Below are 461,373 nucleotides of genomic sequence, written 5' to 3'. Positions count from 1 at the left end.
AAATAGTGGTGGTACAGGTAGAGCCGGGAGGTAAAAGCACTTTACAGGTGCTGAATACCGCAGACGGCACGGTGATTAACGCCGTACCTAATCCGTCTAACTTATTTTATACCTATCCAAAGTTTTACCATGATCAGTTATTGGCTGCCGTGCGAAATGCGTCCGGTGCAATGACCATCGCTTTGATCAACCCTGCCAGCGGAGATTTTGAAGCCTTAACGCCCTATAGCAAAGCGCCGGTTTCGTTTTTAAACGTTGCTGATGATAAGGTTTATTTTTCGGGTACTACGGGCATGAATGATCGCTTGTATGTACTGAATATGGCTGATAAAAAGCTGTACCGCTTACAAAATGACACCCTGCAACATGCCATTGGCAATTACGAACCTTTTGTAAAAGGTAACCGGCTGGCCTGGGCAAGTTTTACTGCTTATGGCTACCAGTTACACCAGGCAGATCTGAACCAGATACAGCAGGAACCTGTTGAGCAAACCGGGCAACTGCAGGATTATGGTATTTCTTCGCTGAAAAAGGATTCGGCGGCTGACCTATTGGCAAGGGTAAAAACGGAGAACTATCCGGTGAAGAAATACAGCAAACTGCACAACTTCTTTAACTTCCATAGCTTACTGCCAGATTTTGAAGATCCTGATTATACGCTGTCTATCTCGGGCGAGAATGTGATCAATACCTTCCAGTCTGAATTATACGGAACCTACAACCGCGATGAGAGCTATAAAAAGTTCGGCTATAACGCTGCCTTCGGCGCCTGGTTCCCTTATTTAGTAGGTGGTGTAAATTACACGGTTGACCGCCGGGCGACTTACCGCGGGCAGTACGTTTATTGGAACGAATCAGAAATACATGGCGGCTTGCGTGTGCCTTTAAATTTTAGCGGTGGCACGCATTCTACTTTCCTTACCGTAGGTAGCGAAACGTATTACAGCAACCAGCATTTCCAGAAGCCGTTTCAAACGCTTTTCAGAGATGGTTCATTTACTTATCAGAACACGTATCTCAGCTTCAGCAACCAGATACAGCAGCCGGTGCAAAATATTTATCCACGTTGGGCACAGACATTTGGGTTGAGCTATCGGAAGGGGATCATCAGCCAGTACAACTACCAGGTATTGGCAACTTCAAACTTGTATTTTCCCGGTTTAGGTAAAAACCATAGCCTGGTGTTTGGTTTGGCGCATCAGCAAAGAAGCAAGGACGCCGTGATTGATTTTTCTAACAACTTTCCGTTTTCGAGAGGGTACACGGTTTACAACCTCTACAAAATGGATAAGGTAAGCGCAAACTATCACTTCCCGATTGCCTACCCCGATAAGGGCTTTGGTGAACTGATCTATTTGCTTCGGTTACGTGGGAACTTATATTTTGATTACTCGCATGCACAGGATTTCTATACCAACAACACCCAGTTCAAAGGTGATTTCCGTTCGACAGGTGCGGAGTTGTTTTTTGATACCCAGTGGTTTAACCAGTTGCCGTTAACCTTTGGCTTAAGGTACACCCGACTGCTGGATACAGACCTGGGCGGCAGGGGACAGAATAGGATAGAGCTGGTAGTGCCGCTAACCCTCTTCTGATGCCGAGGCGTTAAGCAGGTCTACCAGGCGGCGAACTTCTTTGGCGCTTGTTTGTTCATAAGCATACAGGTAGTGTGAGCGGTTGCCCATCAATATTTGTGTATTCTGGAAATCCATGCGGCCGTAAATGGTAGATCTTGCCGATGTTTGTATGGCTTGTACACCCGTAAACTTCAGTAAGTAGTTAACGTTGTTTTCGGTGATGCCGCTCCCTGCAATAATATTGATGCGGTTACCGGCTTGCGAAACCAGCTTGTTGATAGTAGCCGCGCCTTCCATGGCAGTTGTCTTACCGCCGGATGTAACCAAATGTGTAAAACCCAGGCTGATGAGGTCTTCCAGGGCATCCTGGTAATTGATACACGTATCAAATGCCCGGTGAAAAACAATACGTAAACCTTTATTGCGCGCCCGGGCAATTAGTTGTTCGCAGCGTTCCTTATCCACGGTGCCATCGGCATTTAATACACCTACGGCAATGCCATCGCATCCGGCATCAATACAAATTTCAGTATCAGCCAGCATGATGTTAAATTCCGTATCGTTATAAAGAAAATCACCCTCGCGTGGGCGGATCAATACGCTCAGCGGTATGGTAAGCGATTTCCTGGCGGTAATGATCTGCCCGTATGAAGGGGTGGTGCCCGCCTGGTTCAGATTTTCGCAAAGCAATACACTATGGGCGCCACCAAGTTGTGCAGCCGCAGCAGATGATGCTGAATTGGCAAATACTTCAAGCGAGACAGGGTTTCTCATTCGTATTAGGGTTACACATTATACGAATAAATTTCAATAAAAGTAACTTATGCTGTAAAATCTAAAACAAGCAGCCTCATCATCGGGCGAAAGTCATACGCATACCCATACTTTTTTCAATCAGACTGCTGTTGCTGTAGGCCAGGTTGCCGGATACAAAAGTATGTTTAATTGTAGCCGAAAACGTGGTATCCTCGAAAGGGCTCCACTTGCATTTATATAACAGGTTTTCTTTGGTGACCGTCCACGGACTGTTTAAATCAGCCAAAACAAGGTCGGCAAAATAACCTTCGCGAATAAAGCCCCGTTTCTCTATCTGGAAGCAGATAGCCACATTATGCGCTGTTTTTTCTGCGATCTGTTCCAGGGTGATTTTTCCCTTCTTGTGCATTTCAAGCAAAGCGGGTAAGGCATGCTGCACTAATGGCCCGCCCGAAGGTGCTTCCAGGTAAGGTTTGGCTTTCTCTTCGATGGTGTGCGGTGCATGGTCGGTAGCGATCACGTCTATACGTCCGTCCAATACGGCCTTCAAAATACCTTCGCGGTCCTCTGCTGTTTTAATAGCCGGGTTCCATTTAATGTTATTGCCTTTGGTTTCGTAATCTTCGTCAGAAAACCACAGGTGATGCACGCAGGCCTCTGCTGTAATGCGTTTCTGCGCCAGCGGCAACACATTGTTAAACAGGTGCGTTTCTTTCTCGGTTGAAATATGCAGTATGTGAAGCCTTGTGCCGTTCTTCTTAGCAAGCTCTACCGCAAATGATGAAGAGAGATAGCAGGCTTCGGTATTACGGATCTTTGGGTGAAATTTAACGGTAATGTTTTCGCCAAGCAGTTGCTTATAATGCTCTAGGTTAGATTTAATGGTCGCCTCATCTTCGCAATGCGTAGCAATCAGCGTAGGCGATTGGCTAAAAAGGTTTTCAAGCGTATTCGGATTATCAACCAGCATATTGCCTGTCGATGACCCCATAAATACCTTTACACCACAAACATTCCGGATGTCTGTTTTTAAAACCTCGTCCAGGTTATCATTAGAAGCGCCCATGTAGAACGAGTAGTTGGCTAATGACTTTTGCGCCGCCAACTGATACTTTTCTTCTAACAATTCCTGCGTCAGCGTATTAGGCACGGTATTCGGCATCTCCATAAAAGAAGTGATACCGCCCGCAACTGCCGCCCTTGATTCGGTGTACAGATCTCCCTTATGCGTCAGTCCCGGTTCGCGGAAATGCACCTGGTCGTCTATCATACCTGGTAAAAGGTATAAACCTTCGGCATTGATCTCCTGGTCGGCATGGCTATCGATCTGACTGTCTATCCGGTCTATAATTCCGTCTTTGATCAAAATATCGGCAACAAACTGTTGGCCTTCGTTAACCACGGTGGCTGATTTGATGAGGGTACTCGGCATGGGTACAAAGATAGTTTGTTTAGAAGCAAGAGCCAATAGATGGGAAACAAGAGGCAAGAAACAAGAGCCAAGATTTAATTACTTTGTTATACTTGAAAAAAGAGTCTTGTTTCCTGTCTCTGGTTTCTTGCCTCCAAGTTCGGTCGCATGGCTCTTGTCTCTTGCTTCTCTAAAAGGTATCTTTGCGGCTATGGCTGTAGTTTTTGAAGATTTTAAGTTTAACCGGCAGATATTGAATGCCATTGCCGATGCCGGTTATACCGAGGCTACGCCTATTCAGCAGAAAGCCATCCCGCCGATATTGAACGGGCAGGATGTAATGGGCATTGCGCAAACCGGTACGGGTAAAACCGCAGCCTATGTGCTGCCGCTGATGATGAAGCTGAAATATGCGCAAGGCAAAGACCCCCGGGCGTTGATCCTGGCGCCGACCCGCGAGTTGGCGATGCAGATTGAGCAGAATATTAAAACCTTTGCGGCGTATACAGACCTGCGTACGCTTACCGTTTATGGTGGCTTAGGCCCAAAACAGCAGATAGAGGCATTAGGCCAGGGTGTCGACTTGCTGGTTGCTACCCCAGGGCGTTTTATGGATCTTTACCTTGCCGGGCATATTAATACCAAGCCCTTGCAGGTGCTGGTGCTGGACGAAGCCGATAAGATGATGGATATGGGCTTTATGCCGCAGATCAACCGCATACTGGAAGTGGTGCCGCGTAAACGGCAGAACTTATTGTTCTCGGCCACGATGTCGCCTAAAGTGCATCAGCTATCTGGAAATTTTCTGGAGTTTCCGACTGTTATTGAGGTAACACCGCAGGCTACACCTGCAGAAACTATAGCGCAAAGCATTTACATGGTGCCTGGTGTCAAGACAAAGATCAACCTGCTGCGCAACATCCTTGACAATACCGAGCATATCAATAAGCTGATTGTGTTTTGTAAAACGCGTACCTCGGCCGAAAGCGTGTATAAGTTTTTGGTGCGAAAATATAACGAGGACGAGGTAAAGGTGCTGCATGCTAACAAAGGGCAGAACACCCGTATCAACTCCATGAACGCCTTTAAAAATGACGAGGTGAAGATTCTTGTAGCGACTGACGTAGCAGCAAGGGGCATCGACGTGAGCAATGTAAGCCATGTGATCAACTTTGATGTACCAGTGGTGATTGAAGATTATGTGCACCGGATCGGCCGTACAGGTCGGGCGTTTCAGTCTGGCGAGGCCATTACCTTCTGCAACCCTGCCGAGGAATATTATCTCAAGAAGATAGAGAAACTGATCAGGCAGACAATTCCTGTCAAAGAACTGCCAGCCGAAGTTTTTGTAGAGAAACCTGAGTTTGAAGAACGGCAGGCGCAGGCCCGCGAGATTGATATGCAGAAACGCCGAGAGAACCCCGAGTTTAAAGGGGCCTTCCACGAAAAGAAAGCGGCTAATACAAAAACTAATAAGACGACAAAAAAGCCCGGCGCAACGGGGCCACGAGGCAATGCGTCGAAAAAAACGAAACCCAAAAGGAAATTTTAATACATGAAGCTGAAACTTACTCCGCTTAATTTTTGCACTGCTTTTTTTATCATCCTGGCAATTTATGTCTGGGTCTACGGCGGTAAAGCGGTAGCGACAGGCATTTACCAGCATTGGACCGGTACCATCGGTGCCGTATTTATGCTGTTTGCGGTAGTAGTGTCATTTCTTGATCTTATTTTTCGCAATTTCTTCCCGCAAATGAAAAACGTGTGGATAGTGGAGCTAAGCTTTATAACTTTGACCCTCGTAATATTCTTTTTGGTAAAATAACTTTTAATGAAAACAGCTGAAATAAAACTGACCATCCAGTTAGACGATAATAACGTTCCGGAAAACATCATGTGGGAATCTACCGATGCCCAGAACAAAGAAAAGCTTCCGGTAAAATCAATGATGCTTGCCTTGTGGGATGCCAGTTATAAAAATACTTTACGTATCGACCTGTGGACCAAAGACATGCCGGTTGACGAGATGAAACGTTTCTTCTACGAAACCCTGCAGACCATGGGCGACAGCTTCTTACGCGCTACAGGCGAAACAAACATTGTAGAAGACCTGCGCGACTATTGCGCCCACTTCGCAGAAAAAATGGAATTAGTTAAATAACACGATATGAGACCTAAAGCTATCCTTGCCGCCATTGGTTTTATCGCCATTATAGCCGGTACTTACTGCCCGATATTACGCCCTTTCGGTTTATTTAACTGGAACGTGTTTGATGCCAATAAACCTTATGGCATTGTGGTGCTGGTGGTAGCAATCGTCGGGCTGGCAGGTACGGTGATCAATCAAAAGCTGATCTCGAAAGGGGCGGCATGGGTATCGTTAGTGTTGGTGGTGCTGCTGCTGATTGCCGCCTTTATGAAGGTGCAAACCAGCTTTAGTTTTATCCCATTCAAAGGCATTGCGCAAGGCCTGGCCCGGTTGATTAAATACAAATGGGGCTGGTATGTGCTGTTTGCAGGCGCCATACTGGCTGTGCTCGGAAACCTAGGTAAAGACAAACCCGGCATTGCCGATTTCAGCAGGAACAACCAGCAGTTGCAGTAGGAGGGGCACGAAGTCAAGCAGTCTTGAAGATCGGCTAACTAAGCATTTAGAAGGGTTGTTTCTTGACTAAAACTGTGTCATCTCGAACATCGTGAGAGATCTTCTTGGTTGAAATTCATTTGGAAGAAGATTCTTCACTTCGTTCAGAATGACAAATCATACAAATATGATCCAAATTGTCATGCTGAGGCCCTCGAAGCATCTTCTTCCGTTGAAAAGCGAAGAAGATTCCTCGTTTCACTCGGAATGACAGGATGGAGAGAAGGGTGGAAACAACATTAAAACCGTGTCATGCTGAGGCCCTCGAAGCATTCTCCCTTGTTTTACCCTTCGACAAGCTCAGGTGACAAATCATACAAATATAATCCCCCTTGTTGTGCTGGGCTCAAAGACCTGTCCCGAACCAGTTTCGGGAAGCATTCTCCCTTGTTTTGCCCTTCGACAAGCTCAGGGTGACAAATCATACAAATATGATCCCCCTTGTCATGCTGAGGCCCTCGAAGCATCTTCTTCCGTTTAAAAGCGAAGAAGATTCCTCGTTTCACCCGGAATGACAGGATAAAGAAGGGTAGAAGCAGCAATCAAAAACCTCGTCATGGTGAACTCAAAGACCTGTCCCGAACCAGTTTCGGGAAGCGTTCTCCCTTATTTTACCCTTCGACAAGCTCAGGGTGACCTATCTACAAATATGATCCCCCTTGTCATGCTGAGGCCGTCGACGCGTTAGCTATTGTTTTACCCTTCGACTGGTTGACATTCTTCCTCATTAGGCTAAAGTTAAACCACGTCATCCTGAACTTGTTTCAGGATCTTTGTCTGCACTTAACGAACCATTTGCATTTCTGAGACGACCGTTTTATCTTTCACTATCATGAGCGACGGTCTATTTTCATCTTATTATTCCTCTAAATGGCTTGGTGCGTTTTTCTTTTGGACGGTAAAGGGCTTTCGCGGCGGTTGTAAAGACTACAACATCGAGAAATACGCTTTACGGAATGCCTGGACCGGTTATGTCCTCATGCTGATAGTGGCGGTTCTATTGTATGTTGTTTTTTAATAGTCATCCAGCATTTGAGGTAAGTTGTTGACATAACTCAAATGTGAGTAATAGAAAATTATGGGCTTAAAAATTCATTCATTGGCGGAAATTCCGGAAAACGTTACGAAAAGTTATTACTTGTATATTTTAGATTATTATAATTGGGATGAACCGATTGGAAATGTCTTAAGAGGTAGTTTTGATAAAATAGCAGAATTTGCTGCAAGAAACGATTCAATAGTAATTCAAGGATTTCCCGAAAGTCATTTTTATTCTGAATTATTATCATGGGAATCGATTAATGGTATCGATCCTAAAAATCTACTCCCAGCCTTAATGATTACCACTATACACCCTAAGTATTTTGTAGAGAGAAATAATAGGGAGACTAAAGGAGAGAAGATACCTGAAGATAGATTAATTTTCATCGAGATTGGCAAAGTTTGTAAAACGCCCCAAGATGTAATTAGATTGATAGAAAAGATTTTTAATGATATACAAGAAAAAAAGGAAATCAAAGATTTTAAAGTTAAAAAGGAGTTAAGATCGGGAATAGGGAAAATTTTAAACGATACTATAATTTTAGAACCTAACCTTGGAGGAGTTGGTATAAATATCAATAGCTTGTTTAGATTTTTTTCTGAAAGGAAATAAATAATTTCTACTGCTGGCGAACGCGTGCCGGGGTATAATTGTATGGTCAACACTGTCACGAAAATGGCAGTAATCCTAACTTAAAAGTCATAAAACCTGTGGCTGCCCCGGTAAATGTGGCGGATATGGCGAATCCGGCGAATGCGGCAGACGTGGCGAACTGGTTTTTGCCAGCCACCGGTTAAGGATGTCATTAGTCATTGGTCATCAGTCATTGTTCTCGGCTCCCCGCTCTTGTCATTGGTCATCAGTCATTGTTCTCGGCTCCCCGCTCTTGTCATTAGTCATTAGTCATTGTTCTCGGCTCCCCGCTCTTGTCACTGGTCATCAGTCATTGTCCTCGGCGCCCCGCACTCTGCTCCTCACTCTGTTCTCTTGCTTCTTATCTCTTGCTTCTAAATGTTACCTTTGCAGGCAATGTCGGTTATCAGTCAGACCAAGCACCTGTTAAAAAAAGAGATCCTGCTCGAGTGGCGTTCAAAATATGCCTTTAACGGGGTGCTGCTTTATATCGCTTCTACGGTGTTTGTCTGCTATATTGCCTTCAACCTGTCAGCCGGTTTCACGCAAAGTAAAGGCTACCCGATCGTTTGGAACGTGCTGTTTTGGATCATTATGCTGTTTGCAGCGGTAAATGCTATGGCGAAAAGCTTTATGCAGGAAAGCCGCAGCCGCATGCTGTATTATTATTCTATTGCCAGTCCGCAGGCCATTATCCTTTCAAAAATTATTTACAATGCCCTGCTGATGGCTTTACTAAGCATACTGGCTATCGGTATGTACATGATCTTCTTCACCAATACCATTGGCGATCCGCTTTATTACTTCCTCATCGTGCTGCTGGGCAGCGTTAGTTTTGCTACGGTGTTTACCATGATCGCTGCTATTGCGGCTAAAGCAGGCAACGGTGGTACGCTGATGGCAGTGTTGAGCTTCCCGGTGATTATCCCCGTGATCCTGCTGCTGATTAAAAGCAGCAAGTTCGCAATGGATGGGCTGGAGCGCAGCGCAAGTTATAGCAACCTGGGTGTCCTGGCAGCCATCAACGTGATCGTGGTAGGGGCATCGCTTATTTTGTTTCCTTACCTCTGGCAGGATTAATTCAAAATCCTATTTTTACGTTCACCAAGGCTTCATGTTTTTAATTTAAACTTGCGGGGAAATTTCTCTTATGCGTTATATCGCACTGTTTACCTTTTTTATCCTTACAGCGCTAACTGCCTCCGCGCAATACGGTACGGTTACCGGTCGCGTTTTTAATAAAGACAGCAAGAACGGCCTGGCTAAGGCCAGTATATTTTTAAGTAATGCCACGGTAGGCACCGTCTCTGGCGACGATGGCACCTTTACCCTTAGTGGTATCCGCCCCGGTCAATACGAACTGGTGGTGACGATGGTGGGCTACGAAGATTATACACAAACTATCCTGGTGGGTAAAGAGCCCATAAAGATCCAGGCTTCCATGACGCCCAAGGTGATGGAACTGAGGGAAGTGGTAATTACTAATGGTGGCAACTGGAAGCTGAACTACGCTAATTTTATTAAAGATTTTATCGGGACGGGTGATGATGCCAAGAAATGTAAGATCCTGAACCCGACAGATCTGGTGCTGATCAACCACAAAACCAAGAAATACCTGGAAGGGCACTCTTATGATTTCCTGGATATTGAAAACCGCGCCTTGGGTTATAAATTGCGTATCCTGCTGAAAGAGTTTAAAAGCGATCATCTCGAGAATGTGATCTCGTGGCAGGGAAAAGTGCTGTTCCAGGAGTTGAACGGTAGTGCGGACGAGAAGAAGAAATGGCAGGCACGTCGCGAAGAAATCTATTACGGTTCCGCCATGCACTTCTACCGCTCATTATTAGCCAGCAATTTAAGCGAGCCCGGTTTTGAAGTGCGCATTCTGCAGCGGGCGCCAAACCCTCAACGGGCACCCGAAGAATTAATTCAAAAAAAATTAGAGAAGTTTACCTATGCCGGTCCGCGCGATTCACTGAACTTCTGGCGCGAGCAATCGCAGATGCACCGGTACATTGAGCAACTGATGCCACAGCCGGTAACACCGCAGGATCTGATCAGGCAAACAGAACAACCGGGTGTGTACGCGCTGGTATTCCCTGGTTACCTATATGTGATTTACAAGAAGCGGATGGAGAAGATAGATTTTGCAGATTTTTACCGCCCGCTGGATATGCCCAATTACGAGGCCAGTATCATCACCCCCTATACGCAATACGCCCTGATTGATAACAATGGGGTGGTTATTTCGCCGCATAGTGTGTTGTATGAAGGCAGCTGGATCATGAGTAAGATTGCAGAGCTGCTCCCCGTAGATTATGCGCCCGGTGATAGCAAACCCTGATATTTGTTAAAACTTCTGTAGCTAAAAATCATTACGGGTAGCACAATTACAAAAATTCTATGCAAGCATAGTATGCAGTGCTTATTTGATTAACTTTGCTCCGTTTTTCTCGAATCATGAAGTTCATATACCAAACCTGGTGGAAGGTGCTGGCTGTTGTTATTGTTCTTTACACATTAATAGCCGGCCTGTTGTTAAATGTGCCTCACATGCCTATTCTGCATGAAACTATCCGTAACGTGTACTTTCACGTGCCCATGTGGATGGCCATGTTCACTGTATTTACCATTTCAGTGATCTACAGTATCAAGTACCTGATGAACGCCAAGCCGGAGTATGATCTGATTGCCGTTGAGTGTGCCAATACCGGTGTCTTCTTTTTCTCTGTAGGGTTGGTTACCGGTATGATGTGGGCCAAATTTACCTGGGGCGAATTCTGGAGTAACGACCCGAAGCAAAACAGTGCGGCTATTGCCTTTTTACTTTATTGCGCTTACCTGGTGCTACGCAATTCTATCGATGAAGAACAAAAGCGGGCGCGGATATCTGCAGTGTACAATATTTTCGCTTTCCCGGTAATGATCGTGCTGATCATGATCCTGCCGCGGCAAACAGATTCTCTTCACCCTGGCAATGGCGGTAACCCTGCTTTTGGTAAGCTGGATATGGATAATCACATGCGGATTGTACTTTACCCGGCGTTTATTGCCTGGAGCCTCATCGGGGTGTGGATTGCCACTTTGCGCTACCGCATTAGTTTACTTGAATATAAAAAGAACGCTATAGATTAACTGAAGAAGCTCAAGAGCTGTGCCTGACGTTAAGCAGCAGGCTGTTGCTCATGATAGCTTCATCACCATTTAAAAAATTATAAGAATGAAAAAGCTGATTCTGATTGCAGTGTTGTTGTTTTGTTGTGCTGCCACCTTCGCCCAGCCCGCCGGAGTTGAAATGGCCGACACGCTGCGCAGCTCAGGAAAAATTTATGTTGTGGTATCAACTATTGTGATTGTTTTTATCGGTTTGGCCATCTACCTGTTTATGATAGACCGCCGCCTGAAAAAACTTGAAAACGACAAGTAGTTTTTTACGTTTAACCAATTTATATACCTAATATTTTATTTATGGCTACTAACAATAATGCTGTCTACGGAGACACCCATTTCTTCGGGGATGTGTGCAAAAACTTTGATTATGCAGCACAATTTACCAAACACGATGCCGGTTTATTAGATCAGATCAAATCATGCAATAGCGTTTACCGTTTCCGTTTCCCTATCCGTAAAGGCAATGGTTTCGAAGTAATTGATGCATGGCGCGTAGAGCACTCGCATCACCAGTCACCTACCAAAGGCGGTATCCGTTACAGCGACATGGTGAACGAAGATGAAGTGATGGCGCTTGCTGCTTTGATGACCTATAAATGTGCCATCGTGAACGTACCGTTCGGTGGTGCCAAGGGCGGTATCCGCATCAACCCTAAAAATTATACTGTTCAGGAGCTGGAAAACATTACCCGCCGTTATACAGTAGAATTAGCCAAGAAAAACTTCATCGGCCCAAGCATAGACGTACCGGCACCAGATTATGGTTCTGGCGAACGTGAAATGAGCTGGATTGCTGATACTTATGCCACCATGAACCCCGGGCAGTTAGACGCGTTAGGATGTGTTACCGGTAAGCCAATTGCTTTACATGGTATTGCAGGCCGCCGCGAGGCTACCGGCCGTGGTGTGGCTATTTCTATCCGCGAGTGTGTAAGCGTAGGAGAGGACATGCAGAAATTAGGCCTTACCCCGGGTATTTCGGGTAAAAAAGTAATTGTGCAAGGTTTGGGTAACGTAGGTTACCACTCGGCAAAATTCCTGGCCGAGTTTGGTGCGTTAATCGTAGGGCTTTGTGAATATGAAGGTGCAATCTATAATCCGGATGGGCTGGACATTGATGCTGTGTTCAATCATCGTAAAGCTACAGGTTCTATCCTGGGTTATGCAGGCGCAACGCAAGAGTTTAAAAACTCCGGAGAAGGGCTTGAGCAACCTTGCGATATCCTTGTTCCGGCTGCGCTGGAAAACCAGATCACATCAGAAAATGTTGGCCGCATCAAAGCTAAAATTATTGCAGAAGGGGCAAACGGACCAACTACACCAGAAGCTGAAGCTGCTTTTTATGAAGCGGGCGGTATCATCATTCCGGATATGTATGCCAATGCCGGCGGTGTAACTGTATCTTACTTCGAATGGTTGAAAAATCTTTCTCACGTAGCATTCGGTCGTATGAACCGTCGTTTCGAAGAAAACTCTAACCTTAACCTGGTAAACATGGTAGAGGGTATTACCGGGGTTTCTTTAACACCTGTTCAGCGTGCCACCATCATCAAAGGCGCTTCAGAGTTAGAGCTGGTGAATTCAGGTTTGGAAGACACCATGATCCGTTCTTACCACGAGATCCGCGAGACTTACAAGAACAACAGCAAGATAGACACCTTGCGTACGGCGGCATTTGTCGGCGCGATTAATAAAATTGCCGTTTCTTACCAAAACCTTGGTGTTTGGCCATAATCCAGAGACAAGAAACAAGAATCAAGAGCTGCCTCAACGGGCGGCTCTTTTTGTTTGCTGACTATTGTCATTTCGACGAGGAACGAGGAGAAATCTTCTTAAGGCTTACATCTAAGAACAACTTTCACTTTGTTTCAAGATGATATACTTTTTGACATCTTCGATTTGTCATCCTATTATCACCTTAGGCAATTAAAGAACAATTCTAAATAACATATAGAACTTGTAATAAACATTATTAACCGCGCGTTTTGTATTTTTGCAAATCCTTTCAACGCAAAGTACAAATTCATGAAAAAGAGTTCTATCATAGGTATCATTGTTATTGCTGTTGCTATTGCAGTAATCATCAGCACCTACTCCAGTTCCAGTACTTACGGTACTTTTACCGATGCCAGTAAAACCAGCTCACCTTTACAGGTGGTAGGCCATCTGGTAAAAAACAAAGAGTTGTATTACGATGCCACGAAGGATGCTAATTACTTCTCTTTCTACATGACGGATAACAGGGGCGAGGAGTGCAAAGTGGTATTCACTGGTACAAAGCCGCAGGATTTTGAACGTTCCGAGCAGATTGTTTTAACCGGCCAAATGCAGGGTAAGGAGTTTCATGCTTCTAAAATTCTGATGAAATGCCCGTCTAAATACACCCAGGATAAAGTAGAGATTACAGAAACCAAGGCCAATAAATCGGCAAACCTATAGTTATTTAATGAGTACAGCTTTTCAAGGCGAACACCTTTTACCCGGTCAACTGGGCCAGTTCTTTATCATTCTGTCGTTCGGTTCGGCATTGTTATCTGCTATCAGCTATTATTTTGCTACTACCGATAAAACCCTTCAGGATAATTCATGGCTTAAGTTAGGCCGTATCGGTTATTTCGTTAATACCCTGTCTGTAATTGGTATCGGCGTTTGCCTTTTCTATATTATTTATAATCATCTATTTGAATACCATTATGCCTGGGCGCACTCTTCACGTACGTTACCGGTATATTATATCATTTCCAGCTACTGGGAAGGGCAGGAAGGCAGCTTCTGGCTATGGTGTTTCTGGCAAGGGCTTTTAGGCAATTTGCTGATCTGGAGAGCCAAGAGCTGGGAGAAACCGGTGATGACCATCGTCGCCTTATCTCAAGCCCTGCTGGCATCTATGCTGATCGGGGTGGAGATATTCGGGACGCGCGTAGGCAGTTCACCATTTATCTTATTGCGTGAGGCAATTCCGGGGCCAATCTTCAGTCGTTCGGATTACATGAGTTTCATTAAAGACGGTAACGGCTTAAACCCGTTACTGCAAAATTATTGGATGGTGATTCACCCGCCAACCCTGTTCCTGGGTTTTGCATCTATGGTGGTGCCATTTGCCTATGCAATTGCAGGCTTATGGCAAAAACGTTACCAGGAGTGGATCCAGCCTGCTATCACTTACTCGCTTTTTGCGGTTATGATTTTGGGTACAGGGATTATCATGGGTTCTTTCTGGGCGTATGAGTCGCTTAACTTCGGTGGCTTCTGGGCATGGGATCCGGTAGAGAATGCTTCTATGATTCCCTGGTTGACCCTAATTGGTGCCGTACACGTTTTAATTGTCTACAAAAATACTGGTCATTCTTATTTCACCGCTACCTTCCTGGTACTAATCAGTTTTGTGCTGGTACTATATGCTTCATTCCTTACCCGTAGCGGTATTTTGGGCGAAACTTCTGTTCACGCCTTTACAGACCTGGGTATGAAGTGGCACCTGGTGATAGATGTACTCATCTTCCTGGCCATCACCGTAGGCTTGCTGATTGCGCGCCGTAAGGATATGCCGATTACTAAAAAGGACGAGGAAACCTACTCTCGCGAGTTCTGGTTATTTGTTGGAGCAATATTTTTAGGTCTTTCCTGCTTCCACCTTATCCTTGTTACCTCTATCCCGGTTTGGAACTGGATTTTTGGCACTAAGCTGGCCCCACCGACAGAACCGGTAAAACATTATAACGTTATCCAGGCCTCATTTGCGGTAGTGGTGACGATATTGACAGGCTTCTCGCAATTCCTGAAATACAAAAAAACTGATACTGCCAAATTCTTTATCAGTACAGGTATCTATCTGTTCTTTTCTGCGCTTATCGGCTTTTTAATCGCCTATGCAACCGGTTTGTACAAATTACATTTTGTATTTACCCTGGTGATGATCGGGGCGGTGTATTCGCTGCTGACGAACGCAAAAATATTATCAGATGCGTTTAAAGGTAAGTTGAAACTGGCAGGCTCTGCAGTTGCGCATATCGGTTTTGGTTTAATATTGGTAGGTGCCCTTATTGCAGCAGGTACCAGTAAAGTGGTTTCTGAAAATAACAGCGGCATTGGTTTCGGGGATGAGTTTGCTAAAACCTCTAACCCGAAAGAGAACATTATGCTGTATAAGAACCAGCCGATAAAAATGGGCGACTATATGGTTACTTATATCGGTGATTCTATTGCGAAGCCGAACCATTACTTTAAGGTGGATTACAAAAAGGTAGATGCGAATGGCAAGGTGACAGAGGAATTCGTGCTGAAGCCAAATTCGCAGGCTAACCGTAAGATGGGACTGGTTTCTTCACCTGATACCAAACACTACCTGTTCCACGATTTGTATACCCACATCACGATGGCGCCGATTAAAAGTGATTTGGACGCTGCCGGAGATGACGAACACACCGAGGAGGATGACAATAAGAACTATGATGCGCCGGTAGCACACACGGTAACCGTAGGGGATACTATCCGTTTCCGTGAGGGCTTCATGATATTGAAAGGGCTGCAGAAAGAAGCTCACGTACAAAACATTCCGTTGAAAGATAAAGACGTGGCGGTGAGTGCCATGCTAGAAATACAATCGCACGGGCAAACCTATAAGGCACAGCCGATCTACATGATCAAGGATGGTAACGTATTTGATTTTTCGCGCAAGGTAGATGAAGCAGGGCTGAAGTTACGCTTTACTAAAATTGTACCCGAGCAGAATAAGTTTGAAATTACGGTATACCAGCAGCCAGAGAGTAAGAAGCCTTACATTGTGATGCGGGCGATCAATTTCCCGTATATCAATTTCTTCTGGAGCGGCACTATCATCATGGTAATTGGCTTCCTGCTATCTATTTTCCGCAGGAACCAGGAGCTTTCAAGAACAGGTTCGGGCAAAAAGGTAGCTTACCAGAAACAGCACGTCGAGGCGTAGGGGAAGGGTTTTTCAACCTTGATATGATTCTATTAGGCTGCTGATTTTACTAATACAGTTGCTTGGAGTATTGCTTTTACCGCTTTAAAAATTCTGCGATCTGCTTGTTTACCAATTCCGGTTTTTCGATAATAGGAAGGTGCGCGGCGTCGTCAACTGCAAGAAACTGCGGATGAAGGATAGCCCTTATAGAATCGCTGAATTTGAATGGAACGGTCTTGTCATCTTTACCCCAGATCAGTAATACTGGTTTCTTGGTTTGCTTTAGCTTCGCATAACTCTCTTTACCCACAAAATGATAGTTGTATTCTGTTGATGCGATGGCCCATCTGAAACCACGATAAGTCATTTGGTCTTTGTATTTAGTAGGCCAGTTAGGGTATTGCTTCGGATATTTAAAATCATTCACCTGGTTTAACGCGCGCTTGTCCGGCGTCATGGCTTCATCAAAAAGTGTGACGAACTGAGGCACTTCAGGGCGTGTGAGCTGATAGACCGGGTCTACCAGAACTACTTTATTCACCAGGCCTGGATAAGCGCCTGCAAAATCGGTAGCTACCCCTCCGCCGAAGGATACACCCGCCAATGATACCGGTTGTTTTAACTTCAGGGCCGTTATAAGCTCGTGAAGCTGATCCAGGTATAATTGGTTATGATAAGTAACGGATGGACGTTCAGAATACCCGCGGCCATACATGTCGTACCGTACCACACGAAAACCTTGTTTCGCCAGGTATTCAAATGTGCCATCCCAGATATAATAGGGCACGCTGAAACCGTGTAGCAAAATAACAACTTTGCCGGTATCGGGGCCTGCTACCTGGTAATGGGTGCTGCCGTTTTTGAGGGTGATATAATTGCCGCCTGCGCGTTTTCTATCTTCATCCGTCAGGTTTTTTTTCTCAACGTTCTTAAAAAAGAACAGGGCAGAAGTAAGTATGGCGATACAGATCACCAGAAATACCACAACAATACCCGTTAATCTGACTATTCTCATCTCGTGACAGTAAGGTTAATGGTTGTAATATAACTAATTTTTAAATTTATCTTATACTTGGAGCTGGTACAAAAAGCTAACGTATGCGAATAACTATTCTTGGTTCTGGTAATGTAGCCACTCATCTGGCGGCAGCCCTAAAAAATGCCGGTCACGCCATATGGCAGGTTTATAGCCCTCATTTAGACCATGCAGCGTTATTGGCCTATCATGTTAAGGCCGAGGCTGTTAATGATATAAACGCGATCAAAGCCGACGCGGATTTGTATATCATTTCTGTAAAAGATGACGCTATTATCACAATTGCCAGTCAGTTAGCGGTAGAGGAGAAGCCTGTTGTCCACACCTCCGGAGCTACCCCATTGGCTGCGCTGAAAAGATTTGGCGAGCATTCGGGCGTGTTTTATCCGCTGCAAACTTTCAGCAAGCAAAAAGAAGTAAACTTTAGGGAAGTGCCGCTTTGCATAGAAGCAGCAAGCGAATCTGTAAGAAATATTTTGACGCATTTAGGCCGCGATATCAGTAACCGGGTTTATGAAGTTAGTACAGAACAGCGGAAAATACTGCATCTCTCTGCCGTATTTGCCTGTAACTTTCCCAACTACCTTTATGAAATAGCAAGAGGGTTGCTGGCGGCTAACGGCCTGGACTTTGATTTGCTGCGGCCTTTGGTACTTGAAACTGCCGATAAAGTACAGCATAGCTTACCGAATGCGGTGCAAACTGGCCCTGCGGTAAGAAATGATGAGAAAACAATGCAGGCGCATCTGGGCATGCTGCAAGACGATGTTTTTTTACAAAATATTTACCGATTATTAAGCGAAGGCATCACTAAAATGAAGTCAAGCTAAACACAAGGCTCGTTAATTTTGTTACTTTTGCCCGATGAATGTTTACAACGTCAAGATAAATTTCGAGGAGAAGGATCACGAACCGGTGGTGCTGCCGATTGCAGAAGGAGAATCGGTTTTAGACGTCTGTCTTGAAAACGGTATAGAGCTTCAGCACAACTGCGGCGGTGTTTGCGGCTGTAGTACCTGCCACATTTATGTGAACAAAGGAATGGATAATATCCAGGAGATATCTGATAAAGAAGAAGACTTTATCGATCGTGCTGTAAACCCGCGTATCACCTCGCGTCTGGGTTGCCAGTGTGTAATTATCGACGGAGATATTGAAGTAACCATACCAGACCAATCGCAGTTTTTAGGACATTAACTGACGCTATTATTTAACGTAATAAGATGCAAGATAAATTTGAACTACCTATCCATTGGAACGATTACGAGGATATTGCAATGGGTTTGTATGAGAAATTCGGTGACGACTTTGATGAGTCAAAGATCTATCGTATCCGTTTCACCGATTTGCTGGAGTGGGTGTTAAGCTTACCCAATTTTGTGGGTACCCGCGAAGAAAGTAACGAGGGCCACCTGGAGCAAATCCAGAGCGCCTGGGTTTATGAATGGCGTGATAATCAATAATTTCAAGGGATCTATTTGTAACCATGCTTGATATTCTGAAAGAGATAACCACTTTTGTTTTTGATGTGGACGGCGTGATGACTGACGGCTCGGTTTATGTAACCGAAACCGGCGAACAGTTCAGGCAGTTTAATATTAAAGACGGTTATGCGGTGCAATTAGCGGTAAAGCTGGGCTACAATGTGGCCGCTATATCCGGCAGCCGCTCTAAAATATCTCTTCACCGGCTTAACAGCCTCGGCGTTAAGGATGTTTACATCGGCGCGCATACCAAAACAGAAAACTTTAAGATCTACCTGGAAGAGAAGCACATCAAACCCTTGAACGTGATGTACATGGGTGATGATATTCCGGACCTTGAAGTAATGAAACTCGCCGGTATTGCCGTATGCCCTGCAGATGCTGCCGAGGAGATCAAAGCAGTATGTTCGTACGTTTCCCCTTTTGTTGGTGGCCGCGGCTGCGTTCGCGATGTTATTGAAAAAGTACTTAAGGTTCAGCAAAAATGGCTTGGTGCCCAGGCTTATACCTGGTAATAGCCAACTTTGATACTATCATTAATCATCAACTGTTTCTTATGAAAGGTATTCACCAACTTCCGCAGATCATACTGGCCTCTAAATCTCCGCGCAGGCAGGAGCTGATCCGTTTGCTCGATTTTGATTTTAAGGTAGTATTGAAAGAAGTTGACGAGTCTTACCCCGAGGAACTGAAGCCCGAAGAAGTGGCTGTTTATATTGCGGAGCAGAAGGCAAAGGCTTATGATGGCGAACTGAACGGCGAAATAGTGGTTACCGCAGACACTATTGTTTGTATTGACGACCAGATATTGGGCAAACCCGAAGATGCGGCGCACGCCGTTGAAATGCTTCAACTGCTTTCGGGCCGTGTACACCGGGTGATTACCGGCGTGTGCATTTTGTACAAAGGCGAATACAATAAGTTTTTTGATGTATCAGAAGTGTTCTTCCGGAAGCTTACCGATGAAGAGATCACGGCTTACGTATCGCAATACAAACCGTTTGACAAAGCAGGTGCCTATGGTATCCAGGAGTGGATCGGGCTTACCGCTATTGAACGCATCAACGGCTCATACACCAATGTGGTAGGGCTGCCTACCGAGAAACTTTACCAGCAGTTGATCAGGCTGGTAAAGCAATAATTTCCTTTATTTTTAGCTTTTTTATTTGATTTTGGCGATGTTGTTAGTCCTGTTGTAATCGGGTAACGCGTTGTCTGGGTCAAGTTTTACGAAATCAACAGCGCGTGTAGTCGGGATGGTAAACGTGATCCGTTGATTCTGTAGCCAGGTTTCTACAGGCAGGTGCATCCGTAATTCGCCGCCGTCTTTATATTTCACTTCCAGGTTCATTGGAAAGGCCATCAGATCTTTGTTCACAACGGTTACACTAATGCCCTTTTTTACATCTTTATCGTTGTAATGCACATTGGTAACAGCAGCGTCGTATGCGTAATTGTTAAAATACCATCCCCGCCAGAACCAGGATAGATCTTCCCCTGCGGCGTTTTCCATGGAGCGGAAAAAGTCTTCAGGTTGTGGATGTTTAAATGCCCATTCTTTAGTATAATTCCGGAAAGCATAGTCGAACCGTTCTTTGCCAAGGATTTGCTCGCGGAGCAGCACCAGCCCAAATGCAGGTTTAAAATAGGTGATCGGGTGACGGTATTTTTCAGGCGTTGCGTCCGGGGTGGTCATAATCACCGGAGCCTTCGGATCGCTGATAATCTTCGCGATCTCATCTGCCGGATTAGTGCCGCCGGGTGCGTATTCATCATCGCGCTTAGGGGCATATTCGCCCTTATTAAACGCGTCCGAAGCATAAATGTCTATGAAGGTGTTAAAGCCCTCGTCCATCCAACCATAGCGCCGCTCGTTAGACCCTACGATCATCGGGAACCAGTTATGCCCGATCTCGTGCGCGGTTACCCAGAACAGCTCTTTGCCTTTGTCATTGATACCATCGAAAACAATGCCCGGATATTCCATTCCACCCGCAACGCCGGCCTCGTTTATAGCAGTTGGATAGGGGTAGGGGAACCATTTTTTAGAGAAATGTTCAATTGATCCTTTCAGGTATTCTGTTGCCCTGTTCCAGGCATTGTCGCCCGCGCTTTCAACAGGGTAAACAGACATGGCCAATGATTTTTTTCCGTTAGGAAGATTTACCCTTGCGGCATCCCAGATGTAGGCAGCAGACGCGCCGAAAGCTACATCGCGGGTGTTAGCCATTTTGAAATGCCAGGTAAGCGTGCCTTTAGCAGTAGGTCTGGAAGCGGGATTGTTAATTTCAGAAGCTGAGCGGATCATTACCGTTTTATCGCTGTTTCGCGCTTCTTCCAGCCGGGCCATTTGCACGGCGGTTAGTACCTCTTTCGGATTCACCAATTCGCCTGAACCAGCAACCAGCATGTTAGCGGGAACGGTAACTTCGTAATCAAAGTCGCCATATTCCAGGTAAAATTCTCCGCTGCCTAAGAACGGTAGTGTATCCCAGCCCTGCGCGTCGTCATAAACACACATCCGCGGGTACCATTGCGCCACCTCATATATTTTGCCGTTTTTAGTTTTGAAGTAATCTGTACGGCCACCAAATTCGCCGGGGATGGTGTATTTATAGGTAACCAAGATATTTATTTTTCCGCCGTTAGCGGCTAAAGGTTTTGCCAGCCTGATCTGCATCCGGGTATCGGTGACGATATAATTGGCTTTTGTCGGTTTGTCTTTATCTGCAACGGTTTCCACACTCACGAACTGATAGCCGGTCGTATGCTGTTTAGGGACATCGCCTTTAAAATAATTACTGCGCGCATCACTCTTATACGTGTTCTGATCCAGTTGTAACCAGAGGTAAGAAAGCTCGTCCGGACTGTTATTGGTATAAGTGATTACAGCAGTCCCCGTCAGTTCATTACTGGCGGTATCAATGGCAACCTTTAACTGGTAATCGGCCCGGTTTTGCCAGTGTTTGGCGCCAGGGTTTCCATTAGCGGCATGAACTTCATTTCCGCGGGTTTGATGAAACAAAGGAGCGAAAAGCAATTGCGGATTGTAGATGCTTGATACGGTATCCGCATTGTTCCTGCTATCCTGAGCTTGAGTCTTGCTGAAAAAACAAAAAAAACAAAAAATGCAAGATGTAAAGATTTTCATGGGGTAGAGGCAAGAGTATTAGACGATAGCAATATACAAATCATTTATTATTCGCCGAAGTTGTGCGGGCGAATTCATTAAAAATGGAAAAAGTTCAGCGTCATTTATGGAATTACGGCTAAGCCTGCATCTCTATTTAAAATAACCGACGATGAATACTTCTTTCACCCAAATTACCATCAAAAACCCATGCCGCGAGGATTGGAACTTAATGAGCCCGGCCGAAAAGGGACGCTATTGCTCAAGTTGTAAAAAAGTGGTTCACAACTTTGCCGACCTATCTCATCAACAGATCATTGATATACTGAAAGCAAGCAGTAGTATCTGCGCTAAGTTTAATGATGGGCAGTTGGATGCCTTGAATAGCTACATCAGCAAGCCGGCAGCTAACTCAAACTGGTGGACGAGAAGTGCAGTAGCCATTGTATTGCTGGCTGGGCTCGCAGTTAACAAAGGTAGTTATGCTAAACCTAAAGTAAATCAAACCGTTATTGTAGATCAGCACCGTGATCGGGCAGCACATGATACTATAGCACAGCGTATAGAGCTAAGCGGGGTAGTGAAAGATGAGAGTGGCAATACTTTGCCGGGCGCGACTGTTAAATATGGGTTGCAAACGGTAGTGGCGGACGTGAACGGGCATTTTGCTATTTCAGGCCAATTTAATGATGATAAAATCACGGTTGCGATGGTTGGTTTCTACACCAAAACGTTAAACGTCCGCCCGGGTAAGCAATACTCAGAAATTACCTTGCAATTGAGCACTACGGTATTGGGTGAGCTTGGCTTTGTCTCGTATAAAAAAGTACCGTTTATGAAAAGGCAGCTTATCAAAATAAAAAACCTCTTCCGTTCACACCATTAATTCGGCCAAAGCACCTTCCTTTAGCGCATAGGTGGAGAGAAGCAGATGATCTGGATTTACTTTAGCAATACAATACCGGGTTAACACTGCCGCTACCACCACCATATCTACCCTGACAGGTGTAATACGCGGATTGGCTGCGCGTTGCTGATGTGTGGATTCTATAATGTTTTGCAGTATCGTTTGGAGTATATCGCAATTAAATTCATATTTCTTAATCGCATCAACCTCTATTTCCCGGCCATGATGGTATTCGGTTAGTTCTGCAAAGGTTTCAAAAGACCCGGACGAACCAACAAGACTATTTATCTGATGTTTTTTTAATTGCTGAAACAACAGGTCCAGCGCTTCGTCTAAGTAGTGATGCAGCTGTTCGATTGATTCCTGATTGATGGGATCGGTTTTATGGAACTTGTCCATTAAACGTGCCGCTCCTATCTCAAAGCTGTGTTTCCAGAACACCTGGTTCACATTGCAGATGATAAATTCTACACTGCCGCCTCCGATATCAATGATCAGGCTTTTTTCTTCGCTTAGACAGCCGGAAGCCTTAACGCCTAAGTAGATATAATTAGCTTCGGTTTCGCCGTCAATCACCGTGATTTCTATTCCCGCTTGCGCTTTTACAGCTTCGATAAAATCTTTTCCGTTTGCGGCATTGCGAAGGGCAGATGTGGCAAGTGTTTTTATGCCCTGTACGTCAAAGGAGTGAATAGACGCGCCGAAAGCTTTCATGGTAGTTACCCCGCGTTCGAAAGGTGCTTCCAGAATATAGCCTTTATTAATTCCGCCTTCGCCCAACTTTACCGGCACAGTTTCATGTTTCAATACCTCAAAATTATCGGCATCTCCCTCTGCAATCAGCAGGTGAAAGGTGTTTGTCCCCAGGTCCATTACAGCTACGCGTTTTTTCATAAGCAAAAAAGCGGGAGCTATAAGGGCTCCCGCTTCAAAAATATCAAAGTAAATGAAATTACTATTCTTTGTAAAAGAACCATTTGCTTAGTTCTTTAAAGCTTGCTTTTTTACCGTACATCAGCACACCTACGCGGTATATACGGGAAGCCACATAAGTGGTGAATAAAAACCCGACAACCATTAAGGCCATAGAAACCGCGATCTGCCAAACAGGCGGATCAAATGGCAGACGTACCATCATGGCAACAGGGGCGGTAAACGGAATGATAGAAAGCCAAACCGCCAGCGGACTGTTAGGCGCCTGGAATAATACCGAAACAGACAGGATGTAAGTAAACAGCAGCGGCAACGTGATCGGAAACATAAACTGTTGGGTTTCTGTTTCGCTATCTACTGCAGAGCCTACCGCTGCAAACAGGGCGCTATATAACAAGTAACCGCTGGTGAAGTAAAAGACAAAGCAACCAAGGATAAAACCAAAAGGTATGGTTTGGATAGCGCTCAGAAAGTTCATGATACCCACCTGTGAGGATTGCCCCGCTACTTTAGCGGCAACTACCGAAAGGACTGTCCACGCGCCAAATTGTGTTAGGCCAACCAAACCTACGCCGATAATTTTGCCCAGCATCAATTGGAAAGGCTTTACTGAAGAGATCACCACTTCAATAATCCGGTTTGTTTTTTCTTCAATTACGCCACGCATCACCTGTGCACCATAAATAAAGATGGACATATAGATGAGAATGGCGCAAGAAATGCCCACCCCGATGTTTGCACCCATACTGGTTTTCTTATCACCGGTTTCTGTTAGTTCGACAGGGCTTACAGAAATATCCGTTTTGCGGATGTGGTTAACAATGGCTGTATCAATATGCTGCTCTTTAAAGCTGTTGGCAATCGCAATATCGTTCATCTGCTTTTCTATCTGCGTAGTAAGCGGCAGCGGAGGTTTCTTTTTTGAATAGATCTGAATGGGTGCTTTAGGGTTGAATTTGGCCGGAATGTATAGTGTGAAAACGTCTTCATTTTCTTTAGAGCTTAACTTAGCCTGCGCCAGTGTTACATTAAGGGTTTGAAATTTAATGTTCGGCACGTTGTGAAACTGCCCTGCAAAGGCCCCGGTAGAGTCGACCACGTTTACGGTTTGCAGACTGGTAATTTCGCCGCTTTTCTTGGCGATAAACTTAATCACCGCACCCATCGCCAGTATAAGCAGCGGCACCACAAAGATCATGATCACAAATGATCTTTTCTTTACACGTGTAAGATATTCCCGTTGTATAATGAGTAGAACTTTGTTCATGAGCTTATCCGATTTGGTTTACTTTTTCAATGAAAATTTCGTGCATGGTAGGGATTACCTCTTGCAGCATATTTACGCGCACGCGAGGGATAAAGTACTGTAACACACTGTTTGAATCTGCGCCAGGTTTAAGTTTCAGTTTAACCATATAAGCGCCGTCGTCTTCGCCTAATTCGGCTAATTGCTCAAAAGGCTCGTTGCCGTTAAAGCTGATCTGCTCGCCCGCATATTCTACCAGATAAGTATCATTCCGGTAAGATTTGCGGATGGCTTTCACTTTTCCATCAAGGATCTTTTGCGATTTGTTAATCAGGGCAATAGAATCGCAAAGTTCTTCAACAGATTCCATGCGGTGGGTGGAGAATAGGATGGTAGCACCTTTACGGTTTAGTTCCAGAATCTCGTCCTTGATCACCTCGGCATTTACAGGATCGAAACCGCTGAAAGGTTCGTCGAGGATGAGCAATTCGGGTTCATGCAACACCGTTGCCACAAACTGTGCCTTTTGCTGCATACCCTTTGAAAGTTCTTCTACTTTTTTGTGCCACCAGTTTTCAATCTGCAGTTTCTCGAACCAGTATTTGATGCGCTTGGTCGCCTCGTGGCGGCTCAGGCCCTTCAATCGCGCCAGGTAAACGATCTGCTCGCCGATCTCCATTTTCTTGTACAGGCCGCGTTCTTCGGGCAGATAACCGATGCGCTCGATGTGCGACTGGTTCAGCCGCTCGCCATTGAAGTAAACTTCGCCTGAATCTGGCGCGGTAATTTGGTTGATGATGCGGATAAGCGAAGTTTTACCGGCACCATTCGGTCCCAGCAGGCCGAATATTTTACCGCTTTCTACTTCTAAGCTTACATCGTTTAACGCCGTGTGGCCGGCATATTGTTTCACAATGTGACGTATGCTAAGCATTGGATTTAATAAGATAGTTTAGTGATTTTAATTTTAGAGAACAGGTTACAATAGTTGTTACAAGATATAAGTAATTATTTAATTAAAAATTGATAAACAAAAAAACGCCACCGGTTTTCCGGCAGCGTTTTTCTTTTTGTCGAATGTCTATGCTTCGAGAGCCTCAGCATGACATTCGTTCCAGAAAGTCTTGCTTCTTGAATCTACGCCGCCGGTTCTCCGTCAGCGTTTTTCTTTTTGTCGAATGTCTGTGCTTCGAGAGCCTCAGCATGACATTCGTTTCAGAAAGTCTTGCTTCTTGAATCTACGCCGCCGGTTTTCCGGCAGCGTTTTTCTTTATCGAATGTCTATGCTTCGAGAGCCTCAGCATGACGTTCGTTTTAGAAAATCTTGATTATTGTCTCTCGGCTCTTGCTTCTAAAACGGCTTTTACTCAAAATATTCCTTCATCCGTTCAAAGAAACCTTTTTCGTTCTTACCCGGGTTAGGTTTAAAGTTGGGCGAGTTTTGCAGTTTTTCCAGCAGTTCGCGCTCTTCGCGGTTTAAGGCTTTTGGTGTCCAGATGTTTATATGGATCAGTTGATCTCCGCGATGATAAGAGTTTACTTCCGGCACACCCTTACCTTTCAGGCGAAGGATCTTGCCACCCTGTGTTCCTGGTTCTATTTTGATCTTAGCTTTGCCATCAATAGTAGGCACTTCAACACTGGTACCTAAAGCGGCATCAATAAAGCTGATATGCAGGTCAAAGATCACGTTGTTGCCATCGCGTTTGAGCGTTTCGTGCGGCAGCTCTTCGATCAGGATGATCAAGTCGCCCGGTACGCCGCCACGAGGGGCTGCATTACCTTTGCCGCTCATGCTCAATTGCATGCCTTCGCTTACACCGGCAGGAATGTTGATGCTGATGGTTTCCTCGCCACGAACAACGCCATCTCCATGGCAAACGTTACATTTTGAAGTGATCACGCTGCCTTCGCCGTTACAGGTAGGGCAGGTGCTGGTAGTTTGCATCTGGCCCAGTATGGTATTGGTCACCCTGCGCACTGCGCCGCTACCGCCGCAAGTCTGACAGGTTTGGAAAGCCGACTTATCTTTAGCACCGGTGCCATCACAGGTTTTACAAACTACCTGCTTGTTAACTTTTATTTTCTTCTCGGTGCCGTTGGCAATTTCTTCCAGCGTCAGTTTTACCTTAATACGCAGGTTGCTGCCCCGCGCCACACGACGGCCGCCACCACCGCCGCCGCTCTGGCGACCACCGCCAAAGAAGCTTTCGAACGGACTGCCGCCGCCAAAAATATCGCCAAACTGGCTGAATATGTCATCCATATTCATACCCTGGCCGCCATAGCCGCCTGCTGCCGAGCCGGCATTGGCCGCATGGCCAAACTGGTCGTACCGCTGGCGCTTTTCAGGGTTGCTTAATACCTCATAAGCTTCGGCAGCTTCTTTAAAGTTTTCTTCTGCCTGCTTATCGCCCGGGTTTTTATCCGGGTGGTATTTAATGGCCATTTTGCGGTATGCCTTTTTAATGTCATCCGCGCTTGCGCCCTTAGCAACACCAAGTACGTCGTAATAATCTCTTTTTGCCATAATATTTAATGTTATTATGTTACTGAGTTATTAAGTTACCTATGAACCGGCAACCAAACTCAATAACCAATAACTTATTAACTTAATAACTACTTACGCTCCTACAACAACCTTCGCAAAGCGGATCACCTTGTCATTCAACAAGTAACCTTTTTCTAATTCATCAACTACTTTGCCTTTTAAATCGTCTGTAGGGGCAGGTATATTGGTAATCGCCTCATGAAGGTCAGCATCAAAGGCTGCGCCTTTTGCTTCCATTTCCTTCAGTCCCTTACTGGTTAAAATATGCTTCAGTTTGTTTTGAACAAGCGCAACACCTTCTTTAACCGCTACAACGTCGTTCGCGTTTTCCATAGCTTTCAAAGCGCGCTCAAAATCATCCAGTACAGGTAGTAGCGATACAATTACTTCACGACCAGCAGTTTGCAACAGTTCTACACGCTCTTTAGAGGTACGGCGTTTATAGTTGTCAAATTCTGCATATAAGCGCAGGTATTTATCATTTGCCTGTGCAAGTTCTGCTTTAAACTTCTCTTCAGCTGCAGGTTGCGCAGCTTCGGTATTTTCAGTAGTGGTTTCGTCTGTAGCAGTTGTGGTATCGTTATTTAATTCTTCTGCCTGCACGTTTTGTTCTTGTTCTTTCTGGTTCTGTTCTGTACTCACGTTATTTATATTTTCTGATGCTTCCTGAGATTTCTTCTTTTTCAGCATGTTTCGTAAAATCATGTGATTGTTTTTATTGGCAAATCAAGTATCCTGCCATAGCCCTAAAACGGGACACCCTGTCAGCATTTGTTAGAATGTCACTTTCAAATTGGCAGGGTTTTTAGATGGTAGGTCATCGATCATAGTTAATAGCATTAATAGAGGCTATCAACCATGAACTATCGACTGAAGTTAAACAGCTTTCCCATCTTCAATCACCTGGCCGTTCTCGCATTTCACAATGCGTGAAGGGAAGGCGCGGATGATGTGGTAATCGTGCGTGGCAATCAGCACGGCCGTATTCGAATTCATACTGATCTGTTTCAACAGCATCACAATTTCTTCAGAAGTATCGGGGTCAAGGTTCCCGGTAGGTTCGTCGGCGAGGATAATCTCCGGATCGTTGATCAAGGCACGGGCAATAACCACGCGCTGCTGCTCGCCGCCAGAAAGCTCGTGCGGCATTTTCTTTATTTTAGAACGCAGACCCACTTTTTCAAGCACATCGAGCGTGCGTTCAGAGATCAATTTTTTATCCTTCCAGCCGGTAGCTTTCATCACAAACTCCAGGTTTTGTTCTACAGTGCGGTCTGTAAGCAATTGGAAATCCTGGAAAACAATACCCAGCTTTCGGCGAAGGAAGGGGATATCTTTGTCTGCAATGGCTTTCAGGTCATACCCTCCGGCATGGCCTTCGCCGGTAGTAATCTTTAGATCGCCGTAAATTACTTTCAGCAAACTGCTTTTTCCGGAACCGGTCTGGCCAATCAGCCATACAAAGTCGCCCTTGTCTACGTGCAGGTTTACATTAGAAAGTACCAGGTGCTTTTGCTGAAAGATATCAACGCCGCTCAGTTTTATAATAGAATTTCCAATCATATTGAAATCAGAGTTCGAGTTTAAGGATCTGGCCGAAAGGTAGTTCTTTCACCAGGTTCATAATGTAATCGGCTTTATCGCCCAGGCCGACCTTATCCAGTGATTTGTCCGGACGGTCTACCCTAAAATAAGCCAGTAGCGTAAACTTATCATCGCGCAACTGCACATAGTCGGGTATTTTGGCAACGCCTTTTACTTTAATGATATACATTTTACTGGATTTTCAGACTATAGATGAAAGACCAAAGATTAAAATTGATATTGTCCTTTGTCCATCGTCTATGTGTCCTTCCCTCAAAGGTATTGTTATTTTAAAGATTTGACAAGAATTGCATCGTATCCACCCCATCGGCATAATCCCATAATTTAGGTGCCTGGCTTTGTCCGAAGCCTACCAACTGGCTCTTAACATCCAGTTGCATCTGTGTGACCACGCACTGAATTTCTTCGGCATGCGCATTCAGTTTATTTACGGCCTCATCAAGTGTTGCGTAGGTTTGGTAAAACAGCACGGCCAGCTGCGAAGCAAGCTTCTCGTCCTGCTTCAACAGCAGGAACCCGTTATCCAGGTGGTGCTGTTTGTTAACCAGGTAAATTGCCTTGTTGTAATCGTAGTTATTGTGGTATTTGTGGTGATTGATAATTGGGTGGAAGCTTTCGATCGCTTCGAAAAATTTGGTAAAATCGTATCCTTCGGGTACTAATAAGCTAGATACATTGCGGCAACCCAAACCGTAGTAATCAAAAATATCGTGGCCTAAAAGGTTCAGTTCAGCATCTGTTTCGTATCCGCTTAATACGCCGATGCTGTTTCTGTTCTTGCGAATGATGTTAGGTACCTTACCAAAATAGTAGTCGAAATAGCGTGAGGTGTTGTTGCTGCCGGTGGCGATGATGGCATCAAAATCCTGCAGGCGATCTGTAAAAATGATCTGATTCTTCAACTCCGGCTCAATTTCTATCAGCATTTGCATGACATGTCGGATCAGCCGCGAATCCTGAGAAGATAGTTTAATCAGGGCGATGTTACCCGTAGCCAGCACACAAAGAATATCATGAAAGCCCACCATCGGGATATTACCGGCCAGGATCAGGCCGACGCGTTTAGGATAGCTTGCGCCCGTTTTGTAATTGCTAAGCCATTTTTGCAGATCTTCCGTGTTAAGCATGTGGCCAATTGCCCGTACGGAATGCTTTACATTTTCTGGTGTAAACCATGCATTATGAAAGCTTTCGTTACGAATAACGGCAGAAAGCGTTTCGTCCGGTTCTGCTAATTGCCTGCCAAGGCTGGTGAATATTTCTATGAGATGATTTTTGTCTGTTAGCGTCATATAGATAAGGTTTTTTTAAACCCTGTTATGCGTTTTTTGTTATATTTGCAAGCACTAAATAAAGTGCAAAGGTAACTCAGATTATAAGATTTTAATAATATGGCGATCAAAATCACCGATGAATGTATAAACTGCGGCGCTTGCGAGCCGGAGTGCCCAAATAACGCTATTTATGACGCAGGTGCTGCATGGCGTTTTTCTGATGGCACGGGCTTACGCGGTGTGATTGACTTTGGCGACGGTAATACCGTAAGCGCTGAAGAGTCACAGGCTGCCCTGTCTGATGATATTTACTACATTGTTCCGGATAAGTGTACCGAGTGCGTGGGTTTCCATGACGAGCCACAGTGTGCTGCTGTTTGCCCGGTAGACTGTTGCGTTGATGACGAAGATATCCGCGAAAGCAAAGAAGAGCTGCTTGCTAAAAAAGAGTGGCTTCACATGGGCGAATAAAGCTATTTTTCAGACTGAAGAAATGGAAGGGAACGGATAACGTTCCCTTTTTTTGTTTTATGCTCTTTTATAGTTCTATTTCCATCCGGACATCAGCCCGCGCATAGGGCGAAGGTTTCAGTGCCACATGCCTGAAGCCATATTTTACATATAAGTCTAGCGCTGCCGGTAATTTAGTGCTCGATCCCAGCCACAATCTATTCGCCCCCATTTCTTTTGCTCTCTTTAGAACGGCCTCCATTAGTTTAGTGCCGATCTTTTTTCCGCGGAATGGCGTAAGGATGCCCATTTTAGCCAGTTCATATTCGTGCTCACCGGTTTTAATGAGTGCGCAGGTGCCGACAATTTCATCATTGTATTTTGCAAACAGAATGTCGCCGCCGTTTGCTATAATTTCTTCAGGGTGCTCCAACTGCTCAATATCGTGCGGCTCAACTTTGAAATATTCGCTGATCCACTCCAGGTTGATGCTTTTAAAATACGGAGCTAAAGTGGCATTATATGGTATTATTTCAATGGTGTTCATCGTGTAAAAAGTTATGTTGCAAGTATAACGTTCGTTGGAATAATCTGATACATTTGAGTAAGAATTATGGAATACGGAATTTGTCATCTGGCTATCATCCCTATGCGGGCCGAACCAAGGGAACAGAGTGAAATGGTATCGCAACTGTTATTCGGCGAAACGTACGAGATACTGGAACGCACCGAGAAGTGGACGCGCATCATTACTACCTTAGATGGCTACGAGGGCTGGATCAGCTGGAACCAGGTAAAGAACTTACCCTCTGCCATAAATATCGAAGCAGATACGGAGTTGACCAACAGCGCCGTGACCGTAATTCAAAAGCAAAAAGATAACAGTACACTTTACCTGCCTTTTGGTTGTTCATTACCTAAGCATGCCGGAGATACCTTTGAAATAGCAGGGGAGCAGTACAGGCTTCATGGAATTATAGAACATAAACAAAGCCTGGTAAGCATGGCACGCTCGTTTTTGAACACGCCTTACCTTTGGGGCGGCCGGACGCATTTCGGTATCGACTGTTCGGGTTTTGTGCAGGCTATTTTCAGGCAGAAAGGGATATTGCTGAAGCGCGACGCGTACCTGCAGGCGGAGCAGGGCGAGCTGGTAGACTTCCTGCCCGAGGTGAAGGAAGGCGATCTTGCTTTTTTTGATAACGACGAAGGCCGGATTGTACACGTGGGTATGATGCTGAACAAGGAGCAGATTATCCATGCATCCGGAAAAGTGAAGATTGAAAAGTTAGACGACCATGGTATTTACTCGGAAGAGTTTAAGCGGTATACGCATAAGTTGAGGATTATAAAGCGGTACAGCCTCTCCCCAAACCCCTCTCCGAAAAGAGAGGGGCTTTAAAATGCTCCCTCCCACTGGGAGGGGTAGGGAGGGGTTCGTTATTTACCCCTTCCTTCTCCTTCCCGAGGGATGGAATCGCACGTGCTCTACTCTTGTTGTCAGCTCAACACTCTGTTAAAACTTAATGCCTAAGCCGTCTTGATTCGGTCGGCTTTTGAAGTTAAGATCTCGCCTACTGCTTCTTTGCCCTAAAACTCTCTATCCCAGCCTAACACCCTTTTATCATCGCTGACGGAAATTAGTTGGTTGTCGTTCCAGGTCAGTTTATTAACAGACAGCAGATGGCTGGGGTAGCCCTTTTCGCGGCTGATAATCTTATAAAGTCTAAAATCATCTACACCCCAGATCTTAATGCTTTTATCCATGCTTGCCGTAGCAAAGTATGGGCGGGTAGGGTGGAAGCAGATGTGGTTTACAGCAAATAAATGCGCAGGGATGTTTTTGATTAGCTGATGGCTGATGCTATCCCAAACTTTTACCTGGGCATCGCGCGCGCCGGAAATCAATAAACTGCCATCCGGAGAAAATGCTGTTGTAAATACCGCCATGGTATGGCCTGTCAATGTACCGGTATGACTAAAATCTTCCGCCTTGTAAACTCTTACGCTATGGTCGCGGCAGCCAAAAGCAATTTGTTGCTCGTCCGGAGAGATTGCAATAGAGCGGATCGTATCTACCGATACCACAAAGTGGTGCAGGAGCGAGAGTGTTTTTAAATCCCATACGGAAACGCTTCCATCTTCCGACGCCACTAACAATTCGCTTTTACTTTTGATGGTTTTTATATCAAATATGGGCTTGATATGATGCTGCAGCCTATGCGTAACCTTTTGTTCAATAAAGTCAAATACGATGACTTCGCCACTACGGGTACCCGCAATAAGATATGGAAAGCCTTCGGGGCAATGTAATGCGTATACCGAAGCATTTACGGGGAACATTACCTTGATAAAGGCTTTTTCAGGAATGCTCCATTCTACAACACCCCTGTCATTACCGGCAGTAAATAATATTCCCGGCTTCTGCGACAGTTCTGCACAAAAGATAGGGTTTTGGTGTCCGGTAAGTTCAAAAGATAGTGTAGCGTTCATGCCCCCTAACCCCCTGAAGGGGGAATGTTAAGTTAGTTTTTATTGGAATTAATAGCTTGGCTAGCTCCCCCTTCAGGGGGCTGGGGGGTATGCCTTCCCTCTAAATTCTTAGCTATCGTTTCCAACGATAAGCCTTTCTCTCGCAAAAGTACCAGCAGGTGGAACACCAGGTCGGAGGATTCGTTAATCAAGTCTGTCTCGGTTTCCGCCAGTGCTGCAATCACGGTTTCTACACCTTCTTCGCCAACTTTCTGTGCTATTTTGTTCAAACCTTTGTTGCGAAGTTTATTTACATAAGAGCCTTCAACCGGGTTCTCGTAACGGTCTCGGATAATATTCTCCAGTTCGAGGATGAAATTCTGATTGTAAGTGGTGTTAAAGCAGCTGCGCGAGCCGGTATGGCAGGTAGCACCTTTTGGATGAACCTTAATCAGGATGGTATCCTGATCGCAATCAATATGAATGCTTTTTACGTGCAGGAAGTTGCCGCTGGTTTCGCCTTTGGTCCAAAGGCGGTTTTTAGAGCGGGAGAAGAAGGTAACAACGTTTTCTTTTACCGTCTTTTCGTAGGCCTCGTGGTTCATATAGCCCAGCATCAGTACTTCCAAGGTCTGGTTATCCTGAATAACAACGGGTACCAATCCGCCGGTTTTATCAAAATCTATTTCCATTGATCTTTTGTAATCACATAAACTACCCCCGGTTTATCATCGCAATCTTGCTGATGGCTGAACTGCATTCCCAGCTTCTTCATCACGTTGATAGAAGCTGTATTTGGAACCATGGCGGTAGCTATAATTTTTTCCAAATGTAAGGTGTTGAAACCGTAGTTGAGGCATACAATTGAAGCTTCCGTAGCATAACCTTTACCCCAGTAGCGTTTATGCAGCCGATAACCTAAATCTACAAGTCCGTCTTCTGCATGATATTTTAGCCCGCACCAACCGATATATTCACCGGTAGTTTTCAGGAACATATTCAGACGACCCATTTGATATTTGCGATACTGGTCGTACCCGCGAATAAGTGCTAATGCTTCATCAATATCCTCGAACGGACCGTCGCCGGTATATTGTACTACTTCAGGATCGCTGTTTAGTTCCAGCATTCCAGCTGCGTCTTCCTCGCGCATTTCGCGCAGGATCAGTCGTTCGGTTTCCAGTTGAGGGTGCATTATCTTACATTGATAAGGTGCTTTCTTAGTTCTGATTTCAAATCCGGGATCAAGATTTCACCGTAATGAAATACAGACGCCGCTAGGGCCGCATCTACATTGGTTTGCTCAAATACATCAACAAAGTGCTGCATATTACCTGCACCGCCAGAAGCGATCACCGGAATGTTGACGGCATCATTCACCACCTTCAGCAAGGAATTATCGAAACCGGCCTTAGTACCATCATGATCCATCGAAGTAAGCAGTATTTCGCCCGCCCCGCGACTTTCAGCTTCTAAGATCCAGCTTAAAGTTTCCTTGTCCGTGGCGATACGGCCGCCATTCAGGTGTACGATGTTCTGATTAGCTATATGCCGGGTATCAACCGCCACGATTACAAACTGCACGCCGAATGCCTTTGCCAGGTCGTCTATCAACTGTGGATTTCTTACGGCTGCGGAATTGATAGAGATTTTATCTGCTCCGGCATTCAGCAAGGCATCAGCATCGCTGATTTCATTGATCCCACCACCAATGGTGAAGGGGATATTAATCTGCCGGGCAACAGCTTTCACCAGCTCTACCATGGTTTTGCGCCGCTCGTGCGTTGCTGTAATATCCAGGAAAACCAGCTCATCTGCACCCTGCTGCGAATAGTTCCAGGCCAGTTCCACGGGGTCGCCCGCATCGCGCAGGTCTACAAAGTTTACACCTTTTACCGTGCGGCCATCTTTCACGTCGAGGCAGGGAACAATGCGTTTGGCGAGGTTCCCTTGCCCCCTGAAGGGGGAATTTATGGTTTGTTGTAAATTTTCAAAAGGCATATGAATTATACCAGCTTGTCATTCCGAGCATCGCGAGGAATCTTCTTCATTTTATTCAGAAGAATGTCTCACTTCGTGGGGCGAACTATTAAATAATTTGATTTTTAGATTGCTTCGTTCCTCGCAATGACGCATTTAATGTCTTGGTTCTTGCTTCTTGAGTCTTGCTTCTAAAGTTAAATAGATACCAGTGCCTGCAGGTTCCAGTTCTTTACTTCTTCAATTGTAATTCTGCCTTCATAGATTGCTTTACCAACCACGCATGATTCTACCTTGATCTTGCTCAATTGCTCAATATCCTTCATAGAGCTTACGCCGCCCGATGCAATCAGCTTAATAAATGGCGAGTGTTCCAGCAATTTCTTATAAAGCTCGATACCTGCGCCGCCCAGCTTACCGTCTTTACCGATATCTGTACAAAGAAAGCGGAAGAAGCCCAGTTGCAAACACTTATCCACGTAGTCCATCAGTTTGATGGGTGAGCTTTCCATCCAGCCTGAATATTTGATTACCTCGTCCAGCACGTCAATAGCTACTACGATAGAATCAGAGCATTTTTCCTTACCGCAAAGTTCCTTGCTCAGGTCCTCCAGAAACGAAGGATTGGTGATGGCCTGGGTGCCTACAATAACACGGTGAACGCCTGCATCAATCAGTTCCTTAACTTTATCAATGCTGCGTACGCCACCGCCGTACTGTACCTTCATATCTGTTTTTTTAATCACGCTGAACAGGTACTCCTGGTTGCTGAAGTCGTTCTTTGCACCGTTAAGGTCTATCACGTGAATAAAGTTTGTACCGTTAGATTGGTAGCGCTCGATCATTTCTTCCAGTGTAACGTCATACTGCGTTACCTGCTCATAGTCGCCTTCGCGAAGACGTACCACCTTGCGGTTTAAAATGTCGATTGCAGGAATAATATACATGCCTTTAGATTTTTGTAAAGTTTTTAAGTAGGACTTCCCCGTATTCGCCTGATTTTTCAGGATGGAACTGTACTCCAAAGAAGTTGTCATGCCAAATTGATGCCGAAAAAGTGTTAATATAATCTGTTGAGGCTAAAGTATATGCCTCGTTAAACTCAATGAAATACGAATGTACAAAGTAAAAATGCGAACCGTGAGGGATATTTTCAAATAAAGGATTGTCTTTTTGCGAGAAAACCTTGTTCCACCCCGTGTGCGGTACTTTAAAACCTTCCGTTTCCGGGAATCTCAGCGTCTTTACCGGGATGATGTCCAGCAGATCGGCATTACCTTCTTCAGAGTAGGAGGTAAGCAACTGCATGCCGACGCAAACCCCGAGCGTTGGTTTCTTCAACGCTTTGATCTTAGGCACCAGTCCGGTTTCCTGTAGCTTTGCCATAGCAGCACCCGCATGACCTACGCCGGGTATGATATAACGGTCGAACTGTTCAAAGTCTGCTTCTTTATGGATCATGCCGTAAGCAAGCCCCAGACGGTCCAATGCCGAAGTAAGCGAGAAAATATTACCTGCGCCGTAGCGCACAATTCCAATGCCCCCCCCAGCCCCCTGAAGGGGGAGCTTTTCGCTTGAAACAGTTGGTAACGAAACTATTTCTTGTTTAATTTTATCTATCACGATTTCTGTTTCCACCAAAACCTCTTTGTTTGTAAAACGAACTGTTTTTATTCCCTCGCTTTGAAAGTAAGCTTCTTTTTCAATGTCGTTCTGCCTAACTTCTTGTAGGTTGTGTATGCTGCCGTCTACCTCTATAACTAACTTGTGTTGATAAGAATAAAAATCGGCAATATATGCACCAAGCGGGTGCTGCCTGCGAAATTTACAGCCTAATTGATTATTGCTTAGATATCCCCAAAGTAGCCTCTCAGCAGCAGTTGGATTATAACGCAGGTGTTTTGCGTTGTCGAAAACCATGCCGTTAGCCGCCAGGGATAATTTTTTGCTCATATTTAATTTAAACTCCCCCTTCAGGGGGGTAGGGGGGCTTATAGCACTCCCTTAGTGCTTGGTAAAACCATATTGTTAGCGTCTCTTCTTACAGCCATTTTAATGGCTTTGGCAAAAGCTTTAAAGATAGCTTCTATTTTGTGATGTTCGTTCTGGCCTTCCGCTTTAATGTTCAGGTTGCATTTTGCCGCGTCTGAAAAAGATTTAAAGAAATGGTAGAACATCTCTGTCGGCATTTCGCCTATCTTTTCGCGTTTAAATTCGGCATCCCACATCAGCCAGTTGCGGCCACCAAAATCTATGGATACCTGCGCCAGGCAATCGTCCATCGGCAGGCAGAAACCGTAACGCTCAATGCCCCGTTTATCGCCTAAAGCTGTTGCAAAAACTTCGCCCAGGGCAATGCCGGTATCCTCAATGGTATGGTGCTCGTCGATGTGGAGGTCTCCTTTAGCATCAACGGTCAGGTCGATACTGCCGTGACGGGCAATCTGATCCAGCATATGGTCGAAGAAATGCACACCGGTACTGATCTTAGCGTCGCCTTTGCCGTCCAGGTTAATTTTGATGTAGATATCGGTCTCTTTAGTGGTACGGCGGTGCTCCACTTCGCGCTCACCCAGTTTCAAGAACTCGTAAATGCGCTGCCAGTCAGTGGTTTCCAAGGCGATGGATCCTTTTACCGATTCGTTTTCTTCTGATGTAAATTCGCTTCCACCTAAGTTAGACTGATTATTTAACCAGATTGACTTACAACCCAGATTTTTAGCCAGTAACACATCATTTTTACGGTCACCGATTACATAAGAATTGGCCAAATCATACTTAGACCGGTCGAAATAGGCGGTTAGCATGCCTATGCCAGGCTTACGCGTAGGGGCATTATCTGCCGGAAACGTTTTATCGATATGCTGGGCAGAGAAGATAACCCCTTCATTGGCAAAGGTTTTAATGATCAGCTCGTGCACTGGCCAAAAGTTCTCTTCGGGGTGACTAACTGTACCCAAACCGTCCTGGTTGCTGACCATCACCAGTTCAAAGTCTAACTCTGCTGCAATTTTGGGCAGATACTGTAAAGCCTTCGGGTAAAACTCCAGTTTGTGGAACGAATCAATCTGCTGGTCGGCCGGTTCAGTAATCAGCGTTCCGTCGCGATCGATAAATAGTATTCTTTTTAACACGCTCATTTATAAAGCTGTAAAGTTTCTAATAATTTCTGATTTTCTTCTGGTGTGCCGATGGTAATGCGCAGAGAACCTTCGCAAAGATCTACTTTTGAACGGTCGCGCACGATGATTCCATGCTCAACCAGGAAGTTATAAATACCTTTTGCATCAGTGGTTTTTACCAAAATAAAGTTGGCATCGGAAGGGTAAATATCTAAAACGAATGGTAAATGCTTTAGCTGAAGTACCAGTTTATCCCGTTCGGCTAAAAGCTCTTTTATCCAAACGTTTACCAGGTCTATATTTTGTAAAGCTTGAAGCGCTAATTGTTGTGAAGCCTCGTTGATGTTGTACGGTGGTTTCACCTTGTTCATCACCTCGATGATCTCTTCGCTGGCGAACGCCATACCTACGCGCAGGCCCGCAAGGCCCCACGCTTTAGATAACGTTTGCAACACTACCAGGTTTGCATATTCTGTTAATTCCTGGATAAAGCTTTTCTGACGGCTGAAGTTAATGTAAGCCTCATCTACTACCACAAGTCCGTTAAAGTTAGCCAGTAAGGTTTCGATATCCTCGCGGTTGATAGAATTACCGGTAGGATTATTGGGCGAACAGATGAAGATCAGTTTGGTGTTTTTATCTATCGCTTCGGCAATACCTTCCAGGTTCAGCTGATACTCGGGGGTAAGAGTAACCTTACGGGTTTGTATATCATTAATATTTGCCGAAACTTCGTACATGCCGTAGGTTGGCGGCACCAGGATCACGTTATCAACCCCGGGGTTACAAAAACTGCGGAATAAAATATCAATTGCTTCATCGCTGCCGTTACCCAAAAAGATGTTACGTGGCGGCACACCTTTAATCTCGCTTAGGCGTTTCTTTACCTGGTATTGCAACGGATCGGGGTAGCGGTTATATTGCTGCTCTAATGGAGATCCAAATGCATTTTCGTTGGCATCCAGGTATACACTGGCTTCACCTTTAAACTCGTCACGGGCGGATGAGTAAGGCACCAGGTTTTTTATGTTTGGTCGAAGTATGTTTTGTAAATCGAACATGGTTTTTTGTTGTACGTCATTGCGAGGAGGAACGACGAAGCAATCTTTTTAGTGGGGATTGCTTCTCCGCCTGCGGCGTATCGCAATGACGTTAGTTAATAAGTTAAACGTCTTGTCTCTTGATTCTTGCCTCTCTCTTTATGCCAGCCTCACCGTTACGGCATTCTTATGCGCATGTAGGCCTTCCAGTTCGGCGAGTATTTCTACTGCCGGGCCGATATTTTGAATACCCTGCTGCGTCAAATGCTGGAAGGTGATCTTCTTCACGAAAGAATCAACCGAAACACCCGAATAAGCCCTTGCAAAGGCGCTAGTAGGCAAGGTATGATTTGTGCCCGAGGCATAGTCTCCTGCGCTTTCAGGTGTCAGGTTTCCCAGGAACACCGATCCTGCATTGATAATATCGTCGGTAATTAACGACCAGTCTTGTGTAGCTAAAATCAGGTGCTCTGGTGCATAGGCATTACTGAACGTCATTGCTTCTTTCAAATCTGCAACAATAACAGCATAGGAATTTTCAATAGCTTTTCCGGCGATCTCTGCTCGTGGCAATACGGCCAATTGCTTGTCCAGCTCTTGCTGTACACCCTTAAGTAGGTCGGCAGAGGTTGTCACTAACACTGCCTGGCTGTCAATGCCGTGTTCGGCTTGGGCCAGCAGATCGGCAGCAACATAAACCGGGTTGGCTGTATGATCTGCAATTACCAGCACTTCAGACGGACCGGCAGGCATATCGATAGCGGTACCGGTAGTGGATTGAATGATGGTTTTAGCTTTAGTGACGAACTGATTACCCGGACCAAAGATCTTATCGACTTTGGTGATGGTTTCAGTACCATAAGCCATAGCTGCTACAGCTTGTGCACCACCGGCAAGGTATATTTTATCAATATCGAGCAGTTGCGCCACATAAGCTATAAAGGCGTTTACCTTCCCGCTTTTCTGCGGAGGCGAGCATACTACGATTTCTTTGCAACCAGCCAGCCTTGCGGGTACGCCCAGCATCAAAAAAGTGCTCGGTAACACCGCGGTACCACCCGGGATATAAAGCCCAACTTTTTCAATGGGGCGTAGTTCGCGCCAGCAGGTAACACCCGGCATGGTTTCTACTTTCCCTTCGGTTTTTAACTGCGATTGGTGGAACTTATAGATATTTTGATAAGCAAGTTGTAGGGCTTCCTTTTGTTCGGGTAGTAAATGATCTGCCAGTTCGGCAATCTCGGCTTGGTCCAGGTAGAGTTTTTCTAACTGCACCTTGTCGAACTTTTCAGCATAATCCAGCAATGCTTTATCCCCATAGGTGATCACATTGCTGATCACTTCTTCCACCACAGCCCTGATCTCGTTAGCCGGATCTACATTGCGCTTCACCAGTTGCTGTAGGTCTTCGGCGCTTAAATCTGAGTAATTATAGGTCTTTAACATATCACCTCTCCCTAAATCCCTCTTCAGAAAAGAGGGTGTTTTATTTATTATGATCCTTCCCCCTTCAAGGGGGATAAGGGGGTGTTACAATATGATCTTTTCTATCGGCATTACCACAATGCCCTGGGCGCCTGCTTGTTTTAACAAGGTGATACGTGCCCAAAAATCACGCTCCGGAATAACAGTATGTACAGCTACCCAGCCCTCATCGGCTAATGGCACTACAGTCGGGCTTTTAACGCCAGGCAATAGCTTCAATATTTCATCCAGGTTTTTGCGCTCTATGTTCAGTACCACGTACTTGGTTTCTTTTGCGCGAAGTACAGATTGCACACGCTGGATCAATTCCTGGATCAGGTCTTCATTTTCCGAACCTTTACGGCCGATCAGTACCGCCTCTGACGACATTACATCAGCAAATGGCTTCAGTCCGTTGCTTTTTAAGGTACCGCCGGTAGAAACCAAATCGCAGATAGCATCGCTAAGGCCTAAGCCTGGTGATATTTCCACCGACCCTGAAATGGTACGGATATCAGCAGTGATGCCATTATCCTTTAAAAATTTGCCTAAGATAACCGGGTAGGTAGTGGCGATAGATTTACCGTTAAGCTCTTTCACATCCTCAATGTTGCTGGTGTTTTGCACCGCAATCTTAAGGGAACATTTGCCAAAACCCAGACGCTGCAAATAAGCTACGTCTACTTCCGTCTCCTGGATCACGTTTTCGCCTACAATACCCAGATCGGCAATGCCATCCTGTACGTATTCAGGAATATCGTCATCACGAAGGAAAAGTATTTCAAGAGGGAAATTAGAGACAGGAGAGATAAGGGAACTTTTATAATTCTCGAAGTTGAGTCCGCAATTCTTCAGCAGATCAACAGATTTTTCGTTGAGCCGACCCGATTTCTGGATCGCTATTTTCAGTGTTTTCAAAATGGAATGTTATTAAACTATAATTAAACGGAGGGTTCATATTTCACGTAGAAACATACATCATATTATCGCCACAGGGGGCGATGGTGCAGATGGAGATGATGTAGTGTGAAAACCTTCATTTTTTATTATAGCTTACCGTTGGTGAGCGATGCAAATATAGACAGTTATTTAAAAAATCAAAGTAAAATTTAGAATCAAGAAACAAGAATCAAGAACAGGATATAGAACCAAGAGACAAGAGTCAAAAATCAAGACCATCTTCAGTTTTTGTCATCCAGAGCGTAGCGATGGATCTGTACATTAATATATTAAATAACCTCGCATGATAGGTGATCGCCAACAGAAAAGAGTTGCGAAGAAGTATTAGTTTTGCAAACTAAAGCGCAAAGCATTCGTGGGCGACAGTATTAAAACTAAAATTTCTTATTTCTCAGAAGATGTTATCAGAGGCATTACCCTGCCCGAACGTTTTACATTCCCCTTTTTTTACGAACCCCACGCCTTAACTAAAATAGCTGCCGCCGAATTACAACATTACCTTGAAGCGCAAGCCAGGCTAGACCATAATTTTGGTTTGGATGAAGAACAGGAAGGGATCGCTATTGGGAAAATGTTCGGGGTTTTAGTGGTGAAGGACCGGGAGGGGAGAGTCGGCTATCTTTCGGCTTTTTCGGGCAAGCTGGCTAATTCTAACGATCATCCGCAGTTTGTGCCCCCGGTTTTTGATATGCTGGTGGAGAATAGCTTCTTTCTGAAAGAGCAGGAGGTGATCAATGCTGTTAATGCGGCAGTAAACCAGATAGCCGCAGACGAAAACTACATTCGGTTGAAATCGGATCTCGAACGGCTGACCACCCAATCGCAACAGGAAATAACCGACTTCAAGAAGCTTTTAAAAAGCAATAAAGAAGACCGGAAAAAGTTACGGGAAGAAAAAAGAAAGGTACTGAATGAACTGGAGTATGCCGAGTATGAAGCTTACCTGATTAAACATAGCCTGCATGATAAACATCAGTTGAATATTCTTACCAATAAATGGAAGCGGGTGTTAGATGGTATTCAATCTGAATTGGCTGGTTTTGAATCTGAAATAGAAGCATTAAAACAGCAACGCAGAGAGCGTTCTGCTGCTTTGCAACAGCAATTGTTTGAGCAATATGTATTCCTGAACAAATACGGAAACACCAAAAGCCTGCACGAGATATTCAGCGCTACTATTTACGAAAAACCTCCATCAGCAGCAGGCGAATGTGCAACTCCCAAGCTTTTGCAATATGCTTTTGCTAATGGGTACCAGCCTTTAGCCATGGCCGAATTTTGGTGGGGCGCCTCGCCGAAATCTGAAATAAGAAAACATAAACAGTTCTACCCGGCCTGTACGGGCAAGTGTAAACCCATACTGGCCCACATGCTGGAGGGGATGCCGGTGGATGAAGACCCGTTTTTGCATAATCCAGGGGAACGCGCCAATCTGGATATTATTTATGAGGATGATTGCTTTGCCGTGGTTAATAAACCCGCCGGACTGCTCTCTGTCCCTGGCGTGAACATCCATGATTCTGTTTATAGCAGGCTGAAAGTTAGATGGGAAACTATCGAACCGTTAATTATTCATCGCCTGGATATGGGCACCTCGGGTTTGTTGGTGGTGGCTAAAACACCCGAAGCGCATAAGAATATTCAACGTCAATTCTTAAAACGAACCGTTAGCAAACGTTATACGGCATTGCTTTCTAAGGCAATACCGGGAACAGAGGGCGAGATCAGCCTGCCGTTGCGGGGCGACTTTTATAATCGCCCGCGGCAATTGGTTTGCTTTGAACACGGGAAGAAAAGTATTACCCGATGGAAGGTAATACAACAGCAGGACGGCTTGACCCGTATAAACTTCTGGCCGCTTACCGGCAGGACACATCAGCTTCGTGTACATTCGGCACATGAAATGGGGCTGAATGCACCTATTGTGGGTGACGACCTTTACGGAACTTCAGCTGATCGCCTGCACCTTCATGCGGCTTACCTGGAGTTTCTTCACCCGAAAACCAATGAGAAAATCAGTTTTGAGGTGGTTGAAGATTTTTAAAATCTGATATTGCGTTTTGTATTGAGACTACCGGGCAACGGTTAGCTTGCTTTTTATGCCGTTAGCAATAAACCAACCGCCTATTATTTTGCCGCTTTTATCCCTTACAAATTCCATCTGGCGGTCTGTTCCATCCGTATAAAAAAGCTTATTGTTTGATTCTGCTTTTAACAGCAGATCGGGACTGCCCGCAGTAGTTCTGTACAATTTGCCATCTTTATAAATAATGGTAATCATTGCGTTTTTAACAGGTAAATGCCTTTCAAACGTGCCGGCAAAGCTGTTTAACGTTTCAGATTTAAGCGTTACCTCATGGTGAATATAGGGCGGGATTACCTCCTTATTGAACATTATCGCAGTGACGGCAGAAGCTAGGGCTGTTACATTCGATTCGTTATTAGACAGGATAATAACGGTAATATCCTGATCTACGTATCGCGTTAAAATAGTTCTGTAGCCGATCCAGCTTCCGCTATGGCTAATAAGTTTTCCATACTGGTCTGTCGCGGTAAATACCCCATAACCATAGTAAGCTTTATTAACGGTGTCCATCAGTGATTGGTCTGCAAACATTTCTGCCTGTAAAGGCGCGCTGATTAACCGGTGGTTTTTTAACGCGCGGTCCCATATTAACAGGTCGCCAGTGGTAGAATTAACTACGCCATCGCCAGCGATACCATCCAGGTAGTAAACCACGTCGTACTTTTTCAGGCTATCAGGCAATACGTATCTTTTCAGGCTGTCTTCATATACATAACCATAAGCATAATTGCTGATGGTGTCTTTTTTTGAACGCCGGGTATTATAAATACGGCTGCGGTCCATTTGTAAAGGCTTAAAAATATGTTGCCGCATAAACGTACTTAATGTTTGCCCCGATACCTTTTCTATAATGCTGGCAAGTAAAGCGTATCCAGTGTTAGAGTATTCGAACCGTGTGCCCGGTTTAAACTTTGCCGGTATTTTCTCAGCAGCCAGAAAGGCGATCATATCCTTGTTGAAGGCGATTTTTTGATGATCCCACTTGGGCTCCATTGCATCCATATAATCAGGAAGGCCGGCAGTATGGGTAAGCAAATGTTTGATGGTAACGCCTTCGTAAGGTAGTTCCGGGAAGAAATGCCGAAGACTGTCTTCTAGTTTTAGTTTTCCCTGCTCTTTCAGGATCAGGATGCCCATCCCAGTAAATTGCTTGGAGAGCGATGCCAGTTCAAACACCGTGTTGTTATTTAACAGTTGTTTTGTAGAATAATTACGGTATCCGAAAGCTTTCTGATAAATTACTTTACCCGCTTTTGCTACCAAAATATTCCCATTGAAATGGTTCACGTTTACATTGGCTTCCATTAATTGGTTAAGCTTAGCCTGGTAATTGTTTTGGGCAAATGTTGTAAGTGGTAGAAGTAGTAAGAGTAGCAGTTTTTTCATGGCAAGGTGTACTGAGGTTACGCCATAAAAATAGGGTTTTTATCTGTTCGCCAACTAACAACTATCTGCTATATTCATAAACCCCGCCGTCCTCAAACTCCTGGATTTTTTTTAATTGGTGACGCTGCCGGATATCCTGCAGGGGGATGAGTTCTTTATCATACAGGTCATTAAACCAAATGAGGTAATAATGCGGCTGGTTGTAGAAACGTTCTACGTCTTTCTTAAAGTATTGGTGAGGTACCAGTTTGGTGCCTGTTTGTCCGCTGAAGAAATAAACGGCATCATAGGCATCGGAGTAGATAGGGGTGGTAGTGCTGAAAAATTGAGGGTGTTTGCGCAGCCAGTCTACCAGGGCCGATTCTTTCCAGGTATCGTCCGTATAGCCAGGGTTACCGTAATCAAACTGGTCGTCGTAACGCTGGTAATCTATTTTATATAGTTTAATGCCGATGGTAATTGCAAGCAGTAAGCCTAGAGGGTATACACCATATTTAAAGTATACTTTTTTCTGAGGAACCCAAATCACCACCCAGCATGTGAGTCCCCATAATAAAGGTATATATATAGGTGCCAGCAAGCGGTCGTTAATTTGCTCGTAACGCGAAAAGGTAGACGAAAGGACGATGAATAGCCCATATACCAAACCAAAAGTGAGTGCAGTGATGAGATAATGATGTAACCTGCGGACAAAAAAATGGTACGCTATTCCGATAACCAGTACCATGGTTAAGAGCCAGGCAATAACAATTGCCGTAGTGGAATTACTAAGTTCGATACCTGCCCATTTGGTAACCACCGTACCAAACAGGGCCATGTTCTGATTAAAACCTGTGATAGAGGCTTCGCGCGGACCGGTAAGTTGCCCGGTAACCAGGTGATTGCGGACAAGGTTAGCAACAAGCAGGGAAATAGCGATCAAACCGAACGTAAGGATAGGCTTCCACTTATCCTTAAATTTTACTCCGGGTTCCAGCAGCAAGATTAAGCCACCCGCGCCAATCAATGTTACCGCCGCATAGCGGGTAATACAGCCGATTGCCGCTACTAAAGCAGCAATTATTAGCCATTGGGTATTTCTTTGTTTTAGATATTGCCCAAATGCCAGGATAAAAACCATGGCCTGGAAGATGAACAACGTTTCGGACCATAAATAACTATATACCTGTAAAAAAGCTGGGTTCAGAATAATGGCCGCAAGTATCACCCATTTATATAGCCATTTACCGGGTGCAAATCTTTGGGTGATCCAACCGGCCATAAAAGTAACTCCCGCGAATAATAACATGTCAATCGCAGCGCCTGCTATAATAGGGTCTTTACCGCTTAGCCAATAACAGATAGCCAGAAAAGTAGGGTAGAAGATGGGGAAGTCGACAATAGGCCTGCCCGTGAAAGTGTAGAACCTCCCGCTATTATGAATGTTTCGTGCCGTACTGGTATACATTACCGAATCTGGCGAAACACCAATGCCGTTATACTTGGTAAACAACCATACGGCAACCATTGCTGCAATTGCAAACAATAAAGTGTCAATATGTTGCAGATAACGGCTTGCTTTCATAGTTAGTCTATCAGGTTCAGCACATCGGCAATCGGTTGGTCGCTATCAATTAGGATACCTTTAACGCCGGCAGCAGTCCCCGCTTCCACGTCGCGTTCGCGGTCGCCAATAAAATAAGACTTTGACGGGTCAATGTCGTATTGCGCAATCGCCTTTAATAATAGTCCTGGTTTTGGTTTACGGCAATCGCAATCGCCTGTAAAGTTAGGGTGATGCGGGCAGTAGAAGATGTCTGTAAACTCCACACCGTTTTCCTTGTATAAGGCTTTCAGATGTGCGTGCATCCCGGCAAGTTGCTCTTCAGAGTACCAACCTTTGGCAATACCTCCCTGGTTTGTTGCTACTATTAATAGGTAACCCCTTTCCTGCAGCTCTTTTAAAACTTCAAAATTATGGGGCAAAACATGAAAATCTTCAATTTTGCAAACATAATCACCCATCTCTTTGTTAAGCACGCCGTCTCTATCTAAAAAAACTGCCTTATTTTTTCCTGTCATGTGTTATTGATAAAAGATTACAAAGGTAATTTAATGCAATAATTATGGGTCTTGATTATTATAATTTTATTAATACATATCATATTTTAAAAATTTCTAATAATCTCTACCTCTTGTGTAGCCTATTTTAAGGGTATTGCAAAAATATTTAAGACATTCAGATTTTTTCACAAATTCAGTAACTTCGTTATTATACCCATTTAAAAAAAGGTTCTTTTTCAATGGAATTAACTGATAGCCCCCAGGGCCTTTACCGGCCTGAATTTGAACACGACTCCTGCGGAACAGGATTCATTGCTAACATCAACGGACAAAAAACTAACCAGATTGTTCGTGATGCACTTACTATTTTAGAGAACATGGAGCACCGCGGTGCTTGCGGATGCGACCCGGAAAGCGGTGATGGCGCAGGTATCCTGATCCAGTTGCCACACGAATTCCTGATGGAAGAGTGTTCTAACCTGGAAATGAGTTTACCTCAGCCCGGCGAATATGGTGTCGGGATGATGTTCTTCCCAAAAGATTCGGTACAGAAGAAAGCCTGCCGTAACATTATCAGCTATGCAGTTGAAAAGCTTGGCTTGCAATTATTAGGTTACCGCAAGGTACCGGTTGATAATACGGTGATTGGTGAAACTGCCCGCCAGGCAGAGCCGGATGTAGAGCAGGTATTTGTACTGCGTCCGCATAATCTCACTAATACCGATGTATTCGAACGTAAGTTGTATGTACTGCGCCGTTACATTAACAAAACGGTTAATGAAACCATACCGCAGGCAGGAGAGTATTTTTATTTTACTTCGTTCTCTTGCAAAACCATTATCTATAAAGGCCAGCTGACTACTTACCAGCTGCGCAAGTACTTTACAGATCTGACAGATGAACGCGTGGTATCTGGCCTGGCCATGATCCACTCACGTTTTTCTACCAATACTTTCCCTTCGTGGAAATTGGCACAGCCTTTCCGCCTGATCGCTCACAATGGCGAGATCAACACGCTGACAGGTAACCTCAACTGGTTCTATTCCGGCGTAAACTCGTTGGCATCCCAGTATTTCACTAAAGAAGAAATGGAAATGCTGTTGCCGGTGATTGATAATAACCAGTCAGACTCGGCTTGTCTGGATAATATCATCGAGATCCTGCTTCACTCCGGCCGCTCATTACCACACGTAATGATGATGCTGATTCCCGAAGCTTGGGACGGCAACGAACAAATGGACCCGATCAAGAAAGCTTTCTACGAATACCATGCTACCTTAATGGAGCCCTGGGATGGCCCCGCAGCCATCAGCTTTACTGATGGTAAACGCGTAGGAGCCGTATTGGATAGAAACGGCCTGCGCCCATTACGTTATGTGATCACCAATGACGGTCGGGTAATTGCCGCTTCTGAAGCAGGTGTATTAACGATTGACGAAAGCAGTGTGATCAGTAAAGGTCGTCTGCAACCCGGTAAGATGTTGTTGATCGATACCGAAAAAGGGCAGATCATTAAAGACGAGGAAATTAAACAACAGATAGCTTCGCAACAGCCATACGGCCGCTGGCTGGAAAACTACCAAATTCACCTGGAAGAGCTGGCAGAACCGCGTTTGGCGTTCGCTTCTTTATCTTCTGATTCTGTATTCCGTTACCAGCAGGTATTCGGTTACAGCCGCGAAGATATTGATGTGATCATCAAACCGATGGCTATCGACGGTAAAGAGCCGGTAGGCTCTATGGGTACTGATGTGCCTTTAGCCGTTCTTTCTGATAAGCCGCAGCATTTATCCAGCTATTTCAAACAGTTTTTTGCGCAGGTAACCAACCCGCCGATCGACCCGATCCGTGAGCGTTTGGTGATGAGCCTGGCTACCTTTATTGGTAACAACGGCAACCTGCTCGACGAAGATAAAATGCATTGCCATTGCGTGAAGCTGAAACACCCAATCCTGACAAACCAGGAATTAGAAAAGCTGCGCAGTATAGATACCGGTTTGTTCCACGCTAAAACGCTGCAAACCTATTTTAAGGCAGACGGGCAACCGGGTTCGTTACAAAAAGGTATTGAGCGCCTTTGCCGTTATGCCGAAGATGCGGTGGAAGATGGTTTCGAGGTATTGATCCTTTCAGACCGTGCCATCGACTCAGAGCATGCACCAATTCCTTCATTGTTAGCGGTATCTGCTGTTCACCACCACCTGATTAAAAAAGGTTGCCGTGGTGCGGTAGGTTTGGTAGCAGAGATTGGCGATGCCTGGGAAGTACATCACTTTGCTACTTTATTAGCATTTGGTGCAAGCGCCATCAACCCTTACTTAGCACTATCAACCATTGAAAGCCTGAAACAGAGCGGCCAGATGGAAACAGATTTACCTGTTGAAAAACTGACCTATAACTTTGTAAAAGCAGTTTGCGATGGCTTGTTGAAGATATTCTCAAAAATGGGTATCTCTACCCTGCAGTCTTATCATGGGTCGCAGGTATTTGAAATCCTTGGTATCAATAAAGCAGTTGTAGATAAGTATTTCACCGGCGCAGTTACTCGTATCGAAGGCCTTGGCCTTGACGAAATTGCGCGTGAAGCTTTGGGTAAGCACCGCATGGGCTTCAACCATTCTAAAGGCGAAACCCGTTTACTGCCAGAAGGTGGTATCTACCAGTGGAAACGCCGTGGTGAAGCACACTTGTTTAATCCGCAAACGGTTCACCTGTTGCAGCATGCCACCCGCATGAATGATTTCCAGGTGTACAAGAACTATGCAAAGCTAATTAACGAGCAAACCGAAAAGCATTTTACCATCCGTGGCTTGTTAGATTTTACCCATCACCGCGAAGCTATTTCGCTGGACGAGGTAGAGTCGGCAGAAAGCATCATGAAGCGTTTTGCTACTGGTGCCATGTCATTCGGTTCTATTTCACACGAGGCGCATAGCACATTGGCTATCGCCATGAACCGTATCGGCGCGAAAAGTAATACCGGCGAAGGTGGTGAAGACGAAATGCGCTACCAGTTGCTGCCAAATGGCGATTCGATGCGTTCGGCTATTAAACAGATCGCATCTGCACGTTTCGGGGTTACTTCTAACTACCTGACCAACGCAGACGAATTACAGATTAAAATGGCGCAAGGCGCTAAACCTGGTGAAGGTGGTCAGTTGCCAGGCCATAAGGTGGACGATTGGATTGCAAAAACCCGTCACTCTACTCCAGGCGTAGGTTTAATCTCGCCGCCGCCGCACCACGATATTTATTCCATCGAGGATTTGGCCCAGCTGATCTTCGACCTGAAGAATGCTAACCGTGCTGCCCGTATCAACGTGAAGCTGGTTTCTAAAGCCGGTGTTGGTACCATTGCTGCTGGTGTGGCTAAAGCACACGCGGATGTGATCCTGATTGCCGGTTATGACGGTGGTACAGGTGCATCGCCGATCAGCTCTATCAAACACGCAGGTTTACCGTGGGAGTTAGGCCTGGCCGAAGCTCATCAAACATTGGTTCGCAATAAACTGCGCAGCCGTGTAGTATTGCAGGCAGACGGCCAGATGAAAACCGGGCGCGACCTGGTGATTGCCGCCCTGATGGGTGCCGAAGAATGGGGTGTAGCTACTGCGGCTTTGGTTGCAGGCGGTTGTATCATGATGCGTAAATGTCACCTGAATACCTGCCCTGTAGGGGTAGCTACACAGGATCCTGAATTGCGTAAGCTGTTCAGCGGTAAGCCGGAGCATATTGTGAACCTGTTCCGCTTCCTGGCCGAAGATATGCGCGAAATTATGGCCGAATTAGGCTTCCGTACCGTAAACGAAATGGTAGGCCGGGTTCAGTTCTTAAGAGTAAGAGACAATATCCAAAGCTGGAAGGCTAAGAAAGTAGATCTTTCCGGTATTCTTCACCCGGTAACTAATGCTAAAGGTTCTACACTTTATAACAGCGAAAAGCAAGATCACGGCATAGATGCTATTCTTGACTGGCAACTGATCGAAGCTGCGCAACCTGCGCTGGAAGACCGTACGCCGGTGTTTGCTAACTTCGAGGTTAAAAATACAGACCGTACTATCGGTACCATGCTTTCGAACGAAATTTCTAAGAAATATGGTTCAGCGGGTCTGCCGGATAATACCATTAACGTGAAGTTTAAAGGTTCGGCAGGTCAAAGCTTTGGTGCTTTCACTACCAAGGGCGTATTCTTTGAACTGGAAGGCGAAGCGAACGATTATGTAGGTAAAGGTTTGTCCGGTGCTCAACTGGCCATTTATCCTTCAGCCAACGCGAAGTTCACTCCGGAGAATAACATCATCATCGGTAACGTAGCCATGTATGGCGCAACATCCGGCGAACTGTTTGTACGGGGTATGGCTGGCGAGCGTTTTGCCGTGCGTAACTCTGGTGCGACTGCTGTAGTAGAAGGTACCGGCGACCATGGTTGCGAGTACATGACCGGTGGCCGTGCGCTGATTCTGGGTAAAACAGGCCGCAACTTTGCCGCAGGTATGAGCGGTGGTATCGCCTGGGTTTACGACGTAGACGGAACATTTGCTGATAACTGCAACGCGGAGATGGTTGACCTGGATCCGTTGTCTAAAGCAGACGAGGAGCAGATCATCAACCTGCTTAAAAAGCACGTTAACTTGACGAATAGCGAGGTAGCTCGTCAACTGTTAGGTAACTGGAGCGCTGCGGTATCAAAATTTGTGAAAGTGTTCCCGAAAGAGTATAAAAGAGTGTTACAAGAAAAAGAATTTCAAGCTGTAAGCTAAAAGATATGGGAAAGCCTACCGGATTTCAGGAGTTTAACAGAGAGCTTCCTGCTAAAGTATCGCCCGAAGAAAGGGTTAAAAATTATAACGAGTTTGTTGGCCTGTATACTGCTGAAAAGCTGAACCAGCAATCTGCCCGCTGCATGAACTGCGGCATTCCGTTCTGTCATTCAGGTTGCCCGCTGGGTAACATCATCCCCGAGTTTAATGATGCGGTTTACCGTAAAAACTGGGAAGAGGCGTACGAGATCTTATCTTCTACCAACAACTTCCCCGAATTTACCGGCCGTATTTGCCCCGCACCTTGCGAATCTGCGTGTGTGCTGGGTATCAATAAGCCTGCGGTAGCGATCGAAGAGATTGAAAAACACATCATCGAGATTGCATACGAGCGTAAGCTGGTACAGCCGATGGCTCCGCTGGTGAAAACCGGCAAAACGGTAGCTGTTGTAGGCTCTGGCCCTGCGGGTTTGGCTGCGGCTGCACAATTAAGCAAGGCGGGACATTCTGTTACCGTTTACGAACGTGACGATCGCCCGGGAGGGTTGCTGCGCTATGGTATCCCTGATTTCAAACTGGAAAAATGGGTGATTGACCGTCGCATCCAGGTGATGGAAGCTGAAGGGGTACAGTTCATCTGCAATACCGAAGTTGGTAAGGATATTTCATCTGAAGAGCTGGTGCGTAAATACGACGCTGTTGTATTGGCTGGTGGCTCTACTATTCCGCGTAATTTGCCTATCCCCGGCCGTGAATTGAAAGGGGTTTATTTTGCGATGGAATTCCTGAAGCAGCAAAACAAGCGCGTAAGCAATACGCCGTTTGATGCCGAAGATATCCTGGTGACCGGTAAAGATGTGGTAGTGATTGGCGGTGGCGATACCGGGTCTGACTGTGTAGGTACATCCAACCGTCAGGGTGCGAAATCTATCCGTCAGTTTGAAGTGATGATGCGCCCGCCGGAGTCGCGTACTACGGCAATGCCATGGCCTACTTATCCGATGGTTTTAAAAACAAGTTCTTCGCATGAAGAGGGTTGCGAGCGCCATTGGGGTATCAATACGAAAGAGTTTTTAGGCGACGAAAATGGTAATTTGCGTGCGCTTAAAGTGACAGATGTAGTTTGGGAAACAGACTTCTTAGGTCGCCCGATTAAGTTTTCAGAAGTTGAAGGTTCAGAACGCGAATTGCCTTGTCAGCGCGTATTCCTGGCTATGGGCTTTGTGCATCCGCAGCACATTGGTATGTTAGAGCAACTGGGTGTAGAGCTTGACGAACGCAAGAACGTAAAAGCTAAAGAAGGTGCATTCCGTACCAATGTGAGCAAAGTATTTGCTTGCGGCGATATGCGTCGTGGACAGTCGCTGGTAGTTTGGGCCATATCAGAAGGCCGCGAAGCTGCCCGCAAAGTAGATGAATTTTTAATGGGCCATACTTTGCTGGAAAGCAAGGAAGCCGTTAACTTCTACGAACAAGCTTTTTAACCAATTATAACTCCATATGAGTAGCCCCGGCAAGTCTTTGTCCGGGGCTTTTTTGCGCGTTGTGACATTGCGTTTACAGTAAAAGTAAGCCAAAGTAAAATCGTGCAAGTGTTGCCTACTTTTGTATAAGTCTACCGGTTTGGGGTACGATAACTTTGTCTCAACATTTAATCATTAAAACAATGTCAAAGACAATTTTCATCTCAGGTGCTTCTCGCGGATTTGGTAAAATTTGGGCAGAAGCCTTTTTAAAACGTGGCGACCAGGTTATTGCAACTGCAAGAAATACAGAAACACTAAACGATTTGGTAGAAAAATACGGGAACAATGTTCTGCCTATTCAATTAGATGTGAACGACAGAGCTGCCGATTTTGCGGCCGTTAAAAAAGCAAAAGACCATTTTGGCAAAATAGATGTACTGATCAATAATGCGGGTTACGGGCTCTTCGGTGCGATAGAAGAAACCAGTGAACAGGAAGCGCGTAACCAGATCGAAACGAATGTATTCGGTCTGCTGTGGCTTACCCAGGCGGTACTGCCGGTAATGAGAGCACAAGGCCACGGTCATATTATTCAGGTATCAAGCGTATTAGGTGTAGTCACTCTACCGGTATTAGGTATCTACAACGCTACTAAATTCGCCGTTGAGGGTTTAAGCGAAACCCTGGCTTCAGAGGTAAAAGATTTCGGTATCAACGTTACCTTGGTTGAACCTAACGGTTTTTCAACTGATTGGGCAGGCGCTTCTTCAGCCCAGGTACAAAACCCGCTGCCTGCTTATGATGGTGTCAAAGCAGCATTTCAGGCTGGCTTAACAGATGACTCATTCGGTAAGCCTGAAGCAACAACTGCCGCAATTATTAAATTGGTGGATAGTGAAAATCCTCCGTTACGTTTACCTTTGGGTAAAGTTGCACTGCCATTTATAAAACAGGTTTATGCGCAACGCATGAAAGAGTGGGACGAATGGAACGAGGTTTCCACAGCAGCCCATGGTTTTTAATTTGCTGTTTAAATAGTGTTTGATGGCAATACCTGCACTTTAACCAGTGCAGGTATTGTATTATATTTAATCTGTTATGAAGCATTATAAAAGTATCATTTCACTTCACCGCGAGAACGGCTTTAACCTGCCTGAAAACCCGCTATTGAGCTTACACCGTTGCAACCAGCAGTGCAGTATAGGCGACCGCGAGTTTACGACTGATTTTTATATGATCGGCTTTAAGAAGCTGAAGTCGGGCGTGATTAAGTACGGACGGACCAAATATGATCATGAAAACGGTTCGATGTCTTTTGTAAAGCCGCGTCAGGTGATCGAGTTCAAAGACCTGCATTTTGATGAAGATGGTTTCTTGATCTTTTTGCACGAAGACTTACTGAACGGACATTTCTTACATGACGAGGTTAAGAAATATAGCTTTTTCGACTACGAGGTGAACGAAGCCTTACACCTTTCGCCAAGTGAAGAGTCGACGATGTGGGAATTGTATCACCAGATTGAGCAGGAATACCATAACAACCCCGACGAATACAGCAAGGATATTATGCTTGGGCATGTAGCTACCATTCTGAAGTATGCGCAGCGCTTCTACAAACGCCAGTTTATGAACCGTGCTACGGTTACCGGTAATACCGTTTCTAAATTTAACCAGGTGTTGAATGACTATTTCAGCAGGGGATACCTGCAAACAAAAGGCTTGCCTTCTGTTCACGCCATTGCGGATGAATTAAATCTTTCGGGTAGGTACCTGTCCGATCTGTTGAAGCAGGAGACAGGCAAAACGGCGATAGACTTGATCCATATTGCTTTGATCTCTGAAGCGAAGAATATGCTTACAGGTTCAGATTATCGCGTATCTGAAATTGCTTATAATCTGGGTTTTGAAAATCTGCCGTATTTCTCCCGCTTGTTTAAGCGAGAAGTAGGGGTAAGCCCCAATGAGTTTAAGAAGCAGTTGGTGAATTGATTGTAATGCAAGTCATCCTGAAAAATGTCACCCTGAGCTTGTCGAAGGGTGTTCAGAATCTTTCTGCACTAAAAAAGGCAGATGTTTCGCAAATCAGCACTACATATTAATAATTTTCGAAGTTGTAAATGTGCGTCATTGCGAGGAACGAAGCAATCCCCAATAAACGAATCCCCTTGATTAGTGATTGCTTCTCCGCCGCTGGCGTATCGCAATGACGAATAGTTGATACTTATTCCTACTTCTCTGTCGGGTTTTTCTTCTTAGCCTGCAGCATCTCTACCATCTTCTCAATGCGTGTAGCGCGGGTCTTTTCCTGCTTGGCGCTTAATACCCATATTGCATATTCTTTCTTGTGCGACCATGCCAGGCTGTTGTAATAATCCAATGTACCCGGTGCTTGCGCTAAAGCATCCAGGATATCAGGCGGAAGCGTAATTGTTTTATTGTCAACGTCTACGTATTCAGCATACTCATTCTGCTTAATCTCTGCTTTGCCCACACCCGATGGTTTCACCTGGTCAATCGGTTTAAAACGAAGGGCCGTCCATGCGTCATTAATGGCAGATGATGCAACCGGCCGAAGGTGGTATTTTACCGTGGCTTCCCAGTCGTTCGTCATGCCTAAATCGGTAGGTATACCCGCGCTCCTTTTAGGGTAACAGATCCATAGAATCGTATCTGGTTTTAATACCTTATACAATTGCTCAAGGGCTATCGCTAAGTCTTTACTGTCTTTTACAAAAAGCTGCACGCCATCAGGTTTTCCTGTTATATCAGTAGACCTTACTACACCATCGGGTAAAGGTTCCAAGGTTTCCAGGTAATTACCCGGAGTATTCAGGAAAAGCCAGGTGCTGTTCGGTTTTATCTGCAGCTTTTTTGCAAGAGGGTTCATGACAGGTTATTTTGGTGGATTTAATTTCGCAAAAAAATCCCACAAAACAATACCCGCCGATACCACAATATTAAAGGAATGCTTGGTGCCGAACTGGGGTATTTCTATGCACTGGTCAATTAGTTGCATTACATCGTCGCTTACACCATCTACTTCGTTGCCAAAAATTAACGCATATTTTTTGTCAACATCGGGTTGAAAGGTGTTCAACATTAGGCTGTTCTCGGCCTGTTCAATGGCAATGATGGTGTAACCGGCAGCGCGCAGTTTTTCTACAGCTTCGGTCGTTTCTTTAACATACTCCCATTCTACAGACTGCGTAGCCCCCAGCGCGGTTTTTTCTATTTCACGATGAGGGGGCTGTCCGGTTATGCCACAAAGGATCACACCCTCAACGGCAAAACCGTCACCGGTACGGAATACCGAACCCACGTTATGCATGCTGCGCACATTGTCGAGCACTACAATTACAGGTAGTTTGTCCTGTTGTTTAAATTCATCTACCGATACCCGGTTCAGTTCGTCTAATTTCAGTTTACGCATCTGCCATACTTAATTCACCCACACCATCGCCGATCAGTGAACTGTAAACAGAAGGGGCGTAGCCGATTTTTTCGGTATAGTAATCAGTAAATTCTTTCACAAAACGGTCGAATCCATCTTTTTTAACCAGGGCGATACCGCAGCCACCAAAGCCTGCACCGGTCATACGTGCACCGGCAACATCGGGGTTGGTGCGGCCGTAATCAGCAATAGTATCCAGTTCTTTGCCGCTTACCTCGTACAAGTCGCGCAGTGATTGATGCGAGGCAAACATCAGTTCGCCGAAACCTTTCAGGTTGTTCGCAGCAAGTTCTTTTGCAGCCAGCTTCACCCGGTCGTTTTCTTCAATCACGTGGCGTGCGCGTTTCTTAACGGTCTCGTCAGTAATTAAGTGCTCGTGCTGGTTATAAGTAGCTGTATCAATATCGCAAAGGTTATCAATGCTTAGCTCTTGTTGTAATGCTTTCAAAGCAGTCTGGCATTCCTGCACGCGTTCGTTGTATTTAGATTCCGCTAGTTTGCGCAATTTGTTGGTATTAATGATAGCTAACAGGTAATCGCCCAATTTGCAATCGACAGGCTCATAATCCAACGTATCGCAGTTTAATTTCAGCGCCTTATCTTTCTCGCCGAAAGCAACCGCAAACTGATCCATAATCCCACTATTCAACCCGATGAACACATTCTCTACCCACTTAGAAAGTTTCACCAGTTCCAGCTTACTAAAGCCCGAATTGAATAACTGATTCAATGCAAAAGCTGTGGCAACCTCGATAGAGGCGGAAGAAGATAAACCAGATCCGATAGGAATATCACCGTAATATAGCATATCCAGTCCCTGCAATTGTTTACCTTCTTTCAAAAAATAGGTAATTACACCCATTGGATAGTTATACCAAACGCTTCCCTGTTTCTGATAATCACTGCCTACAGGTATTTCAGCTTTATCGTCAAAGTTCAGGCTTCTGAAACGGAATACGTTGTCCTGATTTGGGGCAATAACAAGATAGGTACCCGGGGTAATGGCACAAGGCATCACTAAACCGCCGTTGTAATCGATATGTTCGCCAATCAGGTTAACGCGGCCGGGAGAGAAAAACAAGTTCTGCGCTGGTTGATTAAATATTTGTTGGAATTGCTGCAACAGGTGCTGGTTCATATGCTTTGATGTATTGTTCTGGCAAATATGTAAAAAATACACTTATTCGCTATAGGTGCAAGTGTGATTAATGCAAACAATTCCTATACTTGTTGAATTTCACTATTAGCATATAAACTTAACAACCATGAACCAGTATTTAATTACCGCATATGATTACACCGATACAGAGGCTTTACAAAGAAGGCTTGATGTAAGGCCGCACCATTTAGACGGTGTACGTGCGCTTAAAGAAACAGGCAATTTTATAAAAGCCGGTGCGATATTAAATGCAGAAGGAAAAATGATTGGCTCTGTAATGATGGTGCAGTTTGAATCTGATGACGAACTGGAAGCCTGGAAACAGGGAGAGCCGTATGTGACGCAAAAAGTGTGGGAAACGGTAGACATTAAGCCAATTAAGGTTGCCGATGTGTAAACGATAATGGAAAAATATGCTTGAGGCCCTGAAGCCGTATATTCCTTATGGATTGGTGAAACGCTACAGGCGCTGGCTGCAAAATCAGCAGTTGCGCCTGTACAGAGGTGATAAGGTTGAATGCCCGCTTTGCCGGGCTATTTATAAAGAATTTGCGCCGAAGGGGCTTTCTGGCGGTAAGCATAACAGGTGCATCAACTGCCAGTCGTTACCAGGGCACCGGCTGCAGTATCTTTTTTTAAAAAACAAAACACCGCTGTTTAGATCTTCGGCCACTATCAGGCTGCTTCATATAGCGCCAGAAAAGCCGTTGTTTGATCAGTTGGTTAAACGCTCAAATCTTAAATACACCCGCTGTGATAAATCTCCGGATGCTTACCATCTAAGAGACGTGACCGAAGTAGAGGAGGTGGATGTGTCCAAAATGCCTTATGGTGACGGCAGCTTTGATGTGATCCTTTGTAATCACGTACTGGAGTATGTGGATGACGACCAGCAGGCCTTACGCGAGCTATATCGTGTGATGACACCCGGCGGCTGGGGGATCTTCCAGGTACCGATGGCTATCGGCCGCGACCGTACTTACGAGGCTGCTTTTATCACCGATGCAAAAGAGCGAAAAGAAGTGTTACGAGGGCATAGCGGCGTAAGGCTTTACGGACGTGATTACCTGGAACGGTTAAAAAAAGCTGGTTTCACCGTTGCAGTAGACTTGTACGGCAAGCAAATGAACCCGGAGGATGCCCGTAAATACGGCATTAACCCAAATGAGATGATCTTTCTTTGCAAAAAATAAAAAAGCATGGTTTTTAAGGCCATGCTTTCACATTCATAGGTAGTTGCAGGAGCGTTACTTCCTCATGGTATCTTTTACGGCGGTATCTTTCTTCGCAGTGTTGTTAGCGGCAGAATCCATTTTTTGAGCGGAGGTGTTCCGTGCAGCCGTAGAATCGCGCGCATTGGTATCCAGCATGGTAGAATCCTGGCCTTTGCCGGATACTCCGCCCTTACAGCTTGCTAAGGCAGCTACCACCGCTGCAGATAAGATTACTTTGTAGAATTGACGTTTCATATTTACAATCGCATTACTTTAACTCATAAACATTCTTTTTACTTAGGATGTTTTTAGTTTAAATCATAAAACAATGAGCAAAGCTAATTTTAAAGAAGAGTTTATTTTGGGGGGCGACTTGCCGGTTAAGCGGTTGGGTTACGGAGCGATGCGTATTACCGGTGAAGGGATCTGGGGACCTCCGGCTGATAAGGAAGAGTCTTTACGGGTATTGAAACGCGCGATAGAATTAGGCGTAAACTTTATAGATACTGCCGATAGTTACGGACCTAATGTTTCTGAAGAACTGATCGCCGAAGCCTTATATCCGTATCCACCCGAACTGGTGATCGGTACCAAAGGTGGCTTGCTGCGTACCGGCCCTAACCAATGGCCTGTTGATTCCAGCCCGGAGCATTTGAAAGAAGCTTTGGAAGGAAGCCTGAAAAGGCTGAAACTGCAATGGATCGATCTATACCAGTTACATCGCATCGATCCGAAGGTACCTGCAGAACGTACATTCGAGTTTTTGCAAAAGGCGCAAAAGGAAGAAAAGATCCGTCATATTGGCCTGTCTGAAGTGAGTGTTGACGATATTAAACTGGCGCAGCAGTTTTTTGAAGTGGTGTCCGTGCAGAATATGTATAGCGTGGATAACCGTAAGTGGGAAGATGTACTGGAATATTGTGAAGAGCATAACATCGCCTTTATTCCATGGTATCCTTTAAGCGGCGGAAACGTACATGCTGTGGAGACACTAAAACGCGTGGCAGAGCGTAACCAGGCAACGGTACACCAGGTTGCTTTAAGCTGGTTGTTGCATCATAAAGATAACATCCTGCTGATACCGGGTACGTCAAGCGTTAAACATCTGGAGGAAAACATGAAAGCTGCTGATCTGGAGTTGAGCGAGCTGGACATGGAGGAATTGAATAATATCGCGAACGCGGTATAACCAAATAAAAATGGCCGTTTTATCGCGGCCATTTTTATTTTTATCATGCTTCTTCTTCCTCGTTTTCGATGTTATCTTTGACGCTGTCAATTACCGGTTCATACCGCTACTTCCACGCACCAATGATCAATCCCATCAAGATCAGGGAGATTAAGGTGTAACCGCCATTGATGAAAATATATTTCCATGATTTTAGTTCGAAAAGGCTGTTAATGGCTATGGCGCTAAAGCTGATCATTCCTGCATGGACGCCAATCATGGTGGACATATGCAGATCGGCGTGCATTCCGCTGATAAACGTATTGAGCATTACCGCCATAATGAATGAGAAGACGGCCGTCATCCCAAATATCTTGCCCTTGTTGCCGGTAGCTACAATTTCACGCGTCAGTCCGCTTTCTTTTAGCCAGATATTACCGAAAAGAATAGGGGAAAACCATAGTCCGCCTACAAAAAATGCGCTTAAAGCTGCTATTAATACAGCCAGCCAGTTAAAGGTTACAGGTTGCATATCACTTTAAATTTTATATGAATATTAAAAATTATTTCTATAATAGGAAATATTCGTAAAAGAGCCGCTTTGTAACGCTTATTGTATGAAATACACGCGCTGTGTTGTTTATATGGGATTAGCTGGATATACTTGTAAAGCCAATTTTTGTTTAACCATTAAATCTTATTTCAATTTGAGATGAAATCTACTTTTAAATTTTTTGCTTTATGTTTAATGTGTGCGCCATTGCTTACGCAGCGCACCATGGCGCAGGGTTGCGTGGCCATTCGCAGTACGGGTGGTTTGTGCTCTATGGATGAGCACCCGGATAGCGCCCACCTGAATATGTCTGGCTGGTTGCTGAACAACAATATTCGTTATTACCGCTCTTTCCGTCACTTCGTAGGTACAGAAGAACAAAAACAACGGATAGCGCAGGGTACGAACGTGATCAACCATTCCTACACGCAGGATATCACCATTACCCGTTTGTTCAATTCAAGATGGTCGCTATCGGCGGATATTCCTATCCTGATCAACAGCCGGTCGTCGTTGTATGAGCACGGTGGTGTTAACCGTAACACCACCCATTCAGCAGGCCTGGGCGATATTCGGGTATCTGGTTATGCCTGGTTGTTAAACCCGGCTAAGGCGACTAAAGGAAATATCCAGTTAGGGTTGGGCATCAAGTTCGCTACAGGTGCGTACAATTACCAGGACTATTTCTACAATGTTGGCCCTAATGGTACACGGCGTTTAGGTCCGGTTGATCAATCTATTCAATTAGGTGATGGTGGCACCGGCTTTTCATTCGAAGCGAATACCTACTACAACTTCAGCCACAAACTAGGGGTGTATGGTAACTTTTACTATTTGCTTAGCCCCCGCGAACAAAACGGGGTGTCTTCTGCGCGCGGTGGTACGCCAAGCGCTACGGCAGTGGCTAATACGAGTGACGTAATGAGTGTTCCCGATCAGTTTATGATCCGTGGTGGCTTAAGTTACGAAGCAGGTAAATTTGTGTTTATGGCCGGTGTGCGCGACGAATGTTTACCATCCCGCGATCTTGTTGGTGGTAGTGCCGGTTTCCGCAGACCAGGCTATATTATTTCCGCAGAGCCAAGCATTTTCTACAGGGTGAAAAATGTATCAATTTATGCGAATGTGCCTATCGCTATTGTGCGTAACCGTACCGTTAGCTTTGCAGATCATATCACTACCGAACTAACCGGTAACCCGGCACATGGCGATGCTGCCTTTGCAGACTATGTGATTAATATGGGTGTAACCTTCAGGTTGTAATTACCCATCTTTATCAACAATAAGGGCTTGGTTAATTAACCAAGCCCTTATTGTTATAATGTAAGTTCTTCGTAAGCTGCGGTCAGGCTTCGTTGGATACCTTCGCCTTTCCAATCGGTAACGCCAGGCAGAGAAGTGGCCGAAAGTATCTCCGTACGCGTTTTGCCTGCGTTGATCTCGCCCTGTACAAAGGCGGTCAGTTTCTCCATGTAATTCTGCATCGCTTTCAGGTCTTCTACCGTACCGGTTACCTTATCAGGGTCGGCAGCATGGCCGAAAACAAACAGGGTGTCTTTATCAAATTGTTTAATCGCTTTCTCGAGCACCTGCGGCCAGTGTACTACCGAGGCCCCCGCGGTACGGTCTACAAATGGATAGCGGCGGTTAAACACCAGGTCGCCGGTGTGAACGATATTTGCATTCTCGAAATGGATCATGCTGTCGCCATTGGTATGTCCTGGTCCCCAGTAATAGGTCCGGATTTTTTCATCACCTACCTTAATCTTCCACTTCTCGTTGTAAGTAATGTCGGGGTATAACTGTTTATCTTCAGTTTTTTGCGCTTGTGCTACCGTTTTCTGGTTAGCCAGTGAATTCTGATGAGCAGCGACATGTTTCACCAGCCCTTTAAAGGCAATGTTGCCAGAAGTATGGTCGCCATGGTGATGGGTATTGATCAGGTATTGAAATGGCGCTTCCGGCATCTTTCTTAATTCGGCAATTAAATGCCCTGCCGGCACCGGAAATTCAGCGTCTACCACAACAATGCCCTCGTTATTAGCCATCCAGGCAATGGTACCGCCCAGTTCTGCAAAGAATCCGATGTTTCGCCTTAACGGTTTAAACTGATAAGAAGGGATATCTGCAAGCGCAGCAAAAGCTTTGTTACGACTAATTGCTGCACCGGCCAGCGCGGCTGAAGCAGCAGACAAAAAGTGACGACGTTTCATAGTTGATAGCTAATATACACGCAAAGGAAACAATATGTTTATGTATGAGATGTAAAAATATTGTAATGAATATTTTGAAGAAAGTTGAGGATTAAAGCAGATGTGATTAGTTCAATAACTTTCCACTCCTACTAAGCTTTCCACATCCGTCAAACTTTTCCACACCGGCTTTTAATCCGCGGTTAAGGCCTTAACTTTACGGATTAAATTATTGACAAGCTTGGCAAAAAACGCTACCAAAGAAACGCCGCTGATGCAGCAGTATAACCAGATCAAGGCAAAATATCCGGGCGCCTTGCTGCTGTTCCGCGTAGGCGACTTTTACGAAACTTTTGGGGAAGATGCTGTAAAGGCAGCTGGGATTTTGGGTATCGTGCTTACCAAAAGGGCTAATGGCTCTGCTTCGCATATCGAACTGGCAGGCTTTCCGCACCATTCACTGGAAACCTATCTGCCTAAGTTGGTAAGGGCTGGTCAGCGGGTAGCGATTTGCGATCAGTTAGAAGATCCAAAAACGACAAAAACCATCGTAAAGCGTGGCGTTACCGAACTGGTAACACCGGGTGTGGCGGTTAGCGATAACATCCTGCAACAGAAGCGCAACAACTACCTGGCTTCGTTATATTTCGAAAAGAACAGTGCGGGCATCGCACTTATCGATATTTCTACCGGCGAATTTCTGACGGCGCAGGGAAACCTCAATTATATCGATAAACTGCTGCAAAGCTTCAACCCAAGCGAGGTAATTTATCCCAAAAGCAGGAATAGCGATTTTAAAGATGCGTTCGGCGACCGTTTCTATACCTACACGCTCGACGAGTGGCCTTATAGCGGCGATTACGCAGAAGAAACCTTGCTAAAACACTTCGGCGTAAAATCATTAAAAGGTTTTGGTGTAGATAAGCTGAACCTGGGCATTGTTGCCGCCGGGGTGGCCTTGCATTACCTGAACGAGACCGAACACCGTAACCTGCAGCATATATCAGGCATCAGCAGAATAGAGGAGGAGCATTACCTCTGGCTCGACCGTTTTAGCATCCGAAACCTGGAGTTAGTGGGTTCTGCTAACGAGAACGCAGTCACTCTTGCTGATGTACTGGATAATACCTGTACACCTATGGGCGCGCGCCTGCTTCGCCGCTGGATTGTGATGCCCTTGAAGGATATCAAGCCAATCACAGACCGTTTGAACGTAGTAGAGCATCTGATTGCCCATGAGGAATTACGTGATAACCTGCAGCAATGTATCCGGCAGATCGGCGACCTGGAACGGTTGATCTCGAAGATCGGCTTGCAAAAAGCTAACCCGCGCGAAGTTTGCCAGTTAAAGAAGGCATTGTCAGCAATTGACAGTATCAAAGGATATTGTGCGAAAACAGAAAGCCTAGCACTGATCGCTATCGGCGAACAGCTGAACCCCTGCACCTTCATTTGTGAAAAGATAGGCCAGGAGTTGAACAGCGAGCCACCAGTGATGATCGCCAAAGGTGGTGTGATCGCCGAAGGTATCAACGAAGAACTTGACCGTTTACGAAAGATTGCCTACGGTGGTAAAGGCTATCTGCTGGAAATTCAAAAACGAGAGGCCGAGATTACAGGCATTCCTTCATTAAAAGTAGCCTTCAACAATGTGTTTGGCTATTATCTTGAAGTAACGCATGCGCATCGCGATAAAGTGCCGACAGACTGGATCCGGAAGCAAACGCTGGTGAATGCAGAACGCTACATTACGCCAGAACTGAAGGAATACGAAGAGCAGATCCTCGGTGCAGAAGAGAAGATCTTAGCTTTAGAAACCAAGCTCTACAACGAACTATTATACGCTTTGGCTGAATATATCAAGCCTATTCAGTTGAACGCGCAACTGATTGCCAGGTTGGATGTACTGCTGAACTTCGCCAATATTTCTGAAAAGAACTATTACGTGAAGCCTTATGTGAACGATAGCAACCTGATTGACATTAAAGGCGGCCGCCACCCGGTGATAGAGAAAAATCTGCCGCCGGGCGAGGCTTATATTACCAACGATGTCTACCTCGATTCTGAATCGCAGCAGATCATTATCATTACCGGTCCGAATATGGCAGGTAAATCGGCACTACTTAGACAAACAGGCTTGATTGTACTGATGGCGCAGATGGGCTGTTTTGTGCCAGCGAAGGAGGCGGCAATAGGTGTAGTCGATAAAATATTTACCCGGGTAGGTGCTTCAGATAATCTATCCTCTGGCGAGTCAACCTTTATGGTGGAGATGAACGAGACAGCCAGCATCCTGAATAACCTTTCTGACAGGAGTTTAATCCTGCTGGACGAGATCGGCCGGGGAACTTCTACTTATGATGGTATTTCCATTGCCTGGGCCATTGCCGAATTCTTGCACAATCATCCATCGGCCAAGGCGAAAACCCTATTTGCTACCCACTACCATGAGTTGAACGAACTGAACAATTCGTTCCCAAGGATCAAAAACTTTAACGTGAGTGTGAAAGAGGTTGGTCAGCAGATCATCTTCCTGCGTAAACTGGTCCCGGGCGGAAGCGAGCATAGTTTTGGTATCCACGTGGCGAAGCTGGCAGGTATGCCGCCTAAAGTGCTGGCACGTGCCAATGAAATTCTAAAGAAGCTGGAAGCAGAACGTACCGGCGGCGAACATATCAAGGAAAGCATTAAGAAGGTACAGAAGCAAGCCGTACAGCTACAAATGTTTTCAATTGATGACCCTGTACTGGTGAAAATCCGGGATACGCTGAATAACCTCGACGTAAATACGCTTACGCCCGTTGAAGCGTTAATGAAGCTGGACGAGATACAGCGATTGATTAAAAGTTAGCAGGAGCTAGGAGCGTGGTGCGAGTGGTGAGTTATTAGCAAAGTCTAAGGCATTTTCAGAAACTCCCGCACCTCGACACTGAAGACGCGAACCCCCAATGTTGATATGTTAATAACATCTGTTTCCTGTCGCCGTATACGCAGTGTAAATTTATAGTATGCATTCGAAGTTGATTTGTCGCCTGGTTGCAGTTGTGCTGTTTTCTGCCTTTCTTTTTACTTCCTGTAAGTCGCGTAAGGTGGCGATGAAAGGTCATCCCGGCGAGCTGGTAAAGCCGCAGGATTTTATCGCTGAGAAGTACGCTGCGATGATGGGTGTGGATAGAAATGATATCCAGAACGGCAGGTTATATAATTTTATAGAAGAATGGTGGGGTACACCTTACCGTTTCGGTGGGCTTGATAAGAACGGAGTAGATTGCTCTGGTTTAACTTTTCTGCTCGAGCAACAGGTTTATGGTATCAACATTCCCCGGATGACCAGCCAGCAGATTAACGTGATCAAAAGAAAGTACGAAGACGAACTGCAAGAGGGCGACCTGGTATTCTTTGATTTTGACGGTAAGAAATTTAGCCACGTAGGCGTTTACCTGCAAAATGGCTACGTAGTACATGCCAGCAGCCGCCGCGGCGTTATGGTAGTTAAACTACGTGATCCCTCTATATATAAGTATTTTTCGCGTGCCGGATCTATTATCCTGCAAACAGGTGCAGCAAATTATTAATCTGCAAAAGTTAGCTGGTTTATTTATTCTTAGCCAACACCACATCAAAATAATCTGCGTTCCGTACAGCTTCAAAAAAGGCTACCAATTTATCATAGTCTTCTTTAGAATAGCTTCCATCTTTAAGCTGTAATTTTCGATGATAAATCAGTTTATTACCCACTACTGAAAAATCTGCATGATAGCTGCCGAAATTATCGGTTAATGTGGTGTTTAAAGGCTCGCTATCCGCGTGATATCCGGCAGGTAGGGTAAAGCTAATGGTTGCCTCATCGGTATATCCCCTGTTAATATATATTGGCGTATAACGGTTCCTGATCTCTTTTGGCGTTTCAGATAATCGGTTCACCGAGTTAAGTGCGAAGGAAATTCTTCCGTTTTCCGGTGTACCATATTCGTATGATTTCAGCTGAAGTGTTTCGTTGATTGATGGTTTGATTTCTTTTGTGGCCTTAAGGCTAAGCCCGGCAATTTCAAGGTTATTGATAGGGTAGGCTTTCCGGATATATTTCTGCTGGTCTTCGTACGACTCCAATAAAAGGTAATCTCGGTTCTCGTATTGTGTACCCTTAAAAGTTGTTTCAAGGGTGCCGGTTAACTCACCGTTCTCAGCCAGGGTAAACTCTCCTTTTTGTATCTCGCGGTTATCATCTGCGGTGTATTTCGGGGTTTTTAACAACTTACCGCCCTCTGCGGTACAGGCTAATACGGTCCGGTCATCCGTAAAATCGCCAAGGAACCCAAATGGAATGTGTTGACTGGTGCATTCCAGCCAGGTAGTGTCGCTCTTAAACGGCAGGCAAAGGATCACATGATTGGCCTGGTCTGGGCTTGCAAAGTCGGCCTGTAACGGGCGCTTATGGGTGTTGCCGTTCACGATACAATACCACGATTGAATGCCTGCAGCTTTAAGTAAAGCGTGCATGTAATTTACCAGTCCTTTACAATCGCCATAGCTCAGTTCGTCTACTTCTGTCGCTTTAAAGGGCCTGTAGCCGCCAATGCCTACCTGTATGCTGATGTACCGGGTTTTGTTCTGAAGATACTCGTAAAGCTTCCGGGCTTTTTCTTTCGGGTCGTTGATCCCATCTGTCAATTCTTTAACTTTTGCTACTGTTGCTGCACTCAGCTCATCCCTTCCGGTCAAAAGTTTATCATTTATCCATTTACCCAGTTCGTTCCAGTTGCTGTAGCTGCCATCGACGCCTTCATAAGTAAAGTTGTTGACGGCCAGCCTGACATTCGGCAGGTAATTGATCTTGTCGGGGCTGTAAGGCTCATGTCTGATAGCTTTAAAATTGCTGATGCTCCATTTATAAAGATCATTACCGGCATCATCTTTTCCGGTGATCAGCGTGCCCTTGTAATTCATTTCCTTGTAGCGTAGCTGCAAAGAAGGTTTGCACGATACGATAAAAGAGCTGTTTTCAACCGCCGTAGCTTCCGAACCTACGCCATACCAATGCTCCAGATTAAAAGTTTGGTTACTGAATAGCTCATATTCATATTCTACAGTATAGGGGTACGAAACCGATACCGGGGTGAAGTGTTTGTATTTCACATCTTCAAAAAGCGAGTTTGGTGTATAATTATCGTCCCTGAAATCTCTTTCCGAAATTTTAGAAACAGGCTTGCCAAACTCGTCATAGATCATGCCTTTGATGTTCTTAATCGTACGGCTTTTGTTGTGCCACAGCACTAACTCGCCTTCATCCGCTCCGTTCTTGTTCAGGACAGTGACGGCAAATTTGTACCGGTAAATCACATTGTTCTTCTCCCTGATGAATACCACAGTTTCATCTTTGCGGACAATTGCCGATGCATATGGCATCAATTCTTTGGGGATTGCGCTGACGCTATAGTTTTCCTGCGCGCGGGAGATATAGCTGCTGAACAGTAAAACAAAGCAGATAAAAAGTTTACGGATCATTTCTTCTTAATTACAATTTCTGCTTTTTCAGACTGGAGAAGTTTATTGTAGAACTCTTTCAGGTAAGGGTATTCTTCTGGCGAGTAAACCGGTTTTTCAAAAGAGTATAGTTGGGAATACGTACACCGGCCGCTATCAAAGGTGAAAGCAGAAACCAGCCTGCCGCAAGATAAAGGTAATGCGACAGCAACCGGCTCCGGAGAGGTTTCCAAAACATAATCGTTAGGGATAGTAAGGGTATAAACTAACTTATTATCGGCGGGCATACCCATATCTACCGGGTAGCTTCTTTCGTTAAGTGTAAAAGGGTTTACCGTCAGCTGGCCGAAAGTGAAAGGGCTGAAGCTGAGCCGCTGCATGCCTGTCCCGCGCGTTGGTTCAATCTCTATCTCGTAAATCTCTGCTAATGGAGCATCAAGCGTATCTAAATTACTCACGGATGATTTTAGGATTTTAATCTTGGTTGATTTCTCATCCAGGTTTTCGATGTATTCATCCAGTGTGTTGAACTTTTTAATCTCTTTGCGTTTTTCATAACCTTCATATCCAAGTGAATAACAGGTATAGGTGCCTTTCAATTTTCCGTTCGGCATCAGCGATAGCTCCAATGTAGTAGTTTTGTTTCTGCGTTGCGGCGATTTGATATCCATCCAGTAAGAAGGCTTTTCAAAGCTGATCACACGGCCCTGGTCGTTAATACAACGCATGGGCAGCATCCCAAATCCAAGCAGCGGGTCTGTCGCATCCAGCAGGTAATCTTTGTTATCAATGGTTGTTTTTGCAATAACGTAATCGAAGTCGCTTTCGGTGGGGTATAACTTATTTACGAGCCCATGTTCCCGGGTGGATAATAATACAGCATCAGTAGGAATATCGGCTGCTTTCAGCGCGGCAATCAGTGCCAGGTTAATGTCGCCTACTAAACCCGAGTGGGTATCCAGCGCTTTCTTAATGCCATCTTCGCTATATTTAGAATAAAAGCCGTTCCATTTGATATTCTTCTGAATGAAGGCATAAACAGCTTTTGCTTTATCAAGGTTATTGGTTTTTCCGGCAATCACGTCTTTGATCCGTTCGCGCATCAGTTCTTTTCTTTTGATCTGGCTGCCAAAAAACTCGCTGCCTTTTAAGCTACGGTCAATATCTTGCCAGTCTTTGGTTACCTTTACCCTTACGCCATTGCTCAGGTTGGTGTATTCAGACAGTTCAAAGTAAATACCTGACAGGAAATTCTTCGAGGCGGTCATGTAATCTTCTCTTTTAAATGCAGGAATGTTGTCTATGCCGTAGGTCATGTTAGAGCAATCGCATTTGATCCCGTTAACGCTAAGACATTCCCTGTCTAATTCTGCTTTATTTGTTGATAGCTTAAGCGGACCTCTTAAAATAGCGTTGTAGTTGTAAATAGCCGGGATACGGGCATTATATTCCGAATGAACCTTGGGGATATCAGATTGGAAAATCCAGTCGTGAAAGTTGAAAATAAATGGCGAAACAACCGTGTATTTATATTCGATGACACACCCTTTCCGCAGGCCGGGCATGGCAAACTTAGCGACATCATGGTACTTGTTTACACTGGTTTGAAATACTTTTCTTGGGTCAAGTTCAAGTGTCTGTAAGCCGCCATTCTCATCCAGGAACATGGTAACAGCTTTAATATCGCGTACGGTTTCAAAGCGTTCACCATCTTCTTTATAAAGCGGGATTTCTATATTGCCTTCGGCATCAAATGCCTGGCTATCAAAAAGCTTTATTTTAACATGGTATTCGTAATACATCACCATGTGGTTGCCGTCGTCGCTGATAAAAGTTTTGCCAAACTCATCTAAAACAACCGCGTGCGCGCCGGTATCTGGCAAGTATTTTTTTTGCTGAAGCGCATCATTTGCTACTGCTGCGAAGGGGAAATCAGAAGCGTAGGTTGCTGATAATAAAAGAGAAAAGAGGATGGTCAAATAAGAAATACGTTTCATTAGTTCAGGTTGAATCAACGGTTCAAATTAAGGTTTTTTACAAAAAACCGCTACATTATTGAAAAATTTAAATGTGGTTATTAGCCATACTTTTGCGACCTTTGTGCGGTACAGTCTTTTGTAATGAAATTAAATTTAAAACGTCCGCTTGCTTTTTTCGACATTGAAGCTACCGGTACCAATATCGGTTCAGACCGTATTGTAGAAATTGCAGTTATCAAATTAAATCCGGACGGCAGCGAGGAAACGCGAAGCTGGCGCGTTAACCCTGAAATTCCTATTCCTTTCGAGGTATCGGTGATTCACGGGATTTACGACGAGCATATTAAAGACGAAAAGACGTTTAAAGAACTTGCCGCAGAAATTGCTGAATTTATAGGTGATAGTGACCTGGCCGGTTTCAATTCCAATAAATTCGACATCCCGATGCTGATGGAAGAATTCCTGCGTGCAGATGTATCTTTCGATCTGGAGAACCGCCATTTAGTAGACGTTCAGAATATTTTTCACCAGATGGAGCAGCGCACCCTGAAGGCTGCGTACCGGTTCTATTGCGAGAAAGATATTATCAATGCACACTCTGCAGAAGCTGATACCCGTGCCACGATGGAGGTGTTTCTGGCGCAGTTGCAGCGTTATGAAGATAAAGAGGTTGAGGATAAGGAAGGTAAATTGCACAAACCTATCGTAAATGATATAGAGGCGCTGCATCATTTTACCAACCTGAACAAAACGGTTGATTTTGCCGGCCGCATGGTTTATAATAACGAGGGCCACGAACTGTTTAACTTTGGTAAGCACAAGGGTAAAAAAGTGGTCGATGTGTTTGAGGTGGAACCGAGTTATTACTCGTGGATCATGCAAGGCGATTTCCCGTTGTATACCAAACGTAAAGTAGAGCAGATCTACAAACGCTGGGCACAAGAGCGTGCGCCGAGGCCAAAACCTGCTCCTCAGGCAAAACCGGCAGATCAGCAGCAAAGGCCGTCTGCTCCTCAGCAACAGCAATCACGCGAACAGGGCGGTTATCAGAAAAAGCCTTTTGAGCAACGTCAGAACAGGCCTTATCAGCAAAATAACCAGCAGCAGTATAGGAAGAAAGACGAACCCGCCAAACCTGTTGATGATGATATGCTGAAAGCGTTATCAGATAAGTTTAAAAAAGGATAATCGGATTCCGAAATCTAATTTCGATTTAAGATAAAAAGGACGGCGAACGCTGTCCTTTTTTGTTTTTACTTGTAGAGTTTTTATAGTTTGTAATCGCCGTTAGTTGTGTTTTTTGTAGAAGATTTCTCTTCGCAATGCTCATCGAAATGACATCACTTTTGATTTGCGAGGGAATACGTTTTCTCACACACCCACTTTCTTCAGGAAGTCAATATTCCTTTTCAAGCCGCTGAATTTAGTTCTTTTAACGGCAGAATTCTTGAATATCTTTCTGAAAACATCTTCCGTAATTTCTTCCCAATCATTGGCACTCATGCCCAGCAGTTCTTCATGTGGTTTAAAAGCAGGCTCCTGGTGAAGCAAAGAAAACTTGTTCCACGGGCAAACGTCTTGGCAAACATCGCAACCAAACATCCATCCGTCCATCTTATCCTGAAATTCGGCAGGGATTTCGTTCTTCAGTTCAATCGTAAGGTATGAAATGCATTTACTGCCGTTAACAATTTGCGGCGCTACAATAGCCTCAGTAGGGCAGGCGTCAATACATCGGGTGCAGGTACCGCAGTGGTCTGCCGTCGGGGCTACATCGTATTCCATGTCCAGGTCAACGATCAGTTCAGCAAGAAAAAAGAAAGAACCGCGTTTTTTGTTGATCAGGTTGGCATTCTTGCCAATCCACCCCAGGCCAGCTTTTTTTGCCCAGGCCTTGTCTAAAACAGGAGCTGAGTCTACAAAGGCACGCCCGTTTACTTCGCCAATTTCCTGCCTGATGTAATCGAGTAACGCTTTAAGCTTGTCTTTAATCACTTGGTGATAGTCCGCACCATACGCATATTTAGAGATTTTAGGCGCATCGGGGTCGGTCTGTATTTCAGGTGTGTAATAGTTCAATCCTAATGAAATAACAGATCTGGCACCATCTACAAGCAGCCTGGGATTGAGTCGCTTGTCGAAATAGTTTTCCATGTACTGCATTTCGCCATGCATTCCCGCTTTTAACCAGGCTTCCAGGCGCGGGGCTTCTTCTTCAAGAAAACCAGCTTCAGATACACCGCAAAATACAAAGCCAAGCCGCGCTGCTTCGGCTTTTATCAGGTCAGTATATTTCTTGCGTGTGCCCGTCATCAATCACAAAGTTAACAAACGCCTGGTGTTTTAGTGTCCTGTAAATCTAAGCTTTATCAATGGCGGAATCTTGGATAAACGATAGTTTGAAACACTATAGCAGTAGCCGTGTTGTAAAAAGGAGGACCAATTTTAAACTGATATGCTTCAATTCATAAAAGATTTGCCCGAACATGTGGTAGGGATACACGCCATTGGCGAGGTGACGAAAGAAGATGTAGAACAGGTGCTTATCCCGCGGGTAGAGGAACTGGTTCAGAAACAAGGGGAGATTAACTACCTGCTGGTGCTGGAAACAGACGTGCAAAACTGGACTAGTGGCGCCTGGTATAACGATGTAAAAGTAGGGTTGAAAAACTTTACCCAATGGAATAAGATTGCTGTGGTAAGCGATCAGAAAATTGTAGAGTGGTTCAGCGACGTATTCAGGTTCTTAATTCCCGGTAAATCAAAAGGGTTTAAATTGAACGAACTGGACGAGGCGGTGAAATGGATTGCTGAACAAGATTAATTGAAAACTTGAAAACTAAAATGATATGATAACTAACGAAAATCAAAACAACGATCATACTAAACCAGGCGATGGTACCATCGGAGAAAATACCGATAACAGCGCCATTAAAAAAGATAACGAGCCAAATGTACAAGACAAACCGGACGAGGTACGCGTACCCACGGTGACACCGGGTAATGATAGCGGCGACCCCGGACCATCAACAGACCATCCCTCATCAGAAGGGGATGCTGGTAGCCAGGATGGCGACTCGTCCAACAAAGGTAAAGGGCCATCAGGCGAGAATCTATAAAATCAAAAAAGCAGCTTTTAAGGCTGCTTTTTTATTAAAAATCTATGCTGGCGTTTTATTACTTGATCGTGAATGAAGCCTGCAACTTGGCATCCGCAGAATTATCGCCTACTTGTAACTCATATGCGCCTTTGTAAAGCTGCCAGCCGTGTTTGTTGCTATCCCATTTTTGCAACTCGGTAACCGGGATGCTGATGGTAACGGTTTGCTCACCGCCTTGCGAAACACTTACACGTTTAAAGCCTTTCAATTCTTTCAACGGCATTTGGCCGATACCCGGGTATTTGATGTAAACCTGAACTACCTCGTCACCTGCCATGCTGCCGGTGTTTTTTATGGTTACAGTAAAGGTGATACTATCCTTAGCTGCATACGTAGTTTTAGGTTGGTTTTGCCAGGTGTAAGCAAAATTGGTATAACTTAAACCAAAGCCGAAAGGATACTGAACTTTACCGTTAAAGTAACGGTAAGTACGGCCCTGCATGCTGTAGTTGTCAAAGGCTGGCAAATCATTCACCGAGTTGTAGAAGGTAAGCGGCAATTTGCCGGAAGGGGAGACTTTCCCCAATAAAATATCTGCTAACGCATTACCGCCCTGTTCGCCGGGGTACCACGCTAAAATAACGGCATCGGCATATTTAGCTACTTCTGCAACATCCACGGCACTTCCGGAAGTAATCACCGCGATGATGGGCTTTTTAACGCCCTTACGTAACTCTTTCATAAACTTGATATGGCTGGCTGGCAGCGAAAGCGTTTTCTTATCGCCCCCTGCGGCAGACAGGAATGCGTCGCCCGCTTCGCCTTCGGTAACCGGTAATAAGCCTACTACAGCAACGGTAACGTCGGCATTTCCTGCCCCCCAGATACCGCCAAAATGGGTAGTGTCGGCTTCGCCTGCACCAAGGTCGTACTCTACACGGGTGCCTTTACTAACCGCACCTGATATGCCTTCTACAAAAGTCACCATTTGCGAGTTGATACCGTGGTAGCTACCCACTAAGGCATCTAAAGAAGCGGCATTCGGCCCAACCACCATAATGCTGTTAAAGCTGCCATCTTTTAATGGGAGAATGTTATTTTCATTTTTTAAGAGCACCATACTTTGCTGTGCAGCTTTTCTTGCCAGGGCAATATGTTGCTGGTTATGAATGCTGTCTGCGCCGTAGTTATAATAGGGTGATTGTTTAGGATCGTCAAAAAAGCCAAGCTTTAATTGGGTGAGTAACAGCGGGCGGAGTGCGGCATTCACATCTTTCTCGGTAATCAGCTTCTGGTTAACGGCATTTACCACATCATCTTGTAATACAGAAGAGCAATCCAGGTTGATGCCCGCTTTTATCGCTGCGGCGGCGGCTTCTGTTCCGTTCTTTAAATATTTATGTGTGGCGAAAACGTCGTCCAAAGCGCCGCAGTCGGTCACGATGTATCCTTTAAATCCCCATTCCTTCATTACAATGCTGCGCAAAAGAGAGGCATTTACAGAGTTGGGCACACCGTTTACGCTGTTATAAGCAGTCATTACGCTGGACACGCCGCCTTTTACTAATTTATTAAAAGCATAAAGGTAAGTTTCGCGCAGGTCTTTCTCCGTTACTTTAGCATTAAAGTAATCCCGCGTTGCTTCAGGGCCACTGTGTGCTACAAAGTGTTTCGCGGTAGCCGCTATTTTAAATTTACCTTCAATATCTCCTTGCATCCCTTTAACGTAGGCCAGGCCGATGCGGCTGGTCAGGTAAGGATCTTCGCCATAAGTTTCCTGGCCGCGTCCCCAGCGCGGGTCGCGAAAGATGTTGATATTAGGCGACCAGTAGGTTAAGCCAACGTACATTCCCCTGTCGCCCCGGGCTACGGCCGCATTGTGTTTCGCGCGTGCTTCGGTAGAAATGGCTGTTCCTATTTCAGTTACCAGGGAGGGGTTAAACGTGGCTGCCATAGCAATAGCCTGCGGGAAAACTGTTGCTTCTCCAGCGCGTGCCACACCGTGCAAGCCTTCATTCCACCAATTGTAGGCAGGGATATGTAACCTGTCTATCGCTTTGCTTCTGTAACCCAGCAAAAGCGCTTTTTCCTGGAGCGTCAGTTTTTTTAAAAGATCATCCGCACGCACTTCAGGGGAAAGATTAGCATTAAGGTAAGTTTCCTGCGCAACAGCACTTTTGGTAATTGAAACAACGATTGTAAGTAGGAGTGTTTTAAATAAGACCCGCATAGTTTGTTAAAAATTTAAAAACTTTTACATAATTAGTAAAAATTTGAGTAAATATGTACAAATAATTCCGACGACTGACTGTGTCGCGATAAAACGCTTCAACCGCAGACTCTATGAATATAAGAAAACTTCGTTTTATAACCCTCGCGATAGCCATTACAGGGTGCGTTAACGCCAATGCGCAAAGCCGTGCGGATAAGTTTGCACTTATTCCATACCCTAAAAGTTTAACGCCAGGCACCGGAAGTTTTCAGATCACCGATAAGACAACCATCGTTGCTTCAGGCGCTTTCGCAAACGAGGCTAAAATGGTAAACGTTTTACTTTCCCCAAGTTTGGGCAGCCAGTTAGCGGTTACTACTAAAGCTGCTAAAGGAGCGATCGTGATCAAGCGCGATGAGCGACTTACTAATCCCGAGGCTTACACGTTAACAATTTCGCCCCAGCAGGTAGTTATCACGGCTAAAGAAGGGGCGGGAGTATTCCATGCGGTAGAAACCATCAGGCAATTGCTACCTGTTGACGTAGAGCGTGCCATGCACTATAATTCGTTAAGCCTTCCTGCTGTGACTATTTCAGATGCCCCTGCTTACCAATGGCGCGGTATGCACCTGGATGTTGCCCGGCATTTCTTTTCGGTAAGTTATCTAAAGAAATTCATCGATATACTGGCACTGTATAAAATGAACAAGCTGCACCTGCATTTAACAGATGACCAGGGCTGGCGTATCGAGATTAAAAAGTATCCGAAACTGACTGAAGAAGGCGCATGGAGAACGTTTAATAACCAGGATTCGGTATGTATGCAGCGGGCGGTTGAAAACCCCGATATGGAGATTGATCCATCGCATATCGTAAAGCATAACGGCAAAACCCTTTACGGCGGTTTTTATACCCAACAACAGATGAAGGATGTGGTGGCTTATGCTGCCGCTCGCCACATTGATATTATACCTGAAATTGATATGCCGGGCCACATGATGGCAGCGATCAATTCCTATCCTTTTTTAACCTGTAACGGCGAGAATACCTGGGGTAAATTATTTACCAAGCCGATCTGCCCTTGTAACGAAACTACGTTCGAATTTGCCCAGAACGTATTTAAAGAGATCATGGCTATTTTCCCGTCGAAATATATTCATATCGGCGGTGACGAGGTTGACCGTACCGATTGGGGGAAATCAGAAGCCTGTAAGCAGTTAATGGAACGGGAGGGTATTAAGGACCTGCCAGGCCTGCAAAGCTACTTCATCAACCGGATGGAGAAATTCTTTAATGCCAACGGTCGTCAGCTGATCGGCTGGGACGAGGTGCTGGAAGGTGGCGTAACACCTACGGCCATGATCATGTATTGGCGCGTTTGGGTACCCGATGCACCCGTAAAGGCAGCAAAAAATGGTAACCATGTGGTAATGGCGCCAGGTAACCCTTTATATTTTGACAGTAAATACGATAAGAACTCCGCGAAAAATATTTACTTCTTTAACCCTATTCCTAAAGGGTTAACCGCCGAGGAAGCGAAACTGATTGAAGGTGCGCAGGCAGAAATCTGGACGGAGTATGTGCCTTCAGAGAAACGTGCCGATTACCAGTATATGCCAAGGATGACGGCGCTATCTGAGTTGTTATGGACAAACGACCAGTCTAAATACGATAGCTATAAACACCGGATCATTAATCAGTTTGCCCGGTTGGATGCCCTGGATGTAAACTATCGCCTTCCAGACTTGGACGATATGATCGATACCAAGGTATTTGTAAATGCTGATACGCTGAAAGTTAAATCGCCTCTACCTGGTATGGTGGTGCGTTATACCAATAACGGTACCATGCCTACTGCTAGTTCGCCTGTTTTAAATAATTATATCATTTACCGCAGCCAGGTAGTAAAACTGGCGGCATTCACTGCAAGCGGCAGAAGGGGAGATATTTATACCATTAATTATAAACAGCAACCTTATGCTGCACCTGTTAAGGCAGAAGATGCAAAGCCGGGAATTGTTGTGAATTATTACCCCGGCGATTTTAAAGGAACCACTTATTTGCCTGCAGCTGCTTCTGAACAAAAGTTTGTAGCGCCAGGCATTGTAGTTCTAGAAGAAGTAAAAGCGCCTTCGTTCGGCTTAAGGTTTAAGGGATATATTGATGTTCCGCAGCAAGGAATTTATACGTTTTATTTAACCTGTGATGATGCAGGCGTACTGAAAATAAACGGACAGACCACGGTTGATAATGATGGCATGCATTCGCCCGTAGAAAAGAGCGGACAAGCTGCCTTAGATAAAGGATTACATCCGTTCGAATTGAATTTTGTTGAAGGCGGTGGCGGTTATACGCTGAAACTTCAATATAGCCTTAATGGTTCGGCACCTAAAGATATACCAGCAAGCTGGTTTAAGAACTAACTCTGTTTAGGATTGATTGATTGTACAATGGGCCTGCGAATGCAGGCCCTTGTGCTTTTATAGCGGTTATCTTAAAGGTTTTATACCCGCTTTTCTGAGTTTATCAATGATGTTGTTCGCTACGGCGATACCTTGCTTGTTGCCTTCGTCTACACTGTCGCGGTAATGGATGCCGCCGTACAGTCGCGAGATAGACGCTTCGGAAGCTGCCTGTTTGAAGGAGCTGAACGAACGTGGTCCTACACCAAACGGTACTTCTGTATTATCGGTATAGCTGATCTTTTCGCCGAGTAAATAGGAAAGTAAATAGGCAGAGGCGTGTGAAACTACGGCATGTCCGCTGGTATATTCCGGGAACGGCGGGGTTTGCAGTAAAGGCTTCCAGTTGATGTCCATGTACTTGTTGATATAAGTTTCCGGGCGGATGCGGTTGCTGCGGTATTTCTCGTCCCAGCAACTAATGAACGAATCCATCAGCCCTATGCCCACAACAGAAAGCGTCAGGATAGACTGGTCAAAACCCATATTCATTTTCTTTAATACCAGTACGCTGATGTTCATCCAGTGGCCACCCGGGCTGATCTTTTTATAACCAATAGACATGTGGCCCGAGGTAGTCACAGCAAAAGGGTTACAATCCCAGAAAGACGCGATGTTTAATTGCTCCTGGCTGGGGTGGATAGATACATCACGAACTTCCTTCGCCAGTTTGTAGAATTTGCTGGTGCTATCTTTACTAAACGGAATGGGTGGAATGGGTTTAAACTGGCTGCACGAATCTATTACCAATGGTGTAATGGTATTCCAGTTAGGTTCCACCGCATCCATATACGCGGGTGGTGTAGGGTACCAGTAACCTTCACCCTGTTTAGGGGTATACCTTAACCGCGCGCTTAGCTTGCCGTAATTGTCGGCTTTTGAAAAATTTACCACAGTGGCCGAAGCCTTTTCTGCCAGCTTTACCGCTTTCTCTATACGATCTTCTTTAACCCCGTTCTTGCGTAGCAATTGCAGATAGTCTTTTTCATTGTCTTCAAGTGTGTATCCTGATGGCAGCAAGTTCTTAGCTGTTTCAAAAATGCTGTAGACCGCTGCAATCTGGTAATCGGCGTCTTTTGATTCGTCTGTCAGCTTTACCGCCGGATATTTTTTCACGAAGCTGTTCAAAGCAGGTATAGCACGGTTATGATCTGAAATGATCTGGTAAGCGCTCATCATGGCGTAGGCGTAGTAACGCGCCGCCACTGGCGGTGCCACCACATCGTGTATCATTACCATGTTAATGGCATTTACGGGGATGGCCAGATCTAAATAACCTGGTGCGGCAGGTTTGTTTTTTGCAAAGGTAGCGGCATTTACAAGCAGCGCGAACGCTGCTATCTTTAATATCTTCATTTATTTTCCTGATAAAACTGAATAGGTTCATTCGCGGTACCCAGAATAAGGTAGGTAACGCCTTTAATTTTTATTTCTACAGCAGATTTAACATCGCCTGTTACAGAAAGCCCGCTGGTGGATTGATCCGTGTAGTTGAAAGTACCTTTACCGTCGCCGGTTAATAAGGTTCCGTAGCTGGCATCAATACTTCCCAGCTTTAAACGGTTATCTGAATGATTGCCTAACAATAACAAGTCGGTTTTTCCATCTTTGTTAAAGTCATCTGCCAGGACAGTGGTTGTCATGGAGAACTGCGCCTGAAGCGGCAGTTTTACTTCTTCAAAACGGTTGTTCCGCCATAAAAAGCAGGTAGTGGTCAGCGTGTTTGCAGTCAGCTTTCCGGCTTTTTGCAGTTGCTCTGGGGTAAGGATATCTTTCATCGTTGCGTCCGCGTAAGCTTTGTATGAACTGAATTTCCTTCTCATGGGGTAGATCTGGTCGTTCAATTCGTCGCGGCTCACAAACGGATAGCTTTTGCCATCCATATAAAAGTTAAAGAAGGGATCGATAGATCCGTTTCCGTCAACGTCGAGGTAGTACAGTTCGGCAGGCTGCTCTGCGGTAGCTTTTAGCTGCGTATTTAACCCAAGGTTCCCGGCAATCAGGTCCTGGTTACCATCGCCGTCTACATCCGCTAAAGTTAATGCCGACCAGAATCCGCTGAAATCTTTGCCAAAATAATCTGTCGTTTTATCCACGAAGCCCGCCGTAGTATTCAGGTAAGCTTTCAATGGCATCGTTTCACCACAAAGGATCAGGTCTTTGCGGCCGTCCTTATTCAGGTCTATCCACTGCGCACCAGTTACCATGCCTACATTCGCAAATGGCGTGGCTACCGCTGTAAAACCGCCTTTGCCATTATTCACCAATAAATAGCTGGTAGGCGCAGAAGGGTATTGGCCGGGTATTACCCGCCCACCGACAAAAAGGTCGATGTCGCCATCGTTGTCAAAGTCGCATGGGCGAACACATGATTTGCTACTGGCATTAACCGACGGCAGGTTGTTAGACAGGTTGAAATAACCTTTGCCATTGTTGATGTAAAGTTCATCCTGTAATTCGGGCGAGGAAGGATCATACAAGCCATAACCGCCATGGGCAAGATACAAGTCAGGGTAACCGTCACCGTTGGCATCAAAAAATGCTGCGGCAGAAACAGTAGCCTTTTGGGCAGCGCCTTGCAGATCGCTGAACTGGAAGGTACCGTCGCGTTGTTGAAGGAAGATCTTCCCTGGCGATTGCTGGTCGCCGGTAATAAACAGATCATCCAGGCCGTCTTTGTTCAGATCTGCCGTTAAAATTACTGGTGATGTTTTTGAGTACATGAACAGCATCAGCAATTGTCTTTTAAAATCATTGATGTTGTTCGGCTGCGGTTGATATGGAATAATCGGTTTTACTTTTGTAAATAGCGCTTTTATAGCAGGTGCTGCGGCAACAAAAGGCTTGCTATCGGGTTCGTAGTTCAGCACCAGTTTTTGGTTGGCTTTTACGTTTTTAAGCAATTGGGTTTGGTTGCCCGGCCAGATGATCCGGATGGAATCCACTTTTTCTTCGTTGCCCAAACCAAAGGTTAAATCTGTAGGCATGCAGGAGAGGTAGCCCCTTGCCGGGTTAACTTCCTGGTATTGCTTTTTACCTTTACTGTACAGGGTTACTTTAGCGCCTACAGCAAACTTATTGGCGCCGGTGCCATTTAGTTTTAATGCAAGGTAGTTACCTGCGTTGTTTTCCCTGCTGGTATTTTGATAGATGGTGGCGCTTTCGTTAATGTTGTTTACCACCAGGTCCAGGTCGCCGTCATTATCCAGGTCTGCATATACCGCACCGCTTGAAACGGCTGCATTGTTAATCCCCCATTCTTTCTGATGATTGCTGAAGGTAAGGTCGCCGTTGTTCTTGAAAATGTAATTGGGCAGCAAGGTGGAAGGCATTGCAGTAACCAGGTCCATCAACTGAAAAGGTTCGCCAGCCATGGCCTTCTTTATTTTATAATCGCCCCAATAACGTAAAAAGTCTTTGTTGGTATAATCCCGCAGGTAACCGTTAGAGATAAAGATGTCTTTGTAGCCATCGTTGTCAAAGTCGGCAATCAGCGGGCACCAGCTCCAATCAGTAGCGGCAATACCAGCAAGCTGGCCGATTTCGCTAAAGGTGCCGTTGCCGTTATTTAATTGCAGCATATTGCGCATGTACTGCTTGTACAGGCCCTGGTTCAGCATCAGGTCGAACGATTCGTAGTTCTCTTCCAGTTGCAGTGATTTTTGCCGGTGGTTGTCGGCAGGCAGCATATCAAGGGTCAGTACGTCCGGTAATGCATCATTATTAAAATCGGCAATATCAACCCCCATTGAGAAGTGGGAGAGGTGCCTGAAGTAGTCTTTACTATGCTCGGTGAAGGTACCGTCGTGATTGTTTATATAGAGGTAGTCGGGTTCGTTGTAATCGTTGGTAACGTAAATGTCTGGCCAGCCATCTTTGTTTACATCAGCGATAGCCAGTCCAAGCCCAAACGTCAGCGGGTTTTGGATAATGCCTGCGCTCTTGGAAACATCTGTAAAGTGGTTGCCATCATTACGAAAAAGCTTATTGCTGGCATATACGTCGGTCTCGGCTTTATAACGCGCCAGTTCCATATTATCAATCTTTTTGATGTTATGGTTCAGCAGCATCATATCAAGGTCGCCGTCATTATCAAAGTCGAAGAAGGCAGCCTGTGTGCTGTATCCCGGATCATCCAGTCCGTATTCTTTGGCTTTTTCTGTAAAAGTCAAATCACCGTTGTTAATAAAAAGCTGGTTGCGTCGCTTGTCGGCATCTGTTTTGCCTGAATAACAGATATAGATATCCAGTAAGCCGTCGCCATTAACGTCGGCCATGGTAACGCCGGTTTTCCAGCTGCCGGGGCGACCCTCTAAAAGCTTAGAAGCATCGCGGGTAATATCTTTAAACTGTAAGTGCCCCTGGTTAAGGTAAAGTTTATTCTGGCCCATATTGGAAGTGAAGAACAGGTCTTCAAGGCCATCATTATTTATATCACAAACGGCTACGCCGCCGCCATTGTAAAAGTACTCGTAAGAAAGTACGTTTAGAGTTTCGTTTTCTTTAATGGTGTTCTTAAAGTCGACATGGGTCTGTTCCGGAGGAAGTATCCTGAACAGCGGCTGCTGGGCAAAGCTATTTTGCTTTGATGCAGCCAGGATCAGCAGGGTAAAAGTATAGCTTAAATAGCGCTTGATAGGGGAATATCGCATGGAGCAAAAATTGGAAAAACTCTACAAAATAGCGATTCAAATGAATTTAATAAACTAAAAAAGAGACTCGAAAGTCTCTTTTTTAGTTCTGGATCGCTCCGGATTATTTATCCCACCATACCCTGGTAGTGAAAGTGTCGCCGCCCATGCTGCTAACAGCTGCATTGTAGTTGGCGCCATTTGTCTGTGGCAGGGTGATTGGATAAGGCATTCTGCGAGGAATAGTACCTGATGGCACGTATTGGTTTGGATAAACCACTGGGGTTAATACAGGGTAACCTGATCTTCTCCAGTTAGCAAAAGCCTCGTTAAAGTCAAACAAAGTGCTGGTTAATACCCAGTATTCTGTGTTGATCTGCTGTAAAGCAGTAGTTGGTACTAACGGGTGTGTTGCTACGTAAGTTGCAATGTCGCTGCTGGCAACAACTGCAGCCGGAGTAGTGTTGTACTGTGCAAGTGCTTGCATATCTGCAGCCAGAGCGTTAGCCCAGTGTGTTGCTGCAACGCCTGTGTTCCAGCCACGTGATGATGCTTCTGCAAGCAATAATTCAGATTGGCCGTAAGTTAACAATACGTTAGCCTGGTTACGGTCGCCGTATACTGCAAAGCGTGGGCGAGAGTATTTACCATCTGGTGCAGCTGCGTCTGTAGCAGAAGCCGCTGGAGATGTACCAGGATAGTTCGGAGCTTTAGAGATATCTGTAGCACCACCGTTCTGGTCATAACCGTTAGGCATACCAATTTGTAAGCTTGCGGTATTGTTACCTGCCGCTTGTGTTTCATTGGCTGCTTTACCGGTACCGTTAGAAATTTCGGCAATAGCAGGGATACGAGGGTCATTGTTCGCTTTCATATAATCGATCAGCGTTTTAGACCATCTTACTTCGCGGAAATCATCTGGTACAAGGTAAGCTGCTGCGTTAGAGTTACCGTTACCGTTCGCATAGTCTGTTCTTACTAAAGCGTTGTCTGCAATGCTGGCCATAGTACCACTTGCATAAGCTTTTTCAGCGTATTTCTGGGCAGTTGCAGCGTCTACTTTTGTTAAACGCATTGCTACGCGTAACATTAAAGTATAAGCCATTCTTTTCCATTTAGAAATATCGCCACCGTAGAATAAATCGGCAGCAGGTTTGTCTTTAGATGCATCCAGTGCAGCTGCAGCAGCATCAAGCTGGCTAAGCATAGCGGTATAAATAGCCTGTTGCTTATCGAATACAGGCTGGGTGATACCTGCTTTAGCCTGACCTTCCTGCGAGTAAGGCGCGTCACCGTACAAGTCGGTAATACGTTGCATATATAATACACGAAGAATGGTAGCGCAGTTATCCAGGTTAGTGTAAGAAGCGTTGCCTTTAATCAGGTTCTTCATTTCATCAACCAGGGTTAACGCGCCGTAAGCAGTATTCCAGGTACGGCTGTAATAACCGGTACCGCTACCTCTTAAAATGTATTTGTCGCCGTTACCATAGTAATCATAAGTTGATGCAAGGCCCTGGATCCACATGCTTTGGAAAAGCAATTGGTCATACCCGGTTTGCGAAAACTGAATCTGCGACTGAGACATCAGGTAAGCCGGATTAAAAATATCTGCTGTAGTTTTATTCGGGTCGGTGTTAACCGCATCGAAGTTCTTTGTACAACTTGCTGCCAGGGTTGCACCGGCCAGCAGGAAGCCATATATATATCGTTTTTTCATTTCTCTTAATTTTTAAGTTTGAAGTTAAGATTGAAACCATAAGTTCTGGTCATTGGCAAGCTTGTACCTTCAATACCAGTATATTTCACGTCATTAGAGAAGCCTGATTCCGGATCGATGTTGTCAGATTTCTTCATGATGGTCCAAAGGTTACGTGCAACAAATGAAAGGTTAACACCGCTGAATGGAGTGCCGCGTAATACGGTTTGTGGCAGATTGTAACCAAATGTTACCTGACGCAGTTTAATGAAATCGCCGTTCAGAACGTTGTTAGCAGAGATTCTGCGTGCAAGTTCCTGGTAGTAAGTTTCTGCAGGAACAGCAACGGTATTTGGCGTGCCGGCAGCAGTTACACCTGTAACTACACCAGTTTCACGACCTGGCAAAGTTGATTGGTTCAAACCACGGAAAACGCTGTAATAGCTTGTTGCAGAAAGAATTTTTGCACCGTAACGATAGTCGATCAGGAATGAAAGGTTGAAGCTCTTATAAGTAAAGTTGTTGTTTAAACCACCATATACTTTAGGAGTGGTAGAACCCATTGGTTTAAGAGCACCTTTAACAGGGATACCGTTTGCATCAACAACGATCTGACCAGCTGAGTTACGAACGTAATCATTAGCCATGATCTGAGGGCCAGGTAAGCCAACAACCAGCGCTAAGCTTGCATTCAACGGACGGTAAGTACCTAAACCGATGTTAGAGTTAGTAGCTGGGTCTGTCTGAAGGATCTTGTTCTTTACATAAGTAAAGTTGAAAGATGGGGTCCAGCTGAAACCGTTTCCTTTAACCGGCGTACCATGCAATTCTAACTCTACGCCTCTGTTCTGGGTAGAACCAGTTGCGATGTAAGCATTTGTGTAACCGCTTGATTGGTCGATGGTACTGTTGATGATCTCGTTTTTAGTTTTACGGCTGAATACAGAAAGGTCGAACCCTAATCTGTCGCCAAACATTTTCATTTCTAAACCGGCTTCAACTTCACTTAATCTAAATGGTTTTAAGAACAGGTTTGGTAACTGAGAGCTGAAACCACCTGCCGGTACACCGTTGATAGAGTTGTTTACCTGGTAGCTTACATAGTTAGCATACGCAGGAGCGTCACCACTGGTTTGTGCGTATGATAAGCGGAATTTACCAAAATCAACATTCTTCAATTTCCAAAGATCAGAGAAGATGAATGCACCTGAAACAGATGGTGTAAAGATACCACGGCCAACACTGCTTGATATACTGCTATACGTGTCATAACGGCCTGTAGTACTGATGATCAGGAAATCTTTAATCGCAAAATCTGCAGAGTAATAAGCAGAGTTCACTTGTTTCTTAGAGGTGTTATCTACGATACCGCTGTTACGGCTTGCAAAGTTGGTGATACTATAGAAGTAAGGTAACACAAAACCGCCGTTACCGTTGATGTAGGTACCATAGTAGCTGTTTTTACGGATGTTACCACCTACAGATAAATCTAAGTTTATCAGGTCTTTCACCAGATCATGTTTAGCATTGATCAATCCGTCTACGTTGAACTCTTGTATTTGAACATTCTGGGTGTTCATGCTACCGTTATCGCTGCGGTAAGCGGTACCTGTAGGTTCAATATCAACACGGCTGTCATTGATGTTATCATAACCTAAACGTGCTTGTGCATAAATCCAGTTGGTAATGTTATACTTTCCTGATAATGAAGAAATTAAACGGTTACGAGTTGGATTGTGTACAAAGTTGTAAGCCGCGAAGTATGGGTTGGTAACATAAACGTCATTGGTAAAGGTTTGCTCTTTGCCATTTGCTAATGTACCAGGGGCTAAAATGTGCTGATCTTCGTTAGGAGCCAGGAACTGTACGTTGTTCGGGTTACCCGGACCGTCGCTCAATGAAGCTCTGTTTTTAGATTTCTCGATCAGGTAGTTGGCTACTACGCTTACTTCAAAGTTTTTGGTCACTTTAGAAGTACCGTTGAAGTTAAACGTTTTTCTGTCCAGGTAGCTGTTCGGGATAATAGAGTTTGCGCGTAGATCAGATAATGATAAGCGGAATGCACCATTCTCCGTACCGTTGGTTAAAGAAACGGTGTTGGTAAAGCTCGGAGCTGTTCTGTAGAAAGAGATCCAGTTGTTTTTTACCGGAGAATACGCGTAAGTTTTTCCGTCGAACTGAGGAACCTGAGAACCATCCATTTTTGCACCCCAGGCCAGGTTACCTGATTGTAAAGCGGCAGCTGCGTTTGCTGGTTTAACACCATTTTCGCCTTGTCCGTAAACTTGTTGATAATTTGTATTGTCAACCGGTTTATCAAACTGTACGTTGCTGTTTACTTCAACACCAAAACCCTGGCCTTTTTTACCAGATTTTGTTGTGATCAGGATTACACCGTTAGTTGCGCGGGTACCGTAAAGCGCAGATGCAGTCTGGCCTTTTAATACCGTCATTGTTTCGATATCATCAGGGTTGATGTTAGAGATACCGTCGCCGTAGTCGGCACCGCCCCATTCGCCAGATGAACCGCGTTGGGTATTATCCATCGGTACACCGTTAATAACGTAAAGCGGAGAGCTTGCATTAAAGCTTGATAAACCTCTTAATAACAATCTTGAAGAAGAGCCGGGACCACCGCTGGCACCAGAAACGCTCAAACCCGCTACGCGGCCTTCTAACGAAAGCGCAACGTTAGATTCTTTTGCCTTGTTGATATCATTCGCGTTAACTGTTGTTACGGCATAACCCAGTTTTTTCTGTTCTTTTTTGATACCTAACGCTGTTACAACAACCTCGTTAAGGGCGCTGGTAGCAGGTACCAGGCTAACGCGGATAGAAGTACGACCGCCTATGGCTACTTCCTGGGTTTGGTATCCAACGTATGAGAACTGTAAAGTTCCGTTTTCCGGAGCGGTTACGGTATATGAACCATTTACATCTGTAAGGACACCATTGCTGGCGCCTTTAACTTTTACAGATACGCCGATCAAGGCTTCGCCTTTTTCATCAACTACCTTACCGGTAATTCTGATGTCAGCATGTTGCTGGGTTTTAGTAGATACTGCTTTATAGGCAAGTGATTTAAGGGTTACGGATTCAGGTCTGTTTGCGGCAGAGGCATTTATACTTAGAAACAATAACGATGCAAACGCTGCCTTGACTGCTAAGCCGCGACCAGCTCCTGCTTGTCTGCTAACTGCGTCTTGCAGATTGTCGTGTATTTTCATGTTTACTTGATTTGGTTGTTAATTAGTTGAATAAGTGATACTTGGAGGGTATCTTGCATAACTATCTGTAGTTTTTGGAAGCGCTTGGCCTACCGTGCTGGGGCTATGAACTGTTCATAAGGGGCGACTATTTAATTGTTTACTGATAATTGGTTTTGTCTAATTGGGATTTGAACTCTCTGTTATAGAATTAAAAACTATATATTAAAAGTTGCATCCTAAAGTAAATCAAATTTTACAAAATCAAAATTCTTTTTTAAAATTTTAAAAAGTTTTTGTTCGTTTTTAAAAATAAAAGTTTTAATTATGCAGTATCGTAAATCTTATGGGGAATCCGAAATATCATGTGCTAATTGCAAATAGCGATACTATCAAGAGCCTGTATTATAACAAGGTGCTTACTAGTGGCGAAGTAAGCAGTTACACGGGTAAAAGTATACCCCATGTAATTAAGGTGCTTACCGAGCTTAAGAACAAAGGTTATATAGAGGAGCGCGGGCTGGCTACTTCTACCGGCGGGCGCAAACCTATTACCTATTCTTTGGTAGCCAAATCGCATTATATTGTTTCGGTAGCTATTGACCGCCATTCTGCCAGCCTGGTGATGGTGGACATGAACAATAACTTTATCGGCGAGGTTGAGCAGCATGAATTTGACCTCCACCATTTAAGCGCCGATAACCTGGTAGATATCATTTCGGCGTTTATCGGTAATAGCAGTGTTGCTAAATCAAAGATCATCGGTTTAGGTTTAACCATGCCGGGCTTTGTTGATACCGTAAAGGGGATCAACTATACTTATATGAATCTGCGCGATGATTCCCTTGTAGATTTTATTCAACGCCACCTTCATCTGCCGGTATTTATAGATAACGATTCTACCGCTATTGCCCTTGCTGAGCAAAAGTTCGGCGTGGCGGCAAACAGCAAAAATGCAATGGTGCTGAACCTGGGTTGGGGCATCGGCTTGGGCATGATCCTGAATGATCAGATCTTCAGGGGCGACAACGGGCTTGCGGGCGAGTTTAGCCATATCCCCCTTTTTAAGAACGGGAAGCTTTGCGATTGCGGCAAGCATGGTTGCCTTGAAACTGAAGCTTCTTTTGTGGCGATAGTAGCCAATGCCAAAGAGGCGATTGGAAACGGCGAAACAACCAGCCTGGCGAACTACCCCGAGTTAAATGCCGACCGGATTATTGAAGAGGCGATTAAAGGCGACCGCTTTGCGGTAAAGCTGATCTCAGAAGCAGCCTATCATGTGGGTGAAGGTCTGGCAATTCTGATCCATTTGATGAACCCTCGTATTATATTATTAAGCGGTAAGGGTAGTGTAGTAGGTAAGATATGGTTAGCGCCAATCCAGCAGGCGCTTAATGAGCATTGTATCCCAATGCTGACCAGCTTTACCGAGATAGCCATCTCTGATTTAAACAACCGCGCACAGCTTATTGGCGGTGCTGCGCTCGTGATAGAAAGTTTAGGCAAAACCTTCCAGGATAAGCTGGATACGTTGAAAGCCGAACCAGTTAATCAAATTCATTAAGAAAATGAAAGTCCGTTTTACAAGCCTTGCAGTTGTTATAGGGTTAATAATTGCAGGTGCACCGCTTAAAGCGCAGCAGCACAACATGCCTAAAGATTATGTTGTTCCGACAGATCCAGCCGTAAGACAAAAGTTGGCCCAATGGCAAGACCTTAAATTTGGCCTGTTTATGCACTGGGGTACTTATAGCGAGTGGGGCGTTGTGGAAAGCTGGAGCATTTGCCCCGAAGATGAAGGATGGACACAACGTAAAGGCCCTTATAGCGCTACCTATGAAGGTTATAAAAAAGCTTACGAAAACCTGCAGACCACCTTCAACCCGGTAAAATTTAATCCGGAAAAATGGGTGAAAGCAGCTAAAGATGCCGGAATGAAGTATGTGGTGTTTACTACTAAGCATCACGACGGTTTTTCGATGTTCGATACAAAACAAACCGACTACAAGATCACCAGTCCTAAGACGCCATTTTCAACTAATCCAAGGGCGAACGTTACTAAAGAAATTTTTAATGCCTTCAGAAAAGATAACTTCCTGATCGGTGCATACTTCTCTAAACCAGACTGGCATTCGCCTGATTACTGGTGGCCTTACTTCCCGCCGAAAGACAGGAACGTAAACTACGACCCTGCAAAATACCCCGAGAAATGGAATCAGTTTAAGCAATTTACCTACAACCAAATAGAGGAGTTGATGACGGGCTATGGCTCTGTAGATATTCTTTGGCTTGATGGCGGTTGGGTGCGCCCGCTGACGACTGTTGATCGTACTGTTGATTGGCAAAAGGGGATCAAGTTCAATCAGGATATCGATATGCCGAAGATCGCTGCAATGGCACGTCAGCATCAGCCAGGGCTGATTGTTGTGGACCGTACCGTTCCGGGCGAATATGAGAACTATACCACGCCAGAGCAGGAGGTACCGGCAACACCGCTGAGCAACCCGTGGGAAAGCTGTATTACCATGGGCAATTCATGGAGTTATGTACCTGGCGATCATTATAAGTCTGTTCCCGAAATCGTGCAATTATTGGTAAAGATCGTTTCGAGAGGGGGGAACCTGTTGATGAACATCGGCCCAGGCCCGGATGGAGATTGGGACACTGAAGCATATAAACGTTTACAGGGAATAGGTGAATGGATTAAAATAAACGGCGAAAGTATTTATGGTTCTAAAGCCATTGCACCATATTCTGATGGTAATACTTATTTTACCCAATCTAAGAACGGCAAAGCGGTTTATGCTTTTGTTCTTGGCGATGGCGAAAAAGTAAGTCTTCCATCTTCGTTGACTGTTAAGCTGAATAATACTAAAGGCCTGAAAGCAGCGCGACTGCTTGGTTCAAACCAAAAATTGAAATGGAAGACCAGCGAAAACGGGGTATTAATTACCATCCCTGCTGCTTTACAAAATAGCAACCTTAAAAATGCTGCGGTATTCAAATTCGAATACAGGTAGTAATTATCGGTCGCTTAATGTTTATATTTAATCAATAGCTTTGAAAAATAAATCTCTGCCATCGTTACTTAAAAAGTTATCTAAACAGATAGCATGTCTGCTCTTTGCCGTTAGTACGTTTCAAGCCCATTCTCAAAATGCATTCGAATTAAACTCTGGCTGGAAATGCGCGCCTATCCGCGACGTAAAAAACACCGGTGAAACTATTTCGGCACCTGCCTTTAACCTCAATAACTGGAAAAATGCGGTAGTACCCGGAACCGTGTTAACCACGCTCTTAAATAACCACCAGGTGCCCGATCCTTTTTACGGAATGAATAATGAACGTATTAAGGATATCTACGTAACCGGCCGCGATTACTACACTTATTGGTTTGTAAAAGATTTTAAAGTAACGGTACCAGCGGCGGATGGCCAGGTTTACCTGAACTTTCGCGGAATAAATTATAGCTGCAATGTATTTCTGAACGGCCATAGGCTGAATAGCAAAGTTCATGCGGGCATGTTCCTTCGCCAGTCCTATAATATCACTAAGTACCTTAATAAAAGCGGTGATAACAGATTAGCCGTGATTGTATATCCGCCGGATAATGTGGGTAACCCTAACGGTGGCCAGGGCGGCGACGGGCGTATCGCCAAAGGCGTAGGCATTCAATATACAGCGGGCTGGGACTGGATCCAACCAATGCGCGATCGTAACACCGGTATTTGGGATAAGGTAACTATAGAAACAACCGGCAGCGTAAATATAGTTAATCCGCATGTGGTGACGCTGGTACCAGGTGTGCGCAAACCCGAAGGGCCGCAACAACCGGCAATTATCCAGGCGGCGGCAGAATTACAAAACCCGTTAAACAAAGCAGTAAGCGGTACGCTGGTATTTACCATTAATAACGTTAAAGTTTCTAAAAAGGTAACACTCCAACCGGCTTCAACAACAGAGGTTAAGTTGAGCGACTTCATGCTGAACAACCCTAAGCTTTGGTGGCCTAATGGTTACGGCGAACATTATTTATACCCTTCGCAATTCCAGTTTATTACTGCGGATAATAAAGTATCCGATCAGGAAAAACTGAACGTCGGGGTAAGGGAAATTCAGCATACGTTCAATACGCACACCAACAGCCAGCAAATTGCGGTAAACGGGCAGAAGATATTTATTAAAGGCGGCAACTGGATTATCTCTGATGCCATGCTGCGCTTTACCGACGCACGTTATGATGCCGAAGTCCGCTTCCATCGCGACATGAACCTGAACCTGATCCGGGTGTGGGGTGGTGCGTTGATCGAACGTCCTGAATTTTACAATGCCTGCGATAAATACGGTATGCTGGTGTTTCAGGATTTCTGGATCTCTGGCGATGCGAATGGCAAATGGCTTGACCCATACAAAGCGGAAGACCAGTGGACACGCAGGAAATACCCTGACGATCATCAACTGTTCTTAAAGTCAGCGGCAGACGGTATTAAACTGGTTCGTAACCATGCCTCTTTAGCCATTTGGTGCGGTGGTAACGAAATTACCCCTCCGGAAGATATCCTGGTGCCGCTACGTGATTCTATCATGCCGAAATTAGATGGTACCCGTTGGTTTGTGGACTATTCTAATTCAGATAAAATGTCTGTAAATACCCTCGGCGGTAACGGCGATGGCCCTTACGGTATTCAGCCTTTATCTACCTTCTGGGAAACACACACCTATCCTTTTAACTCTGAAATTGGATCTGTAGGCGTGGGCGATTACGAATCTTTAAAACGATTTATCCCGGAACAAAACCTGGTAGTGCCGCAATATGCCAATGGCCGCGGTAAAGTAGATAGCGTTTGGGATTACCATAAATACATTGGTTACGACGCATCGATAGAACCTTACGGTAAGGTAAAAGATGCCGAAGACTTTGCCAACAAAGCGCAGTTGGTGAACTATGATCAATATCGTGGATTGATAGAAGGCTTTAGCTCGCACATGTGGGACTGGTATACGGGTGTGATTATCTGGAAAACCCAGAACCCATGGACGGCTCTTCGGGGACAGATGTATGACTACTATCTTGATCCAAACGCTTGTTTGTACGGGCTGCGTAATGCCAGCGAACCTTTACACGCGCAATACAACCCGGTAACAGGGATGGTATCCGTAGTAAACAACACCTTCGATACCAAACGTGATCTGATGCTGATTGTAAGGGCAACCGACATGAACGGACGCGACAGCCTGCTTACGCAGATTTTTGTGGAAGCGGCGCCATCATCTATGAAGAACTTCTTACCGATGAAAGCAGCTGTCGACAAGTTTGCTAAGGAAGAAGGTGTGTTCCTTACTTTGCAAATAAAAGATGTAAACCAAAAGCTGATCAGCGAGAACATCTATTGGCTGCCCGATGAGCAAGGCAATTATTCCGGCTTGAAAAAGATGCCGGCTTCAGCTGTAAAAATAACCTCAAAAAGAATCGCGCCGGGTAAGGTAGAAGTTACGTTGACTAATCCTAAAAATGCACCTGTGGCATTTTTTAACCGGTTGTCTATCGTGAATGCTGATAATCACCAACGCTTATTGCCGACGTTCTATAGCGATAACTATATCTCGGTTTTACCGGGTTCGCAAAAGTCGGTCGTGATCGAATACCCTTCCAGCCAAAGCAGCTCGCAAGTTTTATTAAGCGTGAGCGGCTGGAACCTGAAAGAACAATTACTGAAAATAGGAGAATAATAAGAAAGCAATCTAAAAACTGAAATACAACATGGCCAGGTTAAATTTATTGGAAGAAACGCGTTATGAGAAACTGCCGGTTACCATTTATGATAATCCATCAGTAGCATCTGTTGCCGTAGCGCGTCGTATAGCAGATCTGATACGTAGCAAGCAAGACCGTCAGGAAACTGCGGTATTAGGTTTGGCTACGGGCGTAACCCCCATCAGGGTTTATGCAGAGCTGGTTCGTATGCACAAAGAAGAAGGGCTTAGCTTTAAAAATGTGGTAACGTTCAACCTGGATGAATACTATCCGATGAACGCAGACGCGCCGCAGAGCTATGTAACCTTTATGCAGGACAATCTTTTTAAGCATATCGACATCGATCCTGCTAACGTTCACATTCCCGATGGTACCCTGCCGTTAGAGGCTATAGCCGATTTTTGTTTAGAATACGAAAGAAAGATCACTTCATACGGCGGCCTGGATCTTCAGATCCTGGGTATCGGTCGTACCGGTCACATCGGTTTCAACGAGCCGGGTTCTGCACCAAACTCAGGTACACGCCTGGTAACTTTGGATGACCTGACAAGAAGTGACGCTGCCCGCGATTTTGGTGGTAAAGAAAATGTGCCTACCAAAGCCATCACCATGGGTATTGGTACCATTTTCAAAGCCCGCGAGATTATCCTGATGGCCTGGAGCCAGAAGAAAGCGCCGATCCTGAAGAAAGCAGTAGAAGGCGAAATTTCTGGTGAAGTACCGGCTACTTATCTGCAACTTTCTGATAACGTAGAATTTGTAGTAGATCAGGATGCGGCATCTGAACTAACCCGTTTTGATACGCCTTGGTTAGTAAAAGATTGCCGTTGGGATAGCCAGACCATTAAAAAAGCGGTTACGTGGTTAGCCAAAACCTTAAATAAGCCGATTTTGAAGCTTACCGAAGAAGATTACAACAATCACGGTATGGCGCAGCTGGCGACAGAAAAAGGCCCTGTATATAATATCAATATTGATATATTCAACAAGCTGCAGCATACCATTACCGGCTGGCCGGGTGGTAAGCCAAATGCAGATGACTCACAACGTCCGGAGCGTGCCCAACCAGCGGTTAAGCGTTCCATCATCTTCTCGCCACACCCTGACGACGATGTGATCTCTATGGGCGGAACATTTATTCGCCTGGCAGACCAGGGGCACGAAGTACACGTAGCTTATCAAACTTCGGGTAACACTGCGGTTTGGGATGATGATGCCCTTCGTTTTGTAGAATTTGCTATCGACTTCAACAAATCGCAGAACATCAGCACCCAGGAGTTAGAAACTTTGTATGCGGATATGCGGGTGTTCATCGATAAAAAACGTCCTAACCAAACCGATACTTCTGAGCTGCTAACCGTAAAAGGTTTGATCCGTAAAGGTGAAGCTATTGCTGGTGCGCGTTTCGCGGGCTTGCCGGATGATTGTATCCACTTCATGAACCTGCCTTTTTACGACAAGATGAAGGTGAGCAAAAAAGTAAGTTACGAGGAAGATATCCTGGAAACGATGGAGTTGCTTCGTAAAGTTCAGCCTCATCAGATCTTTGCTGCGGGCGACTTTGCCGATCCGCACGGAACCCACAAGGTCTGCTTCGATATTATGTTGCAGGCTTTGAAACGCTTAAAGGAAACCGACGAGTGGACTAAAGACTGCTGGTTATGGCTATACCGCGGTGCATGGCACGAGTTTGAAATCCACGAGATTGAAATGGCTGTTCCGCTTTCTCCGCAGGAAGTATTACGTAAGCGTCACGCCATATTCAAACACCAGTCGCAGAAAGATACCCCAGTATTCCCGGGTGAAGATGCACGCGAGTTCTGGGTAAGGGCAGAAGACCGTACCAAAGAAACTGCCCGCGCTTATGACCAATTGGGTTTGGCAGAATATGAAGCTATCGAAGCTTTTGTACGTTATCCTTTTTAACGTACAAAGGTTTTACCAATTATATCTATCCTAAGTTATGAAGAGAAGTACGTTTATACAACAGGCCGGCTTATTAACAGCCGGGCTGTTTGTTAATAAATCTGTTTTTGCTGCTTTTGATGATCGCCCCACCAATAGGCCGCCGGTAGCAAAACGTAATTTCACCAGCACTGCTGTAGAGGACGCTATTAAACAGTTTAAGGCAAAGGTTCCGAATAAAGAATTGGCCTGGATGTTTGAGAATTGTTTCCCTAACACTTTAGATACCACGGTTTTTCATTCCACGTTGGACGGGAAGCCTGATACCTATGTGATCACCGGTGACATAGATGCCATGTGGCTACGCGACAGCTCGGCGCAGGTGTGGCCGTATCTAACCTTTATTAAAAAGGATAAGCATCTGCAGCAAATGGTTGCCGGTGTGATTAACCGCCAGATGCGTTGTGTACAGCTGGATCCCTACGCGAATGCTTTCTATAAAGACGAAACTAAAGAAAGCGAGTGGAAGAGCGACCACACCGACATGAAAAAAGGCGTGCATGAACGCAAATGGGAGATAGACTCACTTTGTTACCCTTTACGTTTATCTTACCACTACTGGAAAAACTCGGGCGATACCCAACCGTTTGACGATCACTGGAAAAAAGGGGTGAAGATTATCCTGGATACCTTTAAAGTTCAGCAACGCAAAACCGGTAAAGGGCCGTATCATTTCCAGCGTGATACCAACAAGCCGACAGATACATTACCGATGGACGGTTACGGTTTCCCGGTGAAGCCTACTGGGCTGATTTGCTCTATGTTCCGCCCGAGTGATGACGCAACCATTTATCCTTACCTCATCCCGTCGAATTTCTTTGCAGTAATCAGTTTAAAGCAAACTGCCGAGTTATTGCAGACATTGAAAGAAGGTCAGCTGGCGTCAGAACTGTTGGCGCTTGCGACAGAAGTAGAGCAGGCTATTCATAAACACGGTATAGTTAATCACCCGTATGCCGGTAAGATTTACGCTTTTGAGGTAGATGGTATGGGTAACGTTAATTGTATGGACGATGCCAACGTACCAAGCCTGCTGGCGCTGCCATACCTGGGTGCGGTAAGTACTTCGGACCCCATCTACCAGAACACCCGTAAATTTGTACTTTCAGGTAATAACCCTTATTTCTATAAGAGCAAGATCGCCGAAGGTATCGGCGGTCCGCACGTAGGTAAAGATGGAATGATCTGGCCGTTGAGCTTCATCAGCCGCGGTTTGACCAGTACAGATCCAAAAGAGATTAAGCATTGTATTCAAATGTTGCAGGCAACCCATGCGGGTACAGGTTTCATCCACGAGTCGTTTAATAAAGATAATCCTGCTGATTTTACCCGGAGCTGGTTTGCTTGGGCGAATACCATTTTTGGCGAGTTTTTGTGGAAGACGTTCCAGCATAACCCGCAATTGTTAAGCTAATAAAAAGTTAATTATCTGCCTTTTATGCAACGCTTCAAAATATTTGGTTTAATAACCGCCTTAACGGTTGTTTCGAATTGTGTTAATGTCTTCGGGCAGAAGGCCCCTGCACCTTACGGAGCCTTGCCAACCAAGGCGCAGCTTAACTGGCACGAAATGGAGATGTATTGCATTATCCATTTTGGCGTGGATACTTATACAGATAAGGAATGGGGGTACGGCGATGAAGACCCCAAGCTGGTTAATCCGGCTAAATTTAATGCATCGCAAATAATTGGGGCCGCAAAAGCCGGAGGCTTTAAGGGGGCTGTTGTGGTGGCAAAGCACCACGATGGCCTCTGCCTTTGGCCAACTGCTACCACAGAGCACAACATCAGTAAAAGCAATTGGCGCGGCGGCAAAGGCGATATGGTAAAAGAGTACCAGTTAGCCTGCCAAAAATTAGGTATGCAGTTAGGCCTGTACTGTTCACCCTGGGACCGTAACAGCGCTTTCTATGGCACGCCTGAATATGTAGAGATCTACCGCAAACAACTAAAAGAACTATACAGCAGGTACGGCAAGTTATTCATCTCGTGGCACGACGGCGCAAACGGAGGAGATGGCTATTACGGCGGCACGCGCGAAGTGAGAAAGATTGACCGCACTACTTATTATGGCTGGGATACTACCTGGGCCATCACCCGTAAAATGCAGCCATCGGCAGTAATTTTTGGCGATATAGGCGCAGATGTACGCTGGGTTGGGAACGAAGAAGGCTATGCCGGTGAAACCTGCTGGGCCACCTATGATCCGGTAGCGCCGGACCCTGGCAAAAAACCATCTAATGGTTATACCAAATATGAGTTGGGCATAGAAGGAACCCGCAATGGCAAACACTGGATGCCTGCCGAATGCGATGTATCACTAAGACCAGGCTGGTTTTATCATGCCAGCCAGAACAGCCAGGTAAAAACGCCTTACGAATTGCTCGACCTCTATTACAAAAGTGTAGGCAGAGGGGCGAACCTCGACTTAGGCCTGTCACCTAACCGCGATGGTTTGCTTGACCCGGAAGATGTAACCTCGCTAAAACAGTTCGGCGATATTCTAAGAAAAACATTTGCGGTTAACCTGGCTAAAGGGGCTACTTTAAAAGCCAGCAATATCAGGGGAAATAATGCCGCCAAATTCGGTCCGCAGTTTTTAACAGATGCCAGCAGGTACAGTTACTGGGCGACTGATGATGCGGTAAAGACACCCGAGCTGGTGCTCAACTTAAAAAGCAATACCACCTTTAACATTATCCGTTTAAGGGAAAACATTAAGTTAGGCCAGCGGATAGAAGCCATTGCGGTAGATGCGTGGCAGAACGGCAAATGGAACCAAATTGCTACGGCAACCAGTATTGGTTCAAACCGTTTGATCCGCTTGCCGCAAAATATTACGACAACAAAAGTCAGATTAAGAATTACTAAATCTCCGGTTTGTATCGCCCTGAGCGACTTTGGCTTATACAAAGAACCTGTTCACCTGGAGAAACCGAAAGTAACCCGCGACCTGAAAGGTAACGTGACCTTAACTACCAACGCGCCTGTTTCTGCTATCTATTATACGACAGACGGTCGCACACCAACCAAAGCTTCTGCAATTTATAAGGCAGGCTTTCCGTTAAAGAATGGAGGCGTAGTAAAAGCCCTTGCTGCGGATGGCAGCCAGGTGAGCGAAGTAGGTGTAGGCGAATTTGGTTTGAACAAAGAAGGTTGGAAAATAACAACAGATGTCCCCGCGGATCAGAATAACCTGAACCAGGTAGCGGATGAAAACCCGAATTCATTCTATTACGGTGGCAGCAATACAAATACAGATTTTACACCGTCTGCTATAACTATCGATTTAGGAAACAGCCACCCAGTTTCTGCAATTACTTACCTGCCGCGTCAGGATAAAAAAGCAGATGGCGTGGTAGACCAGTACAGTGTATCGGTAAGTAATGATGGTACCAACTGGACGCAAGTTGCATCCGGGGAGTTTTCGAACATCAGGGCAAATCCGGTTCAGCAACTGGTACGGTTTGCACAACCGGCTAATGTTCGTTTTGTGAAGTTTGAGACCAAACACGTATTGGCCGGTAATAAAATAGCCGTGGCGGAGTTAGGCGTACTAACGAAGTAACAATCAGAAAAATTACAACAGATAAAGTTTTAAGCGTTTTGAATATGAAGTTTTTAAAATTTGCAAAGGGAAGCTTAAGCAGCATGCTGATGCTTTCCGTTGCGGGGGCGATGATGACTAACCAGGCCTTCAGCCAGGCTAAGCCTAAAGAAAGCCTTACTAAATATGTCGACCCTTTTATCGGTACAGGTTTTCACGGTCACGTGTTCCTTGGAGCTAACGTTCCCTTTGGCGCCGTACAACTTGGTCCGAGTAATATTTCACAAGGGTGGGATTGGTGCTCTGGCTACCACATTTCAGATTCTACCATCGTTGGCTTTCAGCATACCCATTTGAGCGGAACGGGTATTGGCGACCTTGGGGATATTTCCATCATGCCGACTACAGGCGCCTTGAAAATGAGCAAAGGCACCATTAAAGATATGGAGAGCGGCTATGTTTCTAAGTTCAGCCATAAAGAAGAAACAGCCCGTCCGGGTTATTACGCGGTAAGATTGAAACGCTACAACATCGGTGTTCGCCTAACTACCACCAAGCGTGTAGGTTTTCATGAATACACTTTCCCGAAATCAGATCAATCGCATATTATTATTGATTTGCAGGAAGGTTTGTGTTGGGATACCCCTGTTAAAACTTACATTCATAAGGTGAACGACAGCACTATCGCCGGTTACCGTTTCTCTACCGGTTGGGCACCAGATCAACGCATCTATTTCTCTGCGGTATTCTCTAAACCGATCAAAAACTTCTCAGTTTATGATAGTACAGTAGTAAAACCGGGTACTTCATTCCAATCTGCGAAAGCGAAAGGCGTAGTTACTTTCGCCACTAAAGCAGGTGAGAAAGTATTGATCAAGGTTGGTATTTCGCCGGTAAGTGAAGTTAATGCGTTCGAAAATATCAAAGCAGAACTTCCAGGATGGAATTTCAATGCCACCGTTGCCGCGGCAGATGCAGCCTGGAACAAAGAGTTACAGAAGGTGGACCTGAAAACCAACGATCTGTCTAAAAAGAAGACTTTCTATACGGCATTTTATCATACCATGATCGCGCCATCTGTATTTAATGATTACAACGGCGATTATTGGGGTACAGATAAGAAAGTTCACCGTGGTGCAAAATTTACCAACTTAACCACCTTCTCGCTTTGGGATACCTACCGCGCAGCGCATCCGTTATTCACCGTTTTGCAGCCGGAGCGTGTAAATGACATGATCAACACCATGCTGGCGATTTATCAGCAGCAGGGCAGCTTGCCGATGTGGCACCTGATGGCGAATGATAACTACTGTATGGTGGGTTACAGCGCTGTTCCGGTGATTTCTGATGCCATCCTGAAAGGTTTCCATGGGTTCGATATTGACCTGGCTTACAAGGCAATGAAAAGTACTGCCATGCGTGATACTTTAGGTATCAAGTTTGTGAAAAAATTAGGCTATATCCCTGCTGACAGCACTGCAAATTCTGTTTCCATGGGTATGGAATACGCCATTGACGATTGGGCTTTGGCGCGGGTGGCGAAGAAACTGGGCAAGCAGGAAGACTACCAGTATTTCAGCAAACGCGGCGAAAACTACAAGAACTATTACGATCCTAAAGCAGGGTTTATGCGTGGCCGCCTTTCGGCAGATAAATGGCGCGAACCGTACAGTCCATTCACCTCTATCCACGAGCACGGCGACTTTACCGAAGGTAATGGTTGGCAATACACCTGGCTGGTGCCGCAGGATGTTGAGGGCCTGATGAAACTTTTGGGCGGCGAACAGCGCTTCACCCAAAAACTGGATTCGTTGTTTATCGCGCAAGGCGATATGGGTAAAGAAAAATCACCAGACATTTCTGGTCTTATCGGCCAGTATGCGCATGGTAACGAGCCAAGCCACCATGTAACTTACCTGTATGCTTATGCAGGTCAGCCATGGAAAACTGCTGAAAAGGTAAGGTTCATCGTTAATAACTTTTATACAGATAAACCTGATGGGATTATTGGTAACGAGGATGTCGGTCAGATGTCTTCGTGGTACGTGTTCTCGTCTTTAGGTTTTTACCCGGCTAACCCGGCAAATGGCTTATATGTGTTTGGTAGCCCGCTGTTTGATGAGGCTACCCTGCATTTCCCTGGTGGAAAAGCCATGCATTTAGTAGCAAAGAACAACAGCAGCAAGAATATTTATATCCAGAAGGTAACGCTGAACGGTAAGCCCTATACCAAATCATACATCTCGCACGCAGATTTAACTAAAGGCGGAGAGCTGGCATTCGAGATGGGGGACAAGCCTAACAAGAACTTCGGGAAATTAATGCAAGACAGACCCTACTCTACAAAACCCTAAGCCAAGAATTAGATTAACCTGGTATGAAAAAGATAATTGTTCTGATGTGCGCGCTGCTGGCTGTTTTTATGGAGACTAAAGCACAAAAGGGTTTTAACCCCGGCCAGTTACAGGTAAAGTGGGAAGTACTTCAGAATAATTATCAGGGTAAACAACAGTTCAGGGACGAACTGATCTTATCAAACCCGGGTGTGGGTGAACTGCCATCTTCAGGGTGGAAGATCTACTTCAACTTCCCGCGTATGATTTTGCCTGCAACTGTAGAAGGGCCGGTAAAGATGGCGCATGCCAACGGCGACCTTTTTTACTTTGAACCTGCCGCTGATTTTAAAGGATTGAAACCGGGTGATTCTGTCCGGATAGAATTTACAGCAGATGCCTGGGCGGTAAATATTACAGATGGCCCGGATGGTTTATATTTCGTAGAAAACGATAAGGAAAATGTGCAGGTAGCGCTGAAAAAGGTGATCGCTGTACCGTCGGAAAAGGCAGAGCAACTGATGCGGATCCCGGCAGATAAGATAGCGCCGGTAACGCCTAAAGAGGTTTATACACAGAACAAGGTAATCACAGACCTTCCTGAAAGTAGCCTGCCTATAATTTTTCCGACGCCATCGAGCCTGAGCAGGCAGCCGGGCTATTTTACCATAAGCGGCACGACTGCTGTTTCGTCCGATCCTGCTTTCAAAAAAGAGAGCGACTATCTGAAAAGTGAACTACAGCAAATCTTCAAGCGTAAGCCTTCTGCAGCCTTTAAGGGAAGCATTGTAATAAAGAAAGATCCCTCACTGAAAGCAGAAGCTTATGATTTAACCGTTGCTCCAAGTCGTATCACTATTTCCGCAGGAGATAGTGCCGGAGCTTTCTACGGTATTCAATCCATAAAAAGTATGCTACCTGCTGATGCATGGGCCGGAAAAGTTGCTACTGTAAACCTGCCTTGTGTTACCGTTAAAGATAAACCCCGTTTTGGATATCGCGGCATGTTGCTGGATGTAGCACGTAACTTCCAGAGTAAGCAACAGTTATTGAAGGTGATTGACCTGTTAGGGTTTTACAAATTGAACACGCTGCATCTTCATTTAAGTGATGATGAAGGTTGGCGACTGGAAATTCCTTCACTGCCCGAATTGACAAGTGTCGGCGGTCACCGGGGGCATACTTTAACCAATACAGATCATTTACAACCTGCTTATGGTTCAGGTCCGCATACCGATAACCCGGCTGGGAACGGCTTTTATACCCGGCAAGATTATATCGAGATTTTGAGATACGCCAATGCAAGGCATATCACGGTCATACCTGAAATTGAAAGCCCGGGCCATGCGAGGGCGGCAATCAAATCGATGGACGTCAGGTACAACCGGCTAATGAAAGCCGGGGATAAAACCGAAGCACACCGGTATTTGCTGCACGATCTGAAAGATAAATCTGTTTATAGTTCTGTTCAGAACTGGAACGATAACGTGATGGATGTTTCCATGCCATCTACTTATAATTTTATTGGCACCGTTGTAGACGAAGTGGTGAAAATGTACCGTGAAGCAGGTGCGCCTCTCAAGACCATTCACATGGGTGGCGACGAAGTACCGGCTGGTGTATGGCAAAAGTCACCTTCTGTAGAAAAGTTAAGATCAGAGCTTCCGGAGATTGAAGGCACCGAGCAGCTTTGGCTTTACTATTATACCCGCGTTGACGAAATTTTAAAGAAACACAACCTGTATACTTCTGCCTGGGAAGAAGCAGGCTTAAAAAAGGAGTTGGTGAATAATATCAGCAAGAATGTTCCGAATACCGATTTCGCCCAACGTCGGATGCATCTGTATGTATGGAATAATGTGTTGGGCGGCGGCGCCGAAGATCTTGCCTATCGGTTAGCAAACGGTGGTTTCCCGGTGATCCTCTCGTGTGTAACCAATCTTTATTTTGATATGGCTTATCATAAGGAATTCGCTGAACCGGGTTATTACTGGGGCGGATACTTAGATGTAGATAAGCCATTTAAGTTTATCCCGCTCAACTATTTAAAGAATAGCCATGAGGATAATTTGGGTAATATGATACCCGCCGAGGTTTTAAGCCACAAAGAGGCTTTAACAGCAACCGGAAAAGCAAATATCGTAGGTATACAAGGTCAGTTGTGGAGTGAAACTGTTCGTAGCAAAGAACGCATGGAATACATGTTGTTGCCAAAACTACTTGGACTTGCCGAACGTGCATGGGCGCCGGATCCGGATTGGGCAACAGACCCAGACCCGATTGCCAGCGAAGGTAAATATCAAAAAAGCTGGGTGGCATTTTGCAATCAGTTGGGGAAAAAAGAATTACCCAAACTGGACTATATCAACAAAGGCTACCAATACCGGATACCTACTGCCGGTGTAGAAATTGATGGTGGTATGGTTAAAGCGAATAGCCAATTCCCTGGTTTTATCATCCGTTACACCACAGATGGCAGTATCCCAACCGTTAAGAGCAGCGAGTATAAGCAACCTTTAACTATCAGGGGTAAAATTAACTTCCGGGTATTTAATAAAGCGGGCCGGGGTGGGCGCACTGTTTCTGTAACTAATTAGTGGCTGGCTTTGATAATGGCCACAAAAACCGTAAAATCGCGCTGACATCTAATCCAAGTCAACAAGGCATCTAAAATCAGCCAATGAAACTCAATCAAATTTTTTCTTTCTCATTACTTTTTCTAACCGGGATGACAGGCGGCATCACCGCGCAGGCGCAAGAAGTTAAAAAAGTAGCTGAACCTGCGGAATGGGTGAATCCGTTAATGGGCACCGCTTCCAATCCAGATCTTTCTAACGGTAATACCTATCCGGCTATAGGTTTGCCCTGGGGTATGAACTTATGGTCGCCACAAACCGGTCCGATGGGCGATGGCTGGATGTACAGCTATGACGCTACAAAGATCCGCGGGTTCAAGCAAACCCACCAACCTTCGCCGTGGATGAATGATTATGGCCAGTTTGCCATTATGCCCGTAACAGGTGGTATGAAGTTCGACCAGGATGCGCGCGCAAGTTGGTTCAGCCACAAGGCAGAGATCAGCAAGCCTTACTACTACAGCGTATACCTGGCCGATCATGATGTTACCGCAGAGATTGCCCCGACTGAAAGGGCAGCGCAGTTCCGTTTTACTTTTCCAAAAAGTGATAGTTCTTTCATCGTGATTGATGCTTTTGATAAAGGTTCTTATGTGAAGATCATCCCTTCAGAACGTAAGATCATCGGTTATTCTACCCGCCATGCCGGTAAGAAGATGGAAAATTTCAAAGATTACTTTGTGATTTATTCAGATAAAGCTTTCAACCTCTCGCGTACGTGGCATAAGAAAACCTTAGCAGGTGACACGCTGGAGCTAAAGGCAGACCATGCCGGGGCAATTATCGGTTTTAAGACCAAACGTGGCGAACAGGTGAATCTAAAAGTGGCTTCTTCATTCATCAGCTTCGATCAGGCAGAACTAAACCTGAAACGCGAGATCGGTGGTGATAATTTTGATCAAACTAAACAGAAAGCAAGAAATATCTGGAATAAAACCTTAAGCAGAATTTCTGTTGAAGGCGGCAGTGTAGACCAGACGCGCACCTTCTATTCGTGCTTATACCGCATGCTGTTCTTCCCGAACAAATTATATGAGCTGGATGCGCAAAACAAAACCGTTCACTTCAGTCCTTACAACGGCAAGGTATTGCCTGGATATTTATATGGCGGCACCGGTTTCTGGGATACCTTCCGTGCGCTTTATCCATTCCTTAACCTGATGTTCCCTTCTGTAAATAAGGAAATGCAGGAAGGCCTCGTGAACGATTATAAAGAAGGTGGATGGTTGCCGGAATGGTCAAGCCCCGGTTATGCAAACGTAATGGTGGGTAACAACTCGGCTTCAATTGTATCTGAAGCTTACCTGAAAGGTTTACGCGGTTACGATATTGATAAATTGTACGAAGCGCTATTGCACGATGCCAACAACGAAGGCCCGATGTCGGCAGTTGGTCGTTACGGTGTGAAGTATTACAATGAATTAGGTTATGTACCTTACGATGTAAAGATTAACGAAAACGCAGCCCGTACGCTGGAGTATGCTTACGACGATTTTGCCATCTATCAATTAGGTAAGGCATTGCACAGACCACAGGCCGAACTGGATATCTATAAAAAACGCGCAATGAACTACAAAAACCTTTTTGATCCTTCAACCGGGTTAATGCGCGGAAAAAATAAAGATGGAAAATTCCAGTCGCCGTTCAACCCATTCAAATGGGGGGATGCTTTCACTGAGGGTAATAGCTGGCACTATTCATGGTCAGTATTCCATGACATACAAGGCCTGGTGAACCTGATGGGCGGCCGCCAGAAATTCGTAAATAAACTGGATTCGGTGTTTATTCTTCCCCCGATTTTTGACGATAGCTATTATGGTGGTGTGATCCACGAGATCCGCGAAATGCAGATCATGAACATGGGGCAATACGCACACGGTAACCAGCCTATTCAACACATGATCTACCTATACAATTATGCAGGTGAACCATGGAAAACACAACGCTGGGTACGCGAAGCCATGAACAAACTTTACAAACCTACTCCTGACGGTTACTGCGGCGACGAGGATAATGGCCAGACTTCGGCCTGGTATGTATTCTCATCTATCGGTTTTTACCCGGTATGCCCTGCAAGCGACCAGTACGTGTTAGGCGCACCATTATTTAAAAAGGCAACGCTAAAGTTAGAGAACGGCAAAACTGTAACCATTAATGCGCCCGCCAATAGCGCAGCTAATAAGTACGTAACCAACATGACGTTGAATGCCAAGCCATACAGCAATAACTGGGTAAGCCATTCGGGTTTATTGCGAGGAGCGGTTATTAACTTTGATATGTCGGCACAACCCAATAAAAACAGGGGTACTAACCCGGCAAGTTTCCCTTATTCATTCTCGAACGAGAAATAAGTTACGGCTGTCTTAAAATAAAACAGAAGGCCCTTTGATAGATCTATCAAAGGGCCTTCTTGCTTGAAGAGCAGGGTAAAATAAGCTACGCACCTGGCTGGCTGGCAAAAACCAGTCTGCCACGTCTGCCGCGTTCGCCGCATTTACCACATTCGCCGCATTTACCGGGTCTGCCATAGGTTTTCTAACTTTTAAGTTAGTTTTTCCGTCAATAATCGGTGAAATAATGAAGGGACATAAAAGGCATTCGAGATATCTGTTTGTGAACGGTAGCAATGGGAATATAAATACATCCAGTCTTAATCTCGATTAATCCGCGATCTCTCGTTCACGCCATACTCCTCCGAAGGAGTCCTTTGGACTGGCCCGCATGTTTTGACATTTGGCCTGCGCGCTTTTATTGTAGCACTACAACTATAGCGACGAACGGGACATAACTATACTTATTTGTCACATCCAGCGCAGGCGGCAAACCCAGGCTTTGAAGTGGCAGAACAGACGCATAGACTGCGGTGCCAGCGACGAGCTCTTTTTGGTTACTTTTTCTTGACGGCCAAGAAAAAGTAACGTCCAGAAACGCGCTCTATATAACGTAACTTCTTATCGCTCACTTGATCATTTGGCATGGCTCGAACTCATGTAAAACACCAGTTCGCCACCATTCATAATATCACTATGCTTAATAGATAACCCTTCTAAAGGCTTGCCGTTAAGCTCAATCTTTTTTATGTAAACGTTTTTATCACCCTGGTTTTTTACGGTGATCTTGAATGTTTTACCACCAGCCAGGTTGATCACGGCATTATCTATAGCAGGGCTGCCAATGGCATAAGTATCAGCTCCCGGAGCAAAAGGATAGAAGCCTAATGTGCTGAAAATATACCATGCGCTCATCTGCCCGGTATCGTCGTTACCTCCGAGGCCATCGGGGGTAGGGCCGTACATTTTCTTCAGGATCATGCGGATACGTTCCTGCGTTTTCCATGGCTTGTCTGTCCAGTTGTACAAATAAGCTACGTGGTGGCTTGGTTCATTGCCGTGAACATAATTGCCAATAATGCCATCGCGGGTAATATCTTCGGTTTCGGCAAAAAACTTATCCGGCAATTGCATCGTGAAAAGCGAATCCAGGTAACGTACCACGCGCTGGTTTCCGCCCATTATATTGATCAATCCTTTCGGGTCTTGCGGAACAAATAGTGTATAGTTCCACGCGTTTCCTTCAATAAATCCCTGGTTTATGGTAGTCAACGGGTCGAAGTTTTTGCGAAAAGTACCATCAGCCAGTTTAGGGCGCATAAATCCAACTTTCGGGTCGTACACGTTCTTGTAATTCTGCGAGCGCTTTATAAATTCCTGGTAAATATCTTCACGACCTAATTTTTTTGCCATTTGTGCAATAGCCCAATCGTCGTAAGCATATTCAAGTGTTGAGGAAACTGACACGCCGCTCCGTTCGTCAGGGATATAGCCCTTATCCATATACTCGCCTATACCCTCATAATCCCGGTGGCGTGCAGTCGCAACGCATGCTTCCAAAGCTTTATTGGTGTCGAAATCGGCATTTCCCTTCACCACGGCATCTGCAATTACAGCCACCGCATGGTATCCACTCATGCACCAGTTTTCGTTGCCAGAGTTAGACCATACCGGTAGCATATGTTCCGGACTTTGATCGTAATGCGCCAGCATCGACTTGATCATATCTTTATTCCGGTCTGGATCCACAATATTAAAAAGCGGATGAAGTGCGCGATAAGTGTCCCAAAGTGAGAAAGTGGTGTAGTTGTTAAATCCTTCTGCTTTATGTACGTTTTGGTCAAGCCCCTTGTATTCACCGTTTAAATCTGCGTAAAGGGTAGGGTTGATCAACGCATGATACATTCCCGTATAGAAATTTTCTTTTTCGGTTTTGCTCTTAGTATCGATCACAATTTTATGCAGCTCGTCTTCCCATTGTTGTTGACCAGCTTGTTTAAACTTGTCAAAGTCCCAGCCCTGGGCCTCTGCTTTCATGTTAGCCAGCGCATTATCCATGCTGACAGGAGATAAGGCAACTTTGAGTTTGATCTTTTCGCCTTCTGTAGTTTTGAAATCGAACCAGGCCTTAATTTGACGACCCGCAATTTCGGGGAAGTTTTTAGTCTGATTGAATTTACCCCAGAATCCCCGGTAAACGCTCCCGCTGACATAGTTTTTGAAGCCGTGGCCGCTAAAAGGTTTAGAGAAAGAAATGGCAAAATACAATTGACGGGTACGTGCCCAGCCATTGGTTTGCCGCCAGCCGATGACTGTAGAATCATTCACTACCCGCAGATAGGTCCAAACGTTTTTTTCGGGGTAATTGTAAATACCCGCCATCATATCCAGAATGATGTGTGATTGGTCTGAAGCTGGAAAAGTATATTGATGAATACCCACGCGGGTAGTGGTGGTCAATTCCGCAGTAATGTTATGGTCGTCCAGCTTTACCTTGTAATAGTTGGCCTCGCTTAATTCATTTTTGTGTGAGAAAGCAGAACGGTAGCCGCTTAAAGGTTTGTCGGCAGTGCCCGGGTTAAGCTGCAGTTTGCCGGTAGTCGGCATAATCAGGATGTCACCAAGGTCGGAGTGACCCGTGCCACTGAAATGGGTATGGCTAAAGCCGACTATAGTTTTATCGTCGTATTGATAACCAGCACAATATTTGTAAACGTCGGGATTGTACTTGCCATTCTGGTCGTAGCTGATGGTATCCGTTTCGGGGCTCAACTGTACCATACCAAAGGGAACCGTTGAGCCGGGATAAGTATGGCCCATGCGTTGCGTACCTATGATGGGTTTTACATATTGAATCAGTTTTTCAGGTTTACCCGTCTGGGCGAAAGCATTGGCAGAAGCCAATGCCAGTAGTAGAAAAGGTAGTTTTTTCATCTATTTCAAATATAAGGAAAGGAGAAGGGGAAAAGCAGCGTCATGTTGTTTTAAGAGCCTCACCCTAATTTAAGAGCCCCACCCCAAACCCCTCTCCTGATGGATAGGAAATAAAGATCCTCCCTTCTGGAGAGTACCCGATACGCGCGCTTATATGTAACCAGTGACTTAAGAACAGCCTCACCCCCAACCCCTCTCCGGATGGATAGGGGCTTTATGCGCCAATTACTTTTATCTTGATTCTTGGCTCTTGCTTCTAATATCAGTCCTCTATTACAAAATCCTTTTTCAATTTAATATCTTCAGACGAGCTGCCGATCATGACCTGGAAAGCACCCAGTTCAACCGTCCAATTCATGTTTTTATCTAACAGGGCAAGATCGTCTGGGTGAAGGGTAAACGTTATGGTTTTGGTTTCGCCCGGCGCAAGCGTAACGCGTTCAAACCCGCGGAGATCATATTCATAAGTTGTCACACTGCTTACCTTGTCTTTAAGGTATAACTGTACCACCTCGTCGCCTTTTACTTTGCCGGTGTTAGTTACATCTACCTTTACGGTAATATCTGCCTGGTTTTTTGCTTTATCCGGGCTTACTTGAAGGTTTGCGTAAGAGAAGGTGGTGTAGCTTAAGCCATACCCGAATGGGTATAAAGCACCGTTTACACTGGTTTTACCATAACCATTCGGCCCGGAAGTGGGCTGATTGGCTTGTGAGGCGGGCTTAAACGGAAAGTTAAATTCAATTTGCCCCGTTGTTTTCGGGAAGGTAATGGGCAGCTTTCCACCAGGGTTGTTATCGCCGAACAACGTTTCCGCAATTACTTTACCGCTTTCGGGTCCGGGGAACCAGGCTTCCAAAATGGCAGGTACATAACGGTTTTCCCAATTAATGGTCAGCGGTTGCCCGTTAATCATCACCATTACCACAGGCTTACCCGTGGCCTGCAACGCCTGGATTAGTTTCAGCTGGCGGCCGGGCAAGTTTAAGCCGGTACGAGAAAGGCTTTCACCTACACGTTTGGCATCTTCGCCCACAACAGCAATTACTACGTCGGCAGATTTAGCTTTTTCGACAGCTTCGGCAATATCCGCCTGCTCTTTATTGGTTAACGGGGTTTCTATAATCTCGCTTTCTGGCCATGTCGCATCAATAATGTCGCAACCCTTCGCGTAGTTAACGGTAGCGCCGATACCCAGGTAGTTTTTAATCCCATCTAAAACAGTAGTTACCGGGTGGTGAGAAGGCCCGTACCTGCTGATACCGTAATTAGTCTCCATTGCCAGTGGGCCGGTAACTAAAACGTTCTTTAAGTTCTGTTTATTTAAGGGCAGCAGGTTATTCTGATTTTTCAATAGAACCATGCTCTCGCGGTTCATTTGTAAACCAACCGCTTCATTCTCTTTGGTATTTACAATGGCGTCCGCCGCTTTGGGATTTTTAACATAAGGCTGGTCGAACAGGCCGAGTTTAAATTTCACACGCAACACATCTGCCACGCGGGCATCAATAGTTTTCATGGATAGCTTCCCTTCGCGAACCAGTTCACGCAAAGGCAAAATATAAGTTTGCGGCATGGTAAAATTGGTGCGCACATTCAGCCCGGCTTCTACCACCTGCCGAACGGCTTCTTTGTAATCTGCCGCCACATGGTGCTTGCTATACAGATACTCCGCAGCCTCACTATCTGATACCACATATCCATCGAACCCAAATTGTTCGCGCAGCAGCTCCGTAAGGAAATAATGGCTACCGGTTACCGGTACGCCGTCCCAATCGTTATAACTGCTCATGACACCCATGGGATGTGCTTCCTGGATTACTCTGCGGAAAGGGTAGAGGTAGAGCTGATGCATCTCGCGCGGGGCTACGTGCGGGTCGGTACGGGTATTGCCATCGCGGCCACCTTTGGGTACGCTGTAAACGGCGAAGTGTTTCAGGGTAGAAGCAACGCCTTCTTCCTGGATGCCCAGTGTCATTTGCTTACCTAATTCTGCGATATGAAAGGGATCTTCGCCATAACATTCTACCACGCGTCCCCAACGCTGGTCGCGGGCCGGATCTAAAATAGGGGCATAAACATTAGTGTATCCTAACGCTTTAGCTTCGCGACCGACGATCTGGCCGGCAGCACGGACCAATTGTTTATCCCAGGTACTGCCGATGCCAATAGGTGCAGGCAAAGAAGTAGCCCTGTCGTGGTTCAAGCCATGAATACCTTCGTTGGTAAAATCAACCGGGATACCAATCCGTGTTTCTTCTATAAACCAACGTTGAATAGTATTGATGGCCTCGGCATGTTTGCTGTAGGGGAATGAGTATTGCGAGGTTGCGTTATCAGTGTAGGATGTCAGGCTGTTCAGCTCTTCGTCAATATTCGCAATGCCGTCCTTCCATATCTCGTTCTTCCATGAAGCCGCAGGCATTTCTTCTTTCAATACGCGCTTATATCCGTACAGGGTAGCCATCTGACATGTTTTCTCCTCCAGCGTCATTTGCGAAAGCAGGTCGTCTATCCGTTTTTGAATCGTCTGGGTAGGATCTTCAAAAACATCTTTTTTGCCGTTCTTGTTAAAATCTATCCAGCCTTTATGATAGATGTTTTTCTGCTGGGCAAAACTATATTGTGTGGCGCATAAGGCTAATGTAAGCAGGTAGGTTTTCCTCATAATTAGTTTTAGTGGTGAAGCCGCAAATTAAACTAATTTGCGATTGGAAGGTATTAGTAGTGTTATTTTTACACAATGAATAATGGGCGAGGCGCTGGATAGGTACAAGACTTTACTGAACGAGATATTACCGGGTACTTTTGTAAAGCCAGTGCGTTATAATCACTGCTTTAACAGGATTGTGCTCGATTGGTTGTTTCAGGATGTCTGGTATAAGCACTTAGAAAGGGCTAAACCGGCCGTGACGCAGGTAAGTGAAGCTCAATTATCGAAGATGGTTTACCGGATGGAACAGTGGCTGGCACAACCCCATTTATTGTGGGAAGATAACCGGAAGTCTTTAGCCTGGCGCCGGGATTATCGTCAGAAGGGATAAAACAAAAGCCACCGTTTTATTAGTGGCTTTCAGATAGAGCAAATAAGGTAAGTTAATTAAACAGCCGCTTCTTCAAAACCGGTAGAAACTGTTACCGCTTTCCAGTTGTCAAGATCTTTTTGCACATAAGCTATTTTATCCTGCGCAACCTGGTAAGCATCTGCACCTAAGAACAGGTTCAGCGGCGGGTTTTCTGCTGAGGCAACCTTAATGATGGCGGCTACACCCTTTACCGGGTCGCCGGGTTGCTGCTGGTCAATTTGATTTTGATGCATATCCACCGACTGGCGAACGTTGTCATATTCAGCAATTGGATTTCCTGGTGTTGCCATTGAACCTTTAGAAAGGAAGTTGGTGCGGAAATAGCCAGGCTGTACGATAGTCACATGAATACCAAAAGGTTTCAGCTCTTCGTAAAGTGCTTCGGAAAAGCCGTTCACTGCAAACTTGGTAGAGCAATAAATACCAGCACCGGGATAAGAACCAACAAAGCCACCAATAGACGATATGTTAAAAACGTGCCCGCTGCGTTTTGTACGCATGTGGGGCAGTGCTTGGCGGATGACGTTTAAAGAACCAAAAACATTTATATCAAAGTTTTTGCGAACTTCTTCATCTGTTAATTCTTCAACACCGCCCAATAAACCATAACCGGCGTTATTTACTATTACATCAATCTGCCCAAACTCGGCAATTGTTTTTTCTATAGCCTCTTTCACGCTGTTTTCGTTGATGAGGTCCATTGCAAGCGGCAGAAAGCCAGGTTGTTCTCCGCCTGCTGCTTTCACAAGTTCTTCAACGGTGCGCGAGGTAGCGGCCACTTTATTTCCTGCGTTTAACAGTTGTTTTACAAGTTCTAAACCGAATCCTTTTGAGGCCCCTGTAATGAACCATACTTTTTGATTTTCCATTTTATATATTTTTGATAGGTGAAATATTAATTATCCCTGGTAAGCCATAGCCTTGCTCAGCTCTTCATTCAGCAAGAATTCTTTTTCCAGAAAATCCAGTTTTTGCATCGCACGATCATATGCGTCGCTGCCCAGCAGCAGGTAAAGCGGCGGATTTTCTTCTTTGGCGATTTCTATCATCGCTGCGGCTGCTTTCTCCGGGTCGCCGGCTTGCATACCATCCATTTGCAAATAGCGCGTGTGTGTATCCCTTACGCGGGTATAGTCGGGGATAGGGTTTTTAGTCATTGCTAACGAACCCGAGTTTAGGAAGCTGGTGCGGAAAGCCCCTGGTGCGACAACCGTTACTTTTATGCCGAACTCCTGTACATCCTGCGCTAATACTTCGGAAAGGCCTATCACCGAGAACTTGGCGGCTGAATAAACTGCCCAACCTGTGCCAGGTGCAATCCCTGCGATAGATGATATATTAATAATATGCCCGGATTGTTGTGCCCTAAGGTAGGGCATCACGTTACGGATAACGTTAAGCGTACCGAATACATTCACGTCGAAGTTGCGGCGGCTTTCTTCGTCGGTCAGTTCCTCTATTGCGCCGCCGATACCGTAACCGGCATTATTAACTACTACATCAATACCTTCAAAAGTCTGGTAGGTGGTGTGAAGGGCTTTGCAAATGCTGTCTTCAGTGGTCAGGTCAACTTCCAGTGGTAGGAAGTTGGTCGTTTGAACATCAACCGCGCTGATCAGCTCGTTAAGGTTTCGCGAAGTTGCTGCTACCCGTGCACCTGCTTGCAAGAGTTGCTTCACCAGGCTAAGCCCAAGCCCTTTTGAGGCTCCTGTAATAAACCATGTTCTTTGCTCTGTCATAAATCTGCGTTGTTTTTGATAACACAAAATTAGGCCGGCAGAGCAGGCGACCGTTTACGCTAAACAAACAGATAATTACAAAATTCAAACATTTCGGAATGAACCGGGTGTAAGGGTGGTTTTCTTTTTAAAAAAATTATTGAAATGGGTAGGCTCTTCAAATCCCAGAGAGTAAGCAATTTCCGAAATATTCCAATCTGTATGCCGTAGTAATAGCTTAGCTTCGGTTAACAGGCGTTCAGAAATACGTTCGGTCGTAGTTTTTCCGGTGGTTAATCTTACCGCCCGGTTTAAGTGATTAACATGGACGGACAGCTGTTGTGCAAAGTCATTCGCGGAGCGCAGGGTGAACCTTTGTGAAGGTGCCTCGATAGGGAACTGCCGCTCCAGCAGTTCGGTGAAGACAGCGGTAATTCTTGAATTTGCATCCGGATGCTGGTAAAGCGTTTCAGACGGCTGGGTTTTTAAAGCAAAATGCGTTAGCTCTGTCAGGTAACTGCGGATCAGGTCGTATTTGTAGATATAATCAGACCGTATTTCTGCGATCATCTTCTCATATAAGCTGATTACTACATTTTCCTGATCCGTGTTAAGCGGATAAGATGGTACGCCGCCCGGCCTGAACATCGGCAGATCCTGTAATCCGTTTCTTAGCCTTTCGGTAAAGAATTCTTCAGTGAAAATGCAAAAGAAGCCGCGTTGCTCGCCGCCTATCCAATCATAGGTATATGGAACGTTCGGGTTAAAAAAGGTTAGTGTCGGCCCGGATACCTCAACACTTTTATTCGCATAGTGGTAGCGGTAGTGGCCATAACCTAAACCAACCTTATAAAATGTACGGCGGCTGTATTTAGGTGGCGTAGAATTTGGGCCTACACAATCTTCTGTTCTGAATACGTTAAAATGACCCAGATCTTTCTGTAGGTTATCGGGTAGCCAGTTTAACTTGTGCTTATAAAATTCTTCGAGTGTTTCTGCTTCAGCCATAAGCAAAGTTACGTAATTCAAACAGGTAAATGCAAGTACTGAACTGCAATCCTATCGGAGATAGAACGTTTTGACAATTTCCGAAATCGCTATTTGCTTATCAACGCTTCGCTTTTAATTCAAACTATTCGTTATTAATTTAATCCGTTTTTAAACGCTTTGTTATTTTCATCATCTCCGCGACTACTATCATTAGACCGAAGATCTTTCTGTAACTAATTGATCATGAGAAATTATTCGAATAGCTGAACTGATTTTTCGAAATATTGATCACTATTAAAACTTAAATTAGGAAAATATCAAAAAAATTGAATAAAAAGCTCGGATATCAAAAAGACGTTCGAGCTTTAATGATCATATTAGTTAATTTTGGTAAACGTTAATTTAGCTTTCATGTCATAAAATACAGTACGGTCCATTGTAAGAGTAAATTTGGAGAGATAATTAGTATAAAAAGAATAGGCACCACCAACAGATACTACCTCCTGATAAAAACCATTAACGGTAGCATTTAAAGTTCTAGCTGTCCCCTTAGCGCCAATTATACTACTTGTATTATAGGAATAGCTTCCGGCCATTGATCCGTCGACGGTAAGCGTAAAAAAATCTAGATTATAAAAATCAGTAAACGATATATCACATAGTACTAAACTTGCATAGCCTCGTTCTTTAAATTGTTCAAATTTATACGTATATGTGTGTTGAGGGTCGTTCCAATGCGTTGCAAATTCATCTGAGGTTGAATTATCTTCAATAACTTCGTTTGCTTTTTTTGTAGAATTGGAGTGAATAGATTTTGGGCTTCTAAAAACGATAGAATCTTCTAGATTTTCTTTTGTTCTGCTTTGTAGAAATTTTTCAAAATCTGCAAGTGTTGAAAAAGTACGACTTGCTGATTGTGCATCGTGATTAATGATCATCTTAAGCCCATATTTTGCAGCTATCTGTTTTGCTTGATCATCTAACGTCGATGATTTATTTTCTTTTTTACAGGAATAAAATCCAATTGTTACACCAAGAATGAGGAGCAGTTTTAATTTTACAGCCTTATTACGGCTTGGTTGAAAATAGTTTGATTATAGAGTCAACCGCCTTAAGAAATAGTAAAATCAGAGTTAGTGCAAGAAATACCTGAAATGTAACTAACAGCCCTTGGTATAGGTATAAAATATGAAGTGGAGCTGTTATCTTGAGCAAGATTCCTGAAATGATTGTAAGGAATAAAATCGGTCGCCAATAAGCAAGTAAACGCGATATTTTCATCATCTTTAAAGTTTAAGTTTTTGGTAATTTAGCATTTTAATCTGAAGTATCTGTGATTTTCACTCTATTAATTTTAAGTATAAAGTAGAAAAAACTATTTATACAGAGCTTTTAATCTGCGTACTAGTTAGGTAATTACGAGTGACTTCTGTAATTTATTGAATATGTGTGGCTACATTTTAAGTTGATCGCGGAACTTCAAGTATTTTACAATAAAATACAAATCTCTAAAACATTTGTTGGAATCCCTGACAGGCTTACCTTTGACAAAAATATCAACCAATGAAAGCATTTTTAGGTATGGGCCTGCTGGGGTCTAATTTTGTAAAAGCACTGTTAAGTAAAGGCGAACAGGTACAGATATGGAACCGTACGGCTGCAAAGGCAGAAGCACTGGCTGCCTTGGGTGCCATTGTAGCTGCAACCCCCGCCGACGCTGTACGTAATGCCGATATCATTCACTTGACTCTTAAGGACGATGAGACGGTAAACGAAGTGCTACAGCAAGCAGAAGCCGGACTAAAGTCAGGCGCTGTTATTATAGATCATACTACTACTTCGGCAGAAGGTGCGGTAGAAAGAACCGCTACATGGAAGCAAAAAGGTTTCACTTACCTGCATGCGCCCGTATTTATGGGGCCGCAGAATGCTTTGGAGAGTACCGGTTTTATGTTGGTATCAGGTGATCAGCAAGCAATCGCAACAGTTGAAGCCGAGCTTTCAAAAATGACCGGAAAACTAATGAATGTTGGTGATGCAGAGGGTAAGGCCGCAGGATTAAAGTTGGTAGGTAACCTGTTCCTGATTTCGCTGACAGGCGGGTTGATCGACGCGCTCTCATTAGCTAAAGCACAAAATATCTCGCCAGATGAGGTACTCAATCTTTTCGCCAACTGGAATCCTGCAAACATGATTCCTGCGCGTGTGAAACGTATCACCAGCGGTGACTATTCGCAACCGTCATGGGAGTTGAATATGGCACGGAAAGATGCCGGCTTGATGTTAAAAGCGGCAACCGACCTGATGGTGATTCCTGCGGTAGTGGCGGTTATGGATAAATGGATAAGTGAGGGGTACGGCAGCAGCGACTGGACAGTAATCTCACGCGAAAGCCTTTAGCGATAGCTGCAGATTTTATACACCTTCAATACAACGGTTTTGTTGGTGATAAAAGTCGGCTCTTATTTAAAATTCCTATATTCGCGATGGTAAAAAAATGCTCCTGATTCTTCAGGAAAACCTCAATTGAATGCAGTGCGATAATTGCATGATATAGGGTTATCTGAGATCGGGCGTATTATCGAAAGAACTTGAGAGATAATTTGTACCTATAATTAATGGCATTTAAAAAAATTCTACGCGCTGCGATATTATTCATCATCGTATTTGCTTCTTATACAGCTTATTCACAAACCAATTTAAGCGATGTACGTGTGGACGAGTTGTCTGATGACCAGATCCGTCAGTTAATCCAGCGTGCAAAAGGCGTAGGTTATACCACAGATCAGCAAATTGAGCAAATGGCCTCTGCCCAGGGGCTGAAACCCGAAGAGGTTCAAAAACTTGACCAGAGATTGCAGAAGATCAGAAAATCTGATCAAAGTGGAAGTAACGATAATACAACAGGTTCTGGCAGTGGATTGAATGGCTTAAGAGATAATCAGAACAGTAATTTAGATGGTCGTAGATACACCAATCCGGATTCTCTGCAAAGCGACACTTCAGGTAATTTTCGTAACAGGAACAATCAACGCCAGAATCGTGACGTTTTTGGAAATCTTGTGCCTAAAATATTCGGATCTGAACTATTTAAGAATAGCAGGATGACGTTTGAGCCTAATCTGAGGTTGGCCACGCCGATGAATTATGTGATCGGACCTGACGACCAGTTGTTGGTTGATATTACAGGCGATAATGAAGCAAGTTACCAATTGAAGGTATCTCCGGAAGGAACCATAAAAGTGCAGTATGCTGGATTAATTTCTGTTGGCGGACTAACGATAGAACAGGCTACTTCAAAAATCAAAGCTACTTTAGCTAAAACCTATCCGGGGTTACGTAGTGGCCGTACGCAGGTAGCTGTAAATTTGGGTAACATCCGCAGTATCAGGGTAAGTTTGGTGGGTGAGGTGGTTAAACCCGGTACTTATACCTTATCATCTGTTTCAACGGTATTTAATGCTTTAAGTGCATCAGGAGGTCCGAATGATAACGGCTCTTTTCGCAATATACAGGTGGTTCGCAACAATAAAATCATTGCCACTATAGATGTTTATGATTTCCTGTTGAAGGGTATTCAGCGGAATAATGTTCGCTTGCAAGATCAGGATGTGATTAACATCCCGGTTTACAAAACCCGGGTAGAGTTATCAGGTGAAGTGAAAAGGCCCGCTTTATATGAAGTTCAAAGTAATGAGAATTTGCAGGAAGTATTGAATTTCGGCGGTGGGTTTACCAACAAAGCTTACACAGCCGCTGTAAAGATTTTGCAAAATACGGCTAAAGAACGCAGGATCATTGATGTTAGCAGTTCAGATTACAATACTTACCATCCTGCAAACGGCGATAAGGTGGTCATTGAGGCTATCCTGGATCGTTTTGAAAACCGGGTTACTATAGAGGGTGCTGTTTTTCGTCCTGGCAAATACGAACTGGATAAAGGACTTACGCTGAAAGCATTAATTCAAAAAGCAGAAGGCTTAAAAGAGGACGCTTTTCTTAACCGTGGCTATATATCCAGACTCAATTTAGATAACACGCTATCGCTGATCACTTTTGATGTGCAAAACATCATGAACGGAACATCTGCAGATATTCCTTTGCAGCGTGAGGACAAGGTGACCATATCTTCGATATTCGACCTGCGAGACGAGTATAAGGTTCAGGTGCAGGGTGAGGTGCGTTTTCCTGGTACTTTTAAGTATGCTGATAATATGACGCTGGAATCTGTTATCCAGATGGCGGGTGGTTTTAAAGAAGGAGCTACACCCAACCGGATCGAAGTATCTAGAAGGGTGAAGAACAGTGACGCTAAATCTGCTACATCTACCGTAGCCCAGATATTTACTGTCAACGTCGATCAAAATCTGAAATTGGTGGGTGAACCGTTTATTTTGCAGCCATATGATATTGTTTCTGTCCGTAGCGCAGAAGGTTACGAAGTTCAGAAAACGGTAAGTATACAAGGTGAGGTATTATATCCTGGTATTTATACCATACAACGTAAGAATGAACGGATTTCCGACCTGGTTAAAAGGGCAGGAGGATTAACAGCGCTTGCTTTCCCGGAAGGAGCATCGCTTAAAAGGCCTGGGCCACCTAAAGATAAATTAAAAAAGAGCCGTACTGATAGCTTAAAAGCCGAAGACGAAAAATTGAGGCTGATTAATTTAAGAAGGCTGCAGATGGCGCAAGGGGTGAAAGATACATTAAGCCTGAAGGAGGATTCTGCCTCTGTACGTAGTGATATGGTTGGTATAGAATTGAAGAAGATTTTGCAAAATCCTTCAAGCCGCTACGATTTGTTATTAGAAGATGGCGACATTATCAATGTGCCGAAAGAGTTGCAAACAATAAGGGTTTCAGGTGAGGTTTTAAAGCCAACCAACATTATCTATAAGCCGGGGAAGACAATGGAGCAGTACATTAACGAGTCTGGTGGGTTTACCTATAATGCCAATAAACGCGGGGCTTATATCGAATATGCAAATGGGGCAATAAAATCTACCAGGAAGTTTCTTTTCTTTTATGATTATCCTGATGTAAAACCTGGCGGAGAGATATTTGTACCAAAGCACGCACCGAGAGAGAAACTTGGTATAACCGGAATTGTTGGGCTTTCGACAGCACTGGCTTCTTTGGCTGCCGTATTAGTAACTGTTTTACGTAAATAGCTTGATGCAGCGGCTCGTTTTTGGGAGTTATGCTATTAAGCAATAAAATAATCAGTAGAAACCCGGTTAGTCTATTTTAGGCGAAGCGGGTTTTAAAATTTACTATGTCTGTCACTATCGCGTTTATCATTACCGTTATCTTGTTCATTTTTGAGCTGTTTTATTTCCGGATAGCGGACTTTTACAATATTATAGACAAGCCTAATCATAGAAGCTCGCATACACAGGTAACTATAAGGGGTGGCGGCATTATTTTCCCTATTGCTGTTCTTTTATTTTATATTGTTTATCCAACAAGTTATTTGTGGTTCGTCGCTGGGTTGTTACTGATCAGCTCGATAAGCTTTGTCGATGACGTTAAATCAGTAAGTAATAAATTACGCTTTGCTGTACACCTGATTGCTGTTTTACTAATTTTTGTTCAGCTGTCTTTTTTTAGTATTCCAGCCTACTGGATTGTCTTGGCTTTGGTATTCTTCATTGGTGCTATAAACGCCATTAATTTTATGGACGGCATTAACGGCATTACAGGTATTTACGCGCTGGTAACCGTGCTTTCGCTTTACTGGGTGAATCAGGAAACATCTTATATTGAAGATCAGCTTTTTATTGTGGTTATCCTGTCAGTAATCGTTTTTCTGTTTTTTAATCTTCGAAAGAAGGCTAAGTGTTTCGCGGGCGATGTAGGTAGTGTAAGTATTGCCTTCATTATTGTATTTATGCTGCTACAATTAATCAAAACCACACAGAATTTTAACTATCTGCTGTTCCTGCTGGTTTATGGGTTAGATACGGCAACAACGATGTTTTTTCGTTACCTGCGCGGCGAGAATATTTTTGAAGCGCATAAAAGTCATTTCTATCAATTTCTGGCGAATGAAAAAAAAGTTCCCCATGTTACGGTATCTTTTATTTATGGCTTTATACAATTGGTTATTAATTTATTGATAATACTGTTACATCTGGCAAGTGTTAGTAGTTTTATTCTTATCGTTGCATCGTCATTGGCTATCTTTTTGGCTATACGGTTTGTTTTCGAAGGTAAGGACAAGCTATTGACAAAGCAGGTAACAAAAGGAGTTTAGTGATTTAGCTAAAGGATACAATTACCTTTTAACTTATGAATCAAATAATGAACCGCATGAGGTTAAAGATCTCGGCGTTAGTTTTAATTGCTCTTCTGATGGGCAATTCGTGTGCTAAACAAGTTAAGACAGACACCGTCGTTTATAGTAATGACTTTGAAAGCGGCAATCTGAAAGATATTACATCAGGCACTATTGAAGTTTACAACGGAACGCATGTATTGGGGCGCTACAATAAAGGAAGCTTTACGCTAAATCTGAACGGATTACCTAAACACGACATCATCAAAATATCTTTTGATCTTTATATTCATGACAGTTGGGACGGTAATAGAAGTTTTGCCGATAATGCCTATGGGCCGGACATGTGGAAGATGCAGGTAGATAACCAAACTTATATTAATACCACTTTTTCTAACGATACATGTCAACCCGGTTATATCTGTCCTGCGCAGTCCTATCCGTTAGATTATCCGGCTAACAATAACCCTAAAACGGGTGCTTTCCGGACAGATCTGCCCGGGGTATGTACGCAGCAGCCCGGAGTGAGGGTAACTACTCAGTACAAAATAGAGAAAACCATTGTTCATAATGCAGGTTCGGTTAAACTTCAATGTCTTGATGAATTAATAGACAAGTATGAAGCCGATCAAAAATGCAGCGAGAGTTGGTCCATAGATAACTTAGTAGTAAAGGCAATAGCGTTATGAGGAGATTTAAATACATTCTTGCGGCTTTTGTAGCACAGTTTGCTATAGTAAACATCCAGGCGCAGACGTTGCCCGTCGGAACCAATAGTTTAGAAGATTATTACCGGCGAGCACAATTGTTAGGAGAGGTGGATTCGTCTGCATCTTTCACTATCCGCCCTTTATTATCCGCTAAGCAATTGGGCGTAAAAAACTTTTTTACGCCAGACTCGGCCTATTTAAGTTCCGCAGGATATAAATCATCAGAGTGGTTGCAGTTCGGCAAGAAACTGCAAGTTAGGATTTTACCTGCCAGTATCCTGCTTCAGGAAAATACAAATCATCCCTACGGATGGAATGACGGGGCAATGATACCTGCAAGGGGACTCCAAACGCTAATATCTGGTGGATTATACATGCAATACGGCATCTTGAGTGTGCAATTACGGCCTGAGTTTATAAGCGCTGCTAACAGCACATTTGATACCTTCAATAAGAATCATTACGAAGTGATTGCCGCATGGTATCACGACTTTTATAACAATATTGATCTGCCTGCCCGTTTTGGTGTCAATAGTTTTAGCAGGGCTTATTGGGGGCAAAGTAGTATCAGGCTTAATTATAAGGCTTTCTCACTGGGGTTATCTACAGAAAACTTATGGTGGGGGCCGGGCATTCGTAATTCGCTATTGATGAGTAACGATGCACCAGGGTTTGCACATCTTACGTTGAATACCATTAAACCGATAAATACTTTTTTAGGGTCTTTTGAAGGTCAACTCATTGCAGGGCGGCTTAAAAACTCTAATCAGCCGCCTTTAATCCCCGAGTGGGAGTTTTTCAACTCATCTGTTTATATTCCAAAACCTGACGACCAGCGATATATTTCCGGACTGGTGTTAACATGGCATCCGAAGTGGGTACCCGGCTTGTTTCTGGGCGTGACGCGTACTGCACAGTTATATAATAAAGACCTTAACGGTATAAAAGATTACCTGCCGGTATTTAACGAGCTGAAATCTGTAACAGGCGACCAGGCGATTGATTATAAAAAAGATACCAGAAGTTCTGTTTTTGCAAGATGGTTATGGCCGGAAGAACATGCCGAAGTTTATTTTGAATACGGGCATAATAACTACACCAGTGATCTTAGAAATGTCGTGTTGGAGCCGCAGGATACGCGTGCTTACATAGCCGGTGTACGTAAAATAGTGCCTTTTGCCAATAAAGCCAATGGCGGTATTTTGGTTGGGGTTGAAGTTACCGAACTGGCCCAGACATCTACCGACAGAATTGCCGATGCCCAAAGCTGGTATATCAATAAATATGTTCGCCAGGGATATACCAATTACGGACAATCGTTGGGTGCTGGAATAGGGCCTGGCGGAAACCTGCAGTCTGTAGAGGTAAGCTGGGTAAAAGGATTGAAAAAATTAGGCTTACAAATAGAGCGTTACCTGCATAACGACGATTTTTATTATTACGCTTATACCCGCAGCAACGATTGGCGACGCCACTGGGTAGATATGAGTTTAGCCGCTAATGCAGAATGGAATATCGGACGTTTCATCGTTAGCGGGAAAATAATGGGTATAAAATCCTTGAATTACCAATGGTACCTCGACCCAAGTAAAGAAATAGTAGGGCAACCTTATTATGTGGGCGGCAGAAACGTTTATAATGTGCAATTACAGGCAGGTTTAACTTACAGATTTTGAGAGCTATGAAAAAACTAATTTTAATTACTTCTCTTTTCCTGCTGCAGATTGCCTTTTTTGAAAATTCTCAGGCGCAGACGCTGCCGGTGGGTACACCTGTTTTAGAAGAATACTACCGCCTGCAACAACTCCAGGGCAAGTTGGATTCTAATATATCTTTTGCTATCCGGCCGATTAATCCTAAAGTGTTGTCGCCGGATAAGAACGTGTTCTATCCGGAGGACGCTGACAAAGGATCCAGCGGTACTCTCTATAATAAAGGCGCTTTACTGTTTCAATTATTGCCCTTACAAACCATACAACAGTTTAATTCGCATCACCCATATGGGTGGAATGATGGATTAATGATTCCGGCTAAAGGCTATCAAACATTCTTCAGTGGTGGTGTATATTTTAAGTACGGACCGTTAAGTATACAGTTCAGGCCCGAATATGTGTATGCCGCTAATCCAAGCTTTCCAGGGTATGCTTCCGGGCACGGCGACCAAGATTTGAGTGCCTACTATGGTTACCATAACCTCATTGACGCACCAGAAAGATTAAGCGACGGCAGCTACAGCAAATTTAACTTGGGGCAAAGCAGCATTCGTTTGACATTTGGCCCTGTTTCATTTGGCCTGTCGAACGAAAATTTGTGGTGGGGGCCAGGTGTTAGAAATTCTATTGTGTTAACTAATAATGCTCCTGGCTTTAAACACGTCACCATTAATACCGTGCGGCCAATTAGAACTCCCGTTGGTTCTTTTGAGTTCCAGGTAATTGGTGCACGGCTTGACAATACTAATCGTGCACCGCTGGATGTTACTACCACATCTATCGGTACAAACCTTTACAATCCAAAACGTTCAGATTGGCGCTATTATTCCGGGTTTAATATTAACTATCAACCTAAATGGTTGCCTGGTTTATTTTTAGGTCTAACACGCGCTTTTGATGCTTATCATAGCGATATCAAAGGTTTCAATGCTTATGTGCCTTTTTTTACTCCGTACCAAAAGGTTAATGATAATGGCGGTACCGGAGACGCATTTGACCGCGATCAGGTCACATCATTATACGGGCGCTGGCTGTTTACTAAGGCCAAGGCAGAAGTTTATTTCGAATATGGCCTGAACGATAACTCTTATAATTTGTCGGACTTTCTGGGTTCGCCAGAGCATTCCAGAGCCTACGTTGCCGGAATCAGTAAATACATACCATTGGCAGGGCGGAAAGATCAGGGAATATTATTCAATACTGAAATAACACAGTTGTCTCAAACAGTGGATCGTTTAGTTCGTGACGCAGGGGGATGGTATATTCATTCAGGTGTAAGACAAGGTATGACGAATATGGGACAGGTGATCGGAGCGGGTACAGGTTCTGGTGGAAACTTGCAATCGTTTGATGTTTCATGGGTGTCGGGCCTGAAGAAATTAGGTTTTATGTTTGAGCGGTATGAACATAATGTGGATTTTCAGAATTATTATTTCGGCCCGATTAATGGAAATAGCAGGAAATGGGTTGATCTGGGTTTGGCTTTGAAGGGGAATTGGGATTATCAGCATTTCTTATTTACGGCTAAGTTGGAAGGGGTAAAATCGCTGAACTACCAGTGGATTTTGAAGAACTATACCAACAGCGATTATTACGTGCCTAACAACGATGTATTTAACCTGCACCTACAACTCGGTGCTATATACCGCTTCTGATTTCTTGAAGATGGCAGATGGTATGGCAGCAAGGTAACTTCGGGAAGTAAAAAGTAGATGATGGCTAAGAACTACCTTTATAACCTTTTGCTTACGTTGGCTAACCTGCTGTTCCCTATTATCAGCTTTCCGTATGTTTCGCATATCATTGGCCCGGAAGGAATAGGTAAGGTTCAGTTTGCTTTTTCATTTGCGCTATACTTTGCGTTGATAGCGGGGTTGGGCATACCGGTATATGGTGTTAAAGAAATTGCTGCCGCTGGTGATGATTCAGCTAAGCGATCGAAGGTTTTTTCTGAACTGCTTACTATTTACGTAATCACCAGCGTTTTACTAACCACTATTTATCTGGGCGTTATTTTTAGTGTTCCTTACTTCAAGGCCGATTTGAAAATGTACCTCAATGCAGGCCTGCTGATTATACTAAGTTTTTGCTCTGTTGACTGGGTATATACCGGGTTGCAACAATTTAAAGCAATAGCCCTACGGGCTGTATTGTTCAAAACGATTAATCTGCTGCTGCTTTTTGTGTTTATTAAACATCCGGATGATTTCAGGAATTACCTTTACCTGATGATGTTTTCCTTTTTGGGAAATAACGTGCTGAGTATATTTCTATTAAGAGGCAAGGTACAATTTACGCTGAAGGGATTAAAGATAACGCGTCACCTGCCTGCACTGATACTGGTATTGGCTACGATTATCGCTGCAAGTATGTATACGGAAATGGATACTGTAATGCTCGGGTTTTTGTCCGGGCATCAGGATCGCGCAGTGGGTTTATACACGGCTGCCGTAAAGCTGACTAAAATTGCGATCCCATTTGTTACCTCCCTGGGGATGGTGCTGCTGCCAAAATCGGGCAGGGACTTCGCGGAACAGAATCTGACCGAGGTGCAGCGCTCGCTGGATCAAACCTTCAGGTTCCTGGCGTTTTTCGGTGTTCCGGTAGCCTTTGGATTATTCTTATTAGCACCACAATTTATTTCGCTTTTTTCGGGCCGGGAATTTGCGGATGCGAAAACAAGCATGCAAATACTCGCGCCATTACCGCTGATTATAGGGTTTGGTCATTGCCAACTGAACATGATCCTGGTACCATCAGGGCATAACAGGGAAAGTTTTTTTTGTGTGGCGGGTGGAATGTTTGTTAGTGTTGTCGTGAATTTTTTATTGGTACCTCATTTTGGCGCATTTGGCGCTTCAGTTGCTAACCTTGCTGCTGAGATTGTGGTTACCTTCCTGTATTACAAAGCCATTGCACGGCATTTCGATTTCCGATATCAGTGGAAACTTATCTTTGAATCCGCTCTTTGTGCCGCGCTTTTTATTCCGGTGATTTTGATGCTTCAATACTTTACCTTGCCTTTAATTATTACGGTGTTATCAGGAGTGATGCTTTCTGCTGGGGTTTATATCACCGCTCAGGTAGTATTGTTTAAGAGCAATTTCATTTTTGATATTCTTACCTTTGTAAAGGCTAAATTTACAACTACTGCGGAGTGATTAATATTTCTGTGGCCATGACCACGTATAACGGGGAGAAGTATCTGGAAGAACAGCTTTTATCGTTGTTTAACCAAACACTTAAACCGGCAGAGATAATTGTGTGTGATGATTGCTCTACAGACGGTACGCAAGCAATCCTGAAAAAGTATAGTGATCAACACCTGTTGACTTATTATGTAAATGAATACCGTCTTGGCGTAATCGCTAACTTTAAAAAAGCAGTATCATTAGCACAAAAGGACCATTACATCGCACTGTGCGATCAGGATGATATATGGTTGCCCCACAAATTACAACAGTGTGTTGATGTGCTTACAGAGGTTGAAAGAGGCGAAAGGCCTGCCATTGCCTATTCAGACCTGGTTTTTATCGACAGTGACGGTAATGTACTTAATAAGTCTTTTCACGACCATATGGGCCTGAACAGATATGCGCATAATCTGGAAACCGAATTGTTTAATAATTTTATTAACGGTTGCACCATATTGATGAACCCTGCTATGCGCAATTTAATAGCCGATATGCCGGATGATGTGCCTTTTCATGATGCATGGATTGGTTTGTTGGGCTATACCTTTGGGGATGTCGGAACCATTCGGGATCAATTGATCTGCTATAGAAGGCATAGCAGAAATGTAAGTATTGAGGATGACGCCAACGCCGGGCGAAAGAAAAGATTCAAGCGTGCATTTGAAGAGTTTGCGAAGGCTTTAAACGGAAAGGATGATTTCCTGGGTGTACAGTTTACTATCGCGCAGCAATTTTACAAGCAGTACCGGCAGATAATCCCCGCAGATAAGCGGCCTGCATTCGAACACTTTCTGAAATTGAAAGACAGTCCATACCTGATAAAAAGGCTGGCATTCAGAAAAATGATTAAAAAGAATTTGCTCTAACTTCGGGCTGATTCAGCTCAACCGATGGCTGAGTAGCAGTGATGGTTGGTTCTTTTTTGCGTAACAGAAGCACCGTAATAGCGAACAACAAACCCGTTATAAATATACCTGCCGGAATTGCAACCGTATATTTCAGCTTATTTTTCTTTAGCGGAAGTTCTGGCTCATCTACAATGGTAACCGTAGGTGTTTCCTGCGCAAGCATGGTTTTGCTGGCTTCGAGGTTCTTAACCGTCTCTGAAAAAATGGTGCTTAGTACAATTTTATCACGCTCTTTTACCTCTACGTTAGCGTTTGCATTGGTATAGGCTGGGTTAAGATCCAGCAGGGTTCGATTGGCAGACGAAACAGCATAGGTTTTACGATTTAAGATAGCACCAATGCTGTCTGCACGGTTTTGTAAACGGGCAACATTATTACGTAAGCGGGTGGTTTTAGTAGTGATGTAAAAAGAAGTAGCCTGTTTAATCATCCGTTCGCAGAACAATTGGGCGAGCTTTTCATCTTTCATCGTCGTTGTAACCTCAAAAAAACCAAGCTTTTTATCTGTTTTTGAAATGCTGAAGTTATTTTCTAATACAAGTTGAGTAATCTCGTGCAGCAAACTATCCTGTAGTCGGCTATAATTTTTACCTCCAATAGGAAATGATACCGGCTTGTTATTGTTAAGGCTTGTCCACTGTTTTTGGAGTTTGTGTACCTGCGCGTATTCATCTGCCAGGGAGAAATTAGGCTTCGGATCATATGGCGATTCGAGGGTCTCTTCGATCAGTTTACGGCTCTTCAACAGTTCCTGCACATTATCACCAGCCAGTACGCCACTTCCGCCGCCGATGCCGTCGAGGCTGAACCCGAACTGACCCGCCAGTGAGGCCAGGCCGCTCATGCCGCCGCTTTTAGAATCATCAATTACAAAGGTCAATCTTGCGGTGTAAGTAGGCCGCTTGAAGTACGCCGCTAAAGCGCCTAAAAGCCCGCCAATGACCGCAAGCAGGAGCAATGTTTTCCAGAAGCGTAACACATAACGGATATCGTCAACGCGATCGTTCCAAAGTTTCTTAAAGGAAAATTCGGGTTCGTACGGATAGGGCGTATTGGCGTTGCTCATGGTTATTTCTTTAATATGGCGATTAAACCGATCAAAGCAGTAAGGGCTGAAGCGATACTGGCAAAGTCGCCTACGCCGAGCCTGAATTTCACTTCAGGGTCTTTTTCCGGCACAATAATTTTACTACCCGGTTTTACCTTCGGATAAACGCGGAATACCAGGAATCGCCTTACGGGCCTGTTTAACCCATCCGGATATTTAATGTAAGCACCTTTTAACCGTGCGTGCGAGGTAACACCACCTGCCGCATTAATATAATATTTAAAACGACCACCATCGTAATTAACCAACTGAGGGTTATTTACGGCACCCGTTACTTCAACAAAAACGTTTTGCCGCGGAATAAAAATGCTGTCGCCAGCAAGCAAGATCATTGTTTCGCGAATTTTAGGATCAGTACTTTCGTTCGTCAGATCAAGATTAACACGTACGCCATTACGGAAAACCTGCGCATTAGGTAATGAACCGTAAGGGGTAAGGCCTCCGGCACGTTTTAAAAATTCCTGTGCAGTTTCGTCACGGCGCTGAACAGGGTAGTCTCCAGGGAATAAAACTTCGCCCCGCACACTTACATTACCCAATGTATGATAATTTACCAGGCGCTGCACATAAACGTAATCCATGGGTTCCAGCAGTACATTATCGGCGGAGCCTTCAGTCATGTCGACTGTAAAAGTCTTCACCAGTTGATTGGCAACGCTATCCTGCTCATTTTTAATAATTCTTGAAACCTCCACATGGTGTACAGCGGCACGTTCGTCAAAACCTCCGGCCATCGCAATAACATCGGCAAGGGTCATTCCCTTACGGTAAACAAATTTAGACGGCGTTCGCACGTGCCCGTTCACGGTAACGGTCTGCTCTGCTATAAAGGTGCTTTTTTCCTGAATTACGACGGTATCTTCACGCATTAAAGGTACGTCATTCCTTCCCGCGGCAATTTCAAGCGGATTAAAGGAAATGAACTGTTTTTGAAGATCTGGCAAGGTTCGTTTTATATAACCGCGGTTGGTATAGGCTTCAGGCTTTAATCCTTTGGCCAGGTTTAACAAACCTGATAACGTTAAACCGGCAGTAAGTTCGTAAGGGCCAGGTCGGTAAACTGCGCCCTCCAGAACAATACGGTTAGCGTAGCGATTAGTGATGGCGCCAATGGTAACCACATCGCCATTGCGCGGAACAAAGTTGCCAAAAAGATTTACAGGCACGTCTTTAACGTCACGCTCCAGGTCGTTAATCTGTTCTACTTTGGCAATTCCTTTATAAGCCAGATCAGTAAAACCGCCTGCGTATTTGATCAGGTCGTCAAGCTGTTCGCCATCCTTTAATTCATAAATAGCTGGCTTTTTAACTTCACCCAGTATGCTAACCCGTTTGCGGTAGACCGGGATACGCAATACGTCCTGATCCTCCAGCCGGATATTACCCTCCATTAGTCCGTATTGAAGAAAACTGTAGAAGTCGATTGTTTTGTAAACACGGTTATTCCGGATTAACTCGATGTATCTTAACGAGCCGTTAGCCGTAGGGCCACCAGAATTGTAAAGCGCATTAAATACGGTGGATAGAGATGAAAGGGTATAAGTTCCTGGTGTTTGCGCTTCGCCCACAATGGTAATGCGGATACTGCGTGTATTGCCCAGTGTTACATTTAATTGAGTTTGCCCGTTGCGCAAGCCGGGGTAGATCTTCGTCATCTTACTGCGGATAGCCGCCGTTGCCTGCTCTATGGTATAGCCGTTAACGTAAACAATACCTGCGTAGGGGATCTGCAGGTTGCCTTCAGGCGTTACCTTGCTACGTACGCTACTCTCATTTAACCCGGTTACCAGCAAAATCAATTCATCACCGGGGCCGATCACATAACTTTTAGGGGTGGCCGCATTAAAGTTAGGCTCGAATTTAACGGTCCGCTGGCTGAAAAAATCCATTCCAAAAACGGGTAGTTTTGTTGCGTTTTGGGCGGTAGGACTAGTTTTAAGGGTAGGCGCAGGACGGCTTACGCTGGTGTCCGCGTCGCGAGAAAAGTCTATCTTTTCTTTTTCAGATTTCGAGGTAGTTTTAAGGCTGCCTTTTTTATTTAATCCCAACAATGTGAAGCGATCTTTCAAAGCCTGCACCTCACCTGCGGGAAGGCCTTTTTGTTCCATTAGCTTATAAGCCTGGTCTTCGGGTATGCCAGAATCCTGTAGCTTTTTCCATACCTGGGTTACCTGTTCATCACTTAATTCGCTAACCTTTATATTTTGAATATTATTTAGCGAAATTGAAGATTGCCCATTACTACTTTGCGCGGCAACCAAAAAGATGAAAAGAAAATATAATAGTAGTTTTGAAAATCGCATGAAAAGCTTTTAAAGTGCTATTGTTGCAAATATATAGTATTAAATCTGTCAAAAGCCATAGTTCACACCAATGCTTAACTGGTTAGGTACCGCCCCTGTTTGTAAAGCAGGCCTGATCACCCCGGCCTGGTGCTGATAAGCGGCACGCAGGTACAAGCGGTGCAGCCATTCGTATCTTGCTTCTACCAATAACTGCTTTTGCGCTTCTACCGGCCCCTGTTCTAAAAACTTAGGCTGAGGTTCAGCAAAATACTGATCGAGTACGGAGCCGTCACGGCCTTTACGGATATAGGTGAACTGCGCCATTGTAGTTAGCCGTGGAAGCGGATTATAAGAAAGCCATAGAATTGCTTTATCAGCGTTTTGGCCAATCCATTCGCCTAAGGAGTACCCTTGGTTTTCATAGGTTTGGGCGGGTATCAGGTTGTTATATACAAACGGATTTATACGGGTATACTCTGCCCCCAGGGTAAGGTAAGGGATAAATACATCTGTAACCGAAGCGCCTACGTTATAGCCTAACTGGTTACGGCTCTTTGCCGGGTCGAACACACTACCCAGTCTGATTTCGTCAATAAACAACGAGGCATAAAGGTGCGTATTCGGGATATTATTGCGCGAACTCGCCTGGAAGAAGAACTGCCCATTGGAGCCTGTGGTAATTTTGTAGCGGCTCTGGTATTGGTCGTACGCCTTATAGAAGATCAAGGGCACCAGGTAACCCGGATCAAAACTATCGCTGGAGATCATGGACTCACCAAGGCTGAGTACCAATCCTTTAGTTAGAAGAAAACTTAAACTATGAGTGGCAAAATATTTCGCAACGTATACTTCTCTTACGCCGCCGTAGAGATTAGTTCCAGTTCTGTAAGTGCGTGAAGAATCGATGACGGTAGACTGTAAAGAGGCGAACACATAGTTAAAATGCAGCCATTTCAGGGGTTGATAATCTAAACGAAGGTATGGGTAAGAAGGCGCCTTGTCTGACATGATTAACCTGCCGTTCTGCCCGTAACCATACAGGATCTGATCTTTCCCGATGCTGATCAATCCGTTGTTCCAGCTATACGTAATATTCGCACGTACATCGCTGTAATTAACCAGGTTGTGGTTGATGGAAGCTGTACGCTGAATGCCTGTTTCCGGCGTGAACTTCTTTGTGCTGTCTACACCGTCGCCCTTTTCATTGATGTCCTGGAAGTAAGCCTGGAAACTGAAGTGTTTTCCGGCTTGCCCCCACAACGCTACACCCGATGCCTGTTTAAAAACACTTTTATTTTTGCCTTTGGTGTATTCGTAGGTGAGAGCCGGGTCGGCACGTAGCAAAAAGTCGCCTTTGTTAACGTTTAATAAACGCCGGTTGCCGTATTGGTCGCGCTTAAAAAGAAGCTCGGTCTGATCTTTCAGATCCGGGTTAAACTCGCTGTATTCGTTCAGGTAAAAGTCAAGCTCTTTTTTTTCGGTATCGGTTAAATTGTCAGCCTTCCGCAGTTCAAAAAGCATTTCTGCAATGTGCTGACGTGTAACTGGCTGTACCAGGTCGTAGTAGTTAACTTTACCCTTCTGGGCCTGCCTGGCTAAAAATTTATATACCGGGTGATTGGGGTTTTCGAACACAGCCTGGGCCTGGAGCGAATTAACGGCTGCCAGCACAAGGCATGCTACGATGATCAGTGATTTTTTTAAGGTCATTAGCAGCAGATGAGGTTGATAAGTATGATGTTAAATTGGGTAGATGAATAAAATATAATTGTTTTATCTCAGTATCAAATTACTACAGCGCGATGGGGTACCAGTGCTTGGTAGGCTGCCAATGTTTGCTCGGCCGCTTTTCTCCACGTGTACTCTGCTTTTATTTTCTCTGCCAGCTCTGGGTTAAATGTCGCAGCGATTGCTTTATCAACCGCTTGCCTGATGCTGTCGGGGTTTTCGGGCGTACAATAGAAGGCATCTTCACCAAAATACTCGCGGGTGTCGCCTTCTTCAGTAATTACAATATTGCAATGCATTAAGGCCGCTTCCAGCGAGCTTAAGCCCGTAGTTTCAAACCAGCTTGCCAGTACATGTACCTTTGCCACCTGGTAGTAATGTACCATGTCTTCATGCGAAAGCCTTCCGGCGAATACCACGTTCGGCCCCGCTATGCTTTTACATTCGTTATAATAATCTAACTGGTTTGCAGATGGTTCGCCTATCAGCACCAGTTTATAAGCCGTGTTATTTAAAGCTTTAATTAAATTAAGTTGATTTTTGCGGTTCTCTATCCGTCCTACGCAAATCACCAGGTTATCGTCTTTCTGTATCGTCGGATCGTACGGGAACTTTTCGGGATTGATCCCATTCGTAACCACCCAGCCTTTAACTTTCTGTGTATAGAGTTCTTTTAACCTGTTTAGCTCAGAGTAGGAGTTGGGTAAGATAAAATCAGCCGTTTCCAATACGTGGACGATACTTTTACGTTGCCCGTTCAGAAAATAGTGCCTGCTCGGACAATGGTCTTTCCCGACGATCCACCTGGCAATAGTTTTGAAATACTCCATGCTGTCTGAATTGAGAAAAGAAAAGAACGCACCGATGCCTTTCTTGTTATATTTATAATAATTGCCGTAAGTGCAATGGATAGTAGATACTACAAAAGGCATTTTTGCTTTACTGCTGTGATAAACCATATCTCCCGGCCGCGGTATTCCAAAGAAATGGAGTATATCGTATTGTTCATATGGGATAGGATCAACAGAACGAAGAATATCCACTTCGACGCCGAGGTTACGTAATTGCCGTGCAGTTTGTTCAATTTGGACGGTATCGCCTCCTGCTATTTTATACAAGTTTAATCTTGTAACAAATGCTACTTTCATTCTTAAATAAGTTCCAACTTACCACACACTGGTATTGCAGATGCAGGCCAAAGGTAATGTTTAAAACCCGTTTCTGCTATTTTGCTTTTTGGCGCTGAAATAACGCACTGATTATTTTTTCAAAAGTTAAAACAAAATTGTGCTGCTTAAAGTTTCCCTTCCAAAACCATCGAAGTTATTTAATGTTTTTGCAATAAATTTTTGCGTGCTTTGTAATAAAAGTTCTTAGTACTACGTAAACCTAATAGGAGTATACATTGTTTATGAACTTTAAAAGCTTATTTTTGGGCTTTCTGGTGAACATACTACCGCTGTTGCATTTGTGTGACGGCTCTGAATAACTAATGAAGAAAAGAATCTACATCGCCGGTGCCGGTGGAATGCTTGGAGAAGCGCTACACCGCATATTTAAAGATGATTATGAATTAAGGTGTACAGATAAGGATGTGAATGCTGGTTGGCTGGAGTTTTTAGACTTCAGAAACTTTGAAAGTTACCGGGAAGATCTGTACAATTTTAAGCCTGATTATCTGTTCCATATCGGTGCACTTACCGATCTTGAAGAATGTGAACAGGAACCGGATAATGCTTATTTGACAAATACTACCTCGGTTGAAAACGCCGTATTACTGGCTAACCAACTGAATATACCAATGCTGTATATTAGTACCGCCGGAATATTTGATGGTAAAAAAGACTTCTACGACGATTGGGATGAACCCAATCCGCTTGGACACTATGCCCGTTCCAAATATATGGGCGAGCGTTATGTAAGAGAAAACGCTAAGCGTTACATTATCTGCCGTGCCGGCTGGATGATGGGTGGTGGCCCTGAAAAAGACAAAAAATTCATTAATAAGATCATTAAACAACTGGTTAGCGGAAAGCGTGACCTTTACGTGGTTAATGATAAGGACGGCACGCCTACTTACACTGTCGACTTTGCCAAGAATGTGAAGCTTTTGATGGAGAACGAATATTGGGGGCTTTACAATTTAGTTTGCCGGGGAGAAACCAGCCGAAGCGAAGTTGCTGAAGAGATTGTTAATATATTAGGGCTACATAGTGAAGTAACCATTCATGAGGTAACTTCAGATTATTTTAAGGACACTTATTTCGCACCGCGTCCGCCGTCTGAAAGGTTGATTAACAAGAAATTGGAGCTGCGCAACCTTAACATCATGCGCGACTGGAAAGTAGCCTTACGTGAGTATATTGCAGAATACTTTACAGAATATTTAGAAGATAAGATACAAATGGCTAAAGAAGCAGATATTGCGCTGAAGCCTGCTGTTTAATTATGCGTATTGCTGCTTTTGGGTTCCGTACCCTGCCGCCGGCTAAAGGGGCAGCCGGTGCGGACAAATTTGCTTTAGAACTTTTTCCCCGCCTTGTTAAACGCGGCCACCAGGTAATTGCCTATAACCGTCGTTATCCGGATGTTTTTGTAGATATCAAAGAATATAAGGGCGTTAAGATCAAGACTTTTAAAACCGTCCCCAAATCTGGTTTTGATACGCTGCTCCACTCGTTCAAATGCACCTGCCATATTATTTTTACCAATTCTGCTGATATTGTTCATATCCAAAACGGAGGGAACAGTATTTGGGCACTACCATTAAGACTTTTTGGAAAGAAGGTGTTCATTAGCCAGGATGGTGTCGACTGGAAGCGCGACAAATGGCCGTGGTACGGAAAACTATACCTGAAGATATCAGCCTATATTACGGCGTACTTTCCTAACCAGGTTATTTTTGATAATGTAATTGCCCGGAGGCTTTTTGAAGAGCGCTTTAAAAAGCAATTCGAGTTTATCCCGTTTGGCAGCGAGGTAGAGCCGGTTGCCAATCCGGAAAGTGTATTACAGAAGTTCAACTTGCAAAAAGGCGGATATTACCTGTTTGTGGGTCGCTTTATCCCCGATAAAGGTTTGCACTACCTGATCCCTGCGTTTAAAAAAACAAATACAGATAAAAAGCTTGTACTGATAGGCGGTTCGCCCAATCCGTCTGCTTATGAAAAAGAGATACTGGCCATGGGCAATGAGCAGATCGTGTTTCCCGGATTCGTCTATGGCGAAGACGTAAACGCTTTAATGTTAAATGCTTATTGTTATATCCAGCCGTCTGATGTGGAAGGGCTGTCGCCGGTGGTGCTGACGGTAATGGGGCTTAATGTGCCGTTGATCGTGAGCGATATTGAAGAAAACCAATATGTGGTAAGGGACACTGCCCGGACATTTAGAAAAGGTGATATTGATTCGCTTGCCCAGGAAATCAACTATTGTGAACAACACTACCCCGAGATGCTGCAGTTGGCAGAAAAAGCACAACAACGAGCCTTAAGCGAATTCAACTGGGACAAAGTGACGGACGACCATGTCCGGGTATTTGCAGAGAATTAACGTCCCGCAGCTTTTCTGCAAACATCAATGATCTGGTCGGCAGTTTTTGACCATGAAAAGTCCTCCAGATGTAATTGCCCCTTTTCGATCATTTCCTGCCTTAGCGCATTATCTTCCACAACCAGTTTTATTTTTTCGGCAAGGGCCAACTCGTCATCCGGACTGAAACAAAGTACGGCATCGCCACCAATTTCCGGTAGAGACGAATTATCAGCGACAATTACCGGCAGGCTGTTTTTAAAGGCTTCTAAAACAGGCAGCCCGAACCCTTCATTTAATGAGGGGAATACGTACAACAAAGCGTTTTGATAGAGTTGTTGTATCTCATCATCAGGAAGGTAACCGGTCAAGATCACATCGTTTTCAAGACCGGAGCTTTTGATAGCTTCTTGTATGTGGGTGTAATTCCCCCCTTTATCCGCAGCGGGAGTACCTCCCGCTAAAACCAGTTTCATTCCTTCTGGAAGTGCGCTTTTAGTGGAAGCAAAGGCATTAACCAAAGTGACCAGGTTTTTCCTGGTGTAATAAGCGCCTACATGCAAAATGTATAACGCCGGCTGCAGGTTAAACCTTTCTAGAACTGATTCTGGTAATGAAAGCTTTCCGGTAAAAGATTTTGGCGCTTCATGTACGACCACCAATTTGTCCAGCGGGATGCCCGTATAATAATTGATCTTTTTACGCGCGTGCTCGCTCGGCGTAATTACAAAAGGAGAGCTTTTTGCGGCGGGTATAGCGGTTTGCTTGTACAACCATAACCATATTTTGCCGTAATCCTGAGGTGTCTCAAAAAAGAAGGCGTCGTGGAACACGGGTAAGGTTTTGTAACCCAACTTTAGCAAGGGTGCAAAATTATCTACGCAAAGAACAACATCGCAATGGTTAAAGAAAGCTTTTAAGGGGAGTGTAACCTGTTTCCAGAAGTGGTAGTTGAAATGTTCTATCAGCTTGCCCGCTTTGTGACGATGCTGCCCAGCAGGCAACCAGGAATCCAGGAAGATGAACTTAACCTGTTGATCTGACTTTAGCTTAAACTCGCGGCAAATTTCCTCCAGGTAGGTTTTAACCCCGGTTTTAGCAACCCGTAGTTCGCGGATATCAACACCTATGGTCAGGGGGTTTGCCATGCCTTTATTCCAACTCCTTTTCAGGATGATCGCCTATTCTGCTTTTAATCACTTTTGCCGGTACGCCTGCTGCAATGGAGTTAGCCGGAACAGATTTGGTTATAACGCTCCCTGCCGCGATAACACAACCTTCGCCAATCTCCACCCCGTCTAAAATAGTTACTCCGCCGCCGATCCAGCAGTTGTTACCAATTTTTACACCTTGCCGGGTTAAACCCTGTTCCTTAATCTTTATTTCGGGGTGGGAGAAGTTATGGTTTTCAGAAAAAATCTGGATGTTAGGCCCGGTGATCACATCATCTCCGATCTCTATTCCGCCTTGTCCGCCCAGGTATGCACCGGCATTAATACCTGTCCGGTTGCCGATTTTAATTCCCTTGCCTTTATGCGATACAATGCCCGTAGCAATCAATACAGAATTGCGACCAATGGAAACGTCGTTGCCAAATTCAATGCCTTCGAATGAAAGCGCGTTGATAAAAACGTTGTCTTCCAGGATCAGGTTCTTACCCGCTGTCACAAAGTACTTATGCCTTACCTTAACATGCTGGCCTACAAAAACCAGTCCGGCAGATTTTTTAAAAAAAGGCTTATAGAATAACCCGCGAAAAATCTGCCCAAGTCGCGCATCTGCAATCACCAAAAGATCGCGGAGCGAATGCGTGCTTTCCCACTTATAGTCGGGATCATTCTTCAACTTCCGGATAATTTTCTCAAGCATATAGCGGTTGTTGGGTTAGTTGTGGTTCTTCAGCCGCCGCATATTGCATAATGGTAGATACGAACAGCCCTGATAAAAACCAGTTGAAGTAAGAAATATAAACAGAGGTTTCAAATTCTGAAGTGACAGATGGAATCAGGAAACCAATTTTAATCATGAACACGGCAATACACAATTTACGTTCTTTTCCTTTCAATATCTTCATCCATTTAAGGCCCTGCCGTATAAAGGTAATATAGATAGAAAGATATAACACCAACGCAATAACACCTGCCTGCACACCAATAATCAGGTATTGGTTCTCGCCCCCTGTAACTTCGCCATTTAAAGAGCTGCCTACCCGGCCTGATGCACCTAAGCCCAGCCCCAGGGGGTGAGAGATCAGCGCCATGATACCTTCGGCCCAGGCCACCAGGTGACCTACACTGGAAGGGTTGCTGAAATTTAAGGTGTTTATGGCTACGGCAAGGATACCCTCTGCCTTGTTCTGATAAAACAATAACTGGTAAATCAGGTAGCCCATTACTGCAATTACACTGTAGTTAATCAGCCGGGTGATAGTTCTCCTGTTGGTGAGATACAGGTACAGGTAGATCATGATCAGGTAACTGATGAGCGGCGCGCGCGAAAAAGCAAACGTAATAGAAGCTATCGTTGCGGCAAAGGCGGCAAAACCTAAAGGTTTATAATCTATCTTGTTATCGTCGCGGGTATAAAGCGCCATGATGACGGCGAGTGCGATCAGGGTAGCCCCGGCGTGTTCCAGTGGACTGGTATAGAAGCTGGCGAACCGTTTGTAGCCACCTTCAGACTCAAAGGTGGTGCTAAGGCCGTATTGACCTTCGGGTTCTATATTCAAAAAATAATAGAAATAATCGGCGTAACCGGTGCTTACCTGCAGGTGCTGATAGGTCGCAACTTCATATAACACAATGGCCCCGGCGGCAATCGTCATCAGCATAACGTAGTTAAAATACTTGTTGATGTATACCGAACTGATATTAAACAGCCTGCCCGTAAAATAAACCAGCAGGTAAAAAGACATGCTTTTAAATGCCAGCAGCCGTGCAGTAAACGGTTGTTCGCCGATAGGTAAAATGGCGTAAAGTAGGGTGTAACCCAATAAGGCGATAATCAGCCAGTCTACCAGGTGCAGTTTAGGCCATTTCTTAAGCGTTAAAACGTTAATGGTTAATACAATAAGTACCAGCAGTTCTTTAAAACTTTGAAATATTGGAATTAGTTGTTTGAAGCCCAGAAGAAAGGTAACCGTCATGGCGGTAGTGTATAACGACAGCCCTACGATGATAAAAAACAGGAAGGCCGACTTGTTACCAGACAGAACTTCCCTTAGCGCTACAATAAAGGAAACCAGGTAGATTAATGGAAAAATAAACATTAGCGCTTAACGGTTCTTGTTTCGAGGGTGCAATTTAAGTTTTATTGCGCTAAATCGTCAGCTTTATCATTAGCCCCTGCCATGATTATTGCCTTTGATGTAAAAAGGCCTTCTTTGATACCTTTAATCACCTGTCGCACTTTAGCGAATCTACCCCGCATGGTAAGGTATCCCAACAACCCGAGGATATAACCGCCATGATAAAGCAGATAAATGGGGGTGAAAACTGCCGAACCGTACAATCTTAAAATCCAGATGCGGTTACGGGTAGTATAGTAATGGATCACCGGCCAAAGGTATCCTTCTTTTTGTTTGGTTTTAGTTTTGCCCGAAACACCTGCCTCATGGTAAATTTTATACTGCGGCAGGTAGTAGATGCCGAAACCATTTTCACCCAGCCGGAGCGAAAGTTCGGTATCCTCGTAATACAAAAAGAAACGTTTGTTAAATAACCCGCTTTTAGCCAAAGCGCTGTTCCGGTACATCACACAACACCCGGTTGCCCAGTCGACCGTTTTAATCGCTGTTTCAACTTGCGTTTTCGAATAAACCTTTCCCGTAAATTTATTAAAGTAACATGGCCCGTTCCAAATGTTCGCCCTATCGTGCATCCAGTAAATGGCCGGCTGCACAGCTGCAACGGTTATGTTTTCCTGCAAATAACTGTAAAGTCCACTCACAACATCCTCATTTGTAAGGGTATCGGTATTAATCACTAAAGAATAAGTATAGCCTTCATCGATGCTGATCCGCAGGCCTACGTTGTTACCTTCAGCAAAACCAAGGTTTTGCCCGTTAGCAATAATTCTGTCGCTCGGCAGGGCAGTACGCAAAATATTCAGGGAATCATCCGCCGAACCATTGTCTAAAACAATCACATCAAACAATGAGGTATTGCAGTACTGTTTCAGGGAATTAACGCAGTTGATGGTATAGTCAGGCGTGTTATAATTAACCAGTATTACGGCAACTGCTTTGGGCATTAATTGTAAATGTTACGAGGCCATAAAAGTACAAAAATTAACGGGCTATGTTTGCCACAACCACAGCTGGTACCTGGACTGGCTATAAAACATTTCTTTCGGATAATTGGTATTTCATTCCTCGGCAGCCATCAAAAGTTGCTGATGCTATAAGAGTTTGGATTGGGATGAATACCCTTGGATAGGGCAGGATGTGCTGGTATTCGCCGGGCTTCTTCAATCTTTCTTCAAACTCTTTATTTAAATTTATTGCTCATATTTTCAATATTCATATGGCTATCATCGAACCGGTAAAACAAGATCCCTTAAAACCATCCGTAACCCGTACCTATCCTCTGGGCATCAGGCTTTGGCACTGGCTGAACGCCTTAGTGCTTTCAGGTTCACTGATCACCGTTCTGATCAACAGTACGTTACTTGATCGGCAATCGGCTTCTTCGCTGATTATGTCCGTCGAAACAAAAGGCGGTGCTGCGGTTACTGCAGATATGGCAAAAAATATTGCCCATGAACTGGAAGACAGCGTTTGGGATGTGCATGCTTATATTGGCTTAGCACTGGTTGCACTGTTGATCTTCCGGATCATTTACGAACTGGTTCAGCCTGTTTCGCAATCCTTATTTAAACGCATCAGCCTGGCAAAACTGGCTATGAAAGGTTCGGGAGAAGAACGCCAGCTGGCAAAGCACGACTATTTTGTGAAACTGATCTACGTACTCTTCTATATTGTTTTACTGGTAATGTCGGTAACCGGTACCGCGCTTTTCTTTAAAAGGAATATTGGGCTCAGTAAAGCTTTTTCGCACCAGATTAAAGAAATTCACGGCGCGTGTATGTATGCGGTTATTGCCTTCATTATTGTGCATATAGTGGGTGTGGTACTGGCCGAAAGAAAGGAAAGCAAAGGAATTGTTTCTGATATGATTAACGGGGGCGGAAATTAATCTTCCCCTTCTGTCAGTTCTACAGAATAGCTTCAATATCTGTTTGTAAATTGCGCCTGTTATCACATTATTATATTTAGAATGATCGACAGGATTATTGCTTTCTCTGTTAAAAATAAACTTATCGTTGGCCTGATGGTGCTGCTACTGATTGTGGCAGGTGTATTTTCGGCAACCCGTTTGCCAGTTGACGCTGTCCCCGATATTACTAGCAACCAGGTACTGATTATTACCGTTTCTCCGTCGCTTGCTGCGCCTGAAGTGGAACGCCTGATTACTGCCCCGGCAGAAAGGGTAATGGCCTCCCTGCCCAAGTTGAAAGAAATGCGGTCTATCTCGCGGTTCGGACTATCTAATGTTACCGTAGTTTTTAATGATGATGTAGATATTTACCTGGCCCGCCAGCAGGTAAGCGAGCGGTTGAGCCAGTTAAAAGGAATGATCCCACCCGGCGTGGGCGAGCCAGAAATGGGGCCTGTAAGTACAGGACTGGGCGAAATTTACCAGTATTACGTGGTACCCAAACCCGGATACGAAACACGCTATACCCTTACCGAATTACGCACCATGCAGGAATGGATTGTGCGCCGGCAGTTGCTGGGCGTGCCGGGCGTGGCAGATGTAAGCAGCCTGGGCGGTAAGTTAAAACAGTACCAGGTAGTGGTAGACCCCGAACGGTTAAAAGGCGCAGGCGTAACGCTGGACGAACTGTACAACGCCGTGCAGCAGAATAATGAGAATACCGGTGGCGCATATATCGAGAAAGGCCCGAATGCCTATTATATCCGAACCGAAGGTCTGGCAGAAAATATTGAAGATCTGCGGAATATCCCGGTTAAGAACCTTCACGGCTTTCCGCTGAAGGTGGGCGATGTGGCCCAGGTAAAAGAAGGCGACGCGCTCCGGTTTGGCGCGATGGTAAACAGCAAGTATGGCGAGGTGGCCGGGGCGGTGGTACTGATGCTGAAGGGCGCCAATGCTATGGACGTAGTGGAGCGCGTAAAACAACGTATTGAACAAATTAAAGGCAGGCTGCCAGAGGGTGTTACCATTGTGCCGTACTATCAGCGCAGCAAAATGGTGGGGAATGCCATATCTACCGTCGAACGCAATTTGCTGGAAGGTGCGCTCATCGTCATTTTTGTACTGGTGATCTTCCTCGGGAATTTAAGATCAGGTTTGGTGGTGGCATCGGTGATCCCTTTAGCCATGTTGTTTGCCCTGATTGCCATGAATATCTTTCATGTTTCGGCTAACCTGATGAGTTTGGGTGCGCTAGATTTTGGTTTGATTGTGGACGGTGCGGTAATTATTGTTGAAGGGGTGGTACACCGCTTTAAAGATAAGCTGGGTAACGCTACAGGTGCAGAAATATCAAAAGAAGAGGCGGATGAAGAAGTAAAGCAATCTACTTCACGGTTGATGAATGCCGCCATCTTCGGGCAGGTGATCATCCTGATTGTGTACCTGCCTATTTTAAGTTTGCAGGGTATAGAGGGTAAAATGTTCAGGCCGATGGCAGAAACGGTCGCTTTTGCATTGGTGGGTGCATTTATTCTTTCGCTGACCTACGTGCCCATGATGACGGCGCTAACCGTAAGCAGGAAAACTTCGGATAAGAAAAGCTTTGCTGATAAATTGATGGCCTGGATCCATCGTAAATATGAACCCCTGCTGCTTAAGGCAATCGGCTATCCTAAAATGGTGATCGTGATCGGGGTGGCGCTTTTTGCACTGGCCTTTTTGGTGTTCAGCCGCCTGGGGGGCGAGTTTATACCGCAGTTGGAAGAAGGCGACCTTGCACTGGATGCCCGTTTTCTTCCCGGTACATCCTTAAGCCAAACCATCCGCGGAATGAAGCAGGCTTGTGCCGAACTGAAGAAATTCCCGGAGGTGCAGCAGGTAACCTGCCGTATTGGTTCTGCTGAAATTCCTACAGACCCGATGTCGCTGGAACAGTGCGACATCTTTGTAACGCTGAATGAAAAGTCTGACTGGAAAACCGCGCATGATTACCCGACTTTGCAAGATACCATGAGTAAAAGATTGGCACAGATCCCCGGTTTAAATGTCGGGGTGGAATATCCTGTACAGATGAGGTTTAACGAGCTGATCTCTGGTTCTAAACAGGACGTGGTGGTGAAGATATTTGGCGATGATCTGCAGCAGTTGGCGAAGTTGTCTGGTAAACTCACCAGCATCATCAGCCACGTAAGAGGAGCCGCCGATGTGACGCCCGAGAAGATTGTTGGTTTGCCGCAGATGGTGATCCATTACAACCGGCCCCAGATGGCACAGTACCATGTAAGCATTAGCCAGGTGAACCATATTGTTAACGCGGTATTTGCCGGCGAAAAGGCAGGAAATATTTATGAGAACGAGCGCCAGTTTGATGTGGTGCTTCGCCTGGCCGACTCGGCACGGGCCAACCTGGATAATATCGGGCAGTTGCAGGTAGCAACTTCAAACGGGCAGGTGCCGTTGCAGCAATTGGCTACAATTGGTATTAAGGAGGGTCCGAACCAGATCCAGCACGACGATGGGGAACGCCGGATATCGGTTTCGTTTAACGTGCGTGGCCGCGACGTGCAAAGCGTGGTAAAAGATTTACAGCAGCAAGTGGGGCAGAAGTTGAAGCTTCCTGCGGCTTATCACATCGAGTACGGTGGCCAGTTTGAAAATCTGAATTCCGCTAAGAGCAGGCTGGCTATCGCTGTTCCGGCCGCTTTATTCATCATATTTATCTTGTTGTTTTTTGCCTTTGGCCAGCTCCGCGAAGCCCTGATCGTATTCTCTGCTATCCCATTAGCGGCTACCGGCGGGGTCTTTGCACTTTGGCTGCGGGGGATGGATTTCAGTATTTCTGCCGGTGTGGGCTTTATTGCTTTGTTCGGTGTGGCGGTATTGAACGGCATTGTGTTGATCAGTGAATTTAACCGATTAAAAACGGAAGGCGAAACCGATGTAACAGAACGCATAAAGAAAGGGACCAACAACAGGCTGCGGCCGGTACTGATGACGGCTACCGTGGCATCGCTCGGTTTCCTGCCGATGGCGGTATCCACCCATGCAGGCGCAGAAGTTCAACGTCCGCTGGCTACGGTGGTTATCGGCGGGCTGATTACTGCTACCCTGCTTACGTTGGTGGTGTTGCCTGCGCTTTACCGGCAATTTGCGGCAAGCAGATCTTCTAAAGGAAAAGGGGGCGCTGCCGCCGCAGTTATCGCGATATTGCTTTTAATGATAAGCACATCTACGCGGGCACAAGCGCCGATAGGTAAGCCGGTAAGTGTAGCAGATGTGGTTGGCCAGGCCCTGGCTAATAATAATTATTTGCGTGCGGCGCAGAACCAAACCTTTGCCTCTAAAGCCAATGTGGGTACCGCCTTTGAACTACCGAAAACACAGGTGAGTTATGATATTGGCCGCATTAATAGCCCTTATACAGATAGCCGTATTGGAGCCGTGCAGACTTTGTCTTTACCTTTTTATTATACTTCGCTCCAAAACCTTTTACAAGCAGAAAGCAGCCTGACCGCTATCCAGGAAGAGATCATTAAAAACCAGGTGGCTTACCAGGTACGCGACATTTATTTGCAGGTTGCTGCTAACCTGGCAAAACTTAAATTACTGGATAGCCAGGATTCGGTTTATCGAGAGGTGATCCGGTTGGAACAACTGCGGTTTAAGTTAGGCGAATCATCGCGGATTAATCTTACCAGTGCGGAAGCAAATGCCGCGCGGCTAAAAAATCAACGCAGGTTTATAGAGGGCGAGATCAGTCAGCTTCAAAACAGATGGCAGACATTGCTTAATACATCCGAAAAGTATCTTCCGGAAGATGCCGCGCCGCCGAAATGGTATAAGTCGATGCTTCCGGATTCTAATGCCGCGCTGCGCCACCCTGAAGTAAACCAGGCAAAACAACAAGTAGTAGTGAGCGATTTCCGGATCAGGAATGCCAAGGCCCGTGCATTACCAGAAGTGGTGCTGGGTTATAATAATCAAAGTTTTGCCGGTGCAGATCCGCGTAATAGCAATTATAACCTTACCCGCAGCGATCGATTTTCGTCTTACTTATTTGGTGTGAACATCCCTCTGTTCTTTAAGCCTTATAAAGCAGCTATGAAGGCAGCTTCGTACCAGCAAAAAGCTTCCGTCTATACCTGTTCTGCTAAACAGGCAGAATGGCTTAGCCAATGGAAGCAGGCTGCTGAGCGCTACAAGCAACAACTACAAGCCTTAACTTATTACGAAAGCGCCGCCGCTACCCAGGCAGATGAACTGGTACGTACAGCGACCTTGTCTTTCAAAAACGGTGGCATCAGTTACTTGGAGTGGGCTAACTTTTACAGCCAATCGGTTCAGCTACGTACAGAACGGATCGACGCTTTATTACAATTAAATCAGTCAGTAAATACCTTATGGTATTATCAGAACGAAACAGGAAAGCCATGATAAAAAGCTACAATTATATATTAATACCGTTAACATGTTGTTTGCTTGCCTGTAGCAGCAAAAAGGATAATCAGCAAGAAGCCGGTCAGTCGCAACAGGCAAAATCTCCGGGAAATAGCATTACGTTTAATACCGAGCAGTATAAAAACGGGGGAATAGATACCGGCAAGTTACCGAGCAAAGAACTGGTGACCGAAATACACGTAACCGGCAAGGTTGACGTGCCACCGCAAAATATTGTCTCTGTAAATGTGCCCATGGGCGGCTTTTTAAAGGGAACAGGTATGTTACCGGGCCGTCCAGTACGCAAAGGGCAGGTGATTGCCCAGATAGAAAACCAGGACTACATCACCATACAACAAGACTACCTTACTGCCGTAAGCCGGATGGCCTTCCTGAAGCAGGAGTTGGATAGGCAAAGGGAACTGAGCCGCCAGCAGGCCAGTCCGCTGAAGCTGTACCAGCAAACCCAGGCAGATTATAACAGCGAGCAGGCACAAGCAGCCGGTATGGCGCAAAAGCTGCGTTTACTGGGCATCAATCCGCAAAAGCTTAACGCCGGTAATATCAGGTCTGTAATTAACATCATTGCGCCGATATCTGGTTTTGTATCCCAGGTTTTCGCCAATGTGGGTAAGTATGTCAACCCATCGGATGTGTTGATGGAGCTGGTAAGTACCGACGATATCCACGCGGCGCTAACCGTCTATGAACAAGATATTCCTAAAATAAAGATCGGCAGTAAGGTGAATATTACTTTGCCGAGCATACCCGATAAAACCTACCCCGGTGAAGTGATTCTGATTGGCCGGATGTTGGATACCAGCCACAGCGTACTGGTGCACTGCCACTTCTTAAAGGCCGACCAAAATTTGCTGCCCAATATGTTTTTGCAGGCTTCGATACGAACAAAACCACACGTTACCCAAGTATTGCCAGATGAAGCCCTTGTTAATTACGAAGGGAAAGACTATGCCTTTCTGGCAAGTAAACAAAACCAACAGGTGCGTTTTAACATGGTGCCGGTAACTATTGGTGCCAAACAGGGCGGCTGGAACGAAGTGAACTTCAACAAGCCCGAGTTTGCACAGCAAACCCTGGTTTTAAAAGGCGCATTTGCTATCCTTTCGGCTATGAAGAATGCGGGCGGAGATGAATAAAGAATATTAATTAAATATCTGTCTGACAGTTATTCATGTTTTGATTTTTTAATCCTTACTTTAACCTTTTGATGGACGGTTTTGGCCGACTGGTCTTCCATGGCTGCAAGCAGGTAAACCAGGCTTGCCGTTCCATCCATAGTGGGTTCATTGGTGCTGTAGTCGCCAAAGTCATCATGGTAAACCGCTAGGTCCGATTGAAAATCGGCATAGGTATCATCAGTATACAGTTTCAATCCTTTAAGGCCTCTGAAAATAGAGGTATACACCGGGCCATCTACCAAAGCGCCATCCAGCGGGTAGTTACACAGATGCGATAATGACGAATGAGGGTGTTGAGGGGTATCGCCATTGGCAGGTAAGCCGTAGATCATGCTTTTACCCCATGGGTTACAACCTAAAAGCCAATCCACGCAAGCCTGTTCCAATTCCTGGTACGTATTATCGCCACTCATCTTTCGGTACAGGTAGCATTGAATAGCAAAGGAAACCGTAAGGTTGTTAGAGCACCAGATGAACGGGACGCCCCGGTAGAAAGCATTGTGCTTGGCCTTTTGCCAAACGCGTTCGATGCCTCGTTTATAGTAACTGATCATCAGTTGCTTCTTATTGCCTTTAGATGCGTTGCCGATTTCGTAGTGGCCAAAGTTGTGGAACGGGTACCATTGGTAATGCCGCGCGGTATCTGCACCCATCCATGGCGTTACTTTTTCTGTATTTCCGTAACCGAGCGCGCTGGTCAGATACTGCGTTTGCCCGGTTAGCTGGTAAAGCATAGCGGCGCCGAGTTCCATATCGTCCACCCAGTTGTCTTCCTCATAAAAATAGGGGGCAAGGTTAGGGGCTGTTTGCGCTACCCCTGGTTTGGCAAGCCCATACTGATAAGCCGACAAAGCCTTTTGCTTTAGTAATTGCGAAAATTGTTGGTCTTTATGGTGATAAAGCATTGAACCCAGGGCAAATGCGCTGGTAAACTTCCCTGCGGTAGATGCCGTTCCCGTTGCGCGGTTTTTATATTTACCTAATCCCTGCGGCGAGCCGGTGAGGAAATAAACGGGTCTGCCGTTGCCTTTGCCATACCCATAATCTACAGAATCTTTAGTCGGCAGGCGAAACCCGGAGTGATCGCGGTCGTCGGCCAACTGGTTGAACATCCAGTCGGCCCGTGGATGCATTTTCATTAACCAGTCAAGCCCCCATTTTCCTTCATCCAGTACATCTGGTACGCCGTTTTTACCTTCAAGGCCATTACCCTGATACTGATCTGTAAATACCCCAGGGAAATCATGATAGGCCGCTAAGAGGTGAAAGGTGGCATTCGCCGATGTTGTTGCATATTGCAGGTAATCAGTAGCGTCATGCCAACCGCCGGATACATCGATATGCGTGCCGTCCGGCACCGGGCCATAGATAACGTAACCATCTTTAGTGTGGCAGGAGTCTTTTAAGAACGGGTTGAACCCGCTTCTTTGCTGTCTCATGTAACGAAGGGTGAAATCTGCGGCGCCTTTATAATTTTTATTGGAGATTACAAAGACAGGGGAAGTAGTTGTCCCAACCTTAAGATAATACCTGCCCGCTTTTTTAAAACTTGTAAAAGACAACCGGTAGCAGGAAGCGAAAGGCCCGTAATGGCCAAAGTCTTTCCCAAGCTTTGCCCTGAATACCGGTTTAGAAGTGGTGGCATCTATCAGTTCGAAATAGGGTTCGTCTGCTTTTACCTGCTTGGAGGCAAGTACCGCTACTTTTGTTCCGCCGGTAGGGTATCCCAACTGGTTGATGCGTATCCAACTTTGCCGTCCTGTTTGTGCCGATGCCTGCAATGATGCAAATATCAGGAATGCCATTACAGCCAACAGGCAGCAACGGGTTTCACGATCAACTTTTAGATAATTCGATCTGTACTTGAAGAACATATTATACAGGTAAGCTTCGGTGTCTGGCGAAATTGGTAAACGCCGACAATCCAAAACTACCCATATTTTATGTTGTTTCAAGTAACATCCTTATCGACATTCGGCTTAGCCTACCGGTAACGCGAAACTAAATGAACTACCTTCGCCAATGGCGCTTTCTACCCAAATCTGACCGTTTTGTGCCTCTATAAACTCTTTCGAAATGGCCAGACCTAACCCTGTTCCAGATTTGCTGCTACCATCGGCGGGGATACGGAAATAGCGTTCGAATAGCCGTTTCTGGTACTGCTCGTCTATGCCTTTGCCAAAATCACGAACTGAGAAGATCAATTTGCTGGCCTCTGCTTTTACGCTGATGATGATCCGCGACTTTTCATGGCTATATCTTAGCGCGTTGGATAACAAGTTGACCAGTACCCAGGCTGTTTTATCGGTGTCGGCATGTACCTGGGGTAAGCCTGTTGCGGCTTGCACTTCCAGCTTTACCTCTTTTTGCTCGGCCTGGAATTTTACGGTGTCTATCGCGTAATCTAATATCTTCAGCGGGTCGATAGCCGAGATATTCAGTTTAAGATTGCCTGTTTCTACCTGCGAAAGATCCAGCAGCTCGCTGCTGATCCGCAACAGACGGTCGCAGTCGCTTTTGATATTAGACACCAGCCCTTGCTGCTCTGGATTTAAGGCGCCTATACGCTCGTCATTCAGCAATTGCAGGCTCATTTTGATAGATGACATCGGCGTTTTTAACTCGTGCGAGATGGTAGCGATGAAATTACTTTTTGCTTCGTCACGTTCTTTAAATTCGGTAATGTTCCTTAGAATAATTACTTTCCCTGCCGATACAGAAGCTTGCCGTAAGGCATTGTCTTTATTAGCCTGAAGATTCGGGATATTGATTTCGCGGCTTTCTACCTTAAAGAAAGACTCCTTTTCGTTTGCGTAGATCTTCAACGGTTTTAAAATATTTTCCGTGCCGATGATGCTCTTCAGCAAGTCGTTCCGTTTAGTGAGTAAGTGGATGGGTTGGCCGGTAACTTCTGCCTTTTGCAGGTTGAAGATGGTTTCTGCCGCCTGGTTGATAAACAGGATCTGGTCTTGTTCATTCAGCCCGATAATGGCATCCTGCATTTGCTCAATGATGGTTTCTATACGAAGCTTTTCAGATTTCAGTCCCGCAAGGTTGCTGTTTTCCCATTCGTTCAGCCGCTCTGCCATCTGGTTAAAGGCAGCAGCAACGTCGCCGAACTCATCGTCTTTATCGAAATTCAAGCGCTGGCTGTAGTTTTTCTCACCGATTTCACGGATACCATCCTGCAGTAATTTTAGCGGCCCTGCTATAAACCCTGGGAAATTTACACTGAAGCTGAGCAATACCAGGAAGGCAAAGGTGCCTGCCATGCTAAGGTAGAGTGTAGCTTTTTTTACGGAGGACATCGCCGCTGCATTTTTCCGGACAATTGCGTTCATGTTCAGCGTTTCTATCGTACGCAGGTTTGCTCTTATGGCTTTCAGTAATTGCGGAGATGAGGGGCTTTCTGATGACAATTGATCAAAGGCTTCCCTAACTTGAAGTGTCGCTTCTTTTTCGCCTGCTTCTGTAATGTTTTTCTCTTGCTTTGCAAGCTCGCGGTTAAATTGCTGAAGCACATTTTTCTCAAACGGCGCGGCGTTTTCATCCAGTAGTGCGCGCATGTTTTTGGTATAGTTCAGCGTCTCGTAATTATCTTTCAGGATCACTTTTGCGCTGGCTGAAATCACCTGGATATAGTACAGCGCAGTTGCGCCGAAGAATATCACTACGATAAACAGGAAAGCAAATCCTAAGCGAAGTTTGGTTTTGATTTTCATTTTAATCATCTTTTAAGTTAACGGATCACGACAGGATCACAAGATCAGTACTGGTATGCGCCAGTTGTTTCAGCATCTGGTTAAATGCCGCCGTTTTAAGGATCACCTGTAACAGGCTGATGTGCGGTTTCCCCATACAGATTGTTGTAATTTCTTTTTCTTCGGCTACAACTAAAATGGTTTGGATGATGTCGTTGCTTTTCAGCCGCAACACCTCTGCACCCAGTTCTGTAGCCAATTTTAAATTGTTGATCAGGTGCCGTTGTTTATCTAATTTAATACGGTCGCCGCTTTCGTTTGGCGTCTGAACGTAAAGTACAATCCACGAAGACTGATAATAGGAAGCCAGGCGCGCAGTTTTACGGATCACTATTTTGGCCGTCTCTGCATTTGACGAGATACACGCCAGGAACCGCTCTTTTCGAAGTTTGATCTGCCTCGGAACCACCACATCTATCTTGCGTTCTACATAGTGTGCTACTTCTTTCAATGCAAGTTCGCGCAATTGCAGGATTTTATCTGCCTGGAAAAAGTTGCTCAGCGCCTGTTCTACCTTAGCTTTATCGTAGATCTTTCCATCTTTCAAGCGCTCGATCAGCTCATCCGAGGTCAGGTCGATATTCACGATCTCATCAGCTAATTCCAGTATTTTATCCGGAATACGCTCGGTAATAGCGACACCTGTAATTTTCTCAACCTCTTCATTCAGGCTTTCCAGGTGCTGGATGTTTACCGCCGAGATGACGTTGATGCCGGCCTCCAGCAGGTCGACCACGTCCTGCCAGCGTTTTGTGTTTTTACTGCCTGCTACGTTGGTATGGGCAAGCTCATCCACAATTACTACTTCTGGGTGGGTGTTCAGGATGGTTTGCAGGTCCATCTCTTCTAATTCTTTACCCTTGTAGAATATTTTACGACGGGGAATTACGGGCAGCCCATCCAGGGCCGCGAGTGTTTCTGCCCGGTTATGGGTTTCTACATAGCCAACCTGCACATTTATTCCATTACGCTGAAGCCCTTTTGCATCATGCAGCATCCGGTAAGTTTTACCCACACCTGCACTCATGCCGATGTAGATCTTAAACTTTCCCTTCCTGGAGGTTTTCACCAGGTCGAGGAAAGATTTTACAGATGGGTCTGTCTCTTTACTTTCCATGTCGTCAAAAATCTAAAACCTTTGAAAGGGGGCACCTGGTGCCCCCTTAGCATGAGTCCTCTCAATCAACCAAAAACACATGCTGTACCTTAGCTACTACCGGCTTTCGGCGTATAGCTCTTTTATTTTGTAGCTGTGCGACAGATTATCGTAAGTTGGTAGTTCATCGTCTGATTTAAACTCTGCACTAAGCTCATTCCTGAAGTGCTGGTTCTTACTGAACGTACGGCAGAGATTATTTACGCTTAGGGGTTGAATTTCAGAACCAACCAGACTGCTGAAATAGTAAAGTTTGGTTACAGCCGGTCCTTTTACCTGTTGCACGGCTTTGTTGCAGGAATAGAGGTAGAAGCCGGTGGTATCTATAACCCGGTAGGCTTCATTGTTGAAAAACCGGTAATCGCTGTTATCAGCATCGCGGTAGCCGTAAACTTCATTTTTAGCTAAGGTGAGCTTTTTGCCGCCGACTATAACGGTAATGTTTTTGCCGCCTAAAAATTCATGAAAGTAAATATGGTCCTGGCTATCTGCATAACTTAATTTGTGATTAAGATAGTCGGCTTGTGTAAGGTATAACCCAACATGACCTTTTGTTTGCGCTTCTGTTTTCAGGGTGAAAAACAGAAGCATTATCAATAATACATTTAGCGTTTTCATAATGAAACTTGTTTTAAATGATTAGAAACGGGTAATTAAGGCAACAATAACTCTGTTTTCAGAATTTACCAGATCTGGAGTAAATGAGCCTGTATTTGGAATATATGAATTAGGGTTGAAAGAAGTAGCAGGGTTAGCCTGGTAACCGGTTGGACCTGTTACACCACCTTTGCCTGCAAAGTAAGGCACGTTCATAAAGCGGTGTACGAGTTCAAAACGAACGGTCATCCAGTTGCTTGGATTGTAATCAAAACTGGTAGAGGCGTCCCAGCCAGACATTTTAGAGCCAGGTGTTGATGCCGCCAGGAACCCGTCTGTAGCTTGTCCCGGAGGCACTAAAGCCAGGTAACGGCTTGGGTTGCTCATGAAGCCGCCGCCGATAGTCCAGCCCCATTTCATTTCGTTGCCGAACCAAAGGCGGTTATACGCCATCGCGCTGATGAAGTTCGATGCGTTTTTGCCGAACGGGCTGTAGGTGACGTTACCCGGTGCAGTACCATTCTGGAAGCCAAAGTCTGCTGTTAACGTAAAGGCGGCACGCTTAATACCAGGACCTTTTTTGTTTGAAGCATCGAAATACAGGTGCTGGAACGAGTTGTCTGTATGGTAGCGTTTTACACCCGGTGCGCCTGCCACATCTGTACCAAAGTAGTTGTTGGTGATAAATGACGTACGCGGACTTGGCCTGGTGTTAACAGAAAAGCCGATGCCTGGCATTTTGTTAAACATCCCGTATGATTGCCATCCGTTGATGATCCAAAGCTCTACCTTGGTTTTTAATGAAGGGAACAACTGGGCACGGATACCATTAAAGAACCATGGGGTATTGTCTGAAGTGTAGGAAGGCTGATAGCTCCAGTTCTCAAAGTTGTTATAAGAGAACATACCGATGTAAGACATGAAAATACCCATATCTATGTTCAAGCCTTTCATCACGTTGAAATGGTAACCGCCGTAAGCCTCGCTTAAATACCGGTAAGCATCCGGCAGGTCGTATTGCCCACGGTAGCCGCTATAGTCGTTCCGTGGAACAACAGTAGAGCGGGTGCCAAACTGTGTCATGATACGGCCGCGTACGTTTTCATAGTGAAAATCACCGCCGATACCCACAAATGAGATGTCGACTTCGCGGTTACGTGCCAGCGCAGTTGAACCGGTAACGGTATTATCGTTAGGGTTGTGGTTAGACTGGGTGTAGTTCATGTCGAAAGTGAAATCCCCTGTAAAGAATTCATTGTCGATCAGTTTCTTGTTTTGGCGGTTTTGTCCGTTAATCCACGAAAAGTCAGCATAACTTAACGGCTGAACATCGTCGACTTTTTTGGTGGTGTCCTTTTTAGCGGCATCTGGTGTTTGCGCATAAACAGCTGTGGTAATGCCGGACAGTAAAAGCACCGGTAGCAATAGTTTTTTCATTTTAAAAATATTTCAAGAAGTATGAGTTTTTAGTTGTTTTAAGCGGGGTATCTTAAATTATTAGTCTTTATTTCATTTGGTCTAAAGCCACATTTAGCTTCAGTACGTTTACCCTTGCACCCGGGCCGAACAATCCCCAAAGTGGTTTCTCGGTTTGTGCGGCAATAAGGTCATTCAGTTTTTGCTCGTCCAGATTGCGGACCTGTGCCACACGTTTTACCTGTATTAAAGCGGCGTTAAGCGAAATATCCGGATCAAGGCCGCTGCCGGAAGCCGTAACCAGGTCGGCAGGGATATCATTCCGTTTTAGGTAAGGGTGATATTTCAGTAAGGTATCCACGCGGTTGTTCACCTCTTTCAGATAGTCGGGATTGGTTGGGCCTTTATTTGAACCTGCAGAACCGGCTGCGTTATATTGAACGGCAGAAGGGCGCCCCCAGAAGTATTTAGGTTTGTCGAACTTCTGTGCTAAATTGGCATAACCCACCACTTTGCCGTTGAGGCTGATTGTTTCGCCGTTGCCATTTCCATTAGAGAATTTACCGGCAAAGGCAATAAAAGCAGGGTATAAGATACAAAGCAGTATGGTGAGTACTACGGTAAGCCTGATGGCTTGAACGATGTATGATTTCATGATTGACCTCCTCTAAATCTCCTCCTGAAGGAGGAGACTTTAACTTTTTTATATAATGGAATAATTTTATTTAGCCCTTTTTAATAATGGTTAAGGGCAGATCGGTTTTTAGATAAACAGTGCGACTACCAGGTCTATTAATTTAATGCCGATGAATGGCGCGATAACGCCGCCTAAACCATAAATCAGCAGGTTTCTGCGCAGCAACGAACTGGCACCGATAGGTTTGTATTCCACGCCCTTTAACGCCAGCGGGATCAGTAACGGGATAATGATGGCGTTGAAGATGACGGCAGAAAGAATAGCGCTTTCCGGGCTGTGCAGTTTCATGATATTGATGCTTTGCAAAGCAGGAATAGAAGCAATGAACAGTGCCGGAACAATGGCGAAGTATTTGGCAACGTCATTAGCGATAGAGAACGTGGTGAGCGTACCGCGGGTAATCAGCAATTGCTTGCCGATCTCCACAATCTCGATCAACTTGGTGGGGTCGTTGTCCAGATCTACCATGTTACCTGCTTCTTTTGCAGCCTGTGTGCCGCTGTTCATGGCCACGCCAACGTCTGCCTGGGCAAGGGCAGGGGCATCATTGGTACCGTCGCCCATCATGGCTACCAGTTTACCACTGTTTTGCTCCTGCTTAATGTAGTTCATCTTATCTTCTGGTTTGGCTTCGGCAATGAAATCGTCTACACCGGCCTTTTCGGCAATAAATTTGGCTGTTAACGGGTTGTCGCCGGTCACCATCACTGTTTTTACGCCCATTTTGCGCAGGCGGTCAAAACGTTCGGCAATGCCGGGTTTAATAATATCCTGTAGTTCTATTACACCAAGCACTTGCTCATTCTCTGAAACGACTAATGGGGTGCCGCCGTTAGATGAGATGATCTTCACCCTTTCGGCTGTTTCATCAGGGAACTTGTTCCCTGCTTTTTGTACAAGGTTGCGAATAGAATCAAAAGCGCCTTTGCGGATGCGTTTACCATCCGGGGTGTCAATACCGCTTGAACGGGTTTCGGCAGTGAATTTTATAAAGGTGACTGAAGCCCCTCCCAAACCTTCCCCAGTAGGGAGGGCTTTGTATTGATTGATCAGTTTTTCGATTTCGCGCGGAGATTCCCCCTTGTCATTAAGGCTCAATTCAATAATCGATTTGCCCTCCGGTGTTTCATCAGAAAGGGACGATAGCACGCAGGCTTTGATCATCTCCGCCTGGTTAATGCCGGGCGCCGGCCAGAACTGAGTGGCTTTACGGTTACCAATGGTGATGGTTCCGGTTTTGTCCAGCAACAGGGTGTCAATATCACCAGCTGTTTCTACTGCTTTACCAGATTTTGTTATCACATTGGCACGCAGAGCCCTGTCCATCCCTGCGATACCAATGGCTGATAACAGACCACCAATGGTGGTTGGAATTAAGCAGACGAATAAAGAAATAAGCGCTGCTATGGTAATAGGTGTTTTAGCATAATCTGCAAAGGGTTGCAGTGTCACGCAAACAATAATAAAGATCAGTGTGAAGCTTGCCAGCAGGATGGTTAAGGCAATCTCGTTAGGTGTTTTCTGCCTTGACGCACCTTCTACCAGTGCAATCATTTTATCCAGGAAGCTTTCGCCTGGCTGGGTGGTTACCAATACCTTGATACGGTCTGAAAGCACTTTAGTGCCACCGGTTACGGATGATTTATCGCCCCCTGCCTCGCGTATCACGGGCGCAGACTCGCCGGTAATGGCCGATTCGTCGATGGTAGCCAGGCCCTCAATAATTTCCCCGTCGGTAGGGATGGTGTCACCTGCCTCGCAGTAAAATACATCTCCTTTTTTAAGGCGGCTGGATGATACAACAGCCGTGGTGCCGTCTTCGAATATCACATTTGCAGGTGTGTCTTCGCGGGTTTTACGCAGGCTGTCTGCTTGTGCCTTTCCACGTGCTTCGGCAATGGCTTCGGCAAAGTTGGCGAATAATACAGTGATCAGCAGTATGAGGAATATGACGAAGTTATAGGTGAACGAACCCTGACCGTGGTTGGTTAAGCTGTAAATGCTTACTGCCAGCATAATTACCGTACCCACTTCTACAGTAAACATCACCGGGTTACGGAGCATTACTTTAGGGTTCAGCTTGATGAAACTTTCTTTGAGTGCTGTTTGCACTAAGGCAGGTTCAAATAATTTATTTGATTGAGCTTTCATGGTTATTTCATTGAAAAATGTTCTGCAATTGGGCCTAAGGCTAATGCAGGGAAATAGGATAGGGCGTTAAGTACAAGGATGACAGCAAACGTCATGATGCCGAAGGTGACGGTATCGATCCGTAAAGTTCCGGCAGATTCAGGAACATATTTCTTTTTGCCTAACAGTCCGGCAATCGCCACAGGGCCGATGATCGGCAGAAAGCGCCCGAACAGCAGGACAATACCCGTGCTGACGTTCCAGAAGATGTTATTATCGCCCAGGCCTTCGAAACCAGATCCGTTGTTGGCATTTGCCGATGTATATTCGTAAAGCATTTCAGAAAAACCATGATAGCCCGGATTATTTAACCAGCTTGATGGCTTCACCGCCCAGTCTGCATTGCCATGATGAACGAACATGTAGCTTGACAGTGCGGTACCTGCCATGATCAGGAACGGACTAAGCAGGGTGATGAGCGCAGCTATTTTTACTTCCCGCGCTTCTACTTTATGCCCCAGGAATTCTGGTGTACGGCCTACCATCAACCCAGAGATAAACACGGCAATGATGAGGTAAACCAGGTAGTTGAGTATGCCTACGCCACAACCGCCAAAGAAGCCATTGATCATCATGGCCAGCAGCTGCCATAAACCGCTCAGCGGAACCATGCTATCGTGCATGCCGTTTACTGAACCGGTTGAGGTAACGGTAGTCAGGGTGCTCCAGTAGCCGGTAGCCATTGGGCCAAAGCGAACTTCCTTACCTTCCATAGAACCGGTTGGCTGGCTGATGCCCATTTTAGCGATCATGGGGTTTCCGCTAACTTCGCCAATGATAGTCGGTACCATAAACATCAGCGTACCAACCATCATCACCCCAAAAATGATCCAACCTAATTTTTTACGGTTGATGAAATATCCAAAGGCCAGGATCATGGCTACAGGGATAATGAATTGCGCAATGATCTCCACCATGTTGGTGAGGTAGTTTGGATTCTCCAGCGGGTGGGCAGAGTTTGCACCAAACCATCCGCCGCCGTTAGTGCCCAAGTGTTTAATGGCAATCATGGGTGCTGCTGGGCCGCGCGAAACGTTAACGGTATCGCCCTGAACAGTGATGATCTTATCTTTGCCCGCATAGCTGCTCGGTGTGCCATTGAAGGCCAGTATCAGGGCGATAATTGCAGAAATTGGCAGCAGTAAACGGGTAATAGAACGTACAAAGTACATCCAGAAGTTACCAACATCTGCAGTGGTTTTATCTCTGAAGGCTTTAAATACAGCAATTGCTGCGGCAATACCGGTAGCACAACTGGTGAAGTGCAGAAACATAAAAATAAAGTGCTGTGTAAGGTATGTAGCACCGCTTTCGCCACTGTAGTGCTGAAGGTTACAGTTAACTACAAAGCTGATGATGGTATTGAAAGCCAGATCAGCAGTCATGCCCGGGTTACCATCCGGGTTAAGCGGTAGTTTATCCTGATACAACAGCACAAAAAAGCCATATACCAACCAAAGGATGTTGATGGTCATCATGGCTTTCAAGAACTGTTTCCAGTCCATCGGCTTAGCCGGATTGATGCCCGATAACTTGAAGATTGCGTTTTCTATAGGTTTCAAAAAGTCTGTCCATACTTTTTCGCCGGCAAACGTTTTCGCTAAATATTTGCCAAGCGGAATAGCGATAAGCAAGGTGATAATAAATGAGGCGACAATGCCTAAGAGTTCGGTATTCATTGTGGCAGGGATTAAAATTTTTCGGGTTTTAGCAGTACATAGATCATGTAAATGAATACTGCGATGGAAATGATGAATAGAGCCAACATAGTTTTAAATTTTTTCGAACCAGTCTATTGATTTAAAGATGAGCCAGCAGCCAAGCAGCAAGGCGATAAATAAAATGATAGTGAGCATGATGTTGTATTTTGTAACACCAATGCCAAAACTGGCACCAGTTTTTATATTTTATTTATAAGTAATTGATTTATAGTGATTTGTAATTTTTTTGTTGTGCTTTTGGAAAAGGGGCAATAAAAAAAGCCTTCCAAAATGGAAGGCTTTTTACCGGGATGAAAAGCTTTGTCAGGCGATCTGATATTCTTCGATCTTTCGATACAGTGTAGTTAAACCAATGTTGAGTAACCTGGCTGTTTCTGTTTTATTGCCGTGCGTATAACGCATTACTTTTGCTATGTGTTCTTTTTCCATAGCGGCCATATCAAAGATGGTATTACTTGTAGCAGCATGTGTAAAAAAATCGAACGGCAGCACATGTGTGGTCAGTTTATCCCTGCCTACAATTACTGCCCGCTCTATCAGATTTCGTAGCTCGCGGATGTTGCCCTTCCATTCATGATCTTCCAATGCCTTTAAAAAAGCAGGATCTGTTTCTTTGATGGGATTGTTAAGTTTAGTGGAGAACTCTTTCAGGTAGTGGTTAACTAATATCGGGATGTCGTCTTTTCGCTGGCTTAAAGAGGGCAGGGTGATAGAGAATACCGAAAGCCGGTAAAACAGGTCGGCCCGGAAACGTTCTTTCTCTATCTCTTTATTCAGATCGCGGTTTGTAGCTGCGATGATCCGTACGTTCACAGTCTGCACGCGTGTATCACCCACTTTAATAAATTCGCCGCTTTCCAATACACGCAACAGTTTGGCCTGCAGCTCCAGGTTCATTTCGCCGATCTCGTCCAGGAAGATGGTACCGCCATTGGCTTCTTCAAACAAGCCTTTCTTTTCTTTGACGGCACTGGTAAAGGCGCCTGCCTTATGGCCGAACAATTCGCTTTCTAATAATTCTTTACTGAATGCGCTGCAATTGACGGCTACAAAGTTCTTATGATTCCGCGGACTGTTATAGTGGATAGCCTGGGCGAAAAGTTCTTTCCCCGTACCTGTTTCGCCGAGCAGTAAAACGGTGGTGTTCGTCAACGAAACCTTTTCTGCCAGTTCAATGGCCTGCCTGATAGGTTTTGATTTTCCGAGGATCGACTTAAAGCTGTACCGCTTGATGGCTTTATTCTCTAATTGGTAGAGTTTTAATTGTAATACAGCCTTGTCGTAGGCCTTGTAAAGCAGCGGGAGTAGTTTTTCGTTATCATCACCTTTTGTCAGATAATCAAACGCACCGTTTTTCATGGCCTGAACGCCGTCTGGTATAGTGCCGTATGCCGTAACGCAGATCACTTCTACATAGGGCTTGATTTCCTTAATCCTGGTGACCAGTTCAATGCCTTTGATATCAGGCAGCTTAATATCGGTGATCACCACCAGGATGTCTTCCTGCGATAACACTTTAAGACCGTCTTTAGCCTTGTTTGCCTCAAAAACCTGGAATCCCTCTAAACCAATGATGCGGCCCAGAAGGCCGGCAAGCTTAGTTTCATCGTCTATAATTAACACGCCGTTTTGCATTATTTAGAATTTATGCAATTGGGCTAATAAAGGTAATGCCAATAAATAGACTGTAAGCAGAATACGCCCTGCCCGGCAGCAACGACCTTCGGGGGAGAGACCGAATGAACCGCTGCGGTTATGAAGGCCTACCGAAATGGCAAGGATCTTTTCAAAACGGAAAAAACAGAATGCCTTTCCGCGTTAAAATCATGGCGAAGAGCAAGGTAGTTTTACTCAACCCTGAAGGGGTCCGAAAAGCTTTTGCCGGCCAGGAAAGCCTTCGCTTCGTCCTCCGTCAACAAGCAGTCTTCTAATTCGCTGATTAATTGCGCTTTGTTCAGATCCTGTCCAATAAAAACTAATTCAATTGTACGGTCTGCCCAGTCTTTAACCCATTTGCCTTCGATATAAGCTTTGTTTTCGATATAGTCCGGGTAACGGATCCTTTCTGCATAAGACATACTTGCCCACCAAACACCAGCCCTTTCGAGCCTGCTTGAGCCTCCGGCCTGGGAAAGGTTTAAGGCGTCATCCGGGCGGGAGGCTATCCAGAACATCCCTTTAGAACGGATGATGTTATCCGGAAATTCTTCTTTTAACCAATGCCAGAAACGAATCGGGTGGAAGGGTTTTCTGGCCCTGAATACGATCGACCCGATACCGTACTCTTCCGTTTCGGGTACATGTTCATTTTCCAGTTCTTTTATCCAGCCAGCCGACATGGAAGCCTTTTCAAAGTCGAACAACCCGGTGTTCAATATTTCTTCAGGCGCAACACGGCCAAAGGCCGACCGTATAATTTTAGCATCTGGGTTAAGCCGTTTCATCAGTGCCTCTAACAGGCAGATATCTTTTTCAGGGAGCAGGTCTGTCTTGTTCAGGATAATCACATTGGCAAACTCTATCTGGTCTGTCAATAAGTTGACAATGGTGCGCTGGTCGGCCGTGTCGTCTACAAGGTGACGGTCAAGCAACTTTTCGGCGCTGCCAAAATCTTTGTAAAAATTGTAGCAGTCAACAACAGTCACCATGGTATCTAACTGCGAAAAGCGACTAAGATCTATACCGGCATTATCATCAACAAACGTAAAGGTTTGTGCAACGGGAATGGGTTCTGATACCCCTGTACTTTCTATCAGCAGGTAATCGAAACGGTTTTCCCGGGCCAGTTTTTCTACTTCGATCATTAAATCTTCGCGAAGCGTGCAGCAAATACAGCCATTGCTCATCTCTACGAGTTTTTCTTCCGTTCGCGACAGCGTTTTTTCGTTCGCTACCAATTGCGCGTCGATGTTTACTTCGCTCATATCATTGACGATAACGGCGACACGCATATTTGCTTTGTTATGTAAAACATGGTTGAGCAGGGTGGTTTTACCTGCACCCAAAAAGCCGCTTAATACGGTAACCGGTAGTTTTTTCATTTTGCCAAGATTGTTAAAGCGGCAAACTTAGCTAAAAATTTCATAAATGCAATAATGTTGCATTTATGAAAATGAGCGAAAAATACTTATTGATTATCACTCGTTGTAACACAACGGTTCTAGCTAATCAGGATCGAATCTGGAAAATAGCGTATGACTATAATGGTTAGAAAGCAAACAATAGGATCAATATTTTATCGAAGTATTTATCGAACACTGGTCAACCTAATTATTTATTGTGATGCGTTAAGTCCGGCATTAATATAAGCCTAGGCTTATGTCTTTCGTTAATGTTTACCAAGCTTCCACTGGAGCCCATTATAAAACGTAACTGTTTTAGGAAGAATACGCTGCACCTTCTCGCCATCAGTACTTTGATACTCCCATTCTTCTGTTTCACTTGCACCAGGTGCCAATGTCTGGTTAAAATATCCCGGTAGCCAAATTCCTGTTGCACCATCTACTTTTGCTGGTTTCCCATTTTTTGTGGTCACCATCCATTGTACAGTTGACCCAAAGATTGGCTTTTTTGAGACATTTTTAACAGTAATATAAAAATGCAGGAAACGATCGCCACTTTCTTTGATGACTTTCGTTTTTGCTGTCAATGAAATGGGCGACTTATACAATCCAGTAGTGTCCGGACTAACCCGTACAGGCGGTATTTTATCGCCTTTTTTATATAGCTCTGTGGGCGTAAAATCTAATGAAGGGGAATTAAAAAAGCTACCAGCATTGCTTAAAAGGTCGGGAGTTTGTTTACTTAATGGTGTAAAATATCCGCTAAATACAACTGAATCTCCGTCAGAAAGCTGTTTTTTTGTCTTAGCCATTGCGTCATCATCCATATCGACAGACATGGTAATGGTAGCGGAACGGGTAAAATCAAATCTGGAGGTAGTGGTGTCGGTAGTTTTTGGAACAGGGATATATAACTGCAGCACGCTATGCTCAGAACTTAAACTTTGACCAACGGTATCATTCATAACAACGCCAATCCAGCGATTTGCTTTAAGATCCGTTTGTTTTGATAGCCATTGGTCTATGGCTGTTTTCAGGCTATCTTCTAAAAACTGTTTACGAACGTCACTTAGACTATCTGGTATAAGTGATTTGGCATGTATCAACCGATCCAAAAATCCCTGTTCATCGGGTGGGAGTTTAACTTTAGGCAACGACTGTTTTGTTTTAACTTCGCCGCCGCCGCATGAAAATAAAATTGACAAAAAGAATAACGCAAAGAATAGTTTAACTACTTTCATGAAAGGTTTTGATTAATGGTGTGAAGATAAAACTTAATTCATATTCTTTTTTGAACGCTAAAAATATTCCTTAAGCCAACTATTTTCAACAGACTTTAAATTGGAAATGCATATCAAATAAAAAACCCGCTCTAAATATTTAGAGCGGGTTAGTGCGGAAGAAGGGACTCGAACCCCCACGCCTCGCGGCGCCAGATCCTAAGTCTGGTGCGGCTACCAATTACGCCACTTCCGCAGTTAGGATTTTGAGTTGGCAAAGATAGCCTTATGAACGGTAATTTAAAATCATTTTTTATTTTTTTACCCCTAAACGCTTGTCTATGTTGGTTATCAGGGCATTAAAATAATCAGGTGAATATATTAACCGGCTTCCATACCACGAAAATAGCTCGCCATCTACTATTTCTATCAACGCATCTGGCAATAGTTCTCGAAATTCAGCAATATGTTTCTCTTTAAACGGATAGGGTTCGCTGGAAAGGAAAATAACAGCGGGATTCAGGTTTACAATTTCTTCTGCACTAAGAGCCGGGTAACGGTCTGCAAGAAGCGCGTTTCTAAGACCGCAACGCGCCAACAAATGGTCTATAAAAGTGCCTGTACCAGCAGTCATATAGGGTTTACGCCAGATAAAGTAGAGCACGTCAAGCGGTTTTGAGATGGTCGTCAAATTACTAAACCCAGCTTCTATTCGGCGTATAAGATTTGAAGCAGTTTGTGTAGTACAGGTAAGCTCGCTTATCGCTTGGATCATCTGTAAGCTACCGGACAGATCGTTGATATCGCTCACCCAAACAGGAAATTCCTGCATTAGCTCCTCAATCTGTTCGCGATCGTTCTCTTCTTTATTGGCGATAATTAAATCCGGCTTTAAACTTCTGATCAGGTTTAAATCCAATTGTTTGGTAGCGCCAATAACAGCAGAATTTTGAAGGGCACTTGCAGGATGGCAACAATACTTCGTAACACCAGCTACACGCTCGCCAAGACCAAGATCGAACAATAGTTCTGTTTGAGACGGAACCACTGAAATAATCCGGGAAGGGTACTTATCCAGCACAATTTTGCGCCCTAACTGATCAATAAATGTCAGCTTAGTAGGCATTTTTATCACCGCGCGCGGTGGTCCAAACGGTCAGGAAGATAATTTTCAGATCTAACAGGAAGGACCAGTTTTCGAGATACCAAACGTCAAACTCTACGCGCTGCTCCATCGCCTCTAAAGTTCTGGTTTCGCCCCGCAACCCATTTACCTGCGCCCAACCAGTAACCCCGGGTTTTAGAAAGTGCCGTACCATGTATTTTTCAATCAGCTTAGAGTATTGTTCGGTATGATGCACCATGTGTGGTCTGGGGCCAACAATAGACATATCACCGGCCAGTACGTTAAAGAATTGCGGCAATTCATCCAAATTGGTTTTCCGCATAAAAGCGCCGATCTTGGTAATACGACTATCGTTTTTGGTAGCTTGCTTTTTGTCCGACTCTGCATTTACCCGCATGCTCCGGAATTTGAAGCATTTAAAAGTTTCATTTTCTTTCCCGGAACGCTCCTGAACAAATAAAACAGGTCCTCTTGATTGTATTTTGATAATTATAGCCAGTATAGGAAAAAGCCAGCTTAAAACGAATACGATAATGAACAAAGAAAAAGCAATATCAAAAACACGCTTAATAAAACGGTTAAGCATGCTTTCCAAAGGCTCTGGACGTAAGGATATGATCGGGATATGCCCCAGATTCTGGATTAAAGTAGGCCTGTTGGTATAGCTGTAATATTCCGGAACTATCTTAAAGCGGATCAGGTTCTTATCCGCATCAAGCATCAGCTTCTCTATTGAAGCTGCTTCAGAACTTGGCAAAGCACAAAAGATTTCGTGTACTTCGTTAGCGATTACATAGGCTAAACATTCGTCAGCTTTTCCTAAAAACAACGCTGAGTTATTCACCCTGGAAGGATCATCGTCGAAGAAGCCCAGCATATTATAACCTCTCTCTGAGTTCTGCTCAAAGTAATGGTAAAGATCCATCCCCTGGCGGCCCGCACCCACAATCACTACATTTCTCTTATCCATTAGCAAACGACGGTCGCCTTTCCTGATGCTCAGGAAAATAAGCTTCCATAAACCCAGTAAAAACCCGAATAGGGCAATTGCGCAAAACAGATAAGTGCGGGTGATGAAATAAGCCTTTGTACCAGTTATAATAATAATGGTGAAACAGATCAGCGCTACAAAAATCATGTATGTTTTAAACACACTTTGATACGTGCTGATAGAATCCTTATTCAGAACCTGCTCATAAAGGTTTGAAATATTAGCAGATAAAAGCCATATCAGGTTAAATACCAGTACAACCGGTAAGTAATTTTTATTATCTATCCAAAAAATGTAAGACTTATCTACGATAAGATAGGCAATAACCATACTGATATTGAGTATGATATAATCGATGGTAAGATTAATGGCTTTTATAAACGTAGCGTATCTGTGGATCATGCCCTCAGCAATATTATTAGGGTAGTTTGTTCTTGCTAAATTAATACAAAATTTTGATTAAAAATAGCTGAATTTTAACATAGTTGCATCCAAACTATTTAATCAATAGGCAAAATTAAAAATGCTTTATAAATTAAAAAAAGAGCCACTATGTGGCTCTTTAACAGGTTATTATCATATATAATTTTTTCAATATCATGCTATTGTGCTGCTTTTTTTTAGCGCAGATGCAATCACCTGATGCATGTCATAATATTTATATTCGGCGAGGCGACCGCCAAATATTACCTTGGTTTCTGTATCTGCCAACTGCTGATAGTTTTTCAGCATAGCTGTATTTTTCTCGTCATTAATGGGATAATAAGGCTCTTTACTTTCGTCCCACTCCTGGGGATATTCATAAGTAATCACTGTTTTATCCTGCGTACCAAATTCAAAATGCTTATGCTCTATAATGCGCGTGTAGGGTATTTCGCGCTCGGTATAATTCACAACTGCATTTCCCTGGTAGTTGTCGGTATCAAGGGTTTCATGCTTAAACTCCAGGCTGCGATATTCGAGTTTGCCGAAACGGTAATCATAAAACTGGTCTATTTTTCCGGTGAAAACGATCTGGTCCGCCATAGCATCCCATTCCTCTCGCGATTCAAAATAGTCCACATTTAACCGCACCTCAATGCCTTTCAGCAAGCCTTCTGTTAGTTTATTGTAACCACCGATAGGTATTCCCTGATACTTGTCGTTAAAATAGTTATTATCAAACGTAAACCGCATCGGCAAGCGCTTGATAATAAAAGCAGGCAGATCGCGGCAGTTACGCCCCCACTGCTTTTCAGTATATCCTTTTATTAATTTATAGTAGATATCCGTGCCAACGAGGCTGATAGCCTGCTCTTCCAGATTTTGAGGGTCTTCGATACCTGATTCTTTGATCTGACTTTGAATAATCGCCCTTACTTCTTCCGGCTTACGCACCTTCCATAACTGGTAGAATGTATTCATATTGAATGGAAGGTTATAAAGTTCGTCTTTATAAATTGCCAGCGGGCTGTTGGTATAGCGGTTGAATTCAACAAAGCTATTTACGTAGTCCCATAAACGCTTATCGTTCGTATGAAAAATATGCGCGCCGTAGCGGTGAACATTAATCCCTTCTACCTCATCGCAATAAATGTTGCCGCCAGCGTGGTTACGCTTGTCAATTACCAGACATGTTTTTCCCTTCTTTGTTGCTTCATGCGCGAATACCGCTCCGAACAGACCAGCTCCTACAACCAGATAGTCGTACTTTTTCTCAGCTATCACTTAATTTAAATTAGTTGATCCAACTTGTGTTAGTTCGATTGAAGATTTTCAATCCCGTTGATGTAACGGCAACTATCTAACTGGAATAGCAACTAATTGTTTAGCTCTTTGGGAAATTTATTTACTTAGAAATTAACAATTGAAAATATGGCAATAAAAGAATGGATTTTAGATTAACGATTATAAATTTGATAAACACCTTGGATCGTCCGGGTTTCTGGTGAACCCACTAAAACGGTCGCGATTTTTCTACCGACCATGATCCGTTCAGCTTCATCCAGTAATAATTCCTCTCCTACAATTACCGGATTAACGGTCATCATATCGGGTACTTTCAAAGAAGAAACATCGTTGTTTTTCACCAGCGCACGCCTTAAGTCGCCATCGGTAACAATACCGTGGATATATTCGCCGCTTCCTACGATCACCATTCCTAACCTTCCTTCAGACATTTTCAACAGCAAATCTGTAAATGAAGCTGAAGGATCAATAAACGGCAACTTGTCCCGTCGCATCACGTCTTTTACTTTTAATAATAGTTTCCGGCCCAGGTTTCCGCCCGGGTGAAAGCGTGCGAAATCAGAAGGTGTAAAATCCCGTGCTTCCATCAGCGCCACCGCCAGTGCATCGCCCATCACTAAAGTGGCTGTAGTAGATGAAGTTGGCGCTAATTCCAACGGGCAAGCTTCTTTTAAAACAGGAACGTGTAAATGATATAAACTATTTTTAGCAAGCGTTGAATTTGAATTACCTGTAATACTGATAATCAGATTTTTATTCCAGTTTAAGAAAGGAATGATTTTCAAAACTTCGTCTGTTTCTCCAGAATAAGAAACCAGGATCACGGCATCATGAGGCTCCACCATTCCCAAGTCGCCATGGAACGCCTCTCCGGGGTGGAGAAAGAAACTTGGTGTACCGGTACTGGCCAGCGTAGCGGCAATTTTACGGCCTATCAAACCCGACTTACCTACACCCGATACAATTACCTTGCCCTTGATGGCTAAAATAGCGTTTACGGCCCGGGTAAACTGATCGTCTAAGGACGCGGCAACGTGTTTTAAGGTATCAATTTCTATATCGAATACTTTTTTTGCCGTCTCGGTCATCATCAATAATCTATTAAAGGTCTGATAACGTTCTCCAGTTCGTGCAGCTTCACCATGTTTGGGCCATCGCTCATGGCATGGTCCGGATCGGGATGCGTTTCCATAAAATAGCCGCTTGCGCCGAAAGCCTTAGCCGCCAAAGCCATCATGGGCACAAACGTTCGGTCGCCGCCAGTCTTTCCGCCGGCACCACCCGGTCTTTGTACGGAGTGGGTGCAGTCCATACACACCGGGTAACCGAAAGCCTTCATATCATAAATATTGCGGAAGTCGACAGCAAGGTTATTGTAACCATACATATTCCCCCGTTCTGTTAAGATGATCTGACTGTTTCCGCTTTCTGCTACCTTTTGCGGTGGATACTGCATATCCTGGCCTGATAAAAATTGTGCCTTCTTGATGTTTACAATCTTTCCTGTTTTTGCCGCAGCAACAAGCAGATCTGTCTGACGACATAAAAATGCCGGAATTTGCAGGATGTCTGCTACCTCTGCAACCGGGGCAGCCTGATAGCTTTCATGAATATCGGTAGTTACAGGTAGGCCAAATTGCTCTTTAACTTTTAGCAGCATCTGCATTCCCTTTTCTAAACCCGGGCCACGATAGGCGCTTACAGACGTACGGTTGGCCTTATCAAAAGAAGATTTGAAAACAACAGGTACCTTGTATTTTTGCCCTATTTCGGCCACCTTTTCCGCTACGGTAAATAGCAGATCCTGGTTTTCCATCACGCACGGACCGAGTATAAAGAATGGCTTATCCAGCAATTGATTGAATAACATAACTAAAATTTAACGTAACAAAGATGAAAAATTTAAAGCACGTTTACGTAAATTAATAAGCTGGCTTAAAGGAAGGCTTTGCCATGGGGTATATAATATGGATAAACTGTTGGCGAGAGCCTTTTAGACTTCTTTACAGTTCTTTTTTCACGCCTGGCAGAACAATGCCGGACTTTTTACTTTAAGTAGATAGGGCGAATCTGCATAATGCCAAACTTACTTGTAGATTTGCCTTTATTGAAGAATAATCATGATCAATTACTTCGAATTTTATAACATACCCGAATCTTTTACCATAGATGAAGTTGCACTGAAAAAGCAGTTTTATGCGCTGAGTAAGGAATATCACCCCGACTTCTACGCGAATGAAGGAGAAGAACGCCAGCAAGAAATATTGGAACTTTCGACGATTAATAATAAGGCTTACCAAACCCTCGCTGACCCTAATAAACGTTTGGCTTACATTCTGAAGCAACATAATTTACTGGAAGAAGGTGCCAAACCGCAGTTACCTGCAGACTTCCTGATGGAGATGATGGACCTGAATGAGCGCCTGATGGAGGTGGATGATGCCGAACAACTGGCAGGTATACGCGGTGAAGTTTTAATTTTTGAAAATGATTTGAACAGCGCACTGGAAAAGCTTACGGCTGATTATCAGGAGTTAAACGACACGGCAAAAGAAAGCCGCTTAAACCAGATTGCAGATATTTACTACAGACAAAAATATTTGTTGCGGATTAAGGAGAGTTTAGATACATTTGCGTCCCGGTTCTAAGAACAACAATGCCCAGATGGCGGAATCGGTAGACGCGTTGGTCTCAAACACCAATGGCTGCAAGGCCGTGCCGGTTCGACCCCGGCTCTGGGTACTACAAGGGGTTGCTCACACGTAATAGTAAGAGTAACCCCTTTAATTTGCCTCCTAAAGGCCTTTTTAAATCGCGCTACCTACATCCTGAGTTTTTTCACTCCGACATTGCTCCGACATCAAAACAGTATGACCGTAAATGACGATACATCCGAAAGTTTGATTGCGGAACGAATGAACAGAACTTTAAAAGCGGAGTTTGATGGGCTAACTTCTTAAAACAATAATCATATAAGTACTACGAAACGTCCGCCTATTGTTAAATTATTTCGTGGTATCAGATCCGGATAATAAAAAAGTATTTCAACCTATAAGCCGGTTTTGCTATGATCTGAATTTTACATTATCTATATTAAGGAGCATTTTGTCAAACCGCTGTTATATGAATAAACTTACTACTCGAAAGCTCTTACAAAGGATATTGGGGGCGTTTTTAGTACTGTTTCTATATGTACAAGTAAACGCACAATCCTATACATTTAAGCCTAAAGATCCACAGTTATACCAGACGATTGCCCGCATGGACAGCCTGATGTTCGATGCCTTCAACCGACGCGATTTACGAGCGTTGCAAGACTTTTTTGCCAATAACGTCGAGTTCTACAATGACGGGGGCGGCCTGACCACCTACGAGCAAACCATGCGCAATTTTAAAACGCTTTTCGAATCTAATACAACATCCGGTTTGCACCGCGAACTGGTACCCGGCAGCTTAGAAGTTTACCCCATGCCCGGCTTTGGGGCTATCGAGGTGGGGATACACCGCTTTATTCATACAGAAAATGGTAAGGAAGAGGTAGGGGTACAAAAGTTTATACACGTGTGGCAATTGAGTAATGGAAAATGGCAGGCTACACGCGTGATCAGCCTCGGCCATTAATGCTCATTATGCCCAGGACTGAAGAATCTTCTGCCTATTGTAATTAATGGACGGTAAAGCCATAGACAATCGCAGATGTGTATAAACGCTATTTCTTATCTCTATGCCTGCAATAAAAACAAAAAGATGAAATATGTAACTTAGAAAGTTTATAATCTTAAATTTCGTGCTACAGAATTTGCCCCTAATGCTGAAAAAATACTTGCCGCTCTTTTTAATTATTGCCATAGCGGGCACCCCTGAGTTATCGTCCGCCCAAAACCATCTTGTTAAATCAGATCTGAAACAAAAGCTTGAAAAAGCGAAACAGAACTACATTCACGGAAATTATCCGGAAGCTATACAAGGTGCTTTATTCGTACTTCAATCAGCGTCTAAGAATAATGAAATAGAAATATCGGCAGATGCAGAAAACTTAATCGGGTTAGTAGACCTTACCCAGGGGCAAACCGCTGAAGCGCTTTTCTACTTCAATAAAGCAAAAGCAACCAATCAAGAATTAGGTAATCAAAATCACATATCGGCCAACCTGATTAATATCAGCATGGCACATACGGATCTGAAGCAACTTGATAGTGCAATCTATTACCTCAAGCAATCACTACAAATAAGCCGGTTACAGCATTTCGACGATCTTTTTGCGATGGGAAACAATCATTTAGCCGATTTATACCTGCGCAAAGGATATGATACCACTGCAGAAACTATTTTCAAAAGTGTGATCAATAACAAAAAGTATCAAAACAATTGGGAGAATAGTTTTGCCTATACCGGCCTGGCAAAGATTCGGTTTAAGCAACATCAGTATAAGATTGCGGCAACCTATGCAGACTTAGCCTATCAATTAGCGGTTTTGGCACACGCCAAATGGGATGCTGCGCAGTCACTTCAGCTTTCACACCAGGCGTATAGCATTCTTGGTAATTACAAAACCGCTTACCAACGTTTGCTGACTTACAAAGAAATAAGTGATAGCCTGTTCAATGCAGGTAAAGACAAGCAGATCAATAAACTGGAACTATTGTCAAAGACAGCAGAAAACAGGAATTTGCGTAATTCGGTGCTGTTGCTAAGCCAGCAAAAAAAGATAGACCGCCTGATTGCCATAAGTGCGGCCCTGATATTGCTCACGGTTGTTTTGCTTACTTTTCTGATCTATAAACGGGTAAAACATAAAAATCAGCTTTTGGTAAAAGATATTGATGCCAGGGCAGCACAAAACGCTATTATCGAAGCGACTAATTTAAAACTTCAACACCTTAACGGCGAAAAAGACCGTTTGCTTTCTATCATCAGCCATGATCTCAGAAGCCCTTTTGCGGCCTTACAAGGTACGCTGATGTTGTTTAAGGGAAACGATCTATCCCCCCAGGAACTGTCGGGACTTATTGAAGAACTATCGGCTCAGGTTGGTAAAACTTCTTTTATGCTGGATAGCTTGCTTACCTGGGCTGCTAATCAACTTGGTGGCGTTTCCACTAATCCAATAGCAATCAATCTTCCGGATAAAGTTGATAAAGTGATTAGTTTCTTTCATGCAACCGCTAAGGCGAAAGGCATCAGAATGATACACCAACTTAAAGAGTTGCCGCTTGTTCGGGCGGATGCTGATCAGTTGAGGATCATGGTGCAGAATTTACTATCAAACGCTTTAAAGTTTACCCCGGCCGGCGGGGAAATAACCGTTCACTACACCCTTCAATGCGAAAGTGTGGTATTGAATATTACAGACACCGGTGTTGGCATTTCTGCAGATGTCCTTGAAAATATTTTGAAAGGTAACGAGGATCATGTGTCTACTTACGGTACTGCTAATGAAAAAGGGATTGGCCTGGGCCTGCAACTGGTCAGGGATTTTGCCGTTAAAAACAACCTCATATTATCCGGATCGTCTGACCCTGGAAAAGGAACCACGTTTTCCTTAACATTTAATAAAGCCGAACTATGTGCCGCTAATTCCTGAAATGGTAGTGTTTGAAGAAATCTCAGCAATTAGTCTGGAATTCTGAAGTTTCCGTTCCTTTTTCGACACGCCGTCAAGATCAAAGTAACTGCTGCTGTACGGCAACCATCACCAATTCTGCAATATTTTTTACCCCAAACTTTTGTATCAGATTTTTGCGATGCGTATCTACTGTCAGCGGACTAAGAAAAAGCTCCTGGGCGATGACCTGACTGGTTTTACCGGACGCAATGAGCGCAAGTATCTCTTTTTCGCGACGCGTAAGGCGCGGAGTTTCCTGTACGCCATTTTTAGTAGGTCTGCTGATAATTTCCATCACCTCTCTGCTGTAACAGATGCGGCCTTCAATCGCTTCAGCAATACAATGCCGTAACTCGTTTATCGAACTGTTCTTAAGCAGGTATCCGCTCGCACCGTTTTGTATAGCCTGCATGATGATGCTTCTTTCGGTGTGGTTGCTCAGTATCAGAATCTTTGTAGAAAGCGATATTTCCTTCACTTTATGGCATAACTCAATACCATTTATATCCGGCAGAGTGATGTCTAAAAGAATAAGGTCTAACTGATGACCGGCCAGATAGCTCAAAAGTGGTTCTCCGCTGCAAAATCCTGCCACAATCTTTAGGTTTGTTTCGTTCGAAAGTAAGGCCTTCAATCCTTCAATCACAATTGGGTGATCATCGACAATGGCTGTCATCAGTTCAGACATCGGCGTTAGTATTAAGTTCGATATTAATGGTGGTACCCTCATTGATTACGGAACGCAGCTCAAATTTTCCGTTGAGGTAACTAACGCGGTTCTTCAGGTTATCCAGTCCCATCCCTTTTCGGTTTTCCAAAACACTGGTATCAAAGCCGGTGCCGTCGTCCTCTACGGTGATGAAGAATACCGAGTCATTTTGGCTGCATTGCACGAGTATATTTTTCGCCCTGGCATGTTTAATGGCGTTGGACAGCAGCTCTTGTACAATCCGGTAGATGTTGAGCTGTATGCTGATCGCAATATTCTTTTCGATTTGAAAGGACTGAAAATCAATATGCAGGCCGTCGCGCATGTAAAATTCGCTTAGGTCCTTAAGCGCTACTTCCAACCCAAACTTTAGCAATGTTTCTGGCAAAAGGTTACGGGCAATACGCCTTAATTCTGTTACAGAGGTGTCCAGTTGTCCAATGATGCGAAACAGGTCCTTGTCTTGCACAAATTTGTCTTTTGCACTTGTCAATCCGGAAAGGCCGATCTTCACGCCTGCCAGCATACCGCCCAAGCCATCGTGCAGGTCGCGCGCTACCCGTTCCCTTTCATTCTCCTCGCCATCCAGCATGGCTTTCGCAATCCTCAACTGTTGCTTCTGTTCCAGTTCGAGCAATTGCTGCCGGTAGTTGATCTCTTTTTGAATGGATAGTTTATGACTGTTCCGGGCATTCAGGATCACCATGGCCAGGATAACCAGTAGCGCTAAGCACCCCAATCCCAACAGCCAGTTAAATAGTTTTTCGTTTTTTGCGCTCAGTTCGGCCTGCTTATTTTTGTCCTGTAGCTGGATGATTTTTTTCTGGTTCTCTGCAGAGCGGTATTTGGTTTCCAGTTCGTTTATTTTAAACTCCATCTGCTTGTTATGCATGCTGTCTGTTAACTGCAGGTGTTTGTTTTGCCATTCATAGGCATCACGGTAGTTACCGGTCAGTTTATTGGTTTTAGCCAATTCGCCATAAAGCATGGCGCGGTCGTTTTCGCTGGTTAACAGCGTGCCATCTTTCATGATACCATGCAATATATTCAGCGCTTGCGGATACTTTTTTAACCGGACCAAAGCATCATACTTACGAAACAAAAAGCCCTGAAGCATTTGCTTTTGGTTATACCGCTTTGCAAGCGCAATCCCTTTATCTGCGCTCGCAATTGCCTGGGTATATGATTCTATAGTAGTGAAATATAAAGCCTCGTTATAATAGTAAAGTGTGTAGTTGAGCGAACCCGGAAATGGCTTGATTAATTCTGCCGCTTTTGCAAGTAAAATTTTTGCCTCAGCAGGTTTATTGGAATAACAGCTGATACTGACGCCATTCAGATACGCGAATAGCAGGTTGGTTGATCCGTTAACGTTTTTCTCAAGCAATGCTATTGCTTTGTTATTGTAGTCGGCAGCTTTGGCAAACTGGTAGTTATTCATCAGGATGGTAGAAAGCTGCGTGTAGAAATGGGCAATCATAATCTTGTCGCCTGATTTTTCAGCATAGGGTAGCACCTTCTCCATGGTAATGCGGGTAATAAACTCGTAACCTTTGTCGCGGTTCATTAACGCATAATTGTACCATGCCGCAGCCTGCTTGCTATAAGCTTCAGGTGTATGAAATGCGGCTAACGCTTTTTGTGCTTTGGTAAAAGCCGCAGACGCTTTACCGGTATCCCAGTTGAAATAATATTGCCCTTCGTAAAAATAGGATAAGGCGCGAAGGTAAGGCGATGTCCCCGCCAGTTGTTTGCCTTTTAACCAGAATGCCTTGCTTTTAGTGGTGTCTTTAAACTTCCAGTACTCTACCAGCATAAAACTGGCCAATGCCCTGGCGCTATCTGTATTTCCACGCTTTAGCACATTCTCTAAACTATCAACATGTCTTTTTTCATTTAGCGGAATTTGTTGTTGTGCTTGCGCGCCTAAGGCTAAAAGGGAGAATAAAAAGATCAATATTTTTTTCATGAAGGCACATCAGGTTGGCTTCAAATATCGCCTAATAAGTTAAAAAACGTAATCAATAGCTAAAAAATACCTAAATGTTGGTAGCTAAAAAGCCTCTGTTTCGGGGATGTTATCAAAGCTGTTGGCAAAGTAGTTTTGCAGTCTATCTATTATTAATTCAAATTAACTATGAAAAAGATCATGATTATTTGCGCAGGCCTGCTGTTTTCTGGTACTACGCTTACCAAAGCCCAGGCAATCCTTGACAAGATGGACAGAGCGGCTGACAAAGCTGACCACGCCGGCCGAACAGCCGACCGCACCAAAAGTACCGGTGATAAAATACTGAGTTTCTTTGGAAAGAAGAAAGACGGCACATCAACCGAGAAGACCACAGTTAAACTTTCTGGTGTTAGCTTCTCTACGCTTAAAGCTATTAATGATAAGCTGCAATCTGCAAAAGGTATTGAAAGCACTAAAATGAAGTATGGTGCTTCCGGCTCATCTATCGTTTTACAACACGCAGGGTCTACTTCTGATATTCTGAAGGTGTTGCAGAAAGCCGCTCCTGATGTTTTTGCTGAAAAAAATATCGACGGTATGGATGACGGTGAAATATCTGTCAAATTAAATTGATTGTAACCTAAACTATTATTTATCCGATAGCTGTCCGGGTGATGTACAGTCGCCCGGACAGCTGTTATTTCCAAATACCTATATGAAAAATATAATAGTTAAACAGCGCGTGCTCTTCATTATCCTGTCACTGTTCGTTTTCGGTAATTTTTCCGCCTGTAAGAAAAGCAGTGGTGATGCTACCGGTGGGCGGGATACCTATCTCTCCTGCAAGATCAACGGAACGCTGCACGAATTCAATTATCACGTTAACGCTAATGATAAACCTGCTACCGATACCGTACATTTTGTAGTGATCGGCGGTTGGGAAAAGCAGGACATGGTCACCGGTTTTGGCATTGATATGCAAATAGACAAAGGTGCCAGGGAGGCCACCTATGTTTCCAACAGCGCAAGCGGGTTGTTGCTTTCAGGCAAGTATTACATCCAGAACATGAAAGACGGAAAGATCATCAGTACGACAGTGTTTAACGGCGGCGACCTGGACGGCAGCAACTTTACCATGACTATTACCAGTTTGACGAAATGGGGCGTGAAAGGCACGTTTTCTGGAAAACTGAGGTTATTGGGCGGAGACGAGTCTGTTACCGTAACCGACGGTAAATTCTCTGCACCATACAATTGAATTTAGTTTACTTATCAGAATCAAGAAAAATGAAAAAATACGTTAAGATCATAACGCTACTGGTTGTTTTCAGTAGTTTCCTATTGGTTAATAGAGCGGGAGCGCAGGATAAAGCTTTTAAAGAGGATTTTTCCAGTTACCAGTTGGGCGCTTCACCAGCCAGTATAAAGACAAATGGGGCTGCCATTGTTGCACATCCGGCAGGGCAGGAGGGTAAATGGCTGATGGTGAAAAATCAAGCTACCTATAAGATTAACCGTATAACGCCATTTCCCGCAAATTTTACCTTAGAATTTGATGTGCTTGCAGTAGCAGAGCAGATAAAGGATATTTCAACGGTTTGCTTTGGCTTTGTAAAAGATAATGCGGTGAGGGGGCACCTGAGTAATGCGGGCGCTTTTGTACAGCTACACTATAGTGACGGTGATGCAGTTAATATCGGTAATTACGAACTAAAAAAAGAAACGGGCACTACATTCGACCTCGCATCAACCACAAATACGCCGCTGCATATAAAGCTGGTTGTATCGGGAACAAATATGGCGGTGTATGTGGGTGATACCAAACTGGCCGATACCGTACTTTTCACGCCAAGAGCTGCCAAATACTTTTACTTCAGCGGACCGTGGGAATACGCTAATGGTGCTAAACTGTACATCAGCAATTTTAAAACTACGCTATAGTTATCCCACGAAGTACTTCATACGACCCCGCGCTATCTACAGATAGGGCGGGTTTTTTATTATTGTCAATAGCATACTTTTAGATGGATGTCGCGGATTAGTTACCCGAAAAGGGTAAATGGGGTGCTATCCTATCGGCCTAAGAAATTAATTACCAGTTGCTCCCATTCTTCATCAAGCGTAGCAGTTGCGTGAGGTTTTCCGGCTTTGCGGTACCAGTAACCGGCATTCCATGAATCACCTTCTTTACGGTGCAGGTAAGCGTGTACCCAGGCCGCATCCGCATCCTGCAATTGATCAACTAAGGCGTGAGCACGGTGCCAGTCCCCTTTAGCATCGTACCAGAGACTCCGTAGCGGTGCTGCCCAGGATGCGTCAGGTGTAGGACCGGTAAGGGTTGCTTTAAAATCGGTTAATGCTTTCATCAGTTAGTAAAAATTTTAAAAAGAGCTAGGCGTAATGTTCAGCAAATTTAATGTTTGGAAAGCTAGCTATACGACTTAATATTTTATACACTCGATTTAGCGAAACGCTCGGGATATTAAAACAATAAGGTGAGATGATTAATCAGAATTAAAGCTAGTGGTACTTTGTGGTAGAAAGGTAATTTTTGTTAAGCCCTTCTATCATAGTGGATTATTTAAGAAATGATTATATTAGAATACTTAAACCACATTCACATGAAAAGACTTATCACCTGTAGCGATGGCACCTGGGATAAACCTGGGGACAAAGGCCAAAATGGCCAACCATTGGATTCTAATGTTTGTCTGTTATTCAATGCGATAAAGTCGATAGCAGATGACGGAACACCGCAGTTAAAGGTTTACGATACCGGCGTTGGCACCGGTTATAGCTGGCGGGATAAATTACTGGGTGGCATTACCGGCCTTGGGATCGATAAGAAGATTAAAGATATCTATACTTTTCTGGTGATGACCTATGAGCCGGGTGATGAGATTTATTTATTTGGCTTTAGCCGCGGTGCCTATACTGCAAGAAGTCTGGCGGGCCTGATCCGTAACACAGGAATTCTGAAGCCTGATTTTATACATCTTGTCGATAAAGCGTATGATCTGTATCGGGACCGGAATGAATACACCGCACCTGATAGCGATCTGATGCGTGCTTTCCGCCAGAACTACAGTTACGAAGATATCACGCGTATTAAATTTATCGGCGTTTGGGATACAGTCGGCGCGCTGGGTATTCCGCTGCCTGCCTGGAAGCTTTACAATAGGGAACGTTACAAGTTTCACGATGTTACGCTTAGCAGTACGGTTGATTATGCTTATCAAGCTTTGGCGGTTGACGAACGGCGCAAACCCTTCAATGCCTCTATATGGCAAGCGAGTTCCAACGCTGTTGATGGTAAACAGACATTGGAAATGGAACAACGCTGGTTTGCGGGTGTACACTGTAACGTAGGTGGCGGTTACGAGGACAGGGGGCTGAGTAACGAAACGTTAAAATGGTTAACAGATAATGCGAAGCTTCGTGGTTTAGAACTGGAAGACGTTAAACTGGAGCCTTATACCCCAAATCATTTGGGCGTTAAACGGAATTCTTTTACTTTGCCGTTCTGGTTCACCGGCCGGATCTGGCGCAATATTGAACATCCCGAAGATGGACCTCAGATCATAGATGATTCTGTTTTCAAACGGTTGGCTGCCGATCCGTCCTATCGTCCAAAAAACTTAAAGAAATATTTCCCAAAGCCGTAATATTTAACAAGGAACTATAACAGATCCTGAAATAGACGTGATAACCCGTCTGCATAAGGTGTACGTTTAATTAGAATACTGCGTAGAAATGTACTGTGTACAGATAAGAACACCTGTTTCAGCTGCTACACGTTAAAAGCTACCTTGTGATTTAGTATTCTTGTTTTTGCTAAAAAACGGTTATAACACTTGGTTTTATCCAGAAATTATTTCATAAATTCCGGTACAAAATCACGCTGCACATGTCTACCCTTAAAGCCCTTTTTACCAGTAAAAAAGGCATCCTTATCACCGCAGGCGCTATCGTTTTAGTAGCCGCTTCATTCTTCGCGATCCGTTATTATTTAAAGCCGAAGGCGGTTGATAAAACGTTTGCAAAATATATAGAATCCTATACTTCAGGGGTTATTTCCAAAGAAAGTACCATTCGTATCAAGCTGGTTTCGCAGGTGCAGGGTACGCACGCACAAAATGAACCCTTGCCCGATGGCGTGTTCAGTTTTAGTCCTTCGGTAAAGGGTAAGGCCTACTGGGTAGATGCGCTTACCATAGAGTTCAAACCGGATAAGCAGTTGGAAGCAGACCGGTCATATACCGCCACGTTTAAGCTCGGTAAAGTGATGGACCTACCAGACCGTTACCAGAAGTTCGAGTTTGGGTTTCAAACTATGGCGCCTGATTTTACATTGAGTTTCAATGGGTTGCAAACTTCGCCGCGCAATTCTATGGATAAAATGAAGTTGGAAGGGGTGGTGCAAACCGCCGATGCCGAGCAGAATGAGCAGGTGGAGAAGATCATCGCGGTAGATTACCCTTCTGCCACCCACGTTAGCTGGCAACATAACCCATACAACCATACCCATACTTTTACTTTAGACAAGATAACCCGGGCTTCCAATGCAGCTACGCCGCTAACTATTAACTGGAATGGTGATGCACTCAACGTAAAGAAGAAAGGCAGCAAGGCCTATGAAGTACCCGCAGTCGGCGATTTTCGTGTATTGGATATCCGCGCAGTGCAAAACCAGGAGCAATACGTGCTGGTGCAATTTTCTGATGCGATTGCAGTGGGGCAAGACTTAAACGGTTTGATCGGGGTAGAGAATACCAGTGAACCCTCTTATACGATTGATGGCAGTACGGTTAAAGTATATACTACCGAACGCCTGGATGGCAACTACAATGTGTTTGTAAATCCCGGAGTTGAAAACATCGCGCATCAAAAGATCAGGAAAACCTATAAGGCAAATGTGTTTTTTGAAAACAAGCTTCCCGCGGTAACTATCCCCGGCAAGGGCGTAGTGCTTCCAAGCTCGGGTAAGTTGATGATGCCTTTCGAGGCCGTTAACCTTAATGCGGTAGATGTAAGTATCATAAAGATATATGAAGATAACGTTGCGCAGTATTTTCAGAACAATGACCTGGATGGTGGTGCAGAGCTGCGTCGGGTAGGAAAGCCTGTGGTGCAGAAGACTATCCGGCTGGATGCCGATAAGTCGGTCAATTTGAATAAAAAGACCCGCTTTATGCTCGATCTGGACAAGCTGATTCGTACAGAACCGGGCGCAATCTATCGGGTGATCATTGGTTTCCGCAAAGAGTATTCCTTATATAATTGTACCACGGGCGGGCCTGTAAAAAGCGCCAACAACGAAGAGGAAGATTATTATGACGGGGAGAATACCAGCAGCGGCGGCAGTGTAAGCGACGAGGATGACGATTTCTGGTCGCGATATGATAGCTATTATCCCGATGGTTACAATTGGTCCGAGCGCGACAATCCGTGTACAGATTCTTATTTTACTAAAGATAAATGGGCCACGCGTAATATCATCGCGTCTAACATCGGGCTGGTGGCTAAGCGTGGTACAGATAACAGTATGGTTGTGGTAGCTACCGATATTTTAAGTGCACAGCCGATAGAAGGTGTAGAACTTGATCTTCAGGATTATCAGCGGCAGCTCATCACCAAGCAAACCACCGATGCTTATGGCCTGGCAAAATTTGATATTAAACGTAAGCCGTATTTGCTGGTTGCGAAACGTGGCGATGAGCGCGGTTACCTGAAACTTGATGATGGAAATGCCCTGCCGCTTACCAGGTTTGACGTTGGGGGGGATCAGGTGCAAAGTGGGGTGAAAGGCTTTATTTATGGCGAACGTGGCGTATGGCGGCCTGGCGATAGCATCTATGTGTCTTTCATATTAGAAGACAAGGCCAAAAAACTACCTCCAGACTTGCCGGTAGAGTTTAATTTCTATAATCCCGAGGGGCAGTTATATTCCCGGTTGGTACAGACCAAATCCGTCGACGGTTTTTACAGTTTTCATACCGCCACGCAAACCACAGATATGACCGGTAACTGGACGGCCAAGGTTAAGGTGGGCGGAGCCATTTTTACCAAGAATATCAAGGTAGAAACGGTGATGCCTAACCGCCTTAAGATCAAACTGGATTTTAACGGGCAGACCGAATTAACCAAAGGCGAAAATACAGGCGGTAGCCTAAACGCCAGGTGGTTATTTGGTGGTACGGCGCAAAATTTAAAAGCAAAGGTAGATGCTTATCTTTCGTCGCAAACCACCACATTTAAGGGCTTTGAAGATTATTCTTTTGATGATCCTACTAAGACCTTCAATACCCAGGTGTCGCCTGTGTTTGATGGTAATTTAGATGCAGAAGGTAATACACACATCAATGCCGATATAGAAGCCGAAGAGCAAGCGCCTGGTCAGTTAAGGGCCAATTTTTTGGTGAAAGTGTTTGAGCCCGGCGGCAATTTTAGCATTAACCAAACAAGCTTGCCTTATAATGTTTACCAGGGGTACGTTGGTGTTAAGGTGCCAAAAGGGAATGAACTTACCGGGATGCTGGTAACCGGTAAAGACCATGTTTTTGATATCGCCGATGTAGATACCAAGGGTAACCTGGTTAAAGGCCGTCGCACCGTTCAGGTAGAGCTGTACAAAGTAAAATGGCATTGGTGGTGGGATAATTCTGGCAACCAGAACAGCAACTTTACGCAGGATAAATATAATAAGCTATTGAAGACCGAAACCGTTACGCTTGTCAACGGCCGGGGACGGTGGAAAATGCGTATCGATCAGCCTGATTGGGGCCAGTATGTGGTTAAAGTAAAAGACGAGGAAACCGGCCATACCACCGGTAAACAGGTATACATCGACTGGCCAAACTGGGCACAACGCCTTCAGCAGGATAACCCTACAGAGGCGGCCATGCTTTCATTCACGGCAGATAAGAAAAAATATACCGTTGGCGAAGAAGCGGTGCTTACTATTCCGACCCCGGCTAATGGCCGCGCGCTCATTAGTTTTGAAAATGGTACGAAGGTGCTGAAAACGGATTGGGTTAAAACAGAAAAGGGGCAGACGCAATATCGCTTTAAGGTTGATGAAACTATGGCGCCTAATGTGTTTATAAACGTTACGCTGTTGCAACCACATTCACAAACCGTTAACGATCTGCCGATACGTATGTATGGCGCGATACCTTTGCTGGTTGATAACCCGGCAACCATTCTGAAGCCGGTGATCTCCATGCCGGACAAGATCCGGCCAGAGACGCGCTCGCAGATCACGGTAGCTGAATCTTCGGGTAAGGAAATGACCTATACCGTAGCTATTGTTGATGAAGGGTTGCTGGATATTACCAATTTTAAAACGCCCGACCCGCATGAAGCATTTTATGCACGCGAAGCCCTGGGAGTGAAGACCTGGGACTTGTTCGATTATGTGATCGGTGCTTATGGCGGCGATCTTCAGCATATCCTGAGCATCGGTGGTGATGCCGGTGGCCGTAACATGAATCGTAATATCACTGTTAACCGCTTTAAGCCTGTAGTGAAATTTATGGGGCCATTCCATTTGAATGCAGGTGAAAAGCAGACACATGCTTTTATACTTCCCCAATATATCGGTGCGGTTAAAGTGATGGTTATTGCCGGACATGATGGTAGTTACGGGTTCGCCGATAAAGCGGTGTCAGTGAAGAAACCCCTGATGATACTGGCTACGCTGCCGCGTGTATTAGGGCCGACGGAAAAGATCCAGTTGCCGGTAACCGTGTTCGCTACGGAAAATAACATTAAGATTGTAAGTGTAGATGTGCAGTCTAACGCCTTTAGTAATCTGGCGGGAAACAGCCATAAGACCGTTACTTTCACTAAGCCGGGCGATCAGATGGTGAACTTCGAACTTACTGTTAAAGATTTCATTGGCATAGGTAAGGTTAAAGTGGTCGCACGCAGCGGCAGCGAAACGGCGGCTTATGATGTAGACCTTTCGGTGAGAAATCCTAATCCGGGCGTCACTCGTGTGCTGGATAAAGAATTGCTGCCTGGTGAAAGCTGGAGTACTTCCTATGCAGCCGTTGGGATGAATGGCACGAATAGAACCACGCTCGAAGAATCAACCATTCCATCGCTTAACCTTGCCAAGCGGTTAAACTACCTGATAGAATACCCGCATGGTTGTGTAGAGCAAACTACCTCTGCCGTATTCCCGCAGTTGTACCTGGGGCAGCTTACCAATCTTTCTGACGGGCAAAAAGCTATGATTAACCGGAATATCCAGACCGGTATTAAAAAACTAGCCGGGTTCCAGTTACCGGACGGCGGACTGAGCTACTGGCCCGATGCTGGCAGCGCAGACGATTGGGGTACCAGTTACGCCGGGCATTTTATGCTGGCAGCGCAAACTGCCGGTTATGCCTTACCTATAGGTTTTATTGAACATTGGAAAACATATCAACGGCAAAAGGCACTGGCCTGGGCACCTAATACCCGCGATTTTTATGGTGCAGATCTGGTGCAGGCTTATCGCTTATACCTGCTGGCTTTAGCGCATGCACCAGAGCTTGGCGCAATGAACCGCCTGAAAGAATTCCCGTATCTGAGCGTTCAGGCCAAGTGGCGTTTGGCTGCGGCATACAAACTTGCCGGTCAGCCGGAAGTCGGCTTACGTATGGTGGCAGGGCTGCCGTTGACGGTAAAACCATATAATTCGATGTGGGGAACCTATGGTAGCGACCTGCGCGATGAAGCCATGACGCTGGAAACACTGATCTTGTTGGGTAAAAAACAGGATGCGGTAGTTTTGGTACGTACAATTGCTGCGCGTCTATCGCAAAATAGTTGGTACAGTACGCAAACTACCGCTTATAGCCTGGTGGCTATATCAGCGTATTGCGGTAAAAACACCGCTAAAAACAAGCTGATGTTCAATTACCATGTTGGCGGTACAAACGGTAATATAAATTCAGATGCTTATGTTTCTCAAGTGGGCGTGAAAAACCAGTCGGGTAAATTGTCAATTACCAACCGTGGTGGTGCGCGGTTATTCGTCCGGCTGATCCAGTACGGGCAACCTGTAACCGGCGAGGATGTAAAACCAATTAATAACCCTGACATATTGGGGATGCGCGTAAGTTACTTTACGCTGAAAGGTACGTCGGTAGATCCTTCGCAATTAAAACAAGGGACAGATTTTGTAGCACAGGTAACGGTAAAAAATCCGGGTAAATTAGGCCGGTATGATAATATGGCGTTAACGCAGATCTTCCCCTCAGGTTGGGAGATACTGAATACCCGAATGATGGAGGGTGGCGGCGATGCCTTTAAATCCTCAGAGTCAGATTACCGTGATATCCGCGATGACCGGGTGAATACCTATTTCAGCTTGCCGGAGGGTAAAGAGGTAACCTATTTTGTGATGCTTAACGCGGCTTATGCGGGCAAATATTATCTCCCTGCTGTTTACTGCGATGCCATGTATAATGCTTCGATAAATGCGTTGGCGAAGGGGCAGTGGGTAGAGGTGGTGAAGTAAGCGTTGTTGTAAAGGGCAGATGTGGTATAAACGTAAGAAGGTTGTAATCAGTGCCGGCTTGTTACTGGTGTTGCTTTTGCTGTTCTGGTTCAGTATACCGCGCAAACTGTTTCACGCACCAACGTCCTTTGTGATCGATGATAATAAAGGGCAGTTATTGGGTGCGTCAATCGCTTCAGACGGTCAGTGGCGTTTTCCATATAACCCGCAGGTGCCAGCGAAGTTTAAGGCCTGTATTATAGCCTTTGAAGATAAAAGGTTTGAACACCACTTAGGGATAGATTTTATTGCTTTTGGCAGGGCCATGAAGCAAAACATCAGGGCCAGGCGGGTGGTAAGCGGGGGCAGTACACTCACCATGCAGGTTATCCGGCTTTCTACCCGCCAGAACCGCACATTTTGGCAAAAACTGGTAGAAATTATAAAAGCATTTCGGCTGGAACTTACCTATTCCAAAGCTGAGATACTGGCATTATATGCAAGTAATGCCCCTTTCGGTAGTAATGTGGTGGGTCTCGATGCTGCTTCTTGGCGGTATTTTGGCCGTAGTCCGGACAAGCTTTCATGGGGAGAAATGGCAGCATTGGCGGTTTTGCCCAACGCCCCGTCTTTAGTCCATCCCGGTAAAAACAGGCTCATCCTGTTACGTAAAAGAAACCTGCTGATCGACCGTTTGCGCCGCCAAAACGTGATTGACGCTACAACGGCAAAACTGGCCAAGCTGGAGCCCGTTCCGGATAAACCCTTTCCGTTACCTTCTCTGGCGCCGCACCTGCTTCAGCGTTTTAAGACTGATAACGCCAGTCACCCGCAAGATGGCGGACGTATCAGAACTTCTATCGATATGCTGCTGCAACAGAACGTCGCTGCTATTTTAGAGAAACATCACCAGTTGTTGAAAGCTAACGATATCCGCAACGCTGCCGCTATAGTGCTGGATGTAGAGACCGGAAAAACACTTGCTTATGTCGGAAACGTAAATCATCCGGAAAACAGGGATTTTGAGAGCGATGTAGATGTTATCGCCGCTCCGCGCAGCCCGGGAAGTACGCTTAAACCCCTACTTTATGCGGCAATGATGCATGACGGCCTGATACTCCCTAACAGCCTGATCCCGGACATCCCGACACAGATTGGCGGTTATCATCCGCAGAATTTCGATCTGGGATATGATGGCGCAGTGCCCGCATCAAAAGCATTGGCGCGTTCGCTAAACATCCCCGCCGTTAAAATGCTGGTGCAGTATAAATACGACCGCTTCCATGCGCTGTTACGACGGATAGGGATGACAACCTTGACCCAACCTGCAGATCATTATGGATTATCCCTTATCCTTGGTGGTGGCGAAAATACCTTGTGGGAGCTTAGCGGGGCCTATGCCGATATGGCCCGCGTTTTAAACCACTATCACCGTGATAAAGGTTTGTATGATGCCGCAGATTATCACAACCCGGTTTATACCAATGTGTATAAATCCAAACCTGAATTAGAAAAAGGCGGTTTACTGGATGCCGGTTCTATTTATTACACCTTTCAGGCGATGGAAGAAGTAATGCGGCCCGGCGATGAACTGCTATGGCAGCAATTTAGTTCAACCCAGCGCATTGCCTGGAAAACGGGTACCAGTTTTGGTTTCAGGGATGGCTGGGCTTTAGGCATTACCCCCCGTTTTGTAGTAGGTGTTTGGGTAGGCAATACCAATGGCGAGGGCCGGCCGGGGCTGATCGGCGTAAATACCGCGGCCCCCATTATGTTTGAAATTTTCAGGCAATTGCCTGTAACCCGCGATTGGTTTGCCGTACCATCAGCAGAGATGGCAAGTATTGCAGTATGTCGCGAAAGTGGTTATCGTGCCGGTGAGAATTGCGAGCATATCGATACACTTTTCATACCGAAGGCTGGTCTTAACGCACCGGTTTGTCCGTTTCATCAACTGGTACATTTAGATCGTACACGCAAATGGCAGGTCAATTCTGCATGCGAGGCCCCGGCGAACATGTTACATGTCCCCTGGTTTGTGTTGCCACCGTCGATGGAAGCCTATTATCGTACCCGTAATTATAGTTACAAACCTCTGCCGCCTTTCCGCCCCGATTGCGGCGCGATCGTATCCCGGCCAATGGAGATGATCTATCCCAAAGACGGTTCAAAGGTTTATGTGCCATTGGAAGCTGATGGTACGCGCGGACGAATGATCTGTAATGCTGCACACCGGCAACCTGGCATTAAGATATTCTGGCATCTTGACAATAATTACGTCGGCGAGACGAAAGAATATCATCAACTTGCGCTGAACCCCTCTGCCGGTAAACACGTGCTTACGCTGGTTGATGCCAATGGCAATCGCTTGCAAACCTTTTTCGAGGTATTACAGCGATGAACGATTTTCGCGTAGAAATACATCATTTCTTTAAAGGAACCTTTGATGATTTTTAAGCAATCATAGATACATTTGATATCTTTAAGCAAATCATATTTATGAAAAAGTCATTTTCACTGTTCATGTTGCTGGGGCTATTATCCGCATGGAATTATTCATCTGCTCAAGGCAGGAAGTTTGTAGACGTGAGCGGCCTTGATCCGGCTGTTAAACCGGGTGATAATTTTTTTAGGTATGTAAACGGTCGCTGGTATGATACCGTGAAAATCGACAATGACCAGGCGGGTGTAGGTTCTTATTCTTTCCTTAACATCCCGCAAAAACGCTTATTACAAAATATTTTAGATAGTGTTTCCAAAGCTAAAAATGTACCGGGTAGTATTGAGCAAAAAGTGGGCGATTTCTATGCCTCTGGTATGGATATGGCAACCATCAACCGCAGGGGTTACGAACCAGTAAAACCTATTTTGGCGCGTATCGACGCGATCAACAGTATTCCGTCGATGCTTAAATTTGTTGCCGTTGAAATGATGTCCGGCAATCGCTCGATTATTTTGTTCGGCGTATCGCCTGATAATAAGAACAGCTCGATTAATGTGGCGCACGTTTACCAGGCCGGAATTGGCCTTCCGGAAAAAGGGTATTATTTTAAAACAGATTCGCCTACGCTTCATGTTCAGGAAGCTTATAAAACCTATTTGCAGCAATTATTTCAATTAACAGGAAACGACCGTGCAGCAGCGATCAAAAAGGCAGCTATCGTATACAGTATAGAGAAGGAACTGGCTGATGGAAGTAAAACCAATATTGAGCTAAGGGATATCAATGCCAATTACCACATGATGGCTGTTGCCGCTATCAATGAAACGCAACCGCATATTGGTTGGAAAAACTTTTTGGCCACCATTGGCGCCGCTACAGATTCAATAGATGTGGCGCAGCCTGCTTATTACGGTAAACTGGATAAGATGCTGAAAACAGTAAGTATTGAAGACTGGAAAACTTATCTGAAAGCATCCACGCTTCAAAATTACGCCGACAGATTAAGCCAGCCATTTGTAGATGCCACTTTTACATTTAATAAGGCATTATCTGGCGAAGACAAGCAAAAGCCGCGCAGGCAGATCATGACAGCCAATGTGGATAATTTGTTGGGGCAGGCCCTGGGGCAGCTTTATGTAAAACGATATTTCAACGAAGCGGCTAAAAAGCGCGTACTTGAATTGGTGAACAATTTGCAGAAGGCTTTCGAGATCAGGATAAATAACCTGGAGTGGATGAGCGACAGCACCAAGCAAAAAGCCAAAGAGAAGCTATACGCCATCACCAAGAAAATTGGTTACCCGGACAAATGGCGCGATTATAACCAGGTGCAGATCAGCAGGACTAAGTTTTTTGAAAATGTGCTGTCGCTCAATAAGAACGACTATAAATATGAACTGGCTAAGCTGAACAAACCTGTAGACAAAACCGAATGGCAAACCACGCCTTCAACGGTGACAGCCTACTATAATCCGCCGGTAAACGAAATTGTATTTCCCGCTGGTATATTACAATATCCATATTTCGATTTTGCAGCAGATGACGCCATTAATTATGGTGGCATCGGCATGGTGATCGGCCATGAGATGACACACGCTTTTGACGACCAGGGCGCCCAGTTTGATAAGGACGGCAACGTAAAAAACTGGTGGACAAAAGAAGACTACCGGAAATTTAAGGAACGAACCACGCAGCTTTCCAAGCTTTACAGCTCTTTTACCGTTTTAGACACCGTTCATATCAAAGGCCCGTTAACGCTGGGTGAAAACACGGCTGACAACGGTGGCGTAGCTATTGCTTATGATGCCTTTAAAATGACGGAGCAAGGTAAAAGCGGCGAGAAGATTGATGGCTTTACGCCCGACCAGCGTTTTTTCCTTTCTATAGCCAGAATTTGGCGGGTGAAAACCCGGGATGCCTTTTTACGCACTTATGTAAATACTAATCCGCATTCACCGGCAATGTGGCGGGTAAACGGTCCGCTGATGAATTTTGCTCCTTTTTATCGTGCGTTTAATATTCAACCCGGTGATAAAAACTATAAAGCCGAAAATGAACGGGCAAGAATATGGTGATGCAAATCTACCGGTACCATCGGTGATAATTTTTATAGAATTGGGTTGATTAAATAGCCTGTATGGTATCTTTTTTAAGTTAATGAAAAGCTTCTTTATCCTTTTAAAGAAGCTTTTTTTATGGCGTTTTAGTTTTTTTTGAAAAAAAAATAACCCCAAGGCAGTACGATGCTCCTTTTTTTTCGTCTTTATTATTAGTTTGAGCAATAAAGCCGACGATCGCGGCATAAAAACAAACTTCAAGTATTCATCATGACGGAAAAATCGGAAAGGCTTAACTATTTATTCAAACAGTATGCAAACAATAGCTGTACCCCTGCAGAACTGTTGGAGTTGATGCGTTTGACCGAAAACAGTGATGATGAGCTTTTACAAACCATGTTTGAGCAGGTAGATTTCGGGGAACGCGAAGAAGCGCAGTTACCAGATGAAACCGAACGCGAACAACTTTTTAGAGAAGTGGTGGAAGTTGACAGACGGCAGCGTTACCTGCGTGTGTACAAGTGGACGGCTGCTGCAGCTGCTGCCATAGTGATTGCCGGGGCGTCTATCATTTGGTGGAATAACAGATCAGCTCAAAAAGAGGTTGCCACACAAATGGTATCCCAGATCAGGAATGAGGTTCAGCCTGGCTCTAATAAAGCTGTACTGACGTTGGCCAATGGTAGAAACATCGTCTTATCGCCAAGTGATACCGGGCTTTTAGCCAGCCAGGGTAACGCAAATATTAGGCGGGTAGATAGTGGAACGATCGTTTATCAGCCAAAATCGGCCCCGACAGACCAGGTATTTTACAACACCGTTACTACGCCGCTTGGCGGCCAGTTCCAGGTGGTATTGTCTGATGGTAGCCGGGTATGGCTAAACGCAGAATCTTCCATACGGTATCCCAACCTGTTTGCCGGGGATGAAAGAGCAGTTGAAATTACCGGTGAAGCCTACTTTGAGGTTTCGCATAATGCCTCGAAGCCTTTCAGAGTTCACATTATTAAAGCTAACCATACGCCGGGCGGCACGGTTGAAGTGTTGGGTACTCATTTCAACATCAATGCCTATGACGATGAAGCTAATGTCCGGACAACCTTGCTGCAAGGGCGTGTAAGGGTACAGCAAAACAACCTTTCAGCAATATTAGCACCCGGGCAGCAATCTGTGTTAGATGCAGCGCTATCAAAGCTCACTGTATCAAAAGCAGATACAGACCAGGTCATCGCCTGGAAAAAAGGGTATTTTCAGTTTGAACATGCCGATATTAAACAGGTGATGCGACAGCTTTCGAGATGGTACAATGTAGAGGTGGAGTTTCAAGGATCAGGAGAAAATCACGACAAGTTCGGAGGGGTAATTATGCGCGATGCCCCGCTGAGCCAGGTGCTCCGTACACTCGAGATCAGTATGGTACATTTTAAATTGGATGGCCACAAGGTGACTGTTTTTTATTGATCAGTCAACTCCCGCCTAGCCTCCTAAAAAAAGTTTTAAAACCTTATCGTTTTAATTGATTGTGCATGAAAATGCGCGAATAGGATCCCTTTTGCCTAATAATTTATAACTATTGATACATGGAAATAATTTTTACGAGAAAGATACTACTGTATTTATGCCGGAATTTTAAAATAGGGCTTGCCTTGTTCCTGTGTGTTTGCATCAGCAGGGAAGGTCACGCCCAACAGGCATCGCCCGGAATTACTTTATCCGTTAAGAACGCTTCTATTGAAAGTGTTTTTAAGTCAATCACCAAACAGTCTGGCTTTGTGTTCTTTTATAATTACCGTTTACTGTCAGACAGCAAACCCGTAACCATCGAGGTAAAAAACGCAAATATTAAACAAGCGCTCGATGCCTGTTTTGCCGATCAGCCCTTTTCATACACCATCCAGGGAAAGCAGGTAACCGTAACCGAAAAGGTGCCTCCCAGTAAAGCGGCGGCCCCTGCAGACTGGCAGTTAAAAGGATCCGTAGTAGATTCGACCGGTAAGGGTTTAGATGCTTACGTTTATGTAAGAGGTGGAACCTACGTAAAGACCGATAATTTCGGGCACTTTACCATTAAGCTGCAACCTGGAGTGTCTATCGTGGTCAGCGCTATGGGGTTCGATACCCAAACCATACCTACTAACTCCAAGATGAGTGATCTGAGGATTACAATGACCCGTAAAGTGGTTAAATTGAACGAAGTGCAGGTGGTATCCACCGGTTACCAGGTACTGGGCCGCAGCAATATTGCGGGGTCCATCAGTTCCCTGAAAGGGAGCGACCTCTACCTGGATGGTACCACTACCATCGAGCAAGCCTTACAAGGCAAGCTGCCGGGCGTCGTGGTAACCAACCAGAGCGGACAGGTAGGTACCAGGCAAACCGTAAGGGTGAGAGGTACTTCAACACTGTTTGGCTCGCAAGATCCGATCTGGGTGGTTGACGGTGTGATACAGCAAGATCCCCTGCCTTTTAAAGCTACCGTATTAAGCACCGCTGCGGGGAGTGCAGGAACAGCTTCCAAAGATAATTTTGATTTTGTCCGCGATTATGTGGCTTCAGCTATCGGGTGGCTCAACTCCTACGATATAGAAGATATCAGTGTTTTAAAAGACGCTTCTGCCACGGCCATTTATGGTGTACGTGCCGCTAATGGCGTTATCGTAATCACTACCAAGAAAGGCGTCGCCGGTCCGCCGTCTATCAGCTATTCCCTAACCGCTAATTTATCTGATAAGGTAAGTTATGACCGCCTTAACCTGATGAACTCGCAGGAACGGATCGGCGTTTCAGAAGAAATTTTTAACCGTGGTTTGGTAGGCGGGAACACGTACGGAAGCAATATCGGTTTTTCGGGCGCCCTTAATGATTATCTATTCGGCCGGGCCACCTATGCCCAATTTAATGACCGTGTACAGTACCTGGAAACATTGAACAATAACTGGTTCGATATTCTTTTCAGAACGCCGCTTAGCCTTACACACAATCTTAGTTTATCTGGCGGAAATGCTAATGCGCGTTATTACAGCTCATTTTCATACAATAATACCAACGGAACGGCGAAGGGTAACGATTCGAAAGGCCTTACAGGCTCGGTGGGGTTAACTTCGCAGGTAACAAAAAAACTGAATCTATCCGCAAAACTATCTGTCTCCAGCCGTACTACAGATGGATTTTATATCGTCGACCCATATACTTATGCTTCTAAAACGAGCCGACTCATTCCAGCCTATAATCCCGATGGCAGCTTGTTTATGTATGCCAATTCATTAGGTTATTCATATAATATTTTAAACGAGTTGAATAACACCGGCTCTTCCAACAAGGGGCAAACTTTTAACGCCAACGTGTCAGCTAATTACGAGATTATCCGTGGCCTGAACTTTCAGTCGCTGTATAGTATCAGCAATTCTAACGTTACCGGCAATACTTATGCAACGGAGCGTACGGCCTATATCGCGCAGAAACGTAGGTATGATTACGGTGCTGCAAAACCTTCGGACCCTGATTATTTAAAGAGCCCGCTTCCGCAAGGTGGTGAATACAATGCGGATGATAACCAGAATACTTCATGGAATTTTCGAAACAGCCTGAGCTTTACCCGCACGTTCAATAATAAACATTTGTTAACTGTATTAACCGGGTTTGAATTAAACAGCACGCATTATACCGGCCTTTCTTCAACTACTTACGGTTATCTGCGCGACAGGGGGATGACGTTTGCCGTTGTTCCCGAAACTTACACTACTATAATCGGGTCAACCACAAATGTATCACCTAATGTTCTTACAGAAAGCCAGGTACACGTTAAAACGGATAAGCTTACCAATAATATGGGCGTTTACGGAACAGCAAGTTATACGTATGACAACCGTTATGTGGCGAATTTCAGTATTAGAAATGACCGTTCTAACCGCTTCGGACAGTTCACAGAAGAAAAGTTCAATCCGGTATTGGCAGGAGGTTTAAGATGGAACTTGGGCCGCGAGAAGTGGTTCGATAAAACCAGTTGGCTAACAGATATGAGCGTTAGGGGTACTTTAGGTTACCAGCGAAATGTTGTGAGTAACGCCAGCCCTAACCTGATATTGAAAATTCCTACAACACCATCTTCATCAGTGGTAGATAGTTTCACCGGCGATTACCTGCTTACCATCAGCTCACTACCTTATGCGGATCTTCGTTTCGAAAGAACCCTGAGTATGAACCTGGGCTTTGATTTCTCCCTGTTCCAGAACAAGGTACAGGCCACTGCAGAATATTATCAGAAAACAGCGAAGGATTTGGTTACCTATTTAACCGTACCGGCAGAATACGGGGTATTGAGCATGCCTATTAACGGAGGTTCGTTAACCAACCGTGGTTACGAGTTAAGCGCTGCCTTTACGCCTGTACGTACCAGCAAGTTTACCTGGTCTGTATCGTTGAACACGGCAAAGAACTACAATAATCTGGTAAAAACCGGCATACAGAACAATGCCACCTGGCGCACCGCGGCTTCAGGGCTGTTCTATAAGCAAGGCTATCCGGTTTCAGGCCTTTGGGCATTCGATTACACCGGTATCAACCCGGCAAATGGCTACCCGATCATCAATTTAGCAGTAGCGCCGGGCAGTACGCCAGCTTCAGACCCTACGTCATATATGAAATATGTGGGTAAGGCAGATCCTGATTTTACAGGTGGTATCGGCACCAGCTTCCGCTACAAAATGCTTTCACTCAACTCCAGCTTCTTTTTGCAGGTAGGCGGTAAAAAATTCAAAGCGCCGGCTTACTCGCTCATCAATGGCGTGCCTGCAGAAATTGAAAACCTTTCAAGGGAACTTTTAGGCCGATGGACACCGACCAATACGTCAGCTGCATTTCCTGGCTTACCAGATGCGAGAGTGGGTAACACTGTCGTCCTGCCTGATGGTAAAACCAATACAAACGTTTATGAAATGTATAATTACAGTACAGCACGTGTGGTTAGCGCCTCTATGCTGCGTTGCAATAACATCAGCATGAGCTATTCGCTTCCGGCAAGTATTGTAACCCGTTTAAGAACTAATGCGATCCGCTGCGGACTGGGTGTTACTAATCCGTTTCAGATCGTCAGTCGCGATTTTAACGGAATAGATCCGGAAGTTGCGACAGGCGCCCAGCCAAGGGTTCGCTCTTATTCACTTAATCTTAGTGTTGTATTTTAATAAAGCTGACAAGATGAAAAAAATCACTATAATTTTGAGCTTTTTAACATTGGTTTTAACCCTGGCCTCATGCAAGAAATTTCTGAAAGAAACCAGCCAGGACGAACTGATCCCGCAAAACGCAGATGATTTGGCTTCGCTGTTGTACAGCGATGGTTATCCATACCTTCAGGCTATGGATACCTATACCGATCTTCTGACCGACGATATTCAATCCAACGGTGTACCGCAATTAAATGGTGCCCCTAATACCACCTATGTTCCTTATCAAACCTATGGAACGCCTGTATATACCTGGGATCCAACTATGTTTGACAATATCACCGGCGCAGCAGGCTCAAACCTGGTTGACCAGAACGGGGTAAATTCCTGGACGATCTATTACAACAAGATTAAGGGTTGTAACGTGGTAATGGATTACATCGGCTCGGTTACCGGCACCGACAAAGTGAAGAACGGTATTCTAGGGCAGGCACTGTTTCTTCGCGCATTCTATTACCTAAAACTGGTTACACTATATGGAAAGCCATATAATGGCCCCGGGGTTGACCCAACTACCAGCCTTGGCGTTCCATTGATTCTTACCTCAAAGGTGAGCGATGTTTATCCTAAACGTAATACGCTGGCAGAAGTATACGCCCAAATCGAAACAGACTTGCTGACTGCTGCCAGTCTGCTGCGCGATAATTATACGCCCTCTTCGTTATTCAGGGTGAGCCATATCGCCGCTTATACCTTGTTATCACGGCTTTATCTTTATATGGGCCGCGATGCCGATATGGATAATGTAATAAAGTATTCAGAGATGGCGCTTGCGTTAAAACGCACGCTTACCCCGCTTACAAATTACTTTACCTCTGGTTCTACGTTAAGCAGTGCTGGTATTTATGACCAGACATTGAGCACAGAAGTTATCTGGTCTTACGGTTTCAACGTAAACAGAGGTTCAAACCCCACTACCTTTTTCCCTGGTTATAATACGTTTACAGGAATTGCCCCGCCGTTTTCTGTTTCAAATTCCCTGGCTGCCCTGTATGACAAAGGTAATGGAAGCAATACCAATTACGGCGACCTGCGCTATAAACTTTATTTCGAGACTTACAGTAACGGAGGTAGTTACCCTTTCAAAAGCGGTAAAATAGGGTTTACGCAAACTTATGGCGACAAGGGTATCCGCGTAGCAGAGCTTTACTTAAACCATGCCGAAGCCAATGCCCGCAAATATTTAAGTACCGGGCAGGCCAGCTACCAGGCTGCAGCCATGGCAGACTTAAATTACCTCCGTCAGAACCGTTATGATACCCGCAATACGCCTTATACATCGGTAAATATAGCAGATGCAACACAGTTGTTGAAGTTTTTGCAGGATGAACGGCGTCGTGAGCTTTGCCTGGAAGAAAATTTCAGATGGGTAGATATTAAACGGTGGAACCTGAGTGTCACCCATACCTTAATTGATCCGTCGGGTACATCATCTACCTATACGCTTGCCAGCGGAAGTAACAGCTATGCCTTGCAAATACCGTATGATGTGATGGCTCGCAACTACAATTTACAGCAGAACCCACGGTAAGGATAATTTTATAACGCGAAAAAAATTAAAGAAATGAGGATACTTAATTATATCATCATCGCATGCCTGGTGTTGGCAGCGGCTTCATGTAAAAAAGAAGCAGTACTGGTTGCCAGCAAACAAACTTTTGGCTACACCCTGCCCCAAGGCAATCATCCTTATGATAAAACCATAACGGATTTTTATAACAAGTACGGTGTTTACATGCTGTACAAATTCACCGATAAAGACACGTACTGGACACCAACCGGCTGGAAAAATGCCACTTTGGATGCTAACGGTGTCGGAACTACTGGCTATCTGGCAACCCCGGCCGATACTTCTAATGGTGATTATATCAGCCGTCAGATTACGGTTTTAAACAAATTGTGGTTTGGCTTCTATACCGATAAATTTCTAAAACAATTTTTGCCGACTAAGATTATGCTTTGCAGTAGCGTGGATTCTATTTACGCCACGTACATCTATAGCCCGGTTTATCGTATATTAAGAAACGATGCGGTTGTTGGCGCCTGGGCAAACTTCGATAACATAAACGTGAACTATGGTAATGCTGCTGTGATGAACATGACGCAAACAGATTCTATCAAGTTTGCCAAAAAAGTAAACCTCATATTCGCGCAAAGTATTATCACCCGCAACCTGGCGGCACCAACAGCTGATTTTACAGCAGTAACCAATTACGCCACTTACACCAGCCAGGCTACAGCTTATGCAAATGGGATATTAACAACCTATTACTCGAGCCCGACGGCTTTAACAGATTGGTCGCTATATATCCAGGCCATGGTAAGTTGTACAGAAGCAACGCTAAATAAAAGCCGTGTCAATACAGATGCCTCGCTCGTAGGGATTTTAAACCCGGTAAAGGACACCAATGGTAAAATACGGCAACGCTATAACATCGTCCGAAATTACTTTATAAACAATTATGGTGTAGACCTGCAGGCTATAGGTAATTACACGGGCAGGTAGCCAATGATACAACCAAGTGAATAAGCATTTTAATTATGAGAAAAATTTTCGTTAATAGTTTGTTTTTAATTGCCTTGATCGTGCCGGCCTTTGTGTTGGCACAAAACAGGCATATCAACTTTGAGCAGCAGAGCTTTCAGCAGGTATTAAAGAAAGCCAAGGATGAGCATAAACTCGTCTTTGTAGACTGCTATACCAGCTGGTGCATCCCGTGTAAAAACATGGCAATTCATGTGTTTACTGTGGATAGTGTTGCTGATTTCTTCAATACGCATTTCGTTAATCTTCAATCGGATATGGAGAAAGGGGAAGGGCCCGATTTGCGTAAAACCTATAAGGTGGAAGCCTACCCGTCATTCCTGCTTTTGAACGGGGCCGGCCAACTGGTGTATAAGTTCGTTGGCGGGATGAGTGCCGGTGAATTTATGGCGAAGATACGCGAAGGTATAAAACCTCATAACCGTGTTGAAGAAATGAACAAGCGGTACGCAAGCGGCGACCGTTCCCCAGCGTTTATCAGGGAATATATCCAGTTGAAGATCAACTTAATGGAAATAACAGAAGGTAAACAGATCGCTGCTGATTATTTTAATAGTTTGACAGATGATCAACGCGTTAGGCCAGAAAATTGGTTCCTGTTCGGCGAGAACCGGTACGCACTTTACCTTTCAAATGTACATAGTTTAAATTTTGATTACCTGGCCGACCACTGGGCTGCTTTTGTGCGGTATAATAACAAGGCTGAAGTAGAACACCGGCTTAAAACACTGTTTCGGCGTGTAGCAGAATATAGCCTTACCGGTGGCTATTTTAAAAATGAGCAGAGAAAAGAACTGGTGTTAAGGACCGATGAATTTGATCACTTGAAAAATCAGCTTAAAACCATGGATTGGACTGATAAGCAGGAGTATATCGATCTGATGGATGTATCGGCAGCCTGTGCAGAGAAAGATACCGCGAAGGTGACCAAATTACTTGCGGCAAACTTCGGTTTGTTATCAGCAGAAAATCAAAAGCTTATTTACAGCTATATGTTAGCGTATGACCGTGTTGTACGTAATGGTGATTTCGGTTTTAAAGAATTGGTACAACAGGTATGTGCCACTGGAAAAGACCCAAAGATAGTCGCTGCTATGGAGAAGTACAGGAAATAGATAATTTATGAAGATACTTAGCCAACTGGCCATCAAACGGTGGCCTATAGCTATACTATTGTATTTGCAGCTGTTTTCTGCCAGGGGGCAGCAGCCGGATTATACCGCCGAAGCAAAGTTTGACAGAGCAAAAATAAGTGCTTTAACAGGCACCATCAATCCGGTTCCGATGTTCTTAAAAGACGGCGAGATATTTTGGTATGCCTTTAAGGATGATGCCATTAAAGGGCATTATTGGGTTGATGCCCATACCGGTAAGCAACGGCTGATGTTCGATCAGGCTAAGGCAGCAAAAGGCTTGAGCCGGTTGCTACATGAACCTGTCGATAGCGCAAAGCTACGCGCTGAAGTTCCTATAGCATTGAAAGCCACCGACCACGAGGTGAACTTTAAATATAGAGATAAATCTTTCCTGTATAATTTTTTCAGTGGGAAAGTAAGATTGGCTCCGTCTGCATTGCCAAAACATTACAAAAGCCTGGAAATAGGGCAATATTCTGCCGATAGCTGCTGGATACTTTTCAGCGTTCAGCATAATTTGTATTTGAAGAATCTTCGCAATGGTAAAACAGACGCGCTATCTTCAGATGCTGTCCCATATTATTCGTTTGACATTAACAGTGGTGATAATACGAAGAGCAGGCAGGCGCGACCATGTGATGCGGTTTGGCTGGGTGCTACACCTTACTTTTACGTTATCCGCAAAGATACCAGGCGCGTAAAAAGCATGAGCGTGCTTAATAGTCTTTCCAATCCGAGACCAACCGCAGAAACTTATAAATATGAACTGCCGGGCGATAAGGAAGTAGCCCAGTACGAACTTTTTATTGGCGATACCTTAAGAAAAGCGATCAATAAAGTAAATCTGGGGCATTGGAAAGATCAGGAAGTAGAGGTGGTGGGGCAGAACATTGCTGAAAAGGAAATTTATGTATTGCTGAAAAAGAGGACCCGCGATGAAATGGCCCTGTGTGCGGTTAATTTGGTAACATTTAACGTTCGCCAGGTGATAGACGAAGTTTCCAAACCTTATTTTGACCCGGACATGTTTAATGTAAAGATCATCAATGGGGGGAAAAAGATACTTTGGTGGTCTGACAGGACAGGGTGGGGGCACTACTATTTGTACAACAGCAACGGTGTTTTGCTTCGCGAGCTTGGCCCGGGGAATTATACTGCCGGAAGGATCGCCTACATGGATGACCGTACACAGGCATTGTATTTTAAGGGATACGGCAAAGAACCTTCCAGAAATCCATATTATGCCCACTTGTACAAGGCAGATCTGCGTACCGGTAAATTAACCTTACTTACGCCGGAAAACGCCACTCACGCCATTTATTTTTCGCCAGGCGGCCGTTATTTTGTCGATACTTATTCGCAGATCAACCAAACACCGGTAACGCAGGTTCGCCGCGCAGACGGAAAACTAATCGCTGTTTTACAAAAGCCATCCTTCAAAAAACTGTTTGATTATGGTTGGCGGGCACCTGAGCCTTTTACAGTAAAAGCTGCTGATGGTGTTACAGATCTGTACGGGATTATGTGGAAGCCGTTTAACTTCGACCCGAAAAAGAAATACCCTGTTATCTCGCAGGTGTATCCGGGGCCACAAACGGAAACCGTATGGACAGACTTTACCGTTTTTGATAAATACAACAATGCGCCGCTGGCCCAGTTAGGTGTCATCGTGGTGTGTATGGGCCATAGAGGAGGCTCACCGCTACGTAATAAACCCTACGCCAGCTTCGATCATGGCAACCTGCGCGACGCTCCTTTAGCAGATGATAAAGCCGGATTAGAGCAACTGGCCAAACAATTCTCTTTTATCGATCTCAGCAGGGTAGGTATTTTCGGGCATTCCGGTGGTGGCATGATGGCGCTTGCTGCTATCTGCACTTATCCGGATTTTTATAAAGTGGCCGTTTCATCATCCGGTAATCACGATCAGGTCATCTATAATCGATTTTGGGGCGAAACCTACCAGGGTATTGAGGAAGTAAAGAATCCCAAACAGCCAGATTCAGTATCGTTTAAATTTATTAACCAGGCAAACCAGGCATTAGTTAAAAATCTGAAAGGTCACCTCTTATTGGTTACCGGCGATGTAGATCAGAATGTGCATCCGGCTAACACGCTTAGGGTAGTAGATGCACTGGTAAAACAAAACAAGGACTTTGATATGCTGGTGCTTCCCGGTCAGTCGCATCATTATGACGAGCTCTATGAACCCTATTTTGAAAAACGCCGTAACGGATACTTTGCAAAGTATCTTTTGGGCGATTCGTTGACTCACTAATCTTTACAATAAAAACCACAATCTTAATTCATTTTATGAAAAAAATCTTTGCGTTAGGTGTATGCCTGACGGCCCTTTCGCTTACCGTTAACCAGGTGGGCGCTCAAAACCGTACGGGTAAACCTGCGGAGCAACATGCCAATCCGCCGGCGATGCTGCCTCCGTTAACCTCAAAGGCAGAGCCGAAGCCTTACAAGGATATTATTACGGCAAAAGCCAAGACAGAAAAAGGTCTTTTCATTGTTCACCAGGTGGAGGATAAAACCTATTTCGAAATCCCTGACAGTATCCTTGATCGTGATATTCTTTTGGTAAGCCGTGTTGCTAAAGCCGGTGCCGACTGGCGTAATACAAATACCATGACCGGGTATGCCGGCGACCAGTTAAGCCAGAGCGTGATCCGGTTTGAAAGAACCCCTAATAACAAGATTTTCGTAAGGGAGATGTCTTATAACGAGCGTTCTCAGGACTCCACACGCGCAATGTATCGTGCAGTTACCAATTCCAACGTTCAGCCGGTGGTTTACGCTTTTGATATTAAGGCCTTTCATCCGGATACTGTTTCGGGCAGAAAGAACAGCGTAATAGATATGTCTGATGTAATTAACGGCGACGTTGACCTTTTTTATTTCGGTGGTAACAAGCAAAAGTTCAATATTTCATCTTACCAGAGTGACAAATCTTACCTGATCAAGGTAAACACGTTCCCAATTAACACCGAGATCAGGACGTTCAAAACCTATATGCGCACCGCTCCAACTACTACGCAAAGCGCTAATGGGATAAACACCACCAGTACCCCAGCGGGAAGGCCGGTATCTGTAGAGTTAAATACCTCACTGGTTTTATTGCCAAAAGTGCCGATGATGCCCAGGTATGGCGACGGTCGTGTGGGCTACTTCACCACCAGCTATACCGATTTTGATGTAGACCCGCAAGGCGTGAGACGCCAAAATATCATTGAGCGCTGGAGGCTGGAACCGCGTAAAGAAGATCGGGAGAAATATAATCGTGGTGAACTGGTTGAACCCAAGACCCCAATCGTAATCTATATAGACCCTGCTACGCCTGCAAAATGGGTGCCTTTTCTAATGCAGGGTGTGAATGACTGGCAAGCGGCCTTTGAGCGTGCTGGTTTCAAAAACGCCATCGTTGCCAAAAAAGCACCTACTTACCAGGAAGACCCGACATGGGATATCGACGATGCACGCCATTCTGCTATTATTTACAAGCCATCAACAGTACCTAACGCCAGCGGCCCGCACATTGTAGATCCGCGGAGCGGGGAAGTAATAGAAACGCACATTAACTGGTATCACAACGTAATGAAACTGGTGCACGACTGGTATTTTGTTCAGGCGGCAGCGATTGATCCAAAAGCCCGTAAAATGGAGTTTGACGATGAACTGATGGGTCAGCTGATCCGCTTTGTTTCATCGCACGAAGTAGGCCATACGTTGGGTCTATTACATAACTACGGCTCCAGTTCGGCCACTCCGGTTGAAAAGCTGCGCGATAAAGCCTGGGTAGAAGCCAACGGACACACAGCGTCTATTATGGACTATGCCCGTTTTAACTATGTAGCGCAGCCAGAGGATGGTGTCGGTGAAAAAGGAATTTTCCCGCGTATTGGCGAATATGATAAATGGGCAATTGAATGGGGGTATAAATTAATACCGAATGCCAAGGTTGCTGATGATGAAACAACAACGCTTAACAAGTGGATTATTGCCAAAGCCGGCGACAAACGTTATTGGTTTGGGGGTGAGGCAAGCGAAGATGACCCGCGTGCGCAAAGCGAAGACCTGGGTGATAATGCGATGATTGCAAATACCTATGGTATAAAAAACCTGAAGCGTGTAATGAACCATTTAACAGAATGGACCCGCGTGCCGAATGAAGATTATGAGAACCTGCTCAGCATGCACAAAGAGGTGTATAACCAATACTTGCGCTATATCGGCCACGTATGTAAATATATTGGCGGCAGATATGAAAATGATAAATCTGTAGAACAACCTGGTGCAGTATACACCGCAGTTCCTGCCGGTTTGCAGCGTCAGGCGATGCAGTTTTTAAATACGCAGGTATTTGAAACCCCAACATGGCTTATCGACAAAAAGATTTTAAGCTTGACAGGCACTGCGCCTACTGAGATAATGGATGGTTTGCAAACTTATTCTTTAGCCCAGTTGATCAGCCAGCGCCGTATTAACCGACTATTAGCGCAGCAAGTCAATGATCCCAAGGCTTATACAGCTAATCAATTCCTGCGCGATCTGGAAAATAATATCTGGAAGGAATTGGGCACCCATAGTGCTATCAGCTTATTCAGAAGAAACCTGCAAAAGAACTATATTGATAGATTAGCCCTGGTGGTAAGGCCACCGTCAAACCTGCCGGCGGGAGGAACAACAGATTACGTTTCCCTTGCCCGCGCAAGTCTTCAGCGCATCCGCAGCAAGATAATTGCGGCAAAACCTCAGATACATGACGAGGAAACACGCATGCATCTTGAAGATGTGCTTAGTCGCATTAATTTGGCACTGAGCAGCAAGGTATAATATCTTATATATTCCTGAAACAGCTGTTTTATCTAACGATAAAGCGGCTGTTTTGCTTTTATACCCGCTGATAACGGCTTTTATAGATAAATAGCTATTATTTTTCATCTATTTCTTATTAAAATAACATTAAAAAATCATTTTATTTTCTTTTTTTACTAAATTGCACTATACTAATTAATAAAAGATAGCTCCTGTACGTCATATGCGGCCCTTGCCTGTACATAATGAAAAGCGGTTGTTTGAAGAAATAGCATCTGGCAGCGAAAGGGCGCTACGGTTGCTTTATGACCGTTATTTCAATACGCTTTACAACTACGTCTTAAAAACACTGAAAGATGAAGGAATTGCTAAAGAAGTAGTTCAGGATGTGTTTTTAAAAATATGGGAGAACCGCGATTCGCTGGCAAATGTAGATGCACCTCAAGCTTATATCTACGCCATTACCCGCAATAAAGCTTTAGATTATTTCCGCAGATTGGTAAAAGATGCGCAGTTAGCGGATATTGTTGAAGAAAGCAATTTAAAAAGTCCGCATGCGGCTGATGACCGCATGAACGTTTCTGATTTGAAAGGACTGATTTTGGAAGCTTTAAATAAACTATCAGACCAAAAGCAAAAGGTTTTTAAAATGAGCCGGTATGAAGATTTCAGCCACGATGAAATTGCCGATCAGCTTAATCTGTCTAAAAGCACTATTAAAAATCATCTTTCAGAAACGCTCCGGTATTTGAAAGAGCAATTGAAGCTTACTTCTAATTAACTCCCAAGAAGCTGCTGAATTTTTACAGGAATCACAAAGGTTCTTTGTTGCAATTCCTATAAAGCACTATTTATCTAATAATCAAATATCATTAGGTTAAGGCTGCTGATCTCCCTTTACCGGTTTGGCTTCTGTTTGCAGCAGATCGAAGACCAGTACTTCGTTATTACCTTTCTTTAACCAGCTTGCAGGGCAATACAACTTATCCTGCGGACCAATATGCCAGTATCTGCCCAGGTTATGGCGGTTGATCCAAACAATACCTTTGGTGTAATTCGACAGATCGATATAGGTGTCCGCCGTATTTTTAAGGTTAAAGCCGCCTTTGAAGAACATCATCGGTTTTTGGCTGGTGTTTGCAGTTGATTTAACCGACCGGATGTAAAATTCATCGAACGGTAAATTGTAAATCTCCCAGTTCATCAGTGTCATACCATTCAGGCTTACGCGGTCGGTAATACCTTTACGGTCTATCATATACTCCGCGAAATTGATATGGCCCATCGCTTCCACCATTATTTCAAGTTCGGGGTCAGCAACATCCGTTTTAGGTAATTCTACAAACCATTTTCCGCCGTTACGTTCTATCTTGTCGATATATTTTCCGTTAAGAAAAACGTAAGCAAAATCGTGCGGTTCGGTAATCAGCAGTTTGCCGCTTTTGTGCCCCACCAGCTTTGTTTTATACAGTATCAGGCCCTGGTATTGGTTCATGGCTTCCATGGTTAAAGGCTGCGGGGATTTTACCGATGCAGGCAAATTATTCCAAACATCAGAAAACGCCGTCATTTGCACCTCTGGTATGGCCATGGTTGCTATGGGCTTGGGTACCGCAGGCAGTTTTTTATTTAGCGACTGGGAGATCAGCTTGCGGATAGCGTAATATTTAGGCGTCGCGAAGCCCTGTTCGCTTATTGGGGCGTCGTAATCATAACTGGTTACATCGGGTTGGTACTGCGTCGGGTTAAAAGCGTTTGCACCTGCGGTAAAACCAAAGTTAGTGCCGCCATGGACTACGTACAGGTTAAAAGAGCGGCCTGTTTTCATCAAAAACCGAAGCTCTTTCAACAGCCCTGCGGTATCTGGCTTTGCCCACTTTTCGCCCCAATGTGTTAACCATCCCGGGTAAGTTTCACTGCTGAACACCGGGACGTTCGGATTCATTTTTGCCCCTTGCTGAAAGTCTGCTTCGCTTGAACCACTATCCAGACCGATAGCCGCGCCGTCTACGGTTCCTGCTTCAAGTAGGGCAGGGGCAGGGCCGTCGGCAGTATAGAATGGAACGGTAATGCCGTTTTCAACCCAAAGCTGCTTCAGGTTGTTCATGTAAGTTTTATCATTCCCATAACTACCATATTCATTTTCAACCTGAACCATCAGGATCGGCCCGCCGTGATCACACTGTAGGGGTGCAATTACAGGTGCAATGTGCTGTACGTATTTTTTTACAGCAGCCATATAACGTTCGTCAGAGCAACGTACCTTAATATCCGGGATACTGAGCAGATAGGGTGGAAGCCCGCCGAAATCCCACTCGCCACACACGTAAGGCCCCGGTCTTAAAATAACCCACATACCTTCTTGCTGGCACAATTTTATAAAAGCAGCAACATCGCGGTTATCGGTCGTCAGGTCAAACTGTCCCGGTTTTTCTTCCAGGTAATTCCAGAAAATGTAAACCGCTATGGTGTTACAGCCCATGGCTTTTGCCATTTGTATGCGGTGCCGCCAATACTCGCGGGGTATGCGGGCCGGGTGCATTTCCCCGCTGATGATCTGAAACGTATTGCCATTCAGCATAAAATCAGTTCCCCGGAAACTAAAAGAAGTTGATTTTGATTGTGCGAAGCATTCTGGCGATACAAGGTTCAGAACAGAAAGCAATGCTAAGGAAAGACAGGTTTTATATAGCTTTTTCATGAATCAGTTGAAGATTAACTACAGGCAGTAGGTGGTAAAAATAATCAGCCGGCAGGTTGTTGTGCAAATATCTGCGACATTAAGTCGTAAAGTTCCGGGTGCTTTTCTTTGAATTTATCCGGCTTCTCGAAGAAGTATTCAGAGGCTACGGCGAAAAATTCGGCCTCATTTGTGAGGCCATAAGGGTTAATATCCGATTTGCCTTGCTGAATTTTCTGCATTTCCTGGTGCATCAACTGTAACCAGGGCTTCGCATATTCATGCGGAAGAAAATTTTCGGGTACGCCATCGGTAGATCCGTCGGATTTGTCCAACAGGTGGACGAATTCGTGGATGGCTGTATTCTCCTTTCCGCCGTTTGCAGCAAATGCTTTAACAAGGGCCTGTCGCGATAGCAGCATCTGTCCGTTCATGTAGCCAGAGCCCACCATGCCCATAATGTTCCGTCCATCGCCTTCAAATTGAAAATCATTGTCGAACGTATCCGGATAGAGAATAATATTGGTGAGGTTACGGTATTGCCAGTCGGGGAAGCCAAAAATAGGAATGATCGCACTGGAAGCAATCAGGGCTTTATCCAGGGCAGTTACTTCAATACCTACACCTTCGATATGTGTTTCGGCCAGAAAATGGTTGGCCATACTTATAAACCGCTGCTGCTGATCAGGAACTAATTTTTTGTAAAACTCAACATGGTTGTTTAAAATATTTTCTAAGTCGTGCTCTACAATGGACTGGTTGTCAATGTCTTTTTGTTTCGGCCTGAATAACCAAATGGCAGATAAAACAAGAACAATTAGGATGATGATGGCGAAGTACATGCTGATTTTTAAGGCGATGATTAGTTATCGCGATACAAGTATACATGATCGCTTTTAAAACTTTTTGATGTTATTCCTACTTATAGCAGTAAACCTATCAAAAGAATTATGAACAGAACGCTTGGAATTATTTTGCTGATCATTGGTATTGCTATGCTGATCTGGACCGGCTTTACCTACACCAAAAAGGAAAAAGTAATTGATGCCGGACCGCTACAGGTATCTGCAGATAAAGAAAAAACGGTGAGCTGGCCGCCGTACGCCGGTGGAATATTGGTAATCGGTGGTATTGTACTGCTGGTGACGGGAAAGAAGGGAAATTAAGGACACTTCTAAATCCTCTCCGCCAACTGGCGGAAGGATTTTATATTCCCTCTCCGTTGGAAATGGTTAGGGTGATGTCCCGTGAAGAATGTAGGTGGGGTTTATATTAATGGAAATTCCGCCCTTTATAAAATACTTCTTTTTTGATGCTGCTACGTTGATCTTCTACGGGAGGCATGGTGGTTTCATCGCTCCTGGAAAGGCTGAGTAGGGGTACGTCTTCCTGTTCGATGAAGGTTAGCTTTTTTAACAGGGGGTTCATATTATAGCAGCGCGATACCACTACATGGACAACGATGCCTTCTATCTGCAGCTTGCCTTCCACCATCAGTAAGCGCGATTGGATGATCTCTTTACGGTATTTATCGAAATTATCGCCCCATACCACCAGGTTAGTTACCCCGGTTTCGTCTTTAATGGTAATGAATACTACGCCTTTAGCGGTGCCAGGCCGCTGTCGAACGGTAATCATACCGGCAACTTTAACACGGTCGCCGTTTTTTAAAGATGTGAGTTGATGGAGTGGCGTTACGCCCAACTGGTTCAATTCATACCGGACGAAACTTACCGGGTGTGCTTTAATGGATAAACCGGTAGTAGCATAATCCTGCACCACATGTTCACCTCTTGTCATCAGCGGTAACGAAATTTGCTCCCCTACGCTTTCTGACGGAAGGTTTTCCATCAGTGCGACAGGACGATCACCCAGTGCGGCTATTTCCCAGAGTGCCTCTCGGCGATCAAGGCCGATGGAACGGAAAGCATCTGCATCGGCTAATTTTTCAAGCGTCGATTGGGTAATGCCTACGTTCATGAGCTGGATGATATCCTGATAAGGCGCATTTGCCACAAGTAGCTGCATTTCTGCTTCTGATAGCCCTTTTGCCAGCCTGAACCCTAAACGCAAAGCATGAAAGGGACCGTCCTGTTCTTCAAGGGTGTGATCCCATTGCGAAAAGTTAACATCAATCGGGCGGATAGTCACGCCATGTTCGCGGGCATCATCCACAATTTCGGCAGGCTGATAAAAACCCATAGGTTGGCTGTTTAGTAACGCCGCGGCAAAAACATCGGGGTAATGGCATTTTAGATAGCTGGATATATACACCAGATGCGCAAATGATGCGGCATGGCTTTCCGGAAAACCATAAGAACCAAAGCCTTCCAGTTGTTTAAAAATACGGGCTGCATAAGCTTCATCGTAACCATTCTCCTTCATGCCATCAACTAGCTTTTGACGAAAACGGCTAACCATTCCTTTAGCTTTAAAGGTGGCCATGCTTCTTCGTAATTCATCTGCTTCTGTAGCTGTAAAGTTTGCGGCAACCATTGCAATTTCCATGGCCTGTTCCTGAAATAAAGGGACACCTTTGGTGCGATCCAATATTCGCTCAAGTTCAGGTTTCGGATACTCAATTGGATCTATTCCGTCTCGCCTCCTTAAATAAGGGTGCACCATATCCCCCTGGATTGGCCCGGGGCGAACGATAGCTACTTCAATCACCAGGTCATAAAATTCACGCGGCTTTAAACGCGGCAGCATAGACATTTGAGCGCGGCTTTCAATTTGAAAAACACCGATGGTGTCTGCCTGGCAGATCATGTCGTACACCTTTTCATCTGCTTGGGGTACGTTTTCCAGCGTGTAATCTTTTCCGTAGTGTTGCTTCGCTAAAGCAAAAGCCTTACGGATACAGGTGAGCATCCCTAGGCCTAAAACATCCACCTTTAAAATACCCAGTGCTTCCAGATCATCTTTGTTCCATTCCAGCTGTGTGCGGTTTTCCATCCGGGCATTCATTACCGGGCAAAGATCCGACAGTTTACAGCGTGTAATGACAAAGCCCCCGGTGTGCTGCCCTAATTGCCTTGGGAAACCAATCAGTTCTTCTGTCAGCAATAATACCTTATATAAATGCGGATCATCCGGATTTAACCCTTGACCGATAATCCGTTCGCGGTCAAAACCTTCTTCAGAGAAACTCCAGATCGCACCACCTAACCGCTTTATGGTATCTTCTGATAAACCCATAGCTTTCCCTACATCGCGTAACGCCCCCTTGTGTCGCTCCTGGGTAACGGTAGCCACAATACCGGCATGCTCGCGGCCATAGGTTTCATAGATCCATTGGATGATCTCTTCCCGGCGTTCATGTTCGAAATCTACGTCCACATCGGGCCATTCGTCGCGTGCATCAGACATAAACCTCGAAAATAACAGGTTCTGCTGCATGGGGTTAACGGGGGTAATACCTAGACAGAAACAAACCGTACAATTGGCCGCCGATCCCCGGCCCTGATGAAGGATCTTTAAATCCTCGGCTTTTTGAGTGTACTCATAAATGCGTAAGAAATATGGCGCAAGCTTTTTCTTTTTAAAGAATGCAAGCTCAAAATCTATTTGATTTAAAATTTTATCTGGAACATCTTCACCAAAAAACTTACGCGCACCCTGAAGGGTATAATCGCGTAAATGCTCATCTGCTGTGCGGCCGTCCGGGCTTTTCCATTCGGGTTCTAGGTATTTCAATTCATCTAAAGAAAACTTGCAGGCTTCTGCTATCTCCTGGGTGCGGTCTAAAGCGTCGGAGTATAGAATATATAACCGTTTCAGTTCGTTCAGTGGTTTCAGGTAACGCTCGGCATTCAAATGCAATTTATACCCGGCATTATAAATGGTACACTTTTCCCGTATACAGGTTTGGATATCCTGTAGTTCGCGCCTTTGCAGGTTGTGGTAATGCACATCATTGGTGGCTACTATTGGTATGCCGGTTTGCTTGATACGGTAAAAACGCTTGGCGTCGTCGCCGGTGTAGTAGCGTGTAGCGGAGATATATAACTCTTTACCAAAATGTTGGCGATATTCTTCTAAAGCTATTTTGAAATCATCATCAAAATCAAACTCGCTGTTTAAAGTATCAGGTGGGATTACAATGAACTTGATATCCTGCTTATGCTTATAAACGTCGCGCTTGTACAACTCACATTTACCTTTTTCTGTACGCAGGTTGCCTTTACTTAGTAAGGCACATAGCCGTCCCCAGGCAGTGATATTGGTTGGGTAAGCCAGCAGGCTTGGGCCGTCTGCCAAGTCTAACCGGCAGGCAGGAATAAATTTGATACTATTTGACTTTGCCGAAATATGTGCCCTTACCACACCGGCCATGCTGTTACTATCTGTGATAGCAATATGCGTATAGCCCAGCTTTGCCGCATGCTCTGCCAACTCCTCCGGGTGTGAGCCACCGCGCATAAAGGTGAAATTACTGGTTACCTGTAGTTCTGCATACTTGATCATATCATCAGGCAAAAAATCCATGAATGTACCATTGCGAGTCCGCATCGTCATAATGCCCTGATCGGAACACCCAATAGCGGCGGCCCTGTTCATCTTCAACCAGGTAATAATCGCGGTGCGGCGATTGCGTTAGCCACCATTCGGGCTCTATCCGTTCGGCATCTTCGGCTTTTCGGATGATGTGCTTTTCGCCCTTGTAAATAAACAGCATCGGCGGGTTATCCGGCAGGAGTGAAGTCACTTCTATGCGTTCGGGCTTTTTCAAAAGCAGTGATGGTCGCGGTCTGCCTGCGCGCCATTTACCGGTAGTGGTTTCGGATAGCGACAAAGAGGGTTTGTAAGCTCTTTCAGGCCAATAACTTTCTACCGGCAGGTATCGTTGGATATTTTTCGCGCCGATCTTGTTCGCCAGCTTATCTAATAACTCTGCAAGCTGTGGGCTTTCCAATCCGCAGCCCTCCGGTGTCCAAAGTATCTCTTGGTCTATCATTAAGTCTTCCACCTTCGGCGCTTCGAGGGTGAATAACTCGATACCCAAAGCAGGTTCAATGGAAGCGATTTTTAGTGCGAAGAGTTTAAATAAATGGTCGACCGAGCAGGAAGGTCGGCCGGTTGCAATGTCAGCGCCTACCAGTTTGCCGTCAACACGGTAGCATCTTAATATCGCTACACGTAAACCCTTGCCTTCGCTTTTTAGCCTGTTGCAAAGTGTTTCTAATAAATTCCTGATGGCTATTTCTATCCCCGTTGCCGTTTGTATGGGCTCCAGGCAAGGCAGGCGTTCCTGGTAGGGGTGCAGCGGATGGATCCATTGCAAATGTTCTGCTGCCGTACCCAGCGCTTCATCTATCCGTAGCAGCAACTGTTCGCCAAACCGCCTGCGCAGAGCAGATCGCTTAATGCCGATAAATTGCTGAACGGTATAAAACCCCAGTTTATGTAAGCGGTCAACGGCTGCTGTATCCAATCGTAAAGCCGCAGGAGGTAGTTTCAACAAAGCTTCTGTTTGCCCACCGGGCTCAATAATAGCTTTTTCTTTGCCGAATCTGGCTATGGCCCAGGCGGCACCGATGGTATCGGCAATAGCGCCGCGTACGTAATAGCCCTTACCTTTTAAGCGCTTGAGTATTTCCTGCAGATAACCTTTTTCGCCGCCCCATAAATGGGTACAGCCAGATATATCCAGCAGTAAACCGTCAGGTGCATCAACGGCAATTAAAGGGGTGTATCTAATGCACCATTCGCCAATTGCAGCAAGCAGTTTTTCGGCTTTGCCGGGAATAAAATCAAAAACCTTCAGATCGGGTATTACTGCTTTGGCATCTGCGGCTGTACTTCCCGGGATAATCCCTTGCTTTTCTGCCAACTGGTTTGCGGCCTTAATAATAATGCGGTTTTTCTCTGAAGCTGCAAGTACAAAAGGCACATCTTTCAGTTCGGGCTTGCGGATAGCGAGCCAGTCGGTAAGTAAATACCTGAACCAAATTGCACAATACCTTTTTTGCATGCCTTATCCAACTTGCCGTGTTAAATGTTGTTCCGTTTCTGCAAGAGGTTCTTCCACCGGTACAAAACCCTTGTTATTCCATTCAAATATCCAACTACCAGGGTTACCATTGCGGACCCTTAAAAGCTCAACTTGCCAGCGCGGGAAACCTACGCCGGGTAAACCATCGGGTAAGGCACCGGGCAGGTGCGTGATCTGCCATCGCGCTACACAGGTTGTGGTTGTTAGCTTTTTCAGGTCTGTTCTCAGCAAAAAGCCAGTTACTTTACTGTCTTCAACGGCCAGTTGCAGCCGTCGCGATTGGGCAAAGCTTACCTCGCGTACTTCGGCCACAACAGCAGCCAGTCCTTCGCATTTCAAGGCTTCTTCCATAGCCCATAGCACGTCTTTTTCGCGGGCCACATCTATAAAAATGACTTGTTCAGGAAGGATGTTAAAACTGAGCAAAGCCGGCGGATATAAACGTCTGTCGGCCGAGATCCACAGGCATACACCGCCGTTTTTCATTAATGCAGTTACTATGCCCGATAATAAACCTGCGGTAGCAGCGCCTTGCTCGCGGGTAGGGCAAAGCATCTCGTGGATAGCACCTGTAGGGAAAACGCCGTTTGGAAAAGCATCTTCCAACGGACCTAAGCCCATGCGCTTAGTTTCAGCCGCAGCAGGTGAAGCAAAGCCCTGCCACGACAGGATTTTCTGCTGCAATTGCTGGATGATACTGGCTTTTGACGCTTGCATTCGGAGCTAATTATTGAAACAAAAATGCTAATATTTTTAGTATTTATACAAAATATTTTTCAACTTTGTTTCAACTATGGATCATGAAACTCCTTTAATGCATGAAGCTAAAGCCTGGATAAAAAGAAAGAATGGAACAGGCGAGATTATCCGGATAGTGCAGGAATACCAACCCGGAGATAAGATCAAATGCTTTAAATTATATACAGCCTTTGAAGATGACGCCGATTATTTGGGCAGGATTTTATTTGATACCGAAAATTACTGGATTTACGATGGTGAAATATTAACTGTTGATGAACAGGAGCAATTAGCGCAGTTTATTATCAACCATGCTGAAAGGGTATAGCAAAAATAAAGGATAAGAACTTTAGTTGTAACAAAAAGCCTTTCCTGTAGTCTATAGGCGGGGATAAATAATTTGCAGAAGGTATCGCATTTGCTTTATACTGCTGCCGGTTACACTACTATAAAAACTACATGCCTGAAACTAATACTTTACAAAAGCTACTTTTATTTTTTACCGTTTGTTTCGCATTCTTAAATACTGCTTATGCACAAAGCAGGTTTACGGTAAGTGGTGTGGTGCGTAATGCAGCCACCGGCGAAACGCTGATTGGAGCGACGGTGAAGATACAAAGTGCAGACAAACGTTCTGCCACAACTACCAACGCTTATGGTTTTTATTCTTTAACCAATACCGCCGGTACTTACGATATGACTGTAAGTTATATCGGTTATAAAACTGTAGTTCAAAAGGTTAATCTTACTTCATCTATAAAACTGGATATCAACCTCACTGAAGGTACCGAACTGCAGGAGGTAGTAGTAAGGGGAAACCAGCGTAAGGACGAGAACGTGCGCAGCCCGCAGATGGGGCTGGACAAGATAGATATGAAGGTGCTGAACAACGTGCCGGTTTTATTAGGCGAAAAGGATGTTTTAAAAACCATCCAATTACTGCCGGGTGTTAAATCTGGGGGCGAAGGCAATACGGGTTTCTTTGTCCGCGGCGGCGCTGCCGATCAGAACCTGATCCTGCTGGATGAAGCAACGGTTTATAATTCAGCCCACTTGTTAGGCTTTTTTTCTACCTTCAATGCAGATGCCATTAAAGATGTAAGCTTGTACAAGGGTGGTATGCCTGCCCAATACGGCGGCCGCTTGTCATCCGTTTTGGATGTTAAAATGCAGGACGGCAACAATAAAAACTTTGGGGTAGAAGGTGGTATCGGACTCATTGCATCGCGCGTAAAAGTAGAAGGCCCGCTGGTGAAGGACCGCGCTTCGTTTATGTTCAGCTTTCGCAGAACGTATATCGATTACCTGCTGAAGCTTTCTAAAGATTCGACCATAAACAGCAATACCTTAAACTTTTATGATCTGAATGCTAAAGTGAATTATAAGCTGGATGATAAAAATACGATCTATCTTTCTGGCTACTTCGGGAAAGACAACATCGGTATTAAAGATCTTTTCGCCAATAACTGGGGCAATACCACCACCACTTTACGTTTGAATCATATTTTCAATAATCGATTGTTCTCTAATACTTCGTTCATTTTTAACAAGTACAATTACACCATCGAGCTGTTGGATGAGAAGAACAATGCCAAGGTTCAATCTTACATCCGCGATTTTAACCTGAAAGAAGACCTGCAATATTTTGGTGATAACCATACCCTACGTTTCGGTGTGCAGGCTACCCATCACCGAATTGCACCGTCTGATATTAGCAGCACGGCAGAGTCAAGCTTTAATTCACAAACCATTCCTAACCGTTACGGCCTGGAAGCAGCCGCCTATATTTCTGACGATTGGAAACTGACCGATCAACTAAACCTGCTTTACGGATTACGCGTTAGCGGCTTTTCTTTATTAGGCCCGGGTACCATCAATACTTATGACGATAATGGTAATAAAACATCCAGTAAAACGTATGGCTCGGGTGATTTTGTGAAATCATACTTCTACCCGGAACCACGCTTATCATTAAGCTATACCCTAAACCCCGAGAATTCTATCAAAGCGTCTTATAACCGCAATACCCAGAACATCCATATCCTGACCAATGCGAATACCAGTTCGCCGACAGATCAGTATGTGTTGAGCAGCAATAATATCAAACCTGAAATTGCCGACCAGGTAGCCTTGGGTTATTTTAAGAACCTGAGCGATAATAAGTACGAATTTTCTGGCGAGGTGTATTATAAGCGCTTGCAGAACCAGATTGATTACAAGGACGGTGCAGAGCTGATTGCCAATGCAGATGTAGAATCGCAATTGAAATACGGCGGGTTGGGCAGGGCTTACGGGCTGGAGCTGTATGCAAAAAAAGTAAGAGGCAAACTGACAGGTTGGATAAGCTATACGCTATCTAAAACAGAACGGAAGTTTAATGGCATCAACAACGGTAATTATTATCCGGCCCGGCAAGACCGCACGCACGATTTAGCTATTGTAGGCATCTATGAGCTTAGCAAACGCTGGACGGTTTCCGGTAACTATATTTTCAGTACAGGCAATGCGGTTACTTATCCGGCGGGAAAATACAACGTTGGTGGTTTAACCACGTATTACTACAACAGCAGAAATGCCAACCGGATGCCTTATACTTCTCGGTTGGATTTAAGTGCGACTTTGAAACCTAAAGAGAACAAAAGATTTGGCAGCAGCTGGACGTTCGGGGTTTATAATGCCTTAAACAGGCATAATCCTTATGCCATAACGTTCAGAGATAAAAAGGACGATCCAACACAAACGGAAGCCGTTAAGGTTGCCTTATTTGGTATTATACCTTCTGTTACCTGGAACTTTAATTTTTAATACTACCATGAAACGAATTTTATATAACCTGTTATTTTTCAGCATTGTTGCGTTAGTTACTTCGTGTCAGGATGTAATAGATTTGAAGGTCAATTCTTCGGACAGCCAAATTGTGATAGAAGGTAACATCACCGACCAGCCTGGTACGCAAACAATAAAGATCAGCAAGTCTGTATCCTATACCAGCTCAAACACTTATCCGGCGGTTACGGGGGCAAAAGTTGTGGTGACAGATAGTAAGGGCAACACGCTCTCCTTTGTAGAGTCAGTTCCGGGTACTTATACATTCGGTCCTTTCAAAGGCGAACCGGGCAATACCTATACGCTTAACGTAAATATTAACGGTAATACGTACACGGCTGTTTCTACCATGCCGCAACCGGTTAAAATAGATTCACTCGGTTTAAAAGAGATTAACTTCGGTGGCAAGGGTAATTTTTATCCCGAAGTGCATTACCAGGACCCGGCCAATATTGCCAACTACTACCGCTATGTCATGTACATTAATGGGGTGCTTACCAAGCGGATATACAGCGAAAGCGATAGGCTGACCAATGGAAAGGCAGTTACCGAAACGCTGTTTTATGATACCGATGAAGACAATAAAAAGCTTGAAAAGGGCGACAAGGTAGATGTAGAGATGCAGTGTATAGATCAGAGCGTTTATACCTACTGGCATACGTTAGACGCGCAGAACCAAAATGGTCCCGGCGGCGGAACTGCACCCGGAAACCCTCCGTCTAATATCAGTAACAAGGCGTTGGGGTATTTCAGTGCGCATGCTGTATCAAAAGCATCGCTGTCTGTTAAATAAATAAGGGCTCGTTCTTTTTATAGCAGGTTTGGAAACAGTTTAAGTACGCTCACAAACATTACCATAGAACCAATAAGTATAAAGAATACCGGGATAAAATATATCCAAATGTTCGTTGTCCGGCGTAGGGTTTTCAGCAGGTAAGTTAATAGCCAGAAGCCAAAAACAATAATAAAAGCTTCAAGTAAAAGGTCGGGGTGTTGAAATAGTATTAAGGTGTTCATGTTAGGGGAAAATCAATAGTTCCCTTGTTATTACGAAACAACTTTTCAATGGTTACATTATTTTATCAATAGTGCCGCTAATCACTAATCCGCCGTACTATTTCCAGGCTTTCAGTAACCTTCTGATCAGGATGATTTCAGCAGTATGATAACTGTTATGGTCGGCTATCTGTAAAGCTTCGTGTAAAATGCTTTGCCCGTCGCCATGTTCTAAGGCCTTGTAAATATCGCCGGATCTTAACAATTCAATAAATTCCTCCCGGTCTGATTTAATTTGCGCTAAGGCCTTGTTCCAGGCTTCCTCATCAGCGGGTGCTGCTTCTTTAGGCCAGTAATCATCCGGCCACTTCGGCGATTGATGATTTGCATCGCGGCTAAATTCAAGCATATCCCATTGCGCTATCCGGATATGTTCAACCAATTGCCAAATGCTGTAGGGCAGGTCATCTGGTTTTACGCTGAGCAATTCATGCGATAGTCCAGCTACGGCATCTTCAAATGTGGCATGGGCACTTCCGCCTTCGAGTAATTTGATCAGTTCGTCTATTAGAATGTTGTGCTCATTCATGTCAGCAAGTCCATTGTTTCTCATACAGCAATCATAGCGGTCAATTGTTCGGTTTAAAAAAGAAAGAAAAAAAATCTCTTTTAAATATTAGTCATAAATTCGTAGACCGGGGTCAACGCAAGTATATTGCCCTGTCATACACCAATCTATGAATCTTATAAAAAAACTCGCATTAGCCGGATGCTTAACCTGCGCTGCCTTTACTTCAATCGCGCAGAAAAAGTATGATGTACAATCGCCGGATAAGAAACTAAAGGTACAGGTTACCATTGCAGACAGTATTTATTATGAAGTCTGGAAGGATGGAAAGGCGATTATAAGCCGATCGGCAATCTATTTCAAAACAGACCAAAACACCGAGGGTTGGAAGGTAAATAAAGTTAACCAGGCCAGTAATAGCGGCATGCTGAGACCGGTGATCTGGCAAAAAAGTTCCACGGTAGAAGACAACTACAACAACCTGAACCTTGTATTTGCTAATCAGCTCTCAATGGAGTGGCGCGTATTCAATAACGGTTTAGCCTGGAGGTGGGTAAGCAAGATCAACAAGCCCTATCACGTTACAGACGAGCAGGCCACATTGAACTTAGGGGCAGATGCAAAGGCCTGGTATCCGCAGGAGGAACAGTTCTTCTCTCATAACGAACGCAAGTATATCCCGTACAAAGTAGGCGAGATAGATCAGCAGAAGCTGGCAAGTTTACCCGCGCTGTTTGAATCGAAGGGAATTAAAGTCCTTCTAACCGAAGCATCTTTGTTCAATTATGCAGGGATGTGGCTTCGTGGTGATGGTAACGGCACAATCAGGTCTACCTTCCCGCATTACCCCAAGGAAAAGCGTTATGAAGGTGACCGTGACGAGAAAGTAGTTAGTCGCGAGAATTACATTGCTAAAGTAAATGGTGCACAGGATTTCCCCTGGCGGATACTGATGGTAGAGAAGGAAGATAAAAAACTGCTAAATAATCAGTTACCTTATCTGTTAGGAAAACCGCAAGCTACAGGTAGCGATTTTAGTTGGGTAAAGCCAGGCAAGGTTCAGTGGGATTGGTGGCACTATAACAATGTTTACGATGTTCCTTTCCGTGCCGGGATTAACAATGATACTTACAAATACTACATCGACTTTGCTGCAAATAATGGTATAGAATACGTATTGTTGGACGAGGGTTGGTGCGATACGCAGGACCTGAACAAGCAGGCAAAAGATATTGATGTAGAAGAATTGGCGAAATATGCGCAAAGGAAAAACGTGGACATTTTGCTTTGGACAAGCTGGCTGGTATTGGATAAACAGTTAGACGAAGCACTGCCGCGTTTTGAAAAGTGGGGCATTAAAGGAATTAAGGTAGACTTTATGCAGCGCGATGATCAGGATATGGTAAACTACTATGAAAAAGTAGCGAAGGCTGCGGCTAAGCATCACCTGATGGTTGATTTTCATGGCGCTTACAAGCCGACGGGATGGAGCCGCACTTACCCAAATATCATGACATCTGAAGGAGTGTTAGGTAATGAGATCAGTAAGTTTGCCAATACCGTAACTCCCGAACATACGCTTACGATACCGTTCATCCGGATGGCGGCCGGCCCCATGGATTTTACCCCTGGCGGTATGCTAAACGTACAGAAGGGTTCCTTCTCGGCCCAACCCGCCGAACCGATGACTTTAGGCACCCGTTGCAACCAGATGGCCATGTACGTGATGTATGAAAGCCCGCTGCAAATGCTTTGCGATATCCCGACGCATTACATTAAAGAGCCGGAATGTATGCAATTTCTGAAGGCTGTACCCACCGTATGGCAACGAACAGTTCCGCTGGAAGGTAAAGTAAGTGAATATGCCGTAATAGCTCGGCAGGCGAAGAACGGCAATTGGTTCATCGGTGGCATGACGAATTGGACTGCGCGCGATATGGAAGTCAGCCTGGGTTTCCTTCCGAATGGTGAATATACCATGCATGTATGGAAGGATGGCCCCAATGCTGATCGTAATGCCAAGGATTTTCAGATGCAGACCATTGGCGTAAATAAAAACTCGAAGATTAATCTGAAAATGAGCACCGGCGGTGGTTACGTGGCTATCATTTCTAAAAAGTAGTTAAATTATTAAGAACTATTTACAGGTTGAAGCCTTGATAGTTAAACTGACGATGATACAGGTATGATCATCCATATAAATGTTTCAATTATATAACTTTTTGTTTGAAAGTTGTTAACCGCTGCACTCATCGCTGTTATAGATTTGCTTTAACAAAACACTAACCATGAAATTCAGAAAATTTGGAAATAACGAGCAACTATCGGCCATTGGTTTGGGCTGTATGAGCATGAGCCACGCATATGGCGTACCCAATGACGAGGAATCTATCGCAACACTGCACTTAGCGTTAGATCTTGGTATTAACTTTTGGGATACTGCGGATGTTTACGGAAGCGGTAAAAACGAGGAACTCATCTCGAAAGTACTGGTGCCTAACCGTGATAAGATATTTATTGCTACCAAGTTTGGTTTCACCGCCAATGCAGATAATACCGGCATGACCTTTAATGGTTCGCCCGAATACATGCGTAAAGCGGTAGAGCAAAGCCTGAAGCGTTTACAGATAGATACCATTGATCTTTACTACGCGCACCGGATCGACCCGAATGTACCTGTAGAAGAAATGGTAGGTGCCATGGCCGAACTGGTAAAAGAAGGAAAGGTGCGTTACCTGGGGCTTTCAGAAGCATCTGCAACGTCAATCAGAAAAGCACATTCAGTTCACCCGATCAGCGCGGTACAAAGCGAATATTCCTTATTAACGCGCGAGGTAGAGGGCAGCGTATTACCTACCTGTAAAGAACTGGGTATTGCCTTCGTGCCATTTAGTCCGTTAGCCCGCGGATTAATGACCAACACACTTGATCTTTCCGCATTGCCGGATACGGATTTCCGTAAAAAGTTACCGCGCTACCAACAAGCACACCAGCAGAATAACGAACAACTGGCTGCCGCTTTCGCAGATTTAGCAGGTAAGATAGGTTGCTCGCCGGCACAATTAGCTATAGCATGGGTACTGGCACAAGGCGATAATATTATACCAATCCCAGGTACAAAAAAACGTAAAAACCTACAGGACAACACCGGTGCGGTAGATGTAGAATTATCTACAGATCACCTTCAACAGATAGAGGAACTATTGGCCAAATATCCTAATGTAGGCGACCGTTATGATGAAGGCAGCCGTAAAATGGTTGATAAAGACAACGTCTGAAAGTTTTTATTCTTACAGGTGTCACAAAGGGACGGGGTCAAAAAAAAATGATTCCGCCCCTTTGTTTTTATGGATGGTTTTCAGTTTAATCGATCGCGTGATCAACCTTCTGCGAGCGCAATTTTGCCATGATAGTCCCGGCCAGGAATATGGATAGTGTCCCGACGACGATGATCATATTTTTATGGAAAGGGCTTCGCAAAAAAGCTAATCGTTCGGGTATTACTGATGGAAACGTCATCCAAAGAATGACGAAAATACCGATCAGCGTGGCAATTATTGCTTCTGTATTTTTGCTGCTTTTTGAAATTAAACCTAACAGGAACAGCCCCAACATGCCGCCCGCAAAAATTCCGGATAGTTCCCACCAAATGTCCAGTACGCTTTTTACGCCGATCATGGCTAAGCCGGCACCCATACCAAAAATTCCAAACACCACGGTTGCAATGTAAAGTATCCTGATGTTTTGGCGTTCGTTTACGTCTCTTTTGAAATAGCGCTTATAAATATCTTCTGTAAAAACTGTTGCAGATGCATTCATACTGGAACTGATGGAGCTCATGGCCGCAGACAGAATGGCCGAAATAATTAAACCAAGCAGTCCGGAAGGGATCTTATTTACCATGAAATTAGGCATCACTTTATCACCATAATCTTCAGGCTTAAGCGATCTCGAGATTTCTGCGATAGATTGTCCGCTTTTGGCGGCTAACTTTTCATTGGCGGCTACTTCACGTACATGATTAAGCATTTCCGGGTGATGCTGGTAATAAGCAAACAGAGATGTGCCGATAAAGAAAAATAATAGCGATGCCGGTACATAAATATATACGCAAAGCCATACCGATTTACGGGCTTCTTTTTCAGAAGGCGCAGCATGGTAACGCTGAACATAATTCTGGTCCATGCCAAAGTTATTGAGGTTAATAAAGAAACCATACAGCAGCACCACCCAGAAGGTTGATTCTGAAAGATTGGCATTGAAACTTCCCAAGCTGAATTTTTGTTCTCTTAAACCAACGTCTATTACATCTTTAATACCGCCCGGCAGGTCTTTCAAAATAAGGGCGAGGATCAGGATAGCGCCAAAAGTTTTGATTACGCCCTGCACCACTTCGGTCCATATCACGGCCTCAATGCCACCAAGCACGGTATAAACAATGATACAGATACCCATCACGATCATGATAGACGACATGGATAGTTCTGTTAAAGCTTGCAGACTGATGGCTATACCGAAAAATATCGAACCCATTCTGGCAAGTTGCGTTAGCAAAAAGCATACAACTGCATAGGTTCTGGCCCAGGTACCGAACCTATTCTCAAGGTTGGTATATGCCGAAACAGAACCAATTTTACGGTAGAAAGGGATAAAATATCTGGAAGCAGCTATGGCTGCTAACGGCATAGAAATGCTGAAGGTAAAAGAGTTCCAGTTGGTGCCAAAGGCTTTACCGGGCACACCCAAAAATGTGTTACTGCTTAAAAATGTGGCATATAGCGATAAACCAAGCGCCCAGCCCGGAATTTTTCCTGATGCTTTAGTGAACTGACTGGCTGTCCTGTTCTTTCGGGAGAAATATAAACCTACCCCGATCATGGATAACAGGTACAGAAAAATAATGGCAATGTCTATTACTCTTAGATTACTCACAGGCTTTCAGGTTTTCTAATTGGTATTTCCCAAACCTATCTTAAATCTGGTAGAAAAGTTTCCCGATTATTTGCATTATTTTATAAGATATTATCGTGCCCATGCCGATATTAACGGCAAAAAACTACTCATGATCAAAAAAATAGCTATCTGCTGCTTGTTTGTTGCCTTAGCAGCATTTGCTTATGGCCAAACCGGTTGGACGAAAGTAAGCGAAAAGCTTGTGTTCAATAATCCGCCGTTTAAAAATTGCCATGCATCTACCATTGTTGAAACCCAGACAGGCGAGCTTCTGCTTGCTTGTTTCGGCGGATCGCAGGAGGGAAAGGATGATGTAGTTATCTGGCTCGGTCAGTTAGGCGCCAACGGTGAGGTTGTTCCTCATGAGGTTGCAAATGGCGTTGTTGACGATACCAAACGTTTCCCTTGCTGGAATCCCGTATTGCTGAAGAAGAAAAGCGGCGAGCTGGTGCTGTTCTATAAGGTTGGTCCTAATCCGCGTGAGTGGTGGGGAATGTATAAAACATCTTTGGATAACGGCCTTACCTGGTCTGACGCGATGAAATTGCCCGAAGGTATTTTGGGGCCGATTAAAAATAAAGCTGTTGAATTAAAAGACGGTACTATCCTTTGTCCTTCGAGTAAAGAATATGCCAACGGGCACTGGCGGGTTTTCATCGAGCGTACAAATAGAAAGCTCAGTAAATGGGAATCTGTACCGGTGGATACCGCTTCAAACTTTGATGTAATTCAGCCAAGTATTGTTTTTTACGGTGGCAAAAAGTTGCAGATCCTTTGCCGTAGCAAACAAGGTAACGTAATTCAGTCGCGCTCTAACAATAATGGCATATCATGGTCTGCACTTTCTAAAACAACCCTGTTGAATCCAAATTCAGGTACGGATGCTGTAACGTTAAAGGATGGCAAACAGTTAATTGTTTATAACCCCGATGTGCCGGGTAAAGAATGGTTCAACGGGCGTTCAAACCTGCGGGTTGCGATGTCTGCTGACGGCGAGCACTGGCAGGATATTATGGAGCTTGAACACGGAACAAAAGAAGAGTTCAGTTACCCGGCCATTATTCAAACCCGAGACGGATTGGTGCATATTACTTACACCTACGATAGAAAAAATATAAAGCACGTTGTGTTAAAGGAAAATTGATCTCGACACAGCAATAGGGTAGAAGCTTAACCCTAAAAAAGGCTTAACCAGTATTGGGAAAATGACATTGATTGATTAGTTCTTAGCTGATTTTCGCGACACAAATACTGCCCGGTATCTTTTAATATAATCTGATGGGTTAAGGCCAAACTGGTTAAAGAACTGCTTGCGGAAATATTTTACATCCATAATACCTACATGAAATGAAATTTCGCTTATCGTCATGTTGGTATTGATCATCAATTCTGCCGCCTTCCTTAACCTGAGGAACCGGATAAAGCCACTGATAGACAAGCCCGACATCAATTTTACTTTCCGGTACAGGTTTGAACGGCTCATGCCAATTTCGGCGGTAAACTTATTGATATTGAAATCCTCCTCGTTTATGTGGCTGTTGATGATCTGGATGCATTCTTTCAGGAATTCCTGGTATTCTGCCGATATCTTCAGATCCTGCTTTTGAAGGGTAACCTCATTATAAAAGTATTGCTGCAGCTTATTCCTGTTTTTCAAAAGCGCTTTCACCCGGGCAATCAGCAAGTCTTTTTCAAATGGCTTGCTTACATAATCATCTGCGCCGGCTTCTGCAGCTTTTAAACGGATCTGGCTGTCTGTTAGTGCTGTAAGGAGTATTACCGGTATGTGTGAAAAAGCCGGGTCTGATTTTATCATCGCGCAAAGTTCAATGCCGTTCCGCTCATCCATCATTACATCGGTAATAACAAGATTAGGCGAATGCTTTTTAACCTGTTCATAACCCTCGTTACCGTTAGAGGCGGCATAAACCTGATAATCATTCTTGAAAAGCCCTACAATATATTCGCGTAATTCCTGGTTGTCTTCCACCACAATGATAATTTGCCTGCCGTCTGTCCAGTCTTCTACGGTGACTTCTTCATCTATCATGCAGGGAGCTGTTTCAACGGATTCAATGATAATATCTGGGTCTGTAATGATTACAGATTGTTCAGTTTGTCCGGTTGCTTTAGGCAGTCTGATTTCAAACAGGCTGCCTTGTCCCTCTGAAGACTGATAGGTTATCGTCCCTTTATGCGCTTCTACATAAGTTTTTGCTAAATAAAGCCCGATACCGAAACCCGGTTTTTCGGCCGTAGCAGAAGCGGGGCTGCGAAAGAACCTGTCGAAAAGCCGGTTGCCCAGATCTGCAGGTATACCCGAGCCGGAATCCTTAATCCTGAAAATGACTTCATCTCCCGAGTCCAGGATAGCGGCTTCTACCGTTCCGCCTTCAGGGGTGTACTTAATGGCGTTGGAGTACAGGTTACCAATAACTGATTCCAGCTTACTGCGATCAGCATTTATTGTAGTATCACTGGCATGGTCAATAAAGCTAAAATGAAGGTTCTTCATCTCGGCTTCTTTTACAAAGCTTTTATGAATGTCGGCACACAATTCGCCTGGTTTAATTAAAGAGAACTGTAACGCGTCACTATTTTCGTCGTCTACTTTTTTGAAAGCCAGCAACTGGTCAATCAATTTTAGTAATCGCTGCGCGTTCAGGTAAACAATATCAAGCCCGCTGGTGTCACGAATCTCAGCGTGCTTTTGCAGGTAATCTTTTAGGGGATTGATAATCAATGTAAGGGGTGTGCGGAACTCATGCGATACATTAGTAAAAAAGGCGGTTTTCTTTTCGTTAAGTTCCTTTTCTTTCTCAGCATCGGCATGGGCTAGTTTTATTTCCTGCTCCATATTAGCTTTATCCGTCCGGTAACGGTTATAAAAATAGATGCTTAGCCCCAGTGCCATGCAGTAAGAAAGATAAGCCCAGATACTTCTGTAAAATGGCGGAAGTATTACCACCTTAAGCAATATCTTGTCTTGTTCCCATTCCCCTGCAATATTACTCCGTCTAACGTGAAGGTAATAGGTCCCTTCGCTCAAACGACTGTAATTAGCCACATCTGCAGACGTGGTTACAGACCAGCCTTTATCCCAGTTTTCCAGAAAGTATTCGTACTTGGCATTAGCTGTGCCCGTGTAATCTACCGCAGAAAAACTGAAAGACAAGTCGGCATGCTGAAAAGGAACTTCTATATCATTGATACCAGTGGCACTAATCCCTTTTACATAATTGCTTTTTGACGTCAGCAACTCATTATCTACCCTGATAGAAGTAAGGTAAACAACAGGGCTGGTAGGTTTTGAAAGCGTAGCGACACTGTCTGGAAAAAAACGGGTAAAACCACCGATACCACCAAAAAGCATTTCGCCCGTTTTAAGCTTGTATGCTGCGTTATAGGAGAACTGATTGCTTTGAAGTCCGTTTTCGCGAAAGAAGTTGCGGAACTTTTTTGTGGTCGGATTAAAGCAGGACAGGCCCGCAAAAGTACTTAGCCAAAGATTGCCATGCCCGTCTTCCAGTATATTCAACACAGAATTATTACATAAACCATCGGCGTCTGTATATTGATGAAGTACCGTACCTGAAGTTCGGTCAAATTCTATCAGTCCGCCCGCTTCTGTTCCTATCCAAAAATGTCTACGGCTATCTTCATACAAAGCCCTGATCGGTTTGCCCACATTATAATAAGTATGCTCGCTACCCTTAGCGTTTAATTTAATTAAGCTAAGCGCATTGCCCGCCCAGAGATTGTGCTGACGGTCTTCTGTCAGGGCGACGATATTACTTAATGTATTGCTGAATGGTTTAAATTTATCTTGTGTGCTGTCGTAACGATAAATGTAGCCACCCATAAAAGTGGTTGCCCATAAGGTGTGGCTATGGTCTTCAAAAAGCAACCATACGTAATTATGCTCTTCGTTTTGTGAGGTGACACATTTGTAATGCTTAAACTTTCCGGATTTTTCATCGTAGCGGTTGATGCCGCCGCCATAAGTAGCCACCCAGGTGTTGCCGTAAAGATCTGTCAGGGTGCTTGATACCATGTTGCTGCTTAACGAAGTAGGATTACCGGGGATATAGGTGAAACTGCTGTATTTTTTTTGCGATGGTTGCCAGATATTTACGCCCCCGCCATCTGTTCCGATCCAGAGATTGCCTTTTTTGTCTTCGCTAAATGAAGAAACGTAAGGATAGGCGAGGGTATTTTTATTGAACGGATCGCGGCTGACGGCATGGAAGGGTAGGTCGGTTTGGTCGATAAAATTAACTCCGCCCTTAAGTGTGGCAATCCAAACCCTTCGCTCCGAATCGCCCATCAGGCCCAGTATCGTTTCGCTGCTAATAGAATTTGAGCCGTCTTTAGACGGATAATAATGCGTTGTCTTATGAGTTTTTAGATCGCTTGAAAACAGGCCGTTACTTGTAGTGCCAATCCACAATCTGCCTGGCTCGGCAAGGAACAATGAAATTACATCCTCGTTCGCCAAAACAGGATCAAATGAAGCCGAAGCGTTAACTACCTTTCGCTGAATGGTATTGTAGCAGTACAGGCCTTTTCTCGTGCCGATCCACATATTCTCCCCCTCGGGTTGCAAACAATTGACGAATTTTTGCGAAACCAGTACAGGGACTAGGACTTTAGAGTGATAAACAAACCTATAAACGCCCATTCCGTCAATGCCTATCCATATTTGCCCCTTTTTATCAGCGACAATACTTCTCACGTTATAATTGGTTAGTTCGTGCCCTTCCTGGTCTTTGCAAATTATCTGCCTGGCTAATGTATCATTCTTGTCTTTGAACATCAGGCCCATGCCGTTGGTACCAATAAACATGTTTCCCTGGTTATCTGCTTTCAGGAAATTAACTGCTGATGAAATAAGGTAGTGTTTCTTCTGGACCAGTGTTTCATAGGCGGCCATGTTGAATTCTCTTGAAAGCCTGTTATAAGTACAAACCCCCTGGCCGGTAGCCACCCATATCAGGCCTTGTTTGTCTTCAGAAATGGAATAGATGTAGTTATAGGGAAGAGAATGCTTGTTGCCGAAACGGTTACGAAAAGTTACGAATTGTTTTCCGTCATAACAATTGAGGCCATCGTGCGTGCCAAACCACATAAACCCCAAATGATCCTGGAAGATGCAGTTAACAGAACTGTTAGAAAGGCCATCGTTAATATTAATAGAACGTATGGTAAACGAAAAAGCCTTGGTAGCAAATAACAATAAAAACTGTAAAGTAATAAGTAAGTAGCGAAAACAGGGCATAGTTAGTATCTGAACTATCAGATTTAGATGGTACGCTAAAGATACGACATATTATAAAACATGTAAAGGGTTTGTTACAGGATAGAATAAGGGGAGGGAGTTTTTAAGCGGCTTCAATATTTGGAGTAAAGTGAAATAATCTGCCACTGCATTAAGCATTCATATAAATGAAGCAAACTGGTTAGCCCTTACGCTAAAGCTTAATAAATGTATTTAAAACATTAATTGGTCAGTTTATCACCCATATCTGGACAGTTTGTTACCCCTCGATGGCTTCTTTAGTCCCTTACTTTGGTAAAAGGTCTTCAATCGTCGAAAGGTGAAGGTCTCATCTACTAACCTGTATAACTTAACTTAATTAACCCCTGTATGAGAAGTAACCACTATTACTAACCCGCCAACTTGTGCTTTAACGGCTGGGCTGTTGACGCATTATTAACGTGCTTTTTATGTGTATCGTATGCAGAAGTTTAAAGATTATTTGGAGTAGTCATCTTCAACGGTGATCATATCAGAAATCTTTAGAATGTCATCCGGGGTAATATCATCCGCTGCTGCATCAACATAAGAGTCACGCTTAATCGGATCTATTTTATAGTAACCTGCTTCTGGCCAACCCCGGCTGGTAAGAATCAATTTTAACTAATGATTACATATGAAGATATTTCTTTACTCATTAAAAAATAAGCCATTCTGGTTAATTGCCTGGTTAACCATTGGTTTTCCATTATTTACGCTCGCACAAACCATAAAGGTTGAAGGTGTTATTAAAGATGTGCAAGGCCCGCTTCCCGGCGTAAGCATCACCGTTAAAGGAACCACTTCAGGAACGAAGACCAATGCAAGCGGAGCTTATTCTTTATCTGCACCTGCTAACGCCGTGCTTGTTTACACCAGTGTTGGTTATAAAGCGCAAACTATTAATTTAAGTGAGCGTAAACCTGCTTCTGGCAATGTTTTCAATATTGACCTTGTTTTGGAAACGGACGCCACAAGCCTTAATGATGTTGTTGTTGTAGGTTTTGGCCAGCAAAAAAAGGTGAACTTAACCGCTGCCGTAAGTACCATTAACGCTAAAGACCTGGCAGACCGCCCTGTGCAAAATGTTACTCAAGCTTTGGAAGGCTTGGTCCCTGGTTTGAATATTTCCCAAAACAGCGGATCGCTTGAAAGCTCACCGTCTATCAATATACGTGGTATAGGCAGTATCAGCGGTTTTGCTTCAGATGCACCGCTTGTGCTGATTGACGGTATGGAAGGTGATTTGAATGCCTTGAACCCGCAGGATGTAGAAAGTGTGTCTGTATTAAAAGATGCGGCAGCATCTTCCATATATGGTTCTCGTGCGGCATTCGGTGTTATCTTGGTGACCACCAAAAAAGGTAAGGTCGGGGCAATACGGGTTAATTACAATAACAGCTTCCGTGGTACTACCCCGGTAATACGACCAAAGGAGATGGACTCCTATACATTTGCTTTATATTTCAACGATGCAAGTTTAAACGGCGGGAGCAGCGCTTTCTTTGATACAAATTGGCTGAAGCGCATAAAGGATTTCCAGGACGGTAAAATTACCACAACTATTATTCCTAACCCTAATAATCCGCAATATTGGGCAGACGGTTACGGATACGGAAATGACAACGTAGATTGGTATAAGGCTATTTATAAAAAAAGGTCGTTTGCGCAGGAACACAACTTAAGCTTATCCGGCGGAACTGATAAAACCACCTATTATATCTCTGGCGATTACCTCGACCAGACCGGTCTGATGCGTTTTAACCCTGACGGGTATAACCGTTATGGTGTTACCGGTAAGATCAACAACAAGATTAACAAATATCTTGATTTTAACTATTCGATGCGTTTTATCCGCGAGGAGCTTCAACGCCCTTCGTTCATGACAGACGGGTTATATAATGACCTTGCCCGCCAGGGATGGCCGACTTTACCATTGTACGATCCAAATGGTTTCCTGTATTCTTCGCCTTCACCAGCGCTTGGTTTAGCACAAGGCGGTCAGGACAGAACCACCAAAGACTGGAACTATCATCAATTACAGTTGGTATTGGAGCCCATTAAAGGCTGGCGTACCTTTGGCGAGGTAAACTACCGTATCCGTAATGATTTTCGTCATTATGATGTACAGCAGCTTTACAACCATGATGTAGCCGGTAATGCCTACCTATACAGCAACACATCAAGTGTGTATGAGTATGCATACAAGCAAAACTACTTTAACTCCAACATCTATTCAGAGTATAGCAAAAGCTACAAGAAAAACAACTTCAAGGGGCTAGTCGGTTATCAAACAGAGATTACCAAATACCGGGATCTGAGCGGTGCACGCGCTGGTATTATTGTTGCCGATTTGCCGGTATTGAATCTAACTTCTGGTCTAGATCCTAACGGAAAAGTAGTTTCTCCATCTGTTTCGGGCCAATATCAGCAATGGTCAACCGTAGGTTTCTTCGGTCGTTTAAATTATGATTACGATGGTAAATACCTTTTAGAGGGGAATATCCGTCGTGATGCTTCTTCCCGATTCCGCGAAAATAAGCGTTGGGGATGGTTCCCTTCAGTTTCAGCAGGATGGAATATCGCCCGTGAGGGATTCTGGAACAGTCTTGAAAAAACAGTTAACACCCTAAAGTTCCGTGGTTCTTATGGTAACCTGGGTAACCAGAATACCTATGACTGGTATCCAACTTATTCAACTATACCTTATGGTGCAGCCAACGGATCATGGCTGGTTAACGGGCAGCAACCAAGTACTGCAAGTGCACCGAGCCTGATCAGCACAAGTTTAACGTGGGAAACTATTCGCAGTTATGATGCGGGCCTTGACTTCGGCATGTTTAATAACAGACTTACCGGAACTTTCGATTGGTTTATCCGGAAAACCCTCAACATGGTTGGCCCGGCTCAGGCCTTGCCGGCAACTTTAGGTACAGGTGTGCCACCTACCAATAATACCGACTTAAAATCAGTAGGTTATGAACTTGAAGTGGCATGGAATGATAGGATGAAGAACGGCCTGGGATACCGTGTTAAGTTTTTACTGTCAGACGCGCAAACCACCGTTACCCGTTATCCTAATCCTAACGGTTCGCTTAATCAGTATCGTGCCGGTCAAAAACTGGGAGAAATCTGGGGCTTTACCACACTTGGTATTGCTAAAACCCAGGCGGAGATGGATCAGCACCTGGCAACGCTTAGCAACGGGCAATCAGTGTTAGGCAGCCAGTGGGCGGCAGGTGACATTATGTATGCAGACTATAACCACGATGGAAAATTAGATTATGGCGCATCTACGGCTTCAAATCCTGGTGATCAGCACATTATAGGTAACAGTACACCACGTTACCGTGTAGGTTTCGATGTGAGCATGGATTTTAAGGGATTTGACTTTAGAGCGTTCTTCCAGGGGATATTGAAAAGAGATTACTGGACAGACAGCTATTTATTCTGGGGTGCTACTGATAACATCTGGTGGTCAAGCGGTTTGGTGCAGCACGCTGATTATTTTAGAAATGATCCGAATAGTCCGCTCGGTCTGAACCTGAACAGCTATTATCCAAGACCAACATTCGGTACCGGCAAAAACCACGCGGTGCAAACCCGCTATCTGCAAAATGCGGCATACCTGCGTTTGAAAAACCTGCAGATTGGCTATACCATTCCAGCTTCAATTACCAAGAGAATCGCCATATCCAAATTGCGTTTCTTCGCTTCTGGCGAGAACCTGGTTACCTGGACCAAGCTGGCAAAAATGTTTGATCCGGAAATGCTTGACTACAACTGGGTTGGTAACCCTTACCCGCTCTCTAAAGTTGTTTCATTTGGTTTAAGTGCTACATTATAATCTAAATCATCATGAGATTCAATCAGATTATTTATAAAAGAATTTACGTTTATTTGGCGTTGAGTGCGGTTTTAGTTTTTTCGGCCTGTAAGAAACAGCTGAATTTAACACCGCAGTCGCAGATTACGCCCGAAGAGTTTTTTACAGAGCAATCACAGCTTGGCGCTTATGCCATTGCCCGTTATAACTCTATTTTACCTTCTCATTCGAATTGGTCATTTGGAACCTTCGGCATCGATGCCAACACCGATAATATGGCTGTGCCAGACCTGAGTAGCCGCTTCCTGCCCGGCCAATGGCGGGTAGGTTCTGATGGCGGCGCCTGGAGTTTTGGCAACATCAGGCAACTGAACTATTTTCTTGCACAGGTTTTACCGAAATGGAGTGCGGGAAAAATAGTCGGAAGTTCAGCCACTATTAATCAATATATCGGGGAGATTTATTTTTTAAGAGCTTACGAATATTTTAATAAACTACAGGCGCTGGGTGATTTTCCAATTCTTAGAGGAGTATTACCAGACGACCTGAGCCTGTTGACCAAAGCCAGCGAGCGCAGGCCTTGTAACGAGGTGGCGAGGTTTATTCTGTCAGATCTTGACTCTGCAGCTACCTTACTGCAGCCCGGCCCGGTTGGTAATAAGAACCGTATCTCGCGCGAGTGTGCGCAATTACTAAAATCCCGCGTAGGGCTTTTTGAGGGCACATGGTTGAAGTATTTCAAGGGTACCGCTTTTGTACCTAACGGCAATAACTGGCCGGGAAAATCTAAAAGCTATAATGCCAACTATCAGTTCCCTTCAGGTAGTATAGACGGCGAGATCCAGTTTTTCCTGAGTGAATCTATGAAAGCTGCACAATTGGTAGCCAGTAAAATTCCGCTGGTAACCAATACTGGTATTATTGAAGCGCCTAATAATGAAAACCCCTACTTTAACATGTTCAGCGCGGTAGATATGTCGGGTTATAGCGAAGTGTTATTATGGCGTCAGTACGCGCCTGCTATTGCAACGCACAATGTACCTGTTTATGCAATGGCCGGTAATGATGCAGTAGGCTTGACCCGTAGTATGGTAGAAAGCTATGTCATGAGCAATGGTTTGCCTATTTATGCCAGCGGAAGCGGTTATAAAGGTGATGACTACATCAGCGACGTAAGAACCAACCGCGATGGACGGTTAGTGTTATTCCTGAAAGAGCCAGGTCAGAAAAACGTACTGGTGAACGCCAGTGCGGGCGACCACGTTACAGCTGTTGAGCCTATACCTGCGATCTATTTATCCAGCGTTGAACAAAAATACACTACCGGTTACGCTATTCGTAAGGGGCTAAACTACGATGGAACCCAGGCACGTAACGGATCTGGTTATACAGGCTGTGTTATTTTCAGGGCTACTGAAGCCTATTTGAATTACATCGAAGCATGTTATGAACTTAATGGTACGATTGACGGAAATGCAGCCAACTATTGGCAACAGATTCGTACACGTGCGCAGGTTGATCCGAATTATCAAAAAACCATTGCCGCTACCGATATGTCAAAAGAAACATTGGACATGGGCGCATATTCCGCAGGTTCATTAATTTCACCGACTTTGTATAACATCCGTCGTGAAAGAAGATGCGAACTGATGGGCGAAGGCCTGCGCTATATGGACCTGATTCGCTGGAGGGCGATGGATCAATTGATCAGTCAGCCTTATCACTTCGAAGGGTTCAAACTGTGGGGGCCGATGAAGTCATGGTATACGCCATCACAAATTATCTATGGCGCAACTGATCCTAAAGCAACCGTATCAGATCCGGCGTTGAGCGCTTATCTGCGCCCGCACGAGATCCGCAGCAGTGCGTTATCTTATAACGGTGCAAAATGGATAATGGCCCATTACCTTAATCCGATCGCAGCGCAACATTTTATCATCAGTTCAAATAACGGCGATACACCTATTTACCAAAATCCGGGCTGGCCTGTTCAGGCCGGAGGGGTGCCCCAATAAATAACCTGAACCATAGCACGATTGATCGCTTTTGTTAATGAGCAAAATTGTAAATTCAAGGAAGCGAAATTGATCGGGGTGATGTGGCTGTTATAAAGCCGCATCACCTTTTATTATTTTTCAACGGTTACCTTACACCGCTTTTAATGGCGAAAGCCGCAATTATCAAGAAATGAGAATACCTATTTTGTCTATTATTTTCTTCTGCATGGCCATACTTACTACCGGAGTCGCTGTTGCACAAAATGCACAGTTTAATCCGGGAGCTATCTGGGCTGATAATAACGGTACGCACATTAATGCACACGGCGGCGGCTTACTGTATAAAAATGGTGTTTACTACTGGTTTGGTGAACACAAAATAGCTGGCGAGGCCGGTAACAAGGCCATAGTGGGCGTACATTGTTATGCTTCTAAAGACTTATATAACTGGAAGGATGAAGGCATTGCTTTAAGTGTTTCTGAAGATACCACCAATGATATCGCCAAGGGCTGTATTTTAGAACGCCCAAAGGTGATTTACAATAAAAAAACGGGCAAATATGTCATGTGGTTTCACCTGGAGCGAAGGGGAGAGGGGTATGGTTCTGCGAGGGCCGGCGTAGCTATCAGCGATAAAGTAACAGGGCCATATAAATATCTGAAGAGCTACCGGCCTAATCCGGGTAAACTACCTTTCTATCCGTTAGGGACGCCCGAAGATGAAAAAGTAGATTGCCTGAAAGCTGCAAACGAGCGCGACAAATTCTTTTGCCGCGATTTACCAGGCGGCCAGATGGCCCGCGACATGACAGTATTTGTTGATGATGATGGCAAAGCCTATCATGTTTTCTCCTCTGAAGAAAACTTTACATTGGATGTTGCCGAGCTTGATGATAGCTATACAGGCCATACCGGTAAGTTTTCAAGGGTATACATCGGCCACCAGACAGAAGCCCCGGCTTTGTTTAAGCGTAACGGCCTTTATTACATGGTTGGCTCTGGTTGTACAGGTTGGGCACCGAATGCTGCGCGTTGGTTTACGGCCAAATCTATTTTCGGTCCGTGGACGTATCATGGCAACCCATGTAAAGGCAACGGGGCAGAAATCACTTTCGGCGGTCAAAGTACTTATATTCTGCCGGTAAGCGGTAAAAAGGACGCCTTTGTTTTTATTGCGGATAAGTGGGTGCCTAAAAATGCGATCGACGGGCGATATCTATGGCTTCCTATTCAGTTTAAAGGAAATGATATGGAAATACCGTGGCTGGATCATTGGGATTTGAATGCCTTTAAGAACTGATATAAGTGCGGGCGGAGGTGATATTGTCTTTGATATGCCTTCACACCTTTAAATATAGTGGTAAACCGTCTCTGGATTTGAAGTTTTTACAAGTTAAATTCCCATAAAAGCAAGAAAAAGTATTATGTTCAGCAATCGTTATTTGCATGTTCATCTTTGAGATAATCTATCAATCAACCCGTTCATTTAAATGAAAATCACCATCAAAAGAAAACTCAAAAATTCTTTACTGCTCTTATTTGCAGTTTCTGCTTCTGCACTGGCGCAGCCAAAAGCAGTTCGCACTCATCAGAACTTTGATGCAGGCTGGAAGTTTCACCTCGGCCATGCGACAGATTTTACCCGCGATTTTAACTTCGGCATCGGCAACAACCTGTTTGCCAAGTCGGGCGAAACTGCGGGTACCTGTATCGCTATAGATTATAATGATAAGGAATGGACCAACGTACGCCTGCCTCATGATTGGGTGGTTGGCCTGCCGTTTCAATATGTGAAGAATGACGATATCGATTCACACGGCTACAAACCAGTCGGCCGTCTTTTCCCCGAAAATAGTATCGGGTGGTATCGTAAAACATTCCAGGTTGCTAAGGCAGATTCTGGCAAACGGTTCGAAATCCAATTTGACGGTATTTATCGCGATAGTAAGATCTGGGTTAACGGCTACTACGTGGGCGGCCATTTCAGTGGCTACAACAGTGTTTCTTTTGATATTACGGACTTTATCCGTTTCGATAAAAAGAACGCTTTGGTAGTAAGGGTTGATGCCACCGAGTTCGAAGGATGGTTTTACGAGGGTGCAGGTATCTACCGCCATACTTGGCTGAATAGCTATGATAACGTTCACTTTAAAAGCGAAGGCGGGTTGTTTGTGCATGCTGCCGTAGACCAGAAGGATGCGCAGGTTACCGTTGAAACTACCTTTGAAAATAAGGGCCTTAGTGCTGCGACAGCAACCGTACAGAGTTACCTTACCGACCGCAATGGGAAGAAGATAGCTTCAGGAAAGGAATTGCCCGTGAATGTTGCTTTAAGAGGAGAGGCTTCAGTAAAAGATCAGATCACCCTTAAAAACGCACAACTTTGGGATTTGGATAACCCATACCTGTATAAGGTGGTTTCACTGCTTAAAGTAAATGGTAAAACCATTGATAGTGTAAAAACACGGTTTGGTGTGCGCACTTTTACTTTCAGCAGCGAGAAAGGTTTTTTCCTGAACGGCCATCCCATGAAAGTTCAGGGTGTTAGCTGCCACCAGGACCATGCCGGTGTTGGTTCGGCCCTGCCAGACGAATTGCAATATTACCGCGTTCGCCTGCTGAAAGAGATGGGCGTAAATGCTTACCGGACTACCCACAACCCGCCGACGCCAGAGTTGCTGGATGCCTGCGATAGCCTGGGTATGCTGGTGATGGATGAAACCCGGTTATTAACTAGCGGCAAAGAATATGAGCAGCAGTTGCGCGATCTTATCCTTCGCGACCGTAATCATGCCAGTATTTTTATGTGGTCTATCGGTAATGAAGAATATGCTACACAACGGACCGACATTGGTAAACGCATTGCTCAAAATCAGTTAATGGTGCAAAAATCACTCGACCCAACACGCGAAAGTACTTATGCTGCTAACGTGGGTAACGTATTTAAAGGGGTAAACGAAGTGATACCGATCAGAGGGTTCAATTATAATCTACATGCTTTAGACGATTACCATGCGGCACATCCCGAACAACCGGTGATTGGTACCGAAGTAGCCAGTACAGTAACTACGCGCAGTATATTTGTTAAAGATACCGTACGTGCTTACGTACCCGACTATGATGTTACTTACCCTTCATGGGCAAGTACTGCTGAAACCTGGTGGCAGATTACGCAAAAGCGCCCGTGGTTTATGGGCGGCTTCGCCTGGACAGGTTTCGATTACCGCGGGGAACCAACACCTTACCGTTGGCCTAACATCAACTCGCACTTTGGGATTATGGATATGTGTGGGTTCCCTAAAACGGTTTATTACTACTACCAGTCCTGGTGGACGGATAAAGATGTGCTGCACATTGCACCGCATTGGAACTGGGCTGGTAAAGAAGGTCAGCCGATTGAGGTGTGGGTGAACACCAACGCGCAGGATGTGGAGCTTTTCCTGAACGGCAAAAGCCTGGGTAAAAAAGATATGCCAAGAAACGGGCACCTGGTTTGGACAGTTAAGTACCAGCCGGGTAAACTTACTGCCGTAGCACATAAAAACGGACGCGTAATAAAGAGCAGCGTGGAAACCACCGAAGCGCCAGCCCGCATTGTGCTTACCCCATCTAAAAAGATGATGCTGGCCAATGGCGAAGATGCGACCGTAGTTAACGTATCTGTGCTGGATAAAAAGGGTAGGGAAGTGCCGGATGCAGCTAACCTGATCCGGTTTGACCTGCGCGGTGATGCAGCTATTATTGGTGTAGGTAACGGCGATCCTAGCAGCCACGAACCTGACCAATGCACTGACGGACACTGGCAACGTAGTCTATTTGGCGGTAAAGCGCAACTGATTATCCGCGCTGGTGACAAAGCAGATCAACTAACGCTAACAGCAACAGGCTCTGGTCTTGAAAAACAGGATCTAATTTTAAAGCAGGTAGCGGGTAATTAAATTTAGATCAGTGCGGATGTTGACTATCTTTTAGGAGATGCTACCTGTACGATACAACAAGGCCGAAAGAAGATCATCTCCTTTCGGCCTTTGTTTTTTAGCAGTTATTTATATAAGAGCTTATTCTTTCACCATCCGGCTGCCGTATACGGGCCCGGCGCTGTTGCTGGCTTTGGCTATAAGTTTTACAGTTACTTTCTTTTTACCCTTGGTTAATTCTACCGGTATTGGATACGAAATGTAATAAAAGCGGCTTTCTTTGTACTTATTCAAATCTTCGGAAGTAAGCTTTATGTCGTCTATCCAGATATCAAAAACACGCCCGCGGTTATCCATTCCCCAATACATATTCATCAGGGTATTTTGCCGGTTAGGGTCAACAGTCATGGTGTAAGAAAAGTATCCCCCATCTTCTGTCGACCGCCATTTATGCAGGTGGTCTTCCCCGGTAATTATTTTTTCACCGGTAAAATTATGGTCGCGTTCGGGTTGCATTTCCCCGGGTCTTAGTATGTCTAAGGTCCGCGCTTCCAGCTCCTGCTGTTTCTTTTTCTCTTCATCATAAGCCTTTTTCTGCACAGCCCAAGTCTGTGGCGAAAATACGTCCCAGTAAACGGTGTAATACTGATCTTTAGTAGTGTAAAAGGGTACCAATTTAATACTTTCCTGTGTGTTGGTTTGTGTAGTGCTGAACGCTAACTGCTTAGGGTCTACCATTTTCAGCCAGTTATTTGGGTCTTTTTCATTGGTTACCAATACAGGAACCCCCGCAATCGGATCAGGTTCTTTATCTCCCAATACACCTGAAAGCATTACCGGGCCATAAAAGATAGCTTTGCGATCAGGGTTGTCCGGCATGGATTCGGTATAAACATTTTCGCCAAGTGTTAATACCACCTTGTCATTGTTTTTCCATTTGCGGTTCAGTACGATATAGCCTTCTTTGTCAATCTGTAAAGGTTGTTTATCTCCATTTACAGCAACTGTTGCTGAAGTGCTCCAACCTGGCTTTCTGATGCGAATGGGCAGCGATATGCTTTTAGTAGCATTAATGCTGTAAGTTATCGTATTACCTGATGGCAAATTGCTTTCCTGTTTTAAGATCAAGCCCTTCTCTTTGTAATTCAATACCGAAGGGATGAATAGGTTAACATAAATACCACCACCATCTCCACGGTAGTATATACTTTCATTGTATTTCACGTGGTTTTCCATACCGGAGCCCACGCAGCAGGTAAACGTAGTAAAGGGGGTACTGTACTCTTTCCGCCCGCCCATACGAAGCGAAACAAAATAGCACATCATGCCATCCTCGTGATTCTGAGAGGCGAGAATATGGTTGTACAATGCCTTCTCGTAGTAATCCATCAGATATGACGATGGTTCCAGCGCAAACAGATGCCGGGTTAGCTTCAGCATATTGTAAGTGTTGCAGGTTTCAGTAGTATTTTCTGTCAGCTGATCATTTAGCTTATCTGGCTGGCCAAGATACTCATAGTTGCTGTTGCCGCCCGTAGCATAAGAGTGATGACGGATTATAGTCTCCCAGAAAAAATCTGCAATAGCCTTATCCTTTACATCTTTATTTAATTCAAATCTTCGGGCACTAGCAATAATTTTAGGTATCTGGGTATTGGAATGCTTTCCTGGCAACACATCCTGACGGTTTGCCAGCGGGTCTAAAATTCGTTTGTCATAAAATTTATAAGACAGGTCCATGTATTTTTTCTCGCCGGTAATGGCATAAAGGTTCACCAGGGTTTCTGCCATTCCGCCGTACTCGCAAAGCAGCATTTTCTGTATCTGTTCATCATCAAGATTCTTCAGGGTTTGCTGCGTCCAGTCTGCCAACTTCTGGGCGATCAATAAAGCCTTGGTATTATTGGTATAAAGATAGGCATCCAGTAACCCGGCAAAAACTTTATGGACCGTGTACCAGGGCGACCAGCCGCCATTAAGGTCGAACCCCCGCGAGCGGATATCACCTTTAGCAACCTCTGCCCAGATGGTATCTTCTTTCGGTATGGCGCCGATATAACCTGTTTTGCGTGCCTGCTGGCATTCGGACAGTTCATCAACGATATAATTAACGCGTTCTAAAACAGCCGGATTATGCGAGGACGCATAAAGCATAGAGATTGCCGAAAGGTAATGGCCTAAAGTGTGCCCTGCTAAGCCAGACGATTCCCATCCTTCATACAGCGCGCCTTTTGGTTTCAGGCCGGAGTGACTGCGAAAGCCTGATAGCAAACGATCCGGTTCTATGGATAATAAGTATTTTTCATCTGCCAACATAGCCGTTTTAAAAGGGCCCTCAAGTAATTGCACCTGTTGCAGATCAAAGGCGTATGCTTTAATGGGAACGGTTGGTTTTACCTTCATGCGTTTATCCTGCCAGGTTGGAAGGTAGGATTGCGCTACTGCCGTGCTGAATGTACTTATACACAAATTGCTGTATAAGAGATATTTATATAGGGTTTTCATTTTCGGAAGTTTGGTTTATAAGAAGTCAATTTAGTGCAATAACCGCAGTTCTTAGGAATGATATTTTGCATTTGTTGCCCATATTTTAACCCTAAGCCCATCCTCATCACCGCTCTTTACAGTAATTGCCGCGGATTATGCCCTCAGTCAGAGTTGCTTTTTGATGATAAAAGCAGGATAAACAAGTATTTCAACTGCTTCGAGAAATCCTACGAAGTTAATTTTTAGCTACAAGTAGTAAAAATTGAAGAAAACCCACCTAAATGGTAACCATAATTTTACAATAATATCACATTATTAACTAACTGACCACAAAAATTACCCCAAAAGCTATTGTTTATGAAGCTTAAAAATGTACTTGAAAAATTCATTCCTGCCTGCTTCTGTTTAATAGTGCTCTGCTGTAATGCTTTTGCGCAGTCTTCCTTTGTAAAAGGTAAGGTGTTCGACAGCAAAGGCCTCCCAGTACCCGGAGCAACTGTTAAAATTAAAGGAAGTACTAAAGGTACCACTACCGCAGCGGACGGTTCGTTCGCCATCAACAACACACCGCCGAACACTGTATTAGTAATCAGCGCGGTTGGTTACAACACGCAGGAAGTAACTGCTAAAGCTACCCTTACCGTAACCCTTTCTGACAATAATCAAACACTGACAGATGTGGTAGTGACGGCCTTAGGTGTAAAACGCGATAAGCGTATATTAACCTATAGTACCCAACAGATCAAAAGCGACGAGATTACCCAAGCTAAAGATCCCAACCTGTTAAACGCTATTGACGGCAAAGTTTCGGGAGTACAGATCACCACTTCTTCGGGTACTCCGGGAAGTTCTTCACGTATCGTCATCCGCGGCGCTTCCTCTTTTTACGGTGATAACCAGGCGCTGATGGTTGTAGACGGCGTGCCAATCAATAATGATGAAACCGGCACCCTTAACTCTGGTCCGGGTGCTAACCGTTTGGTAGACATCGACCCATCTATTATCGAAAGCATGGACGTACTGAAAGGTGCGGCCGCAACAGCTTTGTACGGTTCTTCCGGAGCTAACGGCGTAATTATCATTACTACCAAAAACGGTTCTAAGAACAAAGCGCCAAGCGTTAATTTTTCATCAGACTATTCGGTGGATAACGCCTTGTTCCCCAAAGTCCAGAATAAATATTCCCAGGGGTTTAACGGCCAGTATTACGACGGTGTCACCAGGAAGACCAGCACATCGTGGGGAGCGTTGATGGACACATTGAAAATTAACGGTCAGCCAGCACCGGTTTACAACCAGTTGAAAGAGTTCTTCCCTACCGGTTCGTCACGTAATAATACTGTGAGCGTCAACGGCGGAAATGCTGCTTCCAGTTACTACTTTTCTTATGGTAACTATTATCAAAAAGGTACTGTTCCGGCTACAGACTTTTTAAGGAATACATTCTTTGCAAAATTTGGTAACCAGTTGAGCAAGCAAGTGAATACCACCTTCCAACTGAATTATTCCAACTCGCAAAAAAACAGCTTGCCAGAAGGGTACGCGTTGGAAAGCCCGGTTTGGACGATCTTTACTGCGCCAATCTCTTACAACCTGTTGCCTTATTTAGATGCCAGCGGTAACCAGCGCTTATACCGTTACTCTCGTAATAATCCGTACTGGGTGGTAAATAACATTTACAACAAAAGCGGTGTAAACCGTTTTCTGCCTACTTTCACTACCGACTATGCGCCTTTAAGCTGGTTGACAATAACTGAGCGTTTTGGTGCCGACGTATATACGGAGACTGATAAATATAAAGAAGCTGCCGGATCAGTCTCTAACCCTAACGGCCGCATCATCGACCAAACCATCAACTTCCGTCAGTTTAATAACGACTTTTTCCTGAAAGGCAACAAGAAGTTTGGCGATTTTGACGTAGACCTGGTATTGGGTAATAATATTTATTCTAAGTATGTGCAGTATTTATATGGTACCGGTACCGGTTTAACCATTGCTAATTTCGATAACGTCAGCTCTGCATCCACCATCACTTACGGTGAAGGTCATTACCTGACCCGCAAAATCGGATTCTATGCACAATCGAACATTGATTATAAACGCTTCCTGATCCTGTCATTAACCGGAAGGTATGACGGCAGCTCGAAGTTATCGATTGATCATAGCTACTATCCATACGGTTCTGCTGCAACCAGTTTTATCCTGTCAGAGTTTTTCTCACAAAGTTTAGCTGATGTAATGAACCTGGCGAAATTCAGGGTATCGTATGCTACTGTTGGTAACGACGGCGTCGACCCTTACTCTTTACAGACACCTTACAGCAGCGTTGGGGTAAGAAATATTTCTTTCCCTTATATGGGCCAGGCAGGCTTCTTGCTAAGTTCGGTATTGGGTAACCCTAACCTGAAGAATGAGCGTATCAACGAGTTTGAAACAGGTTTTGAAGGCGGATGGTTCAAAAACAGAATTACCCTTGAAGCATCTTACTTCCAGAAACAGACCAAGTTTGGTATTATCCCGGGTGTAACCATAGCACCATCAACCGGTTACAATGGTACAACAGTTAATACAGGTGTGATGCGCAACCGCGGTATCGAAGTGTTACTGGGCGGCAAACCGGTTAGGTCTAAAGATTTCTCATGGGATGTAACCATCAACTTCAGCCGTATCCGCAACAAAGTACTTGCCATCAACGGTGATTTGCAACAGATCGGTAACGGCTTCACCACCATTATTGACGGCCAGCCGTATGGTACTATATTCGGTACGCGTTATGCCCGCACTGCTTCTGGTCAGTTAAAAATTGGTGCCGACGGTTTGCCATATGCAGACGCTGCGCAAGGCATTATTGGTGATATCAACCCGAAGTGGACCGGCGGTATTACCAATAACTTCAGGTACAAGCAATTTAACTTCAGTTTCTTCTTTGACATTAAAAAGGGCGGCGATATTCAGAACAACGTAGACGGTTATGGCTACTTCTATGGCACACCTAAAGTAACCGAAGACCGTGGTTTACGCGTGGTACCTGGCATCAGCGATGTAACCGGCCAGGCAAACACCGTTGCTGTTAGCGGCCAAAGCTACTACCAACGTATCAACGGTATTACTGAATCTGTTATACAAGATGGTACTTACGTAAAACTGCGTAATGCCAGCATCGGTTATTCTTTCAAACCATCCTGGTTAGTTCACACACCGTTTAAAATGGTTGCTTTAAGCGTAACCGGACGTAACCTATGGATCTACGCACCGCACTTTACCGGCGGCGACCCAGAGGTGAGTTCTTTCGGCGCGTCTAACGGCGCACAGGGTATTTACTCTTTCTCAACCCCAACTTCAAGATCAGTTGACTTTAATCTGAAGTTTACCCTTTAAAATTTAAATGGATCATGAAAAAACTATATAGCATAATCATACTTACTGGCGGCCTTACGGTATTTACCGGATGTAAAAAATTCATCGATGTAAACCAGGACCCGAACAGACCAATTTCCGTACAAGAATCACTGATTCTTGCACCGGTAGAATTAAAAATATCTTCAGACGTAATGGCAGGCGGCGGCGTTGCCTGTACCGTGCAGGAATACATGCAGGTGATGGCGCTAAACCAGGTAGCACCAAACTCTGGTACTTACCTGATGTATAATAGCGATACGGATGGCGACTGGAGCAATATCTATGTGGGCTGTTTAAATAACCTGCGGAACCTGACTAAAATGGCCGAAGCGGATGGTAAAACATACTATTCAGGCATATCCAAAATTTTAACTGCTTACTGTTTAGCAACAGCGACTGATTTATGGGGAGATATTCCGTATTCACAAGCTTTTAATGGCACTAATAACCTGACACCAACCTACGATTCTCAACAGAGCATTTATGCCCAGGTGCAAGCTTTATTAGATGCGGGGATTGCCGACATTAACAAAAAGGGCGGCGTAGCACCATCTGGAGATGATCTTTACTACAATGGAGATATGACCAAGTGGGTTAAGCTGGCTTACACCTTAAAGGCGCGTTATTACATGCACTTAATTAACGCTCCGGGTACTACACCTGCTGCACAGGCCCAGCTGGCACTTACAGCTTTGAATAATGCCATGACTTCTAACAGCGATGATTTTAAAATGGTGTATACCGGTTCTGCCGGTACAGAAAACCCATGGCAGCAAAACTTCCTGTCGGTTTCTACCTTTGTACTGGGCGATACCTTCGTAAACGGTTTCGCACAAAGAAATGATCCGCGTGTTTCAAAAATGGTTGCACCGGCAAAACAAACAGGGCTGTACACCGGCCGTCAAAATGGCCTGACCGCCATTGGTAGTTTAGAATCTTATTCAATTCCGGCAAGTTTTTATGCAGGTGCTGCAGCCTATAATTACTTGGTTAACTATTCAGAGGTATTGTTCCTGAAAGCCGAGGCTACCTATTACACTTCGGGCTTTGCTGCTGCCGCTCCATTCTACATTGCAGGTGTACAATCGCACATGAATAAATTGGGCGTAAGCAGTACAGATGCTGCCACTTATCTGGCAAGCAGAACATTAACCGCAAATAATGCACTACAGTTGATTATGGAAGAAAAGCAGATTGCCAACTTCCTGTTAATGGAAAACTTTACCGACTGGAGAAGAACCGGTTACCCGAAAATAACCAAGGTTTTAAACGCATTATCTGATATTCCGCGCCGAGTACTGTATCCTCAATTAGAAATCACCTCTAACCCGCAGCCAGTACAAAGCGCAACCTTAACCAGCCGTGTTTGGTGGGATACCAAATAATTTATATTGAAAATAAACCGGTCGGCAGTGTGCAATTTTATGGTTAAAATTGAATAAGTTTAAGCTAAGATTAACACTGCCGACTTTATAAGACCTTATTACTTTTGACAAATATTTTACGGATATGATGAATTTCGAATGGACCGGTGTTTTCCCGGCAGTTACTACAAAGTTTGGTGCGGATGATCAACTGGACTTTGATGCTTTTGACAAAAATATCTATGCCCAACTTGAAGCTGGTGTAAACGGTATTATCCTCGGAGGATCTTTAGGCGAAGCCAGTGTTTTAACAGACGATGAGAAATTCGCCTTACTTAAACATACATTGGAACTGGTAGAAGGACGCGTACCTGTGATATTGAATATTGCAGAGCAAACCACACGTTCTGCCGTTGAGATTGCAAAAAAAGCTTATGAATATGGTGCTAATGGTTTAATGCTATTGCCGCCAATGCGCTACAAGGCTGATGACGATGAAACAGTTGCATTCTTCACAGAAGTAGCTAAAAGCACACCGTTGGAAATTATGATTTATAATAACCCGGTTGATTATAAAATTGAAGTTACGCTGGAAATGTTTGAACAACTGGCGACTATAGAGAATATCGTTGCCGTTAAAGAATCAACCCGCGATGTAATCAACGTGACCAGGATGATCAATCGTTTCGGTGATCGTTTTAAAATATTCACCGGTGTTGACCCTATTGCAACCGAAAGTTTAATGATGGGTGCAGATGGCTGGGTTGCCGGTTTGGTTGATGCCTTCCCGCGCGAGACAGTGGCTATATACAGGCTGATAAAAGCCGGAAGATATGAAGAGGCGCGTGCCATACACCGTTGGTTCTTGCCCGTTCTGGAACTTGATATCCATCCGAAACTTGTACAATATATTAAATTAGCAGAAGTAGCAACAGGTATTGGCACCGAACGTGTACGTGCACCAAGGTTGCCGCTAAAAGGTGAAGAAAGAACTCGTGTGCAAAAAATAATCGCTGACGCGGTAGCCGCCCGGCCGGAACTTCCTGTAGGAAGCTGGGGTAGTGTGGAAACCTTGTCAAACTGATTTAATATGATTGGTGAAAATATTATAGCCTGTAACTACCGAAAGGCTAGTGGCGGGAGATTTAAAGCAACTGATCCGTCAAAGGGAATTGAGCTTGATGGTGAATTTGAGGTTGCAAATGAAGTGTTGGTAGACAGTGCTTTAGAAGCGGCAAAAAATGCCTTTGTACAATTAAAAAATACATCAGGTAAAAAAAAGGCCGTTTTCCTGCGGGCTATCGCAGCTGAAATTATTGCTTTGGGTAGTACGCTGGTAGATCGTGCGGTTCTCGAAAGCGGCTTACCTGCCGCCCGTTTATTGGGCGAGATGGGCCGTACAACAGGTCAGTTGCGCATGTTTGCAGATCTGCTTGAAGAAGGCGCCTGGGTGAATGCCGTAATTGATACCGCGCAACCCGAGCGTACACCTTTACCCAAACCCGATATACGTAAAATGATGGTGCCGCTGGGCCCTGTTGTGGTATTCGGCGCAAGCAACTTTCCCTTAGCGTTTTCTGTTGCCGGTGGCGATACCGCATCTGCATTTGCTGCAGGCTGCCCGGTTATTGTAAAAGTTCACCCGGCGCATCCCGGTACCAGCGCATTGGTAGGGGAAGCAATCAGTAGGGCTGCACAAGCAACGGAGATGCCAGAGGGTGTTTTCTCGATGCTTTATGATACAGGGTATGCTGTTGCCGCACAACTGGTAAAACATCCGGAAACAAAAGCGGTAGCCTTTACCGGATCTTTCAAAGGTGGCATGGCTCTGATTGAGCTGGCTCGTCAGCGGGAAGACCTGATTCCCGTATTTACAGAGATGGGGAGCATTAACCCGGTATTGTTCCTTCCGGAAGCATTAAAAAATAAGTCGGACGAACTGGCTGCAAAATATGCTGCTTCTATAACGCTCGGCGCAGGGCAGTTCTGCACAAACCCGGGACTGATGCTGGCAATACAATCTGCCGATTTAGATCAGTTTGTAACAAAACTATCTGTTGCAATAGAAGATACGCCTTCGGCAACCATGCTCACAAATGGTATTTGGGAGAATTATCAAAAGCTTTCATCAGCAATGATGGCACAGGCAGGTGTAACTTTACTGGCGAAATCAACCGCTGTGAATTCCGACTGTACCAATCAGTCTTCCGCAGCCGTCCTGAAAGTTAAAGCTGCTGATTTTCTTGCTAATCCAAAGTTACAGGAAGAAGTTTTCGGGCCGTTATCATTACTGGTGATCGCGGACGACCAGGCACAACTGGAGCAGGTTGTTGCGGTGTTGCCGGGACAACTGACCGTAACGGTATTGGCCGAGAAGAGCGAACTACCGGCATACAGGCATTTGCTGGATAATTTAAGCACCATAACCGGGCGGTTGATTTTAAACAGTGTGCCAACAGGTGTAGAAGTTTGCGCGGCAATGCAGCATGGCGGTCCTTTTCCGGCCAGCAGCGACAGCCGGTTTACTTCGGTTGGTACAGCTGCTATCTATCGTTTTGTAAGGCCGCTGGCCTGGCAAGACTGGGAGGATAGCCTCTTGCCTGAGGAATTGCAGAATGCCAACCCATTAAATATCTGGAGAATGGTAAACAACCGCTGGACGAAAGAATAACATGGCTAATAAAACCTTTTTTTGTATTGACGCCCATACATGCGGAAACCCGGTACGGTTGGTAGCCGGTGGCGGGCCCAATCTAACCGGGACGAATATGAGCGAAAAGCGCCAACATTTTTTGCGTGAGTATGATTGGATCCGCACCGGGCTGATGTTTGAGCCGCGTGGCCATGATATGATGTCGGGCAGCATTCTTTATCCGCCGCATAATCCCGAAAATGATGTTGCAGTATTGTTTATAGAAACAAGCGGTTGCCTGCCTATGTGCGGGCATGGTACAATCGGTACCATTACCATAGCCATAGAAGAAGGGCTGATCACTCCTAAGGTACCCGGAGTAATACGCATGGAAGCGCCCGCAGGCCTGGTGTTGATCGAATACAAGCAGGAAGGTAAAAAGGTAAAATCTGTTAAGCTTACTAACGTGCCTTCCTACCTTGCAGCAGAAAACCTGGAAGTAGAATGCCCTGATCTGGGCTTGCTAAAGGTTGATATAGCTTATGGCGGCAACTTCTATGCGATTGTTGATCCCCAGCCCAATTTTCAGGGGTTGGAGCACTATAGCGCCGGGCAGTTGATCGCATGGAGCCGCGTATTGCGCGAACGTATCAATCAGTTGTATACTTTCGTTCATCCGCAAAACCCCACTATCCATACCTGTACACATATTTTATGGGCTGGTAAAACTTTGTCTGAAGACGCTACCGCCCGGAATGCTGTTTTTTATGGCGATAAGGCTATAGACCGCTCGCCGTGCGGAACCGGCACCTCTGCCCGGATGGCACAATGGTTTGCTAAAGGAAAACTTAAAAAAGGTGATGCTTTTATCCACGAAAGTATCATCGGCAGTAAGTTTACCGGAAGGGTAGAGGATGTGGTAAAACTTAACGACTTTGAAGCAATCATTCCAAGCATTGAAGGTTGGGCGAAAGTATACGGTTACAATACCATCAAGATAGACGACGAAGAGGATCCTTACGCACATGGCTTTCAGGTGCTTTAAATTCAGCTATTCATGTCAGAAGTAATAATTATAGGTGGCGGCATTATAGGTCTTAGCGCGGCTTACTACCTGCAAAAATCCGGACATTCGGTTACTATATTGGATAAAGGCGACCTGGCTGACAACTGTTCATCAGGTAATGCTGGTATGATTGTGCCGAGCCATTTTATACCACTTGCCGCGCCTGGAATGATACAACAGGGCATCCGTTGGATGTTTAACAGTAAAAGCCCGTTCTACGTAAAGCCGTCATTAAATCCAGCTTTATTATCGTGGGGTTTGAAATTTATGAAGCATGCCACTGAAGCCCATGTTCAGAATGCTGCCGTTCCGCTCCGCGATCTTTCCCTGCTCAGCAAGAAATTATACAGCACGCTTTCGCAGGAAACCGGTATCGGTTTTGGCCTTACTGATAAGGGCATCCTGATGTTCTATAAAACCGAAAAAGCGGCAGAGGAAGAAGCGCATTTAGCCAAAAGAGCTGCAGAGCTTGGTTTGGATATGGCTGTACTTACTGCTGAACAATGTAAAGCCCTGCAGCCGCAGTTAAACTTAGATGTGCTTGGAGCGGTACATTACCGTTGCGACGGGCATCTTTACCCTAACGCTTTAATCACCGGTTTAACCAGATACCTGAAGGAAAAAGGGGTGAAAATTTACCCTAATCATATGGTTACCCGGATAGATAAATCGGGCAGCAAGATCACTAAAGTATTTACCGGTGAAAAGGAATGGACGGCAGATCAATTCGTTATCGCGGGGGGAACATGGTCGCCGGCGATAGCTGAAATGGTTAAAATTAATATCCCGCTGATGCCGGGTAAAGGTTATTCGTTTATGGTTCCCGAACCCGAAAACCGCATGACGATACCGGCCTTGTTGGCTGAAGCGCGGGTGGCTATTACACCCATGAACGGACAGTTGCGATACGGCGGTACGATGGAACTTGATAAACTGAACAACCGGATTAATATGAAACGGGTGCAGGGAATAGTTGAATCAATACCTAAGTATTTTCCGGATCTGAAACCGGCTATTCCGACAGAAAAAGATATCTGGTATGGTTTCAGGCCCGCTTCGCCGGATGGGTTACCTTACATCGGTCGCACACATGATTATAATAACCTCGTAATTGCTACCGGCCATGGCATGATGGGGTTAAGCCTCGGACCGGCAACCGGCTACCTTGTTAACGAACTCATCTCAGAACAACCGACAACTATCGGCGTGTCTGCTTTTTCTCCCGACCGTTTTTAAATCGACGTTCCTAAAGAAGTAGAGGGAAACTGACTAAAAATTATCCTCTACTTCTTAAATATTAACTTTAATGTGGATGTTTTTGCTTTTATAAGGTTAAAATCTTATCTTAATGCAAGCAAACCCCGATCCAGATGAAAGTTCTGCAATTTACTATCCCTGTAGCGCACGATAAGAGTGTCATTTTCGAACAAGTTCACTTACCTCATTTTTATCCATACCTGCACCGGCACGAAGAAATTCAGATCACCTGGATACAGCAGGGCGAGGGGACGCTGGTAGTAGGAAATCATATGCACGATTTTGCGCCTGGTGACGTTTTCTTCCTCGGACCGAACCTGCCGCATCTTTTTAAAAGTAACCCCGAGTATTTTAACAGCGACAGCAACAAATGTGTAAAGGCGATCACTATATTTTTTAATCCTAACGGCCAGCTGCATGCCGTACTCGACCTGCCGGAAATGAAACCGGTTAAAGCCTTTTTGCAGCAGTACCAGCATGGCTTTAAAGTTCCCGACGATGCTTTTAACGAGATTTCGAGCAAGATGCTTTCGTTCAAAAATGCTTTTGGGCCAGATCAATTGATCCACCTTTTTAAATTGCTGAAGATCTTATATCACCATGGTGTTAAAGCAGAGGGTTTATCGTCCTACGGTACGTCGCATCGTATTTCAGAGAATGAGGGTATCCGCATCAGCAATATTTACAACTACATCATGCAGTTTTATCACGAGGCTATTACCCTCGAAGATGTTGCCAATGCCGCGCATATGACACCTCAGGCTTTTTGCCGCTACTTTAAAAAGCATACCGGCCACACCTTTATTTCCTTCTTAAATGAGGTGCGGATTAACGAATCCTGTAAAAAGCTGACGGACTATACCTACGATAGTATCTCGACGGTGGCTTACAAGTGCGGTTTCAACAGCATTACCAATTTTAACAGGGTGTTCCGCATGGTAACAGGCACGTCGCCGCGCGAGTATATCGATAACTATAACAGAAACTTCAATAACCCGATCAGGGTAGCCGGTTAAGCAGATTTACAATATACCGGTGATAATTCAACGCAAGCTGTTAAAAAATTATTAATACAGGGTAAAATCCAATAAATGGCGGTGGTAAACTACCGCTATTTTTATAGGTAGCGGTTAGGCTTGAAGTTAAGCAACCGCACTGATTAATTTACTTGATGATACCCATGTTTCTGAACCGATCTTTAAAAGTAGCCGGCATATTACTGTTTTGTTTTTGCTGTTCTAATAAACAATCCGCCGATGCCCAGGTGGTAGCTAACCAGGGTATTTATGAGCAGGCCAGTGAAGTGTCCGGGCTGGTGATCCAGCATCAGCAGGACCTGGATGCGATAACCGATTTTTATACACCGTATAAGCTGAACAAAAAAGGTGAAGAACAAGGCAAAGAACCCGTTTTGAATTCGCCCGAAGAAAGAAAACGGCTGATAGAAATAGAAAATGGATACCTGGATAAACTGAAGCAGCTTAATTTCAGTAGCATGAGTATCTATGGTAAGGTAGATTATATCCTGCTGAAAAAGGAGATCCAGTTTAACCTGGGTGTGCTGAACAAAGAAGCCGATACTTACGCAAGGATCACCAAATACCTGCCCTTTTCAGACCCGATCTACCTGTTAGATAAAAAGCGCCGCCGGGGCACCTACCTGGATGCACAGGAAGTTGCCTGGCAGTTGAATAATGTAGCGCAGGAATTAAAAAAATCTGCCGACGAGTTAAAAAAAGTACCTTATATAGAGCAACCGCTGGCACGGATGGGTGAGGATGCCGTTAATGGCTTACAGGCGCGGTTGAAAAACGTTTATGATTTTTACAATGGGTATGACCCATCGTTCTCCTGGTGGATACCCAAACCCTACAAGCAGCTCGATACGGCACTAACCGATTATGCTGCCGCTATTAAGGCCAAAAGCAAAGTTATCAGTTCGCAAAAGGCAGATAGCAGCGGTATAAAAGGCGTGCCTATCGGCCGCGAAGAACTGATCAGGCAATTACAGGCTGAAATGATCCCTTACACACCAGAAGAGCTGATTGCCCTGGCAAACAAGGAATTTGCGTGGTGCGACCGTGAAATGCTGAAAGCCTCAACCGAGATGGGGTTCGGTGCCAACTGGAAAGCTGCACTCGAAAAAGTAAAGAACAGCTACGTACCTGCCGGGCACCAGCCGGAACTGATCTTGTCGCTGTATAACAGCGCGATCAACTTCATCAAGGCAAATGATATGATTACCGTGCCACCATTGGCCGAAGAAACCTGGGGCATGATTATGATGAGCCCGCAGAGACAACTGGTTAACCCGTTTTTCACAGGTGGCAGGGAGATCAGCATTTCTTACCCAACCAATACCATGAGCGAGAAAGACCGCCTGATGAGTATGCGCGGTAATAACCCTTATTTTTCGCGTGGTACGGTTCCCCACGAATTGATACCGGGCCATAACCTGCAATATTTTATGAACAGCCGCTACAAGCCCTATCGCGGCAGTTTTGAAACGCCGTTTGCCATAGAGGGTTGGGCCTTATACTGGGAGCTGTTAATGTATGACAAAGGTTATGCAAAAACACCTGAGGAGCGAATCGGGATGCTGTTCTGGCGAATGCACCGTTGCGCGCGGATCATCTTTTCGCTCAACTATCATTTAGGTAACTGGACCCCGCAACAGTGTATAGATTTTCTGGTAGACCGTGTAGGCCACGAACGGGCGAATGCAGAAGGCGAAGTACGGCGTTCATTTGCCGGTGGCTATAGCCCGTTATACCAGGTGGCGTACCTTACCGGTGGCTTGCAATTATGGGGTTTAAAGAAAGAGCTAGTTGACAGCGGTAAGATGACATTGAAGCAGTTTAATGATGCGGCAATTAAAGAAAACCTGATACCGGTTGAAATGCTTAGAGCCACCCTGACCAACCAGCCCCTAAGCCCCGACTTTAAGACAAGCTGGCGTTTTTATAATTTGAAAGATGAGCCTGCTGCAACTAAAACCACCCACGCTGCCCAATAAATAAAATGGCCGAGAAAGAATCTTTTGTCCCTTCGCTGAAACTGATTGATGCGACCATGCTGGTAGCCGGTAGTATGATCGGTTCCGGTATATTCATCGTCAGTGCAGATATCACTCGCAATACCGGCAGTGCTGGATGGCTATTGTTCGTTTGGCTGATCACCGGGTTTATGACGCTGACGGCGGCGCTCAGTTATGGCGAACTAAGCGCAATGTTCCCGAAAGCAGGCGGGCAATATGTTTATCTGAAACAGGCATACAATCCGCTGGTAGCATTTCTTTACGGGTGGAGTTTTTTTACCGTTATTCAAACGGCTACCATTGCTGCTGTCGGTGTAGCATTTGCAAAATTCACCGCCTATTTATTCCCGCAACTTGGCGAAGATCACCTGCTGCTACAGGCCGGGTTTCTGAAAATTTCTTCTGCACAGTTATTAGCTATTGGTGTTATTGTACTGCTTACGTTCATTAACAGCTTGGGGGTAAATAGCGGTAAAGCGGTGCAAACCATTTTTACTTCGGCTAAATTAGTGAGCCTTACCGCACTCATCATATTTGGTTTCGTAGCTTTTAAGCCGGAGGTGTGGCATGTAAACTGGACCGATGCCTGGAACCTGCACCAACTGGGGAAAGACGGCAGCGTGGCTAACTACACTACTATTGCCGCACTCGGTGCTATTGCAGCCGCTATGGTCGGTTCAATTTTTAGTAGCGATTCCTGGAACAACGTCACCTTTATTGCTGGTGAAATTAAAAACCCTAAAAAGAACATCGGGTTAAGCCTGGCCCTGGGTACGCTCATCGTTACGGTTATTTATATCGTCACTAATTTAATGTACCTGTCGGTGCTTTCCTTGCATGATATTGCTGCTTCTGATAAAGACCGGGTAGGGGTAACGGCGTCGCAGCATATTTTTGGCGGACCGGGTACGTGGATCATTGCGGTGCTCATTATGGTTTCCACATTCGGCTGCAATAACGGCCTTATTATGGCTGGCGCCCGTGTGTATTATTCGATGGCTAAAGACGGACTTTTCTTTAAAAAGGCAGGGCATCTGAACCAAAAGGCTGTGCCCGGTTACGGCCTGTGGGTGCAATGCCTGCTGGCTTCATTGTGGTGCTTAAGCGGTAAGTATGGCGATTTGCTGGATATGATCTCTTTCGTGGTTGTTGTTTTCTACATGTTGACCATCGCCGGAATATTTATCCTGAGAAAAAAAATGCCGGATGCCGAACGTCCATACCGGGCTGTTGGTTACCCCGTGCTGCCGGTTATTTATATTCTGATGGGGCTGGCTTTTTGCCTGCTGCTGATTGCTTATAAACCGGCTTACACCTGGCCAGGCCTGCTGATAACGTTAGCGGGAATACCTGTGTATTATATCATACTGCGCAGCAGTCATGCGAAATCTGCTGCGCAGTAAGAATATTTTTTGGCAGATTAGATAGCTGCTGTTTTTTGCTTCAGCCAGGCGCTTTCTTCTGGCGTAAGATGGGTGCTTAGCTTTTCGTAAACCTGTTGATGATAGTTATTTAGCCAGGTAATGTGGCGGTTTTCCAGCAAATCTTTCTTTATTAGTGAAGTATCTATCAATGCAAGCGTTAGCGTTTCGAAGGCATAAAATTCGCCGAATTCGTTCGCTCCCTGCTTGATGGTCAGCACCAGGTTTTCAATACGAACGCCATGTTTACCCGGACGATAAATCCCCGGTTCGATAGAAGTGATCATGCCTTCTTCCATTTCAATTTCCACGCTTGTGGGGTTCAATACCTGTGGGCCTTCGTGTACATTTAAGAAAAAGCCTACACCGTGTCCGGTACCGTGTCCATAGTTAATGGCGTAATCCCACAACGGTTTCCGGCAGATAGCATCGATCTGGTAGCCGCGTGTTCCTTTTGGATAAATGGTTGAAGAACCATCTATTAACCCCTTTAAAACCAGGGTGTAATCCTGCTTTTCTTCATCGGTGTTGTTGCCCATAGCGATCATGCGGGTAATGTCGGTTGTGCCATAACGGTATTGTCCGCCAGAATCGACCAGGAATAAACCTTCGGGTAAAATCTCGCTGTTGCTTTCTTCTGTAGCAGCGTAATGTGGTAATGCGCCGTGAGCTTTGTACCCGCCTATGGTATTAAAACTGGCACCGGCAAAACCCTCCAGTTCTGCACGAAAAGCCAATAACTGCTCTGCCGCAGAAAGCTCCGTAATGGTAATCTTGCCGGTGTTCTTTTCCATCCATTTGAAAAAACGGGTCATTGCTACACCGTCTTTAACCATGGCGAGCCGTGTATGCTCAATTTCAGTTGCGTTCTTAACCGCTTTAAAATGGGTGGTGGGGTTAATCTGTTGTACTACTTTAACCGATGTCGGCAGCAATTGATATAAGGCAAAGCAGTTACGCTTCGGATCGATAAATACGGTTTGGTTGGGTGATAACCCTGCAAGCGCCGCCTCAATTTCGTGGTATCCGGATACCTTTACACCTTGTTGTTCCAGCTGTAGTAAATCTTCTTTCGTTAGTTTAGCTGCATCGATAAATAAAGTGGCACTTTCCATATCAATCAGTACGAAGCTGAGCACTACTGGGTTATAACTTACATCTTTTCCGCGGATGTTTAACAACCAGGCAATGTCATCCAAAGAAGAGATGAGGGTGGATTGCGCTTTATGCTGCTTTAATGCCGCCCTAAGCCGGGTTAATTTACTGCTTGCTGATTCGCCGGTAAACTGCTCACTAATAAGAAAAGCAGGCTCAACAGGTAACGCAGGTCGATTTTCCCAAATGCTGCTCAGGAAGTCGAAATGCTTAAGGCTGATGTTTTTATCCGCAAGTTCTTTGGTGATTAGTTCACCAAGCAGAACGGATAATAAATTCTGGTCGCAGGCCACCACCGCACCATCAGGAAGAGTTTGATGAAGCCACGAAATGTATTCTGGTGCATGTTGTACTTTTAGTTTCACCAGTTCATAGCCGGTACCCTCCAACTGTTCGGTTGCCTGCACAAAATAGCGGAAATCAGCCCATAGCCCGGCAAACTCGTGCGTAATCAGGATCGTTCCAGCCGATCCGGTAAAGCCACTCGCAAAGCGCAGGCATTTGTAGTGCTCGGGGACATATTCGCTAATGTGTGGATCTGCCGAAGGGATAATGTAGGCATCCACACCATTCTCTTTCATTTGCGCTCTTATAGCCGCCAGTTTTTCTTTGTAGGTCATCGCAATTATAAATCAGGTAACAGCTTACAAAGGTATTTTTATCTTGGGCCAATGCTTTACCGATATTAACTTTTTGTATGATTAATTTATCATTTTATAAATAAGTCTATATTAAACGTGTTAAAATATTGCTAATCGATGCCAATTTAGATTAACAGTGATGTTTTTAATTCCGGTATCTTTAAATTTTGCAGATTAGAATAAATCATTAACCTCTTATGCCCGCAGCTAACCCGTTTACTTTTCTTACACTTCTTCTTAAGAATGTTCAAAAGCTGGCTTTTTTAAGCGCTATTTTTTGTGTGATATTTATACCATCTTCAACGCGGGCACAATCTCCATGGGAAAAATTAGCAAAGCGGCCTTCTACTTTGGGTGTAGATAAAGGCATACTGACGTTCCATACGCCTGATTTTACCTTAAAGTTGGTGGGCGCATCGCAAACCGTAGCTGCGTTAGAACCCAATACAGAAAAAGGGTTTGATTTTACACCGGGCGACCGGCTTCCTGTTCGTAGCGGCGACGGCCTGTATCACCTGGGCGACCTTAACCTGCGTATTAAGCGGCTAAGCGATACCGGCTGGACACGCTATTCTACTGCGACTAAACGAGGTATGGTGAAAGCCTTGCCAGCCAGCGATAGTGTGATCGCCGCAGCTGATTTGGCCGGAACGTTACCTGCGGACATCCCTTTGAAAATTGAACGTTACTGGAAGCTGATTAATGGCAGGTTAACGTTGCAATTTAAAATTACCAATATTACCGGCGCGGATATAGAGATAGGTGACCTGGGTATCCCGGTGATCTTCAATAATATTATGGAGGGTAAAACATTAGAAGAAGCACATGCTTCCAATGTCTTTTACGACCCGTATATCGGCAGGGATGCCGGCTATCTGCAGGTAACACGTTTAAGCGGGCATGGCCCGGATTTGTTAGTGGTTCCGTCAGGCCGAACTGCATTTGAAGCCTATAACCCGCTGCTGGATGACCCTACACCGCGCGGCGTTACCTTCGAGGGTTTTTATGAGTGGATGGTACATAGCAGCGCCTCTGCCGGGAAGGAGTGGAAAGCTGCACAACCCTGGAATACGCCTACTTCGCATATCATAAAACCTGGTGACAGCTACACTTTCGGGTTGGGTTTTATACTTTCTAAAGAGATCAAGAATATCGAGGAGACCTTAGCCGCTCATAACCGTCCTGTTGCTATTGGCGCACCAGGTTATGTGCTTCCGCTTGATGTAAACGCACGCTTGTTCCTCCGTTATTCCCAGCAGGTTGCTAAAATTGAAGTGGAACCGGCAGAGGCGCTTGTTTTGGAGAAGCTTCCGGATACTAAACCCGGTATACAAACGTATTCTGTACGAGGGAAGAAGTGGGGAAGAGCAGGTTTAACCATTACTTATCAGGATGGCCTTACGCAAACGGTGCATTACAAAGTAATAAAGCCAGAGAGTGAGTTGGTTAAAGATTACGGACATTTTTTAACCCACCAGCAATGGTACCAGAATCCGTCAGATCCTTTTGGGCGTAACAACTCCGTCATTACTTACGACTATGAAAAAAAGCAGCAAGTAACACAGGATAGCCGCGCCTGGATTGCCGGGTTAAGCGACGAAGGCGGGGCCGGAAGCTGGCTCGGCGCCATGATGAAAGAGTTTGTACTGCCGGATAAGGCAGAGATTGATAAACTACAGTTGTTCGCAAACCATACGCTCTGGGGAGGTATTCAGCATAGTGATGGTGCACAGAAATACGGCGTAAAGAAAAGTCTTTTCTATTATCAGCCAGATCAAATGCCGCCTGGTACTTATGATCCCAACATTAATTATAAAACCTGGGCCGCGTGGGACCATAAATCTGCCGATGATATTGGCCGTTCTTATAATTACCCCCACGTTGCTGCAGCACACTGGGTATTATACCGGCTGGCCAGAAACCATGTTGGTTTAGTAACAGAGAAGAACTGGCAATGGCATCTGAATAATGCCTTCGGTACGGTAATGGGCATGATTAAACTTGCGCCTTATTACGCGCAGTTCGGACAGATGGAGGGTACGGTTTTCTTCCTGATACTGAGTGACCTGAAAGCCGAGGGCTGGAATACCCAGGCTAAACAATTGGAAGAGGCGATGAAAAAAAGAGCTATCCATTGGAGCACGTTGCAATATCCTTTCGGTAGCGAGATGCCCTGGGATTCTACCGGGCAGGAAGAAGTTTACCTATGGTCTAAATATTTTGGCTACAATGATAAAGCTACAGTAACCATTAACGCCATTTTAGGTTATATGCCTACTGTTCCGCACTGGGGTTACAATGGTTCTGCCCGCAGGTATTGGGATTTCTTGTATGGCGGTAAACTTTCAAGGATAGAGCGGCAGCTTCATCACTATGGTTCAGGAATGAACGCTATCCCTGTTCTTTCCGAATACCGGGATCATCCGCAGGATCTTTACCTGCTGCGGGTAGGTTACGGCGGAACAATGGGTGCAATTGCTAATATTACAGAAGATGGGTTTGGCCCGGCTGCTTTTCATTCCTTTCCGTCGACACTTAAAATAGACGGACTGTCCGGAGATTATGGTCCGAACTTTTTCGGTTATGCCGTAAACTCTGCTACTTATGTAATGAACGATCCCACACTGGGCTGGCTGGCTTTTGGTGGCAACCTTAGCAAGGCCGGTGATAAGGTCCTTGTAAAAACTACTACCGCTGCGAAGTCCCGCGTTTTTATTGCGCCTGCGGGTTTGTGGTTAACGCTGGACGCCGGACAATTTGATGCCGCAGAATATAATAACGCTACCGGAGCAATTACGCTGACATTAAAAAAGGCCGACGCTTATACACCAGTTGCTTACTTGCACCTTACGCAAAATGCTAAGGGAAGAAAATATCAGCTTAAAAGTTACCGGTTAACCCAACGTAACGTTTATGAGATAAAACTGAATAAGAAAGGTGAAACGGTAATTAACCTTGTGCCTGTAAAATAGGGAGATAGAAAGTTCTTCAGCCCGTTCTATCGGTTTTTTATTAGTTTTTGCTTAATCGGTTTCGTAAATTGATTTCCGGAAGAGACGGCATATCCCGGAAAAATTTCCAATTTTACGAACTGATTCGCATCCGTACTAAGCCCGGATGCGGAGATTGATAAACCTGAAATATACCGACTATGAAATTTTTGAACATCTCCCTGATGTTATTACTACCTTTTGCCGTCAATGCGCAAACAAAGGTCAGCATTGTTGATTACGGCGCAAAAAGCGATGGTAAAACCAATAATGCCCAGGCTATACAAAAAGCAATTGACGAAACCAGTGCTAAAGGCGGCGGTACTGTGGTGATCCCGGCCGGCAGATTTTTAACCGCACCGATCAATCTTAAATCTGGCGTAAACTTATTTGTAAGCGAGAAAGGGGTATTGTTGGGAAGTGATAAGCGTCTGGATTATAGTTCTGGAAATGCCCTGCCTTTGATCTCTGCAAACGGTCAGCATGATATTTCAATTACCGGTCCCGGAACAATTGACGGCCAGGGCGATCTGATCCTTGAAGATTTGCTCCGCTTACTAAAAGCGGGTACGCTGCAGGATGCTACCTGGCAGAAGTATAATCCATGGAGGCAAAAGCAGCCAGAGGAAAGGAACCGTCCCAAGCTGGTCCTTTTCAGGGATTGTAATAACATTAAAATCAAACATGTGTTCATGAAAAATGCCCTGGATTGGGTTCAGGACTATCGTAATTGCGAAAACCTTGTAGTGGATAGCATGAAGGTTGAAAGCAATACCTACTGGAATAACGACGGGATTGATATTGTCGATTGCCGCAACGTTAAAGTAACCAATAGCTTTTTTAATGCCGATGATGACGGTATCTGTTTTAAATCTGAAAACAGACAACATTACTGCGACAATATTTACGTGGCCAATTGTAAAGTACGTTCAAGCGCCAGCGCTATCAAATTTGGTACGGCATCGCATGGCGGGTTTAAGAATGTAAAGCTGGAGAATATCGAAATTTATGATACCTACCGTTCTGCTATCGCGATAGAAAGTGTAGATGGTGGCTTTTTAGAGGACATTACCATTAAGAATATTAATGCCAGGAATACAGGTAATGCGATATTTATCCGTACCGGTCACCGTAACCAGGATAGTGTTAGCAGCTATATCAAAAAAGTATTTATCAGCAACGTAAATGTGCAGGTACCTGCTGGCAAACCGGATAAAGGTTACCCGATGGAAGGCCCGCCCGTACCGGGCGAACACCATGTTTTTCCGTGTGTAATCGCTGGTTTACCTGGCCACCCTGTATCTGATGTGACTATCGAAAATGTCAAGGTGACTTACGAAGGTGGGTATGATCAAAAGATCCCAACCATCAGCCTTGATTCATTGCATACTATTCCCGAAAAACCTGCAGATTACCCGGAGTTTTCTATGTTCGGCGAACTGCCGGCATGGGCGTTATATGTAAGGCATGCGGAGAACTTAACATTTAAGTCAACCACGTTTGATTATCAGAAAGCAGATCCGCGCGCTGCCTGTGTTTTTGATGATGTAAAAGGTTTGCACCTTGAAGATTTTACGGTTAAAAAGGCAAAAACCAACCCGGTAATGGTATTAAAAGACGTGAAGAACGAATCTTTTAAAGGCCTGCAAATACCGGGAGATAAAAAGGTAGCTATTAAGCGAATCAATTAATCCGCTTTTCATCGCCAAAGGAAATACTTAAATGTTATTAAAGAACCAGATTGTTCAGCACCTTCGCTATGCCCGTCAAAAATTAGCAGCGAAGGTGCTGTTCACGCTAATGTTCATTTTTATAAGCATAGCGATAACATATGGGCAAACTTTGGTTTCCTACGTCCAGCCCATGTCTGGCACGGCACCGTCTACAACAAAATCTTCAGTTAAGCACGGTGCAGGTACAGAGCTGAATGCCAATACTATCCCGGCAGTGACGCTGCCTTTTGCCATGACGCAATGGACACCAGAGACGCGACAAACGGAAACCAAATGCCAGCCACCTTACGTCTACCAGGATTCAGTACTAACAGGGTTTAGAGGTACACACTGGCTTAGCGGCTCATGTACGCAGGATTACGGCAGCTTTACCATCATGCCCGTCACTGGTCAATTAAGAACAAGGGTAGCTGATTACCGTGCCGGGTTCTCGCATCAGGACGAGGTTTCTTCGCCATATTACTACAGCCTGCTTTTACGTAAGTACCAGGTAAAAACAGAGGTGACTTCTACGTTGCGTTGTGCCATGTTTCAGTTTACGGCTACCAAAGCAGACAGCCTGTTTTTACTGGTAACACCTAACAGCGACAGAGGGGAGGGCTTTGTAAAAGTTGACCGGCAGAAGGGCCTGATCTGGGGCTATAACCCTGCGCACCGGATTTACCAGGGTTGGGGAAACCCGGCTGGTTTTAGCGGTTATTTCGTTATCGAAGTTCAGCGAGGTTTTAAAAAGGGCGGTGTATATCGCGATGGGACGATCTTAAAAACAGATACCGAACATAAGGGCGAATTGGGCGGATTTGTTGGTGTGTATCTAAAGAAAGGTGAACAATTACGTATCCGGATAGGTACATCCTTTACCAGCCTGCAAGCTGCACATGCCAACTTAAAAGCCGAAATACCCGGCTGGAATTTCGAAGCATTAAAGACAAAGAATCAACAATGCTGGGAAAGTGCGCTTAGCCAGATCACCGTTAAAACAAAAGATGTAAAACATAAAAGGATATTTTATACGGCTTTGTACCATGCCATGCAGCATCCGCGCTTGTTTAATGATATTGCAGGATCTTACCCTCGTTTCGCCGGGAATTACCAGGTGGAGCATTTGTCCAAAGGGAACTACTACGACGATTTTTCCATGTGGGACATCTACCGGGGGCAGTTACCCATATTCGAGATATTGAATCCCGAATTGATCAATGATTGTGTTAGATCACTAATCCTGAAAGGGCAACAGGGCGGGTGGCTCCCTATTTTCCCTTGCTGGAATAGCTACACCGCAGCCATGATCGGCGATCATGGAACGGCATTCATTGCATCTGCTTATGTAAGGGGGATAAGAGATTATGATGTAAACGAGGCATACCGGCTGATGCGCAAAAATGCATTTGAACAAGCTTTAGGGCAAGACTATAAAGATGGAAAAGGTCGCCGCGCACTGGATTCTTACCTTAAATACGGTTACATACCTATGGAAGATTCGGTACCAGAGGCTTTTCATAAAAAGGAACAGGTTAGCCGGACGTTAGAATATGCATTCGACGATTTTGCATTGGCGCAGGTAGCTAAAGGCCTCAACAAAACAAATGATTACCAACTGCTGATTAAAAGAAGTTTAACCTATCAGAACGTTTTTGATCCGTCGGTAGGTATGGCCCGCGGCCGATATCAGGATAGGCACTGGTACCAACCATTCAGACCGGCAAGTAAGGAGCCCTACATTACAGAAGGCACCCCACAGCAATACACTTTCTATGTACCGCAAGATGTGAAAGGTCTGGCGCTGAAAATGGGAGGGGTGAAGATGCTGGAACAACACCTGGATAAGCTATTCGATGGCGGTGAGTACTGGCACGGAAATGAGCCGGGGCAACAGATCCCTTATATGTATAATTACACGGGCTCGCCGTGGAAAACGCAGGTAAGGGTAAAGCAAATACTGGAAGATGAATACAGTGATGGCCCGGGTGGCCTTAGCGGGAATGACGACGCGGGGCAAATGTCGGCTTGGTATGTATTAGCATCGTTGGGTTTTTATCCGCTTAATCCGGCTACAGACCAGTATCTGTTAAGTTCAACTATTTTTGACGGCTATCAGATTAAGCTACCATCTGGCAAACGGTTCCGGGTGGTTACGCACCGGCGGTCACCAAAGTCCGGTTATATTTCCTCCATAAAACTTAACGGCAGAGTTTACACCGCAAACTACATCGAGCATGGAGCGATCACTAAGGGCGGCGCAATGGATGTTTATTTAACCGATCAACCCAATAAAAGTTGGGGAGTAAAGGCGAATGATCAACCCGCCTCAATAACGCAATAGTATCTGTTTTAATAAGTTTGTACAGCAACGGATGTTGAACTTCTGATATTCAGCGCAGAGGGTATTACCATGCTTTCTTCTGCCAGTACAAGGCTGTTATTCTTTAAAGCTTTTAAAAGTGCTGTAGCAGCCGTTTTCCCCATTTCAAAAGCAGGTTGTGTAATGGTAGTCAGGCTTGGGTTCAGGATCACGGCTGAGGCCTGGTTAGAAAAACATACAACTTTTACCTGCCTCGGAATATTGATTGACAGGTGGTTACAGGCCAGGTAAATTTCGGTCGTTAGTTTTTCAACAGTTGCCAATATGCCGTCCGGGCGGTTGGTTCCCTGCATCAACTCCTTTATCAATTGATAATTATACACCGCGTCTTCGCCGCAGTAAACAATACGGCAATCATTTTCATTCAGGTCAAAATCTTTAATTGCCTTGTTGAAGCCCATACTGCGTTCAGACATAATAGAAAGGCTGTTAGATACAGCCAGCAGGACGATCTTCCTGCATCCGGCTTCTATTAAATGCTTCGTAGCCAGATAGCCACACTCGAAATCATTTGTCGTGATTTTTGCGGTATTCAGATCAGGGCAAACGCGGTCAAAGAATACCACCGGCAACTGCCTACTGAAATTATGAATGTGTTCAAAAGAATCAGTTTCAGCTGTAACAGACATTATTACACCATCTACGCGCCCGCCGGATAATTCCTTCAATATGGCCTTTTCCCTTTCCAGCTTTTCGTGGGTCATGTAAATTAACGTATGGTAACCCCGCTGTAGTGCCACCTCTTCTATGCCGTTCAAAGCAAGCGAGAAGAAGCTGTCTGCCACTTCGGGTATCAGCACGGCGATGGTCTGGCTTCTGTTTCGTCTTAAACTACTTGCATAAGCATTGGGTATGTAGTTTAACTCTCTCGCCAATTCTAACACTTTTTGTTTGGTCTGCTCGCTAATTTCATGACTGTCACACAGTGCTTTTGAAATAGTGGCGGTAGATACATTAAGACGTTCAGCTAATAATTTGATGGTAACATTCCCCATACTAAAATACGGTTACGGCAAATTGAAATAATCGGAAAATATAGATATAAAATGTCGGTTTTACAGTTAACTTAATCGTTTACGTAAATTTTCCTTTACTAAACAGGAAATCTGATCGATAAAATAATCAACTTTAAAACGTAAACCAATTACTAATCTAACCAATTTCTTACAACGAGATAACGTTAGATCCAATTTACTGAAGAATGGAGTCTATAAACAAAACTACTGAGGGTGTTAATCCATCACCGCTTGCAAATCTTGATGAGTGGGAGGAAGATATCTTAAAAAGATATCCAGATCCGGCACAAATCAATGAGGACAAGAAAGCCGAGGAATTCAGAAATTATCAGGAAACAGAAAAAGACGGAGTACGTGAATTCTACCGCCTCAATCACTTGTATCAGACTTATGATTTTGTGGTAGAACATAAAGCAGATTTTCTGAAGTTTGATCGTAAAGAAATGCCGATATGGGATGCGTTTGATTTTCTTAATCAGTTAGTTGACGATTCTGACCCGGATACAGACCTGGACCAAATGCAGCATCTTTTGCAAACCTCTGAAGCTATCCGCAACGACGGCCACCCAGACTGGATGGTGCTGGTAGGGCTGATCCACGACATGGGAAAAGTGTTGTGCCTTTTCGGCGAACCGCAATGGGCCGTAGTAGGCGATACTTTCCCGGTAGGTTGTGCATTCTCTGACAAAATCGTATACTCGCAGTTTTTTAAAGAGAATCCCGATTTTAATGACGAACGATACAATACCAAATATGGTGTTTATACCCCCAACTGCGGGCTGGATAACGTGCATATGTCATGGGGACATGATGAGTACGTTTACCATATGATGAAAAACTATATTCCGGAGCCGGGTTTATACATGCTTCGTTATCATTCCTTCTATTCGCAGCATCGCGAACATGCGTACAATCATTTGATGAATGACCATGATCAGGAGATGTTCAAATGGGTTAATCTGTTCAATCCGTATGATCTGTATTCTAAAAATCCGAATCAAAAGAGCTGGGAAGAATTAAGGCCGTATTACGAAGACCTGGTAGCGAAGTACCTGCCGGCAACGCTTAAGTTTTAAAACCATTAAGCCAATATATATATGAACTAAAATTTACGTGAAATTATGAGATTTAACCTAAAACGTGGCGGGGGCTTATTCAAGTCCTCGGTAGCCCTACTATTGTCATTTATTTTCATTTTTCAAACCGCCTTTGCCCAACCAGACACCCGTATTACTGGTATAGTGTCAGATTCTAAAGGTGAAACCATTCCCGGAGCAACGGTAAAAGTTAAAGGTACCACCAGAGCAGTTTCAACCACTGTAAATGGTACTTTCAGCATTCAGGCCAAAGCAGGCGAGGTGCTGGTAATCACTTCTGTCGGTTACACTGCGAAAGAAGTACCTGTTACCGGCGAAAAGAATTACAAAATTCAATTAACCGATGCCAACACCTCTTTAAAAGAGATTGTTGTAGTAGGTTATGGTACCAGCTCTCGAAAAACACTTTCCAGTTCTATAAGTTCTGTTAAAGCAGAAAACTTGAACCAGGGTGCTATTGCAGACGTTGGTCAGTTGTTGCAAGGTAAAGTACCCGGCTTAAACATCACTGCCAGCGGTGACCCTAATAAACCTGCGGCCGTTATTTTGCGTGGTGCTTCTACCGTTAATAGCCCCGGCGGTCCATTCTATGTAATTGATGGGATACCAAATGGCGATATTACAACTGTTGCCCCAGCTGACATCGTTTCTATTGACGTATTGAAGGACGCCGCAGCGACTGCTATTTATGGTAACCGTGCTGCCAGCGGTGTGATCATGGTCACTACCAAGCGTGGTAAAAAAGGCCAGTCGCAAGTGGCTTACAGCGGTTATGCAGGTATCGAAAAAGTAAGCAATACACTTGATCTGATGAATGCTGACCAACTGCGTGCTTATGCTAAAGCGAACGGAACCGTTATTGCAGGTACTAATGATGCGGGAGCTAATGTGGACTGGATGAAAGCGATTGAACGTACTACAGCCTATTCGCAAAATCATAACCTTTCCCTGTCTGGCGGTGGCGAGCACGGCACTTATTCGGGTAGCTTAAACTATTTCAAAAAACAAGGTATCCTTGACGCCAGCTCCCTTGAGCGCGTGATCGGACGTTTGAACATAGATCAATACACCTGGAATGACAAATTAAGATTCAATATCAACGTTTCAAATTCGGTAAGCAATGCAAACAATACGCCATTGCAGAACATCGTATTGCTACAGGCTGCTAAGCGCCTGCCAATGTCGCCTGTTACCAATGCGGACGGAAGCTATTTCGAGAACCTGGCAATACCTGGTTATTTCAACCCTGTAGCGATAATCAATAATGCACAGGATAACACCAAGTATAATACCCTGATGGGGAGTTTTGTAACTGAACTGAAATTGCCTTTCGGTTTGAAATACAACGTAAACCTTTCTTACCAGAAAACCTCAGCTTTACACGGCGAGTACTATAGCAGCTACTTTGGTAAATACCCGACGTCTAACTTCTATAACAATCCTGATCCCGGACTTTATATTTCGCACACATTAATCGGAAATACCTTTGGTACAAATGGTTCTGCGCTTCGCAACGATTATTCTAACACATTTAAAAACATTGAAACTTTCCTAACCTGGGATAAACAGTTAGGCGACCACAATTTAAACGCGGTGTTAGGCTATTCGTATCAGGATTATGTAATAGGTGAAGGTTTTCAGGCTTCGAGCACAAACTTCCCTGCAGACAACATCGGTTTTCAAAATTTATCTGCAGGTGTACCTTATGCTATCCCTACTTACCGTATCAACCTCGGTAATAGTTTAACCTATCAGCGCACGTTGCTGATCTCTGATTTCTTCAGGCTAAATTATAACTATAAGCAAAAATACCTGCTGCAAGCATCTATCAGAAGAGATGGCAGTTCTACTTTTGGTGCAAACAACAGGTGGGGCTACTTCCCTTCAGTAGGCGCTTCATGGCGTATTATTGAAGAAGGCTTCATGAAAAATCAAAGCCTGTTCGACGATCTGAAATTACGCGTGAGCTATGGTGTTACCGGTAATTCATCTGGTATTGGTGCTTACAATTCGCAATTACTTTACACAAGGCAAGACGTATTTTATTACGCTGGCCCTTTTGTAGGAGCTTTTGGCCCTCAACAAGCTGCAAACGCTGATTTAAAATGGGAGCGTACCTCTCAAAAAGATATCGGTGTTGACTTCTCTATATTGAAGGGTAAACTGTCTGGTAGTGTCGACGTTTATGATAAGAATACATCAGACATGTTGTTCCTCTTTAGCGTTTCACCAGCGATGGTACCTGGTGGTCGTATCTATACAAACGCCGGTGGTATCAATAACAAGGGTGTCGAAGTGGCTTTAAATGCATCTCCGGTAAAATTAAAAGATTTCAGCTGGTCAAGCTCGGTTACCATGGCGATGAACAAAAACAAGATTACCAGCCTGCAAAGCCCTTACGGAAGCACAGATTCGGTTCGATACTCCTCGCCTGAAGGTCCTGGTCAATCAGGAGCAACCGTCCAGTTGTTAAAAACAGGATATCCGGTAGGTCAGTTCTTTACATACAAATATGCAGGTAAAGACGCCAACGGTAAGTCTTTATTCTACAGGAAGGATGGTAGTACTACTACAGCACCGGCGCAAGGTACTGATTACTTCTACACAGGAAATGCACAACCAAAAGTAATTCTTGGATGGGCCAACACCTTCAAATACAAAAGATTTGATCTGAACGTGTTCCTGAGAGGTACATTTGGCAATAAGATTTATAACGCTACCCGCGCAGATTTATCTTACACTGCCAATGCTACACAGAACAACATCCTGAACAGTGCATCGGGCGATAAGATATCAGACGTGTTCAATTCTTATTATTCTGACCGTTACCTGGAAAATGGTTCTTATGTACGTTTAGATAATGCAACCTTAGGATATACCTTTGATAAAGTAATTAAAAATGTAAGTTCAGTTAGGTTATATGTTACCGGAAACAACATTTTCACTATTACTAAATATAAAGGTATCGATCCGGAAGTTAACCAGGGGGGGATTGCTCCAGGTGTAGATTATAACAACTTTTATCCTAAAACCCGCACCTTCCTGCTGGGCATTAACGTAACACTCTAATTAATAAAGACGAGAAGGATATGAAAAAGATATTTTTTGGAATTGTTAGCTTGCTGTCAGCGGTTACAATTTTCACATCGTGTCACAAACTTGATGTTCCGGTAAATACGGAACTTACACCGGACGTTTTCCCAAAAACACAAGCTCAGATAGTTGCAGCTTCTGGTCCGGTATATATTGCATTAAGAAGCGATTTTGCAGGTAGCTACTGGTTCTCGCAAAGCTTAACCACAGACGAGTCTGTTCTGGCAGTATTCGGAGGTAACTGGTTAGACGGTAACCGTTACCTGGAATTGCACCGCCATACCTGGACAAAGGATAACGCTGGCGTGAACGCGTTATGGTATTATGCATCTAACTTGATTGGCGTTGTTAATCAAACCGTAGCGGTATTGAAAGACCTGCCAGCAAGTCAGGCAAAAACTACCACGATTGCAGAAATAAAGACTGTACGTGCGCTTGCTTACTACATTATGCTGGACAACTTTGGTAACGTGCCGTTAGACACCTTGTATGGCGAGAAAGGACTGAAACCAACTACGCCACGTGCCAAAGTATTTGAATTTGTAGAAAAGGAGTTAAAAACAAACCTTCCTAACCTAAGCACTACTTCAGGTATTACCACTTACGGAAGACCAACCCAATATTTTGCTTATGCACTGCTGGCTAAACTGTACCTGAACGCCCAAGTTTACACTGGTACTCCGCGTTATAACGATTGTATCGCTGCTTGTGATCAGGTGATCAGTTCGGGATTATATGGTTTAGAGCCTGCATCTACTTACATGCAGATGTTCTATCCAACAAACGGTCCTGGTCAAAAGGAGTTCATTTTTGCAATTCCTTATGACGCCTCTACCAACGGCGGTAACATGATCTACGCACGTTATGATTTGAACCGTAACCTGGGTATCAGGTACCTTTATTCTGGCTCTACGCCGGGTGGTTTCACAGATCCGGTAATGAACCAAAGCTCAGGTAATGGTTTAGTGAATAACATGCCAAGCGGACCAAGAATGACAACCGCCCAATTCTATGCGAATTTTAATGATCCGAATGATGTTCGTAACAAACAATGGTTAACCGGCCAGCAGTACTGGCAGGATGGTACCCCAATCATGGTTAAAACAACCAAATCAGGTTACGATCAGTTTTATACAGGCAGCGACGGTGGTAGTACTTATGTTTACCCGCTGGTGATTCAACCTTTGGTTGATAACGGTTCTAGACTTGGTGCTTCTGCATTTGATCTGGGTAATGACGAAATTGCGTGGAACACAGGTATCCGTAACATTAAATACTTACCGGATTACACCAATACCATTAACCGTAACCAAAATAATGACGTACCTGTAATCCGCTACTCAGATATTCTGCTGATGAAAGCGGAAGCAATTTTACGTGGTGGTACAGCAACCCTTGGCGCTACAGCATTATCATTGGTGAATAACCTTAGAGCTAACCGTACAACTTCTGCTGCGTTATCTGCCGTTACTTTAGACGATATTTACGCAGAGCGTTGCCGCGAGCTTTCTTGGGAAGCATGGCACCGTAATGACATGATCCGTTTCGGAAAATATGAAGGTACCTGGGGCTTGGGTAAAAACAACGCTGACACCTATCGCAGGTTGTTCCCGATCCCAACCTCTGCGTTCCAGACAAATAATACGCTTACGCAGAATCCGGGTTATAATTAATCCGTTAACAACTTTATCAAAACCTTCGGTGCTTGCGCCGGAGGTTTTTTTATAGCATAACTATTGCAAACCCTATCTTTAAATTTAAATAACACCCGTAAAACAACTATGGCAGAAGGCGCAGCCACCATACAATCGGCATTAAAGCAGCCCAGATTGATTTCACTTGACGCGCTCCGCGGTTTCGATATGTTCTGGATCGTGAGTGGTGAAGAGATATTTCACGGTTTTGCAGATGTGGTGAAGCAGAAATATAGCCTCGTTCAAAATACCATTGATTGGCAGATTGCAACGGACAGCCGTTTATCTTTTATCGAGCAGATCGCAGTAGGCATCAGCAACCAATTGCATCATTCGGTATGGAACGGTTTTACCTTTTACGATCTGATTTTCCCGCTTTTTATATTTATCGCGGGGGTATCTATGCCTTTCTCTTACAAGAATATTACTGATCCCGCGGTTAAACGTCGCCGTTATATGCAATTAATCAAGCGCACCGTGCTGCTGATTTTGTTGGGAATGGTGGTTAACGGTGCGTTAAAGTTCCAGGGGTATGAGCATACGCGTTTTGCAAGTGTACTTGGCCGAATTGCATTAAGTTGTTTTTTTGCCGCACTGATCTACCTTAACTGCAAATTAGAATGGCAGATGGTATGGTTCGCCGTAATATTAATTGGTTACTGGCTGTTGCTGACATTAGTCCCGGTGCCCGGACATGGACCAGGTGTATTAACTAAAGAAGGTAGCTTGGTTTCTTATATCGATCAGCATTTTTTACCCGGTAAGTTACACCGTAAAATATACGACCCCGAAGGGTTGCTTTCTACCATACCTGCTATTGCGACTGCTTTATTAGGGGTATTTACCGGAACGTTTTTACTACCCGGAACAAAGAACATAGCCGCAGTAAAAAAAATGCTAACGATGTTTATTGCAGGTGTTGTGCTGCTTTTAATCGGCTTAGCATGGAACGTCATTTTTCCGATCAACAAAACCTTGTGGACCAGCTCATTTACGCTGTACGCCGGGGGATGGAGCTTGTTACTGTTTTCGTGCTTTTACGGTGTTATTGATGTTGCTGGTATCCAGAAATGGTGCCGCCCATTCGTGTGGATCGGTACGAATTCTATTTTGATCTACCTTGCCGCGCATGGTGCAGTTAACTTCTTATCTACATCACAATTTATCTTTGGCGGATTGGTAAAAATGGCTCCACCTATTTGGGAGCGCGCGCTTTTGTGGACGGGCGTTTTATTAATCCAATTAATCTTACTGCGATTTTTATACCTTAGAAAACTATTCCTTAAGTTATAAAAGGTTATATTTTTACCAGTTTAAACCTATACATGAGTAAATTACAGACTGCTGATATTATTGTCTTCTTCATTTACTTTGTAATTGTGGCTACTTACGGCTACTACATTTATTACAAAAGAAGAGCAAAAGAGCTTGATGCACAGGAATATTTTCTGGCAGAAGGTTCATTAACTTGGTGGGCCATCGGTGCCTCACTCATCGCTTCAAATATTTCTGCGGAACACTTTATTGGTATGTCGGGTTCAGGCTTTGCACTTGGTCTGGCTATTTCATCTTATGAATGGATGTCTGCCGCGGCGCTAATTATTGTAGCGGTATTTATCATCCCTGTTTATCTGAAGAACAGGATATATACCATGCCGCAATTTCTATCGCGAAGGTATAATGACCAGGTAAGTACCATTATGGCGATATTCTGGTTGCTGGTTTACGTTTTCGTTAACCTGACCTCTATCCTGTATTTGGGTGCGTTGGCCATATCTTCTATTTCTTCCATCAGCTTTGAATGGTGTATTATTGGCCTGTGTGTGTTCTCTACCATCGTTACGCTTGCCGGTATGAAGGTGATTGGTTATACCGACGTAATCCAGGTATTGGTATTGATTATCGGGGGTTTAGTGACCACTTACCTTGCCCTGTACCTGTTAGCGCAAAACTATGGTTATGGTAGTAATATTATTAAGGCTTTGGGAGTTCTCCGGAAAGAAGCGCCTGAACACTTCCACATGATCTTTAAGCCTACTGATAAATACTACAAGGAATTGCCGGGTATGTCTGTTTTAATAGGGGGGATGCTGGTAAACAACCTGGCTTACTGGGGGTGTAACCAATACATTGTGCAAAGAGCGCTTGGCGCTGATTTGCCGACTGCGCGCAAGGGTATTTTGTTTGCTGCATTTTTAAAACTACTGGTTCCGGTTATTGCCGTGCTGCCCGGTATTGTAATGTACGTGCTGCATAGCAAAGGTTTATTTGTCGCCGAGATGTCTGAAGGCGGGGTGGTAAAACCAGACCATGCTTATCCTACGCTGATGAACCTTTTACCTACCGGTTTGAAGGGTGTTGCCTTTGCCGCACTTACCGCTGCTATTGTCGCATCGTTAGCGGGTAAGGCCAATAGTATCTCAACTATCTTTTCATTAGACATCTACCGAAAGTATATCAACAAAAACCAAAGCGAGAAGAAACTGGTATTTACCGGCCGTATTGCGGTGGTGGTGGCCATGATTATCGGTGGGTTGGTAGCGCCGGCCTTACGTTCGCTCGACCAAGCTTATCAGTTTATACAAGAGTACGTGGGCTTTATCGCACCAGGTGTATTGGCGATCTTTCTGTTAGGTTTTTACTGGAAGCGTACCACTGCCGCAGCAGCAATGATGGGTGCGCTGTTTACCATCCCATTTTCTACGTTGTTGAAATTCCTGCCGAAATGGACTAATGGCGCTTTCCCGGATTATCCTTTTCTGGACAGGATGATGATCGATTTTGTTGTAATCGTGGTATTGATGGTCATCATCAGTTTAGCCGGAAGCAAGCAATCAGGCCCAGAACACCAGATAGAGGTAGATACCTCTATGTTCCGCGTTAGCCGCAGCTTTGCGGTAGGCGCCATCATCATCACCGGAGTACTCACTGCCTTATACACTGCCTTTTGGTAAAAAATAAAAATATGGTTATAAAAAAGACATTATTAGTTATCACCATTACACTTGCAGCTTTTGCTGCAAAAGCACAAACATCAACACAAGCAACAGCCGGCCTGATCAAACGTTTATTGCCAGGCCATTACCGCAGCTTTGTTATTGAAACAACAAAAGCAAAAGAAAAAGATGCTTTTGAACTTGAAAGCCGCAACGGAAAGATTGTTCTGAAAGGCAATAGCGGCGTTGCGTTAGCATCTGCGTTATATTATTACCTTACCGCATACTGCCACTGCCAGGTTACCTGGAACGGTACCAACTTAAACCTGCCCGCAAAATTGCCGGTTATAGCAAAACGCGTGGTTAAAAGTACCCCTTATCAGCTTCGTTACTACCTGAACTACTGTACTTTCAATTACAGTATGAGTTGGTGGGATTGGTCGCGATGGGAAAAAGAAATAGACTGGATGGCGCTTCATGGCATTAACATGCCACTGGCCATCACCGGCGAAGAATACACTTGGTACCTGGTATATAAAGATTTGGGCTTTACTGACGAGGAATTGAAAGGGTTCTTTACCGGCCCGGCTTATTTCTCTTGGTTCTGGATGGGAAATATGGATGCCTGGGGTGGCCCGCTTCCATTAAACTGGATGCAGAAACACATGGCGCTGCAAAAGAAAATACTGGATCGTGAACGTGCATTAGGTATGAAGCCGGTACTACCTGCCTTTACCGGTCACGTGCCTGCGTCTTTTAAAGAACGGTTCCCTAATGCTAAACTAAAGACCACCAACTGGAAAAACGGCTTCGCTGATACCTATATTCTGGATTCTGAAGATCCTTTATTTGCGCGCATCGGGAAACTATTCCTGCAAAAGCAAACACAACTATTAGGGACGGATCATTACTATTCTGCTGATACCTTCAACGAAAACGAGCCGCCGTCTGACGAGCCTGCTTATCTAGAAAAATTAAGTGCGCGAATCTACGAAGGGATGCGGCAGGTAGATAGCAAAGCAGTATGGGTAATGCAGGGCTGGCTGTTCTACAGTGATCGCAAATTCTGGAAAGACGCGCAAACTGAAGCCTTACTAAAGGCTGTACCGAATGACAAGATGATCATCCTGGATCTTGCGACGGAAATAGAACCGGTTTGGAAACGTACCAGTGCTTTCTACGGTAAACCCTGGATCTGGAACATGCTGAATAACTTCGGCGCAAATACCAACCTGTTTGGCCGTCTTGATGCGGTTGCTACCGAGCCCGCTGCTGCACTTAAAGACCCGCGAAGCGGTAAGCTTACCGGTATTGGTTTAACCATGGAAGGTATAGAGCAGAACCCTGTTATTTATGAACTGTTAACGGACAACACCTGGCGCAGCGAGCCAATAAATACGAAAACTTGGTTGACTGGCTACATCCGTAACCGTTACAGTAAGGATAATACTGAGGCTACTAAAGCGTGGGAGATACTGCATAAAACCGTTTACTCTGTGCCTGCTGATAAATACATTAGGGACGGTGCCGAATCTATCATCCAGGCGAGGCCTACTTTAGATAGTTCATCACGGTGGGCCCGTACCAAACTGAATTATAAGGATGCCGATCTGCTTCCTGCGTGGGAAGCCTTAGTAAAGGCCGCTAACGATCTGCAGGCGAGCGATGGTTACCGGTTTGATCTGGTAGATGTTACCCGTCAGGTATTGGCTAATTATGCCCTGCCTTTGCAACAGAAAATGGCGGCTGCCTACAAACGGAAGGATATTAAAGGTTTTAAAAAATACAGCGCCCAGTTTTTGGAACTGATTAATGATATGGATCGGCTACTGGCAACGCGTAAAGACTTCTTGTTGGGTAAGTGGGTAGCTGATGCGAGAAGCTGGGGAATTACGCCGAAAGAAAAATTACTTTACGAATTTAATGCTAAAGATTTAATTACCCTTTGGGGCGATAAAGACTGCCCGTTAAACGAGTACGCCTGTAAGCAATGGAGCGGTTTACTTTCTGATTTCTATAAACCACGTTGGGAACAGTTTATTGCGCAGCTACAGCAGGACATAGAGGGTAAAAAGCATTTCGACGACAACCAGTTCACCACCCAAATAAAAGATTGGGAATGGAAATGGGTAAACGCGAGGAAAGATTATCCAATCACCACGAAAGGAAATAGTGTAGTAATGGCGAAGTCGCTATTTGAAAAATACTGGACCAGGATAAATGCCGTTTATGCCGAAGGTATTTCCAAATAAATGTTAGCGCTGCCTACGTAGCTGGTCTGTCCTAACTAATTTCAAATTCGATGCTGAGGAACAAGTAACGGAAGACGTTACTTGTTCTTTTTGTATCTAAAATAGCGATATAGAATTCAGTGCTTTTCTGATCGATCTACACTGACTACTCCGTACGAATTAAAGCTTTTTCTAATGTCTCTTCAATCTTAAGATTTGTACTTATTTGCTTGAAAATTTATTCCTGCCCTGTTTAAGGTATTTACTTGCCCTGATATTTAAAGGAGATTTACAGTATTGATTAAACTAAAAAACAGATAGGAAATGAAAAACACATTTACAAAGTATGTAATCCCCGTTTTAGTTTTTGTTAGTTGCCTCTCAATCACCCGACCAGGAATGGCACATCATACTGCAAAGCCGGTGAAAAGCGGTGTAGGTAATAGTGCCGGTGTAAAGGCAGCACCAGTTCTTGATACCGTTCCGTGTATTTTTTATGCATTAATGAGCGATAAGCATACTGCGCTGGTATGGAAACGTGGTCATATCGTATTAGAGGACAAAAAGATCGTTATCGGCCAGGGTACTTTTTCTTGCACCGAGGCAGCATCACTGACAGGTGTAATCCGCAATACCTTTTTATCACCGGATAAAAAGAAAACCTTTAAAAAGCAGGTAATCAAAGTCGTTCTTCTGTAATAGCTTCCGGAGCGATTCCGGATTTGTCCTGGAACATCTAACTCCTATAATCCAGGTAAGAGGTTTAAATAATTGTTCATTTAGGGTTTTTTGAACAAAATCGGTGACTAATGGATATAGTGAACATTGTCATTTGTATGCTTAAGGGGCTACATTGATAAGCTGAAACTATAAGGCATTTTCGACGCTTCTGACCAAATCGTTCAATCACTGACGACAAGAGGGGTAACCTCTAAAAAACCTTACGGCGCCGAAGACCGTGAAATGCCGGTACTGAGGCGCCGTTTTTACATAGCTTGCTTGTTCTGAAGAATAATTGAATTTTAGAGAAATTAGAATTAGTTCGCGTAGCAGTATTATACATAATTAAGACGGATCGTAAATTCAGATCCCTTATCGCTGCTTTTAAACGTTAGCTTACCACCCTGAAGATCTATGAAGTATTTGGTGATGAACATACCCAGGCCGGTACCATTGATGGAACGCGCATTTTCTGACCGGAAAAATGGTTTAAATATATTTTTCTGATCTCTCAGGGGAATCCCTATCCCAGAATCGATTACTTTAATTACCGCTTCTTTTTGCTCAAAATTAATTTCGACTATAGGGGGCGGTTTATCATACGAATATTTGAACGCGTTGGAAACCAGGTTACTCACCGCATGCCTGAGTAGCATGGGATCGGCCATTGTTAGTGTCGGAGGACCGTTTATTTTCAGCTCTGCTTTCCGGTTATCAACCTGAACTTTTTCGATCACTTCTATTACAGAGGCAACCATATCTTCTATAGAAACTGGTTCCCTTTTGCAGTCGAAGCCATCAGATTCTATCTTTCCCACTATTAACACTTCTTCAATAAGTAAACTGATGCGGTCAACCTCGCTCATTACATTTCGCAGGTGCCGCTTTAGTGCCTTATGATCGGTTCCATTTCTATCTACGTACATCTCCATCAATTCTATACTTGAAGAAATACTGGCCAGCGGCGTGCGGAATTCGTGCGAGACAAAATTTACAAAACGCGACTTTTTCTGATTAAGTTCACGTTCTCTTTGTAAGGTTAAAATGGCTTGGTCTTCCGCCTCTTTTCGCAAATTGATCAGCCGCGAGGTGGTGACGTATCCGCTTAGTTCCTGCGCCTCGTTCCAGATGGGCTTGGTATTAGTTTCAAACCAACGGTATTGCCCACTTTTAGCCCTGAAACGATAAGTAACATAGTGTTCGCGAAGTTCAGGATTATTGGTAATTTGCTGCTGGTGTTCGTGGTATTTCTCAATATCCTCCGGGTGGAAATAACTATATGGATTTTTATTTAACAACTCCGCGGGTAAATAACCGGCAATAGAAGTTATAGAGGGAGAAACATATTGAAAATTGGTATACCTGTCATGCAAACATACCAGGTCACAGATATTATTTGATACCAGTTCTACTAATTCCTGGGTTTTTTTATAGGCGGTGATATCGCGCAACGTTCCGGTTATTCCGATAATGTTTCCACGCTCATCTTGTTGGTTAATGGCATGTACTTTCATCCAGACCAGTTCACCGTTTTTGGCTACGTACCTGATCTCAAATCCATTATAGTTGATTTTACTATGAGCACCAGAACGATGCAGTTGATAATGATGCTTTATGTCCGGCTGATAAACGTATTTTAAAAAAGGTTGACCTATTGAATCCTTTACTTCGTACCCTAAGATACTCGTCCAGCGCTTATTCAGAAACAGCCATTTACCTTCCGTGTCTGTTTGAAAAATGATTTCATCAATGTTATCAATCAGGTTACGGCAGGTATCATAAGAAAGGTTGTTTTCCTCTTGTTGCGTCATTGCCTTATCCCATCTTGATGGCGGTTGAAGATTGTTGTTGCCGTGAAATACCCGGTTTCTGAACATTTAATTTCCAAGGTGCCATTGTAGCGCTGGCAGATTAGTTTAACCAGGTACAGGCCAAGCCCGCTTCCTTGTTGTTCAAAAACCTGTCGTTTAAATTGTTTAAAAGGCCGGATATCTTCAGTCGAGAAAACAGTTCTTACCTTAGCCCAGTTGGAAACAGTAAGCTCTATATTTCTTTGCTCGCCTGCTTCTTTTAGGGTGATATGGATCTTTGAATTAGGAAGTGAATATTTAAAGGAATTATTCACCAACTCTGTAACCATGTTCTGAAAGTCTTCTTCAAGAATAGTATCGCAGTAGATCTTAACCAGTTCAAATTCAACGTCAGATAGCCTGTCAAAAGCTTCTGCCTGTTCAGATACCACACGTTCTACGGTGTGCGTAAGATCAAAATGTTTATAACAAGAAATATCTTCGTTATGGTAGTGTTTAATGCTGATTACTTCGATCAGGTTGTTTAAGGTTTTAGATAACCGCTTACCAGACATATTGATGCATTTGGCAAGTTCCTCTACGCATTCGGCCGTATCCTGCCCGGATTCGCCGATGAATTCAGATAAATTGATGATTGCGTTCAGCGGTGTGTTGCATTCATGCCGTGCAATTTGCACGAAGTTAGCCAGCATATCAGTCACCTGGTCATTTACCTTTTCTTCCAGTGCTTTCTTTTCAAACAGCCGCCGGTCGATAGATTTTAGTAACTCGTTAATTTTAAATGGCTTGGTAATGTAATCTGCGGCACCCAGGTCCATCCCCCGGCGCAGATCTTCACGTTCAGATTTTGCGGTAAGATAAATAAAGGGGATATCTTTACGATTTCTTACCTCGTTGAGTTGTTCTTTAACCTCAAAGCCAGACAGGTATGGTAGCATCACGTCGCAGACAATCAGATCCGGCCCCTGTTTCTTTGCAATCTCCAACCCAACCCGCCCATCTGCCGCGGTAATGCACCGGTAACCATTTGCTTCGAGCATTTCCTGTGTATTTTCACGGATAATCCTTTCATCTTCAATTAATAGAACTACAGGCATGGCTAATTTTCAGATCTGAATTGATGGTTAGTTTTAACAGGGAATAATCGAGGGTCATTGATGTATAGCTTTACCCGCTTAATAAGGTCGTACCTGCCAACAGGTTTATTCAGGTACTCGTTAACACCGCAATCGTAAGCTTTTTGCTTCATGCCGGCAGAAGTATCTGCGCTAACAGCTATGATGGGTACCTTGGGTTTTGATTCTTTCAGCTCAAGATCACGGATATATTTGGCTACTTCGAGGCCAGTAAGCAAGGGGAGGTTCATGTCTAATAAAACCAGATCATAGTTATTGCCGGTAAACAGGTTAATACCTTGTTCGCCATCATAAGCAAAGTCTAAATCCAGCATTTCATCTTTAAGAATTAATTTGTAGACCTTACAGTTCAGCAAATCATCTTCAACAATTAAAAATCTAAGTCTCATATCAGCTTTGCGATTCTTCGGGTTCAAGTGCAGGTCCGTTATTTCTGAATCTCGCTACCAGTTCGAGCTTAGAATTTATTCGTAACTTCTTGTAAATACTTTTTAAGTGCTGGTTAACAGTAAGCGCGCTGATGCCAAGGATATCCCCGGCTTCCTTGTGTGATACACCAGAAGCAAGCACTTCGGCCAGTTGTTTCTCTCGCAGCGTCAGTTCGGGGAATTCGCGTTTTGTTAATTGCCCTGCAGCGCTAAACAGATGGTTGGCGGCTTGGGGCGATACCGCAAGTCCGCTGTCTCTCATGTTTACAATAGCATCTTTGATAAACTGCAGGCTGCTCGCCTTTAACAGGAAGCCGCTCGCGCCTTTTGTCATCGCAAGTTTGGTAAGTGCAGGTTCCTCCATACCAGATAGTATCACGATTTTGGTTTGCGGGAAATCTTTCTTCAGACGGGAAATCTGGTACACGCTGTTGCCGGAAGGAAGTAAAAGATCAAGCAGGATGACGTTGGGGGATTCATCAACATTAAGATACTTTAGTTTCTGCAGATCACTTGTGGCAAATAACACGGTAAAACCGGGTTCGTTATGAAAAAATTCTTCATAGTTCCGGCGTAAAGAGGGATCATCCTCAATAAGACCTATCTTGATCAATGAGTGGTTAATTAGGGGTTTCAAAGATATAATTAATTATCAGTTAGCTAATTAATACCTGTAAATCAAGCCGGTAGTATATCTGTTAAATTTTATAGATAGTTAATATTTATTCTTAATAACTATATTTTTATGTTTTGAACTAAATAAAAACAGCGATAATTTCAGGTTGATTAATAGATGCATTACACAATCGTTCGTGCATGAACACGTTTTGCCTCTTCTGTAAAGATCGACAGCAGATGCAGATGTTGATATACCTTAAAGCAGGTATATAATACCTTATTTAAGGTATGTTTTTATTGGCACGAACTTAATAAATTTGACTTGATTGCGGTTACATGTGATATGGATTTAAGATTGAAATCTTGCGTATGTACTGATCCACAACTGTTTATAGAAATTAATTATTGGGCAAGTTATAGCCCCACATTTTTATTTAAAAGAGGGACATGAAACAATGCATCAGCGGATTGTTTTTATCACTTTGTAAAATGCCTGAAACTTATACAAAAAAGGTAAAGTTGAGCAATTGTGCTCTGATGGGTTGATATGGAAATGCCTTTTATTGTTTCCTTAAATAATGCACATACCCATACTAAAGTACAGGGCTATGCAATGCCGAATAGCATGAACGGGCGATCAAGTAAAGTTGTTTTTCTAATTTACCGGGTTCATGCTTAGATTCACTCCAGACTCGTTCAATCGGCTGTTTCCTTTTTTTCTGCTGTTGAAAAATGATTTGTCTATTGCAGAAGCCGGTGAATCCTATAGTCAACTAATCCCGAATCTGAAATATTCAGCCTTTCTTTCGCAATTCGAAATCTGGCGCCCAACTACGTTTCGGGTTTCTTTCAAGGCACTGCGTACCGCTGATAACCAATTTTTCGTTTTACGATCCTTAACCCGCAAATCATTTTTACTACGGGGGCAATTTGAATACCTTGAACCTACCGACGAAGTGATTTTTGCCGGATCGCCGTGGATGAAATCGGTCGATCAGATGAATGAGCTCGGCTTAAATCTAAAAAACTTTGCCAAACACGATTCCGTCATAGACTTATTAATGGTGCTGAAACGGATGGAAGTAGAAAATGAAACTTTAACAGAATTACTGGTAACCGTTGAACAACAGAAAGATAAGCTTAAAGAAGGAGAAACAAGGATACTTAACGCGCTGAAGAAGGAAAAGGAATTTAATGATCTTAAATCAAACTTCATCAGCCTTACTTCTCACGAATTCCGCACACCGTTAACAACCATCAGAAGCAGTGCGGAACTGACCGAATTGTCGTTAGGTGAAACTAGTAAGCACCCGAAGATCAGCAAGTATCTCGGGCATATTAAAGAAGAGGTAGATTATATCGATTCGCTTCTTACCGATATTTATACGGCCAGTAAAATACAATCAGATAGTTTTGAATTACGGCTGGAACAGTTGAGTATTGTTAGTCTTTTAAATGAAATAACCTCTTCTGAATATATTACTGCCGGAAAATATACAGCGGTGGAAACGTTTGGTGAGGAACGTTCAATTGTTGCAGACATCGAACTGATAAAGATGGCCTTTAGCAGGATCATCAACAACTCTTACAAGTTCTCTGAAGGGTGTTTGCCTCCGCGTGTTCATATCACTTTTATGGACGACGAAGTAAAAATTGATTTTCAGGATTTTGGAATTGGTATCCCACGAGAAGATTTTCAAAACTTGTTCTCACCATTCGGACGCGGGAAGAACGCGGCAACCCTAAGAGGGGCCGGGATGGGACTGTTTATCGCGCAAAAATTTATTGAATTGCACGGTGGGTTCATTACTGTAACCAGCGATCTGAAGCAAGGCAGTATTTTTAGTGTTACCTTACCAATCACGCCGGACACGGTTTGATAGGCCCGGTAGCTCTGTCCGTAATACAATCTCGGAATACACTTTGTCGCGATTTACAACATTGTGGAAAAAGCAGCCTTTTGTTTAAAACTTAAACAGGCCTTCCGTTCCTTTTTCCCTTACCTTTGAGCCAAGTTCTTTGACTAATAATATCGGTTCATAGTTAAGCTGCCTGGCTTGGCTATGATGAAAAGGGAACCGTGTGCAAATCACGGGCTGACGTGCAACTGTAAATGGACTAACGCCATAAGCCAGACACCTGCCAGTATTATTTTATCGAAACTTTCACGACTAAGGTTTTGATAAGAGTCCTTTATACCCGCCGCTTTGCCGGTAATGGTGTCATCGTCTTTTATCAATTCCTGCTGCTTTTATCAAACTAATAACACTGCTATGCAACAGGAAGAAGTATTACTGCAAGAAAACAAGGATCGGTTCGTTATCCTACCCATCAATTATCCGCGTGTATGGGAAATGTACAAAAAGCATGAAGCCAGTTTCTGGACCGCCGAGGAAATAGACCTGAGCGGCGACCTGAAAGATTGGGCCAGCCTGAACGATGGGGAAAGGCACTTTATCTCGCACATCCTGGCATTTTTCGCGGCCAGTGATGGTATCGTAAACGAAAACCTTGCGGTAAACTTCATGAGCGAAGTTCAGCTTCCGGAAGCGCGTTGTTTTTACGGGTTCCAGATCATGATGGAGAATATTCATTCAGAAACCTACGCGCTGCTGATAGATACTTACATTAAAGACGCAGTTGAGAAGAATCGGTTATTCCATGCCATAGAAACGGTGCCCTGTGTAACCAGAAAAGCAGAATGGGCTTTGCGATGGATCGAAAACGGATCATTTGCAGAACGCCTGGTGGCTTTTGCTGCTGTAGAGGGTATCTTTTTCTCCGGTAGTTTCTGTTCTATTTTCTGGTTAAAGAAACGCGGATTAATGCCCGGACTGACATTCAGTAATGAGCTGATCAGCCGCGACGAGGGCCTTCATTGCGAATTTGCCTGCCTGCTTTACGGCATGCTGAAGAATAAACTGAGCGAGCAGCAGGTACACCAGATCATCAGCGATGCGGTTATTATCGAAAAGGAATTTATTACAGACGCACTACCGGTTGACCTGATTGGTATGAACGCCCGCCTGATGCAGCAATACATTGAATTCGTTGCCGACCGATGGTTGAGCGAACTAGGTTACACCAAACTTTATAATGCTGCCAATCCGTTTGATTTTATGGAAATGATCTCGCTGCAGGGTAAAACCAACTTCTTCGAAAAACGAGTGGGCGATTACCAGAAAGCGGGTGTACTATCCGGCAACCAGGAGCAGGCATTCTCATTGGATGAGGATTTTTAAACCTCACCCAACCCTCTCCTGAAGGAGAGGACTTAATTAAATAAGCAGAAATAATAATTAAATAATTCGCTCCCCTTTAGGGGAGAAGGAGGGGTATATGTTCGTGATAAAAAGAAACGGAAATAAAGAGAGCGTAAAGTTCGACAAGATCACCGCGCGGATACAAAAACTGGCTTACGGCTTAAGCCCGCTGGTGGATCCGATAGATGTAGCCAAAAAAGTAATTGAAGGATTGTATGATGGTGTTACTACGACGGAGCTGGATAACCTCGCGGCCGAAACTGCTGCGTCGCTTACCACCAAGCATCCGGATTATGCCTTACTGGCAAGCCGAATCGCGGTGAGCAACCTGCATAAAAATACGGTTAAATCCTTTTCGGAAACTATGCGTAAACTGCATGACTATACCGATAGCAAGACCGGCAGGCCGATGCCTTTGATTGCAGATGACGTGTTGGAGGTGATCAATACGAATGCAGAATTACTGGATAGTTCTATTATCTATGACCGCGACTTTGGGTTTGATTACTTCGGTTTCAAAACACTGGAAAAATCATACCTGCTAAAGATTGACGGTAAAATAGCAGAACGCCCGCAGCATATGTATATGCGCGTAGCGGTAGGTATCCATAAGCAGGATATTGAGAGCGTGATTAAAACGTATAACCTCATGAGCGAGCGTTGGTTCACCCACGCAACGCCAACGTTGTTCAATGCAGGCACGCCTAAGCCACAGATGTCGTCATGCTTCCTGTTGTCAATGAAAGATGATAGCATCGACGGGATTTATGATACCCTGAAGCAAACAGCCAAAATTTCGCAGAGCGCAGGCGGTATTGGTTTGGCTATTCACAATGTACGCGCTACCGGAAGTTATATCAGCGGTACCAACGGCACCAGTAATGGTATCATCCCGATGCTGAGGGTATTTAACGATACTGCCCGTTACGTAGATCAGGGTGGTGGCAAACGCAAAGGCGCTTTTGCGGTATACCTGGAACCATGGCATGCGGATGTGTTCGATTTCCTGGAAATGCGTAAAAATCACGGTAAAGAAGAAATGCGCGCCCGCGATTTATTCTATGCTCTTTGGATTTCAGACCTGTTTATGAAACGGGTAGAGGCCAACGGCGATTGGAGCTTGTTCTGCCCGCATGAGGCACCGGGACTAAGTGAGTGTTTCGGTGAAGAATTCGAGAACTTATATGAACGTTATGAAGCTGAAGGCCGTGCACGTAAAACCATAAAAGCGCAGGAGCTTTGGTTTGCAATTATCGACGCGCAAATAGAAACAGGTACGCCTTATCTGCTTTACAAAGATGCGGCAAACAGCAAGAGCAACCAGCAAAATTTAGGTACCATCAAAAGCAGTAATCTTTGCACCGAGATTATAGAATATACCGATGCCAATGAGGTGGCCGTTTGTAACCTGGCCTCATTAGCTTTACCACGCTTTGTGGTGAACGGTCAGTTTGATTTCGAGAAACTGTACGAGGTGACTTACGAGGTAACCAAGAACCTGAATAAGATCATCGATTACAACTATTACCCTGTTGACGAAGCGCGTAACTCAAACCTTCGTCATCGCCCGATAGGTTTAGGGGTACAAGGTCTGGCTGACGTATTCATTATGCTGCGCCTGCCGTTCGAAAGCGACCTGGCTAAGGTGCTCAATAAAAACATTTTCGAGACGATCTATTTTGCTGCCATGACAGCGAGTAAAGATCTGGCCAAAACAGACGGCACCTACGAAACCTTCAAGGGTTCGCCACTTTCGCAAGGTAAATTCCAGTTCGATTTATGGAACGTTAAACCGAGCGAGCGCCACGATTGGGAGTCGCTCCGGAAAGAAGTAATGACCCATGGCGTGCGGAACTCACTTTTGGTTGCGCCTATGCCGACAGCCTCTACCTCGCAAATTTTCGGAAATAACGAATGTTTCGAACCATATACGTCCAATATCTATACCCGCAGGGTATTGAGCGGCGAATTTGTAATCGTTAACAAACACCTGCTGAAAGACCTGGTGAACCTGGGCTTGTGGAACAACACCATGAAGAACAAGATCATCGCCGCAAATGGTTCCATTCAGCATATTGATGAAATACCTGCAGACATCAAGGAGCTTTACAAAACGGTATGGGAAATTAAACAACGCAGCCTGATTGATATGGCTGCAGACCGTGGCGCTTTCATTTGCCAGTCGCAATCATTGAATTTGTTTGTGGATAGCCCAAGCACAGCCAAGCTTACCTCGATGCATTTCTACGCCTGGAAAAAAGGCTTGAAAACAGGTATGTATTACCTCCGTACCCAGGCAGCTACGCAAGCTGTACAGTTTACGGTTGAAAAACAGGGAAGCCAGGAAATGGAACCGGTAATTCCTCAGCCCGACCCGGCAAATAACCAGATGAATGACCTGGATAGTATAGAACTGACACCAACCAGTGGGCCAAGCTGTAGCATGGAAGAAGGTTGCGTAACCTGTTCTTCATAAAGATCTTCTTTATCTACTCCTTTCTGAAGCCGTCTCATAAGCCAACTATGAGGCGGTTTTTTTTATCATGATGGGAGATGTGTGTTAAATCACACCGGATAATAATCTGCCCGCGAATTTTTATCTTAGTGCCGCATGAGTGCAAAAAACAATCCCAAAATACTTCGCGCGTGGGCCATGTTCGACTGGGCGAACTCTGCCTATAACCTGGTGATCACCTCAACGGTTTTTCCGGCCTACTACGTAGCCATTACTGCCAACAAGCAAAGCGGCGACAGGGTAACATTCTTCGGTAAAAGCTTTGTTAACACGGCACTGCAGGATTACGCGCTGGCCGTAGCTTACCTGGTAATGGTGGCGCTGCTGCCTATATTATCGTCTATAGCGGATTATCGCGGTAACAAGAAAATCTTTATGCAGTTTTTTACCTGGTTAGGTTCAATTTCCTGCGGCTTGTTGTTTTTCTTTACCCGGAATACGCTGGAGATGGGTATTGTCTGTTTTGCGCTGGCTGCGATAGGTTATAGTGGCGGCTTTGTTTTTTACAACTCGTATCTGCCCGAAATAGCCACCATAGATATGCAGGACAAGGTAAGCGCAAAAGGATTTACCTATGGCTATATCGGCAGCGTAATTTTGCAAGTGATTTGCTTTGTGTTTGTGCTGAAGCCAGAACTGTTTGGTATTGATGGTGCACGTGCAGCGCAGTTGTCCTTCCTGCTGGTAGGTATTTGGTGGATCGGCTTTGCCTATATCCCTTTCAGCAGGTTACCCAAAGGCAGCCCGAATGCAAACCCGCATCATCACAATATCATCAAAGGCGGCTTTATCGAGTTAGGTAAAGTATGGAAACAGGTAAAACAAATGCCGCTATTAAAACGCTTTCTACCGGCATTCTTCTGCTACTCGATGGGTGTGCAAACCATTATGCTGGTGGCAGCAAGTTTCGGTGCCAAGGTGTTGAATCTCCCTACGGCCAACCTGATCGCAGTTATCTTGATCATTCAGTTAGTAGCTATCGCAGGCGCTACCTTGATGTCAAGGTTGTCGGGTATTTATGGTAATATTAAAGTATTATCTGGTGTAGTAGTCATCTGGATTGGGGCGTGTATAGCCGCTTATTTCATCCAGAATGCTAATCAATTTTATGCGCTGGCTGCGGTGGTTGGCCTGGTAATGGGTGGTATCCAGTCGCTATCGCGTTCTACGTATTCGAAATACCTGCCGCAGGATATTCCGGATACCGCATCGTTCTTTAGTTTTTATGATGTTACAGAAAAACTAGCCATTGTGGGCGGGATGTTCAGCTTTGGTATCATAGAAGAAATTACCGGCAGCATGCGTAATTCTGCCCTGGCATTGTGTGGTTATTTTATACTCGGGCTGATTCTTTTGATTTCCTTACTGGCGGTTGAAAGAAAAATAAGCAAATTAGCGCCCGTTAATTAGATTGCTGATGAAGGTTGAGTTGTTTATCCCTTGTTTTGTCGACCAGTTATTTCCTGAGACTGCTTTTAATACCGTAAAGCTGCTGGAAAAAGCGGGTTGTACCGTTACTTATAATGCCGCGCAAACTTGTTGCGGACAGCCGGCTTTCAACGCGGGTTTTTGGGATGAAGCCAAAGAGATCGGCCGCAAATTCCTGAATGATTATAGCGAGGATGGGGTAATTGTATCGCCGTCGGCTTCTTGTACCGGGATGGTACGCAACTACTACAGCGATCTTTTCACCAACACCGCACTTCATAATAAATGCCGCGCAGTTCAGGGTAACATTTATGAACTCTCTGATTTCCTGGTGAATATCTTACAGGTAGATTACTTTGGCGCCGAACTGGAGGGCAGGGCTGTTTACCACGATAGCTGCGCCGGGCTGCGCGAGTGCAAGATCAAAGCAGAACCGCGTCAGCTGCTTTCTAAAGTTCACGGGTTGGAACTGTTCGATCTGCCTGATAATGAAACGTGTTGCGGTTTTGGTGGTACTTTCGCCGTGAAATTCGAGGCGATATCCAGCGCGATGGCCCAACAAAAAGTAGACAATGCCATAGCTATGGAAGCGGATTACATCATCTCTACTGATGCTTCCTGCCTGATGCACTTGCAAAGCTATATTGACAAACAACAATTGCCCATTAAGACCATACACTTGGCTGACGTTTTAGCCGGTGGATGGGGGAATGTGTAGACGGTTTCGAGGTGAGACTAAATTAAATCAATAGCAATGGATAGTAGTAGTAACCAGTATTATAAAATAGCCACCATTCTATCTATTATATCAACTGCTGTAGGTGTTATGCCAAGTATCTTAACCCATTCTTCTATTCAAGGAATAATGATAAGTTTACTAATTGGAGTTGTGTTAACTTTACTCATCTCTTTACAGTATCCTTGGATGCGCTGGGTTACTTTGGTAGTTACCTTGCTCGAATCTTTAATAATAATTGATATTGTAGAAAAATTTCATAACAATTGGCTTGTTACATTATTTGAAATTATTTCTCTTCTATTCGACATTACAATAACGATTATTTTGTTTAAAAGTGTAAAGTTCAGCTCAAGATTTGAATCAAAGGCGTACAAAAATCTTTAAACTGTTAAAAAAAGTTAAAATAAACTAATAAATTAGTTCTACTAAGAAATTAGTTATATACTTGCGGTAAGAAAATTAAAACCTTACAGCAATGTTTAAGCAAATCTTCTGCGCACTGTTGGTGCTTTTTACCAGTAATGCGCTCCAGGCCCAGGATAAAACTTCGGGCGTTATTTATTATAAACAGGTTTCTCAGTTACGTATCAAAGCCGCACCTGGTCAAAGTGCTACCGCTACTAACGGCAGTGGTTTCACCATGCCGGATAAAATGACCACCGAGTTCGAGCTGGTGTTTAATGCCAACGGCGCACGCTATCAAAAGTATGACGGGGGAGATGTTAGCAATGGTCTGCCCGGCGGTGTCCGGATTATGTCTATGGGATCTAACCGCAAGGTTTATTACAATTTTTCAGAGAATAAGATTCTTGAATATATCCCGCTGGATGGCGAGAACTATTTAATGGAAAGCAAATTAGGCTCGGCAGCTGATACCGTAGAAAAAACCGACCAGACGAAAACCATTATCGGTTTCAACTGCAAAAAAGCCATCATTAAAAATAAGACCGGCGTAACCGAGCTATGGTATACTAATGATCTAAAGTTTAATGCGTCCCCGCTATTACCTTACTGGACAGAAGGCGTTGTGCTTGCGGTTAATAACAACAGAAACACGGTGGAAGCCACTTCTATTGAATACTACAAGGTGAAAGATAAAGAACTGGCCTTACCAAAGGACGCCAAACCCATTACTGCTGAAGCGTATAAAGCGAAGCAGGAAGAGTTGATGAAGAAAATGCAGCAGTCTGGCGGCAGTTCATTTAGGTTCGGAAACTAAAATTCTACTCCTTATCAATTAGTTTGTTTTGGCCCCGCGATGGGGCCTTTTTTTGCTGGCAGCAGTTTTGCTGTTTAAACAACATGAGCGTTAAAATGCAGCCCTATCAATCCAACCACCCGACCGGCGTTGTGGCTTATGCTGAATATCGGAACGGGATCATCGTTCAGTTTCAGAAAGGCGTATACTACTTTTATTCCGCTGATAAAACCGGTCGGGAGCATGTTAACGCCATGCTTGAAAAAGCCACAAAAGGTGAGGGGCTGAGTTCCTACATCAGTCAGCATCGCAAAGAAGTGTGGGAAAACTATCACGCAACTGCCAATAGTTTGTCCGAACTACTTAAAAAGATATGAAAGTCTTCACCTAATCAGCCTCAATCGGTGTAATCGGTCTTTAATCAGCTTAATCAATCAAATTATTATATCTTTGCAATTGAACGAAGATCACTCTCGTAGGTGATCGACTAAAAACAATTTAATTTTTGAACCTGCGACTTTTAACAAAGTCCCTCTCTGTTGGAGAGGGATTTAGGGAGAGGCCGCAAATCATAGTTGTAGATGATTAACATTACACTTCCTGATGGTTCCGTTCGTCAGTATGACAAGGGAATTACATCCATGCAAATTGCCCAATCTATTTCAGAGGGTTTAGCACGTAACGTATTAGCGGCCGAAGTAAACGGCCAGGTTTGGGACGCCACCCGCCCCATCGAGCATGATTCGGCAGTAAAACTGTTGACCTGGAACGACGCCAACGGTAAATCTACCTTCTGGCATTCGTCTGCTCACTTAATGGCCGAAGCTTTAGAAGCGCTTTATCCGGGCACCAAATTTGGTATTGGTCCGGCTATTGAAACCGGCTTTTATTACGACGTAGATTTTGGTGACCGTGTATTTTCGCAAGAAGATTTCAAGGCCATCGAAGACAAGATGATCGAGTTGGCTAAGGCTAAAGAAGATTACATCCGTAAGCCGGTGAGCAAAGCGGACGCGATTGAATATTTCACCGAAAAAGGCGACGAGTACAAGCTTGATCTGATCAAGGACCTGCCTGACGGTTCCATTACTTTTTATTCGCAAGGTAACTTTACCGATCTTTGCCGTGGTCCGCATATCCCTAATACCGGCTTCATCAAAGCGGTAAAACTGATGAACGTAGCAGGCGCTTACTGGCGCGGCGACGAGACCCGTAAGCAGTTAACCCGAATCTACGGCGTTACTTTCCCTAAAGCGAGTGAACTCACAGATTATCTGAAGCTTATAGAAGAAGCTAAAAAGCGTGACCACCGTAAATTAGGTAAAGAATTAGAGCTTTTTGCCTTCTCAGAAAAAGTGGGTATGGGCTTGCCACTTTGGCTACCAAAGGGAACTGCTTTGCGCGAACGCCTGGTGAACTTTTTGCAGCGTGCACAAGTGAAAGCGGGTTACGAGCAGGTGATCACACCGCACATCGGTCATAAAAACCTTTATGTAACTTCCGGTCACTATGAGAAATATGGCAAGGATAGTTTTCAGCCGATAAAAACCCCGCAAGAGGGTGAGGAGTTCTTCCTGAAACCGATGAACTGCCCGCACCACTGCGAGATATATAAAACTAAACCGCGTTCTTACAAAGACCTGCCGGTTCGTTATGCAGAATTCGGTACTGTTTACCGTTACGAACAAAGCGGCGAGCTGCATGGTCTGACAAGGGTACGCGGATTTACTCAGGACGATGCCCATTTATTTTGCCGCCCGGATCAGGTGAAAGAGGAGTTTATGAAGGTGATTGACCTGGTACTTTACGTTTTCAATGCATTAGGCTTTGAAGATTATACTGCTCAGATTTCACTTCGTGATCCGGAGAACAAGGCGAAATACATCGGTTCTGACGAGAATTGGGCTATTGCTGAACAAGCCATTAAAGAAGCCGCCGAAGAGAAAGGTTTACCAACCGTTACCGAACTTGGTGAAGCAGCATTCTATGGCCCAAAGCTGGACTTCATGGTGAAAGATGCCCTTGGCCGTAAATGGCAGTTAGGTACTATCCAGGTAGATTACAACCTTCCGGAACGTTTCGAGTTGGAGTATACCGGCAGCGATAACTTAAAGCACCGCCCGGTAATGATTCACCGTGCACCATTTGGTTCCATGGAGCGCTTTGTAGCAGTATTGATCGAGCACTGCGCAGGTAACTTCCCGTTGTGGTTGTCGCCAGAGCAGTATACCATATTACCTATATCTGAAAAATTTGAGGACTATGCAAAAAAACTTTCAGATGAATTAAAAAATTCCGATATTCGCGGGCTAATTGATTTCAGAGATGAGAAGATCGGGCGTAAAATCCGCGATGCTGAAGTCAAAAAGATACCCTACATGCTTATTGTTGGCGAGAAAGAGGCTAGTGAAGGCACTATCTCCGTTCGTAAACATGGGCAGGGCGATTTAGGAAGTTTAACTATAGAAGAGTTTAAACAACAGATTATTAAAGAAACAACAGTATAACTTGGCATTAAACAGACCGAATTTTAGCAGAGGGCCGCGTCCTCCTTTCAAAAAAAAGGAAGCGGAACATAACATTAACCAATTCATCCGTGCGCAGGAAGTTCGCCTGGTTGGCGATAATGTGGAGCCTGGCGTTTATTCTTTAAGAGATGCGCTGGCCATAGCGGAAGAACAGGAGCTGGATTTAGTTGAAATTTCACCAAACGCAAACCCGCCGGTTTGTAAGGTGATTGATTATAACAAGTTCATCTATGAGCAAAAGAAAAAGCTCAAAGAGATAAAAAGCAACGCTAAGCAAACGGTAATTAAAGAAATCCGTTTCGGACCGAATACTGACGAGCACGACTTTGAATTTAAGCTGAAACACGCCATTAAATTCCTGGAAAGCGGCGAGAAGGTAAGAGCATACGTGCACTTTAAAGGTCGCGCGATTGTTTACAAAGAACAAGGTGAAATTTTGTTACTACGTTTTGCACAGGCTTTAGAAGAAGTTGGTAAAGTAGAACAATTACCTAAGCTGGAAGGTAAACGGATGTTTTTAACCGTTGCTCCTAAAGCAGGTAAGAAATAATTATTTAAATGTGCAAATTTCAAATGTGCAGATGTGCAGATGAAATTGTGCTAAAACAAGCAAAACCCGCAGGCGGAATAATATGCACATTTGCATATTTGGACATCTGCACATTAAATATATAAACAGTTATGCCAAAAATGAAAACCAATTCCAGTGCCAAAAAGCGCTTTAAGCTTACTGGAACAGGTAAAATTGCAAGAAAAAACGCATACAAAAGCCACATCTTAACCAAGATGTCTACTAAACGTAAGCGTGCCCTTGGTCACACCAGTCTAGTGTCTGATGCCGACATGGGTAACGTAAAACGTATGCTTTGTATCGGAAAGTAATTAATTAATTTTTTAACCAGGTATTAGAGTACAAAAAGATCCGGTTGGTTATCGGGCACTCACTACCAAAAACAGCAGAAAATGCCACGTTCAGTTAACGCAGTAGCGTCGAGAAGACGCAGGAAAAAAATCATGAACCTCGCCAAAGGTTATTGGGGTTCAAGAAGCAAGGTTTACACCGTTGCCAAAAACACAGTTGAAAAAGGTTTACAGTACGCTTACCGCGACCGTAAAACCAAAAAAAGAGAATTCAGAGCTTTATGGATTCAGCGTATTAACGCTGGCGCCCGTCAGCACGGTATCTCTTACTCACAATTAATGGGTAAGTTAGCAGCTAAAGAAATCGGTTTAAACCGTAAAGTATTGGCTGACTTAGCAATGAACAATCCAGATGCGTTCAAAGCTATTGTTGACGCTGTAAAGTAAGCTGAAATAAATATTTAGCGAAAAAGCTTCCCACCAAACCGGGAGGCTTTTTTTGTGTAGTTTTGTGTGATAGAACAAATGAAAAAACTGTTATTTATAGCGCTGAGCTTATTGCTGTTTTCCTGTAACGACCATGGTGCGGGTAAACTTCGCGGTTTTGTAGAGGAAGGCTTGCAAAAAGATAAAGGCATACTGAAGTTGAGCAAGTACAACGAGGTGAAATGGGATAAGGTATATGTGCTAGGTCCGTACAGCTCTAAAAAGATGCTGGATAAGACGCTGGCTAAACACTACCAGGATATTATGCTGGCCGGGATCTTTAACCATGATGATATTTGCCTGGTGTTGCTATTCAACGGCGACCAATTGGTGAGCCAGGCCACGTTTGATATTATCCGTACCGATTTATCTGCTACCAGCGTATTTACACCTAACGACCGCTATGCACCATGCCCGAAGGACAGTGCAAATTACCCCTACGTAAAGAAAAATAGAACCTATATTTTAAGAAGGTTTTAATATAAACAAGAAACCCCGGAAAATTGCCGGGGTTTCTTGTTATTAGCTTGGAAAACCAACCGCTAACGGTCGCCCTTCTGCATCCTGGGCAATGCTCACTGTTTCTTCAATATCCATATATTGCTTAAAGTTACGGACATCATTATCAACCATGTTTTTAAATAAAGGGCTCAAGATATGGGCTACTCCTGTACCCACACCGCCAGCCGGAGGTTGATAACTGATTACCACATCTACCAGTGTGGTACCTTCTTCCATTCCGTCTTTAAACGTTACCTTACCGGCATTGTCGATGATAGAACCCGGTAAAGAACTCCATCCGATTACCTGTCCAGGTTCGTCATTAACGATTTCCGCATCCCAGCTAACGGTTGCGATATTCGTCGGCAATTTCAGCACCCAATGTGAACGTGTTTGATCCAATATTTCTACACTTTCTAGGTGCTTCATAAATAGCGGCAGGTTATCTAACTGGCGCCAGAATTCGTACACCTCATGCCGTGGTTTATTTACCGTAAACGACGTGCGGATATTTACATTCACAGGTTCGGTGGTATGTTTACCAATTTTCGAATAAAGTTCGCAATGACCGGTAATGCCCCTGTTAACCAGGTAACCACCGGCGCCTAATTTCAACACACTAGTAAACGGGCTTTTAAAAATATGTGTTAAGCCAGAAAAAGCAAGTTTTACGCCTGCGGCGATAGAAACATAGCGTTCCGGCCAGTTGATATTTACTGAACCATGCCCGGAAGAGCCGTTATACATGGTTGTGCGTTCTAATGCTGTAGTTGCCATAATAAATGTTTTATAGGTTAAATACAACCAATAAACATAACAGTTGGCGCGATAGTTTTCCTTTTATGAAAATCAATGGACTCAATTCATCTGCGCTAATATTTGAATTTAAACTTAGCCAGGTTGGGTTTGTGCTGGCGCGGGCGCTTCAATTCATACTCGTAAATCACCTTTCCCAGGTTCTTTAAAAAAGGGAGGCAAACGGTATCATACTCATACTTGTTATCATTATAAATCCCATCTTCATTAGATTGCACTACGGCAGTCAGTATAAATTCTACCTTATTTTTAAAGTCTACCACGTAAGCATTATCGATGTCGTAACCGTAGGAATCTCCAACTTTATTAAAGATCCTGATATCTGGGGATATCGATGCTGTACTATCCGCACCGTAGAAAATAAATTTACAGTAAGCCGGGTAATATTCTGGGCGCTGATACTTTGGATAATCGCTCTCGGTAGGGAACATACTCATGTATTTATAAATGAACTTGTATTCGTCTGGGGTTAGATTAAAACGTTCCGCTTCAGGGAATGCCTCGGGTAATAACAATCGTTTCAAAACAGCCTGCTGATCCTGAAGTGGGTAAACATTTTTATCACTAAAATCAAAAGGCTTCATTACTAACCGGTCTTTGGCATCCAGGTACCCTTTACCCTGTATCATGTTCTCCAACTGCATTGGATAATTGTTGCTGTCGTACTGCTGCGGTTTGGTATAAACCAGTTTACCATCGTCATAGAATTTGACAGGATTTGTTGTACGCGCACTTTCGCCACCATCACCTACTGCAAGGCGGCCAATAATCCGTGTATTGTTAAAACCGTACTTCTTCAGCTTGCTGTTAATCTCGGCACGTCCTACAAATTCATACAACCGGTTATAAGCATCGTTATCGCTTACTAGCAAAATCTTTTTGATGTACTGTTCAATACTCGGCTTACCATTCTTCGCGGTAGAGTCAGTCGTAACTCTGGTTTGCTTTTCGGCAGCGCTATCAGTAATCATCACTGAATTTCTTGACAAACCTTTTACGCCAAGCTCCTTTAATTTCTCAAGCGCGAAAATCGCGGTAGGTAATTTTACCGTACTGGCAGGGTAGAAGTAGTGTTTTGGGTTCAGTCGGTAGCTGTAAGATTTAAAGTGAGGAATGTTATGTTCATCGCGGTCAATCTGTGTATATAGTATCTGCACCTCGTTATGTGTCGGGTGTTTCAGGATGTGCTCGAACAATCCGGAGTTTGATTTTAACATGTTCTCCAGAAAAACGGTATCGGGTCTCTGGGCCATACAAACAGCAGCGAACAACATGAATGGGAGCAGCAATAGTTTCCTCATCGCGAATTAAGTTAATGGCAGTAATATATCAGATTCTTTGCTATTTTTGCACCGCTTTTGGTTCTTTTATCACAAATGATAAAGGATTAAAAGGGAACACGGTGTAAATCCGTGACTGTCCCGCAGCTGTAAGCTCCATAAAACTGAGGTTCATCCATATAGTCACTGTTTAACCACGGGAAGACTGAACCAAGGGGAGCAAGTCAGAAGACCTGCCATAAGCCAAATAATAATTCATAGCTTTCGGGGATTGGAGCTTGGATGCAAATTCTGCCTGGCCAGCGTATTTCATTCACCTTACTTCACTATCTGTTCGCTGTGGGATTAAACTCACATCAACATGAACAAAAACTTTATCAGAGTTGCTGCAAGCCTGGGGTTTGCACAATTGGTATTGCAGGCAGCTGCAGTACACGCACAAGACACTACCCGAACATTGAAAGATGTGGTAGTAACTGCATCGCGTTCACCCAAAAAACAATCAGAGATCGGCAGGGTGGTAACTACCATTACCGCTGCTGAAATTGCCAGGTCGCAAGGTAAAACACTTCCAGAATTGATCAATACCGTACCCGGAATAATGTACTCGGGCGCTCAGAACATGCAGGGGCAAAGTTCAGATATCTATCTCCGCGGCGCTTCTGCAGGAAATACCCTGATCTTGGTTGATGGCTTCCCGGTTAATGATGCTTCCAGCATCGCCGGGAATTACGACCTGAATGCTTTCCCGGTTAATGAAATAGACCATATCGAGATTTTAAAAGGCAGTGGTTCTACGCTTTACGGGTCTGATGCTGTAGCGGGTGTCATCAACATCATCACTAAACACGCTACTGGTCAAGGCTTAAAAGCTACCGGTCAGTTCGTAGGCGGAAGCTACAAAACCTTCCAGGAGGCAGTTGGCTTAAATGGCAAATTGAATAAAACTGGCATTGCACTTAACGTATCGAATACTGATTCTAAAGGATTTTCAGTTGCAACGGATAAAGACCTGACAGGTACTTTTGACAACGATAGCTTCCACCAGCGTTCTATCAGCCTGAACCTGAGCCAGCCGGTGAGCAACAACTTCGTGTTAAGAGGAAACTTACAGTATAGCCGCAATACAGGTGATAACGATTATGATGCTTTTGTAGATGATAAAGATTATACCTACAAACGTACTTATTTAAACGGAGGTTTGGGCGCTACCTGGACCTTGCAGCAAGGAGCTTTAAACTTAAACGTTAGCCAGAACAACGTGCGCAATAAGTTTCAGAACTTGCCTGGAGATAACTTTAATACCTATCAGCTAACCAATAACCTGGGTAAGATCACCAACGCCGAAGCCGTGTTCAATTACAAATTTAACCAGTACCTGGATATTACCAGCGGCGCAGGTTACAAGTACAGCAGCAGCAATCAGTATGGTGAGTATAGAACCACAGGATATACACCTAAGCCATCCGTACTCTCGGCTGATTCTGCCCACACAGCAATCGGTAGTGTATATACCTCGTTATTCTTTTCGTACGATGTTTTCCATCTGGAAGTAGGAGGACGTTATAACAACCACAACAAATATGGCAGCAACTTTACTTACACAATAAATCCGTCTTTTTACCTGTTTAATCGGTTGAAAGTATTCGGTACGCTGGCCACTGCGTTCAAAGCACCTTCGTTATACCAACTGTATTCTCAGTATGGCAACATTGATCTAAAGCCAGAAAAAACGACTGGTTCTTATGAGGCTGGTCTTGATCTGGGTATCGTAAAGAACGTGCTGTCTTTCAATACCGTGTTTTACAAAAGGAGTATTGAAGATGTGATTGCATTTTATACCGATCCGAAAACTTTCGCCAGCTACTATGTTAACGCGAACAGACAAAACGACAAAGGTTTTGAAAGTGAGTTGACTTTTAAACTAAGCAATATAACTGCTTCAGCTTATGCCGCTTATGTGGTTGGTCGCCAAACGGATGCTACCGGAAAGGACACCCGCAACCTGTACCGCAGACCGAAAAATACTTACGGTGCTACGCTGGGTATACAGGTAACTAATCAGTTCTCGTTCGGGTTTAATTACAAATACACCGGCGACAGACGCGATAACGACTTTACCGTTTATCCTTCACAGATCATCACGCTGAAGCATTATAACTTGCTGGACTTGCACCTGCAAGCTGATCCTTGCCCGCGCCTGACCATTTTTGCAGATCTGAAGAACATCCTCGACGAGAATTACTTCGATTGGTACGGTTACAACACACGCCGTTTCAATGCAGCGGCTGGTGTAAAATATCAGTTTAACTAAGCTTTTTAATTTCGTCAGATTATCAGTAGTTTTGTTTACTGTTAAAAAATATGTCATTACAAAAAATTAATATCCGTAACGTGGTGCTGATCCTGATGATCGTCGCTGCTGCTGCAATGCGTTTGGTTAGTTATAAATTCCCGGCCCTGAGCAACTTTACACCAGTTGGTGCGATAGCTGTTTTCGGCGGCGTTTATTTTAATGATAAATGGAAAGCTTACCTGGTTCCGTTTGCAGCCCTTTTTGTAAGCGATATCGTAATTAACTACCTGTACACCTCAAAGCTGGTTCTTTGGTATAGCAGTTCTATCTGGATGTACCTAAGCTTCTTTGCAATGGTGTTCTTTGGTAGCCTGATAAAGAAAGTAAACATCCTGAATGTGTTTTTAGCCTCTGTTGGTGGCGTTGTGGTTCATTGGTTATTAACCGATATTGAACCATGGTTAAACGGTACGCTATACGCTAAAAACATTGGCGGGTACTTCCAGTCATTAGCGGCAGCTATCCCTTTCGAACTGAATATGATCAAAGGCGATCTGGTATTCGGCGCCATTCTTTTCATTGGCTTCGAACTGGCAAAAAGCAAATATACCGTGTTACGCAGTAAACATGAACTTGCAGCTGCATAAGCTGACGAAACAATATTTTATAAAAGCGATGAGTAATCATCGCTTTTTTTATGACATCAACTATGGAAAAACTAGTAGTACTTACCGGTGCAGGCATCAGCGCAGATAGCGGACTGAAGACTTTTCGCGATAGCGACGGCCTTTGGGAAGGATATGATATACAGGAAGTGGCTACGCCAGAAGCGTGGGAGCGTAACCCGCAACTGGTGCAGGATTTTTATAACATGCGCCGGAAGCAGGTGATAGAAGCACTGCCAAACGCCGCCCATTATGCTTTGGTAGAGCTGGAACAGAAGTATGAGGTGACGATCATTACCCAAAACATAGACGACCTGCATGAACGTGCGGGATCTACCAATGTGGTCCATCTGCACGGCGTGATCACCCGTTCGCAATCCAGCGTTAATCCAAGGCTTACTTACCCGATTGATGGTTGGGAGTTAAAGATGGGCGAAAAATGTAAACTAGGCAGTCAGCTTCGGCCACATGTGGTTTGGTTTGGCGAAGCGGTACCCATGATAGAAAAAGCTTTAGCTATTTGCACGGAAGCCGATGTTTTTATGCTGGTCGGTTCTTCGCTTGCAGTTTACCCTGCGGCTGGATTAATTAATTATGTTCCTGCAGAGGTGCCGAAATACATCGTCGACCCGGTGATACCGGACGTATCGGTAAAAAACCTGATTAAGATAGAGGAGAAGGCGAGTGTTGGAGTGGCGAGTTTGGTAGAGCAGCTACTCGGCCCCCTCTAAATCTCCCCCGGTAGGGGAGACTTTTGTTCAATAAATTTCGAATCTATAAATACATATAAAGCCCTCCCTTCCGGGGAGGGTTTGGGAGAGGCTCATGAAAAAACAATGCATTTTCAACTGGAGCGGTGGTAAGGATAGCTCTTTAGCGCTTTACCATGCGCTTCAGGATACAGAATTAGAGATTAGGTACCTGGTAACTACGGTAAACGATGCCGTTAACCGCGTTTCGATGCATGGCGTTAGAGAGGCATTGTTGATTGACCAAGCAGAAAGCATTGGTATCCCTCTATATCAGATCCGCCTTCCTGAAATGCCGGGAATGAAGGAGTATGCTGAAACTATGCACCGCCACCTTCAACATTTTAAAAGCGAAGGTATTACACACACTATATTCGGCGATATCTTCCTGGAGGATTTAAAGAACTACCGCGATGCCCGGTTAGCCGAAGTTGGCATGACAGGTATTTACCCGCTTTGGAAACGCGATACCAATGAATTAATTAGCGAGTTTTTTGATTTGGGTTTTGGTACAGTTATCGCCTGTACGCAGGAAAGGTTGGGCGAGTTTGTTGGTAAAGAAATCACTCCGGAATTGATTAGAGCCTTACCCGAAGATGTAGACGTTTGTGGCGAGAATGGCGAGTTTCACACCTTTGCATTTAAAGGCCCGATCTTTAAGCAGGAAATCAAGTACCAGGTAGGCGAGAAGGTGTTTAAGGAATACAAAGCACCTAAAGATAATAATGATGTTTGCGCTACCTCTACCGCACCCAAAATAGCAGGCTTCTGGTATTGCGACTTGTTACCTGCAGATTAAAAGTTATACCGCGAATAAGCGCCTTTAAAATCGGTCAGCATACTTTTGAAGCGTTCATTTACTGTTTTTAGAAACTCTTCGTCAAGCAATTCGAAAACGCTATTCACACCATCCGTAAGGTCCATTTCAGAAATTTTGTAAAGCTGTTCGTAAGTGCCTTTTTCTATCCGGATAATAAACTTCTGGTTCATATTCAGGATAGAGATTTTAAACTCGGGATGGGGAAGTTCTGCAATAACTCTCATGATTGTTCAAATTTAACCAATCCTTTTAAAGGATCGCCGCCGTGTAGACTGCCAAAAGTTGCAACCGGTTTAAACCTGGCGAAAAGTTCTTCGCTATACCAGGCTTCGCTGCGTGTTTTCTTAATCACTTCAGCATGTTCTCGTGAGCGGTAAGCAAATGCTTTAACATCGTCCAGGCTTTCCCAGATCGAAAATGTGGCCTGGCGATAAATAGGCGCTTCCCCAATGCCAATGGAAGTGATATAACCCTTCGCTGATGTCATCATATCCGCCACTTCATCCACGTGCGACCAGAAGTTTTTCAGCCTCGTGACACGGATGGTAGCGCGTGTAAGCACTGCAACAGGACCTTTATAATTGGTATTATCCGGTTTTCCGAAAGGCTCTTTACCATCCCATTTTCCATGGCTTTGCAAAGGCTGGCAAAGGATGGTCCATTGTTCTTTAGCAAATACCTTCCACCACTTCGCAACAAACGAACTTTTATAAAACTCGTCAAAATCTTCGCGCGAGTCCCATACAGCCATCAGTCCCCACTGTTGCCAGTCGGGCGTTAAGTCGAAAGTACCGTTCCTGCCGCTGCCCAAAAGCTTCCAGAAACTGCAACCCCTCGCCAGCATCAATGGCAGGCGGTGTACTGCCATAGAGAGCAGGGCAAAGGGCACAAAGCTTTTACGGTAACGTACAACGGTGAGGCTTACCAACATTGTTGCGAAGTAAGTCATTAAATATGAGATTCTGGTTATGCAACAAAAGGCATAGTGTTATACTTTTGTCAATATATGGCGGAAGATCTTAAAATAATAACTACAGCAGATAAAGCAGCACAATACCAATCACTGTTACCGCAAATAGAGGCATTGATCACCGGCGAGCCCGATCTGGTTGCCAACCTGGCTAACATAGCCGCAGCTTTAAAAGAGCAGTTCAATTGGTGGTGGGTAGGCTTTTACCTGGTGAAGGATGATGAATTGGTATTAGGGCCATTCCAGGGGCCCGTTGCTTGTACACGTATTGGTAAAGGTAAAGGTGTTTGCGGCGCGGCGTGGGAAAAGGAAAAAACGCTGATTGTGCCTGATGTAGAAGAGTTTCCGGGCCATATTGCCTGTAGTTCACTTTCCCGCTCGGAAATTGTTGTACCGTTACTAAGTGATGGTGAAGTTTGGGGCGTACTGGATGTTGATAGTGAACATTTGGCGCATTTTGATGAAACAGACGGCGATTATCTGGAGCAATTGGTCAACCTGATCAGGTTTTAGTGGAGAAGGTATATTTCATCTCCGGGCTGGGTGCCGATTACCGTTTGTTCAAAAACATCCAGCTAACTGGCTATGATTGCATGTATCTTAATTGGCTAGAACCACAATCCGAAGATACGCTCACTTCCTATGCTACTAAGTTGATAGAAACCTATCAGATCAGTCCGGGTTCTACCGTAATTGGTGTTTCGCTTGGTGGCATGCTCACTATCGAGATTGCCAAACAGGTAAAACTTAAAAGAGCTATTCTTATTTCGAGTATTAAGACCAGTGACGAAGCGCCTTTCTACTTTAAAGTATTCCGTAGGCTGCCTATCTACAAATGGATACCCGCACGGTTGATGACATCAGTTGGCTTTATGATCCGCCCGGTATTCGGTGCAATGGCTTCGGATGACCTATTGCTTTTTAAATCCATGCTAAGAAATTCATCGCCGACGTTTGTGAAGTGGGCCATGGGAGCGGTACTTCATTGGGACAGTACTGCACTGCTACCTAACGTTTATCATATCACTGGCGACAAGGATATGGTTTTTAATTACCGGCGCATACAGCAACCGGTAACCATTGTCAAAGACGGTACACATATTATGGTTTTTGATAAAGCAAAAATCATTACAGAGTGGTTATTGGAGATATTGGGCAAATGAAGTTACCGGAATCGTACTACCAGGATAATGATGTGATTAAGCTGAGCCGCGATCTGATAGGGAAATATCTTTTTACCCGTTTTGATGGTTTAGTTACAGGAGGCTATATTGTTGAAACAGAAGCTTATAATGGTATAATCGATCGTGCTTCGCATGCTTATAACGACCGCCGGACTAACCGTACGGAGGTGATGTACCACGCAGGCGGTATCGCTTATGTTTACCTGTGTTATGGTATCCATGAGATGCTAAACATTGTTACTTCGGTGGAAGGCCAACCGCATGCGGTGTTAATTCGCGCCATTAACCCGACGGAAGGTATAGATATCATGCAGTACCGCCGAGATATGGCTGTCGTTAAACCTAATATTACCTCCGGGCCAGGTTCTGTGGCTAAAGCTATGGGAATCTCGCGCAGAATAAATGGTATCAGTCTGCAAAGCGACACCTTGTGGATAGAAGATCGCGGCCTGGTTTTTAATGATGAACAAATTGCCGCTGTTCCAAGGGTAGGGGTTGATTATGCGGGCGAAGATGCCGCGCTGCCTTATCGTTTTTACGTAAAAGGTAATCCATACGTAAGTAAACCCAATAGATAATTTTTTAAATCAAAATTAATAAAATAGGGTTGTATGTTAATAAAGCATCAATACCTATGGAATACCAAGACGAACTTAAAAGACTGGAGAATATCGAGAAACTGCGTGGTATGATCGATAAGATCAAAACTGCAATGCTGACTACCTACAGCGCTACGGAAGGTTTTCACAGCAGGCCGATGGGGACGCTACTGCTGGACGCAGAGGGCGCCTTGTGGTTCTTCACCAATGAATACTCTACCAAGGTTGCAGAAATTTCTTTAGATAACAAAGTATCAGTCACTTATTCAGATGTAGCCAACCATGTTTACATCAGCCTTACGGGCACTGCATCTCTAGTAGACGACCGTACCAAAATGCAGGAGCTTTGGACACCCTATGTAGAAGTGTTCTTTCCGCAGGGGATAAATGATCCTGCGCTAACGCTGATGAAGATCGATACAGAGTCTGCCGAATATTGGGATAGCAGTGCAAGTAAAATTGTGGTACTGTTTAAAATGCTGAAAGCTGCGGTATTAGGAAAGACGTATCAACCCGGCGAACATGATAAAGTAGATTTATAGCAGGGGTTTTGCTTTTGCATGCGTTTTAGTAATATTGGCTGATGAATTTTGAAAACAGCCTTGCCTTTGCAGAAGGCCTTGACCATATAGATCCGCTTCGCGATTTTCGTAGTGAATTTTACATCCCGCCGCATCAGGGTGGAGACGCTATTTATTTGTGCGGTAACTCTTTAGGGCTTCAACCTAAAACGACAGCTGAAGTAATTGCTGAGCAGCTTGCCTCTTGGCGTCAGTTCGGCGTAGAAGGATGGTTTGAAGGTAGCGACCCATGGATTAGTTACCACCGCCGGCTCGCTGGACCGCTATCGCAGATTGTTGGTGCAAAACCCGAAGAGGTAACGGTGATGAATTCACTGACTATCAACCTGCACCTATTAATGGTGAGCTTCTACCGGCCACAGGGCAAACGTTTAAAAATAATAATGGAAGCCGGGGCTTTCCCTTCAGATCAATACGCAGTAGAAAGCCAGGTAAAATATCATGGCTTCAACCCCGAGGAGGCAATCATAGAAGTAGCACCGCGAGAAGGTGCGTATTTGCTGGAGACGGGAGATATTATAAACGCTATCAGAGCGCATGCGGATGAAATAGCATTGGTGCTATTTAGCGGGATCAATTATTATACAGGGCAGGTTTTCGATATGAAAGCCATTGCTAAAGCTGGTCATGAAGCGGGAGCCATTGTAGGTTTCGACCTCGCCCATGCCGCAGGAAACGTTCCGCTGCGGTTGCATGATTGGGAAGCGGATTTTGCCTGCTGGTGTTCGTATAAATACATGAATTCAAGTCCCGGTGGTATCAGTGGAATCTTCGTGCATGAAAAGCATTTCGGAGACGATCAATTAAAGCGTTTTGCCGGATGGTGGGGATACAAGCTAAACGAGCGCTTTAAAATGACGCAGGGTTTTGTTCCTGAAGCCGGTGCCGACGGATGGCAGGTGAGCACGAGTCCCATTCTGTTAATGGCTGCCCATTATGCATCGCTGCAAATATTTGAGAAGGCAGGTGGAATTAACGCCTTACGCCAAAAAAGTGAGCAGCTAACCAACTACCTCGAATTTTTGATCGAACAGATCAACCAAAAAACAGGCAAGGAAAAGTTCAAAATCATCACCCCTAAAGATATTGACCAACGCGGCGCGCAATTGTCTATTATCTGCACGCAAAACGGCAAGCAGATTTTTGATTACTTGATGCAGAACGGCGTGATCGGCGACTGGCGCGAGCCTGACGTAATCCGTTTAAGCCCGGTGCCACTGTATAATTCCTTTGTCGACGTTTACAAAGCAGGTACATTGCTCGCCCAGGCAGCAGCAAAATACTAAGCATTAGATGTTAAAGATTGCCTTTGATCCTATTTATGCGCATCCGCTGCCGCCGAGGCACCGTTTCCCGATGTTAAAATACGAGCTGATCCCAGAGCAGTTGCTGCATGAGGGCACCATCACCAAAGACAACCTTTTTTCACCTGATCCGTTTGATGAAGAAACGATTCTACTGACACATGCGCGCGACTACTGGGAACAGCTCCGCGACCTGACACTGCCACCAAAGGAGCAAAGGCGTACAGGCTTTCCTTTATCCGCAAGGTTAGTAGAGCGGGAAATCCGCATCGCTAAAGGAACAATTGATGGTTGCCATTACGCTTTTGAAAATGGCATTGCTTTTAATGTAGCTGGCGGCACCCACCATGCCGGTAGTAATTGGGGCGAAGGATTCTGCCTGTTGAATGATCAGGCTATCGCTGCTAATTATTTACTGAAACATGGCCTGGCAAAGTCCGTATTAATCGTCGACCTTGATGTACACCAGGGGAACGGAACGGCAGAGATTTTTCAAAACGAGGACCGCGTTTTTACCTTCTCTATGCACGGGGCAAATAACTTCCCCTACAGAAAAGAAAAGTCAGATCTGGATGTGCCTTTGAAAGATGCAACAGTTGGAGAAGAATATTTAGGTGTACTGTATAATGTATTGCCAGAACTAATCCGGCAACAAAAACCCGATTTTATATTTTATCTTTCAGGAGTGGACGTTCTGGAAAGTGACAAACTTGGGCGGCTAAAATTAACTAAAGAAGATTGTAAGGCGAGGGATTTATTTGTACTGGAACAGTGTAAGTTAAATAACATTCCGGTACAGGTAAGTATGGGTGGGGGCTACTCGCCAGATATCCGGGATATTGTTGAAGCGCATTGCAATACCTACCGACTGGCTAATGATCTTTACTTCTGAAACTGATAGTTTCTGATAGACTTCCAGGGCCTGCCCAAATATTCCCACAAGCTTAATCCCGTAGCTTTAAATTCAAAGGGCTGGAAATTTTCTTCAAGCTGTTCCTTCAGATTTTTTGCTACTTCTGGTGATACCTTGTTCTGCACGGTGATGTGCGGCCAAAGCTTTTGCCGATCCTGGGGGATTAACCATTCGTGCCATTGCTGCTGTAACAGCCGGTGCATTTGCGCTAACTCTTCGCTTACTATTTTAAACGCAACGCCGTTACCAATACCTACTACAGCAGATGCAGTTAATCTAAATTCGGCATTTTGTGAAGTGGTATATTCAATATCCGTCACGATTTGTTTTTCATGCGCTGGTAGATGATGAAACATGGTGAGGTGTGCATCAAGGTAATTTCGTTCAGCAGGGAAATAAGCTTTCCGGAGCTGGTTAAAGTACGCCTGAACAGAATCCTCTAATTGTAGTGTAAGTATAAGCGGATTTGAAGTTGAACCGTCCATCAGTCTTGCGCGATAATAACTTGTTCTTGATACTGATGATGCGCGCTGATTTTATTGAAACGGATATACAATAATATGGCTGCTGTAAGCAGGCCCGCGACTAAACCATACCACACCCCTTCAACACCCATGCCAAAGTGCAAGCCCAAAACGTATCCTACGGGTATACCAATTACCCAGTAAGCCAGGAAGGTAATCACTGTGGGGATGTTTACATCACCCATACCACGCAATACACCTAAGCCAATTACCTGCGCCCCATCAAAAAGCTGGAATACGGCCGCAATCAGTAGTAACTCCGCGGCGATCCCGATAACCTGCTGATCACTCGTGTAAATCCATGGTAGCAGGCGGTTAAAAAGTGTGAACAACAATGCCGTAACCGACATAAACACCAGCACTACGTGATAGCTTGCAATAGCAGAACTACGCAGATCCGTATATTTTTTTGCCCCGAAATAATTACCTGATTTAATTGCAGCCGCAGCAGACACGCCGCTGGCCATCATATAAGTGATGGAAGCCAGGTTCAGCGCTACCTGGTGCGCAGCCTGTGGTGCAGCTCCGATCGTCCCTACAATGATAGCCGCCCCGCCGAATGCACTTACTTCAAATGTATACTGCATGGCAACCGGTCCGCCGATTTTCAGAATCTCCCGCATACGTGCCCAGGTAATGAAATGGCGCTTAAATCCAACCAGATATTTTTTAAAGTTTGCAGATTTGAACACATAATAAGCCATTACTACTGCCATAATACAACGATCTGTCAGGGTACTGAAACCTGCACCGCGTACCCCCATCGGTTTGATGCCGAACATCCCTTTCACCAGTATCACACCAACAACAATATTGATCACGTTTCCCCAAATGGAAATGCTCATGGCTTGTTTGGTGAATCCCAATCCTTCGGTAAACTGCTTAAAGGTGTTGAAGATCAGCATCGGGAATACCGAAAGCCCCATGATTAGTAAAAATGGTTTAGCCTGTGCTACAACTTCGGGTGTTTGATGTAAATGATCAAGCAGCAGCATCGCACCGGTATATATGGTTGTAAACAAGATCGCCCCGGTAAAGAGGTTAATCAGCAAGCTGTTTGCTAAAAGCTTGCCACACTCTTCGAAGTTCTGCTTGCCATTTTGCTGGGCAACGAGCGGGGTAAGGCCATAAGATATACCAATACCGACCATCATGATGATGATAAAAAGGCTATTTACCAGCGCCACGGCAGCAAGGGCTATTGTGCCGGCAAAATGACCAACAATGATACTATCTGACGTTTGCACCAGGATATGACCCAATTGCGAGATCACTACGGGGATAGCCAGTTTAAGGTTGTCCCTGTAATGTGATTTGTATTGAGCGAAGTAACGTTTCATGGCTTGCCGGATTTTTGAACCGACAAAAGTACGGCTTTTCTACATAGCCTTAACCAGCTGTATAAAACTCTTCTTTCTCTGTAGTATGCACCTTTATCACACCTGATAAAACCAGGTTCACCAGTATCCGCTGGGCTCTTCGGCGACTAAGGTTTAATAGCTCGCAATACTCCTTAACAGTAATGCGCTCGTGCGTATCCAGGTATTCAAGTAATGCTTTTTCTTTTGATGAATATTTAATCAGCACACCATTTTCAGCACCAGACCTTTTTAAAACATCCACTACAATTTTGCTGGCCAGTACGCTCTTGTCCTTCACGCGTACATAAACCCACCATTTGCCGTCTTCACCCAGGGCGTAGTGCGGTTTGCTGTCGCTTTCCTCTATATCTACAACCAGAACCAGTTTATCATCTACATAGATCTCTTCAAAGGCGGGCTCAAGCGCAGGTTTGGCGTAAAAGTGCGCAGCCCTGGTAATCATGTAGCGCTCTTCATCTTCAGATTTTACCCCTTTGATAGAGCCATCGTCCATCACCCCAATCAGCAAACGGCCACCTTTATTATTGGCAAACGAAACCATCGTCTTAGCGATCTTCTCGCAGCTGGTTATCGTTTTTTTAAAATCCTGCGTAACACCTTCACCTTCATATATCAGTTTCCTGATGTTCATTCATTGCCTCCGTTCTGTTAAGTAGTATACGGCTTATATTTCTGCATCCATCTGTCGATGTTCTCCAAGGCGCTAAAGCCAAACTGCTCATATAAGCCGTGTGCATCAAGCGTTGCGAGCAGCCATCTTCTTAACCCATCCAACTCCGGATGGTTAACCACCGCATCCATCAAGCGTTTGCCAAGTCCCTTGCCACGATGTTCTTTTAGGATAAATACGTCGCATATATAGGCGAAAGAAGCTTTATCGGTAATCACACGTGCTAACCCGGCAAATTCGCCATCTTTGCAAACACTAAAACACATCGAGTTCTTCACTGCACGTTCAAAACGCTCAAGCTGTAAACCTGCTGCCCAGTAAGATTCATTGATCAAAAAATCATAAGCTTTCCCGATATCTACTAACGCAGGATCAGTTGAAATGATGTATCCATCATCAGCGTTATCAGTATTATTAGTTTGTATTGACATAGTTCAGGTCGTGGCATTTATAAAGTTAAGGTCGCGAATATAAACTTCAATACTTACAGTAACGCAAAGTTCACCGCTTGTGTTGAACACCTCTATCAAAAATGGCTTAACAAATTTGCCTTCATTCAGCAATAGTTGTTCGGCATCGGCAATATCAGTTTCGCTGATATTAATGGCAAAAAAAAGATCAGTAGCGCCCGGCTTAATAAACTGTATCTCTGCCGATTTACTCCATACAATTACTTTGTACCCCTTTTTTGTAAAGATCTGGTAAAAAAGAACAGGGTAGAAGGGGTCAGCTGCCGCGAAAATAGTTCCGCCAAAAATTGAGTTGTTGTAATTACGGTTTAACAGGCTCTTGTTGAGTTTTACGCTAGCCGACCTGAAATCCTTAGCGATATCCTGCACCCAAACGCGTTGAAGGAACATTGGCGGATAAAACCGTAACGCCCATTTTAACGCAGAAGCTCCGATAGACATGCTGCTAATATCAAAATTAGCATTGAGTATTTACAGAATAAGTTTTAAACAGCAGATGAGCTACCTTAAATAATTGCAAACACACTTTGAGGATCATCGTTAAATAAGTATCAAGAAAACGGAGATGCTGATAATGTTGATTATTTATTTGTGTAAAAAATATATTACAAAAGCGAATGCACTCCAGCTGTTTACTAAAAGACGACTGACGTAGCTTGCAAAAGCTATTTCTTGCTCAGCAATTCAATGATCTTGTTTTTGTCAGAAATCTGGCTCTCCAATAGCTCTATGTGCTTCTTCAGCGTTTCTTTTTCGTTCAGATATTGTGATTCGGGTTCTGCCGCTAAAGCTATAGGTGGATATTCTTTATAGCTATCTGTTTTATAGGTTTTTTCTTCTTCAAAGAAGACAACAATAGGTTGATGTAGTGCCTCGGCTATTTTTTTTAAGGTTTTTACCTTGATACTATCAGTAGACAACATCTTGTAAAAACCGGCTTCGGTCATCCCGATTGCAGAAGACAACTCTGAGAGAGTGATCTTCCGCTGCTTTGCCAATAACCGGATCTTACTCTCTATTGTTGTAAAAAAAATATCCTTTTGATTGTCAGGCATATGCAGAGTTCCCTATAAAAAAGTTTGAATTAAAATTTGCTATTACTTAACTTTAATATAGTTTAGTGCAGCAAAAATTTTCCTAAACATAGAAAATATTTGCCGATACTGAAAACCTATGCAAAAAACCCTGCTTAAATACAGGATTGACGAACTGCTTGGTCAATTATCTGTAAGAGACTATCGCAAAGCCCAGCTACTGATACCGCAGATTTTAAATGTAAGTTCAAAAACATTTAGCAATTATCGAAAAATCAAATTCGATGATAAGCAGGACATTCCGCACGAAAAAGTAGTATTGCTCGAGAAATTGTTCGCACTTGGCCCCGGTGAGTTACAAAACTTTTTTTACGATATCGAACCAATTAAAACCCTCGGTCTCGAAAATCAGCCAGCTCCCCAGAAAATTAAACGAAAATCAAAATGACCTATGATTTATCACACCGATTTGATGGCCTGTTTACTGGCAGAACAAAGTGAAAAGAAGGCAGAGCTTGACCGGCACATCCAGTTTGACTGGTTAGGAGTGGATGATACCTATGCTAAAACCTTGAAACGATATCATAAAATGAAAAAGCTGGCGAAAAGAATTATTCAAATACAAAACCTGGTAGATAACTGGAGCAATTGCGCGCCATTACCCGAAATTTTGGGCACCGGTGTAAGAGAGATTACTACCAATTAGGTTAGGTTACGGTCCCGGAACCACACTTCCTCGGGTGAAGCATCAAATTTACTCATCAGGTCTATCAATTCTATAGAATTAGACGAGGTAATAATCAACTGCCTGTTTGCCGGTTTTAAAAACTTCCTTTCAACCATTACATCCATTTGTTGCAGTAAAAAGTCGTAAAAACCGTTCACGTTCAATAAACCTACAGGATTTTGGTGAAGCCCTAATTGCAACCAGGTTAGTACTTCAAAGAATTCTTCAAGCGTACCGAAGCCGCCGGGCAACATAATAACACCCTCGCACAAATCGGTCATCATTTGTTTACGCTGGTGCATATTCTCTACAATATGTAGTTCGGTTAAGCCTTTATGACCAACCTCCTTATCCATTAAAAACTTCGGGATTACGCCGATTGCCTTTCCGCCGCGGGAGAGCACTGCATCTGCAAGCAAGCCCATCACGCCGACACGCCCACCGCCAAAAACCAGCGTGATATCTTTAGCCACCATTACGTCGGCAAGTTCATCAATTGCTGCTTTAAGAAAAGGATCTCCGTTAAAGTTGGCGCCACAAAATACGCTGATAGCTTTCATGTTAAGGTTGTAAGGATGTTGTAAGTAACCAATAAAAAGTTGTACGGGCAAATTAACTAATCAACACTTGGTGCAGAACCGGCCATACCTTATCAGCAATAATACGGTAACCGGCAGCCGAAGGATGAAGTCCGTCGCGCAGATTCAGGTGCGGCATCCCGGCAACACCTTCCAGAAAGAAAGGGACAAAAGCCATGTGATTAGCGGTGGCCAGCTTGCTGAAGATATTGCGAAACTCTGCTGCAAAAGCACCGGGAATAAAAGCAGGCAGCTGCATACCCATTAAGGCCAGCTTAACATCCGGATACTTTTCTTTTACCCGGTCTATTATGGTTTGAAGGTTTTGATGGGTAGTAGCAGGAGGGATTCCTCTCAATATATCATTAATACCCAGTTCAAGAATGAAGACATCAACTTGCCTTCCTAACCAATAATTTAAGCGATTAAGCCCTCCGGATGAAGTATCCCCACTCAGGCCGGCATTTATTACCTGGTAATTTAGGCCATGCGCTTTGATCTTCTGCTGAATTAACGCCGGGAAAGACTCGTTATGCACATCGCCTAAGCCGTAACCGGCCGTAAGACTGTCGCCGAAAAAGAGGATATTTTTGTTATTCATTTGTAGATAAGTCCATTTGTTCATTAATACGCTTAGTTTACAAAAGCAATACCAATAAACAAATGAACTATTGAACTACCTTTTATTTGCTGGTGTAGTTTGGTGCTTCCTTGGTGATGGTGATATCGTGCGGGTGCGATTCGCGCATACCGGCAGCAGTAATACGTACAAATTTAGCTTCCTGCAAACCCGGGATATCAGCCGCACCACAGTAATGCATACCTGCCCGTAAACCACCAATATATTGGTAGATCACTTCGGCAAGGGTACCTTTATAAGGTACACGACCAACGATACCTTCCGGAACCAGTTTAGTTACCACGTCTGTTTCGTCCTGGAAATAACGGTCTTTAGAACCCTGCTCCATTGCGTCTACAGAACCCATACCACGGTATGATTTAAATTTACGTCCTTCGTAAATGATGGTTTCACCCGGTGACTCTTCCACACCGGCGAACAACGAACCAGCCATGATAGAGCTTGCACCTGCAGCAATCGCTTTAACAATATCGCCTGTTTGCTTGATACCACCATCTGCAATTACCGGGATGCCTGTTCCTTTCAATGCTTTTGCACATTCGTAAACGGCGTAAAGCTGTGGAACACCTACGCCTGCTACAATACGGGTAGTACAGATAGAACCCGGTCCGATACCCACTTTTACGCCATCTGCACCCGCTTCTGCCAGCGCAATTGATGCTTCGGCAGTGGCTACGTTACCTGCTATCACCTGCAAATCCGGGAATAATTGTTTGATGGCTTTAACCATATCAATCACGCCTTTAGAGTGGCCGTGTGCAGTATCAACCGTTACCACGTCTACACCTGCGGCAACCAATGCTTTTACACGTTCTATGTTATCGCCGGATACCCCAACCGCGGCGCCTACGCGTAAACGGCCATGTTCGTCTTTACAGGCAGTAGGGTAGTTCTTAAATTTCTGAATATCTTTAAAAGTAATTAAGCCAACCAGTTTATTGTTGCCATCAACTACCGGAAGTTTCTCTATTTTATGATTCTGAAGAATTTCCTCTGCCTGGAAAAGGGTAGTACCTTCCGGTGCAGTGATCAGGTTGGCGCTGGTCATTACCTCGCGCACCGATTTGCTCATATCTTTTTGGAAGCGCAGATCGCGATTGGTGATAATGCCTACTAGTGTACCGTTGTCAGTAACCACGGGTATGCCGCCTATTTTGTATTCTCTCAGAATTTTAAATGCGTCCGACACCAGGGAGTCCTCATGTAAGGTAACCGGATCCTGGATCATGCCGCTTTCCGAACGTTTAACTTTACGTACTTCTTCTGCCTGTGCCTGTATGCTCATGTTTTTGTGCAGCATACCAATACCACCAGCCTGCGCAATAGCAATAGCCAGTTGCGAACCGGTTACAGTATCCATTGCTGCAGAAATGATCGGAATATTTAACCGGATCTTACGGGTTAGGAAAGAACGGGTGTCAACATCTCGCGGTAAAACTTCAGAATAAGCCGGGATAAGCAGAACATCATCATATGTTAAACCTTCGGCGATAAATTTGGAGGAATCGAGCATGGCAAATAATGTTGTTTGAGATTTATTATTTGCCGGACAAAGGTAAGAAAAATTTCGGTTCCCTAAATTAGATATTAAGAAAAAGGCGCTTGCGCTAGTTATTTAGCACTAAATTTACATTACCTTGATTTCAGGGCTGGTTTTGCTATTGAAAATACTTTTGAATGGTGTTTAGCAGTTCGGTAGTAACACGGCCGTTGGTGGCAACTACGTCGCAACTTGTCAGATCACCCAACGGATTTTGGCCACCATTAAAATCTGTAACATCGCCTCCGGCCTCGCGAACAATGATCACCCCGGCAGCAATATCCCAGGGTTTAAGGTTGTATTCGTAATACCCATCAAAGCGGCCGCAAGCAGTATATGCAAGATCAACAGATGCTGCGCCTAATCGCCTTAAGCCATGGCAGCTTTGCATCAGTTCTGTAAACAATTCAATATATGGCCCTTGGCGTTTAAAATCATAATAAGGGAAACCGGTGGCCAAAAGCGTATCCGCAATTTTAGGCGCCTTGCTTACGTTGATCTTTTTCCCATTCAGGTAAGCGCCGCCATCTTTCCAGCCATAAAAGCATTCGTCCTGGTTTACTTCATATACCACTCCCGCAACGGGCTCATTATTATCGGTCAAAGCAATGCTCACCGCAAAAACAGGTACGCCGTGGATGAAATTAGTAGTGCCGTCTAACGGGTCGACAATCCAGTTGTAGCGTTCGCCTTTACGGTTCAGTGTTTTCTCCTCCGTCAGGAAACCTGCTTCGGGTAATATTACTTCCAGCCCCTTCACAATCATGCTTTCGGCTGTTTTGTCGACATACGAAACCAGGTCATTCAAGCCCTTGTACTCAATTTTATCTGGATCGAACTTTAAGCGCTCCTCACGGATAAATGCACCGGCCTGTTTGGCTACTTCAATTACCTGGTTAATTATTTTCTCCAGCATTTGGGCGTAACTTTAGATTGAATGAGAATAGTTTATGAACAAAAAAGCTTGCAAAAAATAAGCTTAATGCAGCAGCAATACGTGCAACCGGGGGATAAAGGTGTACGATCGTCACCATGAATTTCAGCACCAGCATATTGGCAAAAAAACCGATAATAGCTACCGAAAAAAAACGAATGGCCTGTTTGTATGGCGCAAGGGTAGACTCTGAAAAAACCAGAAAACGGTTGATCAGAAAGTTGACCAATACCCCCATAAAAAACGAAATGATCAGAGACAGCAGATAGTTGCTAACGCTATGGTTAATAATTTGGTAGCTATGCGCTGTAAATACAAAATTATATAGTACGTAGTACGCGATAATGTCTACCAAAAAACCTGTACCGGCAGAAATAACAAACCTGAAAATCTGGTTGCGCATCAATTGCTGAAAAATGCTATTACCCGACATTGGTAATAGGTTGTTTTTTCCGAAGCACTATTACACAAGTAACAATGCCCGCAATAACCAGTAAAGAAGATATTAACTCGGCTTGGGTAAAAGGAATCCCCGCGACATGGTAACGTGTATTCACACGGATCAATTCAACCAGGAACCTTTCAACGCCGTTTAAGATGAGGTAGATTCCCCACATCAGGCCTGTTGTTTTAATACGATCGCGAAGGCTCCACAAGAGCAGGAACAATAAGATACACACTACGCTTTCGTAAAAAGGAGTGGGGTATACGGCTAATTTTAATTCGTTGCAGTATTTACCAACGCAATTAGCGATCTGGTTACCCGGATCTGATCCATTTACATTGTGCGGATATTTGAAGGCCCACATCCAGTCTGGCGCCCAGCTTAACCAATTGGGTTTCGGGTTTAAGTTAGGGATGCCCCAATCACCATCGCCAGCCATTTGGCAACCGATGCGACCTACACCGTAGGCCAGCATCATACCCGGCGCGCCAATATCCAGCATTTTAAGCGGCGAAATACCGTTGTTATGAGCAATATACAATACCGCAGCGCCACCACAAATTAAGCCGCCATAGAATGTTAAGCCACTAAAGCCGATCAGCATTCCCACCGGGTCGGCCATAAATTCGTTCCAGTTCTCGAGTGCATTAAACACTTTAGCTCCCGCGAAACCAAATACCGCCGCCCAGATCAGCATATTGCCCATCAGTTCGTAAGGGTGCACGGTTACGCGTTTGGTAACGGGTTCAGAAAGTTCATTTTTCTTTCCGTCGCGGTAGGCCCAGTAAACAAAGCCTGCGCCCATCAACAAACCACCTAAAAGATTGCCCCGGGTAGAAAGAATAAAGTCCTGCGGACTGTTCACCAAGTCTCGGTAGTTGAGGATAGCGTCGAGGATCTTGTAACCGGCAATAAAACCGAAGAAGCCATTGCTAACTAATTCGGCTATACCTGCGGGCTTACCTATAGTAACTGTTTTCTCAAAAGGATGGATATAACCCAGCTTTTCCTTCCGCTTAAATTCTTCAACAAATGCCCAATAAGCTGCCATAAAAGCAAGGGCAACAAAAAAGCCGAAGGTCTGGAACGGAAGCGGAATATTTGCCCCGGTGAAGTAGCGAATAAGATCTGAAAGCGTAGGAAACATCAGTAGATATTTTGGTAGCGAATATAGGATTTATTATTAATCCCTATCTTTTAGTAAACATCAAGTTACAGTTAACAAGCTTGTAACGCGATTAAAGCAGGAATAATTGTATGTGGTTAAATTTCAGCAGAAGAAACGTTAATGCACCAGAATCTCTTCCGGTTCCATTATGTCAACTTCACCCTCGGCAGAAATACCGGTTAACTTTACGTTACGCAATTCGTTCACCAGTACGGGATCATATTTTGCACGAACTTTTACATAATTGCGGGTAAAACCGTGCATATAACCATCTTTAATATCCCCCTCGAACAATACCTGGAGATGTTGCCCGATCTGCGATTCATAAAATGCGCGGCGCTTTTTGTCTGAAAGGATGTGCAGCATTTTGCTCCGCTCTGCACGGGTTGAACCCGGAACTACGCCCACCATTTCCTTTGCTAAAGTATTTTCACGTTCAGAATAGGTGAACACGTGCAGATAGGAGATATCCAGGTCGTTCAGGAAATTATAGGTATCAATAAAATCCTCGCGGGTTTCGCCGGGGAAGCCAACAATTACATCTACCCCGATACAGCAATCGGGCATGAGCTTTTTAATCTTCGCTACACGGTCTGCGTATAATTTTCTTTTATACCGGCGACGCATCAGTCCTAAAATCTTATCTGAACCTGATTGCAGCGGGATGTGGAAATGTGGAACGAACCTTTTAGATGTCGCTACAAATTCTATAATCTCATCAGTCAACAAGTTTGGCTCAATTGAAGAGATCCGGATACGGTCTATCCCCTCAACTTCGTCCAGCGCACGTACCAGTTCAATAAACCGGTTGATACGCTTGCCATCCTGTAGACCAAAATCGCCGATGTTTACGCCCGTTAGTACAATTTCTTTAACACCCGATGCGGCAATCTCTGCAGCTTGCGCAACGATATTATCGATATTATCGCTGCGGCTGCTGCCACGGGCAAGGGGAATAGTACAAAAGGTACATGAGTAATCGCAACCGTCCTGAACTTTTAGAAAAGTGCGCGTACGGTCGCCAAATGAATAAGAACTTACAAACTGGTTAGCTTCAGAAACGGGCTGATTGTAGACTAATGCTTTTGGTTGTTTGGTGAGGTCGTTAATATAATCGATGATCTGAAATTTCTCTGCCGCACCAAGTACCATATCCACACCCGGTATTTCAGAAATTTCCTGCGGTTTCAATTGGGCATAACACCCAACGATAACCACATACGCGGCGGGAGAAACTTTTAGCGCTTCTTTAACAATCTTCTTGCACTTTTTATCCGCGTTCTCTGTTACCGAACAGGTATTAATAACAAACACATCCGGCTGTTCTGTAAACTGAACCGTTTGATAACCAGCTTGGTTAAACTGACGCCCAATAGCAGAAGACTCCGAATAGTTCAGCTTGCAACCCAGCGTATAAAAAGCTACTTTCTTACTCATTTCCAACGCGCAAAGATAAGATTTTTAGCTTTAAGGGTGAAACTAAACACGCTGCGCTTTAATCGCTCAAACCAGGTATAAATCGCTTTTTGACTTTTCCGTTAGAAAATAATAAGCCCCTCTCTTTTGGGAGAGTGGTTTGGGGAGAGGCCACCCTTGTAGCAATATTGTTATAAATATTAAATAACAAACGCGCTAAAAAGCAGTTATGCTGTTATGTTCAGGTACCTTTTAACCGCCGCTATTGTCGCTATTATTAATAAGCCGCAGCCCAAACGTATGTTAATGGTCTTTTCAGATCAATCTTCACAGCATATGTTGCATCTGCAACAACAAATTCTTAAACACGATGAGCAGGGTTTAAACGAGCGCGATGTCGAAATAAGGTATTATTCGCCAAAAAATACTTCGGTCTATAAGAGCAATCATATCCGGCCTGGCTTTACGGTGGTATTAATTGGTAAAGATGGTGGCGAGAAGCTTCGGTCACATCAGTTGGTCAGTACTCAAAAGCTGTTTTCCCTGGTAGATGCTATGCCCATGCGAAAGCAGGAAATGAACAACCGACACTAACACAATGTGCGTATTCCCGACATACTGCTAAAAAACTTATCTTTGCAGCTTTAATTTCTTGCGCATATGCCCGAATTGTCGGTAGTTATTACGGTACTTAACGAAAAGGAAAATATCAGTCCGCTTATTGCAGCTATAGATAATGCCCTTAACACCATTGATTATGAGGTTATTTTTGTAGACGATGGTTCTTCAGACGGTACACAAAAAGAAATTATTGCCAACGCTACAGACCGTATCAAGCTGGTAGAGCTGCGTAAAAATTACGGGCAAAGTACGGCCATGACGGCGGGTATAGATTATACCACCGGCGAATACGTAGCCCTGCTTGACGGCGATCTGCAGAACGATCCTAAAGATATTCCTTCCATGTTGCAAAAGTTGAAGGATGAAGATTGGGATGTAGTTGCTGGTAACCGTAAAAACCGCCAGGACGGAATGGTTCTGCGGAAGATTCCAAGTAAGATCGCCAACGCGTTAATCCGCCGCCTTACCGGGGTATACATTAAAGACTACGGCTGCACACTAAAAATATTCCGCAGGGAAATAGCAGAAAATCTTGGCCTTTACGGCGAGTTGCACCGCTTTATCCCTGTGTTGGCAAAACTACAGGGTGCTCGTATTACCCAGGTAGATGTGACGCACCATGCGCGGATCCACGGTAAATCTAAATATGGTATTAACCGCACCTTTAAAGTAATCAGCGACTTGATCCTGATGGTCTTCTTCCGTAAATACATTCAAAAACCGATGCACTTGTTTGGTAGTGTGGGTTTTGTATTGTTCTTTCTGGGGGTATTGATAAATGCCTATTTACTGGTGCTGAAAATTATGGGGCACGATATCTGGGGGAAACCGATGCTGATATTGGGACTGATTTTCCTGCTTGGTGGTATCCAACTGATCACATTAGGTATCCTGGCAGAGATCAACGTGCGCACTTACTTCGAGTCACAAAATAAAAAGACCTACCAGGTTCGCCGGATTTATGCAAACGGCGAGGTAATTAAACCGGTGGTTGCAAGCGCTTAATATACTTTAAGATATAACTGCAAACGGCTGCCTGACTTGATCAGGCAGCCGTTTGCTTTTCTTAGTGTTCCGGCGTTTGCTTGGTAGTGTCGCGCTTGGTGGTGTCAGGTGTGCTGGTGGTTCCTGTACCGCCGGACGTTCCCGAACTCATGTTGGTACCGGTGCTGTCCATACCTGTAGTTGCGGATTTTTGCGAGCTACAACCTGCAGCAATGCTTCCGGTTAATGCTATCGCTATAGCGAATTTTAACATGTGCTTTTTCATAATCATCGTTTTTGTCTGTTAATCAATTAGATGCAACAATAGAACGCCATTGCGCCTCGAATGTTTTCCTTTTTTTTACTAACAGTTAAAAATTATACCAAGGATTTATAATGCGCTACCGCTGATATTATCTTAAAAAACTATATTTAGGCAATGAAAAGATTCCTTGTCGCTGCATTTATTTTGTCTTCCCTTTTTTCTTATGCGCAAAATGCCAGCCGCATACACGAACGTATTTCGGTAGTGGATACGCATGATGATGTTTTGTCGCGTCAGTTAATATCTGGTGCAGATCTGGGTAAACGACAGTCGACCGGCGCTTTCGATCTGGTGAAGGCAAAAGAGGGCGGACTGGACGTTCAAATTTTTTCAATCTGGTGTGAAGATGATTATGGAAAAGGAACGGCCTTTAAACATGCCAACCGCGAGATCGATAGCCTTTATGCGCTGATTAAACGCTACCCGCGACGAATTCAATTTGTACATAATGTAAGAGATATCGCTATTGCTAACCGAATGGGTAAAATGGCTGCAGCTTTCGGGGTAGAGGGTGGCCACATGATCGAAGACCGTTTAGACTATATCGACAGCCTGGCCAAACGCGGTATGGTTTACCTTACCCTTACCTGGAACAACAGTACCTCCTGGGCCACCTCTGCCCGGGACGAGCGTTTTAAGAAAGATTCCCTTCCTCACCTGGGTTTAACAGACCTGGGGAAACAGATGGTAAAGCGTTTAAATGACCTGAATGTAATGGTAGACGTTTCGCACGTAGGTGAAAACACTTTTTGGGATGTTTTAAAAACGAGCACTAAGCCGGTAATCGCCTCGCATAGCTGCGTTTACAGCCTTTGCCCGCACCAGCGAAATTTAAAGGATGAACAGCTAAAAGCCATTGCTGAAAAAGGGGGCGTGGTATTTGTGAATTTCTATAGTGGTTTTTTAGATAGTACTTACAGCAAGAAACAGGACGCCTTCCTGAAATTGCACAAAACAGAACTGGATTCGCTGGTAAAAGTGTACAACGACTACGACAGGGCAGTAAATATGATCAATGCCAAGTATAAGACGGAATCGGACGCAATCCGTGCACCGTTAAGTTTACTAATTAAACATATCGACTATATGGTGAAGTTGATCGGAGCAGACCATGTCGGCATCGGGGCTGATTTCGAAGGTGCGGAATCCTATCCGCTGGGGTTAGATAGCGTAGCAGATTACCCGAAGGTAACAGCAGCATTGCTTGCATTAAATTACAGCTTGCCGGACGTGGAGAAAATAATGGGCGGTAATTTCCTCAGAGTTTGGGCGAAGAATAAACCGAGATAAGCCTGGAAAAGTAATAACTGAAGAAAAGTATTTCATCCTTCTGTCAGCCAAAATCTACAATGGGTTGATGCTTTACCCTTGTTAACCGGGTTTAAAAAGCTTATTTTTGACCATTATTTCAAATACCGAATGTCTCAAGATACTGAACACGTAAAATGCCTGATCATTGGATCAGGACCTGCCGGATATACTGCTGCAATTTATGCCGCCCGTGCCGATCTGAAACCAGTTTTATATACCGGTATGTTGGCCGGCGGTCAGCTAACCCAAACTACTGATGTAGAAAATTTTCCGGGTTATCCGAACGGAATTATGGGTCCGGAGATGATGGAAGATTTCCGTAAGCAGGCAGAGCGTTTTGGTACAGACATCCGTTTTGGCTACGTAAGTTCGGTTGATTTTAGCAGTGCGCCACATAAAGTAGTGGTTGATGAAACCGTTACCATTCTTGCAGATACGGTAATTATTTCAACAGGTGCTTCAGCAAAATGGTTGGGCTTAGAGTCTGAACAGAAATATAATGGTTTTGGTGTTTCTGCCTGTGCCGTTTGTGATGGTTTCTTTTTCCGCGGTCAGGATGTTGCCATTGTTGGCGCCGGTGATACCGCTGCCGAGGAAGCAACTTACCTTGCTAAACTTTGTCGTAAAGTTTACATGCTGGTTCGCCGCGACGAATTCCGTGCTTCAAAGGCAATGGTAAACCGCGTATTGAACACACCAAATATTGAAGTAGTTTACAATACCGAAACCAAAGAGATTGTAGGCGATGGGCAGAACGTAACAGGCGTTCGTGTTCACAATAATAAAACCAATGAAGAGCAAGTGCTCGATGTAACGGGTTTCTTTGTAGCTATTGGTCACCACCCGAATACAGAGGTATTTAAAGGCCAGATAGATATGGACGATCATGGTTATATCCTGACTAAACCAGGTACCACCCAGACGAATGTAGAAGGTGTATTCTGTTGTGGCGACGCACAAGACAATGTTTACCGCCAGGCAATTACAGCAGCCGGAACAGGTTGTATGGCTGCGCTGGAAGCAGAACGTTATTTGGCCGCAAAAGAAGCTGCTGCTTTAGAAGTTTAAAAAGAGCTTAACGAAGATAAAATATCGAGGCTGCCTGATGGGTGGCCTTTTTTGTTGGGACTTTCTCCTTCAGAAATCGCATCATAAACCAACACGATAGGTTTAGCGCTCTTTATAAATTCTATATCTTTGCCCTATGATGAACCACCTGATTGCCCCGTCTATCCTGGCTGCCGACTTTGGTAATTTGCAGCGTGATATTGAAATGCTGAATCAAAGCGAAGCGGATTGGATCCACGTAGACATCATGGACGGCCTGTTCGTTCCTAATATTTCCTTTGGCTTCCCGGTATTAAAATCTGTAGCCAAGATCGCAGAAAAGCCCTTGGATGTGCATTTGATGATCGTCGACCCGGACCGATACATTAAACAATTTGCAGAAGGCGGTGCACATGGCATTACCGTTCATTACGAGGCCTGCACACACCTTCACCGTACGGTTCAGGGCATTAAAGAAGCGGGTTGTAAAGCAGGGGTAGCGCTTAATCCGCATACACCGGTCAATTTACTTTCAGAGATCATTGCCGATCTGGATATGGTGCTGATCATGTCGGTTAATCCAGGCTTCGGCGGACAAAAATTTATTCATAATACTTACCGTAAAATAGCCCAGCTGAAAGAGCTTGCAGCGAAAGAAAACCCTGATCTGCTGATCGAAATTGACGGGGGGGTAGACCAGTTTAATGTGAATAACCTCATCTCTGTAGGTGCCAATGTACTTGTTGCTGGCAATACCGTGTTTTCTGCAGCAGACCCTCTGCACATGATCAGAACCCTTAAAAACCCTCTTTAACTATCGATTTTGTAGTTTTTTATACCCGCACCTGATAAAGTTTTTAATCACAAGGTTTTAATTATAAAGGCCTGTTAATAAATACATCATTTTTTTGCCAAAAATATATCTCAATTAGTTAATTTCGGGGCGACCAGTAAACCCCTGGTCACTAATAACTGATATGAAACATAATTTTGGAGCCGGGCCGGGCATTCTGCCTCACGAGGTACTGAAACAGGCTGCTGAAGCGGTAGTAGATTTTAACGGAATTGGTTTATCCATCCTTGAAATTTCGCACCGTTCTGCAGAGTTTGAAGCAGTATTAGATGAAGCTGTCCGTCTGGTGAAAGAACTGTTAGGTGTGCCCGAAGGGTACTCTGTGTTATTTCTGCAGGGAGGCGCCAGCACTCAGTTTGCGATGGTACCTTACAACCTGCTTCCGGAAACCGGTAAAGCGGCTTATCTCGAGTCGGGCGTATGGGCGAACAAAGCGCTAAAAGAAGCGAAATATTTTGGCAATGTTGAAGTGGTTGCAACTTCTAAAGAAAGCAACTTTACTTACATTCCGAAGGATTTTACCATTCCTGCTGATGCTTCGTATTTTCATATCACTTCCAATAATACCATTTACGGAACCCAGCTGAAGCAATTCTTCCCTTCACCGGTACCGGTAGTTTGCGATATGTCTTCAGATATCTTCAGCCGTAAGATCAATGTAGCAGATTTCGGCCTGATCTATGCTGGTGCGCAAAAAAATATGGGTCCTGCGGGTACTACGCTTGTGGTGATCAAAGACGAGATCTTAGGCAAGGCAGACCGCAAAATCCCTGCAATGTTTAACTATCAGACACAGATCGAAGGTGGGTCGATGTATAACACCCCTCCGGTGTATCCGATCTATGTATCTATGCTCACTTTACGTTGGTTAAAGGCCAAAGGTGGGGTAGAAGCGATCGAAAAGGAAAACCGTGCAAAAGCAGATGCACTGTATACAGAGATTGACCGCAACCCACTGTTCAAAGGTGTTTGTGCTAAAGAAGACCGTTCTGATATGAACGTTTGCTTTGTTGCAGAGAACCCTGAACACGAAAAACCATTCCTGAAACTTTGCGACGAAAAAGGCATCGTTGGGGTAAAAGGTCACCGTAGTGTTGGCGGTTTCAGAGCATCAATTTACAATGCATTGCCAATCACCAGCGTTCATGTGCTGATTGACGCTATGCAGGAATTTGCAGAAAAGAATAAATAAATATCTCACTCCCTATAAAAAGGGGATAAAAGACTTATGCTTCCCCTTTAGAGGGAAATGGTGCTTAACTTAACTCATCATGATCAAAATATTAGCTAACGACGGTATAGATCCGGTAGGAAAAAAATTACTGGAAGAAGCTGGATTTCAGGTAGATACCCAGACTATACCGCAGGATGAACTTCCTGAAAAACTACAGGCTTACGACGCAATTACGGTTCGCAGCGCTACCAAAGTGCGTAAAGCCCTGATTGACGCTTGCCCGAACTTAAAATTAATTGGCCGCGGCGGTGTAGGTTTAGATAACATCGATGTCGAATACGCGCAATCTAAAAACATCCCGGTTTATAATACGCCGGCTTCATCTTCATTATCTGTTGCAGAACTGGTATTAGGTCACCTGTTCACCGGTGCGCGTTTCCTTCAGGACAGCAACCGCAAAATGCCTGTTGAAGGTAACACCAAGTTTAACGACCTGAAAAAAGCTTATGCCAAAGGCATCGAACTTCGCGGAAAAACTTTGGGTATTATGGGCTTTGGCCGTATCGGCCGCGAGGTAGCAAAAGCTGCTTTAGGCCTGGGCATGACGGTGCTTGCTTATGACCTTTACCCGTTTGATCCTGAACTGGAACTGGTTTTAGGTGGCGGAACTATCGTACGCGTACCCGTAACTGCTGCAACTACCGAAGAGATTATCGCCCAGAGCGATTTCATCACCCTTCATACACCATTTATAGAAAAGCCGATTTTAGGTGCGGAAGAGTTCGCCAAAATGAAAAAAGGCGTGGGCGTAATCAACTGTTCAAGAGGCGGGTTGATTGACGAGCTTGCTCTGGTTGAAGCATTGAATAGTGGTAAAGTAGCTTTTGCAGGTCTGGATGTGTTCGATAACGAACCAACCCCACGTGCAGAAATTCTTACCCATCCAAAAATTTCATTAACCCCGCACATCGGTGCTTCTACAAATGAAGCGCAAGAGCGTGTAGGTACCGAGCTTGCCAACCTGATTATCAATCACTTCAAGCAATAAATAATTAAGGCCTCCAAAAAGAGGCCTTAATTATTTTAACTCATTTTTTACAGTACATATGTCTGTCCCTTCTCGGGGATGGTAGTGGCATAACCTTCTTCCATCAACGCCTCTTCAAAGGCTTCCATACTTTCCGGATCGCCATGCACTAAAAATACTTCGCGTAGTTTTTCTTTATCCAGTTGCTTAACCGTGTTCATCAAATCGTTATGATCGCCATGAGCGCTGAATAAGTCTGTTTGTTTAATGGTGGCATAAACAGCCAGGTCGCGGTCTTTGATATGCACTACAGGATCGCCACGCAACAAACGGTAACCTAACGTCCCTTTGGCGCAATACCCGATAAACAGGATGGTGCAGTAATAATTCTGAATGTTGTAGAAGAGGTGATCCTGAATACGGCCACCTTCCAGCATACCTGCCGAAGAGATGATGATACAAGGTTCAAAATAATTCGATATTTGCCTGCTGTCCTTCAGGTTCTCGATATAGGTGAGGTTGTCAAACTCAAATTCGTCACCCTGGAAGTTATAGAAGCTTTGAGCATCTTCGTTCAGCAGGTTATGGTATTTCCGGAAAGTTTCGGTTGATCTTGCAGCCAGCGGACTGTCTACAAAAACCTTCACCCTCGGCAATAAACCTTTACTGAAGATCTTATTGAGCGAGTACACTAAAGCTTGCGTACGGCCAATACTAAATGCCGGAATAATTAACCTGCCCGGCTCCTTGATACAAGCCTTGTCGATGGTTTCTACCAGCACTTCCTCAATAGTGCGTTCTGTGGTGTGGTGCCGTCCGCCGTAAGTAGATTCAGACACCAGATAATCAACTGGAGGTAAAGCCTGCGGATCTACCAGAACCGGATAATTCTTGCGGCCGATATCCCCTGTAAATGCGATGGTCTTTTCTTCGCCGTTGTCGTTAATTTTTAAGACCGCTGCCGCTGCGCCTAATAAATGGCCGACAGGGATTAAAGTGAGCTCGATGTTCTCATTGATACGAAATGGACGGTTAAACCCAATAGTTACAAACCTGTCGACGGTATCCATCACATGTTTTTGTAAATACAAAGGTTGCGCATGATGATGGTGTTTCCCCCCGCGGCGGTGCTTACGCGGCTTCTGCATTTTCTGATAGAACAGACTAACAGAATCCATCAGCAGTAACTCTGCCAGGTCTGCAGTGGGTGGGGTGCAAAGGATTTGTCCTTCAAAACCTAACCTTACTAAGGTGGGTAAATTTCCTGAATGGTCGATATGGGCATGGGTTAATATCACCACATCAATATCTTCAGGGTTGAACGGAAAATTCTCGTTCGATTGAATGCCGCGGTCTTTCTCATAATCAAGGCCGCAATCAATTAATATTTTATATCCGGCAACTTCCAGCAAATGCATGCTTCCTGTTACCTGACGGGCTGCCCCGTGTATAGTTAATTTCATTCGTATAGTTCTGTGTTCATAGTTAACAGATGATAGTTCATAGTTGGTAACATAGCCAATTTAAAGAATGTCTATGAACTATCAACTATGAGCTATAAGCTCTCAACCTATGTCGAATTGCAACTGGCTAAGGTGGCGATAAAGGCCATTCTGGTTGCCAATCAGTTCTTCGTGGCTTCCGCTCTCAGTAATTACGCCTTTATCCAGTACAATGATCTGGTCGGCTTCACGGATGGTTGATAAGCGGTGAGCAATAATAATAGAAGTGCGGTCTTTCATCAGTTCCTCCAACGCCTCTTGTACTAAACGTTCAGATTCAGAGTCGAGCGATGAAGTAGCTTCGTCCAGGATTAAAATCGCCGGATTTTTCAATAAGGCACGGGCTATGGCAACACGCTGGCGCTGACCTCCGGATAGCTTAACACCCCGTTCGCCCACCATGGTATCATACCCTTCAGGGAAATTGCTGATGAACTGGTGCGCATTTGCGCGTTTAGCCGCTTCTATAATTTCTTCACGCGAGGCATTACGTTTGCCGTAAGCAATATTTTCTGCTATAGATCCGCCAAACAATAAAACATCCTGCGGCACAATAGCAACTTGGTTACGAATGTCTGTTAAAGCATAACTATCCGTTGGCTTTCCGTCAAATAATATTCTGCCGCTTTGCGGTTTGTAAAACTGAAGGATCAATGATGCCATGGTTGATTTACCAGAGCCGCTCGGCCCGACGATGGCTACTTTCTGACCGGCAGATGCGGCAAAAGAAACATCTTTCAATACGGTAATTTCCGGCCGCGAAGGATACGAAAATACTACATGCTCGAAATTAAGGTTACCGTGCAATACCTGCCTGATCTCGTTCTCCTTTTCATTGATGGAAACGTCTTCACCTTCTTCACCTAAAATCTCCAGTACCCGCTCACTTGAACCTACCGCTTTCTGGATATTGGCATATAAATCCGGCAGGCTGCCCATCGCGGCACTGATGAATGCTGCGTAAACAATAAAGGTGGTCAGCTTACCAAAGGTAAAGCCATGATCGTGGATAGATACCAGGTAAGAACCATACCAGATCTCGCAGAATATCGTGCCGAATAAACAAAACACAATAAAAGCACCGAACATGCCACGGTATTTCGCGCCTTTGATAGCCAGGCTTACTACATCGCGAAGATTTCGATCGTACCGAGCCGCTTCAAAAGCCTCATTTACGAATGCCTTCACATTGGCAATTCCTTGCAAGGTTTCTTCAACTACGGTATTAGAATCTGCTAATTTATCTTGCGCCTGCCGGGATAGTTTCCGGATGAACTTTCCGAAGATGATCGCTGTAGCGATCAGAAACGGCAATACGAGTAGCAGGGCCAGCGTCAATTTTATGGAAACCACCATTAGCAGGATGATGCCACCAACCAGAATGATCATCTGGCGGATGGCTTCTGCTATTGTCGTGGTCAACGTATCTTGTATTTGCGAAAGATCGGCAGAGATACGGCTGTTCAACTCACCAACCCGGCGATTGGCGAAAAAGTTCATTGGAAGGGTAATCAGCCTGAAGTAAGTGTCGCGGCGTAAGTCGGCCAATGATTTTTCGGCTACCTGCACAAACCAGGTGATCCGGAAATAGGATACAAACCCCTGAACAAAAAGTACCGCCAGGGCTATCTCACCAATGGTAGTCAAATTCGCGGGGATAAAACTATAACGTTGCCTGCCTTGTGCAGCATCTATCAATGCACCAAAAAATCCCGGAAAGGCAAGGCCCGTTAGGCTGGATAGAATTAAAAAAATTAAACCGCCGATAAACTTGCCTTTGTAAGGGCTGATGTAACTTAAAAGCTTTGCAACCTTTTGCAGGCTTTCTCTATTTAATTTTGCTTTGGGTAGTTCTTTTTCAGAAGCGTTTCCGCTGTTCAATCGTTGTCGCGCCATACTTATTCTAAGGTCAAATTTACGCTTTTTTACGCTTTAATCGCGCATTTTGCATACCGAGGAATAAAATTGACGCAGCCATGAGAACAATAAGAACTATAAGTGGAGCATTACTGGCGCTTACCGGTTTTTGCGCTTCTGTCAGTTGTTTTTTCAGCCTATCGTTCTTATCGCGGAGTTTATTAATGGTCTGCGCAAAGTTATAGGTCATGGATTCTACTTCCTTTGCCCGGCTCTGCGCCTGCTGTTGTTGAAGGGTGCGTAGGTCCAACTGATTATTACGGAAGGAGAGGAGCACTTTTAACTCATTGAAGATCACGTCATCGGTATGGGCAATATCCATCAGGATCTCGTTAGAACGGCGGATGTCTTTCTTAGTCTGTAAGCCGAAGATACCGGTGTGCATATTCAGGCTGGCATCGTATTGCCCAAATTTTTGCGACCGTTGTGCCAACAGGTTTTTTATTTTGGTGCGCTGCTGTTCGTAGGCTACAGAATCGTAATTTTTATTTTGTGCGAAAGCAATAGCTGCAAGCAGGACGCCCGCCAGCAACAGGATTAAATTTTTCATAAGGCTGTTATTCGAAATCGATGATCACACTATCGCCAACGTTTAAGCCGAGCAAACCACTCGCATTGCCTTTATTAATGGCAATCTCCAGGTGATCACTAATGCCAAACAGACATAGTTTTTCACCTTCTGGCACCTCATTGTAATGCCAGCTCAGCTGATTAATGGTTTCGTTACGTTTAAAGTATAACGTAAAACGGCGGCCATGTTGTACCTTGTTAAAGAAGTCTTTAGTGATATTGGTGATCACGTTCTGGAAAGAATCTACGTAGATCACCATTCCCTTGATCAGGTTGCGTTCCACTACGGGCTGCAGGTTCATCTTCTTTTCGATGCTGGTTACAGGTAGCCCAATTTCTTCGAGCGGTTTTTCCTGCGCAAGATGGCACGCGGCTTTTACAAAAATATCCGCCAGGGGGAAATGCAAAAACTTAAGATCCTGCATAATATTGATCTCCACCATTTCGTCTGGCTGCTGATCAAACATTAACGAGAATATGCCGTTATCTGCACCAACAAAGTAATGCCCCCGGTATTTCACTGCCAGGTAACGGGTATGAACATTGTAAACCGTATCAATACCGATGAGATGGACGGTATTCTGCGGGAAATAGTGGTATGCGTTCTTTAAAATAAATGCAGCCTGCTGCACATTAAATGCAGCAACGCTATGGGTAATGTCTATGATGCTAACTGTTGGCAACAGACTTAAAATGCTGCCTTTCAGGGCAGCCTGGTAGATATCTTTATCACCCAGATCTGTTGTTAATGTTATTATCGGCATTACTTTTTTGAATAAATATTGTTAATCTTGTACATGCAGATTAACGCTGCAAATATTAAATTTTTTAACCACAAAACATCTGTAACTATAAAATCAGTTAATATTGAACGAACTTAAATTATCATTAGAAAATATAAACCCGGCGGTATTGTGGGGATCCAATAACGATCATTTTGAGATCATTAAGAAGCAATACCCGAAGCTTAAAATTGTGGCCAGAGGTAACGAGGTTAAGATACTGGGAGAGGAGCATGAGTTGGGCACATTTCGTAATAAATTTGAGCACCTGCTTCAACATGTCGAAAAATACGACAATCTGAATATCACCGATATTGAACGGATCTTGGGTGCGAAGGTAGCTGAACCCGTACAAACGGAAGGCGCTGCCGATAAGTCGACCACCGGCGAAGTAATCGTATTCGGGCCTAACGGTATATTGGTAAAGGCACGCACCGCCAACCAGCGGCGCATGGTAGATGGTATTGTTAAAAGTGATATTCTATTTGCTATCGGCCCTGCGGGTACCGGTAAAACTTATACCGCTGTAGCCCTGGCTGTCAGAGCATTGAAAAACAAGGAGATAAAACGGATTATCTTAACAAGGCCTGCAGTTGAAGCAGGTGAGAACCTCGGTTTTTTACCCGGCGACCTTAAAGAGAAGATAGATCCTTATCTACGCCCGCTTTATGATGCCTTGGACGATATGATCCCTGCCGAGAAGCTGAAAACTTATCTGGAGAACCGGACTATCGAGATTGCACCTTTAGCGTTTATGCGCGGCCGTACGCTGGATAACTGTTTTGTGATCCTGGATGAGGCGCAGAACGCAACGGATATGCAGTTGAAAATGTTCCTGACACGTATGGGGCCGTCGGCCAAGTTTATTGTTACCGGCGATGTTACCCAGATAGACTTACCTAAAAAGCAACAGTCTGGTTTACATACTGCTTTGCGTATCTTAAGCGATATCAAGGGTATAGAGATTATCTACCTGACCGGCGAAGACGTTGTGCGCCACAAATTGGTAAAACGGATACTCGAAGCTTACGGGGATATACAGTAAGAGCCCCACCCTAACCCTCCCCGAAAGGGAGGGGATTTTTTTTATATTTGCCGAAAATTAAAAGTCCTCCCTACAGGGGAGGATTTAGGAGGGGCCAATGGATGCTATAAAAGAAACTCACTTTAATTTTCCCGGACAAACTGCTTTTTACAAAGGCAAGGTCCGCGATGTATATACCATTAAAGATCAGTACCTGGTAATGGTTGTAACAGACCGTATCTCTGCTTTTGATGTGGTATTGCCTGAACCAATTCCTTACAAAGGGCAGGTGCTTAATCAGATTGCCGCAAAGTTCCTGGAAGATACGCAGGATATTGTGCCTAACTGGGTAATCTCTGTCCCGGATCCGAGCGTAACCATTGGTCGTATTTGCGAACCTTTTAAAGTCGAGATGGTAATACGCGGTTACCTGGCTGGCCATGCATGGCGCGAATATGCAGCAGGCAAAAGAGAGGTTTGCGGTGTACAACTGCCTGAAGGACTGAAAGAGAACGATAAACTTCCGGAACCTATCATTACACCTACCACTAAAGCTGCTGTTGGGCATGATGAAGATATTTCTAAAGAAGCGATAGTTGGTCGCGGTATTGTGAGTAGTGAAGACTATGAACAACTGGAGCGCTATACACGTGCGCTGTTCCAGCGGGGAACTGATATTGCCGCAGGACAGGGCCTGATATTGGTAGATACCAAGTATGAATTCGGTAAGGCAGAAGGCAAGATCTACCTGATTGATGAAATTCATACGCCAGATTCTTCCCGTTATTTTTATGCAGAAGGGTACGAGCAGCGACAGCAAAACAACGAACCCCAGAAACAGCTTTCAAAAGAGTTTGTAAGGAAATGGTTAATAGAAAATAATTTTCAGGGTAAAGATGGGCAGACCATTCCGGAAATGACACCCGAAGTTGTTAACTCTATCTCTGAAAGGTATATTGAATTGTACAACAACATCACCGGCGAACAATTTGTAAAACCCGCCTCTGGTGACGTATTGCAGCGTGTCGAGGACAACGTTCTTGCAGCTTTAAAAAACTTGTAATTTTTATTTCTAGCTAAATTAATTTATATCTTAGCTATCTAATTCGCCAAATAATGAAATTTTCACTCGATAAACACGAGAAATATGTAATGATGAAGCTTAATGAATCAAAACTGAATTCATTATTTACACCGCAGCTTAAATCAGAACTAATTCTTATAAATACAGAAGGCCAGCGTAATATTATTTTAGACCTTAGCCAGGTTAAATTTGCAGATTCATCTGGCTTAAGCAGCCTGTTGGTTGGCCACCGTTTATGCAAAAATGCAGATGGTGTTTTTATCCTTTGCGGGCTAAGCGAGTCTGTCTCTAGGCTGATTACCATCTCTCAATTGGACAGTGTACTCAGCATTGTACCATCATGTGAAGAAGCAATCGACCTGATTTTTATGGAAGAGATAGAAAAAGAGCTTAAGAAAGAAGCAAAATAAGCTTTTTGTATGTTAAACCTTCATGAAATTTGAGGTAACTATACTTGGCAGCAGTTCAGCCACACCAATTTATAATAGAAATCCTACAGCGCAGGCGCTTAACATCAATGAGCGCCTGTATTTGATAGACTGCGGCGAAGGCACCCAACAGCAGCTACTCAAATTCGATGTTAAAGCCAGCCGCATAGATCATATTTTCATCAGCCACCTTCACGGCGACCACTACCTGGGCTTAATAGGCTTGCTTTCGTCTTTACATCTGAACGGTCGTAAGAAACCAATTAGACTCTACGGACCGGCCCCGCTGAAAGAGATCATTGATATTCAATTTAAGTATTCAGATACTACTTTGAATTATCAGTTAGAATTCAGGCCGACTAACCCGGACGAGCCAGAGATTATTCTGGAGAACCAGGAAGTAATTGTAAAAAGCGTCCCGCTTGATCACCGGATTGCCTGTACAGGCTTTGTCTTTAGACAAAGAAAATCGGCACGAAAAATCATCAAAGAAAAGGTAGAACCGTTGAACATCCCGATCAATTACTACGCTTTATTGAAAAAGGGGCAGAACTACGTAACGCCGGATGGCACGGTAATTCCTAACAACGAACTAACTGTAGATTCTGAACCGCCATTAATCTACGCCTATTGTTCAGATACCGTTTATAATGATAAGTACTTTAGCGAGATCAGTAACGCAGATCTGCTGTACCACGAAGCGACGTTTCTGCATAACATGCTGGACCGCGCCGTGCTTACTTTTCATACCACAGCGTGGCAAGCCGGGCATGTTGCTTTGCAAACTTCTGCTAAAAGACTGCTGATCGGCCATTTCTCTGCCCGTTACAAAACCCTTAACGAATTATTAGAGGAAGCCCGGAGCGTGTTTCCAGACACCGAGCTTGCTATAGAAGGTAAAACGTTTGCCGTAGCCAATAAATAGGCCTTGGTTATTTATCCTTACGCCCGAATACCGAGAAGCTTACGTAACGGCTTGGATGTGCTTTGATATCAATAAACAGGTTGTTTAAGTTACCCGAAGCAGCATTCAGGTTTTTATACATCTGGTCATCATTGATCAGCAGTGATAAACTTCCCTTGCCGTTGTTGATTTTATCCACTGTCGCTTGCAGATTAGCAATGGTTTGATTCGCACTTTCCAGTGTTTCGCGGATATGTGCATTGGCCAGATCGTTACTTACCCGTTCAAAATTGGTACTGATGGTAGTTAAATGTCCGGTAGTGTTTTTAAGGTTTGAAGAAGCTACCTCGGCATTAGACATGATACCGTTAATGTGGCCGGTTTGTGAGGCAATTAAACGGTCTATTTTCTTAGTTGTACCTTCAAGGGTCTGTAATGAATTCGCGATGCTCAGGAAGCTGCGGTCTACATTACGCTGAAATTCAGGATTGATGATCTTATTAACAGAAGCCAGGGTAGAATCCAGGCGAGCGATGAGTTGCTCGGCCTTTTTCTGTATCGGCTGCAGGCTTTCTGCTAAACTGCCCTGAATATCGGCACGCAGTGTATCGCGGTCTTCTGCATATTCTTTACTGCTGCCTAATTCAAATACAATGGCTTTACTACCCAACAGGTCCGTACTCTCCAATTTGGCAAGGGTATTTACCGGCACATTATATTGATTGTCAATTTTAAACTCTACAATAGTCCGCCCGTCTGGTTGCAGCTGCATCTTTGATACCTTACCAATAGGGAAGCCGTTAACCAAAACCGGTTTAGATACCGTTAAACCTTCTACGCTATTATACAGTGCGTAAAAACGGTTAGAAGACGAAAAAACATCACCTCCTTTCAGATAACTATAGCCTAAGATAAGTACGGTAATTGCAATAACTGTTAATATGCCTACTTTGGTTTCGTTAGATACTTTCAAAATGTGATAATTAAGTACTCAGATAAATGTTAATTCGGTTGTTCTACTTCCTTTTTGTAGATTTTTAATGACCGCACTAAGGTAGCAACAATCTCATTTTGTCCGTCCTCAGAATTTAAATAAGCTTCGTCTTTGGGGTTATTGATATAACCTGTTTCGACCAAAACTGCCGGCATCGCGCTATGGCAAAGAATCAGGATGCTTTGCTCACGAACGCCCTCACTGGGCCTGCCATCGGTAAATTTAAACTCATCATTCACAATATCAGCGAAATGAATGCTTTGCTTTCTGTATTTATTTTTAAATGCGTTCAACAAAATCACCTGGGTCGGATCATTAAAATCAACCCCGGTACTGCTCTTAACATCATTTTCTTCAAATAAGTTTTCCCTTATCGCTGCTGCCTGTTCTTTGTCACCGCCTGTTTCGTCGCCATGACGCTGAAAACCATACACCAGCAATAACACGCCACGGCCAGACTGATCGGGCACACGCGTACGTCTGCCACGAACAGTAACTACTTTATCTGCCAGTGAGTTGCAATGCAGGGAAATAAACAGGTCGCCTTTATTTTCATTGGCAATATCAGATCTCTTCTGCCATAAAATATCGTCGTCTGTAGTGCGTGTCATTACTACTTTTACATCAGGTAGTTCTTTTTCTATGGCCTTCTGCAATTTAAATGCCAGTGCAAGCGTTACATTTTTTTCAACTGAATAGGAACCATACGCACCAGGACGCTTACCACCATGACCCGCATCAACCACAATCGTACGCAGCTTGTAACCGCTGTAAGCAGTATTCAAAGTATCTTTCTTTACGGTTTCGGGCTCTCGCTGAGTGGTATCGACATAATTAAAATTCGCCGCCCGGGTTTCTGCGGCAGAAAACAGTAAAAAGTAAAACACGAATGCATGAGTACTGTAAATGAAACTTCTGAATGCTTTATTTTTCATTATTTTTGAAAGCTGTTATTAACTGCAAATTTATTATTCACTACAAACTTTGAAATTCGCCAGACTAATCCTTATACTGTTGTTTATTAGCGGGGCGAATATGTTATTGGCCTTCACTAATAACGTTATCGCACAACAATTATTGGGCTCCGATACAACTATCCGGCGGGATAGTTTGCCTAAAGTTACACGTTCTGGTGGTAAAATAAAAGCCCGCAGCACTAAACCAACCAAGGCTGCAAAAGATACTTCTAAAAATAAAGGCGGCCTTAACTCTATTGTACGGGCAACTGCGCAGGATTCCAGCTATACCGACCAAGAGCACAAGATTAGCTATTTGTATGGCCGCGCACGTGTTACTTATGAAGATTTTGAGCTTGATGCAGACTATATACGCCTTGACGAGAAGAATAAAACCGTATTTGCCAGCGGCAGGATAGACCCTAAAACGCACCGCTATACTGGGCGACCGATATTGAAGCAGAAGTCGGATAAGCCCACGATGGCAGATTCACTTTATTACAATTACGAGACAAAAAAGGGGAAGGTTTTCAATCCCTCGTCGCAGCAGGATGCCAATTATCTTTCGGGAGGGATGGCCAAAAAGCTGAATGAAAACGAGGTGGCATACCGCAATGTGTTGTATAGCACCTGCGACTTGCCTTATCCTGACACGCATTTCGGCATCGTGATCACCAAGGGTATTGCCGAAAAAAATCAGATCATTGCCGGCCCTGCTTACCTGGAAATCTTAAATGTGCCGATACCTATAGGTATCCCGTTCGGTTTCTTCCCGAAGCCGGAAAGCCGGGCATCAGGTGTTATCCTTCCAACTTTTGGCGAGGATGCAAAACTGGGTTTCTTCCTGCGCGAATTTGGTTATTACCTGGCCTTGAATGATTATATCGATCTTACTACAACAGGTACCATTTATTCAAAAGGATCTTTTGAGGTGCGCGAACGTTCTGTTTACCAGAAGCGCTATAACTATACCGGCTCTGTTGCTTTGAGTTTCACCTCGATGAATTACGGTAACCCCGGCGATCCGGCGCGTAAGAATTTCAACATCGCATGGTCGCACGCGCAGGACCCGAACGCACATCCCGGGTCGGTATTCTCTGCTTCCGTTAACGCAGGTACCAGTAGTTATTACCAGAGTTCGCCAGGGCAGCAGAGCTATAGCCTACAGCAGTTGACACAAAATACGCTGCAATCCAGCGTTTCTTACCAGCGGACATGGCCTAACAGCCCCTTTAATTTAAGCGTTAACTTACAGCATAGCCAGGATATTACCAACCGGACAGTGAACCTGCAATTGCCTACTTTCTCTTTTAATATGGCGAGTTTAAGCCCTTTTGATTCGAAAGACCGTGTAGGTGAACAAAAATGGTATCAGAAAATTACAGTAAGCTATACCTCGCAGGGTACAAATACGCTTAACAATATCAAAGAATCGGTTTTGTTTAATAAAGATACCCTGTTAAGATATCTGCGCAGTGGTTTCAAGCAAACCATACCGGTAAGCATGAACCTTACGCTGTTAAAATATCTGCAGTTTAGCAGTAGCGCAACTTATAATGAATATTGGAACTTCCAGACTACCCGTAAGTATTACGACCGTACCAACGTAAATAATCCAACGCAACCAGTTACAGAGGTTGTTCCGGGTTTCAGAAGGGCGGGCGATTACACTTTCGGTGCAAACTTTACTACCAAACTTTACGGTACCACTAATTTCAAGGGCAAGATAAAGGCCATAAGGCACGTCATGACGCCGAGTATAGGCTTCTCTTACGCGCCGGACTTTACCACGCTCGACCGAACGTATAATAAAATCATTGTAACCGAGTCTACCGTTCCATATCCATATTATGCCCAGAGATACTCTATTTTTGATAATACGGCAGTCGGTGGGCCTACCGGCAGGCGGTCCGGCGCAATTACCTTCTCATTAGATAACAGTGTTGAAGCGAAAGTTCGGGCAAAAAGTACCGATAGCTCCCAGGCCGATAAGAAAATTTCTATACTGCAAAGCTTAACCTTTAATGGTAGTTATAACCTGGCGGCAGACTCATTCCGTTTGTCCCAAATCGCATTCAACGGACATACCGCTGTTTTCAACCAAAAAGTGAACATCAACTTTGGTGGTAACTTTAACCCATATTCCGTACGCTTCCGTGATTCTATCGCGAATAACGCTGTTGTGCGTACCGCCAGGTTGATTGATCGTTACAGCTGGCAGGATGGCAAGTTGCCGCAATTGACCAACTTTTATGCTTCGGCAGATATCAGCTTGAATTCGAAGAGTAAGACCGGTAAAAGCTACAATCCATATTCTACAGTAACTACGGCGAGAGCTTCGGGAATGTCGCCACAGGAGGCAGAGCGCTTGTCAATGATCAACCAGGACCAATCGGCATTTGTGGACTTTAATATTCCCTGGAATGTTAATCTAAGTTATACATTCAATTATTCACTGGTAAACAATGGTCTGAGCACAACTATTGGTAATACGGTGCAGGCCAGGGGCGATGTAAGCGTCACGCCAAAGTGGAAGATCACTTACTACTCGGATATTGATGTGCGTAAACAGAAGATGACCACCATGCAATTAGGGATTTACCGCGATCTGCATTGCTGGGACTTGTCTGTACAATGGATTCCCTTCGGTTACCTGAAAATGTACAGCGTAATGCTGCGCGTAAAATCTACCATCTTGCAAGACTTGAAACTGAGCAAGCGCAGCGACTTTACAAATAACACCTATTATAATCCTAATTAAAAACATGCTCGCAGAAATAATAACGATCGGCGATGAAATATTAATCGGGCAGATTGTCGATACTAATTCGGCCTGGATGGCCCAGCGCTTGAATGAAACAGGAATCCGCGTGAAGCAGATCAGTTCCGTTTCTGATGACCGGCAACATATCCTGACAGCCTTTGCCGAAGCGCGTAACCGTGCGGATGTGATTTTAATTACCGGCGGCTTAGGGCCAACCAAAGACGATATTACCAAGAAAACCTTAGCTGAATACTTCGGCGTTGGTTTTAAACTGGATGAAGGCGCATTAGAAAACGTCAAAAAAATATTCGCGCGCTACAACCGCCCCTTGCTGGATGTCAACATTAAACAGGCCGAGGTTCCCGAAAATTGCGAAGTATTACCTAATAATAATGGTACGGCGCCGGGTATGTGGTTCAACCACGAAGGAAAGATCTACGTGTCTATGCCTGGTGTACCGCATGAGATGCAGTACTTAATGCAGGAAAGCGTGATACCTAAATTATCTGCTGCGTTCCATTTACCGAAGGTAATTCACCAGACGATACTGACTGCGGGAGAAGGAGAGTCGTTTCTTGCCGAACGCATTGCAGATATTGAAGAAAGCCTGCCACCAGAAGTTAAACTGGCTTACCTGCCAAAATTAGGACAGGTGCGTTTACGCCTGAGTGGTTACGAAGATAAAGAAGGTCAGCTGGCCGGACAGATTGCCCACTACATCAATCTGATTGTAGAACGGGTAAAAAACGTAGTGGTTACCATTGGCGACATCCCGATAGAAAAAGCAATAATGGATAAGCTGGAGGCACGGGGCGAAACGCTCAGCGTGGCTGAAAGCTGTACCGGTGGTTATATTTCCCACTTAATGACGCAGCACCCTGGTTCTTCTGCGGTATTTTTAGGCGGGGCAATTTCCTACGCCTATGAGTTAAAGGAGAGCATGCTTGGCGTAAAGAACGAAACGCTTTGGCAATTTGGAGCAGTAAGCGAAGAAACCGCAACTGAAATGGTGGAAGGTGCTTTGTTGAATTTTAAATCAGACTATGCAATTGCTGTAACAGGGGTGGCCGGACCAGGAGGTGGCACGGCGGAGAAACCTGTAGGCACGGTTTGGATAGCTGCTGCATCTAAAACCAATCGCATTGTAAAGAAATTCACATTTGGTTCTAAGAGGCAGCAAAACATAGAAAGAGCTGCAATTACGGCCTTTACACTGTTGAATACTTTATTAACTGATAGTAGTAAAAGCGGTGAAATAGTGTAAATTTGGCAGATTGAAGTATATTTTATTCATCTATGTCCAATTACCAGCTGTTATTGCCTAAAATGGGGGAGAGCGTTGCCGAAGCAACGATCATCAAATGGCTTAAAAATCCAGGTGATTTTATCGAAGCCGACGAAGCCGTTTTAGAGATAGCTACCGATAAAGTAGACTCTGAGGTACCATCGCCTGTTTCGGGTAAACTGATCACCCAACTCTACAACGCCGATGATGTGGTGCAGGTGGGTTCGCCTATCGCACTTATTCAAACCGAGGCTGATGCGGCAAATGCAGTTCCGCCAGCGGCTCCGCCACCTGTTGTGGAAGTCCCTGTAGTAGAAGAAGCGCCGGCACCTGCAGCTCAGCCAGAAGCCCAACAAGCTACACCGGCTCCTCAACCTGAAACACAAACTGCTGCGGCAAACCATATACCTGGGGTAGATCAGTTAGAGAACAGACCTGCCGTACAACAGTCGGCTGCCCCATCCGAAGCAAAAGCTACCAATGTATTTTCGGGAAGATTCTATTCCCCGTTAGTGAAAAGCATTGCCTCGCAGGAGGGGATCAGCATTGCTGAACTGGATACCATTCCCGGAACGGGAGCAGAAGGCCGTTTAACAAAAGATGATCTGCTGAATTATATCAAGAATCGGTTTGCGCAGCCTGCTGCCACTCCGGAACAGCCGGTACAAACTGCTGCTGCTATCGTTCCAAACCAAACAGTAGAGGAAAGTGGCCCTGTTGTTACGGCTACTCCGGAACCACCCAAACCGGAACCTGTGCCGGCAGCAGCACCACAAGTTGCCCCACCTCAACCAGAGCGGCCGAGGCCGCAATCGGCGGCACCTGCGCCTAAACCTGTTGAACAACAAAAACCTGTAGCGCCGCCAGCGCAACCGGCAGCACCACAACCTGTAGCAGAAGCTCAAAAAGCGCAACCGCAGGTACAACAGCCAACCATGCAACAACCAGAACAAAATACTTATATACCACCGGTGCAGCAGCCTGTACAACAGCAACAAGCTTTTATACAACCGCAGCCACAACCAATGTACGTGCAGCAACCAATATACCAGCAACCGCAGGTTTTCCAGGCGCCGCCGGTATATGTACAACAGCCAATTTATCAGCAACCACCGGTGTATCAGGCCCCTCCGGTTTATTATCCCGGTCAGCCTGTTTATCAGCGACCAGAATATATCCCGCAGCCAGAACAGCCAAAGCCTTCAAGCAGCAGCGTTTCTATAAGCGGCGAGGATGAGATTATAGAAATGGACCGTATGCGCCGTTTAATTGCGGAACACATGGTAAACAGTAAAAAGGTATCGCCGCACGTCACTTCATTTATTGAGGTGGACGTAACCAACCTGGTGATGTGGCGCGAGAAAGTAAAAAATCATTTCGAGTCACGCGAGAAGGAAAAATTAACCTTTACACCAATCTTTATAGAAGCGGTTGCATCAGCTATAAAAGATTTGCCGATGATCAACGTATCCGTTGATGGTACTAATATCATCAAACGTAAAAATATTAATATCGGTATGGCAACAGCATTACCGAGCGGCAACCTGATTGTGCCGGTGATCCGTAAGGCTGACGAATTGAGCTTAACCGGTTTGGCTAAGGCTGTAAACGATTTGGCTAATCGCGCCCGTAAGAACAAGCTGAAGCCAGAAGAAATTAAAGATGGAACCTTTACCATCACCAACGTAGGTACGTTTGGTAACGTGATGGGTACGCCGATTATCAACCAGCCGCAGGTGGCGATATTAGCTATCGGTGCCATTAAGAAAAAGCCCGCTGTAATGGAAACTAAAAACGGCGATGTGATTACCATTCGCCATATGATGTTCCTTTCGCTATCTTACGACCATCGCGTGGTAGATGGCTCATTAGGCGGAGCCTTCATCAAGAAAGTATCAGATTACCTCGAAGCCTGGGATATCAACAGGGCCGTTTAAGAAGAATTAATTCCTGATCCCCTCTAAAACAGAGGGGATTTTTGTTTTTACCTGGAATGAACGATGATATCTTCAGCAAAATCATCTGTCCTGCTGAATACATAACCTTTGGCTTTCGCCCAGTTAATAAATTCGGTCAAACGTTTCACAAAAGCATCTCCCGTGTTTTTGGTTACATAGCCGGGAAAATTGTACAACTGGGGTTTATCCAGGTCGGTAAACTCCCAGGGGTGGAAGTACAGGTTCAGGTAGCCATCCTTTTTATGGGTGGCAGCGCTGAAATACTTCAGCAACGACATCGGCAGGTTATGAAAACTCAACCAGAAAAGCGGAAACCGGATCCGCGGGGAAACTGACGATGGTAATTGCAACACTCCCTTATTCCAAAACCAGGTACGCGGCTTATCAAAATTATTATACCTTCCGGGTAACCATGTAGGGTTGATGGAAGAGTTATACCAATAACCCGCCTTTGCTATTTCAGTTTCGTCTACCGGCATCATCCGCGCCATACGGTAACCTTTAACAGGCTTGCCGGTTATTTCTTCGAGCTTTAACCGCGATTGCAGCAAATGCTCCGGTTTGAATTCGGTATGATAAAACCCGTGTGAAGCCACCTCGTGACCATCTGCTAAAATGCGCTGAATCACGTCTTGCTTGTGCATAGCATAATTAGCGGTACAATAAAAGGTAGCTTTTACACCGGCCTGCTGCAGAATGTCCAGTATTTTATTGGTTCCTTCAGTAGATACTGCCAGTTGTTCTTCAAACGGTAAAGATTTGCCGTATTCAAACGGCATATCAAACTCTTCTATATCAAAGCTTAATAAGATCATTAATGCGCTGCAAGTTGGTAGAACGGATAATATAATTAGGACGTTGTTTGGCCTGCATAAACAATTTACCCAGATATGTACCAATAATACCTAATACGGTCAACTGTACACCGCCAAAGAACACCACGGTAGCCAAAATTGATGTCCAGCCGGATACGACGTGCCCCGAGTAATAGCTGATGAGGATATATGGAATATACAACGTAGCCAGCGCCGAGAAAAAGAACCCCATTCCTGTAGCCAGGTATAACGGACGAACGCTAAAAGCAGTGATGCCTTGTATCGCAAAACGGAGCATCTTCTTCAAGGTATACTTACTTTTTCCCGAGAAACGGGCTTCAGCGGTATAATGTATCGCATATTGTTTAAAACCCAGCCACTTGATCAGCCCGCGCATAAAAATGCCGTTTTCATTCATCGATACCAGTACATTGGCAACTTTACGATCGATCAGCCTGAAATCTGCCGTTCCTTTTTCCAGCTTGGTATCAGAAAGGGAGTTGATCATTTTATAGAACAGATCAGACGATTTGGTTTTAAATATCGTCGCTTCATCCTGGTATTCGCGGGTGGTATAAACCACATCATAGCCTTCTTCCCACTTTTGAATAAACTGGGGTATCAGGTCGGGCGGGTGCTGCATATCGCCATCCATGCTGATGATACAATCGCCATCGGCGTAATCGTAACCGGCCTTCAAAGCGTTTTGGTGGCCGAAGTTGCGGGATAGTTCCAGGTAAAACAGGTTAGGATCCAGATCGCCTAATGTTTTTAGTTTGTCTAAGGTGCCGTCAGAACTGCCGTCGTCAACGAAAATTACTTCGTATTCATACGGCAGTGTTTTTAAAACCGATACCAGTTTTGAGGCCAGCACCTGGATATTGCCTTCTTCGTTATAAGATGGAACTACTACAGAAATTTTCTTCTTCATCATGATGCAACTGCCTTTACAGCTTTATCGCCAAAATTTTTGGTTAATAGTTCATAGGTGATTTTAAGCCATATCAGGAAGCATGGAAACGCTTTTAGTGCGTATGGCTTAATGTAGGTTTTATTGATGTATTTAGGGAACAGATCAGACGGTGAAAGGCTGGTAACCAGTAAGGCAAATACCAGCAGAAAGATCACGAACCCGGTAACGGGGCGATCGAGATTCATAAACCATATTGCTACGCCTGCAAAGGCAATAATATAGGTTGGCGATTCCGAGCCGGTGCTGAAGATCACCGCGAAGATCAATACCGAAGCTAACAACGTTAAGCGGTAAGGAAGATATTTGAACTGGCTGATACGTATATAAGCGCTTGCAAATAATAGTACCCCCGGAATTAAAACCGCAAGATTAGATAACTGAGGGTAATGGAAAATCCGCCGGATCATCCCCATTACCGATATATCCTGCATGTGCGATGTGGTATTATCTGCATTCTTCTGGCTGAGGCACACCAACCAATCATGGTATGATTGTATAACGAAATGCGGCGACGAGAACGCCATTGGCAATACAAACAAAACGGCGCTCCACATCAAGAAGGTCCAGATGAACTTTATTTTATTCTTCGAGAAGAAGAAAAAGGCAAGACCGACAATACCGTAAAGTTTGATCAACGTACCTGCTACGATTAGCAGCGTTGCCCACATATCCTGCTTGCGATGTACAAAAACCAGGCTAAGGATGATAATGGCGGCTACGCTCGGGTTAAACTGAACGCCGAATGCAGCGGTCATCAGTTCGTGTGCGCTGATTAGTAATATCGCCAGCCGCTGATTAACCGTCATGGGTAATTGCCAGATGGCCCAATAGAGCGCAAAGCAATTGAATACAACCCAAAGTACACATCCCCAAAAATCTGGCAGCAGCGTAAAAGGGGCGATAACCAAACCGAAAAGCGGACCATAGTGATTCAGGTCAAAATAATATTCTGGCTGAAGCGAGTAGAGGTTATGCTGATGAATGAGGTTAACAAAAGTATACTTATATATAAAATAGTTGTTGATATGGTTGTGCGATGCTTGCTTAATAACCGCGATCAGGCTTAACCCAAACCACAGCGAAAGAACAACGTATTTATTTAAAAGCAGCTTTTCTAATTTAGACATCAGTCCGCGGGAGTAAACTAATTGTTACAAATATAGCTATTACACGGATAATACACTCCCGTGCAGTAAAATAAGCACCTTCCTTATCGGGCAAGTACCGGCCATAGGTGCGATTTAAGGCGGGCGGCTAACTGGTATTTTGTATCTTGCGGCAAGGGGGTAAAATTTATGGATTTCAGAGAGATTCTCACTATTATAATTGTGCTTGCGGCAGTGTTTGCCTACGTGAACCATCGCTTTATTAAGTTGCCACCCACCATAGGCATCATGGCGCTTTCGCTGATCTCTTCTCTTTTAATCGCCCTGACCGGAAATTCTAGATCGATCTTATCAGAGAAAGCAATAGAACTTGTTTCTTCAGTGGATTTTAACGATCTGCTGATGAACTTCATGCTCAGCTTTCTGCTCTTTGCGGGTTCTATCCATGTAGATGCGTCTAAACTGAAAGCCCAATTAGGGCCTGTGGCCTTGCTGGCACTTTTAGGCACCGTTGTGTCTACGTTGTTAGTTGGCGGCGGTATGTGGTATTTGTTTTCGTTTTTCGGCGCGTCTATTCCGCTGGTATATTGCTTATTGTTCGGTGCGTTAATTTCACCTACCGATCCCGTAGCGGTGTTGGGAATATTGAAAGACGCTAAAATTCCAGAATCCTTAGAGCTAAAAATTTCCGGCGAATCACTTTTTAATGATGGAGTAGGTGTAGTGCTTTTTATCACCATTTCTGAAGTTGCCCGCTCTACTACCGGACATTTTTCATGGGGCGAAACGTTATTACTTTTTTCGCGAGAGGCAATAGGCGGATTGGTTTTCGGCGCATTGCTGGGTTATATTGGTTATTTGGCTATTCGCTCAATTGACGATTATAAGGTAGAGGTATTGATTACCATTGCATTAGTGTTGGGTGGCTACTTGTTGGCTGACAAGCTACATGTATCCGGGCCATTAGCGATGGTGGTTGCGGGTATTATTACAGGTAACAAGGTGAAGCACGAGGCCATGTCTGACGTGACGCGTGATTACCTGGGCAAGTTCTGGGAATTGGTAGATGAAATATTGAACGCGGTATTGTTTCTGCTGATCGGCCTGGAAATATTGACGATAAAGACAGACAGTATCATATTCGTGATCGGCCTGCTTACTATTCCACTCGTGTTGGCAATTCGCTGGATCTCGGTTTTCTTTCCTTTACTACTTTTACGGAAGTGGATGCTTTTCGAAAAAAACGTAGTAACGATATTGACCTGGGGCGGACTTAGGGGCGGAATATCTGTTGCATTAGCGCTTTCCCTTACTAAAGATATGCACCGCGACGAATTTACCCTAATTACTTACGTTGTTGTGGTATTTTCTATCCTTGTTCAAGGCCTGTCTATTGGAAATCTTGCAAAAAAGCTTCAATAAATTAAGATTAAGCTGCCGATTTACTGAGATAGCTCTTCACTTGTATGTTTTTTGTAAGTATTTTCAATAAATTCCATTATTTATTAGATAATTTATACTATTTATATCAAGTATTTATTATTTTAGTGAGAATAATAACCTCTTTTATCTCACTTGATGAAAATAAGAGCCGTAAAAATATTTTTTATATGCTTTTTATTTGCTCCTTTAGGTTTAAAAGGTGGGGATTTTGTTTTTAGTAGAAATTTTTCCAATCATTCAGTCTGCGCGATTCTTAAAGCGCAGGGATTTGGCACTCCAATAAAAAATCACCCGGTTTATAACATCAATATTTATGGTGGAATACCGGTTTACAGGTTTTCTTCGCACCGCGGGGGCGGGCTTTTTAAATTATTCGCCACAAATAACCCTAATGTTCTTATCGGCTACAAGCCGTTGGTATTGATCTATAATTTTAATAACACCGGTTATTTAAATTCGGGCAAGTTATTTCTTTTTCCTTTCCACGCTTTTTGGTGATTTCTAATCCATCGTAACTTCTTTTTCCTTATTCGCGTGATAGCACCGGCCATATGAGACGTCCGGCTACTACGCTATTATCCAACTTTAAATCAATCACCATTAACCATGGCCTCTTCATGAGGTTCAGGAAGCTATTATCATGAAAAAAATTTTACCATTCATTGTGCTGGTCTTTATTGTCGTTCTGGCACTTGTATTCCCTTCGGCAGAAACGGTTACCGTAAAAGACAGCAAAATAGACGCGGGAGATACCGCCTGGCTAATTATGGCTACAGCCCTTGTATTGATCATGACGCCCGGTCTGGCATTTTTCTACGGCGGCATGGTTAGTAAAAAGAACGTGCTATCTACCATGCTGCAAAGCTTTGTTTGTATGGGCGTCATCACCATTATATGGGTTATTTTCGGCTTTAGCCTTGCCTTCGGCGATTCTATTAATGGCATCATCGGCAACCCGTCTACCTTTTTTATGATGAAAGGTATGTTGGGCAACGCTACGTGGAAACTGGCACCGACTATACCGCTGGTTTTGTTTGCCATGTTCCAGTTGAAGTTTGCCGTGATTACGCCGGCGCTTATCACCGGGGCTTTTGCAGAACGGATCCGTTTTAACTCGTACCTTATTTTCCTTTGTTTATTTATCGTGGTTATTTACGCTCCGCTGGCACACTCGGCCTGGCACCCGGATGGTTTAATGTTTAAATACGGCGTATTGGACTTTGCAGGTGGTACAGTTGTACACATGTCTGCTGGTTGGGCTGCATTGGCCGCTGCGTTGTACTTAAAGCAGCGTACCGATAAGGCACATGCCCCGGCGCGGATCAGCTATGTATTATTAGGTACCGGCTTACTCTGGTTCGGGTGGTTTGGCTTTAACGCAGGTTCTGCATTAGGTTCCGGGACGCTGGCCGCAACTGCGCTTGCTACTACGACAACTGCATCTGCAGCGGCAGCAATGTCCTGGATATTTTTTGACATGATGCTTGGTAAAAAACCTGGGGTAATGGGCGCATGTATCGGCGCGGTAGTAGGTTTGGTGGCGATCACCCCTGCAGCGGGTTTTGTAACTATTCCGCACTCGCTGATTATTGGTATAGTTGCGGCAGTTGTAAGTAACCTAATGGTATTATGGCGGACAAAAACATCCATTGATGATACGCTGGATGTTTTCCCGTGCCATGGTGTAGGCGGCATGATGGGGATGCTGCTGACAGGTATTTTTGCCAGCCAGAATGTAAACAGTGCCAACACCATCGGCAACGGGTTGTACTATGGGCAAACCCACCTCTTCCTGGTACATGTGGTAGCGCTGGTGGCTGTATCTGCCTTTGCCTTCTTCGGTTCGCTGCTATTGTTAAAAGTTACCGACCTGATCAGCCCGCTGCGTGTATCGGTAGAAGAAGAAGCCGTTGGTCTGGATGTTTCCCAGCACGGCGAAGAACTATAAGTGCATCTATTTTTAGTGTTTTTTTAAATAGTTAGTTCGGCGCTCCCTGTATTTTACAGGGGCGCTGTTTTAATCTATAACGGCAGATGTACAGATATAAGTTGGTACAATGCCGGTAGCCGTAATACGGGTCTCTGCATCTTTGGGCAAGGTATTGCCGGTAAGCACCAATACAGTATCTAACCCGAACTTATTACCGCCAATAATGTCTGTATTTAGGGTATCACCCACCATCAGGATGTCTTTCTTATTGATGTCGCCTTTTGCTCTCAGGATATCATAAGCAAAGTTGAACATCTGCGAATCAGGTTTACCAAAGCGGATAAATTTCTTCCCGGTGATGTGTTCTATCATGTGCGCCAAGCCGCCGATGGCAATAGCCACATCCTGTTTATTTACCGGGTAGGCGTGGTCTGTATTCGCTACAATGGCCGGGATGTTCCTGCGGCGGATCAGATTAACGGCTTTGTTCAAATCTTCAAACCAGTCGAAGCCTTCATCATCTAAAAATACCAGCGCATTTACCTGGTCGATATTTTCTTCGGTGATCATACTTACCGGCATGGTATGCAGGCCAGAGCTATCAATGTAATGTGCCGAATCCGGCGTACCCAGGTAGGCAACGGTACCATCATTCACTTTCAGATCCAGGTAATCCTTTGCAAGCATGCCCGAGGAAATGATCTTATCGGCAGTAATTTGCGATAAGCCTATCTTTTGAAAAGACTGGGCCAACTGAATAGGGCTTCGCGAGGCGTCGTTCGTGAGCACATAAAACTGCTTGCCGGTTTGCTCCAGGTATTCAAAAGTAGCGTCCACACCCGGAACTTTACCATTATGGTTCTTAATTACACCGTATGAATCAAAAAAAATGGTTTGGTATTTATCGATAACAGCTTTAAAGTCGACGGTTTGTATCATTAGTTTAAACAGTTATAGGGGCTGGTCTTAATTCAAGGGCGTCAATCAATACTTCCGCCTTAAAATCACGGTCAACGGACGGCAGGTAAATATCGTAAGCCTCGCGCTGCAATTTTTTCGCATACTGCTCATGAAAGAAGTGCTTGCCATCTTTGATCACGTAATTAAGGATAAAAAAACGGTAGGCTTCTTTCAGGTAATGCAATTCATTGATGGTAAGCGGGTAAACCTTATGATATTCTTTTAGGAACAGGATAAACCGCTCTTCCATCATGGTAGTAATATAATAGCTGAATACCGTACGGTCGCCTACATCAGATACTACGCGGCTGAAGAAGTAGAAATCCATCATACGGGTATTTCTTCTGAACCAATCGTAATCCCAACGCGAATAAAGTTCCAGGTCCGGAGTGACGGAGAAGTTACCAATGTTCCAGTCTACAAAGACAGGTATAGCCTCAAAGCTACCTGCATTATATTTTGCGCGATTCTTTAAGAACTGCTCACAGTGGTATTTGATAATATCTGCCTGGCTGCGTGTACCAAACTGGCTTTCGTTTTTTGCAAGTTGTTCCAATAGGGCGTTAATATCCGTCCGCATCGTTTTAGACGATTTTGGCAGCACCTTACTGGCACGGGAGCAGGCCTTATGAAATTTAGCCGTCTGCTGGGCAAACTTCACAATATGGCGCTCCTCTAAACGGCGCGGCAAACGTTCCATAATGCGGGTAGGGTTGTAAAATACCACCCATGCATCTGTTCTTCCGTGCCGGTAGCGATAAATATAAACCCGGTTATTTTTTAGCAGCGATTTTGCCAGAAAATTCTCGAACGGGTAAAGCAGGTTATTAGATAAGCTGTGGATCAGCCGGTGGTCTTCCTTAAAATATTCGTATTTGCCAAAGTAGGATAGCTTGGCAATAATAATATCGTCATCTTCAAAAGTGATCCTGAACACCAGGTTGGTTGATACATTGGCGCTGATGTCTTCTATTTTCCTGATCACCTTAGAGGCATCATATCCTTCCCAGGCTTTACGGATGATCAGTGTACTTAATTCGTAATCCATAATTGTTATTTAACCAATAAGGTTAAATGATTTCAAAGTAACGTTTAATTTCCCAATTGGTAACATGGCTGCTGTATTGCTGCCACTCCCACAAACGGGTTTTTGTAAAATGTGATACGAAAGTTTCGCCAAAAAGTTCGCGGGCAATGGCCGAATCCTGCATAGCTAGAGCCGCATCGCGCAGATTAGACGGAATACTTCCGTTACTTTTATCGGCATAGCCATTTCCGCTAACGGGAGGTATGTCTAAAGCTAATTTATTTTTAATCCCGTACAGCCCCGAAGCCAAAGCGGCCGCGATGGCCAGGTAAGGGTTTGTATCGGCACCGGGGATACGGGTCTCGACACGGCTATGTTTTTCGCTATGATTGATGATGCGTAAAGCAGTGGTGCGGTTATCAATACCCCAGGTAATGGTAGTGGGCGCCCAGGCCCCTTCAACCAGGCGTTTGTAACTGTTTATAGTAGGGGCATACATTGGTACCAGGTGCGGCAGGCAATAAAGCTGCCCGGCGATGTAATGCTTTATCAACTCACTCATGTGCAATTCGTCCTGACTATCAAAGAAAAGGTTTTGCTTTTTACCGGCATCCCATAAGCTTTGGTGAACGTGGCCACTACAACCGGGTAAGGTTTCTGTCCACTTGGCCATAAAAGAAGCCATAATGCCGTGCTTACCGGCTATTTCTTTAACCGCGGTTTTAAATAATACGGCTTTATCAGCCGCTCTGAGCGCTTCGTCATGAAATATTGCCGCCTCATAAACTCCCGGACCGGTTTCGGTATGCAGGCCTTCTACTGGAATATCAAATTCAGTCAGGCTTTTGATCAGATCGTAATAAAAATCGCTTTGTTGCGAGGGGCGAAGTATAGAATAACCGAACATCCCCGGCGTTAGCGGCTGCGGATTAATGTACTGCTTATCGGCCAGTGATTGCGGTGTTTCCCTGAAATTAAACCATTCGAACTCTTGTGCAAATTCGGGATGAAAACCTAATTCGTGGCATTCGTTAACAATACGTTTTAACAAAGTTCGTGGGCAAGGCACGGTTTCATTTCCAGCCCCGCTAAAATCTGCCAGGAAAAACGGAATATTATCCTGCCATGGAATAGTGCGAAACGTAGAAAGATCTATCCGGCAGGGTTTATCCGGGTAACCGGTATGCCAGCCCGTAACATCAACATGATCGTAAGGCGCATCACTGCTATCCCAACCAAAAACCACATCACAAAAACCATAACCATCTTCCAGGCCGCTCTCAAGCTTTCTTCTATGGATCACCTTGCCCCGCAACACGCCGTCAATATCGGCGAAAGCGAACTTAATATGTTGTATATGGTGTTCATCCAGATAGTCTAAAATCTGTTTTTTAGTCATGGTAAAAGAGAGTTATCAGGCTTAGGCGGCAAGATAATTATTAGCCCCGGCTTGCACAAATGTAGCGGTTTGTGTTTGTTGATCCCGCATGTTGAGGCAGTAGCGTACTCATTTACTCTATTTTTCTGATCGGGAATTTGCCAGCGGTACGTTAATGCCTTATCTTGGCTTAGATATCATTCATCATGAGAAACAGATTCCTCATTGCCTTAATTCTTGGTGTTGTAAGCCTTGCAGCAACGGCACAAACAATTATTAAAAGCACGGATAGCCACATCAAATACAGCGGACGGATAGCATTTAAAAATGGGGCAGCGATATTAAGCTGGTCTGGAAACTCCGCAAAAATAAACTTTAACGGAACGGGGATAAAAGCTTCGTTGAAAGATGAGTTTGGAAAGAACTATCTAAAAGTAATTTTAGACGGTACAGTGTTAAAGGATGTAGAGCTGGATTCCTTGCAGCATAGCTATGACCTGGTATCCGGACTTGCATCCGGACCGCATACCCTGGAGTTATTTAAACGTACGGAATGGATTTTTGGAAGGACCTTACTGTATGGTTTTGAGCTGGAGGGCGATAGTAAGATTGAAGCGACACCGTTAACCAACACCCGTAAAATTGAATTCTATGGTAATTCGATCACCTGCGGCTATGCCGTTTTGGATACCACCGGAAAGGACAGAGGTACACCACCTTACGAGGACAACTATTTAAGCTACGCTTACCTTACTGCTAAGCATTTCAACGCCGAGTACTCCTGTATTGCGCGAAGCGGCATAGGAGTGATGGTGAGTTGGTTCCCGTTAATTATGCCGGAAATGTATGATAAGCTGGATCCCGCAGATGAAAAGAGTACCTGGAATTTTAATAAATACACACCGGACGTGGTAGTGATCAATTTATTTCAGAATGATTCGTGGCTGGTAAAGCAGCCCCAGCATCCTGAATTTGCACACCGTTTTGGCGCTAAAGCACCGGATGAAAAACAGATCATCGCGGCCTATCAGAATTTCATTAAAACCATCCGGAAAAAGTACCCGCAAGCTAATATTATCTGCGCACTCGGTAGTATGGATGCAACGCGCGAAGGTTCGCAATGGCCGGGTTATATCACCAAAGCCGCAGAAGGGCTACATGACGTGAAGATAAAGACGCACTTTTTCCCTTATAAGGGTACGGCCGGGCATCCAAGTAAAACGGAACAGCAAGCAATGGCTGATGACCTGATCAAATACATCGATAAAAATATCAGGTGGTAAATAAAGAAGCCCTTCCGTTATAAAGAAGGGCTTGCTTATTTTATCAGGTCTCGATATGGCCTTTGTTATCGTCCGGGCTGTTACTGCCGTAATCCGGCCCTCGGTCGTAATCCTTATCGTAGCGGGCTTTGCCTGGCTCGGTTTGGTTTTGTTCACCGATTTTATGCTGGTCGTTATTTGCAGCATCGGCTTCTTCACTCGTGGCGCCGTTATCCGTGCTGGTTTTCTCACCTTGCCCGCCGGTGATGGTTCCGCCGTCGTAATCAGCAGTGCCCTCTTGGTACTTTTCGGTATTAGTAGATGATCCACCCTGATCGGGGTCGGGCGCTCCCTGCTGGTCTTTCACCTTAAAATTATTCAACTCAGGGTGTTCTTCAGCAGGCTCGGTACGTTTAAAGTAATCGTTATCGTAACCTGCATTCCTTGACGGGTTAGCCGGATCATCGCCAGAAGTGGTCACACTGCTTTCTCCGAAGTTCTGTCCGCCGTACCCATGGCTTTCCATGCCCGGCTGATCTGCATCAACCGGTTCGCTATCACCAAATATATAGGTACGTTTTAAATCCTTCTCGGTAAGGTTACCATCGTCTTCAACTTTATATCCCCCCGCAGGCGCATCGTCACCCTGCACGGTATGATGCGGGTAATTATGCTGATCTTTTGCATCGCTCTCGTTTATCATAATTGAAATAATTGATATAGTTATAAGCCCGGCAACTACTTTTTTGTTTTAGCGGGTTTAACAATGGCAGGGGTTGTGCAAAGCTGTTTATCCTGTTAACTTAGCCACACCAATTATAAGCCGGATGAATAAAGTTGTTAAAGATGCAGATACTGCCATCAAAGGCATCAGCGATGGTATGACCCTGATGCTGGGTGGCTTTGGCCTGTGCGGACTTCCAGAAAATTGTATTGCAGCCCTGGTAAACAGTGGCATTAAAGATTTAACCTGCATTTCTAATAATGCCGGGGTGGACGATTTTGGCATCGGGCTGATGCTGAAGAACCGGCAGGTAAAAAAGATGATCTCGTCATACGTGGGCGAGAACGCCGAGTTTGAACGGCAATTACTGAGCGGCGAACTGGAAGTGGAACTGATACCTCAAGGCACACTGGCTACCCGTTGTATGGCTGCCGGTTACGGTATGCCTGCGATATTCACGCCAGCCGGTATAGGTACCGAAGTGGCGGAAGGAAAAGAGATCAGGAATTTTAATGGGAAGGATTACCTGATGGAAATGGCGTTTGATGCCGATTTTGCTATTGTTAAGGCTTGGAAAGGTGATACTATGGGTAACCTTGTTTACCGTTCCACCGCCCGTAACTTTAACCCTGTGATGGCAATGGCCGGCAAGATCACTATTGCTGAAGTAGAGGAGCTGGTAGAACCGGGTGAGTTAGATCCTGACCATGTACATACACCAGGTATTTATGTTCACCGGATTTTTCAGGGTAAGAACTACGAGAAAAGAATTGAAAAACGAACGGTGAGTGAGAGATGATTAATTGATGTGCAGATATGCGGATGTGCAAATGCAAATTTGATACATAGCTGAATAAGAAATAGCTCTAAAAAGCCCTCCCTTCCGGGGAGGGTTGGGAGGGGCTTTCAAATCAAAAATAGGACTACATGCTTAATAAAGAAGATATCGCTAAAAGAATAGCGCGAGAAATAAAAGACGGATTTTACGTTAACCTGGGTATTGGTATCCCAACCCTGGTTGCTAATTATATCCCGGAAGAAATGGACGTGGTATTACAGTCGGAAAATGGGTTACTTGGAATGGGGCCGTTTCCTTACGAAGGGGGGGAAGACCCTGATACCATCAACGCGGGTAAGCAGACAATCACCATGCTGCCGGGATCAGCCATTTTTGATTCAGCCATGAGCTTCGGGATGATCCGTGCTAAGAAAGTAAACCTGACCATTTTAGGGGCAATGGAAGTTTCTGAAAACGGCGACATTGCTAACTGGAAGATCCCCGGGAAAATGGTAAAAGGGATGGGTGGCGCAATGGACTTAGTGGCCTCTGCCGAAAATATCATCGTAGCCATGCAGCATGTGAACAAAGCCGGCGAATCTAAACTGTTGCCGAAATGTACCCTGCCTTTAACAGGTGTTAAATGCGTAAAGAAAATCGTGACCGAACTGGGCGTTTTCGATGTGTTGACCGAAGGTGGTTTTAAGCTATTGGAAAGAGCGCCCGGAATTACGGTTGAAGATATCCAACAAGCTACAGCGGGAAAGCTGATTGTGGAAGGCGATATCACTGAAATGATGCTGTAGTCTTAGATTAGCAGTTGGTAGTGCAGCATATCTTCAGATTGACCGTCTGGCCAGTGCTTAGCTTCGGCATGCGTATAGGTGAAGCCGTGGGCGATCATGGCTTTTTTTGACGCTACATTACCCGCCCGGTGGCCGATCAGTAACTTCTTTAACGCGCGTTGCCTTGCCCATTCCAGGCGTGCGCGGTAGAGTAACCGGGTTAACCCAATACCGCGATATTCTTTTTTGATGTATGAACCAACAAAGGTTGCTTCGTCCGGTTGCTCCCGGTTAACCACAATGCCGGTAGTGCCAATCAGCTCACCATCCGGATTAAAAAGTCCCCAAAAAGCAACAAAATCGTTAAAGGTGCGCGAATACCATACTTCGTCAGGTAATTCAGATTCTGTCTGATACTTACTTCCAAAAACACCCGGTTCCAAACGCAACGCCTCCAAGCGGATAGCTTTGTACCGATGAAGTTCATCAGGGGTAAATAACCGGATGCTAAATGCTTCCATATTATGGTCAAGCTTTTAACTACGCTGGCAATACTCGTTCACGCAGGTCTTTAGAAATCTCTTCAGTGATACTAATAATATCTTCCGCTACATGCGTGTTATTGGTGATCACCTTATCGCATTCATCCTTATATGGCAGCAGGAATTCTTTATAGGCAGGCACAACATGGTTCACCCATTTGTACATCACATCATCGTGCGAATAGCCGCGTTCCAGCAGGTCGCGTTTTAAACGGCGTTGCAATGCGATGTCTTCTTCGGTATCAATAAATATTTTCAGATCAAGCAGATGTGCAATTTCCTTAAAGTGCAGAATGAATAAACCTTCCACAATCAGGATAGGCGCAGGCTTCACTTCAAGCGTCTTAGGGACGGCATTGGGGTTGTTAAACGTATACTCTTGCTTGTATACAGTTTCGTAACGAACCAGCTTTTCAATATCATCGAAAAAATGTTCGTTATCTATCGTATGCGGAAGATCGAAATTGTATAGCTTATTTTCTTCCGGTGTCATTTCATGTGCTACTGGGATATAATAATCATCCTGTGATACCAGGCATACTTCCTCTGGTTTAAAATGTTCGAGAAAACATTTCAAAAAAAAAGTCTTTCCGGAGCCGCTGCCACCTGCAACTCCAATAATATAAGGTTTATTCATTAGCTACGCCGTAACTGATATTTACCCGGAAACGTTTGTCCAATGCGCCTAAAGATTCGGCAACGTTTTTGGTCATTACAATAATAACATCTTTAGTTGATTCATTATCAGTAAATCTGCCTACTACTTTGGCAAAAGTAGTACGGTTAGTCATCGGGTTGGTTATTTTCATTACCGTACCGATAGGAGCGGTGCGGTGTAAGATCAGTTTTTTGTTGGCATCCAGCGAAGCATCATCCATCCAGGTAGCTACGCCGTGTTCGTTCTTTTCGTACAACCCGTACTTGGTACCGGCTTTGTGCATGGCTAAACTATCTGCAATACCCATGTGCGTAGTATCGCGTTTAGCGGTATCATTTGGGTTAGTTGCGTTTCTTGGCGGGATCTGGTTCTGAGGCACCACCTGCTGCGGTTCAGACGGTTGCGGCTGGGTTGGTGTGGTAGCCGGGGCAGATACGGGTGCTGTGCCCACGCCCTGGCGGATTTGCAAAGTTTGTCCCGGAGTTAAAGCGTTAGACTGCAGATTGTTCAGTTTCTTGATATCCTCAACAGTAGTTCCGAATCTTTTGGCTAAACCATACAGATATTCGTGCTGCTGAACTTTATACTGGATAATGGTACCGCTCGCATCTGAAACAGGCGCCTGAGTTTGTGCTGCGGGTTGATTGTTAGCAGCGGCTTGTACAAAAGGCTGCTCTGTAGGTACTTTTACCAAGTTACCCGGCTGTAAAGGGGTGTTCGCGTTGAACTGAATTACCGCCTGCGGCTTTACACCGTAACGGCGCGCAATAGAATAATAGGTATCTTTAGGGTCTACCTTATGAAGAATTACTTTTTTACCGTTCTGATTCTCTACTCCGGTAGAATCTACTAATGGCCTGGCAAGCGCTGCGGCCGAAAAGGTAAAAAAAGAACAAAGGAGCAGTAATGCTTTAAAATTCATTTTAAGAGCTTTAACTTCAAATTATAAGTTCACGACTTTTAAACTATGTTGGTTTTTAAGCCAGATCAATTGATTTTTATAGCTAATGAACGCTTCGGGTTGCAGTTTTTGTATTTCCTCATTCACAATATCCTGGTAAACCACCTGCTTTTCGCCGTTAAACACGTATAAATACTGGTTAAAACGACCGTTATTTAGCGCGTGCAAAGATACAATTTCAAATTCATTGTGCCTTAGATAATGTATAGCATTTCCGTGGGGTGCCACGGGTAGGGGAAGCGAAATCAGGTTTGCGTCTACAATTTCCGGTAGCTTAATCTCGCTATTGATCTGGTCATCTGATTCACTATCAGCAAGCCGCTCCCCGGTTAAAGGATGAATTTGAAAAGTCTTTTTAGGTTGAAAACGGGCGTCATAAACTATAAATGATTTTGTTGTATGGCTATCGTAATTAAGGTTATAATCTGCCCACAAAATTTCTCCTGTTCGTCCATCTAAAGCAGTCAACCCTTTGTGCAGGGGCAATTTTTCGGATTGAAAGCCATGCAAAAGCAAAACGCCGCCGGTAGCGGCCTCCATTCCGGTTAGCCAACGTTCGGGCATCACCAGATCTTTAAAAGTAATGGCACCGGTCTTCAGGTCCAGGCCCGAAAAACTCACCTGTTTCTCTGCCGTATTTCTCACTTCAACAAAAAGAAGATCTTCAGATTCATCAATCTGCATTCGCCAGATTGGCGAGGAAAAGTTTACCGCTATCGTTTCTGCAATACTCATAAATTAACGCAAATATGAGAATTATTACAGGCACAGAACTTAGTTTTGCGCTAAACAAAGAAATTCAACCTCTGTTGTTCAATTAACTACAATCACATTTATGGACGCAAAAGAAATCAGCCTCGAAGAAAAAGAGGCACGCAACGTAGCAGACCACCTGAACGACCTGCTGGCCAACTACCACATCCACTATCAAAAATTAAGAGGTTGCCACTGGAACGTAAAAGGGAAAAGCTTTTTTACCCTGCACGCTAAATTCGAAGAATTATATACCGCAGCGCTTACCACCATCGACGAACTTGCCGAGCGTATCTTAACCCTTGGAAAGCCACCGATCAGCACTTTTGCAGATTACATCGCCAAATCGAGCATTAAGGAAGTAAATACCATTGGTATGGTTGACGTGGATATGGTAAAAGCACTTATTGAAGACATGGCCGCCCTTATTGAAATGGAGCGCGAACTATTGACGATCACTGCTGATGCCAGTGACGACGGTACTAACGACATGGTGAACCGCTTTATGCAATTCAAAGAAAAGAATACCTGGATGTTACGTTCTTTCGTAAACGAAGACTAATTATCCTGCTTCTACATTACGCGCCGGGCTTGTTCCCGGCGTTTTTGTTTGTAGATGTGACTAAGCTAAACCATTGGAAAAACCCTTGTTAAATATTTTCATTTAAACTTCTGCAATTAAAAACTTTTACGCTTTAATTTGTCTTTCACAGCAGCAGCTTGTTATTGCTTTTGCTCTCCAAATTTAATTTATGATCAAAACCGTTTTTGTAGCCAGTACAGAGCCTTACAGCGGTAAATCGCTGGTTTCACTTGGGCTTGTGAATATGCTATTAGGCAAAGCCCAGAAAATAGGATTCTTTAAGCCCATCACCTCTGATACCGGTGAGCAAAAGAAAGACAGCCATATCGATACTATTCTTTCGAATTTCGATCTGCCTATTGCTTACGAAGATACCAACGCCTTAACCTGGGCCGAGGCCATGCGACAGGTAGATACCGAAAGCCAGGGTGAAATGATCGATACCATTATCCGAAAGTTTAAGTACCTGGAGGAAAAATATGATTTTACGGTAGTTGAAGGTACGGATTACCGCGGTGAGGGTACCGCATTTGAGTTTGAGATTAACGCCCAGATAGCCAAGAACCTGCGCGCACCGGTAATTGTAGTGATCTCGGGTGAAAATAAAACCACCGCGCAGGTAGTTAATGGCGCATTAACCACTATCCGTAACTTCGAGCTGCGCGAAATACAGGTAATGGCGATTGTGGCCAATAAGATCAGCCCCGAAAGCGCGCAGGACGTACAGGAACTGCTGACCAACCAGGTATCTTCTGAAATACTGGTCTCGGTGATTCCTGAAAATAAAAGCCTGCAGAACCCAACCATGAAAGAAGTGCTGGAAAGGCTGGGCGGTAAGCTGTTATTTGGAAAAGAGCACCTGGCTAACCAGGTAGATAACTTCGTTACCGGTGCCATGCAGGTACCTAATTTTTTAAATTATCTGAAAGAAAATGTGCTGATCGTTACTCCGGGCGACCGTGGCGATATCATGATCAGTGCGTTACAGGCAAATTTATCTACCAGTTACCCAAAGGTGTCCGGTATTGTGTTAACCGCAGGGTACCAGCCCGAAAAGCCGATTGTTAGGTTGATAGAAGGCTTGCAAACCGTCGTTCCCATCATAGCCGTAAAAACCGGCACGTTCGAGACCAGTAATATTGTAGGTGCCATTCGTTCGAAAATTTCCAGCGGCGATACCAAAAAAATTCAACTGGCTATCGATACGTTCAACAAGTATGTAAATGTATCAGAGCTGGATAAGCGATTGGTTACGTTTACACCTTCGGGCATTACGCCGCGCATGTTCCAGTACCAGATCACCAGTTGGGCCAAGAGCGACAAAAAACACATTGTGCTGCCCGAAGGAACGGATGAAAGGATATTGAAGGCTGCTGCCCGGTTGCTTGCCCAGGACATTGTGCGTTTAACGCTGCTGGGTAACCCGGAAGAAATTCAAAACATCATTACCCGGCTGGATATCAACCTCGACCTGAGTAAAATTGCCATCATCGATCCGCACAACAGCGATTATTACGACGATTTTGTGAATACCCTTTACGAACTGCGTAAGAATAAAAACGTCAACATGGAGATGGCCCGGGATATGATGACCGACGTTTCGTACTTCGGCACCATGATGGTTTACAAGGGCGTGGCAGATGGCATGGTATCCGGTGCGGTGCATACTACGCAGCATACCATTCGCCCGGCGTTACAATTTGTTAAAACCAAGCCGGGTATTTCGGTGGTCTCCTCGGTGTTCTTCATGTGCCTGCCAGACCGTGTTTCTGTGTTTGGTGATTGTGCGGTTAACCCTAACCCGACTGCCGAGCAGCTGGCGGAAATTGCAATTTCATCGGCAGAAAGCGGTCAGCGTTTCGGGATAGAACCACGGGTGGCCATGCTTTCGTATTCGTCAGGCACTTCGGGCGAAGGGGAGGACGTGGAAAAGGTACGCCGAGCTACGGAAATTGTCAAAGCAAAACGCCCTGACCTGAAAATAGAAGGGCCGATACAATATGATGCTGCGGTGGATCCGGTGGTAGGACAAAGCAAAATGCCGGGTTCTGAAGTGGCCGGAAAGGCAAGCGTTTTGATCTTCCCCGATCTGAATACTGGTAACAACACCTACAAAGCTGTACAACGCGAAACAGGTGCACTGGCAATCGGGCCGATGTTGCAGGGCTTAAATAAACCCGTGAACGATTTAAGCCGCGGCTGTACCGTCGACGATGTTTTTAATACCGTAATTATTACGGCCATACAGTGCCAGGACAAATAATATACCTATTTAGTAAATGAATATTCTTGTAGTTAACTCGGGCAGTAGCTCTATCAAATATCAATTCTTCAGGATGCCTTCAACTACGCCTGTTTGTACGGGTATGGTAGATAGGATTGGATTAGAAACCTCAACCATTAATTATAAAGCGCAAATAAATGGCGAAGAACATGCCGTAAGCTTGTCGATGGAAATAGCCGACCATGAGGCGGCGTTAAAAGAAGTGAATACTTTATTAATGGATGCAAAGGTCGGTGTGATCAGTAACCCGGCTGAAATTGATATCGTTGGTCACCGTATTGTTCATGGCGGGGAGTTTTTCACCACCACGACGGTAATTACGTCCGAAGTGAAAGAAAAACTAAAGCAAACCTTCCAATTAGCGCCACTGCATAACCCATCCGCATTTTTAGGGATAGAAGTGGCCGGGAAAATCTTTGACAGGGCAACGCAGATCGGTGTATTTGACACTGCCTTTTTCCAAACTTTACCTGCTGAAGCTTACCGCTATGCCATCCCGACAGCCTATTACAAGGATTACAACATCCGCGTTTATGGCTTTCATGGCACCAGCCATAAATATGTTTCGGCGCAGGCGGCAGCATATCTTAACAAAAGCTACAGCCGGATTATTACCGTACACCTGGGTAATGGTTGCAGTATCAGTGCTATAAAGAACGGCAAAGCCATTGATACCAGCATGGGGTTTGGCCCGTTAGAAGGGTTGATTATGGGTACACGCTCTGGCAGTATAGACCCAACTATCGTTTTTTACCTTGTGAACCAATTGGGTTATGATATAGAACAGGTAAGTAACCTGTTAAATAAGCGCAGCGGAATGCTGGGTTTAACAGGCTTTAGCGATATGCGCGACGTAAGGGCCCGGATACAGGAAGGAGATGCAGAAGCTAAGTTAGCCTATGATATGTATGCCTATCGCATTAAGAAATACATTGGCGCCTATGCTGCTGCTTTAAATGGGGTAGATGCTATTGTATTTACCGCAGGTGTGGGGGAGAACGATGCCCTTGTACGTAAGTTGGTTTGCAGCGATCTGCAATATTTGGGCGTTGATTTCGACGAAGAGAAGAATGGACTGGCTGCGAAAGGCATAAGAGAAATCAGTAGCGGTGATAGCGCGGTTAAGGTGCTGATCATTCCAACCAATGAAGAGTTGGAGATTGCCAACCAGTGTTATGAAATGTCAGCGGATAGATAAGTTACTATCAGTTGAAAAACATATCATCTTAACAAATTGTATAATGAGATATTAGAAAGAAGCATTATGAAAACGATCACAGTTCCCGGAAATCCTGAACATTTAAGTACATTGGTAGTACCTATGAGCGAAGAATTCCACGACCATGAGGTTGTGCGTATCGAATCTGCCGATGGCAGCAAAAGCGTAGAAAAAAGAATATTCCGCGTTGTTGACGGCGGGGAAAACCAGTGGGAGCTACAGTTTGAGTAATTCAAAACTGTAACTCCATATATTTTTAGTCTCTTACTGGATAGCAGTAAGGCTGTTATCCAGGCAAGCGATCACGCCATTCCATAAAGCCAGGCGTGCCTGTAATGCTGCGTTTGCAGCCTCGGTAGCTTCCTGCCATTTAGCCTCATCATCGCCGCAAAGTTCCGCAGTCATCTGGTAGGCTAAATGAGTATGATGGTCGCCATCAACCTCGATGTGCCTTTCCAGGTAGTATCGCAGAATATCTACGCGGTTTGGAAACGCCGCTGCAATCTCGCGCACCAGTTCAATAAAGATGGATGGGATCAGGTCCTCGCGGCCAAAGGTAAACACCGCAGCAATCACGTGCGGTTTACCTGTAGCAATTACCCGGAAGGTATGGCGTACAAACGCCTTCGCCGCATCGGGCGCTTCAACACCATTCAATGCTTCTTCTACAGATCTTCCTGCGCTTAGTAAACCAATAAACTGATCGATAGCCTGGGTATCGGCCCCGGCCTGCTGCATGGCCCGAAGATATAATTCAAAGTGACTTGCCCGGTTTCCGGCTTCGTCAACATCGCTTTCTTCGCCGGTTACAATCTCATTGATCAGGTAACGGGTATTGGCGTTTCCAGTCGGCAGCCATGGCACAACGGTACAGGTTAATTGCTGCTGAAGCGCTTTTAAAAGAGACATGAAGTCCAACACGGCAAAGCAGTGCAGTTCCATAAACACCTGCAGGTGTTCTAAGGTATTTAGCTTTTGGTATAGCGGGTGGTTGATGAGTTGCTCACGCGTGCCTGCAGTCGCTGCAAGTAAATCGCTTATCTTTTTGTTTACTTCCATCATTAAATTGTCGCGCCAAAGATAGAAAAAACTGCATGGTCTCTTTTTCTGCGGCAGTTTTAACAAACGATAGCGCTAAACCCTTACATAACATTGACAATTTCAAGCAGTGTCATGATCATGGCAGTAATCCTGACTTAAAAGTTAGAAAACCTATGGCAGACCCGGTAAATGTGGCGAATGTGGTAAATGCGGCAGTCCCGGCAGACATGGCGAACTGGTTTTTGCCAGCCACCAATTTCACGTCATTGGGCATTAGTCATTTGGTAATTAATCCATTGGCATTGGGCATTAGTCATTTATTGGTAGAATAAGTATTTGTAGCTTAAAAAAAGCTATTTGCACAAAAAAGGCCGCCTTATGGGCAGCCTCTGTATGGATATAACAAGCGGTGTTATTTCTTCACCACGTGTTTTAAGATATCGTTACCGAATACAAATACCATCAACGTAACCAGGATCACGAAACCAACGATCTGCGCGCGTTCCAGGAATTTATCGCTGAGCGGCTTACCCTTAATCATCTCGATGATCAGGAATAAAGCATGGCCACCATCCAGCGCCGGGATTGGTAACAGGTTCATTAATGCCAGCGCCATAGAAAGCAAGCCTACCAGGCTCCAGAAACGAGCCCAGTCGATATGTGAACCAAACATGGTGGCAATACCTACCGGCCCTGTAAATGCTTTATTTGCTTTTACCTCGCCTTTAAACACCTTGCCTAAACCTTTGGCGTTATCTGTGAACGTTCCCCAGGCTTTAGATGCCCCAACAGGCAGCGATTGCAGGAAGCCGAAATTCACGGTTTTGATATTAGGCTCGTCTGCAGAAAGTTTAATGCCCCAGCGGCCGTCTACAAAGCCAAGTGAGCCCTCTTTGTTTACTGCAGCGGTAACAGGCATCTCTTTATTCTGGCGTTTCACGGTAAGCGTCACCTCTTTGTTCTTATACTTCTGCATCTCTGCCTTCAGTTCATCTGAGAAGGTAACAGGCACACCGTTAACAGCCTTGATACTATCCCCCTTAAGCAGCCCAGCTTTAGCCGCGTTGCTTTGCGCCACAACAGAATCAATCCGGAACTTGCTCCGCAGCGTGATGAACTCGCCAACGCCATAATCAGACACCTCATTCAGGATATTGGCAGGCACCATCAGTTTCAATTCCTTGCCATCGCGCAGCACGGTTAGCTGGGTATTACCCAACAGTACTTTTGAACTTACCAGTTCTTCGAAACGCTCTACAGTCTTTCCATTAACCTCGGTGATCTTATCACCAGCTTTCAGGCCAATTTCTTTACCAATTTTACCGGGTACAATGCCATATTTAATACTATCGTTAGGGATATAGCTTTCGCCATATTTTACGGTCAGCATCCAGAAGATAATAATACCCAGGATAATGTTTACCGTTACACCACCAAGCATCACGATTAGACGTTGCCAGGCCGGTTTGGAGCGGAACTCCCATGGTTGGGGCGGACCGGCCATTTGTTCGGTATCCATTGATTCGTCAATCATACCGGCAATTTTCACATAGCCACCTAACGGAAGCCAGCCGATACCGTATTCTACCCCTTTATAATTGTATTTGAATAACTTAATATTCCAGGCGTCGAAGAACAGATAAAACTTCTCTACTTTAATTCCGAAGGCACGAGCCGCCAAGAAGTGTCCAAGCTCGTGCAGAATTACTAAAATTGAGAGGCCAAGAATCAACTGGCCAACCATAATCACTATACTCATTCGTTATTTATCAAAAATCAAAAGGTTATCACTCTGGGCTGTTTTTGCACCAAGTGTTGTGCTAATATGCGTGTTTCTTTATCTGTATTCAAATAGTCATCAAGAGACGGTTGTTCAATATACGGTAATTGCTGTAAACAGGATTCAATCACATCGCTCATGGCCAGAAAGCCAACCTCGTTGTTCAAAAACCCGGCTACGGCAATTTCATTTGCCGCATTAATGATACAAGGTGCGTTACCGCCTGCTTTTAATGCCGTAAAGGCAAGATCAAGGTTGCGGAAAGTATCGGTGTCGGGCTTTTCGAAGGTGAGGTTAGGGTAGGCCGTGAAATCAAAACGTTTGAAGTTATTATCTACACGATTGGGATAGGCCAGCGCATATTGTATGGGCAGCTTCATATCGGGTAAGCCCATTTGCGCCTTGATAGAACCGTCGCGGAACTGAACCATCGAGTGAATGATCGACTGTGGGTGCACCACCACTTCAATCTGGTCAATATCCAGGTTAAACAACCACTTTGCTTCAATCACTTCCAACCCTTTGTTCATTAACGAAGCAGAGTCGATAGTTATTTTAGCGCCCATTACCCAATTCGGATGTTTCAGTGCCTGTTCGCGCGTTACATCGGCCAGCAGGGTACGGTCTTTACCACGGAAAGGCCCGCCGGAAGCGGTAATAATGATTTTCTCGATCGGGTTATTTTCTTCACCTGCCAGGCATTGGAAAATAGCCGAGTGTTCAGAATCTACCGGAAGCAGCTTTACGCCATGCTTTTCGGCCAGTGCAGTAACCAGTTCACCTGCAACCACCAGCGTTTCTTTATTAGCCAGTGCAATATCTTTGCCTGCTTTAATGGCGTTGATCGTCGGTTCCAGGCCGGAGAAGCCTACCATAGCCGTTACAACGATGTCAATCTCGGGCAGGGAAACAATCTCCTTTATGCTTTCGTATCCGCTTAATACTTTGGTTAACGTACCTGATAGGGCCTGCTTCACCTGTTCGTACTTGCTTTCATTACAGATGACAGCATAATCCGGTGAAAACTGACGGCATTGCTCGATCAGTAATTCGGCATTATTCTGCGCGGTAAGTACAACGGCTTGAAAAAGTTCGGGGTTGGCGGCAATTACTTCGAGCGACTGGGTACCGATACTACCCGTCGAGCCTAAGATTGCTATATTTTTAACTTTGTTAGTTATTGAAGACATGAGATGCCATTCTGTGAAGCTTTAAGAAAATGACAATTCCATCTCTTAAAAACCACTTCAGAATTTAAAGTTATCAATTTGTTATATATCTTGTTAGCTGATCGGCAATTTTTCTGTCGTTTGCTATCCGCGGAACCTTGTTCTGGCCGCCTAACTTACCCATAATACGCATGTAGTCAACAAACGAATTTTTCTTTAATGATTTGACGATCAAAGGCTGCAAAATGTTACCCTTAATCAGGTCTTTGTAATAAATATTTTTTTCCTGCAGCGCCTGATCTACCTTTAAAGCAAAGCCTTTCAGATCGTAAGGGGCATGCCCAAATTCTATCAGCCATTCGTGGTAGGGTAGTCCACCGTCTGCCGGAGTGATTTGCGGAGCAACGGTAAACTCCACAATATCAATACCTTCTTTGCGGGCCACTTCCATTAAGGCTTGTTCTACTTCCTCAACAATTACGTGTTCGCCAAAGGCAGAAATAAACTGTTTTATCCGGCCGGTTACTACAATCTTGTAAGGGTTCTTTGAAACGAATTTTACTGTATCGCCAATGTTATAACCCCATAAACCAGCGTTGGTGTTCAGGATCAGTGCGTAATTGCGGTTCAGTTCAACCTCTTTCAACTGCAAACGCGTAGGGTTTTCGTTGAAAATTTCCTCTGCCGGGACAAATTCATAAAAGATACCCGCGTCCACCATTAGCAAAAGACTGTTGTCTTTCTGCGAATCCTGGTAGGCAATGAACCCTTCCGATGCAGGGTAAGTCTCTATCGTATCTATCTTAAAACCGATACTTTCTTCAATTCGTGCACGGTAAGGTTCATAATTTACACCGCCATATACAAACAGCTTAAAGTTCGGGAAGATGTCTTTGATCTTTTTTCCGCCTGCGCGTGCCGACAACCTATCAAAATACATCTGGCACCAAGGTGGTATACCAGAGATGAGGCGCATATCCTCTTTAATAGTTTCGCCTACAATAGCTTCTACCTTTTCTTCCCAATCATCTATACAATTGGTGGTGTAGCTGGGCATGCGGTTACTTTGCAGGTAGCCGGGCACATGGTGGGCCACAATGCCAGACAGTCTTCCGGTAGGAATGCCATTTAGTTCATACAGCTCGGGGCTGCCTTGCAGAAAGATCATCTTGCCATCCAGAGCGCTGGTATTGCCGGTTTCATAAGCATAGTTCAGCAAAGCGTTACGCGCGGCAGTGATATGCTCTGGCATACTTTGTTTAGAAATAGGGATATATTTAACACCAGAAGTAGTGCCCGAAGTTTTGGCAAGATAAGCAGGCGTACCTGGCCACAGCACATTCTCTTCGCCGCTGATCACCCGGTCTATATAAGGCCGTAGCTCTTCATAGTCGCGTATCGGGACCCGCTTCTTAAAGTCTTCGTAAGTTTGAATGTCACTGAAGCCATGATCGGTGCCAAACTTGGTTGTAGCAGCTTCACCAACAATGTAGAGAAAGATCTTCTGTTGCAGACTTACCGCATTTTTGCGCTGATATTCTATCTGCTTTTGTACAATGCCCGCATAAAACTTGCCGGCGAGCGATTTAAAACCCATAGTTTAAAGTGTTTCGCTGACATCGTCATCAACGTCCAGATGGCTGTATACCAGTTTGCGGTAAGTAGCCATAATCATCACCTGTACCACAGGAAATGCAATAGCTATCCAGCAAATGCCGGCGATACGAACCACGTAGGGTTTCTGTTCGATATCAAAAAACAAGGTTATAATTAGGTTGATAATTAACAACAATATTGCAATAAAACCGACAACGATCAACACCAGTCCGAAAATTCTTGACAGGTTGTGGTTTGTAATAAAAAAGCTTTGCTTAAGTGAATCAATTGGCCCCGAATCTTCATCGACAATAAAGCATAAACAAAATATAGACCTGAGCAGCAGGTAAGCAATACCGATAATTTCCAGCTTATCTACAATAAACTCTGCAATTGGACTTACCGCAAGCAGATCTTTGATCACCACCAGAAGCACAATCAGCAAGCCATAGAAAATAGCAATAGTGATAAACGACAAAGCCATCCGCAGCGAGGGGATGATATCCTTTATAGAGAATTCGTAATACTCGCGGTCCATCAAGGTGAGAATAAGCCTGTAAAAGCTTAAGGCAAGGTAAGACTGTACCAGCATCATCACAAAGGTTTCTATTAACTGGCTGTAATAGTTGTCAAAAACCAGGATGAAGCTTGTTACTACTTCAATTACTTTATAAAGTACCAGCGATATTACCGAATAAACCAGCAGTGTGATGTAATTCTTTTTGATGACACTCCAGGCCGATTTAAGTGTTTCTGCAATGGTAAAAGGATGATACATTTTTACTTAAGACCGTTTTAAGATGACGCGCTTCCAATAATCCTGCATAAAACCCAACCCATAGGCTATAAGTTGAATAAAGGCAGCTATTACGCTCAAAAATGCAACTTTTAATGATTTGTTTTTAGACAGCGAATGAAAAAATATTAACAATATGAAAATAATAATAACCGCATTACATAAAGGAGCAATCATCCATTGAAAAATGTTTGCGATAAGGGCAATGAACATGCCGAGCGTAAACACCGCAGGAAAGAAATGCACGGCCTTTAATTCTGATGGAAAGAACTTGTAAATGTTGATCCTCGAACGGCCAAAAAAATGGATCTGTTTGTAAAACTGCTTAAAGTTGGTACGCCGCTTATGGTAAACCTTAGCCTCGGGGATTAGCCCGATCTTGAAGCCCAGGTTGTGTATACGAATACTGTATTCAATATCTTCCCCTAAACGGGTGATGATAAATCCTCCGGCGGTTTCCCAAACCTTACGCGAAACGCCCATGTTGAAACTGCGCGGGTGAAACTGACCGATCCCTTTTTTATTTCCCCGGATGCCGCCCGTGGTAAAGGGAGAGGTCATGGAATAGCTGATGGCCTTCTGTACATCGGTAAATGATGCATGTGCGTCATCAGGGCCGCCGTAAGCATCCAGCCAATTTTGCTGAAGACTATCATTAACAATCTCGAGATATCTCTCGGGGATGATACAATCTGAATCAAAGATCACAAAGTAATCGCCTTTGGCGCGTTCAAAGCCAAAATTGCGCGTAAAACCCTGACCTTCGTTCTGCTTGACAAAGTAGCGCAGGTTAAGTTTATCTTCAAAGCTTTTAACTATCTCGCCCGCATCGTTAACAGAACCATCCTCAATTAACAGCACCTCAAAGTTTCTGTAAGTCTGCTTCAAAAGCGACTCCAACAGTTCTTTGATTTCCTGCGGACGATTATATAAAGGAATGATGATGGAGAAAAACAGTTCTGTCATTTCGGATTTCGAATGTTCGATTTCGGATTTACTGGCTTTTTTAAGCTGTTTTTATTTTGATTGTTAAAATTCGATATTAAAATTTCGACATCCGAAATTTACACCGTTTCCTCAATCTGGTACTTGTTACGGTCACTGGCGCTTCTGGATACTAATTCGGCAACAAAGCCGGTTAGGAACAGTTGCGAACCCAATATGATTGCTACCAATGCAAAATAGAATAGGGGATTGTCTGTTGCATTACGGTAGGGTTCGTTATTGGCAATGTGCTCAAGTTTTTCTGCAATGATCCAGATGGCCATCACCATACCGATAAAAAAGCTCAACACACCCATGGTACCAAAAAAGTGCATAGGGCGTTTACCAAACTTACCGACGAAGAATATCGAAAGCAGATCAAGAAAGCCATTAATAAACCTGCTCATGCCAAACTTCGTCTTCCCGTATTTGCGGGCACGGTGTTCTACTACTTTCTCGCCAATATTCCTGAAGCCGGCCCACTTTGCCAGCACCGGTATATATCGGTGCATTTCGCCGTAAACCTCTATGTTTTTCACCACGGCGCGGCGGTATGACTTCAGTCCGCAATTAAAATCGTGCAGGTTATCAATACCCGACATTTTGCGCGTAGCGGCATTAAAAAGCTTGGTTGGGATAGTTTTGCTTACCGGATCATAGCGTTTAGCCTTCCAACCCGAAACCAGGTCGTACTTTTCTTCCATGATCATCCGGTACAGTTCCGGAATTTCATCCGGGCTATCCTGTAGGTCAGCATCCATCGTAATGATTACATCACCTTTAGCAGCCTCAAAACCCGTATTTAAAGCTGCTGACTTACCGTAGTTACGGCGGAACTTAATACCATGCACAGATGGGTGCTGTTGATGCAACTGACAAATGGTTTCCCATGTGGTATCGCGGCTACCATCATCAATAATAATTACCTCGTAAGTAAAGTTATGGGCTTCCATTACCCGCGCAATCCACGCGGTAAGTTCGGGCAGGGATTCAGCTTCGTCAAAAGCGGGTACTACTACAGATATATCCATTGAATAAGGACAAAAATATAAAAAATCGGCGCCGTTTTGCTAACCTTTAATAGCAGGGCTTCAGACGTTGTAAAACTTGCGGAACCAATCGATAAAGCTGTTAATCCCGGTTTGGATATCCGTTTTGGGGTGATAATGGAAATCCTGCTCCAGGTCTTTCATATCTGCATCTGTCGAAACAACATCGCCCAATTGCATAGGCAGCATGTTTTTTACCGCCTTTTTGCCGATAGCATTTTCAAGCGCCTCTATAAAATCCATTAGTTTAACCGGCGAAGAGTTTCCAATGTTATATAAACGGTACGGCGCGCTCGACGTAGCCGGATCCGGATGTTTATTATCCCAAGCAGGATTTGCCTGTGCAGGCTGGTCTATTACCCGGATCACACCTTCTACGATGTCATCTACGTATGTAAAGTCGCGCTGCATTTCGCCGTTGTTGTAAACGTTGATCGGTTCGCCTTTAATAATAGCATCGGCAAACTTAAAGTACGCCATATCCGGGCGGCCCCATGGGCCATACACCGTGAAGAAACGTAAACCCGTTACCGGGATATTATAAAGATGACTATAGCTATGGGCCATCATTTCGTTGCTCTTTTTGCTGGCGGCGTAAAGACTAACCGGATGATCGGCACCTGCATGTACAGAGAATGGGGTATTGGCATTTAAGCCGTACACGCTGGAACTGCTGGCATACACCAGGTGTTTCACTTTTATCTGCCGGCAGCCTTCCAGGATACTTAAAAATCCGGAAAGGTTACTCAACGCGTAATCGAACGGATTAGTAATGGAGTATCGTACTCCCGCCTGGGCAGCCAGGTGACAAACGGCATCAAAACGATAAATCTCGAACAGTTCTTTTACCTTGTTTTTATCCGCGATATCTAGCTTGATAAAGCTGTAGTTAGGATAAACGGTGCTTTGGATAGGGGCGGTGCTGGTTAATAAATGGATATTGATGCCAGAAGCTCTCAGCCTGCCATGCTTCAGGGCAACGTCGTAGTAATCATTCAGGTTATCTACGCCTACCACATCATGTCCGGCTTCAGCCAGCCGCATCGCTACAAAAAATCCGATAAATCCGGCGGTACCGGTAACTAATATCTTCATAAGAAAAATGCGGTACACCGCATTTGGCAAAGGTAGTAATTTACAGTTTGGTTGATAAAGTGTATTGCTTTTGCATAAACGCAATACAGAATTTTAAAACGGCTATGCCAGAATTTAGTATCCTGCAACAGAAATAATAATTCATATTCAATATAATTTGCAAAAAGAATTAGGCGATTAGCTGTTGCATACTATTTTAGTAACAAACTGGTTACGACTATGGACGATTTCCTCGCTGCCCGATCGCAGATGGCGCTTTCGCTTGGCTTTCATATCATTTACGCGTGTATTGGCATGGTGATGCCGTTTTTTATGGCGGTAGCACACTATAAATGGCTGAAAACTAAAAATCCGCATTATCAGAATGTAGCAAAAGCGTGGAGCAAGGGCGTGGCGATCTTTTTTGCAACGGGGGCGGTATCGGGTACGATACTTTCCTTCGAACTGGGTCTGCTCTGGCCGAAGTTTATGCAACATGCAGGGCCTATATTCGGCATGCCGTTCTCGCTGGAAGGTACGGCTTTTTTCATCGAGGCGATTGCACTTGGTTTCTTTTTATACGGATGGGGAAAGCTGAACCCGGCTTTTCATTGGTTTACCGGGGTAGTGGTAGGCGTCAGCGGTTTAGCTTCCGGGATATTGGTAGTAGCTGGCAACTCCTGGATGAACAGCCCGGCAGGATTTGATTACGTGAACGGGCAGTATTTGAACATCGACCCGATAAAGGCCATGTTTAACAACGCCTGGTTTGCCGAAGCCCTGCACATGACACTGGCTGCTTTTGCGGCTACAGGTTTCGCCGTAGCAGGCGTCCACGCGTTAATGATTATTCGTAAACGGAATGTCGCCTTTCATAAAACGGCTTTTAAAATTGCAGCAGTTTTTGCTTGCATAGCTGCCATACTGCAGCCCTTTGCCGGGGATATTGCAGCCAAGAGCGTTGCGAAAAGGCAACCCGCTAAGCTTGCCGCTATGGAAGCTTATTTCCATACTACTACGCCCGCACCTTTATTAATCGGCGGTGTACCTAACGAAAAGGAAAAAAAAGTAGACTATGCCATAGAACTGCCCGGTATGCTGAGCTTTTTGGTGCATGATAATTTTAAGGGTGAGGTGCGCGGCCTGGATACCATTCCGCAACAAGATCAGCCACCGGTGGCTATTACGCATTACGCCTTTCAAATTATGGTAGGGCTTGGCATGTTTATGATGGCGGTAGCCCTGCTTTATTTTACCGCGCTTTGGTTTAAGAAAAACTGGCAGGTAAAAAATTGGCTCCTGAAGCTTTTTGTTGCTGCCATACCTACAGGATTTATTGCGGTAGAAGCCGGATGGACAGTAACCGAAGTAGGCCGGCAACCCTGGATCATCCAGGGTATTATGCGCACGGCCGATGCAGTTACCCCGATGCCGGGCATTGCCTATTCTTTCTACATCTTTACTGCAATTTATATTTCGCTGAGTATTGTAGTTATCTTTTTATTGTATAGGCAAATACGAATGGTACCTGTAGTTTATGATAAACCGGAAGCAGACTTACAACTAAACCACCACTAACGCTATGCATTACGTTATCATCATATTTTTGTGGCTGTCGATATTGTTGTACCTGGTACTTGGCGGGGCCGACTTCGGTGCTGGAATTATTGAATTATTTACGCCGCAGCCACACCGCGGGCGTACACGCAAAGCAGCTTACCAAGCCATTGGCCCCATATGGGAAGCTAACCACATGTGGTTGGTAATCGCCGTGGTGATTTTATTCGTAGGGTTTCCGGCTATTTATAGTACCATGTCTATTTACCTGCACATTCCGTTGGTGGTGATGCTGTTGGGGATTACCGCAAGGGGTACAGCGTTCGTCTTCCGGAATTACGACGCCGTTGTAGACAACATGCAGAAAATCTACGACCGGATTTTCCTATACTCAAGTTTCGTTACACCGCTGTTTCTCGGCATTATCGCGGGAAGCGCAATTTCGGGCAGGATAGACCCTTCCGCTACCGATTTTCTTCACGCTTATGTATACAGCTGGCTCAATTGGTTTTCTGTTGCCATTGGTTTATTCACGGTTTCTCTTTGCAGTTTCCTTGCTTCTATTTATTTGATAGGTGAGGCTGCGAATCCAGTTGATGCAAAGGAGTTTATTTATAAAGCAAGGGTATGGAACATTGTAACTGTAGGCTGTGGCGCGGTAGTTTTTATTGCGGCCGAAGCGGAGCATATTCCACTGGTTAAATGGGTGTTTGGTAACACGATTGGCCTTATTGCCGTCATCCTGGCTACGCTTTCGCTGATATTACTTTGGGTATTAGTCGCCAGAGGCAAGACGATCTTTCCGCGGATATTGGCAGGCTTTCAGGCTACGATGATCCTGCTGGCGGTTACTTACGTGCATTTCCCGAATTTCATTGTGCTTAAAACAGGCAATAACCTTTCACTTTTCAGGCATCAGGCACCTGCAGCCAGTATGAATACGTTGGGCTGGGCTTTAATTATCGGTAGTGTTTTCATCATTCCGGCGTTGTTCTACCTGTACTATAGTTTTCAGAAGGATAAGCATCGCGAGCAGCATTAGGATCGTCGTCAAATTCTGAGTAACCTTAATAAATTTTCTATATTTGCCGCATACCCTGTAAGTAGATGACCAAACTCTTTGTCGGCGGTTTTCCTTTAGATGCAGATGAAATGCAAATTGCACAGCTGCTGGGACCGTATTGCGATATTCAGACGATTAAAATTGTGCGCGATAGAAAAACCGGAAAGTGTAAAGGTTATGCTTTTGTTGAAGTAGCGGGAGAAGAACAAGCTTTGGCTGCAAAAGACGCACTTAACGGAACCGAAATGCGCGGCAGGGAACTTCAGCTAAACATTGTAGAAGAACAGCAGGCACCGGTTAGGCGGCCAATGCAGCGCAGGCCTACAGAGCGTCCATCATTTGATCCCACTCGGCCAAAACGCCCGCGCAGACCGCTTAATTAATACAAATCCTATTAGTCTGCGTAATAACGCTGTTTATTATTTAATAAATACGGTTTTAATGTTCACAAATTCATGTATGCCGAACATGCCCAGTTCCCGGCCGTAACCCGATTCTTTGATACCGCCAAAAGGCAATCTTGGGTCTGATTTTACCAGCGCATTCACAAATACCGAACCGGCTTCCAGTTGTTGGGCGGCAATCGCTTCTCCTCTGGCTATATCTTTTGTAAACACGGCCGATCCTAACCCAAATACGCTTTGGTTTGCCAATTGTATCGCTTCGGCTTCGTCCTTGGCAACAATAATGGCTGCTACCGGTCCAAACAGTTCTTCATCAAATGCCGGCATGCCTGGTTTTACATCTGTCAGGATAGTTGGCGGATAAAAGGCATGATCACCTGCCGGTATTTCACCACCTAAGATACATTTCGCTCCTTTTTCAATTGTTTTCAGCACCTGTTGATGAAGATCATCGCGCAGATCTTTACGCGCTTGGGGACCAACTTCAACGCCTTGTTCAAGTGGGTCGCCCATTTTTTTCGCTGCCATTTTAGCTTTGAAAAACTCCGTGAACTGCCCTGCAACTGACTCTATTACAATAAACCGCTTTGCCGCAATACAGCTTTGCCCGCTGTTGATCAGCCTGCTATTTACACAAGTTTCGGCAGCAAGTTCCAGGTCAGCATCTTCCAATACCACATAGGCATCGCTTCCGCCCAATTCCAAAACCGTCTTTTTAAGAACAGCACCGGCTTGCTGTGCTACTTTTTGCCCAGCCTGCGTGCTGCCTGTCAGGGTAACGGCTTTTATTAGTTTATTCTCGATGATTTTTGGGATCAGATCACTGCCGACTAATAAAGTCTGAAATACATCTGCAGGAAACCCGGCTTCCCGTACAATTTCTTCTGCAGCCAATGCACATCCCGGTACGTTCGAAGCATGTTTCAACACACCGCAATTACCGGCAGCAAGCGCTGGCGCAAGAAAGCGGAACAGTTGCCAGAAAGGAAAGTTCCATGGCATAATGGCCAGCACAACGCCAATCGGCTGAAAAGTGACAAAGCTTCGAGATGCATCAGTTTCAATCACCTGATCTTGCAGGTGCGCCTCGGCATGATTTGCGTAGTACTCGCAAACGGCGGCACATTTTTCTACTTCAGATGCGCCCTGTTGCAACGGTTTCCCCATTTCCAAAGCCATTAACCGCGCCAGCTCGTCAGCACGTTTCCGCAACACCGCAGCCATTTTCTTAAGAAGGGTACTTCTTTCCGCGAAAGAGGTATGTTTCCAGTTTAACCACGCTTCATGTGTTTTCCTGATCTTTTCTTCCGCGACCTCTGCGCTGTCAGCCTGGTAGGTTTTAATGGGTTGGTTATTAGCCGGGTTGATTGAAGTAATTTCCATATGCTTGAAACTATGCTCAAATAAACACCATTTGCCCGAAATGTTTGCAAAATGTATTCTTAAGGGATGCGCAGCTTCTCGAAAGATAGACTATCGCCTTTAAAAACGTTAAAGTCTACCCGGTGCCTGATGCCTTTAATGTGCGCTTCGTCCGAGTGTTGCCAGAAGTGCCAGTTAGTAGTCGCTGCGGCACCTAAACGGTCTGTATAATAATGCGCCAGCCAGAGCGGGTAATTATCAAAATGCCCTGCCAGGTATGTTTGGTAAAAATTCAGGCTCGAATAAATAATAGGCTGGGTGTGCGTGTCTTTCTTCACACGCTCCAGGAAACGCTGAAGCTCGTGCCGCATTTGTGTTGGCGTTGCCCCGCTCAGTTCTTCTATGTCAACCACCGGGGGCAGGTCGCCGCGCTCTGGCTGTACTTTGTTTAGGTAAAACAGCGCCTGCCAAAGGCCACTTTTATTAGCGCGGAAATAATGGTACGCACCGCAAATAATTCCTGCCTTTGGCGCTTCCCGCCAGTTACGGGTAAAGAAAGGATCGAGGTGCGATTCGCCTTCTGTTGCCTTGATAAATGCAAAACGAACACGAACGCTGTCTTCTTCCATGGCGCTTACCTGCTGCCAGTCTATCTTACCCTGGGCGTAGGATACATCTATGCCATGTATTTTAAAACCGTTAGGGATGCGGATATCGAAGCTATGGTACTTGCGCGAATACTTGTTATCACCAGATTCTGTAAGCCAGCGCCACGCATTGCTAAATCCTCTGCTGATGTATTGATAATAAAGCGGGGAGAGGAGTATTAACAGTAAAAAAACGCCAGCGACCTTCAGCCAAAGAGAAAACGGGTTGTGCTGATTTTTCTTTTTTGCAGGTTTTCTTTTGGTAGTTGTGGTCGACTTCGCCCTTGGTTTTGGTGCTGATTTAACTTTTGGGGTTTTGGTTTCCAACGGCGCTAATTCCGGCGGAACAGCAACAGTTCTTTTCCTGGGCTTCTGATTATCTGACGACCGCTTTACCGTATTCACCCTGCAAATATAACCAAACAGCACAATTTGGATGTAAATAATGCTTCGACTTGCCACCTTCAGTTTTACATTATAAAAAAATATGTAACTTTTATGTTGGCATTGGTCTTTTAGTTGTTTTGCTGTGTCTTTGTAGCGTTCTGGTTTCTCAAATATTTTAATTTAGGGAACTCTTAGCATCAGCAAACCAATTAATCAAACATTTATATTAATGAACCTGGAAAAACTTAAACAAAAGGGAAGGCATCGCCTCCGGTTTGTTAAAAGCCGCTATCTTAAGATTTTTGGCGGAGGCGTTCTTTTTATTTTTACTGCATCTGCCTGGTATGGCGGTAAACCCAACCTACCGAAACCCGATGCAGACAACGGGGGATTATACCTTCCGGACGGTTTTCGCGCAGTTGTGGTGGTTGACAGTCTAAAGGGAAGAGCAAGGCATATTGCCGTGAACGATAACGGCGATATCTATGTGAAGGCCCGATTTCATAACCTTAATGGCGGCTATGGAAATATAGCTTTGCGGGACACCAATGGCGATGGCAAAATGGATATTATCCAGCCTTTTGGTAAGTATGATGGTGGCTCATACGGAACCGCCATGCGCGTACACAAAGGCTATCTTTATTTCAGCTCGGAACTGATGGTTTACCGGACGAAGCTTAACCCGGGAGAACTGATCCCCGATAATAAATTAGACACCATTGTTGCTGACGTTCCGCCTTATCACGAACATCAGACCAAACCATTGGCTTTTGACAACAAAGGGCACATCTTTGTTGGCTGGGGAGCGGGCTCAAACGCGGGCCAGGAGAAGAACCGGGTTCCCGGATCAAAAGGGGTAGGCGATCCTTTATCTGCAGACAATGGTAACCCGCTCCTGAAAGATCATGGCGGTATCTGGATGTTTGATGCGGATAAATTAAACCAGAAACAAGGTGACGGCGTGCGTTACGCAACAGGTTTACGTAGTATTGTGGCGATGGACTGGGATCCGAAAAGCAAGTCGCTTTATACTATAAACCACGGAAGAGATGATTTTAGGTTGCTTTGGCCAGATATTTACAGCCAGTGGGAAAGTGCCGTGCTTCCGGCAGAAGAGTTCTTTAAGGTAAACCAGGGCTTAAATGGTGGCTGGCCTTACTATTACTATGACCAGATCAAGGGTAAAAAATTACTGAACCCAGAGTTCGGCGGCGATAAAATCAAAGAAGGCGATGGCCCGAAATTGCAAAAACCATTGATCGGGTTTCCTGCACACTTTGCACCAAACGACTTGCTATTCTATCATGGCAAGCAATTCCCTGAAAGATATCGCAATGGGGCATTTATTGCTTTTCATGGCGCTACTAATCGCGCGCCGTATCCGCAGGCAGGTTATATTGTGGCCTTTGTTCCGTTTAAAAATGGAGTGCCTTCCGGCGAATGGGAGGTTTTTGCAGATGGCTTTGCCGGTGTTGACCCTATCGTAAGTGTAAGTAACGCAGTTTATCGCCCTATGGGTCTTGCTGAGGGTCCGGATGGTTCGTTATATGTAAGCGATACGGAAAAGGGTAAAATATGGCGCATTATGTATCCTGGTGATAAAAAGGCGTTCAATGTGTCGCAGCTTGCTGCCATGCAAAAAAGAAAAGAAACGGCTTCCAACATCAAAAACCCCGACGAAGTAGCAGACAATCTATTTAAAGACCTGCCCAAAAACTCGGCTATATACAGTACATACTGCGTATCTTGCCATCAGCGTGATGGCAAAGGTGACGGGAACCGTTTCCCGCCGTTGGCGCAATCAGAATGGGTTTATGATAAATTCAGGCTGGTTTACGTGATATTGAATGGCTTGAAAGGCCAGGTTACAGTTAAAGGCTTACCCTATAATGAAATTATGCCGGCACACGGCAGTTTCTTATCAGACGAGCAGGTAGCCGAAGTTGCCACTTACGTAAAATCTAACTTTGGCAACCTGCCTGAAATTATTACCCCGGCGGATGTGGCAAGGATCAGGAAGGTACCGCCACCACCATCGGCAGCAAACTAATATTGATAAAATTGATGAATAGAACTAACATCCATACTGTGCAGAAACTTTTTATAGCGGCGCTATTCTTAAGCGCAATCAATGCCAGGGCGCAGGCCTTGTTTACCTCCACTGTTTTTACCCCGCCACACAGCTTTACTATTGGTGCCGAAGGGCCTGCGGTAGATAAAGACGGTAATGTGTATGCCGTGAATTATGATCACGATGGTACTATCGGGAAGGTTACTCCTGATGGTAAAGCGAGCGTTTTTATTGAATTGCCGAAGGGAAGCGTAGGCAATGGGACCCGGTTTGACAGCCACGGTAATATGCTGATTGCTGATTACACCGGCCATAATATCATTAAAGTGAATATGGCTACAAAAGAGCAGCGGATCTATGCCCATGAAGGTAAAATGGCGCAGCCGAATGATATTGCCATAGACAAGTACGACCGGCTATACGCCAGCGACCCGAACTGGAAGGCCGGAACAGGGAAGATCTGGCGCATAGATACCGATGGCAAAGTTACCCAACTGGATAGCATGGCGACTGTGAACGGAATAGATGTCAGCCCGGATAATAAAACCCTTTATGTAAACGAATTACGTAAAATATGGGCTTATGACTTATCTTCGAAAGGCGAGATCAGCAATAAAAGATTGGTGATTGAATTTCCGGATTTTGGAATGGACGGCCTGCGTTGTGATGTTAAAGGCAACATCTACCAGGCGCGCTATGCCAAGGGCACAGTAGCCAAGGTTTCGCCGCAAGGAAAGGTAATTCAAGAGATTAAATTAAAAGGGCAGAAGCCAACTAACGTGGCTTTTGGAGGCCCGGACGGTAAGACGATGTATGTGACTTTACAAGATGAAGGCAACCTGGAAACATTCAGGGTTGATGCGCCAGGCCGCGAATGGGTAATGACCAAAAAGCAGAAAAAGTAATATGAGATTGAACGTAATGATAGCAGGTGCAACCTGCATTTTATTAGGTATTTGTACCTCGCAAAGCTTTGCACAAACTAAAAAAACGGCAACAAAAACGGTTGCGAAGAAAACCACAACCGTAGCTAAAGTTGCACCAAAACCATTTGCCACCCCGCAGGAAATAGAAGAAGGTAAAACGCTGATCTCGAAGTCAGACTGCCTGGCCTGCCACAACGTGGATGCGAAACTGGTAGGACCTTCTTATAGTTCTATCGCACAAAAGTATCCGCAAGACCAGGCAACTGTTGCTGCACTAAGCGAGAAGGTAGCTAAGGGCGGCAGCGGGGTATGGGGAACTGTACCGATGACGCCACACCCGGCGCTTGCATCTGCTGATATAAATAAAATGGTAGCCTACGTGCTGTCTCTGAAGAAATAATTTAGCAAGTTTTTTTTTACGACAAAAGCCTCTTCGTTGAGGCTTTTGTCGTTTAATTCAGATCACCAATTTGCGAAAAGACGATCTAACGCTATTGTTTTTTTAACTGCTGTTGAAGCAAGCCTTTGTATAACTGTAGTTCCCTAAATAATGCCATTTTTTGCACGCGATTAATTGTTACCACATCATAATACTTATCCCCACTATACTTCACTTTAACTTTTCTTGCGTTGGCAATTTCTACTAACATGGGTAGGTTGTAATCATCAACATTATCGTAAGACCACTCCCAGAAGCTATTCGAGCTATTGCCTTTATTAAAGCTTACACTGTAAGTGGAATTCTTACCATCGGTATTGATAATCATTTCATTAATGTTTAACCAACTATCACTCACATATTGTTTGCAAAACCGCAGATTACAATCGGAGCTATCTTTATTAATGTAAATATAAAAGGCGTTTACATTTGTGTATTGTGGCGAAGTTGGATCATAAATCGCCAGGTTGTCCGAAAACTCATCTCTTTTTTTCCTTGCTCTGCTATACAGTTTTTTAAAAGTTTTTGAATCTAACGGAATTGCTGCCAATATTTTTAAAGTTGCCAGCGAAGGATCTTCTACCTTATCACCTTCTTGTTTTTTGTCTTCTTCAATCGACTTCGGTGAGGAAACTGCCGTATCTAACTTTACAGATTCAGGGTAGTCGTTCTCCAACGAAACCCGGCTCTTTACAAAGGCGACGATAATAAAAATCAGGAGTGTTAAAAATATAAGTATAAGAAAAACCGCGCCAGATCCAATTTCCGACTTTTTGGCATTATTGGTAGTATCTGCAGGTAAAGTAGCAACTTCTACTTCGTCGTGATCTTCTGGATGATCTGAAGAGTAAACGGTACCGCAATACTTACATTGAATGATGCCGTCCTGCTCAGGCTCAAGTTGAGCGCCGCAATTGTTACATTTTTTTAGTTCCTTTAACTCCAAAATCTTAAGGTTTAGATATCAGGCTAAGCTAGCCCTTTTTTAGATGATCTTATATGGATTTAGTTGTTTAAATCTAATCAATCCATCATTCCGATCAAACATCCCGAAACATTCCATGAGCTGAACGCCGTACCTTCCCGTTGTCCGAGTGGTATGGCCACTTTAAAGGTGTGAACGCCTGGTTGCAAGTCTGGCAACGGAATATATACGGGAGGAGTGAGACTGCCCGGGCACCAGTTGGAGCGACTAAGATCTGATGATGACTGTCCATTGCCAAAATTTCCCGAGGAAGGGTTTAGCAGGCGATAAGTGCCGCAGTCTGTGCGCCAGGGAATAAAATGGTAAACGCGTTTGTCGTCTACAAATATTTCATTCAGTTTCTGGTTAAATTCGTCGCCGCCACCCCATCCGCCGTGCCCAGTAGTAATATACCTCATCTGCAGGTTCTTAACACCTTTCGGGATGTTCACGGTCACGGTTAGCGAATCATGGTCGAACATGGTTCCGTACTCTTGCCCGGCCATTTCCATTAGGTTCGTCGTATTAAATATTGGCTGCACAAACTGCCCCGGTTTTTGGTTCCCTTCGCCATCGCCGGGATAGTATTTCAACCGTAAACTAACAATATGGCCACCTTTATCATAATTCCCAATAAACACCCCGATCCATACTTCGCCCTGCAAACGGGGCTGTAATTCGGTAATATCCTGCCTGAACACTGCCGAATCTGCCCAGTTGTACCCCTTTATGTTTGATGCCTTGTTATACTTGTTGATACCGAAAGGCGTGAAGAACCGCAACAGTTCCAGTGGGGGCAGGTAATCAGTAGTTTCTACCACACCCTGGTATTTATTTTTATAAACGGGCAAAGCTTTAACACCCTTTTGCAAGCCATCTAAAAAAGATTGCTTTTTATCTAAAGGGATCATGAATACAGAACCGGTACGGTCGTAAGCATCGCCGTTGGAGTATTGTGAAAGTTCGGCAAACAGTTGCGTTCCTGCGACGTAATCGGGCAACTTGATCTTTTTGAGGATCACGGTGCCGCCAGCGTAATGATAGGTAACATTAGCTTGCTCGCCGGCGGGGTTGGGTTTATCATAACCGAAAGAAAGCTGCTCTTTATTAAAAACAGTTACCGTTTTAAACCGGCTTTCTATTACCTGTTGGTTGTAGGTAGCGGCATCAACAACCGGCCCCATTTCGGCTGCGGTAGGCCAGTGCAGGGTTGTACTTTTTCCATCGCCCTTTTTTATTTCTGAAGCCGTTACTTCCATTTCACCGTTTCTTACGGTTTTTAATACTAACCCTAACCCAGGTGTTACGCCGATGCTTGGGGTACCTTTAAACGGCGGTGCATTGGTATACCATACTTCGATAGTGTTCGAACGGATAATCACTTTAGCCTTTTTACAGGGATAACCTAAAATGGTAGCGGTATCCGGCAGTAGTTGGGGTTGTTCGTAATCTTTAAAATCTTTTAGCTGGGTCACGTGCTTATTTTCCGGCAAGGTAAGCACCTGCATGGTTTGTTTCTTTGCGTAATCCAGGTACAGCTGTTCTTTTGCATTAGGCTCTGCAACTTTTTCTATGTGGGCCTTATCGCCTTTAATTACCAGGTTGATCCGGCTGTCTGGAAGTTCTTTACCATGATATTTAACATTATAAGTAATGGTTGCCGCGGGTTGGGCAAAAGTTAAAAAAGCCGACAGCAGTAAAGCGCCGGACAGAAATAGAACCTTCATTTGTTGGGTATAAAATTAAGCGATGGCTAAGATAACCATAAATGAAAGCCATCATCACCCACAACACTTATTTTACAGTGTAAGAACGTCCGAGAGGTTACGGGATCAAGCTATCCTAATACTGCGTGAGTTGCAGCTTGATGGTATCTGACTGCATGCCCGAAAAAATGCCGTAACCATTTATAATATTGGTGGGGGCGTCGGTTAATCGTTGAGAAGAGGTATTGGCATTGGTTTTCAGCATATTAATATAGTCTTCGCTGACACTCCATAAGATAGCCCTGTAAATGCCGATGTAGTTAAACGTACGATAGTACACATTGTAATATTCTGCTTTTTTGGCGTTGATGGTAAAATTAACAGCTGCATTAAATTGCGGATGAATATTAAACGGACTGCTATCATCATTCTTAAAAACAATTACATGATACAGCGAGTCGGGATTTTTCCATTTAAATGTAACAGCAATAGAATCTGTGGCTTGCGGACTGATAGTTGACCCCGTTGGTAGATTAATTAAAGTTTTACTTGCCGTGAAACCAACCGGCTTAGAAGGTACCGATGTAGTTGCCGTTACAGGCAGTGAATTATAGGTGAATTTTAACTGATAGGTTTTGCCGCTGCTGACGAAAGAAAGATCGTTATAAGTATAAATGCCGTTTCCCGAATCGGTAAGCTGCACGGTTTTGCTTCCGTCAGAAACAGATGGGGTCAATCCGGTAATAGGCGTTCCATACGTAGCGGTGTCTGAAAGCCCTTTTTGTGAATATACTCTTAAACTGATGCTTTGCCCGGGAATCAGATAGCCGATCACGACCGGCTTGGTGGCGTTATCAACCGTATTCTCTTTTTTGCAGGAAGCGATCAGCGCTATCATTGCTGTTAAAAAGCACATTAATCTGTTTCTGCTTATTTCCATTTCAAACTAAGGGTAATGTTAGGGGTAAAGCCAAGGTATTTAACGTTGGTAGTAGTTACCTGGTTGTTGCGGATATAGTACTCGTTATACCACGAGTTAACGTGATTATACACATTGAACAGCGACAAGCCGATACTACCTACTTTATGACCGTCTATCTTTAATAGGTCATAAGTGGCAGATAAATCCAGGCGGTGGTAGGCCGGCAATCTTTCGCCGTTCTTTGCGCTGATGGTAAGATAGGTGACCTTGTTACCGTCGAGCGTGGTAACACTGTAAGTACCCAGCGGAGCGGTGTAGGGGTGCCCGGTACTGGCGATAAACAGGGCTGAGAAACTCCACCGTTGTAAGTGGTACATGTTGATGGATTTCACTTCGTGGGTAATATCCTGCGGTGCAGAAAAGTACTGATCGCCGTATACATCATATTGATTCTTGGCCTGGGCAAGCGTGTAACTGATCCAACCGGTATATTTGCCCATTTTCTTTTGAAGCATAAATTCAATGCCTTTAGCAAAACCGCGTCCATTGTAAAAATCTTCAGTTAATGTGGCCGTTCCTCCATTGTTGCGAAATGGCATTCCGCCGCCTGCAAAGCCTTCCTGCCGGATGGAATATTCAGTAATCTTATCCAACTTCTTGTAATAGGCTTCCACATCGAACAGGAACTCGCGCGTTTCGTAATTAAAGCCGGCAATAAAGTGATTTGCAGAAGCCACCGGGATAGTGCTGTTATTTGCCAGCACCCAGAAATTGCGGTCGCCGCCAGCGACATCTTCGCGCACTACCTGTTTGGTGAACTGATAAAATCGTCCGGTTGCACCTTTCAGGTTAAATTCATCGGTAAAATGGTAGGTTAAATTTAAGCGGGGTTCAAAATACATTTTACCGTCGGGCGAGAAGTAGGTACTGCGCAAACCCGGCTGAATATGTAATTTATCATTCGGTTCTATTTCCGCTTCGGTATACACGCCGCCAATGGTACCAGTGTTGTTCTTGTTGATTAACTGACTGGTATCGTTCTGCGTATAGTTATACTTGATGTTAAGGTTTGAACCAAAGGCGCCATAAAGAAATTTCACTTTAGAGGTTGCCTGCCATTCCCAGTCAGATTTAATGCTAAGGTCGCGGAGGCGATTTTTTTCCAGCGTACCGCTATTGATGGTGGTGGTAGTGCCACTGTCTGTTACGTTGCCCGTATTGGTACGGTCGCGGTCGCTGAAAAATCCAGAATAACTTAGGATGGTATTGTTTGTCAGGTTTTTGGCAACAGTACTTGTCAATTTCAGAGCCGCACCTGTATTACCGGATATGGTTTTATCGTTGATTTTTATATCGCTGCTGCTGGCAGTTCCAAATGCGGGGATATTCATCTCGCGGCTATTGTCCACGTTATCGTGCCCGTTATAGTAACTTACGGACAGTGTGTTTTTGGGCGAAAGGGCGTAAACGTATTTTGCGTTGATGTCATAAAAGTAAGAAGATGGTGTAGTTTGATTTCCGAAGCCGCCGCCCGGCCCTCCACGTCCGCCGAAGCCGCCTCTGCCACTTGGGATAGCCGTAGTAGCACTGCTATTGAATTGTCCGAAAATCTTGTCGTAAAAAGGCCCCTGATATGACCTCCGGAAGGCAATTAAAGCAGATGACTTGCTCCCGATGGGCGATTCTGCATAGATATTGGTGCTTAACAAGCTAAGGTCGCCGCCGATATTGGTTTCGATCTTGTTGCCGTCTTTACCCCTAATCTCGGTAACACTGGATAAACGACCGCCGTACTTGGAAGAAAAGCCGCCTTTGTACATGTCTACGTCGCGGACAGCATTACTGTTGAAGGCGCTGAAAAATCCGTAAAGGTGGTCTACCTGGTAAACGGTAAAGCCATCAAAGGTGACCAGGTTCTGGTCTGGCGTGCCACCACGTACATAAGCGCCGGAAGAAGATTCGTTAGTGGCGCTTACGCCCGGCATCAGCTGAAATGCACGCATTACATCGCGTTCACCAATATTCGGCAGCTTGTCCAGCGCAGTTGGGTTTAATTGTAAAACGCTCACTTTTTTGCTGTCGGTATTCAATACGCCTGTCTTTTTATCGGTAATCTCCACCTCGTTCAGCGCGTTCATCGTAGGGAACAGCGCAAACACCAACGCGCTATCTATATTCTTACTGTTGAGCCGGAATATGTCTTTCTGATAACCGATGAAGGAAACTTCCACCGACACCGTATCAGAAGGTACATTCAGGATAGAGAAGCTACCATCTGTATTGGTCATGGTGCTTAAGTCTGTAAACCTGATTTTAACCGTGGCTCCGGGCAGGGCCTCACCCGTGTTTTGATCTGAAACCTTACCATGAATAGCAAAATGATGCCGCGTGGGCGGATTCACAGCAAGCTCTAAATGCTTTGGTTTTACCAGGCCGCCCGTTTTTTTCAGTTGGTTCTGCTGGCGAAGGCGGGGCAGGTCGTCAGGTTTTTGAAGGATGTAGATTGTACCGTCGTTTTCTATCCAGTACTGCAGGTTATTCTCTTTACAAACGTACTTGAAAACATCTTCCAGCGATTCTTCGAAAAAGTGGTTGGCCACATCCATTTTCTGTATCTGCTCACGCTCGAAGAAGATGGGGATCTGATACGCTACCGAAATGGTATCGAACATCTTATCCAAGGTACAGGTAAAGAAATGGTTGATGATGGATTTTTTTAGCAGCCTTTTGGTGTGCTGCGCCTGCGCAGTACAGTGTAGAACAATGGTGAAAAGTAATAGGGGTATTAAAGATTTTTTCATCAATGCTTAGGGGCTTTGCTTCAAAGGTGCATTAGCCCAACGTAGATGAAAAATAAATGAGATGATCGGCCGAACAATGTCGACGAAAATGTTAAAATTGTTAAATAGCGTCGCTTTTCCCCGTCATTCTATCGACGTTCTCCCTATAGTTATCGCTATAAGGGACAGTATCTGCTGTCAGTTTGATCATGCCCCGGCGGACAGATTGCACATGCTCTACATTGACCAGATATGATTTATGCACCCTGAAGAATTCATGTGCGGGCAATTGTTCTTCCAGCGCCTTAAAGGTGATTCTGGTAAGCACCGGTTTAGGCAGGTTTTGCACATGCAGTTTCACATAATCCTTAACGCCTTCGATGTAAATAATATCCTGATGACGGATCTTGATCAGATTGTAGTCTGCATAAACGAACAAGTGTTTGCGATCACCATCAGGTGTTGCGATAGGGGGCGCCGACTGTTTTTGGAGATGATGTAATTGCAGCGCTTTATTGCAGGCTTTCAAAAAACGCTCTGTAGCGACGGGTTTCAAAAGGTAGTCGATCACATCAAGTTCAAAACCATCAATAGCAAACTCCTGGTAGGCGGTTACAAATACCACCAAAGGTTTCCTGGTTAAACTTTTAACCAATTGAATGCCGTTTATTCCCGGCATTTGTATGTCGCAGAAGATCAGGTCAACTTTTTCAGCGGTTAGAAATTGGGCAGCGGTAGATGCATTGGTAAATTCACCTACCAGTTCTAAGCCGTCTACATTACGGATGTTATCAGCCAGTAACTCCAGCGCTAAGGGTTCGTCGTCAATAATAATAGTTCGCATAACAGTTCAGAATTAAGAGGAGGTGATAAACATCTTGCTGGTATTTACGGCACAATACAAACCGGCCAGGGTAACTAGTTTCAAGCTTTTCTTTAAATTTAAGAAAAGTAACAGCCGTACGTTCGTCGCGCCTATGCTTGTCATACTTATACCGTAAACTGAATATCAGCTTGCTTTCCTGCGTTTCTATATCAAAAATAACAGATGGGTCCTTAACACCATAGATACCGCAGGTGAAGGCATCTTCGAGCAGCGGCCATAGTAAATCATGTTCAATACTTTTACAGCTTGACGCAATATTAGCATTGAGCTTTATACTAATGCCCTGGTAATACTTTTGATATTGTGTTATACACGCACAAATGTACTCAGCTTCTTCATCTAAAGTGAGGGGCCAACGTTTAATTTGTGAAGTCATCAACAGTATAAACTACGATGTTAACTTAAACCTTATAAAGGCCTGGTAATTAATCGACATCTGGCAATTATGTGTCGACAAAGACAGATATATGTGCTTGTTAAAACACCGTGTCGTCGCCAGAATCGACCGCTTTATCTCATTGTTAATTGCCCTTTGATATTTTGTAACTTTATTTGCCCTGATGAAAAAACTGATAGAAAAGCGGTGGCTGTATAATGCCGTTCCGGTATCGATCTGATTTTTGCTGCTTGTACTCCCTTTTCTGAGTAACAGGACGGGATGCCCGCAGATATGTATTAGCGGTTTTTGAAGAACATCGTATTAAACAAATTCTTCCTATTGGTCATCTTTATGCGCATGCCTATTTTGTATATCCGCTAATCTGCTCAAAGGGAATTTATTGGTACCTTTTATCTTGGTGATCATCCGAAGACTATATTTGGCAGCTATCATTTTTAAAATCAGCTTAATAAGCATGAAAGTACTAATTGCTATACTAACGCTTAATTTTTTTTTCGTTAATATCATTTGGGGACAAACTCCAAGGAGATATTCGCCATCTGAAATGAGGCAGGATGTAGATAGCTTGATAAAATACTTAATTGAAGCCCATCCTAATCCTTTTTATAGGTATCCAAAAGCTTCCTTTTTTAAAGACGTTTTCCGTGTCAAAAGCCATCTCAATAGAAATTTAGATAAGATGGATTTTTACTTACGAATAGCGCCGTTGCTTGGAAAATTGGATGATGGCCATACCGATATTCATATCATGCAATTTTATGATAGCCTTAATCCAATCATTCTTCCATACAATGTTAAGTTATCGACGAAAAGGCCCTTTATTAATTGTTTAGGACCCTACAAAGGAATTAAGACGGCATTGCCTACCGGTGCTGAGATCATCAGTATAAATAATATTTCTGCTCAAAAAATAGTAAACGATATTATAGACTTAAATACAGGCGAAAGCCGTCTATTCCGAGCGGAGTTCGGTGCAACGCGCTTTTATTTTTATCTTGAAGCGCTTTATAAAGCAAATGGTCTCTATCACGTTAAGTACAAACACAACGGCATTGTTAAAGACATTACTTTAAAAGGTATACGTAAAAACATCCTTGATGAATTGGCTAAAAATCAAGCCGATGGCAATGTACATTCTGATCCTGTTTATTCACTTCGGCTCTTGAATAACAATCAAACAGCAGTTATTGATTTTAAAAGCTTTGAGTGGGATGGGTTTAAGGCCTTTACCGACTCAGCGTTTACGGTAATAAAAGAAAGACATGTCCAAAATCTTATAATTAATTTAATAGATAATAGCGGGGGCGACTCAGACGTTGGTGACGCATTTTTTCAATACATTTTAAATAAACCCTTTACACAATATGCCAAAGTGCTTGAAAAAAACAGTGCCTTGTTAAAGCAGCGTTTACTTGAACACCGTTTGGGGAAACCGCTTGATAGTGCCGATAAAGCCTTACTTGCCAAGCCCAATGGATCATTGGACACGGAATATGTGGACAAGATAAATATTGGAGACAATCCGTTACGGTTTAATGGACGGGTTATAGTCTTAGTAAATATTGAAACTTATTCTTCAGCATCAGACTTTGCGCAATGTTTTAAATACTATAAAAGAGGGATTGTAATTGGCGAGGAGACTGGTGGGCTAATTAAAAGCTATGGAGATATAGTAACTGCTCATCTACCACACAGCGGGTTGGCGTTAACGGTTTCGAGTAAGCTTTATTACAATATAGGAGCGAATGAAAACGACTGGAGAGGCGTAATTCCTGATATATATTCGTCGCCCGACCAGGCATTACAACGTGCTTTGAAATATATTGACGGTAAAAAATAGATATTAATTAAATCCCTGCTCGAGTATTTATCTCATATATTTTTAGAGAAACCTTATAAAGGCCTGGTAATTAATCGACGTCCGGCGATTATGTGTAGACAAAGAAGCATATACGTTCTTGTAAAACACCGTGTCGTCGCCACAATCGCCCGCTTTATCTCATTGTTAATTGCCCACTGATATTTTGTAACTTTATTTGCCCTGATGAAAAAACTGATAGAAAAGCGGTGGCTGTATAATGCCGTTCCGGTATTGATCTGGTTTTTGCTGCTGGTACTCCCTTTTCTGAGCAACAGGGGTGGGATGCCCGCCGATATGCACTACCGTTTTCTGAAGAACATCGTATTAAACAACTTCTTCCTATTGGTTATCTTTTATGCGCATACCTATTTCGTATATCCGCTAATCCGCTCAAAGGGAATTTACTGGTACCTTTTTACCTTAGTGATCCTGCTTTCATCCTATGTATTATTTTGGTACTTCTTTACTTCTCCTTATGCCCATCGTAACGAGTTCCGTCCCCCACATAATCAAAAGCGTCCGGATGAACCACATGGTTACGGGCCGCCGAGGGTTCGCCCGTTTGATATCTATCCGGCATTCGCTCCTTTGTTGGCAATACTTTGTAGTTTCTGTTACCGCATTATTATAGACAACATCGCCAGGCAGGAGCTGCTGAAAGAGCGCGAGAATGTCCATTTACAAACAGAACTCAATTTTCTGCGGTCGCAAATCAGCCCGCACTTTATCTTTAACGTACTGAATAATCTGACCTCCCTCGCGCGGAAGAAATCTGACGACCTGGAACCGGCCATCATCAGCTTATCACACCTGATGCGGTATATGCTCTATGAAAGTGACGATAATAAAGTTCCGCTACCGAAAGAAGTAGATTACCTGAAAAGCTATATCAGTCTACAAAAATTGCGTTTCGGAAGTAATGTAACCGTCCGTATCAATATTACGGGCGATATCCAATCGTTTATGATAGAGCCGATGTTGCTGATACCCTTTGTCGAAAACGCTTTTAAACATGGCACCGGACTGATAGAGAACCCGGTTATCCTGATATCGCTTGCAGCGGATAACGAGAAAAAGAAACTTCAGTTCAACGTGGTAAATACGGTCAACAAAGCCGATGAATCAAAAGACCGCGCTTCGGGCATCGGGTTGGCAAATGTAAAACGGCGACTGGATATTCTTTACCCGTCCCGGTACGAGCTGTTGATCACCAACCAGGATAACCATTTTACCGTTAACCTTGGCCTTACGCTTTCCTGATTGATACCCTTCTACTCATTTTAGCTGTCGCATTAAAAACCTTTCTTGTCTCTACATTTAACTGCTTGGTATACTTTATTTTCAGTGCCGTAATGTAATCTATACCCTTGTGGTATGGAAAAGAAAAACCAGCAGATTTTACACGTGGTTAGCGTGTTTGTAATTCTAACGCTGATATTTACCGCAATAAGCCAATGCAGTGTTGCACAAACGCTAACCTCTGTTTCCGGGATTGTAAAAGATACCACCAACGCAGCAGTACCCGGGGCAGTAGTAAAACTCTTTACAGGTATAGATAGCACCTCTACCGTTACCAATACCAACGGAAGCTTTAGTTTCAGCATTGTTAAAAGCAGGCAGTTTAAATTGCGAATAATAGCATTGGGCTATCAATCTTACAGCAATAGCTTTGTTGTATCGCAAACCGGCCCCTCTTTTTCTGTAGGTACGGTTATGCTAAAAACCTCCAGCACGTTGCTGAATACAGTAAACATCGTAGATGTAAATCCCGTTAAATTAAAAGAAGATACGGTTGAATTTAATGCCAACGCTTACAAAGTGCGCCAGGGTGCACCGGTGGAAGATATGCTAAAGAAACTCCCAGGTGTGGATGTCGATAAAAGCGGCAACGTTACTTCCCAGGGAAAAACCATCACCAAGGTGCGTGTGAACGGGAAGGACTTTTTTGGGGGTGATGTAAAAACAGCTACCCAGAACCTGCCTGCAGAATTGGTTCAAAACATCCAGGTGATAGATGATTATGGCGATCAGGCCAACCTGACTGGGATCAAGAGCGGGGATCCTGAGAAAGTGCTGAACATCAATATACGCCCGGATAAAAACTATGGCTATTTTGGACAGGCGACTGCCGGCGAGGGCGGGGATGCGCAGCAAGGCGTTTTGAAAAAAGGAGAGGATAACAGGTATGTTGCTTCTGCAAACTTGTTCAGCTTTAATGGCGACAGGCAAATTGCAGCATTGGCTAATTTTAACAATACCAACACCAGTCTGTTTAGTTTTGGATCTGGCGGCCCGAGGGGCGGAGGGCCGGGTGGACCGCCTCCCGGAGCAGGAAGCAGCTCAAACACTAACGGCATTACTACCGCCCGCTCAATAGGGTTAAACTATCGCGATCAATGGGGTAAGAAAGTGACAGTATACGGCAATTACAGTTTCGCTGACAATACAACCAATACCATCAGCTCCAGCATACAAACCAATAACTCCTTAACATCGCCAAGCGTTAATAATGTAAGCAATAACCAGACAGATGGTAAAACCAACCACCGATTTAACTTTAATCTGGAGTATAAGATAGACACGATTAATTATTTAAAAATCACACCGAATTTAACCTACGCGGGTGTAAATACAGATCAAACCCAATCGAGCAACTTAACCAGGAACGGATCTGTACTTACTAATTATAATCTTAATTCTACCTTAAATTCCACCTCGCCTAATTACGGCGGTACCGTATTGTATAACCACCGGTTTAATTCGCACGGCAGAAATTTCAGTATTAGTGCCAGTGGCGGTTCTACCTGGCTTACCCAAACACAAAACCCGGTTTATAATTACTTAGCGGGCATTGCTACTGCACCGGCCAATCAATTGATTAGTACAGACGTAAAGTTGGACAGCGTTGGAACCACCTTATCTTATATCGAGCCATTAAGCAAGCGCAGTTACCTGGAAGCTACTTATGCATATAAATATTCAAAAACAACTTCTGACAAAGAGACTGATACCCTTACCGCGAACGGAAACCGAAACCGGTATAACTTATTAAGCAACGATTTTTATTACACATTTGTCACCAATCGTTTCGGGTTGAATTATCGCTTTATCGAGAAGAAATACAATTATTCGTTTGGGGTATCTGCGCAGCCCGCCACTTTAATTGGTCATTCGGTCACTACTGGCCTGGATACCCGCAATACCACTTATAATTTTGCTCCGTTTGCGCGGATGGTCTATAACTTCTCCCGTAACCAGTCATTCGTTTTAAACTACAATGGATCGAACAACCAGCCTACTTACAGCGAGTTGCAACCAGTTATAGATTTCTCAAGTGCATCTTATCCCATTCAGGGCAATCCATATCTAAAACCCGAGTTTAACAATGTGCTTTCGCTGCGCTATAATAAATTCAGTTTCGAGACGGGGAATGTGTTCTTCAGTAACCTTTCCTTTACCCAAACCAATAATAAGATTGTCGCTAACAGCATTACCTATCCTTCGGTTTATACCCCAAATTCCAAACTCGCGGGAACTATTCTAACGCAGTATTTGAACGCCGCCGGCTTTTATTCTGCAACGGGTTCATACATGTGGGCAAAGCCATGGGAGAAACGTAAATATACTTTGTTCCTGAATGGTAATGTGACCTATAACAACAACATCTCTTATATCAGTAACGTAAGTGCCGTTGATTATGCAATGCGTAGTGAGAAAAATATCGCTAAAAATCTGATACTAACCCAGGGTGCACGTTTTCGCGCTGACATTACCGATGTAATTGATGCGGAAGCCAATGCGAGTTACAGTTTAACAAAGACTGATAACTCACTGTCAACAAATAATATAAATAATAATTTCAGGACGATTACGCTGGGGGTTTCTGGTAAAAATTACTTCTTTAAAGATTGGACACTGAGTTACGATTTTTCGAAGGTTATTTATCAGGGTTACCAGGGAGCTACCAATCCTAATATTTTAAATGCTTACGTTGAGCGGCGTTTCCTGAAACAAAATGTTGGAACGTTGCGCTTGTCTGCATTCGACTTGTTTAACCAGAATACCGGTTTCACCACCACGCAAACCGGCAGTTACATTACCCAAAGCGAATCAAACAGGTTAGGACGTTACTTCCTGCTTAGCTTCACACTACGGCTGCAAAAATTTGCAGGTAAACGACCTTTCGGCTCGCCGGGTGATGGCCCGGGTGGTATGCGTGGACCTGGCGGTTTTGGCGGTCCGCCTCCGGCAGCCGGTGGCTAATCTTACCGGAATACGTCTTTCAGCGCCTGCTTAGCAGCATGATAACCGCACATGCCGTGTACACCACCGCCGGGAGGGGTTGAGGAAGAGCAGATGTACAACCCTTTTGCAGAAGTGCGATATGGCGATAAACGTAAGGCTGGCCGGGTAAATAATTGGGTAATATCGATCACACCGCCATTGATATCGCCGCCGATATAATTAGGATTGTAAGCTTCCATCTGCATGGTATTAAAGCTATGTTTTGCCAATATGCGCTCTTTAAAACCCGGTGCGAAACGCTCTACCTGATCTTCTATTGCTGCGGTCATGTCCCGGGTAGATCCGTTAGGCACATGGCAGTAAGCCCATGCCGTATGCTTCCCTTCGGGTGCGCGCGTATGATCAAAAACCGAAGGTTGTGCAAGTAGCACAAAAGGACGGTCGGGATGAGCGCCCTTGGAGGTTTGCAGTTCACTTGCCGCAATTTCCTCTAACGTTCCGCCCAGGTGTACGGTACCAGCCTTCCGGCACCCCTCGGCAGTAAAGGGAATAAGTCCATCTAAAGCCCAGTCGATCTTAAAAACACCCATACCAAAGCGGTAACGTTGCAACTGCCTGGTGTAAATGCTTGAAAACCTTTCGCCTGCAATCTGTAACAGTTGCTTGGGCGTTACATCAAAAAGCAGAGCCCTTGAAGATGGCAACTGCTTTATACCGGTGATGTAGGTGCCGGTCTCAATTTTTCCGCCAAGCGAAACAAAATAGGCAGCTAATGAATCAGCAATTTGCTGCGAGCCACCCTCTGGCAGCGGCCATCCCTTTAAGTGACCATTCGCCATTAATACCAGCGCAACAGCGGCGGTAGCCAAGTTAGAAAGCGGCTGGATAGCGTGTGCGGCCATCCCCGCAAAAAGCCCCCTGGCTTCGGGCGTGCTAAAAGTATTGCCAAGTCGAGTAGCAGATTGTAAACCTTTTAAGCCAAAACTGGCTAAATCTAACGGATGTTTAGGGAAGCGTAATGGGCCCAGAACATCAGCCGCCAATCCCGGCCATGAGGCAACTACCGGACCTAAAAGCTTTAGGTAACGATCCTTATCGACGCCCAGTAATGCCGCGGTTTCCTGTAAGGAATTGGTAAGTATCGCCGCTGTTCCGCCATCGAAAGGATGCGCAGCATTAACTTCGGGATAAATGTATTTCAGCCCAAACTGCTCTAAAGGAAGTGTTTGAAAAAAGGGTGAACCAACAGCAAGCGGATGAATGGCCGAACACATATCATGCTTGAAGCCCGGTAGGGTAAGCTCTGCCGTCCGCAGGCCGCCGCCGATGGTTTCCTTTCCTTCGAGCAATAATACAGACAATCCCTCGCGCTGTAGCACAATAGCCGCAGCAAGTCCATTCGGGCCAGAGCCTACCACAACGGCATCGTAATCATATGTTGCTTTATTTGTCAAACCTTACAAACCTAACAAACGCAAATCCAATTGGCTTGAAATAATTTTTTATGTCATTAGTCTTATAATAAGAATGTGATTTGGGACTTCAACGCCTCTGATAAGTACAATAAGCGATATATATTACGCTAATATGGTATATTTGCAAAAAAATAAACATGTTAGAATTAAGTCCCTGCCCGCAGTGTAAATCCACTTATACCTACGAAATGGATAATCTGCTGGTGTGCCCGGAATGCGGCTTCGAATGGAACGCAGAAGAAGCTGCTGACGCCGAAACCGGTTTTGTAGTAAAAGATAGCAATGGTAATGTACTGCAGGATGGCGATACGGTTATCACAATAAAAAATCTTCCCGTTAAAGGATCTTCACAAAGTATAAAAGCAGGCACAAAGGTTAAAAACATCCGCCTGGTTGACAGCGACCATAACATCGATTGTAAAATCGACGGCTTCGGTGCGATGGCTTTAAAATCAGAATTTGTAAAAAAGGCCTGATCTGTATCAGCAATAGATTTTGAAGAAGGTTCAGCCATGGATGTTGCCGTAAATTATTGAACGCAATTAATCATCCATTAAACTTTCCTGAACATCCCGGTAATATCACTTGATTATTTTCGGCTTCTTCAAATTCTATATCTGTTACTATGTTTTCGCATTTAAACCGCAGCGTGCAGCAATCTGCTTTCGCTTTATTAGCGCTTTGTACTTTCAATTTTCAATCCAAAGCACAATCAAATCCGTTGCCTAAACCGAGGCACCGTTTTACGGTAATCGCCCATCGTGGCGATCACGTGAAGTTCCCGGAAAATACGCTGGAAGCTTATGCCGAGGCAATCAAGAACGGGGTTGATTATGTAGAGATTGATTTAAGGACCACACGCGACAGTGCGTTGGTAAGCATGCACGACGGGGCAGTAGACCGGGTGACAAACGGCAAAGGACAGATTAAAGACCTGACACTGGCCGAAATAAAACAGTTAGAGGTAAAAAGCCGCGATAGCCTGGATAAGAAAACCTACCACATTCCAACCTTTGAAGAGATTCTTAAACTCTGTAAAAGCCGCATTTATATTTATATCGATTTTAAGAATGCGTCTGCATTTGCGGTCTACCAGATGCTGTTAAAGTTTGGAATGGAAAAGCAGGTGATTGTCTATATCAACAGCGAAGAGCAGTTGAAGCAATGGCGAAAGGCTGCACCGGCTATGCCGTTAATGCTTAGCCTACCAGGGAATGTAAAGACAGCCGAAAAACTTGAGGAGTTTCTGAGTAATGCAAAGCCTGATCTGCTAGACGGCGATTGGAAAGATTATACCCCGGAAGTAGTAAAAATGGTACACGAACATCATTTGCAAATCTGGCCGGATGTTCAAAGCCACGATGAAGACGAACACTGGGACAGTGCCTTGTCATTAGGTTTTGACGGTTTGCAAACAGATCACCCGGCTGCGCTTATCAAGCACCTGAAAGAGAAAGAAGTACGATAAACAGCTGTTTATAGCAATAATCCCCGGAGGTAAATACCCGGGGATTATTTTTTATACGGAAAGCTGGCCTGCTATCAATTGTTCGCAAAGGCCAAAAGAAAGCGTCATGCCATTGCCGCCCATACCGTTTATCACGGTTACGCCGGGGGCCGGTTTTGCAATAAACTCTGTTGCACCGTTCAGCATTTTAGGGTAGATACCATGCCATGACTGGATCAGACGCCAGTCTTTAAAAGTGGCAAAACTTTTCAGGTAGCTGATGATCATATCGTTGATAAACTGTTTATCAAACGGATCATGCACCAAACCATATTCGTGCGAATCGCCGATGGTAAGCTCGCCGCCTGCGTTTTGCGAAACCATTACATGGATTCCCCATTTTAGGTATTCGGCAAATTCGCTTTCATATCGCTCCCTCAATTTTGAAAGCGAAGGTGCTGCTTTAAATCCGGGATAGTGGATCATAGACAAACCGCCACACAACGACGGGCCTATGCGCCAGTTATCTTCCTGGGCGGTTAAACGCATCATCTGCAGCTTACATTTAGTGATACCGGCTTCCAAAAAAAGTTCTGGATAGAGTGTTTCAAAATCGGCGCCGCTGCATACGTAAATTTCATCGGCTTCCCACTTTTGTCCGGCATTGTAGACTGCTGAAGTTTCCACCCGGGTGATAGCGGTATTCCAATGGAAGTCTACGGCATACTTTTCTTTCAGGTAAGCGGCGATTTGGCCTATGGCGACCCTGGATTCTACGATCATTTCTTCGCCACTCCAAAGCGCGCCTTTAAGTCCGTCTGGATTTACCGCCGGAGATTTCGCAAGTGTTTCCGCCGGATTCAGCAGCGCACAGTTTCGGTATTCGTGGTTAATGGCTGCATATTCGCGCATTACCGCTAATTCATCGTCATGGTAAGCCAGGTGCAATGAACCTGTTTCATTATGCCAGATATTGGCTTCGTTACAAACCTGCTTCCAGATGCTTCGCGAAAGCATCGCACGTTCAAACAGCTGCCCGGTAGCTTGTCCGATTGGCCATACCATGCCGAAATTTCTGATAGAAGCCCCTACAGCCTGTTCGTTGCGTTCAAACACGGTTACACGGTAACCACGAACCGCCAAAGCCCTTGCGGTGGCGAGGCCTACAATGCCTGCGCCTATGATTATTGCCGACTTATTGCTCATACTGCTGAAATTTTTAAGGAAGAAGATTTGTCTTTATTTTGCCGGTGCGCCGACTGCATAAAATAAATAAGTGAGGATAAAGCAGCTAAGCCGCCGATTACCGCCATCCAGATCACAGCCTGCCCAAAAAACGTTCCCCATGAAATAGAGGTATGCCCGGTTTCTTTCAGGATCAGGATGCTGACACTGCCCAGGTAGCCGGTAAAGTCTGCCACATACATAATAAAACCAACATTGCTTTTGTAATGGAACGAAGCAATTAAACGTTCGAAAAAAATAGCGTTATAAGGCACATAGCCCATAAATAACCCCAGGCCGGTTATCGTCATCCAGGTGACCGCATTGATCTGATGAAAATGAAATAAAATCGAAGCAATGCCTGCACTCAAACAGCCGGCAATAATCATCCAATGGATCAGTGCGAATGCTTTCAGGTTATTCTTCACCAGGATCAGTAAGCTCATGATCACCAACACAATTATAGAAATCGTAGAATCTGTACGGGTGAAGATGGTATTATCTTTAATACCCAGGCTGGCCCAGATTTCTACTTCAAAATTATCCCTGATGTCGCGCATGATGGTCAGCAACAGGTAGATCACAAGCGTGAGTACAATACCGGGTAAAAAACGCTGGATAAAAGCTTTACGCTCAGCCGCGTTCATGGGCTGCCGTTTGGAGCGTAACTGAACGTCCATCGCCGTGGGCGGCGGAATCAGTTCAAGGCAGTAAACAAACAAGCATAAAGGTAATACGAATACGGCCCCTGTTAAAAATGGCATCCAGTATTCGTTGATATGAAAAACCGATAGGAATGTTCGTCCAACGGTTTTAATGAAACCGGAAGCAAAGATCAGGCTGACGGAAAGCACAGCCGCCATAAATTCGGTAGAGCGGCGGCCTTCCAAATAACTGAATACCAAACCCCAGATGACACCTAACGGAAATCCGTTGATAAATAAAAAGACGATGTTGTAGGGTGGGGGTACCACAGCGAATGCTAATAACGCCAGCCAACTGATACCAATCAGGATTAAAATATACCTGCCGCGGTTGGCGGCATTTAGTTCTGCTATAAATTTTATTCCGTATAGTTTACTTAAGGTATAGCCGATCACCTGCGCAATCACCAGCAGTACTTTATAATCCATATGCAGAAATTGCTGATGGCTAAACGTGGCTGCTGTAAAGGCCTTTCTGAAAGCATACATAGACGTATAGGCGCCAAAAGCCGCCACACCCGCCAGTACAGAAAGCACACTGTAGGGAAGTTGCGCTACTTTACGCTTTAGAAACGCGGTAATGGGTTTCATTCTGCCTTAATCAGTTCCAGGATATCAGCAACGTTATCGATCACATGGTGGGGCGAAGCCTTCAGCAGTTCCTCGCGCGAATAGATACCTGTAGTTACACCGACAACCAGTTTGCAACCGGCATTTAATCCTTCCTCCATATCCACAGCGGTATCACCTACTTTTACTACCTGTTGCGGATCTTCCACCTGCGCGTAATACATCAGCTTTTGGATCATGAAAGGATAAGGGCGACCTTGTTCAACCTCGTCAGAACCGATCACGTAATCAATCAATCCTTTCTCCTGCCATTGAAGACGGCCGATAATCGCATCCGCAATATTGCGTGTGAAGCCCGTATCCAGGCCAACTTTAATTCCAAGTTGATGCAAGGCCTCAAAAGTTTCCTCTACCTGTGGCAGAGAACTGATGCCCGGACTGGTGCGGTAGTGCGCCAGCATCATTTCTACAAAGGTTTCGTGGATCTGGTTGATCAGTTCAACCGTAACCTTATCGCTGTTCGGTTCGTGCTTATCCAGCAGCATTTTAATAGCTACTGTTTTCTGGTAACCCATAATCGGGTCTACATCATCAAAAGAGACGGTATATCCGTAAGTCTCCATCGCGTTGATCAACGCACGGCTAACGTCATGGGCTTTATCTTTAACTGTAGTGCCCGCTAAATCAAAAACAACCAGTTTTATCGGTTTCATTAGTATTGCTATTGTTTAGCAATACTAAAATCTGTTTATTAATATTAAACAAAATCAATATTAAAAGATCGTGAAGATTATTGGATACTATCTTCAAAGAAATAGATCACAATCATCCGGGCAGTTTTTCTGCCTATATTATAAGGTGTATGCGGCAAAAGGCCGTTGAATAGAATAGAGTCGCCTTCGTTTAATACGTAGTGCTCATTCTCAAACTGGTATTTTACTTTTCCGCTCAGTACATATTTATATTCGAAAGCTTTGGTTTCAATTAACGGCCGGTTAGCGCCGGGAGCCAGTTCGAGCAGAATAATGTCAACCGTAGAGGATTTAATTACTTTGGAAAAAATACGTTGGTAAAGGAAGCCCTCAGCATTCTCTTTTTCAAAAGACTCGTATTCTTCTTTTCTTTTAACCAGTACGGGATAGTCGGAAGCAGGGCGTATATCTTTAAAAAAAACGTTCAGGTCTATATCCAATGCTTTTATAATATCAATCAATACGATGAGCGATGGTACGGTACGCGAGTTCTCTATTTGCGAAATTAAACTTTTGCTTACGTTAGCCCTGGTAGCCAGTTCATGAACAGTGATATTTTTCTCGCGGCGCTTTTCTTTTATCCTGTTACTGATCTGGATAAGTATATCTTCCTCCATTGTGGTTGTTTGGTTCCCGAATTAATAAATTAAGTTACAAACGGGCAAATAAGAATTGCAAAAGTTTTAACCTCTTCAAATTTGATGATAATTTATTAATAAGCCGATAACATGTGCCTGGCTAACTTTAGGTGTTATTTGAACACTATGGATTTAGACAGACCCGAACTTAAACAAATTGTTGACGAAGTTTTTGACTTGTACGAGAAGCACGGCGATGAGGACTATATCGGAGAACCGGTTTCGCAAATAGAACACATGTCGCAGGCGGCAGCTTTGGCCGAAGCCGAAGGTTATGATGACGAGGTGATCCTCGCCGCTTTCTTTCATGATATCGGCCACCTTTGTGCAGATGCCGGTGAAGCGGGCAGCATGAATGGCATGGGTAATGTAGACCATGAAAAACTGGGCGAAGAGTATTTACTACAAAAGGGATTTTCGCCGCGTATTGCTTCGCTAGTAAAAAGCCATGTAGAAGCGAAACGATACCTTACTTATAAACACCCTGAATACTACGCGCAATTATCGCCGGCCAGCAAAGCAACCCTGGAATTTCAGGGAGGGGTGATGTCTGCCGATGAAGCCGAAGCATTTGAAACCCATCCGGATTCGGCCCTGATTATACGCATGAGACATTGGGACGATCTGGCAAAAGAATCGGACGTACCGGTAAACAATATCGAAAAACTGAAAGAGAAAGCTTATCAGCATTTAGTACATCGTTCTATTAATGCTTAAGGTTAAGTTTTTGTAAGCGTATTATCACTGCATTATTATTTCTCTTTTACAATAATTTTAATCACCCCCTAAATCATAAACTAATCTTAACGCAAACTTTGTTTACAAATAATGAACAAAGTTTAATATTGCTGCAAATGCTTAACCCTAACATTTACAGCAAATGAAACAATTTTACTTGCGAATCAGGGCAGTGGCAATGTTGCTGCTCTGTTTTGTTTCCCTTACGGTTTCTGCTCAAAATCAAATCAGCGGTACCGTTGTGGACGAAAAAAACGAACCCCTTCCGGGCGTTTCCATCACCATTTCAGGATCAACAAAAGGCACTACGACAGATCTCAATGGCCGCTTTTCTATTAAAGCCGCGCGGGGTACTGTATTGCGCGTTAGCTTTGTGGGCTACATTACCCAACAAGTAACGGTAACGGACAGCCGTCCGCTTACGATTTCCCTGCGTGCAGATACCAAATCACTAAACGAAGTGGTGGTAACCGCACTGGGTATTAAAAAAGAAACCCGCCGTGTTGGTTACGCCCTGCAAACGGTAAACGGTGAGGACTTAACCTTAGCCCGCGACCCTAACCCGGTAACCGGCCTTATTGGTAAAGTGGCTGGTTTGTCAGTCGGCCCTTCTGCAGAGTTGTTAGGTACACCTAACGTAAGCATACGCGGTAATACTGTTTCATTATATGTAGTAGACGGTATTCCGATCAACACTGATACCTATAATATCAGCCCTGACGATATTGAAACTTATACCGTTTTGAAAGGCCCTGCTGCTGCCGCGCTTTATGGTAACCGCGCTTCTTATGGTGCGATACTGATCACCACTAAAAAAGGTAACAAAAACAAAAAAGGCCTTACGGTAGATATTAACAGCAGTACAGTAATCAATACCGGCTTCCTGGCGTTTCCCCGCGTTCAGCATTCATTCGGTCCGGGTGAAAATGCTTTTTATGAATTTGTGGATGGTAAAGGTGGTGCACCAGGTGGTGTAGACTCTGATTATGATATCTGGGGACCGTACTTTGCCGGCCAATTAATCCCTCAATATGACAGCCCCGTTATCAACGGCGTTCGCCAGGGAACACCATGGACAGCCAGAGGTACAGACAATCTGAAAAACTTCTTAAGAACCGGTTATCAAACCAATAATAATATCGCGTTATCATCAACAGGCGAGAACTATACCACCAGGTTTTCGGTTTCACAACAGCATCAACAAAGCTATATCCCCGAACAATACCTGGATATCTTTAACGGAAACTTCTACGCCTCATTTACCCCAACATCGAAATGGAAATTTGAGGGTAACGTTAACTTCAACCGTCAGAACACTGATAACTTCCCAGACGTACAATACGGCCCTAACAGTTTGATCTATAACCTGGCGATCTGGACCGGCGCAGACTGGAGCGTAAATTCTCCGGATATTAAAGCTATCTGGCAACCTGGTAAAGTAGGCGTTCAATCGCAGTTTGAAGAATATACCCGCTACCACAACCCATGGTTCATGGTGAAAGAATGGACACGCGGACACTACAAGAATGACGTGTATGGTTACCTGTCAGGAAACTATAAGATCAACAGTAATCTGAACGTAACCCTGCGTTCTCAGTTCGATACCTATGACATCCTGCGTACCGAGAAAATGCCGTTCTCTGCCCACCCTTACGGACGTGAAGGCAACCAGGGCGACTACCGTGAAGACCGCCGTAACCTGTTCGACAACAATAATGAGTTGATGTTGAACTATGATTACACCGTTAAGAAGTTCCTTAACTTATCTGGTACTGTTGGTGGCAACCTTCGTAACTTCACCTATAACTCCAGCTGGACATCTACAGATTACCTGAACGTACCTGGTGTATATTCTTTCAGTAACTCTAAGAACCCGGTACAATCTACCAGCTTTAGTTCAGACATGCGTGTGATGAGCGCCTATTACTCGTTAGATGCCACGTTCGGTAAATATGCTACTATTTCAAGTACCGGCCGGGTTGATAAATCATCAGCATTCCAGGTGCCTACAACTTACTATTACCCAAGCTTGTCAGTTGCTACGGTTATCTCTGATTGGGTAAAACTGCCGGAATTTATCACTTTCCTAAAAGGCAGGGCTTCATACTCCAATATCCGTTCCGACGCTACTTCTACCACCATAGGCCCTGCACCGTTTAACTCAATCACTACATTCGGGGGCAGCACAGGTTCATCTCTGTTCACAAATCCGCTGGGATATGGTGCGGCTTATACTTCGCCTTATAACGGTCCGGATTATTCGCTGAATACTTCCTATTCTACAAGTAAGCCATATAACAACCAAACTGCAGGTTACGCTTCTAACTACCTGTATCAGAATGGCATTAAGACCAGCACCCGTGTGAATTACGAGGAAGGTTTTGACATCCGTTTCCTGAAAAACCGTTTAGGCTTTAGCGGAACAGCGTTCCAATACATAGACGGTCCTCGTATTTTACCTAACGCTATTTCAACAGCAACAGGTTATACTACAGAATATCTTAACGCCTTGAAAACTAAAAAGACAGGTTACGAAGGCTCTTTAAATGGTTCACCTATCAAAAATCTGGGCGGCTTTAGCTGGGATGTATTGGTAAACGTATCTACTTACAAAGAGGTATTTAAAGAACTGCCACCGGGACAAGACGTTTATCAAACCTTCTTCCATAACGGCGACCGTACCGATAAACTGTATGGTAGCGCATTTGTACGATCTCCCGACGGACAGATCATTAACGATGCTGCAGGCAAACCGTTGATTAATCCTGTACGCCAGTACCTGGGTAACATGAATGCCAAATACCAGTGGAGCGTTTATAACAAAGTAAGCTATAAGAACTTCGCCCTTGGTTTCCAGTTTGATGGTTCTGTTGGCGGCGTGATTGTAGATTATATGCACAACAAAACCATGCGTGGTGGTGCAAACATAGAAACCGCGGAAGGTGCTCTTGGCGATGCGCGTTACCAGGATTGGAAAAACTTTGGCGTAAGTGGTTATAACGGTTCTTATGTTGGCCCGGGCGTAGTAATTACCAACGGCGCTAATATCACTTACAACTCACAAACCGGTGCTGTAAGTTATGACAAAGCACCACAGTTTGCCGCCAATAAACAGACAGCTTTTGTTCAGGATTATGTAAGTAAATACTATAACGCAGACGAAGCTAACCTGATGAGCAAAACCTTCTCTAAACTGCGCGAGGTTACTTTAAGCTATGATATTCCAACCCAATGGCTGCAAAAGAGCTTTATCAGAAAGGCTGCGTTCTCTGTTTACGGTCGTAACCTGCTGTATTTCTATAAAGACAAGCGCTTTAAAGACGTAGACCTGGACCAGTACAATTATGCAACCTCATCAACCGGGTTACAGTCGCCAACAATACGCAGTTATGGATTTAACTTCAATCTGTCATTCTAATTACCAAGAGTAAAATCATGAAAAAAGCGATATATCAATTTGTTCTGCCCGCAATGATCCTCATCGGAGCGTCGGGCTGCAAAAAAAGCTTTGAAGAGCTTAGTGAGAATAAAAACAAACCAACGAGCGTTCCTGCATCACTGTTATTTACAGGTGTAGAGAATTCAATGGTAGATCTACCGGATTCGCAAAACGAGATTTATGGCCAATATTACCTGTATAACTACGATTATTATGGTAACAACCGCTATGATTTCGGTTCTGGCGATGACTACTATACCGTTTTAAAAAACGTACAGGCGATGGAAGACCAGGCTATCAAAGGTGGCTCGGGTACCGTTAACCCATACAGTGCCTTGGGCAAGTTCTTCCGTGCGTACTTCTTCAGCAAAATGAGTCTGGAGATGGGGGATATCCCGATGTCGCAGGCATTACAAGGGCTTAATGCACTCAACCCTGTTTATGACAAACAGAAGGATGTAATGAAACAATGCCTTGGCTTATTGGAAAGCGCCAATACAGATCTGGCAGCTTTAATTGCCAAAGGCGATAATACATTAGCCGGCGATATATTCCTGGGCAACAATCTGGCGCAATGGCAAAAAGTGGTTAACGCTTTGCACATCCGTCTGTTGATCCAATTAAGTAAAGTTGCCTCAGATACAGACCTGAATATTCCTCAGCAGTTTGCAAGCATCTTCACTAATCCGTCTAAATATCCGCTGATGACTAGTGCCGCAGATAACCTGCAATACAACTTTATTGGTACTATTTCGCAGAACTACTATCCGCAAAATCCGGATAACTTTGGTCAAAGTGGTTCACGCAAAAACATGTCGTCTACCTACGTAGGCTTGCTTACCCAACTGAAAGACCCACGCGTGTTTGTTACCGCAGAGCCTTCACGTTACCTTGTGGATAATCAAAAACAAAGCCCTACAGATTTTGCTTCGTTTGTTGGCGCCGATCCAGGTCTGGACTTAGGGGTGATGTACAACAATGCTGGTCAGCAAAAATACTCGTTCCTTAACCGTAAACGCTATTATTCAACTTACACCGGCGAGCCGAGCATACAGATTGGTTATGCCGAGCAAATGTTTAATATTGCCGAAGGATTATGGCGCGGATGGGCAGTTGGCAGCACAGAGGACTATTACATTGCAGGCATTAAAGCCTCTATGGCATCTTACGGTATTCCAGAGAATGGTAGCTTTACCGCTTATTTCTACCGTCCAGGGTCTACCAGCGTAATTAATCCTGCCAACTACGACACTTATACCATCAACACCAACTTTAATAACTACTATGCGCAGTCGGCCGTGAAATTCACTAATGACCCAGCTGGTTTAACCAAGATTCTGCAACAGAAATACCTGGCTTTATTCCGCCATTCGGGTTTAGAATCATACTTCACCTATCGCCGTACCGGTGTGCCAACATTTACTACCGGCCCTGGTACAGGTAACGGTGCGCGTATCGCATGGCGTTTCCAATACCCATCGGCAGAACGTACAGCCAATACAAAAAACTACACAGATGCGCTTAATAGCCAATATGGCGGTAATGACGACATCAACGGTAAGATGTACATCTTAAAATAATCATCCGATATTAGGGAGCTGCATACATCACGCAGCTCCCTTTTTCTATCACCATGAAAAAACTATCAGTATTAATTATCTCGCTGTTTTGCTTACCGGCCTTAGCACAGGTTAAGAAAGCCGTTTTTGTGATTGCAGATGGTATCCCGGCAGACGTTATCGAACGATTGAAACTGCCCGGCATGCAGCAGATCATCAATGAAGGCGCTTACATCAGACTGCACGTTGGCGGCGATAGGGGAACCTACAATGAAACGCCTACCATTTCTGCAGTAGGTTACAACAGCTTGCTTACCGGCACCTGGGTGAACAAGCATAACGTGCCCGATAATGATATTAAAGAGCCTAACTACCATTACCCGACAATCTTCCGTTTGTTTAAAGATCAGTACCCACAAAAAAAGATCGGCGTTTATTCGAGCTGGACAGACAACCGAACCAAGTTGGTTGGCGATAACTTACCGCAGACAGGTCAGCTGAAAGTTAACGATTTTGCTGATGGCTATGAGCTGGACACCATCCATTTTAAGCATGATAAACAGCGCGACTTTATGCACCGGATTGACGAGCAGGTAATATCTAAAGCATCTGAAGCGATCAAAACAAAAGCACCAGACCTGTCATGGGTATACCTGGAGTATACAGACGATATGGGGCACATGTATGGCGACAGCCCGCAGATGGAAGAAGCAGTTAAAAAACTGGATCAGCAACTGACAAGCCTTTACCAGGCGATCAACTACCGTAAAAAGCAATATCATGAAGACTGGCTGCTGGTGGTGACTACCGATCACGGCCGGGACGAAAAAGCAGGCCACAATCACGGGGGGCAATCAGACCGCCAGCGGACTACGTGGATGATTACCAACAACCACAACCTGAACAGCTATGCACAATCCGGCGATGCAGCTATTGTTGACATTATGCCTACACTGGCGCGCTTTTTAAAAGTAAATATTCCGGATTCTACACGACGCGAAGTAGACGGTATACCATTGATTGGTCCGGTATCCATCGCGAATGCAAAAGCAACTTACATACAGGGTACTATCAGTTTAAGCTGGAGTCATTTCACGCCAGAAGGAAAAGTTAAAATATGGGGTAGCACCACCAATAACGTTAAAACCGGCGGTAAAGATGAATATTTCTATTTTGGTGAAGCCAACGTGAAGGATGGCCACGCACTGGTTGATGTAAAACAACACCCTTCCAATTTTTATAAAATTGTGCTTCAAGGGGCATACAATACCGTTAATACCTGGGTAATAGTGCCAGGTACCAAGTAACAATCATTTAACTTTTAGCAATGGAAATTAAGAAAATGCTATTTGCTGCACTTGCCATGATGGGAAGTGTTGCTGCATCTGCACAACATATTAAATCGCCTAAAGTGGTATTGGTAACCATGGACGGTTTCCGCTGGCAGGAAGTGTTTCGCGGGGCTGACTCTGCGCTGATCAACTCAAAATACACGGACGATAAAGAAGAAATTAAGCAATTGTTCTGGGCACCTACAGCGGCACAACGCCGAAGCAAGCTATTACCTTTCTTTTGGAATACGTTGGAAAAGAAAGGGCAGCTTTATGGCGACCGGGACGAGGATGGAAAAGACCAGGTACTAAACCCCTATAATTTTTCTTACCCTGGATACAACGAGATCCTGACCGGTTTCCCTGACGTGCGCATGAACACTAATGACCCTATTCCAAACCCAAACATGAACGTGCTGGAGTTTGTAAACAAACAAAAGGGTTTTGAAAATAAAGTGGCCGCATTTTCTTCGTGGGAGGTATTTCCGGCTATCCTTAATGCAAAGCGTTCAAAATTGCTGGTGAACTCGGGTTTTATGGATTTTACCAAATCTGATGCCGGCGACCGTTTGAAATACATCAGTAAAGTTCAGCATGAGGCTACCAAGATACTGGGTGAAAAAACAAGGCTTGATTTTGCCACTTACGAGATGGGTTTCGAGTACATGAAGCAATATAAACCCCGTTTTTTATACTTGGCGTTTGATGAAACAGATGATCTGGCCCATGAAGGTTTGTACAAGCTGTATCTAAAACAAGCTCATTTGGAAGACAAATACTTGTCTGATCTTTGGAACTATATCCAGCACGACCCATACTATAAAGACCAAACTACATTGATCATCACCTGCGATCATGGTCGCGGCGAGAAAGATCCTAATACCTGGACCGGACACGGACAGGATATTAAAGAGTCTAACCAGACCTGGTTTGCCGTTATCGGCCCTGAAACGTCAGCAAAAGGTATCATGAAGGGGCAGACTTACCACAACCAGTTAGCACAAACTATAGCAAACCTGTTAGGCCTGGATTTTAAGAAAGCTGCAGACCATGAAGTAGGAGCGGCCATCAAAACCGTTTCTGATCAAATTAAATAAGCCCCTACCTAATAAACAATAAAATCAGCCATAGAAAGAACAAATGGCTGTAACCATCCCTGCGAATTGACCATCGCAGGGATTTTTTGCATCTAAAAAGTACTGCATTTTTTAGTGTTTGTGTGCTTTTTGAGCAAGATCTATCCATGAAAAGCTTTTATTTATAATATCGGCTTTATGTGTTCTCACATACTCCAGGTAGTTGACTGCCAGCGGCGAAAGTTTTTTATTTTTCAGCCAGATCAGCCGCCAGTCTGACATGATGGGGAAGCCCGCCACGGGTACAATCTGTAGTTCGCCGTTATAGATTTCGTTACGTATACCGATTAGGGGCATAATGGAATAACCAAGGCCAGCTATTACGGCCTGCTTTACTGCTTCGTTAGATGTTAACTCCATTTTCTTTTTTACCTTAATTTTTGTTCGCTCAAAAAAGCTTTCCATAATCAGGCGTGTTGCAGAACCCTGTTCGCGGTAGATCATTGGTACCTGGTTAAAAATCTCTTTTGTTTCCTTTGCCGTCTTAGGCATGTGATCCTTGTTACCAACCAGGTATAGTTTGTTTACCACCAGCAGTTCTTCGTCAACTTTCAATCGGTCTGGCAACACCGAAACCAGCCCGAAGTCAACCTCGTTATTCTCCAGGCTTTGGATCACTTTAGATTTATTCGTGACGTCAATGGTCAGGTCGACACCCGGGTGTTCCTTCAAAAAATCAGACAGGAAGTACGGCATTACATACTTGCCGGTAGATGCCGAAGATATTTTTAAACGCCCGGATAGTATCCCTTTAAAGGCTGCCGTGCGGTAATCTATTGCTTGTACCTTGTCTAATATTTCATTAGCGAGTTCAGCTATCTCTTTGCCAAAATCTGTTACATATAACTGTCTGCCAATTACTTCTGTAAGCGGAATATCGAACTGGTCCTGAAAATTTTTCAGCTGGATAGATACGCCGGGCTGCGTAAGAAATAGTTCTTCTGCTGCTTTAGTGATGCTTTGCGTTTGTACCACTTTTACAAATACCTGCAATTGATGTAAGGTGTAATTCATAAACTTTACTTATGTATAACATAGTAAATATAAATAAAAATAAATGAAATACCCGATTTATGTTTGTACCGATAACTCAACAATAGATCATGAAAAAAATCACAGTAGCTAAAGGCGACGGCATCGGACCGGAAATTATGGACGCAACGCTGAGCATTATTATGGCAGCGGGTGCGCAGATTGAAATCGAGGAAATTGAAGTCGGAGAAAAAGTGTACCTATCGGGTAATACCTCTGGTATCGCAAAGGAATCATGGGAGAGTATCCGCAGAAACAAAGTATTCTTAAAGGCCCCGATTACCACCCCGCAGGGCGGCGGTTACAAAAGCCTGAACGTAACTACCCGTAAAATGCTCGGCTTATTTTCTAACGTTCGTCCTTGTAGCAGCCTGTATCCGTTTGTGCCAACTAAACACCCTAACCTGGATATGGTGATCATTCGTGAGAACGAAGAAGACCTGTATGCCGGGATAGAGCACCAGCAAACAGACGAGGTGATCCAATGCCTGAAACTGGTAAGCAGACCGGGTTGCGAGAAGATTATCCGTTACGCGTTCGAATATGCAAAAACGCACGGTCGCAAAAAGGTCACCTGCTTTACCAAAGATAACATCATGAAGCAGACAGACGGTTTATTTCATAAAGTTTTTGACGAAATAGGTGAGGAGTATCCTGATATAGAAAAAGAACACTGGATCATTGATATCGGTGCGGCAAAGATGGCTGACACGCCAGAAATATTTGATGTCATAGTAACACTGAACCTTTACGGCGATGTGCTTTCAGACGTAGCAGCGCAAATTGCGGGTTCTGTCGGCTTGGCAGGTTCTGCAAACATCGGCGAAGAGTACGCCATGTTCGAAGCCATCCACGGCTCTGCTCCGCGTATTGCCGGGCAAAACAAAGCAAACCCTTCGGGCTTACTTCATGGCGCTATCATGATGCTTAACCATCTTGGGCAGAACCATGTGGCAGAACGCGTTCACAATGCCTGGTTAAAGACATTGGAAGACGGCATCCATACTTACGATATCTATCGCGAAGGGGTAAGCAAGCAAAAAGTAAGCACCAGCGAATTTGCCGATGCGATTATCGAACGCCTCGGACAGGTGCCATCCCAACTGAAGCCGGTTAAATACGAAAGCCGTAACCCAATCCACCTGCCGGCCTACCAACGTAAGGCTGCCGCCGATAAAGCCCTGCAAGGTGTAGACCTGTTTGTACACTGGCGCGGCGAAGATGCCAATGAACTTGGCCATATCCTGAACGATCTGAAGACCGAGCACCTGCAACTGACCATGATCTCTAACCGTGGCATTAAGGTTTGGCCTGAAGGATTTAAAGAGACTTTCTGCACGGACCACTGGCGTTGCCGCTTCTCTGCAGAAGGTGGTTCACAGCCTTCAAAAGAAGAGATCATTAAACTACAGGAACTGGCTTACCATAAAAACCTGGATGTGATTAAAACAGAGAACCTGTATCAGTTCGATGGTAAAGCAGCTTACTCATTAGGTCAGGGTCAATAAAAATCAGAACAATGGAAATTCAACTTATCAAAGGAAGTTTTGAGGCCAAAGAGGCCGCAGAACTACTGAACAAGCTCTTCAAAAGTAAGATACAGTTCCACGAAAGCAAGATCAACAATGAGGAACTGAATGAAGAAGATATTAAAATGCGCGAACGCAGGATCATCGAATTACAAAATGAATTAACGGCTGCCCTGTCTGCCGTTAGGCAAAAGGCAACCGGTGTCGAGCTGAATGCGACAGTACGTATCTCGCTTAATTAATTAATTAATTAAAAGCAAAAAAAGAGACTGAGGATGTTCAACGGGCGGGATATTGTGATTGCAACTATGCATGGCAAAGAGATGGTAATTGCACCCCTACTTCAAAAAGAGTTGGGTGTAATTGCCCAAATCCCGCCAATGTTTGATACAGATCGCTATGGCACTTTTACCGGAGAAATAGCCCGTAATTTAGATGTATTAGCCGTAGCGCGGCAAAAGTGCATAGCGGCAATGGAGCTGACAGGCTGTTCGCTTGCCGTAGCCAGTGAAGGTTCTTTCGGCCCGCATCCTCAGCTCTTTTTTACCGGTTGTGATGATGAATTAATGCTATTTATAGACCGCGAAGACGATCTGGAAATATTTTGCCGAAACATCAGTCTTCACACCAATTTCGGCAGGGAGGAAGTCAGCACCGAAGAAAGCCTGATGGCTTTTGCTAAAAAGACCAAGTTTCCTTCACATAAGCTCATCTTAAGGGCGACTAAAGAACATCAAACCAAATTTATTAAAGGGATTGACACCTGGGAAGGTTTACTGGCAAATTACCGGAACCTTAAAGGCAGCAAAATAGAAGCCGAGACAGACATGAGGGCGATGAACAATCCCAGCCGTATGATGGTGATTGAGCAAACCACCAGGAAGCTGGTTGAGAAGATAAAACGCTGCTGCCCGCATTGCCAGATACCAGGTTTTGATGTGGTGGCTATTGAACCCGGCTTGCCCTGCGAGATTTGCCATCAGCCTACAGAATCTGCTTTAGCACATGTGCTCGGTTGTAAAAAATGCGGGTTCGAGCAACGCAACCTTTATCCGCGAGGCCTGAAGGTTGAAGAAGCAACCTATTGTCAATATTGTAATCCTTAAAAACCAATTAAAACAACATGGAAAGTTCAAAAGAATTTAAGCTGATAAACGGCACATTTAAGCCGGCCGATGCCGGCGCGCTGATCAGGAATTTTTATAGTGAAAAAATCCGCTACCATAACCGGCAGCTGCTTTACATGATAGAAACCCAGCAAGGCGATCGCAGCCAGGTAGAGGCAAAAATTGCCGAATTAGAAAGTACAAGGCAGGATATTAGCATTTTTTTGGAAACTAAAGCGCAGGAAGATAGTTTTGTGGAAGTTAAAGGTAGTATATCAATCACTTTTAATAGATAATTTAATGGCCGATACGAACTCTTCAATAAAAACTGCTGGTATAAAATTTTGGAAGCTCATTAACCTCGAGCGTAAAGAAGTAGGTTACATTTACTTCTTCGCATCCCTTGCCGGTATTATACAATTATCATTGCCGCTGGGTATACAAGCTATTATCGGCTTATTATACGGCGGTATCGTATCGGCTTCGCTGGTAGTACTTATCTGCTTCGTCGTGTTCGGGGTAATCATGTCGGGTGTGTTCCAGGTAATGCAGATGCGGGTATCAGAACATATCCAGCAGCGGATTTTTGCCCGTCTTACCTTTGCTTACGCCGACCGTTTACCTAAGATAGACCTGTTAAGCGTAGATAAGTACTACCTGCCGGAACTGGTTAATCGTTTTTTTGATACCACCACGCTCCAAAAAGGTATTTCGAAACTATTGTTGGATATCCCCGGCGCTTCTATACAGATCGTGTTCGGGCTTATCCTGTTAAGCTTTTACCACCCGGTTTTTATTGCATTTGGTTTAGTGTTGCTGGCAGTGGTAGCAGTTATATTTTATTTTACCAGCCCCAACGGCCTCAGAACCAGCATAGAAGAAAGCGACTATAAATACCAGGTAGCTCATTGGCTCGAAGAGATTTCACGCGCTGTTAAAACCTTTAAATTTTCGCAGCATTCTAACCTTCACTTAAAAAAGACGGATAAGCTGACAGCCGGATACCTGGAAGCAAGAGATGCGCATTTCAATATACTGGTGTTTCAGTACCGGGTACTAATTGCTTTTAAGGCCATCATTACCACGGCAATGCTCATCATCGGTTCGTTGCTGCTCATCCGGCAGCAAATTAACCTGGGGCAGTTTGTAGCGGCAGAGATCATCATCATTGGCACTTTAAATTCGGTAGAAAAACTAATTGTTAGCCTTGAAACGGTTTACGACGTGCTGACAGCTATTGAAAAGCTGGATAAGGTTTTGCAAAAACCGGATGATCCGGCCAAAAATGATCAGTTGTTACTTTCTGAAGTTGCCGGAAAAGGGCCTTTTTCCATCACTGTCAATAACCTTAAATTTGGTTACCCGCATGGTCAACAGATCATCCATAATATATCATTTGGCATAAATGCCGGGGAAAAGGTGTGTATCACCGGTGCAGAAGGTGCCGGAAAAACCACATTGTTACGTATCCTGGCAGGGTTGTATCACCACTATCATGGCAGCATTGCAATCAATGGCATTCCACTACAGAACGTTCCCGAAGAATTGTGGCATTCAAAAGTAGCCGTTTATTTTGCGCGCGAAGAAGTGTTCAGCGGTTCGCTTTGGGAAAACCTTACCCTTGGCAACGAGGCTATCGGTACAAATGAAGTAACCGAAGCATGTGAATTAGTTGGCTTGAGTGATTTTCTGTATTCCTGCGAAGAAGGCTATGCTACCATTCTGGATCCGCAAGGGCAGAAACTCTCTAACAGCAGTGTACAAAAGATCTTAATGGCGCGTTGCCTGTTATGTAAGCCTTCACTTTTATTATTAGAGAGCGGCTGGCAATCGATAGAGCAGCAATACCAGCAGGCCATTATTGATAAGCTTACCGGCGACAGAAGCTTTACACTCATCGCCATATTTGATTCTGATAAAATGCAGCAACGCTGCGACCGTTTGATTAACCTTTCATCTAAATAGTAGTAGCCGATATGTTTTTAGAGAAAAATCTTGATTCAGAAACTGTCTCGCGCTATCGTTCTTTCGAACTTGCGCTAAGAAATTCACATAGCCCTAAACGCATCCGCTGGTTTGTTATCGTCCTGGTGATCCTCATCATCGTGTTATTCTTGCCATGGACGCAAAACATCCGTTCTAAGGGCGTCGTATCAGCAATAGATCCGCAGCAACGCCCTCAAGAGGTGGTTAGTATCATCCCGGGGCGAATTGTAAAATGGTATGTGAAAGATGGTAACTGGGTAAAAAAAGGCGATACCCTGGTACAAATTGCCGAGGTAAAGGACGACTATCTGGACCCGGAACTGACCCAGAGAACGGCAGAACAACTGAAAGCCAAGACCGAGGCCGCTGCTTTTTACCGCGATAAGGCAAGTACCGCCGATAAGCAGATGGCTGCCATAGAACAAAGTTTAAGGCTGAAGCTGGAACAATTACGAAACAAGCTTAAACAATATACCTTGCAGGTACAGTCTGACAGTAACGCCATGGCTGCCGCAAACAATCAGTTTAAAATATCTGATGCCCAGTTAAAACGTCAGAAAGAGCTGTATAACGCGGGTTTAAAATCACTGACAGACCTGGAGCAAAAGCAGCAATACTACCAGGATGCGCAGGCAAAAAAAATCGGCAGTGAGAATAAATATTACAACAGCCGAAATGAGCTGATCAACATCCGGTTAGAATTATCCGCCGTAGAGCAGGATTACACCGAAAAGCTTTCTAAAACAAACGGGGAGCGGTTTACCGCACTATCCCAGGTTTCAACCAGCGAAGGCGAAGCGGCCAAACTACGCAATCAGCTCTCTAATTACCGCACCCGTTCGGGCTATCGCTATATCGTTGCCCCGCAGAGCGGCCAGGTACTGCAAAGTATAAAAGCAGGTATCGGCGAAATATTAAAAGATGGCGAGAAATTATTGAACATCGTCCCGCAGGACTTTAGCAAGGCGGTAGAGATCAGTGTAGAACCTAATGATCTGCCGCTGATTCAGAACGGCCAGATTGTAAGGTTGCAGTTCGATGGTTTTCCCGCTATCGTATTTTCGGGCTGGCCAAGCGCTTCTTATGGCCTATTTACCGGCAGGGTTGCTGTCGTAGATAATAGTATCGATGCTACAGGTAAGTTCAAGGTATGGGTAAAACCCGACGAAAGTTCTAAACCATGGCCGCAAAACGTAAGGTACGGCACAGGCTGTAAAGCCATCGCGCTGCTGAACAATGTACCTATCTGGTACGAGCTGTGGCGGCAGATCAACGGCTTCCCGGCAGATTTCTATAAACCAGAGGCTGCTAACAAGGATAAAGACGCGGAGAAAAAGAAGAAATGAAGCGAATAGTTTTAACAATTATACTGCTTCTCCCTTTCATTACCGTGTTTGCCCAGGATAAGGTGCTGACACTGGATGAATATCTGGCTATTGTTAAGCAGTATCACCCGCTTGCATTACAGGCCAGGCTAAATGAGGATAAAGCAAAGCTTACGAAAAGACAAGCCCTGGGTGGTTTCGATCCCAAGCTTGAGGTAGACCAGGACCGGAAGATATTCGGGGGGAAAACTTACTATGACTATGTAACGCCCGAAGTGAAGGTACCGTTATGGTATGGTATAGATTTAAAAGGCAGCTATGCTAAGGTGACGGGAGATTATGTAAACCCCGAAAATAAAACGCCTAAAGATGGCTTGGGTTATTTGGGCATCAGCATGCCGTTGGGGAAAGGGTTATTTTTAGATGAGCGTCGTGCGGCTATAAAACAGGCGAATATATATGCCGGTGTAGCAGCCAATGAACAAAGGCAAATGCTAAATGATTTGTTTATGTCTGCCACCGGTACCTACTCTGAGTGGTTAAATGCTTATTTAAACAGCCGTATTTATGAGAAAGCGGTAGAATTAGCAAAAGTGCGCTTTGAAGGTACCAGGTTGCTTTATAAAAACGGCGATAAGCCGGCCATCGATACCCTGGAAGCGCTAACCCTGCTTCAAAGCCGTCAGCAGAAACTAACAGAATATCAATTGGTATTGCTTAATCGTAAAAATGAGCTGGCCAGTTATATGTGGCAGGAAGGGCTTTCTTTAGTGGACCTGAGCAAAGTAAACGTGGTGCCGGATACCACACTGATCAAAGTGGCCAGACCAGATTCATTGCTGAATAAAGATGCCGCGACCGTTGCAGAAACCCATCCGGAGGTAAGAAATTATAACCTGAAACTTAACCAATTGGATGTAGAACGGCGCTTAAAGTTAGAAGAGGTAAAACCAACGCTTAACTTTAACCTCGGCGTTTTAAATACCGGCCGTAATATTTTCCAGAACATCAATTCTTCCTGGATAGGGAATAATCAGAAGTTTGGCTTTACTGTTGCCATGCCGCTTACCTTCACCAAGCAGAGGGCAGCTTATAGCCTGGCAAAATTAAAATTACAGGAAGCCCGTTTTGCTTTGCTGGATAAACAAAACACGCTGACAGTAAAATGGAACAATTACCGCAACGACTATTATAATATAGAAAACCAGATCAAGTTCAACTCAGAGATTCAGAAGAATAACCAGGCCTTACTAAACGGTGAGGAATTTAAGTTCAGGTTGGGGGAGAGCTCGGTATTTATGGTGAATTCCCGCGAGCAAAAAGTGCTGGACACACAAGAGAAATTAAATGATTACTACACCAAGCGCATCAAAACTATCCAATATCTGAAATGGCTTTCTAACTCTTTTTGAGAGAAAAGCAAACTGAGAGCGTCTATAAATAAATGGTTGGTCGTTTTTAACGTATATGATCACTATTGATAGTGTCTAATCAACTCATTTTTTCGCGTACTTTCTGATTTAGTAAGATTACTGTTACTTTTTTGAAATTTTTCTAAGCCTTTTATGAATTTTGTATGATTATATCTAACAATTTTAATAAATTGGCTTAGTTAAAATCTTGAATGGCTCCTGTTAACAAACTTTCTGACGAAGAAGTTCTACAGCAATTTATTTGCGGCGACGAAGGGGCTTTCACTGAAGTTTACAATCGTTACTGGAAACCGTTACTGGCCTTAGCTTACCGGCACACTAAAGACAAATTTCTTTCTGAAGAGATCGTACAGGAAGTTTTTGTGAGTTTATGGAACCGCAAGGATAAAGTAAAGATCAACTCGCTGGAGGGGTATTTAGCTACCGCGATCAAATTCTCTGTATTTAAACACACCTTTAATACTAACCGCCGCGAACGGTTGCTCGCCGGTTTTTCCTTCAACAGTTCATCTGCCCTACCGGAAGATATTTTACAAGCTAAATTTCTGGAAGATTATATCAATGGTATTGTTGAGCGTTTACCAGAAAAGTGCCGGTATGTATATCTGAAAAGCAGACACGAAGGACTAAACATTAAGGAAATTGCCGAAGAAATGTCGTTGAGCGAAAAAACAGTAGAGGCGCATCTTACTAAAGCCTTGAAGGTGTTAAGGCTGAACCTGAAAGAGATTTTAGTTCTGGTGCTTTTTGTTAAATACCGGTAACATTTCTGCTCTGTAAATAGCCGTTACCACCGCACCGGCTATTTGTTTTTAAAAATTTAACTTTTTTTTAATTCGAACTAAGGGTAAACTTAATTATAGAGTACTTCCATATAATTACTCCCCTTATGGAAGAACAACGTCTGAAAGAGTTAATTAAGAAGTACCTGTCGGGAACTGCTACCAAGGCTGAAAAAGAAGACCTTTTGAAGTGGTACCAGGTAAAGGACGGCGAAGAACTTGTTTTACCTTACGAAAGCGAACAGGAAGAAAAAGAGGCTAAGGAGCGGATAATCTTCGGCATTAGGCAGCAGCTTTTTAAGCAGGAAAATAAAGGCAGATACCGTAAAATTTACTACCGGATCACCGCGGCCGCGGCTATTATATTAGTAATACTGGTTGGCGCTTTCTTTCATAAAGCTAAAAATCAAACTGCAGACCAGCAGCTTAACGCCTATAACACCGTTGAAACCCATAATGGCGAAAGAAAAATTGTAAAGCTTACGGATGGCTCCGTGATTTGGTTAAGCGCAGGTAGTAAACTTATTTATCCGGCAGCATTTACAGGGTTGGCCAAACGGGAAGTCAAATTCGAGGGCGAGGCATTCTTTGATATTGCCAAAGACCACAAGCATCCGTTCATTGTTCATATTGGCAAAACCAGCACAAAAGTTTTAGGCACTACTTTCAATATCACGGCGCTGAAAAGCAAGCCGATGATGACCGTTTCCTTATTAACCGGAAAGGTAGCCTTCTCAGACGGAAAGTCGGCAGCCCAGCTAATGCCTAATCACATGGTGTCCTACTTCAAGAATTCAGGTATTACCAAAGTAGAAAAAATAGACAATCCGAAGGCCGTTCTTGCGCGTCGCGAAGGTTTCTACGAATACAATAATATACCGGTAGCAGAAGTGCTGGAAGATTTTAACCGGGTTTATAACGCCGATGTAAAAGCCGAGGGCAGGGTATCAAAGTGCCTGTTCTACGGCAGGCTAAAACCAACAGAAAGTAAAGAAACTTTTCTTAAAAAATTAGCAACGGTAGTAAATGCCCGGCTTACACAACATAATGGTACATTCATTATAAAGGGGGGAGGTTGTAATTGAAGTAGAGGTTTACATCTAATAATCCGCAAGGCCCCTGGCAGGGCCTGTGCGGAAATCAAAATGTCGTTGTCATCAGCTTTCACTCAATTGGTTTGGCGGCCAGAGTGTAAGCTCATTTATTAACATTTTATGAAGTGAATATATGAAAAATATTGTACCCAGCAACTGGGCGCAAAAGCTTATTCTATTTATGAAGGTCAGCACCTTGGTGTTATCAGTAATCTTATTTACTACCTTAAACGTTTCTGCTACAGTGTCAATGGCGCAAGAAGTTTTGAACAAGCGCGTCACCATCAATCTCAAAAGCGAGAGGCTTAGCGAAGCCCTTGACGATATCTCTGCGGCAACTAACGTGAAATTTACTTACAATGGAACTGTTACCAATAGCAGGGTGAAAGTATCTGTTACAGCCAAAAATCAACAGCTGGGCGAACTGCTGGAGCAGCTATTGCAAAAAGTTCCGTTCACCTACACTGTACTGGACGATGAGATCCTGATTAAATTCGATTTAAAAAAACAAAATCAGCTAAATGCGCAGCGGATTCTAACCGGTAAAGTTATTGATGAAAAAGGGCAGGTTTTACCCGGCGTAACCGTAAAGGTAAAGGGTACAGACCGTGGCGCTATAACAGACATCCGGGGTAATTACCAGGTTCAGATCAATGACAATACGGAAGTCCTTGTCTTTTCCTTCGTTGGTTATAAAACCCAGGAGATCACAGTGGGCGACCAAAAAGTTGTTGATGTTAAACTGGAGCCCGCCCCACAAAGCGAACTGAAAGAAGTTGCAGTAGTGGCCTACGGTACGCAACGGAAGATCAGCCTTATCGGCGCGCAGTCTACAGTTGATGTAGAAGACCTGAAGCAACCGGTAGCAAGCGTTACCTCGTTACTTGCGGGTAGGGTATCGGGTGTGGTTGGTATACAACGTTCCGGGCTTCCGGGTAAAGATGGTGCAGATATTTACATCCGGGGCATGTCTAACTTTGTCAGCAGTACTAATATCAGCCCGCTGATTATGGTAGATGGCGTTGAGCGCAGCATTAATAATATTGATATCGAAGATATTCAGTCGTTCACCATTCTTAAAGACGCCTCTGCAACGGCAGTATATGGTGTTAGAGGTGCAAACGGCGTTGTGTTAGTTCAAACCAAGAGGGGTAAGGCCGGTAAACCGAAAATCAATGCTGACTATTACGAGGGTGTTGGTTCATTTACCAAAATCCCTAAAATGGCCGACGGCAACACCTACATGAATATGGTGAATGAGGCACTGACCACCAGAGGCCAGGCAGCCAAATACACCCAGGATTATATCAATAATACGGTTTCAGGGAAAGCCCCGCTGCTGTACCCAGATGTAAACTGGGTTGACGAATTGTTTAAAACCTACAACCGTCAGCGCAGGGCAAACCTGCATGTGACAGGCGGTGTTCCAAGCGCGACATACTATGTTTCTACCAGCTATTTTAACCAAACCGGTCTGTTAAATACTGATAACCTACAGACTTACAATTCGGGAATCAGTTACAACAGGTATAACTTCGTTACCAACCTCGATCTGCAGATCACCAAAACCACCAAACTGGCGGTAGGTGCACGTGGTTTTGTGGGCAAGGGAAACTACCCATCACAGGACCCTTCCACTATTTTCAGTTACGCGCTGACTGTTCCGCCAGTGGAATATCCGAAGATCTATCCGGGTAACATCGTTCCGGGGAAAACAGCTAACGGTAGCGAACCTAACCCTTACGGTCAGCTAACGCAAACCGGTTACTCTACAGAATATAACAGCCAGATCAATTCACAGATGAACCTTACCCAGGATCTAAGCTTTTGGGTTCCCGGTTTAAATTTCAACACGCTGTTTTCGTACGATACCGGCAATGGCTACACCATTAAACGGAGTAAAGATCCGGATACGTATCTGGCAGACAGCAACAAGCCATATAATGCCGATGGCACGCTTAACCTGGTGAAAACCTACACCGGTTCTGGTAATTTCCTTAACTTCAGCTCTAACAGCTCCGGAAGTTATGCCATCTACTGGCAGTCGTCTTTAAACTATGATCATACCTTTGGTAAACACCATGTAGGCGGTTTACTCTTGTATAACCAAAGAGAGGTAACTAATTACCCGGCCAGCAGTTACATCAGCTTTATCCCTCACCGCGAAAGAGGATATGCTGCCCGTGGTACCTATTCTTTCAAAGACCGCTACTTTGCAGAAGTTAACCTCGGTTATAATGGTTCAGAAAATTTCGCACCCGAACACCGTTACGGCCTTTTCCCTGCATTTGGTATAGGATGGTTACTATCTGAAGAGCCATTTTTCAAATCTTTAAAACCGACCCTTTCTATGTTCAAGCTGCGCTATTCAGATGGTCTGGTTGGCTATGATGACAGCGGAGGTCCGAGATTTGGCTACATGACCGTGCTAAACAACAGTTCAGCAGGTTACACGTACGGACTTAACCGTAACGGCATCAGCGGTATTGCAGTAGATACTTACGGAGTAAATTCGAAATGGGCAAAATCACACAAGCAAAACCTTGGTGTTGACCTGTCCCTATTTAATAAGATCAATCTGACGGCCGACGCGTTTAAGGAACACCGGACCGGCGTAATGATGCAGCGAACCAATATCCCAACGTTTGTTGGTTTAACCACACCGCCTTTCGGAAACATCGGCGTGATAGACAACAAGGGCATAGATGCAACCTTGACGGGTGATGTCAACATCGGTAAATTCCTGCTGAACCTGCGTGGTACGGTTACTTACAGTAAATCTAAGATCATCGAAAATGATCAGCCAACGCCGCCTTACCCATGGATGAATACCCGCGGTACTACACCAACTGCTGTGTTTGGATACATTGCTGATGGCTTATTTACTAGCCAGGCCGAAATTGACCGTAGTGCTGTCCCGGGTGATAAAAGCAAGGTTAAGCCTGGTGATATTAAATACCGCGACCTGAACGGCGACGGCCTGATCAATGCTTACGATAAAACGAAGATATCAGACGGTGACTTCCCGGCTTTGGTGTTCGGCTTTGGTTTTAACGCGCAGTATAAAAATTTCTATCTGAATACTTTCTTCCAGGGTGCGGGTAAAACTACCAGGCTGCTTTATGGCACTGCTATTCAGCCGTTTTCTACCAACAACGGTATCAGCAATGCTTATGCTAATATCACGGACCGATGGACACCTGAGAATCCAAGCCAGAATGTTTTCTATCCGCGGTTAGCTTATGGCGAAGCAGAAAATGCTAATAATACACCTTTCAGCACCTGGTGGCTCAAAGATATCAGCTACATCCGTTTAAAGACGTTAGACTTCGGTTACAACCTGCCTAAAACGTTCCTGAGCAATTTGGGCGTAAAAAGCTCTACTGTTTACCTGGAGGGTTACAACCTGTTAACCTTTAGCAGCTTCAAGCTATGGGACCCTGAACTTGGAACCCTTAATGGTACTGCTTACCCCAATGTTAAAACACTGGTACTGGGAGTGAAATTTCAATTTAACTAAGCTATGGGGATGATTATTTTAAAGAAACTGAGAATGAAAAAAGTTATATTAACTTCTGCTGCAGTCCTTTTGCTTACTGCCTTCAGCGGATGTAAAAAAGATTACTTTGACCAGGTACCCGACGACAGGCTTACACTCGATGAAACCTTTAAAAGCCGGAATACCGCAGAACAATTTCTGGCTAACGTTTACTCGCAAATACCAGATGAGGCTGCTCAACGGTTTGCTTCGCTAAACAATGCCGGGCCATGGACTGGCGCTTCTGACGAGGCGGATTATGATTGGAGTTTTGTAATTACCAACAGCATTAACATCGGTGCGTTTGACGCTTCATCCGGGTTTGTCGGCGACTACTGGCGCAACTTCTACCAGGGTATACGCTCGGCAACCATCTTTATGCAAAATGCAGACCGGGTAACTGATCTGCCCGCGAACCTTAAAGTTCAGTATAAGGCAGAGGCGAGGGCATTAAGGGCTATTTATTATTTCTACCTAATGCGGATCTACGGGCCGGTAATTCTTTTAGGCGACCAGGTAATTGAACCTGACGCAGCCACGCAGGATATGCAGTTGCCAAGAAATACATTTGATGATTGTGTGAATTACGTTACCTCTGAGCTCGATGCAGCTGCGAAAGATTTGCCTGCAAAACCGACTAATGATAACAATTACGGACGCATTACCTCCAGCTTTGCATTGGCAATGAAATCTGAAGTTTTGTTATATGCTGCAAGTCCGCTGTTTAATGGTAATACCGAGTTTAAAGATTTAACCAACAAAGACGGTAAGGTGCTGATCAATCAGCAGTACGATGTAAACAAATGGAAAAAAGCCGCTGATGCTGCTAAAGATTTCATCACGAAATATGTACCGAGCATTTATAATCTGTATCGTAAAAATGACCTGAATGGTAATTTCAGCCCGTACTTGTCCTGCCGGGATGTGATGTTAGATGACTGGAACCCGGAGATTATCTACGCAAGGATCGGTGCTTCGGTAAGTAGCCGTCAATACGAAACTACGCCTTACCATAACGGCTATCCGGATGAAGTGCGCGGCTCTGGTGGCCTTGCCGCAACGCAAGGGATAGTAGACACTTATTATACCCAGAACGGTCGCCCGATAACAGACCCGCAGTCCGGCTATGTGAACGATGGTACTACCGTGAAATTCCAGGCGCCAGATGATGATCAGCCCCGCGATACTTATCGCGCCTGGGCTAATCGTGAGCCGCGTTTCTATGTAGGTATTACTTACAATGGAAGAAGGTGGCTGGATACTAACGTAGGGGATGTGATCACAGAGCTGTTTCTAAACGGAAACTCTGGCCGGGCCACTGGTGGTAACGACTATTCTACAACGGGATATATCGTACGTAAAAACATGTCTACCGGCGACCGCACGCAAGGCAACCGTTCATGGGTGATGCTGCGACTGGCAGAGATTTATCTGAACTACGTAGAGGCATTAAACGAAAGCAACCCTGGTGACCCGGATATCGTGAAGTACCTGAACCTGATCCGTAACCGTGCCGGTATTCCCGAATATGGCACGTCTATCCCGGTTCCGGCAGGACAAGATGCCATGCGTGAAGCGATCCGCAGAGAGCGTCATATCGAGTTATCTTTCGAGAACGACCGCTATTTTGCTGTACGCCGCTGGAAAATCGCACCGCAGACAGACAACGGACTGATCTTCGGCTTGACACCGGCACCACTGCCTTATTTCTATGGCGTAATACCAATTGAAAACCGCGTATTCAGCAAGAAAAACTATTTCTTCCCGATACCGCAGGGAGAAATCAACACAGATAAACAGCTTGTTCAAAATCCGGGCTGGTAATCAGTCTTAAAAATTCCAAATGGGATGCAGTTTTTTGGCTGCATCCCTTATTGCTACAAATCACAAATTCTTATGAAAAAAACAAGTTGGATAATTGCATGTCTTTTTGCAATTGCCACTGCGGCCTATTCAAATCCACCTAAGGGTCTTTTAAACAAAAAAACCAAGGCTTTAACTAACCTTGCCACCATTAAAGTAGGCCTACCGCCTGCCACATGGAAAGAGCATTGGTTTGAACACGAGCAAACGGTTTCTCTTCAGTATTACGATAACAACGTTGCAGTATACTATGATAACCAAGTAGACAAATCGGTAACATGGCCTTTCAAAACCATGTCGCAGGTGTGGGCCTACGTTAAAAAAACTTATGGTAGCTTCGGCGATTCTACCCGTCTGTATGTCATACTGCACCAGGGTAGGTATGGTGGCGGGCATCCTGCGTCTTATTTTAACAGCAGCCATGATTACCGCAACATGATCGATTGCGGCTTGGGCGACTGGCGTGATTCTACCGGCGAACGCATAGGCATGATGGTACATGAGGTCGGCCATATTGTGAGTGGCGCAAGTCATGGCGTAGATGGCGCACCTTCTGATGCGATATGGGGCGACAGCAAGTTTATGGAAATCTTTGTCTATGATGTGCTGCTGCACATTGGCAGGCAGAACGAAGCAGAAAAGGTCTACAAGCAAATGGAAGCCCAGGACCCGAATGCCGACTATCCGGGGATTAGATATCCGGGCACTCGGTGGTTCATCAACTGGTTTTATCCTATTTATTCAAAATATGGGGGAGCTTCGGTGCTGAACAAATATTTCGAAGTAATCGCGAAGAATTACCCTAAAAAAGGTCTTGAGTTCTCTCGTGACCGTGATATGAACCTTGGCGAGTTTGTACATTTCTGGAGCGGTGCCACTGGTAGAGATCTAACAGGTCAGGCCAAAACAGCTTTCGGAAAATATTGGAATGCCGAAGCACAGGCAGAATTTAAGCAGGCACAGACCGATTTTCCACAAGTGAAATACAAACGATAAACACCCGCACAAACGACAAATAACATAGAAAACATTACAGATGAAAAACAGCATATCATTCTTACTATTGGGTATCCTGCCTGCATTATGCCTGGCACAACCCAAAAGCAATTTTTCGATTACCGGCCACATCGGTAACCTTAACGCCCCGGCAAAGGCTTACATCGATTATATGGATAACGGCGTTAGCCATGAGGACTCTGTCAAGATCAGTAACGGCACCTTTACTTTTACAGGCCATGTATCCGGGATCAGCTATGCACGTATGGCGGTTGACCATGATGGAGGCGGTAAAATGAAAGCCGTATACACCGGCGATGTAGCATACTTTTACTTCGGAAAAGAGAATGTAAAAATTACGTCGAAAGACTCATTAAGCAACGCCGTATTTACAGGATCGAAGGTTTATGACGAATATGTAGCCTATAACAAAATCATCGGCGGAACAGCGATGCAATTAGCAAAGAATGCCAATGCAGATTTTGCAAAAGGAACGCCAGAACAACAAAAAGACAGTTTGTATTTAAAAGCGGTAGACGCCCGTTACCGGCAAAATATGGCTAATCGCACAGCGCGCCAGTTCCAGTATGCTAAGGATAACCCTAATTCTTATTTCGGCTTGGTCGCATTATCAGAATCCATTGGTGATAAATTCGATCCGGCAAAGGTAGAGGCGGTTTATAACGCGCTGAACCCTGAATTAAGAAAAACCGATGTAGGTAAAGAATTAGAGCAGCGAATTTATGCGGCTAAAAATATCTCAGTAGGCTCTGTAGCCCCTGTTTTTACACAGACCGATGTCAACGGGAAGCCGCTGAAATTGAGCGATCTTCGCGGCAAATATGTGCTGATTGATTTCTGGGCAAGCTGGTGTTCGCCATGCCGGGCAGAAAACCCCAACCTGATTAAACAATACAAGATCTACAAGGATAAAGGTTTCGAAATTCTATCCGTTTCACTGGATAGCTATAAAGATAAATGGACAGATGCCATCCGGAAAGACGGAATGCCATGGCTGCACGTATCAGACCTGAAAGGCTGGAATAACGCCGTGGGCCGTTTATATGGAATCCGGGCTGTTCCTCAAAGTTTCCTGATTGACAAAAACGGAAAAATCATTGCCGTTAACCTTCGTGGCGAAGCTTTAGGTAAGAAGCTGGCAGAAGTTTTTGGCGAATAAATCACGAAACAAAGCATGATAAGATTAAGGGCAATATGCCTGGTAATAGTTTGGTGTACAGCGTTACATAGTCTGGCTCAAAATAAAAAGACGCTAAGCCTGTTACAGCAAACGTTAGATCAATCAATTATAAAAGTACGCCCTGCATGCGTACTTTTATTCCAATATGACACCTTAACTCATATGCAAATGAGCGCTACCTTCAGCGGCGTGGTAGTGACCAAAGGTGGCCATATCTTAACCGCCGCACATGTTGATGTGCCGGGCAAAACTTATAAAGTACTTTTCCCGGACGGAAAAGAATGCGTTGCCGAAGGTCTCGGAAAAATAGAGCTAAAACAGGACAAGACTATCCCTGACGCAGCCATGATGAAGATATTGACTAAAGGTTCCTGGCCGCATGCCTCAATCAGCCGTCGACAACTGACTAAAGGCGAGCTATGCTTTGGTGTTTCTTATCCTGAAAGCCTGGGTCAGACTTTTCCGACGGTGAGACTGGGCAGCATAAGCAACGTAAAGACGGAGAGAGGTTTTATCCAATCCACTTGTATCATGGAACCTGGTGACAGCGGAGGGCCGCTTTTCGATACGGACGGTTTTGTTATCGGGCTGCACAGCGCTATTGAAATTGCCGAAAGTGCAAACTACGATGTTCCGGTTGCTACTTATCTTAAATATTGGGATGCGCTTCAGCAACCTAAAATTTATCAGGAATACCCGGATGTAACCACTTCAAAAGCATTGGGAGGCCAGCGAAGTAAGGGCGGTTCCAGATCAGAGTCGCATCCAAAACTTCTCACAACGCCGTTGAAAACAGGTAGCCCGGTTTGTGGATTTGTTAGCAGTAGGTCGGCAAGCAGTCGTGATACAGCCGTTGCTACCATGATTAATACAGATCATTTAGGTACGGAAGACAGGGGTGTCAACCAGTTGTGGATCGGTAAAAGCTCTTTGATACCGTACGATCCGGTAATTAGCTACCAAAAGCAGATACTCGTTGCAAATATCATCGCCAGAGACAAGGAAAGTGATCTGGTGTTGCTGTCTACCCGAAAAGTAACTCATACCACCGGGATTAAATTAAGTGCAAGCACGGATGAACAAAACTTGCAGGGGAAGTTTTTAATTTCGCAATTACCAAATGGAAAAGTAATCATGAGTATCTGTGGAAGTAATCTTTTTCCGTTGCAAAAACATTATAACATCGGCTACCTGGGCGCAGCTATCGCATATCACAAAGAACCGCTTTTGATAACAAAGGTATCACCTGGTTCACCGGCAGATACCGCGGGGCTTAAAACTGGCGATGAGATCATTACCATTAACGGAAAAACGCTCTCCCAGGCATCAGATTTCGGTGATATTTTACAAAAATGTTGGCCAGGTGATACTGTTAATTTTGTTGTGAAAAGAGGAACGGCTTCATTAAGAAGATCGGTTATTCTTGGCGTATTGCCTGTAAAGCCTTCAGGGCATCCCGCCGAAGTTTTCAAAGGAGGTAAAAGCCAGCGAAGGGACGGCTTTACAAGTGTGTTTACGCACGATGCCGTGATAGTGCAAAATAATTGCGGCAGTCCGGTCTTCGATTTAAATGGAAATTTTTGCGGTATCAATATCGCGCGGTTTAGCAGGGGCTGCACCCTGGTTTTGCCGCCTTCCGTTATCAGGAGGTTTATACAGCAAAGTCTTCAAAAAAGAATTTGATTAAACATAAATCAAACCCTACATCTGCATTTATACATAAAATCTATAATGAAAATTACCACGACGCTTAAGTCAATCATCTTTGCAAACGCCCTATTTGGGATCACCTCTTTAGGCTATGCACAGCAAAAACAGCCCTCAAGTATAACGCAAGGCAAGTATGTGCAATACGTTAATCCATTTATCGGAACGGGGGCTGTAGATACCAACAGCCTTTCGGGCAGCAATTTCCCGGGCGCTACCGTACCCTTTGGCTTTGTACAACTAAGCCCTGATACACAGGATAGCCCGGATAACCCGGCTTCAGGTTATGATTATAACGACAAGACCATCGTCGGCTTTAGCCATACCCACCTAAGCGGTACCGGTGTTGCCGATTTATTCGATGTACTGGTAATGCCGACAACAGGTGAATTGAAATTTACACCCGGTAAAGCCAACCAGCCGGGTAGCGGATACCGTTCCGCTTATAGCCACCAGCATGAAACCGCACGTCCGGGATATTACCAGGTATTATTGCAGGACTATAACATCAATGCCGAGCTTACTTCAACTTCACACGTTGGCTTGCACCGTTATACTTTTCCAAAAACAGCTAATGCCCATGTGATTTTCGATCTGGATCATTCGCTCGATAAAAAACGTTCTTACTGGTCGTGCAAAATTATTGGGGCAGAAATGCGCATCGTAAATGATCATACCATAGAAGGCTACCGGATTTTAACCGGATGGGCACGTTTACGGAAGGTGTATTTCCACGCAGAGTTTTCGAAACCGTTTACCAATACCACGCTGGCCAGCGGACGGCATCTGTTTCCTGGCTTGCCGATTATTAACGGAACAGATATTAAAGGCGCTTTTGACTTTAATACCGAAGATGGTAAACCTGTACTGTTAAAAGTAGCATTGTCACCGGTAAGCGTAGAAAATGCAAGGCTGAATCTCTCGTCAGAATTACCCGGCTGGAATTTCGACGAAGTGGTGAACCAGAGTTCAGCACAATGGGAAAAAGAACTGGAAAAAATAAAAGTTGAAGGTACAACTGAGCAGAAGCAGATCTTTTACACGGGACTGTACCATGCCTTCACCCAACCAAATAACGTAGCTGATGTAAACGGCGACTATCAGGCGACTGACTTTACTATTTCCAATGCACCTGACAAAACGCATTATTCTACCTTTTCTTTGTGGGATACCTTCAGGGCCGCTCATCCGCTGTATACATTGATTCAGCCGGAACGTACCGCTGGCTTTGTAAATAGCATGCTTCGTCAATACGACACTTATGGCTATCTTCCGATATGGCAGCTCTGGGGCGATGAAAATTACTGCATGATCGGTAACCACGCCATACCCGTAATTGTTGATGCAGCCTTAAAAGGAATACCGGGTTTCGACCTGGAAAAAGCCTATGAGGCGGTAAAGCAATCTTCTTTACGAGATCATCCTGGTTCACCATTCAGTATTTGGGAGCAATACCATTACATCCCCGAGGATCTGCAATCTCAATCGGTATCCATAACCGTTGAAATGGCCTTTGACGATTGGTGCGTAGCGCAACTGGCAAAAAAGCTCGGCAAGACGGCAGACTACGAACACTTTATAAAACGGTCTGAGTACTACCGGAATGTATTTAACCCGCAGAATGGCTTTTTCCAGGCTAAAAAGAAAGATGGCAACTGGTTAGAACCTTTTAGCCCGCTGCAGTACGGCGGCAACGGCGGCAACCCATATACCGAGGGCAACGCATGGCAGTACTTATGGTATGTTCCGCAAAATGTGCCGGGGCTGATTGAACTGATGGGCGGTAAAGAAGGATTTGTCAATAAGCTCGATCAGTTCTTTACTTTACGTGACAAGTCTGGAGAAGTAAACGGAAATGCATCAGGTTTCATTGGCCAATATGCACATGGGAACGAACCAAGCCATCACGTAGCCTATCTGTATGACTACGCAGGGCAGCCCTGGAAAACCCAAATGTACGTGGCCAAGGTATTGAACGATCTTTATAACAATTCGTCGTCCGGCTATTCTGGTAATGAAGACTGCGGGCAGATGTCTTCCTGGTATATTTTCAGTGCAATGGGCTTCTATCCGGTGAATCCTGACAGCCAGGAATATGCCCTTGGTTCGCCCATACTAAAACATGCGGAGATGCTAACGCCGGGCGGAAAAACCTTCACCGTAGATGTGACCAACCCGGGTAAAAAGAATTGCTACATCAAATCTGTGAAACTAAATGGCAAAACCCTCAGCAAACCATTTATTACCCAAAGTGACATTATTAACGGCGGTAAACTGGAGTTTGTGATGGATGACAAACCCAATAAAAGATGGGGCATTAGATAATAACTTATTATACCTTTTCCTTACACGCAGAAGCTCCCTGACTAACACCAGGGGGCTTTTATTTTTTCAATAGAGCGGGTAGATGATCTTGTGCCAAAAGGCTTAGGCTTCATCCATAAAGAAAAGTAGTTAGCGGTAGACCTTGAGTAACGTCAGGTTGTGAAATGACCTTCGTCATGCTTTTACAGTTTACTTTACCTGTTCTTTACGCTGTATAACAGGCTTTTGTCACTACCTCATAAGCCTGCTTTTCATTTGGATAAAAGCAATGGGAAAGAATAATTTAACAACAAATCAGCTTGATCAATTTTGGTGCTTGAGTACAGAAGATGCCTTCAAATCATTGTCTTCCGCCAGTGAGGGTATCGGAAACGCAGAGGCCAATAGGCGGCTGAAGCACTACGGTGCAAATACCATTCAGGAAAGTACCAACACGGCGCCATTTATTTTATTCATATCCCAATTTAAAAGCCCGGTTACCATATTACTCATTCTTGCGGCCATTTTATCCGCTGCGCTGGGTGATGTTACCAATACCCATATTATCCTGGCCATTGTTTTGATTAGCAGTTTACTGGGGTTCTGGCAGGAGCGTGGCGCCGCAGACGCGGTTAAAGCGCTGTTAAAAATGGTACAGCTGCAAACTGTGGTATTGCGGGAAAGGCAGGAGACAGTAATTCCTACGCAGAAGGTTGTACCCGGAGATGTAGTGCGCTTATCCGCCGGAGATATTATTCCCGGTGATGCGCTACTAATAAATTCAAATGAACTTTTTGTAGATGAGGCTGCATTTACCGGCGAAACGTTCCCGGTAGAGAAGCGCTGCTGTATGGTAAGTGCAGATACGGTTATCAGCCAGCGAAACAACGCCCTTTTTATGGGTACGCATATCATCAGTGGTAAAGCAACAGCGTTGATCATTAAAACCGGCAAGCAAACAGAATTCGGGAAGATATCTGAACATCTGAGGCTCCGCGAACCCGAAACCGAATTTGAACGGGGAACCAGAAAATTTGGCTACATGCTGATGGAGATCACCCTCTTGCTGGTCATTATCATTTTTGGGGTGAATGTATTTTTACATAAACCCGTGCTTGATTCCTTTTTATTTTCCCTTGCGCTGGCTGTAGGTTTAACGCCGCAATTATTGCCTGCCATCATGAGCGTTAACCTGGCTGCAGGTGCTAAAAGTATGGCCAAAAAGAAGGTAATTGTGAAAAGGCTTTCTTCCATAGAAAACTTCGGCGGCATGAATATCCTGTGTTCTGATAAAACAGGTACCATTACCCGCGGGGTTGTAGAATTGAAGGATGCCATCAATCTTAGTGGCGAACAAAGCCCCAAAGTGTTACAATATGCCTGGTTAAACGCGTCGATGCAAAAAGGCTTCAGTAACCCGATAGACCAGGCTATCTGCCGGGCATACCAATCTAAAGAGACTAACAATTACGAACTTACCGGCGAGATCCCTTACGACTTTATACGAAAAAGGCTTACCGTGGCCATTTCAGATGGCACACTAAGTTTAATGATTACTAAAGGAGCGGTTAAAAACGTGCTGGAAGTGTGCAACCGCGTTGCCGTTGCAGATAACCGCATAGTTCCCATCGATGCCTATCAAAATCAAATCGACCAATGTTACCGCGATCTAAGCAATCAGGGTTACCGGACGCTCGGATTAGCCTATAAGGAAATTGAAAATAGATCCCTGCTGTCTAAGAACCAGGAAGAGAACCTCGTATTCCTTGGCTTTATCACTTTGTTTGATCCACCGAAAGAAAACATCGGCGCCACTATTGTTAAGCTCGGGCAGATGGGTGTACAATTAAAGATCATTACCGGTGACAATGCTTTGATTGCCCAAAACCTTGCGGAGCAGTTAGGCATAGCACACCCCAGGATACTTACAGGCCAGCAGATGCAACAGATGTCAGAATCCGCTCTAATGCGGCAAGCTATTCGCACCCATATCTTTGCAGAGGTAGAACCTAATCAGAAAGAGCGGATTATTAATGTGCTGAAAAAAGCAGGTAACGTGGTAGGTTTTATGGGCGACGGCATTAACGACGCACCTGCGCTACACGCCGCTGATGTGGGCATTTCCGTCGATTCCGCTGTAGATGTGGCTAAACAGGCGGCAGATATTGTTTTGCTTAATCAGGACCTGGATGTACTGACGGATGGTATCGTGGCCGGCCGTAAAACTTTTACCAATACCATGAAGTATATTTTCATGGCTACCAGCGCCAACTTCGGCAACATGTTCAGCATGGCCGGGGCTTCTTTATTCCTGCCTTTTTTGCCATTGCTGCCCAAGCAAATATTGTTAACCAACCTGCTGACAGATTTCCCCGAGATGGCTATTGCAACAGACCGTGTAGATGATAAAAACATACAGGCTCCGCAGCGATGGAACATGGCTTTTATACGAAAGTTTATGATCGTATTCGGTTTGCTCAGTTCGGTATTTGATTACCTGACCTTTGCACTACTACTGCTGGTATTACATGCAAAAGAAGAACGCTTCCAAACTGGCTGGTTTATAGAATCCGTCGTTTCTGCCTCGCTGATTGTTTTGGTTATCCGTACGCCATCTTCGTTTATCAAAAGCCTGCCCGGAAAATATCTAACCATTGCTACAGCCTGCATCGTGGTATTTGTGCTTGCAATACCATATACGTTTGTGGGCGAGTGGTTCGGTTTCGTGAAGATGCCACCTATATTTTACGTTACCATATTACCCTTGATTGTTGCTTACCTTTTGTGCGGAGAGTTCATTAAAAGGTGGTTTTATAAGAAAGCTTCAAAAGCGATGAAGATTTAGTGATGAAGGTCACCTGCCGGGTTGAGGATGATCATGTGATGGCCGTAGCATCGGGAAGTATTTTTAGGGAATAAACCGGATATAATTATGGAATCAGTAAAAGCACTATCTGCACGTTCATTACAGTATTATGCCATTGGGCGCCAGTGGCAGTCAGACCTGGAATTCTTTAAGGTGGAAACAGCTTTTCTACATCGCCTGCTCGATGATTATTTTATTCCGCTGTCAAACGAGATCTATCTCAACCGACTGAAGAAAGCAGGGGAGAACCTGTTCAGGTTAGAAGAAGACGAAAGCAGGATGGAAATTTTGCTGAACAGCCAGCTTAGAGAACTGGAGCTCATGGCTGAAGACATGATTGCCGAAGATGCAGAGCAACTATCCGGCACACAAGTGGAACTGGAATACATGATCGCCGGCCTAGCCAAAGCCTACAGGGAAGTAAAACAGGAATTATTTAGCTTGATAGAATGCCTGATCAAAGACCGTAAAATGCTTACTGCCTAATCGAAAAACAATAGGGGTTTTAATTAGAGAAGCGCTCGCATAATCTTCTTATGCGGCGCTTTCTCATTTCGCCCCTTACCACAAATTTTTATCTTAAACTTTTCACTTCAAACTCTTTCTGATAAAAGTAGTCCCGGCCATCGTTGGTCCAGCTGAGGGTTGCTTTCCATTTGCCTTCGGGCAAATTTTCAATCGGTATCTGGGCGGTTTCGCCATAATGGGTTGATAACCGCATCACCCGGCTTTGGTTGGGTGCGCTCAGGCAAACCAAACGCACCATTCCTTTTACCGGGTGACAGAAATGAAACTTCAAGGTTTTCATAATCCGCTATTTTAAACTTTCATGGATGAAGGAAATATCAGCAGCGGCAGCGCCAGGTTTGCCAACGCTTTGCGGGTTTCGCTCTGCTTAAACAATCCCTCTAAGAAAGACCGCTGGTGATGCAGCATGGCAAACATATCGGGTTTTTCTTCTTCACAAAGTGTAGCTAAACGTTGTTGAAGATTCTTGCCTTTTACGCCTTTATAACTAATCGCCTGGTTTTTCAATTGTGCAATGTCTTCTAAAAGGGAAACCTGAGCGGCGTGATTGTCTTGCTGGTTTTCCCCGTAAAGGCCTACGTGCACTACTTCAACGTTTGCATCAAAAGCTGCAGCAAAAGCGGCAAGATAGCCGATCGCAATTTTATCGGATGGATCAAAATTGGTAGCGTAAAATATACGTTTGATACCAGATTGCACAGCCCCCTCGGGTACAATAAGTACAGGCACTTTACTTTTACCGATAACGGTATTGGTTTCGCTGCCCATCATAAAGTGTTCAAATGCATTATGTGTGCCCGCACCCATCACAATCATTTCCAGGTGGCCATGATGTTCTATTTCGGCAAGTCCGCTACTGATGCCGCCCCCGAATGCCAGTGTTCTGACACTTGGTTTCCGTTGCCCTTCCGGTAGCTTATCAATGATAGATGTGAGCTGTTCCTTCAGGTCTTTCAGGCCTTTTTCGCTTTCCTGTTCCTGCAAGGTATAAACATCGGCAGACCATGGCAGCGTTTCCGCGTAAGAAAGCACAGGTTCTGTAACGTAAGCATTAGCTAAAAGCAAATTGGCATGCAGCGTTGATGCCAGTTTTACAGCAACCCTGGCTGCATAGTTGGCATTGGAAGAAAAATTGGTTAGAACTACAATTGTTTTCATAATTGACATCTCCGGTTTAAATGATTCCCGCATCCACGACGGTTGCGCACTTAGCTGCTAACCGTGTGAAATGCTGTAATAAAAGTGAGAATTGTCGTTAAAAACAAGTATGACGTTGGTCACTTAATAAATTGATTTTCAATTTAATTAAGCAGAAGATCGGCTTGCCTAAACAAAGTTGTAATGCTAATTCTTGCTGATGATCCTTCCGTCGGCAAGTTCAATTACGCGGTCACTGTTTTTGGCAAAGTCCTCGTCGTGGGTAACGGCAATAATGGTTTGCCCGCGCTCTGCGGCCAGTTGCCTAAAGATGTCAAATACGATTTGTGTATTCTTAGAGTCAAGGTTGCCGGTTGGTTCATCGCCCATAATGATAGATGGTTCGTTAATGAGCGCCCTGGCGATGGCTACCCGTTGCTGTTGGCCGCCCGAAAGCTTGCTGGAAAGTTTAAGCGCCTGATCCTGCAAACCCAATAGTTTTAAATTCTGATATGCCTTTTCCTCAATCTCGGCTTTGCTCTTGCTACCCAATTTAAGTGCGGGAAGCATTACATTATCCAATACAGAAAACTCGGGCAATAGATAGTGGAACTGAAAAACAAAGCCGATGTGCGCATTCCTGAAGGCAGCTAACTGGTTTTGCGATTGCCCGGTGAGTACCTCGTCATTAATAGTGAGTTTGCCGTCGTAATCAGTATCCATGGTAGAAAGGATGTACAATAGCGTTGATTTTCCAGAACCTGATTTTCCCGTCAACGATAAAAATTCGCCCCTTTTTACCGAGAAGTTAATATCTACCAACACCTGGAAACGCTCGGGCTGGTAAAAATACTTGTTGATGCCCGTTGCTGTCAGTGCAATTTTATCTTCCATATTTACCCCCTGATAATTTCAACCGGATCTATTTTCGACGCCTTCCTGGCCGGCAGATAACCCGCAACCAGTGTTGTAATTAACCCAAACATAAACGCCATTACGTAATCCTGTACATGATAACCCATTGGCAAGTTGTTAAGCGGACCGATCTTGAAAGGAATATGATTAACAATATCCGCAATGATAAACCCGATCAGCATACCCACCAACCCGCCGATCACCCCGATAACGATAGCCTGCGTGAGAAAAATTTCCGTCACGTCGCCGCTGGAAAAACCCATTGCTTTAAGGATAGCAATCTCGCGAATCTTCTCATTGATGGTCATATTCATGATGTTATAGATACCAAAGCCGGCCACCAAAAGTATGGTCAACGAAACCGCCATAGCGATGGCGTTTCTTAATTTAGAACCTGCTTCCAACTGCTGGTTAGACATCTGCCAGCTTTCTACTTTGTAGGGGATCACCGGGGCAATCCGTTGTACTACAGGCGCTGTTTTTTCAAAATCTGCAATATTTACCTGAAGGTCTGTTACATACTCCTGGTTTTTATTCATCAGCTGGCGCGCCGCGGTAATGTTAATATATGCCTTGGCTTTATCTACGCTCTTGATATTGGTTTGAAATATGCCGATCAGCTTGTAATTACGGCTTACGCCATCAGACGTGAGGATGTTTACGTTATCATCAACATTCAAACTAAGGTCGTGTGCCAGATCAGCCCCGATGATGATCCCATCCGGCCGGTACTGCAAATTATTCCACTGACCGCTGATCATGTATTGAGAGGTATTGAACAATTTATTTTCCTTTTCTACATCAACGCCCGAAAGCGTTCCGTTGAGCTTATTGCCACCATTTCTGAAGAAGGCATTGATATTTACCTGTGGGGTAATCTCGAGCACTTCGGGTTGTTTACGAACGAGGTCGAGAATTGCGGCCGTATTTTTAATCCCTTCTGTATACTGGATAACCTTTGCATTCCGGATATTGATAGCCGTGTTAGCAGGATAGACCTTTTTAACCAGGTTGGTGTTATCAGCCGGGCCGTCATTATAAATATGGATATGTGCCAGGGTCGTAAACGCCAGTACATTCTGCATATCGTTTACACCGGACATAAAACTGTTCATGAACACATACATAGAAATACCAAACGTAACCCCCAGCAAGGCCACAATGGTTTGCCTTAACCGCGATGTGAGGTGTACCCTGGCTATTTTTAAGTTGGTTGCCGCCATTACTGTTGCTTTGGTAAGGTTAGTTCCTCGTTTTCATTAAGTCCACTGATGATTTCGGTCCACTCCAGGGTGCGTATCCCTACCTTCACCCGGCGCTTTTCGCCGTTGGAAGCGAGTATGACGTTATTATCATTTACCACATAATAAGAAGGGATAACCAGGGCATTTTTACTGGTGCGGATGATAATATTGGCTTGCAATTGCGTACCATTCAACACCCGGCCGGGATTTTCTTTAAAGGTTGCTTCGGCAATAAAAGACTGCTCGTTGGTGTTAAAAGCAGGATAAATTTTAGTGATCACCGCTTCGTGTACCTTATCTTTATCACTGTTTAAAGCGATAAGCGCCCTTTGGCCCAGTTTGATCCGCTCGATATCTTCTTCGGCAATGTAGAGCTTAATTATGGGCGTACCTACACCAATAGAAGCAATGGCATCACCCTTACGGACATAATCACCAACCTTCTTCACCACGTTCATTACCACACCGGGGCCGGTACTCGTAATGTTATAGTAATTATTATTTTCCTGCTGGATCTGGTATTGGGCACGTGCGTTAGCAAGGTTCAGGTTAAGGTTACGCTGTAGGTCTGCCAGGTTCTTTTGCAATACATGCAGGTTAGATTGCGAATTTTGATAGTTCAGCCTGGCGTTTTCAAAATCTACAGCAGAAATAGCCTGTGTTTTAATCAGCCGGGAATACCGTTGGTAATTGGCCGAATCTACTGATAACTTCTTCTGTGCCTGTGCTATTTGTAGTTTCAGCTGTGCTATCTGTGGCGAACCCTGCGCGGTATTAGTTTCCGCATAACGCAGGTTGGTAAGCGCATTACCCACTTGTGTCTGTTGCACTTCATTGGACAGACGGAAAAGTGGCTGACCTTTTTTTACGGTATCCCCCTCGGCTACATAAGCCGCCCTGATGTAGCCCTCGGCATTTGCGGTAGCAGTATATTGATTGACATTCTCGATATGGCCGCTGCCGAAAACTGCATCCACAATATCTTTACGCTGTGGCTTTACCTCGTTTTTCTGCTTGCAACCAACTGCGGCAAGCAATACAAGTAACAGTAGTTTAGGGTATTTCATGGCTAATATTTATTGTCTGGAGATTAATGTTGCCCGAACAGAAAGCAACTGTGATAGATTATTCAGATAAAGATTTTCTGCGTTGAGGTAATCCTGAAAAGCGCGCAGATAGGTATCCATATTGATTACACCTTCCTGGTACTTCTGCTGATTAAGCCGCAGGTTGTCGCCGTAAAGCTTAAAGCTGTTTTTAGATGCCTTAAGCGCCTGCAGGTAATCCGCATAGTTTTTCAACAGCAACTTGTCATTGATCTCGCTTTGCTGCCTGGCATTCTGATACTGCAAGTTGGCAATATCGTGCTGTACCAACGCACTCTTATATTTGTTGGCATTGGTAAAACCGGTAAAAATAGGTACGGTTAAATTTACACCTATGTATCGGTAGGCATTCCAGCGGTTGTTATCTAGGGACAAACCAAAATCGTCCCGGAACTGCTGTCCGCCCAGGTACATTGTTGCAGAAAGCTTAGGATAAGCCGCAGCCCTTTGCGAACGGCTTTGTAATTCAGAAACTAAAGCCTGCTGCTGGTAGGGGAGCAGGCTTTTATCTGCCCCAACATCGCCGGGTAAAGAGGTCGTTAAAGTATCAACATTTAATCCTTCCACCAGCTCCAATTCATTAACGGGTTTCTCTCCGAGTAAAATCTTCAGGTTTTCGACGCTCTGGTCATACAACTGCTGGCTTTGTGCCGCATTTTGCAGAATGTTATTACTATTAATAGTTGCCTGGTTAACAGATAGTAGATCAGTAGTGCCTTCCTTTAATCGCTGGCGGGTAAGAGCAACAATGCTGTCAGCCAGGTTTTTATCCACCGCGTTTATTTTCAACGCGTTTTTGGCAACTAATGCTGAAAAGTACAGGCGGCTTACTTGTTCTTTAAGATCTTGTACAAAGCTTTCACGTTGTGCCTCACTCAACCTGATGTTATTTGCGGCAATTTTTGCTTGCATCACCGCAGTCCAGTCGACAATACTTTGACTAAGGGTAATACCGGTACTGTAGTTATATTTCTTCCCGAACTGGGCGTAAAATGTTGTTCCAGGCTGACCGATCAAAATTCCGGGTACGGGTGTTACGCTCAAGTGCAAATTGTCTGTACTTGTAAAACCCGCAGAGGCGTTAGGATAAATAAAGCCTTTTGATGCTTTATAATTTAAGGCGGCTTGCTTTAGTTGTTGTTGGTAAACCGCTTGTGTGGGATTATTTTTAACGGCCTGAGAAAGCACTTCAGGCAATGAGTGCAGCCGGATGGTGTCAGGTTTGTTTTGTGCGACCGAAAGGGCAGGCAAACAAATAGCAGACAGGATGAAGAGCGTTTTTAGGGGATTCATGCTAAAATTCTTTTAAGTATTTGATCAGCATTTCGTGGATCATTTTTTTTCGTTCTTCCATAAAAGTTTCCCAACCCATTTCCGGAACTACGCCGATGTTTTTGATCAGCGGTTCGGCCAGATAGGGGAATACAATGCCTGATACAATCGTGATAAAGATCTGTAGAGGCCTTACCCCCCTGATCTGCTTTAACTCTATAGCTTCTATCAACTGTTTTACAAAGACGGTTTCTTTGATATGGTTCTCTTTAACAATTCCCAGGTATTGCTCTGGATTGCTTCTTAGTTCGTTAATAACGAACAATGGCAGGTTAGGATTAAGGATCAGCGAACTGGCATAATGCTCGATAATCATTGGGATCTTTTCTTCCCAGGTACTTCCTTCATGATTAAGAATAGTAACTATGCCACCGATAAACTGCCTAAACGACAGCAAAAAAACCTGCCCGAATAACTGCTCCTTACTACGGTAGTAATAATGCAGCATGGCTTTGTTGATGCCTGCTGTATCTGCAATTTCCTGCATGCGTGCGCCATTTAGCCCCTTTTTATGAAATACCGCTAAAGCGGCTTCGAAAATTTTTTGTTCTGTTTTCTTATCTTCAACCATATAGTTTAACCATTTGGTTAAATACAAAATAAAGCTTATTCTATTTAAAAATCAATAGCGCAATGTTAAACAGCGGGACTAAATTTTATTTTGCTTTATATCACCCTTTGTTGTGATTCAGATCACTTTAACACTTTGCTAAAAAGGCAGTAAGCGCGGAACATATACTGGATGGACTATGGAAAGTGAGCCTATATTGTTTACTTTTTGATATCGCTGTTTTTGTTTAAAAGCTGATGGTACATTGCCAGACTTTTGTCTAATGGGAGGCCGTTGTTATGGATGCAATCGCAAAAGACCTCACATGCATTACTGCCTTTTGGATCTTTACATTGGCGTTTGCAGTCATTTAAAGTATTACGCGGCATTATATCAAATGCCTTCGGAAGCGTCAGTATCAGGATAACGATGACGGCCGCTACGGCGGAAAAAAACTTTATAGGAAAGCTATTGTCGCGCTTTATTAAAGCATGTGTTTTAGCAGTAGCATTGAAGGGTAAAATAAACCGAATCTTGTCGTAATTCCATAATAGCACATACAGATTGGCTAATACCATGAGGGGAGAGGAGAGCAAAGAACCATCGAACCGAACGGAGAGTGATAAGATACAGATGTTGAGTATGATAGGAAAATAAAGCAGTGCACCAAGTACCACGGTTTGCGGTATTAATAGTAAAACGGCGGCGGTGACTTGCGCTACCCCGATGAATGTATAATAGTAACCAGTGTGGTATAAAGCTTCCAGGTAATGCCCCATCGGATGGTTATTTGAAAGTGATGTAAAACGCTCACCCATAATTTTCACAAAGCCCGAAGGCAGGAATCCGGCGGCAAGTGCCACCCGGCAGAAAACCGAGAAGTAATACATCCATTTGTTGTTTTTTGCTCTGGCGTGTAATTGGTCGATCTTTATTTTTAATATCACTATAAAGCACTTTGAAATACAAAGTTAAAACATCTAAATTAATTGCTGTAATAAATTATAGATGATATTGAATTCGAAATAAGTAGGGAAGAAGGTAATTAATTCAAAACATTCAGCGTCATCGCGACTATATCGTTGAAGACACTTTTATCCGTAGCTGTTTTAGCGGTTACGCGCATGCCCTTTACGGTATTGAGCATGAACCTGGCGATTGCATGAGCATCTTTGTCTTTAGAAAGCTCGCCTGTTTCCTGCCCGTTTTTTATAATGGTAAAAAAAAGCTTTTCTAATTGCTGATCGTTATCACAAACCATTTCGTTTACTGTTGGGTCTACGCTGGCTACTTCTACGCCGGCATTTACCAGAAAACAACCTTTTTGCCGGGTATCACTCAATAGCTCATTAATCGTAAAATCAAATAATCTTCTAATAGCCTCTTTTGCCGAGGGTGTACTACCGGCAATAGTGCTGATTTTTTCACCTGCTGACGTCTTGTAACTCTCCAGGGCTTTTAAAAAAAGACTATGCTTATCGCCAAAGGTATCATACAGACTGGAGCGGCTGATGCCAAGTGCATCCACCAGATCTTGCATAGACGTGGCATTATAGCCCTTTAACCAAAAAAGATCTATCGCCTTGTTCAATACTTCCTGTTCATCAAAATCTTTTGATCGTGCCATAACGTAAAAAGCTTTGCCCGGTTACCAGGCAAAGCTATTAATTAAAGTGTCAATAATAATTATCTTAAGCCGCCGCCAGCTAAAATTGTTTCGCCGGTAAGCCATTTAGAATCGTCTGATGAAAGGAATACCGCGATATGCGCGATATCATCAGGCTGACCAACGCGACCAAGCGGTGTAGTTTTTACAATCTCTTTCTCAAAATCACTTCCGATGAAGCCTGCAGTCTGCGCGCCTTCAGTATCGATCATACCTGGGTTAATCGAGTTAATTCTGATGTTCTTAGGGCCAAGTTCTTTTGATAATACATGAGTAATAGCATCTACAGCACCTTTGGTTGCGGTGTAGATTGCGCTACCCGGAGGAGTAATACGGCTCACAACAGAACCAATGTTGATAATGCTTCCGCCGTTGGGGTTAAAGCTTTTTAACGCGGCCTGGGTGGTCAGCAACAAGCCTAAAACGTTGATATCAAACTGCTGGTGAAATTCTTCGGCGGTTAATAGCTCAATCGGGTTCATTTTGTAAATACCTGCGTTATTTACCAGGATATCTACCGCGCCAAAAGCTTTCTGGGTTTCTTCAAATAAACGGGCAATGTCTTCAGCGTTGCTGACATTTCCCTGCACCGCAATGGCTTTACCGCCATTGGCAGTAATTTCTGCTACTACTTTATCTGCGCCTTCTTTTGATGACGCATAATTTACTACTACAGCTGCCCCTTCGTTTGCCAGGCTTTTTGCAATACCTGCGCCAATACCTTTAGATGCCCCGGTTACTACTGCTACTTTGTTTGCTAACTTTTTCATGATAAAATTTGCTATTTGGAATGTTTGTTCCACAAATATAAATCTATTACGGAACGATTGTTCCGTAATTATTTTAATTGATTTTTGGATGACATATAGCAGTCGAAAAGGGAAAATAGTGAAGAAGGGAGGGGAATGAGAAGTGAAACGTGGTTTATATAGATCTACCAAATTCGGTGCAAAAAAAGAGCGCAACTTTTAAAGATGCGCTCTTTACATAGATAGTGTAAGGTGTTTCTTTTTATTTCCAGCCGCCGCCTAAAGAGCGGTATAGTTCAATTACAGAACCCATTTCATTTCTTTTGATTGCGGCAAGGTTTAACTCTGCCTGCAAGGCATTGGTCTGTGCCGTAATTACTTCCAGGTAATTCGCCATATCGCTTTTGAAAAGTAATTGGGCATTTTTTACGGCTTGTTTCAGTGTATCTACCTGGTTAACAGCTAACAAACGTTGCTGATCTAATTTCTGATTTTGTATCAGCGCGTTGCTTACCTCGCCGGTAGCGTTCAATACAGACTGACGGAATTGCAACACGGCAGTCTCACGGTTTACTTTTGCCACTTCAAATTCTGTTTTGTAGCGACGGCGATTGATCAGCGGTTGTAAGATCGAGCCGTTAACAATCCCGAACAGTGATGCGGGAACATTGAACCAAGTACTGGCCTTCAAGCTTTCCAACCCACCATTCGCGCTGATTACCAGGGAAGGATACATGTTGCCTTGTGCAACGCCAACCTGTGCGTTAGCTGCAACTAATGCCATCTCGGTCGAACGTACATCGGGGCGACGGGCGAGTAGACCGGCAGGTAATCCGGTTGATAACTGCGATGGCAATTGCAATGCATCAAGTGTGGATGTATGTGCAATTTCGCCTGGCAACTGACCGGTTAATATTTGCAAAGCATTTTGTTGAATAGCGATGTTCTGTTCCAACTGAGGAATCAGCAGGGCAGTGGTTTGGCGTTGTGCATCTGCCTGCTGAACAGCCAGTAAAGTTACCTCACCCGCGGTTTTCAGCAGTCTGGTTAAACGAAGCGTGCTATCGCTCAATTCTAAGTTGCGCTTGCTGATTGACAGTTGTTTTTCCAGCATCAGCAGGTTGTAATAGCCTTGAGCAATATCTGAAACCAACCTTGTTTGAACTGCCTTTTTAGCCTCGTAAGTTTGCAGGTATTGTGCTAATGCCGCCTCTTTTTGCCTGCGAAGCTTACCCCAGGTATCAATCTCCCAGGACAAATTCAAGTTAGCATTATAATCTTCGATATGGCTGCTGCCTAAAAAGCCGTTTGCACTTAATCCATTCAAACTGTTCTTTGACGGACGGTTATACTGCCCGGCCACTTGCAGATTCAAATCTGGCAGTAAGATCAGCTTCGCCTGTTTAACGCGTTCATTAGCAGCATCAATACGTTTTAAAGCAATCTGCAAGTCATAGTTATATTGAATGCCCTTATCGATCAGGCTTTGTAGGGTGGCATCAGTAAAAAACTGGCGCCACTCTAAATCACCGATGCTGCTGGTATCTGCATAGCTCACGTTGTTAAACTGGGCAGGCAGCGGGGCATCTGGTCGCTGGTAGTTTTTGCCCACTTTACAGGATGCAATTACCAGCGAGGTGAAAAGGATGGTATATGTTAAAAAATTATTTGTTTTCATGATTAAAAGGATATTAGGCGTTGGTTAATTCTAATTCACGTTCCTCTTCCGCGTGCTCATCATCCTCATCGTCTTTTTTACGGCTGATCTTTTCATGCAGGAACTGGAAGATGACAAACAACACCGGAATAACAAACACCCCGAAGATTACACCTGTAAGCATACCGCCTACCGCACCGGTACCGATAGAACGGTTACCAAGGGCAGAAGCACCTGCGGCCCTCATCAACGGAATCAAACCAACGATGAATGCAAAAGAAGTCATCAGGATTGGGCGAAGGCGTAAGCGTGAAGCCTCTAAAGCTGCTGCTACAAGGTCCATCCCTACCTTACGGCGTTGTACAGCGTACTCCACAATCAGAATGGCGTTCTTCGCCAATAAACCGATCAGCATGATCAGACACACCTGCACATAAATGTTGTTATCAATACCCATCAGGTTAATGAACAGCATTACCCCGAAAATACCCAGCGGGATAGTGGTAATAACCGCCAGCGGAAGGATATAGCTCTCATACTGTGCTGCCAAAAGGAAGTATACGAATACCAAACTCATGGCAAAGATGATCAGTATCTGCGAACCAGAACTGATCTCCTCACGGGTCATCCCGGTAAACTCGGTATAATAGCCTCTGGGTAAAGATGTTTTAGCCGTTTCCTGTATCGCTTTGATTGCGTCACCTGTACTGTATCCTGGTTTAGGCACACCGTTAATGGTTACGGCATTGAACAGGTTGTTACGGGTCACTGTTTCCGGACCGTAAACACGGCGCAGTTTTACTAAACCATTTGCAGGTACCATCTGGCCTGAAGTGTTCTTCACGTAAATATTATCCAGCGATTGTGGATTGTTACGATAAGACGCATCGGCCTGGGCCATCACCCGGTAGTATTTACCAAAGCGGTTAAAGTCTGTCACGAAGCTGCTACCATAGTAAACCTGTAGGGTCTTGAGCAGATCGGCCACGTTAACACCTAGCTGGCGAGCCTTTTCGTTATCTACCTGTATTTCGTATTGCGGGTTACCAGCCGCAAAAGTGGTGAAAGCGTACGCAATTTCTTTACGTTGCATCAGCGCACCAAGGAAGGCATGAGTAGTAGAATCCAGCTTACCCATCGTACCGTTGTTATGGTCCTGAAGCATAAACTCGAAACCACTCACGTTACCGAAACCCTGAACAGTAGGGAAAGTAAAGAAGAATGCGCTTGCACCTTTAACCTGTTGTGCCACTTTCATAGTCATAGCAGCAGTAATCTGGTTCAGATCTTTCATTGCACCGCGTTCATCCTGCGGCTTCATCCGGATGAAACCTGCACCATAAGGCGCTGCATTAGCGTTGGAGATAAAGTTCAGACCTTCTACAATGTAGTGGTTTTTGGTGATCGGATCGTTTTTCACAATCTCATTAATCTCTTGCATCGCTTTGTGCGTGCGCTCTAATGAACTGCCCGGAGGCGTATTTACGGCATACAACAAGAAGCCCTGGTCTTCTGTGGGAATAAAGCCTGTAGGCGTGGTGCGAATCATGAAGAAAGTTACCGCTGTAATGGTTACCAAACCGCCAATGGCTACCCATTTACGTTTGATCAGGAACTGTAACGACTTGATGTATTTTGCCGTCATGGCATTAAAGCCGGTATTAAACGCAGCAAAAAAGCGTGCGCCAAACCCTTTTTTCTCGTGGCCGTGTTCTTCTGCATGCGGGTTTTTCAGAAACAGCGCAGTCAGCGCCGGACTAAGCGTTAACGCGTTAACCGCCGATATCAAAATCGCGATAGCGAGCGTGAATGCAAACTGCCTGTAGAATACTCCGGCCGGGCCTTGCATAAAACCTACCGGAACGAATACTGCCGCCATTACCAAGGTAATAGAAACGATAGCGCCGGAAATCTCACTCATGGATGAAATAGTAGCCCTGCGTGCCGAAAGCTTGGTGCCTTCCATCTTGGCGTGAACGGCTTCCACCACCACAATTGCGTCGTCCACTACAATACCAATTGCGAGTACCAAAGCGAACAGCGTAAGCAGGTTGATACTGAAACCGAACAAGCGCATGAAGAAGAACGTACCGATAATCGCTACCGGAACGGCAATTGCCGGGATTAAGGTCGAACGGAAATCTTGCAGGAAGATAAACACTACAATGAATACCAGTATAAAGGCTTCAATCAGTGTATGTTTTACCTGATCGATAGAAGCATCCAAAAACTCTTTGGAGTTATACATAATCACCGGTTCTACACCTTTGGGCAGGGTAGTGGCAAACTCTTTCAGCTGTCTTTCCGCTTCAGTCAAAATATCGTTTGCGTTAGAACCCGCAGTTTGGAAGATAGCTACACCTGAAGTGGGCTGACCGTTTAACTGGCTGCTTGATGAATAGGTGTAAGAACCGAATTCTACACGGGCAACATCTTTCAACCTGATCATTGAACCATCGGCATTGGCTTTAATGATGATGTTCTCAAAATCCTTGTTCTTGTTCAGTTTGCCTTTGTATTTTAATACATATTCGAAGGCTTCTTTACTGCTTTCACCTAACCGGCCGGGAGCAGCTTCCAAGCTTTGATCTTTAATCGCATCAGTTACGTCTTGTGGTGAAAGATTATAAGCGTTCAAACGATCTGGTTTCAGCCAGATGCGCATAGAGTAATCGTGCGTACCAAAAGGCTGCGCCTGACCAACACCCGGTATACGTTGTAACTGCGGGATCAGGTTGATCTTAATATAGTTCTGAAGGAAAGTTTCGTTATAGCTGGTATCCTTACTGGTCAAGGCCACGAACATAATAATACTGTTCTGAACCTTTTGTGTAGATACACCAGACTGTACCACTTCCTGCGGAATCTGGCTAATAGCTTTAGAAACCCTGTTTTGCACGTTTACGGCAGCAATATCCGGGTCTGTACCCTGCTTAAAGTAAACGTTCAGGGTCATGGTACCGTCGTTGCTGGAGTTAGAGGTCATATAGGTCATGTTCTCTACACCGTTCACCGCTTCCTCTATAGGGGTAGCTACAGAACGGGCAACAACTTCGGCGTTTGCACCGGGGTATGCAGCAGTAACCTGAACTGTAGGCGGTGCAATATCAGGGAACTGCGTAATAGGTAATGTTGTTAGAGAGATAATCCCCAGCAGCACCAGTAAGGTTGAAATTACGGTGGAAAGGACGGGCCTTTCAATAAATCGTTTTAACATGGCTGTGGCATTAAGTATCCCAAAACGCATTGGAGATACAGTTAATTAATTGTTCTAAGTGATGTTTTTATTATAAAGCGGCGGTTTTCAGCAAGCTGTCTTCAGACATTGCTTTAGGCTTGATGATCACCCCGTCATGCAGGCGGTCAATACCCTGATAAACGATTTTATCGCCAGGTTTTAACCCGCCGGATACCAGGTAGAATTTACCCGCTGTACCTGCGATGGTTAATGGTTTACCGTAAACCTTATTGCTGTCTGCAAGCGCGTAAACAAATACCTTATCCTGTAGCTCGAACGTAGCTTCCTGCGGCACCAATAGTTTGTTGGTTACTTCTGTCGATAGCCTGATCTTGCCGGTATTACCAGAGCGTAACAAACCGTTGTTATTAGGGAAAGTCGCACGGAAGCTGATGGTACCGTCTGTTTTGTTAAACTGGCCTTCTGCTAATTCTACCTTTCCTTTAGCTGGGTAAATGCTGTTATCTGCCAGTACCAGTTCTACCGCAGGCAATTGCTTAATTTTCTCTGCTAAAGTATTGCCCGGATATTTAGCTTTAAAGGTGCTGAAGTCGTTCTCGCTCATGGTAAAGTAAGCATGTACGGCTTTATTTTCTGAAAGCACGGTTAATGGCTGCGGGGTTGAACGGCCGACCAGGCTACCTGTTTTAAAAGGAATACTGCTGATGTAGCCATCTGCCGGAGCAGTGATTGTCGTATAACCCACATTGATCTTTGCAGATTCAACCATTGCCTTAGCTTGTGCTACCTGCGCTTTAGCTGCATCATAAGCTGCTTTTGCAGTTTGTAACTGCACATCTGAAATAACGTTGTTTTGAACCAGTGGTGTTAGTTTGTTTACATTGATGGCTGCGCTTTCTAAAGCTGCTTTAGCAGATAAATATTGTGCGTTGGCATTGTTCAATTGCTCACGATAGGGGCGTGCATCTATACGGAACAAGGGCTGGCCTTTGTGTACGAATGCGCCTTCGTCTACAGAAATAGCTTCCAGCGTACCATCTACCTGCGGACGGATCTCTATATCGCGGTTACCCTGTAATGCAGCGGTGTATTCTGAATACACAGTTGCCGGTTTACTGCTTACACTGATTACGGGTAACTCTTGCGGGGGCATTGCAGCGGCGGCAGGAGGTGTCTGTTTACAGCTGCTCAATAAATCCACCGCAAGTATGAGGATAAAGAACAGCAAGGTATACATTACCGGTCTTTGGCTTTTGTTTTCTACTGAGGTTTCCATACTTTATTTTGTTGTTATGATAGTGTTAATAATGTTAAATAATTTAACGTTGTAAATTTTCCTAACAGTGTTAGGAACAAGGCCAAAAAAATTTCTACTTCAGATTCCGGATGTAGCCATTTACCGCATCATCCAATACCATTTTGTTCAATTCCTTATCGGCCGGGGAAGTACCGCTAATCTTTATAGACACTAAACCGTGCATTACTGACCATAAGGTATGATACTTCAGGCAGGCGCTAACATCGCTGCGGTTATGCTTGGTCAGCATTTCCTGGATCGGCTCCATGAGCATGTCTGAGAAGGTCTCAAACTCTGTGGTACATTTACCACTTTCGCAGGACGCCATCCCGATACCGAACATTAGCTGATATAACTGGATATTGTTAAAGGCAAAGTCCCAGTAGGCATCTGCCATCGCCTTAATTTTGTCCTCAGGGGTTGAACAACAATTACGGGCGGCTTCTAATTTCTCTGTCAGTTTCCGGAAACCTTTCTTACCAAATTCAAGCAAAATGGCTTCCTTGTTTTCAAAATGGTCATAGATCACCGGGACGCTATATTCTATAGCATCAGCAATTTTGCGGATCGATAAAGCTTGCCAACCATCTTTCTGCACCATATCCCATGCAGTTTTGATGATGTCTTGCCTTACTTCTTCACGCTGTCTTTGCCTTCTTTCAACTATTCCCATTTATCTTTCCCTAACAGTGTTAGCAAATATAGTGGTGTTTAAATTCAAGTTGCAAATGCAATTGAAAAGTTTTTTCGAAAAACCAGTCATATTGAACTGTAATGACAAAATTACCTCTTGTAAGACAATCGTATGACGGTGATGGTAATCAATTCTTCCTTCTGTTTTCGATCTTCTGATTAACCGTCGACTTTCTTACACCTCTGAATGTATTAAAACGTGGCTTACTGATCTGTACATTACGTTTCGACAGTTCGATACTGGCATTCAGCTCAAAACCGATCAGGATGATCAGTGAGTTGATATACAACCAGATCATTACGACGATAAGCGTTCCGATAGAACCGTAGACTTTATTATAAGAAGAAAAATGATCGATGTAGTAGGTGAAACCAAGCGAAGTAAGCACGGCCAGGAAAGTAGCTAATATGGCACCCGGGCTAACCAGCTTCCAACGGTCTCGCTTATGCGCCGGACCGTAACGGTATAGGATAGCAAGCGTACTGAAAAAAATCAGAATAACAATAATCCACCGGCCTAAAAGCAACAGGAGTGTCCAGAACAAACCGTTGCTGTTCAGCTTTCTTTCGATAAGATTTACCAGCGCCTGCCCGGCGATAAGAATAGCAATGGCCAATAACAGCGAAAAGCTGATCACCACCGTTAATGTAAGCGAAATAATCCTTCGGCGCAGCCAGGGGCGGGTTTCTACAATCAGTGAGGATTTGTTAAAAGCCTGCATTAGTTTATAAACCCCGTTTGAAGCAAAGTAAAGCGCAGAAGCAAAACCAACCGACAATAATTGCCCATTCTGGTTCTTGATAATATCTTTAATGGTGGCTTCCAACGCGCTGTAAGCATTGTAAGGTAACACCACCGACATCAGTTCGATCAGTTGATCCTGAAAATGTGAAACCGGGATGTAAGGGATCAGCGTAAATAAAAAGATAATGGCCGGGAACAGCGCCAGCATAAAGAAATAGGCGAGGGAAGACGCCTTGCTGACCAGCGATTCCTGCTGGATTTCCTTTATAAAGAATTTGGCAACCGTATGCAATGGCAGCGGCCGGAACCCCGGCAGGATCACCACCTTAGTCCAGTCGATAAAATATTGGTAAAATCTAAACCGGCATAAAAAGCGGTGCAGCCATTTCATTTAAGCAAAATTACTCAAAAAAAGGCTTCAGCGCATCCAGAAAATCCTGAGCAGGTAAACACGGCCGGTTGGTTTGCATGTTGACAAAAACCAATAATGTTTCGCCGGTATGAATTAGCGCACCGCTTTCATTGTACAATTCGTAATTGAAGTGGATTTTCACGCCGGGCATTTTTTGCATAATCACCTTCACGCTAATCTCTTCGTCGTAACGGGCAGGCTTCAAATACTTGCATTTCATTTCCAGCACGGGCATCATAATGCCTGACTCTTCCATGCTTTTATAAGTAAGCCCTAAACTGCGCAGCATTTCCACACGGCCTACCTCGTAAAATTCCGCATAGTTGCCATAATACATATAGCCCATCTGGTCGGTCTCGCCGTAACGGACGCGTATTTTAGTAGTATGGGTAAACATTAGTGCTTAATGTTACGGGCGTCTAAAGCCTGCTGGAACCTTCTTGCATTGGCTTTGTGTTCAGCTTCGTTGGTAGCGAAGTTGTGATAGCCAGAAAAATCTTCCTTGGCACACATGTAAATATAATCGTGGTTCTCGTGATTCAACACGGCCTTTACCGCATTTACAGAAGGCATCATGATCGGTCCCGGAGGAAGGCCCGCATTCAGGTAAGTATTGTAAGGCGACGGGGTTGATAAATACTTGTTTAATACACGATGAATGGTAAAATCTCCCGTTGCAAAAATCACCGTTGGGTCTGCCTGCAGGTGCATGCCCTTTTTTAAACGGTTCAGATATAGGCCTGCAATTTTCGGCATCTCATCATCATGCAGGGCTTCGGCGTCTACAATAGACGCAAGGATAGAAACCTGGATAGGCGAAAGGTTGATGGCTGCCGCCTTTTGCTTACGCTCCGGCGTCCAGAATTTCTCATACTCGCTGTTCATACGGGTAAAGAATTTCTCGGGCGTGGTGTTCCAATAAAATTGGTAGCTGTTCGGCATAAACATCACATATACGTTTTCAGGCGTGAAGCCGTACTGCTGCAAATATGAGGTAGAATCCAGCAAATGGATGATAGACGCAGAATCCGGTTCGATGTTTTTAGCCAGAAATCCGGCGAACTGCGTTTTCAAACGCAGGTTATGAAAAGAAAGCTTAACAGGCTCCTGATTACCCGCGGCCAGCATATTGATAAACTTGCGGTTGCTCATTCCCGGCTTTAAACGATACTTACCCGGCTTTACACGATTGGTATATTTCATGTTATGGGCAGCCCATAAAAAGGTAGTGGTATCTTTTACCATGCCGTCTTTGCGGATGGTATCATAAACTTCCTGGAAATTTGCCCCTGTATGGATGTACAGGTATTCCTTATTGTCGGTTACGTTAGGCCCGAAATAGCGCAGGTAGTAAACTACGCCGGTAATGCCCAGCGCTAGCACGACAATTAGAACCAGCGCAATAATAAATTTTCTGAATGTTCCGCCCGATGATGTTGTTTGAGCCATGTTTCTTATAGCGATTGTATTTTTTCTATTGCCAGTAAACCGCCTGTAACGTTCCTGACATTCTGATAACCATTTTGTTCTAGAATTGATTGTGCGGTTTCACTACGAAGCCCCGCACTGCAGATAACGATAATCTCGTCATTTAAATTGTACGGCAGCTGATTTAACTGACCAGCCAGCTTACCAACAGGTATGTTTTGCCCGCCGATGTTCCGGGTATGATATTCGATGTGCTCGCGAACATCCAGTAAATTAAGCACTTCCTGATTCTTCAGCCTTTGCAGAAGTTCTGCTGCCGAAATATCATTGTTGTGGTTCATCCGTCTTCTTACCCTGGCTTACCGTTAAGTTAATACGTGTACCGATGCTGGTTTTGCTCAGCGAATCTGTTTTCATCGGGAATTGGGAAATCACTACCAGGTTGGTTGAGTCTGTTATACTTCCCTGATAAGTAATAGACCCGATAGCAAGCCCAGCGCCTTTAATTGCAAATCTCGCCGCATCTAAATCAAGGTTTACCACTTCCGGAATATCTACCTCGCTGGCACCTGCACCATCACCCAAAACTAAATCAACCTTTGATCCTTTGGGCAACTTAAAGCCCGGCTGAATAGTCTGCCCGGCAAATTTTATTTCCAGGATACGGTCGCGGGCAATGTCAGAACGATAGGTGGTGTCGCCAATCTTTAAACCGAAGTTAGAGAGGGTAGCTTCTGCTTCTCGGAAGGTGCTTTGCGACAGATCCGGCAGGGAAACGTTAGGGGCAAGGCGGGTAACAACAGTAAGGTATATGTTACGGCCTTGTTTTACATTCGTGCCTGCGTCTGGGTCTTGCTCTATTACGGTACCCGGCGGCTGGTCTAATACATAGACAGAATCCACCTGGTATTTAAAGCCTTGCTGATCAAGCAATGCCGTAGCTTTTTCTACCGGCATCCCTTTCAATCCAGGAACAGGAACGCCCTCACCATGTCGGGTGTAGTATCCCAGGCTGAAGTAGGCGATCAGCAGTACCAGGAAAACGGCACCAACGGCAATCAGAAAATTATTTCGAAAACTTTTAGTTTTTAGATATTCCCAGAATTTACTCATTACGTATCAATCAGAAATTAATAGTCCTGAAATCAGTAGCCAAACATAGGAATTTTTTGTGTCCCTTTTGTTGTCCTTTCTATATCTTTGGCGGTATGTCAGCCAAGAAAATAGCCCTCATTGCCGGCGGATACACCGGCGAATATGAAGTTTCGATTAACAGCGCGCAAAATATTGCAGCCCAGTTAACCAGCAAAGGATACCATGTTTACAAAATTTTAGTAAACCGTGACAGCTGGTTTTATGACGGTGACAGCGGTAAAGTCGAGGTAGACAAAAACGATTTCAGCCTGACCATCAACGGCGAAAAAGTAACGTTTGACGCGGCTTTTATTACCATACACGGCACCCCGGGCGAGGACGGAAAAATGCAGGGCTACCTTGACATGCTGGGCATTCCTTATAATAATTGCGATGCAGCTACCTCTGCCATTACCATGAATAAGGCTTATACCAAAGCCATCGTTAATGGTATCCGCCACCTGCACACGGCAAAATCCATCCAGCTTTTTGGTAAAGATGTACATGATGTAGCGAACATCAGTGCCCAGCTTAAATTCCCATTGTTTATTAAGCCCAATAATGGCGGCAGTAGTGTAGGCATGAGCAAGGTTCACCAGCCTTCAGAGCTGTCTGCGGCATTGGAAAAAGCATTTAAAGAAGACAGCCAGGTATTAATAGAAGAATTCATTAAAGGCCGCGAGTTTAGCATTGGCATCGCTAAGTTGAATAACGAATTACGCGTGCTTCCGGCTACCGAGATTATCAGCTCTAAAGAGTTTTTTGATTACGAAGCAAAATATACACCGGGTGTCAGCCAGGAAATTACCCCGGCCAATTTAACAGAAGAACAACAGGAACGCGTAGCGGCTATTGTTACCGAGGCCTACCTGCGCCTCAACTGCAAAGGCATGTGCCGGGTTGATTTCATTCTGGAAGAAAATACAGACAATTTCTATTTTATCGAGATCAATACTACGCCCGGGCAATCGGCTAATAGCTTGATCCCGCAACAGGTAAGGGCCGCCGGTATGGACCTGGCCGAATTTTACAGCACCCTGGTAGAAAATGCGTCTAACAGTTTGTAACAACCGCTCTATCAGCAAGTCTTATCCGCATCATGCTGCAGTTTAAAGACTTTAAAAAATCATATGGAAGCTTTCAGGCCTTGTCTATCGCCGATTTTAAGGTGGAACAAGGCCTGTACTGGTTAAAAGGGGTTAACGGATCTGGCAAAAGCACCCTGCTGAAGTCTATCGCCGGGATACTTTCCTTTGACGGGGATATTATCTTAAATGGCAGCATCAATCAGAAAAAAGAACCGGTGCTTTACCGGCAGTTGGTAAGTTTCGCTGAAGCTGAGCCTTTATTTCCCGAGTTTTTGACCGGCCGTGAACTGATACGCCTGTTTGCAGAAGCCCGCAAAGCCGAAAAAGGACAGGAGCAGCCATACATTGAATCGATGCAGATGCAAAGCTATGTAGACAGGCCGATCGGCTCCTACTCCAGCGGTATGAATAAGAAGCTTTCGTTGCTGCTGGCTTTTCTTGGGCATCCGAAATTGATCTTGCTGGATGAACCATTAATTACCATCGATACCGCCTCGCTTGAAATTCTTTACAGCTGGATCAACCAACGCCGCCAGCAGGAGGGAACAGGCTTTATTCTTTCGTCGCACCAGTCTTTAGACGATGCTACTTTGCCGAAGACCGGCGAATTACTGATTCAGAATCATACGCTGCAAAACTTAGACGTATGAGTAATTCGTTAACAGTAGTATTAAACAAGATCTTCACTGCGGGTTTTTACCGCGCCCATGCAGGCATGTTCCTATTTATCTTTTTGGCGATGTTCGGTTCGGTACCGGGCAACCAATTGCTATATTATCACGAATCGTTAATGCTGGCTTGCTTAACCAGTCCGGCTTTTCTTGCCATCGTATTTGCCGCCTGGCTGTTATACGTTGTTAAAGCTACGTTTCATATTGCGGGAATATTCAGGTTGCCGCATCAGCAGTTTTTATTTTACAGCGCCAACGCTATAGAGCGGAAACAACTATGGACAGCCTGGCTGATCACCCAATTCAATATCCTGTTACCGGTAATCATTTATGGCGGGCTAACGGTTGCGGTAGGTTTAACACACGGTATTTACACCGCTTCAATCATCATTATTATATACCTCTTATTTTTAATCGGAATAGGTGCGTGGATGAACATCCGGTTATTAATAACCCCTGCTGATAACACAAAAGAAAGCAGGATGATACGCTGGTTCAGCAATTTCCCTAAGCCGTATTTCAGTTTGTTTGTTTATCACATTTTCCACGCTAAAAAACTACCGTACCTGATCACGAAGATTATTTCCTGGGTGATCATTACTGGTGTATTTGCACTTTTTGCAGATGTAAAACATGATATGCGCGTAGCGGGAATTGCCGTGCTGGCCATCGCGGTAGCACATGCGGTAATTGTGTTTGAAGAGCGCACTTTTGAAGAAACCAACCTGGTATTCGCCCGGAATCTCCCTTATAGTAAAATCAGGTTGTTTGCCGGGTTCGCCCTTAGTTACCTGATCTTATTATTGCCCGAAGTAATCTGGCTGTACGCACGGTTCGATCCCGTTTTAGCTACCGAACTGATGTTATTTCCCCTGAGTAGTATATTGTTGTTCCATTGTCTGTTGTATCGCCTCGGGTTGGATATGGAGCGTTACATGCAGTGGGTGTTGGGCTTGTTTATTGTTATCTTTTGGATAATGATGTTTAAGGTATTAGTTGCCGCTATTGTGCTTAACCTGCTTGCTGCTTTTCTATTATTCTACTTTAACTATTACCGTTCTTTTCCGGTGCTGCCCAAGGGAGAGTAATAGACATTGACATCCAGTTACAATTGCTTCTTCATCAACCAATCTGTCTGCCGGTCATTGCCAAGCATGAAATCGTGTTCGCCTATTTTGGTAAATCCATTGCGTTCGTAAAAACGGATGGCGTTAACGTTGCGCTCCCAAACCCCTAACCAGATATAGGCCTTCTTTAAACGTCTGCCCGTATCTATAGCCAAGTTAAATAATGCCTGCCCGATCTTGAGGTTCTGGAAATTCGAATGGACATATAATCGCTCTACCTCCATGCCGGTGTCTTCCCGAAATTCTGTTTGTGCAAAATTAAAGTTTAACTTTAAGTAACCAGCCAAAGCATTTTTATAATAGGCAAAGTAAAATTGTGAATGGTTGTTAGAAAGCTCTGCTAACAGGCCATCCCGGTTGAATGTCTTTGCGGCGTAGAGCGCCATATCTTCCGCAGTATTTTGATGTGCGAAGGCAGTAAAAAAGACGTCTTTGCTGAAGGATAATAGCACATCAACATCTTCGGCAGTAGCACGGCGTATAAGCAGGGATTCCATACCGGGCGAAGATAATTCTTTCACCGCCAACTATTTCATCTATTGGTTTAAGAAGCAAAAGGAAATGCTATTCAAACTGCGTTTCCAGCCGCTCTAACCTGTCGATCATCAGGTTCAGTTTTTCTTCCTCGTTCTTAAAGATCCTTACGCGAAGAAAGAAGGTGCAAAACAATATCCAGACGATGGTTAACCCATAAACCAGGTAGCGGGTTAATAGCGATGCTTTCTCTAATAACTCGAACAGGTAGAGCGAAAAGCCCATACTGATGAGCAGTACAAAGATAAAGTAGAACCATCCCGCCAGTTTAGACCGCTGCTTCTGGTATTCTTTCAGGTTTTTCAGGTAATCTGTCGGGTTAATGGTATGGTCGCGTTTATGCAAGATCCGGTAATGCCGCACGATCAGTGACAAATACAATAGCATCGTCATCAGGATCATACCAACACCCACATACGTTTGCCAGTATTTAAAAGTGAAGAAAAACAAAACGATAAACGTGTATAACGCAATGCCAATCATGGCGACAATGCCCCAATACAATTTAGAGGTTATACTATTCACCCCCTTCTTTACCTGCTTCAGCACCTCGTCCACCGAAAGCTGTTCCCGGGCTGGCTGTCCCTGCCAAACCGAGAGCAAATGATCAAAGTCTTTCATAGTGGTTATATAAATCCGTTAATTTCTGTTTAATTCTAAAAATCTTCACACGTAAATTTCCTTCTGTAATACCCGAAACTTCTGCAATTTCAGGGTACGGTACTTCGTCGAGCACCATGGTTATTATAATTCTTTCTGTTTCTTCCAGCTTTGATATACACTTGTACAGCAAAGCCACCTGTTCGTTCTTCTCAGAAAATTCTTCTTTCTGGTTTTCTGCAATTTGTGGCGTCAGCTCGTCTTTAGCCTGACGCTTTTCCGATCGCAGATAAGTTAAACAGGTATTTACGGCTATGCGATAGATCCAGGTGGAAATTTGCGCCTGGTTCCTGAATTTGTCCAGGTTTTGCCAGACTTTTAAAAACGTCTCCTGCAGCAGATCGTTTGCGGCGTCGTCGTCCCCCGTGTAGCCATAACACAGGTGGTAGATCTTTTTAGAGTTAGCTGCGAATATTTGCCTGAAGGCGGCTTCTTTATCGGCCACAGTTTAGTTGAATTTTAATTTTAGACACGCCCTGGCGGGTAATGTTACAATTAAATATCTTTAATGTTAAACCAAAGCAACTTGTTACCCAAATCGCCAAGCAACTCATCAAACTCCTGCCGGTAATCAAACTGCAAATCTTCATGCAATTTACTAATGGATGCCTTCACTTTTTGTAACTGTCTTGTTAAAATTTGCCGTAGTGGCTTATAGGATGCCTTTCTGTCTACATTGTCCAGGTAATCGCGGCAGAAATGCAATAATAATTCAACCTCTACCTGTTTAGACGCACTGAATTTTATTTGCTTATTAATAAAACGAAGAATTTTACGAAGCCCTTTTGCTGCCTGATAGCTATGACTGCTTAACTGACTGAACATCAAACTACTTTCTGATTTTACCTGATCTATGAAAGCAGCCTCGTCATGGGAAAGAAAAAGCAAATAAGCTAACAACTCTTTGTTTTCCTTTTTGTACTTAGCCATGCGCAGGCACAGATCTGCCAGTTGCACATCGCTGTAATGCTTAATTTCGGCTTTAATTTCTTTCAGTCCGAATTGTTGAATACTCATCGGCGCTAAATTTCAGCAAAATATTAAATAAATTGTAGCTTCGCCTTTTAATCAAATTCATGACCCGGAACAAACTTACCCTTTTCATCTTTATAGCACTTTTTGCCGGTATCATCGTAGGGTACCTTTATAACGTCAATGTTATCGATCAGTTCAATAAAAACATTACTGCAGCAGATACCAGGATAAAAACGGTTGATTTAAAGCTTACCCAGGTAAAAGATACCACTACCGCCGAATTCAAAGCACTAAAAGCCGAACGCACGACGCAGGTGGCAGAACGTAAAAAGAATGACACTGCGCGTGAGGATAAATTGACAGGTTTCAGTGTTCTGAGCGATATTTTTCTGCGGCTGATTAAGATGATCGTCGCGCCGTTGGTATTTACCACATTGGTAGTTGGTGTGGCTAAGGTAGGTGATGTAAAAGCGGTCGGCCGTATAGGTGGTAAAACGATGCTGTGGTTCCTCAGTGCTACGTTAGTTTCGTTGTTATTAGGAATGATCCTGGTAAATACGTTCAAACCAGGTGTAGCCATGCACCTGCCGCTACCAGACAGCCATTTGGGTACAGACATCAAAAAGACTGCATTGTCCCTCCGTGATTTTGTGAGCCATGTAGTACCGAAAAGCTTCGTTGAAGCAATGGCAAATAACGAGATCCTGCAGATTGTGATCTTCGCATTGTTTTTTGGTGTGGCTACCGGTGCAATTGGCCCACAGGGAGAGATTGTGGTAAAAGCCATGGACGCCATTGCACATGTGATTCTAAAAATTACCGGTTATGTAATGAAGCTGGCGCCAATAGCAGTGTTCGGCGCGATTACGGCTGTTGTCGCCAAGCAAGGCTTGGGTATCCTTTCTACCTATGCTATTTTCATCGCCGAATTTTACGGATCGCTGCTGATCCTATGGCTAGTGATTATTCTGGCCGGATTCTTTGTATTAAAAGGACGGGCATTTACTTTGGTTAATAATATTAAAGACGCCATGCTGGTAGCCTTTAGCACCTCTACCAGCGAAGCGGCTTACCCGCGCGTGCTGATGGAACTGGAGCGCTTTGGCTGTAATAACAAGATTGTAAGCTTTGTATTACCGCTGGGTTATTCCTTTAACCTCGACGGCTCGATGATGTATATGACCTTTGCCTCATTATTCCTGGCACAATCATACGGGATACATCTGGCGTTCTCTCAGCAATTGTCTATGCTACTGATCCTGATGCTGACCAGTAAAGGTGTTGCCGGTGTACCGCGTGCGTCATTAGTGGTTATTGCTGGCACAATTTCCATGTTTAATATCCCTGAAGCTGGTTTGGCTTTGTTAATCGGTATCGATCCGCTGCTGGATATGGGCCGCTCGGCCACCAACGTATTAGGTAACGCCATGGCTACTGCAGTTGTAAGCAAATGGGAAGGGGAGTTGAAGGAGTAGCTTTTAATTTCGGAATTCGGATTTTCAATTTCGAATTTTGATTAAAAGCATGAAATGACGAAGCAATCACATTTATATCAATCAGAAAGCTATTTTTGCACCCGGTTTGTAATTGTTCGATAACAAAACCATTACTAAGATGTCATGCTGAGCTTGTCGAAGCATCTGTTCGTCTTGAAAGTTATTAGTATAAGATTGCTTCGTACCTCGCAATGACGCTCATTTAATTCAAACATGACTGCTAAATCAAAGAAGATTTTTCTTGCTGCTACAGTGGTAGTACCGTTCCTGGTCTATTGCTTTTACTATTATGGTATGATGATAAAAAATGCGCCATACCGCTTTAAAGATTTTCAATACCTTTCTTTAAAATATGGCAAGGGGGATAGCCTGCTGAACCAATACAATTCGAAGACTGGGGAGTACCAGTATTTGACCACCAGCGGCAAACTGGTTAAAAAGAATGTGAAGCTAGGGAAAACGGCTTTACAATACCTGCACTTTAAAGCGGCCGACCTTGGTTTATGGAACTTCCCGGCAAACGAGCTTCCCGGCGATTCAGCGCTCCAGCATAGTGCGCCGAACTATATCATCGAATTTCATTACAAGGATAAGAGTAAGATCGTGCATTACAATGTGGCCTATAACGGCCCGGTTGCGCTGAAAGATGCTAACGAAAGGCTGATCAAAGAGATCCAGAAAAAGATAGACGAAGCCGAGACGCTTGAAAATAAATAAAGATTGTTTATTGCAATTACTTTATCTATATTTGCACCTCATTTTAAAAAACAAATAAATAATTATTAACCCAATGTACGCAATAGTAAATATAGCCGGACAGCAATTTAAAGTTGCTAAAGACCAGCAGATCTTTGTACATCGCTTGCAAGGAGATGAAGGCGCTAGTATTGAATTTGACAAGGTTTTATTGGCTGAAAACGAAGGTAACTTTAAGCTTGGCGCAGATCTTTCTGGAGCTAAAGTATCGGCAAAGATCCTGTCTCATGTTAAAGGTGATAAAGTAATCATCTTCAAAAAGAAAAGAAGAAAAGGTTACAAAAAGAAAAACGGTCACCGCCAGCAGTTCACTAAAATTGAAATTACTGGTATCACATTATAATTGAAGGTTTAACCGATAAAAAAGACATTAAGAAATGGCACACAAAAAAGGGGCCGGTAGTTCCAAAAACGGTCGCGAATCCCATAGCAAACGTTTAGGTATCAAAATTTTCGGTGGTCAGCCTGCTATTGCCGGTAACATCATCGTTCGTCAACGTGGTACCAAACACAACCCAGGTTTAAACGTAGGTATCGGTAAAGATCATACTTTATTTGCTTTGGCAGACGGTACTGTAGTTTTCCGTAAAAAAGCTGATAACCGTTCTTATGTATCAGTTCTTCCTTTAGAAACTGCTGCTGTTGCTGAAGTAGCTGCTCCTGCACCTGTTGCAGCTGAAGCTCCTAAAGCAAAAAAAGCACCTAAAGCTACTGCACCTGCTGTAGAAGAAGCACCAGCTACAGAAACTGCAGCCGATACTGAAGAAGTAGAAGCTTAATTTTAAATCTAATTATATTATTCAAAGCCTGCATGAAAATGCGGGCTTTTTGTTTTTACATGCTTTTATGGAATTAATAATGAAGAGAATCCTTGTAGGGGGGTATTCATACTTACACAATGCCATAAAGCGCAATTAACATTGCTGCGTAAAGCAATACTAAATGATGTTTTACTTCTGAACCTTCAGATCTTTAATTACATCCTTCTAAATCTTTGTTTACCTCATCCACCGATACAATACCGTGCTTGTTTCCAAATGAGTTGCGGATGTAGGTAAGTACCTGCGATATCTCAATAGGGGCCAGGCCTGAAGGTGGCATCTTATCTGTATAGGCCTTATCGCCGACTATCATCAGTCCTGACGATCCGTTTTTAATTAAGCAAGCCAGTTGAGCGCTGTTCTTTTTATAATATATAGAATCGGTTAAAGGGGGGATCAAGGCGGAAAGCCCTTCGCCATCATTACCGTGACAGTTCTGACAGTGTTGCTGGTATACCAACGAACCGTTGGTGTAAGCGCGCTTATATTCCAGATCCTGCTCTGAACAGGAAGTTAACACCGTAGCAGCAACGCTGAAAAAGCAAATGACCAGGAAAGCTCTCACTGTGCAATGTGTTGTTGTGGTTCGGCCTGAAGGGTCTTAATATCCTCGATCATTTTATCCACTTGGGCAGGATCTGTTCCCAGATATGAACCACGAATCCGCTTTTGCTTATCTACCAGGATAAAAAAGCCATCGTGGACATTTTCGCGCGCCTGCACCATATAACCTTTAGCCAACTTGTAAGTTTCGTCTTTTTTACCCTGCAGGAACAGCCAGTTCTTATCTTTTACACCTAGCTTTTCTGCATATTGCTTTAATACATTAACGCTGTCATGCTTCGGGTCTATGGTGTAAGAAACGATTTTAAAGTCGCCCACCTTATTAAAAGTATTATACACCTTCAACATATTCCGGTGCATTACAGGGCATATATTGGGGCAAGAGGTAAAAAAGAAATCGGCTACGTAAATGTTTCCGTCGAGGCTTTTGTTGGTAATACTATCGCCGTATTGGTCTATAAAGCTAAACTTTGGTATCGTTTGGTAAATGGTGTCTGTAACTGTTTTCCCATTTACAGTTTTGGTAACTGGCTCGCGGTTGCCGTAGATGGGTAAGGCGTTTTTAGCAGACTCATTACTGCTGCAAGCAGCCAGGATGAGCACTGCAAAGCAGGTATAAATTAAATTTTTCATGGTTTTTTGTATTTCGATA

General features: G+C 44.5%; 370 protein-coding genes, 2 tRNA genes, 3 pseudogenes and 2 riboswitches (2 of these 377 running past the window's edge). Of the genes and pseudogenes, 198 read left to right on the top strand and 177 right to left on the bottom strand.

The annotated features are described in order from the left end of the window. A protein-coding gene (locus MUY27_RS09310; protein WP_245129735.1) for a TolB family protein crosses the window boundary here: on the top strand, positions 1 to 1,595 show its 3' portion. 1,228 nt of this gene lie to the left of the window's left edge; 1,595 of the gene's 2,823 nt are visible here — the last part of the coding sequence; its start codon lies off the left edge, out of view; the stop codon is at positions 1,593 to 1,595. Here MUY27_RS09310 and MUY27_RS09305 read toward each other — a convergent pair. Both MUY27_RS09305 and MUY27_RS09300 read right to left on the bottom strand, forming a co-directional pair. Then, positions 1,581 to 2,351 (bottom strand): copper homeostasis protein CutC, encoded by a 771-nt coding sequence (locus tag MUY27_RS09305; RefSeq protein ID WP_245129734.1) that lies wholly within the window; start codon positions 2,349 to 2,351, stop codon positions 1,581 to 1,583. The genes MUY27_RS09310 and MUY27_RS09305 overlap by 15 nt on opposite strands. Before the next feature lie 79 nt (positions 2,352 to 2,430). Then, positions 2,431 to 3,765: a dihydroorotase gene (locus MUY27_RS09300; protein WP_245129733.1), complete on the bottom strand. Its 1,335-nt coding sequence runs from the start codon at positions 3,763 to 3,765 to the stop codon at positions 2,431 to 2,433. Between the two features lie 190 nt (positions 3,766 to 3,955). Between MUY27_RS09300 and MUY27_RS09295 the strand changes: the two genes are divergently transcribed. The 13 genes from MUY27_RS09295 to ccsA all read left to right on the top strand — a co-directional run bounded on the left by MUY27_RS09295 (position 3,956) and on the right by ccsA (position 16,179). Continuing rightward, complete coding sequence (locus MUY27_RS09295) at positions 3,956 to 5,296, top strand: DEAD/DEAH box helicase (RefSeq protein WP_245129732.1); 1,341 nt, start codon at positions 3,956 to 3,958, stop codon at positions 5,294 to 5,296. A 3-nt stretch (positions 5,297 to 5,299) separates the two neighbouring features. Next, on the top strand, positions 5,300 to 5,569 hold the full coding sequence (locus MUY27_RS09290) for a hypothetical protein (protein ID WP_245129731.1): 270 nt from the start codon (positions 5,300 to 5,302) through the stop codon (positions 5,567 to 5,569). Between the two features lie 6 nt (positions 5,570 to 5,575). Further along, complete coding sequence (gldC, locus tag MUY27_RS09285) at positions 5,576 to 5,905, top strand: gliding motility protein GldC (protein ID WP_245129730.1); 330 nt, start codon at positions 5,576 to 5,578, stop codon at positions 5,903 to 5,905. Between the two features lie 6 nt (positions 5,906 to 5,911). Next, a complete protein-coding gene (locus MUY27_RS09280) occupies positions 5,912 to 6,349 on the top strand; it encodes a hypothetical protein (protein ID WP_245129729.1) in 438 nt (145 codons plus the stop codon). An 871-nt stretch (positions 6,350 to 7,220) separates the two neighbouring features. Further along, positions 7,221 to 7,406, top strand: a complete 186-nt coding sequence (locus MUY27_RS09275; RefSeq protein WP_245129728.1) for a hypothetical protein — start codon at positions 7,221 to 7,223, stop codon at positions 7,404 to 7,406. A 60-nt stretch (positions 7,407 to 7,466) separates the two neighbouring features. Beyond that, on the top strand, positions 7,467 to 8,042 hold the full coding sequence (locus MUY27_RS09270) for a hypothetical protein (RefSeq protein ID WP_245129727.1): 576 nt from the start codon (positions 7,467 to 7,469) through the stop codon (positions 8,040 to 8,042). Between the two features lie 417 nt (positions 8,043 to 8,459). After that, the gene (locus MUY27_RS09265) at positions 8,460 to 9,143 is read left to right on the top strand and encodes a heme exporter protein CcmB (RefSeq protein ID WP_245129726.1); all 684 of its coding nucleotides are present in this window, start codon (positions 8,460 to 8,462) and stop codon (positions 9,141 to 9,143) included. Positions 9,144 to 9,213: 70 nt separating this feature from the next. Further along, the gene (locus tag MUY27_RS09260; RefSeq protein WP_245129725.1) at positions 9,214 to 10,407 is read left to right on the top strand and encodes a carboxypeptidase-like regulatory domain-containing protein; all 1,194 of its coding nucleotides are present in this window, start codon (positions 9,214 to 9,216) and stop codon (positions 10,405 to 10,407) included. A 116-nt stretch (positions 10,408 to 10,523) separates the two neighbouring features. Continuing rightward, the gene (locus MUY27_RS09255; RefSeq protein ID WP_262918299.1) at positions 10,524 to 11,198 is read left to right on the top strand and encodes a cytochrome c biogenesis protein; all 675 of its coding nucleotides are present in this window, start codon (positions 10,524 to 10,526) and stop codon (positions 11,196 to 11,198) included. Between the two features lie 85 nt (positions 11,199 to 11,283). Continuing rightward, on the top strand, positions 11,284 to 11,490 hold the full coding sequence (locus tag MUY27_RS09250; RefSeq protein ID WP_245129724.1) for a CcmD family protein: 207 nt from the start codon (positions 11,284 to 11,286) through the stop codon (positions 11,488 to 11,490). A 41-nt stretch (positions 11,491 to 11,531) separates the two neighbouring features. Further along, on the top strand, positions 11,532 to 12,968 hold the full coding sequence (locus MUY27_RS09245) for a Glu/Leu/Phe/Val family dehydrogenase (protein WP_245129723.1): 1,437 nt from the start codon (positions 11,532 to 11,534) through the stop codon (positions 12,966 to 12,968). 291 nt (positions 12,969 to 13,259) lie between these two features. Then, positions 13,260 to 13,673, top strand: coding sequence for a cytochrome c maturation protein CcmE domain-containing protein (locus MUY27_RS09240; RefSeq protein WP_245129722.1), 414 nt, complete (start codon positions 13,260 to 13,262; stop codon positions 13,671 to 13,673). A 7-nt stretch (positions 13,674 to 13,680) separates the two neighbouring features. Beyond that, positions 13,681 to 16,179 (top strand): cytochrome c biogenesis protein CcsA, encoded by a 2,499-nt coding sequence (gene ccsA, locus MUY27_RS09235; RefSeq protein WP_245129721.1) that lies wholly within the window; start codon positions 13,681 to 13,683, stop codon positions 16,177 to 16,179. A gap of 76 nt (positions 16,180 to 16,255) precedes the next feature. Here ccsA and MUY27_RS09230 read toward each other — a convergent pair whose 3' ends face one another. Continuing rightward, a complete protein-coding gene (locus MUY27_RS09230) occupies positions 16,256 to 17,176 on the bottom strand; it encodes an alpha/beta fold hydrolase (RefSeq protein WP_245129720.1) in 921 nt (306 codons plus the stop codon). 83 nt (positions 17,177 to 17,259) lie between these two features. Between MUY27_RS09230 and MUY27_RS09225 the strand changes: the two genes are divergently transcribed. From MUY27_RS09225 to MUY27_RS09205, 5 genes are read left to right on the top strand one after another with little or no spacing between them, the layout of a single operon-like run. After that, positions 17,260 to 18,027 carry a Rossmann-like and DUF2520 domain-containing protein gene (locus tag MUY27_RS09225; RefSeq protein ID WP_245129719.1) on the top strand — a complete coding sequence of 256 codons (768 nt, stop codon included), beginning with the start codon at positions 17,260 to 17,262 and terminating at the stop codon, positions 18,025 to 18,027. A 34-nt stretch (positions 18,028 to 18,061) separates the two neighbouring features. Continuing rightward, positions 18,062 to 18,394 (top strand): 2Fe-2S iron-sulfur cluster-binding protein, encoded by a 333-nt coding sequence (locus MUY27_RS09220; protein ID WP_245129718.1) that lies wholly within the window; start codon positions 18,062 to 18,064, stop codon positions 18,392 to 18,394. A 26-nt stretch (positions 18,395 to 18,420) separates the two neighbouring features. Beyond that, complete coding sequence (iscX, locus tag MUY27_RS09215; RefSeq protein WP_245129717.1) at positions 18,421 to 18,660, top strand: Fe-S cluster assembly protein IscX; 240 nt, start codon at positions 18,421 to 18,423, stop codon at positions 18,658 to 18,660. Positions 18,661 to 18,683: 23 nt separating this feature from the next. Next, the gene (locus MUY27_RS09210) at positions 18,684 to 19,196 is read left to right on the top strand and encodes a KdsC family phosphatase (RefSeq protein WP_245129716.1); all 513 of its coding nucleotides are present in this window, start codon (positions 18,684 to 18,686) and stop codon (positions 19,194 to 19,196) included. A 41-nt stretch (positions 19,197 to 19,237) separates the two neighbouring features. Continuing rightward, on the top strand, positions 19,238 to 19,822 hold the full coding sequence (locus tag MUY27_RS09205; protein ID WP_245129715.1) for a Maf family nucleotide pyrophosphatase: 585 nt from the start codon (positions 19,238 to 19,240) through the stop codon (positions 19,820 to 19,822). A gap of 21 nt (positions 19,823 to 19,843) precedes the next feature. On the opposite strand, the gene MUY27_RS09200 is transcribed toward MUY27_RS09205, so the two are convergent. Beyond that, positions 19,844 to 21,706, bottom strand: coding sequence for a M1 family metallopeptidase (locus MUY27_RS09200; RefSeq protein WP_245129714.1), 1,863 nt, complete (start codon positions 21,704 to 21,706; stop codon positions 19,844 to 19,846). Positions 21,707 to 21,983: 277 nt separating this feature from the next. Between MUY27_RS09200 and MUY27_RS09195 the strand changes: the two genes are divergently transcribed. Further along, complete coding sequence (locus tag MUY27_RS09195; protein WP_245129713.1) at positions 21,984 to 22,697, top strand: carboxypeptidase-like regulatory domain-containing protein; 714 nt, start codon at positions 21,984 to 21,986, stop codon at positions 22,695 to 22,697. On the opposite strand, the gene MUY27_RS09190 is transcribed toward MUY27_RS09195, so the two are convergent. From MUY27_RS09190 to MUY27_RS09155, 8 genes are all read right to left on the bottom strand, one after another. After that, complete coding sequence (locus MUY27_RS09190) at positions 22,686 to 23,612, bottom strand: Ppx/GppA phosphatase family protein (RefSeq protein ID WP_245129712.1); 927 nt, start codon at positions 23,610 to 23,612, stop codon at positions 22,686 to 22,688. The two genes, MUY27_RS09195 and MUY27_RS09190, sit on opposite strands and share 12 nt — an antisense overlap. A gap of 61 nt (positions 23,613 to 23,673) precedes the next feature. Continuing rightward, on the bottom strand, positions 23,674 to 24,918 hold the full coding sequence (locus MUY27_RS09185) for an ABC transporter permease (RefSeq protein WP_245129711.1): 1,245 nt from the start codon (positions 24,916 to 24,918) through the stop codon (positions 23,674 to 23,676). A gap of 4 nt (positions 24,919 to 24,922) precedes the next feature. After that, positions 24,923 to 25,831 (bottom strand): ABC transporter ATP-binding protein, encoded by a 909-nt coding sequence (locus MUY27_RS09180; protein ID WP_245129710.1) that lies wholly within the window; start codon positions 25,829 to 25,831, stop codon positions 24,923 to 24,925. Positions 25,832 to 26,260: 429 nt separating this feature from the next. After that, positions 26,261 to 27,427: a molecular chaperone DnaJ gene (gene dnaJ, locus MUY27_RS09175; protein WP_245129709.1), complete on the bottom strand. Its 1,167-nt coding sequence runs from the start codon at positions 27,425 to 27,427 to the stop codon at positions 26,261 to 26,263. Between the two features lie 93 nt (positions 27,428 to 27,520). Further along, positions 27,521 to 28,153 carry a nucleotide exchange factor GrpE gene (locus MUY27_RS09170; RefSeq protein WP_245129708.1) on the bottom strand — a complete coding sequence of 211 codons (633 nt, stop codon included), beginning with the start codon at positions 28,151 to 28,153 and terminating at the stop codon, positions 27,521 to 27,523. A 171-nt stretch (positions 28,154 to 28,324) separates the two neighbouring features. Next, a complete protein-coding gene (locus MUY27_RS09165) occupies positions 28,325 to 29,011 on the bottom strand; it encodes a cell division ATP-binding protein FtsE (RefSeq protein WP_245129707.1) in 687 nt (228 codons plus the stop codon). Between the two features lie 7 nt (positions 29,012 to 29,018). After that, the gene (locus MUY27_RS09160) at positions 29,019 to 29,222 is read right to left on the bottom strand and encodes a fructose-6-phosphate aldolase (protein ID WP_245129706.1); all 204 of its coding nucleotides are present in this window, start codon (positions 29,220 to 29,222) and stop codon (positions 29,019 to 29,021) included. 100 nt (positions 29,223 to 29,322) lie between these two features. Beyond that, positions 29,323 to 30,345: an aldehyde dehydrogenase family protein gene (locus tag MUY27_RS09155; protein ID WP_245129705.1), complete on the bottom strand. Its 1,023-nt coding sequence runs from the start codon at positions 30,343 to 30,345 to the stop codon at positions 29,323 to 29,325. Positions 30,346 to 30,444: 99 nt separating this feature from the next. Here MUY27_RS09155 and MUY27_RS09150 point away from each other — a divergent pair, with 99 nt between their 5' ends. Beyond that, positions 30,445 to 30,798, top strand: a complete 354-nt coding sequence (locus MUY27_RS09150) for a 4Fe-4S dicluster domain-containing protein (RefSeq protein ID WP_245129704.1) — start codon at positions 30,445 to 30,447, stop codon at positions 30,796 to 30,798. A 67-nt stretch (positions 30,799 to 30,865) separates the two neighbouring features. On the opposite strand, the gene MUY27_RS09145 is transcribed toward MUY27_RS09150, so the two are convergent. Further along, positions 30,866 to 31,324, bottom strand: a complete 459-nt coding sequence (locus MUY27_RS09145; protein ID WP_245129703.1) for a GNAT family N-acetyltransferase — start codon at positions 31,322 to 31,324, stop codon at positions 30,866 to 30,868. Positions 31,325 to 31,390: 66 nt separating this feature from the next. Here MUY27_RS09145 and MUY27_RS09140 point away from each other — a divergent pair, with 66 nt between their 5' ends. Next, entirely contained in the window at positions 31,391 to 32,179 is a 789-nt protein-coding gene (locus MUY27_RS09140) for a C40 family peptidase (protein ID WP_245129702.1), read from the top strand. Positions 32,180 to 32,367: 188 nt separating this feature from the next. Here the strand turns inward: MUY27_RS09140 and MUY27_RS09135 are convergent, their stop codons facing one another. The 11 genes and pseudogenes from MUY27_RS09135 to hisG all read right to left on the bottom strand — a co-directional run bounded on the left by MUY27_RS09135 (position 32,368) and on the right by hisG (position 41,773). After that, positions 32,368 to 33,270, bottom strand: coding sequence for a WD40 repeat domain-containing protein (locus tag MUY27_RS09135; RefSeq protein ID WP_245129701.1), 903 nt, complete (start codon positions 33,268 to 33,270; stop codon positions 32,368 to 32,370). 32 nt (positions 33,271 to 33,302) lie between these two features. Beyond that, positions 33,303 to 33,941, bottom strand: coding sequence for a bifunctional phosphoribosyl-AMP cyclohydrolase/phosphoribosyl-ATP diphosphatase HisIE (gene hisIE, locus MUY27_RS09130; RefSeq protein WP_245129700.1), 639 nt, complete (start codon positions 33,939 to 33,941; stop codon positions 33,303 to 33,305). After that, the gene (locus MUY27_RS09125) at positions 33,932 to 34,444 is read right to left on the bottom strand and encodes a GNAT family N-acetyltransferase (protein WP_245129699.1); all 513 of its coding nucleotides are present in this window, start codon (positions 34,442 to 34,444) and stop codon (positions 33,932 to 33,934) included. The genes hisIE and MUY27_RS09125 overlap by 10 nt, the downstream gene beginning before the upstream one ends. Further along, complete coding sequence (gene hisF, locus MUY27_RS09120) at positions 34,444 to 35,250, bottom strand: imidazole glycerol phosphate synthase subunit HisF (protein WP_245129698.1); 807 nt, start codon at positions 35,248 to 35,250, stop codon at positions 34,444 to 34,446. Before hisF ends, MUY27_RS09125 begins: the two co-directional genes overlap by 1 nt. 176 nt (positions 35,251 to 35,426) lie before the next feature. Continuing rightward, entirely contained in the window at positions 35,427 to 36,176 is a 750-nt protein-coding gene (locus MUY27_RS09115) for a 1-(5-phosphoribosyl)-5-[(5-phosphoribosylamino)methylideneamino]imidazole-4-carboxamide isomerase (RefSeq protein ID WP_245129697.1), read from the bottom strand. Positions 36,177 to 36,180: 4 nt separating this feature from the next. After that, positions 36,181 to 36,768 (bottom strand): imidazole glycerol phosphate synthase subunit HisH, encoded by a 588-nt coding sequence (gene hisH / locus MUY27_RS09110; RefSeq protein WP_245129776.1) that lies wholly within the window; start codon positions 36,766 to 36,768, stop codon positions 36,181 to 36,183. Between the two features lie 69 nt (positions 36,769 to 36,837). After that, positions 36,838 to 37,149 (bottom strand): annotated as a pseudogene (locus MUY27_RS09105) (endonuclease domain-containing protein); the annotation flags it as partial. Between the two features lie 71 nt (positions 37,150 to 37,220). Beyond that, positions 37,221 to 38,369 carry a bifunctional histidinol-phosphatase/imidazoleglycerol-phosphate dehydratase HisB gene (gene hisB, locus MUY27_RS09100; protein ID WP_245129696.1) on the bottom strand — a complete coding sequence of 383 codons (1,149 nt, stop codon included), beginning with the start codon at positions 38,367 to 38,369 and terminating at the stop codon, positions 37,221 to 37,223. Next, positions 38,366 to 39,412: a histidinol-phosphate transaminase gene (gene hisC, locus MUY27_RS09095; protein WP_245129695.1), complete on the bottom strand. Its 1,047-nt coding sequence runs from the start codon at positions 39,410 to 39,412 to the stop codon at positions 38,366 to 38,368. Before hisC ends, hisB begins: the two co-directional genes overlap by 4 nt. Positions 39,413 to 39,550: 138 nt before the next feature. Then, on the bottom strand, positions 39,551 to 40,837 hold the full coding sequence (gene hisD / locus MUY27_RS09090) for a histidinol dehydrogenase (protein WP_245129694.1): 1,287 nt from the start codon (positions 40,835 to 40,837) through the stop codon (positions 39,551 to 39,553). An 84-nt stretch (positions 40,838 to 40,921) separates the two neighbouring features. Beyond that, positions 40,922 to 41,773, bottom strand: a complete 852-nt coding sequence (hisG, locus tag MUY27_RS09085; protein ID WP_245129693.1) for an ATP phosphoribosyltransferase — start codon at positions 41,771 to 41,773, stop codon at positions 40,922 to 40,924. A 397-nt stretch (positions 41,774 to 42,170) separates the two neighbouring features. On the opposite strand from hisG, the gene MUY27_RS09080 reads away from it, so the two are divergent. Next, positions 42,171 to 43,859, top strand: coding sequence for an RluA family pseudouridine synthase (locus MUY27_RS09080; protein WP_245129692.1), 1,689 nt, complete (start codon positions 42,171 to 42,173; stop codon positions 43,857 to 43,859). Positions 43,860 to 43,886: 27 nt separating this feature from the next. Here MUY27_RS09080 and MUY27_RS09075 read toward each other — a convergent pair whose 3' ends face one another. The 3 genes from MUY27_RS09075 to MUY27_RS09065 all read right to left on the bottom strand — a co-directional run bounded on the left by MUY27_RS09075 (position 43,887) and on the right by MUY27_RS09065 (position 47,348). Beyond that, positions 43,887 to 45,287: a serine hydrolase domain-containing protein gene (locus MUY27_RS09075; protein ID WP_245129691.1), complete on the bottom strand. Its 1,401-nt coding sequence runs from the start codon at positions 45,285 to 45,287 to the stop codon at positions 43,887 to 43,889. A gap of 61 nt (positions 45,288 to 45,348) precedes the next feature. Beyond that, on the bottom strand, positions 45,349 to 46,851 hold the full coding sequence (locus MUY27_RS09070) for a glycosyltransferase family protein (protein ID WP_245129690.1): 1,503 nt from the start codon (positions 46,849 to 46,851) through the stop codon (positions 45,349 to 45,351). Positions 46,852 to 46,853: 2 nt separating this feature from the next. Further along, complete coding sequence (locus tag MUY27_RS09065; RefSeq protein ID WP_245129689.1) at positions 46,854 to 47,348, bottom strand: D-glycero-alpha-D-manno-heptose-1,7-bisphosphate 7-phosphatase; 495 nt, start codon at positions 47,346 to 47,348, stop codon at positions 46,854 to 46,856. A 221-nt stretch (positions 47,349 to 47,569) separates the two neighbouring features. Between MUY27_RS09065 and gltB the strand changes: the two genes are divergently transcribed. The 4 genes from gltB (at position 47,570) to MUY27_RS09045 (ending at position 55,545) form a co-directional block, all read left to right on the top strand. Continuing rightward, on the top strand, positions 47,570 to 52,090 hold the full coding sequence (gltB, locus tag MUY27_RS09060; RefSeq protein ID WP_245129688.1) for a glutamate synthase large subunit: 4,521 nt from the start codon (positions 47,570 to 47,572) through the stop codon (positions 52,088 to 52,090). 5 nt (positions 52,091 to 52,095) lie between these two features. Beyond that, positions 52,096 to 53,574: a glutamate synthase subunit beta gene (locus tag MUY27_RS09055; protein ID WP_245129687.1), complete on the top strand. Its 1,479-nt coding sequence runs from the start codon at positions 52,096 to 52,098 to the stop codon at positions 53,572 to 53,574. 182 nt (positions 53,575 to 53,756) lie between these two features. Then, positions 53,757 to 54,578, top strand: a complete 822-nt coding sequence (locus MUY27_RS09050) for an SDR family oxidoreductase (RefSeq protein WP_245129686.1) — start codon at positions 53,757 to 53,759, stop codon at positions 54,576 to 54,578. 76 nt (positions 54,579 to 54,654) lie between these two features. Beyond that, on the top strand, positions 54,655 to 55,545 hold the full coding sequence (locus MUY27_RS09045) for a helix-turn-helix domain-containing protein (RefSeq protein WP_245129685.1): 891 nt from the start codon (positions 54,655 to 54,657) through the stop codon (positions 55,543 to 55,545). Positions 55,546 to 55,783: 238 nt separating this feature from the next. Here the strand turns inward: MUY27_RS09045 and MUY27_RS09040 are convergent, their stop codons facing one another. Genes MUY27_RS09040 through MUY27_RS09030 form a run of 3 tightly spaced genes read right to left on the bottom strand, consistent with a single transcriptional unit; the run spans position 55,784 to position 58,145 of the window. Continuing rightward, complete coding sequence (locus MUY27_RS09040) at positions 55,784 to 56,443, bottom strand: YdeI/OmpD-associated family protein (RefSeq protein WP_245129684.1); 660 nt, start codon at positions 56,441 to 56,443, stop codon at positions 55,784 to 55,786. 6 nt (positions 56,444 to 56,449) lie between these two features. After that, on the bottom strand, positions 56,450 to 56,986 hold the full coding sequence (locus MUY27_RS09035; RefSeq protein WP_245129683.1) for an RNA methyltransferase: 537 nt from the start codon (positions 56,984 to 56,986) through the stop codon (positions 56,450 to 56,452). Next, entirely contained in the window at positions 56,979 to 58,145 is a 1,167-nt protein-coding gene (locus MUY27_RS09030; protein ID WP_245129682.1) for a galactokinase, read from the bottom strand. The genes MUY27_RS09035 and MUY27_RS09030 overlap by 8 nt, the downstream gene beginning before the upstream one ends. Positions 58,146 to 58,272: 127 nt before the next feature. Here MUY27_RS09030 and MUY27_RS09025 point away from each other — a divergent pair, with 127 nt between their 5' ends. Together MUY27_RS09025 and MUY27_RS09020 are read left to right on the top strand one after the other, a co-directional pair. After that, positions 58,273 to 58,563 (top strand): YciI family protein, encoded by a 291-nt coding sequence (locus MUY27_RS09025; protein WP_245129681.1) that lies wholly within the window; start codon positions 58,273 to 58,275, stop codon positions 58,561 to 58,563. A gap of 16 nt (positions 58,564 to 58,579) precedes the next feature. Next, a complete protein-coding gene (locus MUY27_RS09020) occupies positions 58,580 to 59,359 on the top strand; it encodes a class I SAM-dependent methyltransferase (protein ID WP_245129680.1) in 780 nt (259 codons plus the stop codon). A 54-nt stretch (positions 59,360 to 59,413) separates the two neighbouring features. On the opposite strand, the gene MUY27_RS09015 is transcribed toward MUY27_RS09020, so the two are convergent. Then, entirely contained in the window at positions 59,414 to 59,635 is a 222-nt protein-coding gene (locus MUY27_RS09015) for a hypothetical protein (protein WP_245129679.1), read from the bottom strand. 73 nt (positions 59,636 to 59,708) lie between these two features. Between MUY27_RS09015 and MUY27_RS09010 the strand changes: the two genes are divergently transcribed. Further along, positions 59,709 to 60,569: an aldo/keto reductase gene (locus MUY27_RS09010; RefSeq protein WP_245129678.1), complete on the top strand. Its 861-nt coding sequence runs from the start codon at positions 59,709 to 59,711 to the stop codon at positions 60,567 to 60,569. Between the two features lie 106 nt (positions 60,570 to 60,675). Here the strand turns inward: MUY27_RS09010 and MUY27_RS09005 are convergent, their stop codons facing one another. Next, a complete protein-coding gene (locus MUY27_RS09005; RefSeq protein WP_245129677.1) occupies positions 60,676 to 61,080 on the bottom strand; it encodes a DUF1761 domain-containing protein in 405 nt (134 codons plus the stop codon). 180 nt (positions 61,081 to 61,260) lie between these two features. Here MUY27_RS09005 and MUY27_RS09000 point away from each other — a divergent pair, with 180 nt between their 5' ends. Further along, positions 61,261 to 62,364: a hypothetical protein gene (locus MUY27_RS09000; RefSeq protein WP_245129676.1), complete on the top strand. Its 1,104-nt coding sequence runs from the start codon at positions 61,261 to 61,263 to the stop codon at positions 62,362 to 62,364. A gap of 53 nt (positions 62,365 to 62,417) precedes the next feature. Here the strand turns inward: MUY27_RS09000 and MUY27_RS08995 are convergent, their stop codons facing one another. Further along, the gene (locus MUY27_RS08995; protein WP_245129675.1) at positions 62,418 to 63,314 is read right to left on the bottom strand and encodes an MBL fold metallo-hydrolase; all 897 of its coding nucleotides are present in this window, start codon (positions 63,312 to 63,314) and stop codon (positions 62,418 to 62,420) included. 220 nt (positions 63,315 to 63,534) lie between these two features. Between MUY27_RS08995 and mutS the strand changes: the two genes are divergently transcribed. Beyond that, the gene (mutS, locus tag MUY27_RS08990; RefSeq protein ID WP_245129674.1) at positions 63,535 to 66,144 is read left to right on the top strand and encodes a DNA mismatch repair protein MutS; all 2,610 of its coding nucleotides are present in this window, start codon (positions 63,535 to 63,537) and stop codon (positions 66,142 to 66,144) included. 157 nt (positions 66,145 to 66,301) lie between these two features. Then, positions 66,302 to 66,868 (top strand): C40 family peptidase, encoded by a 567-nt coding sequence (locus tag MUY27_RS08985; RefSeq protein ID WP_245129673.1) that lies wholly within the window; start codon positions 66,302 to 66,304, stop codon positions 66,866 to 66,868. Between the two features lie 19 nt (positions 66,869 to 66,887). Here MUY27_RS08985 and MUY27_RS08980 read toward each other — a convergent pair whose 3' ends face one another. Both MUY27_RS08980 and MUY27_RS08975 read right to left on the bottom strand, forming a co-directional pair. After that, on the bottom strand, positions 66,888 to 68,798 hold the full coding sequence (locus MUY27_RS08980; protein WP_245129672.1) for a DUF3857 domain-containing protein: 1,911 nt from the start codon (positions 68,796 to 68,798) through the stop codon (positions 66,888 to 66,890). Next, entirely contained in the window at positions 68,795 to 70,774 is a 1,980-nt protein-coding gene (locus MUY27_RS08975) for a DUF3857 domain-containing protein (protein ID WP_245129671.1), read from the bottom strand. Before MUY27_RS08975 ends, MUY27_RS08980 begins: the two co-directional genes overlap by 4 nt. Positions 70,775 to 70,897: 123 nt before the next feature. On the opposite strand from MUY27_RS08975, the gene MUY27_RS08970 reads away from it, so the two are divergent. Continuing rightward, on the top strand, positions 70,898 to 71,944 hold the full coding sequence (locus MUY27_RS08970) for a 3'-5' exonuclease (protein ID WP_245129670.1): 1,047 nt from the start codon (positions 70,898 to 70,900) through the stop codon (positions 71,942 to 71,944). 183 nt (positions 71,945 to 72,127) lie between these two features. On the opposite strand, the gene queG is transcribed toward MUY27_RS08970, so the two are convergent. Continuing rightward, on the bottom strand, positions 72,128 to 73,069 hold the full coding sequence (gene queG / locus MUY27_RS08965) for a tRNA epoxyqueuosine(34) reductase QueG (protein WP_245129669.1): 942 nt from the start codon (positions 73,067 to 73,069) through the stop codon (positions 72,128 to 72,130). A gap of 142 nt (positions 73,070 to 73,211) precedes the next feature. Here queG and MUY27_RS08960 point away from each other — a divergent pair, with 142 nt between their 5' ends. Together MUY27_RS08960 and MUY27_RS08955 are read left to right on the top strand one after the other, a co-directional pair. Next, a complete protein-coding gene (locus tag MUY27_RS08960) occupies positions 73,212 to 73,580 on the top strand; it encodes a SpoIIAA family protein (protein WP_245129668.1) in 369 nt (122 codons plus the stop codon). Positions 73,581 to 73,605: 25 nt separating this feature from the next. Beyond that, positions 73,606 to 73,875: a hypothetical protein gene (locus MUY27_RS08955; protein WP_245129667.1), complete on the top strand. Its 270-nt coding sequence runs from the start codon at positions 73,606 to 73,608 to the stop codon at positions 73,873 to 73,875. Between the two features lie 58 nt (positions 73,876 to 73,933). Here the strand turns inward: MUY27_RS08955 and MUY27_RS08950 are convergent, their stop codons facing one another. Continuing rightward, positions 73,934 to 76,087, bottom strand: coding sequence for a glycoside hydrolase family 3 N-terminal domain-containing protein (locus MUY27_RS08950; protein ID WP_245129666.1), 2,154 nt, complete (start codon positions 76,085 to 76,087; stop codon positions 73,934 to 73,936). 113 nt (positions 76,088 to 76,200) lie between these two features. Between MUY27_RS08950 and MUY27_RS08945 the strand changes: the two genes are divergently transcribed. Further along, entirely contained in the window at positions 76,201 to 78,492 is a 2,292-nt protein-coding gene (locus MUY27_RS08945; protein ID WP_245129665.1) for a family 20 glycosylhydrolase, read from the top strand. Between the two features lie 66 nt (positions 78,493 to 78,558). Here MUY27_RS08945 and MUY27_RS08940 read toward each other — a convergent pair whose 3' ends face one another. From MUY27_RS08940 to MUY27_RS08925, 4 genes are all read right to left on the bottom strand, one after another. Beyond that, complete coding sequence (locus MUY27_RS08940) at positions 78,559 to 79,887, bottom strand: vanadium-dependent haloperoxidase (RefSeq protein WP_245129664.1); 1,329 nt, start codon at positions 79,885 to 79,887, stop codon at positions 78,559 to 78,561. After that, complete coding sequence (locus tag MUY27_RS08935; protein ID WP_245129663.1) at positions 79,884 to 83,183, bottom strand: VCBS repeat-containing protein; 3,300 nt, start codon at positions 83,181 to 83,183, stop codon at positions 79,884 to 79,886. The genes MUY27_RS08940 and MUY27_RS08935 overlap by 4 nt, the downstream gene beginning before the upstream one ends. Positions 83,184 to 83,286: 103 nt before the next feature. After that, complete coding sequence (locus MUY27_RS08930; protein WP_245129662.1) at positions 83,287 to 84,882, bottom strand: SusD/RagB family nutrient-binding outer membrane lipoprotein; 1,596 nt, start codon at positions 84,880 to 84,882, stop codon at positions 83,287 to 83,289. 5 nt (positions 84,883 to 84,887) lie between these two features. Beyond that, positions 84,888 to 88,088 (bottom strand): SusC/RagA family TonB-linked outer membrane protein, encoded by a 3,201-nt coding sequence (locus tag MUY27_RS08925; protein WP_245129661.1) that lies wholly within the window; start codon positions 88,086 to 88,088, stop codon positions 84,888 to 84,890. A gap of 325 nt (positions 88,089 to 88,413) precedes the next feature. Here MUY27_RS08925 and MUY27_RS08920 point away from each other — a divergent pair, with 325 nt between their 5' ends. The 9 genes from MUY27_RS08920 to MUY27_RS08880 all read left to right on the top strand — a co-directional run bounded on the left by MUY27_RS08920 (position 88,414) and on the right by MUY27_RS08880 (position 106,654). Then, on the top strand, positions 88,414 to 89,631 hold the full coding sequence (locus MUY27_RS08920) for an ROK family protein (protein WP_245129660.1): 1,218 nt from the start codon (positions 88,414 to 88,416) through the stop codon (positions 89,629 to 89,631). 4 nt (positions 89,632 to 89,635) lie between these two features. Further along, complete coding sequence (locus MUY27_RS08915) at positions 89,636 to 91,087, top strand: alpha-L-fucosidase (protein WP_245129659.1); 1,452 nt, start codon at positions 89,636 to 89,638, stop codon at positions 91,085 to 91,087. A 40-nt stretch (positions 91,088 to 91,127) separates the two neighbouring features. After that, positions 91,128 to 93,797: a glycoside hydrolase family 2 protein gene (locus MUY27_RS08910; RefSeq protein ID WP_245129658.1), complete on the top strand. Its 2,670-nt coding sequence runs from the start codon at positions 91,128 to 91,130 to the stop codon at positions 93,795 to 93,797. A 31-nt stretch (positions 93,798 to 93,828) separates the two neighbouring features. Further along, on the top strand, positions 93,829 to 95,748 hold the full coding sequence (gene nagB, locus MUY27_RS08905; RefSeq protein WP_245129657.1) for a glucosamine-6-phosphate deaminase: 1,920 nt from the start codon (positions 93,829 to 93,831) through the stop codon (positions 95,746 to 95,748). Positions 95,749 to 95,785: 37 nt separating this feature from the next. Further along, positions 95,786 to 97,201 (top strand): glycoside hydrolase family 125 protein, encoded by a 1,416-nt coding sequence (locus MUY27_RS08900; protein WP_245129656.1) that lies wholly within the window; start codon positions 95,786 to 95,788, stop codon positions 97,199 to 97,201. A 24-nt stretch (positions 97,202 to 97,225) separates the two neighbouring features. Then, a complete protein-coding gene (locus MUY27_RS08895) occupies positions 97,226 to 99,355 on the top strand; it encodes an alpha-L-fucosidase (RefSeq protein WP_245129655.1) in 2,130 nt (709 codons plus the stop codon). Positions 99,356 to 99,399: 44 nt separating this feature from the next. Continuing rightward, positions 99,400 to 101,688, top strand: coding sequence for a GH92 family glycosyl hydrolase (locus MUY27_RS08890; RefSeq protein WP_245129654.1), 2,289 nt, complete (start codon positions 99,400 to 99,402; stop codon positions 101,686 to 101,688). A 23-nt stretch (positions 101,689 to 101,711) separates the two neighbouring features. Beyond that, positions 101,712 to 104,264, top strand: a complete 2,553-nt coding sequence (locus tag MUY27_RS08885) for a family 20 glycosylhydrolase (RefSeq protein WP_245129653.1) — start codon at positions 101,712 to 101,714, stop codon at positions 104,262 to 104,264. Between the two features lie 131 nt (positions 104,265 to 104,395). Continuing rightward, on the top strand, positions 104,396 to 106,654 hold the full coding sequence (locus MUY27_RS08880) for a GH92 family glycosyl hydrolase (RefSeq protein ID WP_420846904.1): 2,259 nt from the start codon (positions 104,396 to 104,398) through the stop codon (positions 106,652 to 106,654). 12 nt (positions 106,655 to 106,666) lie between these two features. Here the strand turns inward: MUY27_RS08880 and MUY27_RS08875 are convergent, their stop codons facing one another. The 3 genes from MUY27_RS08875 to MUY27_RS08865 form a co-directional block, all read right to left on the bottom strand. Continuing rightward, positions 106,667 to 106,831 (bottom strand): hypothetical protein, encoded by a 165-nt coding sequence (locus MUY27_RS08875; RefSeq protein WP_245129651.1) that lies wholly within the window; start codon positions 106,829 to 106,831, stop codon positions 106,667 to 106,669. Between the two features lie 438 nt (positions 106,832 to 107,269). Continuing rightward, on the bottom strand, positions 107,270 to 109,567 hold the full coding sequence (locus MUY27_RS08870) for a GH92 family glycosyl hydrolase (protein ID WP_245129650.1): 2,298 nt from the start codon (positions 109,565 to 109,567) through the stop codon (positions 107,270 to 107,272). Between the two features lie 262 nt (positions 109,568 to 109,829). After that, entirely contained in the window at positions 109,830 to 112,235 is a 2,406-nt protein-coding gene (locus MUY27_RS08865) for a glycoside hydrolase family 3 C-terminal domain-containing protein (RefSeq protein WP_245129649.1), read from the bottom strand. Between the two features lie 82 nt (positions 112,236 to 112,317). On the opposite strand from MUY27_RS08865, the gene MUY27_RS08860 reads away from it, so the two are divergent. Then, positions 112,318 to 112,611, top strand: coding sequence for a hypothetical protein (locus MUY27_RS08860; protein WP_245129648.1), 294 nt, complete (start codon positions 112,318 to 112,320; stop codon positions 112,609 to 112,611). 56 nt (positions 112,612 to 112,667) lie between these two features. Here the strand turns inward: MUY27_RS08860 and MUY27_RS08855 are convergent, their stop codons facing one another. The 4 genes from MUY27_RS08855 to MUY27_RS08840 form a co-directional block, all read right to left on the bottom strand. After that, positions 112,668 to 113,522, bottom strand: coding sequence for an oxidoreductase (locus MUY27_RS08855; RefSeq protein ID WP_245129647.1), 855 nt, complete (start codon positions 113,520 to 113,522; stop codon positions 112,668 to 112,670). 30 nt (positions 113,523 to 113,552) lie between these two features. After that, complete coding sequence (locus tag MUY27_RS08850; protein WP_245129646.1) at positions 113,553 to 114,392, bottom strand: SDR family NAD(P)-dependent oxidoreductase; 840 nt, start codon at positions 114,390 to 114,392, stop codon at positions 113,553 to 113,555. An 84-nt stretch (positions 114,393 to 114,476) separates the two neighbouring features. Further along, positions 114,477 to 115,379 carry a helix-turn-helix domain-containing protein gene (locus tag MUY27_RS08845; protein WP_245129645.1) on the bottom strand — a complete coding sequence of 301 codons (903 nt, stop codon included), beginning with the start codon at positions 115,377 to 115,379 and terminating at the stop codon, positions 114,477 to 114,479. Positions 115,380 to 115,738: 359 nt separating this feature from the next. Next, a complete protein-coding gene (locus MUY27_RS08840) occupies positions 115,739 to 116,299 on the bottom strand; it encodes a hypothetical protein (RefSeq protein WP_245129644.1) in 561 nt (186 codons plus the stop codon). A 625-nt stretch (positions 116,300 to 116,924) separates the two neighbouring features. On the opposite strand from MUY27_RS08840, the gene MUY27_RS08835 reads away from it, so the two are divergent. From MUY27_RS08835 to MUY27_RS08800, 8 genes are all read left to right on the top strand, one after another. Further along, the gene (locus tag MUY27_RS08835; RefSeq protein ID WP_245129643.1) at positions 116,925 to 117,761 is read left to right on the top strand and encodes an NAD(P)-dependent oxidoreductase; all 837 of its coding nucleotides are present in this window, start codon (positions 116,925 to 116,927) and stop codon (positions 117,759 to 117,761) included. A 218-nt stretch (positions 117,762 to 117,979) separates the two neighbouring features. Next, entirely contained in the window at positions 117,980 to 120,535 is a 2,556-nt protein-coding gene (locus MUY27_RS08830; protein ID WP_245129642.1) for an SLBB domain-containing protein, read from the top strand. A 104-nt stretch (positions 120,536 to 120,639) separates the two neighbouring features. Further along, positions 120,640 to 121,620 carry an MraY family glycosyltransferase gene (locus tag MUY27_RS08825; RefSeq protein ID WP_245129641.1) on the top strand — a complete coding sequence of 327 codons (981 nt, stop codon included), beginning with the start codon at positions 120,640 to 120,642 and terminating at the stop codon, positions 121,618 to 121,620. 35 nt (positions 121,621 to 121,655) lie between these two features. Further along, positions 121,656 to 122,330: a hypothetical protein gene (locus MUY27_RS08820; RefSeq protein ID WP_245129640.1), complete on the top strand. Its 675-nt coding sequence runs from the start codon at positions 121,656 to 121,658 to the stop codon at positions 122,328 to 122,330. Next, complete coding sequence (locus MUY27_RS08815; protein WP_245129639.1) at positions 122,327 to 124,027, top strand: capsule assembly Wzi family protein; 1,701 nt, start codon at positions 122,327 to 122,329, stop codon at positions 124,025 to 124,027. Before MUY27_RS08820 ends, MUY27_RS08815 begins: the two co-directional genes overlap by 4 nt. Before the next feature lie 5 nt (positions 124,028 to 124,032). Then, the gene (locus MUY27_RS08810) at positions 124,033 to 125,718 is read left to right on the top strand and encodes a capsule assembly Wzi family protein (protein WP_245129638.1); all 1,686 of its coding nucleotides are present in this window, start codon (positions 124,033 to 124,035) and stop codon (positions 125,716 to 125,718) included. Between the two features lie 57 nt (positions 125,719 to 125,775). Beyond that, on the top strand, positions 125,776 to 127,224 hold the full coding sequence (locus MUY27_RS08805; protein ID WP_245129637.1) for a flippase: 1,449 nt from the start codon (positions 125,776 to 125,778) through the stop codon (positions 127,222 to 127,224). Further along, positions 127,221 to 128,123 carry a glycosyltransferase family 2 protein gene (locus MUY27_RS08800; RefSeq protein ID WP_245129636.1) on the top strand — a complete coding sequence of 301 codons (903 nt, stop codon included), beginning with the start codon at positions 127,221 to 127,223 and terminating at the stop codon, positions 128,121 to 128,123. Before MUY27_RS08805 ends, MUY27_RS08800 begins: the two co-directional genes overlap by 4 nt. On the opposite strand, the gene MUY27_RS08795 is transcribed toward MUY27_RS08800, so the two are convergent. From MUY27_RS08795 to MUY27_RS08780, 4 genes are all read right to left on the bottom strand, one after another. Beyond that, positions 128,104 to 129,231: a GumC domain-containing protein gene (locus MUY27_RS08795; protein ID WP_245129635.1), complete on the bottom strand. Its 1,128-nt coding sequence runs from the start codon at positions 129,229 to 129,231 to the stop codon at positions 128,104 to 128,106. The two genes, MUY27_RS08800 and MUY27_RS08795, sit on opposite strands and share 20 nt — an antisense overlap. A gap of 2 nt (positions 129,232 to 129,233) precedes the next feature. Continuing rightward, positions 129,234 to 131,576 (bottom strand): SLBB domain-containing protein, encoded by a 2,343-nt coding sequence (locus tag MUY27_RS08790; RefSeq protein ID WP_245129634.1) that lies wholly within the window; start codon positions 131,574 to 131,576, stop codon positions 129,234 to 129,236. A gap of 48 nt (positions 131,577 to 131,624) precedes the next feature. Then, positions 131,625 to 133,268, bottom strand: coding sequence for a capsule assembly Wzi family protein (locus tag MUY27_RS08785; protein WP_245129633.1), 1,644 nt, complete (start codon positions 133,266 to 133,268; stop codon positions 131,625 to 131,627). 74 nt (positions 133,269 to 133,342) lie between these two features. Next, positions 133,343 to 134,434: a glycosyltransferase family 4 protein gene (locus MUY27_RS08780; RefSeq protein ID WP_245129632.1), complete on the bottom strand. Its 1,092-nt coding sequence runs from the start codon at positions 134,432 to 134,434 to the stop codon at positions 133,343 to 133,345. 344 nt (positions 134,435 to 134,778) lie between these two features. Here MUY27_RS08780 and MUY27_RS08775 point away from each other — a divergent pair, with 344 nt between their 5' ends. Together MUY27_RS08775 and MUY27_RS08770 are read left to right on the top strand one after the other, a co-directional pair. After that, complete coding sequence (locus MUY27_RS08775) at positions 134,779 to 135,732, top strand: SDR family oxidoreductase (protein WP_245129631.1); 954 nt, start codon at positions 134,779 to 134,781, stop codon at positions 135,730 to 135,732. Positions 135,733 to 135,734: 2 nt separating this feature from the next. Continuing rightward, a complete protein-coding gene (locus MUY27_RS08770; RefSeq protein WP_245129630.1) occupies positions 135,735 to 136,838 on the top strand; it encodes a glycosyltransferase family 4 protein in 1,104 nt (367 codons plus the stop codon). On the opposite strand, the gene MUY27_RS08765 is transcribed toward MUY27_RS08770, so the two are convergent. Genes MUY27_RS08765 through MUY27_RS08750 form a run of 4 tightly spaced genes read right to left on the bottom strand, consistent with a single transcriptional unit; the run spans position 136,835 to position 141,068 of the window. Then, positions 136,835 to 137,965 (bottom strand): glycosyltransferase family 4 protein, encoded by a 1,131-nt coding sequence (locus MUY27_RS08765; protein ID WP_245129629.1) that lies wholly within the window; start codon positions 137,963 to 137,965, stop codon positions 136,835 to 136,837. The genes MUY27_RS08770 and MUY27_RS08765 overlap by 4 nt on opposite strands. Before the next feature lie 4 nt (positions 137,966 to 137,969). Beyond that, positions 137,970 to 138,686, bottom strand: coding sequence for an acyltransferase (locus MUY27_RS08760; RefSeq protein ID WP_245129628.1), 717 nt, complete (start codon positions 138,684 to 138,686; stop codon positions 137,970 to 137,972). Then, a complete protein-coding gene (locus tag MUY27_RS08755; protein WP_245129627.1) occupies positions 138,679 to 140,085 on the bottom strand; it encodes an O-antigen ligase family protein in 1,407 nt (468 codons plus the stop codon). The genes MUY27_RS08760 and MUY27_RS08755 overlap by 8 nt, the downstream gene beginning before the upstream one ends. 41 nt (positions 140,086 to 140,126) lie before the next feature. Beyond that, a complete protein-coding gene (locus MUY27_RS08750; protein WP_245129626.1) occupies positions 140,127 to 141,068 on the bottom strand; it encodes a glycosyltransferase family 2 protein in 942 nt (313 codons plus the stop codon). A 272-nt stretch (positions 141,069 to 141,340) separates the two neighbouring features. Between MUY27_RS08750 and MUY27_RS08745 the strand changes: the two genes are divergently transcribed. The 3 genes from MUY27_RS08745 to MUY27_RS08735 all read left to right on the top strand — a co-directional run bounded on the left by MUY27_RS08745 (position 141,341) and on the right by MUY27_RS08735 (position 147,630). Next, positions 141,341 to 142,012, top strand: a complete 672-nt coding sequence (locus MUY27_RS08745) for a cytochrome b/b6 domain-containing protein (RefSeq protein WP_245129625.1) — start codon at positions 141,341 to 141,343, stop codon at positions 142,010 to 142,012. A gap of 81 nt (positions 142,013 to 142,093) precedes the next feature. Further along, the gene (locus MUY27_RS08740) at positions 142,094 to 146,470 is read left to right on the top strand and encodes a CusA/CzcA family heavy metal efflux RND transporter (protein ID WP_245129624.1); all 4,377 of its coding nucleotides are present in this window, start codon (positions 142,094 to 142,096) and stop codon (positions 146,468 to 146,470) included. A 41-nt stretch (positions 146,471 to 146,511) separates the two neighbouring features. Continuing rightward, positions 146,512 to 147,630 (top strand): efflux RND transporter periplasmic adaptor subunit, encoded by a 1,119-nt coding sequence (locus tag MUY27_RS08735; RefSeq protein WP_245129623.1) that lies wholly within the window; start codon positions 146,512 to 146,514, stop codon positions 147,628 to 147,630. A 29-nt stretch (positions 147,631 to 147,659) separates the two neighbouring features. On the opposite strand, the gene MUY27_RS08730 is transcribed toward MUY27_RS08735, so the two are convergent. From MUY27_RS08730 to kdsA, 18 genes are all read right to left on the bottom strand, one after another. After that, complete coding sequence (locus tag MUY27_RS08730) at positions 147,660 to 149,546, bottom strand: glycoside hydrolase family 9 protein (RefSeq protein WP_245129622.1); 1,887 nt, start codon at positions 149,544 to 149,546, stop codon at positions 147,660 to 147,662. 105 nt (positions 149,547 to 149,651) lie between these two features. Then, a complete protein-coding gene (locus tag MUY27_RS08725; protein ID WP_245129621.1) occupies positions 149,652 to 151,394 on the bottom strand; it encodes a HAMP domain-containing sensor histidine kinase in 1,743 nt (580 codons plus the stop codon). 25 nt (positions 151,395 to 151,419) lie between these two features. Continuing rightward, positions 151,420 to 152,550 (bottom strand): sensor protein KdpD, encoded by a 1,131-nt coding sequence (locus MUY27_RS08720; protein WP_245129620.1) that lies wholly within the window; start codon positions 152,548 to 152,550, stop codon positions 151,420 to 151,422. Positions 152,551 to 152,646: 96 nt separating this feature from the next. After that, entirely contained in the window at positions 152,647 to 153,207 is a 561-nt protein-coding gene (locus tag MUY27_RS08715) for a hypothetical protein (RefSeq protein WP_245129619.1), read from the bottom strand. 21 nt (positions 153,208 to 153,228) lie between these two features. Next, complete coding sequence (locus MUY27_RS08710) at positions 153,229 to 154,623, bottom strand: outer membrane beta-barrel protein (RefSeq protein WP_245129618.1); 1,395 nt, start codon at positions 154,621 to 154,623, stop codon at positions 153,229 to 153,231. A gap of 67 nt (positions 154,624 to 154,690) precedes the next feature. Next, positions 154,691 to 155,257 (bottom strand): K(+)-transporting ATPase subunit C, encoded by a 567-nt coding sequence (locus MUY27_RS08705; RefSeq protein ID WP_245129617.1) that lies wholly within the window; start codon positions 155,255 to 155,257, stop codon positions 154,691 to 154,693. Positions 155,258 to 155,365: 108 nt separating this feature from the next. After that, complete coding sequence (gene kdpB, locus MUY27_RS08700; RefSeq protein WP_245129616.1) at positions 155,366 to 157,450, bottom strand: potassium-transporting ATPase subunit KdpB; 2,085 nt, start codon at positions 157,448 to 157,450, stop codon at positions 155,366 to 155,368. Positions 157,451 to 157,452: 2 nt separating this feature from the next. After that, positions 157,453 to 159,168 carry a potassium-transporting ATPase subunit KdpA gene (kdpA, locus tag MUY27_RS08695; protein ID WP_245129615.1) on the bottom strand — a complete coding sequence of 572 codons (1,716 nt, stop codon included), beginning with the start codon at positions 159,166 to 159,168 and terminating at the stop codon, positions 157,453 to 157,455. Positions 159,169 to 159,179: 11 nt separating this feature from the next. Continuing rightward, positions 159,180 to 159,257, bottom strand: coding sequence for a K(+)-transporting ATPase subunit F (gene kdpF, locus MUY27_RS20705; RefSeq protein WP_158828607.1), 78 nt, complete (start codon positions 159,255 to 159,257; stop codon positions 159,180 to 159,182). Positions 159,258 to 159,513: 256 nt separating this feature from the next. Beyond that, a complete protein-coding gene (locus tag MUY27_RS08690; RefSeq protein ID WP_245129614.1) occupies positions 159,514 to 160,845 on the bottom strand; it encodes a sigma-54-dependent transcriptional regulator in 1,332 nt (443 codons plus the stop codon). Between the two features lie 212 nt (positions 160,846 to 161,057). After that, the gene (locus MUY27_RS08685; protein WP_245129613.1) at positions 161,058 to 162,251 is read right to left on the bottom strand and encodes a GTP-binding protein; all 1,194 of its coding nucleotides are present in this window, start codon (positions 162,249 to 162,251) and stop codon (positions 161,058 to 161,060) included. Positions 162,252 to 162,538: 287 nt separating this feature from the next. After that, positions 162,539 to 163,513 (bottom strand): hypothetical protein, encoded by a 975-nt coding sequence (locus MUY27_RS08680; RefSeq protein ID WP_245129612.1) that lies wholly within the window; start codon positions 163,511 to 163,513, stop codon positions 162,539 to 162,541. A 153-nt stretch (positions 163,514 to 163,666) separates the two neighbouring features. Beyond that, a tRNA-Leu gene (locus MUY27_RS08675) sits at positions 163,667 to 163,748 on the bottom strand. 57 nt (positions 163,749 to 163,805) lie between these two features. Beyond that, positions 163,806 to 164,618 carry a helical backbone metal receptor gene (locus tag MUY27_RS08670; protein ID WP_245129611.1) on the bottom strand — a complete coding sequence of 271 codons (813 nt, stop codon included), beginning with the start codon at positions 164,616 to 164,618 and terminating at the stop codon, positions 163,806 to 163,808. After that, on the bottom strand, positions 164,608 to 166,011 hold the full coding sequence (locus MUY27_RS08665; RefSeq protein WP_245129610.1) for an undecaprenyl-phosphate glucose phosphotransferase: 1,404 nt from the start codon (positions 166,009 to 166,011) through the stop codon (positions 164,608 to 164,610). Before MUY27_RS08665 ends, MUY27_RS08670 begins: the two co-directional genes overlap by 11 nt. A gap of 195 nt (positions 166,012 to 166,206) precedes the next feature. Beyond that, complete coding sequence (gene glf / locus MUY27_RS08660; protein WP_245129609.1) at positions 166,207 to 167,316, bottom strand: UDP-galactopyranose mutase; 1,110 nt, start codon at positions 167,314 to 167,316, stop codon at positions 166,207 to 166,209. A 173-nt stretch (positions 167,317 to 167,489) separates the two neighbouring features. Then, positions 167,490 to 168,428 carry a KpsF/GutQ family sugar-phosphate isomerase gene (locus MUY27_RS08655; protein ID WP_245129608.1) on the bottom strand — a complete coding sequence of 313 codons (939 nt, stop codon included), beginning with the start codon at positions 168,426 to 168,428 and terminating at the stop codon, positions 167,490 to 167,492. Then, on the bottom strand, positions 168,428 to 169,207 hold the full coding sequence (gene kdsA / locus MUY27_RS08650) for a 3-deoxy-8-phosphooctulonate synthase (protein WP_245129607.1): 780 nt from the start codon (positions 169,205 to 169,207) through the stop codon (positions 168,428 to 168,430). Before kdsA ends, MUY27_RS08655 begins: the two co-directional genes overlap by 1 nt. A 250-nt stretch (positions 169,208 to 169,457) precedes the next feature. Between kdsA and hscB the strand changes: the two genes are divergently transcribed. From hscB to MUY27_RS08630, 4 genes are all read left to right on the top strand, one after another. Beyond that, positions 169,458 to 169,985, top strand: a complete 528-nt coding sequence (gene hscB / locus MUY27_RS08645; protein ID WP_245129606.1) for a Fe-S protein assembly co-chaperone HscB — start codon at positions 169,458 to 169,460, stop codon at positions 169,983 to 169,985. A 10-nt stretch (positions 169,986 to 169,995) separates the two neighbouring features. Next, positions 169,996 to 170,079, top strand: a tRNA-Leu gene (locus MUY27_RS08640). Between the two features lie 381 nt (positions 170,080 to 170,460). After that, positions 170,461 to 170,958, top strand: coding sequence for a nuclear transport factor 2 family protein (locus tag MUY27_RS08635; RefSeq protein WP_245129605.1), 498 nt, complete (start codon positions 170,461 to 170,463; stop codon positions 170,956 to 170,958). Positions 170,959 to 171,145: 187 nt separating this feature from the next. Further along, positions 171,146 to 172,921: a tetratricopeptide repeat-containing sensor histidine kinase gene (locus MUY27_RS08630; RefSeq protein ID WP_245129604.1), complete on the top strand. Its 1,776-nt coding sequence runs from the start codon at positions 171,146 to 171,148 to the stop codon at positions 172,919 to 172,921. Between the two features lie 79 nt (positions 172,922 to 173,000). On the opposite strand, the gene MUY27_RS08625 is transcribed toward MUY27_RS08630, so the two are convergent. Then, on the bottom strand, positions 173,001 to 173,630 hold the full coding sequence (locus tag MUY27_RS08625) for a response regulator (RefSeq protein WP_245129603.1): 630 nt from the start codon (positions 173,628 to 173,630) through the stop codon (positions 173,001 to 173,003). Then, the gene (locus MUY27_RS08620) at positions 173,623 to 175,620 is read right to left on the bottom strand and encodes a sensor histidine kinase (protein WP_245129602.1); all 1,998 of its coding nucleotides are present in this window, start codon (positions 175,618 to 175,620) and stop codon (positions 173,623 to 173,625) included. Before MUY27_RS08620 ends, MUY27_RS08625 begins: the two co-directional genes overlap by 8 nt. Positions 175,621 to 175,788: 168 nt before the next feature. Here MUY27_RS08620 and MUY27_RS08615 point away from each other — a divergent pair, with 168 nt between their 5' ends. The 3 genes from MUY27_RS08615 to MUY27_RS08605 all read left to right on the top strand — a co-directional run bounded on the left by MUY27_RS08615 (position 175,789) and on the right by MUY27_RS08605 (position 177,543). After that, positions 175,789 to 176,235: a hypothetical protein gene (locus MUY27_RS08615; RefSeq protein ID WP_245129601.1), complete on the top strand. Its 447-nt coding sequence runs from the start codon at positions 175,789 to 175,791 to the stop codon at positions 176,233 to 176,235. A gap of 82 nt (positions 176,236 to 176,317) precedes the next feature. Continuing rightward, the gene (locus MUY27_RS08610) at positions 176,318 to 176,860 is read left to right on the top strand and encodes a hypothetical protein (RefSeq protein ID WP_245129600.1); all 543 of its coding nucleotides are present in this window, start codon (positions 176,318 to 176,320) and stop codon (positions 176,858 to 176,860) included. 29 nt (positions 176,861 to 176,889) lie between these two features. After that, positions 176,890 to 177,543, top strand: a complete 654-nt coding sequence (locus MUY27_RS08605; RefSeq protein WP_245129599.1) for a hypothetical protein — start codon at positions 176,890 to 176,892, stop codon at positions 177,541 to 177,543. Between the two features lie 131 nt (positions 177,544 to 177,674). On the opposite strand, the gene MUY27_RS08600 is transcribed toward MUY27_RS08605, so the two are convergent. Continuing rightward, positions 177,675 to 177,968 (bottom strand): hypothetical protein, encoded by a 294-nt coding sequence (locus MUY27_RS08600; RefSeq protein WP_245129598.1) that lies wholly within the window; start codon positions 177,966 to 177,968, stop codon positions 177,675 to 177,677. 255 nt (positions 177,969 to 178,223) lie between these two features. On the opposite strand from MUY27_RS08600, the gene MUY27_RS08595 reads away from it, so the two are divergent. The 12 genes from MUY27_RS08595 (at position 178,224) to MUY27_RS08540 (ending at position 204,103) form a co-directional block, all read left to right on the top strand. After that, complete coding sequence (locus tag MUY27_RS08595) at positions 178,224 to 179,267, top strand: DUF2235 domain-containing protein (RefSeq protein WP_245129597.1); 1,044 nt, start codon at positions 178,224 to 178,226, stop codon at positions 179,265 to 179,267. Positions 179,268 to 179,509: 242 nt separating this feature from the next. Further along, entirely contained in the window at positions 179,510 to 185,113 is a 5,604-nt protein-coding gene (locus tag MUY27_RS08590) for an alpha-2-macroglobulin family protein (RefSeq protein ID WP_245129596.1), read from the top strand. 19 nt (positions 185,114 to 185,132) lie between these two features. After that, complete coding sequence (pbpC, locus tag MUY27_RS08585) at positions 185,133 to 187,493, top strand: penicillin-binding protein 1C (RefSeq protein WP_245129595.1); 2,361 nt, start codon at positions 185,133 to 185,135, stop codon at positions 187,491 to 187,493. 98 nt (positions 187,494 to 187,591) lie between these two features. Further along, the gene (locus MUY27_RS08580; protein WP_245129594.1) at positions 187,592 to 189,610 is read left to right on the top strand and encodes a M13 family metallopeptidase; all 2,019 of its coding nucleotides are present in this window, start codon (positions 187,592 to 187,594) and stop codon (positions 189,608 to 189,610) included. A 252-nt stretch (positions 189,611 to 189,862) separates the two neighbouring features. After that, positions 189,863 to 191,053, top strand: coding sequence for a FecR family protein (locus tag MUY27_RS08575; RefSeq protein WP_245129593.1), 1,191 nt, complete (start codon positions 189,863 to 189,865; stop codon positions 191,051 to 191,053). A gap of 119 nt (positions 191,054 to 191,172) precedes the next feature. After that, entirely contained in the window at positions 191,173 to 194,775 is a 3,603-nt protein-coding gene (locus tag MUY27_RS08570; RefSeq protein ID WP_245129592.1) for a SusC/RagA family TonB-linked outer membrane protein, read from the top strand. A 13-nt stretch (positions 194,776 to 194,788) separates the two neighbouring features. Then, a complete protein-coding gene (locus tag MUY27_RS08565) occupies positions 194,789 to 196,348 on the top strand; it encodes a RagB/SusD family nutrient uptake outer membrane protein (protein ID WP_245129591.1) in 1,560 nt (519 codons plus the stop codon). Between the two features lie 33 nt (positions 196,349 to 196,381). After that, positions 196,382 to 197,323 (top strand): hypothetical protein, encoded by a 942-nt coding sequence (locus tag MUY27_RS08560; protein WP_245129590.1) that lies wholly within the window; start codon positions 196,382 to 196,384, stop codon positions 197,321 to 197,323. Between the two features lie 35 nt (positions 197,324 to 197,358). Next, the gene (locus tag MUY27_RS08555; RefSeq protein ID WP_245129589.1) at positions 197,359 to 198,477 is read left to right on the top strand and encodes a thioredoxin family protein; all 1,119 of its coding nucleotides are present in this window, start codon (positions 197,359 to 197,361) and stop codon (positions 198,475 to 198,477) included. A gap of 7 nt (positions 198,478 to 198,484) precedes the next feature. Next, positions 198,485 to 200,776, top strand: coding sequence for a S9 family peptidase (locus MUY27_RS08550; protein ID WP_245129588.1), 2,292 nt, complete (start codon positions 198,485 to 198,487; stop codon positions 200,774 to 200,776). Between the two features lie 35 nt (positions 200,777 to 200,811). Continuing rightward, positions 200,812 to 203,340: a zinc-dependent metalloprotease gene (locus tag MUY27_RS08545; protein ID WP_245129587.1), complete on the top strand. Its 2,529-nt coding sequence runs from the start codon at positions 200,812 to 200,814 to the stop codon at positions 203,338 to 203,340. A gap of 205 nt (positions 203,341 to 203,545) precedes the next feature. Beyond that, positions 203,546 to 204,103, top strand: a complete 558-nt coding sequence (locus tag MUY27_RS08540; protein WP_245129586.1) for an RNA polymerase sigma factor — start codon at positions 203,546 to 203,548, stop codon at positions 204,101 to 204,103. A gap of 96 nt (positions 204,104 to 204,199) precedes the next feature. Here MUY27_RS08540 and MUY27_RS08535 read toward each other — a convergent pair whose 3' ends face one another. Together MUY27_RS08535 and MUY27_RS08530 are read right to left on the bottom strand one after the other, a co-directional pair. Then, complete coding sequence (locus MUY27_RS08535; protein ID WP_245129585.1) at positions 204,200 to 206,023, bottom strand: glycoside hydrolase family 35 protein; 1,824 nt, start codon at positions 206,021 to 206,023, stop codon at positions 204,200 to 204,202. A 44-nt stretch (positions 206,024 to 206,067) separates the two neighbouring features. Then, the gene (locus tag MUY27_RS08530) at positions 206,068 to 206,844 is read right to left on the bottom strand and encodes a M90 family metallopeptidase (protein WP_245129584.1); all 777 of its coding nucleotides are present in this window, start codon (positions 206,842 to 206,844) and stop codon (positions 206,068 to 206,070) included. A 108-nt stretch (positions 206,845 to 206,952) separates the two neighbouring features. Between MUY27_RS08530 and MUY27_RS08525 the strand changes: the two genes are divergently transcribed. Then, positions 206,953 to 207,168 carry a hypothetical protein gene (locus MUY27_RS08525; protein WP_245129583.1) on the top strand — a complete coding sequence of 72 codons (216 nt, stop codon included), beginning with the start codon at positions 206,953 to 206,955 and terminating at the stop codon, positions 207,166 to 207,168. 106 nt (positions 207,169 to 207,274) lie between these two features. On the opposite strand, the gene MUY27_RS08520 is transcribed toward MUY27_RS08525, so the two are convergent. The 3 genes from MUY27_RS08520 to MUY27_RS08510 are packed head-to-tail and all read right to left on the bottom strand — an operon-like array spanning position 207,275 to position 212,714. After that, complete coding sequence (locus MUY27_RS08520; RefSeq protein ID WP_245129582.1) at positions 207,275 to 210,490, bottom strand: error-prone DNA polymerase; 3,216 nt, start codon at positions 210,488 to 210,490, stop codon at positions 207,275 to 207,277. Further along, positions 210,474 to 211,976: a Y-family DNA polymerase gene (locus MUY27_RS08515; RefSeq protein WP_245129581.1), complete on the bottom strand. Its 1,503-nt coding sequence runs from the start codon at positions 211,974 to 211,976 to the stop codon at positions 210,474 to 210,476. The genes MUY27_RS08520 and MUY27_RS08515 overlap by 17 nt, the downstream gene beginning before the upstream one ends. A gap of 3 nt (positions 211,977 to 211,979) precedes the next feature. Further along, the gene (locus MUY27_RS08510) at positions 211,980 to 212,714 is read right to left on the bottom strand and encodes an ImuA family protein (protein WP_245129580.1); all 735 of its coding nucleotides are present in this window, start codon (positions 212,712 to 212,714) and stop codon (positions 211,980 to 211,982) included. Positions 212,715 to 212,790: 76 nt separating this feature from the next. Between MUY27_RS08510 and MUY27_RS08505 the strand changes: the two genes are divergently transcribed. The 3 genes from MUY27_RS08505 to MUY27_RS08495 all read left to right on the top strand — a co-directional run bounded on the left by MUY27_RS08505 (position 212,791) and on the right by MUY27_RS08495 (position 216,354). Next, entirely contained in the window at positions 212,791 to 213,063 is a 273-nt protein-coding gene (locus tag MUY27_RS08505) for a hypothetical protein (RefSeq protein WP_245129579.1), read from the top strand. Between the two features lie 131 nt (positions 213,064 to 213,194). Beyond that, positions 213,195 to 215,540 carry a TonB-dependent receptor gene (locus tag MUY27_RS08500; RefSeq protein WP_245129578.1) on the top strand — a complete coding sequence of 782 codons (2,346 nt, stop codon included), beginning with the start codon at positions 213,195 to 213,197 and terminating at the stop codon, positions 215,538 to 215,540. Positions 215,541 to 215,547: 7 nt separating this feature from the next. After that, a complete protein-coding gene (locus MUY27_RS08495) occupies positions 215,548 to 216,354 on the top strand; it encodes a DUF4249 domain-containing protein (RefSeq protein WP_245129577.1) in 807 nt (268 codons plus the stop codon). Between the two features lie 17 nt (positions 216,355 to 216,371). Here the strand turns inward: MUY27_RS08495 and MUY27_RS08490 are convergent, their stop codons facing one another. Then, on the bottom strand, positions 216,372 to 216,578 hold the full coding sequence (locus tag MUY27_RS08490; protein ID WP_245129576.1) for a hypothetical protein: 207 nt from the start codon (positions 216,576 to 216,578) through the stop codon (positions 216,372 to 216,374). 97 nt (positions 216,579 to 216,675) lie between these two features. Continuing rightward, entirely contained in the window at positions 216,676 to 217,170 is a 495-nt protein-coding gene (locus MUY27_RS08485; RefSeq protein ID WP_245129575.1) for a DinB family protein, read from the bottom strand. Between the two features lie 124 nt (positions 217,171 to 217,294). Here MUY27_RS08485 and MUY27_RS08480 point away from each other — a divergent pair, with 124 nt between their 5' ends. Both MUY27_RS08480 and MUY27_RS08475 read left to right on the top strand, forming a co-directional pair. After that, a complete protein-coding gene (locus tag MUY27_RS08480; RefSeq protein ID WP_245129574.1) occupies positions 217,295 to 219,247 on the top strand; it encodes a glycoside hydrolase family 97 protein in 1,953 nt (650 codons plus the stop codon). 166 nt (positions 219,248 to 219,413) lie between these two features. Next, positions 219,414 to 220,403, top strand: coding sequence for an aldo/keto reductase (locus MUY27_RS08475; RefSeq protein WP_245129573.1), 990 nt, complete (start codon positions 219,414 to 219,416; stop codon positions 220,401 to 220,403). Between the two features lie 85 nt (positions 220,404 to 220,488). On the opposite strand, the gene MUY27_RS08470 is transcribed toward MUY27_RS08475, so the two are convergent. Beyond that, positions 220,489 to 222,057, bottom strand: a complete 1,569-nt coding sequence (locus tag MUY27_RS08470) for a sodium:solute symporter family protein (protein ID WP_245129572.1) — start codon at positions 222,055 to 222,057, stop codon at positions 220,489 to 220,491. Between the two features lie 130 nt (positions 222,058 to 222,187). Here MUY27_RS08470 and MUY27_RS08465 point away from each other — a divergent pair, with 130 nt between their 5' ends. Then, positions 222,188 to 223,222, top strand: coding sequence for a sialidase family protein (locus MUY27_RS08465; protein ID WP_245129571.1), 1,035 nt, complete (start codon positions 222,188 to 222,190; stop codon positions 223,220 to 223,222). 75 nt (positions 223,223 to 223,297) lie between these two features. On the opposite strand, the gene MUY27_RS08460 is transcribed toward MUY27_RS08465, so the two are convergent. Continuing rightward, complete coding sequence (locus tag MUY27_RS08460; RefSeq protein WP_245129570.1) at positions 223,298 to 227,356, bottom strand: hybrid sensor histidine kinase/response regulator transcription factor; 4,059 nt, start codon at positions 227,354 to 227,356, stop codon at positions 223,298 to 223,300. 477 nt (positions 227,357 to 227,833) lie between these two features. Next, positions 227,834 to 227,992, bottom strand: coding sequence for a hypothetical protein (locus MUY27_RS08455; RefSeq protein WP_245129569.1), 159 nt, complete (start codon positions 227,990 to 227,992; stop codon positions 227,834 to 227,836). A gap of 19 nt (positions 227,993 to 228,011) precedes the next feature. Here MUY27_RS08455 and MUY27_RS08450 point away from each other — a divergent pair, with 19 nt between their 5' ends. From MUY27_RS08450 to galA, 4 genes are all read left to right on the top strand, one after another. Beyond that, complete coding sequence (locus MUY27_RS08450; RefSeq protein WP_245129568.1) at positions 228,012 to 231,221, top strand: SusC/RagA family TonB-linked outer membrane protein; 3,210 nt, start codon at positions 228,012 to 228,014, stop codon at positions 231,219 to 231,221. Positions 231,222 to 231,232: 11 nt separating this feature from the next. Further along, complete coding sequence (locus tag MUY27_RS08445; protein WP_245129567.1) at positions 231,233 to 233,215, top strand: RagB/SusD family nutrient uptake outer membrane protein; 1,983 nt, start codon at positions 231,233 to 231,235, stop codon at positions 233,213 to 233,215. Between the two features lie 172 nt (positions 233,216 to 233,387). Continuing rightward, entirely contained in the window at positions 233,388 to 234,497 is a 1,110-nt protein-coding gene (locus MUY27_RS08440; protein WP_245129566.1) for a glycoside hydrolase family 43 protein, read from the top strand. Between the two features lie 190 nt (positions 234,498 to 234,687). Further along, positions 234,688 to 237,135: a beta-galactosidase GalA gene (gene galA / locus MUY27_RS08435; RefSeq protein ID WP_245129565.1), complete on the top strand. Its 2,448-nt coding sequence runs from the start codon at positions 234,688 to 234,690 to the stop codon at positions 237,133 to 237,135. A 120-nt stretch (positions 237,136 to 237,255) separates the two neighbouring features. Here the strand turns inward: galA and MUY27_RS08430 are convergent, their stop codons facing one another. Continuing rightward, on the bottom strand, positions 237,256 to 239,619 hold the full coding sequence (locus tag MUY27_RS08430; RefSeq protein ID WP_245129564.1) for a glycoside hydrolase family 127 protein: 2,364 nt from the start codon (positions 239,617 to 239,619) through the stop codon (positions 237,256 to 237,258). Between the two features lie 339 nt (positions 239,620 to 239,958). Between MUY27_RS08430 and MUY27_RS08425 the strand changes: the two genes are divergently transcribed. From MUY27_RS08425 to MUY27_RS08385, 9 genes are all read left to right on the top strand, one after another. Continuing rightward, positions 239,959 to 242,979, top strand: a complete 3,021-nt coding sequence (locus MUY27_RS08425; protein ID WP_245129563.1) for a SusC/RagA family TonB-linked outer membrane protein — start codon at positions 239,959 to 239,961, stop codon at positions 242,977 to 242,979. A 14-nt stretch (positions 242,980 to 242,993) separates the two neighbouring features. Beyond that, positions 242,994 to 244,385 carry a SusD/RagB family nutrient-binding outer membrane lipoprotein gene (locus MUY27_RS08420; RefSeq protein ID WP_245129562.1) on the top strand — a complete coding sequence of 464 codons (1,392 nt, stop codon included), beginning with the start codon at positions 242,994 to 242,996 and terminating at the stop codon, positions 244,383 to 244,385. A 124-nt stretch (positions 244,386 to 244,509) separates the two neighbouring features. After that, positions 244,510 to 245,448: a dihydrodipicolinate synthase family protein gene (locus MUY27_RS08415; protein ID WP_245129561.1), complete on the top strand. Its 939-nt coding sequence runs from the start codon at positions 244,510 to 244,512 to the stop codon at positions 245,446 to 245,448. A 6-nt stretch (positions 245,449 to 245,454) separates the two neighbouring features. Continuing rightward, complete coding sequence (locus MUY27_RS08410) at positions 245,455 to 247,035, top strand: aldehyde dehydrogenase (NADP(+)) (protein WP_245129560.1); 1,581 nt, start codon at positions 245,455 to 245,457, stop codon at positions 247,033 to 247,035. A 1-nt stretch (position 247,036) separates the two neighbouring features. Continuing rightward, positions 247,037 to 248,041 (top strand): 4-hydroxyproline epimerase, encoded by a 1,005-nt coding sequence (locus MUY27_RS08405; protein ID WP_245129559.1) that lies wholly within the window; start codon positions 247,037 to 247,039, stop codon positions 248,039 to 248,041. A 12-nt stretch (positions 248,042 to 248,053) separates the two neighbouring features. Further along, complete coding sequence (locus MUY27_RS08400; protein WP_245129558.1) at positions 248,054 to 249,298, top strand: NAD(P)/FAD-dependent oxidoreductase; 1,245 nt, start codon at positions 248,054 to 248,056, stop codon at positions 249,296 to 249,298. A gap of 134 nt (positions 249,299 to 249,432) precedes the next feature. Continuing rightward, the gene (locus MUY27_RS08395) at positions 249,433 to 250,335 is read left to right on the top strand and encodes an AraC family transcriptional regulator (RefSeq protein ID WP_245129557.1); all 903 of its coding nucleotides are present in this window, start codon (positions 249,433 to 249,435) and stop codon (positions 250,333 to 250,335) included. 164 nt (positions 250,336 to 250,499) lie between these two features. Further along, a complete protein-coding gene (locus MUY27_RS08390; RefSeq protein ID WP_245129556.1) occupies positions 250,500 to 252,335 on the top strand; it encodes a DUF885 family protein in 1,836 nt (611 codons plus the stop codon). A gap of 5 nt (positions 252,336 to 252,340) precedes the next feature. Further along, on the top strand, positions 252,341 to 253,759 hold the full coding sequence (locus tag MUY27_RS08385) for an APC family permease (RefSeq protein WP_245129555.1): 1,419 nt from the start codon (positions 252,341 to 252,343) through the stop codon (positions 253,757 to 253,759). Positions 253,760 to 253,776: 17 nt separating this feature from the next. Here MUY27_RS08385 and MUY27_RS08380 read toward each other — a convergent pair whose 3' ends face one another. Continuing rightward, positions 253,777 to 255,552 carry an aminopeptidase P family protein gene (locus MUY27_RS08380; protein ID WP_245129554.1) on the bottom strand — a complete coding sequence of 592 codons (1,776 nt, stop codon included), beginning with the start codon at positions 255,550 to 255,552 and terminating at the stop codon, positions 253,777 to 253,779. A gap of 218 nt (positions 255,553 to 255,770) precedes the next feature. Here MUY27_RS08380 and MUY27_RS08375 point away from each other — a divergent pair, with 218 nt between their 5' ends. The 3 genes from MUY27_RS08375 to MUY27_RS08365 all read left to right on the top strand — a co-directional run bounded on the left by MUY27_RS08375 (position 255,771) and on the right by MUY27_RS08365 (position 262,619). Beyond that, on the top strand, positions 255,771 to 258,545 hold the full coding sequence (locus MUY27_RS08375) for a DUF5695 domain-containing protein (protein WP_245129553.1): 2,775 nt from the start codon (positions 255,771 to 255,773) through the stop codon (positions 258,543 to 258,545). Positions 258,546 to 258,724: 179 nt separating this feature from the next. Beyond that, positions 258,725 to 260,254 carry a glycoside hydrolase family 28 protein gene (locus MUY27_RS08370; protein ID WP_245129552.1) on the top strand — a complete coding sequence of 510 codons (1,530 nt, stop codon included), beginning with the start codon at positions 258,725 to 258,727 and terminating at the stop codon, positions 260,252 to 260,254. A 31-nt stretch (positions 260,255 to 260,285) separates the two neighbouring features. Then, the gene (locus tag MUY27_RS08365; protein ID WP_245129551.1) at positions 260,286 to 262,619 is read left to right on the top strand and encodes a GH92 family glycosyl hydrolase; all 2,334 of its coding nucleotides are present in this window, start codon (positions 260,286 to 260,288) and stop codon (positions 262,617 to 262,619) included. A gap of 8 nt (positions 262,620 to 262,627) precedes the next feature. Here the strand turns inward: MUY27_RS08365 and MUY27_RS08360 are convergent, their stop codons facing one another. Continuing rightward, positions 262,628 to 263,653 carry a LacI family DNA-binding transcriptional regulator gene (locus MUY27_RS08360; protein WP_245129550.1) on the bottom strand — a complete coding sequence of 342 codons (1,026 nt, stop codon included), beginning with the start codon at positions 263,651 to 263,653 and terminating at the stop codon, positions 262,628 to 262,630. A 206-nt stretch (positions 263,654 to 263,859) separates the two neighbouring features. On the opposite strand from MUY27_RS08360, the gene MUY27_RS08355 reads away from it, so the two are divergent. From MUY27_RS08355 to MUY27_RS08325, 7 genes are all read left to right on the top strand, one after another. Continuing rightward, positions 263,860 to 264,750, top strand: coding sequence for an inositol oxygenase (locus tag MUY27_RS08355; protein ID WP_245129549.1), 891 nt, complete (start codon positions 263,860 to 263,862; stop codon positions 264,748 to 264,750). Between the two features lie 45 nt (positions 264,751 to 264,795). Further along, the gene (locus tag MUY27_RS08350) at positions 264,796 to 267,840 is read left to right on the top strand and encodes a SusC/RagA family TonB-linked outer membrane protein (RefSeq protein ID WP_245129548.1); all 3,045 of its coding nucleotides are present in this window, start codon (positions 264,796 to 264,798) and stop codon (positions 267,838 to 267,840) included. A gap of 20 nt (positions 267,841 to 267,860) precedes the next feature. Then, a complete protein-coding gene (locus MUY27_RS08345) occupies positions 267,861 to 269,537 on the top strand; it encodes a RagB/SusD family nutrient uptake outer membrane protein (protein WP_245129547.1) in 1,677 nt (558 codons plus the stop codon). A 108-nt stretch (positions 269,538 to 269,645) separates the two neighbouring features. Further along, positions 269,646 to 270,851, top strand: a complete 1,206-nt coding sequence (locus MUY27_RS08340) for an acyltransferase family protein (protein WP_245129546.1) — start codon at positions 269,646 to 269,648, stop codon at positions 270,849 to 270,851. A gap of 32 nt (positions 270,852 to 270,883) precedes the next feature. Then, a complete protein-coding gene (locus tag MUY27_RS08335) occupies positions 270,884 to 272,512 on the top strand; it encodes a sodium:solute symporter family transporter (protein ID WP_245129545.1) in 1,629 nt (542 codons plus the stop codon). Between the two features lie 11 nt (positions 272,513 to 272,523). After that, a complete protein-coding gene (locus tag MUY27_RS08330; protein WP_245129544.1) occupies positions 272,524 to 274,746 on the top strand; it encodes an alpha-N-acetylglucosaminidase in 2,223 nt (740 codons plus the stop codon). A 378-nt stretch (positions 274,747 to 275,124) separates the two neighbouring features. Then, a complete protein-coding gene (locus MUY27_RS08325; RefSeq protein WP_245129543.1) occupies positions 275,125 to 275,424 on the top strand; it encodes a hypothetical protein in 300 nt (99 codons plus the stop codon). Positions 275,425 to 275,780: 356 nt separating this feature from the next. Here the strand turns inward: MUY27_RS08325 and MUY27_RS08320 are convergent, their stop codons facing one another. The 4 genes from MUY27_RS08320 to MUY27_RS08305 are packed head-to-tail and all read right to left on the bottom strand — an operon-like array spanning position 275,781 to position 279,457. Further along, entirely contained in the window at positions 275,781 to 277,322 is a 1,542-nt protein-coding gene (locus MUY27_RS08320) for a sensor histidine kinase (RefSeq protein WP_245129542.1), read from the bottom strand. Further along, entirely contained in the window at positions 277,253 to 278,353 is a 1,101-nt protein-coding gene (locus MUY27_RS08315; RefSeq protein WP_245129541.1) for a hybrid sensor histidine kinase/response regulator, read from the bottom strand. Before MUY27_RS08315 ends, MUY27_RS08320 begins: the two co-directional genes overlap by 70 nt. A 2-nt stretch (positions 278,354 to 278,355) precedes the next feature. Continuing rightward, positions 278,356 to 278,781 (bottom strand): response regulator, encoded by a 426-nt coding sequence (locus MUY27_RS08310; RefSeq protein ID WP_245129540.1) that lies wholly within the window; start codon positions 278,779 to 278,781, stop codon positions 278,356 to 278,358. A 1-nt stretch (position 278,782) separates the two neighbouring features. Next, positions 278,783 to 279,457 carry a response regulator transcription factor gene (locus MUY27_RS08305; protein WP_245129539.1) on the bottom strand — a complete coding sequence of 225 codons (675 nt, stop codon included), beginning with the start codon at positions 279,455 to 279,457 and terminating at the stop codon, positions 278,783 to 278,785. A 652-nt stretch (positions 279,458 to 280,109) separates the two neighbouring features. Here MUY27_RS08305 and MUY27_RS08300 point away from each other — a divergent pair. The 12 genes from MUY27_RS08300 to MUY27_RS08245 all read left to right on the top strand — a co-directional run bounded on the left by MUY27_RS08300 (position 280,110) and on the right by MUY27_RS08245 (position 292,936). Further along, positions 280,110 to 281,318 carry an ATP-binding protein gene (locus tag MUY27_RS08300; protein WP_245129538.1) on the top strand — a complete coding sequence of 403 codons (1,209 nt, stop codon included), beginning with the start codon at positions 280,110 to 280,112 and terminating at the stop codon, positions 281,316 to 281,318. Between the two features lie 136 nt (positions 281,319 to 281,454). After that, positions 281,455 to 281,599: riboswitch (cobalamin riboswitch) on the top strand. A gap of 112 nt (positions 281,600 to 281,711) precedes the next feature. Beyond that, positions 281,712 to 282,680 (top strand): ribonucleoside-diphosphate reductase small subunit, encoded by a 969-nt coding sequence (locus MUY27_RS08295; RefSeq protein ID WP_245129537.1) that lies wholly within the window; start codon positions 281,712 to 281,714, stop codon positions 282,678 to 282,680. Between the two features lie 97 nt (positions 282,681 to 282,777). Further along, positions 282,778 to 285,177, top strand: coding sequence for a ribonucleoside-diphosphate reductase subunit alpha (locus MUY27_RS08290; RefSeq protein ID WP_245129536.1), 2,400 nt, complete (start codon positions 282,778 to 282,780; stop codon positions 285,175 to 285,177). A gap of 135 nt (positions 285,178 to 285,312) precedes the next feature. After that, complete coding sequence (locus tag MUY27_RS08285) at positions 285,313 to 286,626, top strand: MFS transporter (RefSeq protein ID WP_245129535.1); 1,314 nt, start codon at positions 285,313 to 285,315, stop codon at positions 286,624 to 286,626. A 7-nt stretch (positions 286,627 to 286,633) separates the two neighbouring features. After that, positions 286,634 to 287,362, top strand: a complete 729-nt coding sequence (locus MUY27_RS08280; RefSeq protein WP_245129534.1) for a (Fe-S)-binding protein — start codon at positions 286,634 to 286,636, stop codon at positions 287,360 to 287,362. Between the two features lie 496 nt (positions 287,363 to 287,858). Then, entirely contained in the window at positions 287,859 to 288,602 is a 744-nt protein-coding gene (locus MUY27_RS08275; RefSeq protein ID WP_245129533.1) for a GLPGLI family protein, read from the top strand. 83 nt (positions 288,603 to 288,685) lie between these two features. After that, on the top strand, positions 288,686 to 288,958 hold the full coding sequence (locus tag MUY27_RS08270) for a hypothetical protein (RefSeq protein ID WP_245129532.1): 273 nt from the start codon (positions 288,686 to 288,688) through the stop codon (positions 288,956 to 288,958). Between the two features lie 204 nt (positions 288,959 to 289,162). Then, on the top strand, positions 289,163 to 291,088 hold the full coding sequence (thrS, locus tag MUY27_RS08265) for a threonine--tRNA ligase (RefSeq protein ID WP_245129531.1): 1,926 nt from the start codon (positions 289,163 to 289,165) through the stop codon (positions 291,086 to 291,088). Between the two features lies 1 nt (position 291,089). Continuing rightward, positions 291,090 to 291,659, top strand: coding sequence for a translation initiation factor IF-3 (gene infC, locus MUY27_RS08260; protein ID WP_245129530.1), 570 nt, complete (start codon positions 291,090 to 291,092; stop codon positions 291,657 to 291,659). Between the two features lie 131 nt (positions 291,660 to 291,790). Then, on the top strand, positions 291,791 to 291,991 hold the full coding sequence (gene rpmI / locus MUY27_RS08255; RefSeq protein ID WP_022829872.1) for a 50S ribosomal protein L35: 201 nt from the start codon (positions 291,791 to 291,793) through the stop codon (positions 291,989 to 291,991). Positions 291,992 to 292,072: 81 nt separating this feature from the next. Further along, positions 292,073 to 292,417 carry a 50S ribosomal protein L20 gene (rplT, locus tag MUY27_RS08250; RefSeq protein ID WP_245129529.1) on the top strand — a complete coding sequence of 115 codons (345 nt, stop codon included), beginning with the start codon at positions 292,073 to 292,075 and terminating at the stop codon, positions 292,415 to 292,417. Between the two features lie 78 nt (positions 292,418 to 292,495). After that, positions 292,496 to 292,936, top strand: coding sequence for a hypothetical protein (locus tag MUY27_RS08245; RefSeq protein WP_245129528.1), 441 nt, complete (start codon positions 292,496 to 292,498; stop codon positions 292,934 to 292,936). Between the two features lie 42 nt (positions 292,937 to 292,978). Here the strand turns inward: MUY27_RS08245 and MUY27_RS08240 are convergent, their stop codons facing one another. Beyond that, positions 292,979 to 293,734 (bottom strand): SRPBCC family protein, encoded by a 756-nt coding sequence (locus MUY27_RS08240; RefSeq protein WP_245129527.1) that lies wholly within the window; start codon positions 293,732 to 293,734, stop codon positions 292,979 to 292,981. Between the two features lie 95 nt (positions 293,735 to 293,829). Continuing rightward, entirely contained in the window at positions 293,830 to 295,074 is a 1,245-nt protein-coding gene (locus tag MUY27_RS08235) for a serine hydrolase (RefSeq protein ID WP_245129526.1), read from the bottom strand. 41 nt (positions 295,075 to 295,115) lie between these two features. Then, positions 295,116 to 295,308, top strand: a riboswitch (cobalamin riboswitch). A gap of 106 nt (positions 295,309 to 295,414) precedes the next feature. Between MUY27_RS08235 and MUY27_RS08230 the strand changes: the two genes are divergently transcribed. From MUY27_RS08230 to MUY27_RS08215, 4 genes are all read left to right on the top strand, one after another. Next, on the top strand, positions 295,415 to 297,367 hold the full coding sequence (locus MUY27_RS08230; RefSeq protein ID WP_245129525.1) for a TonB-dependent receptor plug domain-containing protein: 1,953 nt from the start codon (positions 295,415 to 295,417) through the stop codon (positions 297,365 to 297,367). A gap of 50 nt (positions 297,368 to 297,417) precedes the next feature. Continuing rightward, positions 297,418 to 297,996 carry a DUF6580 family putative transport protein gene (locus MUY27_RS08225; protein WP_245129524.1) on the top strand — a complete coding sequence of 193 codons (579 nt, stop codon included), beginning with the start codon at positions 297,418 to 297,420 and terminating at the stop codon, positions 297,994 to 297,996. A gap of 62 nt (positions 297,997 to 298,058) precedes the next feature. Next, positions 298,059 to 298,745: an SIR2 family NAD-dependent protein deacylase gene (locus MUY27_RS08220; protein WP_245129523.1), complete on the top strand. Its 687-nt coding sequence runs from the start codon at positions 298,059 to 298,061 to the stop codon at positions 298,743 to 298,745. A gap of 94 nt (positions 298,746 to 298,839) precedes the next feature. After that, a complete protein-coding gene (locus tag MUY27_RS08215) occupies positions 298,840 to 299,562 on the top strand; it encodes a Dph6-related ATP pyrophosphatase (protein WP_245129522.1) in 723 nt (240 codons plus the stop codon). Here MUY27_RS08215 and MUY27_RS08210 read toward each other — a convergent pair. Beyond that, complete coding sequence (locus MUY27_RS08210) at positions 299,559 to 299,807, bottom strand: hypothetical protein (RefSeq protein WP_245129521.1); 249 nt, start codon at positions 299,805 to 299,807, stop codon at positions 299,559 to 299,561. The two genes, MUY27_RS08215 and MUY27_RS08210, sit on opposite strands and share 4 nt — an antisense overlap. Then, entirely contained in the window at positions 299,804 to 300,532 is a 729-nt protein-coding gene (locus tag MUY27_RS08205; RefSeq protein WP_245129520.1) for a DUF3291 domain-containing protein, read from the bottom strand. Before MUY27_RS08205 ends, MUY27_RS08210 begins: the two co-directional genes overlap by 4 nt. 57 nt (positions 300,533 to 300,589) lie before the next feature. On the opposite strand from MUY27_RS08205, the gene MUY27_RS08200 reads away from it, so the two are divergent. From MUY27_RS08200 to MUY27_RS08175, 6 genes are read left to right on the top strand one after another with little or no spacing between them, the layout of a single operon-like run. Continuing rightward, positions 300,590 to 301,066: a GAF domain-containing protein gene (locus MUY27_RS08200; RefSeq protein WP_245129519.1), complete on the top strand. Its 477-nt coding sequence runs from the start codon at positions 300,590 to 300,592 to the stop codon at positions 301,064 to 301,066. Beyond that, entirely contained in the window at positions 301,066 to 301,716 is a 651-nt protein-coding gene (locus MUY27_RS08195) for an alpha/beta hydrolase (RefSeq protein ID WP_245129518.1), read from the top strand. Before MUY27_RS08200 ends, MUY27_RS08195 begins: the two co-directional genes overlap by 1 nt. Then, positions 301,713 to 302,315, top strand: coding sequence for a DNA-3-methyladenine glycosylase (locus MUY27_RS08190; RefSeq protein ID WP_245129517.1), 603 nt, complete (start codon positions 301,713 to 301,715; stop codon positions 302,313 to 302,315). Before MUY27_RS08195 ends, MUY27_RS08190 begins: the two co-directional genes overlap by 4 nt. Before the next feature lie 56 nt (positions 302,316 to 302,371). Further along, entirely contained in the window at positions 302,372 to 302,878 is a 507-nt protein-coding gene (locus MUY27_RS08185) for a pyridoxamine 5'-phosphate oxidase family protein (protein WP_245129516.1), read from the top strand. 41 nt (positions 302,879 to 302,919) lie between these two features. Beyond that, entirely contained in the window at positions 302,920 to 304,203 is a 1,284-nt protein-coding gene (gene kynU / locus MUY27_RS08180) for a kynureninase (RefSeq protein ID WP_245129515.1), read from the top strand. Positions 304,204 to 304,210: 7 nt separating this feature from the next. Beyond that, positions 304,211 to 305,113, top strand: coding sequence for a histone deacetylase family protein (locus MUY27_RS08175; RefSeq protein WP_245129514.1), 903 nt, complete (start codon positions 304,211 to 304,213; stop codon positions 305,111 to 305,113). Here MUY27_RS08175 and MUY27_RS08170 read toward each other — a convergent pair. The 6 genes from MUY27_RS08170 to MUY27_RS08145 form a co-directional block, all read right to left on the bottom strand. Further along, complete coding sequence (locus MUY27_RS08170) at positions 305,104 to 305,619, bottom strand: 2'-5' RNA ligase family protein (protein WP_245129513.1); 516 nt, start codon at positions 305,617 to 305,619, stop codon at positions 305,104 to 305,106. The two genes, MUY27_RS08175 and MUY27_RS08170, sit on opposite strands and share 10 nt — an antisense overlap. Next, positions 305,619 to 306,998 (bottom strand): MATE family efflux transporter, encoded by a 1,380-nt coding sequence (locus tag MUY27_RS08165; protein WP_245129512.1) that lies wholly within the window; start codon positions 306,996 to 306,998, stop codon positions 305,619 to 305,621. The genes MUY27_RS08170 and MUY27_RS08165 overlap by 1 nt, the downstream gene beginning before the upstream one ends. A gap of 49 nt (positions 306,999 to 307,047) precedes the next feature. Then, complete coding sequence (locus MUY27_RS08160) at positions 307,048 to 307,671, bottom strand: AlbA family DNA-binding domain-containing protein (RefSeq protein ID WP_245129511.1); 624 nt, start codon at positions 307,669 to 307,671, stop codon at positions 307,048 to 307,050. A 17-nt stretch (positions 307,672 to 307,688) separates the two neighbouring features. After that, complete coding sequence (locus MUY27_RS08155; protein WP_245129510.1) at positions 307,689 to 308,141, bottom strand: GNAT family N-acetyltransferase; 453 nt, start codon at positions 308,139 to 308,141, stop codon at positions 307,689 to 307,691. 3 nt (positions 308,142 to 308,144) lie between these two features. Beyond that, positions 308,145 to 308,621 (bottom strand): DUF4442 domain-containing protein, encoded by a 477-nt coding sequence (locus MUY27_RS08150; protein ID WP_245129509.1) that lies wholly within the window; start codon positions 308,619 to 308,621, stop codon positions 308,145 to 308,147. Positions 308,622 to 308,845: 224 nt separating this feature from the next. Then, on the bottom strand, positions 308,846 to 309,235 hold the full coding sequence (locus MUY27_RS08145) for a helix-turn-helix domain-containing protein (RefSeq protein ID WP_245129508.1): 390 nt from the start codon (positions 309,233 to 309,235) through the stop codon (positions 308,846 to 308,848). Between the two features lie 118 nt (positions 309,236 to 309,353). On the opposite strand from MUY27_RS08145, the gene MUY27_RS08140 reads away from it, so the two are divergent. Together MUY27_RS08140 and MUY27_RS08135 are read left to right on the top strand one after the other, a co-directional pair. Beyond that, positions 309,354 to 309,662 (top strand): hypothetical protein, encoded by a 309-nt coding sequence (locus MUY27_RS08140; RefSeq protein WP_245129507.1) that lies wholly within the window; start codon positions 309,354 to 309,356, stop codon positions 309,660 to 309,662. Positions 309,663 to 309,665: 3 nt separating this feature from the next. Beyond that, positions 309,666 to 309,920, top strand: coding sequence for a hypothetical protein (locus MUY27_RS08135; protein ID WP_245129506.1), 255 nt, complete (start codon positions 309,666 to 309,668; stop codon positions 309,918 to 309,920). Here MUY27_RS08135 and MUY27_RS08130 read toward each other — a convergent pair. The 7 genes from MUY27_RS08130 to mtaB all read right to left on the bottom strand — a co-directional run bounded on the left by MUY27_RS08130 (position 309,917) and on the right by mtaB (position 316,683). Continuing rightward, complete coding sequence (locus MUY27_RS08130) at positions 309,917 to 310,501, bottom strand: LOG family protein (protein ID WP_245129505.1); 585 nt, start codon at positions 310,499 to 310,501, stop codon at positions 309,917 to 309,919. The genes MUY27_RS08135 and MUY27_RS08130 overlap by 4 nt on opposite strands. A gap of 52 nt (positions 310,502 to 310,553) precedes the next feature. Further along, positions 310,554 to 311,120, bottom strand: a complete 567-nt coding sequence (locus tag MUY27_RS08125) for an arylesterase (RefSeq protein ID WP_245129504.1) — start codon at positions 311,118 to 311,120, stop codon at positions 310,554 to 310,556. 82 nt (positions 311,121 to 311,202) lie between these two features. Next, complete coding sequence (gene guaB, locus MUY27_RS08120) at positions 311,203 to 312,672, bottom strand: IMP dehydrogenase (RefSeq protein WP_245129503.1); 1,470 nt, start codon at positions 312,670 to 312,672, stop codon at positions 311,203 to 311,205. A 145-nt stretch (positions 312,673 to 312,817) separates the two neighbouring features. Beyond that, a complete protein-coding gene (locus tag MUY27_RS08115) occupies positions 312,818 to 313,615 on the bottom strand; it encodes an inositol monophosphatase family protein (protein ID WP_245129502.1) in 798 nt (265 codons plus the stop codon). Continuing rightward, the gene (locus MUY27_RS08110) at positions 313,596 to 314,066 is read right to left on the bottom strand and encodes a GtrA family protein (protein WP_245129501.1); all 471 of its coding nucleotides are present in this window, start codon (positions 314,064 to 314,066) and stop codon (positions 313,596 to 313,598) included. The genes MUY27_RS08115 and MUY27_RS08110 overlap by 20 nt, the downstream gene beginning before the upstream one ends. Beyond that, positions 314,056 to 315,225: a prolipoprotein diacylglyceryl transferase gene (locus MUY27_RS08105; protein WP_245129500.1), complete on the bottom strand. Its 1,170-nt coding sequence runs from the start codon at positions 315,223 to 315,225 to the stop codon at positions 314,056 to 314,058. The genes MUY27_RS08110 and MUY27_RS08105 overlap by 11 nt, the downstream gene beginning before the upstream one ends. Before the next feature lie 138 nt (positions 315,226 to 315,363). Then, entirely contained in the window at positions 315,364 to 316,683 is a 1,320-nt protein-coding gene (gene mtaB / locus MUY27_RS08100; protein ID WP_245129499.1) for a tRNA (N(6)-L-threonylcarbamoyladenosine(37)-C(2))-methylthiotransferase MtaB, read from the bottom strand. Between the two features lie 216 nt (positions 316,684 to 316,899). Between mtaB and MUY27_RS08095 the strand changes: the two genes are divergently transcribed. Further along, positions 316,900 to 317,256, top strand: coding sequence for a DUF4174 domain-containing protein (locus MUY27_RS08095; protein ID WP_245129498.1), 357 nt, complete (start codon positions 316,900 to 316,902; stop codon positions 317,254 to 317,256). Positions 317,257 to 317,322: 66 nt separating this feature from the next. Beyond that, positions 317,323 to 318,288, top strand: a complete 966-nt coding sequence (locus MUY27_RS08090) for a glycosyltransferase family 2 protein (RefSeq protein ID WP_245129497.1) — start codon at positions 317,323 to 317,325, stop codon at positions 318,286 to 318,288. 61 nt (positions 318,289 to 318,349) lie between these two features. On the opposite strand, the gene MUY27_RS08085 is transcribed toward MUY27_RS08090, so the two are convergent. Next, positions 318,350 to 318,553, bottom strand: coding sequence for a hypothetical protein (locus MUY27_RS08085; RefSeq protein ID WP_245129496.1), 204 nt, complete (start codon positions 318,551 to 318,553; stop codon positions 318,350 to 318,352). 153 nt (positions 318,554 to 318,706) lie between these two features. On the opposite strand from MUY27_RS08085, the gene MUY27_RS08080 reads away from it, so the two are divergent. The 5 genes from MUY27_RS08080 to MUY27_RS08060 all read left to right on the top strand — a co-directional run bounded on the left by MUY27_RS08080 (position 318,707) and on the right by MUY27_RS08060 (position 324,025). Beyond that, positions 318,707 to 319,882 (top strand): dipeptidase, encoded by a 1,176-nt coding sequence (locus MUY27_RS08080; protein WP_245129495.1) that lies wholly within the window; start codon positions 318,707 to 318,709, stop codon positions 319,880 to 319,882. A 129-nt stretch (positions 319,883 to 320,011) separates the two neighbouring features. Continuing rightward, on the top strand, positions 320,012 to 320,971 hold the full coding sequence (gene trxB / locus MUY27_RS08075; protein WP_245129494.1) for a thioredoxin-disulfide reductase: 960 nt from the start codon (positions 320,012 to 320,014) through the stop codon (positions 320,969 to 320,971). Between the two features lie 139 nt (positions 320,972 to 321,110). Continuing rightward, positions 321,111 to 321,764, top strand: coding sequence for a ribulose-phosphate 3-epimerase (rpe, locus tag MUY27_RS08070; protein ID WP_245129775.1), 654 nt, complete (start codon positions 321,111 to 321,113; stop codon positions 321,762 to 321,764). 163 nt (positions 321,765 to 321,927) lie between these two features. Continuing rightward, the gene (gene serC, locus MUY27_RS08065) at positions 321,928 to 322,995 is read left to right on the top strand and encodes a 3-phosphoserine/phosphohydroxythreonine transaminase (RefSeq protein ID WP_245129493.1); all 1,068 of its coding nucleotides are present in this window, start codon (positions 321,928 to 321,930) and stop codon (positions 322,993 to 322,995) included. A gap of 79 nt (positions 322,996 to 323,074) precedes the next feature. Beyond that, the gene (locus MUY27_RS08060; protein ID WP_245129492.1) at positions 323,075 to 324,025 is read left to right on the top strand and encodes a D-2-hydroxyacid dehydrogenase; all 951 of its coding nucleotides are present in this window, start codon (positions 323,075 to 323,077) and stop codon (positions 324,023 to 324,025) included. A gap of 47 nt (positions 324,026 to 324,072) precedes the next feature. Here the strand turns inward: MUY27_RS08060 and MUY27_RS08055 are convergent, their stop codons facing one another. From MUY27_RS08055 to MUY27_RS08040, 4 genes are all read right to left on the bottom strand, one after another. Continuing rightward, on the bottom strand, positions 324,073 to 325,467 hold the full coding sequence (locus MUY27_RS08055; RefSeq protein WP_245129491.1) for an MBL fold metallo-hydrolase RNA specificity domain-containing protein: 1,395 nt from the start codon (positions 325,465 to 325,467) through the stop codon (positions 324,073 to 324,075). Between the two features lie 102 nt (positions 325,468 to 325,569). Further along, positions 325,570 to 327,402 (bottom strand): ABC transporter ATP-binding protein, encoded by a 1,833-nt coding sequence (locus MUY27_RS08050; protein WP_245129490.1) that lies wholly within the window; start codon positions 327,400 to 327,402, stop codon positions 325,570 to 325,572. A 19-nt stretch (positions 327,403 to 327,421) separates the two neighbouring features. After that, positions 327,422 to 327,973, bottom strand: a complete 552-nt coding sequence (locus tag MUY27_RS08045) for a hypothetical protein (RefSeq protein ID WP_245129489.1) — start codon at positions 327,971 to 327,973, stop codon at positions 327,422 to 327,424. Between the two features lie 7 nt (positions 327,974 to 327,980). Then, the gene (locus MUY27_RS08040) at positions 327,981 to 328,757 is read right to left on the bottom strand and encodes an SAM hydrolase/SAM-dependent halogenase family protein (RefSeq protein WP_245129488.1); all 777 of its coding nucleotides are present in this window, start codon (positions 328,755 to 328,757) and stop codon (positions 327,981 to 327,983) included. 103 nt (positions 328,758 to 328,860) lie between these two features. Between MUY27_RS08040 and MUY27_RS08035 the strand changes: the two genes are divergently transcribed. The 4 genes from MUY27_RS08035 to MUY27_RS08020 all read left to right on the top strand — a co-directional run bounded on the left by MUY27_RS08035 (position 328,861) and on the right by MUY27_RS08020 (position 332,236). Then, the gene (locus MUY27_RS08035) at positions 328,861 to 329,820 is read left to right on the top strand and encodes a PhoH family protein (protein WP_245129487.1); all 960 of its coding nucleotides are present in this window, start codon (positions 328,861 to 328,863) and stop codon (positions 329,818 to 329,820) included. Between the two features lie 97 nt (positions 329,821 to 329,917). Beyond that, positions 329,918 to 330,862: a phosphoribosylaminoimidazolesuccinocarboxamide synthase gene (locus tag MUY27_RS08030; RefSeq protein ID WP_245129486.1), complete on the top strand. Its 945-nt coding sequence runs from the start codon at positions 329,918 to 329,920 to the stop codon at positions 330,860 to 330,862. Positions 330,863 to 330,915: 53 nt separating this feature from the next. Continuing rightward, positions 330,916 to 331,293: an STAS domain-containing protein gene (locus tag MUY27_RS08025; RefSeq protein WP_245129485.1), complete on the top strand. Its 378-nt coding sequence runs from the start codon at positions 330,916 to 330,918 to the stop codon at positions 331,291 to 331,293. A gap of 22 nt (positions 331,294 to 331,315) precedes the next feature. Next, positions 331,316 to 332,236, top strand: a complete 921-nt coding sequence (locus tag MUY27_RS08020; protein WP_245129484.1) for a ribonuclease Z — start codon at positions 331,316 to 331,318, stop codon at positions 332,234 to 332,236. Between the two features lie 7 nt (positions 332,237 to 332,243). On the opposite strand, the gene MUY27_RS08015 is transcribed toward MUY27_RS08020, so the two are convergent. Both MUY27_RS08015 and MUY27_RS08010 read right to left on the bottom strand, forming a co-directional pair. After that, the gene (locus MUY27_RS08015; RefSeq protein ID WP_245129483.1) at positions 332,244 to 333,188 is read right to left on the bottom strand and encodes an MlaD family protein; all 945 of its coding nucleotides are present in this window, start codon (positions 333,186 to 333,188) and stop codon (positions 332,244 to 332,246) included. A 29-nt stretch (positions 333,189 to 333,217) separates the two neighbouring features. After that, a complete protein-coding gene (locus MUY27_RS08010; RefSeq protein WP_245129482.1) occupies positions 333,218 to 334,144 on the bottom strand; it encodes an N-acetylmuramoyl-L-alanine amidase family protein in 927 nt (308 codons plus the stop codon). Positions 334,145 to 334,244: 100 nt separating this feature from the next. Between MUY27_RS08010 and MUY27_RS08005 the strand changes: the two genes are divergently transcribed. The 4 genes and pseudogenes from MUY27_RS08005 to MUY27_RS07990 all read left to right on the top strand — a co-directional run. Beyond that, positions 334,245 to 336,926, top strand: coding sequence for a putative LPS assembly protein LptD (locus MUY27_RS08005; RefSeq protein WP_245129481.1), 2,682 nt, complete (start codon positions 334,245 to 334,247; stop codon positions 336,924 to 336,926). A 4-nt stretch (positions 336,927 to 336,930) separates the two neighbouring features. Next, positions 336,931 to 338,193 (top strand): competence/damage-inducible protein A, encoded by a 1,263-nt coding sequence (locus tag MUY27_RS08000; RefSeq protein ID WP_245129480.1) that lies wholly within the window; start codon positions 336,931 to 336,933, stop codon positions 338,191 to 338,193. A 32-nt stretch (positions 338,194 to 338,225) separates the two neighbouring features. Beyond that, positions 338,226 to 338,813 (top strand): annotated as a pseudogene (locus MUY27_RS07995) (biotin/lipoyl-containing protein); the annotation flags it as partial. A 615-nt stretch (positions 338,814 to 339,428) separates the two neighbouring features. After that, positions 339,429 to 340,151: pseudogene (locus MUY27_RS07990) on the top strand (dihydrolipoamide acetyltransferase family protein); the annotation flags it as partial. 47 nt (positions 340,152 to 340,198) lie between these two features. Here MUY27_RS07990 and MUY27_RS07985 read toward each other — a convergent pair. Genes MUY27_RS07985 through MUY27_RS07975 form a run of 3 tightly spaced genes read right to left on the bottom strand, consistent with a single transcriptional unit; the run spans position 340,199 to position 343,087 of the window. Further along, positions 340,199 to 340,987, bottom strand: a complete 789-nt coding sequence (locus tag MUY27_RS07985) for a polysaccharide deacetylase family protein (protein ID WP_245129479.1) — start codon at positions 340,985 to 340,987, stop codon at positions 340,199 to 340,201. Beyond that, the gene (locus tag MUY27_RS07980; RefSeq protein ID WP_245129478.1) at positions 340,968 to 341,921 is read right to left on the bottom strand and encodes a glycosyltransferase family 2 protein; all 954 of its coding nucleotides are present in this window, start codon (positions 341,919 to 341,921) and stop codon (positions 340,968 to 340,970) included. Before MUY27_RS07980 ends, MUY27_RS07985 begins: the two co-directional genes overlap by 20 nt. After that, positions 341,918 to 343,087 carry a glycosyltransferase family 87 protein gene (locus MUY27_RS07975; protein ID WP_245129477.1) on the bottom strand — a complete coding sequence of 390 codons (1,170 nt, stop codon included), beginning with the start codon at positions 343,085 to 343,087 and terminating at the stop codon, positions 341,918 to 341,920. Before MUY27_RS07975 ends, MUY27_RS07980 begins: the two co-directional genes overlap by 4 nt. A 168-nt stretch (positions 343,088 to 343,255) precedes the next feature. On the opposite strand from MUY27_RS07975, the gene MUY27_RS07970 reads away from it, so the two are divergent. Beyond that, complete coding sequence (locus tag MUY27_RS07970) at positions 343,256 to 344,488, top strand: cation:proton antiporter (RefSeq protein ID WP_245129476.1); 1,233 nt, start codon at positions 343,256 to 343,258, stop codon at positions 344,486 to 344,488. A 661-nt stretch (positions 344,489 to 345,149) separates the two neighbouring features. Then, positions 345,150 to 346,457 carry an ammonium transporter gene (locus tag MUY27_RS07965; protein ID WP_245129475.1) on the top strand — a complete coding sequence of 436 codons (1,308 nt, stop codon included), beginning with the start codon at positions 345,150 to 345,152 and terminating at the stop codon, positions 346,455 to 346,457. 69 nt (positions 346,458 to 346,526) lie between these two features. Here the strand turns inward: MUY27_RS07965 and MUY27_RS07960 are convergent, their stop codons facing one another. Genes MUY27_RS07960 through MUY27_RS07950 form a run of 3 tightly spaced genes read right to left on the bottom strand, consistent with a single transcriptional unit; the run spans position 346,527 to position 349,825 of the window. After that, positions 346,527 to 347,378 (bottom strand): TIGR01459 family HAD-type hydrolase, encoded by an 852-nt coding sequence (locus MUY27_RS07960; RefSeq protein WP_245129474.1) that lies wholly within the window; start codon positions 347,376 to 347,378, stop codon positions 346,527 to 346,529. Between the two features lie 4 nt (positions 347,379 to 347,382). After that, positions 347,383 to 348,447 carry a hypothetical protein gene (locus tag MUY27_RS07955; protein ID WP_245129473.1) on the bottom strand — a complete coding sequence of 355 codons (1,065 nt, stop codon included), beginning with the start codon at positions 348,445 to 348,447 and terminating at the stop codon, positions 347,383 to 347,385. A gap of 22 nt (positions 348,448 to 348,469) precedes the next feature. Further along, complete coding sequence (locus MUY27_RS07950) at positions 348,470 to 349,825, bottom strand: glutamine synthetase family protein (RefSeq protein ID WP_245129472.1); 1,356 nt, start codon at positions 349,823 to 349,825, stop codon at positions 348,470 to 348,472. 185 nt (positions 349,826 to 350,010) lie between these two features. On the opposite strand from MUY27_RS07950, the gene MUY27_RS07945 reads away from it, so the two are divergent. Continuing rightward, on the top strand, positions 350,011 to 351,087 hold the full coding sequence (locus MUY27_RS07945) for an SGNH/GDSL hydrolase family protein (RefSeq protein WP_245129471.1): 1,077 nt from the start codon (positions 350,011 to 350,013) through the stop codon (positions 351,085 to 351,087). A gap of 43 nt (positions 351,088 to 351,130) precedes the next feature. Here the strand turns inward: MUY27_RS07945 and MUY27_RS07940 are convergent, their stop codons facing one another. Continuing rightward, positions 351,131 to 351,769, bottom strand: coding sequence for a hypothetical protein (locus MUY27_RS07940; RefSeq protein ID WP_245129470.1), 639 nt, complete (start codon positions 351,767 to 351,769; stop codon positions 351,131 to 351,133). 124 nt (positions 351,770 to 351,893) lie between these two features. Here MUY27_RS07940 and MUY27_RS07935 point away from each other — a divergent pair, with 124 nt between their 5' ends. Further along, on the top strand, positions 351,894 to 352,589 hold the full coding sequence (locus MUY27_RS07935; protein ID WP_245129469.1) for a CoA transferase subunit A: 696 nt from the start codon (positions 351,894 to 351,896) through the stop codon (positions 352,587 to 352,589). A gap of 128 nt (positions 352,590 to 352,717) precedes the next feature. Further along, on the top strand, positions 352,718 to 353,374 hold the full coding sequence (locus MUY27_RS07930) for a CoA transferase subunit B (protein ID WP_245129468.1): 657 nt from the start codon (positions 352,718 to 352,720) through the stop codon (positions 353,372 to 353,374). A gap of 2 nt (positions 353,375 to 353,376) precedes the next feature. On the opposite strand, the gene MUY27_RS07925 is transcribed toward MUY27_RS07930, so the two are convergent. The 4 genes from MUY27_RS07925 to MUY27_RS07910 are packed head-to-tail and all read right to left on the bottom strand — an operon-like array spanning position 353,377 to position 356,249. Beyond that, positions 353,377 to 353,874 (bottom strand): GNAT family N-acetyltransferase, encoded by a 498-nt coding sequence (locus MUY27_RS07925; RefSeq protein ID WP_245129467.1) that lies wholly within the window; start codon positions 353,872 to 353,874, stop codon positions 353,377 to 353,379. A gap of 19 nt (positions 353,875 to 353,893) precedes the next feature. Further along, entirely contained in the window at positions 353,894 to 354,532 is a 639-nt protein-coding gene (locus MUY27_RS07920) for a uridine kinase family protein (RefSeq protein ID WP_245129466.1), read from the bottom strand. Beyond that, positions 354,525 to 355,475 carry a DPBB and LysM peptidoglycan-binding domain-containing protein gene (locus tag MUY27_RS07915; protein ID WP_245129465.1) on the bottom strand — a complete coding sequence of 317 codons (951 nt, stop codon included), beginning with the start codon at positions 355,473 to 355,475 and terminating at the stop codon, positions 354,525 to 354,527. The genes MUY27_RS07920 and MUY27_RS07915 overlap by 8 nt, the downstream gene beginning before the upstream one ends. Positions 355,476 to 355,496: 21 nt before the next feature. Next, positions 355,497 to 356,249 (bottom strand): DUF4905 domain-containing protein, encoded by a 753-nt coding sequence (locus MUY27_RS07910; protein WP_245129464.1) that lies wholly within the window; start codon positions 356,247 to 356,249, stop codon positions 355,497 to 355,499. Between the two features lie 100 nt (positions 356,250 to 356,349). On the opposite strand from MUY27_RS07910, the gene MUY27_RS07905 reads away from it, so the two are divergent. The 4 genes from MUY27_RS07905 to MUY27_RS07890 all read left to right on the top strand — a co-directional run bounded on the left by MUY27_RS07905 (position 356,350) and on the right by MUY27_RS07890 (position 360,584). After that, positions 356,350 to 356,829: a Dps family protein gene (locus tag MUY27_RS07905; protein ID WP_245129463.1), complete on the top strand. Its 480-nt coding sequence runs from the start codon at positions 356,350 to 356,352 to the stop codon at positions 356,827 to 356,829. A gap of 190 nt (positions 356,830 to 357,019) precedes the next feature. Further along, positions 357,020 to 359,113, top strand: coding sequence for a phosphate acetyltransferase (pta, locus tag MUY27_RS07900; RefSeq protein ID WP_245129462.1), 2,094 nt, complete (start codon positions 357,020 to 357,022; stop codon positions 359,111 to 359,113). A 16-nt stretch (positions 359,114 to 359,129) separates the two neighbouring features. Next, positions 359,130 to 360,332 carry an acetate/propionate family kinase gene (locus tag MUY27_RS07895; protein ID WP_245129461.1) on the top strand — a complete coding sequence of 401 codons (1,203 nt, stop codon included), beginning with the start codon at positions 359,130 to 359,132 and terminating at the stop codon, positions 360,330 to 360,332. 66 nt (positions 360,333 to 360,398) lie between these two features. Further along, on the top strand, positions 360,399 to 360,584 hold the full coding sequence (locus MUY27_RS07890) for a hypothetical protein (RefSeq protein WP_245129460.1): 186 nt from the start codon (positions 360,399 to 360,401) through the stop codon (positions 360,582 to 360,584). A 33-nt stretch (positions 360,585 to 360,617) separates the two neighbouring features. On the opposite strand, the gene MUY27_RS07885 is transcribed toward MUY27_RS07890, so the two are convergent. Then, on the bottom strand, positions 360,618 to 361,415 hold the full coding sequence (locus MUY27_RS07885) for a DUF3050 domain-containing protein (protein WP_338042656.1): 798 nt from the start codon (positions 361,413 to 361,415) through the stop codon (positions 360,618 to 360,620). Positions 361,416 to 361,567: 152 nt separating this feature from the next. On the opposite strand from MUY27_RS07885, the gene MUY27_RS07880 reads away from it, so the two are divergent. Further along, positions 361,568 to 361,726, top strand: a complete 159-nt coding sequence (locus tag MUY27_RS07880) for a hypothetical protein (RefSeq protein WP_245129459.1) — start codon at positions 361,568 to 361,570, stop codon at positions 361,724 to 361,726. An 80-nt stretch (positions 361,727 to 361,806) separates the two neighbouring features. Here MUY27_RS07880 and rseP read toward each other — a convergent pair whose 3' ends face one another. The 7 genes from rseP to MUY27_RS07845 form a co-directional block, all read right to left on the bottom strand. Beyond that, positions 361,807 to 363,153: an RIP metalloprotease RseP gene (rseP, locus tag MUY27_RS07875; protein ID WP_245129458.1), complete on the bottom strand. Its 1,347-nt coding sequence runs from the start codon at positions 363,151 to 363,153 to the stop codon at positions 361,807 to 361,809. Between the two features lie 17 nt (positions 363,154 to 363,170). Beyond that, positions 363,171 to 364,364 carry a 1-deoxy-D-xylulose-5-phosphate reductoisomerase gene (locus MUY27_RS07870; RefSeq protein ID WP_245129457.1) on the bottom strand — a complete coding sequence of 398 codons (1,194 nt, stop codon included), beginning with the start codon at positions 364,362 to 364,364 and terminating at the stop codon, positions 363,171 to 363,173. Between the two features lie 73 nt (positions 364,365 to 364,437). Beyond that, complete coding sequence (locus tag MUY27_RS07865) at positions 364,438 to 365,940, bottom strand: GH3 auxin-responsive promoter family protein (protein WP_245129456.1); 1,503 nt, start codon at positions 365,938 to 365,940, stop codon at positions 364,438 to 364,440. A gap of 3 nt (positions 365,941 to 365,943) precedes the next feature. Further along, entirely contained in the window at positions 365,944 to 366,717 is a 774-nt protein-coding gene (locus MUY27_RS07860; RefSeq protein ID WP_245129455.1) for a DUF7847 domain-containing protein, read from the bottom strand. 6 nt (positions 366,718 to 366,723) lie between these two features. After that, complete coding sequence (locus tag MUY27_RS07855) at positions 366,724 to 367,692, bottom strand: glycosyltransferase family 2 protein (RefSeq protein ID WP_245129773.1); 969 nt, start codon at positions 367,690 to 367,692, stop codon at positions 366,724 to 366,726. 107 nt (positions 367,693 to 367,799) lie between these two features. After that, entirely contained in the window at positions 367,800 to 368,750 is a 951-nt protein-coding gene (locus MUY27_RS07850) for a glycosyltransferase family 2 protein (RefSeq protein ID WP_245129454.1), read from the bottom strand. A 60-nt stretch (positions 368,751 to 368,810) separates the two neighbouring features. After that, positions 368,811 to 369,863, bottom strand: coding sequence for an NAD-dependent epimerase (locus MUY27_RS07845; RefSeq protein ID WP_245129453.1), 1,053 nt, complete (start codon positions 369,861 to 369,863; stop codon positions 368,811 to 368,813). Between the two features lie 219 nt (positions 369,864 to 370,082). On the opposite strand from MUY27_RS07845, the gene MUY27_RS07840 reads away from it, so the two are divergent. From MUY27_RS07840 to MUY27_RS07830, 3 genes are all read left to right on the top strand, one after another. Further along, the gene (locus MUY27_RS07840; RefSeq protein WP_245129452.1) at positions 370,083 to 371,420 is read left to right on the top strand and encodes a cytochrome ubiquinol oxidase subunit I; all 1,338 of its coding nucleotides are present in this window, start codon (positions 370,083 to 370,085) and stop codon (positions 371,418 to 371,420) included. Positions 371,421 to 371,424: 4 nt separating this feature from the next. Next, the gene (locus MUY27_RS07835; protein WP_245129451.1) at positions 371,425 to 372,441 is read left to right on the top strand and encodes a cytochrome d ubiquinol oxidase subunit II; all 1,017 of its coding nucleotides are present in this window, start codon (positions 371,425 to 371,427) and stop codon (positions 372,439 to 372,441) included. Between the two features lie 65 nt (positions 372,442 to 372,506). Then, complete coding sequence (locus tag MUY27_RS07830) at positions 372,507 to 372,845, top strand: RNA recognition motif domain-containing protein (RefSeq protein WP_245129450.1); 339 nt, start codon at positions 372,507 to 372,509, stop codon at positions 372,843 to 372,845. Positions 372,846 to 372,881: 36 nt separating this feature from the next. Here MUY27_RS07830 and MUY27_RS07825 read toward each other — a convergent pair whose 3' ends face one another. Both MUY27_RS07825 and MUY27_RS07820 read right to left on the bottom strand, forming a co-directional pair. Beyond that, complete coding sequence (locus MUY27_RS07825; RefSeq protein WP_245129449.1) at positions 372,882 to 374,249, bottom strand: NAD-dependent succinate-semialdehyde dehydrogenase; 1,368 nt, start codon at positions 374,247 to 374,249, stop codon at positions 372,882 to 372,884. A 59-nt stretch (positions 374,250 to 374,308) separates the two neighbouring features. Then, positions 374,309 to 375,337 carry a glycoside hydrolase family 25 protein gene (locus tag MUY27_RS07820; RefSeq protein ID WP_245129448.1) on the bottom strand — a complete coding sequence of 343 codons (1,029 nt, stop codon included), beginning with the start codon at positions 375,335 to 375,337 and terminating at the stop codon, positions 374,309 to 374,311. A gap of 154 nt (positions 375,338 to 375,491) precedes the next feature. Between MUY27_RS07820 and MUY27_RS07815 the strand changes: the two genes are divergently transcribed. The 3 genes from MUY27_RS07815 to MUY27_RS07805 are packed head-to-tail and all read left to right on the top strand — an operon-like array spanning position 375,492 to position 378,659. Next, entirely contained in the window at positions 375,492 to 377,312 is a 1,821-nt protein-coding gene (locus tag MUY27_RS07815; RefSeq protein ID WP_245129447.1) for a PQQ-dependent sugar dehydrogenase, read from the top strand. 14 nt (positions 377,313 to 377,326) lie between these two features. Beyond that, positions 377,327 to 378,238: an SMP-30/gluconolactonase/LRE family protein gene (locus tag MUY27_RS07810; RefSeq protein WP_245129446.1), complete on the top strand. Its 912-nt coding sequence runs from the start codon at positions 377,327 to 377,329 to the stop codon at positions 378,236 to 378,238. A 1-nt stretch (position 378,239) separates the two neighbouring features. Beyond that, the gene (locus tag MUY27_RS07805; RefSeq protein ID WP_245129445.1) at positions 378,240 to 378,659 is read left to right on the top strand and encodes a c-type cytochrome; all 420 of its coding nucleotides are present in this window, start codon (positions 378,240 to 378,242) and stop codon (positions 378,657 to 378,659) included. Between the two features lie 91 nt (positions 378,660 to 378,750). Here the strand turns inward: MUY27_RS07805 and MUY27_RS07800 are convergent, their stop codons facing one another. The 6 genes from MUY27_RS07800 to MUY27_RS07775 all read right to left on the bottom strand — a co-directional run bounded on the left by MUY27_RS07800 (position 378,751) and on the right by MUY27_RS07775 (position 386,332). Further along, on the bottom strand, positions 378,751 to 379,644 hold the full coding sequence (locus tag MUY27_RS07800; protein ID WP_245129444.1) for a TFIIB-type zinc ribbon-containing protein: 894 nt from the start codon (positions 379,642 to 379,644) through the stop codon (positions 378,751 to 378,753). Positions 379,645 to 379,721: 77 nt separating this feature from the next. Beyond that, complete coding sequence (locus MUY27_RS07795; protein ID WP_245129443.1) at positions 379,722 to 381,389, bottom strand: PNGase F N-terminal domain-containing protein; 1,668 nt, start codon at positions 381,387 to 381,389, stop codon at positions 379,722 to 379,724. A gap of 115 nt (positions 381,390 to 381,504) precedes the next feature. After that, a complete protein-coding gene (locus MUY27_RS07790) occupies positions 381,505 to 382,266 on the bottom strand; it encodes a DUF4249 domain-containing protein (protein ID WP_245129442.1) in 762 nt (253 codons plus the stop codon). A gap of 32 nt (positions 382,267 to 382,298) precedes the next feature. Then, positions 382,299 to 385,091, bottom strand: coding sequence for a TonB-dependent receptor (locus tag MUY27_RS07785; protein WP_245129441.1), 2,793 nt, complete (start codon positions 385,089 to 385,091; stop codon positions 382,299 to 382,301). Positions 385,092 to 385,191: 100 nt separating this feature from the next. Then, positions 385,192 to 385,914: a LytR/AlgR family response regulator transcription factor gene (locus MUY27_RS07780; RefSeq protein WP_245129440.1), complete on the bottom strand. Its 723-nt coding sequence runs from the start codon at positions 385,912 to 385,914 to the stop codon at positions 385,192 to 385,194. Continuing rightward, a complete protein-coding gene (locus MUY27_RS07775; RefSeq protein WP_245129439.1) occupies positions 385,895 to 386,332 on the bottom strand; it encodes a hypothetical protein in 438 nt (145 codons plus the stop codon). The genes MUY27_RS07780 and MUY27_RS07775 overlap by 20 nt, the downstream gene beginning before the upstream one ends. 478 nt (positions 386,333 to 386,810) lie before the next feature. Between MUY27_RS07775 and MUY27_RS07770 the strand changes: the two genes are divergently transcribed. From MUY27_RS07770 to MUY27_RS07760, 3 genes are all read left to right on the top strand, one after another. After that, positions 386,811 to 388,196: a S41 family peptidase gene (locus tag MUY27_RS07770; RefSeq protein WP_245129438.1), complete on the top strand. Its 1,386-nt coding sequence runs from the start codon at positions 386,811 to 386,813 to the stop codon at positions 388,194 to 388,196. Positions 388,197 to 388,400: 204 nt separating this feature from the next. Continuing rightward, positions 388,401 to 389,477 (top strand): sensor histidine kinase, encoded by a 1,077-nt coding sequence (locus MUY27_RS07765; protein WP_245129437.1) that lies wholly within the window; start codon positions 388,401 to 388,403, stop codon positions 389,475 to 389,477. 114 nt (positions 389,478 to 389,591) lie between these two features. Beyond that, a complete protein-coding gene (locus MUY27_RS07760) occupies positions 389,592 to 392,480 on the top strand; it encodes a TonB-dependent receptor (protein ID WP_245129436.1) in 2,889 nt (962 codons plus the stop codon). 2 nt (positions 392,481 to 392,482) lie between these two features. Here the strand turns inward: MUY27_RS07760 and MUY27_RS07755 are convergent, their stop codons facing one another. Beyond that, positions 392,483 to 393,916: a phytoene desaturase family protein gene (locus MUY27_RS07755; protein WP_245129435.1), complete on the bottom strand. Its 1,434-nt coding sequence runs from the start codon at positions 393,914 to 393,916 to the stop codon at positions 392,483 to 392,485. A gap of 158 nt (positions 393,917 to 394,074) precedes the next feature. Here MUY27_RS07755 and MUY27_RS07750 point away from each other — a divergent pair, with 158 nt between their 5' ends. Together MUY27_RS07750 and MUY27_RS07745 are read left to right on the top strand one after the other, a co-directional pair. After that, positions 394,075 to 394,413: a zinc ribbon domain-containing protein YjdM gene (locus tag MUY27_RS07750; RefSeq protein WP_245129434.1), complete on the top strand. Its 339-nt coding sequence runs from the start codon at positions 394,075 to 394,077 to the stop codon at positions 394,411 to 394,413. A 149-nt stretch (positions 394,414 to 394,562) separates the two neighbouring features. Beyond that, the gene (locus tag MUY27_RS07745; protein ID WP_245129433.1) at positions 394,563 to 395,405 is read left to right on the top strand and encodes a glycerophosphodiester phosphodiesterase family protein; all 843 of its coding nucleotides are present in this window, start codon (positions 394,563 to 394,565) and stop codon (positions 395,403 to 395,405) included. 51 nt (positions 395,406 to 395,456) lie between these two features. Here MUY27_RS07745 and MUY27_RS07740 read toward each other — a convergent pair whose 3' ends face one another. From MUY27_RS07740 to MUY27_RS07725, 4 genes are all read right to left on the bottom strand, one after another. Beyond that, entirely contained in the window at positions 395,457 to 396,590 is a 1,134-nt protein-coding gene (locus MUY27_RS07740; RefSeq protein WP_245129432.1) for a TIGR03364 family FAD-dependent oxidoreductase, read from the bottom strand. Next, complete coding sequence (locus tag MUY27_RS07735) at positions 396,587 to 397,903, bottom strand: DUF5690 family protein (RefSeq protein ID WP_245129431.1); 1,317 nt, start codon at positions 397,901 to 397,903, stop codon at positions 396,587 to 396,589. Before MUY27_RS07735 ends, MUY27_RS07740 begins: the two co-directional genes overlap by 4 nt. Next, positions 397,900 to 398,595, bottom strand: a complete 696-nt coding sequence (locus tag MUY27_RS07730; protein ID WP_245129430.1) for an HAD hydrolase-like protein — start codon at positions 398,593 to 398,595, stop codon at positions 397,900 to 397,902. Before MUY27_RS07730 ends, MUY27_RS07735 begins: the two co-directional genes overlap by 4 nt. 77 nt (positions 398,596 to 398,672) lie before the next feature. Then, entirely contained in the window at positions 398,673 to 399,251 is a 579-nt protein-coding gene (locus tag MUY27_RS07725) for a helix-turn-helix domain-containing protein (protein WP_245129429.1), read from the bottom strand. A 147-nt stretch (positions 399,252 to 399,398) separates the two neighbouring features. Here MUY27_RS07725 and MUY27_RS07720 point away from each other — a divergent pair, with 147 nt between their 5' ends. The 5 genes from MUY27_RS07720 to MUY27_RS07700 all read left to right on the top strand — a co-directional run bounded on the left by MUY27_RS07720 (position 399,399) and on the right by MUY27_RS07700 (position 407,436). Continuing rightward, entirely contained in the window at positions 399,399 to 399,989 is a 591-nt protein-coding gene (locus MUY27_RS07720) for a phosphonate degradation HD-domain oxygenase (protein WP_245129428.1), read from the top strand. Between the two features lie 163 nt (positions 399,990 to 400,152). Continuing rightward, positions 400,153 to 403,428 (top strand): SusC/RagA family TonB-linked outer membrane protein, encoded by a 3,276-nt coding sequence (locus MUY27_RS07715; protein ID WP_245129427.1) that lies wholly within the window; start codon positions 400,153 to 400,155, stop codon positions 403,426 to 403,428. Positions 403,429 to 403,445: 17 nt separating this feature from the next. After that, positions 403,446 to 405,029: a SusD/RagB family nutrient-binding outer membrane lipoprotein gene (locus MUY27_RS07710; protein ID WP_245129426.1), complete on the top strand. Its 1,584-nt coding sequence runs from the start codon at positions 403,446 to 403,448 to the stop codon at positions 405,027 to 405,029. Between the two features lie 53 nt (positions 405,030 to 405,082). After that, positions 405,083 to 406,315, top strand: a complete 1,233-nt coding sequence (locus tag MUY27_RS07705; protein ID WP_245129425.1) for an alkaline phosphatase family protein — start codon at positions 405,083 to 405,085, stop codon at positions 406,313 to 406,315. A 20-nt stretch (positions 406,316 to 406,335) separates the two neighbouring features. Continuing rightward, positions 406,336 to 407,436 carry a sulfatase-like hydrolase/transferase gene (locus MUY27_RS07700; protein ID WP_245129424.1) on the top strand — a complete coding sequence of 367 codons (1,101 nt, stop codon included), beginning with the start codon at positions 406,336 to 406,338 and terminating at the stop codon, positions 407,434 to 407,436. A gap of 111 nt (positions 407,437 to 407,547) precedes the next feature. On the opposite strand, the gene MUY27_RS07695 is transcribed toward MUY27_RS07700, so the two are convergent. Then, on the bottom strand, positions 407,548 to 408,489 hold the full coding sequence (locus MUY27_RS07695) for a LysR family transcriptional regulator (RefSeq protein ID WP_245129423.1): 942 nt from the start codon (positions 408,487 to 408,489) through the stop codon (positions 407,548 to 407,550). Positions 408,490 to 408,578: 89 nt separating this feature from the next. On the opposite strand from MUY27_RS07695, the gene MUY27_RS07690 reads away from it, so the two are divergent. From MUY27_RS07690 to MUY27_RS07610, 17 genes are all read left to right on the top strand, one after another. Continuing rightward, the gene (locus MUY27_RS07690) at positions 408,579 to 410,015 is read left to right on the top strand and encodes an NADP-dependent isocitrate dehydrogenase (protein WP_245129422.1); all 1,437 of its coding nucleotides are present in this window, start codon (positions 408,579 to 408,581) and stop codon (positions 410,013 to 410,015) included. Between the two features lie 11 nt (positions 410,016 to 410,026). Then, positions 410,027 to 410,278, top strand: a complete 252-nt coding sequence (locus MUY27_RS07685; protein WP_245129421.1) for a hypothetical protein — start codon at positions 410,027 to 410,029, stop codon at positions 410,276 to 410,278. Between the two features lie 33 nt (positions 410,279 to 410,311). Further along, positions 410,312 to 411,142 (top strand): DUF6671 family protein, encoded by an 831-nt coding sequence (locus MUY27_RS07680; protein WP_245129420.1) that lies wholly within the window; start codon positions 410,312 to 410,314, stop codon positions 411,140 to 411,142. A 17-nt stretch (positions 411,143 to 411,159) separates the two neighbouring features. Further along, the gene (locus MUY27_RS07675) at positions 411,160 to 411,438 is read left to right on the top strand and encodes a hypothetical protein (protein ID WP_245129419.1); all 279 of its coding nucleotides are present in this window, start codon (positions 411,160 to 411,162) and stop codon (positions 411,436 to 411,438) included. A gap of 4 nt (positions 411,439 to 411,442) precedes the next feature. After that, complete coding sequence (locus tag MUY27_RS07670; RefSeq protein WP_245129418.1) at positions 411,443 to 413,107, top strand: peptidase domain-containing ABC transporter; 1,665 nt, start codon at positions 411,443 to 411,445, stop codon at positions 413,105 to 413,107. Positions 413,108 to 413,118: 11 nt separating this feature from the next. Continuing rightward, positions 413,119 to 414,474: an HlyD family secretion protein gene (locus MUY27_RS07665; RefSeq protein ID WP_245129417.1), complete on the top strand. Its 1,356-nt coding sequence runs from the start codon at positions 413,119 to 413,121 to the stop codon at positions 414,472 to 414,474. Then, entirely contained in the window at positions 414,471 to 415,865 is a 1,395-nt protein-coding gene (locus MUY27_RS07660; RefSeq protein ID WP_245129416.1) for a TolC family protein, read from the top strand. Before MUY27_RS07665 ends, MUY27_RS07660 begins: the two co-directional genes overlap by 4 nt. A 212-nt stretch (positions 415,866 to 416,077) precedes the next feature. After that, complete coding sequence (locus tag MUY27_RS07655; protein ID WP_245129415.1) at positions 416,078 to 416,650, top strand: RNA polymerase sigma-70 factor; 573 nt, start codon at positions 416,078 to 416,080, stop codon at positions 416,648 to 416,650. A gap of 125 nt (positions 416,651 to 416,775) precedes the next feature. Beyond that, positions 416,776 to 417,753: a FecR family protein gene (locus MUY27_RS07650; protein WP_245129414.1), complete on the top strand. Its 978-nt coding sequence runs from the start codon at positions 416,776 to 416,778 to the stop codon at positions 417,751 to 417,753. A 142-nt stretch (positions 417,754 to 417,895) separates the two neighbouring features. Continuing rightward, positions 417,896 to 421,282 (top strand): SusC/RagA family TonB-linked outer membrane protein, encoded by a 3,387-nt coding sequence (locus MUY27_RS07645; RefSeq protein ID WP_245129413.1) that lies wholly within the window; start codon positions 417,896 to 417,898, stop codon positions 421,280 to 421,282. A 33-nt stretch (positions 421,283 to 421,315) separates the two neighbouring features. After that, on the top strand, positions 421,316 to 423,124 hold the full coding sequence (locus MUY27_RS07640; protein WP_245129412.1) for a RagB/SusD family nutrient uptake outer membrane protein: 1,809 nt from the start codon (positions 421,316 to 421,318) through the stop codon (positions 423,122 to 423,124). Positions 423,125 to 423,196: 72 nt separating this feature from the next. Then, the gene (locus MUY27_RS07635) at positions 423,197 to 424,159 is read left to right on the top strand and encodes a hypothetical protein (RefSeq protein ID WP_245129411.1); all 963 of its coding nucleotides are present in this window, start codon (positions 423,197 to 423,199) and stop codon (positions 424,157 to 424,159) included. Positions 424,160 to 424,199: 40 nt separating this feature from the next. Beyond that, positions 424,200 to 425,339 (top strand): TlpA disulfide reductase family protein, encoded by a 1,140-nt coding sequence (locus MUY27_RS07630; RefSeq protein ID WP_245129410.1) that lies wholly within the window; start codon positions 424,200 to 424,202, stop codon positions 425,337 to 425,339. A gap of 189 nt (positions 425,340 to 425,528) precedes the next feature. Then, entirely contained in the window at positions 425,529 to 427,043 is a 1,515-nt protein-coding gene (locus MUY27_RS07625) for a S1C family serine protease (RefSeq protein WP_245129409.1), read from the top strand. Between the two features lie 48 nt (positions 427,044 to 427,091). Then, positions 427,092 to 429,392 (top strand): GH92 family glycosyl hydrolase, encoded by a 2,301-nt coding sequence (locus MUY27_RS07620; protein ID WP_245129408.1) that lies wholly within the window; start codon positions 427,092 to 427,094, stop codon positions 429,390 to 429,392. A 316-nt stretch (positions 429,393 to 429,708) separates the two neighbouring features. Then, the gene (gene mgtA, locus MUY27_RS07615) at positions 429,709 to 432,216 is read left to right on the top strand and encodes a magnesium-translocating P-type ATPase (RefSeq protein ID WP_245129407.1); all 2,508 of its coding nucleotides are present in this window, start codon (positions 429,709 to 429,711) and stop codon (positions 432,214 to 432,216) included. A gap of 87 nt (positions 432,217 to 432,303) precedes the next feature. Beyond that, entirely contained in the window at positions 432,304 to 432,723 is a 420-nt protein-coding gene (locus tag MUY27_RS07610; RefSeq protein ID WP_245129406.1) for a hypothetical protein, read from the top strand. Between the two features lie 88 nt (positions 432,724 to 432,811). Here MUY27_RS07610 and MUY27_RS07605 read toward each other — a convergent pair whose 3' ends face one another. From MUY27_RS07605 to MUY27_RS07515, 19 genes are all read right to left on the bottom strand, one after another. Continuing rightward, positions 432,812 to 433,045: a hypothetical protein gene (locus MUY27_RS07605; RefSeq protein WP_245129405.1), complete on the bottom strand. Its 234-nt coding sequence runs from the start codon at positions 433,043 to 433,045 to the stop codon at positions 432,812 to 432,814. A gap of 11 nt (positions 433,046 to 433,056) precedes the next feature. Next, on the bottom strand, positions 433,057 to 433,923 hold the full coding sequence (locus MUY27_RS07600; protein ID WP_245129404.1) for a universal stress protein: 867 nt from the start codon (positions 433,921 to 433,923) through the stop codon (positions 433,057 to 433,059). A 186-nt stretch (positions 433,924 to 434,109) separates the two neighbouring features. Beyond that, positions 434,110 to 434,796 carry an ABC transporter ATP-binding protein gene (locus MUY27_RS07595; protein ID WP_245129403.1) on the bottom strand — a complete coding sequence of 229 codons (687 nt, stop codon included), beginning with the start codon at positions 434,794 to 434,796 and terminating at the stop codon, positions 434,110 to 434,112. A gap of 2 nt (positions 434,797 to 434,798) precedes the next feature. After that, the gene (locus tag MUY27_RS07590) at positions 434,799 to 436,040 is read right to left on the bottom strand and encodes an ABC transporter permease (protein WP_245129402.1); all 1,242 of its coding nucleotides are present in this window, start codon (positions 436,038 to 436,040) and stop codon (positions 434,799 to 434,801) included. Then, entirely contained in the window at positions 436,040 to 437,128 is a 1,089-nt protein-coding gene (locus MUY27_RS07585) for an efflux RND transporter periplasmic adaptor subunit (protein ID WP_245129401.1), read from the bottom strand. Before MUY27_RS07585 ends, MUY27_RS07590 begins: the two co-directional genes overlap by 1 nt. Positions 437,129 to 437,137: 9 nt before the next feature. Continuing rightward, positions 437,138 to 438,460, bottom strand: coding sequence for a TolC family protein (locus MUY27_RS07580; RefSeq protein ID WP_245129400.1), 1,323 nt, complete (start codon positions 438,458 to 438,460; stop codon positions 437,138 to 437,140). Position 438,461: 1 nt separating this feature from the next. Beyond that, complete coding sequence (locus MUY27_RS07575) at positions 438,462 to 439,070, bottom strand: TetR/AcrR family transcriptional regulator (RefSeq protein ID WP_245129399.1); 609 nt, start codon at positions 439,068 to 439,070, stop codon at positions 438,462 to 438,464. 200 nt (positions 439,071 to 439,270) lie between these two features. Continuing rightward, complete coding sequence (locus tag MUY27_RS07570) at positions 439,271 to 439,996, bottom strand: DoxX family protein (RefSeq protein WP_245129398.1); 726 nt, start codon at positions 439,994 to 439,996, stop codon at positions 439,271 to 439,273. 98 nt (positions 439,997 to 440,094) lie between these two features. Beyond that, on the bottom strand, positions 440,095 to 440,676 hold the full coding sequence (locus MUY27_RS07565; RefSeq protein WP_245129397.1) for a TetR/AcrR family transcriptional regulator: 582 nt from the start codon (positions 440,674 to 440,676) through the stop codon (positions 440,095 to 440,097). Between the two features lie 59 nt (positions 440,677 to 440,735). Then, the gene (locus MUY27_RS07560) at positions 440,736 to 441,485 is read right to left on the bottom strand and encodes an SDR family NAD(P)-dependent oxidoreductase (RefSeq protein WP_245129396.1); all 750 of its coding nucleotides are present in this window, start codon (positions 441,483 to 441,485) and stop codon (positions 440,736 to 440,738) included. 241 nt (positions 441,486 to 441,726) lie between these two features. Then, the gene (locus MUY27_RS07555; protein ID WP_245129395.1) at positions 441,727 to 443,142 is read right to left on the bottom strand and encodes an efflux transporter outer membrane subunit; all 1,416 of its coding nucleotides are present in this window, start codon (positions 443,140 to 443,142) and stop codon (positions 441,727 to 441,729) included. 13 nt (positions 443,143 to 443,155) lie between these two features. Further along, positions 443,156 to 446,338: an efflux RND transporter permease subunit gene (locus tag MUY27_RS07550; RefSeq protein WP_245129394.1), complete on the bottom strand. Its 3,183-nt coding sequence runs from the start codon at positions 446,336 to 446,338 to the stop codon at positions 443,156 to 443,158. Positions 446,339 to 446,408: 70 nt separating this feature from the next. After that, on the bottom strand, positions 446,409 to 447,596 hold the full coding sequence (locus MUY27_RS07545) for an efflux RND transporter periplasmic adaptor subunit (RefSeq protein ID WP_245129393.1): 1,188 nt from the start codon (positions 447,594 to 447,596) through the stop codon (positions 446,409 to 446,411). Between the two features lie 94 nt (positions 447,597 to 447,690). Further along, positions 447,691 to 448,290, bottom strand: coding sequence for a TetR/AcrR family transcriptional regulator (locus MUY27_RS07540; RefSeq protein ID WP_245129392.1), 600 nt, complete (start codon positions 448,288 to 448,290; stop codon positions 447,691 to 447,693). A gap of 148 nt (positions 448,291 to 448,438) precedes the next feature. Beyond that, positions 448,439 to 449,446: a YihY/virulence factor BrkB family protein gene (locus MUY27_RS07535; RefSeq protein WP_245129391.1), complete on the bottom strand. Its 1,008-nt coding sequence runs from the start codon at positions 449,444 to 449,446 to the stop codon at positions 448,439 to 448,441. A 10-nt stretch (positions 449,447 to 449,456) separates the two neighbouring features. Beyond that, complete coding sequence (locus tag MUY27_RS07530; protein WP_245129390.1) at positions 449,457 to 449,864, bottom strand: acyl-CoA thioesterase; 408 nt, start codon at positions 449,862 to 449,864, stop codon at positions 449,457 to 449,459. Next, positions 449,864 to 450,916 carry an endolytic transglycosylase MltG gene (mltG, locus tag MUY27_RS07525; protein WP_245129389.1) on the bottom strand — a complete coding sequence of 351 codons (1,053 nt, stop codon included), beginning with the start codon at positions 450,914 to 450,916 and terminating at the stop codon, positions 449,864 to 449,866. The genes MUY27_RS07530 and mltG overlap by 1 nt, the downstream gene beginning before the upstream one ends. 5 nt (positions 450,917 to 450,921) lie before the next feature. After that, the gene (locus MUY27_RS07520) at positions 450,922 to 451,236 is read right to left on the bottom strand and encodes a rhodanese-like domain-containing protein (protein ID WP_245129388.1); all 315 of its coding nucleotides are present in this window, start codon (positions 451,234 to 451,236) and stop codon (positions 450,922 to 450,924) included. Then, positions 451,220 to 452,008: a PASTA domain-containing protein gene (locus MUY27_RS07515; RefSeq protein WP_245129387.1), complete on the bottom strand. Its 789-nt coding sequence runs from the start codon at positions 452,006 to 452,008 to the stop codon at positions 451,220 to 451,222. The genes MUY27_RS07520 and MUY27_RS07515 overlap by 17 nt, the downstream gene beginning before the upstream one ends. Positions 452,009 to 452,103: 95 nt before the next feature. Between MUY27_RS07515 and MUY27_RS07510 the strand changes: the two genes are divergently transcribed. The 3 genes from MUY27_RS07510 to MUY27_RS07500 are packed head-to-tail and all read left to right on the top strand — an operon-like array spanning position 452,104 to position 454,876. After that, the gene (locus MUY27_RS07510) at positions 452,104 to 453,096 is read left to right on the top strand and encodes a D-alanine--D-alanine ligase (protein ID WP_245129386.1); all 993 of its coding nucleotides are present in this window, start codon (positions 452,104 to 452,106) and stop codon (positions 453,094 to 453,096) included. A gap of 32 nt (positions 453,097 to 453,128) precedes the next feature. Further along, entirely contained in the window at positions 453,129 to 453,767 is a 639-nt protein-coding gene (locus tag MUY27_RS07505; protein ID WP_245129385.1) for an ABC transporter ATP-binding protein, read from the top strand. Beyond that, the gene (locus MUY27_RS07500) at positions 453,764 to 454,876 is read left to right on the top strand and encodes a hypothetical protein (RefSeq protein WP_245129384.1); all 1,113 of its coding nucleotides are present in this window, start codon (positions 453,764 to 453,766) and stop codon (positions 454,874 to 454,876) included. Before MUY27_RS07505 ends, MUY27_RS07500 begins: the two co-directional genes overlap by 4 nt. 17 nt (positions 454,877 to 454,893) lie before the next feature. On the opposite strand, the gene MUY27_RS07495 is transcribed toward MUY27_RS07500, so the two are convergent. From MUY27_RS07495 to MUY27_RS07480, 4 genes are all read right to left on the bottom strand, one after another. Then, a complete protein-coding gene (locus MUY27_RS07495) occupies positions 454,894 to 455,412 on the bottom strand; it encodes a GNAT family N-acetyltransferase (RefSeq protein WP_245129383.1) in 519 nt (172 codons plus the stop codon). Positions 455,413 to 455,479: 67 nt separating this feature from the next. After that, positions 455,480 to 456,070 carry a hypothetical protein gene (locus MUY27_RS07490; protein ID WP_245129382.1) on the bottom strand — a complete coding sequence of 197 codons (591 nt, stop codon included), beginning with the start codon at positions 456,068 to 456,070 and terminating at the stop codon, positions 455,480 to 455,482. Then, positions 456,057 to 456,554: an RNA polymerase sigma factor gene (locus MUY27_RS07485; RefSeq protein ID WP_245129381.1), complete on the bottom strand. Its 498-nt coding sequence runs from the start codon at positions 456,552 to 456,554 to the stop codon at positions 456,057 to 456,059. Before MUY27_RS07485 ends, MUY27_RS07490 begins: the two co-directional genes overlap by 14 nt. A gap of 50 nt (positions 456,555 to 456,604) precedes the next feature. Next, positions 456,605 to 457,126 carry a hypothetical protein gene (locus MUY27_RS07480; protein ID WP_245129380.1) on the bottom strand — a complete coding sequence of 174 codons (522 nt, stop codon included), beginning with the start codon at positions 457,124 to 457,126 and terminating at the stop codon, positions 456,605 to 456,607. A gap of 59 nt (positions 457,127 to 457,185) precedes the next feature. Between MUY27_RS07480 and MUY27_RS07475 the strand changes: the two genes are divergently transcribed. The 4 genes from MUY27_RS07475 (at position 457,186) to rpmA (ending at position 460,115) form a co-directional block, all read left to right on the top strand. Continuing rightward, entirely contained in the window at positions 457,186 to 458,559 is a 1,374-nt protein-coding gene (locus MUY27_RS07475; protein WP_245129379.1) for a dicarboxylate/amino acid:cation symporter, read from the top strand. Positions 458,560 to 458,793: 234 nt separating this feature from the next. Then, on the top strand, positions 458,794 to 459,297 hold the full coding sequence (locus MUY27_RS07470; RefSeq protein ID WP_245129378.1) for a hypothetical protein: 504 nt from the start codon (positions 458,794 to 458,796) through the stop codon (positions 459,295 to 459,297). Between the two features lie 73 nt (positions 459,298 to 459,370). Beyond that, positions 459,371 to 459,679 carry a 50S ribosomal protein L21 gene (rplU, locus tag MUY27_RS07465; protein WP_245129377.1) on the top strand — a complete coding sequence of 103 codons (309 nt, stop codon included), beginning with the start codon at positions 459,371 to 459,373 and terminating at the stop codon, positions 459,677 to 459,679. 34 nt (positions 459,680 to 459,713) lie between these two features. Beyond that, entirely contained in the window at positions 459,714 to 460,115 is a 402-nt protein-coding gene (gene rpmA / locus MUY27_RS07460; RefSeq protein WP_245129376.1) for a 50S ribosomal protein L27, read from the top strand. A 193-nt stretch (positions 460,116 to 460,308) separates the two neighbouring features. Here the strand turns inward: rpmA and MUY27_RS07455 are convergent, their stop codons facing one another. The 3 genes in view from MUY27_RS07455 to MUY27_RS07445 are tightly spaced (each overlapping or abutting the next) and all read right to left on the bottom strand, a layout consistent with a single transcriptional unit that may run on beyond the window. Further along, on the bottom strand, positions 460,309 to 460,722 hold the full coding sequence (locus MUY27_RS07455) for a c-type cytochrome (protein ID WP_245129375.1): 414 nt from the start codon (positions 460,720 to 460,722) through the stop codon (positions 460,309 to 460,311). Then, complete coding sequence (locus MUY27_RS07450) at positions 460,719 to 461,354, bottom strand: SCO family protein (RefSeq protein WP_245129374.1); 636 nt, start codon at positions 461,352 to 461,354, stop codon at positions 460,719 to 460,721. The genes MUY27_RS07455 and MUY27_RS07450 overlap by 4 nt, the downstream gene beginning before the upstream one ends. Continuing rightward, positions 461,351 to 461,373 carry the end of a hypothetical protein gene (locus tag MUY27_RS07445; protein ID WP_245129373.1) on the bottom strand. It continues 388 nt past the right edge of the window, so the window shows 23 of its 411 coding nt (coding positions 389-411); its start codon lies beyond the right edge, outside the window; it ends in the stop codon at positions 461,351 to 461,353. Before MUY27_RS07445 ends, MUY27_RS07450 begins: the two co-directional genes overlap by 4 nt.

It is taken from the genome of Mucilaginibacter straminoryzae, assembly GCF_022953055.1.
GTDB lineage: Bacteria > Bacteroidota > Bacteroidia > Sphingobacteriales > Sphingobacteriaceae > Mucilaginibacter > Mucilaginibacter straminoryzae.
The sequence above is the reverse complement of the archived record's forward strand: the minus strand, read 5'-3'. Positions and strand labels throughout refer to the sequence as shown.

Bases quoted from the DNA above. Each gene is read 5' to 3' on its own strand.
- MUY27_RS08145 (WP_245129508.1), bottom strand. From the start codon at position 309,235: ATGCCTGACAATCAAAAGGATATTTTTTTTACAACAATAGAGAGTAAG.
- MUY27_RS09225 (WP_245129719.1), top strand. From the start codon at position 17,260: ATGCGAATAACTATTCTTGGTTCTGGTAATGTAGCCACTCATCTGGCG.
- MUY27_RS07720 (WP_245129428.1), top strand. From the start codon at position 399,399: ATGGATTTAGACAGACCCGAACTTAAACAAATTGTTGACGAAGTTTTT.
- MUY27_RS08795 (WP_245129635.1), bottom strand. From the start codon at position 129,231: ATGAGCAACGCCAATACGCCCTATCCGTACGAACCCGAATTTTCCTTT.
- MUY27_RS08665 (WP_245129610.1), bottom strand. From the start codon at position 166,011: ATGATCCACAGATACGCTACGTTTATAAAAGCCATTAATCTTACCATC.
- MUY27_RS08590 (WP_245129596.1), top strand. From the start codon at position 179,510: ATGTCTACCCTTAAAGCCCTTTTTACCAGTAAAAAAGGCATCCTTATC.
- MUY27_RS09230 (WP_245129720.1), bottom strand. From the start codon at position 17,176: ATGAGAATAGTCAGATTAACGGGTATTGTTGTGGTATTTCTGGTGATC.
- MUY27_RS07505 (WP_245129385.1), top strand. From the start codon at position 453,129: ATGCTGCAGTTTAAAGACTTTAAAAAATCATATGGAAGCTTTCAGGCC.
- MUY27_RS08510 (WP_245129580.1), bottom strand. From the start codon at position 212,714: ATGCAAGCGTCAAAAGCCAGTATCATCCAGCAATTGCAGCAGAAAATC.
- mtaB (WP_245129499.1), bottom strand. From the start codon at position 316,683: ATGAGTAAGAAAGTAGCTTTTTATACGCTGGGTTGCAAGCTGAACTAT.
- MUY27_RS08045 (WP_245129489.1), bottom strand. From the start codon at position 327,973: ATGAAAAATTTAATCCTGTTGCTGGCGGGCGTCCTGCTTGCAGCTATT.
- MUY27_RS07910 (WP_245129464.1), bottom strand. From the start codon at position 356,249: ATGAGTATTGCAGAAACGATAGCGGTAAACTTTTCCTCGCCAATCTGG.
- MUY27_RS07920 (WP_245129466.1), bottom strand. From the start codon at position 354,532: ATGAATAAACCTTATATTATTGGAGTTGCAGGTGGCAGCGGCTCCGGA.
- MUY27_RS08825 (WP_245129641.1), top strand. From the start codon at position 120,640: ATGTCTGTCACTATCGCGTTTATCATTACCGTTATCTTGTTCATTTTT.
- MUY27_RS09065 (WP_245129689.1), bottom strand. From the start codon at position 47,348: ATGACAGGAAAAAATAAGGCAGTTTTTTTAGATAGAGACGGCGTGCTT.
- MUY27_RS07770 (WP_245129438.1), top strand. From the start codon at position 386,811: ATGAAAGTACTAATTGCTATACTAACGCTTAATTTTTTTTTCGTTAAT.
- kdsA (WP_245129607.1), bottom strand. From the start codon at position 169,207: ATGTTATTCAATCAATTGCTGGATAAGCCATTCTTTATACTCGGTCCG.
- MUY27_RS08360 (WP_245129550.1), bottom strand. From the start codon at position 263,653: ATGGGGAATGTTACCATCAAATTATTAGCTGAACGTCTTAATGTATCT.
- MUY27_RS07795 (WP_245129443.1), bottom strand. From the start codon at position 381,389: ATGAAGGTTCTATTTCTGTCCGGCGCTTTACTGCTGTCGGCTTTTTTA.
- MUY27_RS08295 (WP_245129537.1), top strand. From the start codon at position 281,712: ATGCAACAGGAAGAAGTATTACTGCAAGAAAACAAGGATCGGTTCGTT.
- mltG (WP_245129389.1), bottom strand. From the start codon at position 450,916: ATGGCTCAAACAACATCATCGGGCGGAACATTCAGAAAATTTATTATT.
- MUY27_RS07535 (WP_245129391.1), bottom strand. From the start codon at position 449,446: ATGAAATGGCTGCACCGCTTTTTATGCCGGTTTAGATTTTACCAATAT.
- MUY27_RS08835 (WP_245129643.1), top strand. From the start codon at position 116,925: ATGAAAGCATTTTTAGGTATGGGCCTGCTGGGGTCTAATTTTGTAAAA.
- MUY27_RS08765 (WP_245129629.1), bottom strand. From the start codon at position 137,965: ATGGCAAACCCCCTGACCATAGGTGTTGATATCCGCGAACTACGGGTT.
- MUY27_RS09305 (WP_245129734.1), bottom strand. From the start codon at position 2,351: ATGAGAAACCCTGTCTCGCTTGAAGTATTTGCCAATTCAGCATCATCT.
- MUY27_RS08425 (WP_245129563.1), top strand. From the start codon at position 239,959: ATGAAGCTTAAAAATGTACTTGAAAAATTCATTCCTGCCTGCTTCTGT.
- MUY27_RS07610 (WP_245129406.1), top strand. From the start codon at position 432,304: ATGGAATCAGTAAAAGCACTATCTGCACGTTCATTACAGTATTATGCC.
- thrS (WP_245129531.1), top strand. From the start codon at position 289,163: ATGATTAACATTACACTTCCTGATGGTTCCGTTCGTCAGTATGACAAG.
- MUY27_RS08445 (WP_245129567.1), top strand. From the start codon at position 231,233: ATGAGATTCAATCAGATTATTTATAAAAGAATTTACGTTTATTTGGCG.
- MUY27_RS07630 (WP_245129410.1), top strand. From the start codon at position 424,200: ATGAAAAACAGCATATCATTCTTACTATTGGGTATCCTGCCTGCATTA.
- MUY27_RS08955 (WP_245129667.1), top strand. From the start codon at position 73,606: ATGATAACTAACGAAAATCAAAACAACGATCATACTAAACCAGGCGAT.
- MUY27_RS09245 (WP_245129723.1), top strand. From the start codon at position 11,532: ATGGCTACTAACAATAATGCTGTCTACGGAGACACCCATTTCTTCGGG.
- hisF (WP_245129698.1), bottom strand. From the start codon at position 35,250: ATGCCTTTTGAAAATTTACAACAAACCATAAATTCCCCCTTCAGGGGG.
- MUY27_RS09205 (WP_245129715.1), top strand. From the start codon at position 19,238: ATGAAAGGTATTCACCAACTTCCGCAGATCATACTGGCCTCTAAATCT.
- MUY27_RS08740 (WP_245129624.1), top strand. From the start codon at position 142,094: ATGATCGACAGGATTATTGCTTTCTCTGTTAAAAATAAACTTATCGTT.
- MUY27_RS09015 (WP_245129679.1), bottom strand. From the start codon at position 59,635: ATGAAACGTCAATTCTACAAAGTAATCTTATCTGCAGCGGTGGTAGCT.
- MUY27_RS08310 (WP_245129540.1), bottom strand. From the start codon at position 278,781: ATGAGACTTAGATTTTTAATTGTTGAAGATGATTTGCTGAACTGTAAG.
- MUY27_RS09050 (WP_245129686.1), top strand. From the start codon at position 53,757: ATGTCAAAGACAATTTTCATCTCAGGTGCTTCTCGCGGATTTGGTAAA.
- MUY27_RS07775 (WP_245129439.1), bottom strand. From the start codon at position 386,332: ATGACTTCACAAATTAAACGTTGGCCCCTCACTTTAGATGAAGAAGCT.
- kynU (WP_245129515.1), top strand. From the start codon at position 302,920: ATGAATTTTGAAAACAGCCTTGCCTTTGCAGAAGGCCTTGACCATATA.
- MUY27_RS08880 (WP_420846904.1), top strand. From the start codon at position 104,396: ATGACAGGCGGCATCACCGCGCAGGCGCAAGAAGTTAAAAAAGTAGCT.
- MUY27_RS07450 (WP_245129374.1), bottom strand. From the start codon at position 461,354: ATGAAAAATTTAATTTATACCTGCTTTGCAGTGCTCATCCTGGCTGCT.
- MUY27_RS08605 (WP_245129599.1), top strand. From the start codon at position 176,890: ATGAAAAAATACGTTAAGATCATAACGCTACTGGTTGTTTTCAGTAGT.
- MUY27_RS07590 (WP_245129402.1), bottom strand. From the start codon at position 436,040: ATGGCGGCAACCAACTTAAAAATAGCCAGGGTACACCTCACATCGCGG.
- MUY27_RS08315 (WP_245129541.1), bottom strand. From the start codon at position 278,353: ATGCCTGTAGTTCTATTAATTGAAGATGAAAGGATTATCCGTGAAAAT.
- MUY27_RS08415 (WP_245129561.1), top strand. From the start codon at position 244,510: ATGATGAATTTCGAATGGACCGGTGTTTTCCCGGCAGTTACTACAAAG.
- MUY27_RS09140 (WP_245129702.1), top strand. From the start codon at position 31,391: ATGGAATACGGAATTTGTCATCTGGCTATCATCCCTATGCGGGCCGAA.
- MUY27_RS07790 (WP_245129442.1), bottom strand. From the start codon at position 382,266: ATGATAGCGCTGATCGCTTCCTGCAAAAAAGAGAATACGGTTGATAAC.
- MUY27_RS08215 (WP_245129522.1), top strand. From the start codon at position 298,840: ATGAAAAAACAATGCATTTTCAACTGGAGCGGTGGTAAGGATAGCTCT.
- MUY27_RS09280 (WP_245129729.1), top strand. From the start codon at position 5,912: ATGAGACCTAAAGCTATCCTTGCCGCCATTGGTTTTATCGCCATTATA.
- MUY27_RS07815 (WP_245129447.1), top strand. From the start codon at position 375,492: ATGAACCTGGAAAAACTTAAACAAAAGGGAAGGCATCGCCTCCGGTTT.
- MUY27_RS08410 (WP_245129560.1), top strand. From the start codon at position 245,455: ATGATTGGTGAAAATATTATAGCCTGTAACTACCGAAAGGCTAGTGGC.
- MUY27_RS07665 (WP_245129417.1), top strand. From the start codon at position 413,119: ATGTTTTTAGAGAAAAATCTTGATTCAGAAACTGTCTCGCGCTATCGT.
- MUY27_RS08745 (WP_245129625.1), top strand. From the start codon at position 141,341: ATGGCTATCATCGAACCGGTAAAACAAGATCCCTTAAAACCATCCGTA.
- MUY27_RS08000 (WP_245129480.1), top strand. From the start codon at position 336,931: ATGCTCGCAGAAATAATAACGATCGGCGATGAAATATTAATCGGGCAG.
- MUY27_RS08370 (WP_245129552.1), top strand. From the start codon at position 258,725: ATGAAATTTTTGAACATCTCCCTGATGTTATTACTACCTTTTGCCGTC.
- MUY27_RS07560 (WP_245129396.1), bottom strand. From the start codon at position 441,485: ATGAAAAAGTTAGCAAACAAAGTAGCAGTAGTAACCGGGGCATCTAAA.
- MUY27_RS07660 (WP_245129416.1), top strand. From the start codon at position 414,471: ATGAAGCGAATAGTTTTAACAATTATACTGCTTCTCCCTTTCATTACC.
- MUY27_RS07970 (WP_245129476.1), top strand. From the start codon at position 343,256: ATGGATTTCAGAGAGATTCTCACTATTATAATTGTGCTTGCGGCAGTG.
- MUY27_RS08985 (WP_245129673.1), top strand. From the start codon at position 66,302: ATGCATTCGAAGTTGATTTGTCGCCTGGTTGCAGTTGTGCTGTTTTCT.
- MUY27_RS08160 (WP_245129511.1), bottom strand. From the start codon at position 307,671: ATGAACATCAGGAAACTGATATATGAAGGTGAAGGTGTTACGCAGGAT.
- MUY27_RS09290 (WP_245129731.1), top strand. From the start codon at position 5,300: ATGAAGCTGAAACTTACTCCGCTTAATTTTTGCACTGCTTTTTTTATC.
- MUY27_RS07830 (WP_245129450.1), top strand. From the start codon at position 372,507: ATGACCAAACTCTTTGTCGGCGGTTTTCCTTTAGATGCAGATGAAATG.
- MUY27_RS08155 (WP_245129510.1), bottom strand. From the start codon at position 308,141: ATGTCAATACAAACTAATAATACTGATAACGCTGATGATGGATACATC.
- MUY27_RS09150 (WP_245129704.1), top strand. From the start codon at position 30,445: ATGGCGATCAAAATCACCGATGAATGTATAAACTGCGGCGCTTGCGAG.
- MUY27_RS07635 (WP_245129411.1), top strand. From the start codon at position 423,197: ATGAAAAAAACAAGTTGGATAATTGCATGTCTTTTTGCAATTGCCACT.
- MUY27_RS08935 (WP_245129663.1), bottom strand. From the start codon at position 83,183: ATGCGATATTCCCCTATCAAGCGCTATTTAAGCTATACTTTTACCCTG.
- rpe (WP_245129775.1), top strand. From the start codon at position 321,111: ATGAACCACCTGATTGCCCCGTCTATCCTGGCTGCCGACTTTGGTAAT.
- MUY27_RS08025 (WP_245129485.1), top strand. From the start codon at position 330,916: ATGAAATTTTCACTCGATAAACACGAGAAATATGTAATGATGAAGCTT.
- MUY27_RS09275 (WP_245129728.1), top strand. From the start codon at position 7,221: ATGAGCGACGGTCTATTTTCATCTTATTATTCCTCTAAATGGCTTGGT.
- hisIE (WP_245129700.1), bottom strand. From the start codon at position 33,941: ATGGAAATAGATTTTGATAAAACCGGCGGATTGGTACCCGTTGTTATT.
- MUY27_RS08690 (WP_245129614.1), bottom strand. From the start codon at position 160,845: ATGCAAAACGGCGTGTTAATTATAGACGATGAAACTAAGCTTGCCGGC.
- galA (WP_245129565.1), top strand. From the start codon at position 234,688: ATGAAAATCACCATCAAAAGAAAACTCAAAAATTCTTTACTGCTCTTA.
- hisD (WP_245129694.1), bottom strand. From the start codon at position 40,837: ATGTTAAAGACCTATAATTACTCAGATTTAAGCGCCGAAGACCTACAG.
- MUY27_RS08755 (WP_245129627.1), bottom strand. From the start codon at position 140,085: ATGTTTATTTTTCCATTAATCTACCTGGTTTCCTTTATTGTAGCGCTA.
- MUY27_RS08230 (WP_245129525.1), top strand. From the start codon at position 295,415: ATGAACAAAAACTTTATCAGAGTTGCTGCAAGCCTGGGGTTTGCACAA.
- MUY27_RS08720 (WP_245129620.1), bottom strand. From the start codon at position 152,550: ATGGAAAGTAAAGAGACAGACCCATCTGTAAAATCTTTCCTCGACCTG.
- MUY27_RS08270 (WP_245129532.1), top strand. From the start codon at position 288,686: ATGAGCGTTAAAATGCAGCCCTATCAATCCAACCACCCGACCGGCGTT.
- MUY27_RS08520 (WP_245129582.1), bottom strand. From the start codon at position 210,490: ATGGATTTTTTGCCTGATGATATGATCAAGTATGCAGAACTACAGGTA.
- gltB (WP_245129688.1), top strand. From the start codon at position 47,570: ATGGAATTAACTGATAGCCCCCAGGGCCTTTACCGGCCTGAATTTGAA.
- gldC (WP_245129730.1), top strand. From the start codon at position 5,576: ATGAAAACAGCTGAAATAAAACTGACCATCCAGTTAGACGATAATAAC.
- MUY27_RS07500 (WP_245129384.1), top strand. From the start codon at position 453,764: ATGAGTAATTCGTTAACAGTAGTATTAAACAAGATCTTCACTGCGGGT.
- MUY27_RS08135 (WP_245129506.1), top strand. From the start codon at position 309,666: ATGATTTATCACACCGATTTGATGGCCTGTTTACTGGCAGAACAAAGT.
- MUY27_RS08895 (WP_245129655.1), top strand. From the start codon at position 97,226: ATGCAACGCTTCAAAATATTTGGTTTAATAACCGCCTTAACGGTTGTT.
- MUY27_RS08095 (WP_245129498.1), top strand. From the start codon at position 316,900: ATGTTCAGGTACCTTTTAACCGCCGCTATTGTCGCTATTATTAATAAG.
- MUY27_RS07975 (WP_245129477.1), bottom strand. From the start codon at position 343,087: ATGTCTAAATTAGAAAAGCTGCTTTTAAATAAATACGTTGTTCTTTCG.
- guaB (WP_245129503.1), bottom strand. From the start codon at position 312,672: ATGCTCGATTCCTCCAAATTTATCGCCGAAGGTTTAACATATGATGAT.
- MUY27_RS08460 (WP_245129570.1), bottom strand. From the start codon at position 227,356: ATGCCCTGTTTTCGCTACTTACTTATTACTTTACAGTTTTTATTGTTA.
- MUY27_RS08545 (WP_245129587.1), top strand. From the start codon at position 200,812: ATGAAAAAAATCTTTGCGTTAGGTGTATGCCTGACGGCCCTTTCGCTT.
- MUY27_RS08595 (WP_245129597.1), top strand. From the start codon at position 178,224: ATGAAAAGACTTATCACCTGTAGCGATGGCACCTGGGATAAACCTGGG.
- MUY27_RS08775 (WP_245129631.1), top strand. From the start codon at position 134,779: ATGAAGAAAAGAATCTACATCGCCGGTGCCGGTGGAATGCTTGGAGAA.
- MUY27_RS08505 (WP_245129579.1), top strand. From the start codon at position 212,791: ATGGATCATGAAACTCCTTTAATGCATGAAGCTAAAGCCTGGATAAAA.
- MUY27_RS08785 (WP_245129633.1), bottom strand. From the start codon at position 133,268: ATGACCTTAAAAAAATCACTGATCATCGTAGCATGCCTTGTGCTGGCA.
- MUY27_RS07840 (WP_245129452.1), top strand. From the start codon at position 370,083: ATGGACGATTTCCTCGCTGCCCGATCGCAGATGGCGCTTTCGCTTGGC.
- MUY27_RS08200 (WP_245129519.1), top strand. From the start codon at position 300,590: ATGGCGGAAGATCTTAAAATAATAACTACAGCAGATAAAGCAGCACAA.
- MUY27_RS08005 (WP_245129481.1), top strand. From the start codon at position 334,245: ATGTTATTGGCCTTCACTAATAACGTTATCGCACAACAATTATTGGGC.
- MUY27_RS08345 (WP_245129547.1), top strand. From the start codon at position 267,861: ATGAAAAAGATATTTTTTGGAATTGTTAGCTTGCTGTCAGCGGTTACA.
- MUY27_RS08010 (WP_245129482.1), bottom strand. From the start codon at position 334,144: ATGAAAAATAAAGCATTCAGAAGTTTCATTTACAGTACTCATGCATTC.
- MUY27_RS09000 (WP_245129676.1), top strand. From the start codon at position 61,261: ATGAAATCTACTTTTAAATTTTTTGCTTTATGTTTAATGTGTGCGCCA.
- MUY27_RS07965 (WP_245129475.1), top strand. From the start codon at position 345,150: ATGAAAAAAATTTTACCATTCATTGTGCTGGTCTTTATTGTCGTTCTG.
- MUY27_RS07530 (WP_245129390.1), bottom strand. From the start codon at position 449,864: ATGTTTACCCATACTACTAAAATACGCGTCCGTTACGGCGAGACCGAC.
- MUY27_RS08060 (WP_245129492.1), top strand. From the start codon at position 323,075: ATGATCAAAATATTAGCTAACGACGGTATAGATCCGGTAGGAAAAAAA.
- iscX (WP_245129717.1), top strand. From the start codon at position 18,421: ATGCAAGATAAATTTGAACTACCTATCCATTGGAACGATTACGAGGAT.
- MUY27_RS08655 (WP_245129608.1), bottom strand. From the start codon at position 168,428: ATGATGACCGAGACGGCAAAAAAAGTATTCGATATAGAAATTGATACC.
- MUY27_RS08385 (WP_245129555.1), top strand. From the start codon at position 252,341: ATGGCCGAGAAAGAATCTTTTGTCCCTTCGCTGAAACTGATTGATGCG.
- MUY27_RS08485 (WP_245129575.1), bottom strand. From the start codon at position 217,170: ATGAGAAACAATGGACTTGCTGACATGAATGAGCACAACATTCTAATA.
- MUY27_RS08405 (WP_245129559.1), top strand. From the start codon at position 247,037: ATGGCTAATAAAACCTTTTTTTGTATTGACGCCCATACATGCGGAAAC.
- MUY27_RS08130 (WP_245129505.1), bottom strand. From the start codon at position 310,501: ATGAAAGCTATCAGCGTATTTTGTGGCGCCAACTTTAACGGAGATCCT.
- MUY27_RS09035 (WP_245129683.1), bottom strand. From the start codon at position 56,986: ATGCGTAAACTGAAATTAGACGAACTGAACCGGGTATCGGTAGATGAA.
- MUY27_RS08970 (WP_245129670.1), top strand. From the start codon at position 70,898: ATGAAATTAAATTTAAAACGTCCGCTTGCTTTTTTCGACATTGAAGCT.
- hisB (WP_245129696.1), bottom strand. From the start codon at position 38,369: ATGAGCGTGTTAAAAAGAATACTATTTATCGATCGCGACGGAACGCTG.
- MUY27_RS08355 (WP_245129549.1), top strand. From the start codon at position 263,860: ATGGAGTCTATAAACAAAACTACTGAGGGTGTTAATCCATCACCGCTT.
- MUY27_RS08150 (WP_245129509.1), bottom strand. From the start codon at position 308,621: ATGTCTATCGGAGCTTCTGCGTTAAAATGGGCGTTACGGTTTTATCCG.
- MUY27_RS08055 (WP_245129491.1), bottom strand. From the start codon at position 325,467: ATGAAATTAACTATACACGGGGCAGCCCGTCAGGTAACAGGAAGCATG.
- MUY27_RS08115 (WP_245129502.1), bottom strand. From the start codon at position 313,615: ATGCTGGAGAAAATAATTAACCAGGTAATTGAAGTAGCCAAACAGGCC.
- MUY27_RS09170 (WP_245129708.1), bottom strand. From the start codon at position 28,153: ATGATTTTACGAAACATGCTGAAAAAGAAGAAATCTCAGGAAGCATCA.
- MUY27_RS08080 (WP_245129495.1), top strand. From the start codon at position 318,707: ATGAAAAGATTCCTTGTCGCTGCATTTATTTTGTCTTCCCTTTTTTCT.
- MUY27_RS08890 (WP_245129654.1), top strand. From the start codon at position 99,400: ATGAAGTTTTTAAAATTTGCAAAGGGAAGCTTAAGCAGCATGCTGATG.
- MUY27_RS07555 (WP_245129395.1), bottom strand. From the start codon at position 443,142: ATGAAAACAAATAATTTTTTAACATATACCATCCTTTTCACCTCGCTG.
- MUY27_RS08865 (WP_245129649.1), bottom strand. From the start codon at position 112,235: ATGAGGAAAACCTACCTGCTTACATTAGCCTTATGCGCCACACAATAT.
- MUY27_RS08915 (WP_245129659.1), top strand. From the start codon at position 89,636: ATGAAAGTCCGTTTTACAAGCCTTGCAGTTGTTATAGGGTTAATAATT.
- MUY27_RS07550 (WP_245129394.1), bottom strand. From the start codon at position 446,338: ATGTTAAAACGATTTATTGAAAGGCCCGTCCTTTCCACCGTAATTTCA.
- MUY27_RS08205 (WP_245129520.1), bottom strand. From the start codon at position 300,532: ATGACTTACTTCGCAACAATGTTGGTAAGCCTCACCGTTGTACGTTAC.
- MUY27_RS08030 (WP_245129486.1), top strand. From the start codon at position 329,918: ATGGATGCTATAAAAGAAACTCACTTTAATTTTCCCGGACAAACTGCT.
- MUY27_RS09260 (WP_245129725.1), top strand. From the start codon at position 9,214: ATGCGTTATATCGCACTGTTTACCTTTTTTATCCTTACAGCGCTAACT.
- MUY27_RS09220 (WP_245129718.1), top strand. From the start codon at position 18,062: ATGAATGTTTACAACGTCAAGATAAATTTCGAGGAGAAGGATCACGAA.
- MUY27_RS09115 (WP_245129697.1), bottom strand. From the start codon at position 36,176: ATGTATATTATTCCTGCAATCGACATTTTAAACCGCAAGGTGGTACGT.
- trxB (WP_245129494.1), top strand. From the start codon at position 320,012: ATGTCTCAAGATACTGAACACGTAAAATGCCTGATCATTGGATCAGGA.
- MUY27_RS07725 (WP_245129429.1), bottom strand. From the start codon at position 399,251: ATGGAGGAAGATATACTTATCCAGATCAGTAACAGGATAAAAGAAAAG.
- MUY27_RS09160 (WP_245129706.1), bottom strand. From the start codon at position 29,222: ATGTATATCATTAAAGTAAAAGGCGTTGCCAAAATACCCGACTATGTG.
- MUY27_RS08395 (WP_245129557.1), top strand. From the start codon at position 249,433: ATGAAAGTTCTGCAATTTACTATCCCTGTAGCGCACGATAAGAGTGTC.
- MUY27_RS08625 (WP_245129603.1), bottom strand. From the start codon at position 173,630: ATGTCTGAACTGATGACAGCCATTGTCGATGATCACCCAATTGTGATT.
- MUY27_RS09240 (WP_245129722.1), top strand. From the start codon at position 13,260: ATGAAAAAGAGTTCTATCATAGGTATCATTGTTATTGCTGTTGCTATT.
- MUY27_RS07880 (WP_245129459.1), top strand. From the start codon at position 361,568: ATGGCAGACCCGGTAAATGTGGCGAATGTGGTAAATGCGGCAGTCCCG.
- MUY27_RS07950 (WP_245129472.1), bottom strand. From the start codon at position 349,825: ATGACTAAAAAACAGATTTTAGACTATCTGGATGAACACCATATACAA.
- MUY27_RS07915 (WP_245129465.1), bottom strand. From the start codon at position 355,475: ATGAATTTTAAAGCATTACTGCTCCTTTGTTCTTTTTTTACCTTTTCG.
- MUY27_RS08670 (WP_245129611.1), bottom strand. From the start codon at position 164,618: ATGCCTACTAAGCTGACATTTATTGATCAGTTAGGGCGCAAAATTGTG.
- MUY27_RS07925 (WP_245129467.1), bottom strand. From the start codon at position 353,874: ATGGAAGCATTTAGCATCCGGTTATTTACCCCTGATGAACTTCATCGG.
- MUY27_RS08995 (WP_245129675.1), bottom strand. From the start codon at position 63,314: ATGAAACGTCGTCACTTTTTGTCTGCTGCTTCAGCCGCGCTGGCCGGT.
- MUY27_RS09145 (WP_245129703.1), bottom strand. From the start codon at position 31,324: ATGAACACCATTGAAATAATACCATATAATGCCACTTTAGCTCCGTAT.
- MUY27_RS08850 (WP_245129646.1), bottom strand. From the start codon at position 114,392: ATGACAGAGCAAAGAACATGGTTTATTACAGGAGCCTCAAAAGGGCTT.
- MUY27_RS08440 (WP_245129566.1), top strand. From the start codon at position 233,388: ATGAGAATACCTATTTTGTCTATTATTTTCTTCTGCATGGCCATACTT.
- MUY27_RS08685 (WP_245129613.1), bottom strand. From the start codon at position 162,251: ATGAAAAAACTACCGGTTACCGTATTAAGCGGCTTTTTGGGTGCAGGT.
- MUY27_RS08975 (WP_245129671.1), bottom strand. From the start codon at position 70,774: ATGAAACGTATTTCTTATTTGACCATCCTCTTTTCTCTTTTATTATCA.
- MUY27_RS07810 (WP_245129446.1), top strand. From the start codon at position 377,327: ATGAATAGAACTAACATCCATACTGTGCAGAAACTTTTTATAGCGGCG.
- MUY27_RS08420 (WP_245129562.1), top strand. From the start codon at position 242,994: ATGAAAAAACTATATAGCATAATCATACTTACTGGCGGCCTTACGGTA.
- MUY27_RS09030 (WP_245129682.1), bottom strand. From the start codon at position 58,145: ATGAACCAGCACCTGTTGCAGCAATTCCAACAAATATTTAATCAACCA.
- MUY27_RS07475 (WP_245129379.1), top strand. From the start codon at position 457,186: ATGACCCGGAACAAACTTACCCTTTTCATCTTTATAGCACTTTTTGCC.
- MUY27_RS08185 (WP_245129516.1), top strand. From the start codon at position 302,372: ATGGAATACCAAGACGAACTTAAAAGACTGGAGAATATCGAGAAACTG.
- MUY27_RS07565 (WP_245129397.1), bottom strand. From the start codon at position 440,676: ATGGCACGATCAAAAGATTTTGATGAACAGGAAGTATTGAACAAGGCG.
- MUY27_RS09135 (WP_245129701.1), bottom strand. From the start codon at position 33,270: ATGAACGCTACACTATCTTTTGAACTTACCGGACACCAAAACCCTATC.
- MUY27_RS08715 (WP_245129619.1), bottom strand. From the start codon at position 153,207: ATGAAAACGCTAAATGTATTATTGATAATGCTTCTGTTTTTCACCCTG.
- MUY27_RS08540 (WP_245129586.1), top strand. From the start codon at position 203,546: ATGCGGCCCTTGCCTGTACATAATGAAAAGCGGTTGTTTGAAGAAATA.
- MUY27_RS08165 (WP_245129512.1), bottom strand. From the start codon at position 306,998: ATGAAACGTTACTTCGCTCAATACAAATCACATTACAGGGACAACCTT.
- MUY27_RS09055 (WP_245129687.1), top strand. From the start codon at position 52,096: ATGGGAAAGCCTACCGGATTTCAGGAGTTTAACAGAGAGCTTCCTGCT.
- MUY27_RS08210 (WP_245129521.1), bottom strand. From the start codon at position 299,807: ATGAGAGTTATTGCAGAACTTCCCCATCCCGAGTTTAAAATCTCTATC.
- MUY27_RS08475 (WP_245129573.1), top strand. From the start codon at position 219,414: ATGAAATTCAGAAAATTTGGAAATAACGAGCAACTATCGGCCATTGGT.
- MUY27_RS07675 (WP_245129419.1), top strand. From the start codon at position 411,160: ATGGAAAGTTCAAAAGAATTTAAGCTGATAAACGGCACATTTAAGCCG.
- MUY27_RS07960 (WP_245129474.1), bottom strand. From the start codon at position 347,378: ATGATACAAACCGTCGACTTTAAAGCTGTTATCGATAAATACCAAACC.
- MUY27_RS07850 (WP_245129454.1), bottom strand. From the start codon at position 368,750: ATGGATATATCTGTAGTAGTACCCGCTTTTGACGAAGCTGAATCCCTG.
- MUY27_RS08430 (WP_245129564.1), bottom strand. From the start codon at position 239,619: ATGAAAACCCTATATAAATATCTCTTATACAGCAATTTGTGTATAAGT.
- MUY27_RS09190 (WP_245129712.1), bottom strand. From the start codon at position 23,612: ATGAAAAAACGCGTAGCTGTAATGGACCTGGGGACAAACACCTTTCAC.
- MUY27_RS09010 (WP_245129678.1), top strand. From the start codon at position 59,709: ATGAGCAAAGCTAATTTTAAAGAAGAGTTTATTTTGGGGGGCGACTTG.
- MUY27_RS07740 (WP_245129432.1), bottom strand. From the start codon at position 396,590: ATGAGCAATAAGTCGGCAATAATCATAGGCGCAGGCATTGTAGGCCTC.
- MUY27_RS08090 (WP_245129497.1), top strand. From the start codon at position 317,323: ATGCCCGAATTGTCGGTAGTTATTACGGTACTTAACGAAAAGGAAAAT.
- MUY27_RS09070 (WP_245129690.1), bottom strand. From the start codon at position 46,851: ATGAAAGCAAGCCGTTATCTGCAACATATTGACACTTTATTGTTTGCA.
- MUY27_RS07695 (WP_245129423.1), bottom strand. From the start codon at position 408,489: ATGAATTACACCTTACATCAATTGCAGGTATTTGTAAAAGTGGTACAA.
- MUY27_RS08615 (WP_245129601.1), top strand. From the start codon at position 175,789: ATGAAAAAGATCATGATTATTTGCGCAGGCCTGCTGTTTTCTGGTACT.
- MUY27_RS07515 (WP_245129387.1), bottom strand. From the start codon at position 452,008: ATGAGTAAATTCTGGGAATATCTAAAAACTAAAAGTTTTCGAAATAAT.
- MUY27_RS08535 (WP_245129585.1), bottom strand. From the start codon at position 206,023: ATGAAAAAGCTATATAAAACCTGTCTTTCCTTAGCATTGCTTTCTGTT.
- MUY27_RS08900 (WP_245129656.1), top strand. From the start codon at position 95,786: ATGAAGAGAAGTACGTTTATACAACAGGCCGGCTTATTAACAGCCGGG.
- MUY27_RS08620 (WP_245129602.1), bottom strand. From the start codon at position 175,620: ATGAAAAAAATATTGATCTTTTTATTCTCCCTTTTAGCCTTAGGCGCG.
- MUY27_RS09025 (WP_245129681.1), top strand. From the start codon at position 58,273: ATGAACCAGTATTTAATTACCGCATATGATTACACCGATACAGAGGCT.
- MUY27_RS07680 (WP_245129420.1), top strand. From the start codon at position 410,312: ATGTTCAACGGGCGGGATATTGTGATTGCAACTATGCATGGCAAAGAG.
- MUY27_RS08325 (WP_245129543.1), top strand. From the start codon at position 275,125: ATGGCACATCATACTGCAAAGCCGGTGAAAAGCGGTGTAGGTAATAGT.
- MUY27_RS09125 (WP_245129699.1), bottom strand. From the start codon at position 34,444: ATGCACCCTCAACTGGAAACCGAACGACTGATCCTGCGCGAAATGCGC.
- MUY27_RS08235 (WP_245129526.1), bottom strand. From the start codon at position 295,074: ATGAGGAAACTATTGCTGCTCCCATTCATGTTGTTCGCTGCTGTTTGT.
- hscB (WP_245129606.1), top strand. From the start codon at position 169,458: ATGATCAATTACTTCGAATTTTATAACATACCCGAATCTTTTACCATA.
- kdpB (WP_245129616.1), bottom strand. From the start codon at position 157,450: ATGAAAGCTCAATCAAATAAATTATTTGAACCTGCCTTAGTGCAAACA.
- MUY27_RS08450 (WP_245129568.1), top strand. From the start codon at position 228,012: ATGAAGATATTTCTTTACTCATTAAAAAATAAGCCATTCTGGTTAATT.
- MUY27_RS08040 (WP_245129488.1), bottom strand. From the start codon at position 328,757: ATGCCGATAATAACATTAACAACAGATCTGGGTGATAAAGATATCTAC.
- MUY27_RS08630 (WP_245129604.1), top strand. From the start codon at position 171,146: ATGCTGAAAAAATACTTGCCGCTCTTTTTAATTATTGCCATAGCGGGC.
- MUY27_RS07650 (WP_245129414.1), top strand. From the start codon at position 416,776: ATGGAAGAACAACGTCTGAAAGAGTTAATTAAGAAGTACCTGTCGGGA.
- MUY27_RS09180 (WP_245129710.1), bottom strand. From the start codon at position 25,831: ATGCTTAGCATACGTCACATTGTGAAACAATATGCCGGCCACACGGCG.
- MUY27_RS08860 (WP_245129648.1), top strand. From the start codon at position 112,318: ATGGGCGAGGCGCTGGATAGGTACAAGACTTTACTGAACGAGATATTA.
- MUY27_RS08855 (WP_245129647.1), bottom strand. From the start codon at position 113,522: ATGGAAAATCAAAAAGTATGGTTCATTACAGGGGCCTCAAAAGGATTC.
- rplT (WP_245129529.1), top strand. From the start codon at position 292,073: ATGCCACGTTCAGTTAACGCAGTAGCGTCGAGAAGACGCAGGAAAAAA.
- MUY27_RS07935 (WP_245129469.1), top strand. From the start codon at position 351,894: ATGAATAAAGTTGTTAAAGATGCAGATACTGCCATCAAAGGCATCAGC.
- kdpF (WP_158828607.1), bottom strand. From the start codon at position 159,257: ATGTTGGCTCTATTCATCATTTCCATCGCAGTATTCATTTACATGATC.
- MUY27_RS08815 (WP_245129639.1), top strand. From the start codon at position 122,327: ATGAGGAGATTTAAATACATTCTTGCGGCTTTTGTAGCACAGTTTGCT.
- MUY27_RS09265 (WP_245129726.1), top strand. From the start codon at position 8,460: ATGTCGGTTATCAGTCAGACCAAGCACCTGTTAAAAAAAGAGATCCTG.
- MUY27_RS09075 (WP_245129691.1), bottom strand. From the start codon at position 45,287: ATGAAAAAACTGCTACTCTTACTACTTCTACCACTTACAACATTTGCC.
- MUY27_RS09155 (WP_245129705.1), bottom strand. From the start codon at position 30,345: ATGACGCTAACAGACAAAAATCATCTCATAGAAATATTCACCAGCCTT.
- MUY27_RS07785 (WP_245129441.1), bottom strand. From the start codon at position 385,091: ATGAAAAAATCTTTAATACCCCTATTACTTTTCACCATTGTTCTACAC.
- MUY27_RS09255 (WP_262918299.1), top strand. From the start codon at position 10,524: ATGAAGTTCATATACCAAACCTGGTGGAAGGTGCTGGCTGTTGTTATT.
- rpmA (WP_245129376.1), top strand. From the start codon at position 459,714: ATGGCACACAAAAAAGGGGCCGGTAGTTCCAAAAACGGTCGCGAATCC.
- MUY27_RS08190 (WP_245129517.1), top strand. From the start codon at position 301,713: ATGAAGTTACCGGAATCGTACTACCAGGATAATGATGTGATTAAGCTG.
- MUY27_RS08365 (WP_245129551.1), top strand. From the start codon at position 260,286: ATGTTATTAAAGAACCAGATTGTTCAGCACCTTCGCTATGCCCGTCAA.
- MUY27_RS07510 (WP_245129386.1), top strand. From the start codon at position 452,104: ATGTCAGCCAAGAAAATAGCCCTCATTGCCGGCGGATACACCGGCGAA.
- MUY27_RS07520 (WP_245129388.1), bottom strand. From the start codon at position 451,236: ATGAACCACAACAATGATATTTCGGCAGCAGAACTTCTGCAAAGGCTG.
- kdpA (WP_245129615.1), bottom strand. From the start codon at position 159,168: ATGAATACCGAACTCTTAGGCATTGTCGCCTCATTTATTATCACCTTG.
- MUY27_RS07670 (WP_245129418.1), top strand. From the start codon at position 411,443: ATGGCCGATACGAACTCTTCAATAAAAACTGCTGGTATAAAATTTTGG.
- nagB (WP_245129657.1), top strand. From the start codon at position 93,829: ATGGCCAGGTTAAATTTATTGGAAGAAACGCGTTATGAGAAACTGCCG.
- MUY27_RS08285 (WP_245129535.1), top strand. From the start codon at position 285,313: ATGAGTGCAAAAAACAATCCCAAAATACTTCGCGCGTGGGCCATGTTC.
- MUY27_RS08950 (WP_245129666.1), bottom strand. From the start codon at position 76,087: ATGCGGGTCTTATTTAAAACACTCCTACTTACAATCGTTGTTTCAATT.
- MUY27_RS08760 (WP_245129628.1), bottom strand. From the start codon at position 138,686: ATGCTTGAGAAAATTATCCGGAAGTTGAAGAATGATCCCGACTATAAG.
- MUY27_RS07765 (WP_245129437.1), top strand. From the start codon at position 388,401: ATGAAAAAACTGATAGAAAAGCGGTGGCTGTATAATGCCGTTCCGGTA.
- MUY27_RS08805 (WP_245129637.1), top strand. From the start codon at position 125,776: ATGATGGCTAAGAACTACCTTTATAACCTTTTGCTTACGTTGGCTAAC.
- MUY27_RS07705 (WP_245129425.1), top strand. From the start codon at position 405,083: ATGAAAAAACTATCAGTATTAATTATCTCGCTGTTTTGCTTACCGGCC.
- MUY27_RS08820 (WP_245129640.1), top strand. From the start codon at position 121,656: ATGAATCAAATAATGAACCGCATGAGGTTAAAGATCTCGGCGTTAGTT.
- MUY27_RS07690 (WP_245129422.1), top strand. From the start codon at position 408,579: ATGAAAAAAATCACAGTAGCTAAAGGCGACGGCATCGGACCGGAAATT.
- MUY27_RS08340 (WP_245129546.1), top strand. From the start codon at position 269,646: ATGGCAGAAGGCGCAGCCACCATACAATCGGCATTAAAGCAGCCCAGA.
- MUY27_RS08110 (WP_245129501.1), bottom strand. From the start codon at position 314,066: ATGTCGGGTAATAGCATTTTTCAGCAATTGATGCGCAACCAGATTTTC.
- MUY27_RS07585 (WP_245129401.1), bottom strand. From the start codon at position 437,128: ATGAAATACCCTAAACTACTGTTACTTGTATTGCTTGCCGCAGTTGGT.
- MUY27_RS08300 (WP_245129538.1), top strand. From the start codon at position 280,110: ATGCTTAGATTCACTCCAGACTCGTTCAATCGGCTGTTTCCTTTTTTT.
- rseP (WP_245129458.1), bottom strand. From the start codon at position 363,153: ATGAGTATAGTGATTATGGTTGGCCAGTTGATTCTTGGCCTCTCAATT.
- MUY27_RS07895 (WP_245129461.1), top strand. From the start codon at position 359,130: ATGAATATTCTTGTAGTTAACTCGGGCAGTAGCTCTATCAAATATCAA.
- MUY27_RS07865 (WP_245129456.1), bottom strand. From the start codon at position 365,940: ATGGGTTTTAAATCGCTCGCCGGCAAGTTTTATGCGGGCATTGTACAA.
- MUY27_RS08635 (WP_245129605.1), top strand. From the start codon at position 170,461: ATGAATAAACTTACTACTCGAAAGCTCTTACAAAGGATATTGGGGGCG.
- MUY27_RS07730 (WP_245129430.1), bottom strand. From the start codon at position 398,595: ATGAAACCGATAAAACTGGTTGTTTTTGATTTAGCGGGCACTACAGTT.
- MUY27_RS08870 (WP_245129650.1), bottom strand. From the start codon at position 109,567: ATGAAAAAACTACCTTTTCTACTACTGGCATTGGCTTCTGCCAATGCT.
- MUY27_RS07860 (WP_245129455.1), bottom strand. From the start codon at position 366,717: ATGTATCATCCTTTTACCATTGCAGAAACACTTAAATCGGCCTGGAGT.
- MUY27_RS07940 (WP_245129470.1), bottom strand. From the start codon at position 351,769: ATGATAAACGAGAGCGATGCAAAAGATCAGCATAATTACCCGCATCAT.
- MUY27_RS09045 (WP_245129685.1), top strand. From the start codon at position 54,655: ATGAAGCATTATAAAAGTATCATTTCACTTCACCGCGAGAACGGCTTT.
- MUY27_RS08350 (WP_245129548.1), top strand. From the start codon at position 264,796: ATGAGATTTAACCTAAAACGTGGCGGGGGCTTATTCAAGTCCTCGGTA.
- MUY27_RS08275 (WP_245129533.1), top strand. From the start codon at position 287,859: ATGTTTAAGCAAATCTTCTGCGCACTGTTGGTGCTTTTTACCAGTAAT.
- MUY27_RS08565 (WP_245129591.1), top strand. From the start codon at position 194,789: ATGAAAAAAATCACTATAATTTTGAGCTTTTTAACATTGGTTTTAACC.
- MUY27_RS09165 (WP_245129707.1), bottom strand. From the start codon at position 29,011: ATGATTGGAAATTCTATTATAAAACTGAGCGGCGTTGATATCTTTCAG.
- MUY27_RS07750 (WP_245129434.1), top strand. From the start codon at position 394,075: ATGTTAGAATTAAGTCCCTGCCCGCAGTGTAAATCCACTTATACCTAC.
- MUY27_RS07685 (WP_245129421.1), top strand. From the start codon at position 410,027: ATGGAAATTCAACTTATCAAAGGAAGTTTTGAGGCCAAAGAGGCCGCA.
- MUY27_RS07805 (WP_245129445.1), top strand. From the start codon at position 378,240: ATGAGATTGAACGTAATGATAGCAGGTGCAACCTGCATTTTATTAGGT.
- MUY27_RS09020 (WP_245129680.1), top strand. From the start codon at position 58,580: ATGCTTGAGGCCCTGAAGCCGTATATTCCTTATGGATTGGTGAAACGC.
- MUY27_RS08840 (WP_245129644.1), bottom strand. From the start codon at position 116,299: ATGATCATTAATCACGATGCACAATCAGCAAGTCGTACTTTTTCAACA.
- MUY27_RS07845 (WP_245129453.1), bottom strand. From the start codon at position 369,863: ATGAAGATATTAGTTACCGGTACCGCCGGATTTATCGGATTTTTTGTA.
- MUY27_RS08050 (WP_245129490.1), bottom strand. From the start codon at position 327,402: ATGGCGCGACAACGATTGAACAGCGGAAACGCTTCTGAAAAAGAACTA.
- MUY27_RS07870 (WP_245129457.1), bottom strand. From the start codon at position 364,364: ATGTCTTCAATAACTAACAAAGTTAAAAATATAGCAATCTTAGGCTCG.
- MUY27_RS07575 (WP_245129399.1), bottom strand. From the start codon at position 439,070: ATGGTTGAAGATAAGAAAACAGAACAAAAAATTTTCGAAGCCGCTTTA.
- MUY27_RS07545 (WP_245129393.1), bottom strand. From the start codon at position 447,596: ATGGAAACCTCAGTAGAAAACAAAAGCCAAAGACCGGTAATGTATACC.
- dnaJ (WP_245129709.1), bottom strand. From the start codon at position 27,427: ATGGCAAAAAGAGATTATTACGACGTACTTGGTGTTGCTAAGGGCGCA.
- MUY27_RS08555 (WP_245129589.1), top strand. From the start codon at position 197,359: ATGAGAAAAATTTTCGTTAATAGTTTGTTTTTAATTGCCTTGATCGTG.
- MUY27_RS07890 (WP_245129460.1), top strand. From the start codon at position 360,399: ATGAAAACGATCACAGTTCCCGGAAATCCTGAACATTTAAGTACATTG.
- MUY27_RS07780 (WP_245129440.1), bottom strand. From the start codon at position 385,914: ATGCGAACTATTATTATTGACGACGAACCCTTAGCGCTGGAGTTACTG.
- rpmI (WP_022829872.1), top strand. From the start codon at position 291,791: ATGCCAAAAATGAAAACCAATTCCAGTGCCAAAAAGCGCTTTAAGCTT.
- MUY27_RS08680 (WP_245129612.1), bottom strand. From the start codon at position 163,513: ATGAAAGTAGTTAAACTATTCTTTGCGTTATTCTTTTTGTCAATTTTA.
- MUY27_RS08530 (WP_245129584.1), bottom strand. From the start codon at position 206,844: ATGTACTTCGCCATCATCATCCTAATTGTTCTTGTTTTATCTGCCATT.
- MUY27_RS08105 (WP_245129500.1), bottom strand. From the start codon at position 315,225: ATGTTTCCTACGCTTTCAGATCTTATTCGCTACTTCACCGGGGCAAAT.
- MUY27_RS08140 (WP_245129507.1), top strand. From the start codon at position 309,354: ATGCAAAAAACCCTGCTTAAATACAGGATTGACGAACTGCTTGGTCAA.
- MUY27_RS08170 (WP_245129513.1), bottom strand. From the start codon at position 305,619: ATGGACGGTTCAACTTCAAATCCGCTTATACTTACACTACAATTAGAG.
- MUY27_RS08550 (WP_245129588.1), top strand. From the start codon at position 198,485: ATGAAGATACTTAGCCAACTGGCCATCAAACGGTGGCCTATAGCTATA.
- MUY27_RS08175 (WP_245129514.1), top strand. From the start codon at position 304,211: ATGTTAAAGATTGCCTTTGATCCTATTTATGCGCATCCGCTGCCGCCG.
- MUY27_RS07885 (WP_338042656.1), bottom strand. From the start codon at position 361,415: ATGATGGAAGTAAACAAAAAGATAAGCGATTTACTTGCAGCGACTGCA.
- MUY27_RS08570 (WP_245129592.1), top strand. From the start codon at position 191,173: ATGGAAATAATTTTTACGAGAAAGATACTACTGTATTTATGCCGGAAT.
- MUY27_RS08730 (WP_245129622.1), bottom strand. From the start codon at position 149,546: ATGTTCTTCAAGTACAGATCGAATTATCTAAAAGTTGATCGTGAAACC.
- MUY27_RS08390 (WP_245129556.1), top strand. From the start codon at position 250,500: ATGTTTCTGAACCGATCTTTAAAAGTAGCCGGCATATTACTGTTTTGT.
- MUY27_RS08725 (WP_245129621.1), bottom strand. From the start codon at position 151,394: ATGAAAATCAAAACCAAACTTCGCTTAGGATTTGCTTTCCTGTTTATC.
- hisC (WP_245129695.1), bottom strand. From the start codon at position 39,412: ATGTTCGATTTACAAAACATACTTCGACCAAACATAAAAAACCTGGTG.
- MUY27_RS07930 (WP_245129468.1), top strand. From the start codon at position 352,718: ATGCTTAATAAAGAAGATATCGCTAAAAGAATAGCGCGAGAAATAAAA.
- MUY27_RS08920 (WP_245129660.1), top strand. From the start codon at position 88,414: ATGGGGAATCCGAAATATCATGTGCTAATTGCAAATAGCGATACTATC.
- MUY27_RS08280 (WP_245129534.1), top strand. From the start codon at position 286,634: ATGAAGGTTGAGTTGTTTATCCCTTGTTTTGTCGACCAGTTATTTCCT.
- MUY27_RS07835 (WP_245129451.1), top strand. From the start codon at position 371,425: ATGCATTACGTTATCATCATATTTTTGTGGCTGTCGATATTGTTGTAC.
- MUY27_RS07710 (WP_245129426.1), top strand. From the start codon at position 403,446: ATGAAAAAAGCGATATATCAATTTGTTCTGCCCGCAATGATCCTCATC.
- MUY27_RS09195 (WP_245129713.1), top strand. From the start codon at position 21,984: ATGAATACTTCTTTCACCCAAATTACCATCAAAAACCCATGCCGCGAG.
- MUY27_RS08380 (WP_245129554.1), bottom strand. From the start codon at position 255,552: ATGACCTACAAAGAAAAACTGGCGGCTATAAGAGCGCAAATGAAAGAG.
- MUY27_RS09005 (WP_245129677.1), bottom strand. From the start codon at position 61,080: ATGCAACCTGTAACCTTTAACTGGCTGGCTGTATTAATAGCAGCTTTA.
- MUY27_RS08020 (WP_245129484.1), top strand. From the start codon at position 331,316: ATGAAATTTGAGGTAACTATACTTGGCAGCAGTTCAGCCACACCAATT.
- MUY27_RS07605 (WP_245129405.1), bottom strand. From the start codon at position 433,045: ATGAAAACCTTGAAGTTTCATTTCTGTCACCCGGTAAAAGGAATGGTG.
- MUY27_RS08845 (WP_245129645.1), bottom strand. From the start codon at position 115,379: ATGGCTGAAGCAGAAACACTCGAAGAATTTTATAAGCACAAGTTAAAC.
- MUY27_RS07980 (WP_245129478.1), bottom strand. From the start codon at position 341,921: ATGATGAAGAAGAAAATTTCTGTAGTAGTTCCATCTTATAACGAAGAA.
- MUY27_RS08320 (WP_245129542.1), bottom strand. From the start codon at position 277,322: ATGTTCAGAAACCGGGTATTTCACGGCAACAACAATCTTCAACCGCCA.
- MUY27_RS08290 (WP_245129536.1), top strand. From the start codon at position 282,778: ATGTTCGTGATAAAAAGAAACGGAAATAAAGAGAGCGTAAAGTTCGAC.
- MUY27_RS07955 (WP_245129473.1), bottom strand. From the start codon at position 348,447: ATGGATTACGAATTAAGTACACTGATCATCCGTAAAGCCTGGGAAGGA.
- MUY27_RS07540 (WP_245129392.1), bottom strand. From the start codon at position 448,290: ATGGGAATAGTTGAAAGAAGGCAAAGACAGCGTGAAGAAGTAAGGCAA.
- MUY27_RS08610 (WP_245129600.1), top strand. From the start codon at position 176,318: ATGAAAAATATAATAGTTAAACAGCGCGTGCTCTTCATTATCCTGTCA.
- MUY27_RS08705 (WP_245129617.1), bottom strand. From the start codon at position 155,257: ATGAAATCATACATCGTTCAAGCCATCAGGCTTACCGTAGTACTCACC.
- MUY27_RS07745 (WP_245129433.1), top strand. From the start codon at position 394,563: ATGTTTTCGCATTTAAACCGCAGCGTGCAGCAATCTGCTTTCGCTTTA.
- serC (WP_245129493.1), top strand. From the start codon at position 321,928: ATGAAACATAATTTTGGAGCCGGGCCGGGCATTCTGCCTCACGAGGTA.
- MUY27_RS08885 (WP_245129653.1), top strand. From the start codon at position 101,712: ATGAAAAAGATAATTGTTCTGATGTGCGCGCTGCTGGCTGTTTTTATG.
- MUY27_RS08930 (WP_245129662.1), bottom strand. From the start codon at position 84,882: ATGAAAAAACGATATATATATGGCTTCCTGCTGGCCGGTGCAACCCTG.
- MUY27_RS09250 (WP_245129724.1), top strand. From the start codon at position 11,284: ATGAAAAAGCTGATTCTGATTGCAGTGTTGTTGTTTTGTTGTGCTGCC.
- MUY27_RS08750 (WP_245129626.1), bottom strand. From the start codon at position 141,068: ATGCCCAAAGCAGTTGCCGTAATACTGGTTAATTATAACACGCCTGAC.
- MUY27_RS07595 (WP_245129403.1), bottom strand. From the start codon at position 434,796: ATGGAAGATAAAATTGCACTGACAGCAACGGGCATCAACAAGTATTTT.
- MUY27_RS08810 (WP_245129638.1), top strand. From the start codon at position 124,033: ATGAAAAAACTAATTTTAATTACTTCTCTTTTCCTGCTGCAGATTGCC.
- MUY27_RS07625 (WP_245129409.1), top strand. From the start codon at position 425,529: ATGAGCGCTACCTTCAGCGGCGTGGTAGTGACCAAAGGTGGCCATATC.
- MUY27_RS08220 (WP_245129523.1), top strand. From the start codon at position 298,059: ATGGAAAAACTAGTAGTACTTACCGGTGCAGGCATCAGCGCAGATAGC.
- rplU (WP_245129377.1), top strand. From the start codon at position 459,371: ATGTACGCAATAGTAAATATAGCCGGACAGCAATTTAAAGTTGCTAAA.
- MUY27_RS08925 (WP_245129661.1), bottom strand. From the start codon at position 88,088: ATGAAAATACACGACAATCTGCAAGACGCAGTTAGCAGACAAGCAGGA.
- MUY27_RS08600 (WP_245129598.1), bottom strand. From the start codon at position 177,968: ATGAAAGCATTAACCGATTTTAAAGCAACCCTTACCGGTCCTACACCT.
- MUY27_RS08465 (WP_245129571.1), top strand. From the start codon at position 222,188: ATGATCAAAAAAATAGCTATCTGCTGCTTGTTTGTTGCCTTAGCAGCA.
- MUY27_RS08225 (WP_245129524.1), top strand. From the start codon at position 297,418: ATGTCATTACAAAAAATTAATATCCGTAACGTGGTGCTGATCCTGATG.
- MUY27_RS08495 (WP_245129577.1), top strand. From the start codon at position 215,548: ATGAAACGAATTTTATATAACCTGTTATTTTTCAGCATTGTTGCGTTA.
- MUY27_RS09300 (WP_245129733.1), bottom strand. From the start codon at position 3,765: ATGCCGAGTACCCTCATCAAATCAGCCACCGTGGTTAACGAAGGCCAA.
- MUY27_RS08770 (WP_245129630.1), top strand. From the start codon at position 135,735: ATGCGTATTGCTGCTTTTGGGTTCCGTACCCTGCCGCCGGCTAAAGGG.
- pbpC (WP_245129595.1), top strand. From the start codon at position 185,133: ATGTGGTATAAACGTAAGAAGGTTGTAATCAGTGCCGGCTTGTTACTG.
- ccsA (WP_245129721.1), top strand. From the start codon at position 13,681: ATGAGTACAGCTTTTCAAGGCGAACACCTTTTACCCGGTCAACTGGGC.
- MUY27_RS08125 (WP_245129504.1), bottom strand. From the start codon at position 311,120: ATGAATAACAAAAATATCCTCTTTTTCGGCGACAGTCTTACGGCCGGT.
- MUY27_RS07645 (WP_245129413.1), top strand. From the start codon at position 417,896: ATGAAAAATATTGTACCCAGCAACTGGGCGCAAAAGCTTATTCTATTT.
- MUY27_RS07735 (WP_245129431.1), bottom strand. From the start codon at position 397,903: ATGAAACCCATTACCGCGTTTCTAAAGCGTAAAGTAGCGCAACTTCCC.
- MUY27_RS07495 (WP_245129383.1), bottom strand. From the start codon at position 455,412: ATGGAATCCCTGCTTATACGCCGTGCTACTGCCGAAGATGTTGATGTG.
- queG (WP_245129669.1), bottom strand. From the start codon at position 73,069: ATGACGGGCACACGCAAGAAATATACTGACCTGATAAAAGCCGAAGCA.
- MUY27_RS08400 (WP_245129558.1), top strand. From the start codon at position 248,054: ATGTCAGAAGTAATAATTATAGGTGGCGGCATTATAGGTCTTAGCGCG.
- MUY27_RS07620 (WP_245129408.1), top strand. From the start codon at position 427,092: ATGAAAATTACCACGACGCTTAAGTCAATCATCTTTGCAAACGCCCTA.
- MUY27_RS08480 (WP_245129574.1), top strand. From the start codon at position 217,295: ATGAATCTTATAAAAAAACTCGCATTAGCCGGATGCTTAACCTGCGCT.
- MUY27_RS08710 (WP_245129618.1), bottom strand. From the start codon at position 154,623: ATGAAAAAACTATTGCTACCGGTGCTTTTACTGTCCGGCATTACCACA.
- MUY27_RS08980 (WP_245129672.1), bottom strand. From the start codon at position 68,798: ATGATCCGTAAACTTTTTATCTGCTTTGTTTTACTGTTCAGCAGCTAT.
- MUY27_RS09295 (WP_245129732.1), top strand. From the start codon at position 3,956: ATGGCTGTAGTTTTTGAAGATTTTAAGTTTAACCGGCAGATATTGAAT.
- MUY27_RS07640 (WP_245129412.1), top strand. From the start codon at position 421,316: ATGAAAAAAGTTATATTAACTTCTGCTGCAGTCCTTTTGCTTACTGCC.
- MUY27_RS08580 (WP_245129594.1), top strand. From the start codon at position 187,592: ATGAAAAAGTCATTTTCACTGTTCATGTTGCTGGGGCTATTATCCGCA.
- MUY27_RS08490 (WP_245129576.1), bottom strand. From the start codon at position 216,578: ATGAACACCTTAATACTATTTCAACACCCCGACCTTTTACTTGAAGCT.
- MUY27_RS08960 (WP_245129668.1), top strand. From the start codon at position 73,212: ATGCTTCAATTCATAAAAGATTTGCCCGAACATGTGGTAGGGATACAC.
- MUY27_RS08245 (WP_245129528.1), top strand. From the start codon at position 292,496: ATGAAAAAACTGTTATTTATAGCGCTGAGCTTATTGCTGTTTTCCTGT.
- MUY27_RS08240 (WP_245129527.1), bottom strand. From the start codon at position 293,734: ATGGCAACTACAGCATTAGAACGCACAACCATGTATAACGGCTCTTCC.
- MUY27_RS09270 (WP_245129727.1), top strand. From the start codon at position 7,467: ATGGGCTTAAAAATTCATTCATTGGCGGAAATTCCGGAAAACGTTACG.
- MUY27_RS07825 (WP_245129449.1), bottom strand. From the start codon at position 374,249: ATGGAAATTACTTCAATCAACCCGGCTAATAACCAACCCATTAAAACC.
- MUY27_RS07600 (WP_245129404.1), bottom strand. From the start codon at position 433,923: ATGAAAACAATTGTAGTTCTAACCAATTTTTCTTCCAATGCCAACTAT.
- MUY27_RS07760 (WP_245129436.1), top strand. From the start codon at position 389,592: ATGGAAAAGAAAAACCAGCAGATTTTACACGTGGTTAGCGTGTTTGTA.
- MUY27_RS08525 (WP_245129583.1), top strand. From the start codon at position 206,953: ATGAACAGAACGCTTGGAATTATTTTGCTGATCATTGGTATTGCTATG.
- MUY27_RS07985 (WP_245129479.1), bottom strand. From the start codon at position 340,987: ATGATCTTATTAAGCTTTGATATAGAAGAGTTTGATATGCCGTTTGAA.
- MUY27_RS07905 (WP_245129463.1), top strand. From the start codon at position 356,350: ATGGACGCAAAAGAAATCAGCCTCGAAGAAAAAGAGGCACGCAACGTA.
- MUY27_RS08780 (WP_245129632.1), bottom strand. From the start codon at position 134,434: ATGAAAGTAGCATTTGTTACAAGATTAAACTTGTATAAAATAGCAGGA.
- MUY27_RS09210 (WP_245129716.1), top strand. From the start codon at position 18,684: ATGCTTGATATTCTGAAAGAGATAACCACTTTTGTTTTTGATGTGGAC.
- MUY27_RS08790 (WP_245129634.1), bottom strand. From the start codon at position 131,576: ATGCGATTTTCAAAACTACTATTATATTTTCTTTTCATCTTTTTGGTT.
- MUY27_RS08335 (WP_245129545.1), top strand. From the start codon at position 270,884: ATGAGTAAATTACAGACTGCTGATATTATTGTCTTCTTCATTTACTTT.
- MUY27_RS08515 (WP_245129581.1), bottom strand. From the start codon at position 211,976: ATGCAAAAAAGGTATTGTGCAATTTGGTTCAGGTATTTACTTACCGAC.
- MUY27_RS07480 (WP_245129380.1), bottom strand. From the start codon at position 457,126: ATGAGTATTCAACAATTCGGACTGAAAGAAATTAAAGCCGAAATTAAG.
- MUY27_RS08575 (WP_245129593.1), top strand. From the start codon at position 189,863: ATGACGGAAAAATCGGAAAGGCTTAACTATTTATTCAAACAGTATGCA.
- MUY27_RS07580 (WP_245129400.1), bottom strand. From the start codon at position 438,460: ATGAATCCCCTAAAAACGCTCTTCATCCTGTCTGCTATTTGTTTGCCT.
- MUY27_RS08940 (WP_245129664.1), bottom strand. From the start codon at position 79,887: ATGAAGATATTAAAGATAGCAGCGTTCGCGCTGCTTGTAAATGCCGCT.
- MUY27_RS07655 (WP_245129415.1), top strand. From the start codon at position 416,078: ATGGCTCCTGTTAACAAACTTTCTGACGAAGAAGTTCTACAGCAATTT.
- MUY27_RS08375 (WP_245129553.1), top strand. From the start codon at position 255,771: ATGCCCGCAGCTAACCCGTTTACTTTTCTTACACTTCTTCTTAAGAAT.
- MUY27_RS09040 (WP_245129684.1), bottom strand. From the start codon at position 56,443: ATGAACCCTCTTGCAAAAAAGCTGCAGATAAAACCGAACAGCACCTGG.
- MUY27_RS07490 (WP_245129382.1), bottom strand. From the start codon at position 456,070: ATGAAAGACTTTGATCATTTGCTCTCGGTTTGGCAGGGACAGCCAGCC.
- MUY27_RS08945 (WP_245129665.1), top strand. From the start codon at position 76,201: ATGAATATAAGAAAACTTCGTTTTATAACCCTCGCGATAGCCATTACA.
- MUY27_RS07715 (WP_245129427.1), top strand. From the start codon at position 400,153: ATGAAACAATTTTACTTGCGAATCAGGGCAGTGGCAATGTTGCTGCTC.
- MUY27_RS08830 (WP_245129642.1), top strand. From the start codon at position 117,980: ATGGCATTTAAAAAAATTCTACGCGCTGCGATATTATTCATCATCGTA.
- MUY27_RS08085 (WP_245129496.1), bottom strand. From the start codon at position 318,553: ATGAAAAAGCACATGTTAAAATTCGCTATAGCGATAGCATTAACCGGA.
- MUY27_RS07470 (WP_245129378.1), top strand. From the start codon at position 458,794: ATGACTGCTAAATCAAAGAAGATTTTTCTTGCTGCTACAGTGGTAGTA.
- pta (WP_245129462.1), top strand. From the start codon at position 357,020: ATGATCAAAACCGTTTTTGTAGCCAGTACAGAGCCTTACAGCGGTAAA.
- MUY27_RS08500 (WP_245129578.1), top strand. From the start codon at position 213,195: ATGCCTGAAACTAATACTTTACAAAAGCTACTTTTATTTTTTACCGTT.
- MUY27_RS08560 (WP_245129590.1), top strand. From the start codon at position 196,382: ATGAGGATACTTAATTATATCATCATCGCATGCCTGGTGTTGGCAGCG.
- MUY27_RS09185 (WP_245129711.1), bottom strand. From the start codon at position 24,918: ATGAACAAAGTTCTACTCATTATACAACGGGAATATCTTACACGTGTA.
- MUY27_RS08875 (WP_245129651.1), bottom strand. From the start codon at position 106,831: ATGGCAGACCCGGTAAATGCGGCGAATGTGGTAAATGCGGCGAACGCG.
- MUY27_RS08330 (WP_245129544.1), top strand. From the start codon at position 272,524: ATGGTTATAAAAAAGACATTATTAGTTATCACCATTACACTTGCAGCT.
- MUY27_RS07700 (WP_245129424.1), top strand. From the start codon at position 406,336: ATGGAAATTAAGAAAATGCTATTTGCTGCACTTGCCATGATGGGAAGT.
- MUY27_RS07945 (WP_245129471.1), top strand. From the start codon at position 350,011: ATGAGAAACAGATTCCTCATTGCCTTAATTCTTGGTGTTGTAAGCCTT.